Here is a 461,373-nt window from a genome sequence, read left to right on the forward strand (position 1 = left end):
CAAGCCACGTATGTCCAATCACGCCATACGGTCTAAAGTGTAAAAAATATTCAAAGTCAGGTGCCATACTACCTAATATAAGAGCCGTTACTGAAATATAATTAACCTGCTTTTTAGAAAAAGGGAGAACAGCTGCTGGATGCGCAAATGTAAACGGCATATTTTAACTCCTTTTCATATTTCCAATAGAATATCATCTATCATAACGAGAGAATTGACCTTCATGCAATGTTTATTTTCACATTGGAATATGATAGTTTCCATGTTATAATCCTCATGAAATATTCAGAAAATAAAATGGGAGTTCTCATGTCATTAACACTTTTCTTTTTTCTATGGAAGAACTTAAAAATTATAAAATATACGCCTGCTCTCGTTGGCTTTATAAGCGTTCTTTCCATTTTTATATTGCAGAGAATGACGTTCGGCTGGGAAAATCTCGGTTTTGGCGCACTTTATTAGCAAGTCGTCTTACACTTGTATTTTTTGCTTTTTTTAAATCAAAATCCGTTATGAATTGAGGTTTATATATTGATTGACGTACCCTTTTTAAAAAGTGTCACATTAAAAAAAGAAGATATCCCTAGCTTTTCCGCATATCCTTACTGTTTACCCGCTATTCGAACATTACAATCGCTCCTTTTCCATCCAAATGTAACATTCATTATTGGAGAAAACGGAACAGGTAAATCAACACTACTTGAAGCAATTGCAATTGCTTTAGGTTTTAATGCTGAAGGTGGAACGAAGAATTTCCGTTTTAGCACAAATAATTCACATTCATCTTTACATGAATATCTTCGAATTTCAAAAAGTTTTAATACACCAAGCGATGGTTTCTTTCTTCGCGCTGAATCATTTTATAACGTCGCTTCTTATATCGATGAAATGGATGCTGATCCAGAAGCACGCGGAAATCCAGTTATTGACTCATATGGTGGTATCTCACTACACAAACAATCACATGGCGAATCATTTTTCTCCTTATTTATGAACCGTTTTTCAGGACAAGGTTTATACATTTTAGATGAGCCTGAGGCAGCTTTATCCCCGATGAGACAACTTTCCATGCTCATTCGAATGCACGAACTAGCTGAACAAGGTTCACAATTTGTTATTGCCACGCATTCCCCTATATTAATGGCTTATCCTGAATCTACTATATATTCTTTAACACAAGAGGGGATTCACGAATCATCTTTAGAAGAAACGGAGCATTATCAAACGACGAAACTTTTCTTTGAAAATAGCGATCGATTATTCCATCATCTATTTGAGTCGTAAAAAAGAAGCAGCAAACGCTGCTTCTTTTTTATAACGCTTCTATAAATAAGGCAACCCCGATACCGCCACCGACGCATAAAGAGGCAATTCCTTTTTCTAATCCACGTCTTTTTAATTCATGAATTAAACTTACAGTGATACGAGCTCCTGTACAACCGATTGGGTGTCCAAGTCCTACACCACTACCGTTTACATTCACTTTTTCACGGTCTAAACCTAATTCTTTCTCTACAGCTAGGTATTGCGCAGCGAAAGCTTCATTAATTTCAAGTAAATCTGCATCTTCTAATGACCAATCTACTTTTTCTAATCCTTTACGAATTGCTGGTGCTGGTCCAATTCCCATAATTTTAGGATCTACTCCAGCTACTGAATAGCCAACAATTCTAGCTAACGGTTGTAAGCCTTTTTCTTTCGCTTTTTCTTCACTCATTAATACTAGAACTGCACTTCCGTCATTAAGACCAGATGCATTCCCTGCCGTTACAGATCCATCTTTACGGAAAGCTGGTTTTAATCCAGCTAATTTTTCCGCTGTAATATCTGCACGCGGATGTTCATCCTTAGAAAATACAATTTCTTTTCTACGCTCTTTTATTGTAATAGGAACAATTTGATCGTCAAAGTATCCAGACTCGATTGCTTGTAGTGCCAATGTATGACTGCGAAGCGCAACTTCATCTTGTTCCTCTCTTGTAATTTCATATTGTTCAACTAAATTTTCCGCTGTTTCACCCATCATAATATGATGAATCGGATCTTCTAGCACTTCCCACACCGTATCACGAATTTCTCCGTGCTGTAGACGTTGTCCCCAGCGGTGCTGTTTCAATGCATAAGGGCTCGAACTCATCGCTTCTACTCCACCTGCAATAACAACATCACTCACACCTAATTGAATTTGCATTGCAGCTGACATAATTGCTTGCATACCTGAAGAACATTGGCGTTGGATTGTATAGCCCGTAACTGTGTCAGGAAATCCTGCCGCTAATGCAGCCGTTCTCGCCGTATTTGCTTCATCAGTTCTTTGAATACAATGACCTAAAATTACTTCATCAACTTCATGTGGTTCTACCCCGCCTCGTTTTACAGCTTCCTGAAGTACAGGAACAGCTAATTCTACTGGTGTTATATTTTTTAGTGCTCCTCCGAAAGTTCCAATTGGTGAACGAACTGCAGCTGTAATGACAACATTATGCATTTTGTACTTGCCCCTCTCTTATGTACCCTAGTCAGTTTTTAGGTGAAATTCCATAAGATGTATATCTAAAACTATCATACTATAAACATACTAAAAAATCAAAATATTTAATATAATAAAAATAGAAGGAATTAACCTTCTATTCTGTTAATGCGTATAGGAATTTTTGTAAAATCTTCTCTGTTGTTTTATTCAAATTCGGTAACTTATCTACCGGAAAATATTGAAGCTGTAATCCTTCATGATCAAGCTTAACTTCCCCACTCACATGATGCCCCTGATACAGATGAATGACATTAAAAATTTCATCTCCATTTGGATATTGGAAGTACACTTCTTTTCCCGAAAGAACCCCGATAAATTGCATAATTTTCGCGTTTAGTCCCGTCTCTTCAAATAGTTCTCTGCGAGCAGTTTCTTCTGTCGTTTCTCCTAGCTCCATCGCTCCGCCAGGTACACCCCAATCATATGTGTCTGAACGATATTGAAGCAATACTTCTTGCCTATCATTTAATATAATAATTGCTGATCCTACTAAAATAAGTGGCCTTGTACCAACGACTTTACGTAACTCTTCAATATACCCCAATATGTAAACTCTCCTTTCCTCACCCTCCCTTATCATAACAAAATTTTTCTCATTTTGTTGATGTAAATTTCAAGAAAAAAAGGAAGCTTTCGCTCCCTTTTTTCACTTTATTTCTTAAAACTTTCATATTTTACAGCTTCAAAAGCTTCTTCAATTTCATCATTACGATAATGAACGTATGTAAAACGCCCCAATTCTACTAATCTTGCTATTTCTTGTAACGCTTTATGTTGATCATATGTTTCCCCCAGCTTAATATGTACGTAAAACTTCATTAATGGATGTTCATATACAGGTTCTCCCACCTCTACATATACATCTTCAACCCCTTGCACAACTTTTACATAACTCGCAAATTGATAAAGAGCTTCTCTGTCTGAAACGATTTTTAATGTATACATATATTCTCCCCCTTTCCTTTACTATATCAAAAAGATGACCATACTACGTTATAGAACTATGAAATTTTTTCGACTTGTAGTCTATATATTCATGTAATAAACAAGGCGTTTATCCATACATAGCACCTTTTTCTCACATATATTATAGGAAGAATTTTTTCATTTGAGGTGTTCCCTATGGATCCATACGTCAATATATGTATTTGCATTACGCCAGGCGCCAACATTTCTGAAGACCGTATCGCAAAAGATTTAGCAGTCGCAGAATCAATTTGGCACCCCATTACATTTCAAATTCAAGAAGTAATTGTATTAAATGAGCTTTTTCGTTTTTCAGACCGTGAAATTAGTTATAAAAATTCTATTCAAAGTCAGGAAAAATTAGCAGCCTTTTTCCAAACGTGTGTAAATGAAGCTCCAGAATGTGATCTTTATATTTGTTATATTGGCAGTGATTATTTTAAAGAAACAGCAGTAATTGCCTGTGCTTACTCTTTAGCTAAACAACAACAACTTACTGGTTATATCGTTTTAACAAATTCAGCCGCTCCTATGAAAAATATATATACGCTCGCTCACGAAATTGGCCATATTTTATTCACAAGGCGCGTTCACGGAAAACTTACACATGCAGATCCTCATTCTCCAACTGGCTCGGAACACCACCCTTCTCCATCAAATCTGATGTACCCTATAGTCCCCCGCCCAGAAAACGTCCATATTCATTCCTTATTAACAAACGAACAAAAAGAACTCTCTTTACAAAGCTCTTTATTACAAAGAAAAAAACAGTAACAATCTTATTACTGTTTAAAACAACTTATTTAATCAACAAACCAAGTCCCGGCTGCTAGAAATAAAAATAGACAACTAAACGTAAATGTAATCCCTCTAAAAATCCCTATATAATATTTCTTTGGAAATAATTTTTTGCATATCCAGAGCAGCCTTTTTCCTATTAACCCGAAGAACAAAATATATCCTGATGTGTCATCTAATAAAGTATCAAAATAGTTATCATGTACCTTTTTCGAAAAGGTAGTATATAGCCCGAAAATTGTTAAACCTAGAAATATAATAGATAATATACCTAGAAATATACTTTGCATATTTGTTCCCCTCTCAATAAAATATTCCGTTCGCTCAATATCAGTAAAACACTAGTTTACAGTTTTTTGCTCTTCATTTTTTAAAGACCATCGCATTAATACATATAAACTTCCATACAGAAGTAAAGGCTCTAGTATTCCCCAATATGGGTTTTGCTTTCCTAATTCTTTAAATACAAACATAATTAATAGCGGTATAATAACAACTAGCATTCCAATCCATCCAAGTATGTACGCTTCCCCAATTAACAATACTAATAAGACAATTCCAGCTAGTATGTAACTTTGTATAGTAGTTAATTGCAATACAGGTGTCCCATACCATTTATTCATAAACATTAATAATACTGGTAATAAAATTGGTAGCAAAGCTGCTACATAAATAATGCTAAATTCTTTTATTTTGCTTTTAAATGATGACATCTTAAAAGCAAAAATAATACCCACAATAGTAATCATTAAAACAATTGGGTATCCAATCAATTGTACATTCGTTAATGTAAATTCATGATTCGGACTTTCAAATAAAATATTTGTAACTAACCAGTATCCACCAATACCAATAATCATTCCTAAAATACTTTTTATACTCCCGCTTTTATCCTTCTCCATCTCTTTCACCAATTCTTCTGCATACTCTTTTGGTGAATCACCAAATATATCACTTACCGTCTTCCCCTTTTTTTCACCTTCTATTAAATGAAGTTCTGCATCTTCTAGAAAAGCGTCCACATCTTCTTCTTTAATCCCTTTTGTTATTAAATATACTTTCGTATCGATTAAAAACTCTTCTCCTTCTTTAGAAACCTTCATTATAACCCCTCCCTTAATTAACCGTTTCTCTTCTATTCGTCTTCATCATAATTTCAACGAAAATTAAAATAAATAAACTTCCGTATAAACATATAATCTGAAATAACATTGGCATGAGATCTTCTGATGTAAATGCTTGAAATACTAACATAATAGAAAGAGGAATAATTAAATATAAGTTTTTAAACCATCCTTCAAAATACATGTTTATAGCTACTGTCATGATAAAGATCCCACCAGCTAACATATAACTTTGCATTTGGGTGAATGTAACCATCTTTGTAGGATATATTACATCTAATATCGTAACAACTCCTAATAAAAACATTGGAGCAATCATGACTAAAGACCACATAGAAAACCACGTTTTTGTAAAGCTTGTTACAAAGGTCATTTTACGAAGCAAAAAATTAGGGCCTAACACAGCTAACATTAATGTGAAACTATAACCAATGCACTGAATAAGTGAAATTTGTAACTTTCCGTTATTCACTATTAAAATAGAAGCAATAATCCAAAATGCTACGATATTCATTACTGTAAAACCAATTTGCTTCCACGTTTCCTGTCTATCTCTTTCCATCACTTTTACAAGTTCATTAGCATATTCTTTCGGCGAACTTCCAAAAATTTCTTCTACACTTTTCCCGTCACTCTCACCTTCTATTAAATGCAACTCTGCATCTTCTAAAAAGCTTTCCATATCGCTTTCTTTCACACTCTTTGCGGTCAAAAACAATCTCATATCTAACAAAAACTTTTGTGCTTCACTTGATAGCATTATTTTCTTCCCTTCCCTTCAAGTAGACGTTCTACACTACTTTGCATCGCTTCCCAGCGACCCATAAATTCATCCAGTTCATCTTCTCCCTTTTCTGTTAACGTATAATACTTCCTTTTTGGACCAGATGGAGATTCCTTCATTACACTTGATATTAGCCCCTCTTTTTGCATCCGTATTAACAACGGATAAATACTTCCCTCACTCGCCATTGTAAAACCATACTTCGCTAGCTTTTCACTCATTTCATAACCGTATATTTCACCTTCAGAAATAATAGCAAGTAAGCATCCTTCTAAAATCCCTTTCAGCATTTGACTTGTCGACATAATTGAAATCCTCCCACTATCTTGTTTTACAAGATAGCTAACGGATTTTTTCCAAATGTTTGCAGGAATTTCGTAGTTCCCCCTCTAAATAGAGCAATGAGGGAACTTTTATTATGAAGGAGTGTTTTTCATCATGGTTACAAATCGAGTTGTCTTTTTAACAGGTGCTGCGAGTGGTATTGGTTATGAAATGGGGAATACCTTTGCAAAAGAAGGCGCAAAAGTTGTTATTACTGATCGCCTTGAAGATCGTGCGAAAGAAGCTGCTGAGCAATTACAAAAAGAAGGCTTTCAAGCTATCGGTTTACAATGTGACGTTACATCTGAAGAAGAAATTACAGTAGCGCTTTCTCAAACAGTTAGTCATTTCGGTTCATTAGACGTATTAATTAACAATGCAGGAATGCAACATGTTTCACCGATTGAAGATTTTCCAACTGAGAAATTCGAGCTTCTTATTAAAATTATGCAAATCGCTCCATTTATCGCCATCAAACACGCTTTTCCTATTATGAAAAAACAAAAATACGGCCGGATTATTAACGTCGCTTCTATTAATGGCCTTGTCGGATTCGCCGGAAAAGCTGCCTACAATAGCGCAAAACATGGCGTAATTGGACTGACAAAAGTTGCCGCATTAGAAGGTGCTACCCATGGAATTACTGTTAATGCACTTTGCCCTGGTTATGTCGATACCCCTCTTGTACGTAATCAACTACAAGACTTAGCTACTACACGAAATGTACCGCTTGAAAATGTTTTAGAAGATGTCATTTATCCACTTGTACCACAAAAACGTTTATTACAAGTACAAGAAATTGCTGATTATGCTATGTTTTTAGCGAGTGAAAAAGCAAAAGGCATAACTGGTCAAGCTGTCGTTATCGATGGTGGTTATATTGCTCAATAAAGTGAAACTTTAATCAGTGGGGCTTCATCCCCCACTGATTCGTAGCCCTCACCAATCGGGCTTTTACGGGCAGTTAATGCGTGATAAAAAAATAAAGTTTGCTCACGAAGAGCAAACTTTATTTTTTATCACGAGGATCATCGTACTTTAGTAATTGCTGTGGCAGTTTCTCTATCGCAACAGTTATCCCATCTAATTTACTTTCAATCCGATGGAGTAAATATAATGTTACAACAATTGGAAAGCCTACATTACCTATCATCCCGATCCACTCTTCCATCCTTCTCTCCTCCTTTCATTATATAAATAAGGGGAAAAGGCACATTTAGGCATAAAAAACAAGCTATTATGTATTAGCTTGTTTTTCAAATAATGATGCAATTTCTCGCTCATAATCTCCACGTATAATACCTTTCTCAGTAATAATACCTGTAATTAATTCATGCGGTGTTACGTCAAATGCAGGATTATAAACATCTGTACCAATCGGTGCCACTTGTTTGCCAAAAATTTTCGTAACTTCTGTTTCATCTCTTTCTTCAATAACAATTTCGGTACCTGTTTGTTTCGTAATATCAAACGTAGATAACGGAGCTGCAACGTAAAATGGAATTTCGAAATACTTTGCTAATATAGCTAAATTCATTGTTCCGATTTTATTTGCCGTATCTCCATTTGCGACAATTCGATCTGCCCCTACGATAATTGCATCAATTTCTTTCGTACGAATTGCATGAGCTGCCGTATTATCTGTAATAAGCGTCACATCAATACCCGCTTGCTTTAACTCCCATGTCGTTAAACGGCCACCTTGTAAAACCGGTCTCGTTTCACATGCATACGCATGTAAGTGTACACCTTTTTCTTTCCCGATATAAAACGGCGCTAATGCAGTACCATACCTTGCAGTTGCAATACTTCCAGCATTACAAATTGTTAAAATGTTATCACCGTCTGTAAAGCATGTTAACGCATGTTCCCCAATACTCCGGCATACCTCTTCATCTTCCTGCTGAATGCGAAGCGCTTCTTCTTCTAATGTTTTTTGCGCTTCTTTTATTGTAATAATCTCTCGAATAGATTCTCTCATACGATCAATTGCCCAAAACAAATTCACTGCCGTCGGTCGTGATGTCCCTAAATAGTTACAATCTCTATTAAATATCTTCTGAAATTCTTCAATATGTATCGTGTTATATTTTTTTGATGCAAGCGCCAAACCAAATGCTGCTACAATTCCAATTGCGGGTGCTCCGCGTACTTCTAGCATTACAATACTTTTCCATACCTCTTCAATAGTCGTCAACGTTTTATATTCTGTACTATACGGCAACTTTGTTTGATTTAATACCGCAATTGCATCACCTTTCCAACTTACAGACCTCGGAACAGTTACAAATGTACTCATGCTTTTATGCCTCCTGAAACTGTCTGTTGAAATAATGTTCGAAACAGTTGAATATCAGCACACTTAGATTCATATTTTATTAGTTCTTTTCCTAAGTACAGCGCTTGCTTCTTAGCTTGAATTCTTCTTTCTTTATTTGCTATTTCATCTAAATCCGCTACATGAGCTAAACCAATTGTTCTACGAATCAGTTCACATCCGGCAAATCCGACGGCATCAGTAAAGATATTTTGCAAAATAATTGGTAACCATTGTTTTTCTTTCGTATATGCTTCTACCCCTTCTCCAATCCATAACTTCGTAAAAGTTTCTACAAAATAACTCCATGTCTTTTCTATATGGAAAAATAGTACACTTCTCTTTTCTTCTTCTCTCGATAAAGCATTTAATAATAGATTTGCGATAAATTGACCGATATCAAAGCCAAATGGACCGTACGTTGCAAATTCTGGATCAATCACTTTCGTTTCAGAAGGTGATGAAAAAATACTACCAGTATGTAAATCACCATGAATAAGCGCTTCTTTTCTCGTTAAAAACTTATATTTATATTGTGCTACTTTTAGTTTTAAAATTTTGTCACTCCAAAGTTCATCAATCACTGACTGTAAATCTGACTCATAATCATTCGTATCGTAATGTCCAAACGGATCCGTAAAAACTAAATCTTCTGTAATTTTACTAAGGTCTGGATTTACAAATGTACCTTCTAGCATCCTTTTCTCTTCTGACTGTAAACCGAAATCTGAAGTATAAAATAAAACATGTGCTAGAAAACGACCGATATGCTGGGATAAAAGTGGATATCCTTCTCCATCTATTAATCCTTTTCTTGTAATTGTTAGTCTTGATAAGTCTTCTATTACTGTAACTGCTAACTCTTCATCATGACTGTACACTACCGGAACATAATCTGGTACATACTTCGCGAAAATTTGTAATGCCTTGCTTTCAATCGTCGCTCTTTTTATAGACAACGGCCAGCTCTCACCAACTACTTTCGCATATGGAAGTGCTTGTTTTATTATAATTGATCTCTCTCCATCAACTAATTTGAACACGTAATTTAAATTTCCATCTCCTATTTCATGACAAACTACATTCGCCTTCTTGTCAAAATATCCATGTTCTTTCGCATATTGTACAGCTGTTACTTCTGTTAATGAATAATATCCCATCGTCTTTTCCTCCTTTTTAAATTCAGAGGTTTTTCTAACGCAGAAAAACCTCTTTCCACTAAGAAAGAGGTTTGAAGTTTATCTTCTCCCCTCTTATCTGCCAGAAATTTTACTTTCTGCTGGAATTAGCACCGTGCCTTTTGGCGTCATAAACGCCCCATTTCACAATGGTATTACGGTCGGTTGCTGGGCTTCATCGGGCCAAATCCCTCCACCTGCTCTTGATAAGAGTTATATAATTTTTTAGAATTTTTAACTTTATGTTGAAGACTATACCAAGAATAAAAATCACTTGTCAATATTTTATTTGTATAGTTCTGGACGGCGATCTGCAAAAACTGGAATTCCTTTACGTACCTCTTTAATCTTTTCGAATGTAAGTTCTCCAAATAAAATGGATTCCTCTTTATTTGCCTCTACCACGACTTCACCCCAAGGATCCACAATTAGAGAATGACCTGCAAACTCATTATTCGGATCCTTTCCTGACCTATTGCATGCAACAACATAACATTGATTTTCAACTGCTCTTGCTTGCAATAGCAAACGCCAATGTGCTAAACGAACTAATGGCCATTCTGCTACAACGAAGAAAACTTTTGCCCCTTTAGCAGTATGAACGCGCATCCATTCTGGAAAACGAATATCATAGCAAATTGTGCCAGCGCACTCGATATCATCTAGTTTAAATTCACCTGTTTTATTACCCGCCATTAAATATTTGTGTTCATCCATAAGCTGAAATAAATGTACTTTACTATATTCATTGACTAGATCTCCTTCGTTGTTTACGACATACATTGTATTGGTAACCCCTTGCTCTGTTTGCTTTGCTATAGAACCACCAACAATATGTACACCATATTGCTTCGACCATTCTTTCAACCTTTCTTTCGTTTCTAATCCATCTCTATCTGCAATTTCAGAAAGCCTCGTTAAATCATATCCTGTTGTCCATAGTTCTGGTAAGACGATAACATCTGGTCTTTCCTTCATCGCTTCGCTTATTTTGTTTTTAGCGTTCTCCATATTTTTTTCTACATCTCCAAATACAATATCCATTTGAATACATGCGACTTTCATTTTTTCAGCCCCATTCTTAATTTTCTCTTTACAAAATACTGGAAAGATTATATCATTTGTCACTAGAATTGTAACAACTTTCAAAAGAGGTGGAAAGTATGAAATTATTTCAACCTTCTGAGATAGTAACATCATTGCCAACACAATTTTTCGCTTCACTTGTTGCAAAAGTTAACAAAGTCGTTGCGGCTGGTCACGATGTTATTAATCTAGGTCAAGGTAATCCAGATCAACCAACACCGCAGCATATCGTAAAAGCTTTACAACATGCTGCAGAAAAGACCATTCATCATAAATATCCGCCATTTCGCGGACACGAAAGCTTAAAAGAAGCCGTGGCAACATTCTATCAACGTGAATATGATGTAGTAGTAAATCCAAAAACTGAAGTTGCTATTTTGTTTGGTGGAAAAGCTGGATTAGTAGAATTACCAATGTGTTTTACCAATCCTGGTGATACGATTCTCGTTCCCGATCCAGGCTATCCAGATTATTTATCCGGAGTTGCTTTAGCAAAAGCACAATTTGAAACAATGCCGCTTATTGCCGAAAATAAATTTTTACCAGATTATACAAAAATTGATGACGCTATTGCGAAACAAGCAAAGTTAATGTTTTTAAACTATCCAAACAATCCTACTGGTGCTACTGTATCAAAAGATTTCTTTGATGAAACCATTCATTTTGCTAATAAACATAATATATTAGTCGTTCACGATTTTGCTTACGGTGCGATCGGATTTGATGGTCAAAAACCGGTTAGTTTCTTGCAAGCAGACGGTGCAAAAGATATAGGAATTGAAATTTACACATTATCCAAAACTTTCAATATGGCTGGATGGCGTATTGCTTTTGCCATAGGGAATGAAAGTGTCATCGAAACAATTAACCTATTGCAAGATCATATGTATGTTAGTATTTTTGGTGCAGTTCAAGACGCTGCCCGCGAAGCGCTATTAAGTTCACAATCTTGCGTCGTAGATCTTGTAAATAGTTACGAATCTCGAAGAAATGCTCTTATTTCAGCTTGTCACTCTATCGGTTGGAATGTAGACATCCCAACCGGATCCTTCTTTGCATGGCTTCCTGTACCAGAAGGCTATACATCTGAGCAATTTTCTGATATTTTGCTAGAAAAAGCACACGTTGCAGTTGCTCCTGGTGTTGGATTTGGTGAACACGGTGAAGGATACGTCCGCGTTGGTCTCTTGCACACAGAAGAACGATTACGAGAAGCAATTAATCGAATTGATAAATTAAATTTTTTCAAAAAGTCGTTGACAACATGAAAAATATCTGACAAAATTCAGTTATCTTAAAAATTTAAACATTTCTAAATACTTCTTATCAAGAGCAGGTGGAGGGACGAGCCCGACGAAACCCGGCAACCGATCTACAATTGTAGACACGGTGCTAATTCTCGCAGCATTACGCTGACAGATAAGGAGCTGGTTGTAAAAAAACCTCTCCTTAGCTGAGAGGTTTTTTTATTTAACTAGGAGGTTATAACAATGAGCGGAATTATAGCGACGTATTTAATCCATGACGATTCACTTAACTTAGACAAAAAGGCTGAACAAATTGCACTCGGTTTAACAATTGGCTCTTGGACTCATTTGCCACATTTATTACAAGAACAATTAAAACAACATAAAGGCAACGTCATTCATATTGAGGAATTAGATGAACAAGAACATATCAATTCGTATCTACGCAAAAAAGTAAAACGTGGGATTATTAAAATCGAATACCCATTATTAAATTTCAGTCCAGATTTACCAGCGATTTTAACAACTACATTCGGAAAGTTATCACTTGATGGCGAAGTGAAATTAATTGACTTAACGTTTTCAGACGAATTAAAAAAGCACTTTCCTGGTCCAAAATTCGGTATAGACGGTATTCGAAATCGTGTACAAGTGTATAACCGTCCCCTTTTAATGAGCATTTTCAAAGGAATGATTGGACGAAATATTGGATACTTAAAAACTCAATTACGCGATCAAGCAATTGGTGGTGTGGATATCGTAAAAGATGATGAAATTTTATTCGAGAACTCCTTAACACCACTTGCGAAGCGAATTGTATCTGGAAAAGAAGTTTTACAATCCGTATATGAAACATACGGCCATAAAACATTATATGCCGTAAATTTAACAGGGCGAACTTTCGACTTAAAAGAAAATGCGAAACGCGCAGTGCAGGCTGGTGCTGATATTCTATTATTTAATGTATTTGCTTACGGACTAGATGTACTACAATCACTGGCAGAAGATGATGAAATCCCAGTTCCTATTATGGCACACCCTGCTGTAAGTGGTGCTTATTCAGCATCCAAGCTATATGGGGTCTCATCTCCATTATTACTTGGAAAGCTACTACGTTATGCTGGTGCTGATTTTTCTTTATTCCCGTCTCCATACGGAAGTGTTGCGTTAGAAAAGGAAGAGGCTTTCAACATTTCAAACTATCTAACTGAAGACGATGCGTTTTTCAAGAAAAGTTTCTCTGTCCCATCTGCTGGCATTCATCCTGGTTTCGTTCCCTTTATTCTACGAGACTTCGGTAAAGATGTTGTTATTAATGCGGGCGGCGGCATACATGGGCATCCGTATGGGGCGCAAGGTGGTGGAAAGGCTTTCCGCACTGCAATTGATGCTACTTTGCAAGGTAATCTACTCCATGAAGTAGATGACATAAATTTGCATAGCGCACTACAAATATGGGGAAATCCCTCTTATGAGGTGAAATTATGAGTATTCAAGTATTTTGTGATTTCGATGGTACGATTACAAATAACGATAACATTATGTCGATTATGGAAAAATTCGCACCACCAGAAGCAGAAGAAATAAAGCAAAGAATTTTATCACAAGAGCTTTCTATTCAAGAAGGTGTTTCTCAATTATTTCAATTGCTACCTACTAATTTGCATGATGATATAATTCAATTTTTAAAAGAAACTGCCGAAATTCGTAGTGGCTTTCGTGAATTTATACAATTTGTAAATGAAAATAATATTTCTTTTTACGTTGTATCAGGTGGAATGGATTTCTTCGTCTATCCACTCTTACAAGGAATCATTCCAAAAGAGCAAATTTACTGTAATGAAACAGACTTTTCAAATGAATACATTACAGTTAAGTGGCCTAACCCTTGTGATCATTACTGTCAAAATCATTGTGGATTATGTAAATCATCTTTAATCCGCAAATTAAGTGATACAAATAATTTCCATATTGTAATCGGAGATTCTATTACTGATTTACAAGCTGCGAAACAAGCAGATAAAGTATTCGCTCGCGATTTCCTTATTACAAAGTGTAAAGAAAATCATATTGTTTATACACCGTTTGAAACATTTCACGATGTTCAAGCTGAATTAAAACATTTGTTGGAGGTGAAATCATGAAACAACTGTTTCGTCAATGGTATGACTTAAGCGAGATTAAAAAAGAATTAACAACTCGAAATTGGTTTCCAGCAACAAGTGGCAATATTTCTATAAAAGTTAGTCATGAGCCGCTTACTTTCCTTATTACAGCAAGCGGTAAAGATAAAACAAAAACCACTCCAGATGATTTTCTATTAGTAGATCATGCAGGAGTTCCTGTTTTAGAGACTGAATTACGCCCTTCAGCAGAAACAATATTGCATACACATATTTATAACAATACGAATGCCGGGTGCGTACTTCATGTTCATACAACGGATAACAATGTCATCACAAATTTGTATAGCGATACAGTCACCCTTCAAAATCAAGAAATCATTAAAGCTCTTGATATTTGGGAGGAAGGTGCAACAATTCACATTCCTATTATCGAAAACCATGCTCATATCCCAACACTTGGGGAAAACTTCCGAAAACATATACAAGGAGATTCGGGAGCAGTATTAATTCGAAATCACGGCATCACTGTATGGGGCCGTGATAGCTTTGATGCAAAGAAAAGATTAGAAGCTTATGAGTTTTTATTCCAATTTCATATAAAACTATTATCAATTCAAGGAGGCGTTTCTAATGGCGCAAATTCGTATTCATGAAGTAAATACTCGCATTGAGAATGAAGTGGAAGTATCAAAATTTCTACAAGAGGAAGGCGTTTTATATGAGAAATGGAATATTTCTAAACTTCCTACTCATTTAAATGAAAATTATTCGTTAACAGATGATAACAAAGCTGAAATATTAACTGTTTTTTCAAAAGAAATCGCTGATGTTTCAGCACGCCGAGGTTATAAAGCGCATGATGTAATTTCACTTTCAAGTAGCACACCTAACCTTGACGAATTATTAATTAATTTCCAAAAAGAACACCATCATACTGATGATGAAGTTCGCTTTATTGTCAGTGGCCATGGCATCTTTGCTATTGAAGGCAAAGATGGAAAATTCTTTGACGTTGAACTTGAGCCAGGCGACCTAATCTCTGTTCCTGAAAATGCAAGACATTATTTTACTTTGCAGGATGATCGTCAAGTTGTAGCTATTCGTATTTTTGTTACAACTGAAGGCTGGGTTCCAATCTATTAAGGTAGCTAGTTGAATAAAAGGACTTGGACCCCCTTTTCCAACCTTTTATTCACTCTACATATATACATCCTCCTATGGAACAGGCTTATTTCAAAAAATGAAATAGGCCTGATTTTTTATTTATTCAAAGCATCTTTCCTCTTCTTCCAAGAAACAATCTATCCACTCGATTTTTCAAGTGTATTTCTCAACCCTTTTTGAACATTTGTTGAACTTTTTTTGAATTTTTTCTGAAAATTCTGTTTTATATATGATATACTACAACTAATAAGAAGGAAAATAATATTGCAAACAGAGGGGGATAATCATGAGTTTACTTATCGCACTTATACTAGGAGTTTTATGCGGAGCTATTCCTGTTATTTTAGGAGCTATTATGGAAGAGTTAGAAGTTGGTGTTTTAGGTTTTGTCGCCTCTTGTGTAAGCGCTTTATTTTTTGGTTTATACGGCGCTATTCCTGTTGCTATTCTGTGCGCATTTTATATATTACGCCACGCTCGCTCAAAACAATTTGGCGCTAACCACATGGCGCAAGTTATCCCGTTCCCGGTTGAACGGTGCCGTCGAGCTTCTAGCTTATAATTATAAAAATGAAATATATTTACCTAAATAAATAAAAGTCCTCAAATGAGGACTTTTATTTATTTTCTTCTAGAAATTGAAACAATTCTTGTAGATGTAACGCATCTTCACTATAGCTAACAGACACATGACATATATCGTCAATCTCAGCTTGCATATAAAGATCCACTCCATCACGATCATATTTTAATGCCAAGTAAAACTCCATTTCTTCTAACATCTTTTTTGAAGTTCGAATGACATAATGCCCTTTCTCATCTCTTCCATATTCAAAGTTTGGTTCAAAATCATATTTTTGTTTAAAGGCTTCCTTTTGTTTTTCATTGATTTGTATACAAGTTGCTCGCTGCACAGCATCAATCATCTCATCAAACTTTTGGAGATCCATCTCATTTACCCCCTTATATACTTTTTATATAACACTTGTGTTCCGCTATTTTCTTCTCCATCCATAATTAACTCTTCATACAATTCTTTCGCCAAGCTTAAACCTGGTACTGGTAATTGTAATTTTTCAGCCTCATCTAAAGCGATTTTCATATCTTTCATAAAATGCTTTACGTAAAACCCTGGCTCAAAGTCTCCTTTTAACATTCGAGGAGCTAAATTATTTAATGACCAACTACCTGCTGCACCTGTTGAAATACTCTCTAATACTTTATCTGGATTTAGTCCAGCCTTTTTCGCGTAAGCAACAGCTTCACATACTCCAATCATGTTGGATGCAATTGCAATTTGATTGCACATTTTCGTATGTTGTCCACTCCCAGCTGGTCCTTGTAACTGAATATTTGTTCCTAGTTTTTCAAATAACGGTAAACATCTATCATATATGTCTTTCTCTCCACCGACCATAATTGCAAGTCTTGCTTCTTTAGCACCAACATCTCCTCCAGATACTGGGGCATCTAACGTAAATACATTCTTTCTTTTACCAACTTCATTTATACGTTTTGCCAATGTTGGTGTAGATGTCGTAAAATCAATGGCTATCGCGCCTTCATTTGCATTCTCTATAATCCCTTCACTTCCAAAGTACACTTCTTCAACATCATGTGGATATCCAACCATAGTCATTACAACATCTACTTGCTTCACTAACTCTTTCGGTGTATCACACCAATTTGCACCATCTTGTACTAATGAATCTGTCTTCGCTTTCGTTCTATTATATACATATACTTTATGACCTTCTTGCATTAAATGACGAACCATACTTTTTCCCATTACACCAATACCGATGAAACCTATTGATAAAATTTTGTTTTCCATATTCTCATCCCCTTTGTTCTAATAAATCATTTACCATCTTTCGAAACTCATTATTAAAATCATCATCCATACTATTTTTCACATTTGAAAATAAAATAACAAAAGTCCCTTTTTCTTTATTAAAATTATTGAAAGTGTTCCAACCAGATAGTACACCATGATTATGAAAATAATCTGGGTATATATAAAAACTAAATGCATATTTCCGTTCTTCTGAAGGTGAAAACATCGCTTGCATACTTTGTTCAGAAAGAAGTTTCCCATTTATAATTGCTTCGTCTAATTTCTTCATATCTCCAACTGTCGTATACATCTCGCCGCAACCGTATAACCAATCCATTGACAATTTTTGTGCAGGTTCAAGTACATTATCTTTCTTAACGTACCCTTTAGTAAAATGCTGATCTCCCGGCGCCATATTTCCCATACCAGATTCGTGCATTTCTGCTTTAATAAATATATTTTCTTTTATGTAATCTCCTAACGTTTTTTTTGATATGCTTTCTATAATATAAGCAAGCACCATATAATTATAATCTGTATATCTCCAACCTGCTCCTGGTGGAAACTCTACTTTTTGACTCCCAATCCAATTTACTAAGTTTATACGAGAAGCCGCATTCACTTTTCCTTTGCCGCTTTCCGGTAAACCCGATGTATGCGTTAATAAATGATATAAAGTGATATTTTTATCTGCTGGAAATGAAGGAATATATGTATTTACATTTTCCTGAATGTTTAATTTCCCTTGTTCTTGTAGCTGTAAAATAGATGTAGCAACTACTGTTTTCGTAATAGAACCGATACGATATTTTGTTTGAGGTGTATTTTCTATTTTATATTGAACATCAGCATATCCATATCCTTTATTCAATATAACACGCTCTTTATCAGTCACCAAAACTGTCCCATTAAATTGCTTTCCTACTAAATATTGATCTAATTTTTGAGATATACTAGCATAATCAATTTGTCTCTCTTCTTTTTCTTCTATATTATCTTGCACTTCTGACCCAATAGCCGGGGCCACATTAGTAGTTAACACTGTTTGTTCCATTACACTGGGAGCATAGAAAGCATAGTATACTCCACCGCAAACAACAGTACATAGTGAAGCAACTACTATTATTTTTTTTATCATATTGTTCCTCCATAATTACTTCATTACATATGGTCTCCCTACTACTATTATCAGGCAATAAAAAAAAATCGCAACAATTAGTTGCGAAAAATCACATTTTTTCTTTTCTATATATACATACCTGATTTTTCCCATTTTTTTTCGCTTCATATAATGCAATGTCCGCTCGCTGCATTAATTCTTCTCTTGTAATTCCTTTCTCATATAACGCTACTCCAAAACTCGCTGTTAATTTCGAAATTCCAGAGAATTGTTTTGTTTCAATAAAAAAGCGCAATGATTCTGCAACTTGAAATGCTTCTTTTTCTACTGTATTTGTCACTAATATAATAAATTCTTCTCCTCCCCATCTTGCAAATACATGTTGTTGCTCTACTTTAGACTTCATAAGTTCTGCAAGTTGTATTAATGCTAAGTCTCCAAAATCATGACCATATGTGTCATTTACTGTTTTAAAATTATCTATATCAAATAATATAATTGCCATTTTTTCATCGTTACGTATTACATTATCCCACTCTACCTCTAATATTTGTTGGAACTTCAAACGATTATAAATCTCTGTCAATGAATCTATCATGGCAAGTCTTTCTTGTTCTTGATAGATTTCATCTAATTCTGTAATCTCTGTACACTTTACAATAAATCTCGATAAATCTTCTGGTAACGGCGTCGCACGTAATAAAAAAGTTGATACAATTCCTTCATAATTAGACATCTTAATTCTTCTATCATATGATAATGTATCATCTAACCATGTTATATCATGAGTCGTCGAATAATATCCATTTTCTCTAATAAAATGTTCGGCAAACACTAAATGTTGCTCACGATAATCAAACAAATTTTCATATCCAAAAAACTCTAAAAAATTCGTATTACAATCAACAATCTCATCATCTTCTACTATAAATAATAGATCATTGTGAAAATCAAACATCATCTGCAGTAGTTCTTGTTGCAAACTTACTTGCCGCACTAAAGAAAGTTGATACAAACTTTTATTTACTTCCTCTAACACTACTTGTGGAGTTACTGGGGCTATCACAATATTACGTATTCCTAACGTAAGCACCTCTGTAAACTCATTTGTTATTTGTTGATCCCAAATGACAATGAATGTACTATGTGGATTATACATATTCTTTATATATTTTATTTGAGAAAAATCTGTTACATACATAATTACAATATGCGGTTTAGTCTTATGAAACAATAGTTCTCCTTCTTCAAAACTATTTGCTATAAACATGCATTTGGGATGAATATTTTCAATCGTTTGTTGATGTGTGCATCCATTTTCTATATAAAGGACATTTAACTTAAGATCTTGTAATACATTTTGGAAAACCGTATTCTCTAATAAAAAATGTAGTATGTTCATCACTAGTCTTCACTCACTTCATATATCTTGTTCTACAGAATTCCTCACAAACGTTTTATAAATAGCTATTCCCAAAAACTTTAATGCGTGAGGGATACATAGTAACAAGCTAATTGAGAATGTAATCTTCGCTTTTTCACTCTATAAATTCCTTTTTTAGTGTATGATTATAGGAATTGTATCGTTTGTATGAATGCCCTAGCTTACTCTTTAAAACTTGACAATTAAAATAAAGATATTATATTCTTAAACTCGACAACTTACAAAATGTAAGTAGAAGATATTACATTTATTTTTAAATAATTTGATATGTAATTTGGAGGATATATAATGACAAACGATAACTTTTTTAACGTTCTATATGAACGCACGTCTACACGTACATTCAACCCAGACAAAGAAATTTCATCGACAGAATTACATGAAATTTTAAAAGCAGCTGCACAAGCACCTTCTGCTTGGAACCTGCAACACTGGAAATTCCTTGTTTTCCAAGGAGAAGATGTACAAAAACGATTACATCCAATTGCTTATAACCAACAACAAATTCTCGATGCTTCTGCAGTAGTCGCTGTTTTAGGTGATTTAGAAGCTTATAAAAATGTTGAACCCGTTTATGGTCCAATTGTTGAACAAGGCTTTATGAAAGAAGAAGCAAAAGAGCGCTTAGCTAAAAACATTGAATCTGCATATACTCGTGAACAATTCCCAAGAGATGCTGCTTTTTCAAATGCATCTTTAGCAGCAATGCAACTTATGCTTGCAGCTAAAGCAACTGGCTGGGACACTTGCGCTATCGGTGGTTTCAATCCACAAGCACTTACAGAAGAATTCAATGTTTCATCTCGATACGTACCAATTATGCTTATTACAATTGGTGAATCAACTTTAAAAGGCCACCCTGCACCACGAATGAGCGTAGAGCAAGTGAGTGAATGGGCAAAATAGTAAAAACGAAGGTAATTTCATTACCTTCGTTTTTTTATACTCTGTCACACATCCGTAATATTACAATGTGTTATTCGATATCTACAGATAGATAAACAGTACAGTTTATGTTAATTCCATAAACAAATATGACGTTTTGTGTCGAAATTTGTTAAAACATCGAAATATAACCGTGTATTTTTGTTACAATTATGATACAATGATAACAAATAGATAACAAGAGAGGGATTTTCATTGAGTTCATACGGAAGCTTTATCGCACTTTTAAGTTACATAGTAACTGTACTACTTCTATATTTTATTGGCGATGCTGCAAACATATCAGTGTTACAATTCCCAAAAGAAGAAGCGTTCCAATTAGACGCAGAAAAACATACTGCGCGATCCATTGCACCATTACTCTTAGCTCTCCCAGTATATATCATTGTTTTATATAAAAGTAAAAAAGTGTAAAGCCTACCTATTTCATTCATTTTGGTGGTCTTTACACTTTTTTGTGATATTTCCCCTATTTTAAACATCATTCCGTACTAAACACCCAGCTAGTCTTTTAAAATGAGAAAATACCCTAGAAAAAATTCCACGCTCTGTCCAGTCACTAACTACCGAACTTACATAGATTATAAGTGTGAAGGGGGTGATGAGGATTATGTTTGGATCATTTGGATGCTGTGATAACTTTAGAGACTGTCATCATCGTGAAAGAGAGTGTGACCATCGCGACCATCGTGAGAAAGAGAGAGAGGTAAAACCACAACAACCAGCTGTATGTAACGTACTTGCTAGCATTTCAGTTGGAACAGAGCTTTCTCTTTTAAGCATTAGAGGTAATGGTACTTTCAACAATGTAATTTTTGAAGGTTTCGCTAACGGTGTTGCTCTTTTCTCTGCTTTAGCTCGTAATAACAAAGACGACAAAGATAACAATAAAGACGATAAGAACAATCAAAATCGAAATACTTTTACTGGTATTTTACGTGTATGCCCAACTGATATCGTTGCAATCGCTATCTAATTCTGTCTCTTATCCTCGATAGTAAGCAAATAAGATTTACTTTTCTCATAGAAAAAACCTGAGACCGATTTCAAATCGACTCAGGTTTTTTTATTGATTATATGCTTTTAACTAATTCAACAACTTCTTCAGCAGTTGACATTGTTAATGCTTTTTCTGCTAATGTTTCCATTTCTGCTTTTGACAACTTGCTTAGTTGTGTTCTTGCAGGAAGGATAGATGTTGCACTCATACTGAACTCATCTAAGCCTAATCCTAATAATAATGGGATAGCAAGTGAATCTCCCGCCATCTCACCACACATACCAGCCCATTTGCCCTCTTTATGAGCAGCATCGATAACCATTTTTACAAGACGTAAAATAGATGGGTTATATGGTTGATATAAGTAAGCTACACGTTCGTTCATACGGTCTGCAGCCATTGTGTATTGGATTAAGTCATTTGTTCCGATAGAGAAGAAATCAACTTCTTTTGCGAATTGATCTGCTAATACTGCTGAAGCTGGAATTTCAACCATCATACCCACTTCAATAGAATCAGAAACAGTTGTACCCGCTTCTACAAGCTTTGCTTTCTCTTCTAATAAAATCGCTTTCGCTTGACGGAACTCATCAAGAGTTGCAATCATTGGGAACATAATTTTTAAGTTACCGTATACGCTAGCACGAAGTAATGCACGAAGTTGTGTACGGAACACATCTTGCTCATCAAGACATAAGCGAATTGCACGGTATCCTAAGAATGGGTTCATTTCTTTTGGTAAATGTAAGTATGGAAGTTCTTTATCTCCACCGATGTCAAGTGTACGAACAACAACAGGTTGACCTTCTTTTACACCTTCAAGAACTGCTTTATACGCCTCGAACTGCTCTTCTTCTGTTGGAAGATTGTCACGGCCCATGTATAAGAATTCTGTACGGTATAAACCAACGCCTTCTCCGCCATTATCGATAATACCTTGTACATCATTTGGTGTTCCGATATTAGCAACAAGCTCAACGTGATGTCCATCGCTCGTTACAGTAGCTTGGTCTTTTAATTTTGCCCATATTGCTTTTTGCTCTTCAAATTTCGCTTTCTTTTCTTCAAAAGAACGAAGAGTTTCTTCCGATGGGTTTACAATTACTTCTCCATCTAAACCGTCAATGATTACGATATCGCCATTTTGGATTTTCTCCATAACAACTTTCGTACCAACAACTGCAGGAATTTCCATAGAACGAGCCATAATTGCAGAGTGAGATGTACGTCCACCGATATCAGTCGTGAAACCTTTTGCATACTTACGGTTTAACTGAGCTGTATCAGATGGTGTTAAATCTTCAGCAATAATGATTACTTCTTCAGAAATTGTACCAGGGTTTGAGAAGTTAATTCCTAGTAAATGTGCAAGAACGCGTTTTGTTACGTCACGAATGTCCGCAGCACGTTCTTTCATATATTCGTTATCCATGTTTTCAAACATAGAAATAAACATTGATGCAACTTCATCCATTGCAAATTCAGCATTTACTTTTTCGCTATTTACTTTATCTTTTACCGGGTTTACTAGTTCTGGATCATTTAATACTAATAAATGTGCTTCAAAGATCGCAGCTTTATCAGCACCCAGCTCAGCAAAAGCGTGGTCCTTAATTGCTTCTAATTCAGTTTTTGCTTTCTCAAGCGCAGCGTCTAAGCGTGCAATTTCAGCAGCTTCGTTTGTAATTGATTTCTTTTCAATGTTAAATTCAGGATTCTCAAGTCTGAAAGCCTTTGCAATAGCAATCCCACTTGATGCAGCGATCCCTTGAATATTAAGAGTCATTATTCTCCTAATCCTTCGTTTTTCATAGTTTCTTCGATAGCTGCTAGTGCTTGAGCTGCATCATCACCATTTGCAGTGATTTTAATTTCTGCGTTTTGTTGAATGCCTAAAGACATAACGCCCATGATTGATTTTAAGTTAACGTTTTTTCCGTTATACTCTAAGTTAATGTCAGAACCAAATTTGCTTGCAGTGTTTACAAGTAGAGTTGCTGGACGTGCATGAATTCCTGAGTCGCTTGTTACTTTAAAGATTTTTTCCATGATAATTTATCTCCTTTAAATTACAGTTTTTTTTAGTTGTATAGACGTGAGTACTACATCATCTATTGTATATAATAGGCGATGTTCGGTCAACCACATCGCCTATTATAATTATAAACATTTTGCGTCAAATTCCTACTGAATGTCAATAATAGCGTTTTCGCCCTTCTTAACATTTCCATCTTTTTTCAATTCGACTTGTTGCCCTTGTTGTAAATTTGTAAATACAATTGGCGTAATAATAGATGGTGCATTTTCTTTTATGAATGTAAGATCTACTTTTAATAATGGTTGTCCTTGTTTCACTTTGTCGCCTTGCGCTACAAGTGCCTCAAATCCTTCACCATTTAATTTTACAGTATCAATACCAAAGTGAATTAATATCTCTTTTCCACCCTCAGATTGAATACCAATCGCATGCTTTGTAGGGAATACATTGACGATCTCACCATTAACTGGAGAAACTACTGTTCCTTCTGTTGGCTCGATTGCAAATCCGTCTCCCATCATTTTTCCTGAGAATACTTGATCAGGTACTTCTGTAATCGGTAAGATTTTCCCTTCAATTGGTGATACGATTGTTTCATTTTCATCAACTTTTTGAGGAGTTTCTTCTACCTTTACAGGCTCTTCTTTTTCAACATGAGGTGTACGGCCTGACATAATATCATGAATTTGTGATTTTAATGTGTCAGATTTTGGTCCGAAAATAGCTTGAATGTTATTTCCAACTTCAAGTACACCAGCCGCTCCAAGTTCTTTTAAGCGGTCTTTGTTTACATTCTTTTGTTCGTTAACTTGAACACGTAAACGAGTAATACAAGCATCTAAAGAAGCAATGTTTTCTTTACCACCAAGTGCTACTAATACTTCTCGAGGAAGTTCACCTGCTTCTGTTTTTCCTGCGCCGTCATTCGCATTTGCTACTTCACGACCAGGTGTTTTTAAATTCCATTTACGGATTGCAAAGCGGAATCCGAAGTAGTAAATAACTGCTAGTACAAGACCAACAATAATTACCCACCACCATGCTGTACGGCCTGGTAATACACCGAATAACATAAAGTCGATTAAACCACCAGAGAATGTCATACCAATTTTAACACCTAAAATTTGCATTGTCATAAATGATAGACCAGCAAATACAGCGTGAATTCCGAATAATACTGGTGCTACGAATAAGAATGAAAATTCAAGTGGTTCTGTAATACCTGTTAAGAAAGATGTTAATGCAGCAGAACCTAAAATACCAGCTGCTAATTTTTTATTTTCTGGACGTGCTTCATGGTACATTGCTAAAGCTGCTGCTGGAAGACCGAACATCATGAACGGATACTTACCAGTTGTAAATGTACCTGCTGTTAATTCTACACCATCTTTTAACTGTGCCATAAAGATTTTTTGGTCACCGCGGATTAATTCGCCAGCCGCATTTGTGTACTGACCAAATTCGAACCAGAACGGTGAATAGAAAATGTGATGTAATCCAAATGGAATTAATGAACGTTCAATTAAACCAAAAATAAATGCTGCTAACGTTCTATTCGCATCAATCATTTGATGTGAGAACGTATTTAAGCCACCTTGAATGTATGGCCAAATGAAGCACATGATAATACCTACTACTAAAGAGAATGTTGCAGTTGCGATCGGTACGAAACGCTTACCTGCAAAGAAACCTAGGTATGAAGGTAATTCAATATTGAAGTATTTATTATAGCAATATGCCGCTACTATACCGACGATAATACCACCAAATACTCCTGTTTGTAGCGTTGGAATTCCTAATACATTCGCATATGCTGGATCTGCAAATCCAATTTTCACTGGGTCTGCTCCAGAACTTGTTACTTTTACTAACTTATCTACTTCTAAGAACACACTCATCGTTTTGTTCATAATTAGGTAGCCAACGAATGCTGCTAAACCAGCTACTCCGTCTCCACCTGCTAAACCAATTGCTACCCCAACTGCGAATAATAATGCAAGGTTAGCGAAAATAATATCACCAGATTGTTCCATAATTTTTGCAACCATTACGAACCAATCTGCTTTTAAAGCAGGAATAACATTTGTTAACTGTGGATTTTGAAATGCATTACCAAATCCAAGTAAAATACCTGCTGCCGGTAAAATCGCTACTGGAAGCATTAACGCTTTCCCGACTTTTTGAAGAACACCAAAGATCTTCTTAAACATGGAAACCCTTCCTCTCTTATCTATATTGATACCTTCCGACAAACGCCAAAAAGGCATGAGGAAAAAAAGATAGAACGATAGCTATACAAAGGGTAGTATATCCCTTTCTCTAGCTTACATTCCTGGCTTTTCTCCACTCATGCCTGATCGAATCAGTAACACGTGTCAAAAATAGGTTTACGTATAAGTTCACTATAATTAAGGCAAACGTTTTCGTTACTTACCTTAATGTGTTTGTCGAAATTTGTATAACTTTGCAATAGTTATTATACATAACTATTGTAAGCGATTCAATGATTTTTTTTAACGTTTTCATTTTAGACAAAAATATATGTCTTTTTACACATGCTCCGCTTTCACTAATCGTTGCAAGTGCATTGTTAAATAAATACTTTCAGCTTCATATACAGGCAATTGCAATTCTTTTTGCATGACCTTAACCAGCTTCCAGGCTAAATTATAACAGACGGGATATTCTGCCTTTAATAAATCAGCAAAGCTTTGTGATTCCTCAACTTTTTCTCCCTTTTTCACCCGTTCAATAGCATATTGTAAATGACGAATAAGGCGCAAATAGTGAATACTTTCTTGGTCTAATGTAATTTGTAAGCTTGTTTCAATTAAAGATACAAGTTGTGCAATGAGACGGGAGTTTTGATTAACTGAAGATAAATCTGAATTTGTAAGTGAACTGTAAATATGGAGTGCAATAAAACCAATTTCTCCTTCTGGCAATGTAATTTGCAAACGAGAATTTAAAAGGTCTACAACACCTTCAGCAATTTCGTATTCTTCTGGATATAGCATTTTCGTTTCAACCAGAAAAGGATTATCTATTGTAAGTCCTTGTTTTAACCGCTTAACTGCAAAAGAAATATGATCTGTTAAAGCGATGTGAATATGTTCATTTAATGGCGATTTTGCCTTTTCTTGAATGTAGAACATAATGTCATTCATTAATTCAATTAATTTTTCACTCACATGCGGCACTAACAGTTTGTATTGTTCTCGATCACGTTCATTTTTTAAAACAAACATTTTTTCAATTTGTAATTGCTCCAATACATCTTTCGCTTTTTTTCCAAATCCAATTCCTTTACCAATCACTACTACTTCCTCGTGTTCAGGATGGCTAGCAATGATGACATTATTATTTAAAACTTTTTTAATTTCTAGATAATTACTCATATAACACCACCCTCGTACTTAAATAGCCTGCTTTTATGTTACAGAATATTCTTCTTTGTCGTCAATGTAAAACATCTACCATTTAATAAAAATTCATTTTTTAGACATGTTTGTATATGATGCGTATAATGTAAGGGCAACTGTACATAGAAAGGAGATTGCAACATGATTAAAATGTTTGTAAGTGATATTGATGGAACAATGATGCAACACGGAGGTTTTATCGACGAACAAGATATTATCGCTTTGCGCAGCTTAGCTGAACAAAATGTAATTCTTTGTTTCGCTTCTGGAAGACTTGATAATGAAATTGCAGACTTAATGAGAGCGGTTAATACAAATTTCCCTCGCATTAGTGTAAATGGTGTTTTTGTATATACACATGAAAATAAGAAGCTATTATCTGCAACTTTCGATTCCAGCATTCTTCCAGATTTGTTAGCTATGACAAATGAAGACCCTTATTTCCGTTATGTAAGTGATGAACATAGCTACTACATTGAAGAAAAAACACCGTTTATTCATGAACTTGAACAACAAGTAACGATGACTTCTGTTGAAGAACCTAATCTATTACAGAAAATTGATGATACAATTTTTCCAAATAAAATTTCTGTCGGTGGAACGAAGGAAAGCTTACAACTCCTTCAGAAAAAAATTGATGAAAAATTTCATGGGAAAGTTAGCACCTTCATTTCAGCAGAACAATGTTTAGATGTAATGCCACCTAATATTAGTAAAGGTTCTGCTATTTCTATTTTATTAAAAGAATTTCAAATACAACCAGAGGAAATTGCTTGCATAGGGGATTCTTATAATGATATTCCAATGTTCTCTTTAACTCCTCACAGTTTTGCTATGTCTCAAGCAGATGACGCAGTAAAAGAGCACGCTCACTATGTAGTAAATACGGTTAAAGATGCTGTTAACCACGTAATTACTCATAATAAAAATACGACTCACTCCTTATAAGGATGAGTCGTATTTTTATTTCTTTACATGTTAAACACTTTAAAATTTACTGTACTTTACAAACTGAAATATATTATTTGTTACGTGCGATGTTTGTAATAAATTTATAACGATCCCCACGATAAATACATTTCACATACTCTAACGGTATCTCACCTTCTGAATATGACCATTGGCGCATTACAAGCACAGGCGCCTTTTTAGGAATATGCAGATGTTCAGCTTCATTATCCGTTGCAATGGAAGCTTCAATTGATTGAGTAGCGCTAACAAGCTTAAAGCCCAGTTTTTTCTCTAAATGTTCATATAAAGATTGTTGCAATATTTCTTCGTTAATATCTTTTACAAGAGCTGGCGACAAATATGTCGTCTCAAAAGCAATCGGTTCATCATCAGCTAAGCGAATACGCCTCACTTCATAAACCGACTCCCCCTCCTGTATTCTCAACCGGTCTGCTATTTTCGCAGTAGCTGGAACTAGGCGGAAACTAAGTAATTGACTACTTGGGTTCATCCCGCGAGAAATCATATCTTCTGTGAATCCCGTCATTCCTTGCAATTTTTGTTCCACTTTCGGAAGTTGGACAAACGTTCCAATTCCACGTTTCCGATATAAATAGCCTTGTTCCACTAAATTATTAATCGCCTGTCTGATTGTCATACGACTCACTTCGAACTTATCACAAAGTTCATTCTCAGATGGGATTTTGTCTCCCGGCTTCCATTCGCCGTCCTCAATTAGCTGTTTCACCCACTCTTGAATCTGATAATAGATCGGAAATGGTGAATACTTGTCGATGTTCATCAGCAATCGCCTCACTGCATAAAGATAGAGCTTCTTGATCAGCGATTACGGTTACATTCGGATGACGTTGTAAAACTGTAGCAGGACACGCTTCACTATATTCACCTTGCAATAACTCTTTAAGTGCTTCTGCCTTTTTAGGCCCCATAGCAACAAGTAGAATTTGTTTTGCTTTCATAATGCTTCCAATTCCCATTGTAATCGCATGAGTTGGCACATCTTCTTCTTTTTCGAAGAAACGAAGGTTTGCTTGGCGTGTAGATTCTGTTAATTCAACAATGTTAGTTGGAGAATTAAATGCTGTTCCTGGCTCGTTAAATCCGATGTGACCGTTTTCACCGATTCCAAGAATCTGTAGGTCAACTGGGTTAGCAGCTAGAATGCTCTCGTAACGTGTGCACTCTTCCTCTAAATCACTTGCCATCCCGTTTGGTACATAAGTTTGTTTAAATGGAAGATAATCAAACAACTGTTCTTGCATGAAATAGTGATAGCTGTTTTTATCTTCGTGTGGTAAATTTACGTACTCATCTAAGTTTACAGTGGTTGCATGACTTGTATCAAGTTTATTTTTTCGCATTTCTGCATAAATACCTAATGGAGAGCTTCCTGTAGCCATTCCTAATGTTGGATTTTCTTTTGATTTTACAACTTCTTCAATTAATTTATAACCTGCTTCTGCTAATTCTTCTGGAGTTTTTACAACAAGAATATTCATTTAATTACTTCCCTTCCTTCATATGAATTCCTAAACGAACGGTATCATATACATGTAAATTTTCAGTCATCACAACAAAGTCTGCATCTTTCCCTACCGCTAACGCACCTTTTTTATTTAATCCAAACTCTTCTGCCTGGTTAACTGATGTCATACGTACTGCGTCTTCGATTGAACATCCTGTAAATTCAATTACATTTCGGAAAGCTTGATCCATTTTTAGAATACTACCAGCTAACGTTCCATCTTCTAATCGAGCACTACCATCTTTTACATGTACTGGCTGTCCGCCAAGTTCATATAATCCATCTTCAAGACCTTTTGCTCGCATTGCGTCAGTAATGACACTTACTTTTTTCGGTCCTTTTAATTTATATGCTAATTTCACCATATCAGGGTGAATATGAATGCCATCTGTAATTACTTCAACCATTACATCTGGATTTAATAACACATGACCAACAACTCCTGGTTCACGGTGATGTAATCCACGCATTTGATTGTACAAATGTGTTGCATGTGTAATGTTTCTATTTTTTAGTTGCGCATCAATTGCATCTGTATGCCCCATTGTGCCAACAACACCAGTTTCAGCAAGATACTGTTCAAACTCTAATGCTCCTTCTTCCTCTGGTGCATATGTGACTAACTTAATTAAATTACCGCTTGCTTCCTGCCATTGTTTAAACTGTTCAATATTCGCAGGAACGATATGTTCTAGTGGTTGTGCACCTGCACGTTTTTTTGAAACATACGGTCCTTCTAAATGAATATATTCGAAATGTGCTCCTTTTTCTTTCGCTTCCTTTGCAGCACTTAGTGCCGCTTCTATCGCTTCTGGAGCTTGTGTCATTGTTGTCGGGAAGTAAGTTGTAACCCCTTCTTTTAACATTTCTTTACCTAGAGTTACTAATCCATCGCTATTTGCATCCATCGCATCAATATCGTATCCACCATGAATATGAACATCAATCATACCTGGAATTACAATCTTCCCTGTAGCATCAATAACAGTTTCATCTTCTTGTGGTACATATTGAGCCATCAAACCAATTTCTTTAATTGTTTCTGCGTAACGAATAAATCCGTTTTCCACTACTTCTTGACCTGTGTAAATTTTGGCATTGATGACAATTTGCGTTTTCATTTTCATCGACCCTTTCCCATGAACTTTCCTACTTGTTCTTATTACCTTATTCGCCTAATTCCATCTTAATATATGCACGAGTAGTTGTCTATACATTCTAATGAAATTTCCATTTTGTTTAACGAAACATATATTATAATTACGTCTCTCGTAATTATAATATATGTTATTCATTTTTTCCAAAAAGGGACGGTCTCCATCTCTAATGTATGAATTACTTCAATAATGGCATGAATCCACTAGACCCTATCATAATATGTTCCCCATCTGTATTCACTTCTACAGTGCGTTTATTTGTTCCATATATCATTATACCGTGCCGTTTCAATCTCCTTACTACACTTTGGTGAGGATGGCCATACGGATTGCTACTCCCATACGAAAGAATAGCGAACTGTGGTTCTACTTTTTTTATAAACGTTTCACTTGTTGAAGTATATGAGCCATGATGCCCAACTTTTAATATATCTGCATGTACATCAAATTGCTTTAATATCTCATGTTCCGTCCGTACATCAGCATCGCCCATCAATAAAAAGTCAGCCTTTCCATATCGAACCTTTAAAACAATTGAGGATTCATTATTTTCATCTTTCGATTTCCCATTGTTTAATACCTGTATAGAAACATGTGGATCTAGCGGTATATATTGTCCTTCCTTTACCGAAACAAAAGGTATTCCCCTTTTCTTAATATTATTTCGATACGTATGATATGTAAAAGAGCTATATGTTTTTCCACTATCTAGTATAAGTGAGACCGGCATTTGCTCTACAATCGGAATTAGTCCACCAATATGATCCATATCAGGATGCGTACTGACAATAACATCTAAATGGTTTATCCCTTTTTCGATTAGTTTTTGAATAATAACCTCTCCTGCTTCATAAGGTCCTCCATCAATTAACATTGTTTGTCCATTTGGCAATACAATAAGTGTTGCATCACCTTGTCCAACTTTTAAAAAGTTCACTTGCATTTTACTAAGATGTTGCCGCTGCATATGTAAAGGAGACGTAGCATGAATAGACATCATATATCTTTTAGCCGAGGTACTATTTAAAGAAAAACATAATAAAACAGAAATTAACAACAAAATACTTCGTATACCCTTCATAACTCGTCTCCTTTTTTTCACTTAGTATGGCACGGGATATAATTGATATACAAAAAAAGCTTAGCAAAATGCTAAGCTTTTATTTTGATATTTCTTGTAAAGAACCGAAGAATAAATCTGCTTCATTCATCTGTTCACTCTCTTCAGAAAGTAGCGGTAAATCATCTAATGTTTTCAATCCAAATGTGTCCAAAAATTCTTTTGTCGTTCCATATAAAATAGGACGCCCTGGACCTTCTGCTCGGCCAGTTTCTTTTATAAGTAAGTGTGAAACTAACGTTTGTAGTGCCTTGTCCGTTTTTACCCCTCGAATCTCTTCCATTTCTGTCCTTGTAATCGGTTGACGATATGCAACGATCGCTAACGTTTCAAGAGCAGCTTGAGAGAGTGAGGCAGCTGTTGGGATATCTATTAATTTCTGATAGTACGAAGCATGTTCTTTCTTTGTAGCAAAGCGATATACTTTTGCATATTGTACAATTTGCAAACCGCGATGTGCACCTTCATATTCTTTTTGCATTTCTTCTAAAATATCTATTACTTCATTCACTTCAATTTCAAGAACTTTCGCTATTTGTTCTGGATAAATCCCTTCATCACCAGAAACAAACAAAAGCCCTTCAATGATTGATTTTTGTTCTTTTCTATCCATTGTCCGAGCTCCTTCCTCCTATTTTCTCATTAAAAATACACATCAAAAAACCGAATCACAATCAATGCGTTCGGTTCAATATTTCTTTTCTTGTTCCAAACGATTCATTAAAACGTAACATGAGATAAACTGTTTCTCTATCCCATTTCCCATACAAGCTCTATGGGGATTTATTAGAACTCGATACAAAAATTTCATCAAAATTATGTTCTTGTTCTATGCTAATTTGTTGTTTTTTCATAAGCTCAAGAACCGCTAAAAATGTTACAACCATTATTTCACGTTCTTCATCAGCAAACAAATCATAAAAACTTTGACGGCCACCTTTTATTTCTAACTGTTTTAGAATATCAGCCATTCGTTGTTCAATTGGTATTTCTTGACGAGTAACTCGTGCTGTTACAGGTTTCTTTGCTTTTTTACGGCGCATTAATTTTTGAAATGCCGCTAGCATATCATATAACGTAACATCAAGAGGTAAGCTTGTCTCCTCTTCTTGTTGCAACGATGCAAAATCAATTGGCGGACGTGTATATAGCTGTGCTCTTTCTTGTTCTCTTTCTTTTAACTCAGTAGCAACTTGCTTATATTTCTTATATTCAATTAACCTCTCCATCAATTCTTGACGAGGGTCATCAATAAAGTCATCACCATTATCAAGTACATCTTCTTCATGTTTCGGCAACAACATTTTACTTTTAATTTGCAATAACGTTGCAGCCATTACTAAATACTCACTTGCAACATCTAATTGTAGTTCTTTCATCGTATGGACATAAGACAAATATTGTTCTGTAATATCCGCTACAGGAATATTATATATATCAATTTCATAACGATGTATTAAATGTAACAATAGATCTAAAGGCCCTTCAAAAGCCTCTACTTTAAAATTATACTGCACAAAGCATCCCACCACATTTTTTCTATAACAACATAAGTATAGAGCATACTCATGTTCTATCCAACCTTTTTAAGAAATTTAATTAAAAATAGACCTATGCCTATGTCATCATGCCCACAGCTTCATATGATAACAGTGTAGTAAGAACAATGTAGGAGGTCAAAAAACTATGGGTCACGTTGATTGCGGTTTTAGCGGTGGGTTCGCATTACTTGTTGTACTGTTTATTTTACTAATTATTGTAGGGGCAGCTTGCTTCTGCTAACATGAACAATAAACGACTAGGGAAAATCCCCTAGTCGTTTATTGTTCATATTTCTATGATACACTTGTATTTATAACCGTTAGATAGGGGCGAAAAATATGTATCCTACCGAATACATACAATTTTTAATTCATTTTCACGGAGACTATGACTATTTTGAATGTCACGAAATATTGGAAGAGTATTGGAAAACCAAACCGAGAGGAAATCGTGATGATTACTTAGTCGGTCTCATTCAAGTGGCAGTTTCTTTATACCACCAAAGACGCACTAACTGGAATGGCGCCACAAAGATGATGAAAAGTGCAATCACAATTTTAGAAAAAAACAGTGCACTTTTACAACGTTTAGGAATCAATCAAACGCAACTTCTACCCTTACTCAATGAAAGAGTGCAATCTATACAAAAAAAAGAAAGTTTTGTACCGTTATTTTTACCATTATCGGACACATCATTAGAAAAGAAATGTATGCAGTTATGTCAGAAACAAAACCTTCCGTGGAAAGATATGAACGCTACTCCTAGTGAATATATCCTACACAAGCACACATTACGTGATCGAACAGAAGTCATCACTGAACGCAAAGAACAATTACAAAAAAGAAAGCAGAGATAATAAACTACTTATCCCTGCTTTCATGAATGTATATTTTGTTCAAGCCCTTTACACTTTTCGCAAAAACTTGCTGTTTGCTCATTTCCGCAAATTGTAAACTCAAGAAATTTGCTCTTTAACTCTTGAACCATCATCGTCCCAATTCCCATATGACGATGAGACGGGTTCACACTCAAATGCTGAATTTCTAATACTTGATTCTCTTTTTTTACAATCCCCATTATTCCAACAAAATCTTCATTTTGCTTCCACAAATACAATTGCCAATCCTCTTTCGCTTCATACTCTTTCATTGTCAATTGTAATGTTTTCACATCTTTTTCAGTTGGCATAAACGAAAGAAGCCCCATTGCAATTTTTTCATAACTTTTTTTAAAACGAATTAACATAACCCTTATCCCTTCTTACAAAAGTTACAAACTATGAATCCCCTCAATCACTCTTTTCATATCACATTCATTTTACAATATTTTCAACAGAGTGAGAAGAGCCTAAAACAACTTGATAATCATACAAAGCGAAAAGAAGAAAGTCAAATATATGTTTCAGTACTATTTCTTTCTAAGTAGATTTTAAAAAAAGACAATGCTATATGATAGTTAAAAGTAACATCCGCTACTCATTACCGCTTCATTATTAGTCACCATAGAGCAACTTAATTCTAGCAAAATTAATATAATAAAAAATGTTTATTGAAACATATAATCTAGTGTATTCTATGTAATTTGTTAAAAGTTTGTTCTCATAAGTCATATATTTTAGCAACAATTACAGTACAGTTTGTATCATGTACTGTAAAGAAAATACTCATTCCTATTAAAAAAATAAAAAAGAGAGCAAAAGCTCCCTTTTTCCATAACTTACTCTTCCCAAACTTTAACTTCTTTCATTACATCGCCTTGACGCATGTTTAATACTGTTTCAATACCGCTTGTCGCTTTACCAAATACAGTATGTACGCCATCTAAATGCGGTTGTGGCTCATGAACAACAAAGAATTGGCTACCACCTGTGTTACGGCCAGCATGTGCCATAGAAAGTGATCCTACAAGGTGTCTATGAGGATTTCCATCAGTCTCACATGGGATAGAGTAACCTGGGCCACCTGCACCTGTTCCTGTTGGGTCTCCACCTTGGCTTACGAAGCCAGGAATAACGCGGTGGAATGTCACACCATCATAAAATCCTTGCTCTGCTAATTTTTTAAAGTTTTCTACTGTTTTCGGTGCTTCTTCTGGGAAAAATTCCAATTCGATTTTTTCACCATTTTCCATTAATATATATCCTAAAGTTTTCATATGTATATGTCTCCTTTCAAGTATCTCAGCACTATATTACCACATTCATGACTAGAAACAAAAAAGAATCCGACAATCTACATACTTCTTTTTCGAAATGTGGACAAAGCTAGGTGACAAATAAGAAATATATACTATAATAACTGTGTTGCCCGAAAATTTTAGAAAGAGAAAGGGAGCGATTTTTCGTGAAAACGAAATTACTAGCTCTGCTATTAGCTGTAACGGTATTTATGATGCCAACAGCTTCATTTGCAGACATCATTGAGGGAGAATCAATTGTTACACTAGGAGAAAACTTATCTGAACAACAAAAACAAGATCTGTTAAAAGAAATGAAAGCACCGAAAGATGCTACAATTATTACTGTGTCTAATGCGGAAGAACATAAATTTCTAGAAGGAATTGTTCCAAAAGCACAAATTGGTACGCGAGCAATTTCCTCTTCTATGATTACATACACAAAGCCAGGATCTGGTCTCATTGTACGTTCAAAAAACATTAATTCAATAACAGATGCAATGTACACAAACGCACTTATTACAGCAGGTGTGAAAGATGCAGAGATTCAAATTACTGCACCATTTAAAGTTTCAGGAACTGCTGCTTTAACAGGTTTAATGAAGGCCTATGAAACAACATCGAACAAAGCAATTCCTGAGGAAGTAAAAAAAGTAGCCAATGAAGAAATGGTGCAAACGGCCCAGCTCGGTGATAAAATTGGTGAAGAAAAAGCAGTTCAACTTGTTGCAAAAATTAAAGAAGAGATTGCAAAAGAGCAGCCAAAAACAACGGAAGATTTACGTTCATTAATTAAAAAAATTGCTGATCAACTCGGCATTACATTAACGGATGAACAGTTGGATAACTTAGTAGCGTTATTTGATAAAATGAAAAATCTTAATATCGATTGGAATCAAGTTGGCAGTCAGTTAAATAAAGCAAAAGAACACGTTTCTGCCTTTTTAGGGTCTGAAGAAGGGCAAAGTTTCCTAGATAAAGTGAAAGATTTCTTCTCAAGCATCATTGATTTTGTTAAATCTTTATTCAAGTAAAAAGAAGCTCGTCAGTGACGAGCTTCTTTTTTATACAAGTAACGGTAATTTCATAACAGCTTCTTCAACCGAACGAACAACATGATTTGCTTTCTTCTTCACATATGGATGAGCATGATGAAGAGTAAATGAATGCGGGGTTACTTCAAACATTGAAATGTCATTAAAAGAATCTCCAATGCAGGCAACTTCATTTGCTTCAATTTTTAAATGTTCCATTAGTCGCCTTAAAGCACTCCCCTTACTTACACCCCTTGGCATAATATCAACATAACGTTTACCTGATATAAAAACTTCCGCTTCACTGTGAAACGTATTTCGTAACTCTTGATCTAATGCTACAATTTTCTCTTCTTCTCCAAATACAAATAATTTCGCTGGATGTACAGTCTTACCAAATTCTTCTTCTAACGCTTCTATTTCAGCAATATGTACCCCCATATACTCTTCAAAAGTATGATGATTTTCATTTTTTCTTTTTGTATATCGCTGCTCATTTGCACAAACAATATCTGCTAGTCCTTTGTTATGTATATATCGATATATTTCCTGGGCAACACTATCTTCAAAACTTGATTCATGAAATATTTTACCGTCCGGCAGTAACATTGTCGCCCCATTTAAACCTGTTGTGTAATACGGGAATGAAAACTTTTTTACGACTTCATCAATTCGGTGAGTAAAGCGGCCAGAGGCAAAACAAATATTTGTCCCTTTTTCAGCTAGCCAACAAAGTGCACGTTCATCTTCTTTTTGCATATCATTCACATTGTAAACGAGCGTGTCATCTAAATCACTTACAAATAATTTAATCATGTCCTCTTCCCCTTTCATACACAATATCTACTCTAAGTGTACACAAAAAATGTTTGGTTTTTGTTAAAAAAAAATAAATTTTCAATAAAAAAATAAACGGGAGCATAATCCCGTTTATTTTTGTCTTCTTACATTTTGAGGTCGCACAATACTAGGACGCACTTTTAAACTAGACATAGTTGGTCGGAGTAAAATTTTCGTTAACGCGCCCCAATCAAATGGTAGAAACGGCCATAAATACGGTGTTTGTAAACTTTTTATAGACGTTAAAAATAAAATCAATATCGTCATTCCAATTACAAACCCTATCTCATGGAAGAGACCTGTTAAAATAATTACAAACAATTTCCCAACCTTATTTCCTAGTCCTAATTCATAGCTCGGTGTTGCATATGCCCCAATCATCGAAACAGCTACATATAAAATAACTTCTGGTACAAACAACCCTACATCAATGGCAATTTGACCAATTAATATAGCAGAAATTAACCCCGCCGCAGACGATAACGACGTCGGAGTGTGAATGGCAGCCATTCTTAAAAACTCAAGTCCGACCTCTGCCATTAACACTTGTAATAAAATTGGTAAATGCGTCATCTTAGTCGGTCCAATAAAAGCAAGATTCGGTGGCAAAAGAGTTGGATCAAATACAAATACTAACCAAAATGGTAATAAAAATAACGAGAAAATAACACCTAAAAAACGTACCCAACGTAAAAATGTACCTACAGCTGGATTTTGTCTAAATTCTTCTGCATGCTGTAAATGGTGGAAATATGTTGTTGGAGTGATCATAGCACTTGGTGATGTATCAACAAGTACTAACACATGTCCTTCTAACAAATGGTTCGCTGCTACATCTGGCCTTTCTGTGTAGCGAATAAGCGGGAATGGATTATAACCTTGTTTGACTACAAATTCTTCCACCGTTTTATCCGCCATCGTAATCCCATCTACTTCAATATTATTTAATTCTTGTTTTATAATCTTCACTAAATCTGGATTTGCAACATCTTGTACATATGTAATACAAATATCGGTTTGTGATCTATCCCCTACTCGAACCATTTCATTTCGAAGACGTGGGTCGCGGATCCTTCTACGGATTAACGCTGTATTTACAACAATATTTTCAACAAAACCATCCCTTGCACCACGTACTACCTTTTCTGTATCTGGTTCTGTCGGTGTCCGCCCCGGATAACTACGAACATCAATTGCAAAAGCTTCCGTTTCACCTTCCACAAATATAACAATAAGCCCTGATAATACTTGGAGCATTACTTCATCCATCGTTTTTACTTTACTTACTTGTTGATGAATTAAACGATTCTCTAAAAGCTTTACTGTATCTTCTTCTACATCCCTTATTTCATTTGTATCCACCGCTTCTTCTAAAATAGGGATAATATAATTCGTATCACAAAGTCCATTTACAAATAACACACCAATTTCTTTGTTTAAAATTTGAAATTTACGAATACCAACATCATATGTGACACCCAATCCAACAGTTTGCTTTAAGTAATTTTCATTATCACTTAAAAAAGACGAAATCGGGATATTCACTTTTTTAGGCTTCGTCATAAAACCCACTCCTTTCCAAAATTAATTGAATTGCTTTTCTAGTAATAGGTGATCCTCGCTCCCATTCATCATTTCCACACATCTTGCCAATATCACCGACCCCCACAATGACTGGAACATTCAAATCATCTAAACAATAAATCGTATCCCCACTAATCCTGCCAATTTCACCATCTGGAAGTCCAAATTTATCAACACCGTATTCTGTTAAATTCCCATTCCGATCTACGCTTACATCTACACGCGCCCATTCCCAATGATGTGTATTAGATGCTACCGCTAAAATACCAAGTACATCAATTTGTTTATGTGTGGCTACATATTTTAAAGCCTTTTCACCAGATCCTTCTCCAATAAATCCACTGTCATCAAACATGACAAATACAGGGTCATATGGCGTTTGCATAATAAGCTCAACAACTTTCTTCCCTGTCAATTTGGTTGGATTACTTTGCGATGCTGAAATACACCTGCCCCCAAATTCCTTTGTTAACAGCTCAATTGTCCGCTTTGCATATTCATCTCCATCTGTTACCAAAACAACCCTTCGTCTCATTTAATTTATCCTTTCGGTTTACATATAAGTGCTACAAAAAATGAAAATAATATAGCTGCGGAAATGCCCGCAGACGTTAAACTAAACATGCCGATACCAATTCCTAAATACCCATGTTTTTCCGCCGCATGCATTGCTCCGTGTAATAGTGAATGTCCAAAACTTGTAATAGGGACTGTTGCTCCAGCACCTGAAAATTTTATAAGCTTATCATACAATCCGAATCCGTCTAAAATGGCTCCGACAACTACAAAACTTGCCATTAAATGGGCCGGTGTTAACTTTGCAAAATCTAACAATACTTGTCCAATTACACAAATCGCTCCTCCTACAAGAAATGCATATACAAAATCCACAATTCACTCTCCTTTAACTCTTTCAAACACAACACCATGCGCAATTGTTGGAATCGTTTCCTTTTGTTGCATCATCATTGGGCTCAATAAAGCCCCCGTTGCAACGACAAAAATGCGTTGTAAATTCCCTTTTTGCATTTCACGTAATAAGTGGCCGTATGTGACAACAGCGGAACAAGCACAACCACTGCCACCTGCAAACACTTCTTCTTGATTTGAATCATAAATCATTAATCCACAATCATTGTATATATGCCCAAGGTCATAACCTTCCTCAAGTAAAAGTTGTTTTGCAATTGGTGTCCCAACAGCCGATAAATCACCAGTAACAATCAAATCATAATCAGCTGCGCTTCTTCCTAAATCTTCAAAATGCTGTTGGATTGTATGAGCAGCAGCTGGTGCCATTGCCGATCCCATATCTAAAGGGTTCATAATTCCTAAATCTTGCACTTTTCCAATCGTAGCTGCCGTAATTTTAATTGCACTTTTTTCTTTGCTAATTAATATGGACCCTGCACCTGTAACAGTTGAATTTGCGGTTTCTGGCTTTTGTCCCCCATACTCTGTTGGATAACGAAATTGCCTTTCAGCCGTTGCATTATGACTACTCACCGTAGCTAAGACACGATTCGCAAATCCACCGTCTATAAATGCTGATCCAACTGCTAAAGTTTCCATTGACGTCGCACAAGCGCTAAACATTCCTAAAAAAGGAATCCCCCACTGACGCGCAACATAATTCGCTGTCACTGTTTGATTTAATAAATCGCCCGCTAAAAAGAAATCAATTTGTGATGTTTTTATATTCCCTTTTTGCACTGCTTGTTGCATTGAGTCTGACATTAATTTTCGTTCAGCAAGTTCCCAGTTTTCCTCTCCACAATGCAAGTCATTATATGAAATATCAAAATATTTTCCAAGAGGGCCTTCAGCTTCTTTCGGACCGACAGCAGTACCCGTTGCATTTACGTAAATATCATTTTGAAATACCCACGTTTGTTTTCCTGTCAACCTCATACTCGCCCCTCCTTTAAGACATAAAAATTTTAAAAGTATATCTTATTAATCCGATAATATATGCTCCAACAACGCCAAACACGATAACACTTCCTGCAAGCTTAAACATGTTTGTAGCAATCCCTAGAACAATCCCCTCACTCTTATGTTCTAGCGCAGCGCTCGCCATAGAATTTGCAAATCCTGTAACTGGTACTGCCGATCCTGCTCCAGCAAATTGACCGATTTTATCATATACACCACATCCTGTTAAAATCGCCGACAATAAAACAAGAGTTGCAACTGTCGGATTTCCTGCCTCTTGTTCACTAAAGTGAAAATAATGTATATAAAATTTCATCAATATTTCTCCGACTGTACAAATGAGCCCACCTACAAGAAATGCCTTCACACAATTTAGTAAATAGTTTGGCTTTGGATGGTACTCCTTCACTTTATTTATGTAATCATCTTTCAGTTTTCGGTTTGTCATTTATATATTGCCTCCTACTTTACGAAATAAATCCAGTGAAACAATGAGCCTATTACTTTGCCAAGTACAAGAGCAACGAGTAAAACAACAATTTTCCCCTCTACCCCGACTCGTTTCGCTAAAATAGGTAAAACATTTAATACTTCCGTTAATGCCGCAGCAAGCATTCCAATGAATGTACCACAAAATAAACCTAATATTACAAGCCAATATTGCGATGTTTGAAATGTAATGTTTTTCAAACTACACCAAGCCCCAGTTAAAGTTCCCGCAATGACAGCCCACTCAAAATATTGAATATGCTTTCCACTTCTCGTTAATTGAGCTAAACGAGGGATTATACCAAGTACAGCCAAAAAGGCAACATATCCGCTACCTACTGCAATCCCGCCAGCTAAACCAATTAATATAACAAACCCACATTCAATCATCGGCAAGCTGTTTCGTGTTATCCTTGTTTTCATTAACAATTACATATTGATCAAGCGACTGTTGATATTGAAACATCTCAACTTCTAACGGACTCGGCTCTTCATTAATTCGCTTTTGAAATACATGATTAAAAAATAAAACCATACCTAATCCAAGACCTACTGAATAGGGAACTTGAAATAATAGTGGTTGCTCCTTAAACTCTCCAGTAATCATGTAATATAACCGCTGGTGTACTTGTTGCATACTTACATCCTCATGGAAATAAATGATCGCAAGGGCCGCCCCAATGAACAACAACAACCATACAAGCCCAAAGAAAATTGGGGGCACTTTCTTTTTTTCATATATAATTTCAACAAGAGTTTGTCCAGAACCTAGTAAATTAATTTGTACATGAGATGCTTTTTGTTGAATAATTTCAATTACTTTCATAACATCAATTACAACATGCGTCTTATCATGTGCTGTTACGTTGTAAACTATTTCATTTTGTAAAGACTCAACTACAAAAGAATCTCCTGCAAGTTGAGCGACATCACTCAGCTTTATTTCATACGCAGGAGAAATTTTTAAACGATTGCGCATTTTAATATAAATCGTTCCTTCCAATTTTCATTCACCCCTTCACTCTTCCTCGTAGTTGTAGTATGGTTATTGAATTTTTTTCTAATACAATTTTTTCATAAAAAAACATCTGTACCGTTTCGGTACAGATGTTTTTAGCTTATGCCTTTTTCTTAAATAAATTTGCGATACTTAATGCAAGTCCTCCCCAAATGACTACGATACCAATAACCATCATCATAATCGCTGATCCACTCATCATGAAACACCTCGATCTTTCCATTCTTTTTCAAGCTGGGCAGAATCTGAATGTATTTGTGCATTCCATTTTTTCAAACCAATGACTAGTGCGACTAGAAGGAATGCTGCCGCTATCGACCAACCATATGTTACAACAAATTCCGTCGGATAATCTCCGTAGTTCTTTTTAATATTTTGGATTACACCATCAATTAACATATACCCTAACATGAGTGGAGTAATAACGAGTAAACTAACTCTCCAAAACGTTCCTAATTTTATATCAGATACAAAGTTAGCATGATTTTGGTAAATAGGTAGACGGCGCAAGATAAGACCTATCGTAACCACTTCAGCTAGTGCAATTGTAATTAATCCAAAATTATTAGCGAAATAATCAACAACATCTAGAAACATAAGCCCACCACGTGTTGCAAAAACAAGAGAAACTAACACGAGAAGTGTTCCCATAATTCCAATCGTCTTTTGACGACTCAAACTAAATTTTTCAGATACAGCCGCAAAACATACTTCCGCAAGTGAAATGAGTGATGTAATTCCAGCAACAGTTAACGATAAGAAAAATAATACTCCAAATAACGGTGACATCGGTAATTCATTAATAATTTGTGGGAATACTACAAACGCAAGCCCTACGCCAGCACTCGCAACTTTATCAACTGGTACCCCCATGTTATTTGCCATAAATCCAAGAGCAGCAAAAACTCCAATTCCGGCTAATAATTCAAATCCTGAATTTGCAAACCCTGTAATAAAAGCATTATTTGTTGTATCTGAGTTTTTCGGTAAATAACTAGAATACGTAATCATAATTCCGAATGCTAGAGATAAACTAAAGAAAATTTGTCCATAAGCAGCAAGCCATACTTTCCCATCAAAAATACGACTCCAGTCTGGTTTAAAGAATGCATCTAACCCTTGCATCGCACCTTCCATCGTCACTGCACGAACAACGATAATTAAAAACATAACAACTAATAAAGGAATAAAAATGCGGTTAACAACTTCGATTCCTTTTTTAACGCCTTTGAATGCAACGCCAAGCACAATAATCCAAACGAGAGCTAACGGAATTAATACTTCTGGCACAAGCCCCCCAAATTGCCCTGGTTTATCTGCAACATGTAAATATTCTTTAAATAAAAATGATTGCGTGTCTTTCCCCCACGCTCCAGTAATTGCAAAATACGTATACGAAATAGACCAAGCGATAATTACTGCATAATATGTTGAAACGATAAACGTTACACACATTTGCCACCATCCAATAAATTCAGCACGTGGATGAATACGGAAGAATGTAAGTGGTGCAGAACCACGATGACGATGCCCAAGAGCGAATTCGAATGCTAGCAATGAAATACCAGTCGTTAATAATGCAAATAAGTACGGTAAAAAGAATGCACCTCCTCCATTTTCATACGCTGTATAAGGAAAACGCCATATGTTTCCTAATCCAACGGCTGAGCCGACCGCTGCGAAAATAAATCCAGCCCTCGTTCCCCATTGTTGCCTCGTTTCCATGTTTCCTTCCCCCTTTATGACAAGTTCATACTTGGATTATATTTTAAATTAACTAAATTATCAATAAATTCTGTTAATTTTCGCGAAAATTAACAACTCCCTCCTATTAAAGTCATAAAAAAATCGAATAGACAGTTATTCATCTATTCGATCTTTCATCTGTTTTAATATTTTCTTTTCAAGTCTTGAAACTTGTACTTGCGAAATACCTATGCGCTCTGCTACTTCTGATTGGGTTTGATCTTTATAATAGCGCAAATATACAATAAGACGTTCTCGTTCATCTAATTCTCTAATTGCTTCTTTTAAAGCTATTTTATCAAACCATTTCGTTTCAGATTGATCTGCAATTTGATCTAAAATAGTAATAGGGTCACCATCATTTTCATACACGGTTTCATGTATCGATGAAGGAGGACGACTCGCTTCTTGCGCCAGAACAACTTCTTCAGGTGTTAGTTCTAGCGCCTCTGCTACTTCATTAATCGTTGGAGCCCTTCCGAATTCTTTCGAAAGCTCGTCTCTCATCTTTCGAATTTTGTTGCCTGTTTCTTTTAAAGATCTACTTACTTTCACTGATCCATCGTCACGTAAAAATCGTTGAATTTCTCCAATAATCATTGGAACTGCATATGTTGAAAATTTCACGTCGAAAGATAAATCAAATTTATCTACCGATTTTAAGAGCCCAATACATCCAATTTGAAATAGATCGTCTGGTTCGTATCCTCGATTCAAAAAACGCTGTACAACCGACCATACTAGACGCATATTACTTTGAACAATCGTATCTCTTGCTTGTTGATCTCCACCTTGACTTTTTTGAATTAACGCTTTTAGCTCGTGGTCCTTTAACTGAGGTTTCTTCTTCTCATTTTTGACCTCTATGTCCATAGGCTATTCTCCTTAATTGCATAGAGCGTTACTATTTGATAAGTATTTTGTCAAATGGATTGTTGTCCCGAAAGATTCGTTTGAAATAACTTCTACTTCATCCATAAAATTTTCCATGATAGTAAATCCCATTCCGGAACGCTCTAATTCAGGTTTAGTTGTAAAAAGGGGTTGTCTTGCCTCATCTAAATTAAAAATGCCAATCCCTTCATCTCGAATCGTGAGTTTCACCATTGCCTCTTCCAAAATTACAGAAATATAAACAGTACCTTCTGCATTTCCTTCGTATCCATGAATAATTGCATTTGTAACCGCTTCTGACACAACAGTTTTAATCTCCGTTAGCTCATCCATCGTTGGATCTAGTTGCGCAATGAATGCTGCCACTGTAACGCGAGCGAATGATTCATTTTGACTTAATGCTGAAAATTGAAGGTTCATTTCATTTCTCATTTATGCCACCCCCAACGTCGCGAGCGCGTGCGCTTCACTTTCTTCTAAGCGAACAATTTTGAATAAGCCCGACATTTCAAATAAACGCTTAACAGGCGGTGAAATTGCACAAACAACCATTTCTCCACCTAATCCCTTTACATGCTTATATCGGCCTAATATCACACCTAAACCAGAACTATCCATAAATGATAAGTTCTCTAGGCTCAAAACAATGTGATGAACACCATGTGTCTCAATCATATCTGTCACTTTCGTTCGCAACTCTTCAGCAGTATGATGATCTAATTCACCCGCTAGTCTCACACATAGGACGTCACGTTTTACTTCTAATTGCATGGAAAGACTCACACGATTTCCTCCTTATGCTCAAACTTTACTCATTTACATACATAAAGATTTTCGTGATACAACATAAGAATCCTTCCTACTGACAAAAGAAGAACTATTTCGCCATAAAGTGAAACCATTCAACAATTATTTACTTACATACGAATAGAAAAGCGGCAAAATGTTTGCCGCTATTTTGATGTTGAAAACATCCCAAAACTTCTTTTAAATAACTCCCACCAGCTTGCTGCAGCAACATCTTCTTTTGCTACGATTGTTTGTTTTAATAAAACCTCTTTATCTTTTTTAATAACAAGCGTGCCAAGTGCATCACCTTTTTTAATCGGTGCTTTCACTTTCTTTTCAGCAATTACTTCTTGCTTTACTTTGTCCATATTTTCGCCCTTCTTCATAAGAAGAGACACATTATCTGATGCAACTAAATCTACTTTTTCTTTTTTACCTTTTCCTACTTGTACAGTCTTAATTTTTTCACCGCGCGTATACATTTTCTTCGTCATATATTGACCAAATGCATAATCAAGAAGCTTCGTCACTTGATTGTTCCGTTCTTTAGATGTAGGTGCTCCCATAACAACTGAAATAACACGCATGCCATTTTTTTCAGCCGATGCTGTTAAGCAATATTTTGCTTCTGTTGTAAAGCCCGTTTTTACACCATCTACTCCAGGATAAAAACGCACTAACTTATTCGTATTGACGAGCCAAAACTTCTTATCCGTATCTTCTCGTAAATAATCTTCGTATTTACCTGTGTATTTGCGAATAAGTGGATACTTCATCAATTCTCTCGCCATTATAGCCATATCATTTGCTGTAGAATAATGATCTTTAGCCGGGAGACCTGTCGGGTTTTGAAAATGTGTATTTTTCAACCCTAAATCTTTCGCTTTTTTGTTCATCATATTTACAAATCCTTCTTCTGAACCAGCGATATGCTCTGCTACTGCAACAGATGCATCATTTCCAGATGCAATGGCAATACCTTTTAGCATTTCATTTACGGTCATCTCTTCCCCAGGTTCTAAAAAGATTTGTGATCCACCCATTGAAGCTGCATGTTCACTTGCTCTAACTTTATCGTTTAGTTTTAGTTTTCCTTTTTCAACTTGTTCCATAATTAATAGCATTGTCATAATCTTTGTCATACTAGCAGGTGGTAACTTTTCATTCGGATTTTTATCAAATAAAACTTTACCTGTATCTTGCTCAATTACGATTGCTGACGATGCTTGCTCCGCTAACTTCGGCGCGGTTTCTTCTGTTTTCTCCTGCTTCGTTTTCTCAGATTGTGCAAAACTAACTGAAGTACCAGAAAGCAATAACATGAAACAAACAAGTATTCCAAAAACTCGCTTCATGACTAACCCTCCATTCTATATCAGACCTATTTTTTCCAATTTATTATTTTTTAATACCATATTTTTCTATTTTTTTCAGTTGACAAATACATTCATACCCTATATTGTATTAAGTGTATTACACACATTAGTACACTTAATACATATGAGGAAGGAGACATTGCTCTTGCATATTCAACTTGATCCAAGAAGCAACACTCCGATATGGGAACAAATTGTTCAAAATATAAAAGAACTCGTATTAAAAAACATGTTAGCTCCAAGTGATAAACTTCCTTCTGTACGCGAGCTCGCTTCATTACTTGTTATAAATCCAAATACAGTGAGTAAAGCGTATCAAGAATTAGAGCGACAAGGGATTATTGAAACGTTACGAGGAAAAGGAACATTTGTATCCCAATCGATTACCCCAACATTAGACGAAAGGAAAATCGCTATGGTTGAAAAGCAATTTCATCAATTATTACTAGAAGCCTCTTATCTTGGGATTACGAAAGATAAAATTCATGATTGGATAAATTCATACTATAAAGAGATTGGAGGAAATATGGATGCTGAAAGTGACAAGTTTGAAGAAAACAATTGATAATCAAACGATTTTAGACGATGTTTCTTTCACATTACAAAAAGGTAGTATCGTCGGATTACTCGGAAGAAACGGTGCGGGGAAAACAACTTTATTACGAACGATGATCGGCATTTTAGACCCAGATGAAGGCACGGTTACATATGAAGATACAGATATTCATATGCATCCTGAAATGAAACAAAAGGTCGTATATGTCCCAGATTCTACTAACATACTGAACGGATATACAGTAAAAGAAATCGTGAAATTTTATAAAGCAGTTTATACAGCATTTGATGCATCATATTTCTACGAACTGCTTGAACGTTTTAACTTACCAAACAAGCGGATTCGTAGTTACTCAAAAGGAATGAAAGCGCTGCTTGCGATCATTTTAGCCGTTGCTACAAAAGCAGAGTATATCATTTTAGATGAACCGACAAATGGGCTCGATCCTATCGTTAAAAGACAGATTTTGCAGTTTCTCGTTGGAGAAGTTGCAGAAAAAGAGATTACCATTTTCATCTCAACTCATCATTTAGATGAAGTGGAACAAATTGCAGATACAATCATTATGTTAAAAGGCCATACCGTGGCATCTATTACTTCACTTGATGATGCAAAATCACGATTTGCAAAAATACAAGTAGCTTATGAACGGTCATTACCTCAAAAACTAGAAAACTTAAGCAATATTAAAATATTAAATCAAACAGGAAAAGTATTTACGATTTTAATCGAAGGAAATGTTGCTACAACGCTTGAAAAGTTTTATAAAGAGCAACCAATACTTATTGAAGAGTTAACAATGTCACTTGAAGATGTCTTCGTTACGATACTTGAGGAGGATGGGTATGTTTCATAAGGCACTATGGATGTGGAATTGGAAACGCGGGAAATATGCTGTATTACTCTTTTTCTTGAGTACACTTTATCTTTTATCTTTCGGATACTATAAAGCAGCTCAGCAACAACTTGCTAATTATTATGAACTCTCAGAAAAGGGGACTTTCTATTACTATTATGCTTTTTTGTCAAATACAGGTAATAGTTTTTGGCTAACTATTCTTATTATTTGTTTAGCTTGTCTATTAATAGGTTGGGAACGTAGCAACCAATCTAATACCCTACTTATGGAAATGCCATTTACAAGAAAAGATATTTTCTTCTCTAAATGGGCTTTCGGTTCACTATGGATTATAGGGTCTCTCCTTGTAAACTGGATCCTTATGTACATTATTTATAGAACAACCATTCATTTTGAGTATCAAACATTCAGTCCATTTCATCGATACTTTCTTTATGCAATTGTTTCTTATGTTGCAGTCTATACAGCTGCATTATGTATCGGTACTTTTACTGGGAGCATTGTTTCACAAATCGCTTTTTGTATTCCATGGCTACTAATGGGACTTACATTTACTCCATTATTGTACAATTTTACAATAAACCATTTACAGGCTACAGATACTACAAATACCAACTTGTATCACCAGCTTGATGAAATCAATCGAAAAACAAATATAGTTGCACCAATATATAATTTCGCGATCTATTACCAATATAATCCTGAATCGCGCAAAAAAGAAAATGACCCAACTACTTTAAGAGATCCAGCATCTTATACGTATTATTCGGCTAAATCAGTGTTAGTCCCTATTTTGTATACAATATTTTACTTACTACTTGGCTCATTTTTATATACACGATCGCCTAATGAAAACACTCAAAAGATATTTATTTTCCAAAAACATTTACGAATATGGATATGGGGAACAACCATTTATTTTGCATTACTAGGTGGCTATAAAATAAATCAATTTAGTTTCTTATTTAACTACTATATCGGTTTGTTTCTCGCTGGAATCATTACTTATATTGTATTATCACGCCTAACAAATTATAAAGTTTTTTAAAGGAGAGATCCTATGTTTCAAAAAGCACTATGGCTAAGAACGTATCAACAAAGTAAATATGTTTTATGGCTCTTTTGGTTCGTTAGCTTATACAATTTGTCATACAAATACTATTTGGCATCGATTGAACAACAATACCTTCTAAAAATGCAAAAAGAAGGCGAATATGTATATCATTACAATTTCGGTTTATTACTTATGGACCCTGTCATCTTTCAAGGTGGTGCACTTATCATTCTAGCCTGTACGTTAATAGGTTGGGAAAGGCAAAATAACTCCATCGATTTTCTTTGGTCTATGCCTTTTAAACGTTCACACCTTTTTATGACAAAATGGTTGTTTGGTATTTGTAACATTGTAGCAGCTGTTAGTATAAACTGGGGACTATTTGCTATTATGAAAAAGTTAACTTTTCATAATAAATATCAAGTATTTTCCCCATTTCATTCTTATTTTATATACATGTTAATTGTATTAATTGCTATTTATACACTTGCCTTATGTATAGGGACAATAACTGGGAATCTTATCTCGCAAGGACTTCTCACTGCAGCTATATTCATATTCCCATTATTACTTCCAACACTTATCTCAGGAGTCATCGCTGTCCACTCAAATATTGACTTTCATGAGAACAATGGCAATATGCATCGGGTTATGGAAAACATGCGGATTTCTGGTCCGGCAGAAAATTTTACTATTCGCTTTGATTACGATCCACAAAGTTCTTATATTGATGATGATGGAGTGCGTCATAACGAACCAAACTTTACAAAAATCCCTTCAGCAAAATTATTGATTGCACCTATTATATATATCATTATTTTGTTACCACTCAGTTTATATTTATATGTTCGTTCAGTCAATGAGCGAAATGGAAGTTTCTTACTATATCCGAAGTTTCAAAAAATAGTTATGAGCCTTGCTATTTTCTTTATGGGAATAGTTGGTGGTTTAGTCTTGGGGAGAGACAAATCATTACTGAATTTTTACATTGGATTTTTCGTGACGAGCATAATTACCTACTTCCTTCTACCTAAAATATTAAAATGGAAAGTCTCTTGGAATTTCAAATAAAATAACCTCCTCTTATTGAGGAGGTTATTTCACATTCTCTCTTCTTTTCCCATACTCTTTTTCTTGCTTCGTTCCAAATCCGTCACCATTTGCTACGATTTGATCTGTTGGAGCAACTATACTTTCAGCAATTCTCCATTCTCCCCCTTGTTGAATAAACACTTGCATAAAATAATTCATTCCATTTAACTGATACGGATTTTCTTTTTTCACTTCATAACGAGCTGCAACATAATACACTTGAACATTTTCAGCCTCAAACTTAGAAATATATTGTGATAATCTCGGGATGTATTGTGATGCTTTCTGAAGTGGAATTTGTTTTACTTTTACAAGAGAAGACTTTGTCACATTGCTTATCGTATCTTCATGCCGCATGTTATCACTATGATGAAATAAAATGGCATTCTGCATAGAACGAATCCATAGTTTTGAATATAAAACAGGTTGCTTATTTGAAATATGTTGTAATTCTTTTTGAACGACATGAATTGGCGTTGCGGCATCCACGAACTTATTAAAGCAGAACATACTTCCAATCATAATGAAAAGCGTAAAAATACGTTTCATAATTTTTCACTCCGATTCTTTTTAATTAAAGTATTGGAGTTTCAAAATATTTTTATTCAAAAGAAAAAGGATAGGAAAGCTTTAGCTTCCTATCCTCATTTATTATAATACGCGGCCAAATAATTCTAATACCATTTCTATTTCTTGGTCGCTCCAACCTTTAAATCTCTCTTTATAGTATTCCTTACGCACAGCTTCAAGTTTTTCAGTTACTTCTCTTCCGTGTTCTGTAATTTCTAAGTACACGATACGACGGTCTGAATTTGAACGCTTTCTTTCTACAAACCCTTTTCGTACGAGACGATCTGTAACAGCTGTAATATGACTGGAGGTTACGTTTACTTCACTCGCAATTTGCGAAGCCATCTGTGGACTGTTTAAAAATAACGCACGTAATACAGAAAATTCATTATATGGCATATGTTCTGCAAAGCGTGTATTAATATCATTTTGTAATAAACGTATCATCTTTCGAAATGATGCGGATAAATCTAAAATCAGTGTTTCTCTTTTTTCGTTCACTAGCCTCGTCCCTTTTTTATCATATTTACACATATTATAATCTATAAATACCTATGTTGTATATGCTTTCTTTCCTCAACATTCTCATTTATGTAACTTTTTTCATATAAATTTCTTTTTTGTTCACACATATACATATAAAAAGGATGGTGATGGAAAATGCAGGGTGGAATGAATCCTTATTTACACAACGTACGCACAGCTAATACTGGTAAAGAAGCGACTATTACTGTACAAGGTGAAGGTGTTGTCAAAGCGAAACCAAATGTTGTTCTATTAACACTTGGCATTCGAACTGATAGTAAAAATGTGAAACAAGCGCAAGAAGAAAATGCAGTACAATCAAAACAATTGCTGGATGCACTTAAACAGCTTGGTATTGCTGATAAAGATATAGAAACGATTTCTTATACGATCACTCCTCAATACGAGTATGTAAATGATAAAGCGTTACTACAAGGATATCGTGTGGAACATTTGTATGAAATTACCGTTTTAAATGTACAAAAAGCAGGGGAAGTATATGATATAGCCGTTTCAAATGGAGCAAATTTAGCAAAAGGTTTACGTTTTCGAATATCTCATCCAAATAAATATTATGAGCAAGCTCTTATTCAGGCTCTGCATCAAGCGGTAGAAAAAGCTCGTGCTATTGCGAGTACATACAATTTAAATATTAATCCTGTCCCCCTCTCACTCGTTGAAGAATCTGCTCAATTACCACGGGAGATTGCTTCCTATGCTACTTTGCATGCGCAAACAGCTCCACCTATTCAATCGGGAGAATTAGAAATCATTTCAACTATACGGGCTATTTTTACGTATTTATAAATAATTTCGTTTATAAGTAAACGTTATCATTTTCGTTGTTGTAAAAACATGATGTTCTGATATAATAAAGGACGGTGAGCTCTTACAAAAGAGATATCACGGGTGGGAGAGGGATATGAAAAAGAAGGTTTAACATGAAAGGAATACTTGAAAGAACATTTAAATTAGGCTTACACGAAACATCACCAAAACAAGAAGTTTTAGCTGGAGTTACGTCATTTTTCACAATCGTATATATAATGATTGTAAATGCGTCAATCTTATCAGATGCCGGCATTCCACTTGAGGCTGGAATTTTAGCAACTGTTTTCAGTTCATTTGTCGGATGTCTGCTCATGGCATTTTGGGCAAATGCACCTGCTATTCTTGTCCCAGGTATGGGTGTAAATGCATTCTTCACGTACACAGCTGTGCATACGCTCGGTTTAACTTGGCAAGAAGCATTAGCAGCTGTCTTTATCTCTGGTATTATTTTTGCAATTGCTGCGTTTACACCAATTGCTCGCGTGCTTTCAGTATCGATTCCAAAGTCATTAAAGGAAGCTATTACTGTCGGTATCGGATTGTTTTTAGCATTTATCGGATTGCAAAAAGGTGGTTTAGTCGTTTCGAATCCAAATACTGCTGTTGCAATGGGGAAATTAAGTAATCCTGTCGTTCTTGCGACATTGCTTACTCTTATCGTTGCACTTGTATTATTTATTCGTAACGTACGTGGAAACTTTTTATGGACGATTGCAATAGGAACTGGTATTGCATGGCTATTTGGTCTTGTTGATACGAGTCAAATGGGAAATAGTTCATTCTCATTCGCTAATTACGGCGATGTGTTTGGAGCTATGTCATTTGGGAAACTTTCTTCCTTACCGTTTTGGATTGCAACATTCTCCTTAAGCATGGTGCTTATTTTTGAGAACATGGGACTTCTGCACGGTTTATTAGAAGATGACCGCAAATTCCCACGTGCTTACCAAGCCAATGCGATTTCAGCAATGACATGTGGTCTATTTGGCACAAGTCCTACCGTTTCAACAGTAGAGAGTGCCGCAGGTATTACTGCAGGCGGAAAAACAGGTCTGACGTCTATCGTTACTGGGATGTTATTCTTTGCATCACTGTTCGCTCTTCCGTTTGTCAAATTAATTCCTGATAGTGCCATTGCACCAATCTTAATTATTATTGGCGGTCTGATGATTACAAGCATTCAACAAATTCCTCTGAACGACTTTTCAGAAGGATTTCCAGCGTTTTTAATTATCGTTATGATCCCGCTCACATATAGTATCGCTGATGGCATTGCGTTCGGATTTATTGCTTACCCTATCTTAAAAGTTGCACTTGGAAAGCGTAAAGAAGTCGCACCATCTATGTATATCGTTACATGCTTATTCTTAGCCATGTTTGTATTACATGCTATTGGTTAAATAAAAAAACACCGAGGTGAATACCTCGGTGTTTTTTACTTAAACCATCCTTTTTTATAAAACCAGGCCATCATTCCGCCACCAATTAACGCCATTAACAATAAACAAATAAAATAACTATACTTCCCACCAAGCTCTGGCATATGTGAAAAGTTCATTCCATATACTCCTGCAATAAATGTTAGTGGCATGAAAATAGTAGAGAAAACAGTTAGTGTTTTCATAATGTTATTCATATGATGTGAGTTTAATGAAAAGTAGCTATCCCGAATATCTGCCGTCAACTCTCGGCTCGCTTCAATCATTTCAGTTAATTTAAGCAAATGGTCATGTATATCTTTAAAGTAAATCTCATGATCACTTATGCCGTAAAAACGAGTTGAATTTAAAATACGATACAATAAATCACGCATCGGAATAATTGTCCGCCTTAGCTTAGATAAATCCGCACGTATATCAAATACCTCTTCTAGCACGCTTCCTGCTGTCTCACCCGTTAAATTATCATCAATCGCATTTAAATGGTCTTCAATGTAATAAACAGGTGCGAAATAGTCATCTACAATTTGGTCAATAATTGTATGTGCCACATGCAAAGGACCTTTCTTAATACGTTTCTTTTCACCAAGTGTTTTCCATACTCTTTCGATTGCATTGTTATGAGAAAAATGGAAAGAAACAATATAACGATCACTAATAAATAAATCGATTTCATGCGGTTCTAATCCATCCTCACCAAATCCATGTAGAACTAAAAAATTATATCCATCATAAAAATCAACTTTTGGCCTCTGTACATATTCTATACAGTCTTCAATTGCAAGGGGATGGAATTTAAAATGGTCTTGCAAAATATATGTATACTCTTCTTTCGTTGGCTTATATAAATCTAGCCAATACCATACAATATGGTCTTTCGTTGTTTCTTCTAGCGAAACGTCATATAATACTTCATCTGTTTTTGTTACTGCACATATTCTAATCATAATTTCACCCACTATTATTATAAACAAAAAATAGTAAAAAAAGCCAAGGAGAAATCTCCTCAGCCTTTTTTTATCCCGTATTAACGTGCAGTAAGACCCCTACCTCAACATTCAGCGAAAGCAAAGAAGTTAGGTCTGGGATCAACTGCTCGTAAACGCCCGATTAGTGAAGGGTAATAATCAGTGGGGATAAAGCCCCCACTGATTAAAGTTTCACTTTATTACTTCGTTACAATTCCATGTACTAAAGTTGGTGCATCTACGTGTTCTTTAGAGATTTTCATGTTCTCATAAATTTTCGCTTTTACATCTTCAACATTTTCACGGTTTGCGTAAATCGTAACAAGGGAGTCACCTTTTTTCACGCTGTCCCCTACTTTTTTACGAAGCATTAAGCCAACTGCTAAATCAATTTCAGATTCTTTCGTTGCACGTCCTGCTCCTAAAAGCATTGCTGCTGTTCCGATTTCATCTGCAACGATTTCCGATACATAACCGTCCTCTTTCGCTTCTACTTCAATTTTAAATTGTGCTTGTGGCAATTTAGAAGGATCATCAACAACAGATGCATCTCCGCCTTGTGCTGATAAAAACGTTTTGAATGATTCTAACGCTTTACCGTTGTTCATTACTTCAATTAACTTTTCACGCGCATCTTCTAAAGATGAAGCTTGCCCAGCAAGGTATACCATTTGACTTCCAAGTGTTAAACATAACTCTTCTAAATCTTTCGGTCCCTTACCTTGTAATGTATCAATTGCTTCTTGTACTTCTAATGCGTTACCAATAGCCTCACCAAGTGGTTGACTCATATCAGAAATAACAGCCATCGTATTACGGCCAACGTTATTACCGATACGTACCATTGCTTCTGCTAAACGTTTTGCATCTTCATCTGTTTTCATAAATGCACCTGCTCCAGTTTTCACATCAAGAACAATTGCATCTGCACCAGCAGCAATTTTTTTACTCATAATCGAGCTTGCAATAAGCGGAATTGAGTTTACTGTTGCCGTTACATCACGAAGTGCATACAATTTTTTATCAGCAGGTGTTAAGTTTCCACTTTGACCGATAACAGCAATTTTATTTTCATTTACAAGACGCATGAATTCATCATTTTCAATTTCCACATGGAATCCTGGAACTGCTTCTAATTTATCAATTGTGCCACCAGTATGTCCTAAACCACGCCCAGACATTTTCGCAACTGGTACACCTAAAGCAGCTACTAATGGACCTAATACAAGTGTCGTTGTATCACCAACTCCACCTGTTGAATGCTTATCTACTTTTACCCCTTCAATGGCTGATAAGTCAATTGTATCACCGCTATTTACCATTGCCATCGTTAAATCTGCACGTTCTTGATCATTCATATCTTGGAAGAAAATTGCCATTGCAAGTGAACTTACTTGATAATCAGGAATATCACCATTTGTATATCCTTCAACAATAAAGTTAATTTCTTCTGTCGTTAATGCTTGTCCATCACGTTTTTTTGCAATTAGGTCCACCATTCTCATTGTGAGGTCACCCCTTCATTTGTTTTACGATAGCTTTTACTAATGCTAAGAAGTTTGCTTTAACACGTTCTGTCGTTTCAATTACTTCATCATGGTGAAGTGGCTGATCTAAAATACCAGCTGCCATGTTTGAAATACAAGAAATACCTAGTACTTTCATACCAGCATGACGAGCTACAATTACTTCAGGTACTGTTGACATACCAACTGCATCTCCGCCAAGTGTACGAAGCATACGAATTTCAGCAGGTGTTTCATATACAGGACCTGTCATTCCAACGTATACACCTTCTTGTACTTTAATGTTTAAGTCTGCTGCAACTTGTTTCGCCATTTCGCGAAGTTCTGTCGTATATGATGTAGACATATCAGGGAAACGTACACCCATTTCAGAATCATTTGGTCCGATTAATGGATTCGTACCCATGAAGTTAATGTGATCTGAAATTAACATAAGGTCACCTGGCTCGAACGATGTATTTACACCACCAGCCGCGTTCGTTACAACAACAGTTTCTACACCTAACTCTTTCATAACACGAACTGGGAATGTTACTTTTTGCATGTCATATCCTTCGTAGAAATGGAAACGTCCTTGCATTGCTACTACTGTTACACCTTGAAGTGTACCGAATACTAATTGACCTGCATGTCCTTCTACAGTTGATACTGGGAATTCAGGAATTTCGCTGTAAGGCACTGTTACCGCATTTTCGATTTCATCTGCTAATACGCCTAGTCCAGATCCAAGGATTAGTCCTACTTGTGGTGTTTCTTGAAATTTCTCTTTTAAGTATGAAGCTGATTTTGTAATAAGTTCACGATTCATTTGTTTATCCCCCTATTTCTTTAGCTCGTTTAAGAAGCTTGTTCCGTATTCTGGCATTTTCACACCGAAGTTTTCTGCTACAGTTGCACCAATATCAGCAAATGTTTGACGAAGTGGTAATTCTTGTCCGCCTTCTTTCATGCTTGGGCTATATGCTAATAACGGTACATATTCACGTGTATGATCAGTACCAGGATGTACTGGATCATTACCATGGTCTGCTGTAATTAATAATAAATCATCTTCTTTTAGTTTTTCGAATACTTCTGAAAGACGTGCATCATATTCTTGCAGTGCTTCTCCATATCCTTGTGGATCACGGCGGTGACCAAATAATGCATCAAAGTCAACTAAGTTTAAGAAGCTAAGACCTGTAAAGTCCATGTTTAATGTATCTACAAGCTTATCCATTCCATCCATATTAGACTTCGTACGAAGTGATTCCGTTACCCCTTCACCATCATAAATATCAGAGATTTTACCGATAGCAATAACATCATAGTCGCTATCTTTTAATTCATTCATTACTGTGCGACCAAATGGTTTTAATGCATAGTCATGACGATTTGGTGTACGTGTGAATTTCCCTGGTTCTCCAACGAATGGACGAGCGATAACACGACCTACCATGTACTTCTCATCTAGTGTTAATTCACGTGCAATTTTGCAAATTTCATATAACTCATCAAGTGGTACTACTTCTTCGTGTGCTGCAATTTGTAGTACGCTATCTGCAGAAGTGTAAACAATTAAAGAGCCTGTTTCCATTTGCTCTTGACCAAGTTCATCAAGAATCTCAGTTCCAGAAGCTGGCTTATTACCGATAATTTTACGGCCTGTTTTTTCTTCTAATTCATCAAGTAATTCTTTCGGGAATCCTTCAGGGAACACTTGGAATGGTGTATCAATGTAAAGGCCCATGATTTCCCAGTGTCCTGTCATTGTATCTTTACCAGTAGATTTTTCTTGCATCTTTGTGTAATATCCAAGTGGTTTCTCTACTTTAGAAATACCTTTCATTTCACGAATGTTACCAAGACCTAATTTCACCATGTTTGGCATTTGTAATCCATTCATATGTTCAGCAATGTGACCAATTGTGTCAGAACCTAGATCACCAAATTGTTCAGCATCTGGTGCTTCACCGATTCCTACAGAGTCCATTACGACTAGGAATATACGTTTATATTTATTCATAACTGCGACCTCCTATAAGTTCAGTTCTACTTCTTGTAGTATGTTCAAAACGCTATAAAGTGAAACTGTTATTCATAAGAATTCTCTTTCCTTCTCATTGTCAAACAGTACTTCTTTAAATCATTCTCTAACCTATTTCGTTTTACTTGAAACGACTCAAAAACATTTCTAGTTTTTTCTAAGTCAGATGTCAGACATCTGATATTGATATCATAACATGTTTACGCTTTCTTTTTAATACATTTTCGTAGAATTTCTTATTTTATTCACACTTCTATTGTAATCCATTCGGCGAAGAAGTGCTAATTATTTTATGATTTATTTCTTCATATAAAAATAAAAAGCAGCTCTAAAGAGCTGCTTTTTATTTTACTTCTACTGTTTCTTCTTTATGTTCATGCAGTTCGCCTTTTCTTACATGTACTTTCACTTTGTAAGCACCGTTTTCTTTGAAAGTATGTTTACTTTCATACTCTCCTTTATTCCCTTCTTTTGCTGGAATAAATTCGTGCTTTTCAACGCCATCTTTCCAAATCTCAAGTTGCACTTCAGCACCAGTTAACGCTTCTTCTTTTTGCTTTAAATGAACTTTCATCGTTGATTCAGCATTTGCTTTTATGTCACCAGCCATAAGATGAATCATTGTGTCACTTTTATGATCACCATGTGCCTCTTCTTTTTTCGCATCTTCTACTTTTGCGTTTCCTACAGCGACTTTTACTTCTGGCATTACATGCATTTCACGTGCATTTGTATGAGCGATAATATGATATACGCCATCCGTTTCGAATGTTTTCTCTACTGCATAAACACCTTTTCCTTTATGCTTACCATTTAACATCTCGTGTTTTTCGTCACCAGTTTTCCAAATTTCAAACTTTACGTCATCAGCATCTGTTACTTTTTCTTTTCCTTGTGTAACAAGTGCTTGTACTTCTGTTTTTTCACCTGGTTTAATTTCTTTCGGATTTGTTTGGACTGCTACTTTTACAGCTTCAAGTTTCTGTTCTTTTTTCGGTTCTTCTTTGTTTGTATTACAGCCAGCCAACGCTAGCATCGCGATAAATAAAGTTATAATCAGTTTTTTCATCATCATTTCCTCCTTTATACTTTATCCCGCATTAACGGGCAGTAAGACTCCCACCTCAAAATTCCGCTGAAGCAAAGAAGTTAAGTGGTAGATCAACTGCCCGTAAAAGCCCGATTGGTTCAACTAATAATCAGTGGGAATGAACAAAAACCCCACTGATTAAAGTTTCACTTTATTTAGTATAGAGGAAATACATTGTAATATTCCAGTCTTCTGCTGAAAACAATATACGAAATGTTTGTGAAGTTTCTGTGAAACGGCTTACTCTTCTTAATCTATGAAAAAAGAGCATAGTAACTATGCTCTCGGATGAAACTGTTTATATACATCTTTTAATCTAGCTTTTGAAACGTGCGTATAAATTTGCGTCGTTGAAATATCTGCATGTCCAAGCATTTCTTGTACCGCACGTAAATCTGCCCCATTTTCTAATAAATGCGTAGCAAAAGAATGACGTAACGTATGAGGTGTAAGTTCTTTTTCAATATTCGCTTCTTTCGCTAATCGTTTTAATATTTTCCAAAAACCTTGCCTTGATAATCGATTACCGTGATGGTTTAAAAATAGTGCATCTACTACTTTTTTACCCATCAATTCTCTTCTTCCTTTTTCAATGTACTTTTGAATCGCTTCTGTCGCTAAACTTCCTAATGGAATAATTCTTTCTTTATTCCCTTTCCCAATGCAGCGAACAAATCCCATCGTTAAATGTACATCTTCTAAATTTAAAGCAATTAATTCTGAAACACGAAGTCCTGTTGCATACAATAACTCTAGCATTGCCTTATCACGAATCCCAAAAGCACTTGTCATTTTTGGTGTCTGCAGTAACGCCTCTACTTCATCGATTGATAATACTTTTGGTAACTTTCGTTCTCCTTGCGGCGTTTCGATATGTACTGATGGGTCGTGCTCTACCGCTCTTTCACGAAGTAAAAATTGGTGAAATGAACGAATTGATGCAATATGACGTGCTAATGTTTTCGAAGATTTTCCGTTTTCTTTTAAATACTGCAAAAAGTTAACAATATGCAAACGTGTCACTTCATGAAAGGTTTTCATCTGTTCTACATTTTGCAAATACTTTACATAGCTTTTTAAATCACGTTCATAAGATACTACTGTATTTTTCGCTAATCCCTTTTCGACAATCATATAATGAATAAAATCTTTTAATTGATCTTCCAATCTACACTACTCCCCATTTTCATAGAAAAACATCATTCTATTTACGAAAGCATCCTTTGCCGGTTCTTCATTCCCTGATACTTTTTCTACAGTCTCTTCTTTTGGCTTTTCATAACGATGATAGCTTTCGTATTCTTCATTTATCCATAGTATAGCGAAATAAAACAAAATCGTACAACTTGTAAATAATAAAAATACTTTTATTCCATCAAAAGTTAATTTTAAAGCTCGGCGCATTGTAAATTCCTCCAAAATATAAGTTATTACAACATATGCCAAGCTTTCACCAATTTATACCTTATTCAAATAAAAAACCTCTTCCTAGATAAATAGGAAAAGGTTATTTTTCATCCGTTTCATTTTCTTGACAGTTTTTACAAATCCCATGGAATGTTAAACGATGATCTTTCACCTTAAAGCTCCAATCTCGTTCTACTTTCCTTTCCACTTCACCAAGTAAATCTTCTTGTATTTCTTGTACAGCACCACATTGTGTACAAATCAAATGATGGTGGAAACGCTGCGCACCTTCTTGGCGTAAGTCATAGCGTGAAACACCGTCTCCGAAGTTAATCTTATCGACAACTTTTAACTCAGATAATAACTCTAAAGTTCGATAGACGGTTGCTAATCCGATCTCTGGCGACTTTTCTTTTACAAGGAGGTAAACATCTTCTGCGCTTAAATGATCTTCTTCATTTTCTAGCAGCACACGAACTGTTGCTTCACGTTGCGGTGTTAATTTATAGCTCGCTGCATGTAATTGCTTCTTAATTCGTTCAATTCTTTCTTCCATTCGGTACTACTCCCTCCTCGCCACTCTTACACCATTATATCAGAAGAAGGGCTTCTGTCAAAAGAAAAACAATAAAAACAAATTGATAATTATTCTCAAAAAATATTTATTTTTTGTTAATAGCCTCAACAACTTCTTTCATTAAAACTGGTGATGCATATGCTTCAACGCTAGAAGCAAGAGCTAACACCACTCCGATCACTAGAAAGAAGCATGTATAACGAATTAATAATGGTAATAGTGGCTCGGTTATTTTCCTAATAAACTGATGCCTAATCATACGTAAGGAAAAGCTTGCAGCAATTGTTGTCATAACGAGAAAGACTGGAATGATAATTAAATTTTGCGGCAATACAGATACAAATGCTAATAATAATCCATTCCATCCGTGCTGACTTACTAAAAAACCTACTGTAAATCCAACAACTACTCCTTTTACAAATAATAAAATAAAAATGAGGGGCAACCCAATAATTGAAATCCCTAAAATCCAAATAAAGCCGATATATTTTAATTGCGAAAAGTAACTTTCTCGAAACATTTCGCCTGCAATAGCAAATTCTCCTTTAGAAACTTGTCCAAAAAAACGTTGTAAATAAAATGATAAATCTTGCTTTTGATTCATTTGTAAACTATTCACAAGAATAGCTCCAAATATTACTCCCATCAATAATAAAACAGCATTAAATATATATAATGAAGAGTTTTCCTGTATGTGAGACATTACGCGGTTTTGCCAAGTTTTTCGCCACATTTTTCTTCCCTCCGTTCACACTCTTACTAAAAATGTATGAAAGAAAGAAAAAAAGTATGACGAATTAACATTGAAATTCCGCTCTACTTTGCTAAACTAAAAAGTAGAGAATAGGAGGGATTTCTCTTGAAACCATTATTATTAGATTTTCCAACATTATTTCAAACTGAACGCTTACAAGTTCGCAAGCCGTTTCCAGGTGATGGTGCAGAAGTATATGAAGCAATCCAAGCTTCTCTAGAAGACTTAGTACCATGGATGCCAATTGACGCTGAAACAGAAGAGAGTGCTGAAGAAATCGTTCGTAACGCTCACGGGCAGTTTTTACTTCGTGAAACACTTGATTTTCACTTATACGATAAAGTATCCGGTACATTCATCGGAGCTATTACGCTCAAGCCTGAAAACTGGGATATTCCAAAGTTTTCACTTCATTTTTGGCTCCATAGTGCTTATACAAAACAAGGCTATATGACTGAAGCTGTTAAAGGTGCCATTCAATTTGCCTTTGATAAGCTAGGTGCTAGAAGGATTGAAATTCGTACTGATGCAACAAATGCCAATGCATGTAACTTAGCAGAACGTTTAGAATTTATTCTAGAAGGTACAATGGAAAATGATTTCCTTGCGCCAGATGGTAGCTTACGTGATGCACGTGTATATGCAAAAATCAATTAAAAAACACTCGCCTTTGGCGAGTGTTTTATTTTTGTAATTGTAAATATTGCACAGCGAACATCGTCTTCGCATCATGGATACGAAGGTCTTTCATAAGATCAATCGCTTCTTCTAATGATACTTCCATTAATTCCACAAACTCATCTTCATCTAAAGCTGCTTTATTTTCTTTTTTTGTCAAACCTGTCGCTTTATATACATATAAAATTTCATCTGCAAATCCTGGAGATGTATAGAAAGAAGTAATGAGCTCCATATTTTCACATACATATCCTGTTTCTTCTTCTAATTCACGAACTGCTGTCACCTCTGGCTTTTCCCCAGGTTCTAATTTCCCAGCAGGAATTTCAATAATCGCCTTCTCAAGCGCTTTACGGTACTGCTCAACAAGCACAATTTTCCCCTCATCAGTAATAGCAATAATAGCAACTGCACCAGGGTGATTTACGATTTCACGTTTACTCATTTCTCCATTTGGTAATACTACATCATCAACACGAACTTTTATAACTCTACCATCAAAAATCGGCTCAGTTTTTACCGTTCTCTCTGCAAGATTACTCATACTATTTCATCTCCCTGTTCTATTTCCTATTCTTTCTTCATACATTTTACCACATTGAAAGGAGCGTGATAGAAATGAAAGTTTATATTTTACCAAATCGCATCACGTTAGTCGGCAAAGCATGGCAAATTCGCCATAAACTAAAACAATATGGCAAAGAGTATACAACCGTACAAGAGTGGATTACAGCGAATAAAAAGTAAACGTTTGTCAACCTCTTTTCCCTTTCGTACAATAAAGGAAAGGAGGTTGACTTATGAAAAAACGTCAATTAGGAAACTCAGATTTATTTGTGACAGAAATGGGACTTGGCTGTATGTCTCTCGGCACATCTGAAACAGAAGCTATGCGCATTATCGATGAAGCAATCGATTTAGGAATCAATTTTTTTGACACAGCGGATTTATATGATTATGGATTAAACGAAGAATTTGTTGGAAAAGCATTGAAGGGAAAACGAGACCAAATTGTTCTTACAACAAAGGTTGGAAATCGATGGACAGAAGAAAAAAACGGCTGGGCTTGGGACCCTTCTAAAGCCTACATAAAAGCCGAAGTAAAAGAAAGTTTACGTAGACTTCAAACTGATTATATTGACCTTTATCAACTTCATGGCGGAACGCTGGAAGATCCGATAGATGAAACTATTGAAGCTTTTGAAGAATTGAAAAAAGAAGGTATTATTCGCCATTACGGTATTTCTTCTATACGTCCAAATGTCATCCGTGAGTATGCAAAACGCTCAAATATCGTTAGTGTACTAATGGAATATAGCCTTTTAAATCGTCGTCCAGAAGAATGGTTCCCACTTCTTAATGAACACCAAATTAGTGTCATTGCCCGCGGACCACTTGCGAAAGGAATTTTAACTGACAACAATGCAAGAAAGATAGAAAGAGTAAAAGAAAAGGACTATCTCTCTTATTCTTACGATGAATTAAACACTGCACTCGGGAGTGTAAAAGAAGTTATCGGAGAAAAATCTTTAACAGGAACAGCTATTCACTATTGCTTACATAACGAAACTGTTGCAGCTGTTATACCTGGTGCAAGCTCTATTCAACAATTACAGATAAATGTACACGCTTGCCAACAGTTACCTGTAACAAAAGAAGAATATATACAACTTCAAAAAATCGTTAAGCATGATTCATATGCCTTGCACCGTTAAAATATCGATTTACTGATAAAAACAGATGACTGCCCCCAACATTAAACATTAGGAGGCAGTCTTTTTTATAACGTATCATATTTGTCCGGATTCGTTCCTACATGTAAATTGCGATTTAACGTATTAATTTGATTCATCTCTTCTTCAGTTAATGAGAAATCAAAGATAGTAAAATTCTCCTGAATACGAGATGGTGTCACAGATTTAGGAATCGTTACTATCCCACTTTGAATATCCCATCGTAATATAACTTGTGCGGGTGTTTTTTCATATTTGTTAGCAATCCCCTGAATAATTGGGTGCTCGAATACTTCGCCGCCCCTCATTAACGGACTCCACGCTTCCATTTGAATTTGCTCACCTTCACAGAAATTACGCAATTCAAATTGTGTTAACATCGGGTGAAGTTCCACTTGGTTTACCATAGGCTTCACTTTACAATTTGGTAATAACAGTTCTAAATGATGTTTATGAAAATTAGAAACACCAATCGCGCGTACTTTACCTTCTTCATACAATTTTTCTAAAGCTCGGTACGTTTCAATATACTTCCCTCTAATTGGCCAGTGGATTAAATATAAATCTACATAGTCCATCTGTAATTTCTTTAAGCTGTTTTCAAATGCTTCGAGTGTCTCCTCGTATCCTTGATCGTCGTTCCAAACTTTTGTTGTAATAAATATGTCTTCTCTCGAAATTCCTGATTCACGAACTGCCTCACCGACACCGCTTTCATTTTCATATACAGCTGCTGTATCAATCGAACGGTATCCAACTTCTAACGCTGTTTTTACTGCTTGCTTTACTTCGTCGCCTTCTTTCGCTTTATAGACGCCTAGACCAATCATCGGCATTTTCACGCCATTATGAAGTGTAGTTGTTGGAATATGCACAGTCGTTCTCCCTTTCATTGTTACATTTTATAAACCACTACTTTATTTCAACAAGATTCATCCAAAAAGTCAAAATATACGTATAGTTGACATAATAATTTTATACACTAAAAATACGAACTCAATTATTTACGTTTCCTTTTCTCCATTCTTTTGCTTTTTCATCAATATTACGTACAAACTCGTTTTTCCCTTCCGTATATAACGTGCCATCATATGTATATTTTTCGGCTAGTTCTCTCTTTAAAACTGCATACGCCTTTGCTTCTTCACAATGCGCCATCATATAATCACGAAACGCTAAATGCCTTACTATCTCAGGATTTCCTTTTTCAAACACGTGTAAGTGATACGAGCGTTTTTCCTCCGTTCCATGAATAAAATAACGGCGTCTTGAAATACCATTTTCTCCTTTTACGATGTAACCAAGCTCTTTAAATCTTTCATTCCAACGATCTACACGATCGATACTTTCTACCTCCATAATCATATCGATAATAGGTTTAGCTGCTAGTCCTGGCACTGATGTACTGCCAATATGATGAATCTCCACTGTTTCTGGCAGCACAGACTTCAATCTTTCAGCTTCCATTTGAAATTTTTCAATCCAATGATTTTCATATGGTACGACTACAATTTTTCTCATTTTAACTCCCCTTTTCTTACAAGCTCGTCAAAAAAATGACCAGCGATATACACTGATCATTTTCGTTATTATTTAAAGTCTTTCCAAGTAAGATTACTTTCACTTAACAGTTCTTCAAATGATTTATTCTTTTCACGTTCTTTTTGCTCTTGACGCTTTCTTTCTAGTTCTGCTGCCTCTTTTTTCTCTTCTCTCACTTGCAACTCTTTCTTCTTATTCTTTAATTGCTGCATAAGTGAATCATTTAATTGATCACCTAATGTAAGTGATTCTTTCTTCGGTTGGTTCATTTAAGATTGTCTTTGCACTTGCCTTTGTTTCTTTTTCTTCATACCGCTCACCTTTTACTTTTTTCTCCATTATAGAGGATACATGCTGAAATCGACAATAAAAAAGGTTCATTACTCTATTATTCATTATTTGTAAATTTGTTAATTTTTTTAAAAAACTAAATTTTTATATAGATATAATCCTATGAATCTATTAAAATTATGTCGTATGATGTCAGATTATAAAAAAAGGAGAAATGAATTATGTGGAAAAAAATTATTCCCGCTGTCGCAGTTTTAAGCACCATTACTTTTTCAAGTGTATTCGCCGCTCCCCCATCTCAGACTCCAGCCGAACAAAACCGTTACATAGACGTACAAATGCTTGGCATTAATGATTTCCATGGACAACTAGATACTGTTAAAAAAATTAATAATAAAGAAGCCGGTGGCGCTGATTACTTAGCCACTTATTTAAAAGAACGTAAAAAACAAAACCCTAATACACTTCTCGTACATGCTGGCGATATTGTCGGAGCTAGTCCACCAGTTTCAGCATTGTTACAAGACGAACCAACGATTGAATTTTTAAATGACTTAAAATTTGATGTAGGTACAATCGGAAACCATGAATTTGATGAAGGCATCGATGAAATGAAACGACTCATTTACGGTGGTTACCACGAAAAAACAGGGAATTTCAAAGGAGCAAACTTCCCTTATGTCGCTGCAAACTTCTATAACAAATCAACTGGTCGCTTATTCTTACCACCATTTACTGTAAAAATGGTAGATGGTGTTCCTGTAGGATTCATCGGTGTCGTTACAACTGATACACCAAATGTCGTTATGCCTACTATGCTTAAAAATGTACAGATCACTGACGAAGTGGAAGCGATTAATAAATCAACGCAACAATTAAAGCGTCTCGGTGTTAAATCCATCGTCGTCCTTGCACATGTTGGCGGAACGACAGATGAGTCTGGTATAACAAATGGCGACCTTAACCGAATTGCAAATGAAGCTGATCCAGAAGTTGATGTTATTTTCGGTGGGCATAGTCATACGTATGTAAATGGTACTGTTAATAATAAACTTATCGTACAAGCGAACTCTTACGGGATGGCTTTCTCAGACGTAGATGTAACAATTGACCGTAAAACAAAAGATATCGTAAAGAAAAAAGCTGAAGTTGTTACAACATACCATGAAGGTGTCGAACCTGATAAACAAGTAAAACAAAAGTTAGATCAATATAAAGAAAAAATCGCACCTCTTGTAAATGAAGTAGTCGGAAAATCTACAGCACCTATTGACCGTAAACAAAACGATGCTGGTGAATCTACACTTGGAAATTTAGTTGCCGATGCACAGCGCCAAACGATGCAAACTCAAATCGCACTTATGAATCCTGGTGGGATTCGTAATGACTTAGACGCTGGTGATATTACATGGGGCGAATTGTACGGCATTCAACCTTTTGGAAATCAGTTGATTAAAGCAGATTTAACAGGTCAAGATATTCGTGATATTTTAAATCAACAATGGCAAAAAGGAACAACGAGAATGCTGCAAATTTCAGGTATTCAATATACTTGGGATGCAAGCAAACCAAACGGTGAAAAGGTTACGAATATACGCTTAACAAATGGAGAAGAATTATCTCCATCTAAAACGTATAGCGTAGTTGCAAATGCTTTCTTAGCTTCTGGTGGTGATGGATTCGTATCATTTAAAAATGGTAAAAATGCAGAGACTGGTCCAAATGACTTTGAAGCACTAGTTGATTATGTAAAACAAGTAAAAGAGCCAATTCAACCAACTATTGATGGTAGAATTCAAAAAATAAATTAAGTACGCTCGAAATACGCACTCTGTACTTTTCATTGCAAAGGATATGCACTTATCCTTTATTCTAGCCGTAATATACATGAAACAAAGAAAAGGATACTCGTTCTTATAATGAACACAGTATCCTTTTCTTCAATTATCAAAATGTGATGTGTTGTTAAAGTCATATTGCTGTAAAAATTGTTGTAATGCCTCTTCTACAAGTTTAGATTTTTGAATCCCTTTTGATTCTGATATGATGTCTAATCTTGCTAATATTTCTTTATTAATAGAGAAGGTACGTTTCTTTTTTTCTGTACTTTTACTCATAATTGGTGCACTTACTTCTTCTCTCTTTCTTAATAATTCATAAATGCTTTGTAATTGCTCATAAATTAATACTTGATAATCTGTTTTCGCATATTGAAGGGCGGTCGCTTCTTGGAGTTGTAAGTGACGTGGTTCTTCTCCATCTCCTACAAAAATACGTTTCTTCCGTTCTCCATCATACTCGTATCCAATCCACCTTAATTTCTTCGATAATGTATACGGACTTATTTCAAGGCGCTTTGCTATAATAGCGATGGATTCACGCCTATTTAAACAATCTATAATTTCTCCAATCGTCACAATTTCCCCTCCTCCCATGTTGAAATGACACTAGCATGGTATGTTACAATGATTTTCTAACAGTATATGCAAAATAAATAGCCTGTGCGATTCATACGATTTCAGAAAAGGAGGTTTTCAATATGCTTTTTCGTAGCTGTACCCCACAGTTCTATAATGAAAATAAACAACTCATTCCTAATAGTATTGCTACGATGGAAAGCGTTATGATTAACAACCGAAAACAATTCCTCCTCATGCGTGGTCAAAACATAGAACAGCCTATTTTATTATGCTGTCACGGCGGACCTGGCATGGCACAAATCGGATTTATTCGCCATTTCCAAAAAGAATTAGAGAAGCACTTTATCGTTATTAATTGGGATCAACGCGGGGCAGGTAAATCCTTTTCAATGAAAGATTTCGGAGCAAATTTCACAATCGAACAATTCGTTTCCGATGCAAAAGAAGTGATTCAATATGTACTTAAAAGGTTCAACAAACAAAAACTATTTCTCGCTGGTCATTCTTGGGGAAGTATTATTGGGCTTAACATAGCACATCAATATCCAAAATATATCGAGGCTTACATCGGTATAGGGCAAATTGTACATATGAAACAAAATGAAGAATTGCTATATCAACATTTAATTCATTCTGCCAAAAAACATGATCATAAAAAAGCATTAGCTTCCCTTTTAAAATTAGGCAAACCACCATTTTTAGATACGAGACGTCTTATTATTCAAAGAAAGTGGCTTGGCACATTTGGAGGCGCAATCCAAAACGGATCTTCCTTTTCTTTCATACGAAAAGGTTTCTTTTCTCCTGAGTATACGCTATTAGATTGGTTCAAGTTTCTCGCAGGAAATTTAAAATCTGGCGTTTTATGGGAAGAAATGCTGACAATCGATTTCTTTTCGTCTATTTCAAGTTTATCTATTCCGGTATATTTTTGTTCTGGTCGCTATGATTATCAAACTCCGTATGCACTCGTTCAAGAATATTGTGATGTTATTGAAGCACCCATAAAGAAAATGATTTGGTTTCCAAATTCAGCACATTCTCCTGATCTAGAAGAACCAGAACTATTTGCTAATTCTTTACAATCCATCAAACAAGAGCTATCTTTTCATCATTAAATACAAAAGGCTCTTTTACATTTCATAGAAAACATTTTATAATAATATGTCGCAAGTATTATGTATAAATATAGCAAACTGCTTCATATTCACTTGCCTTAACAGAATAAAAATTTGGGAGATTATGTCTATTATGAACGCTGTACTCGTCGCAGTAGCAGTCATGCTATTGCTTAGTTTGTTACGTGTCCAAGTCATTGTCGCCATTATTATTGGAGCTCTAACAGGCGGACTTATCGGCGGACTCGGTATTTCAGAAACAATTAACACTTTTACAACTGGTCTTGGAAACAGTGCCCCTATCGCATTAAGCTATGCAATGCTTGGCGGTTTCGCTATTTCTCTTTCTAAAACAGGACTTCCAGATGCCATGATTCAAACCGCATTAAAATGGATTGGCAACGAACAAGACACAAAAAAACAAGTTTATTCTAAAATACTGATTTTATTCATCATTTTAACAATGGCTTGTTTCTCACAAAATGTTATCCCTGTTCATATCGCTTTCATCCCAATCTTAATTCCTGCACTTTTAAAAGTATTAAACGAGCTGAAAGTAGATCGTAGACTTGTCACATGTATTATTACATTCGGGTTAATTACACCTTATATGTGGATCCCTGCAGGATTCGGAAAAATTTATCATGACGTATTGCAAACAAATGCTGCCCAAAGCGGCCTTACATTTGATGTCGCGCTTATCCCAAAAGCGATGACTATTCCAGCAATCGGAATGATTATCGGATTATGTGTAGCGGTATTCATTACGTACCGAAAACCTCGTACATATGAAACAGAACAAATTCATACCGCTGAAAGTGAAATCGTTCCCTATACAAAGCGAAGCATCACTTTCGGATTATTATCTATCACAGCTACATTAACTGTTCAATTAGCAACAGAATCAATGATTTTCGGTGCCTTAGCGGGGATTATTGTCTTATCAATTAGTGGTAGTCTCCCCCTTAAAGAAGCAGATGCAATATTAACAAGTGGAATGCGTATGATGTCCTTTATCGGATTTGTCATGATTTCTGCCGCTGGATTTGGCGCTGTTCTTCGAAAAACAGGACATGTTGAATCACTTGTGCAAACGAGTGCACATTTCATCGGAAATAACAAACCGCTTGCTGCATTTCTTATGCTCGTTATCGGACTTCTCGTTACGATGGGAATTGGTTCATCCTTTTCAACCATTCCTATCTTAACAACAATTTTTGTACCCCTTTGCATTCAGCTTGGATTTAGTCCAATGGCTACAATTGCAATTATCGGTACAGCAGGAGCGCTAGGTGATGCAGGATCTCCAGCATCTGATAGTACACTTGGACCAACATCAGGTTTAAACGCTGACGGTCAACACCATCATATATGGGATACATGTGTACCGACTTTTCTGCATTATAATATACCGTTACTTATATTTGGCTTTATTGCCGCAATTACATTGTAAAAGGTGCGTATAAAACGCACCTTTTACTTTTTCATTTTCCCTTTTAATTGTTGAAAAGCTATTTTCGCTTCTTCTTCGACGTAATTTTCAATTGCTGGTAGTGATGGACCTATCCATTCACTCTCGATACTCCCATTCGGTCCAATAATTTTTAATTTTTCTGGTATATGTATATTTAGAAATTTGGCTGCTCGAATTAACTCGGTAGCAACCTTATCACTTGAAGCTACAATTCCATCTATATACGGATGAGTTTGCAATAACGTAATAAACTGTTTATTCGTATACCTTTGTACACATGCTTCTCGATAAGAGATCCCTTCATCCCAAACAGCGTCTAAAAATCCTGATATACGCTCTTCCATTTCTTCACTTTCTTCCCCCTCACCGAAATAAGCAAGAAAGTGACATGCTTTCTCTTTTAATAAAGAAACAGCCCTCTGTCCACTTTCATAATGATTTGTAAGAGGTTGTTTTTCCTCCATCACAACAAATGGGAATTCGATTTTCCCTAGACTTTTAAAAACTGATTTTGTCAAAATAACACCTGCAACGTTATTTTGCTTCAACATATGTATGTATCTATCTTTATTCTCTATATTACAAACGATTATTTGATAGCCTTCTTTATATGCTATTTCCTCAATACAATGTAGCAAAGTGATGTTTAATGGGTTACATAAATTCTCTACAAGTAATGCAATGATTGTTGAATTCTCTTTAAATAATGGCTTTGCTGCACTGTTTGGCCTATAACGTAATTCCTCAATTGCTTCCTTTACTTGTTTTACTGTTTCGTCATGAACGTATCCTTTTTCATTAATAACTCGTGAAACGGTTGCGACTGAAACACCTGCCAATTTTGCAACATCACGTATAGTTGCCACATCGTCACCCCTTAATATGGTAATAGATTACAATTTTAAGGTAACTTAAATTACAGTATTCGTCAAGAGTAATAACTTATATTTCTGAAAATTGTTACATCATTTCAATAAACGATACTCCATCTGAATTTCATGTAAAATCGGGATATTATCATATCCAATGCGCGGAATTTCTTGCTTTATTTTTCGCGCCTCTTCTACTGCATTTACATATAAATTTGTCATCATGAAATTACGTTTTTGATAAAAGCGTAACGCGTTCATATTATCATTTGTTGTAATGAGCCAAACTCCTTGGCACTGTGCTTCTTGAGCAACTTGCAATACGCAATCCACAAGCTTCGTCCCGATCCCCTTCCTTTCTTGAAAACTATCTAACGATACAATTTCACACAAATTCCCAGTCACTTCATACGTTATAATTCCGATTATTCTGTCATCTAAAAACGCAACAAATCCTGGTAGCTCTTCTAACTGATGCCCCTTACCACGCGAAACCATCAATGAGCTCCCCCAGTTTTCACACATGAACATTCGGATTTTTTCTTTCATTGTTGATGTAATTTTTTTTATATGCACCATTTCCTATTTCTCTCCTTTTCTATCCTTGTGATACAATGTAAGTGTATCACATGTAACGGTATTTGGAGGATGAGGTAAAGTATGAAACGTTTTTTTGCAGCATTGTTTACTATACTAGGTGCGATAACTGCCCTTGGGATTTTCTTTACAAATAAAGTGATGTACTTGAAGAAAAAAACAGAGGAAGAAGTTCTAGAAAGAGAATCGAAAAAACATTTTCGTATAGAAGATTTTGACGCTCTTCATAAAGAAGAAATTCATATCCCTTCGCAATTCGGATATGATCTTCATGGATATTACATTCCTGCAGGTCATTCCAACAAGTTTATGGTTTTTTGTCACGGCGTAACTGTAAACAAAATGAACTCTGTAAAATATGCAAACTTATTTTTAAGCAGAGGATTTAATGTCCTTATTTATGATCATCGTCGTCATGGTAAAACCGGAGGAAAAACAACAAGCTATGGATACTATGAAAAACATGATTTAAAATCAGTAGTTGACTGGCTAAAAAGTCGTTTTGGCACAAATATAATACTCGGTATTCATGGTGAATCTATGGGCGCTGCAACACTACTTCAATACGCAGGACTTGTAGAAGATGGTGCTGATTTCTATATTGCAGATTGTCCTTTTTCTGATTTCTATGGGCAATTACAGCACCGCTTAAAGGTTGAATTCCATTTACCCAAATGGCCTTTATTACCATTAGCAAATGCTTTTTTAAAAGTTCGTGACGGGTATACAATTCGTGAAGTTTCACCAATCGACTGTATAAAAAACATTAACAATCCCGTTCTCTTTATTCATAGTAAAGATGACGATTATATTTTAGCCGATATGACAAAAGCTCTATATGAAGCAAAAGAAAATAATAAACAACTTTATATTGCAGAACACGGTGCACACGCTTGCTCTTATAACGAAAATAAAGAGGAGTATGAAGCAGCTCTTGATCAATTTTTGAACACATACGTAAAAGAAACAAAAAACAGGCTTGCATAAGCCTGTTTTTTTCATTGTGATAAAACGTCTGTAACTTGTTCCATGTTTTCAGAAATCCATTGCACAGCTTCATCTAGCGTTGGAAATTCTGTTGTTTGAAACGTTACCTCATCTTGAAGTAACCAAACATCCTTCGCTTCTTGTCCTACACCGGCAATCGACCAGTGCAATAAACTATATGGATGATTATCATTCAAAAATGATGCCCACGTGCGCTCATTTGCAATATTTCGTAATGTAAGTAATTGTTTATCCATCTTTCGTCACCTTACTCTAGTCAGTTATAAAAAACATTATAACACTCTCTTCTCTCCCAAAGAAAGTGCTCTTTTTATCCCGCGTTAACGGGCAGTGAGACTCCCATCTCAAAATTCAGCTGAAGCAAAGAAGTTAGGCGGGAGATTAACTGCCCGTAATCGCCCGATTGGTGAAGGCTAATAATCAGTGGAATGAACCCCCTCCACTAATTAAAGTTTCACTTTATATTGTCAAGTGCTTCCCTTGATTATATGATGAAATTAAGCGTTTGGGAAGGAGGGATAGCGTTGGCAAAAGTACAAATTAAAGTAAATGATAATGGCTCTTTTCGCGTTACAGGGGACGTGGAATTAGTCGACTCACAAGGGAATGTATTCCCAGCAAAACCAGCATTTTCTTTATGCCGTTGTGGTTTATCAAAAAATATGCCTTATTGCGATGCTTCGCATAAAGGTAAATTCGAATCTGTTGTTAGAGCACCAGAGGCAAAGTAATTTCGTATGTGACATGCACATTTTTTGTGCATGTTTTTTCTTTTAATCAAAGTCTGGATATTCCTTTTCCTAACAACATTTCTAACACTTTTGTCTCCATTTCAATCTCCATGTATTTTCACACAATTCTTCACATTCAAATATTTTTTGCTAGCCTTTTTTCTTTTTTGTGCTATAATTTGACCAAACAGCATCCTTCGGGGTCGGGTGAAATTCCCAACCGGCGGTGATGAAGTGAAAACTTCTAAGTCCGTGACCCGTTTTCAACTCGAAAACGGTGGATCTAGTGAAACTCTAGGGCCGACAGTATAGTCTGGATGGGAGAAGGATATGTTTCTAGTTTTTTATATAGTGAATACACTTTTATTTCAGTATGCATATTTTTATACATTCATTTTGAATTTATATATATGTTTAGTTTTCTATACTCATTTTTTATACTGAAATAAAAAAGAGACAACTAGCGTTTAAAAAATTCGATATTTTGCTAGGTTTTTTCCTTATGCAAAAATGTCAATCATCGCTAGGTTTCTTTCCTGTACTTTCGTATTCGAACTATAATTCTAGAAATCACGTCTCCCAAACCCCAAGGATATTAAATCCTTGGGGTTTTTTGATTTTTTTAGGAGAGGTGAAGAGAATGACTGATCAAGAATATATGAGGATTGCCTTGCAATTAGCTAAGGGGACATCAGGACAAACGAGTCCGAATCCTATGGTTGGTGCTGTTGTTGTAAAAGATGGAAACATCGTCGGAATGGGCGCTCATTTACGTGCTGGTGAAGAACACGCGGAAGTTCATGCCCTTCATATGGCTGGTGAGAAAGCCAAAAACGCTACCGTCTATGTAACACTTGAGCCGTGTAGCCACTTTGGAAAAACACCACCTTGCTGTGAATTACTCATCGAAAAGGGAGTTAAGCGCATTGTCATTGCTACCCTTGATTGCAACCCGCTCGTTTCTGGTAATGGAAAAAAGAAATTAGAAGAGGCAGGAATCGAAGTAACTACGGGTGTTCTTGAAACGGAAGCAGTTTTATTAAATCGCTACTTTTTTCACTACATGAAAACGAAACGCCCATTTGTCACGATAAAGACCGCGATGAGCTTAGATGGCAAAACAGCCACTGTAACTGGTGAAAGTAAGTGGATTACTGGTGCAGAAGCACGCGCTGACGTTCACCAATATCGCCATACACATGATGCAATTCTTGTTGGAGTGAATACAGTTATAGCCGACAATCCACATTTAACAACAAGAATTCCAAATGGCGGGAAACATTCTATTCGCGTTATTTTAGATACCCATTTACGAACGCCACCATCTTCTCATGTCATAACAGATACTTTAGCACCGACATGGATTATTGTAGGTAAGGATGTAAATAAAGAGAAAATAGCTTCTTATGAATCTAAAAATATAGCGATATTCCAAATGAAAACGAAGCAAATTGAAATTCAAGATGTTTTAGATCTACTCGGTGAAAAACAAATCCTGTCTCTCTTCATCGAAGGTGGACAAACTGTTCATGCAAGTTTCTTACAAACAAACAATTTCAATGAAATTGTAACCTATATAAGCCCGAAATTAATTGGCGGGAAAGGTGCTCCTACTCTTTTTGGAGGAAACGGTTTTTCAAAATTACAAGATTCGCTTTCCTTGAAAATTCAAGAGATGAAACAAATTGGCGATGATATCAAAATTGTTGCGACTGCCCGAAATGAGGTGACGAAATGTTTACAGGAATTGTAGAAGAATTAGGAACGATCACAAACATGCAACAAAGCGGAGAAGCGATGAAATTAACGATCCATGCAAATAAAATTTTATCTGATGTCCATTTAGGTGATAGTATCGCGGTTAACGGGATTTGCTTAACTGTAACGAGCTTTACAACTACTTCATTTACAGTTGATGCAATGCCTGAAACGATGAAATCAACATCACTTCGCCTGCTTAAATCACACTCTAAAGTAAATTTAGAGCGGGCCATGGCTGCAAACGGGCGCTTTGGTGGACATTTCGTTTCAGGACATATCGATGGCATCGGGACAATTTTAACTAAAAAACAACATTACAATGCCGTCTATTACAAAATAGCAATTTCCGATGAATTGCTACGCTATTGTTTGCATAAAGGATCCGTTGCTGTTGATGGAACGAGTTTAACGATATTTGATATAGACGAATCTTCCATAACAATTTCACTCATCCCACACACAGTAAGCGAATCTGTCATCGGAGAAAAGAATGCCGGAGATATCGTAAACATTGAGTGTGACATGATTGGTAAATATATCGAACGCTTTATTTCTAAACCTGTAAAACGAACGGGGTCAATGTCCGAAAGCTTTTTACAAGAAAACGGATTTCTATAAGGGGGAAACATAATGTTTCATCGTATTGAAGAAGCTCTAGAAGATTTAAAACAAGGAAAAGTCGTTATCGTATGCGACGATGAAAACCGAGAAAATGAAGGCGATTTTATCGCTTTAGCAGAGTATATTACGCCAGAAACAATTAATTTTATGATTACACATGGTCGCGGCCTCGTTTGCGTACCGATTACGGAAGGGTACGCAGAGCGCCTACAATTAGAACCAATGGTATCTCATAATACAGATTCACATCATACTGCGTTTACAGTGAGCATTGATCATGTTTCTACAACAACAGGGATTAGCGCTCACGAACGTGCAACTACGATACAAGAATTGTTAAACCCTGCATCTAAAGGTGCTGATTTCAATCGACCTGGACATATCTTTCCATTAATCGCAAAAGAAGGCGGTGTCCTTCGCCGTTCAGGTCATACAGAAGCTGCTGTCGATTTAGCAAAACTTTGCGGAGCAGAACCTGCTGGAGTCATTTGCGAGATTATTAATGAGGACGGTACGATGGCACGTGTACCTGATTTACTACAGTGCGCAAAACAATTTGATATAAAAATGATTACGATAGAAGATTTAATTGTTTATCGCCGCCATCATGAAACACTTGTGACAAGAGAAGTGGAAATTACCTTACCTACAGATTTCGGTACTTTCCAAGCAATTGGCTATTCTAACTCATTAGATACGAAAGAACATATTGCGCTCATAAAAGGTGATATTTCAACAGGTGAACCGGTGCTTGTACGTGTTCATTCTGAATGTTTAACAGGAGATGTATTCGGTTCATGTCGCTGTGATTGCGGACCACAACTCCATGCAGCACTTGCTCAAATTGAGCGTGAAGGAAAAGGTGTTCTTCTTTATATGAGACAAGAAGGACGAGGCATCGGGCTTCTTAATAAGCTTCGCGCTTATAAATTGCAGGAAGAAGGATTCGATACTGTAGAAGCAAATGAAAAACTCGGCTTCCCTGCTGACCTTCGTGATTATGGTATCGGCGCTCAAATATTAAAAGATTTAGGCTTACAAAGTTTACGATTATTAACGAATAATCCAAGAAAAATTGCTGGCTTACAAGGTTACGATTTAGAAATAGTCGAGCGTGTACCGTTGCAAATGCCAACAAAAGAAGAGAATAAAACATATTTACAAACGAAAGTAAACAAATTAGGACATTTATTAAACTTATAATCAAAGGAGAGATTTATTATGGTATTCGAAGGTCATTTAGTTGGTACAGGATTAAAAGTTGGGGTTGTTGTTGGACGTTTTAATGAATTTATTACAAGTAAATTACTTGGCGGCGCTTTAGACGGATTAAAACGTCACGGCGTAGAAGAAAATGATATTGATGTCGCTTGGGTTCCTGGTGCATTTGAAATTCCTTTAATCGCTAAAAAGATGGCCAGTAGCGGAAAGTATGATGCTGTTATTACTTTAGGTACTGTAATCCGTGGAGCTACTACACATTACGATTACGTTTGTAATGAAGTAGCAAAAGGTGTTGCATCTTTATCACTACAAACTGACATCCCTGTTATTTTCGGTGTATTAACGACAGAAACAATTGAACAAGCGATTGAACGTGCAGGTACGAAAGCTGGTAATAAAGGATATGAATCAGCCGTTGCTGCCATTGAAATGGCTCACTTATCAAAACAATGGGCATAAAAAAAGAGGCTGCGGCCTCTTTTTATTTTTTCGCTTTTTTTCGTACATCTTTTATTAATTCATTCATCGTTTTTCCTTCTGTCTTTATACGAAGTGCTTGCGCTGTTCTCCATACATTCTCTCTTTTTTTCGCTTCTTCTATAATAGTAATTTCTTTTCGTACTTCCTTTAAATCTTTCCCTTCCGTTTTCAATCCAAAATGTTCAGCTTTCGTTCGAAAATGTTGTTCAATTCTTTGTTGCATCTCTTTTTGTTCAGGATTTTCAGCGGCCTTAACTGGATCAGTACTTATTGCTTTTATTAAAATTAGACAGGTCATAATCGCTAATATGTATTTGTGCATGTAAAATCCTCCAACCCAATATAAAATACATATTTACTATGTACAACTAGGGCTTGGAAAATTCGTCCGCAAAAATTCTTTTTCTCACTCAAAACCCATTCGTATTAAGTGATAATAGCCTTTTATTACATTTTATTTACAAAAAAAGCAAACTCTTTTACAAGTTTGCTTTTTCCTCTATCTTATAGTGCACATTCCTCAATCTCAAATCCTAAATCTTCAATCATGCCCCAGTCTGCAGTTGGCTCTTGTCCAGCTGTCGTTAAGTAATCCCCGACAAAAATAGAGTTTGCTGCAAATAAGCCGAGTGGCTGTACAGAACGTAAATTAATTTCGCGACCTCCTGAAATACGAATTTCTTTTGTTGGGTTTACGAAACGCATCATCGCCAATACTTTTAAACATTCTACAGGTGTTAACTCTTTTTGTCCTTCAAGCGGTGTGCCCTTTACAGCAACGAGGAAATTACACGGAATAGAATCTGCATCTATACGTTGTAATTCAAATGCTATTTCAGCACGTTCTTCAATTGTTTCTCCCATTCCAAAAATCGCCCCAGAGCATGGTGAAATACCAGCTTGTTTCGCTTTTTGAACCGTATCAACACGATCGTCATACGTATGAGTTGAGCAAATGCTTTCATAATTGTTTTCATGTGTATTTAAGTTGTGGTTATAACGATGAACACCAGCTTCTGCTAAGCGTCCTGCTTGATCTTCGTTTAAGAAACCTAAACAGCAACAAATCTTCAAATCTGTCGTTTCACGAATTTCCTTCACAGCCCCAATTACGTGATTTACTTCTTTATCTGTCGGGCGACGGCCAGATGCTACAATACAATATGTACCCGCTTTACGGCGAATTGCTTCATGTGCTCCTTCTACAATCTTCTCCTGCGTTAACCATGCATATTTATCAATTGGTGCTTCTGAAATAATAGACTGTGAACAATACCCACAATCTTCAGGACATAAGCCAGATTTCGTATTAATAATCATATTCAATTTTATTTTCTTACCAAAATGATGATGACGAATGATGTAGGCTGCATTCATAATTTCTAAAACTTCTGTATCATCAGCTTCTAATATTGCTATTGCATCTTCTTTCGTAATCATTTTCTCTTCTACTACGTCGTATGCAAGTTTTTTCCAATCCCTTTTTGTTTGTACTTGTTTCATTTCATCTCTTCCCCTCTTTTGTTATATACGTAAATAAAGCATGATACGTTGCCATTATCCCTTCATTTCCCGTGAAGTCTCTTTCGTATATACGAAGCATCGCACGAAAGAGTGAGGGACTTTGGCAATATGATTCTTCATTACTATTGGTCGCTCCTACTTTTCGAATAGAATGCAGAAACTCTCTAACTTCTGCAAAACTCTCTATGTAACATGTTTCAGAAACATGTACATCCCCTGTTTCTATCTTGCATATATGGCGTAACTGATCTTTCGAATAAAAACGTTGACCTATCGCTATTTCATTTCGTATATTTTTTTCTTCTTTCGCCCTCCGAAACGAATTGTGAAGCTCTTGAAAAGTTTCTTGTCCAAACGTTGAAAAGAGTAGTATCCCATCTGTAGACAAATGATGAAATAGATTTCTAATCACTTGTTTTAAATCATTTAGCCATTGAAATGTAGCATTTGAAATAATGACATCATATGATTCTTCTAATCGTAATCGTTCGATATCTTCACAGTGAAACGTTACATTTTTTACATTTGGTCTAGTTTTCGCAACCGCAATCATACTTTCAGCAAAATCAATAGCTGTAATATGCGCTTTTGGAAATAAGTTTGATAATTTCTCTGTGACATAACCTGTCCCGCATCCAAGTTCTAAAATACGTATCGATGAATTTGCACTATATCGTCGATTCAATGTAGAAAGTAATGAATGTGCCATCTTTTTTTGTACATTTGCATATTGATCGTAAGATACAGCTGCCACGTTAAACCGTTTTTGCAGTAACGTTTTGTTGATCATGTCGTATCCCCTCTACAAATTGAATTACCTCATTTGCACAATATTCAAAATTTATTATACATAATGCGTGTCCTGCCTCACTTACTACCTTGAGTGTTACATTTGTATTGTCCGCCATACTATGAGCAGCAGACAATGGACATATTACATCCTGCTCTCCATGAATAAATAGTATAGGTGCTTGAATTTCTTTCAGCTCTCCTCTCATATCTGTTTCTATTAAATAATCCAAACCTAATTGTAAAGACTGAATAGAATCCCCTTTAAAATGTTTTACAATATCTTCAAAACATTTATTCTCTTTCAACTCATCTTTCGTAAACATATTTTCATAGAACCGCTTGAGCGTATCTTCTTTCTTCCCTACCAAATTCTTTTTCAGCCGTTCTACATGCAAAGAATTCCATCCACTTGTATAGTCACTCGTATTTGTAAATTTAGCAGTACCACCAATTAATACGATACCTTTCGCCTTAATCTTTTTATAGGCTTGAATTGCCGCTAAAGCTCCTAATGACCATCCAACTAAAATTACATTTTCATCATGCGCTACATCTATTATTCGTTCCGCAAACTCGCCTATCTCTTTCACGTTACGCCAATCTATGCATTGAACAGGATATTCTTTGAAATACGGAAGTACTAAATCCCAAACATTTTCTTCCATTCCCCATCCAGGGATAAAAATAATCTTTAGCTCTTTCATACGAAAAGCTCCTCTTCTTTCGCAATGTGAATAATTTGGTCAATGGCCCATTTTAAATCAGCTATTGTATGTTGTGACGTAACAGCAAAACGGACCCGGGAACTATTAATTGGAACCGTCGGTGGACGAATTGCAATTGCTGCGATGTCTACCTCTTGTAATCTTTTACTAAACCGTAAAGCATTTTCATTTGAACCGACTACAATCGGTACAATATGAGTTGAGCTATTCCCAATATCAAAACCAGCTTCTCGTAAATGGGTTCTGAAATATGCACCATTCGCTATAAGACTCTCTCTTCTTTCGTTATCTTCTTTCACAATTTCAATTGCTTTTCGTATCGCCCCTAATATTCCTGGTGGTAAGGCTGTAGTAAAAATAAAGCTTCTCATCATATTTCGTAAATACTCTATATAAATTGCATCGCCTGTCAAATACGCACCATAGCACCCTAAAGCTTTACTAAACGTCCCCATATGTATATCAATTTTTTGAGCAATGTCTTTTTCTATATGAGATAACCCAGCTCCATCGATTCCATATATTCCACTCGCATGCGCTTCATCAACTATAATGATTGCCCCGTATTTCTCCTTAAGCTGCACTAATTCTCTCAAGTATGCAGTATCACCATCCATACTAAAAACAGTATCAGTTACGATTAATTTCCTCTTTTCAGGTGACGCTATTTTCAATAACTTCTCTAAATGATCCAAATCATTATGACGATACCTTTTATGTTCTGCGCCGCTTAATATAATTCCATCAACAATACTTGCGTGATTTAATTTATCACTAAACACAATATCGTGACGACAGGCTAAAGCAGATATAGCACCTACATTTGCTGTATATCCACTATTTACAATTAGTGCTCTTTCAGTACCTTTCCAGTTGCATACACTTCTCTCAACCTCTTCATACAATGGATAATTTCCTACAACGAGGCGAGAGGCAGTCGCACCAGTTCCATATTTTTTTGTACACGCAATAGCAGCTTCTTTTAATCTTTCATCCCCAGCTAATCCTAAATAATTATTTGATGCTAAATTTAACAACCTTTTTTTATCTCGAATAAGCCACGTCTCTTCTGCTTGCTCTGTTACATGCAAATTACGATACTGTCCTTGCTCATGTAATTGTTGTAATTTAGATTGAAGATGTGTGCGCCACGTTTGATTCATTTTAAATGAACTCCTCTAATTTTGAAATCATAATATGTTCTTTTACTGATTCCAATAATTTTTCCCTAGTAAATTCACCTTCAAGAAATGGTAATAAACCTAAAACTGGTACTCCACTTAACTCCTCAATCATTTCTTTATTTTCTTGCACTCTTTCTTTGTCACATTCTTTACAACTAGACAAAATTACACCTGCTACTGTTAAACCGTGTGCCTGTGCATAAGAAATTGTTAAGACAGTATGATTTACTGTCCCTAGCGTAGGGCGAGCTACTATAATAAGAGGCAACTGTAATTGTTTTGCGAAATCAATTACTAAACTATCTTCAGTATATGGGACTGCAAGCCCGCCTGCCCCTTCGACAAATACGCTATTAAACTCTTTTAATAGTTCTTCATAGTGCCTCATAATGTCTTTTAACTTTACGACTCTTCCAGCTCTTTTCATCGCAAGTCTCGGAGCAAGCGGTTCTTCAATGGAATAAGGACAAATTTCATCTTCTTTTGTCGGTACACCCGATAATGCTTTTAATCTTGCTGCATCTCCCTCAGGGTTTGATGCAACATGTCCACTTTGCAACGGTTTATATACACCTACGTTATATCCCAACTCTCTATATACACCTGCTAACGCACCTGCAACCACAGTTTTTCCAACTTCAGTATCTGTTGCTGTTATGAAAAAACCGCTCATTCTTCTCCCTCCGTAACATCTGAGATTGCTTTATATAAAATGCGTAACATATCATCTATCTCATCAATTGTAGAAGCAAGAGGAGGCATAAATACAATCGTGTTACCGAGCGGTCGTAAAATCATGCCAAGATCTCTTGAGCGTTTACATACTTGCACACCGACTCTTTCTGTCCATTCAAACGATTCTTTCGTTTCCTTATTCTTCACTAGTTCAATACCAATCATTAACCCGCACTGACGAATATCACCTACATGTTTATATGCAAAGAGCGCTTCTAATTGCTTGGCTACATATTCTGTTTTACGTGCAACATCTTCTATTAAATTTGTTTTTTCATATAATTCTAGATTCGCAATTGCTACTGCACACCCTAACGGATTACCTGTGTAACTATGACCATGGAAAAATGATTTTTGTTCCTCATATTCTCCTAAGAAGGCATTATATATTTCGTCTGTCGTTACCGTAACTGCAACCGGTAAATAACCACCTGTTAAACCTTTCCCAGCGGTTAAAATGTCTGGCGTCACATTTTCATGTTCACATGCAAACATTTTTCCAGTGCGCCCAAATCCCGTTGCTACTTCATCCGTAATAAATAAAACATTATATGTTGTACATAAATCCCTTAGCCCTTTTAAGTATCCTTTCGGCATTGTAATCATACCGCCAGCACCTTGCATTAAAGGTTCTACAATAATAGCTGCAATTTCTTCATGTTTTTCTTTCAGCATTTCTTCCATTTCTTCTAAATGTTTTTTTACAATTTGTTCCTTATTATCTCCATAAGGAGAACGATATGTATATGGATACGGCATTTTAATTGCTTCAAATAAGAGTGAACTATACACTTGGTGAAACAAGTCTATTGCTCCTACTGAAACAGCACCAATCGTATCACCGTGATATGCTTCTTTTAATGTAACAAATCTTTGTTTTCTCGGTTTCCCTTTATGTTGCCAATATTGGAAAGCCATCTTAATTGCAATTTCAACAGCTGTAGAACCAGAGTCTGAATAGAACACCTTCTTCAATCCTTCTGGTACAACCTCAATAATTTTTTCTGCTAATAAAATTGATGGAACGTTAGCAAGTCCTAACATAGTAGAATGAGCAATTTTATTTAATTGCTCACGAATTGCTTCATCTAATTCTGGCACTTGATGTCCGTGAACATTTAGCCAAATAGATGAAACCCCATCCCAATATTCATTTCCATTTACATCGTATAGCTTTCTTCCCTCTCCACGTTCAATAATGACAGGATCTTCTTCTAAATAACCTTTCATTTGTGTAAATGGGTGCCATACGTAAGCTTTATTTTTCTCTGATAATTCTTCATATGTATAAGATGATTTTTCAGTCGTATTACTATTCACAGTCACAATTGTCACCCCTAATGTTAACTAGTTTATAGATATAGTTAACATTAAATCCAAAAGACTGTCAATTATTTTTAAATTAAACAGTTCTTAAAAAAGAACAACTTATCATACGATAAGTTGTTCTACTTTCCATGCTGTATCTTTCCGATTTCTAAAATAATCTCTTCATCTTTTTTTCCTTCTGTATCAATTCCCAGTTGTTTTGCATGCTCAATTAATAAATCATGACGCTTCTCAAATCTAGCTGTGTTTACTTCTTTCGTAATTTCCTCTTTTGTTTTCTCATCAGTAGAAACTCCTAGTTTCGCAGCTGCTTTTTCCATCGACTTCTTCTCTTCCGTTTCTTTCACTTTCTTCACTTCTGATTGCTGGATTTGCTTTTGCTTCACCTGCTCTGATTCAGCTGCAAAAGCTGTGTAAATTCCAGCACTTCCGCCAATGACTAGTAAGGTGGTAAAAAGAATTAGTTTTTTCTTCACTCTTTTCTCCCCTTTCGAATTCATTATAACGCACATCTTTCAATGTTAAAACCTATCTCCTTTATTTCCCTAAAAAAATATTACACATTTTTATTGACATGTATGATGAATATATGATAAAAATTTAACTAACATCATATGAATCGGCGTTGATAGGATTTAGTAGTATTTCGATTTCTGATTTCAGAGAGCTGGTGGTCGGTGCGAACCAGTACAGAGCGAATTATGAATTACCCCCTGGAGCTTCTTTTACGAAACGTAAGGAGTAGTGAAAGACGGTTATAGACCGTTATGTCTAAAGAGTGGTGAAACGACACTGTTTCACAATTTAGGGTGGTACCGCGAATTTTTCGTCCCTGCATATATTGCAGGGGCGTTTTTTATTTTATTAACGCATATCATACGACCCTTTATTTTGTGATACATTCATTTTACAAGCTAGGGTGGTACCGCGATTTCTTCGTCCCTGCATAATTATATGCAGGGACGTTTTTTTATCCAATCATTTCCGTATCATATAGAAGTATTAACAAATTACCGGTAATTTGTCAAAAAATTCTAAAATTTAAAAGGGAATATACAATATTGGCGAATTTTATATAAAAAAGACTATTCTCGATTAATTAGGAGGGGAAAACAATGGTTTCAAAAATTGAATCTGTTCTTTTAACAATTTTTATCTTTTTCTGTATTGGTTTTAGTGTTATTCAATTAGAAGTTTCACCGCATATCCCGATTTTATTCGGTATCGTTATTTTATTAGCGTTTGGGTTTATGAAAAAAATCTCTTGGTCTACTATGGAAAAAGGGATGATCAGTAGTATTTCAGCGGGGATTCCATCTATTTTTATTTTCTTACTTGTAGGCGTATTAATTAGTGTATGGATCGCAGCTGGAACAATTCCAACTTTAATGGTATACGGCTTCCAACTTGTATCTCCGAAAATTTTCGTTCCAACTGTTTTTGTTGTTTGTGCGATTGTTGGAACGAGTATCGGTAGTGCATTTACAACTGCTGCAACTGTAGGACTTGCCTTTATGGGCATGGGTAGTGCTCTTGGATACGATCCAGCGCTTATCGCTGGTGCAATTATTTCTGGTGCATTCTTTGGGGATAAAATGTCTCCTTTATCTGATACAACAAACTTAGCTCCTGCTGTAACCGGTGTAGATTTATTTGAACATATTCGTAACATGCTTTGGACGACAGTTCCAGCTTTCATTATTGCTTTTATTGCATATTTCATTTTAGGCAGTGGATCTGGAGGCAATGTTGATTTCACATCCTTTATTAGCACGTTAGAAAAAAATGCAACAATTTCTATCGTTACACTTATTCCAATTTTATTACTGTTCCTATTCGCATTCAAAAAGGTTCCAGCAGTTCCAACATTACTTGCTGGAATCGTAGTAGGAATCATTATTCTCTTTATTTTCAAACCTAGTACATCTCTAACTGATTTAATGAAAATTATGCAGGACGGTTATGTTTCTAAAACTGGTATAAAAGATATTGATAGCTTATTATCTCGCGGCGGTTTACAAAGTATGATGATGTCCGTTGCCCTTATTTTCCTAGCTCTTTGCATGGGAGGATTACTACAAGGAATGGGTATTATCGCGCAGCTGATGAATATCATCTCTAGCTTTGTTAAAAATAGTACACGCTTAATTATTTCTACTGCTTCAACTGCAATTGGTGTAAACTTCTTACTTGGTGAACAGTACTTATCCATCGTTTTAACAGGACAAGCATTTGCTAATAAATACGATGAAGTCGGTTTAGAACGTCGTAATTTATCACGAGTACTAGAAGATGCTGGTACAGTAATTAATCCACTCGTACCATGGGGTGTAAGTGGCGTATTCTTAACAAACGTCCTTAGCGTTCCAACATTCGATTACCTGCCATACGCAATCTTCTGTTTAGCTTGTCCAGTTGTAACCATTATCGTCGGCTTTACTGGATTCGGTCTTTCATGGAAAAAAGAAAAAGCAGTACCAGTTTCATAATATACAAGTAAAAAAAGGATTACCGATTGCGGTAATCCTTTTTTTATACAACACTTTACTATCTATTTGCTTTCTTTCTTCTAAATAACATAAGTAATCCCGCTCCAACAAATGCAAGACCCGCTCCAATTGTAGAAGCAACACTTGCACCTGTTTTCGGTAAATCACGTTCATCTTTGTCAGCTTCTTTATTTTCACTTACAGTTGTCGTTGTTTCTTTTGTATTTTGATCATCTGTTGTAGTTTGTCCAGATCCTGCATTGTTTCCACTATTACCTTCATTTGTTGGTGGTGTCGTTGGATTCCCTCCATTATTACCTTCACCTGTTGGTGGTGTCGTTGGATTCCCTCCATTATTGCCTTCACCTGTTGGTGGTGTCGTTGGATTTCCTCCATTATTACCTTCACCTGTTGGTGGTGTTGTTGGTTTTTCTCCACCATCGTTCTTCTTCGTTATATCAATTGCATATTTAGCAAATTCATTTTCAGATGGTCCAACATATGATATTTTCCCATCTTTCTTTATATACTTTTGTGCATTTGGTGAAGAATCGAATGTTGTATTTAATTTATCTGCAACAATCGGCTTAAATGTCCAGTTTTGATCGGCTGCTGGATTAATAACTGGTGTTTCTTGCATATACTTCACAATGATTTGACGTGTTTCATCTTGTGATTGGTATACAACTTCCCCTTTACTTACACCTGGGAACGTTTGGCTACTTCCACGATAGTTATTTGTAGCGACGATAAATTCTTGATTGTCAGCTACTGGCTTACCTTCATACGTCATATTTACAATACGATTCGCATTCGCATTTTCCTTTATAACTTTTCCATCTTTATCATATTTTGCTGGTTGCGTCACATCAATTTCGTATTTTAAACCATCTAAAATATCAAAGTTATATGTAGGATAGCCTATATTTACTAACGGCTGTTCTTTCGTTTCCTTTGGATCAATTTTATTAAACTGACCTGCAGACATTTCAAGCCATTCTTTCACTTGTGCCCCATTTACTTTTACAGCATATAAAGTATTTGGATATACGTATAAATCTGCAACGTTTTTAATTGCTAACGTTCCAGCTGGAATATCCGTATAATATGTAGCACCGTTTCGGCCACCTGCTTTAAATGGTGCGCCTGCAGATAAAACTGGTATTCCTTTATATTTACTATATTGTCCATTTTCAGCAAACAACTTTTCGACATACCATTTTTGGGCATTTGTCACAAGTTGCACAGAAGGATCATCTTGTACTAATGAGAAATAACTATTAATTGGCGCTGTCGTTTTTCCTACAGCTGTATTCACATAATCAATTGTCGCTTGATGATCATCTTTAATTTCATTAACTAAATTTTGATCAGGTCCTACATTACCTTCATTATTAACAATCGGACGAAGTTGTGGCTTCGATTGCTCTTTTTGTACTTCCCATTTTCCGCTTACCTTTTTCAATTGCATATCAATAATACCTAAGTTACTTCCAAACACACCAGGCATTACAACTGGAACACCATTAAATACATCCTTCACTTCAGTATGTGAATGTCCCATTAATACTGCATCTACACCAGTAACTTCTGTTAAATAATACGATGCGTTTTCCATGCCAACGTTGTATCCACTCTTATCAACACCAGAATGCGCTAGTGCAACGATAACATCTGCACCTTCCGCTTTCATTTTCGGCACCATTTTCTTCGCTGTTTCAACTATATCTTTCGCTTTAACTTTTCCTTCTAAATTTGCTTTATCCCAGTTCATAACTTGAGGTGGAACAAATCCCATTACCCCAATTTTCACCTTCTGTTTTTGACCTGATTCATCTTCTACTTCTTTTTCAAAAATATGATATGGTTTAAAGTAATTTTGGTCGTTCTCTTCATTATTATCTTTATCATCTTTATAGACGTTCGAGTTAATAACCGGGAACTTTGTTTTACTAATCACTTTGTTTAAATAATCTAAACCATAGTTAAATTCATGATTCCCAAGAGAGATGACGTCATACTTCATTAAATTCATTACACGATATAATGGATGTGTATAACTAGGATCCACAGGATTTTTCGGATCGTTTATTTTATTCGCTACATAATCACCAAGCGGTGTCCCTTGTAATGCATCCCCATCATCAAATAGGACAGAGTTCTTCGCTTCTTCACGTGCTTTATTAACAAGTGTTGCCGTTTGCACGAGACCTACTTTATTATCTGTTTTCGTTTGATAATAATCGTAATTCATTAAGTTAACGTGAATATCTGATGTTTCTAGAATTCGTAAGTTAACTGTACTCTCCCCAGTATTCTCATCCGCATGAGCTGTTGTTGGCAGTACTTGCGGCGCTATTACACCTATAGCAAGAGTTGCTCCAGCTAGCATTTTTTTTGACTTTTTCACAAAAAATCCCCCTTATACAATTACCAGAAATAATGAAATGAATCCCTATCGGTCCATAATCACATACCTTTTTTCTTCTATTAGAGACACGATTTTCATTTCATCCTGCGCTAACGAGTAGTCCCCTTAAACGCTCGATTGATGAAGACTAACAATTAACGGGAGATAAAGCTCCCGCTAAGTAGCATTTCACCTTATCTGACATTATCATATATAAAACTCTTTCGTATCGTCAATATTTTTTGACAAACTTCAACAAATTTTCTGTAAAGTTATTGTAAACTTTTCATAAACATATAATATGCCCTTACATTGCTAATATTGCTGAATATGATACAATTACCAATTACAAGGAGGATGAATTTATGAAAAAAGTCATCTTAATAGTTGTTTGTCTCCTCCTTCTAATCATTTCTTATTCTAATTTTGAAAAGAACGATGAGACAAAACAAAACGAACCTGAAGACAAAACAGAGAAAACCTCTGCTCCAAGTTGGATTGATAAGCAAACAAACGACTCCTTTTATCACCTCGTATTAGGTGATTCACTCGCTAAAGGATATGGATCGACACAAGGTGGATTTGCTGAATTAGCTTCCAGACAAATAGAAGCACAAATTCATAAACCAATTACAGTAGAAAATCTTGGGATAAACGGCCTTACTACAGATCGTCTCGCTAAAAAAGTTCAATCAGAAGATGTAAAGCAAAAAATTAGAGCTGCAAATATAATTACGATTAATATTGGAGGAAATAATTTATTTCGCTTAAATCGTGATGTCGGTGTTATAGATGGTATTAAAATGTTAAATAAAGAAAAAGCTCATTTTGAAGCGGATATAAAAACTATTGTAAAGACAGTTCGAGATCAAAATCCGAACGCTTTACTCATTCTCTCAGAACTCTATAACCCGTTACAACTCGATGACTCCATCGCAAGTTATGCAGACATGTTTTTAGACGGATGGAATGAATCCGTTTATTCCATTTCAAAAGCAAATCAACCGTCTATCGTTTTACCAATTCGTAAATTAATATCGAATGATAAAAAAGATTTACTATTTGACCAAGTGCACCCAAATGATAACGGCTATGCGATTATTGCTAATACATTTACAAAGCAAGTGTTATCCTACAAATATTAAAGCTGCTGTGAAACAATTCTATTTTTATACCATGTCTTTTTTGTTACAATGAAAGTGGAAGGGGGCCTTTATATGGAATCACGCGAGTGGGAACGTATTGTTGATCATCTTCTTTCGCTAGTGCCTCTTTTTTATCGCAAATTTATGCTTCCTGGAGAATTTTCTTCTCAAAGACATATGCCGCCATCACATACACAAGTATTACTACTTTTGCATGAAAATGGCACATTAGCAGTTTCCGAAATCGGCAAGCGGCTAGCGATTTCAAGGCCTAACATGACACCTCTATTAAACAAACTTATTCAAGAGGAACTAATAGAGCGTCATTATAGCGAAAAAGATCGACGGGTCATTTTAATTTCTCTAACAGCTGAAGGGAAATTATTAGTAAATCAGTATCAGCAATTCATTTTAGACAAACTAAAAGAAAATTTCCAAACATTATCTGAGGAAGAGCGCGAAAAGCTCATTCAATCTCTTCAAACCATTCAAAATTTAATTTTGAAAACAAACGCATAAAGCTGCTTCTAAATAGAAGCAGCTTTATGATTCATAATAATTACCGTAGTATACATTTGAATATGGCCATGTCGTTAAATATGGTTTTTGATCTTGCGTAGGTTGTTGTGGTGGTATTTGTGGCAATTGCTGAAATTGTTGCTGTTGATACACTCCAACTTGCTGTCTCATATCATTTACCGGATAATAATTTGTATATGGGTATACTTGAGGTACATAGTAATAATACATCCATTCTCTCCCCCTTTTTCTTAAACATATTCAAAGGAGAAAATGAATGTGCCATTCTTTATATTTGTACAAGTGGTTCTCTCACTTTTTTCTTTCTGTTCTTCAAACGTAACTTACGATTCTTTTCATATAAATAATGCACTACGAAATATGAAACTACACCGAACACAACTCCTAAAATCGTCATTCCAATTAATACATATACTTCACTCTGTAATAAGCTCTTTAACATCGTAAAAATGTGACTTGAAAACAAGTCCGATATCGTAAATGGTTCATGATGTATTTGTTGTACATGAAATGGATAAATCATTTTCCCTAGCGCATACGCAAGCGGAAATAAAAACACTGGGAGAAACGATATTTTCCCAATAATATTGCCAATAACTGCAGCAGGAAATGATCCTTTTGCTAATCGAACGATTGGATAAAATATTACATATACGAGCGATGCTGTATAAATTACTAACATTTCTAAACCAAAACCAATAGCAAAACCTAACGACACTTTCTTTGCTCCTTCTGGCGATCGAAGCAACTTATAATATTGAAACTTTAATATTCTCCACATCCGCTGAAAAAACGAATATGTTTGCTTAGTTGTTTTCACTCTCATCATCTCTTTAACTATATTTTATATGTAGTATGTCCTTACACGCACTGAATAACAAATTTAGTTTTCTCTTTCTATTATAAATGATATAAAAATGATTAACCAAATATACATCCGACATTTTAATATAAAAAACCTTCCTTTTAGGAAGGTTCTTCTACATTATTAAATAAACTTACTAATAATGCTTTTTGAGCATGTAATCGATTACCAGCTTGCTCAAAAACGATAGACTGTGGTCCATCAATAATTTCTCCCGTTACTTCTTCTTCACGATGAGCAGGTAAACAGTGTAAGAAACGATATGTTTGCTTTGCATGCATAACAAGTTCTTTATTGATTTGATAAGGTTGAAATAAAGTATATTTCTCTTCTTCTCCATCTTGCCCCATACTCATCCAAACATCAGTATAAATAAAATCTGCTTCCTGTACCGCTAATTCAGGATTATGCAAAATTTCAATTTCAGCGCCTGTTTCTTTAGCAATCGCTAACGCTTTTTTAACAATTTCCTCATTCGGTTCATACCCTACGGGTGTTGCCACAGTCATATTCATTCCGACTTTTGCACTCGCTAACAGTAACGAATGACACACATTATTCCCATCACCTACATAAGCCAATTTAATTCCTTTAAATGTATTCACTTCTTCATATATCGTCATTAAATCTGCTAATGCTTGACAAGGATGATGATCATCCGTTAATCCATTAATAACAGGAATGCTCGATTCTTTTGCCAACTCTTCTACATCCGCGTGTGAGAATGTACGTATCATAATCCCATCAATATAATGAGACAGTACTTTCGCAGTATCAGAAACGGTCTCTCCTCTTCCGATTTGCATCTCCTTCCCACTTAAAAACATTCCATGTCCTCCGAGCTGTACCATTCCTGCTTCAAAAGATACACGAGTACGAGTTGAATGTTTATCAAAGATAAGCCCTAATATTTTACCTTGTAATAAAGGCTCTTGCTTATTCTTTTTTAAATATATAGCGAACTCAATTAAAGAAATAATTTCTTCTTTCGTTAATTCTTCTAGTGTTAAAAGATCTTTCGTATTTAATTTCGGTACTTGTACAGTTGACATGAAATTTCCCCCTTATATGATTGATACGTTTTTTGTACAAACTACTTTTTTTATCATATATACTGCCTGTTCTAACTCTTCATTCGTTACAATGAGTGGCGGTAATAGTCTTATGACATTCGGCCCTGCTTGTAATACGAGTAGCCCGTCTTTTTCAAGTTGTTCTATAAAATTTGAAACTTCATGCTTACATTCGATTCCAATCATAAGCCCCTTGCCACGAATATTTTGAATACATTCGACATGACATAACTCTTCTTGCAATCTCTTTAATACGTATTCGCCCTTTTCCTGTACGTCTTTTAAAAAGGATGGTTCCTTGCTTACCTGTAACACTTCTTTCGCAGCAGTCATCGCAATATAATTCCCTCCAAAAGTTGAACCGTGTGATCCCGCATTAAAAGAAGAGCCCAGTTCTTTCCTACCAATTACTGCTCCAACGGGAATACCATTTCCAAGAGCCTTAGCGATAGTAACGATATCAGGTTTTATTCCCATTTGTTCGTAAGCGAATAGTGTTCCGGTTCTTCCTATACCCGTTTGTACTTCGTCTATAATAAATAGAGAACCGTACTTATTACATAATATTTCGATTTCTTTCAAAAAAAACGAATCAGCTAGTATGACTCCGCCCTCTCCTTGAACAACTTCTATCATTACTGCCGCAACTTCTTCATTCATTACTTCCTCTAATGCTTGTATATCGTTAAAAGGGATATGTAAAAAAGACGGAAGTAGTGGACCAAACCCTTCTTTCACCTTATCTTGACCTGTTGCACTCATCGTTCCAAATGTTCTACCGTGAAAAGACTGCTCACATGTTACGACTAGAGATTTTCCAGTATGCTTACGAGCTAGCTTTAAAGCTGCTTCATTCGCCTCTGCCCCGCTATTACAAAAAAACACATAATCTAATGCTGTATTTTCTGTTACTAACGATGCAACCTCTTCTTGTAAGGAGTTTGTAAATAAATTCGATATATGCCATATGTCTCCAAGTTGCTTTTCAACCGCCTTTACAACAGTAGGATGACAATGTCCTAAATTACATACTCCAATACCGGAAGTGAAATCTACATATTGCTTACCATGTTTATCAATAACTTTCGTTCCATTCCCCTTTACAAACTCAACGTTTCTTCTTCCATACGTTTGAAAAAGATGACTCGTCATACAATACTCACGCCTTTCGTTACCGTCGTTCCGATACACTCGCCTGTGACCTCAGTAAAATCCTTTGTACCATTCACAATACTTACCTTTTGTACTCCCATTTTTAATGATGTAAGTGCCGCCTGTACTTTCGGAATCATCCCGCCTGTAATAACACCTTTTTCTATAAAAGTTGCAATTTCAGACTCATCTGTTTTCTTTACCAATTTCCCTTCATGTAATATCCCATCTACATCTGTAATGAAAATAAGTTCTTTTGCGGATAGCGCATCCGCAATCCCAGCTGCAGCAGTATCCGCATTTATGTTATACACCTCATTACCATTTATTCCGATTGGGGCAATAACAGGAATATAATTCATATCTATTAATTTTTTTAATAAGGTTGTTTCTACATAACTTACCTCTCCTACATATCCTATTTCTTCGCTGACAGGTTGAACTTGAAGTAAATTACCGTCACACCCTGAAAGCCCTACGGCCAGTAAATTATGCTTTTGTAAATTCATTACAAACTTTTTATTTGTACTACCACATAGCACCATTTGAACAACATCCATCACTTCTTTTGGTGTTACTCGTAATCCATCTCTTTTTTCCACTTTGATATGACACTCTTTTAATTTGGCATCAATTTCTGGGCCACCACCATGGACAATCACTACCTTATACTTCTGTTGCAATTTCTTTATACAATCAAAAAACACATCATTTAATTGATCCAACATGCTACCGCCGCATTTAATTACGATATAATCACTCATCTTCTCTCTCCTTATGTACGATAACAAGCGTTTATTTTTACATAATCATAACTTAAGTCGCATCCCCAAGCTGATCCGGTCTCTTTTCCTACATGTAAATACACATCAATAATAATTTCATGTTCTTTTAATTTCTTTTTCATTTCCTCTTCAGAAAATATTTGAGGTTCACTATTTTTTAGCACAACGATAGATTGAAGAGTAATATCAATTGTATTTGGATTAATCGTTACTTCACTTTGTCCAATACTGCTAATAATTCGCCCCCAATTTGGGTCTTCACCGTGTATTGCGGTTTTCACAAGACTTGAACCAACTATTTGCTTTGCAATTTTCTTTGCCTCTTCACTCGCTTTAGCCCCTAGCACATTTACTTCTATTAACTTCGTAGCACCTTCACCATCTTGTGCAATTTTTTTTGCTAAATCTTCACATACCTTCTGTAAAGTAAATACGAAAGTTTCCCAGTCTGTGTGTTCCATATTGATTGGTTTCGTTTCCGACAATCCACTTGCCATAACGATGACCATATCATTTGTAGAAGTATCTCCATCTACCGTAATTTGGTTAAATGTATGATTCGTAATTTGTGATAATGCTGTTTGCAATACTTCATGCTCTATATTGGCATCTGTTGTAATAAAACTAAGCATCGTTGCCATATTCGGATGAATCATTCCTGAACCTTTAGCAACACCAGCGATAGTCACTTCTTTTCCATCAATAATCATCTCATAACAAGTTTCTTTCGTTATAAGATCCGTCGTTAAAATTGCTTCACAAAAAGAATGAGCTTCACTTACCTCTTTTGTCGGTATAAGAGATGTAACTCCCTTGCGGATGCTATCCATCGGTAAAGGTACTCCAATTACACCAGTTGAACCGACCGCAACGTAATTTTCTTTTACACCAAAGTGTTCTGCCCCTAATGTTCGTATCTCGTAAGCATCTTGTAGCCCTTTCATTCCTGTACAAGCATTTGCATTTCCGCTATTAACGATAATTGCTTGTAATTTCCCTTCAGTTGCTATACTATCTTTCGTTACTTGCAGGGGTGCTGCTTGTATTTGATTTGTTGTATAAACAGCGGCGCACGATGCTGGTACGTCACAAACGATTGCACCTAAATCCTTTTTCTCCTTTTTCAAACCATTGCTAGTACCGATTGCCGAAAAGCCTTTCGGCGTTACAATTGAACCACTTTCTAATTTTGTAATAGACGCTACTTTAATCATCATGTCCCCCTTATGGATAAAGCGGCATATGCTGTAAACCTGTTGTCTCTTCCAATCCCGCTAATACATTTGCGTTTTGAATCGCTTGCCCAGCCGCACCTTTCATCATATTGTCTATAACAGAAACGACCGTAACTCTTTCTGTTCTTTCATCGTAAGCTACCCCAATATCACAATAATTTGAGCCCCTTACTTCTTTCGGACTTGGAAATTCTCCATGAGAGCGAACTCGAACGAAAGCTGAGTATTCATACGTTTCTTCATACAATTTTTGAAGCTGCTCTATTTTCATTTCCTTTTTCACTTTCGCATAAAGTGTAATCATAATCCCCCGTGATATCGGTATTAAATGTGTACTAAACGTGATTGGCTTCATTTCACTATTCCACTCTGCAAGCATTTGCTCAATCTCAGGAATATGCTGATGCTGATTAACTTTATAAATGTGTAAGTTATCATATAACTCAGGAAAGTGAGCCATTGTTGTTGGCGTTTTGCCCGCTCCAGATACTCCTGATTTCGCATCAATAATAATGGAATCTTCTTCAATTATGCCGCTACGCATTAACGGCGCTATCGCTAATAATACAGCTGTAGCAAAACATCCTGGGTTTGCAATTAAATCTGCATTTTGAACCTCAGACCTTTTCCATTCACTTAGCCCATATACTGCTTTCCTAAGAATTTCTTCTTGTGCAGCTGGCCTTTTATACCACAGTTCATATGATGAGGGATCTATCATACGAAAGTCTCCAGATAGGTCAATTACTTTTAAACCTACCTGTAATAATTTTGGAGTTAATTCTGCCGATACACCTGCTGGGGTTGCTAAAAATACAATTTCTGCTTCCTTCTCTATTTCCTCCACATCAATTTCTTGTAACGTATGGACAAGGATATTTCGAAAATGTGGATATACATTCGCTATACACTCACCAACTTGCGAAAAAGAATGGAGAGATGATATCGAAAAATACGGATGCTGCTCTAATAACCGAATTAATTCAATACCTCCATATCCAGTTGCTCCAATAATTGCGACTTTCATAAGTTCCTCCTCATATTGATTCTTTAGATTAAGTATGATTATAATATTGTATATTTATAGAGTCAATTAAATATTTATAAATTTTTAAAACTAAAAAAACTTAATTTTACTAGAAAAACAATATACTCAACCGAATTTTTATACAATAATAGTGCATGGTAGTTTTTTTATTTCACTTCAAGTACAATAAAACAATACATACGTACATACAGGCGGGGAAAAATATGAACGAAAAGTTAATTGAGAAAATGATTATAAAAAGTTTTCAGCAATATCAATGCAATCCTGTATCAAAAGAGGATCAGGAAATGTTAGTGAAACATATTCAAGCGATTATTCATTCGAATAATGAAATTGACGTATACGAGGCAATTGAGGATACCGTTTACGATTATGTGACTGGAAAATAAAAAAATAGGAGATTTCCATATGGAAATCTCCTATTTTTTACTTAATGATTTTCCCGCTACACGTTCAAATAAACCAGGGAATAACGCATAGAGCTTAGGCCCCATTCCCATCCACTTCGGCAAATTCACTTCACGTTTTTTCGTTTGCATCACCTTTACGATTTGTTCTGCTACATATGTTGGTTTTAACATGTAACGTCCCATATTTTTTACATATGTACCAGATTGATCAGCTATTTCAAAAAAGTTCGTATCTATCGGTCCTGGGTTAATTGCTGTTACATAAATATCTGTATTCGATAATTCCATGCGCAAACTATTCGTAAATCCTAATACGGCATGTTTCGTTGCTGCATAAGCACTCGATTTCGGAGTTGCAATTTTCCCAGCAAGTGAAGCTATATTAATTATATGTCCTTCGTTTCTTTTTACCATATAAGGTAATACCGCTTTCGTACAAGCTACTAGTCCAAATACATTTACTTGGAACATATCCTTTACTTCATCCATTGATGCCTCTTCAAACGTTTTAAAAATACCAAAACCCGCATTGTTTACCAATATATCAATACGTCCCACTTCTTGTAATACCTTTGAAAAAACAGATTGTACTTTCGTCTCTTCACTTACGTCTAATACATAATAATAGCAAGGCGTATTATAAGTTTTTTTTATTTTGTCTGCTAACGCTTGTAGTTTCTCCTCTGTTCGAGCCATTAATACTGGAGTCGCTCCCTGCTCTGCAACTTGCATTGCAACTTGCTCTCCAATTCCACTAGAAGCGCCTGTAATGACGATTACTTTTTCTTGTAAGCGTCCTGTCATTGCTGTCACCTACTTTGCATAATAAATCAATTGTTGCGAAGATTCATCAATCATCACTTGTTGATTATATGCTAAAAAGTCTAATTGTCCAACAGTTTCGGAGATAGTAAGCGGCAATTGTTCTTTATATAATACTGGAAATAGCTTCACACATACTTCAAATGCTGTCATCGGTTTTTCCTTTAATAACTCAAGTACTTTAAATGCACGTGTTTCTTGCTTTTGTAACCTCGTTTCAATAAGTTGTTTCACATTTAGAACATCTTCCCCATGCCCTGATAAAATACGTGAAATATTCATTTCACTTAAACGTTTTAACGTTTGATTGTATTGTAGCAATGGACGTGCTCTTTCCGTTTGCCCTTCATATGGTGGTTCTAATATTGGATTTGAAGAAATATGACTAATGAGAGCATCCCCACCAATTAATATCCCATCGGATTCTCTATATAAAGAAATATGAGTAGAAGCATGGCCTGGGGTTTCAATTACTGTAAACCCAGGTAAAGAATCAATACGATCCCCCTCTCTCACAGTATGTGTTAACGATCTATTACAAGAATATTTAAGTGTCCTTGTCGTCAATAATGCCTCGTCATTCAAAAATGCTGCTGGAACACCGAACTGCAAGGCTGTCTCTCTAAAAAACTCATGATACCGCTTTAAAAACTCTGGATTTTGCGTGATCCACGGCTCATTCCAAGGGTGTCCAATAATATTCGTTTTCTCAGAAAATATATTTAAAAGTCCACAATGATCCGCATGATGATGCGTAATCACTACCGTTTCAATATCTTCTATCGTATAACCTAATGCACCTAATTGACTTTCTAACGCATTTTTTGCCTCTTCTGTATTCGTCCCTGTATCAATTAATGTTAATGTCTCCCCCTCAACTAAAAACACATTCACAGTCTCAACTGCAAATGGCACAGGAATCTCCATTCGGTGAATCGCCGTCATGCTTAGCCCCCCTGACTCTTTCCGGTTCAAAAATGAATACTTCTTCAGTTTACAACTTCCACATAAATTTGTCATTATTTTCAGATAAAAAGAGGTGTTTTCTATAAAAAACCGAATGTATGTACATTTATAAGTATTTCTAACCAAGTTTAAAGGAGGAACATCATGTCTATTCAAAACATATCCTTTCTCGGTGCAGGCTCTATTGCCGAAGCGATTATTGGTGGATTGTTACACGCAAATGTAGTTAAAGGAGAACAAATTACCGTAAGCAATCGTTCTAACGAGACAAGGTTACAAGAGCTACATACAAAATATGGTGTCAAAGGTACGCATAACAAAAAAGAACTACTTGCTAATACAAATATTCTTTTTCTAGCAATGAAACCAAAGGATGTTGCAGAAGCGCTTACCCCTCTTAAAGAATATATAAATAAGGATTTGCTTATTATTTCGCTATTAGCAGGTGTTTCTACTCACTCGATTAGAAACCTACTTCAAAAAAACGTTCCGATCATTCGTGCAATGCCAAATACATCTGCCGCTATTTTAAAATCAGCTACCGCTATTTCGCCTTCAAAACATACAACAGCGGAACATATTCAAACTGCAAAATCTTTATTTGAAACGGTCGGTCTCGTCTCTGTTGTAGAGGAAGAAGATATGCATGCTGTCACTGCATTGTCTGGAAGTGGACCAGCTTATATTTATTACGTAGTAGAGGCGATGGAAGACGCCGCAAAAAAAATTGGTTTAAAAGAAGATGTTGCAAAATCGCTTATTCTTCAGACGATGATTGGTGCTGCTGAAATGCTAAAAGCAAGCGAAAAACACCCTTCTGTTTTGCGAAAGGAAATTACATCTCCTGGCGGAACTACCGAAGCAGGCATTGAAGTATTACAGGAAAATAAATTTCAACAAGCACTCGTTTCTTGTATTACACAGGCAACGAAACGATCACATGATCTTGGAAAAACATTAGAACAACTCACAAAAGAAAAATAAAAATGGAGCTCAATCTTACTTGAGCTCCATTTTTTATCATCATATACTTTTAGTTATTACTCTTTCCAAAAATCTCTTCTTGTAGACGACGACCTGTCGGTGTTGCTGCAAGCCCGCCTTCAGCTGTTTCACGAAGTGCTACTGGCATCGTTTGTCCGATTCTAAACATTGCCTCAATCACTTCATCACATGGAATTGTACTCGTTACACCAGCTAATGATAAATCCGCTGAAATCATCGCATTTGAAGCACCCGCTGCATTACGCTTTACACAAGGTACTTCTACAAGTCCTGCAACAGGATCGCACACTAAACCAAGCATATTCTTTAATGAAATTGCCATCGCTGTAGCTGCTTGATCTGGTGTTCCACCAGCCATCTCAACTGCTGCTGCCGCTGCCATTCCACTTGCTGAACCAACTTCTGCTTGGCATCCTCCTGCCGCACCAGAAATACAAGCATTATTCGCAACTACCATACCGAAAGCTCCTGCTGTAAATAAAAATTCAATCATTTCTTCACGTGTAGGTTGTAATTTTTCTTTCAGTGCAAACAGTACACCTGGCACTGTTCCAGCAGAACCTGCTGTTGGTGTTGCACAAATAATCCCCATCGCCGCGTTTACTTCATTTGTTGCAACAGCTTTACTCACTGCGTCCAAAATCGTATCTCCAGATAAGCCTTTTCCGCTCTTCATATACGCTTGAACTTTTACAGCATCACCGCCAGTTAAACCAGTTGGTGATTTCACGCCGCGAATACCACGTTCTACTGCTTGTTCCATCACGACTAAGTTCTTTTCCATACCAGCAATTACTTCTTCACGTGAAATATGTCTTGTTTCCATTTCACATTGAATCATAATTTCTGCGATTTTTACATTTTGTTCTTTAGCTTGCGCCACTAGTTCCGCTGCGTTCCGAAACATGGTGTGTCCCCCCTGCAATTAATCCATAATAGTTACTTGACAAATATTTTGTTGCCCTTTTATTTCTTCAATCACTTCATCTGCTAACAATTCATCTGTTTCAATGACCATAAGCGCTCTTCTTCCTTTTTCTTTACGAGAAACGCTCATTGTACTAATGTTAATCTCGTGTTTCGCAAGAATGGAAGCTACAGCTGCGATAGCACCAAAGCGATCGTTATTTACAATAAGTAGTGCTGGACTCGTGCCTGTTAATTGAAGATCGAATCCGTTTAATTCTACAACTTCAATTTTACCGCCACCAATTGAGCAAGCAACAACTTCAATTTCCTCTTCACCTTTATACAGACGAATTTTCGCTGTATTTGGATGCGGAGCATTTGCATCTTCTTCAATGAATTCCACTTCAATCCCGCGTTCTTTTGCAATATCTAACGCACTTGGAATACGTAAATCATCTGTTTCAAATCCAAGTATTCCACCGATTAGCGCTACATCCGTACCGTGACCACGGTATGTTTTTGCAAATGAACCATATAATGAAATGCTAACTCTCTCTGGCTCATGACGAAACAGCTGACGAGCAACTTGCCCCATTCTTGCCGCGCCTGCTGTATGTGAACTTGATGGACCAATCATAACCGGACCAATAATATCAAACACTGAGCGGTACTTCATCATAACTCCCCCTAAACCTCTATGAAAAAAATTTATTCTACTATTTTATTAAGCTGCCACATTTGTTGCTGTTCCAGTTCTACCACGAATTTGTTCCGCTGTACGAATTGGATAGTTTTTGAATAAAATGAACCAATATCCTGAAATAATACCAGATACCATAATACATAAGAAATATAGCATTACTTTCATTTAAAACGATATAAGATAACCAGCAATAAATCCTGGTAGCAATCCAAAGTTTAACACAGAAGCCATTGCAAGCATAGCATAAACAGGTGATATAACCATTGTTAATACAACTAAATTTGCACCCGCTACTCAACCTAGACTACCTGCTGATGTTCTGAACTCTTTTAAAGAGTGGTATACCAATTAAATCCCCACCAACTTATTATTAAAAAAGCTTCTACTAAACCACTTGCAACAGCTACACTAGCTAATCATACCGTTTAGCTAAAAAGTAAAAAAGACTTAGTACAAATAATGATATCTTTCCTATTATAATCTCCATATTACTCTCTCATGTTTTAGTCAACTTCACTTGTTACGACAATGACTAATATGCATGTGACTTATAATAAATTGTAATCTGCCCTCATTATAGCTTGTTTTTTATAAAACGCTTACTTTTGTTGAATTTTAAAAGTTCTGAATAAAAGTCCCTTTCTGCTATTTGTATTACTTGTATGTCATCTGACTTATATAACAGTTTTTCTAAATAATCATTATTACGTATTTTTATCCTATATATTCAATCCATTCTAAGTTTCTGTATCATCCAAGTTTAAGTATAAAATAATAACAGTTTTATTTTTAAAATTTTTTAGACATAAAAAAATGGTAACCTAATGTTACCATTTTTCCAAAAATCATTATTTTTCTACTGGAAATGATTTTAAATCTGTCGCTATTTCTGTATTAGGAAATAACTCTCGTGCCTCTTTCAATAATTCCTTATATGTATCTCCTTGATAACGAGAACTAATGTGAGTTAATATTAATCGTTTCGCATTTGCATGAAGTGCAATGCTCGCAGCTTGCTTAGATGTGGAATGAAAATAATCATGCGCTTGTTGTTCATCGTCTGCCGCAAAAGTTGCTTCATGAACAAGTACATCAGCATTTTGTGCTAGCTCTCTACTCGCTTCGCAATATCGTGTATCACCTAAAATGGTAATAATTCTTCCCTTTTGAGGCGGACCGATAAAATCTTTTCCATTTAGTATCGTACCATTCTCTAATTCAACTACTTCTCCATCTTTTAAACGCTTAAAGATTGGCCCTGGTTTCACTCCCATTTCGAGCAATTTATCGACTAAAAGAACACCTTGTATATCTTTCTCTACAATACGATATCCAAAACATTCAATGCCATGTGACAATTTTTTCGTTTCTACATAAAACTCATTATCTTCAAACACAGTACCTTCTTCTGTTATCTCAACGATTTCAAGTGGATATTTCACATGTGTCGTACTTACTGATAATGCCACTTCAATAAATTGTTTAATTCCTTTTGGTCCGTACACTGTTAATTTTGTTGTTCCACCTTGAAACGAACGGCTACCCAATAAACCCGGCAATCCAAAAATATGATCGCCATGTAAATGCGTAATAAATATTTTTTCAATGCGGCGTGGACGTACAGACGTATGTAGTATTTGATGTTGCGTCGCCTCGCCACAGTCAAATAACCAAGTCTGTCCTCGTTCTTCTAACAACTGCAAAGCAATTGCTGAAACATTCCTTCCTTTTGAAGGAACACCTGCACCAGTTCCTAAAAATACAAATTCCACTTTCTTTCCTCCAGCTCTTTATATAATCTATCTTTCATCTTACGGAATGTTATTTCAAATGGCAAATTGAATTTACATAACCAATCATCTAGACAACTATATAACACGAACGTTATACTCAAAAAAATTAGCTATCGTTCGTGTTTTGTGGTAAAATGATTGTACTACATTTTAAGGGAGCGTTTTATTATGAAAGAAGTATTTCGTTTACAAACTGATTTTTCATCTTCATTTGATCGCTGGGTAAGTTCTTTCGTGTCTGATCACCCAGCACAATTAGAATGGACGACTTTAAAAGAATTAATCCATGAATATACAACATCACATACAAATGAGACATTACCAACATATATTTCTTCAGCTTTAACATATTACGCACAACGCGTTTCAACAACAAATAACTCAGAAATTGTTATTTTTGAAAATCCTACAATCTCATAATCTATTATAAAAAGCACTGTAATGAGTGCTTTTTATTTATATTCATTATTTTTTATTTTTCCAACTTATTCTCAAAAAATACAACTTATTTCATACTATATACCCTTCATAAATCTATTTGATTTTTCAAAAAAACAGATTAAAAAGATATTGACACTACGATTTTACAGTGCTAACATTCAACATGTAATTGAATATGGTCTCTGTTAGGTGAGGCTCCTGTATAGAGAAACGCTGCTGCCCAAAAATGTCGAGAGACGCCAATGGGTCAACAGGAAAGGTCGGAATGAAGGCCTTTTTTAACGTAGCTGGTTTCAGTACCTATGCTATACAGTGCTAAAACTCAACGAGGGAGAGGTGCATGTATTTTGTCATACACAAAAACTGTTTTTAGCTATGTTTACTAACAGGCTTTCGTGTGGACGTTTTTTAACTGTGAATTCAGACCTTTACTCGTTGTGAGTAAAGGTCTTTTTTATGTCTTTATGCACCTGACTATGAAACAAACATAGCATATTCAGAAACTATTAAATTGGACGGAGGTGAGGAACAGTGGCAAGTGATGATTCGGCCCAGATACCCATATGTTTTACGTTAATATTTCATCATGTAGGTAGGAAAGAAGCTGTTCCTCCTAATTTTAAATAGTCGAGTAACAGTTTGTTTCCTCCTTCATGACAAAGGAGGAACTACCGATGTTTAATTTTCAAAGACAAGAAACAAAGCATGCTTACGATCAAGATAGCATGCAAACAAATAACAAAGTATTAGTGGAAGTTGCAACACAAGATATAAACTCTGCATTAAAACTTCTAGAAACTACAGAAAATGGACTCTCTAAACAAGAAGCGTCCCGTAGACTTTCTTTATATGGTCCGAACGAAATTGCTCATAATAAAACATTGCCGTGGTACATTCAATTTCTGCTGGCATTTAAAAATCCATTTATTTTTGTTTTATTAGCTCTTGGAGCGCTCTCTTTTTTCACAGATGACATGCAAGGAACAATTGTCGTATCTGTAATGGTACTTCTAAGTTCAACGATTCGCTTTTTACAAGAATTCCGCTCTCAAAAAGCCGCGGATAAATTAAAGGCGATGGTTCGAACAACCGCGAGCGTCTTTAGAATAGATGGATTTGTACACGAAACAAAAAACGTAACGAATTTAAATCGAAATTATACAATAGAAATTCCAATTGAAGAACTTGTACCTGGCGATATTATTTCACTTTCAGCCGGTGACATCGTTCCAGCTGATGTGCGTATTTTATCGGCTAAAGATTTATTTGTTAATCAGTCTTCATTAACCGGGGAAGCACTTCCTGTAGAAAAATACGAAAACTGCTACCATACAGAAAACAAGCATATCTTACCAAAAAATATGAAAAAAAATTTCAATCCACTCGATATGGAAAACCTTTGCTTTATGGGTACGAATATTGTAAGTGGTAGCGCAAAAGCTGTTGTCGTTTCAACAAGTACCGATACGTATTTCGGCTCTTTAGCGAATAAAGTAATCGGGAAGCGCGCAGAAACAAGCTTTGATAAAGGTGTAAACAAAGTAAGCTGGCTCTTAATTACATTCATGCTTATTATGGCGCCCATTGTCCTTCTCATTAATGGATTCACAAAAGGTGATTGGCAAGAAGCTTTCTTCTTCGCTATCGCTATTGCAGTTGGTCTTACACCTGAAATGTTACCAATGATTGTAACTGCTAATTTAGCTAAAGGTGCTGTGAACATGTCTAAGCAAAAAGTTATTGTAAAACAGCTAAATTCTATTCAAAACTTAGGCGCGATGAACATTCTTTGTACAGATAAAACTGGGACATTGACAGAGGATAAAGTTGTTCTTGTTAGACATTTAGATCCTACTGGTAATCCATGCAATCGTGTATTACAGTTTGCATATTTAAATAGCTTCTATCAAACTGGATTGAAAAATTTAATAGATAAAGCTGTTATTGAGCATACAGAAGAAAAACAAACGTTCGACCCTTCAACGTTTCAAAAACTAGATGAAATTCCATTTGATTTTGCCCGCCGTCGCATGTCCGTCATCGTCAAAGACATCTCAGGTGAACATACAATGGTTTGTAAAGGTGCCGTGGAAGAAATTTTATCCATTTGTAACTACACTGAATCAAACGAAAAGATTGTTCAACTTACCGAGGAAATGCGCTCAAATGTCAAACAACTAAGTGAGACATTGAATGGCGAAGGTATGCGTGTAATTGCTGTAGCTTATAAAAAAAATAGAAAAATAAATGATAAAGAGTACGCGGTAAAAGATGAAACTAATATGATTCTCGCTGGATATATTGGCTTTTTAGATCCACCGAAACCATCTGCATCTGTTGCTATTCAAGCATTACAGAAACATGGTGTACAAGTAAAAATTTTAACTGGTGATAATGAAATTGTTACAAAAAAAGTTTGTAAAGAAGTTGGATTGGATATTGGTGAGCCTATCCTTGGCTACGAGATCGATTCTTTACCAGATAAAGCATTAGCAAAACTAGCCGAAGAAACAACAGTGTTCGCAAAAATAAATCCAATGCAAAAATCTCGCATTATTCGTGCCTTACAAGGGAACGGTCATACAGTAGGTTATATGGGGGATGGTATTAACGATGCCGTAGCATTACGTGATGCTGACGTTGGAATATCTGTTGATACTGCAACTGATATCGCAAAAGAGTCTTCCGATATTATTCTACTTGAAAAAAGTTTAACTATATTAGAAGCGGGTATTTTAGAAGGACGCACTACGTTCGGAAATATTTTAAAATATATTAAAATGACGGCTAGCTCTAACTTTGGAAATGTATTTAGTGTGTTAGTGGCCAGTGCTTTCATTCCCTTTTTACCGATGCTTGCCATTCACCTTTTAATTCAAAACTTGCTTTACGATATTTCACAGCTGTCTATTCCATGGGACAAAATGGATAAAGAATTTTTAGAAAAACCGAGAAAATGGGATACTGCAAACTTACGGAACTTCATTATTTGTATCGGCCCAATTAGTTCCATATTTGATATTATCACATACGTAGTCATGTGGAATGTCTTCGGTGCAAATACACCTAGCGAACAATCATTATTCCAATCTGGTTGGTTTGTCGTTGGACTGCTCACACAAACTTTAATCGTTCACATGATAAGAACACAGAAGATTCCATTCATTCAAAGTACTGCATCAGCACCGGTACTGTTATTAACCGCTTGTATTATGGCAATCGGAATTTATATTCCATTCTCACCACTTGGTGCGGCTGTTGGTTTACAAGCATTACCACTTAGCTATTTCCCTTGGCTAGTAGGAATACTATTAGGCTATGCTTTCTTAACACAATTCCTGAAAAAAGTTTATATTAAAAAGTTTCATAGCTGGTTATAAAGTGAAACTTTAATCAGTGGGGGTCTTACTGCCCGCAAATAGCGGGATAAAAACGAGAATGAGTGGTACTCCCCACTCATTCTTAAAAACATCACACGTACTTATATGTATGGAGGTGACCATGATGGTATGGTATGACATTGTATTAAGATTATTTATCGCAATTATTATAGGTGCTTGCATCGGAATGGAAAGGCAATGGAGACACCGGATGGCCGGTTTACGGACAAATGCTCTCGTATCACTTGGTGCCTGTATATTTGTTTTATTATCCGTCATGCTTGATCATGATGCTAGCCCCTCACGTATTGCTGCTCAAGTTGTTAGTGGGATTGGCTTTTTAGGAGGCGGTGTGATTATCCGTGACGGTTTTAGTATTAGAGGATTAAATACTGCGGCTACTTTATGGTGTGCTGCTGCTGTCGGTACTCTTACAGGCGCTGGTTTTCTCCTTGCAGCTATATTAGGTGCAGCCGGCGTTTTACTAGCAAATATACTACTTCGCCCGATCGCTCTCTTTATGAATAAAAAATCAAAAGAAGAATCACCTGAACAAACAAACTACTTCCTTTCTCTTACTTGTTCCGAAGAAAATGAAGCACATATTCGTTTTTTACTCATGCACATGGTAAGTACAGAAGGTCTCGGTTTAAAAGAGTTATATAGTGAAGATGTAGATTCTAAGCAAAAAGTCTGTATACAGGCTACATTACATTGCAAGACAAATGCGGCTATCTTAATTGAAAAAATAGTAAGTAGAATGTTATTAGAATCTGGCGTTACTGCTGCTGGGTGGAGGACTTCTTTAGATTTAGAAGCAAGTTAAATATGAAAGGTGTCATGCTATTTACTACTTCATGACACCTTCTACATAAACTTATTTTCTAACTTTTGTTGAAACGACTTCTCTTGCTTACGTAGTAGTTGACTACCTCGTTGTAAAAGCGGTGTTCCATACTTATCATTAATTTGATCAATGACAGCAAGTAGTGGTTCTTTTTTCGCATCCTCTTCAAATGAAAACAAATCTAATTGTTTCACCGATTCTGTCTTCCACTCTATTTCAGTAGCTGTAACACCTAATAAACGAACGGAATCACCGTCCCAATGTTGCTTCCATAAACGGGATGCTGCTTGAAAAATATCGCGTTCTTCCCAAATTGCATTTTTCAATTGCTTACTCCGTGTTACCGTTCGCCTATCATGGTATTTAATCATAATTTGAATATTATAGCTGACAAGAGTTCGCTTTTGTAATCTTTTACTCACTGATTTTGATAAACGTTCTAACATATCAAGTAACTCTTTCTCTTCATCCATATCCTTTGAAAAGGTCGTCGAATTACCGACACTTTTATGCTGTCCCATTTGACTCGGATCAACTTCTCTATCATCCATACCTTTTGCACGCCTTTGTAAATCAACACCGTGCTTTCCAATTTTAGCGCGAATGATATGCTCGTCTCCCTTTGCCAATTGTTCAATTGTCTGTATATGAATATCATTTAATTTTTCAGCTGTTTTCTCACCAATTCCATGCATGGCTCCAACTGGAAGTGGCCAAATCAATTCTGGAATATCACGTTTTCGAAGTACAGTAATACCAAGTGGCTTTTTCATATCTGAAGCGGTCTTTGCTAGAAAAAGATTTGGAGCAATTCCAATACTACACGGAAGCTGTAACTCTGTTAACAACGCTTGTTGAATCATCTTTGCTATTTCAAGAGGCGAACCGAGTGCATAGCAATCTGTAATATCTAAATATCCTTCATCTATAGAGACTGGTTGTATCTTTTCTGTAAAACGGGAAAGGATTTGAAACATTTGAAATGAAGCTTCACGATATAATGTAAAATTTGGATGCCTTACAACTAATTGTGGGCATAACCTTTTCGCTTCCCAAAGAGGCATCGTCGTACGTATTCCATATTCTCTCGCCTCATAACTACACGTTATAATAATTCCTTTTCTCTCTTTTTCATTTCCAGCAACCGCTAATGGCTTTCCTTGTAATGATGAATCATGAGCAATTTCAACAGATGCGAAAAAACAATTCATATCCACATGTAAAATAACACGGCCATTTTTCGGATACATTTCTCGCATAGTACTCCCCCCTCAAAAGAACATTTGTTCCTTCATTATACCAAATTCATGTACAATATAATAATTACTTATTCTTTTTATCCTTATTTTTGCTATACTTAATACGAAATATGGATATTATTGTAAAATGAGTGACTTATTATGAAATCTAATAGTAAACTTAACTCTACCTTTCTCATTATTATATTAATCCTCTTAATTAATTACTTACTACTCCCCATTTTTAATATTAATACAGCTGGACTCCTCCCTCGTTTACTAAGTATCGTAACAACTTATATACTGCCATGGATTTTCTTATATTGGTTTATCCGCCTAGTGAAAGCAGTTGAATCAAAATAAAAAAGACGTGTAAACCATAATTGGTTCACACGTCTTTTTTATTTTATTACTTCGCTACTTCTTCAATAATTGCAACAACTAATTCTGCTGTTTTCACTAATTCTTCAACAGGAATCTTCTCGTTTGTTGTATGAATTTCTTCATAACCAACCGCTAAGTTAACTGTTGGAATACCGTGTCCTGCAATTACGTTTGCATCACTTCCGCCACCACTTTGGTGAAGAGAAGGTGTGCGACCAATTTTTTCAGCTGCACGTTTTGCAACTTCTACAACGTGGTCGCCATCAGCAAATTTAAATCCTGGGTACATAACGTTTATTTCAACGTCTGCTTGACCACCCATATCTTTTGCAGTTGTTTCAAATGCTTCTTTCATTTTCGCAACTTGTTCTTCCATTTTCTCGTTGATTAAAGAACGAGCCTCTGCAAAGATTTGTACATGATCACAAACGATATTTGTTTGTGTACCACCTTCAAAACGTCCAATATTTGCAGTCGTTTCAGAATCAATACGACCAAGTGGCATCTTCGCAATTGCTTTCGCTGCGATCGTAATTGCAGATACACCTTTTTCTGGTGCTACACCAGCATGAGCTGTTTTCCCGCGAATAATTGCGTTCACTTTCGCTTGTGTTGGAGCTGCAACAACGATTTCACCAACTTTTCCATCGCTATCTAATGCGTAACCATATTTCGCTGTAATGCGCTCACGGTCTAATGCTTTTGCACCAACAAGTCCAGATTCTTCTCCAACTGTAATAATAAATTCAATTTTACCATGAGGAATATTTTTCTCTTTTAACACACGAATTGCTTCAAACATTGACGCTAATCCTGCTTTATCATCCGCACCTAAAATTGTAGTACCATCTGATACGATATATCCATCTTTAATAGAAGGCTTAATTCCATTACCAGGAACTACTGTATCCATATGAGAAGTAAAGTAAATTGTATCCACGCCATCTTTTGTTGCTGGTAAAGTACAAATTAAGTTACCTGCACCATGACCAGTTACAGACATTGTGTCATCTTCAAATACTTCTACACCTAAATCTGTAAATTTCTTTGTTAATACTTTGCAGATTTCTGCTTCAAATTTCGTTTCAGAATCTACTTGTACTAATTCCATAAATTCATTTACTAAACGTTCTTGATTAATCATAAGACTGCGCCTCCTGCACTACCATTATGTATGTAACACTAATAATTATAACAGAATTCCGCAAAAGTTTCGAAATACAAGACAAAAAACAGACGGTTTATATGTCTAGATAACCATCTGCTTTCGATTACTCATTTAACAATACCCAGCGCATATGATCTTCCCACACTCCATTTACCATTAACATCTTCCTAGATACACCCTCATACTGGAAGCCTATTTTCGTCACTACTTGTATAGATGCTAAATTACGCGGCATAATTGGTGCTTCTATACGATGTAAATGAAATTCCTCAAAAGCAACTGCAATTGCTTTTCTAAGCGCTTCTGTCGTATAACCTTTATTTAACTCTTCCTTATCTAATTTATAACTGAGTACACAAGATTGATAAATACCACGAACGATTAAATTAAATGAAATACAGCCAATTATTTTCGTGTCATCACCTTTTTTAAAAATCCATAGCCTAATGATCTTACCTTCTGTAAACTCTTTTCTATCCTTTTGTAGCTTTTTCTTTTGATAATCTAACGTAAAAAAATCCTCCGGTCTATACTCTTCCCAAGCTTTTAAAAATTCACGATTTCTGTCGTAATATTGAAGAATTTTTTCAGCATACGACTCATCGATTTCCCTTAAATGTAAGCGGCCTGTCTCATATATTTTCATCATCGTATCTCCATTCCTCAGCTTGCAAAACAAAAACTCACAATCTATCTTTTAATATATTCTCTATGCATACTTAAATTTCCTGTTATATTTTGCAACCCCTTCCCGAAATTTGTCCTTTCTCTCCCCTTGTCCACAGTTTCATTTCTCGTTACAATGAAGGTGTACTGATTTGCAAGGAGGTTTAACGATGCATAAAAAAGCTCAAAAAGTTATGGTTTATATCATGCTAATTTCTATGCTTGTAACAACATTACTTGCTGGCGCAAGTATGTTTTGGTAAAAAGGGCGATGTGTTCGTCCTTTTTTTTACGTTTTACACATAATAAAATAAACCATCTCGACATCGAGATGGTTTATTTTATATAAAGCACAACCGCTACAATACTAAAGGAAAATGCCATTACTAACGCTATCACAAAACTCGTGTACTGTTTGTGTTGAAACGCCCCAATAACAAAAGTAAGATTAAGTAATGCCATCAATACAATCGCTACAACGTAAGAGCATATATTAAAAGTTGCCAATATGAATGTAATCACAAATAGAAAGCCAATAAAAAACTGCATATACGAAATTTTTGGATTCAAGTACATATGAGCAACCCCTTTACCTATTTTTATCCCGCATTAACGGGGAATAACCTCGCACTGATTAAAGTTTCACTTTATCTTTCTATATTTTCATTAACGCATGGTTATGTACACATGTCAAGACAACTTATGATAAAAGAAAAAGCCAACCTTTGCGTTGGCTTTTTCATATGCAATGGCACCTTTTTCTTTTGCCAATTGCTGAAATGTTTTTTTCGACTTCACAATCCACACTTTTGTTCCAATTGGAATGCGATCAAATAAATATTCCACATCGTTTTTCTTCATTCTTATACATCCTTGTGAAATATACTTTCCAATTGAACTTGGTTGGTTTGTTCCATGTATTCCATATTTACTCCCATCAGTTCCTCTTGCATTAAACCCAATCCACCTTGATCCAAGTGGATTTTTTGGTGAACCACCTGGAATATCTTTTGCAATATAGTACGGGTCCTTCGCTTTCATTACAATATCAAAAGTTCCTTCTGGGGTTAATTCATTCGTTTTTCCTGTCGCTACGGGAAAAATCTTTTGAATTTTCCCATCGTCAATGTAAGCTAGTTTATTCGTCGCTTTATTTACAATAATGAAAGGATCTCCGGCACGTGGATTATCACCAAGAGGCCAAATCGGCGATAAAGAAAGACATAATATGAAAGAGAGAAGATACGGCATAAATAATTCCTACCTTCTATATAAGTTCTTTTATATTATCCTTTCCCTTAAAGCGACTTTTAATGAGTAAATATTGCTCCATTTCATATACAAGTTGAACAAGTTTTGCACGTATTTCAAATTCTTCACGTGTGACTGGTAACGGCATTTCTCTAAACAATTCTCTCATTTCTTGAAGCTGCCTTAAGGAAATAACACCTGTACTTTCAGGGCTAATTGCATTCCCAATATTTTCAACAACATCGGCAATCATATCAGCTTGTTCATATGTCCACGATAAAGAGGCTGCCAATGGTATCATTCGCTCTAAAATTTCGAATTGTTGCATGCGCATATTAAAGTAACGATAGTAATAATCATCTTCGCGCATAAATGCATTCTCAAGCTTCTTAAAAGATAAATCTCTTGCTTCATTTAGCATATTCTCGGTTTCAATGAGTTCTGCCCCGCTCCAACTACTTTCTCGATTTCGTAAATACACAACCATTTCAAACAATATCGTTTTAAAATTACTTTCTATTTTATTCCGATACTCTCTTAGCTTATTTTCACTACTTGGCATATACATGTTCACTAATAACGCCACACTAATTCCTATCGTTAATATAGCAATTTCATTTCCAACTATAAGCCATGTAATGTGTTTCAATGAATATAGATGCATAACAATAACTGAACTCGTGACGATGCCTTCTTGAATTTTCAACATAACTGCAGTCGGAATAAATGTAAGTAATAATACGCTAATTGCAAGTGGGGTATAGCCAATTGTTTCAAAAATGCAAAATGCGAATACCATTGATAATACACAAGCTAAAAATCGATGTACCGATACTTGAAGTGATTTACGCTTCGTATTTTGTACACATAATATAACTAAAATACCTGCTGAACTATAAAATTCTAACCCTAATAACTGAGCAATAAAAACTGCCGCTCCTGTCCCTATTGCTGTTTTTACTGTACGGTATCCAATTTTAAACATATCATTACTCCTATATGTATAAACGTATTTATAGTTAGTATAAAAAAAGGATGACACATTGTCATCCTTTTCTACTTATTATTCACATAACCTTTTCATATTACAATATTTTTTGTAAAAATTGTTGCGCACGTTCACTTTTTGGTGCTGCAAAAAATTGTGCTGGCGGACTGTCTTCTACAAGGTTTCCTCCGTCTAAGAAAAGAACGCGATCTGCCACCTCTTTTGCAAATCCCATTTCATGCGTAACAATCGCCATCGTCATTCCTGTCGTCACTAATGATTTCATAACTTCTAGCACTTCTTTCACCATCTCTGGGTCTAGCGCTGATGTTGGTTCATCGAACAGCATAACTTCCGGTTCCATCGCTAAAGCTCTCGCTATCGCTACACGTTGCTTTTGTCCCCCTGAAAGGCGATTCGGATACGTATCTTTTTTATTTAACAAGCCTACTTTTTCTAAAAGTTTCTCGGCTTTCTTTTCAGCCTCTTGTTTCGTTACTCCTTTTACATTGATAGGAGCATACGTAATATTTTCTAATACAGTCATATGAGGGAATAGGTGAAAATGCTGAAATACCATTCCTACATTTTCACGAACGTGCATTATATTCGTTTTCGGATTCGTTACTTCTTCCGTTCCAATCCAAATACGACCATTTGTCGGTGCTTCTAACACATTCATACAGCGTAAAAATGTTGATTTCCCTGATCCGGACGGTCCGATAATTGCAACTACTTCCCCTTTTTCAATCGTTGTTGTAATGCCTTTTAATACTTCGTTTTTCCCGAATGATTTATGAAGGTTTTCAATTTTAATCACTTTTTTTCATTCTCCCTTCAATTGCCTTCCCGACTAATGTAAGAATAATGACTAGCGTATAGTAGATCAGACCAACAAATAGTAGCGGCTCAAGATATTTAAACGTTTCACCGCCTACAATGTAAGCGCGGCGCATTAAATCCGTCGCACCTATTACTGTGACTACAGCCGACTCTTTCGTAAGCGTCGCAAACTCGTTTACAAGTGCCGGTAATATATTTTTTAAAGCTTGGGGAAAAATAATATTTCGCATCATTTTTCCATATGGAATTCCTAAAGCCATCGCTGCTTCAGTTTGTCCTTTATCAACCGCTTGAATGCCGGCACGGATGACTTCTGACATATATGCACCTGAATTCAAACTAAATGCTAGTACAGCCGCTAAAAAGGCCGGTATCTCATAACCAATTATTTGCGGGACACCAAAATAAATAATCATTAATTGCAATACAAGTGGTGTACCACGGAAAATTGATGTATAAAGATCTGCCGCTATATTTAATGCTCGTATTCTAGCAATCTTACAAAGTGCTAATAACGTTCCTAAAATAAATCCTGCTAAAGCTGATACTGCTACAATTTTCAAAGTAACTTCTAGCCCTTTTAATATATACGGTATCGAAGGCGTAATCGCCGAAAAATCCAAGTTCATTCTTTTCATTCCCTTCACAGAAAAGTGAAAGGCAGCTTATTTTCCGCTGCCAAACCACTTCTTCACTAATTTATCCATTTCTCCGTTTTCTTGCATTTTTTTAATCACTTTATTAAATTCAGCTGTTTTATCACTGTTTTTCGGAAGGGCAATTGCTGCTCCTACTTCTTCTGGCGCTTCTTTAATTTCAATTCCTTGTAAATCTTTCATTTTCTCTAAATAATTTTTCGCTACTGTATCTTCTAAAATCGCCGCATCAAAACGACCCGCTTTAATTTCTTGTACAATTTCTGGTATACGGTCACGTCCCTCAGCTTTGAAATCAACTTGTTTTTTAAATTCCGCCGCCTTCTCTTCTTGAATAGATCCTGTTTGTACCCCTACTTTTTTCCCTTTTAAATCTTCTACTGATTTAATGTTAGAATCCTTTTTAGAAACAATCATGTTTTTCGCAACAAAATATATATCTGTAAAATCTACATTATTTTTACGCTCTGCCGTTGGCGTCATACCTGCCATTACAAAATCAACTTTTCCTGAGCTAAGAGACGCTAATAAACCACCAAAATCCATATCTTTCACTTTCACTTCATACCCAAGTTCTTTTCCGATATACTTTGCAATATCAATGTCAAAGCCAATAATTTCATCACTCTTTGAAGCTTCTACATATTCATAAGGTTTATAGTCTGCTGAAGTTCCCATTACAAGTACTTTCTTATTTCCTTTTTCTTCTTTTACGTCCCCATTACTACACGCACTAAACATACTTACAATTAAAATAAGTGCAAACGATATCGATAATAACTTCTTCATCTTTCTTCCCCCTAATAATGTATATTTAAAAGTTTAATAGAATATTTATTCGATGTTTGTATTGTATCAGCAGTTTTATTTTTATGCAATATATAAAATAAAAATAAATTAAATAACATTAAATAACGCATTCTTAATGCATAAAAAACTGCATAATAAAACAAGATGATGTATATTCCATCGCTTTGTATAATTAATAAAAAAAGGCGGTACACCCACTTAATCGTGGGCGTACCGCCTTTTCACTTATCTATAGTTCTTCACAATTCTCTTCAAAATACGATTGTAATTTCGCAATAACTTGCATCGGTTCATGACCTTCAATTTCATGACGTTCTACCATCGTTACAATTTTTCCATCTTTTAATAAAGCAAATGATGGAGAAGAAGGTGGATACCCTTCAAAATATTCACGAGCTCTTGCTGTTGCTTCTTTATCTTGACCTGCAAACACCGTTACAAGATGGTTAGGACGTTTATCATAATGTACGGAATGCGCAGCAGCAGGGCGAGCAATACCACCTGCACAACCACATACAGAGTTTACCATTACAAGTGTTGTACCATTTCTTTTAAACGCTTCTTCAACTGCTTCTGGTGTCGTTAATTCTGTATATCCAGCAGAAACGATCTCTTCACGCGCTTGACGAACAACATCATTCATAAAAAAGTTAAAATTAATCAATCTTTTCCCTCCTCTAAATCTACCTATTTGTATCTTACCAGTTAATGTTTATGAAATACAAGTAAGTTTACTTGTATTTAAGCATAGAAAAGGTGTTAGAGCTCTTGCTCTAACACCTTTTCTCAATGACCACGATGTTTTTGCTTTGCTTTTTGTACTTTTATAAAACGTTTTCTCTGCTTTTCAGCTTCCCGTTTCTCTTTAGATTTCACTTTCTGTTCTTGTTTATGCAGTTCATAAGATAAACTAATTGCTTCTTGTGCCTTTGTAAAACGTTTTACATTTACTTCTTTTGCCGCTTCTCGTATGATACGTTTTATATTTTTTGGACGCTGTTTTTCTTTAACGTCCACACCACATTTTGCAACGTGCTGGAAATATGCTAACATTGGACCATTCACAAATATAAGTACTTCCTCGTCTGAAGGTTCCATTCCAAAAATATACCTCGCTCCATACAATTTCCCTTTTTCTTTATGCGTAATAATTCCTACAAAAAATTGACCGTCGTGATATACTGTCAAATCCATTGACAGCCCCTCCTTTAATAAAATTAGAAATATTGGACATCCCGGAGGGGAAGGTTACTGACATGAAATCATGCGTCTGGACTACCGACCAGAGCTGTGTTTTTATATTTCTTTCATTATTATATATTCATTTCCATAATTTTCATATATTCAACAATCATTTTTTTATGCGATCCAACAATATAGTCAGGTAGCTCCGTTACTGGAAAGAATTTAAGCTGAACCGCCTCTTCTTTATTCATAACAAAATGTCCTTCGTATTCATCCGTATAATAAGCTGTCGTTACAGATTGAAATTCATCACCGTTTGCTAATTTTGTAAAGTAGTTCGCTCCAGAAAACACATTGATTAATCGTAAGTTCTTTACTTCTATACCTGTCTCTTCATATACTTCACGGTAAGCTGTTTCTTCTGGTGATTCACCAAGCTCCATGAGCCCGCCAGGCAGCCCCCATTTTCCATACGGTTCTGTTCGTTGTTGCAATAATACATCTCCATGTTCATTTATAACGAGTACAACAGCACCAACTAAAATTAAAGGGCGATGACCAACTATTTTTCGTAATTCTTCTACATATCCCATCGTATCGCCTCCTTTTTCGTTGTCCACACTATTGTATCATATGTATGAAACGACAAAATGCGTATATTTTTCATTTTTTTAACAAAATATTTATTTTATGTGCTTCATCTACTGTAGCTAACATAATAGATTCGACTTCTGTACTCTCCTCTAGAAATTCTCTCGCCCACGCTTCTGTTTTTCCTAATAAAGCAAGAACATCTTTCTGAATCCTCCCATCCTTTACTAATACAAAAGAAACTGGAGATTTTTTTCCCGCCACTTTAAGATCAAGTCGCGAAACTGCTTCATATTCTGGATATCTAAATATAGAAACGACACCGTTCGCTTCCCATAATGCTAATTTGATTGTTTGAATATCGCTCACATTTCGCATACGAAGTTCCGAAAATAAATATTCCACGGTAATTCTCGCTTTTTTCAAATTGCTAAAATCAATGGAACCATTGTGTATAAGAATGATAGGTGCTGGCTCTAAAAAACGTCTCCATCTATCCCATTTCAGCATTAAAACTGAGCTTATAATATGAAGTACAACGAGTATGAACGTTGTAATCATCGAACCGAGTAACCCTACTTTTTCATCAGACAATGCGTTAGAAATATTCCCACCAAGCAATAGCACTAATACAACATCTAAAAAACGAAGTTGTGCGATAGATCTTTGCCCCATCGCTTTCGTAACTAATATTAAAAATACGTATGCTATTATAGCCCGTACAACCCATTCCATATTTGAAAGGTGCCGTGCCCCTTCAAAAATATGCATATGCATCATTCGCACCCCATCTCAAACTGCTAGTCTGTTTTAGTTTGCAACGTTTAAGAGCATATATGTAAAAAAGCTAGTTCGTTTTTACACGAACTAGCTTTTTTACTTAACTGAAAACATATATTTTTTATACGTTTTCCGTACCGATAATATGAGACCCATCATAATCATATTCGAGAACAAGGAACTTCCCCCATACGATAAGAAAGGCAATGCAATCCCTTTTACAGGCATTAATCCAACGATCATACCGATGTTTTGGAATATTTGAACCGTTAATATCCCAATTGATCCAGCACATAATAATGTACCGAATAAATTATCAGCAGAATAACCAATAATAATTGTTCTATATAGTAGTAATAGGAACAAGAACACAACTAACGCTGCTACGATAAATCCACCTTCTTCGGCAATTGTAGCGAAAATAAAGTCAGTATGCTTCTCAGGGATATAGACGTTCCCTTCGCGAAATCCTTTCCCTTCCATACCGCCACTACCTACAGCTAAAATCGATTGCTGCGTTTGATAACCTTGATCTGTATGTTCAAATGGATCTAACCAACCTAAAATACGTGATTGTTGGTGAGGTTTTAGTAAAGTAACTAACTTATTAAAGAAGAAATCCTCATACCTTACGTAAATAAATATTAACGTAGTTAATATGGTGACTGGAATAACTGTACATAACGCTATCAATTTCTTCTGAATACCTGACATAAATAAAATACATGCAATGGCAGCAGCATATAAGAACACCATCCCTGTATCCGGTTGGCTATATACAACAGCCATAGGCGGGAGGGATACTAGCACGATTTTACCTACTAATTTTAAGTCCGTTTGGAATGTCCTTGCCATATACTGTGCATTATGTTTCACTGCTATACTTGCTACTACGAGAAGCAATGAAATTTTGAAAAACTCAGACGGCTGAATTTGTCCAACTAGCGGAAATACAAACCATCTTTTTGCACCTAATTTTTCAGGTGTGAAAGTGGAAACTGGTAGTATTTTCAAAAGAATAAGTGAAGCAAATCCAACGATATAAAGTGGCCAAGACAATTTTTGTAATTGATCTAGGTCAATGCTTGCAACAAGCAATAACAATACAACCCCAATTATGTAGTTCAAACCCTGTTTCATCGCAAAGTTTGCCTCTCCATATTGGCCAGTTTGCTGACTGCTATATATAGCAGCTATACTCGTAACACATAGTGCACACAAAATTAAAATTAATTTTACATCTAAACTTTTTAGAAACTCGGTACTTCTTTTCATGACATCCTCCTGAAACATTGTTACAGCAAAATAAAAAACCAGGAGTCAACATTCTTCATGTTTTGACGACTGATTACACATTATCTATAAAACACTTATATAGAATAACTCTCTTTTTCATACAATACAATATATTATACTACAGTTTCGTCAGTAAGATTTGCCAAAAAAATTATTCTTTTCTTATTTTATATCCATATACCATATATCAGCAATGTATTTTCATAAATTCCTAATACATAATCGTTCATTGTAAGATTACTGGGAAAGATATTATACATATAGTAGGTTGTAGATGAAGAAATAAGATGATAAAAAGCTCGCATAAGCGAGCTTTTTATTAATATACAGATGTATTATTTTCTGACGTATTTTCTAAAATTTCTTTTACACGTCCTAAGAACTTACCACAAATTAAGCCATCTAGTACACGGTGATCAAGTGATAAACATAAGTTAACCATGTCACGAGCACCGAACATACCGTTATCCATAATTACTGGGCGTTTTACAATTGATTCAACTTGTAAAATAGCCGCTTGAGGGTAATTAATAATACCCATAGATTGAACAGAACCAAATGATCCTGTGTTATTAATTGTAAATGTTCCACCTTGCATTTCGTCCGCTTTTAACGATTTCGTACGTACTTTTCCTGCAAGCTCTGTAATTTCACGAGCGATACCTTTAATCGTCTTCTCATCCGCGTGTTTAATTACTGGTACAAATAGTTCTTCCTCTGTTGCAACAGCGATAGAAAGGTTAATATCTTTCTTCTGAACGATTTTATCGCCAGCCCACATAGAATTGATTTGAGGATACTCTTTTAACGCTTGTGCTACTGCTTTTACGAAGAAAGCAAAGAACGTTAAGTTAAAGCCTTCGCGCTTCTTAAAGTCACCTTTAATTGAATTACGGTATGACACAAGGTTTGTCACATCTACTTCAATCATCATCCAAGCGTGTGGCGCCTCATGTTTACTACGTAACATATTCGCTGCAATTGCTTTACGCACACCTGTTACTGGAATTTCGATATCGCCAGGCATTGTCGGTACAGAAACTGGTTTCGCAGCTTCTACTTTTTGCGCTACTGGCGCTGCTTTTGATGCTTCTGGGCGCGCTTCTACTACTGCTACAGCTTCCTCTTTTTTCGCACCTACTTGCGGAATGTTTCCAGATTCCACTAGTTTTAAAATATCTTTACGAGTGATACGACCATTTGCTCCCGTACCTTCTACTAAATCTAAATCAACGTTATGCTCGCCCGCAAGTTTTAATACCGCTGGTGAAAAACGTGGTTTTCCATCAGTTGGTTGTTTTACTTTCGGCGCTTTTTCAGGCGTAGTTACTTCTGCCTTTGGTTCTTCTTTTGTTTTTTCTTCTACAGCTGTTGCTGCTACTTCATCCGCGCCTTCTACTTGAATGACACAAACTACTTCACCTACAGCTAACGTATCACCTTCACCAGCGATTAACTCTTTCACAATACCAGTGAAAGAAGATGGTACTTCTGCATTTACTTTGTCAGTCATTACTTCTGCAAGCGGATCATACTTATTTACGTGATCGCCAACATTAACGAGCCATTTACTAATTGTGCCCTCTGTAACGCTCTCCCCGAGCTGAGGCATTGTAATATTTTCTACAGCCATGTATAGTCCCCCCGATTAAAATTCCGCAAGTTCACGCATTGCTTTTTCAACTTTATCTGGATTTACCATAAAGAATTTTTCCATTGTTGGTGCATATGGCATTGCTGGAACATCTGGGCCTGCAAGACGTGCAACTGGTGCATCTAAATCAAACAGACAATTTTCAGCGATAATTGCCGCCACTTCACTCATAATGCTTCCTTCTTTATTATCTTCTGTTACAAGAAGAACTTTACCTGTTTTAGAAGCAGCTTCTATGATTGCTTCTTTATCTAATGGATACACAGTACGTAAATCAAGAATGTGTGCAGAAATGCCATCTTGCGCTAACTTCTCAGCTGCTTGAAGAGCAAAGTGAACACATAATCCGTAAGTGATAACAGTAATATCATCACCTTCACGTTTTACATCTGCTTTTCCGATTGGTAATACGTAGTCATCTTCTGGCACTTCACCTTTAATTAAGCGATAGGCACGCTTATGCTCAAAGAATAGTACCGGATCTTCATCACGAATTGCAGCTTTTAATAAGCCTTTTGCATCATATGGTGTAGAAGGGATAACAATTTTTAAACCTGGTTGGTTTGCAAACATCGCTTCTACAGATTGTGAATGATACAATGCACCGTGAACCCCCCCGCCAAATGGCGCACGAATTGTAACTGGACAAGTCCAATCATTGTTAGAACGATAACGAATTTTTGCTGCCTCAGAAACAATTTGGTTTACTGCTGGCATGATGAAATCAGCAAACTGCATTTCAGCGATTGGGCGCATACCATACATTGCCGCACCAATTGCTACCCCAGCAATTGCAGATTCTGCAAGCGGTGCATCAAGTGCACGATCTTCACCAAATTGATCGTATAAACCGTGTGTCGCTTTAAACACGCCACCTTTTTTACCAACATCTTCTCCTAAAACGAATACTTTCTCATCGCGTTCCATTTCTTCGCGCATTGCTAATGTAATAGCATCAATATAAGACATTACAGCCATGAAACGTTCCCCCCTATTCTGCGTATACGTGCTTCAATGCATCTTCAGGTGCTGCATACGGAGCATTTTCTGCATATTCTGTTGCTTCATTTACGATATGCATAATTTCGTCTAACATTTGTTTTTCAAATTCCTCAGTTAACACGCCAGCTTCTTTTAAATAAGCTGCAAATGTTATAATTGAATCTTTTTTCTTTGCTTCTTCTACTTCTTCTTTATCACGATAAACACGATCATCATCGTCACTAGAATGTGCTGTTAAACGATATGATACTGTTTCAATTAAAGTTGGACCTTCACCACGTCGACCGCGGTCTGCTGCTTCTTTTACAGCTTTATATACTGCAAGCGGATCGTTTCCGTCTATTGTATATCCAGGCATACCGTAACCAATTGCACGATCTGATACGTTTTTACATGCTAATTGTTTTTCAACCGGAATAGAGATTGCATATTTGTTATTTTCACACATGAAAATAACAGGTAGTTTGTGTACACCAGCAAAGTTTGCCCCTTCATGGAAGTCACCTTGGTTTGAAGAACCTTCTCCAAATGTAACGAACGTTACTAAATCTTTCTTCTCCATTTTTCCAGCTAACGCAATACCAACTGCATGTGGTACTTGTGTTGTTACTGGAGATGAACCTGTCACAATACGATTTTTCTTTTGACCGAAGTGACCAGGCATTTGACGACCACCAGAGTTTGGATCTCCAGCTTTCGCGAAAGCTGACAACATAAGCTCTTTAGCTGTCATACCAAACGCTAGTACAACACCCATATCACGGTAGTATGGTAATGCATAATCTTTCTCTCTATCAAGAGCGAACGCTGCTCCAACTTGTGCAGCCTCTTGTCCTTGACAAGAAATTACGAATGGAATTTTACCTGCACGGTTTAATAACCACATACGTTCGTCAATTTTACGTGCAAGTAACATCGTACGGAACATTTCTAATACTTGCTCATCACTTAAGCCAAGCTCTTCATGGCGCTTTTCTTTTACTTCTGCCATTTTTCATAACCTCCTAAATCCACATTTTTATGCGTGTAACGCTCTTCCATCTACAGCAAGTGCTGCTTCACCAATCGCCTCAGATAATGATGGATGCGGATGAATTGTATGTGCTACTTCCCAAGGTGTTGCATCAAGTACTCTTGCAAGACCAGCTTCAGAAATCATATCTGTTACGTGTGGTCCAATCATATGAACACCAAGAATGTCATTTGTTTCTTCATCAACTACAAGCTTTACAAAACCATCAGATTCTCCGTATACAAGCGCTTTTCCGATTGCGCGGAATGAGAACTTACCTACTTTTAACTTATAGCCTTTTTCTTTCGCTTCTTGTTCTGTTAAACCGACAGAAGCAACTTCTGGACTGCTATATACGCATTTTGATACCATAGAGTAATCAATTGGCGTAACTTCTTTCCCTGCAATATGTTCTACTGCAACAATTCCTTCGTGAGAAGCAACGTGAGCAAGTTGTAAGCCACCGATTACATCTCCAATTGCGTAAATATGAGATTCTTTCGTTTGATAAAACTCATTTGTTTGAATGTATCCTTTTTCCACAACGATATCCGTATTCTCTAAACCAATATTTTGCGTATTGGCTTGTCTTCCTACAGATACAAGCATTTTTTCTGCTTTAAATTCTTTATTCTCACCGTTATGTTCAGCTTGAATTGTTACTCCATTATCTTTTACCAATGTTTCTGGTAATACTTTTGCACCAGTCACCACTTTAATACCTTTTTTCTTGAACAGACGTTGCATTTCTTTTGAAACGTCCTGATCTTCTAGTGGTAAAATCGTTTTCGCATACTCTAACACTGTAACTTCTACACCGAAGTCAGCAAGCATAGATGCCCACTCAATACCAATTACACCGCCACCAACGATAATGATCGAACTAGGAAGCGTTTCCATTTTTAGGGCATGATCTGAAGACATTACATACTCTCCGTCTAACTCTAAACCTGGTAATGAATTTGGACGAGAACCCGTTGCAACAAGTACATTTTTTGGAATTAACATTTCATTCTCTTCTCCACTTGCAAGTTCAACTGAAATTGTCCCTGGCATCGGAGAAAAAATAGACGGGCCAAGAATACGACCAATACCTTCAAACACATCAATTTTACCTTGTTTCATTAAATGTTGAACACCTTTATGAAGCTGCGTTACAATCTTCTCTTTACGCTCTTGTACTTTTGCAAAGTTTAGTTCTACATTACTTGCAATAACTCCGAACTCTTCGCTTTTTTTAGCAGTTGCGTATACTTCCGCACTACGTAAAAGAGCTTTACTAGGAATACATCCTTTATGCAAACAAGTACCACCAAGATTTTCTTTTTCAACAAGTGCTGTTTTTAATCCTAGTTGTGATGCGCGAATTGCAGCAACATATCCACCTGTACCGCCGCCAACGATGACTAAATCATATTCTCTTGCCATTATCTCAACCCCTAGCTACTGTTTGTTTTTCTCTTACCACATACTCTTTCGGCGCTTCTTCTTCACGTAATACACGAAGTGCTCCTTCTGCTAACGCTTCTAACTCATCTTCCCCTGGATGTACGATAACATCTGCAATCCAATCCACTCGTTCTTTTATTTCATCAACAAGTATTTTACTGTATGCAAGTCCACCAGTTAATACGATTGCATCGATTTTTCCGTGAAGTACAGCACTAGCTCCGCCAATCTCTTTCGCAACTTGATATGCCATTGCTTTATAAATAAGAGTTGCTTCAGGATCGCCTTTTTCAACCATTTGTTCTACTTTAATTGCATCATTTGTACCGATAAGACTTACAAGTCCACCTTGTCCGACAAGTTTTTTAACCATTTCGTCTCGGTAATACTCACCAGAGAAACACATCTCAACTAATTGTCCTACTGGTACTGTACCAGCACGCTCTGGACTAAATGGTCCTTCTCCGTTTAAGCCATTATTAACATCGATAACTTTTCCTTTTTTATGAGCACCAACTGTAATACCGCCGCCCATATGTGTAACTAATAAATTTAAATCCTCGTATTTGTGGTTTAATTCTACAGCCACTTTACGAGCAACTGCTTTTTGGTTTAATGCATGGAAAATACTTTTACGTTCCATACCAGCAATACCGCTTATACGAGCAATCGGTTCCATTTCATCTACAACGACAGGATCCACAATGAATGCTGGAATATTTAATCCAGAAGCGATTTCATATGCTAAAATGCCTCCAAGATTCGAAGCGTGATGACCGCTAAATCCATTTTTCAAATCTTCTAACATTGCATCGTTTACTGTGTATGTTCCGCCTTCTATTGGACGAAGTAATCCACCACGCCCACAAACAGCGTTCAATTTTGAAATGTTAATACCGTGAGAATGTAAAACTTCTAATATTGTTTCTTTTCGAAACTCATATTGGTCGATAATTCGTTTATATTTCCCAATCTTTTCTTCATCATGACGAATTGTTTCTTCTAAAACAGGTCTTTCATTATCAAAAACACCAATTTTTGTGGATGTACTACCCGGGTTAATAACAAGAATTCGATTTAAGGACAATGTTGCTACCTCCACTAATAAATTCAAAAGGACGTGGAAACCTCATAAGAGGTAACCACACCTTTTGTAAAAGTTATATATGAATGATTAGCGACGGCTAATAATGTCGTGACCGTTGCGTAAGTATGTGCTACGAGAGTTTTTCAAGCTTGCAATGCGCTCTTCAGCTAAACGATCTGCTGCTACATAAGTTGCTATGCCATCGCGTTTTGAAATTTCGATTACTTTTGCAATTGTGTCATAAATTGACTCAACACGTTTTAGCGCACGTTCTCTATTATATCCATATAATTCGTCTGCTACGTTAATTACGCCACCTGCATTAATTACATAGTCTGGTGCGTATACAATACCCATTTCATGAATGATGTCGCCGTGACGATCTTCTTTTAATTGGTTATTTGCAGAACCCGCGATTACTTTTGCTTTAAGTTGTGGAATAGTTTCATCATTAACTGTTGCGCCTAATGCACATGGTGCGTAAATATCACATTCAACACCGTAAATTTCATTTGGCTCAACTGCTGTTGCACCGAATTCTTCTACTGCACGTTGTACAGCTTCTTTATTAATATCTGTAACAATTAATTTTGCTCCTTCAGCGTGTAAATGTTTGCATAGATGATATGCTACGTTACCAACACCTTGAACAGAAATTACTTTTCCTTCTAGATTATCTGTACCGAACGCTTCTTTCGCAGCTGCTTTCATACCACGGTATACACCATATGCAGTTACTGGAGATGGGTTTCCAGAAGAACCGAATGAAGGTGAAATACCTGTTACAAAGTCAGTTTCTTCATGGATAATATCCATATCATCTACTGTAGTACCAACATCTTCAGCTGTAATGTAACGTCCGTTTAATCCTTGAATATAGCGTCCTAATGCACGGAACATCGCTTCACTCTTATCTTTACGTGGGTCACCGATAATTACTGTTTTCGCTCCACCTAGGTTTAAACCAGCTGCTGCGTTTTTGTATGTCATCCCTTTTGCAAGACGCAATGCATCTTCAATCGCCGCTTCTTCAGAATCATATGTCCACATTCTTGTTCCACCAAGAGCCGGTCCAAGTGTTGTATCATGAATTGCAATAATTGCTTTTAAACCTGATTCTTTATCTTGACAAAATACTACTTGCTCATAATCATATTTTTCTAAGTATTCGAAGATTTCTAATGTCATTGTCGTTTCCCCCTAATGTTTTACCCTTTTTGGTTTATTTTGAAGCAGTCGTAACTGCCAATGCTAATGAATATACTTTTGTTTCTGCTGAATCAGCACGAGATGTTAAAACTATCGGTGCTTTTGCGCCAGCAATCATCGCTCCTACTTTTGCATCTGCAAAGTAAACGAGTGATTTATAGAGCACATTTCCAGCTTCAATCGTTGGGACGAGTAAAATGTCTGCCTTACCTGCTACATCACTTACTATGCCTTTATGCTCTGCTGCGATTTGTGATACTGCATTATCTAAAGCAAGTGGTCCATCAACGATACAATTTTTAATTTGTCCGCGGCGATTCATTTGTGTTAACATCGCTGCATCAATTGTCGCCTGCATCGCTGGATTCACAACCTCTACTGCTGCGATTGGTGCCACTTTTGGCAACTCGATTCCTATTGCCCGGGCAACTTCTACAGTATTTTGTATAATAGCAGTTTTTTGTGTTACATCAGGTGCGATGTTCATCGCTGCATCTGTAACGAAAATAAGACGATCGTAATTTGGAACTTCAAATGCTGCTACATGTGAAAGCACGCTACCTTTACGTAACCCCCACTCTTTATTTAACACAGCCTTTAAAATATTCGCTGTTGGGATGTTGCCCTTCATAAGCACATCTGCTTCACCGTTTCTCACAGATTTAACAGAAAGCTCTGCAGCCTCAGCACTTGACGCTGCTGCAATCACTTCAATGTGGTCTGAAGTTTGTAAACCATGTTCTTGTAGCATCCCCATTATTTTTTCTTGATTTCCATATAGACGAAATTGAGCTAGCTGTAATTTAATCGCTTTCGCTACAGCTTCAATTACTTCATGATCTTCAGCTACTGCTACAGCTACAGTTTTTTTAGGCTGTCCTGCTGCTTGATCAATTAAGTGTTCTAACTTCATATTTTGTAATCAACCCTTTCCGTCGTCCCTCGTTTATTTATAAAGCAAATACCGTGCCAACTTTTTAAAGTGGTCTTACCAATAATGAAAACGCATTCAAAATGCAGTAAAATCAATACTTTGCAAAATAACGAAACATTCTGTCTTATTTTGTCGCTTTTTATATACCATGCAATAAATTGCACGGTACGCAATTTATTGCATGCTATTTTTTGCACACTCACACTTTTCTAGCTTGTAATATAGATTTCGAACTGAAATTCCTAATGCTTTTGCAGTTTTCGTTTTATTCCCATCAAATTTCTCTAGATATCCACGAATAATATTCCCTTCAAACTCTGTCACTAAATGTTCAAGTGGCTTTTCTTCTAATTCAGGTAATAAGTTATTTTGAGCTAACTCCGCCTGCTCTTCTTTATGCAAAGGGGGTAAATGCTGTACATCAATATATATCTCGTTATAATTCATAAAGATAATCGCTCGTCCTAAAATATTTTCAAGTTCCCTTACATTCCCTGGCCATTCATATGATTGTAGATAGGAAATAGCCGAATCAGTGAGCCCCTCTACATTCCGACCATAATCTTGGTTTATTTTTTGTATCAATCGTTCAGCAATTGCCGGTATATCTCCTTTTCGCTGACGAAGAGACGGAATTTGAATTGGAATTTTATTTAATCGATAATATAAATCCTCTCTAAACTCTCCTTCTAGAATAGCCTTTTCTAAATTCACATGTGTCGCTGCAATTACCCGAACATTAATAGGTATCGCTTTCGTTCCACCAACTTTTACAATTTCTTTTTCTTGCAACACGCGAAGGAGTTTCGCTTGCGTATTTGCAGACAACTCACCTATTTCATCTAAAAAGATACTACCGTTATTCGCTTCCTCAAAGAATCCGCGTTTCCCCCCTCTTTTCGCTCCAGAAAACGCACCCTCCTCATAACCGAATAATTCACTTTCTAACAACGTCTCCGAAATCGCCGCACAGTTTACACGGACGAACTTATTATATTTTCGATTACTTCCATTATGGATCGCATGTGCAAATAATTCTTTACCCGTCCCAGATTCTCCGCGTAACAATACTGTTGCCGGTGTATTCGCCCCAAGTTTCGCCTGCTCGATAGCTGCAGTTGTTTCATCTGAATTTCCGACAATATCATCAAATGAATATTTTGCTTCTAATGTACGAATAATCTGTCTCGCTCTATTCAACTCATTTGTTAACTTTTGAATTTCTGATACGTCACGAATTACACCGACGCTTCCTTTTAATATCCCATCAACAATAACGGGTGCTACGTTTACAATTACATCGCGCTTCTTTTGCCCAATCTTCATATGTATTCCGCGTACCGCCCTACGCGTTCGAAGTACTTTCATATGCATACTTTCACCTTCTACAATATCAGTTGTAGCCGGTTGTCCAAGAATATCTTCTTCTGTTAAACCCGTTAACTTCGTATAAGCAGGGTTTATAACTAATCCTCTTCCTTTCTCATCGACAACCGAAATTGCTTCTTCAGATGAGTTGATAATTGCCTCGAGTAACGTTTGAATTTCTTTTAAATCTGTAACTTCTTCCGCTAAATCTACAACTTCTGTAATATCTTTAAAAATCGCAAATGCCCCTTGAACCTCTCCTCCTTCTTTTAATATTGGAATACGTGTTGTAATAATTTTCTTTTCATTTTCTAACGTCAGTTCATAATTTACTTCTATTTGTTTCGTACGTATAATGCGAAGCAGCTTACTAGTTGGAATAACTTCTAAAATATATTTCCCTATCGCGTCTTCTTTTTTATATCCGATAATACGCTCTGCACTTTTATTAAAAAGACGGACTTGTCCCTCTTTATCAATTACAATCATACCGTCATGTGTAGAATTTAAAATTAATTCTCCTTGTTGCGTCTGTTCCTCTAACTGTCCAATTAAACCTTCCTTCTCATGCGCTAATTTTGTAACAATTTTCGCAATATCACCTGGAATGAGAAGAGTATCTTTATGCTTTTTCTCTAGTAAAACTTTATGTAAACCATCGTCACCTGTCATATCAAATATGACATCGATATGCATAGAAAGAAACGGAGTTACGCTCTCTCCAATCACAATCCCATTTTCCTTAGCAATTTGTAATCCTTGCGCAGTCGGATTTATATCAATAACTCCTATAATTTGAAATATATTCGAACTTTGTAACAGATTCAGCAGTGTACTTCCACCTTCACCTGCACCAACAATTAAAACCTTTTGTTTCATACATTACACTTCCTCTCGAAGTATCTCTGCAAAATTTTTCACACCTTTATCTTACTCGCTCAGCCCCCTCTTGACAAACCCCCTTCTCATATAACATCATTGGAATATACTAAATAATCCGAAAAGGAGCGTTATGTATGCAGCGTTACCTTGCTCTACTATTAGCACTCATCCCTATTTCATTAGCTGTATTCGGCATTAAGTTAATGAGAGATACTGTGTTTGGGATTTTATTCCCCCCAATTTCTATACTATGGTTACAGTTTTTTATTGGCGCTCTCTGCTTCGCACTCGGGTTTTACATCTTTGGTGGCTTCGTCTTACACCGAGACCGTAAACGCAATAAAGTTCAAGCTCGCTTTAGAAGATAAAGTAAAACTTTAATCACTAGGGTTTTGTCCATTTCTAACTGATGATGAGTCCTACAACAAAGAGCTTGATAAATAAAAAATGAGACCTTTATATTAGGTCTCATTTTTTTATCGGCAATAAAGTTCTTGCTGTTTCAGGATAATCGGTAATAATCGCCGAAATATTCATATCAAAATATTTACGCATAAGAGTTTCTTCATTTATTGTATAGGGGCGAACCTCTACACCACTTTCCATTGTTAGTATAGCTATGGCATCTTGAAGGTAACGATAATTAGGATGTACTGCTGTTGCGCCCATTTTTTTTGCATATGCCCACGGACTATGCAAACCTTCACGATATAAAATAGCTGTTTGAATATCCGGAGCCATCATATGACATTTTTTCATACTGTAGTGATTAAACGAAGAAAATACAACACGATCTTCTAGACTAAACTTACGTACAAGTGTTATAATCTCTTCTTCTAAACCTCTGTATGGGATTTTATTATTTTTAAATTCAATATTGAGTAGCAATTTCGTTTTGGCGAGCCATTCTAATACTTCTTCTAGAAGAGGTATTTTACAAAAACCTACTTTATCACCGAATTTATAACTCGCATCCAACTTACATAAATCCTCATATAAATAATTTCGAACCGCACCTTTTCCATTTGTTGTCCGATCCACTGTTTCATCATGAATGACGACAACCTTTCCATCTTTCGTTAGTTGAACATCAAGCTCAATTCCGTCCGCTCTAAAAGCCTCCGCCGCTTCAAATGAAACCATTGTATTTTCCGGATACGTTCCCGCTGCACCACGATGTGCAAATATAAGAGTCATCCTCACTCCCCCAATCTTATGCTATACTATACGAAAAAGGAGGTACTTCTATGAGACCATTACAAATTTCTCCAGACACTGCAGTTCGCTTATCAAAAGCATTAGGTGTGCCGCTCGAACAGCTCATGCATATGCCACAACACATTTTAATTCAAAAGCTAGTTGAATTAGAAAAACAAAATAAAGACGAAGAATAATATGGTCCTGTTTTGCAGGACTTTTTAATTTATCCTTACTACATATACTATCACAAGTACATCTTCCATACAGTGAAACTTCCACCAGATAAGTTATCTTGTCTTATTCTCCTACTGATCCCACAACTAATCGCTTTCTTACAAGCATTCTTTGAACAAAAAAATGAAAGAGCGTTGCCTCATGGCACCGCTCTTTCATTTCTCTATTGGAAATATATTAAACCTTTATCATTTATCCACTTTATGATTTATCGTTGTCTTATTATGCTCTGTTTTCACCCATGTATGTTGTTGCTTCCATTTAATTAGACCAACAATTTGAGCATAAACAAACGTATATGCGTAATAAAAGATAGAAAAACTCATTTGGATAAGTTTATACTTTCTATTTGTATCTACCTTAACTGCATAATACATACAAACAACAAATTGATACAGGAATAATATTAAAGAAAGAATACTCGCACCTAAAATCATCGCAACTAAACGTTTCCCTATTGCAGGGATATCTTGATATGATTGCGTCGCAACAACATATCCTAAAGCAATTAAAATACCTATCAAGGTTATTGTCATTTGAACTGCACGAGTCATTCCGAATAGATAAAACAACTGGTCAATAATTCTTATTTTCCCTTTTTCAGTAAACAGTTTTTTTACCATAGGTTTAAAGTTTGTAAATGCAACATACCAATGCCCTTGAGACCAACGCGTACGTTGTTTAATACTAATTTTAAAGTTATCTGGTTTTTCATCGTATACTCGAACAAAGTGATTCCATAATACTCTTCCATTATCTTTAACAATTTCCATCTCTAATTCTAAATCCTCTGTTAGCGAATCAAAACGGAAACCACCATGTTTCATTAAGTACTCCATTTTAACAATGAACCCAGTTCCACCAATAGCATTCGGTAATCCCAGACGATATTTTGCCAGCTGGAAGAAACGATTTGTTAAGTAATAGCTCATAGCATAACCAAGCGATAAATTAGTCGCTGAGTTTTTTGAATCTAAATAAATTTGAATCGCTTCTGGCTTATCTTTAGCAATGTACTGTGAATTTAACTCTTGTAAAACATTCGAATCGACATGATTATCAGCATCTAAAATCATTAAACAGTCATATTTTTCAGTCAGTTTATCAAATCCTAAATGACGTAACGCATATTGTAAACCTGCTGGTTTCCCTACGCCTTCACGAGGAAATAGCTGTTCACTTGTATTAACATATTTCATTCCCTTTTCTTCACAAATAGCACCTGTTCTATCCGTACTATTATCATTTACAACATAAATATCATACAAATCATCTCGGTATTGAATTTTTCTTAAATTATCAATAGTTGAACCAATTACTTTCTCTTCATTATGTGCTGCAACTAATATTAAAAACTTTGTCTTATCTTCAATTATTTCATAATCACGTTTCGCTTTACCAAATCCAAAAAAGGAAATGATTACATAGTATACCGTATTAATATTAACATATACTGTAATGATAAAAAACAATGCTAATAACACGGTAACTACTTTTCCGCTCAAAAATTCCATGTCCATCCTCCTAAAATCTTTCCAATATACACCATTATAGACTCTTAAATAATAATAATCTAGTTCGTTTCGTATTTCAAATAGTTTTTCTTACATAACGATGAAGATTAGTATCGTAAATAATCATAAAATACAGTGGAATTTTAGTCAGCTTTTTTTATCTATCTCCACTGACTATTATCCTCTATTAATTAAGCTTTTATTGTAATCTACCTTTCGCTAACCACCAAATCCCACTTACTAACATTACGTCTAAGCAAACTGTAAATAAAAATAAATGTTTAGCGAAATCCCCTTCTCCACTTCCAACAAATGGGACCACATAAGAAATCATGCCAATTATAGCTACCGCTGTAAATATGTCAGGAATAAGCCGCTCACTATGCGTCTTAGCTCTTCTGTATTCTAGCAAAATTCCTAGTCCATATAAAACGTATAAAAGAACAATCCATATGAATCCATTTGGATGATATTGCTCTTTCACATGACTCCATAAAGAAAATGTCTCCACTTGAGTAGCGGGAACTGGATTATCTTTTTTCTCATAATTACCAAGAAAAGCAACCCCATCAACGGACGGTCGGATAGTCCAAGCATATTCAGCTGTTGCCTCTAGTTTACTCCAAAATCTTTGTGGATGCGTCAAATAAAATTTGGCGATATCAGGGAATTTTATTTTATTATATAATTCTTTGTGCAATCTCGGGTCTTCCTGTGGTATCGCTGCATTAGACCAAAAATGAGTTCCTGCATTTACAGCAAGTTCTGGATCAACTCCAAGATCACGTAAATCTTGTTCTGGGTTTGGAGAATCTTTAAGAACCCCATAAAATACTGTTTGATATATATTAATTTTATCAATCCAGGCAGGTGAGCTTTTATAACAAATGAAAGATAAAATTAAAAGTAATGCCGTCATTGATACAATTACACTTCTCCATACTTTATCCTTGCGTATAAACCATAGTCTAATAGTAAGTAATGCTGCTATAAATCCTGCTGGTGTATACTGCGTTTTAGAACAAGCTAGCATTATTGCTGATATATAAAACAAAATAACTAACCAAATAGACGGATGTTTCTGACGCGCAAGTTGTATTCCTAATGCAATTGTTAAAAATAGAAACACATACGTTACAGCTTCACCATACATAGAATTAAAATATAGTATGTATCCAATATCTGCAAAAACAACAATTGTTAACGTTACAAGAAAACCATTCACGATTTTATTATTCGTTTTATTCAGTTTGACAATTAGATATAGTGCTAGAAGAAAAATCATAATATATTCGACCGCTAGAACTCGTATATCAAACCAAGGTCCTGGTAATATTTTACCAATCCATAAAGCTGGAACCATGAGAAACAACTGCGAAGAAACATAATCACCTGCAGCTGGATTCACATAAGCATATAAATGATGGATAAATGAAAAGTATTTATCTACCCTCGCTTCATTTGGATCTGGATAAGCCAATCCAATTTGAATCATAATACGTTCAAAGTCACCATTGTCAGCGAGACCAACAATAGGCTTAATAAGTAATAAACCAATCATTACTATTGCCGCAACAACAACTGCTATAACTTCCCATTTTAACCACTTTGTCTGCATTTTTTATCTCCTTTATATGCATGCCATTACGTCATCGTTTTTTGCCAGACAAACATGCAACTAGCATTATCCTTCCAGCTCTTTTTAAGTGTAAATTACAACCTATTTTGTCATATTTTTAAAAAAAGAATCTAGAAATACGAAAGCTTATAGTAAATATACCTCTTTATTTACTATAGCTTTCACAATATAAAAATCAACAAAATTTTACATCATCTACCTTAAACTGTCAATTGTTAATCTGATCTTTCAACATAATATTTTATTTATTAATTTAAATATTAGCTTCTTTCAGCAATAAAAAATTCAATTGGCCTCTTATTAGGACGTCGTTCGCACTAATAAGAGGCCAGGGATGGATACCTCCACTACTTATAGTTTCACTTTATTACACTTGTTTTGCATCGCTGTAGTTGCTTCGCTTTCAGTAGAATTTCCAGTAACATATAGATCCCCATCTCCCCTCTACCTACTACCTACTACCTACTACCAGCGATTCTCCTTTTTATCTATTTCAGCACTTGCTTGTTTATCTACTGGATAATCTGCAAGTTTTAATATCCAAAAGGTCGCCACCACCACAAGCCCCTATAACCACTACTATCCCTAGCCAAGTTAATATTTTATTTTTCCGCTCTCGTCCCCCCATCTGTATTTATTAAAACCTCTCGCAAAATATTATATAAAAGACCGTGCCCTTATAAGTAATCCTTCTAAATATAGACTTTATATCCTAGGGAGTTGAATGAGTCTTTAATTTACAAAAAATTTTACTTCTCTACAAAATAAAAAGGCAAATGAATCATAAAATTCATTTGCCTTTGAATGAAACTTTTATTTTTTTAAAATTAGTATTGTTTCTAGATTTCATCGTCAGCTTTGCTATTTATACTCTCAGCTAGCCTTATGTTCAAGTCTCAACTTATCCGCAACCATTGCGATAAACTCAGAATTCGTAGGTTTTGCTTTTGACATGGATACTGTATAACCAAATAAGGACGAAATAGAATCAATATTTCCACGGCTCCACGCTACTTCAATCGCGTGACGGATTGCACGCTCGACACGGCTCGCTGTTGTATTATATTTCTTTGCAATATCTGGATATAATACTTTCGTAATAGACCCTAGTAATTCGATATCATTGTACACCATAGAAATCGCTTCTCGTAAGTACATGTATCCTTTAATATGAGCAGGTACACCAATTTCATGAATAATACTCGTAATACTTGCATCTAAGTTTTTCGGTTTTCCATCTATTGTTGTTGCTGATCGGAAAGATGGTAATGGACGTTTAATAGTAGCATTTGCCTTGCCACTCACTTGACGAATATGACTAGTTAAATTCTCCATATCAAATGGTTTTAATATGAAATATGAAGCACCTAGGTCAACTGCTTTTTTCGTCACATCTTCTTGTCCAAATGCTGTTAACATAATTACGCTAGGCTGTCTTAACCTTTCAATATGTCGCATTTTCTCTAGTACAGCTAAACCATCTAAATGTGGCATAATAATGTCTAAAACGAGTACATCAGGCTGCTTATCTGTTAATAAGTTTAAACACTCTTGACCATTATAAGCAGTACCGATTACTTCCATATCATCTTGAGCAGCTACATAACTCTCTAGCATTGATACTAATTCTTTATTATCATCCACAAGACATACTTTAATTTTCTCCACAGCTTTTCCTCCCTTACCGAATCGATTCTCCGACATGTGTATCCTTCTAGGCTACATGAATTGTTCGACAATTGTGTGAAAATTCCCTTTTAAAGTTTGTTACTTTCCGATAAAATCACAAAAAAATATGTTTATCGTTCATTTATTCCCTTTCGCAACACATTCCATCATAGAAATACAACGAAACGTTCAACCCTTTGCTTATATTTTACAACAAAAAACATCTCTTGCGGAGCTTTTACAAAATTTCAACGAATTTTTCAATAGAAAAGCGAGCTAATGAATAAATTAGCTCGCTTTTTTTTCTTGATCATAAATATTAATTCCAGCCTCATGTAACATCCATTCAATATGAACACCGTACCCTGATGTTGGATCATTGACAAATACATGTGTAACGGCTCCGATTACTTTCCCGTTTTGTACAATTGGACTTCCACTCATCCCTTGTACGATACCACCTGTTTTTGCTAATAAACGCTTATCTGTTACTTTTATTACCATACCTTTTGTAGCTGGAAATTTTTGCGGTACCGTACTAACAACTTCAATATCAAATGCTTCTACTTTATCTTGATCAATAACTGTTAATATTTTTGCCGGTCCTTCTTTTACTTGATGAGATAATGCGATAGGCATTGCTTTATCCATTACGCCGTTTGTCATATTTGTATTTAATTTTCCAAAAATACCATACGGACTATTTATTGTAATATTGCCAATCACTTCACGATCTGGTGAGAACCTTGCTAACTTCTCTCCTGGATTCCCATGACTACCTCTTTCAATCGATGTAACTGTCGAACGCATAATTTGTCCATCTTCAACTTGAATCGGCTTTTTCGTATCATTATCAGAAATGACATGACCCAGTGCTCCGTATTTCATAGAATCTGGATGAACAAATGTCATTGTTCCGATTCCAGCTGCCGAATCACGAATATATAAGCCAATACGATAAGACGATTCCCCACTGTCTTTTTGTGGTGTTAATTTCGTGCGAATGTATTTTCCATCTCTTAACAAAACAAGGTTAAGTGGTTCACCTGTTTCACCACTACTATGAATAAATGGTGCGACATCACTCATTCTTTCAATTGTTTTACCATTAATTTCAGTAATCATATCTCCAATTTGCACACCAGCTGTTTCACCAGGAGATATTTTACCTTTTTCAGTTTGAATTAAATGATGGCCTACAACAAGTACACCTTTTGTGTTTAATTTCACACCAATTGATTGTCCACCTGGAATAACTTTAAAATCTTTTAATACTTTCACATTTACTTTTTTTACTGGAAAACCAGCGATTTGGAACACCATGTCCGCTTCACCATTTTGATGAGAATTTACCATAAGTCCTTGTTTTTGTTCATTCGAACTCACTGTAAATACATGGCTATTTGTAGATGAAGCTTTAAAAACTGGTAATGAAGCTATTTCTGATTGTTGTCCTTCAAAAACAACAAGTTGCTTCGGGGATGAAATAAACGTCCGAAGCGGCTTAAAACATCCAATAAAAACTAAAGAAACAAGGAGACAAAGACCTATTATTTTTCGAAATCTTTCTAATTTCAATTTGTTCACTCTCCTCGCTCCTACCCCACATTCAGCCTCTTGGCTTCACTTTTTAATCTCTCCTTGCAGTGCTTTATTTATAACCGGAAGAATTAAGAAATCTTCATTTGAGAAAAAAAGCTATCCATTACTGGATAGCCTCTGCTGTCTGTTTAAAATGATGCGCTTGCGTAAGTAACTCTTTCGCATGTTCTGTCGTTAAATCTGTAATTTCCACACCAGAAATCATTCGAGCTATTTCTGTTACTTTATCCTCCATAGTTAAAACGGTAACTGATGTAATTGTCCGATCATTCGCTACCTGTTTTCGAATAAATAAATGCGAATCCGCCATTGAAGCTACTTGAGGTAAGTGCGTAATACAAAGCACTTGTGAGTTTACTGATACACGATAAATTTTTTCCGCAATAGCCTGTGCAACTCGACCACTCACACCAGTATCCACTTCATCAAAAATAACAGATGCAATACCTTGATGTTTAGAAAAAATACTTTTTAAAGCTAAAATAATACGAGATAACTCTCCACCTGAAGCGACCTTTGAAAGTGGTTTTAACGGTTCACCGGGATTCGTTGAAATATAAAACTCCACGTGATCATAGCCGTCCGCCGTAAGGCGCACCGGTGCGCCTTCCACAAGAGGTTCTTCTGCATTTCCTTCTCTCTTCATGATTCTCACTTCAAATTTCGTTTTTTCCATATATAGTTCTTTTAATTCTTGATGAATAGCATTTGTAAGATGCTCTGCAAGTTCATGACGCATATTACTTAACAACGTTGCTTCTTTCAGAATAACACTTTCTAATTCCTTTAACTGCTTCTTCGTCGTTTCAATATGAACGTCTTTATTTTCAATCGTAAAAATTTCTTGCTCAATTTTATCAGCATACGCTAAAATCTCTTCTACATTATTTCCATATTTTCTCTTTAGCATACGAATTTCATTTAAACGTGTTTCAATTTCATCTAGACGATTCGGATCATATTCCATCATATCGAGATTTTCTCTAAGTTGATACGCAACTTCTTCTAATAAGTAATAGCTATTTGCAATTGAATCATGATTTTCTTGATATACTTCATCTAAATGTGTAATACTCTCCATTTGTCCCATTGCACTTCTTACATTATCTAATCCTTGTCCGTCAGCACTTAACGAACGATATGCATCACCTAACGCTTTATAAATCTTTTCAAAATTAGAAATTTGCAATCGTTCCTCAGTTAATTCATTTTCTTCATCCATCTTTAAATCAGCCTTACGGATTTCTTCATGCTGAAATTGAATTAAATCTAAGCGATGTGCCATTTGTTGTTCATTTTCACTTAACGATTTCAATTGTTTTTTTAATTTCTCATAGTCAGCGTAAACAGTTTGATATATATCCAACTGTTTAACAATACGCTCCCCATCAAAATGATCGAGCATAAACAGATGTCGCTCTTCATTCATTAAGTCTTGCGTTTCGTGCTGTCCATGAATATCAACAAGCGTTTTGCCAATCTCTTTTAATATACTAAGGGTGACAAGTTTCCCATTTACACGACATACACTTTTTCCGTTTGCAGCAATATCACGCTTCAAAATAATCATGCCGTCTTCTATTTCTATATCTAACTCTTCTGCCTTTTCAATACATGGATGCTTGTCGTCTTCCACATAAAATAACCCTTCTATCTCAGCTTTTTCTGTTCCGTATCGAACAAATTCCGCTGAACCACGGCCACCTACAAGTAAACTAATCGCATCAATAATAATCGATTTTCCAGCTCCTGTTTCACCACTTAAAACTGTTAAACCTTTTTGAAAAGAAATATTTAATGCCTCAATAATAGCAAAGTTTCTAATCGATAATTCCGATAACAATGCCCCATTCACCTCGTTATAAACTAATCCCCTACTAAGGGCTTTTCTCAGTTCTTTATTCAAATAGTCATACTATATGTTTGTATGTACTCTTCTAACCCGCTCCATTGTACCAAACATTCGTTTTACGGGTCAATCCACCTATTTTCTAATTTTATTCAAACAAAATATTATATTACAATTAAAAATTCACATTTTTAACCGCTAAAAAAATCCTGTTCACTTTCCACTTTACAGAGGAAAGCAAACAAGATTTTTTTGTTACAACATATTTAAGAAACGATCAGAGACAACACCTGTATCCTCAGGTGTACGGCAAATAATTAAGCAAGTATCATCACCACAGATGGTTCCGATGATCTCATCCCACTCTAAATGATCAATAAGTGCTCCAAGTGAATGAGCGTTACCAGGCAATGTTTTTAGCACAAGCATATGTCCTGCCGTGTCTAATTTTACAAATGAATCCACTAGATTTCGTTTTAATTTTTGTAACGGGTTAAACCGTTGATCTGCTGGCAAGCTATATTTATAGCGACCATCATGTAATGGCACCTTCACTAAGTGCAGTTCTTTAATATCGCGCGATACTGTTGCTTGCGTTACATTAAATCCCTCATTACGTAAAATATCAACTAATTCATCTTGTGTTTCGATTTCTTTGTTCGCAATAATTTCCCTGATTTTAATATGGCGCTGACCTTTATTCATACATTTGCACCTCACACTATCTCTTACCATAGTTTAAACATTGGTATACTTCACTTATTTATGTTAACTTATAATTCGTTACTTGTACACAATTGTTTTTACAATCATTATACAATTACAGCAAAAAGAGGAACAACATATGTTATTCCCCTTTTCCTTTTTGTTTTAGAACGTCATGCGCTTCTGTAACAACTTGCTCAATAGAAATTGGAGAATGATTTTTGCCACTCTCATCACGTTCACCATGCCATTTTAAATGAATTAAGAATTCAATATTACCGTCTCCACCCGTAATCGGTGAGAATGTTAAACCTTCTACATCATAGCCTTCTTTTAAAGCAAAATCGACAATCATTTCTACGACAGCTTCATGCACTTTTCTATCACGAACAATGCCTTTTTTCCCAACTTGCTCTCTTCCAGCTTCAAACTGCGGTTTAATTAACGCTGCTACATCACCGTTAAGCATAAGCATTGTTTTTAAAACTGGCAGTATTAGTTTTAATGATATAAATGAAACATCTATACTAGCAAATTGTGGTAAACCACGCTCTAAGTCTGCTGGTGTCACGTAACGGAAATTTGTACGTTCCATTACGACAACACGCTCATCTTGACGCAATTTCCACGCCAATTGATTATATCCTACATCTAATGCATAAGATAGTTTCGCTCCATTTTGAAGCGCACAATCTGTAAAGCCACCAGTTGATGAACCAATATCTATCATAACTTTATCTTGTAAATCTAGATGAAATGTCTCCAGTGCCTTTTCAAGTTTATAACCACCACGGCTTACATACGGCATAACTTGTCCCTTTACCGTAATCTCTGTATCTTGTGGGATCTTCTCTCCTGGCTTATCGAGTCTCATCTCATTCGCATATACGAGTCCAGCCATAATAGCACGTTTCGCTTTCTCACGTGTTTCTATAAGCCCTCGCTCTACTAATAGTACATCTACTCTTTCTTTTTTTGCACTCATTTGTTACGCCCTTTTTTGTTTTGATGGAATCATTGTATGAATACGGTCTACAACAGCATCTGTCGTTAAACCAATTTCTTCTAATAATTTTGTTACACTACCGTGCTCTATGAAACGATCTGGAATACCCATTCTTTCAATTAATGCACTATGGTATCCGTTCTCAGATGCAAATTCAACTACTCCAGTTCCAAAACCACCGATTAAACAAGCTTCTTCAATCGTTAAAATCGGTATATTTTTTCCTAAGAGATCATGTAAATACGCTTCATCCATTGGTTTAATAAAGCGAGCGTTCACTACTTTCACTGAAACTCCAGCCTTTTCAAGACGCTCTGCTGCTTCCATTGCCATTGGAATTGTCGTACCAAATGTTAAAATAGCTGCCTGCGTACCTTCTTTTAACGTTTCCCATGTGCCGATTGGAATTGCCTTTAATTCTTCGTCCATATGAACGCCAAGACCATTACCACGTGCATAACGTAAAGCGATTGGTCCATCTTCATATTGCATCGCCGTATACACTAAATGTTGCCCTTCATTTTCATCTTTTGGCATCATTATTACCATATTCGGTAAATGACGTAAAAACGAGATATCAAATACACCTTGATGTGTTTCACCGTCTGCTCCTACTAATCCAGAGCGATCTATTCCGATGAAAACATTTAAATTTTGACGACATATATCATGAACAACTTGGTCATATGCTCTTTGTAAAAACGTTGAATAAATTGCTAAGAATGGTTTCATCCCTTGCGTTGCCATACCTGCTGCCATTGTTGTAGCATGCTGTTCTGCAATACCTACATCGATCATACGATTCGGGAATTCCTTTTGGAATTTCTCAAGTTTCGATCCAACAGGCATTGCAGGCGTAATTGCAACAATACGCTCATCTTCTCTCGCCAACTTAAGTACTGTTTCACTAACAACAGCACTCCATGCTGGTGCAACTTCCTTCGGTTTAACGAAGTCACCTGACTCAATTTTATACGGGCCTGTTCCATGCCAAGTTCCAATTACGTCACTCTCAGCTGGTTTATAACCTTTTCCTTTTTTCGTAATCACATGAACAAGTACTGGACCTTTTGTTTTCTTTGCATATTGCAACGTTTCGAATAACTTTTCATAATCGTGCCCATCGACTGGACCTAAATATGTAAAGCCTAACTCTTCGAAAAAGACGCCTGATACTAGTAAATATTTAAGACTATCTTTTATTTTCTCTGCTGTTGCAGCCACTTTCCCACCGACTGCTGGGATTTTTTTCAATATATACTCTAGTTCATCTTTTACCCAATGGTATTTTCCTGCGGTACGTAAACGACCAAGTACATTATGAAGCGCACCAACGTTTGGTGCAATTGACATTTCATTGTCATTCAAAATAACAATCATGTCTGTCTTTTCATGCCCAATATGGTTCAATGCCTCTAAGGCCATTCCACCTGTTAAAGCACCATCTCCAATGATTGGTATAACATATTCTTTCGTTTTCTTTAAATCACGTGCTAAAGCCATTCCCATTGCAGCAGATAGTGATGTCGAGCTATGACCTGTTTCCCATACATCGTGCTCACTCTCACAACGTTTTGGAAAACCACATAGACCTTGATATTGCCTTAATGTACCGAATTCCTTCGCACGTCCTGTTAAAATTTTATGTACATAGGATTGATGTCCTACATCCCATAAAAATTTATCTTTCGGACTATCAAATAATTTATGCAGAGCAATTGTGAGTTCTACTACACCTAAGTTAGGTGCAATATGTCCACCTGTTTGAGAGAGCTCTTCAATTAAAAATTTACGAATATCCTCACTCAATCCCTCTAGTTCACTGATAGACATATCTTTCAAAAAACTAGGGTTTTGAATTTGCGTTAGATCCACATGGATCACTCACTTTCATTTCATAATCTGTCAACATGTCAAATATTATAAAAAACATTTACACAACACAAGAAATTTTCTTTTCTATCCTTTATCTTACCCTGCTATCAACCAGTCTATTGTGCCCTAATCCTATTATAAACCATATTTCTTTATGCGTTGAAAAAAATAGCCGCTAACACGAAGTGATAACGGCAATGTAATCTACATATATTTTTGCCAATAACAAGAAAAGAAAAACCTTTTCCTACATTTATATCATAAAATGATGAATGACTCAACAAATGAAAACGCTGTTATATTAGTTATTACGTTTTGCAATCAAATCGCAAATAGATAGTAAATATTCATCTTGTAATTGCAAGGAGCTAATCGCATCTTTTGCTTTTGCAATTGTTTCTTCTAAAATATTCTTTGCTCTATCTACAGTAAATAACGTCGTATATGTGCTCTTTTCGTTGGAAACATCACTACCAATCGGTTTTCCAATCTCTTCTTCGGTTCCTTCTACATCTAAAATATCATCTCGAATTTGGAAAGCTAGGCCAATATTTTTTGCAAACTCAAGTAACTTTTCTTCCTGCTCTTTTGTAGCATTAGAAAGTATCGCTCCTGCAAGTACAGCGAATTCAAGTAGTTTCCCGGTCTTATGCTTATGAATATACTCTAACTCATCAATCGTAAGTTGTTTCCCTTCAGCTTCCATATCCGCCACTTGTCCGCCAACCATTCCTTCCGGCCCAGCTGCTTTTGCAAGCTCAAGTACAAGTCTTACTTTTTTTTCAGCAGAGATTTCTTTTTGCTCATATGCCATAACAATTTGAAAAGCATACGTCAACAAACCATCTCCTGCTAAAACTGCCATTGCTTCACCAAATACTTTATGATTCGTGGGCTTTCCTCTTCTTAAATCATCATCATCCATACAAGGTAAATCATCATGAACTAACGAGTATGTATGTATCATTTCAAGAGCACAAGCTGCACCTACTCCAAGATTTCTTTCTTTCCCAAACGCTTGTAATGTTGCAAATAAAAGTAACGGGCGGAGACGTTTTCCACCCGCTTCCAAAGAATATGCCATCGCTTCACGAAGTACATTTGGACATTGTAATTCATTTGCATAGCTTACAAGCTTCTCTTCTACGAAAGTTTTACTTTCTTTCAAAAAAGTATCAAAAGCGATTGTCACTATGCTTCATCTCCTAAAGCAGTAAACGGTTCAAGCTCTCCATCTTCTCCAAGAATAACTGCCATTTGTTCTTGTACGTTCTTCAACTTCTCATCGCAAAGCTTAGATAATTCCATACCCTCTTTAAAATAAGAAATCGCTTCTTCTAAAGGTACATCACCTTGCTCTAGCTTAGATACGAGATGCTCAAGTTGCGAAATTGCCTCTTCAAAACTCACTTTATTTTCCATTATTCAATTCACGCTCCTCTATGCCTGATACGCTACAATCTAGTATTCCATCTTGTAATTGAACTGAAACAGCATCTCCAAGGCTGATATCTTTCACACTTTTTAACACTTGCTTCTCTTCATCATATACAAGCCCGTACCCTCTCATCATTACTTTAAGCGGACTTAATGCTTCAAGTTTTTGAGCAGCTCTTACAAAGGCAAATTCTTTCGTTTGAAGTAAAGTTTGCATTTCACGTTGTAATTGCTTTTGCAACGTTTCAATCGCTACCTTTGTTTGTATAATTTTTTGAGATGGGTGGTGCTTCTCTAAATAAAATGAAAGCTGTTTTAACTGATTCACCTTTTTATCAATGTAGCGCTCTTTCGCTAAAACAAGCTGTTCTAACGCTCTATCTAATTGCTCTTCCTTTTGTTCATATACTTGTCTTGGATAACGGAATGCATAAGATTTTTGCAATACTTGTAATTTTTCTTCTTTTTTATGTACTAACTCTCTCATTGCTCTTTGCAATCTTAGAGTTCTTTGTAATACCTTTTCTTGTAACTCTATAACGTTCGGTGCTGCTAGTTCAGCTGCTGCAGTCGGTGTTGGTGCACGTAAATCGGCAACAAAATCTGCGATTGTAAAATCTGTTTCATGCCCTACTGCTGAAATAATAGGAATTTCGCTCTTAAAGATTGCTCTTGCAACCACTTCCTCATTGAAAGCCCATAATTCCTCAATAGAACCTCCCCCGCGCCCAACAATTAATACATCTATATCTCCCATTTCATTCGCTGTACGAACCGCTTGTACAATCGAGGGAGCTGCTGACTCCCCCTGTACAAGTACTGGAAATACAATAACATTCCCAATTGGATAACGACGTTTAATCGTTGTTATGATATCACGAATCGCAGCTCCTGTTGGCGACGTAATTACCCCTATTGTTTTAGCATAAGGAGGGATTATTTTTTTATAAACTTGAGAAAACAATCCTTCTTCCTCTAAACGAACTTTTAATTGTTCGTAAGCCAAATGCAAATTTCCGACTCCGTCAGGTTGCATGTCTTGAATATAAATTTGATAAGAACCACTCGCCTCGTAAACAGAGATTTTCCCTTTTACAAGTACCTTCATCCCATTTTCAGGTCTGAATTTAATATTACGATTATGACCCGCAAACATAACCGTTGCGATTCTGGCATTTTCGTCTTTCAATGTAAAATACATGTGACCACGACTATGATTTTTAAAGTTGGAAATTTCACCTTTTAACCAAACAGACTGTAAATGCGGGTCATATTCTATTTTTGTTTTTATATAGCGTGTTAATGCTGTAACGGTTAAATATTGTTTCTCCATTTCTCTCTCCTCATAGCCGACTCAAATTATTTACAAACGACACCTGCGCGTTTGGCAGATTCAACAGTATTATGAAGAAGCATTGTAATCGTCATTGGACCAACACCCTTTGGCACAGGCGTAATGTAACCCGCAACGTCTAACACGTTGTCAAAGTCAACATCACCACAAAGCTTGCCTGTTTCTAATCGATTCACACCAACGTCAATTACAACCGCGCCTTCTTTCATATAATCAGCTGTTACCATTTTAGGTCGTCCAACAGCTACGATTAAAATATCAGCTAACTTCGATAATTCTTTAATATTTTGCGTCTTAGAATGACAATATGTGACAGTTGCATTTTCATTTAAGAACAATTGCCCCACTGGTTTGCCGACAATATTACTTCTTCCAATTATTACAACATGTTTTCCCGAAATATCAAGATTCGTTTCTTTTACTAATTCTACAATACCATGCGGTGTACATGGAAGGAATGTATCTTGTCCCGTCATCATACGTCCCACGCTGATTGGGTGAAATCCATCTACATCCTTTTCTGGTGAAATTCTTTCAATGATAGCTTTTTCTTCAATATGTTTTGGTAAAGGTAATTGCACTAATATGCCATTAATGCGGTCATCGCCATTTAAGCGATCGATTTCAGCAAGCAAACGTTCCTCAGTAATCGTTTCAGGAAGTTCAATTAGCTCAGAATAAATTCCTACTTGTTCACAGCCTTTTTCTTTTCCTTTTACGTAAGAACGAGATGCTGGATCTTCTCCCACTAAAATCACTGCTAATCCTGGTACAATCCCTTGTTCTTTCAACTTCACAACTTCTTCTGTTAATTGTGCTCGTTTTTTCTCCGCAACTTCATTTCCTTTGATGATTACTGCTACCATTTTAAGATTCCCCCTTAAAGAAATTACAGTGTATCTTTTATATTAGATAAAACGCCGTTAATAAAACGACGAGATTCCTCATCCCCAAATGTTTTAGCAATTTCAATTGCCTCGTTAATTGTTACGTTGTGTGGAATTTCTTCCATGTACTTCATTTCATACACAGCTACACGTAAAATACTGCGATCAACAATACTAATACGCTCAAGCTTCCACTTTTTTAAGTTTTGACGAATTGCTGCGTCAATCTCTTCTTTATTGTCTACAAATCCTACAACAAGTGATTCTAAAAACTCATTTGTTTCTTCACCTTCATCTAGCGTATTTTCCACCGCTACCTTCGGTTCTAATTCACCTGTAATATCCATTTGGTATAATGCTTGCATAGCTCTTTCTCTAGCCGTCCTACGTTTCATTGTAACTCTCCTTTATGCTTCAAGTCTTTCCTTATGCTTTGTTATATTATTATAATTTATAAGCCGTCAATTCACTTACTCTTACAGTTTTCATTGATTTTCCAACCTTATAATACAATGATAATAACACAATTTATCGTTTCACACACGGGTTACAAGGCTGAAAAATAATAAAAAGATTAACTTCAAGTTCCATATCTTATCACAATGTACGTTTTTTGGAAAAACGAAACATTTTCTTTTTTATTTCTTATTTTTTGAAATAGTATAACAATTAGAGGATTGTAATTTGTGAAGAAATGAAACGATAAAAAAGATGCCTATGTTACTAGGCACCTTTTTCATTCTTACACTGGTTCAATTTCTGTTTTTTGTGTTTCGAATGTTACGCCAACGATGTGAACATTCACTTCTTTTGGCTCAAGTCCTGTCATTGTAAAGAGTGCTTGGCGAATATTGTCTTGAATCTTTTGTGCAACAACTGGAATTGCTACACCAAAATACATTACAACATAAAGGTCGACGATAATATCTTCGTTTGCTAATTCAACCTTTACACCTTTACCATGATTTTTCTTACCTAACTTCTCAACAACATCTGTAGCAAAATTACCACGCATTGCCGCCACACCTTCTACCTCAGCAGCTGCAATACCTGCAATTACTTCAATTACTTCTGGTGCAATTTCTACTTTACCAAGAGTTGTATCTTGACCCATATCTAACATATGTTCAGCCATGAAAAAAACCTCCTTTAATGTATCACTGCGTCACAAGTTCATGCTCTTCCAAAAACTTCGTATTAAACTCACCTTTTACAAAATCAGGATGATCTAACAATTGCAAATGGAACGGGATTGTTGTATGTACGCCTTCAATGACAAACTCACTGAGTGCACGCTTCATTTTTGCAATTGCCTCTTCACGTGTTTTTCCGTGAACAATTAATTTAGCAACCATCGAATCATAGAAAGGTGGGATTGAATATCCCGGATATACAGCTGAATCGACGCGAATACCAAATCCGCCTGGTGGTAAGTACATTTCTACTTTACCTGGAGATGGCATAAATTTTTTGGCAGGGTTTTCCGCATTAATTCGGCATTCAATTGCCCAACCATTAAATTGTACTTCTTCTTGCTGTAACGATAACTTTTCTCCAGAAGCAACAAGAATTTGCTCTTTAATTAAGTCCATTCCTGTCACCATTTCAGTAACCGGATGCTCAACTTGAATTCTCGTATTCATCTCCATGAAATAAAAGCTTTTCGTTTTATATTCATAAATAAACTCAACCGTACCAGCACCTGTATAATCAACCGCTACCGCCGCTTTAACTGCCGCTTCCCCCATCTGCTTGCGAACATTTTCATCAAGTGCAGGTGATGGACTTTCTTCTAATAGTTTCTGCAAACGGCGCTGAATTGTACAATCACGCTCTCCTAAATGAATGGCATTTCCGTGTGTATCTGCCATTATTTGAATCTCAACATGGCGGAAATCTTCAACGTACTTTTCTAAGTATACACCAGGGTTCCCAAAAGCGGTACTAGCTTCTTGCTGTGTAATTTGAATTCCTTTTACAAGCTCTTCTTCATGACGTGCAACACGAATACCTTTTCCACCGCCACCTGCAGTCGCTTTAATAATAACTGGATATCCAATTTGATTTGCAAGCTCGATCGCTTCCTCGGTATTTTTTATAATCCCTTGTGAACCTGGTACAATCGGAACCCCTGCTTTTTCCATTGTATCACGAGCAACGTCTTTTGTGCCCATCTTTGAAATAGCTTCTGGACTTGGACCGATAAAAATTAAGTTACATTCACGGCATAACTCTGCGAAATCTGCATTCTCTGCTAAAAATCCGTATCCCGGATGGATAGCATCGCAGCCCGTTAACTTCGCAACGCTAATAATGTTCGTCAAATTTAAATAACTTTCTTTTGAAACTGTTGGTCCTACACAATACGCCTCATCTGCAATTTGTACGTGAAGTGACTCTTTATCTGCTTCTGAATAAATCGCAACTGTTTCAATATCCATTTCTTTACAAGCACGAATAATTCGTACAGCAATTTCCCCACGATTGGCTATTAATACTTTTTTTATCATCACAAAGACTCCCTTATTACGCTTTCACAAGAAATAGCGGTTGTCCATACTCAACAAGCTGTCCGTTATTAACAAGAATCTCAACAATTTCGCCCTCTACATCAGCGTCAATTTCGTTAAATAACTTCATAGCCTCGACAATACATACGATAGAATCTTTCGATACCCTGTCTCCAACACTTACATATGGAGGTGTATCAGGTGAAGATGAAGAATAGAATGTACCTACCATTGGTGAGGTAATCTTATGTAGGTTTTCATCTTGAACAGCTTTCTTCTCTTCTTGTTTTGGTGCTTCTACTTGCGCTGCCGCTACTGCTGTTTCAACTTCAACAGATGCTACTGGTTGCATAGCTTGTTTCGCTACAGGTGCTTGCATCGCAACAACTTCATTACCACGCTTTTTCATTTTGATTGTTGTACCGTCTTTTTTGTATTCAAATTCATCAATATTAGAGCTATCAATTAATTTAATTAATTCACGAACTTCTTGAATTTTAAACATGTAAAATCCACTCCCATACTCTTGTTTGTCCCGTTTTTACAGATTCTCATCACTAACACTAGATTGACTGTAAAAATACGATGTATTCTATTAGAAAATTTATTTTATTTACTAATAGAAATATTTACTATTTCCATCTTACGATAAATTTTTTAAACATTCCAATTTATATTTCTTTATAATAAATCGAAACTCCTGTAAAAATATTATTCCAATAAAAAATTTATTACCTAGTAATAATACCAAGTTTCACACGAAATTGGCAAGACCACTTCCTAAAAAACATTCCTTACCTTTTCAAAATGCTACACAGTAAACATATAATTGCCGCTCCACTCTTCACCACATCTATGGTTCATAACATATTTTTACCAAATATTATTTTTTTGTTTACACGCCGTTCATCATTCCTTCATATAAGAATAGTATGTTCAAAGTGTAGAAAATATATTGTATCGAGGTGTGGACATATGATATGGCTCATGCTCTTCTTACCTGCCGTAATGGTTTGGGCATTCGTTCTCTTCATCCACGTCAAATCTGGAAAAAGTAATCATCATCACCATGAACCGCTAATTTTTTATTCACAACGTATTTCTCCATTCCGAGTTGAACATAGTAAAAACACATACAAAGACGAAATAGAAAAAAGCTATCGAAAGTGATAGCTTTTTTCTATTATTATTTTTATCTAATTATTTTGAAGTACTCTATGTTCTTATTTACAAACAATGCGATTAGTAAAAATTAATAATCCGTGGGGGAAATCCCCCACGGATTAAAATTCTACTTATTTTGCTGATGGATCAAATTTCACACCTACATCTTTAGAACCGCCTTCACTTCTTACAAGCTGTATAATTTTATTCGCTTCTTTTTGTGAATGTTTCGCTGCCTTCACTGTTACTCTAATGTCAGTTCCATCAGCTCTTACAAGGGCATCTTTATATCCTCCTTGAGCTTTAATAACTGTTTCAAGTAAACCTTCTTTTGTTTCCATTGTAGCGATTGCATCCATACCATCTTTCGCCTTACTTCTTTCTTCAGCAGTAGCGTTAGAAGACTTTATTACATTTTGTAATTTTTCTCTTTCAGCACTACGCTTATCTTCCATTTGCATACGTAAAGCTGTGAAATTCTCATCACTCGATTGAACTGATACATTCCCCTCTTTTTTACTTGTTTCTTTTTTAGCATTTTCTTTTTTATCTGTCTCTTTATTTGTTGTCTCTTTATTTGGTGTTTCCTTGCTTGGAGTTTCTTTTGTTGTTTCTTTATTTGGCGTTTCGTTTGTTACTGCTTTGTCAGTACCTTGTTTTTCTTGTCCAATCTTTTCACCTGTTGCCGGCGATGCTGTATTCATTTTGTCAGGAGTTGTTACGTAATACACAGATAGTACAACAACTAAACTTAACATTGTTAATAGCCAAACCGTTTGTTTTTTTAACACTTTATTTCCTCCCTATCAATTTTTCGGTGAAACTGAAACACGATGGGCTGGTACATCTAGCAGCCTTATCACAGCTTCTTTTACCAATGCTTTAACTTGTATATTATCCACTCCTTTTGCTACGACGAGAACACCTCGTACTTTCGGTTTCTCTGTCCGTAAAACAACGGGAGTTTCTTTATCACCTTCACGTATAATGACAGTCTTTTCATCAAGAGACTCGTCCTCTACTTCCCTCTTACCGCCTGTTTTATCTGTTTCACCTGTTGTTTGTGAGCGTTTCACTGTATTTTTTTCTAAAATTTTTTCTTCAGATGAATCTAAATTCACCTTAATCGTTACGTCTTTTACTCCTGCTATTTCTTCTAAAGCAGCTTTTAATTCTTGTTCATACGCTTTTTCATATTTTTCTACATTTGACATACTATCATTACTTTTTTGTCCGAAAGTTGGTACGTCTTTTTCTTGGTTTTGAGTTTTTTGTTCTTTAAATACAGGTACTTCTTCTTTTTTACTTGAAAAGAGACTACTAGAAAACATAAGCAAAATTCCAAGTATGAGTAGGACAAGTAAAAACTTAGGTGTTACCTTTTTCCCCTTCTCGTTGCTTTCTTTTTGATCCCCATTCAATAAGTTTCGAAAAAATGAGAACTTCGAATTTTTATCTTTATTGTCCATTTACTCTACCTGTCCTCCCTTCCGTTTGAACTTGGATTTGTTTATTCTCTAGTTGCCACCTGCTTGAAAAGAAATCTTTCATTTCTACATTCGTTTCTTCTACCTTTTTTGGAGGTTCATTCGTATTAATTTCAATTGGCTTTACTGTTTCAATTGCGTCATTTTTACTGCGTTCTTTTTCTTTCAACGTCACAACAACAGATTGAATATCTTTGGCTGACTTTACTTCTTCTACCCTTTCCGTTGCGACTATTTGTATTTCAGAGACTGTCATACCATACTTTTTCTCAAACTCTTTTCCTACTTCTTTTTTCATTTTGGTAGCCATCTCTTCTAAACTATATGCACGTGTTAGAGCTTGTATTTCTTTTTTCTTCGAATCTATTGAATTTTTTACAGATCCCTCTGCTACATACTTTTCTTCATTAAAATTTGCGATTACTTCATTTACATCTGTTTGCAACAGTTTAAAAAGAGGTGTTAAAATTAATACAACTAATAGTAGACTTACGACGAATTTAACGTATTTTTGCAAATTCGAGTTTGGAAGAATAAGATGAAGCATTGTCGCTAAGAGTAAAAAAACGATAATATTTCTAATCCACTCTGTAACAAATTGCATACTCTTCACCTCCTATCGCATCATAAGCGTAATGTTCCCCGCAGCAATAATAATTGTGATACTTAAAAAGAACATAAATGATACGATAGCTAAGCAAGCAAACACGTAAATGATGCTTCGTCCAATGATATCTAAACATTGAATAATTGCTCCTCCGCCAACTGGTTGCAATACTGCTGCTGCGAATTTATAAATAAACGCGATACAAAAAATTTGAATCGCTGGAAAAGCGACAATTAAACATAAAATAACGAGCCCTATAATTCCGACTGTATTTTTTAATAACCCCGACGCACTAATAACAGTATCCGCTGCCTCTGTAAACATCCTTCCAACTACAGGAATAAAGTTCCCTGTTACAAATTTAGCAGTTTTCACAGCTATCCCATCAGCAACCGCTGTCGCTGTTCCTTGTACAGATAATACTCCTAAAAAAATCGTTAAAAAGATCCCGATAATCCCAACGCTAACGTTTTGCAGAAGCTTGGACAATTTCGTAACTTTATATTGATCACTCATCGTACTTACAATACTTAATATCGTTGCAAGTAATAAAAGTGGTAGAACGATGTAATTCATAAGAAGCCCACTCGTATTCATTAAGAAAATGATAATCGGATGAAAAAACGATACAGATACAACACCGCCTCCAGTTGCTATGAGTGCAAGCAAGATTGGTAATAGCGCTAATATGAAATCTACCATTGTTTGTATCGTTTCTCTTGCATATGTCATAACCACATAAAAACTATTTAAAGCAAAAATAATAAGCACCATATATACAACTGCATCGGCAATTTTACTTACACTACTCTTTGAAAAGGCAGATTGCAGTGATTGCAACAATGCACTAAAAATTGTGAGCATAATGAGTGTTCCAAGTAGCTTTCCATTTGCAGCAAGCTCGTGAAACAAATATTTTAATAAACCTAGCATCCATTCTTTTATAGAGAATTCTTTTTCTCCCTTTACAAACTCCATAAAGCTTCCTTTTTGACTCTCTGGTAAATAACCTCCATATTTTGTAACAAGCCCGTCCCAAAATTGCTTCACATCTTCAATTCCGAGCTTATCCAATTGTTGATCAACGACGTTTGTTTCTACAGGAGAAGCTTGTACAACAACCGGTAAAGAAAAGAAAAGGAAGCAAGCAAATAGCAGCTTAGCTCCAAACTTCCTCAACATTCACTCCCCCTTATCCCGTCGGTAAAAATCCGAGAATAGTTTCAATTACGACTGTCAAAATAGGAATTGCCATAACGAGAATTAAGATTTTACCAGCTAGTTCAATTTTCGAAGCGATTGCACCTTGCCCAGCATCTTTTGTAATTTGCGCTCCAAACTCAGCGATATAAGCAATCCCAATAATTTTCAGTAACGTTTCTACATAGACGTTGCTAACTTTCGCTTCACTCGCTACTCTCTCAATCATTTGTAAAATAGAGTGAATTTGATCGATTAAAATAAGAAACATTACGCTACCTACAAAAACAATAAATAACGATGTAATGCTAGATTTATGCTGATTCAAAACAGCTGCTAAAAACGTAGCAACGAGGCCTAATCCGACAATTTGTATAATTTCGATTCGAACCGCCTCCTTTACTGGAAGAGAAAGACACTTTTAATCTTGTCGAACAACGTATTAATTAAAAATGCAACATGGAATAGAATGACGACAAAACCGACAAGGATAACCCAATTTGCAATATCCTCTCGTTTTAATTCTTTTAATACGGTATGAATGAAAGCTAAAACAATGCCGATTCCGGCGATTTGAAATATTAATCCAACATCAATGGACATCGCCTTTCTCCCTCCTATAGCAGTAAAATTACGATAAGTAGCCCCGCTAGTACCCCTAAGCTCTTAATCATTTTTTCATATTGCAGTTGTAACGCTTTCGCTTCTTCTTCCTCTCTCTCTAAATGTGTAATACATAATCGAATATGTTTTTGTTGTGATTCACGATCATGTTGTCCAAGTGTTTCACCAAATTGCTGCAAGATTTCATACTCGGTTTGTTGAAATGCTGTTAACTTCCAATTCTCTTTCAAACTTTCTATCCAAGCTTCCCTTACTGTTTGTTCCCCGTTTTCTAGTTTTTTGGCGAAACTTTGAAATATCCAATTTAATGGCTTGGGCATTTGTTTAACTAATCGTTCGGCGGCTTCAGATAAAGGTGTGTGCCCATACATAATTTCTGCCTCTAATGATTGGAGTGCCGATTTTAATAGTCTAAGTTGCCGCGGCCTCTCACTATATCTTTTTGCGTATGAAAACCCGAAAAAAGTGCTGACCGCAACGATTAACACTGCACCAATTATTTTCACCATACGCCCCCAGCCTTTCGATTCGGTAGTACTGGTTTTCCATATCTATCTTTCACTTGCATAACTGTTCCTGGGCCTCTTGCTTTTGATAACTCCACAAACCTATCAAATATGCCAAGCTCCAGCACTGCCTGTAGCGATGGACGTTTCACAACATCATCATAAGAAAACCCGTGTGCACTTATAAAAAGCTGGACCCCTGCATGCACCGCCTCCATAATTGCTTCAGTATCTTCTTTACGTCCAATCTCATCTACGATCAAAACATCTGGACTCATAGAACGAATCATCATCATCATTCCTTCAGCCTTTGGACATGCGTCTAACACATCTACTCGTGTACCAAATTCATACTGAGGGATTCCTTTCACACATCCAGCAATTTCTGACCGCTCATCAACAATCCCCACTTTGCAAGAAGGAATTTTCGACGTACCAACCCCTTGACTCATGCAACGTGCTACATCTCTTAAAAGTGTCGTTTTCCCCGTTTGCGGCGGGCCAATTACCATCGTGTTTAACCATCTTGATTCATACAAATACGGCAAAAGCGGCTCAGCTATTCCTATTTTTTGACGAGCAATACGAATATTAAATGAAGAGACATCACGAATCATTTTCACTGTACTTTTCTCTGTAATGACTTTTCCCGCTAGGCCAATTCTATGTCCTCCTCGAAGTGTCACATACCCACGTTTCAATTCCTCTTCCATCGTATAAATTGAGAATTGACTTAACTTATTCAATAAGTAACTTGCATCTTCTGCTGTAGCGATATAGTCATAAAAAAACACCTCTCCATGCGCAATACACTCTAGCGGTCTTCCAATTCGAACACGAATTTCCTCTAAAGTATTGTATTGCTTACAACTTTCAACTAACTGTTTCATCATTTTTGGTAAAACCTCTAATACTTCTTTCATAGGCTTCTCCCCACTATACTCGACTTACTATTTCAACAATGCGATAAAAATGCAGCCAATTCCAAGTGCCAGAAAAAAGAGTTTCAAGAAAGAAATTTCGCTCGCTACACTCGCTATGCCTATTGTCATTGTTAAAATTAATACGGTCGGTCCAACAAACGCCAACATACCATTTATAAACAATGCTTTCTTCGCATCATTCACGTAAAGCATAAGCAAAGCGGCGAATATTTCCGCGCTACCCGAAAACAACCGAAGTAACCCCATTACGAGCACGGATGTTTCCATTGCCGCTAGCCACTGTTTCATTCTCCCACCTTCTCCCGTAACGGTTACGAATTCTACATTCCAAAAAAGAATATATTTGTACAACCATATGCAGAGGTTGTCTATTTCAGAAGTAAAAACATAATTTTTCTCTAACACCTTTATTTAAATCTGAATATTCGTGTTTTTTAATGGTATATTATGGTATATTTAATTTAAAAGGGGTATAGACGATGCAGCACGTTACTTTATTACCACTTGATTTACGCTATGCAAATGTGCTTTTTGAGCTATCAAGTGAACCACACGTAAAAAATGCATTAGGAATACAGGTAGAAAAAGTCGAAGACACGAAAGCATTTCTTCTTTTTGCAATAGAAGAAGAGCGCCAAAAGAAGTCTTTATCGAGAATGATTGTAAATGAAGAGAATGAAATACTTGGCCTCACCACACTTAAACATATTAATTATGGGAAGAAACAATCTCACATTGGTAGTTGGCTTGGCTATCCATATTGGGGTAAAGGGTATAATGAGGCAGCTAAAAAAGAAATCTTTAAAATCGCTTTTTTAGACTTACAACTTACATACGTATTCACTGGTGCTAAAACGACTAACATTCGCTCGTTAAAAGCACAAGAAAAACTACCTTACATTTCATTGCATGTGAAAAACAAGTTTCCAGGCGAACATGCTGCACTGGAGAAAGAAGTAAAATCACCTTGCGTACTGCATGTCGTATCGCGTAAGAAATTTTTAAATTGGCTGGACGTACAAAATGAGGGGGGAAAATATGAAGGTTTTGAAAATTAGTTTAACAATTGTAGTAGAATTAGCTCTTATTTATCTTTTTTCATTATTGGTCGGTTGGTCATTTATAGAGACCTTTTTCCTTGGCAGTCTAGCAATATTTGCAATTATGTGGTTAATTATTATGAGTAACCATAGAAATAACATTACAGATCACGCAATAAGTAAAACATTAACTGGTGTTGAGACTGGTGAAATAAAACCATTTCAATTCATTTTCACACCATATATAGCGGGTACTCTTTCACTTGTTTTAGTTAGTTTTGTTGTCACCGCAATTTACTATATGCCCTATTTTCTATAAAAAAGCACTCGTGATAATCACGAGTGCTTTTTTACTATGCACGAGAAACGTATTTACCTTCACCAGTGTTGATGATAAGCATTTCGCCTTCGTTAATGAAGATTGGTACTTGTACAACAAGACCAGTTTCTAATGTAGCTGGTTTTGTTACGTTAGAAGCTGTGTCACCTTTAATACCAGGCTCTGTTTCTGTAACTTTTAATTCAACTGTGTTCGGAAGTTCAACACCAAGTACTTCACCTTGGTATGTCATAATAGATACTTCCATGTTTTCTTTTAGGAATTTTAATTCGCGCTCGATTTGGTTTTCACCAAGTTCGATTTGCTCATAAGTTCCGTTATCCATAAATACATGAGCCTCACCGCTCGCGTATAAGTATTGCATACGACGGTTTTCGATGTGTGCTTTTTCTACTTTTTCACCTGCACGGAATGTTTTCTCTTGAACAGAACCTGTGCGAAGGTTACGTAGTTTAGAACGAACGAATGCAGCACCTTTACCTGGCTTTACGTGTTGGAAATCAAGTACTTGCCAAAGGGCATTGTCCACTGAAATTGTTAAACCTGTACGAAAATCGTTTACTGAAATCATGTAAAAAAATCCTCCTGTGTATTACAAAATAATAAGTTCTTTTGGTGATTTCGTAATTACTTCATTACCTTCACTCGTTACAATGATATCATCTTCAATACGTACGCCGCCAATACCTGGAATATAAATACCTGGTTCTACTGTTACAGCCATACCTGGTTCAAGTACTGTATCAGAACGGAACGCTAAACCTGGCGCTTCATGGATTTCAAGGCCGATTCCATGACCAGTAGAGTGTCCAAAGTATTCACCATATCCTTTTTCCGTTATGTAATCACGCGTTAATGCATCTGCCTCGCGGCCTGTTAAACCAGCTTTAATACCGTTTACACCACGTAATTGTGCTTCTAAAACGACATTATAAATTTCTTTTAATTTATCAGATGGTTCACCGACTGCAATTGTACGAGTAATATCAGAACAATACCCTTTGTAATAAGCGCCGAAGTCTAATGTAACGAAATCTCCTGTTTCTATCACTTTTTCAGATGCCACGCCGTGCGGTAATGCCGAACGAAGACCTGAAGCAACGATAATATCAAACGAAGAAGATGTTGCTCCTTGTTTTCTCATGAAAAATTCAAGTTCATTTGACACTTCAATTTCAGATACTCCCGGGCGAATGAATGATAGAATATGCTCAAAGGCAGCATCTGCAATCTGTGCAGCTTCCTTTAATATCTTAATCTCTGAATCAGTCTTTATCAAGCGTAACTTTTCTACAAGCCCAGAAGTCGGGATAAATTCAGCTTCGATCGCCTCATTATGCGTTACGTAAGAGCTATATGTAAGAGTATCCTGCTCAAAGCCAAGCTTTTGAATTCCAAGTTCTTTCACTTGCTTTGCAACTTCATCAATAATTAATCCTGCATGCTGCACGATTTCATATCCAACAGCTTGTTTACTAGCCTGCTCTACATAACGAAAATCCGTAATAAATTGAGCACGCTCTTTTGAAATAAGTACAACCCCAGCTGTTCCAGTGAAGTTAGCCATGTATCTACGACTATGTTCATTTGTTAATAAAATACCGTCGATACCAGCCTCAGCAAATGCGCTTCTTAATCTTTCGATTTTCTCCATGACTTTATGCCTCCCTTAATTTCTCCATTAATGCAAATAACGCTAACTTATAGCCATAAAAACCAAATCCAACAATTTGTCCTGCACAAACAGCCGCCGTCACAGATTCGTGACGGAACGATTCACGCTGGTGAATGTTAGAGATATGTACTTCAATAACAGGAATCGAAATGCTCGCAATTGCATCTCGAATTGCATAGCTATAATGCGTAAATGCTCCAGGATTTAAAATGATCCCTTCATATATATCTTCAGCCTCATGAAGACGATCGATAATCGCACCTTCATGATTCGATTGGAAACATTCTAACTCCACTCCCATTGTTTTTGCTTCTTGCTTCATATCTGCTTCAAGTGTCGCTAACGTGCCCTTTCCATATACATTTACCTCACGAACACCGAGGCGATTTAAGTTAGGACCGTTTACGAGGAGTAACTTTTTCATATTCTTAAAACTCCTTAATATTAAATATCTATACAACATTTTAACATAGGAGTTACTTATTTGAATAGTTCGTCTTCTCTTCTCCTTCTTGCTCCGCTTTATTACTATTTACTGCGTAAGAAACAGAGTATGCAATAAACACACCATACAATATAAAAATACATATTGTCGTCACAATCGTCTCTTTCGGCAAATTGAACGCACTTTTAATAACAGGTGCCATTAAACCCATTACGAAAAACAGTAACGCCCACCAAAATAGCCCATAAATAATCCCTGGAATGATTCCTTCAAATTTCGCCAAAAACGCTTTATACAAAAAGGAAATCAAGATTGAAAGAAGTCCCATGCAAACAATTCCTGACAGATTGCCCCATATCCCTTCTTTCCAACTCCCAAACGCAAATGGTAACAGTAAATAATTAGGTCCCGCTTCCGTGAATGAAAATATATGAAGGAAATACCATATTCCTCCCCAAAAAATTCCACCAAACAAACCGATTTGCACATAATTCCTTGTTCCTAATTGTTCTTGACTCACATCAACACCTCCGCTCAATAGTATGCCCGAAACTATTTTGAAGCATGTTTAAATACTGCGAAATTTGTCTATAAAAAGAATAAGAAATGTCCGACTCTCGTAACATTTTCTCTTGTCATATACTTGTATTTGTCGATAAAATAAAGGAAACTCGGTGATTGTCTTATTTCAAAACGACAGAACCCAGTATGACAATTGCCTCTTTTTCTACATAAGAGAGAAACAAATACAGGTTGGTGTTAACATGGCAGAAGAGTCAAAACAAATATATGGCGGGCAAGCAGTCATAGAAGGAGTTATGTTTGGCGGTAGAGAATATACTGTTACAGCGGTTCGTCGTAAAGATAAATCGATTGAATTTTATCGATTACCACGCGTTCGTAATAAAGCATTATCTATCCTAAAAAAAATTCCATTTTTACGAGGTATTGCCGCCATTGTGGACGCAAGTGCGAATGGAGCAAAGCATTTAAACTTCGCTTCAGAACGATTTGATGTCCACCCAGAAGATGATGAACAAATTGCAAATAAAAAAGAAGAACAATCAAAATTAACGATGGTATTAGGAGTTGCAGCAGTTGGCGTTTTATCTTTCATATTCGGTAAAGTCATTTTCACAGCAGTTCCTGCACTATTAGCTGAATTAACGAGACCGATTTTCCCATCTCATACAGGGCAAATCATTGTCGAAAGTGTCATTAAGCTCATGCTACTATTGAGCTATATATACTTTATTTCTTTAACCCCACTTATTAAACGGGTATTTCAGTATCACGGTGCAGAGCATAAAGTAATTAATGCTTATGAGAATAATCTTCCTATGACTGTAGAAAACGTCCAAAAGCAAACCCGCCTCCATTATAGATGTGGTAGTAGCTTTATTATATTTACAGTCATTATTGGAATGTTTGTTTATTTCCTCGTTCCTACAGATCCACTTTGGGCACGAGTAATAAACCGAATTTTATTAATTCCAGTCGTTCTCGGCATTTCGTTTGAAGTACTACAATTTACGAATCGATTGCGAGACATTCCTGTATTACGCATACTTGGATATCCCGGATTATGGCTGCAACTATTAACAACGAAAGAACCAACAGATGATCAAGTGGAAGTAGCTATTGCATCGTTTGAAGAATTATTACGTTTAGAAAACAAACAATAATTATTTAAAAATGGTGTTCAACTCCTCTCCTCATCGTTAATATACTAATTTTAATATATGTTTTTAGGAGGTGTTCCTTATGAACGGTCGTTCGTTTACTTTCGCTATATTTGTGCTTATAATCGGATTAGCAATATTCGGCCTTGTTTCATCTGTAATTACAAATCCAATGGGTGTATTAAGAAATATCGGGTATATGTTACTTGTTGTCGGTATCTTTTACTTGCTATACAAGATGTTTACTAATTCCAGTGGTTCTGCAAATTCGCAAAGCTCATATAAGCGCGCTGCAAAACAATCGAACCGCAAACATGGGAAACAAAATGTAGCACCCCTAAGCAATTCATTCTTGAAACGAAATACTTCTGATGACAAGGGCAAAAAGGGTAATTCTCCATCGTTGAAACGAAAAAGAAAACAATCTCATTTAACTGTCATTGAAGGTAAAAAGAACAAAAAGAAAGACCGTGCTTCCTTTTAGGAAATACGGTCTTTCTTTATACTTTCAAGCACTTCTTTCAAAGTTTTATCTATCATACTTTCAATTCGAAGGTGATGATTTTCAAATGGTAAATTTCTTGTCACATCATTTGGAACAACGACGCATTTTAATCCTGCCGCAACCGCTGCTTTCAATCCATTTAATGAGTCTTCAAATACAACAGCTTCTAATGGTTCAATTCCTAATTCCTCTATTGCAATTCGATAAAGTGCTGGATCTGGTTTTACCTTCTCAACATCTTCTCTCGTTTTAATTACTTCAAAATAATCTCGAATCTGTAGATCTTCTAAAAAACGAACAACCCATTCTCTAGATGAACTAGAAGCTAATGCGATTTTCAATCCCATTTCTTTCGCTTCTTCTAAATATTCTTTTACCCCATCACGCGCTTCTGGTATTTTCATTTTCTCTTTATGTAAAGTCGTCACCTTTTCTTTTAGTGCACGCTCGTTAAACTTTTCTTTTAATTGTTCCTTTAAATATGCATAAAGTACATTATCTGTCGTTCCAATACATTTCGCAAATTCCTCTAAAGGTAACTCTCCGCCGTACTCACGAACAGCATCTCTGAAAGAGTGAAACCATATTGTTTCTGTGTCCACAATTAATCCATCAAAATCAAAAATAATTGCTTTCATAATTCTCCCGTCCTTTTCGATTGAAATAAAAAAGGAAACGCCATCCGTTCCCCTTAATTACTTTTCTCTTCATTTGCTTTTTGAACACCACGAAGTGTTTCTACTCGAACCTCATCTTGTTCAAAATATTGTACTAAATCACCGATACGGTCAATTGCTTCCCAACTTAAATGATGTTCAATCCCTTCAACATCATTGTAAATCTTGCTTTCATCCAAACCAATAATACGCATAAACTGCTCTAGCAAGTCATGACGATATACGAGACGTTCTCCGATTTTTTTACCTTTTGATGTTAATACAAGCCCTCTATATTTTTCATAAATTAGATATTCATCTTTGTCTAATTTTTGCACCATTTTTGTTACAGAGGATGGATGTACACTAAGCGCTTCAGCAATATCAGATACGCGGGCATAACCCTTTTCATCAATCAACAAATAAATTTGTTCAATATAATCTTCCATACTAGGGGTAGGCATCGGTTTCCTCCATCCAATTTCATTTTGCTTATTCCGAACGAAGCAATCAATAAAATGATACACCAGAAAGAATAACGTGACAAGGTAGAAACGAGCCTAAATCTGCAAAAGAGAAAAGAACCTGCATTCAAATACAAGTTCCTTTCATGTGAAATATTGAATTTCTGCGTCAGGAAAAAAGTGACGAATATATCTTCGAATCGTTTCCTCCAATACTTCTGCATCATCTTTTTTATAGACGTATTTCCCAATACCGTATCGTCCCCATTTATATTTCCGCTTCTCTTCGTCCATTTCAAGTTTCGTATTCGGATAACGCGCTTGAATGACCTTTTTTGCCGGCTTCGTAAAGCGATGCTGAATTAATTCAAACGTTAAATTTGGTATCACCATATCTTTCAAGGCATTGTATAATCTCTCAAACAATTCACGATACCCCTCTTCCCATCCTTCATGCATATAAAGTGGCGCAACTATAAAGCCAAGTGGATAATTAGCCCCTGCCACTTTACGAGCAGCCTCAATTCTCTCTTCGAACGGCGATGTCCCCGGTTCAAAATTTTTAATCACATAACGTGAATTAATGCTAAATCGAAAACGCGTTTTCCCATTATGCTTTGCATCTAATAAATGATCAACGTGCGAATATTTCGTAACGAAACGTAAACGCCCATGCTCACTTTCTCCCATAAATTCGATCGTTCGCTTTAAAGCATGCGTTAAATGATCAATTCCAACGATATCTGATGTACACGCCGCTTCAAATCTTGTTATTTCTGGTGCCCTTTCATCCATATATTGCTGTGCCTTCTCAAATATTTCATCTAGATTCACATATACACGAACGTAAGGTTTACTACCAAGGGTCGTTTGCAAATAACAATAATGGCAATGTCCCATACACCCTGTTGCAAGCGGAATTGCATATTCAGCTGACGGCTTTGACGTATCAAACTTTAATGTCTTCCTCACCCCAACGACAAGCGTTGCCTTTGCATTGCGATACTTTTGCAAATCATTTTCACCTGGCAAATTTCTAATTTGATTATGGGATGTCGTTTCACGAATTTCTAATCCCATCTTCGTAAACTTCTCATACAGCTCTTTTCCAAGTGGATATTCGAGTGCCTTCGGTTCAAAGTAAACAAGTTTTGGCATAAACGGTTTCATATACTTCCCTCCTCTCGTTAGTATGGAGAACACGGAAAAATTAAAACGCATTAAAGTTTTCCACTTCAGTAACTTGCATTGCAAGTTACTGAATGTTATAATTTGGATAACAGCTACCTTGCAAGGCAAGTTACCTGAATAAAAGGTGGGGAAATCATGCATAGCCAAATGTTAAAAGGTGTACTCGAAGGTTGCATCCTATACATCATTTCGCAAGAAGAAGTGTATGGATATGAGCTGAGTACAAAATTAAATAAATACGGCTTTACATTTGTCAGCGAAGGAAGCATATATCCGTTATTGTTACGTATGCAAAAAGAGAGGCTAATTGAAGGAACATTAAAAGCTTCCTCACTCGGTCCAAAGCGAAAATATTATCATGTAACCGATAAAGGAATAGAACAGCTTGAAGAATTTAAACAAAGCTGGGGAATGGTTTCGACAACGGTGAACAACTTATTACAGGGAGAGTGATAGGGATGAATGCGCAAGACATGATTGAATTGAACAACAAAAAACGCGAACTTCTAACATTTGAAAACGAAGCTTCTTATGGCGATATGCTAGTATATCTTCGGTTATCTAACGTACCTGAACAACAAGTAGAAGAACTATTATTAGAAATATTAGATCATCTCATCGAAGCACAAAGAGAAAATAAAAATGCTTATGATATTTTCGGCAATGACTTACAATCTTATTGTGATGAACTCATATCGGCTTTACCAGCTCAAACAAAGTTAGAAAAAACTTCTTTAATCGGTTTTGTTATTAGCTTACTTCTTGCTATACAGTTTGGAATGGATGCACTTGTTTCGACTTTCATTTTAATCTTCAGGAAAAATATCGAACAATTAAGCCCAGCTTTTAGCATCCCTGGAACCACTTTGTTCGTTTCACTTATTATACTAGGCATACTTTTCATTTTATATTTATTAAAGCGCTATTCCTTTGATCAAAAGATGAATTGGAAAAGAAGGATTCTATTTGGATTTGCATTTGCTACTCCATTTTGTTCAGCTGTATTTTTAAATGTCTATTTTAAAAAACAACCTTATCTCATTTACCACCTAACCTTTTGGCAAAACGCCTTAATTGCTATCTTATTTTTCATTTTATATAAATTACTATACAAAAAATCAAATTTTTAACAGCCTTTCAAAAGGCTGTTTTTCTTCTGTCTAATTTTACAAATTGAAAAATTTCATAAAGAAAATAAGAAAAATGCAAAATAATTAAAGTTAATTGTTGACGTGATGCTTTTATTATCGGTATCATAAATCTTCGTGAGCAATTATTTTTCGTTATACGATTTTTTTATTATTACTGAATTTTTGAGAGGAGAAATTAGATGTCAGTTAAGAAGAAAACGCAAGTACGCACCGGCAAAATGGTACGTGAACTAATGTTAGCAGACGAAGATGTAAATGCTTCGCTAATTATGGTATACAGTGAAAACGGTGTAAACGCAGAAATTAAAATCGAGGGCTTAACGCCGAAATGTAACGAAGAATTATTTTTGAGCGGAAACGTGGATTGGAACAAGAGTGTTATTTATAAAATTGTTGATTTCACTGGAAACGCTGAAGTTGGTAAAGTTACATTATCAGCGATGAACAAAAACAATGTTTCTCTAGAAATAGAACGCGTTATGTGGAGTAAAGAAAATAAAGAGGCTGCTGGTCAAGAAGAAACACCGGTAGAAGCCACACCGAAAAAAGAAGTAGTTGTAGAAGCTCCAAAAGCAGTTACACCTGCTCCTAAACCTATTACGCGTGTAGAAACACCTGCTATGGCCCCTAAGCCTACTCCGGTACCGACGCCGAAGCCAGTAAGCGTAGAAGCAGCTGTAGAACTAACTACTCCAGCACCTGTGAAAAAAGTAGTCCCTACTTCAGTTACAAAGCAAGAGACAGTACCGGTTGCTCCAGCAAAACCGAAACAACCTGCTTTGACTGAAACAAATTCAAAACTACAAGAAAATTATGTGAAACTCGTGAAAAAGACAATTGAAGTTTGTCAAGATTACGAGCTTGGCATCGACATAGATGATTCTATTGAAGGCTTAAAAGAAGAACTACAAAGCCAAGGTATTAGCGTTACATTTGACAAAGAAATTATGGACGTTGTAAATCGCCTTCGTTCTTTACAAGATAAAGGAATCAAAGTAGAAAAAGTACTTAATTTACTATAAAAAAATAAGAGATGGCAATTGCCATCTCTTATTTTTTATAATTCCATTCCTTACTTTCATACTTTTCTTTTGCTAACGTTTGAACTTCATGTAACTGTTCTTCTGTTAATTCATATGGCACAAGCTCTATATCCAATCCTTTTTCAAACCCAACCTCGAACGCTTTAATTAACTGTTCGATCGTAAATGTACGGTCTGTCAATTTATTAATTGCTACCGCTTTAGAAGAAAACATACTTTTCATACGTTCTTTCACACGTTCATTTGGGAATAAAAATAGGTCGTATAGTTCGTCTAAATCTATTTCTAACGGAATCGATCCGTGCTGTAAAATAACACCTTTTTGACGTGTTTGAGCACTACCTGCGATTTTTCTTCCTTCAACTACAATTTCATACCAAGATGGCGCATCAAAACATACTCCTGAACGCGGATTTTTTAAATTCTCACGATCCGCCTCTGTTTTCGGAACTGCATAATACGCTTCTAATCCTAATGCCTTAAAACCGTCCAATAAGCCTTGCGAAATAATGCGGTATGCTTCCGTAACTGTTTTTGGCATATTTGGATGATCTTCAGACACAATAACACTGTACGTTAATTCTTTGTCATGTAGTACACCCCTGCCGCCTGTTTGACGACGAACGAACCCATATTTCTTTTCGTTAACTACATCCATATTTATATCTTTTTCAACACGCTGGAAATACCCGACTGTTAATGTTGGTACTTCCCATTCATAAAAACGAATTGTTGGTTGCATCTTCTTTTCACTTTGCCAATTTAATAAACATTCGTCTAACGCCATATTAAACGCTGGTGAACATTGACCAGAGTTAATATAACACCATTTTTCTTTTCCCATCCTACACCTCATATAACCAATTATTTTTCACATTCTCTAGTCTACCAAATTCGACAAAATTTGTGAAAGAATACGAAATTTCTCCTTATATACAAATGAATCTGTTGCATAAATACATATGGGCATTATAATATTGAAAGTAGGATAAGAAAAAAGGGAGCGATAGAACCGTGTCAACAACTTGGATTATTTTATTAGCCGTAATCGTAGCGTTCATCGGTTACACTGTATGGATGTATTTCTATCAGAAAAAATTAATTAAAACTCTTACAGAAGAAGAATTTCGCGCTGGCTACCGTAAAGCACAGCTTATCGATATTCGCGAAGCAGACGAATATAACGCAGGGCACATTTTAGGTGCACGTAACATTCCGTTATCACAAATTCGCCTTCGTCATAAAGAACTTCGCCAAGATCAACCTGTTTACTTATACTGCCAAAGCGGATTCCGTACAGGCCGTGCAGCTCAATACTTAAAAAAACAAGGTTACAAAGATTTCTACCAATTACAAGGTGGATTTAAATCTTGGACAGGTAAAATTAAAAAGAAATAACATACAAAAACTAGCTGCATGCTGCAGTTAGTTTTTTATTTCATATTGTTTGCAATGTAATATAGATTCTTTTTTATTACATCTGCATCGTTCTCTTCTACATTACGATATAATAACTGATATTCAATCCCCTTTTCTTTCCATAGAAGCGTAGCAAATTCCTCTCCTCTCTCGAAGTCATCTTTATTTTTAAAATAAGCAGACGCTCCATTATTCAATTTCATTTGTTCTTGAAATCGCTTTTCTTCTACAAAATCCGGAAAACTGTAAGGGAAATTTGCAACAGTTAGCTCAATATACTCATGTCTACCTTGCTCCTGTTGTTTATATTTAATCGTTAAGACAGCATTCTTCTTTTCAATCGTTCTTACTTCACCCAACACATCACTCGTAATGTCATACGGTAAAAAGGTAGGAACTTTAAATTTCGCCGGAAAATATTTTGGAAGTTCTTTTAACGGAATCGGATCCGTAACGCGATCTGTAGCCCCACCTGTTGTTCCCACAAATGTTTTTTCTTTTTGCATCGTTTGCTGAAATGAACATGAGCTAAGTAATACACTAGAAAACACGAAACAAATGATTCCTTTTTTCAATTTGTTTCCGCCCTTTCATACCGCCCTCTTAACGAACAAAGCGTTTATATGTTGTTCATATTCGCTTGAATGCCACACTCCACCTTTGAAAACTTTCCTCGTTATTCTCACACATTTTGACAAAACTGCTTTCAAACAAACAGAAAGACTTCGCTATTCTTACGCCCAAACGAAATGGTTACGCGAATAACAGAAGTCCTATTTATAACATAGATTGTGAAAAGCTTTTCAGGTCAAGATTTTTTCATTCTACTTATTTTCCCTTTATAATAAGTAAAGAGGTGATGCATATGGCCAATATAAAACAAATCGCTAAAACTGCTGGTGTATCTATATCAACCGTTTCCCGTGTCTTAAATAATCACCCTTACGTAAAAGAAGACAAACGGAAACGAGTTCTAGAGGCGGTTGAAGAATTAAACTACGCAAAAAATATAAATGCTATTCATTTAATAAAGGGGAAAACATATACAATCGGGGTTATGCTCCCTTTCATTAATGTCCCTTACTTCAGTACCATTATTGAAGGAATCGGAAACGAAGCGTTAGCAGCTGGATATCACATTAATTTATGCCAAACAAATTACGATAGTATTGAAGAAATTCGTGTTCTTGAAATGATGAAAATGAAACAATTTGACGGGATGATTATTTGTTCTCGAACGAGTTCATGGGAACAAATCGAACCTTTCGCAAAATTCGCCCCTATTATTTCATGTGAAAAAATGAACCACCCCCTCATTTCATCTGTCTACGTAGATCATTATGAAGGATTCCGGCTCGGTACTGCATATTTACTAAGTAAAGGCCATGAAAAAATCGGAATTTGTTTAGCAAGAAAAACGAGTGTAAATTCTATGGAACGTGAAAAAGCGTTTGCTGATACACTTCATAACGAAGGTCAAACGTTACATCCTGAATGGATTTTTCATCAATGCTATACAATGCAGGACGGAGCACAAATACTCCACCGTATTTTACATATGAAAAATCGTCCAACTGCTATTTTCACAGCGAATGACCAAGTAGCTGCCGGTTTATTAACAGAGGCAAAGAAACATGGTGTTCGCGTCCCTGAAGATCTCGCTATTTTAGGATTCGATAACCATGAAATTTCAAAGGCGTTAGAAATTTCGACTATTGAACACCCTGGTCTTACGATGGGATCACGTGCTTTTACCTTATTCCATAAACAGATGCAGGACGAACAAATAACCGGGAACTCAGAAGAACTTCCATTCCATTTAATTGAGCGAAAAACAGTCTGAAAAGGAGCGTTAACTATAGCACTCTTTTTCAGCTTTTCACCTATTGACTTTGTGTTTTTTATCTCATATAATAAACCTAACGAACGGTAGGTAGGGGATGAAAATGACAGCAAATCGCATTAAAGCTGTAGCACTTTCTCATTTCGCACGCTACGGCTATGAAGGAACTTCATTGGCAAATATTGCCCAAGAAGTTGGGATTAAAAAACCATCGATTTACGCACACTTTAAAGGAAAAGAAGAGCTATATTTCATATGCTTAGAATCTGCTCTTCAAAAAGATTTGCAGAGCTTCACAGGCGATATCGAAAGCTTTTCCAATTCGTCCACTGAAGAATTGCTATTAAAATTATTAAAAGGCTACGCAAAACGATTTGGTGAAAGTGAAGAATCAATGTTTTGGTTACGAACTTCTTATTTTCCGCCTGATGCATTTCGCGAACAAATTATTAATAAAGCAAATGTACACATTGAAAACGTCGGAAAACTTTTATTCCCGGTATTTAAAAGAGCAAGCGAACAAGATGAGCTGCATAACATTGAAGTAAAAGACGCCTTAGAGGCTTTTCTATGCTTACTCGACGGTCTTATGGTTGAACTACTATACGCAGGTTTAAATCGTTTTGAGACACGTTTAGACGCTTCTTGGAAAGTATTTTGGCGCGGACTTTCAAACTGACGGATTGCTCCTTTGCAATGCGTCGTTTTTAAGCCCTTTACCTAACGACTGGTAGGAAGGAGAAATGACATATGGCATGGATTTATGTAATCATCGCTGGTATTATTGAAATCTTTTGGGTGATTGGACTAAAAAAAGCGGAGGCACCACTTGAGTGGGCTGGTGTTGCGCTATTAATTACAATTAGTTTCGTCTTATTATTTAGAGCTTATAAAGATTTACCTGTCGGCACTGTATACGCAGTCTTCACAGGAATCGGAGCGGGCGGAATCGTTCTTACAGAAATTTTCATCTTCGGGGAACCGTTCTCTATCGTAAAAGTTTTATTAATCGGTTTAATCTTCTTCGGAGTAATTGGTTTAAAACGAGTAACAGAAGAAAAAGAAACGAAGGAGGCCGCATAAAATGGCTTGGGTATTTTTAATTCTAGCTGGTATTTGTGAAATTATTGGTGTACTCTTTATGAAAGTAGCCACTGAAAAGAAAGGCTGGGCACCAAAAGTTATTTTAATCGCTAACTTCGGCGTAAGCTTCTTCTTCTTATCTCTTGCGATGGACACATTACCGATGGGAACTGCTTACGCGATTTGGACTGGAATCGGAACTGCCGGAAGTGCACTTCTAGGCATTCTTATTTTCCGAGAATCAGCGGATTGGCGTCGTCTTGCCTTCTTAAGCTGCATTCTATGCGGCGCTGTTGGCTTAAAACTATTAAGCTAACGTGAGGTGAATGTCATGTGGAGAGAAAAAGGAAAACAAATGTTAGCATGGATCACACTCGTGATCGCCATTCTACTGCAAGTAAGTTTTCATATAATAGAATGGTTGTTTCATAAAGTATTATCCATTCTTGCATTCCTTCCGAACATGACACTTGAAATTTTATCTATCGTTTGGTCCATTATCGCCTCCATTGCAATCGTAATTATATGGAGTATCGCCAAGCTATATAATAAGTTATTTAAAAAGGACAGTTACTCTGAAAAAGAGTAACTGTCCTTTTTTATATAGATTCAGACTTTCTATAGAAGTTTGATGTGATAAGACAAAGCAGACCAACTACGACAACACTCATACCAATTCCTTTATGCAAACTAGGAAATAGCACTGGTATATCCGAATAAAAGTTTGCTAATATGCAACCAATTGAAACTAAAAGTATTCCTATTCTATATAACCATTTTCTTTTGTTCATCATTCTCCCTCCTAAAATTTTTCATACACTCCTTCCTTTTGGACATACTACCTAAAAAAGGAGTGGATCCTATGCAAAATTCTATACATAAACAGATCCTATTTTTATTTTTCCTCTTTCTCATTCTCATTATCGTTTTCAGCTTTATATTACATACTCCAAAAGATGTTGTACCGAATAGCCTCTCTGTTTATAAACTATTACTTTCACATTGTCGATATTGAAGAAGGTGCCTTTTATGAGGCACCTTTTAAAATTCTCTCTTCTCATACAATTTCATTGAAACGAAGGCAGATACTATGAACATGCATATTGAACTAACGAATAATAAACTGTTATATAGTTGGATTTGTTCCAGGTTGATTTCAAAGAACATAGTACAAATGGCTGTCGGTGCTATTAGCATGAAAAGCGTAATAAAAATAGCTTTTTTATATGCTAGCCAAAATGATATCGGTAAAACAAAGCTTAAATATATTAAAATAAAGCTAATACTAGCAACCATTGTCGTTTCAATAAATTCAAATAGGTTAACCCCATTCTTCATTCCCATCGTGAAACAACCGACTATTACACTTATAAAAAGAATAATAATTGCTACTATATATTTCGCATACACAATTTGTTTTCTCGATATTGGTAAACTATTTACTATCACTTCACTCTCATTTTTACTATCTGCTTCAAATGTTTTTACTGTTGCCCCAATTGTAATAATTACTGACATAATTATGAACAGATTTTCCGTATCTGTTAAGGCCATATAAAAGAAAATAGGATACAGTATGTACCAAATTAAAAATTTCCATTGAATGATGAAATCTTTTAAAATTAATTGCTTAATCATGTATTACACCTCCTAACATGAAAATGCCCCTTCTATAACTCTGCCTCCTGAAACATTTTCATTGAGAGTAACATTGATATGACTATACTTACTAACACTCCGATACCAAGAACACTCATCGCTACTGTAGCATCCTCAGAGTGAAGTACTTTTAACATAATTGTTTTATCACCAAAAACATTACACATAAGGCCAATCATACCCATTAAAGGAAAAATCATAATTACATACAAGACAGTAGTAGCTTTATTTCCTCCGATGTAATTAGTAGGTATCATTATCACACAATAAATCAAAGTTGCTACTATTGCTGAAAACATTGCATATCCAGGAATAACTATATCTCTGTCCAACAAAATATTTCCTAATATTACGACTATAAAAGTTGTACTCAAACCGACTATAATAAATAATGTAGTTGAAATATATTTAGCTATAACTATCTCTTTTCTCGTTATAGGCAAACTCACTAATACTTTTTCTGTTTTACTTTTTTCTTCATAATAAAAAGAAATATATATAATCATACTACATGTCATAAATAACCCTATTGCAATCCCCATCGGTTCTACAGAATTCCTAAAAATCGATAAAACGGGTATTAAAAAATAGAAAGGAATCATCTTCTTCTGTAAGAAAAACTCCTTCAAAATTAACTGTTGCATATGAATTCTCCTCTCTATAAATCACGGGCTCCATAAATTTTAATTGTTAGAAACATAGAAGCGATATAAATACTAACTAATGTAATGAATCCAACTATAAATACACCAATATGCATAGGATTCATAATCCACTCAATGAATGAAGGTGCTATTCCATTGATCTCATCACTAATAAATATCCAAAGTATCCCTCCGACTCCTATTGAGGCTGCTGATACTATACTTCTTACTACCTTCGACTTTGTACCATAATAACTAGGGAAAAACGTGACAACCAAAAATACGGCGTAAACAGCTCCATTTATTATTTCATACCACGGAATTTCAATGTATAGATTAGGATGATATGCACCGATATCACCGATGACCACAATGCCTCTTATAAGAAAAACAACTAACATCGTAGAGAGCATGCCACCTACAATAAATATTGCACAGGAAATATATCTAGCAATTATGATATCCTTTCGACTTAACGGTAAACTATTTATTACAATGTCACTTTTATTCCTTTCATCCATATAGATTAGCGTCATAACGGAGGAAAGGGTTATAAATAGACAACTCATCGGAAATAACAATTCACTCCCGGGCTCAAGTAAAAAGAACATAAGGGGCATAATAAGATTCACTAACCAAGTTACCCGAAAAAAGAACAAATCTTTATAGATGAGCTGACGCATAGGCACCTCTCCCTTTCGCAGTGTAAACGATAATATCATCTAATGTAGGCTTTTCTAGTACAACCTCATTTCCAAACCAATCGATAATTACTTGTTTATCCTTCGCTAAACCTTCAAAACCAAATTTATTTTTTCGTAATCCAACAAATAGCTCTTTTCCTTCTCGATCCAATAAATCATTACTTCCCTTTACGATTACGTAGCTCTCCATTAATTCATCTTTCTCACCAGTAAATATAATTTCCCCATCGTTGATAAAAGTAATATAATCTGCGATGCGCTCTAAGTCTGTTGTAATGTGCGTTGAGAATAATACAGATACTTCATCTTCCATTACAATTTCTTGCAATATATCAAGCAATTCACTTCGAACAACTGGGTCCAATCCTGCTGTTGGTTCATCCATAATAATAAACTCTGCATGATGCGAAAGCGCGATGGCAATCGCAAATTTCATTTTCATCCCTTTAGATAACTCTTTAATTTTTTTATACTTTGGAACTTGTAATCTCTCCATATACGATTGATACTGACATTCGTCCCACTTTTTATATAGCGGTGCAATAATACGCTTCATTTGTTCACACGTTAAATCTTCGTAGTAATGATTTTCATCATATACAAAGCCGATATTTTGTTTTATTTCCTTTTCTGCTTTCTTATTGTCCTTGCCAAAAATTTGTATATCGCCGCTCTCTTTTCTAATTAAATTCATAATCATTTTGATCGTCGTACTTTTCCCAGCACCATTCGGTCCGACAAATCCCATAATATATCCACGTGGCAGCGTAAAACTTATATTTTTCACTGCAAAATCTTGATATCTTTTACAAATGTTTTTTAGCTCTAACATTCCTTATTCCCCCTCATATAAACACGCAATCATCTGCTGTAAATCTTCAAGTGAAAGCTGCAACACTTTACTTTCTCTCACAATTTCTTCAGCCTTACTTTCCAATAAACGTAAGCGCTGTTCTTTTAATAGTTCATTGTTTTTACGTGAAACATAAGTCCCCTTCCCAGCAACAGTTTCTATATATCCTTCTTTTTCAAGTTCCTCGTACGCACGCTTCGTTGTAATTACACTAATTTGTAATTCCTTCGCTAAGCTACGAATAGACGGCAGTTGGTCTCCCCCCTTTAAACCACCATTTAAAATAAGCTGGCTTAATTGTTTCCTTATTTGTACATAAATAGGGTCTTGGGAAGAATTCGAAATAATAATATTCATGTTTTCCTCCAGTGTGTATATACTGTATATATCTTATATATACAGTATATACACACCATCCTATTTTTGGCAAGAAAAAAAGACCAACATTTTCCTGTTGGTCTTTCGTATATGTATCACTTTTCAAAGCGATCTAACATTTCGTCTCTCATTCCGAAACTAACAACCGCAATTCCTACATACATAAACAGAAGGAATGCCGGATGAACTGTATTGTACCAGCTGCTATCAACAATTAAATAAATCGTTAACGCCACAACAAGAACAAACGCTAAAATAAACATATAAAAGTGTCTTGTACTACCCATGATAAACTCCTCTCTACTCTCTGCACCATTCAACAGTATATTTTATCGAATAATTCGATATGACTCAAGGTTAACTTTCTTTTATGTAATCAAGTTCTACCTTTACAATGTCCTCACATGCTATTGAAATGATTGTTCCTTGTTTATCAATCGCCGTCACTTCTCTATTATCCATTACACGATGTGCTACTCTTTCTAAAACTTTTCCTTGGTCTCGATAGCAAAATTCTTTTACATCTTTAATTGTTTCTCCATTTTCTAAATGGTATACCATTCTATAACATCGATATCCCACACTTTCACCCCCGCCTTGCTCGTTTTTTCACATATACATAAAAATGAGTAATTTTTGCCTCATCACATCTTCTTAATTTCAATAAAATTCTAACAAAAATAAATACTTTTATCAAACCGACTTTTTCAACAAAACTACCTATAAAACTACATCTTTACACAATTATGAAACAAAAAATATAAAGTTTTAACATTTTCTTCACTATTTCTGCATAAAGTGAAACTTTAATCAGTAGGGATTTTTGTTCATCCCCACTGATTATTAGCCTTCACCAATCGGGCATTTACGGACAGGTTATCTCCCACCTGGCTTCTTTGCACCAGCTAAGTTTTGAGTTGGGAGTTTTACTGTCCACAAATAGCGGGACAAATTCTCCAAACAAAAAAAGAACCCGCATGTAGCGAGTTCTTTTTTATTCTAATCAAACTTGTACAGGAGCAAGCTTTTCATAACGTAAAACAGGTTTACGAGCAGCCATCGTTTCGTCTAAACGTTTAATAACTGTAGTGTGCGGTGCTTCTTGTACAACTTCTGGATTTTCTTCTACTTCTTTAGCGATTTGAATCATCTTATCAATGAAACCATCTAACGTTTCTTTTGATTCTGTTTCTGTCGGTTCAATCATAATACATTCTTCCACATTTAATGGGAAGTAAATTGTTGGTGGGTGGTAACCGAAATCAAGCAGACGTTTTGCAATATCTAATGTACGTACACCAAGTTTCTTTTGACGACGACCTGATAATACAAATTCATGCTTACAATGTCTATCGAACGGAAGATCATAGAACGGCGCTAATCTTCTCATCATATAATTCGCATTTAATACAGCATACTCAGTTACTGCACGTAGTCCATCTGGACCCATAGAACGAATGTATGTGTATGCACGAACGTTAATACCGAAGTTACCATAGAATGGTTTCACACGCCCAATTGCTTCTGGACGATCGTAATTGAAGTGGTAGCCATTTTCCGTTTTCTCTAAAATTGGTTTTGGTAAGTACGGAATTAAATCAGCTTTCACACCTACTGGACCAGAACCTGGACCACCGCCGCCATGCGGACCTGTAAATGTTTTATGAAGGTTTAAATGCACAACGTCAAATCCCATATCTCCTGGGCGCGCTTGGCTTAATACCGCATTTAAGTTTGCACCATCATAGTATAATTTACCGCCTGCATTATGGACGATTTCAGCCATTTCTAAAATATTTTCTTCGAATAGACCTAATGTATTTGGATTTGTTAACATAAGTGCTGCTGTTTCTTCGTTTACAACACGTTTTAAATCTTCTAAGTCAACAAGACCATGTTCATTCGATTTTACTGTAATTGTTTCAAAACCAGCTACAGTTGCAGATGCTGGATTCGTTCCGTGAGCAGAGTCAGGAACAATTACTTTCGTACGGTTAAAGTCACCATTTGCTTCATGGTAGGCACGAATTAACATTAAACCTGTCCATTCTCCGTGTGCACCTGCTGCTGGTTGTAATGTAACAGTATCCATACCTGTAATTTCAATTAAATGCTCTTGTAAGTCGTACATTAATTCCATTGCACCTTGTACTGTCTTTTCATCTTGAAGTGGATGAATATTTGCAAATCCTGCAAAACGAGCTACATTCTCATTAATTTTCGGATTATATTTCATCGTACAAGATCCAAGTGGATAGAATCCAGAATCCACGCCGTGGTTACGGTTTGAAAGTGCTGTATAGTGGCGCATAATGTCAAGTTCAGATACTTCTGGTAGCTCTGCATCTTCTACTCGAATATAATCGCTCTCAAATACATCTTCTAGTTTCACTTCTTCTACATCTAATTTGGGTAAGCTATATCCTACGCGTCCTTCTTTAGTCACTTCAAAAATAAGTGCTTGGTCTTGGTTCTTCATTGGATAGCCCCCATTTCGTTTACAAGTGTGTCAATTTCCTCTTTTGTACGAAGCTCAGTTACTGCTAACAGCATATGATTTTCTAATTCTTTATAATCACGGCCTAGATCATAACCACCGATAATATTCTTTTGTAGTAATGCGTCGTTTACTTCTTTCACTGGACGTTTGCAATCTACAACGAATTCATTGAAGAATGGTCCAGCAAATGTAGCTGTGAAGCCTTTCGCTTCGAATTGACGTTTTGCATATTGTGCTTTAGAAATATTTTGACGTGCCATTTCTTTCACACCTTGTTTTCCAAGTGCCGTCATTGCAACAGAAGCTGCTAATGCATTTAACGCTTGGTTTGAACAAATGTTAGATGTCGCTTTGTCACGACGAATATGCTGTTCACGTGCTTGTAGCGTTAATACAAATCCACGTTTACCATCTGAATCTACCGTTTGTCCGACAAGACGTCCTGGAATTTTACGCATAAATGCTTTCGTTGTTGCAAAGTAACCACAGTGTGGTCCACCAAACTGTGTTGGAATACCGAATGGTTGTGCATCACCGATTACAATGTCAGCACCGAATTTCCCTGGTGGTGTTAATGCGCCTAATGATAACGGGTTTGAAGAAACGATAAATAATGATTTTTGTTGATGAACGATTTTTTCAATATCAGCTAACTTTTCAACTTGTCCGAAGAAGTTTGGATATTGAACGATTACACAAGCAACTGTATCGTCTACTTCGCTTTGTAATACGTCTAAATCTGTTACACCATCTTTATGATTAATTTCAACAACTTCTAGATGTTGACCTTTTGCATAAGTTTCAAGTACTGCTCTTGATTCTGGGTGCACTGCACTAGATACAAGAATTTTCTTTTTACGAGTATGGCCAGCCGCTAACATTGCCGCTTCAGCTAAAGCTGTACCTCCGTCATACATAGAAGAGTTTGCTACATCCATTCCTGTTAATTCACAAATCATTGTTTGGAATTCAAAGATTGCTTGTAATTCCCCTTGTGAAATTTCTGGTTGGTATGGCGTGTAAGCAGTATAAAACTCTGAACGAGAAATAACATGATCAACAATTACTGGAGCATAATGATCGTATACGCCTGCTCCTAAGAAAGAAGCATATTCTTTTAAATTAGCATTTTTACCAGCCATTTGAGATAGCTCTTTTAAAAGCTCTGGCTCTGATTTTGCTTCTTTAATTTTTAAATCCCCTTTAAAACGAACACTCTCTGGAATATCAGAGAATAATTCGTCGATCGTTTGAACGCCGATCGTTTGTAACATTTCTTTTTTGTCTTCTTCTGTCATTGGAAGATAACGATGCAACATGAAATCTACCCCTCTCCCCGTTACTTTGAACGTTTATAAAATGGTGTTGGAACAACTACTGCTTTGACGCGTTTATTACGAATTTCAATTTCTACTTCTGTATCAACTGCTGCGTATTTTACATCAATTAGTGCTAAACCAATGCTTTTCTTTAACGTTGGAGATTGTGTACCACTCGTTACTTCCCCGATTTTTTCTTCTCCTACAAATACAGGGTAATGCGTACGAGGAATACCGCGTTCGATCACTTCGATGCCGACTAATTTACGAGATGCACCGTTTTCTTTTTGCTCTTTTAACGTTTCTTTTCCAAAGAAATCTGCTTCTTTGTTTGGTTTTACCGCAAAGCCAATTCCTGCTTCAATCGGTGTAATATCTTTTGATAATTCTTGTCCGTATAACGGAAGTGTTGCTTCAAAGCGAAGTGTATCACGAGCACCTAAACCACATGCTTTTAAGCCCTCTTCTGCTCCAACTTCAAGAAGTTTCTCCCAAAGTTTTGCAGCATCTTCACTCTTACAGTAAATTTCGAATCCGTCTTCACCTGTGTAACCTGTACGAGATACAAGTGCAGGAATTCCATCTACAAGAATATAGTTTTTAAATTTAAAGAACTTAATTTCTTTCAAATCTTCTGACACAACTTTTTGTAAAATGCCTTCTGCTTTTGGTCCTTGAATTGCAAGCTGCGCAACTTCACTAGAAACATTGACTACTTTCGCATCGCCAATTACATGACTTGCTAACCATTCGTAATCTTTCTCGATATTTGATGCATTGATTACTAATAAATAGTCTTCTTCACCACGTTTGTAGATTAATAAATCATCTACTGTACCACCATTTTCGTAGCACATAGCTGTATATTGTGCGCCTCCTACCTTTAAGGTAGATACGTCATTTGTAACAACACGTTGTAAAAATGCTAAACTATCTACACCTTTTACCTCAACTTCTCCCATATGAGACACATCGAACAAACCTGCCGCTGTACGTACAGCTTCGTGTTCTTCTTTAATGCTTGAAAATTGAACTGGTAATTCCCAGCCACCAAAGTCGATTGTTTTCCCACCATACTTCGCGTATACATCAAATAACGGTGTACGTTGTAATGTAATCATGCTCTTTCCCCCTTATGCTCTGACAAATCAATAAAAGTTGCTTCCCATATCTAAACATTTTCATTCTGAAAAGATAGGATATACGGAATCTCACTATATTTTTTTATGAAAGCGTAAATAAAAAAGTACTTTCTTGGATAAAATACGAAAGATTCCACACATTTCACACCATTATCCTAACATCATTCGCTATATTTCATCAATATTCTAGCATAAAAAATAATTTAGAATTTTTCATTCTTAATCTTACTAAATACAACTTTTGAGATTTAATGCTTATTATTGTCTATCATATAGCCTTTAATAACGATAACAAAGCCTTCTTTCAAGGCGAATCATTATACATGTAAAAAATAATTACTTTAACTTATAAAAGGTGGGAGAGTCGTAATGAATGTTGATATTTCCGTAGATCGGACGTGGCAAAACAATTTTTTAAATAGAATTGAAGAAGATGGTCCTTGGACAAACTGGGATTTATACCATTTAGCTTATGAAACAGAAAAATCGTTACTTGTTCCTACTTTCGATGGACTACAAGCACCGAAGCACTTATCCCATTTCACACCGCTTCCTCATCAATTAGAAGTCGCTCAAAATGTTATTGAACAAATGAACGGTAAAGCGATACTAGCCGACGAAGTAGGGCTTGGAAAAACAATTGAAGCTGGACTTATTTTAAAAGAATATATGGTGCGTGGGCTTGTGAAAAAAGTACTCATACTCGTCCCAGCCTCTCTCGTGTCACAATGGGCATACGAACTAAATACAAAGTTTTTCATTCCAGCTGTAGCTCAAAAGAAAAGCTACTCGTGGGAGCAAGCTGACGTGATCGTATCATCAATTGATACTGCAAAACGTTCACCACATCGCGATATCGTTTTGAACTTAGAATATGATCTTATTATTATCGATGAAGCACATAAACTAAAAAATAATAAAACAAAAAACTATGAATTTGCACAGCGATTAAAAAAGAAGTTTTGTTTATTACTAACAGCTACTCCTGTTCAAAACAAGATTGATGAAATTTTCAACCTTGTTTCTTTATTAAAACCAGGACATTTGGGCAATCAATCCAACTTTGAAGAATACTACGCTTCAAAAAATCGTTCAGCCGAATCAGATGAAGACTTAAAAGCTCTCATTAACAAAGTAATGGTCCGAAATAGACGTCATAATACCGGAATTGATTGGCCGAAGAGGCATGTACGTACAATTTTTGTAGAGTTTAATAAAGAAGAGCAAGCTTTATATAATGCAATTGAACACTGGGGAGGACGAGATGCCTTCACATCTGCTTTCTCATCCTTAACATTAAAACGCGAGGCATGTAGTAGCCGTGAAGCTGTGTACTATTCATTAAAAAAGCATGTAGAAAAACGTCAGAAAGAAAATGAACAATATATAAAAGATCCATATATTGATGTACTAATGGACAATATTAATCATATTCCATTCAACTCAAAAGCAAATAAAGCTCTTGAGCTTATAAAAGAAATTGACGATAAAGTCGTCATCTTCACGGAATATCGAGCGTCACAAATGTACTTACAATGGTTTTTACAGCAGCACGGCATTTCTTCCGTTCCGTTCCGCGGTGGATTTAAACGCGGGAAAAAAGATTGGATGAAGGAACTTTTCCAAAAACACGCGCAAGTATTAATTGCAACGGAAGCTGGCGGAGAAGGAATTAACTTACAGTTTTGTAGCCATATGATCAATTATGATTTGCCATGGAACCCAATGCGTCTTGAACAAAGAATTGGACGTATTCACCGTCTTGGTCAAAAAAATGATGTTCATATTTATAACTTAGCTACAAAGCATACTGTTGAAGAACACATTTTGAAACTGTTATATGAAAAAATAAATTTATTTGAGCGTGTTATCGGTGAACTCGATGAAATTTTAACAAGAATTAATATGAAAAACATCGATGCGCATATTCAAGAAATTTTTGCGCAATCAAAAAGCGAAGGAGAAATTCGAATTAAGATGGAAAACTTAACATCTATTATCGACTTTGCGAAGCGAAATGAAGCTGAGGTGCAAGGCTATGCAGCAACATGAAATCCATAATTACTTAAACAATTTCTTTGAAGCGAATAACTGCGAAATTTTAGGACGTTCCCCTCACCTATTAGATGTGCAGTTAACAATTGAGATGGATAAATTATTAATGAACCGCCCTTTCTATTGGCACTATCTTGAAAAAACAGGAGGCGTACCGAATCCGATGCGCCTTACTCTTATTACAAATCCAGAAAACGAAGAAAACGATGGCGAACTTATTCACTACGGTTCACCACGACTACATCAAATTTTCCAGACAACGAAAGAATTAGGCTCTTACATACGTTTATATGAGGAAATAACGCATAACGGGGCAACGCATACACCGCTCCATCCTTGGCTCGGTGTAAATATAAAAGTGTCTTATCAATGTGATCGAAAAAAAGACATCCTTCATTCCATTGGTATTCATCTCATCTCTGGAACAATGATGGCAAATTTTCATGAAACATTAACTAACATTAAACTTACACCGAAAATACCTGATTTTTGTTTTACGCTCTCTCCTATCATTAAGCCTCAAAGCGGCTTACAACGTATAGAGGACGCTTTAAAAAATATAATTGCAGAAGATGATCATGCGTGGGCGAAAGAAGCGAGGGTACGTTGGAATCACGATTTAGATCTTTTAAATCGTTTTTATGAAGATAGTGATGAACTTCCTGAAAGCTATGAAATTGAAAAACAAGCCTTGCAAGAACAATATGAACCACGTATTACAGTGCAAATTATTAACGGTGGCCTCTTTTATGTTACCGCTAATCATTTTCTATCTTAAAAAAGCTCCTTCCGTTTTTAGAAGGAGCTTTTTTTTATTTATTTTCTATCCTACTCGCTATCGTCACTACGCTCTTGCTGTTTTTTCTGTGCCATACGTTTCTGCTGTGCACGATCCTTTGCGCTCACATGATTTGCATCAGTTGGAAGGTTTTCTTTCGAACGTCCAATTCCATTGCTCATCTTTCCCACTCCTTTTTACGTTTTTCAAAACACATGTTTATTTTCAGCTAGAGTTACAATCCTTATACAAAAAAATAAGAGCAGCCATTGGCTACTCTTACTCACTCACATATTTTTGAAACATATCATGGATGCCTTTATTTACGAGGTTCGAGATCTGTTCGTCAGATTTATTCGGATAACGATCGCGCAATCTGATAGATGCCTTCACCATTAAATTTTCTAATACAGAACGGCCACCTTCTCCATAAATAATTTCAGCATACTTAACAAGCCTTCCATCCTCTACTGTTGCTGGATTATGATTGAAGAAAAATTTACTCATTGTTTCCACCTCTCTCTTTGATAACGTTTACATTTATATATTTTATTTATGTTATTTATTTCACAATATTGTATGCACGTATATTTAATTAGTTTCATTATAAAGCAACATATCGATAGTACATATGTGATTTTCCGTCTATTTTGTGAACAAACCAAAAATGAAAGCGTTTCCTTTATTATATACTAAAAAAACTTACTACGCTAGGGGCAATTTTTTCAATCTACTAATCCCTCAAAAATTGATATATTTTTTCTTTTCCAATCAAACCTTATACAATTTTCAGAAATTATATTATAAAATATATGTATGACTTAAGGAGGATTTGTATGAATCAAAATAAAAAAGCTATATTAGATCTTGTCTTTTATCTCGTAATCCCATTCCTCATTTGGAAATTTGCAAAACCTTATATTGATCCTTATTACGCGATGTTAATTTCCTCTGTTCCGGGGATTATTTATACACTGTATACCTTTAAAAAAGAAAAGCAGTTTAACGTGACAGGATTCTTTATTTTAATTACACTCATTTCTAATACGACGGTAGATTTATTATCTGGATCAGCTGAACGAATGTTGTGGAACGATGCGTATTATCACATCGTACTCGGTATTATCGTCATATGTACAATTTTTATAAAAAAACCACTTATGTTATATTTCGCAGCAGATATTGCAGCACTACAAGGGCATGACCGTGATAAAAGTCGTGAACTGTATCGTGATAGTCGTATATATCCAGCACTACAATATTTAACGCTATTTTTCGGGCTTCAATTTATATTAAAAAGCTTTTTAAAAATTTATTTCATCTCCGTTTTCGGTGTAGATGGCTACGGTGAAATGAGAGCGATTATGACTGCTGTCGGCTGGGGCATTTCAATTTGTATCGGAATAGGGTTCGTATGGGTGAACAATAAAATACATGCGGTTACTGAGGAAAAAGAGTCTGTACAGTAAATGAAAATCCCCTAGTATATAACGCTACTAGGGGATTTTCATTTTGCTAGACATATGACTAAAAGTTAACTTGATTTTTTCCTTTTATTTTTTACGTTTCGATAAAATAAAGCTGCACTAAGCGGCATAACACCAAACCATTTATTTAAAAATGGCTCTTTTTCAGAGCGGCGTTGTTCTTTCTTTTGTTTACGATCTTCTTTTGGTGCATCCATATATGACACAAACTGCTGCGTCACAAAGCGAACATAATCATTAGTAGACATATTATCATCACCTCTACTTGATTAGTATGTCCACTTTTTTATTCATTAATCTTTTCCTTTAATTCATTCATAATTTGCTTTACTGACTTATTTGTCGTGTCGATATGAATATGTGCCTCTTCATAATACGCTCGGCGCGATTCGAATTTCGTTACAAATGCCTCTATATCTTTCTTCTGAAATAGTGGTCGTGTCGTATCTTCACGAAGCCTTTCTGCAATTACATGCGGATCACAATATAAATACACGACAGTCCCGTTCTCTTTCATCCACTTTCGATTTTCCACTCGCTCAATAATCCCTCCACCAGTTGTAATGATTGCATTATGAACTGGTAGTGAACGTAACATCTCACTTTCATATTCTCGAAAAGTTATTTCGCCTTCTTCTGCAAAAATATTTCGAATTGCCTTCTCTTGCTTCTCTTCGATTTTTTGATCTGTATCTACAACATCCATTTGCAGTTCTTTACTTAACGCTTTTCCAATTGTTGTTTTCCCAGCTCCCATATAGCCGGTTATGTATATAGATTTCATTTTCTGTCCTCTCAATCGTCATGTATTAATTGTTATTATAACGAAAGATGCTACTTTGTTTAATAAAAAAACGTTTTGTTCTTCTTATACTAAGAAGAACAAAACGTAACATACTCGCTTTTACCTATAAGTACCTCTTCTCACCCACTGCGTTGCAATCCATTTCTCGCCTTTCGTTACAGATGCCCCTCCATGTAACGTAAGCTCATTTAGTGATTGATCTTGATAAAAATACTCAAAGTATACTGCCATTCCCTTTCTAGGGTGTACAGAAAGATTTAATTTCGGGAAGAACGTTTCTCCGCCTTCTTCTACATCATTTAAGTACATTACAAGCGTGCTAATACGATTATTAGCAGCTGATCTACTATGTTCCGCAAAATAATCATAGTGCGCTTTATATTGTTGATCCACTTCATAATTTAAAATGTGCAATCCTTCTCCATGCGTCACCGGAACATTCATGATAGATGAAATACGTTTTTCAATCTTCGAAGTAAGTTCATTCTCTTCCAAAAATGCGCCGCTACTTGTTCGGATATCATTTACATCACGTGCTGAACCAATTGTAGAACGTTTTATTTTATTTTTAGACATTTCAATTAATTCGTTGCATTCTTCGTCACTTATTACATTTCCTAATACGACGATAAGAGGTTCTTCGAATTTCGAAATAATTTGTATTTCCCTATCTTCTGTCATAATCGTATTTCCTTTATGATCAAAAATAGTTTGTTCTTTATTTTCACCTATTTGATTGTTATTTGTCATTTCCCTATTCTCCCTAAAAAAAATGATTGGATAGCATGAATATATCATATTCTTTCTACCTTTCTCTTTTTTGAGAAAATTTAAACTTTTGATCGTTATATTTATCCATTTCCCAAAAGAAATTGAAGCTCTTCACAATGGAAATTCATGGTTTTACTCCGCATACTTTACCTGTCATCCTTCTATCCAATCAAATATTTTCTCATCATTTTTTCTATACCGAAAGCTCACCGTATAGAAAATTCTTTGTTTTGTCTCGCACTGCAAAGAAACGAGAATCATATCATTTTCAAATTCGTACTTTCCACTCACTTTTCCCTTTGTATATGGAAAGAAAAAGGTACCATCTCTTTCTGTTTTCTGTAAGTCTACTTTTATATCTGCAATAGCTCGATTAATCAACTCTTCCACTAAAAATTTTTTCTCTATTTCAGTATAAAATTTTTTATCAGAAAGCAACATATTCGTTTCGTATACAAAAAAAGAGGTTAATAAAATTAAAAAAATGATTGTTGCTGGCATTGTAAATCCATCTTGTTTTTTCATTCCTTTATTTCCATTTCGCTATATCTTACAACTACACCTTCATGTATTTCCCCACTAGTATCTTTCATATTTATAAAGAGCACATGAGGTGTTAGTTTGTACGAAACATTGCCAACCTTTTGTAATATAACTTCCCTTCCACGCATATTCACTTTTCTTATAAGATGATTATTCACTTTTTCATATATCACTTCATCCCCATTACGCAAACGGAAGCGTAAAATACTACCTTTATTTTCAAGGGCCATTATATGTTCCCCAAACGATACCTCACGAAACTCCAGTTGTACTTGGCCTAAAAATAGATACACCCCTTTTATTTGTTTTTTTATCCTTGTAAATATCTTATTGTATCAGCATTTTTACTCATGAGCTTTTCAAAATGTTTTCTATCTTTTTAAATAAAGTGGGGCAAAGGTGGGGCATTACTAAGAAAGAGGGGGGGCAAAAGAGCTGGATTTCCATTCAGCTCTTTTTATTGAAACTCCAATATGAAGTTAGAAGATATTTGAATTGAAGAAGAATTTAAAAATACATAAACACATTCATATAAAAACACACCTCAAAAAGAACAGATTGAACGTATCCTTATCGGATCGATATAAACACGAGTGGGGCTATTTTTATTTTTTTTAAAAAAACCTCTTCATAAAAGAACGTACATTCGTATATAATAAGAACTAACGTTCTGTTATTTAGGAGGAATAACGGTGTATGACTATTCAATATTGCCAAATCGAATTGTTTTATGTGTAGATCTTCGTAGCTTTTATGCTTCAGTCAGTTGCATCAAGATGGGATTAGATCCACTTCATACTAAATTAGCTGTAGTTGGTGATGTTAACAGAAATGGCTCAATTGTATTGGCTGCAACACCACCATTAAAAGCGTTAGGCGTTAAGAAAATGGCGAGGTTGTACGAAATACCTCATCGTAAAGACGTTCTTGTAGTAAATCCAATAATGAGCACTTACATAAAATGTTCCAATTTCATCACAAAATTAGCTCTACAATACGTTCCTGTTGAGGATTTCCACCAATATTCCATCGATGAGTTCTTCATGGATATTACGGATAGCATTCATTTGTTTGCTAACGACCCATATGAGTTTGCATTGAAATTCAAGCGTGAAATATATGCGAAGACACGAATTGAATGCACGATAGGAATTGGTCCTAATCCTTTAATGAGCAAAGTAGCTTTAGATGTGGAAGCAAAGAAAACGAAAGATTGCATAGCATACTGGAAGTACGAAGATGTACCCATAAAATTATGGCCAATACGACCACTCCATAAGTTTTGGGGGATTTCGGGTAAAACAGAAGCAAAGTTAAATCGAAAAGGAATACATTCCATCGGAGACTTAGCGCAATACCCACTTAAATATATAAAACAAAGTTTTGGCGTTATTGGTGAGGAACTACACTTACATAGCAACGGCATTGATTATAGCCGTATATCAGAAAAATATGTTCCAGCAACAACTTCTATTGGTAAAAGTCAAATACTTATGCGTGATTACACCATAGAAGAATTCCCGATTATTCTACTGGAGCATATCGAGGAAGTTTGTTATCGAATGCGAAGACAAAACAAACTCGCTCAAACTATTCATTTTTCCATTGGTTACAGCAAAAATTATTCCGGTGGTTTCAGAAAAACTCACACTATGAACCGACCAACAAACTTAACAATGGATATTTATAAGATTTGTACATATTTTTTACAAAAATTTTATACTGGGGAACCCATTAGATCTATCAATGTTTCTTTAACTAACTTAATTAATGAAGGCGAAGAACAAATCTCACTATTCGATAACGTAGTACAACGAGAAAAAGAAATGAAACTAACTAAAGTAATGGACGAAATACGCACTAAATTTGGAAAGAACAGCATATTACGAGGAATTTCGTATACAAATAGTGCAACAGCAAGATACAGAAACACATTGTTAGGGGGACATAAAGCATGAACAACGCTAATATGCCAAAAGGAAGAGGAATGGTTAAATGGACTCCATTTGCTGCAATGCCGGAGCAATTCGCTGGTATCCGTGAGATTGTTAAAGAAAAGGCGAAAGTAGAACGCCCGACATTAACCCAAGATGAACAAGAACTGATTGAGAACATGCTATTATGTTCGTTGCTTTCTGAAGAAGAAATAATGATTACATATTACGAAGGTGGTTTTTTACTTACCAACTATATGACCGTCGTTGATATTGATCCGCTGAATAAATCTATAATTTGTACAGATGCATTTTATAATAATATGACGTTGAAATTTATCGATATTATTGATTCTAAATAAAAAAAGAATCTTACAGTTTTCTTCTTAAATTTTGATATAATAATATAGTTGGTAATATCAATTAGGGGGAAAATTGTATGAAAAAAGCTTTTAAATTCGGTTGTTTTGGGGTTATTGCATTATTTGCAATCGTTATTATTGCACTTATTATCGATATATCTAATGACGATCCAAAAGAAAAAAGCAAACCGAAGGAAACTGTTGCAGTAACTGCTAAATGGGAAGAGAAAGTTAAAGAAATTGCATCGAGTGATAAATCTACAACTGAAAAGTTTGATGAAATAAGCAAATATGCTAAGGATTACAAACCATCCAAAGATGAAGTTAAACAATTCGGTGACGAAATCATTAAAGAATATAAAGATAAAAACTATATTAAAGATGTATCTAACCATGAATACATGCTAAAAAACCTTTTCAAGTCACAAGTTGTCGATAAAAATGCATCAGATAAAAATTTAAAAGATTTCGCATTTGATTTCTGGCAAAACTCTAAATATAATTACCGTGGCGTAGAAAATGCAACAAGTAGCGCTACTCAAGCTAATGAACGCCAAATGGATAAAGCTTTAAATAAAATGAATAAATAGATTTTGAATAGAAGAAATAAAAAAAGCCGCCCAATTTTGACATGGACGGCTTTTTGTCACTTTACCTATAAGTTTGCCGCAATTGGAAGCATAAACTTGCCGGAATTCACTTGTTTTAGAAGATATTTATCTAATTGTTCAAAGAAAATGGAAGCATAACTTTGCCGTGGATTAATTATTAACCCATAAACTTGCCGTGAATTCTGTTTGTTTGTAATAAAGTTTGATCAAAAACATGCTACAAACGTTGATTTTATAATAGATTCTTTTCCAGTAGATTTAAGATTGTTTTTTATAAAAATGGTTGATTAAAATTACACATGTTAACCTTACTATGTGATTCTCTGATTAATAAAACGCAAAAAAAATTTGGGAATAGTAACATCTATACATTACCATTATCCTTTTTTTTATAGAAATGGTTCGAATTCTCGACAATAATCCATCCTATAGTTATTAATGTTATAGAAAATAATCTAAGACCCACTCTATACATATAATCTAAATCTTTAAGATAAAAGAAAGATAATATCCCTATAACAGCACCAATTATCCCAATAATCAAACCTTTATATTTTTGTAAAAACATATAGTTACCCCTTTCATGTAAACAAAATATCCCATATTTAAACAATACTAAATTATGGAATATTTTTAAAGGATTAAAACGTTTTTATATTCAGTTTATACATCATGTTTCTTTTATTAATAAAAATATCCCTATAGATAAGTAAATCCAAAGGGATAAAACGATTAACTTTTTTTATAATCGGTACGAATTTATTTCAAAGCTACAGAAAGCATAAGTTTACCGCAAACAAAAAGAACCATAAGCTTGCCGTTTCGGAAAACTTATGGTTCATATCACACTTTTGTTTTACTTCACATATACATAGGCTTCATTTGCTGTTACATAGTATGTTTTACCTTTGCTATTGTGTACTTTATATTGTGGTGAACCATTTACACTTACTTTTGCATCAATTGTGAATCCTAAACCTGTATCTACAGAACCAGCAACATCTTTATCTTGCCAAGATGGAGCGTCATAGAAACGTAGATTGTTAACTTTAGATACAACGCGTTTCCCTACAATAGAAGAATCTACTGTACTTTTCTTATTAAACTTCACATAAGATGGATCGTTTTTAATCCATTGCTCACCGCCAAGATTTAACCAACCATCTTTTTCAGCCCACACAATATAAGATTCTGATTTATTTAACTGACGAATCTTAGAATAGCTTGTACCAGGTCCTTTTCGTAAGTTAACGTTGTAGCCTTCAATATAAGCAATACCGTCTGTTACAGCTGTTGGTACTTCTTCTGGTTTAGATGGTTTTTCAGGTACAGAAACATCAACACTAGAATTATTGTATGCTCGTTGTACATCTGCTCTAAATTGAGCTTCTGAAACGCCATGAGACTTTAAGTAGTCAATTGGATCTTCATGATCCGTACCGCCAAGGTGATGAGTTACATCGCTATGTGTCCATAATCCTTTTTCTACAGATATCTTGTTGTCTTTTAAAATTTTTGCTAAAAGCTTTACATACTTTTCATAAGAACGCTTGAATTTTGTATAGTCCGCTGTTTCGCATAACTCTACGTGTACAAAGCGTTTATTTGCAGCAGGCCCACCGCCATAAGCAATGTACTTTGTATCAGCGATTTGGATTGTTTCGTTCCAATCGACTGCATAGTGAACAAAAGCATTTCTCCATGTACGAGACTCATATTTTTGGATATTAATAGCCGGAGCTTCTGGAGTAGCTGTAGAATGAGCTACAACACCCTCATATGCACCAACGCCATAACGGTATGGTTGTTTCGGTAAATCAGGAATAATAAGTGTTCTATCAGCAAAAGCACTTGTTGCAATAGATAAAACTAAAATAACCGCAAAGACTACAGAAGAAATATGTTTTAATGTCTTTTTCATTTTTCATCAACATCCTTTTTCATAATTTTTGTGTGATCAAATAATCCACTTGCTGACAGCCCAATGATGATTCCTTGAAATACATTTGTTTTGATATCTCCGTCCAAAAATAAAACGCCTAGCGCAATGCCAAGCGTTAAATTCAATAACGGAACATATTTTGTTTGTAATCCAATTGTTTTGCCAATTTGTGAAAGACCAACTATAATGCCAATCATTACTGTAATTTCAAACATTACATACCACCTCCTTTCAGTAAGAAAGTCAGTGCTGCCCCAACAAGTCCGCCCACAATAAGTCGTAATATCCAGGTAGTATTGGCGCCGATCTTATCTAACTGTTTAGTGATATTAATAATGTCTTTTTCGTTACCTGTCGTTCGCATTTCTAAGGTTTTAATTTCCAAACGAATGTCTTTGATATCTTGTTTTATTTCTTGAACATCACTTTTGATATCTTGTAAACCTTCCACTTTGACCACCTCATTTCAAAATAAAAAGAGAAGCGAAATCGCTCCTCTTTGTTATAAAAACCGTATTTTATTCAAAATTAAAAACAGCTCATGGCTGCCCTACTTGTTTACATGTATTTAGTTAATACTGATCTGCTGATAATGCTCCTTCTATCATTCTATTTTCTACTTCTTCCACATGTTCAATTATCACTTCATCAGAAGCCCCTGGGCTCTTTCCAGTTAGCTTTACATAATCTTCGGCACAGATAAGACTTACTTTACCGAAAAGCTCAATCTCGTAAACTTTGCCTCCTTTATTGCATAAGTCACATGCAGTAGCAATGCGCATATTCAACGTGCCATCAGAAAGTCCCCAAACTTCAACTTTTGTATCTTCCTTAATACCGCAAAATTCTAGCATATCGTTTGGAATGCTCACGGTGACTTGATTTTCACCTTTCTTCAAATCAACTACTCTACCTAAGAATGGTGACTGTTCATTAGGTGGCATTGGACGCATAAATTTGTCTGGATTCATACTCATCTCCCTCTCTATGTTCTAGAAGTCATCTTTGTGAAATCAACATAATTCCATCTACCATCATGGAAATACCACCCTAAACCTAAGCTACCATTTGTATAATGAATAGAACCTGCATTAGCACCAAAGTATCCACCACATACGTTAATCCCATTACATTCAATTGATTGTGTCGTTGCAACAGGATCTTTTGATTCAATCCGAAATCTATTTTCATTGTTGTAAATGTGACCGATGTAACTTCTACGTTCTCCACCGCCACGGGGATAAAAACTGAGTCCTGCACGATCGCTTCCAACGAGTGCCATCATTTCGCCATTGCTTATGATTTCAAGTGGCGCATTCATATAGTTCCATTTGTTCACATGATTGTGATAAATAACATTATCTTTTGTACCAAGTGCAATTGTAGAAAAAGGCAGTGTTCCGTTTACGAGTTGTCCATGTGTTGTATCCCAGTTATAAACGGAAGGAACGTCACCTTCCACCAACTGAACACCTGATACAGCAATTGCTTGCATATTATTTAAGAGCCCCTCGCCAAATATATCAATATAAACATACCCATTTCTTTCTACATAGTTGCTCGGAACAGTGAAGGTTAAAGCGTATCTTACTATTTTTCCAGTTTGAATGCTTGGTGCATCGTAAGTTTTTGATGCTCGTCCAAGCTCCACAGGAGTGTCACCGTTATATTTACCAAATATCGCCCTCATGATTGGTTTATTCGTAATGTTTACACGATTATCATTGGTAGTTGCTCTGAAATGAGCCGACAATGTGTATTTCTTACCTGGTTTTACCCCTTCAAATAATGTAAATCGAATCCAATTTCCTAAATCTATCCGCATCGGATTAACCATTGGCTCATAATTATTAACCACTGGTTTCTCAATATATGGACTAGACATAATTGTCCATGTAGGACTGTATTCGATCTTCAAAAAATTATTATTAACAGTAGTAAAAGAAATGTGTGAAAAGTCATGATCTGGAATGAGATTCGTTCTTGGTGTTACTGAAAATTTCTGCCCACGCTCATCTTCAAAAAAGAAGTCAGCCATTTTTGCTGTAATACCATTCTTATCGATCGTAACTTTCCCATTTTCGATTTTAATTACATCTGCATTAATACCTGTTGCAGTGAGCCATTTTACAATGGTATCAGCGTTGATTTTCAACTTCGCAACATCAATTTGAATCTGTTCTGCCGTCTGGTTAATAGCAGAAATGATGTCACCCTTTTTAACTTGCGCTAGAATACCTGTATCAAGAACCTGAAGCTTAGAGCTTGTTTCTTTTACGTAAGCATTATATGTGTCGTTTACAAAGGTTTCATGCTTTCTAGAAATAATTGAAACGCCTTCTACATTTGCTGTGATACTTCTTTCTAACTCTGTCACTTTCTGATTGTATTTATCGGTAGCTACTTTATTAGCAATATCTTCAATCATTTTATCAGCATCAATTTGATCTTTCGGATGTAACCAAAATTCAGTAACCACTTTACCACGCTGTAACATTGGCAGGGCAGCTCGTATACGTCCGTTTCTTTGAACATAATAGCGCCATCTAACCCACTCTTCATTGGCTGCAACCTTTGAAACCATCGTCATTCTTGCCCAATCACCTTGTTTAGCCCATTGGATTTCTACACGTTGTGTTCTCATTCTAGTTCCTTTGGTAGCATTCCAGAACTCAATTTCCATCCAAGCTTTTTGATCCAGTGAAGCTATATTGTCAGTAACAAACCAACCTGAAGAAATAAGATCCTCACCATTTGTAACTGATATAAATTCAGAAGCAGTACCAGACCAGTGATCGCTAGTCTTTCCTGAATAATCACTCCAGAAAGTTGCGTATCCTTTGTATTTTGAACCTGGCTGAACGACAGTACCTTGGTTAATTGACCAATACTTGTTACCTAATTCAAGACCTGCGTTTCTGATTTCGTTGATAGAACCAATACCACCTACATAGTTCTCAACATCTTTCATTTTCACTGTCAGATCAAGTGCGTCAGAATGTTGTTTGATTGTAGATTGTGCTTCAGTAATTTGTTTACCTTGTATCGTTTGTGTTTCTTGTATCTTGGTAACGTTTTGAGAAATACCTTCAGCGGTTTTCTCTACTGCTGTTACACGTTTATCAAATCCACCCTGATTATTTTCTACTTTTGTTACTGTTTCTTTAATTCCATCCACACTTTTTGCAATCTCAGTTGTTTTATTTGTTAGAGTATTTGCTTGCTTTTCTACACTTGTTAACTTCTCACTAATCTTGCCTGCTTGCTCTTTAATTTCAGTTGTTGTTTTCTTCAGATCATTTGCAGTTTGTTGCACATCAGATATTGTCTTTTTTGTGCCTTCCACAGTTTGCTCGACTGTATTAAATTTATTGCTGATATCAGTATCTTTTTTAGTTAACGATTCAATAGATAATTTAAACCCGTTAGAATCCTGCTCAAACTTTGTTACCTTCTTATCAATTTCACCCTGTTTATTTTGCACATCAGAAATGGTACGACTAACACCTTGTAAGCTTTCTTTCACTTCATTAAATTGCCCTGTTGCTTGTTTTTGCGCTTCTTGAACCTTTTGATTTAATTCATTTTTTGTGGTCTCGATATCTTTGCTCACCTGTTCCAATGTTTCTTTCTTAACGGATTCCACATCAGGAATAACAGGATCCCATTTTCCATCCTTCCACAATTTCAGAATACCAGGCTTACCTTTGCTGATATCTTGCCACAAAGTTTTTCTATCCTTTAAGTTTGCTGTTGGTGGATTTACGCCTTCAATAATATCAACGATATTATTCTTCAAGTTTTCAGCCACTTGTTCAGCAATTTTCTTTGCTGCTTCCGATTCTTTTCGAATGACTTCTGTTTCTTTTACGTTTTCTTGAAGCTTTTTATCTAACATATCTAGTAATTCTTTAGATGCTTTATTTGATAAGCTACCCATGATTTGTGCGTATAACCTATCGATAAGGCTTCGTGTATCTTTAATTTCACGATAATTACCAAAGATATATTTATCTTTCGATGGATCAGTGTCACATTCATCTGCTGCTATTAACCTGGCTTCTAAGAAAAGTGGTGGACTAAACCCTGTATCTTTTATTCGTACCGTATCTCCTTTACGAACCGATTCATGAGATAAACCAAACACTTTTTCAAGCGCTACTGCATTTACTTCATATGAAGTAGAACTATCAATTCGCTTCTTTAATTCGGCTTCGGTTAACTGTTTGAGTCGTTGCTTCGTCATATCTTGATCTTCTGTTTGTGGTAAATACATATCGAATAAATGCTTGCCATCTTTCGACCAACGTTGTAACGCATCGTTATTTCCTACATAAAGTTTGCCATTGTTTATTTCTTCAAATGTGAGAAATTCACCAGTTTCACTATTTTGTGGACCAACACCTACAAGAGCGGTTACTACATCTTGACTATTCTCAATACGCCGGATGCCTTGTGCATCTTTTCCTAACAAGAATTCTTTTCCATTGTCACGTCCTACTTTTTTTATTACATCTACATACCGACCGACAATAAAAGATCCCATTATTTCTGTTCTAAAACGAATCTCAAGTTCAAACGTAGATGCGATTTGTTTTAAGAGATCAAGCGGATTTGTAAAATCCTTAATAGGAATGGTACGTATACCAACAAACTCAGTAATCCCACGTTTCCACTCTGTACCTTGTAAAGCAAAGTCCGTAGATTCATTGACTGTAGTAGCTTGTAAAGTTTGTGGTTTAATTACAGTCGCTTTCTTTAGCTTTGTATGTTCACCAAGTGCATAAATCTTTTTTGGACGACCTGCTGTATCTTGCTCTACTTCTGTAATAATGTATGAAACAAAAGTACCGTCACGGGTTTGTTTAACGACAAGGTTCTGTTGTATAAGTGATGCCGCTATCTTTGTACCATCAGCTGTTGTGAACTCAAATTTATCTTTGTTATCTTTAAGCTCCCATTGGCGTAAATCATCCCAATAATCCTGTTCTTTGATAACACCTACGATTTGTTCTGTTTTAAAATCCACAATGTGTAATAGATTATTTGCTTTACTCATCTGTAACGCTCCCTATACGTGACATCTACTTGTCCAATGTTATTTGGGGATATTTCGATTTCATTCTTTCCTTTTTCAATACGTATATAGTCGCTCATAAAATCCTTTATATTTATCGCATCTGCTCCGTTAATACGAATACTCGCATCCGATGAATCGATTTCTACAAGATCTCCTTTTTGAACAATATAAGGTATTTGACGTTCTGTATTGCTATTTACTTTTTGCACTTTAATATCGTGCACGGCTGCAATTAATGATGGTGCATCACTAAACGAGCATATATGCACAACAATTTGAGCGACTTTTTTCATAAAGCTATTTCCCGTATCCCACCATTGGGCAAATTTTTCTGTATGGTAATTTCCTTTTTCATCGATTAAAGCAATATCACCCTGCCAATAATTTCCCACTCGTGCAATGTGTAGACGTCCATAAAAATCATTCCATGTCGAACGATAATAACCAGTTTCCGCTATAATCAGATGATTGTAGTCACCGTTTCCCGCCATAACTTCACCAAAATTTTCGCTAGAATTTCTATATGCATCAAACATACCTACTTTTCCAACTACAACGCTGTTCTCATCTAATAAATAAAGTTCTACACGTCCCATAGTTGCAGGGTTTAAGTTTCGACATTCAACTATTGCATCAAGCGTGAAATCTTGTAGCGGTCCACCTGTAATGCTTCTTTTCACTGCTGGTCCGTGCCAAAATTGCCCTTGACCGTAATCAGATGGCATAATACGTGCGCCATCCGCTATCATTTTCCCTGCTACGATTCCATAATCTGAAACAAAATCTTTCCCCACTTCCGTCCAACCCACTAGAGAATTCGCTTTATCATGCATAACCAATTCATACCTACTTATTGGCGTTTCATCTATTTTAACTGGATATCCTATACGAAAATGTTGACCTCCATTTTTATTTATAATATCGATGAATGTGGACGGATTCTCTACCTGTATCTTGAATTTCGGTTCTGAAAATACACTTCCCTCATTCAAAGCATCCATTTTAATAATATTATTTGGTTCTAGTTTTGCTTTTTCATTTCGAATTGGTCCTAATTTATAAGGCATTGGACAAATAAATTTAAGCGTTCCTATTCCAAGTGTTACAAATTCATCCGGATCAAAGCTATCATCCACAATTGCTAAATACGTTCTATTTGGTTCTACATCAAAAATAAGTTCTGTTGGTTGATCTGTTATTAGCCAACTTGCAATTTCTTCTTTCAGCTTTTCTAAGTTAGATCCATCAGGTACTATAATTCCTACCGGAATAGATAAAACGCGCATTTCTGTTTGTGTGTTTAACAATCTTGCGCCTGGATATCCTGGAACGTTTAGAAAATTTCGTTTCAATGGTGCCCAAGTAGGTCTTTTCCATCCTTTCGCAATTTGAATAAAGCTTTTACGTATTTTGTTAAATGTAAAAGAACTCATGCTGACACCTCATTTCTTTATAAAATAAAAGAAACCCAAACCTAAAAGGCTGAGTCTCTTTGTTTTTCTCTTTCTTGGTACTCGGTTGTATATCGATACGTACCACGCGCCACATCTCGCCCCTCTATAACAACAGGAACTTCAACAACCAAATCACCGCCAAGCATCGGAATTGCTCCACCGTCAGATGATCCAAATGAGTTATTAAATACTTGATTTGATACACTACTTGTCATAGCCTGTTTGCTATTTGACATATTTCCATACACACCACTCATGACAGTCTTTAATCCTGATAATTGACTCACAGAACTAGCCATCATACGGCTCATGTCACCCATTAATTGATTTATTTCGCCTGGCATAGCAAATTGTTCTCGTGGCATGGCTGCTACGATTCCTGCACCAATAGCTCCAAGTGTCTTTTTATTAAGCGGAAGCACCGCTTCGTCCCCCGCTTCTCCTGCTGCTTGATAACGTCCATTATTCATCCCAAAGATAGTCGGCTTAGTGAAGATACCACCTTTTGCACGCCAATCAATATTAATTCCTGATGGATAAGTAACATCTTTACCTAAAACGTTTTTCGTACTTGTTTGTAAGCTAAAGTGTGGAAGAGGTGGCATTTCAGGCTTTGGAATTTTTAATTTTAAATCACTAAAGAATCCCTTAATCTTCCCAATAAATTCTTCTACATTACCAACCGCTTCTTTGATTGGATCGATGATGTTACGTTTAGCCGCATCGAATTTTTCTTGTGCTGCATTTTTTATAGCATCAAATTTTTCTTTCGCACTGTTATACATTTCACCGAATTTTTCTTTCGTAGAATTATAGGCTGAAATAACCGGATCAATAACATATTTATAAACTAACTGCCATGCTGCAAGTGTGTAAGATTGGATTTTCGCCCAATTTCCTAATATCCAATTTGCTAAATCATTCAACTTTTCTTTTGTTGCACTCCACAATTCTTGCACTGGTTGGATAACATACTGTTTTACCAGATTCCACGCTGCTGATGTATATGATTTTATTGTCTCCCATTGTGAATTTAGCCATGAAACTAAATCACTGAACTTTTCTTTTACTAAGTTCCAAGTATCTACGACTGGTTGAATGATATATTGCTTAAATAATCCCCATGCTAATTGTGCCACCGCTTTTGCAATTTCCCATTGTGTACCAAGCCAAGTAACCATTTCACTGATTGTTGTACTCACCCAATTGTAAGCTTCTTGAATTGGTTGAATAATATATTGGCAGATTGCCGCCCATGCAATTTGTACTCCGGCTTGTATTAGTAGCCATCCAGCTTCTAAAACGGTAGAAACTGCCGAAATAATTGGATCTAAAACAGTAAGAATCGTGTTCCAAGTTTCTTGCCAAGCTTGTACGAGTGTTCCCCACAGTTCGGAAGCTGTTGTAACTAAAGAAGTCCACCAAGAGAAAGCTGTTTCAACAATTCCAGACCACAAACTACTAAAGAATTCGCCTATCGGATCAAAGAAACTATGCATCATTTCTGTGAATGAAGCCCAAGCTCCTGAGAAAAATTCGACAATAGAATTCCAGGTACTACTACATATCTCGCCTATTCCTGTCCATAAATCACTAAAAAATTGACCTATTGGATCAAAGAATGTATGCATTGTTTCTAAAAATGAATTCCAGGTTTCACTAGATGATTGAACGATACCGTCCCAAAGTTCTATCAAATATTCCTTAATAGAATTCCAGGTTTCTATTGTCCAATTTTTGATATCGTCCCAGTTTTTATAAATTGCTACACCTAAAGCGACTATGGCCGCTATGATAATCGGGACAATGGCAACTATCCCAGCTGCTACAGCCGCACCAACCCCAAAAATACTCATTACCGTTACAACTATTGGCGCAAGCGCCATAATTGCACCTGAAATTATTCCAATGGCAGTTGCCACGGCTGCAAGCGTTGCTGCTAATGCTGGATTATTAGTAACCCATTCAGCAAATTTAGATACCAGATCAGCTACGACTGATAATACTGGTTCTAACGCCATCTTTAAATCTCCCATAGCCTTTTGCATTTTAACCGCTGGATTGGCATCCATTTTTTTGATAGATTCATTTAAGTTCTTTTGGTTCTTGTCAAAATCAACTACTTTACTTTGTGCACCGAGTAATGCGTATGTTATGTTATCGCCCTGGTCTTCGTACATTGTACCGAAGAGTTTGACACCTAGTTCATTCCGTTTTGTTTGATCTTCTACATTGGCTAAAGCCGCTGCAATCTCTGTCATAGCCGCAGATCCTTCTTTTCCACCTTTAGAAACAGATTGTCCCCATTTTTGCAATTGTTCAGCTGAAATATTAGTTCCTTCCAGCGTTTCCTTCATAGCCTTATCGACACCTTGACCGAACTCAGCCGCTTTGATGCGCCCTTCTTTCAAACCATCTAAAAGGTTATCAATATTCCATGTTCCTGTTTCAATCCCAGCTTCCATAATTGCTTGGACTTCTTCAGCATTGTACCCTGCTCGCGTTAACTGTCCTCCATATTCAGCAATAACATCTAATTGCTCAGGTGGAAATCCCATTTTTAACAAGGCATTGGTTAATCCAAGTGCGCCTTCTTGTGAAATGCCTAATTCATTTCCAACTTCATTTGTTTCTTGTATTAGTTCTGTGAAATCTATACCTTCATATGATTGTGCAATTGCGGCTGCTCCCTTTACGATTGCTGCATTCGCTTCATCACTTACACCTTTATTCAAAGCCCATTGCCTACGTACACCTTCTAAAGATGCTTCTGCATCAACGCCATAAGCGGTAACGCCTCTCACAGCTTCTTCTACAGACTTTTTCGAGGATTCTGGGACGTCAAATGTTATATCAATCTTGGTTTTCAATTTTGACATATCAAGTGCTTTTTCGATTGTCCCAGCAATTCCGCCACCAGCTACCATTGCTCCAAGAACATTTTCTAAGCCAATATCTAATTCTTGAAATTCTCTTTCCGTCCTTTGGGCTTCTTGTTGTAAATCTCGTAATTCGTTCCGTACTTGTTGTATTGAATTACCAGCATCCACAGATCGTAGTGCTCGTTGTAATTTTTCAATATCTGCTTCAGTTCCTAATGCTTCACGACCAATAATTCCAATTGCTTGTTCTAATTGGCGACTTGTAGCTGTTCCGCTTTTAATTGCATTCACAAGACGATTTCCTAATGCTCCTGCAAAATCATCAACGCTTTTTCCTGTAGCTCTAAACAATGTTTCTAATTGCCTTGTGGAACTCGCTACATTCTCTTGTTCAGCTTTCATGTTTCCTAGTTTATTTTTAAGACCATTAAGTGACCCTTCTGTAAATTCAATTTCACGTCTGAATGCACGATATTGTTCTTCAGAAATTTTACCGTTTTGAAATTGAGCTTGTACTTGTTGTTCCGCTGCTTTCAATTTATCTAGCTTTTGCGTTGTATTTTCAATCTGTTGTGTAAGTAATTTTTGCTTTTGTGCTAATGCTTCCACATTACCTGGATCAAACTTTAACAGGCGTTCAACATCTTTTAATTCTTTAACCAAGGCATCACTTTGTTTATTTACATCTTTTAAAGCATTTTGTAACGGTTGAGTATTTCCGCCGATTTCTATCGTAATCCCTTTAATTCTTCCTGCCATTTTCTCACCTCATTTCTTAGAACGCATCGTAATCTTTTTGATTTGCTTTTCTAACTTTTTCTTTGTCTGGATTCTCCATTTCAGCGAATTCAGCAATGTAATCAAAACAATCACCAATTGTCATATCTTCTAAATCCCAACGCGTTAATTTCGCTTTATAACAAAGAGCAAGGAACAAATCAGTGGTTAATTCTTCATCACTGAATGTCCCTTGCTCTCCATTGTTTTCTTTTATTTTTTTTTTGCTCCCATAGTGACTTGAATCAAATCCATAATTTCTGGCATGATTTCCTCAATCGGGAATTCTTCAAAACCGTCAAGCCAAACCATAGGATCAGGAATACTTGGATCAGCCGTTTTAGCGAATAACCAAGTCAAATCATAAACAAGCTCAAAGTCCACTTTACTTAAATCAAGATTAGATGTATCGATAGGTTGTTGTGATCCATCTGACGAAGTTAATGTACTAATTGCTCCTAACCCCATCATATCTGCAAATAAATTACGTCTGAATTGTGCTTTATATCGTTTAACTGTTGCTGCTGTACTTTTTAATCTGACTTGTTTTCCATCTATTGAAATTGTCTTTTCCATCTACTTATGCTCCTTTCGGTAATGCAGGTACTTTTGTATACACTTTTTTGTACCAATTATCATAAATCGCTTGTTTTGATTTAGTTGTAGTCTTCGTTTTAACCATACGTTTTCCGTTAATATCAATAGGGCTTGATACAAATTTAAGCTCATTTGTATTTGGCTCCGCTGAATTTGTTTTCGTTTTAGATGCAAGTGTTGGACGACTTGCTGAACAGTTAAACATAACGTGGCGCGTTGCTCGTACATCACCATCAAATTCAAATAATAATGCAAATGATTTCCCTTTCGCATCAGCTAATTCGTTTAACACACCGTCTTCTTCGTCTAATTCCTCTCCTAATGCATCAACAGCAAATTGTTCTGGAATTGTCGCGATGGATAGCGTTCCGTCATAACCTTGGTTATTACTTGCCGCATAGTAAAGCATGTCATCCGCGTAGAATTCAATTAAATCCCCTCGCGGATCAAACGTTAATTCAACTGCACCTGGTAATGGAATCGGTGTGCTAAATGTGACTACACCATCTTTAATATCGAAAAGTGCATAATGGACATTTTTCAAACCAAAAGCTACTTTGTTTTCATTCATTTATATCAACCTCGTTTCATAATTTTTTTGATACAACTTTTCAGATTCAATAAAAGTCCCATACGAATCATAAGGAATTTCATGATCGTCTAGGACTTGTTCAAGCTTGGCTTCTGCAACTAAATCTTTTTTAGTTGTATAAAGCTCTATATTTAAATCATTTATCTTGTGATAGACCTTGTTATCAGCCATTAAATTTGCTGATCCATCCACAAGAAAACAGATATAAGGCGGTGCCGGAACTGGATTATTTGGCGTTGCTGTGAAATGAGAATAAGCCACAGGATAACCGGTAGCTTCAAGAATTTTTGTTAATTCACCTAATATCATTGTTGAACCGCCCTTTCGATACGTCTTGGCAATTCGTCAATTACATACTCTTCAACTGGACGAATATGAACTTGTGCTGGAACTCGACCACCACCGACTTTCGCATGTCCCTTTTCTAAAAGATGTGTTAATTGTCCTTTTGTATTGTGGACGACAACGCTATTACCTTCTTTTTTCTTACGCCACCCTTTACGATAAGCACCTGTTTTTTTAGGGCCACTTTGTCTTAATTTACTTACAGCAAGATCGGCTACTTCTTCTTGTGCTGTCAACAACTCTTCTTCCACAACATTTGCATATCTTTGTAATTCTCTAGCAAGATCACCCGCAAAATCATTCATATCAAGTATGCTCCTTTGCGATAATAGTCAATGTTTGATACATTTCATCATCATTCATTGGAGGCTCGATAATATCAAAAATACGACCTTTCATATTGATTCGCATTAATTCTGTAATGCCTTTTGTATAAGGAATTACAAACCGATAAATCCGAGTAGCTTGTGAAGCTGAAGCTTCAATATACTCATACCCTTTTACCGTTTTTATCATCGACCATGCTTTTTTAACTTCTTGCCAATTACCTGTTTCAACCTCTTGATTCAATTCATCTTTTATTACTTCAGGTTGTTCAATAATAATACGATTTCTAAAATCACCTGTATTTAGTGGCTTTTTATACTGAAAGGGACGCATATTAATCACCGCCCAATTTTATTTCTTCTAAAGCTTTTTGAATGCCAAAGCTATTAATTTCTGTTAAAAAGTTTTCGGCAAAATACTCTAGTGCATCATTATAAACATAACGAGAACGTTCAAATACTAATTCTTTGAACGTCTCATCTTTGTTTATGTCATACGATCCACAATCTTTTATTAAAGCCTTATTGGATGCAAAAAGGATACGTCTCAGGTTATCGTCTTCATCATCACCCAAGCGCATCCTATCTTTGAATTGCTGTAATATTTCATTTGAAATTACTGTATCCATTCACATCACCCTTGTGTTGGTGGTGTTACTTCTCCAACCTTCAATTCATACACTTGAGCTGCGTATTTATCCTTTGGCTTACCTGTAGCATATTGTTTAGCAATATAAAGTGTTGCATCTTCTAATGCTAACGTTTGGTCAAACTTTTTAATCGGCTCCGTTCCACCCATTGCTGCAATATACTCTCCTTTAACAAAAAACAACACTTTCCCTTGAGGTACAAACACTGATTCTGTAGGAGTTGGATTGAATGGTAAGCTCGTTACATAAACACCAGCTGCATTTAAAGTTGTTGCATTTGCTTGAACATCAAATGTGTCAAAGGGATTCGTAACCATAACTACTTTTCCAGCAATATTCTTCGGCTTATCTGCATCTTTACCATCAGCTTTTAATTTTTTTGCAAGTAACTTAACAACATTTTTTAATTCATTAATTGTTTTACGGCCTGGCTCAAATGTTAAAGTACCAGCAACTTTTTTATCTGGATACACTCCACCCGTAACACTTCCACTAGGATCTTTTAATAATCCAATAGGTTCATTTTTACCTGTACCTACTACAAATCCTCGTTCTAATCCAACGGCCATTGCTTCTGTAATCATTGCGCGTACATAACGTTCTACCCATACTGGTCCTAAATTTAACATATCATTTGATAATGGAATAAATGCTGTTAATTTAAGTTGCGTAATAGGTTCTTTTCGGAATGTAGCATTTAGTTGTCCTTGAATATCTCCAAATAATGGTCCCCATACTGCTGCACCTTCTGGATCTCCATAGATAAGTTCTGTAACAGCTCCTAAATTTTCTAGTCCAATATGTTCTAAGAACGGATGTCCACTTACTAAATCATCAAAGATTCTCTCTTGTGTTGTTTTAGGTAGAATTTCAGTATCTTTAAATCCACCATCTTGCACAACCGCATTAAAGAACTTCAGTTCCTCACTCGTTAATACATTGGAGCCACGAGATTGCATAATAGAACGGTCTACCATAGATTCATTTACTTGATTTAAAATATCTACTCGCACATCTGTAGCAAGCGCCTCAATCATCGAATTTAACGCTGCTGTTTGTTCTTCTGGTGTACCTTCCTGAGTCGCTTTCGCAAAAGCTAGTTTCTTTTCTTCAAAATTATTGAATTTAATCACCATTTTTTATTTTCCCCCTAAATTTAAAAAGAGCGTACTCAAATTCTGTTTATTAACAGGTTCTTGAATAGGCTCTTTTGAATTTTGATTATTTGTTTGTTTCGTATATTTAGCTACTAAATCTTCTTTGAAATTTTCTACAATTTCCACTTCTTCATCTTCTTGCGTATCATCAATCTCAATTTCATCCGCAATTTCATCCGCTAAACCAAGAGCAACTGCTTCCTCTGCTGTTAGCCAAGTTTCATCTTTTAAAAGTTGTTTTAGCTCTTCATCTGTTCCAACAAAACGTTTCTTATAAGATGCTGCTAAAGCTGAATCAATCTTTCGTAAATCTCGTGCTGTTTTTTCAAAAAGATCTGCATTTCCATATTCAAAGGTACTCGCTTGATGAATCATCATCATAGTATTACTTGGCATAATGATTTTATCACCAGCCATCGCAATTACAGATGCGGCACTAGCCGCCCAACCATCAATATGAACTATAATTTCTGCATTATGCTGTTTTAACTGATTACAAATTGCTACACCATCGAATGCGGAACCTCCACCGGAATTAATATGAACGTGAATTTTTTCTGCTTTTACATCTTGAATTTTCCTTCTTACAGCTTCAGCATTATTTTCACTAAACCATCCACCGATTGAACCATAAACAGTTAATTTATACTCATTTTCACCTTTAGATTCAAAACGAATATCTCGTTTTAAATTTAGAAGCTTATTCATATTCACTTGCTCCATCATTCCTCACCTCCTTTAGGTTTATCTAGTCTTGTATAGTTTTTCGTAATATGATGAACATTTAAGTTCGGATCATCAGAATCTTCATAATCTACTTCTGATCGAATTTCATTTCCTGTAAATGCACTTGAAGAAATGAGTTTATCAATACTTGTCGCAAGATCAAATATACTTTGATAGGAAACAGCCTTGACCTCAATTTTTTGTCCCAAAATATATTCTCTCATTTCAAAGAATTTAACGTTCGCTTCATCAGATAGCTTTTTTAATAATGGCCGTACTGTGAAAAGCATATAATTTTTCGTTTGCTTTTCTACATCAGCCATTTCCCCGTATATCAAAGCTGTAGGAATACCCATTGCCATAGCTACTTGATTTAAGAAACCACTTGTTATTTTATTGATTTCTTCTACACTTGGCCCATTCGCCACACCATTGTATATCTCGTTATAATTAATACCCTTTTGTTGCGGAACAATAGCTATATCTTTTGAACCAATTGACTTATACATGTTGTCTATAAACTCTTGTAACTTCGTTATTTGTTCTTCTGTTTTGGCACCGATCATATCCATATCAACTGTGCCACGAACTTGATTTTTACGCTTCTGTGAATTTAATATTCTACCAAATAAATCCCCGTAATCTGCAAACAATCCATCTATAAGTGGAGATAGTTTATCATTTCGATACTTTAAGTGAATTACTTCGCTTTGTTTAAAACTTCGCTTAAACGTGTAATCTTTTACTGTTACATCTGTAAAAGTATCTTCATATACAGCATATTCGTTATGCCGAAATCCATCAGCAATAAGTAAATCACCATCATCCGCCTGTACAACTAAGCATTCATTATCATAAATGAGCTTACGGATGAATCTTTCCCAGAAGGTACTGGCCGTCATATTCTTATTTGGCCTAATATTTAAGCGATAATAAAGCTCGTTTTTCTCAAATACTTTACCATTTTTCACTCTAAATTCAGATTGACTAACTGTTCTTCCTAAAAATGATACACATGTATCAATCGCCAAGCGTTTCATATGAAGTCTGTTTGCTGTATCAGCAATTATATCCAGATCAATCATAAATTCTAATTCTTTATTTCTTTTAAATACTGAACCTAACCATCCAATGGTTATCACCCCCTTTATTAGAATTTAATGTTACCTATAACAAAATCAGTTGCTTCTTGTATCTCATCAGCTCTATAGAGAGCATGAACAAAACACTGGAATCCGTCTGTTTTTCTACGTACAGGTTCTTTCTTTTCATATATTTTATTTCCATCACCTTTGATAACAACTAGTACATTTTGCGTATACCAACGCATTAGCGGATTATCATCAAAAACAATTTGTTTATTTGCAAATGCCATTTCAATGCGTGGAGCTAATAAACTATGAATTGCTTTTGGGTTTCGTATAACTTCTATTTCAAACCCTTCTGCTACTAATAATGGCCGTATTGCTTCCATTCTGAAGTTATCAGCTATGATCTTTTTAATTCCATATTGTTCTCTCATTTCTACAAACCAATCAACAATGTGTTGAGGATTAATAGTTGGTTCATCCACAACTGTTAGTAAACCTTGCTCTTCCCACTCTTTTATAGGAGCAAATTTTTGTTTTTTAAACTCACCTGCTTTTTTAGAATATCCATAATAGATATCAACAAATTCTTTTCGAACAAAAGAATGAGTTTTAAAAATGTACTCCCCATTTTGTCTAAATAAAAGACCACATGCTGCAAAGTCTCGAATGCTTGCAAAGTCTAATGCCCCTATGCATTCTTGAGCATATAAATCAGGAAATTGACGATTTGTAGCAAGAATTTCTGACCATTTCGCAACAGATCGCTCCAAATTTGTAACCGGCAAGTTCATTCGTTTTGTCATGAACTCCTCTCGGTTACTTGGATCATCCTCTAAATCCTCGTATTCTTCTTTTATCGTTTCAAGTAATCCCTCAGCATACTCACTTAAAGGATGAGATAACATTGGATTCGCCATTTCCCAATTATCAATATCATCGACTTCTTTTTCATCATTTAATTTACAAATGAATGGAAAGATAGCATTTGGACGGGCTTCACCATTTAAAACTTTCATTGCTTTTTCTTTTTGCTTATCTAGAAATCCGTCTCGTACATACCCGTCTGTACCAATGTAAAATTCACGTGGGTTTTTCTTTTTCCCTAAACCACTAATGTGGACTCGAACATCTTTATTGCTTTCATATTGATGTATTTCATCAAATACAACCGCGCCATCACGCAAACCATCTTTTGTATCTCCATTAGACGTTCTAAACTTCAATATACTTCCTGTTGCTTTAGAGACAGTTTGGGTTAATGTGGTTTTAAATGCTCGTTGCAATATTTCATTTCGTTTGACGCATTTATGAACTTCATCTGGACTGGTTTTCGCCTGCTCTTCACTGTTTGCAACAACGGAAATGTTATACTCCGTGATACCATGCATTTCACTAATTAAAAAATGAATGATGACTGATATTAATCCGTTTTTACCGCCACCACGTCCTAGCATCCACAAAAATTTCCGGTAAAACACGCGGCCATTTTTCTTATAAAACAAAAAAACGAATGCTATTAAGAATTTCTGAAATGCTTGTAACGGGAAGTACCATTTCTCTCCAAAACGGATACACTTCTCAATCATTTCATCATCAAAATACAAATCGTCTCTGTTCAAAACATATTTTTCTAGATAGTCAATTAACAGTTCTCTTTCTTTGTTGAACTTTATTTTCCCACTCCTATAAAGCTCAATATATTCCTCTACATACTTTTGCCTGATCATATTAAATCACTTGGACTGTATCCCGTATTAGAAGCACCCACTTTAGGAACGAATTTTATATCTCTTCCTAAAGCAATTAAAGAACTGTTAATTTTGTTCCTCTCACTTATAAGAGGGTGGGCTTTAACAAAAACTTGAGAACCATTTTTTACTGTTACAGATTCGCCTTCTTTATTAATGGTTTTATTTATTTTTCTAAATGCTTTGACCAGATCAATGTATCTTTCTACTTTTTCAACTTCGACTAAATCTGTGATATCAATACTATTCATGAGCTGTTCTTTTAACCTCACAATACTAACAGCCATCTACCCACCCCCCCTTACGTGCGTAAAATCGAAAAAAACCTGACAGTTAACCCCCTCCTCCGGTGCCCCTAAGACGAATTTTTAACGAAATATTTTAAGGGGGGGTGTTATTTTTGTTGTATTTTCACCATTTCTCATCATGTTCCCATTTATTTTGTTTCTTTTCATAAACTCTTCCATGTTCTTTGTTATGACAATTCACACAGACTGTTTCAAGGTTATCTATGTCTAATGCAAGATCAGGATGATGTTCTAGTTCTTTTATATGATGGACAACAAGTTGTATTTTCTTACGCTTTGCACTCTCACTGTATTCATTGGTATCTGTTTGTACTCGGCCGTTACGTTTACATTCCTGGCACTCATAGTTGTCACGCATCTTTACTTGTTCGCGTGCACTCTTCCACTCACCACTGTCATAGAACTTACGCTTCTGTTGTTTGGTTTTATACTCTTTCATTTGTCTTTACCAAACGCTTTTGATTCCCTCTATCTCTTTCTAATAATTCTTTTATTGATGTTTGTTCTAGATATTCCATTGAGTAAAGCATGTGTTTCTCTCCATACAGTTTGTAATACTTGAATCGATTAACATCAATTCCAGCCTTCTTATACGCTTTCTCATGTGGCTTAAGGTATTTGATGTATGCTTTCTTATCAATAGGTATAAGACCAAGTGCAGCAATCTTACCGTTTAAAACGCTATCCATATATCATCACTCCTTACCGTCTTCTAAGAATGAATCGATAAGCTTACTAATTAAACTTATATCAGCTTCCTTCTTTACCTTCCGTGTTGTGTTATCAGCCAATGCTTCCACTTCTTTTATTACATGTGGTAACCTTTCTACATCAACATACTCTTTAAACTCCTCCGCTTTTATACCTGAAAGTATTGTGCTAATAGCTATTGCCTTCTCAAGTTTAGTTAATTGCATCTTTCTTCACTCCCTATCTTTATTCAAAATAAAAAGCACCCATTATGAGTGCTTTAATGATTCAATATGTTTATTAACTCTTTCATTACCTAGTTTCCAATACTCTTCTTCCATCTCAAAACCAATGTAATTACGCTTAGTATTAATACATGCTATAGCAGTTGTAAAACTACCCATACAATTATCAAGGACTGTATCCCCTTCTTTTGTATATGTCTTGATTAGATATTCAAAAAGAGCGACTGGCTTTTGTGTAGGATGAAACGTTTTACTCTCACGTGGAAAATCAATAATCGACTTTGGATAGTTAGTATATTTCTTTACATATACATTATTTAAAGATTCATTATTTCTTGTGCCGAATACCTTCATCTTTCTTATTTGTTTCTTTTGGATTGGCTTATCCAATAAGATCAAATCTTGCGGACAATACTTAGGTAATTTTTTATAGAATACCAGAACATTTTCATGATTCTTTAGCGGCATTCTATTTGCATTTGGAAACCCTGTTACATGATTCCCTTTTTTCCAAATCCATTCATAACGAAATAACTTCATATTTGAAGCGATCAGCTTTGTTGTAAATGGTTGACTTGCTGTCAAGAGAATAGCCCCGTTATCTTTAATAATTCTTTCGTACTGCTGCCACAATAAATCAAAAGGAATAATACTATCCCACTTACATGCTGTCGTCCCATAAGGTAGATCGCATAAAATCATATCTACACTCTTATCTGGAATCAGCTTCATACCTTCTAAACAATCCATATTAAATACTTGATTCAACATCTGTTATCTCACCTTTTCCTATTGTTTTTAATTTCATGAAAGCATTAGAAATCATTTGAACAATAGAATGTGGTACGTGAAGTTTTATCCTTCTTCCAATCACCTAATGTTGCTACGCTGATCTGCTCCAACAATATTAAGTAACTGGAAGAAGAGCAAAAGCTCTCCTTAATAACGGTAGCATTCAATCAGTACCATCGGCTGGTTTCGGATTTCATGTGCCGTCATTATGAAACCATTTAGACAACATACTATAAAGGAACTTCATGAGTTGTGTTTTCCGCCACTTCTCACAATACAAATATATCACGTTAATTTCAAAACAACCGGCACATTTCCTGCCAAAAAGCGGTCACGAATCTGCCAGCAATTTTATTTTAGTAAGGAACTTCACTTAATTCTGACTTAACTATCTCAACGTTGTTGAGATTAAATTTGTTACAAGTAGACATTACCAAATCCGCAAACCACTCTGGCGCTGAAGGAGCAATATACACCTTCTCAACTAAATTTCCAATATTACATCTAATATTCCCCCCATATTCAACCGGTGGTTCTCCATCGTAATCTATTATACCTTTCTCATCAGTTGGAAATTTTAAAGTATGTAAGAGCCTTAGCTCACGTTCATGTTCAAATGATTTTCTTTTATAAATATAAGGAAGTAACGGATCATGTTCAGGCATCCATTCTCTCTTAAAATCTATATAATTTACTTTACTTATATGAATATGCTCTTCAGTATTATCAAAACTTTTTATTAAATTACCAACAGTTGATTGAATAGCAATTCCTTCACTGCTTTTCAAATATAAGTCCCACATCGCTGCTGATTCATAGTCATTCATATGCCAACAATTTATTAATACAAATTTTCTTAGCGTCTTACTTAACGGTTCTAAAATACTCTTCAAGATCCTAGTATCCTCTTTTTCAAAGTTCGGATATTTAAAACCTCTTAAATCATTGTTTGCCTTTGGATACGTCCCTTCAAATACATCAGTAAATTTATCTGACCTAGTAAAAAAAATAGCTTCCGTATCTAACAGGCTAACAAATTTAGTAAAGTCCATGTACCTCCATATCTTAGTATCATGACGAGGCATAATAAAATTCGGATATTCTACAAACATATATATTCCCCCTAATTACTAGTTAATTTACATTATTACATGTCATTACTCAGTTATCCATATGTTCTATTTTGTGTAACTAGGCCAAACTCCGAATCCCTTGATATCATTGATTTAATTAGAATTTTCTTTTTGAGTTACACAGTACGAAAATTTTAGCTAACTATAAGCTATTAGGACTTAAAAAAATCACCTCATAAAAAAAGGCAGACCAAAGGCCGCCATGATTTTTAAATATCCATATTATTTTCTATATAATTAAGACTGCTAAACTTAGCTATACGTTTTATTTTTTCATCAAACGCATTTTCAGTAAGTTCTTTATTTAAATACTTAGACAATGCATCGACATCATTATAAACCGTGAAATGGTTAATTCCATTTAAAGTCAAATACTCATATATACATTCTAATAAATCTGGTGATAAAATTATTTTTTTTAATATTTTTTCTTTATTTTCTGGACAAGCTTGTTCTAATTCAACTTCTAAATCTTCTAGCCTATTACTTTGAACTGTAAAATACCCATTCTGCACCAATAATCTTGCATTATTTTTTGACGGATACATTGGAAACGTATACTCCATATGTTCATTATTAAAGATATCTGATAAACTTTCAATTTTACCTTTAACAAGTTTTTCATTCATATTTCTAATCGAATCTGTAGTTTTGATAGTAGGATATTCTTCTTGGAGATTACAATGTAAAGCATATGGATCTAACAACCATATACAAGCATTATTTTCCTTATCATAATCCCATCCTTCAAAAGCAAAATATAAAGCTGTACCAAACGAATCTGTCCAGTCTAATAATCTTGTTTTTAATCCATGATGTTGCATATGAAATTGTAAATCAATATCATCTTCTCTAATAAAAGTTGACGCTTGCTGCTTAAAATTTATTTTCAAGTGATCTTCAAGAATTATGTACTGCATCAATTTTAATTTTTTATTCTTGTCTAAAGTTCGAAAGAGGCCTGAATCCAACTTATATTCTTCCTTACTATGCCCTCTAAACCATATCCAATTTGACATTGATTCTCTTCTAAAGAGTGCAATTTCTTCTAAAATATCATTCCATTTCTTACTAAATATTTCTTTTTTCGTGCTTATTGTTTTAACCGCATTTTTTTTCACCTAAATCCATCCTTACATTGAATAAATTAAATTAACAACCATATTATTCCATATTTTTCTAAATAAATGTAACTACATCGTAGATTATATATTAAATTCTAAACTTAGTCATTGCCTTATCCATCGCATCTTGATTTACACCTATATATCTTAACGTAACCCTTTCAGACGAATGATTGAATATCTCCATCAGCAAAGCTATATTTTTTGTCTGCATGTACATATGATATCCGAATGTCTTACGAAGTGTATGTGTCCCAACCTCATCTAAACCAAATTCTGCTGCTGTGGTACTAAGAATTTTATATGCCATACTTCTTCCTATTGGTCGATTCTTTCCTTGTCTGCTCTTGATTAGATATTCATGATCTTCCATCTCTTCTATATACCATTTCAATTCTCTTCTTAATGCTGCAGTAATCTGAATTCGTTTCTGTTTACCTGTCTTCATTTCACGCATTGAAATATGGCTTCCCTTTAAATCTCCAATCTTCAGTTTTAGAATGTCACTAATACGTAGGCCTGTATTAATTCCCATTACAAACAAGATATAATTACGCTCACTCTTTTCTTTTAAATACTCTTTAATTTGTTGTATTTGCTCTGGATCACGTATTGGCTGAACAAAATTCATTATTCAATCCCTCCAGTTTTTTCTGTCTCGTAAACTTCTAATCTAAGAGCAAAAGCAAGTTTATAAAACACCCTAGCCTTAACACGTCGATACGTACGCTCACTCATACCAATTTCGTTATAAACCATATAATCACATACATCTTCATCTTCTAAATAACGTTTAATGATAATATTTCTTTGATCTTCTCCTGCACGCCCACTACCCAAACGATTTAGGAATTGATCGATACGAACTGATGTTTTCTTAATCCACTCTTCTCGTTTACTTTGTTGTATATTAGCCATCGCTACATCTTCTAATGGCTTTCCTACATCATTTGTAGGTCCGTGATATCTAATTTCATAAGAAGGAGTGACTTTCATTTCTTCACGCATCATTCCAAACTGTCTATATAAACGTACATTTTCAAGAACACCTTCTAATTTTTTCTGCGTTGCTGATCTATCGATTTTTGGTAAGAAAGATAATTGTATAGTCATGTAAGACCACTCCTTTTTATTTTTTATTACTTTTGTCTTACTGCTCCACGTCTCCGCTCATAGAAAGGTCTATGCATCCCCATCAAATTCTCAATTTCACGAGTGCTTAATTTCTCTTTTCGTTTTTTCTTATTTTTTTTCTTAGCTTGTTTTTATTGCTTTTTCCATTCGCGTAACTGATCTTTTAGCGCCTTCATTTCCCCATCTCCCTTTTCAAAAATAAAAAGGACACCTATTCCTAAAACAGCTTTAATTGCAGCTTTAATGAATTGGTGTCCTCTAGTTTTCTAGCCGGACTATATTCAGTTTGCTTTCACTTTAAAAGGATTATTTTGTTTAAATTTTGCTTAATTCTCACCAGTAATTATCTAAAAATTTTAAAATTGTTATATAATGAATTTAATTTGAAATTAGGAGTGGTTAAAATGCCAGATACAATAAGACTCGTTCTTTTCATCCTTATAGCAATTAGTGCTGTTTTCTCTTTAATAAAAGAGTTTAAAAAACCTGAGAAAAAAGCACTTTGGATTACAATTGAATTTTTAGTTCTTTTCTGGGCGATATGGGTAATAGCGAATATTATAATCTAATTTATAAATTATGATTACTCCCCTGAATAAAACTCAATATTCCGTCAATTATACAGACAACCCATTAAGTTACTTTCTCCTTCTTCCCCCTTGGAGAACCGAGCAGTTAGCTTTTGCTGGCTGTTCTTATATTTTCTGCAATTGGTTACACTTACCTGATGTTTTTAACGCAATATTAAGTTACGATATAAACGAATAAAATATATTTGGCTGTTATACCATTACCCTAGGGAACTAGGGTTTTTATTTCTATAAAATAAAATTTTTATGTAAAAAACCTACTAATCCCTTCACCATAAAACGAACTAAAATCAATAATTCTCAATAATTATATATATATACTTATGAAAATTCCACTTATTTACTAATACACCAGCCGTTTTCTTTTTGAAAAGTAAATCATAAAATATAATACAGGACCAAGCTTTCTAAAAATTTGTCCAAGTTAATTTTAGAAAGGAGCGAATTTCAATGGCTATCGTTCACCCTTTTGTTGCTGGTAGAAAATTCACCGGCGTAGCATCCTCTGGAACAGGTACTGGTGCTACATTTGCAATTGTTGCAACAGCTTTCACAAATGATACAGGAACAAATACAGCATTTCCAGCTGCTTACGCTTATTACAATCTCTACATTAATGGTGTTCTTCAAACTGCTGACACTTCAACTATCACTGTCGGTCCTTCTTCTATTACCATTCCTGGTGGAGATGTACTTGATGGAGCAACTCCAATTATCGTGGAATTTATTGTAACTTAGTTATATTTTTATCAAATACAGTTTTGTCCAGTTTTTTCACAATTTATTACTGTCAGCATATACTAATATAGAATGATAGGAATTTACACTCACTCTTGAAAAGAGCACTTATTCATAGTGCTCTTTTCACTTTTAATTTTTAGTATCAAATAGCGTTTTCATTAAAAACATTTCCTAAATGAATTGCATATACTAAACCGAATACTCTCTACAGTACATTCACCTTTAGAGCGTCTTTCTCCCAAGACGCTCTATTCATTTTTTGCTGGTTTCGAAATATACTTTTCACCTTTTAACTGGACAAGCATATGTTATTGTATGGGGAAACTCTCCTCATAGGAACCTAACTTTCTTGTCCAAGAGCACGTTATATATGTGCTCTTTTTTTATTAACAAGCATTTTTTTCGAAAGGATTAAATATAATGTACTAAGAACTGAATCCACCGGTTCTATTCATCCTCATAAGATTCGTGTTACATATTGAACACTGTTGAACAGTGTTCTTTTTTACTAAATAACGATTTTATTAAAACCTTTCACCTTTTAAATGGACAAGCATATGTTATTGTATGGAGGCATCCACTCATAAGAATCTACCTTTCTTGTCTAAGAGCACATATATTGTGCTCTTTTTTTATGTCTAAATAAGGATTTTGTATTACTTAATGAATCACGTCACTGATATCAGCAGTTATCCAATCCGTATCCACATCTTCAATTGGCGGCATTTCTCCCAAACGATCAAATGCTATCTTTTTATTTTTTGCAAGTAATTCATCTAAATTACTTTGTCTCTCAAGGATTCGCTTTAAACCTTCACCAGCTTTTTCTAAAAACCTCATTGTATCTTCCTTAGTGCTTGTTGCCATCCAAATCCTCATATCAATTGGAATGGTTATAGCATGTACACCAGATGTCACTTCCAAAATATTAATAGATTCACTTAATGGAATAGCGCAAAAACGATATTGTCCCACTTTAATTTCATGACCAACTGCAGGTACCCATTCATCAAACGCTAGATAAAAACGTTGAGCTTGCTCGTTCACTTTAATTTCCATTCCGTTCCCCTCCAAAATAAGAATTTTGTTTAAAATTCATTAACTTTATTGATTCCTTTGCATACAGTATTATCACAAAGAAATTCACAGGTTTCTCTGGTCCAGTTACCTTGAATTTCTTGCAGACCTTGAGGAAAGAATCCTTTTATCAAAAAGGGTTCTTTCCTTTATTCGTTATAAAATAACTATTTTGTTAAATCCTTTCACATTTTTAACGGACAAGCATAAGTTATTGTATGGAGACCCTCCAGGCATAGAAATCTACCTTTCCAATCTAAGAGCATTGTTATCTGCGTGCTCTTAGATTTTTCACTATGAAATAACAACATTTTTATAAAAGCTTTCACCTTTTGATAAGACAAGCATATAGTATTGATATGAAAATTTTTCACTTATAGTAATCTCCTTACTAAGAGTACTTTGAAAAGGTGCTCTCTTTTCACACTTCATAAGAAAATACATATATTAATATTGGCTGCACATGTATTCAGCTTACAAATTAGGCCTTGTAAGCTGTCACCTTTTAAAGGAGCACATTTTAATATGTGCTCTTTTATTTAATTTTGTTTACACGATTATGCAAAAAAACATAAAGTATATGGTAATCCAATACTCATAAAACCTATCTTTTTAAGAGCCTACTCATTTGTACGCTCTATTTTGTTTTCAATTAACGCTTTGGTTAAAATCTTTGATTCTGCCATTCAGTAATACAAGCTGGTTCAATTTCTTCAAATTCTTGTGTTTCTACATCAAGATCAATGACAGAATAGCTAGGTACTACTAAAAATTCTTTTCCGCAAACGTTACAAGTAGGATCATCAAGTGCATAAACTCCTTTAATTGTGTCAGGATTTTGCAAATTAAAATCAGCATTTTCAAAAACTACAAGACCATTACATCCTTTAACGTTACATTTATGTGCTTCGATAGCCATTTCTCGTTCCCCATTTCTTAATAAAATTCAAACTTGGTCTTAATACCCGTTATTCTGGCGTTGATGATTCACTTCGTTCTTCTTGCAATATCCTTGTTCAATTTCTTCAAATGTGAATCCTAATTTCCTACCTAATCCTAAGAATGAGTATAGTAACTCTTCATACAGCTCAATATCTTGAGTTGCACGAAATTCCGATACAGCTTCATATACATTATTAAATTGATTGACTAGCGAATTCGATGCGTAAACTCTTGACTTAAGCTCCAACATTGCTAAGTTATATTTTTCAGGTTTCAATCCAATACCATTTCCTAATGATGCTATAAAATGCAACCCGTCTACATATTCCATTAAAATGACTTCTCTTTCACTAGGGCTTTTATTGCTCCAATGCTTAAAGCATCTTGTTTCATTTGCAAGTTCTCCAATTTCAACCTGTAAAGCAAGGATCATATTGTAAAATAAATTTTGACCTTCCAATCCATGTTCCTTGACGACTCTTGTATCTAACACCTTTTGCATTTCAAATATTTTAGTTAAATTCATTTTGTTTTCCCCTTCCTATTTAGCAAATTCCTAATCCTATCGGACGATTTTCAATTAAATACTTATCAGCCTGATCTATTACAAGGAGCGCAACCTCAGCATGGTGTCTCCTTAGTGCTTCTGCCACCTCTGGTAAACTCATACCTTGATTCCACATTTCACGAAAACGAATTACATCTCTTTCATCTCAAATGAAGTTAGCTTCTTCTAAAGCGATGTATATTTTTAAACGCGATTCTTTCATCGCTTCATGATTTGTTGCTACACTCATAAGTGAACCTACTTTCTAAAAAATTATTTTATTTTTTCAGTAAACTTAGTATCCACACGATCAACTTTACCGTTTACCCAAATTGCGACTTGCTCACCAAATCCGCTCATTGGTGGATTTACTGCTGTTACATTTCCGTCCTTCACTATTAAAAGTTTGTTGCTACTAACATCAATTTCTATTTTTTTCATATGCCCATCTCCCTTTTACTACCGCATGTACTCGACAACATCAGGTTTAAATCCACTTCCTAAATAAATCCGTACTGGAATTATTTCTTTTTTATCCCTTGCTGCCTTACACAATTCTTCCGCTGTTGCCCAATTAAAAAGCTTATCTACAGCTCTTTGAAATCTCCAAATTGCCATTACATATTCTTCAAAGATGTCATAGCGATCATCTTGTTTAGTTGTGCGTGGTAATTCATCTGTACCCTTTGCATTTCTTGGAACTTGGACACGTACATCTGCAAATGTGACGCGTCCAGTTCCTTTCTTTACATTTGCTTTCATTACATCGAACTCACAAATTGCTGGCTCTACATCGAAAATGTTCAATTGTTTAGGCATGAGCTTTCTCACTCTTTTGAAGAATGTCCAGCAATTCCCTTGCGCCTTCCCTGCTCAAAACCATTCGGCCATCCAGCAATTCTATGTTTGATTCGGAAACTTTACCCGTTACTAAGCATGACTTTTCATGTTTTCTTAAAACGATGTTTTCCCCTTCAACATGAAAGCCTAATGCTGTACCTTCAGCAATCCCTAAAGTTCTGCGTAACTCTACCGGAATTACTACACGTCCTAGCTCGTCCACTTTTCTTGCAACACCTGTGTTTTTCATAACTTGCTCCCCCTTGTTAACTTACTTTTTGTTGTTGATTCCGTTGTAATTCTTGTTTCATTGACTCGAATTTTATTAACCATGCTTCCCAGCGCTTATCGTTTTCTTGTTGCTGTTGCTTTGCTACGTCACAATTACAACCTTCTGTTAGAGTCACACCTGAATAAATTTCTTTACGAATAATTCCTGTATTACGACATAATATACACATGATTATTCCTCCTTGTTTCAAATGGACCTACTTATCAAAAAGGTAAAGCTTTCTTACGTCTATCAGGTGTATTTTTAAATGTCATGGCTGATTTGCAACCAAGTATCCTAGATGTGATTCGCTGGTCATAACAATACGTGATTGCTGCACCTACTAAATTTGTAGCAATTCCATTAGCCTTTCCTTGTCTACCATCAAAAACGGTCATATAAGTATCATTCATATATTTTGTCGCTCTTTGGAGATCAGTGATATTCCCTTCCCCTTTTTTATTGTGGAATTCTAGTGCTTTCAAGTTGATATCTCTGTAATCACCTAACGTTGAACCAAAATCATCAAATATCACTACATCTGCATCAATTATTTTTTGTAAATAATCATCTTCAGATAACTCAGAATCTCTTTTGAATGTAGCTTTTAACTTTTTGAATAAAACACTTTCGCTTATAAACAACACGTTTTGCGTTCCGTTATCATTAATTTCTTCAGCTATAGCATGCATTAAATGACTTTTTCCTCTTCCAGCATCTCCAGAAGCTACTAATGTATATTTCATATCGCTTATAAAGTTATGGGCATGTGTTACAGCTTGAGCTCTATTGCTCACTTCTTCATCACAATCAGGTATGAAATTTTCAAATGTTGCATTCATGATTGTTGGGTCACTGATTAAACTGTGATTATGGAAATAAGCTTTTCTTCTCCGTTCCTCTTCACCCTTGTAATACTTGTTGCATTCTGTATACAATCTATCGTGGTCCTTTTGTAAATAACATTTAGGGCAAACTTCCTCGCCTTGAAATATCATTGTTCGTTGCTTAATTCCTTTTTCTTTACACACTTCACATAGATTAGAAGTCAAATTCAGTTTCGTTGTAGTAAACTGCTCCGTTGCTTGCAATTGGATCATTATTTTTCGCTCCTTTTACTGTTTCATTTAAATAGTTATCAAAATGTTTCTGCGCAAATAATGTACTTGGTCTTAAATATTGATCAAGAGGTTTCCCTTCTCTATCAAACTTCCCAAACCATTGAGATACTTTGTTATCAATGACTGTTTTAAAATTCTCAACTGTATAACCTTCATTCCATCTAGCTTTAATTAATTTTTTGTGACTCTCGGCTTTATGATTAAAGTTCTTATCCGCTTTTTCATTTAAGTAACTTAGGATTTCTTGATAAGGAATTGATACTTTTGTATCTGATTCGTCAGAAGAAGATGTATTAATTATTTCTAATTCTTTATCTTTATCTAATTCTTTATCTTCTTCTATATCTGTTGCGTGACTTTGCGTGATTGTCTCGTGACTGTCACGTGACATCTCCAATTTAAGTTTTTCCCTCTGTTTTTGTTTGCGTAATCGGTTTTGCTCTCGTATTTTTTCTAACCCATCAACGTTTTGATGTTTTTCCCAATTCGAAATACAAATGTACTGATCATTTGTTATCTCAATCATTCCAAATTGTTGAAATGTTTGAAGTGCTAATCTCACTGTTGTAATTGGTCTATTGAATAGAGTTGCAAGCATTTCATCTGAGTAAGGAATGTTTTTACTCAGAAAAATATACCCACTCGCATTTGTTTTTCCGGCTTGAGCTAATAATCTAATCCATATAATTAGTAAGGTATCAGCTTCAGGCATGCTTTCGATTAAACGTATTTTTTCATCTTCAAACATACTAGTTGAAAGCTTTATCCATTTAACTTCTGACACTGTAATTACCCCCTTGTACAAACTGCCACATATGCTTGTCTGCTTTTTACAATCCGTTGAATTTCATAATGCGGATAACCAACAATGAAGTATTGATCAATCATTTGTTTTAATTCATCTTTGCTTTTGGCTAAGTCCCAGAATTTATTAGGTAATAGCACTTGATATTCAATTAAGTCCATGTGCTATTTCCCTACTTCCCGTGGTATACTTATAACAACTATTTTTTTTCAAAAGGACCCATTGCCGTGGGTCTTTTATTTTTTTCTACATCACTCCAAGCCCATCGTTTAATTGGCTCGTATGTGATGTAAAGTATCCATGAACCACATGTGATTAACATTGCGAATATAACTAATGATGTTGTGTCTTCCACTAAATCACCTCCTTAATGTTCTGATAACCATTGCAATAAAAACGCTTTTACTTGTTGAGCTGGAAAATACCATTTCCCTCCTACTTTGTGCTTTGGAAATCTAGGATCAAAGAAGAATTCTTTTTGAATTGTATTCCATCCCATACAAGTTCTTCGCTTCAATTCGTTAGAGTCCCAATACACTAGCTCAGCATCGATTTCTTTAACCTTTTCTTCGACTTTTGCTAGATAAAGATTTCTTACTTCTTTTTCATCAACTTGAACACTAATCATTTTCCGCCTCTCCTGTTCTATAAAATTTAATTTTATCTATTAAGAAACATAATCATCTAATGAACTAGGTCTTTCTGGTGGATACCATCCTGCGATAAATCGCATAGCATTTTGATAATATTTTCTTGGGATTTTATCGTATTTAGCTACACCGAAATGTCTTTTCAGTGCACCATAAATTCCTTGATACGATGCATTATTGTAACCTTCTTTTTTAAGTTCAAAAACACGCTGTTTTACTTTACGTTGCACAGATCCTTTGTGTTGTTCAGTCAGCCATAATTCATTTTCTACTAGAATTTTCATTTTGTTCATTTCTTCTTCTGTATGATCTTGACGTGATTTTATTTGTTTTAGTTCAGTCATACTATAAATAATTGCATCTTCAACACTTTGCGGTTTTTGCTGTAACTTTTGGATATGCTCTTTCATTTTCTTGAACTCTTGTAAAAACTTAATTTTCATCTTCATTGCTTCTGGTGTTATGTAGCTCATTGCAACAATCGCGAATGCGTCTTCTGTAAGATTAAATTTTGGATACCATTGTTTATTTTGATAATGCTTATATTGGGTACGCTCAATGTTGAGCTGACTCCATTCTGTTTCATTCGCCTCAATTAACTTTTCTAGTTGGACCTCGATATCACGCATTACGTTTTTATGTTCTTTTCCAAACATTTGAGCCATTGTCAAACTATCCGTAACCACCTGATTTCTTTCCATAAAAACAAACTCACTTACTGGATATTGCAATGTTTGTAATTGATTCATTTTCTTTTTCCTCCATCCCCCCATTCACTCTCGAAACGCGAGTGGGATTATAAAAAAAATTATCTACCGATACATCAAAGAACTCCGCAATTCGCATAGCTATATTCCATCTTGGATTCTTCTTTCCTTTTTCAATTTCACAATAATAGTTAGAAGAAATATCTAGAATTTTAGCTACTTCTAATTGCTTGAGACCTTTATCTTCGCGCAATTTGATTAACCATTCTCTTTTCATGTTTACCTCCGATGTCGTATGTTTGATTTTAGTATACTCGCGTTTCGCGAATAAGTAAACGTTTTTTTGTTTTTTTTGAAATAAAATAAATTCGCGTAGCGCGAAAAAAATATTGATTTTGTTCTGTGAAATGTTATCTTTAATTAAAGGGAGGTTTTATATATGAACATTGGGGAACGTTTAAAATATTTAAGAAACAAACAAAAATGGACTATGAAAGATATTTCTTCCAAATTAGGAATAGGAGACTCAACCTATAGCGGATACGAAACTAATTATAGAAAGCCAGACGCTGAAATGATCTGTAAATTAGCTGACTTGCATAATACAACAACTGATTATATTTTATGTAAGACTGATGATCCAACATTAGAAAAAACAACATCTTCTAATATTAAGGATTTCTTTGATAATCAAAAATTGCATTGGGACGGAAAAGAATTATCTGAAGATGATGTAGAGAGCCTTAAAGATTTATTAGAAGTTGCGGTCAAGCGAATGCTTAAATAAAGAAAAAGGATTAGCAAGATGCTATTCCTTTTTTTAGTTGGAGATTTTTTTGAAATGATTGCAATTCAACCTCATTTAGTAATCCTTGCTTACGTAATTCTTCCAACATATAAATTACATCTACATTCACATTTTCGCTCCCCAATAATACTTGTATCATTTGTTTAACCTGTATTTCTACCCCTTTATTCATCACAATAATTTCCTCCCTTATCAATTGGTAATAATTAGGTGTCGATTTTTTGCCATTCAACTAAAACCCAACACATCTTGAAAATTACGAAAGAGGCTGCGAAATCGCAACCTCTAACTTTTTATTAACTATTTTATTTTTATTATTAAAGCCCACCAGGCTCAGACATCATATATTGTACTTGTTGTTTAACTGGTTGTTCTTTACTTTCATTAGTTGCTGCCCCTACATTCAATGATAGAGTTAAAGCACTCATAATACATAAAATTGTTAGACTAATTTTTTTCATCCTCATCCCACTTTCTTTTCTAATGATGCTAACACACGCTTTACAGCATTAGCATAGTGATAGTTTCCTACCCTTTCAAAGCGCTTCAAAGACTCTCTTAATCCCAGTATATCATTGTTAATTCTGGAAATATAGTACATTGTGAACGGAGAATCCAGTTTTCTTTCCCTAGCTAATTCTTCAAACATTTTTAGCGCTTTATTCTTATCTCCATATAAGCCTTCATAATATGCAACTTCAGATAAATCAATACAAGAAAAATCTATTTTATCTAAATTAAACCCGTTATCGATATACAGAAAAGCAAGTGTAGATTGAAAAGACTTATACTTTCTACTATCTTTCGAAATCCCATTTTCGATTAAATATTTTAGACTTTTTAATAAATATTTTTCTGCCTTCAAAACATCAGAAAACAGATAACTCTCTCCGAGCCCACATAAAGCCGTTGCCTTTATGATAGGTGCTTCTAATTCAGATTTTAATATTGCATCACATTTAATTCTGCATGTTTCTAAATCTTCGTTAAACAAATTTATGTAGGCACTTCGAACATTGTAATGTATCTCATGACAAGATTGTATAAATGCATTCTTTATAGTTATTAAGTTTTTCTCTACTTTATCTGAATAAGGAAGAATAGCTCTGTAGTTAAAAATATCGTACATCGAAAAACTGTATAACATATTTACTAGGACTTGAACTTCTGGATCATTTGCAAACATAACTTTATCCATGTCATCAATTAAAGATTGTCCTCGTTTAACATTTTGATTTCTGCAATTAAATAACTTGTAGATTTTAAAGTATTTCCTTAAATGAATATTTTTTTGATGTTTCTCTATAAGCTTATCTATAACCTCATACTCACCAATTCCTTGACAATAACATAATGCTTTGCGAATGTTTAAATCTCCCGAACACAGCATGATAAATTCATTAAGAATCTCTTTTCGTTCCTCCATATCTTCAAAAAGAATTGAAGCTACAGGTAAAAAATTATCAAATTTCATTTCTGAAGTTTTACCACTTACTGCATCCGTTATTACTACGCGATCTACTCCAGTTTTCCGTTCGATATCTGGGAATGTTAATTCCCTTCTCTCAGATTGTTTTTTAATACGTTTCATTAACTCTTCCAAAATAAAAACACTTCCCTTTCCTGAACACAGGACGCCATTCTAACAATATTTTTCAAGTTGGAAACGAAAATACGAGAAGGGAATATCTTAATTTTGTGTTATACTTGGATGTGACTCGTATGTGGCAAGTGTTTCCTAAGTCGTAGTTAGGGAACGGTTTAAGAGGCGGTGTGAGAGTCCCTCTTGAACACGCTCATATGGGTCTTTTTCGTTCGTTATAGTTAATTTAATACTATCACGAATTTTTATAATTTTAACAAAACAATTATTAATCAAATGTTGAGAAACTTTTTTTATCGCTATAAATCAACATTTAGTTGTATATGCAATTTTGCATTTCATGTATTAAAGCCCCATATGCATATATTACCACTAATCAGCTAAAAACAGAACACAAGTTCTTATTTTTGGGTGGTTATTTTTAAAAAACCAATCAAAATACAAAAAACTGATTGTTTTACAATCAATTATAGTATGTTTAATACTTAAAGACTATACTCGAATTATGAAAGCGTTAGAATTGTTTGGTCAAAATTTAAAGAAGCTTAGAAAGTCTAAGGATTTAACACAAGAACAACTCGGTGAACAACTAAACCTCAGTCGAAATCAGATAAATAATTACGAGAATGCAATGTTTGAACCGAGCATGGAAACACTTCTTCAAATCAGTTCGTTTTTCAATGTATCGTTAGACTTACTATGTAATAGTTATAACAATACAAATGACGTAGTGTTGCGTAACACTCTCGAAGAAGTTCAACAAACGTATGCGGCGTTAGAAGAACCTAAACGAGAGCGTTTTTGCAAACAACTCGTATTTTATTCTAAAGTCTTAGCCGAGACTGACGAATTGTTATGATTTGATTTTAGAAGAAATCATTTCCAAATTCAAATTGTAAAATTTTCTTTCTTTTACAAAATAAAGAAGAGAGGGCATCGATCCCTCTCTTCTTTTATTTTTACAGTAATTAGGTTGTCATGGTATTATTCTAATTAAGTTCGGCAGTGACATATCCCATATCAGGTGCTATGTCACAAATACAAAGGAGGATATCATATGGCAACTTTCAGAAAGCGGGGCAAAAAATGGGAATATCGACTCCGATATGTCGATAAAACTACTGGAAAAAAAAGAGAAATAAGTAAAAGTGGATTTGATTCTAAAAAAGAAGCTACCTTTCATGCCAATGAACGAGAACGTCAATTATTCCATGGAATGGATGCGAATAGCAAAAAAACGCTATTAAGTGAGTATTTAATAGAATGGCTAGAGACGTACAAAAAAGGGAAAGTCGGTCAAAGCACTTATATTCTTCATAAGAATAATATCAATAAGCACATCGTTCCGTATTTTCAAAACATCAAATTGGCTGATATAAATAAACTTGAATACCAAAAATTTATTAATCACCTTATTAACAAAGGTTATTCAAAACGTACAGTCAAAATTATTCATTCAACAATGTCTAACTCCATAAAACGTGCTATAGATTTAGAAATGATTTACAAAGATTTCACGAACAAAATTCTAATTGCTGCAGATCGTTTCAATCAGCATTCTAAAAAAGAAAATTATCTAACAAAGGAACAAGTATCAAAATTATTGAATGTGGCTCATAAAGATAAAATGATTTATTATGCATACTTTTATACCTTAGTAGAGACTGGTATGCGTAAAGGTGAAGCAACGGCATTAGAGTGGGATATAAATATTGATTTAGATAATAAAATGATTCATATTGATAGAACTATAAATTATCACGCTTATACTCCTACAGGACAGAAGAACAATAAAGATTTAATAGGTAAAACTAAAACCTATGATTCTGTGCGTTCTATTACTATTTCAGATAGACTGGTCTCTGTGCTTAAAACATTTAAAAAGTATCAGAATGAGTGCAAATTAAAATTAGGCGCTAAGTATGATAAAACTTTCGATTTTGCATTCACGACTTCAGGTAAACCACTAACAAAATCAACATTAAAAAATGTTTTAGATCGCATCCTAAAAAATGCTGAACTGCATCAAATTAGTGTTCATGGATTAAGGCATACTCATGCTGTACTTCTTTTAGAAGCTGGGGTTGAAATGAAATATATACAAGAAAGATTAGGACATAAAAGTATCGAAATTACTTCTGATATTTATTCACATGTCACACCTAAAGTAATAGAAAATGAACAAAGCAAATATGAAGCTTACGTGGGGCAAGAATTTATTTTCTAGAAAAAAGCGGGGCAAAAGCGGGGCGTTTCTGATTTTTCACACAAATACCATCCTCTTAAGAAACCAAAAGAAACCCGTTAAACCCTTATGTAACAACGGGTTTCGTATTTCACAGGAATAAATTAAAAGCACACAAAAACACTAAATGTATTTATCCTAAAAACACATCCCACTCCCACTCATTTAATCCTTTTAAGTGTTTATTCTCCATTCCGATAAAATGAAGACTCGGTAAAAGTAAAAAGAACAGGGATACTAGAAACAAACATACGATCATTTCTATTAATGTAAATCCAACTTCTAATTTATTTTTCCTCCCACATAAAAACATTGTTCCATCATTCTTCCCTTCACATCTTTCCACATAGTACACACTTCACTTCCTCCCCAATATGTGTAATATACAAGTTCGTTTATAATTTTTTCTTTTACTCGCATTTCCTCATTCTCATACATATATAAAGCTGCTTCTTTTTTTAATAATACGAATGCCTTATAGCGGAGTTGTATATTTTTTCTTTCTTGCATGACCAATACTGTTTGCGGCAGCAGTACCGATACCGCCATCATTAGTATGCTTAACGATACAAGCATTTCAGCCATTATGGATCCTTTTTGATATTTCACGATACGTAAATCTCCCTCTTCCGAGCTGAAATACAATCTCATATTTATAACTTCGATACGAAAGTAAAATTGTACCACCTCTATTAATATTTCCGCTCGGATTATATGTCATCGGATTTGGAAATGTATGCAAATCAATTTGTATATCGTTACCGTAGTCTCTCGACACAATAAAATGATTCGTACCCGACTCCTCAATGTAATACGTGTTTTTCTCTTTATACCACCGTAGCGTATAGTATTTCTGACGATTTATCGCTAATTGTTGCATATACAAAATATCATTTGAAAATTGGCTCAAAAATTGTTCGACTTTTTGTTTTTCATATAATGAATGAACATTAAAATACGTAATCATACTTAAGACAGAAATTACAAATAAAACGAGCAACATTTCTAAAAGAGTAAATCCTTTTTGTTTCACAATGTCCCGATTGATACTGTGCCATCATCTGAAATATGAATAGATTCACCATTCGGACACTTATGAGTTGTAATATATTTTTCGTCACTTAGCTCTTTTAACGAAGGAATTTTATTATGCTGTAATTGATATACCTGTATTTGCGCTTCTATAGATTTCACATAGGCTGCGCATCCTTTTCCTTGAACTGATGAGCGCTGCTTCACTACATTCGGAATAATTAATAGTAATAATACAGTTATAACAACCATAACTAATAACATCTCTAACAGAGTAAATCCTTCCTCATTCTGCATGTAAATGCCTCCTAAATGGAATTCATCATTTGAAACATCGGCATAATCATCGCTAAATACATAAGAACAACTATTCCTCCAATGCATGTAAATAAAATCGGTTGAATGATAACTAACATACGTTTCATTTTTTGTTCCATCTTTTCTATAACAAGATCGCTATAGTCCTCTAATTCAACTGCCAAATTACCGTTTGCTTGTCCATGCCTAATAATATAAGAAAGTTCTTTTTCGTAATAACCACTTTTAGCAATGATAGATTGTAACGATTCTCCTGCAATTAATTGCCGTTCAATTCGGGCTGCTTCATACTGAAAAAATCGATTATATTTTTGCTCCATCATTATTGTGAGTGCTTCGAGCACCGATAGTCCGCCGTACAATAAACCACTCAATTGAGTGGAGAAATAATGCGAATGCTTTAAAATAAGAAATACTTTTATGAGAGGAATACGAAGCATGATTTTTACCTGTTCAATATGTGGGAGTTTCCGAAAATAAAACAAATATACGCTACATCCAATAATAAAGATAAGAATACCGCTAAAAATAATGTAAGGTATTCGTTTAATTGCACTTAAAATTTGTTCTGTAAATAGCGGCGCTGTAGAACCAAATGAACTATACACCATTTCAACCTGCGGTAATAAGATGAGATTGAAAACAGCAAGCATAATCATTAAAAAGAATGCTAATAACATAGGATACTGCATTATTTTCATCATATCTTTCCTATACTTATCCTTCTTATAAAGAAGTGCGCTCCCTTGTTGCAATGCAAAAGAAATATCACCATGTTTCTCAGCATAAAATAAATAACTTAACATCTCCTGATGAAACATTAATTGATGAAACGAATCGTGTAGACTTCTCCCCTCTTTTAATCCCTCAATCATATGCTGTAATTGTACTTTCTTTTCTAAGGGTAATTGAAACCGTAAAAATTCTAGTGCCTGCAAAAGGGAGTATCCTTTTTCTAATAGTTCTCCTAATCGTTTCAACAATACTAATTGCTCACTTAAACTCCATGTTTTCTTAAACATAAACATCTTCTTCTAAAAATCCTAAAGCATACCCTTTTCGTATCGAAGATTCTAATGTTTCATGTTTGTACGTAACACATTCTCCGTTCGCTTCTTTAATTGCTTGTTGCAAATCATATCCATCTAACAACTCGTAAACGCTTGCTTGTCTTACTTGCCGCATTGATTTACATAAAATTGAGCACTTTCCTCTGCAAAATGGACACTTTAATTCAACAAGTCGCTGTGCAGCGACAGCCAATAAAGCTTGTTCAATTTCTTGCCTCGTTATGCCATAATCCATAAATCTGAGTATCGCTCCTTTCGCATCATTCGTATGCAGGGTCGTCATTACTAAATGTCCAGTTAAACTTGCTCTTACAGCTATTTTTGCTGTTTCTTCATCCCGGATTTCACCAACTAATATAATATCTGGATCATGGCGTAAAATAGCCTTTAGTCCAGCCTCATAAGTGATACCTGCTTTTTCATTTATTTGAATTTGTAATAAATCGTCTTTTCTTTTTTCAACTGGGTCTTCAAGTGTTACAATTCGACGTGTTTTCCTTTTTCTAATTACCTCTAATAATGCATACATTGTCGTTGTCTTCCCAGAACCAGTCGGTCCAGTAAATACGAGTAGACCATGTGAATAACGTAAAAAAGAGAGGAGTTTTTCCGCCGTACTTGGAAATAACGAAAGATGAGATAACGGCTGCACAGATGCTTGTAAATGAAGGCGAATCACGAGACTTTCTCGATATACAGTCGGAAGTGTTGAAAGACGTAAATACACTTCTTGTCCATCAATTTGTAAATACAATGAACCATTTTGTGGCTTCCGCCTCTCTCCTATATCCATGGATGCCAAAAATTTAAAGTGCGAAACAAGTTTTTCTCCAAACTCCTTTTCAATACATTGTTTCGTAATTAAATCTTTTCCTATACGTAGCTGAACCGCTACATCCTTCTGCCGGGGCACAATATGTAAGTCCGATGCTTGTACCCTACACGCTTCTTTCAAAATTGTATTCGCAAAAATTTCAATTCCATTCATCATTTTCCCTCCTCACTATGTATATAGCATGAAAAAATGCACAATAAAAATTGGGACTTTTGTATTTTCATCAGAATAAAAAGGAAAATTATGTTTGTGAAATTATGAACAATTTCCGAATTATTGTCTGAAATTACCTATATGGAAGTTTATCTGTATTATAATGTTATTATCTTGGATAAAGTGATAAAGGTGGAGATCCTCATGGAACAAGCTTTAAAAATTACAGGTGTATTATCTGACCCAACTCGTTATTACATTTATAAATATATTTCTCAAAAACATAGTTACGTAACTGTACAAGAAATTGCAGATGAGTTTGACATTCATCCAAACGTAGCACGCTTACATTTATCTAAATTAGAAGATGTTCATATGCTTAAATCTGAAACAAAGAAAACTGGAAAGGGTGGAAGACCAAGCAGATTATATGTATTATCTGATGATGTTATCCAATTGCAATTTCCATTCCGTGATTATCAATTATTAGCAAAAATAGCGTTCAATTCTCTCCTTAGCCTTGGAGCTGCTGGTGAAAAAGCGCTATACGAAACAGGAAAACAATTCGGGGCAGAATTAATGCAACAACATATGCACCGCTTAAATGTGAGTGAAGAAGACTTAACAGTAGAACAAAAAATTCAAATTGCAAAAGAAGCTTTCTCAACAGCTGGTTTATCACCTGCATTTGAATTAAGTGCAGATGGAACAAAAATTTTCTATGATGTACACAATTGTCCATTTAAAGAAGTTGCTGTTCATCACCCAACTGAAATTTGTAATATGCATGGGGATATGATGAAAGGGATTTTTGAAATCCTATTCCCTAACATGGAATTAACACGAAATGATAGTCTACTAGATGGATGTAAATCTTGTAATTATAAATTAACAATTTAATTTCTCATATAAAAAGAAGCCAATTATAATTGGCTTCTTTTTATATGAACGAATATTTACAATAGTAAGAAAAATAAACTATAATGAGGAGAGGTTTACTTTTTCTAGAAAAGGAGGGAGATGGCATGGAGCGCATGTTTCGCGTTCTCGGCTTTTGGACTGGAATTTTCTCGGTTATGTTTTACGTAGGGGATATGCAACAGGCTGCACTACTATTTTTAGGACAAACAGGTTTCTTCGTACTTTTAAGTTATTTAAAATTAACAGAGCGTATGTATATATACGTATTTGGGGCCTACTTAACTGTTTTCTTCATAGGATTTACATACTACACGACGTTTTTACTTGTCCCTGGGGCTGGACATTAAAAGATGGCAATTTGCCATCTTTTTTTTAATCGCGGAATTTCCTAGTTGACTTATAGGTTTTATTACCTTATATTCTATATAACAGATTGGAATTAGGGGGAATCAACATGAATACACTGCTTGTCGGAATTAACGTTGTAGTCATGCTCATTTTAGTCGGCGTATTATATTATATGCAACGTAAGCATGTATCTTTTAATAAACGTGTATTTACTGCTTTAGGAGTCGGAATTTTATTTGGTCTTATATTACAATTTATTTATGAGCCTACTTCTAAAGTAATTATTGAATCAAATACTTGGTTTGGCTTAATCGGTAACGGTTATGTGAAATTGCTTCAAATGATCGTTATGCCACTTATTTTAGTATCTATTATTTCAGCCTTTACAAAATTACAATTAACGAAAAATCTTGGTAAAATCAGTGGCCTTATTATCGGAATTTTAATTCTTACTACAGGAATTGCTGCAGCTGTCGGAATCGCTGCAAGTGCAGGATTTGATGTATCAGCAACAGGCCTACAACAAGGTGATGCAGAATCTGCTCGTCTGAAACTAGTTGAAGAAAGATTTACTTCTATTGAAAAGACAACAATTCCAGACAAATTATTAGAGCTATTACCTACAAATCCATTTCTTGATTTAACAGGTGCTCGTCCAACATCAACAATTTCTGTCGTAATATTTGCAGCCTTTATCGGCATTGCCTTTATAGGTGTAAAACGAAAATATCCAGAACAAGCAGAGTTATTTAAGAAGATGCTTGATGCTGTATATGCAATCGTAATGCGTATGGTAACATTAATTTTACGCCTTACTCCATACGGCGTATTAGCTCTTATGGCAAAAACAGTTGCTGGTAGCGATATAAATGCTATTTTAAAACTTGGTAACTTCGTGTTAGCGTCTTACGTAGCACTTATCGTAATGTTCGTTATTCACTTATTATTAATTGCTCTATCTGGTTTAAATCCAATTCAATATTTGAAAAAGGTATTCCCTGTATTAACATTTGCATTCACATCTCGCTCTAGTGCTGGTGCAATGCCATTAAATATTGAAGCGCAAAAAGAAAAGCTTGGTATTTCCGAAGGGATTGCAAACTTCGCAGCTTCATTCGGGGTATCTATCGGTCAAAACGGTTGCGCAGGTATTTATCCAGCAATGCTTGCAATGATGGTCGCTCCAACTGTAGGAATTGATCCGTTACAACCACAATTTATTTTAACTTTAATCGCTGTCGTTGCTATTAGCTCATTCGGTGTTGCCGGTGTTGGTGGCGGTGCAACATTCGCAGCGTTAATCGTACTATCTACAATGAACTTACCAATTGGCATTGTCGCTCTTGTTATCTCGGTTGAACCATTAATCGATATGGGCCGTACAGCTCTTAACGTAAGTGGTTCTATGACAGCAGGTCTTATTTCTAGTAAATGGCTTGGTGAATTAGATCAAGATACGTACAATCAAGATGATACAAAAACTGGTGAAATTGCTTCATAATAAGAAAAAGACGCTAACATAAAACTGTTAGCGTCTTTTTTTACATCTCATCTTGAAAAGTATCACTCCAAGCATTCTTCTAGTTGCTCTTTTAACTCCTCCTCAATCTCATAATAAGAATCATCAACAAGTTTTCCTACTTTCTTACTCCCCCAAATTCTTGATTGAGTTAGCATTCCTAAAAGGATATTTTCACATTTCCAAATTGGAATGATATAAAAGTCAATCATCTCACCTTCTTCATCTACTATCGCCATAGAAACTGATGAATAATACCCCGTTTCAAAGGGATCCTCTTTTTCTCTTTCGAATCCAATGTCTAATTCCATATTTTTCTCAATATATAAATGCGCATACTCTCTAAAAAGTTTAAGTGATATTCGCTCTATCTCCTTTTCCATACATTGAATTTTCTCTTTCAATTCCAATGTAAAATCTCGTTCTTTATACTTCATTTCCGTCTCCTTACACATAGAAAAAGAGAATACAATAACATATTCTCTTTTCTCAAATATATTTCATTATCTCACAGCCCGTCCTTTTCACAAATAACCATTCTGCTCGCACCATTTATGAAATTGTCCTACGTCCACTCCAACTAACACGATATCCTTTAGCTCGACATCAATACTTTGTTCTCCAATTATAATAGCGAAGTGTGGTTTTAATTGTTCTTCGTTTTTCTTTACAATTCCAATTCGGTTCCGATGCGGGCCATCTTTTATATATGCTTTTTGCCCTACAATATCAAAGTTCAAGATTCTCACCTCTTTTACTGCGCTCAAATTGGAAATACAATCTCCACCTCGGAAAATTTCCTTTCATTGCACTATTTCTCTATATATATGACGAAACAATAAAAGAGTCCTTCCTTCTTTACAATTATTTTTTCTTTGTTTCATTTTTATGATTGAAACGTAAAGTTTATAATAAAATACACTTGGAAGCGCTTTCTATGTAATTTTTTATGTTATAATATAAAAGTAGAACTTCGTAAAGAGGGTTAAAAAATGAATACAAAAATAATAAAAAAAGTAATTGACGCATTAAAAGTATATGGCTTTCAGGATGTATCATTCTGTGACAAAACGAAACAATTTTTATTTCATAACGAAACGGATATTATGAGCGGCTATGCAGAAATAACATATAGTAGTCAATTTGAAAAATTTAACGTACAAATTCATCCAATTGAAACACATCATCAAGCAGAGTTACAAGAGGTTGAAAGACATATACAAGCTTGTATAAGAAAAGTGGAATATTTAAACGCACTTCTTACTGGGCAGACAAAACTAGATGATAAAATTATTATTATGTAAAAAAAAGAACGTGATATCCTCACGTTCTTTTTTCATTATACGTTCATCTTTTCCTTCAGTTGTAATCCTGTAATGGATTCTAATACATCCATCGCTTCTCCAAACGTCATATCAAAAATCGTCTTATCCTCTATGTATGGAAACTGTCTGAAACGCTTTTCTAACATCTTCACAGCATCTGATGTAAAGTTTGCACTATCAACACCAAATTCTGTTTCAAGAAGCACGATCCAATCTAACACATGAAAACCTAATCCATTTACGAATGAAATCAGTTTCTCTTCTGGTTGTGAAGATAAGAATACGTATCGCTCCATCTCACTGAATAGTTCTTCGCCTAAAACTTCTGCTAATTCATCATCATGTTCGCGTTCAATAATCTCTTCATATCCGTAATCATCAGTAAGCTCTTCTACTTCTTCACTATCTGCAAAAAGCAATTGACTAAGAAGCGCATCTTTCTTAAATTCACTCTTTTGTACCACTTCTAAAAAACTTGTTTCCCAACCATTTTCTAATTTCATATTATATAGCTCCTTTATATACTTTCCTTATCATCACTGTACCCAAAAGATTATCTTTATAACCTTTTAAACATCCACATTATTCATAACGTGAGCTACAAACTCTTTTGCATCCCCTTCAAAAATATGTACTTCTGGCAAATGATAAAATGTTGTTTGCAGCGAATTTCCTTCATGATACATATATATTTTTTTCTCTAGTGCAATGGCCATTCCAAACTCTGTATGACTTCCATTTCCACCATCTAATATAAGTAAAAAGACATCGGCTTCCTTTATAGCATTCTTTTCCGCCTCACCAATTTCTCTTAATTGTTCTTGGTTAACTGCTCTTTCGTTTTTTGTCCAATCATATGTATGGTGCCATCCTGCTTCTTTTAACTGGCCTGATACAAAATGAACAATGTGTTTATTTTGAAATCCCGATGCTATATAAAATTTCATTTATGTTCATCCTTTAAATATGTATGGGGAAACTCCTTTTAGCGTTACTTGCTATAGATATAATAAAGAATGACATCAAAAAAAATCCCCATCTTTAGAACTTATTTGCGTTTAAATGATGGGTTGCTTCATGGTCTTCTTTTATTTTTTGTTTTTTATAACTTTCATCAGCTAACATTTCTAGTTCTGCTGTTATTTCTGATTTTTCAAGCTCTCGTTCTTGCGAAAATTTCCTTGAAATATAAACAATCACACTACCAACGTACAACACAAAGCATATAATAAGTGCAGTATTTTCATAGAGACTTAGCTCCAACACAGTCACTCCTAATCCATTCGTATTTTCACGCTTAATCAATTGGAATTTCCCTACTAACCATTTGTTATTGTAACATAAAAATATCAATTCTTGGAATCTTTCATCCTATTAAAAAAGACATGATTGTATAATCATGCCTCTGAAATATGTTTAATAATAGTTTTAATCGCTTCTTCTCCATTGTATTTCTTTAATGCCCTTTTATACACCTCATTATTTTGATCTAACTCTTCGACATGCTTTATAAGAGAATTCATAGTAACATCTTCTTCGTACAATACTGAGGCATAACCTTGTTTTTCGAAGGATTCTGCATTTAAAATTTGATCTCCACGACTAGCAAATTTTGATAAGGGAATTAAAACCATTGGCTTTTCTAATGTTAAAAACTCAAAGATTGCATTGGATCCCGCACGTGAAATAACAAAATCTGTTGCCGCTAATATGTCTGGTAACTCCTCATGGATATATTCAAATTGTTTATATCCTTCTTTATTTTGTAAGCTTTCATCAAGATTACCTTTTCCGCAAAGGTGAACAATTTGATACTTTTTAAGAAGTTTTGGTAACGCTTCTCGAACTGTTTCATTGATTTTCTTCGCACCCAAACTTCCACCCATAATTGTAATAATCGGCTTTTTACGTGAAAAACTTAAAAACGCTAAACCTTTTTCACGATTTCCCTTTAACACTTCTTCACGTACAGGAGCTCCCGTATATATTACTTTTTCTTTCGGTAAATGTTTCGCTGCTTCCTCAAATGTAACAAATATTTTCGAAGCAAAACGGAGCGCAATTTTGTTTGCTAGTCCTGGTGTCATATCGGATTCATGCAATAAAACTGGCACTCTATTTAACCATCCTCCAATTACGACTGGTACAGATACGAAACCACCTTTTGAAAAAATTACATCCGGTTTTAGTTTTCGAATCCTTACATACGCATCCATAACCCCCTTCATTACAAGAAAAGGATCTTTTATATTTTTCAAATCAAAATAACGACGTAGCTTTCCACTCGCAATACTATAGTACGGAATGCCCTCTTTTTCTATAATCGCTTTCTCAATCCCTTGATGAGAACCAATATAAGAGATGTCCCAATGCTGTTCTTGTAAATATGGAATGATGGCTAAATTAGGTGTTACATGCCCTGCCGAACCGCCACCTGTAAAGACTATTTTCTTCATACGTCTCCCCCTTCTACACTATAGTACACTAAAATACCTTGCCTCAGGGTGAGAAAATACCATAGCCGTTACTGATGCTTCTGGTTCCATCATGAATCCTTCCGTTAATGAAATACCTATTTCCTCTGGATGAATTAGACGGAACAATTTTTCTTGATCCGCAAGTTCTGGGCATGCTGGGTAACCAAATGACACACGTATTCCTCTATATTTCGTACGGAAACGCTCTTCCATCGTCAGTTCAGGTGAATCTGGAATGCCCCAGCGGTCACGAATGAGCATATGTGTTTTTTCAGCAAGCCCCTCTGCTAATTCAAGCGCTAACGATTGAATTGCATGACTGCGTAAATAATCTCCCTTCGCCTTCCACTCCTCAGCAATATCCCGAACTCCTTCCCCAACAGTAACAGATAAGAAAGCGACATAGTCCATCTCATCTCCAATAGGGCGCAAATAATCACCTAAAGTACGGTATGGTGCTTTTCCTTGTCTAGGAAATGTGAAACGCTCTATTACGCGCGTATGATCTTCTGGATCATATATTACGATGTTTTGTCCATCGCTTTGCGCTGGGAAAAATTGATACACTGCTTTCGGTTTTAACCAAGATTGTCCTTCCACCAATAATTCGTCTATTAAATCATTTAATTCGTGCGCTCTTTTATCCCCCTCTTTCAAAAGCTTCTTCACATTTCCTTTTAATCCAAGGTGATGTCCAAGTAACATTTGTCTATTTAAAAATGGGGCAAGATGTGAGACAGGAACATCTCGTAATACAATTCGTTTTGTTGAATCAGGCACCATAACCTCTGATTTTGGTAATGGCTCAATTACTGCTGGAATTTCCACTTTCTTCTCTTCTTTTTTTACGATATGAAGATGACGTTCTTTTTTATCCTGTTTCATCTTCTCACGCTCTTCTTCTTTTTGAAGCTTATTAATAATATCAAGACCTGTCATCGCATCGCTCGCATAACATACGAGCCCTTTATACGATGGAGAAATACGATTATCTGTAAACTTTCTCGTTAACGCTGCACCACCAACAACAATTGGAATATCAATATTCGCCGCTTTTAAATCCTCAGCAGTTGTTACCATTTGTTGTGCTGATTTTACTAGCAAGCCAGAAAGACCTATAATATCAGGTTTTTTTTCTTGCACTTCTTGAACGATTCGATCCGAACGAACATTAATTCCTAAATTAATAATCTCATATCCGTTATTTGATAAAATAATTTCAACAAGATTTTTCCCAATATCATGTACGTCCCCTTTAACGGTCGCTAATAATACTTTTCCTTTTTTCGCACTATCGCTAGATTCCATATGCGGCTCCAAATAACTTACAGCAGCTTTCATACTTTCAGCACTTTGCAATACTTCAGCAACTATAAGTTCATTATTATTAAATAATCGTCCCACCTCATCCATTCCTGTCATAAGTGGACCATTAATAATATCCAAAGGTTTTCTTCCCTCTGTCAGCGCGAGACTTAAATCTTCATGTAATCCTTGCTTTGTACCTTCTACAATATAGTTGGCTAGTCGCTCATCAAGCGTTAATATTTCTTGAACAACAACCTCTTTCTTTTTAGCAACACGATAAAAATTCGTAAATTCTTCTAACGTCTCTTTCGTCGTTTCAAATAATAATGCATCTGCAAGACGTTTTTCTTCCTCTGGAATTGACGCATAGCGCTCTAATTTCTCAGTATTAACAATCGCATAATCTAATCCTGCTTTCGTTGCATGATATAAAAAGACAGAATTTAACACTTCACGTCCAGCTGGTGGTAAACCAAATGATATATTACTCACACCTAAAATCGTTAAACATTCTGGTAACGCTTCTTTAATAAGTCGAATTCCTTCGATCGTCGCTGCCGCTGAACCGATGTATTCTTCATCACCTGTCCCTACTGGAAATACAAGTGCATCAAAAATAATATCTGACGGGCGTATACCATATTTCGTCGTCAATAATTCATAACTTCTTTTCGCAATTTCTAGTTTTCTTTCAGCACTTACTGCCATACCATCTTCGTCGATTGTCCCAACTACAATTGCGGCACCATACTTGCGAAGAAGTGGCGTTACCTTTTCAAAACGCTCTTCTCCATCTTCTAAGTTAATAGAGTTAATAACAGCTTTCCCTTGAATATAAGTAAGTGCTCTCGCCATTACATTTTCATCTGTTGAATCAATCATAATCGGTACTTTTAACACTTTCGTAACTTCTGATAAGAATTTTTCCATATCTTCTATTTCATCACGGTCAGGGTCTGCCATACAAATATCAATAATATGAGCATTTTTCTTCACTTGTGCTCTTGCCACTTCAGCAGCCTCTTCAAATTTACCTTCTGTCACTAATCGTTTAAATTTACGTGACCCTATAACATTCGTTCTTTCACCTACAAATAACGGTCTCATAGACTCATCATATTGCAGCGCCTCTAATCCACTAATTCCATGTCCGGCTCGTTCATTTTGCGCACGCGGTGTAAGAGATGCTAGCGCTTCTTTCATTGCTCTTATATGTTCTGGTGTTGTGCCGCAACAACCACCAATAATATTAATCCATCCTTCTTCAGCAAATCGCTTCACTTTTTCAGCGAGAGAAGATGGAGATTCATGATAATGTCCATCTTCATCAGGAAGACCTGCATTTGGATAACAAGAAATGTAACACTCCGATAAATCAGATAAAGAACGAATATGGTCTCTCATAAACTCCGGACCAGTCGCGCAGTTTAATCCAACAGATAATGGCTTCATATGTTCTACGGATAAGTAAAAAGCCTCAATTGTTTGCCCAGCCAGAGTCGTCCCCATCGGCTCAATCGTCCCAGAGATCATAATAGGAACAATTTTATTTAGTTCTTCAAAAGCAGCTTGAATTCCAATATAAGCAGCTTTCACATTACGCATATCTTGACTCGTTTCAACGAGTAACACATCAACTTCGCCATTTAATAATCCCCTCGCCTGCCTAGTATAAGCTTCTATTAGTTCTTCAAATGTAACTCCTCCTGTAACACTAATTGCTTTCGTTGTCGGTCCCATCGCACCTGCAACATATACTTCATTCCCACTTTCTTTAACAGCTTGTTTCGCTAATCGTGCTGCCTTTTCATTTAGTTCTTCATCTAAATGAGACAGCTCATAATCACTTAATACGATATTTGTCGCCCCAAATGTATTTGTTTCAATAATGTCAGCTCCAGCTTCAATATAAGCTTTATGAATCTTTAAAATAACATCCGGCCTTGTTTCTACTAAATATTCATTACAGCCCTCGTACTCTTCTCCTCCGAAATCTTCCGCAGTTAAGTCCTCTTGTTGTATCATTGTCCCCATTGCACCGTCTAATATTAAAATGTTATTTTGTAATTTTTCTTCTATACACTTCATCAATTAATACCTTCTTTCACTTCTTGCTTTTCTCTCACATATTTAACAAGATGTTCTGTAATTTCATATTTTAGAAATGGTGTAATTAAATAGATACCGTTAAAATATTTCATCGCTGCATCGATCAACTCTTGTGAAATACGAATCCCTTCCTCGATAGCTGCCTCTTTCGTTTCGTGTCCATCCATTCTCTCTCTTATTTCTTCAGGAAGAGTAATACCCGGCACCTCAAAATGGAGAAAGTCTGCATTCCGCTTACTTACTAATGGCATAATTCCAATAAAAATAGGTTGTTCCAAATGTTTTGTTGCTTCATATACTTCTTCTATTAAAGCAACATCATATATCGGCTGTGTTAAGAAATATTCAGCCCCAGCATCTATTTTCCGTTCCATTCGCTTTACCGCTGCTTTTAAATGCCTTACGTGAGGATTAAAAGCACCTCCGACTGAAAACCTTGTTGCCGGTCCAATGGATTTCCCTAAAATGGAACGTCCATCGTTCATTTCTTTAATCATTTTAATTAACTCTATAGAGGACAGATCATATACAGAAGTTGCTCCCGGAAAATCACCAACGCGCGCTGGATCACCAGTTAAAGCTAATACTTCCTCCATACCTAACGCTGATAAACCTAGTAAATGAGATTGTAGTCCAATGACGTTATGGTCTCTACACGTTAAATGTGTCAATACTGGAATATCGTGCTTCGTTAATAATGCGCCCATTGCCATATTCGAAACACGAGGCGATGCTAATGAGTTATCTGCTAGAGTAATAGCGTCTGCTCCCGCTCTTTTTAACGCTCTTGCTCCTTCAAAAAACCGCTGTGTATCTAACGTTTTCGGCGGATCTAATTCCACTACAACTGTCGTTTGTTTTTTTGCCTTTTCCGCAAGAGTAACCTGTACCTTCGAACGCTTCTCGTGTGTATGAACTACTTTCGGTCTTTGAATCGTGTCTTTTTCTATTACAGGTGTAACATTCGCAACAGCGCGCTTCATACTTTGAATATGTTCTGGGGTCGTACCACAACAACCACCCAATAACCGAATACCTTGCTCAATAAATTTCGGTGTCATCGCTTCGAAATAAGCTGGGCTTCCCTCATATACGTAACGTCCCTCCACATAATTTGGGAGACCTGCATTTGGGTATGCTGATAAATAGCCATTCTGCGGAATCGATATCATTTTGAAAGCTTCCGTCATATGAAGTGGCCCTAGTTGACAGTTCAATCCAACAACATTTGCACCGTAATCTATAAGCTGTTTTAATATTTCATTGACATCATTTCCATTTTGAGTCGTACCTGCTTCATGTAACGCTACTTGAGCAACAATCGGAATATTCGTTTGCTTACGCAATACTTTAACGGCATGAAGTAATTCAAATTCATCGTAAAAAGTTTCTAATAGTAATCCATCAACCTGTTCTTCTAGTAAAGCACCTGCCTGTTCAAGTAGCATAAATTCTCGCTCCATATCAGTCGTTGTGACAGCTCCGATATGTTTCATACCACCGATTGTTCCTAAAATTGCATTTCTGTTTGTAACAGATGCTTTCGCAAGCTTCACTGCCGCTTTATTAATTTGAACAACTTGATTTTCTAAGCCATACATACGTAATTTCGCCTCATTTGCTCCATACGTATTTGTTTGAATCACATCTGCACCAGCAGCTACATATTGTTTATGAATCGATATAATTAGGTCTGGATCAGATACATTCAATTCTTCAAAACTACTTTGCAAACCATGTGAATGTAATAACGTTCCAACCGCACCATCACCTATTACAATTCCTTTTGATAATAAATCTAGTAATTTCACGAATCTCCCTCATTTCTATCAATATAAAAACCCCCTCTTCACTTTGAAGAGGGGGACATAATTGTTCCGCCTCTTATTATGCAAAACATTCGTTTTGCAGGTATTAGCACCGTTTCAAACATTTCGTTTGAAGGTTGCCGGGTTTCACAGGGCCTTTCCCTCCACCGCTCTCAATAAGAGTTGTCTTTATTATTTTATTTATGTAGCTAAAAGGAAATGCGTTCCCCTTTTAACAATGTTTGTTAATTTTTTATAAATTTAGCATGCACAAATATAAAAGTCAATGACACTTGCGGAAAAATAAAAATTATTTAAAATAAAGTTGCAATTCAATTAACTTTTGTTGTAAAGTTAAAAACATAATAAAAATTTCATACGAACATTCTTATCTAGAGAGGTAGAGGGACTGGCCCTATGACGCCTCAGCAACCATTAACATTTGTTAATAAGGTGCTAATTCCAGCAAATTGTGAAAGATTTGACAGATGAGAAGAAGACTCTATTCAATCCGAAAGCCTTCTTCTTAGAAGGCTTTTTTTTATTTTATATTCAACTACTGGTTCAATTTAAAAAGGAGGAATTTTTACATGTCAACTATCGAAACAAAACTAGCACAAATCGGAAATCGTAGCGAAACTACAACAGGAACTGTTAATCCACCCGTTTATTTCTCAACCGCTTATCGTCACGAAGGACTTGGTAAATCTACCGGCTTTGACTATTCACGAACTGGAAATCCAACTCGTGGTCTTTTAGAACAGGCAATCGCAGATTTAGAATATGGCCAACAAGGTTATGCCTGTAGTTCAGGTATGGCAGCTGTTCTCCTCGTCCTTTCATTATTCCGTTCTGGAGATGAACTTATTGTATCCGAAGATTTATACGGGGGAACGTATCGCTTATTTTCCGAACACGAAAAAAAGTGGAATGTTCGATGTAGATACGTAAATACACAATCTATTAAACAGATTGAGCAAGCTATCACAACTGAAACGAAGGCTATTTTCATAGAAACTCCGACTAATCCATTAATGCAAGTTACTGATATTGCCGCTGTCGCAACTGTAGCGAAAAGACACAGACTACTTCTTATCGTAGACAATACATTCTACACGCCTTATATACAGCAGCCATTAACAGAAGGTGCTGACATCGTACTTCATAGTGCAACGAAATATTTAGGTGGGCATAATGATGTATTAAGCGGACTTGTCGTTGCAAAAGGAAAGGAACTTTGTGAGGAAATCGCTCATTATCATAATGCCTCCGGTGCTGTCTTAAGCCCATTTGACTCATGGCTATTAATTCGTGGTATGAAAACTTTAGCGCTTCGCATGAAACAACATGAAGAAAATGCGAAAGCAGTTGTTACTTATTTAAATGATGAGGATGGTGTGACAGATGTCTTTTATCCAGGGAGAGGCGGTATGATTTCATTCCGACTTAAAGATGAAGCTTGGATTAATCCATTCTTACAATCTTTATCCTTAATCACATTTGCCGAAAGTCTTGGTGGTGTAGAAAGTTTAATGACTTATCCAGCAACGCAAACACATGCTGATATTCCAGAAGAAATCAGAACGGCGAACGGTGTATGTAATCGTCTTCTTCGATTCTCCGTCGGCATTGAAAACAGTAATGATTTAATTCAAGACTTAAATCAAGCCATTAAACTTGTAAAAGAAGGTGTGAGAATATGAGTTATTCTATAGATACACTCTTACTACACAACCAATATAAACACGATGCACAAACAGGAGCTGTTAACGTTCCCATTTATAACACATCAACATTTCACCAGTTTGATGTAGATACTTTTGGCAAATACGACTATAGCCGATCTGGAAATCCAACTCGTGAAGCTCTGGAAGATATCATTGCTTTATTAGAAGGCGGAACAAAAGGATTCGCCTTTGCCTCAGGCATTGCAGCGATTTCTACTGCTTTTCTCCTTCTTTCACAAGGCGATCACGTTCTCATTTCAGAAGACGTATACGGAGGCACTTATCGAATTATAACTGAAGTACTCTCCCGTTACGGTGTTTCACATACATTTGTTGATATGACCAATTTAGAAGAAATAAAGCAAAATATTAAATCGAATACGAAACTCTTTTATGTAGAAACACCATCTAACCCACTTTTAAAAGTAACAGATATTCGCGAGGTTTCTAAACTCGCAAAATCTATTGGTGCTCTTACATTTGTTGATAATACTTTTTTGACACCATTATTCCAGAAGCCACTTGATCTTGGCGCCGATGTCGTTCTTCATAGTGCTACAAAATTTATTGCTGGTCACAGTGATGTTACTGCCGGATTAACGGTCGTAAAAGATGCCGAACTCGCTCAAAAGCTTGGATTTTTACAAAATGCATTTGGCGCTATTTTAGGACCTCAAGATTGTTCTCTCGTACTTCGCGGTCTAAAAACATTACATGTACGTCTTGAGCACTCAGCTGCAAATGCCAATAAAATTGCACACTATTTACAAGAGCATGCTAAAGTACAAAATGTCTATTATCCGGGATTACAAACACATCTTGGATTTAATATTCAACAATCTCAAGCAACGTCAGCTGGAGCGGTCTTATCGTTTACTTTGCAGTCAGAAGATGCACTCCGCCAATTTTTATCAAAAGTAAAATTACCTGTTTTTGCAGTGAGTTTAGGAGCTGTCGAATCGATTCTTTCCTACCCAGCTAAAATGTCCCACGCCGCACTGTCGCAAAAAGCTCGTGATGAAAGAGGTATCTCTAATTCATTACTTCGCTTATCAGTCGGTCTTGAAAATGTTAACGATTTAATATCCGATTTTGAAAATGCCCTCTCTTATGTAGAAGAACCTGTAAATGCGTAGAGAGAAAAGAAGATATGAGATTAAGTTCTCATATCTTCTTTTTATGCGGTTTAGTATATTCTTTTTAGTGTTTTTTCTTTTTGTACTCAAATTTTTTTGTCTTCTTCAACCATCCTCCTCGTTAGTCTAATGAGGGGTAGCGTCAGGAAAATGCGGATTTACAACGCTAAGGAAATATCACTTATTAAAAAAAGCCGATTCCCCTCTCAAGGAATCGACTTTTTTATTTATTCTTAATGAACTAACGCATGCGTTAGTTCATTAAGAAAGATGTTTGAAAAAATAGCCTGTATATATTTGAACGATGAATAACTTACCTATTTCCTTTTGTTTACACCGAATACAAAACAATCAGACAAACAAAACATATTATTTATCTGTTTGTTTTTGCTTCTTTTTCAAATACTCCGCACGCAATTTTTCAAGTTGCTGCTTTTTATCAAATTTGGCAGGCGTCTGTTTTTCATGAAACTTTGCCACAGCTACCTGACTTTTGTAATCCAATTGATATTTGCCCACTTTGTTCACCTACTTTTCTTGTCTTTACAGAGAATCTATTCAACAAATATAATATACCTTATTTTACTGAAGCAAATCTTATTACTTTAGTAGTTTTTCTACTTACATCTATCTTAATCCAAATATCCCTTTATCTAACTAACCTGCCCCGTTAGTCTAAGTAGGAAACTTCACAATCTCAATAGAGTAAAACCTATCGGTACATAATCCAATCACCTTTCAATTAGACCTCATAATGTCTCATAAGACTTGTATCAAAATACTTATCGTTGTAAATGCGTATTTTCTTGACTCTACCCCAATTATAATAAAACAACTTTATTGTTTTTTAAAGAATTTTATTGTAAATGAAACTACTTTATTATCTCTGTACAAAAATTTAATCATTGGGGGTTTTGTTCATTCCCACTCATTATTAGCCTTCACCAATCGGGCGTTTACGGGCAGCCCGCCTCCCACAAATAGTGGGATAAAAGCACATCACTTATTTACAAATAATGGTTTTATCGATATATTAAGAAATACAAGGGGGTAAAAATAATGGATACTTGTTCTGATATTTTAATCGTTATCGATTTACAAAATGGGGTATGTTATAGCGGAGAGCATTTATTTGATTTACAAAACTTGCTTACAAAAGTAAATAAAAGAATTTCTTCATACAGAAAATCAAATAAACCAATCATTTTTGTTCAACATTGTGATGATGATTTAGTACCCGAAAAAGAACTTTGGGCTATTCATACTGATCTAGATGTTCAAGACCAAGATTTCTTTGTGAGAAAAACACATGCAAATTCATTTTATAAAACAAACTTAAAAGAAATTTTAGATCAATTATCTGTACATCGTATTGAATTTTGTGGCGCCCAAACAGAGTACTGTATGGATGCTACGATTAAATTTGCTCACGGACTAGGGTACGAAAACTTTATGGCACCTAAAATAACTTCTACATTAAACAATCCATTTATGTCCGCAAAAGAGACAATTGACTTTTATGAGAATATATGGAATCACAGATTTTTAAAGTTGCTAAAAGATGAGCTCTAGCATAAATGACGAATGACTTGATCATTCTAAGATTGATCAGCTACACTCAAGTGTCTCATTATCCTCATAAAAAAGCTGATTACATCGGGCTTCTTTTAACCTGTTTTATATTCTATATATAGCATTATAATTCCTTTGTCATATTATTTTAAAAATTTTGTATATTCATTTGAAAGAATAAGAAAATCATGATAAAATTGTGTTACAAATATATCTATATCTTTCAATTTTTAAAATGCATCAAAATTTTCGCCCAAAAGCGTCATTTTACAAAACTGTGCTAATTTATCCATTTTATTTACATCAGGGTCTCTTTTCTTACAATTTCTTTACTTTAGGAAATTTTTTCTGCAACAACTGTTTTCTTTTCTTTAATTTTTTGGTATGTATAGTATGGTATAACAGCTCACACGGAGGTGGAAAAGAACATGTTAGAAACCTTTCAAAAAGAAATAGAACTTTATGAAAGCAATGCAGAATTATTGAAAGTACTTGCTCACCCAGTTCGTTTATGTATCGTAAAAGGATTAATCGAGCGTGGTCCAAGCAACGTTTCTACAATGTACACTGGCTTAAACATGCCACAGTCTACAATTTCACAGCATTTAGCAAAATTAAAAAGTGCTAAAATCGTTTCTAGTGAAAGAAAAGGATTAGAAATTTACTACAAAGTAGAAAACGAAACAATTATTCAACTCGTTCGCGTATTATTAGGTTAGGGACTAATAAACAGAGAAAAAGAACGTATTCTATATTTTTCATCTCATATCTTTAATATAAATATATATCATGAGGGGAAATATATAATACTACATACGTCGTATTAAAAAACAAGACACAGAAATATGCTGTGTCTTGTTTTTTATATTGTTAAATACCGATTCAGATGTAAATTCTGTATGTCTTTCGTATGTATAACAACATCAAAGGCATTCCCTAATCCTCCGTTCAAAATCATAGAACGAATTGCTCGATTTTGTTTTTGAGTTTCAGAAAAAGGATTCGTATCTTGATGACTCGTAAGCTGTTCTAATATTCCTGCAGCTAACAAAAACTCAGATTGCTTCTTATGCCATACTGCACTCATTCCCTGAAAGTTAAAAATCTCCTTTAACTCATCCCAATGAATATGAGTAGTAAGATCCATTTCCCCTGGATACGCTAAAGGATTACGTATTAACTTATGCTTATAATACCCACGTAAACTTCCTTCCCGATGCGCAGGGTACGTCCATTCTGCTTTTGTGTATCCATAGTCAACTGTAATACATATACCTTTTTGAAACCATTTTGCAATTCCTTTTATATAATCTTCCATCGCAATTGGCACCTCAAAACGCTGCCCTTCTGCAATATGAATGTTATATTTCAGTAAGTAGCGACCGATTCTTTTATCTAACGGTCTACATACTTCAGCAAGGTTCCCTTCCTCTGTATACGTAATACGTACTTCATACAACATTCCATTTCTCTTCTCAATTACTTCAACAGGAAATGCATCAAATAACTCATTCGAAAAAAGAATTCCTTCGAATGACTCTCCCATTTTACTATAAGATGTATAATACGATACATTAGAAAATGAGCACAGATTCTCTTGTTGTAATTTTCTATGAAAAGGGCTCACTTCAATCATTGAATAGTTTAAATCAATAAAGGTTTCCGGAGATAATTGCTTCCATTCTTGTAAAACATCATAGGCAAACTTTCCTGTTCCCCCGCCAATCTCACAAATATTTGGAGCGACTTCATCATTCTCAACAAGACGAATAAAAAACTTAGCAAATGTTTTTGCAAAAGCAGAGGATACATTGCTACTTGTAAAAAAATCGCCTTGTCTTCCAATCTTTTCACGGTCCTTCATATAATAGCCATGCCCTTCTGCATACAATACGAGGTTCATATACGTACTATATGAAATCGAATAATCTTTCTCTTTCCCCATCCATTCTCTTAAAATGAGCTCCATCCCCATAATGACTCCTTATTGTAAAAATGGATTATTTTCTTTTTCAAAACCGATGCTTGTTTCTGGACCATGTCCACATAGCACCGCTGTTTCATCTGGCAATACGAATAATTTCTCTTCAATACTTCCAATTAATTCAGCAAAACTTCCACCAGGTAAATCAGTTCTTCCAATACTCATTTGGAATAATACATCTCCTGAGAACACTGCATTCGCCTCTTTACTATAATAAGAAATACTTCCTGGAGAGTGTCCTGGCGTCTCAAAAATTTCAAAATTAAATGAACCGACTGTTAATGTACCTTCTGCATCAATAATATGATCCGCTGGCTTAGCTGTAATACTACGGTTCATCATAAAAATTTGAGAGCCATTTACAGTTCCATCTCCTAACCAATCTGCTTCTTCTTTATGTACGTATACAGGAATATGGAAAGCGTCTCTTACCGCATCAACAGCACCAATATGATCAAAGTGGGCATGCGTTAATAAAACCGCCAGTGGTTTTAATTGTTCTTCTTGTAAATATGTAACGAGCTTCTCTCCTTCATGACCAGGATCAAAGATAATACACTCATTTTGATCATTCGTTAAAATATAAGCATTTGTTTGTAATGGTCCTAACGGCATTTGTGTCCATTTCATATGAAAATCTCCTCCAGTTATTAAACTTACTTTTAATGATACAACATTTCTTTCTCTTAGGAAAAGAAAGGATGCTATCTCGACAATCATTTTTAAAACATGTACAATGTAAAAGAGTAAATATTCTAAAAACTCATATTTAAAAATAGGTAGACAGAGGAGGATATTGTATGGGCCTTGTTATTATTTTTACGCTTGTCACTCTGTTAGCTGTTTTTGCTACGCTTAGAACACTTCGCGAAAAGAACTTTTTCGCAGGCGGCTTTGCAATTGCGACTGTACTCGTTTTCGGATGGTTTACGATCATGACTGTTCTATATAACGGGTATCCGCCAGCAGCTTAATTCACTTACATGTTATTCTTCATCAAGATTTTACGCAAAAAGAGGAAGGGTTTCCCCCTTCCTCTTTTCACATTTCACAACTTATATCATCTTCGCTTCGTATTTGTGCTTTTTTACAAGCCAAGCTCCTCCAATAACACCTGCATCATTACCAAGTATTGCAATGGCTAACTTCGTACTCTTTACAGCACGTGAGAAAGCATATTGCTCGAAATAACTTTGAATTGGTTCTAATAGTGCATCTCCAGCTTTAGAAACGCCTCCACCAATAACAATTTTCTCTGGGTTCAACGTACTAGAAAGATTCGCTACAGCTAATCCTAAATAAGAAGCTACTTTTTCTACTACTTCATTTGCTAGTTCATCACCTTGTCCGTGCGCTTCAAAAACATCTTTTGATGTAATACGTCCTTCTTCTGCTAACATAGAACGTAACATGCTTTCTTTATCAGTCTCTTGTATTTTCTGCATAGCAACACGCACAATACCCGTTGCAGAAGCTACTGTTTCTAAACAACCAGATTTTCCGCAATTACATGGGAAAGCATTTTCTGTAACGACTGTAATATGTCCAATCTCACCAGCAGCACCACTTACACCGTGTACAATCTCACCATTGGCGATTACACCACCACCGACACCAGTGCCAAGCGTCATACAAATTAAATCTTTTGCTCCTTCGCCAGCACCTTTCCACATTTCGCCAAGCGCTGCTAAGTTTGCATCGTTATCAATTACAACAGGTAACCCTGTTTCTACTTCTAGTAAATCTTTTAATGGATAGTTTTTCCACCCTAAATTAACCGCTTCATAAATCATTCCAGATGCCACATGCACAGGACCAGGAGCTCCCATACCAATACCAATTAACTTGCTTTTTAATTCGCCTAACTCTTCTAATTTTTTATCAATTGCCTTCGCTACGTCAAGTGTAATATGTTTTCCTTGCTCATTTGTATTCGTAGGGATTTCCCACTTATGTAAAATTTCACCGTATACATTAATAAATGCTAATTTAATCGTTGTACCACCAAGGTCAACACCAACTAACCATTTCTCTTCCATGTTGCTTACCTACCTTTATCTAATTCTTATTTAGCTCTTTTTGAATTTCTTGCTTCAATAAAAATAAAGCTGTTTGATAGTCTTGTGGATCGATTAGCTGTGACTGATTTAATTCACGTAGCTCATCTTGCATTAATTGCAAATCTGCAATTCGATCACCCGTATAAATAATCGTACCAAATTTCTTTAGCAATTGCTGAATATCATAAATAGATACCATTTCATCACCCTCTATGCTCACTTACTATAAAAAATTATAATAAGAAAACGTTCACATATTTTATTATAATCAAGAAGAAAAAGTCTCGTCAATTTTTATTTGTCTATACAAGCCCATTTATAACCATTGTTCCTTTTTCTGTAATAATTTTTTCTACATTTTTATCAAATGGTTCCACTGGAATTTGTTTTACCATTTGAAAATCATAAGCTAATGATAGCGTTTTCCCTTTATAATGCACGAGATAACGATCATAATAGCCCCCGCCGTATCCAATCCGTTCTCCTCGCTCTGTATAAGCTACACCTGGTACGATTTGAAGGTTAATTTCATCCGCATTCACTTCTTCAGTAAGCGATGGAATCGGTTCACGCAAATGCATATACACTGTTTCTAATTGATCAAAATTACTAATTTGCCGGAAGGACATTGTTCTTGTTCCTTTATTACACTTCGGAACTACAACTTTCTTTCCTTCTTCCCAAGCTTTTTCGATAATAGGATATGTATTCACTTCATTTTCCATTGAAAGAGTGATTCCAATTGTTTCAGCTTCAACCCACTCTTTTTGCGCATACAACGAAACTGCGATTTGCTCTGATAAAGTTGCATACTGTTCTTCCGATAAAGAATTCATGTGTTCTATTATTTGTTTACGTAAACGTATTTTCTCTTCTTTCACACATCTTCCCCCCTACAGTGACACTTTACTCTATGATGATAGTGTATCACTTTTAATATAGGAATCGAATAAAAAAAGAAACAGTAGGAAAATATTCCTACTGCTTACTTTGTTTCACGGTGTAACGTAGACTTCTTGTCACGCTTGCAATACTTTTTAAGCTCGATACGCTCAGCGTTGTTACGTTTATTTTTCTTTGAGATATAGTTACGATCTCCGCATTCTGTACATGCTAGAGTAATATTCACACGCATTCTTATTTCCCTCCAGTACTAATAACTTAAATCAGACTATACCATAATACCACTTTTAAAATAAAAATTCTACACCTTTTGATATTGTCTAATTTTTTCTATAAGATTTTTCATGTTTTCCCTTGCTATCACTGGATTTCTAGCATGTGAATACACCAAAAATTTTGGTTGTTTTGTATCAGAAACGATATAAGACCATTCTTTTTCGGTATATTTGAACTGCACTCCTTCAAATATACCTTCTTCCTTTCTTTCCATATCGGCCAATAATTTCCTCATCACTTTCCCTTTTTCGTTCCATGAACACACAACTTCATCATAAAGTAAATAAAGCGGCGGTGATTGCTCTACTATGCTAAGAAACGCCTTTTCTTGCAGTGCTATTAACTCGAATAACTTTCCAATTCGATATAAAATATCTCGTTTCCACTTTACTTGAAACGCCTTTTTTTCATCATGTATATAAAATAGAAGGTAACATTCTCCTAATTTCAAAGACATTGGGTAAATATTCCCTTTTGATTCCAGTAATAAGTCAGGAAGATCTATTTCTTCAAAATCTGTACCTTGGTAAATATTACTATGATTATCATATAACTCGAAATAATTTCCTTGCTCAGAAAACATAAGCGCCATATTCGCTTTACTTGATTTCATCAAAGCTTTCACATGATCTTTTTGTTCGCCCGCATAAATCCATGTAACTGTGCACCCAAGCCTTTGAAGAAAGAGCATAAGTAAATGTTGTAACATATCATTTCTCTTATTAATAAGAAGATGAAACTTTTGTTTTTGTATTTGTTCAATATCAATGCATTCTAATACAGCTTCTATATAGTCATTTAAAGAAACGTGGACTGGCGTATTTTGTCCCATTTCTTTCTCACATACGTAATAAAACGACTCGGACATATATACTTGTTCTATTGCTTTTTGCTGCTTATACGTTAACAGCATTCCATTCTTACCATACAGCTTTATAACAACTTCTTTTTCATTTTCCACTTGAACGAAAACCCCACCTGCACATTGCAAATTATGAATGCTATACTGAAAAAGTGACTCGTTCATCTCTTTACATTCCATCGTATGAATCCCGATACCATGAATAGCATGTAAAAATAAATTTTTATAAGAAGTTGTTTCTATATGTTCTTGACTCCCAATTAGTATGCTTTCCCCTTTTCCGAAAAGAGATCCATACGCCATCGCCACTTTTACAATAAATTGCGGAGTAATCTCAACATTCCCTCTCCCTACAATACGGCTTTTTTGTAACCAGCCAGCGCTTTTTTCACTTTCTTGAACACCAGCCGATCCTACTATCGAATGACTATCAATGGCCTTATAAGGCCATAATTTTCCTTTTTGCTTAATGACCGTACTCTTCCCTATATGACAATGATCCGCTACAATACTTTTTTGAAACAACGTAACGTCATCTTCAACCATTGTATGCTCTCCTATTGTCGTTTCTAATAGCTCACAATACTCCCCAATGTGAGCATTTGCAAAAACAATACTTTTTTGAAGATGAGAGTAACTTGAAACAATACTATTTTTCCCGATAATAGAGTACGGCTCAATTACAGCCCCCGCACCAATCTTTGCTCCTTCTCCAATAAAAGATGGGCCATGAATTTTCGTCCCTTTTCCAATCGTCACACCTTCTCCCATCCATACCATCGGTAACACTTCCGTATAAGGAATAGGTACTTGCAATTTTTTCGTTAACAAATCAAATTGTGCTTGTCGATATTGATCAAATGTACCAATATCTAACCAATAACCTTCTGACAAATATGCAAATAACGCGTTCTTATTTGCTAATAATGGAAACACATCTTGACTGAAATCAAAAAATTCTCGGGGTGGTATGTAAGAAAAGATTTCTGGCTCCATAATATAAATCCCTGTATTCACAATATTGGAGATTACCTCATTCCAACTCGGTTTTTCTATATATCGTGTAACCTCTTGTTCTTTGTTCATTACAACCAAACCGAATGAGAGTGGGTTTTCTACTTCCTTTACAAACATAGTTACCATTCTTTTCTTTTGTTCATGAAACACAATTCCTTCTGATAATCGAAAATCAGTTAATGCATCTCCACTTATAACAACAAATGTTTCATCTAAAAAGTTTTCCGCTTGTTTAATACTTCCTGCCGTTCCAAGTGGAGGGGAGTCTTCAAAATAGTACAAGTTAACTCCCCATTTACTACCATCGCCAAAATATTGCTTAATGGCCGCACTCATATATTGAACTGTAATTGCAATTTCACGAATACCATGCTGACGTAACAATTCAATATTGTATTCCAAAACTGGTTTTTCTAATAATGGCAACATCGGCTTTGGAGTATTACATGTTAATGGTCTAAGGCGTCTTCCTTTTCCTCCAGCTAAAATAACCCCCTTCATATACTTCAGCCTCCACTTATATAATGTTCAATAAATCCATACACCATATGTATATTCTCTATCCCACATGAACTAGCAATATAAGCTTGATTGTTTCAACAAATCATTGTGCTATGGAAAATCTCTGCTTATAATCTTCTTCCATATAAAATGAAACTTTAATAAGAAGGGCTATTTTTATCACCCTCAAACAACAAAGAAAGCGCTTACTGTTAACTTAGTAAAAAAGCACTGAATAAAAACCAATAATACTAATTTTCCCATTATATTATGATACATCTTATCATCATAAACTAAAGGAAACAACGAGCTTTTTTTGTCATGTTTTGACTAAAAAAAGCAGGTGATTTCTCATCACCTACTTTCCTTCCTATTCATTCAATAAATAATGCTTTCCTTTTACTAAATAAAATACATTCTCAGCAATATTTGTAACATGATCTGCTACACGCTCAATATATCTTGCAACAAAGGATAATTGTGTAATTTGTGTAATAGCCTCTGGTTGTTCAGGGATCGAGGATATAAATTCACGAATTGCCTTCCCATATATTTCATCAACTGAATCATCCATCTCAGCAATTTGTTTAGCAAAAGTTAAATTTTCTTGTTCGTATGCTTCCAATGCTAAATTTAGCATCTTATGAGCAATCGCAAACATTTCATCAAGATTTTGCAAACTAACTGTTACTTCTTTTTCCCCAAGACGAATTGTGGATTTCGCAATATTAACAGCATGGTCTGCAATACGCTCTAAATCTGTCGCTGTTTTAATTGAAATAAAAATTCTTCTTAAATCACTTGCTACAGGCTGTTGCTTCGTAATAAGCATAAGAGCAAGATCGTTTATTTCCTCTTCTAAATTATCCATGCGGTAATCACCATCAATGACCTCTAACGCTTTCTCTACATCTCTTGTATGCAGACCTTCCATAGCAATTAATAAAGCTTCCTTTGCTAATTCACCAAGCTCAATTACCTTTTGCTGTAACGTTTTTAAATCACACTGAAACTGTTCTCTTACCATCGTTTCTTCCCCCTCAATATTATGTGCCATTTTATATAAATCTCCTATCTAACCTCTTATACTTGCCATAAGCAGTAAGATAGGAGAAGTTTTAATTCTCTATTAAAATGAGGTAAAAATAAGAAATGCCCTCTGTTAAGAGGGCATTTTCTCTTAGCCTTGCTAGCGATATCAACCGAATCGTCCTGTGATATAGTCTTCTGTACGCTTATCTGAAGGGGTTGTGAATAATTTATTTGTATCTGTATACTCCACAACTTCCCCACTTAAGAAGAACGCTGTTTTGTCTGAAATACGCGCTGCTTGTTGCATGTTATGCGTTACAATTACAATACTAAAGTCTTTCTTTAACTCTTGAATTAATTCTTCTACTTTTAACGTCGAAATTGGATCTAACGCCGATGTTGGTTCATCCATTAAAATAACGTCTGGTTCAATCGCTAAGCAACGTGCAATACATAAGCGTTGTTGCTGTCCACCAGATAAACCGTATGCGTTATCATGCAAACGATCTTTTAATTCATCCCAAATTGCTGCCCCGCGTAAACTTTTTTCAACAATTTCGTCCAACGTTTTTTTATCACGAACACCGTGGATTTTCGGTCCATATGCTACATTTTCATAAATAGATTTTGGAAATGGATTTGGCTTTTGGAACACCATTCCTACATGTGTGCGTAATTCTTCAACTGGATACGATTTATCAAATATATTACGTTCTCTATATTCAATCACGCCTGTAGTTCGAACGATCGGTACTAACTCTACCATACGATTTAATGTTTTTAAGTACGTTGATTTACCGCAACCACTTGGTCCAATAATTGCTGTAACTTCATTCTCATGAATACTTAAGTTAATATCCTTTAAAGCATGGTCTTCTCCATACCATAAATTTAGGTTTTTCGTATCAAATACTACTTTTTTTGGAGCAGTCTGGATTTTCTCTTCGTTTTTCACCTGTACATTTACTACTGTTGCTACCATTTGAATTCCCCTTTCATCCACTTCCAACTTATTTTCGATTCCGTAACCATAAGACAAATATATTGATAAAGAGTAACAGACCTAGCAAAACAATCATCCCAGCTGCTGCTACATACTGAAATTCTTCTTGTGGTCTACTCATCCAATTAAAAATTTGAATTGGTAAAACTGTAAATCTATCAAACATACTAAATGGAACATAATTTGCAAACGCTAATGCTCCGATTACTAACAACGGTGCCGCTTCTCCAATTGCTCTTGATACCGCTAACGTACAACCCGTTATAATTCCTGGGAAAGCTACCGGCAATACAATTTGATACATCGTTTGCCACTTCGTAGCACCTAATCCGTAAGAAGCCTCTAATAATGAACTTGGTACAGATCGTATCGCTTCTTGACTAGCTACAACAACTGTCGGTAAGACGAGCAAACTCATCGTCAGCGCCGCTGCAACAATACTCTCGCCTAAATGAAGAGCATATACAAAAATAGTTAAGCCAAGTAATCCAAATACAACGGAAGGTACTCCTGCTAACGTTTGATTATTAATTTCTATTACCTTTTTAAATATAGATTCCTTCGCATATTGCTCTAAATAAAGGGCAGTCCCGACTCCAAATATAAATGAGACCGGTATAACAATACTCATAAATAATATTGTCCCCGACAAAGCTGCAGCAATCCCGGCTTCTTTCGGATTACGTGAAGCGAAGTTTGTAAAGAAATCTATTGAAAGATAGCTTAACCCTTTTTCAAAAATTTGAAAAAGCAAAATAAGCAAAATTACGATTGAAAACAAAATTGCTATATAAAATAACAATTTGTAAATTCGATCTTTAAAAAAACGTGATGCCATATTTTCTTGTATTTTTTTATGATTCAACATTCGCATATTATGTCACCCTCCTAAAACGGCGCACAATATACTGCGAAATGATGTTCATTATAAAAGTAAACAAGAATAACGTTGCGCCTACGGCATACATACTGTAATAAGCAATCGTTCCATGCGGAGCATCGCCTAAACTCACTTGCACAATATAGGCTGTTAACGTTTGAATAGAGTGCGTCGGATCCAGCGATACATTCGGTGTGGATCCCGCTGCAATTACAACTATCATTGTTTCACCGATTGCCCTAGAAGCCGCTAATATAATCGCTGCCATAATTCCTGTCAAAGCTGCGGGAAACACTACTTGTTTTACCATCTCAAACCGAGTCGCACCAAGCGCTAACGAGGCTTCTTTCGTTCCTTTCGCCACAGCTCTCATCGAGTCTTCAGATAAAGATGCAACTGTAGGTATCATCATAAATCCAATCACGATTCCTGGACTAATTGCATTAAAAAACTGTAAATCCGGTATCATTCGTTGTAAAAGTGGCGTGACAACTGTTAATGCAAAAAAACCATATACAATTGTCGGGATACCTGCTAATAGTTCTAACATCGGCTTTAATATTTTTCGCGCACCGTTTGAAGCGTATTCGCTCAAAAATACAGCACACGCTAAACCGATAGGAATTGCTACAAACATGGCGATTGCTGTTACAAGGACTGTTCCACATATAAGTGGTAATATACCGAATTTAGGATCTTCAAAAAACGGTAACCATTCTTTCTCCGTCAAAAAGGAGTATAATGATATTTTTTGAAAAAACATCATTGTTTCATTTGCCAACGTAAAAATAATTCCAATTGTCGTCACAATAGACACACTAGCAATTATTTTTAATAATAATGGAACTATTTGATTGATTCGCTGCGTTTTTTTTCTTTGTTTTGTATTTCTTTCAATCAAATGTTGTACAGAAAATGTAATTTGACTTTTGTCATTATGAGCCAAAGATGAAAACCCCTTTCCACCCTGACATTACCTTTTGATTTCTGTTAACATTCGCAGCTGTTCATTATATTTTTCTTTTCGTAATTTTACATATCCAACCTCTTCAGCGAGGTTACCAACATGTTTGATCATAAACTCAGCATAATTTGCTACATTTATTTTTTGTCGGATAGATGCATCATTCACATAAGTAAATAACGATCTAGATAACGGCTTATAATCACCTGATTGAATAGTCTCTTTCGTCGGAAATACACCGTTCACTTTTATCGCTTTCACCCTATCTCGATTGGCCATATAATAAGCATATCCTACAAAAGCAATGGCATTTTTATCATGCATTACTCCTTGCATAATAACTTGATCATCTTCAGACAAAGAGACTTTTTTTACAATGCGACGATTTTGTAAGATGACATTTTGAAAATAATCATAAGTACCAGAGTCTACACCTGGTGCATAAAACTTCACTTGTGCACGTGGCCATGTTGAATGAACTTGCGACCATCGCTTCTCTCTTCCATCTTCACTCCATAAGAGACGTAACTCGTCTACTGTCATATTGTCTACCCAAGTATTGTGACGATTTACAACAATCGTAAGACCATCATAAGCAACCTCAAAGGGTGTAAACTGAATGGAGTTATTCTTCATTTCATTTTCTTCCACTTGTTTCATTACTCTCGAAGCATTATTTATATCCACTTCTCCTTTACTGAAACGATTAAATCCTCCTCCAGTTCCAGAAACACTAATAGAAATTTTCACGTTTGGATGCTCCTTTGTATATTCCTCCGCTACTGCTTCTATAATAGGAAAAACCGTTGAGGATCCATCAACTCTCACTTCTCCCATTTCGTTCACAGCAAATGCAGTAGACATGCCAAAACAAAGGAACCATGTCGATAATATAAAAACTTTAATCGATGCACTCATCCATCTCACGTGTTCTTCCTCCTAGAAGTAACCGGAAATAACAGGATTACAGATATAAGAATACTGCTAAACTATTAATTCGGTTTTAATTGTTTGTAAAAGTTTTGTAAAGTTCCACAGGAATCAACATAAGATAAAACTTTAATCAGTAGCCGCTATTCATTTCCACTGATAATTAATTAGTCCATAAAACAGTTATCCCCCTATACACAATATAAAATTATCATTTGTGAGACCGCGTGCTTTTTCCAATATTTTATACTTGTCCACATTTATTACACGATATGCATAAACCATAAAAAAAAGCACACTATCTTTTCAGATAGTGTGCTTTTTTTACAACTTTTTTATTCCTCATCTTGATCTTCTTTTTCATTTTTATTATCTTTTGCATCTTTTGGAGCTTCACCATTTATTTCTTGGTTTTTCAAATCATAGTAAGCATCCATAATTTCACGACTAATATATCCATTAATACCAGTCTTATCATCATGTACCCACGGAACAACAACAGAGAATGCCACTTCTGGATCTTCAAGTGGCGCATAACCTACTAATGTTAAGTTATAAGTCTCCACACGCTGACCATCTGCTTTTTTACCAATCGCTTTATCTCCACCATACACAGTTTGCGCTGTACCAGTTTTCCCTGCAGCTTTATATTTTGCACCAGTAAAGTATTTTGTAGCTGTACCGCCTGAATCGTTAAATACTTGTCTAAATCCTTCTTGAACACGTTTAATTTGTGATTCAGGCATATCAATACGATTTAGCACTTTCGGCTCCATCGAGTGAATAACTTTTCCAACTTCATCTGGTTTCGCTTCCGGTTGACGAATTTCTTTAACAACTTGCGGTTGCATACGATATCCACCATTGGCAATTGTCGAAATATATTGCGCTAATTGAAGTGGTGTATACGTATCATACTGTCCAATTGATAAATCTAATAAGAAACCTGGGATATTGTCTGTAGTACCTCTTTGTCCAGCAGATTCATTCGGTAAATCAATGCCTGTTTTTACACCAAGTCCAAACTGACCATAATAGTATCGCATCGTATCATATGCTTTTTGCGGTATATTTAACGTACCACCTCTAACATATGGAGCATTAGCGATATTCATCGCTGTTTTAAACATATATACGTTAGAAGACATTTTTAATGCTGTTAAATCATTAATATATCCCATCGTCTTCCAAGAAGATTTGCTCTTCGTCCCTTTTAATACGATTGGTTCATCCAGTTGAACTGAACCCGGTTGAATTGCACCTGTTTGATATCCTGTAAGTACTGTCGCACCTTTTACAGTCGATCCCATCGGATAAGAACTTGTCATCGTTCCTAATGCGAAATCTTGTACTTTCGTTTCGCCATTTTCATCCACTAATTGTTTCCCAGCCATAGATAATACTTCACCATTTTTCGGATTCATCATTACAACAAATGCTCGATCTAAAAGAGGTTCTGACCCTTTAAATTTCGTTAAATTTTTGGTAATAATATCTTCCACACGCTTTTGTAATTCCATATCAATTGTTAAGTTCAGATTATTACCACTTTGTCCTTGTGATACATTAATTGTTTCCAAAATATTACCATTTTTATCTGTAATATTTTTCACTTCTGCTTTCGTACCGTGCAGGCTATCTTCATATTGCTGTTCAAGATAACTTTTCCCTACTCGGTCATTTCGATTATAATCACGAACAAGATAGTAATCTAGTCTTTCTCTCGGTAAACCTTCATCCGCCGTCGACACCCCACCAAGAACACTTCGGAATAAATCATCATACGTATATTTTCGATCCCAATCAACATTCGTATCTACACCTGGTAATGTTGCTAGGCTCTCACTAATAATCGCATATTCTCTTTCTGTAGCATCTTTTTTAATAACTTGAGGTGTCATTGCATATCCGCCGTCCATCTTACTTTTAATCGCTAGTATTTCTAAATCTTTTGCGGATAATTGATTAATCTCTTCTTCTGTTACACGACTTCGTTGACGCTCGTCTAATTCTTTATCGTCAATTTTGTTATCTTTCAATTCTTGACGATCTTTACTCGTAATTTTTGTTTTCGCTTCCTCTTTATGCATCGCAATCCAATAATCTTTTTTATCTCGATCTGTTAATTTATCTGTCGGTACTTCAATCAACTCTGCTAATTTTTTCGCTGTTTCTAAGCGATCTTCTGCAGTTGATCCTTTCATTTTTGTAAATGTAATAGTACGAACAGCTGTATTATCTACTACAGGTCGCCCATAGCGGTCAAAGATTTTCCCGCGCGGTACAGGATTACTTATCGTTGAATTCTCTTTCTTCTCTACTTCATTCTTATATTCCTCACCACGAACAATTTGTACATATCCGAGCCTTACAATAACCGCGGAGAACATTAAAAATACGCAAAAAAACAGCACGTTTAATCGAAAAGGAACGTGAGTTTTTTTCTTTTGTTGTTTCTGCTTCTTGCTCATACAAACCCCCTCTACCAACAGCTATGTAATGTGAAAGGGACACCTTCATACAGGTGTCCTCACTGCTGTCTTACATCTTTTTCTATTTTAGCATAAAACAAACGATAAGTTAACCTTCTGGTTCAGTTTGATTCTGAGTAGTTTCTTGCGCTACAACGCTGGTTTTCCCCACATTTCCCTCATCATATTTGACATTTTTAATTGCAAAATAAATAAGAAAATGTCCAGCACCTAAAATACATAGTAAGAAAGGTAAACTTTTTTCAGGCGGAAAGAATAACACAGCACATAAAAAACTTAAAACCGAACAAATCCTTCCAGCATTTAACCATAATTCCCGGACAACTACATACTCTACACGCCACTCTCTCGCATTTTTCGCTCTACCAATTACGTCATATGTCATTGACCCGTACGGAACGAGTAAAATAGGGTATGCGATCGCGATACATGCTGCATAAATAAGTAATTTTGTGTATGTAACATTGAATATAACTAAAAATACGACCGCATATAAAATAATGCCTCCAAGCAAAATCGCTTTTTTTCGCCACTCTTTCTTCAACATACGAGCAACTAAGTAGTAACATACAAATGATACAGCGGAGTTGACTAAGCTATATTTCCCTAATGCAAGCTCACTATCGGTTGCTAAGTACACATATACTGAAATAACAAAAATAAATGTTCCCTCTCTCAACCCTTGGAAAAAATGAGCACGTGTAATTCTCCCCCAATTTTTATCAATCCGTCGCTCCTTCAATACTTTTGTAATTTCATAACGCCCTTCACATTCTCTCTTAGATAAAAAAAAGCTTAAAACGACAGCAATTGCAAATAGCACTAATGAAAGAAAGAATATGACAGTATAACCACTCCATTTTGCCATACGTGAAATTGTGTATCCTGCCGCTATCGGTCCAATCATTCCAGAGAAGGATGTAAGAAGTCCAAGAAACCCATTAAAGAAATCTCTTGTTTCTGGTTCTGTAATCTCAAATGTCAATAAGTTAAACGCGAGCCAATAAAAACCATATCCGACTCCTAAAAGAGCCCCCATTAATAAAATATAGTGAGAAGCGCTTTTTCCCGCTACTAAAACAACGATAAAAAAAATTGCTAACGTGCCTACGCCTATTCGTAACAAGATTGAGCGGTCAATACGTTTCGCTAATTTCCCACCTATAAGAAATGTGAGAGGCTGCAATACAACGCTGGCCAAATTATACAAGCCAAGATTCACATAATTTTGTGTTTGTTTCCATAAATAAATATTAACAAACGTATTCGATAAAGAAATTGCGAGCGTGTATAAACCTCCAATAAGGAGCAATAACACTAAATCCCGATTCACTTCAACGTCACCAATTATATGTTTCCACTTCATACACAACTCTCCTTTACTTCATGTTCTAGTCTTCCAAAGACAAGCCCAATTATGTAAAAGGAAAGCATAGAAAAAAGCTAGGAGCATTCTCCTAGCTTTTTTCTATAATTATTATAATTATTTTGCTTCTTGGTAACGTTTTTCAGCAGCGTTCCAATCTACAACGTTCCAGAATGCACCGATGTAGTCTGGACGACGGTTTTGGTAATTTAAGTAGTAAGCATGCTCCCAAACATCTAAACCGATAACTGGAGTTTTACCTTCAGTTAGAGGAGAATCTTGGTTTGGCGTGCTTGTTACTTCTAACTCACCATTGTTTACTACTAACCAAGCCCAACCAGAACCGAAGCGAGTTGCGCCAGCTTTTGCGAATTCTTCTTTGAATGCATCGAAGCTACCGAATTTCGCTTCAATCGCAGTTGCAAGTTCGCCTACTGGTTGTCCCCCGCCGTTTGGAGAAAGAATTGTCCAGAAGAATGTATGGTTAGCATGTCCACCACCATTGTTACGTACTGCTGTACGGATTGCTTCTGGTACTTCGTTTAAGTTTGCAACTAATTCTTCAACGCTTTTGTCAGCTAGTTCTGCATGACCTTCTAAAGCAGCGTTTAAGTTTGTAATGTACGTGTTGTGATGTTTTGTATGATGGATGTTCATTGTTTCTTTGTCAAAGTGAGGCTCTAAAGCATCATACGCATAAGGTAAGTTTGGTAATTCGTGTTTTGCCATTGTTATATTCCTCCCAGTTTATGTATTGCCACCATATGTGTGACATACAACTTCATTCTACCCTAATTGCCATAGGGTGCAAACAAATAAATCACATTGTCTTGCTATCATTAAAGTAGCAAAATTCCCACTTCTTTTCAATTAAAATGCTCATATATTCCGTAAAAAAAGCTTCCTTCTACAAGGAAGCTTCCTGCTGACATAATAAACATGCGAAATGGGTATGGACCCTGTAGGACTCGAACCTACGACCGGACGGTTATGAGCCGTCTGCTCTAACCAGCTGAGCTAAGGGTCCATAATTATGTATGTAATAACATATTAAACAACTGAATTCCTATCGGATATATCCTTTAAGAAATGTAAGATAAATTTACCATATAAAAAAGAAAAGTGTCAATTGTATTTTTCTCATTTAAAAGAAGAAAATTATTAAAAAGAAATTTAGTTATCTCCACTATATGTAAATATAATATATCTTGAGATTCTCTAGATTCCTACGTTACAATGACTTTATACATACATAAAGGAAGTGAATCTATGTCCATTTTTAAACAGCTAGCAAAAAGCGTATATTCGCCTAAAGATATTGCGCTTTTCCGTTTTCAAAAAATCGGTAAAACCATTTTGTATATTATGCTTCTTTGCCTAATCACTACTATTCCAAGAACTTTCTTGTACGGTAGCGTTATTCAAGACGGTGTTAATATGGTAAATAAAGTAATCGAAAAAGATTTACCTGATTTTAAAATTGAAAATGGCGAACTAACAGCAGATATTGATCAACCTATCGAAAAAGAAGATGGAAATGCCCTTTTCGTATTTGATCCAAATTCAACAAACTTAGAAAAATATCAAAATAAAACGGGTTTATTTGTTTTAAAAGATAAAGTAGTCTCCATGGGAAATGGTCAAACACAAACGTATTCCTATAACGACTTATTAGGTGCATCTCTTGAGAAAAAAGATTTACAAGACTTTATTTCTCTATTCGATAGTATCTATCCAATTTTATTATTTGTTATCGGATTTTTAGTGTACCTATTCCAATTATTCATTACTTTTGTAGGCGTGACTTTACTTGCGTTCATCGGTTCTGCTATGAGCGGACAACGTAAATTATCCTACAAACAAGTTTGGACATTAACTGCTTACAGTTACACAATTCCAACAATCTTCTTTATGATTATGGATTTATTTAAAATCGTCGTACCTGGTTCAACATTCATTTATATCGCAGTTGTTTTAATTGTTCTATACTTAACACTTAAAGAAGTTCCACAACCGAAAGAAAAATAAGAACGATAAAAAATGCCTAAATAGGCATTTTTTTTTTGGACAAGCATATATTCCTAGCAAAGGAGTGAAGAATATGAAGAGATTAGGTATATTCTTATTCGTGCTTGTTCTCGGTTATATATTTTATTACGATATAAAAATCGGTACTTTACCGATGTTAAGTTCATACAAAAAAACAACAGCTGCTCAAACTATAAAAAAAGAAGAAACAACTACAAAACAAAGCAAAAAGGAAGAAACAGATGTTACTTATAAAGCAATTGAAGTAAAAACTGGTGAGACCGTTCTTTCGATTACAGAACAAATTAATAAGAAAAAAATCCCTTCTATTGAAAAGGTAATTGATGACTTTAAACAATTAAATAAAAGTACATCTGCTACAAAAATTCAAATTGGAAAGACTTATAAATTCCCGTTATATCAATAAGCGATCACTTAATCCTTGTCAATTACATAAAGGCGCTGATACAATAGTAAAAGTGAAACCGAGCACTTCGGTTTCTATAGCCCTATATCACGTATACTATCATTGATATGAGGGACTAAATAAGAAACTTCTTTTATAAGGAGAGCGATCTATTCGTGAATGAAATGACTCATCGTACAAAAACACGTCCAGTTAAAGTCGGTAATTTAACAATTGGCGGTAATAATGAATTAATTATACAAAGTATGACAACAACAAAAACACATGATGTTGAAGCAACAGTTGCTGAAATTAAACGTTTAGAAGAAGCTGGTTGTCAGGTTGTTCGTGTTGCCGTTCCAGATGAACGCGCAGCAAATGCTATTGCTGATATTAAAAAACAAATCAACATTCCACTTGTTGCTGATATTCATTTTGATTATCGCCTTGCTTTAAAAGCAATTGAAGGTGGCATTGATAAAGTACGTATCAATCCAGGTAACATTGGTCGTCGCCATAAAGTAGAAGCTGTTGTAAATGCAGCAAAAGAGCGTGGCATTCCAATCCGTATCGGTGTAAACGCTGGTTCATTAGAGCGTCACATTTTAGAAAAGTACGGATACCCAACTGCAGATGGCATGGTTGAGAGCGCACTACATCACATTAAAATTTTAGAGGACTTAGATTTCCACGATATTATCGTATCTATGAAAGCCTCTGATGTTAACTTAGCAATTGAAGCATATGAAAAAGCTGCTCGCGCTTTTGATTATCCATTACATTTAGGTATTACAGAATCTGGCACATTGTTTGCTGGAACTGTAAAAAGTGCCGCTGGTCTTGGAGCAATTTTAAGTAAAGGCATCGGAAACACACTTCGTATTTCATTAAGTGCTGATCCAGTTGAAGAAGTAAAAGTTGCACGTGAACTATTAAAGTCATTCGGTCTTGCATCTAATGCAGCAACACTTATCTCTTGTCCAACTTGCGGTCGTATTGAAATTGATTTAATTAGCATCGCTAACGAAGTGGAAGAATATATTTCTACACTGCAAGTACCAATTAAAGTTGCAGTACTTGGTTGCGCTGTAAACGGCCCTGGTGAAGCTCGTGAAGCTGATATCGGTATTGCCGGTGCACGTGGAGAAGGATTATTATTCCGTAAAGGGCAAGTTGTTCGTAAAGTACCAGAAGAAACAATGGTAGAAGAACTGAAAAAAGAAATCGATGTAATTGCTGCTGAAATGGCTGCTGAAAGAGATAAAGAAAAAGAAACACAAGAACAATAAAAAGAAGGTTGCCCACAATATTTGTGAGCAACCTTCTTTTTTATGCAAAAAAGCTCGTCAGTTATATAACCGACGAGTTTTTATTTTGCACACTTTGGACAACGGCCGTATATTTCAAATTTATGCCCTGTTACTTCATAACCGTTAAAATCTTTATTCATAAAATCCATTGGACAGGAAGTAATCTCTTTCGTTCCCCCGCAATCTAAACAAATAAAATGATGATGATGTTCCATAATGGAACATGTAAAACGAAAATGTTTTTCACCATTTAATTCTGTTTGTTCTAAAACGCCGATTTCAGCAAAAACCGTTAAGTTACGATAAATCGTATCAAAACTAAGACCTGGATAATCATCCTTCATATGCTCTAAAACATCTTTTGCTGTTAAATAACGATTGTGAGCTGCAAATAATCTGAGCATCTCTTCCCTTTTCCCAGTATGTTTGTATCCTTTTTCTTTCATTAGGCGTAAAGCTTCTGTTAGATTCATACCTATCCCTACTTTATGCAGTTTTTTTCTTCTTCCATAAAATCGCACCGATTAAAATAAGAACTGCTATCATAACAATTGTACCACCTGGTGCTAGATCAAGTTGATATGAAGCAAACATTCCACCAATTACTGCAATTTCACCAAATAAAATGGAAAAGAAAATTGTTTGTTTAAATCCTTTAGCAATACGAATACTTGCTGCAACTGGTAACGTCATTAATGAGGATACTAGAAGAACACCTACTACACGCATTGATACTGCAATGACAAGAGCAACTAATATAATGAAGATAAAGTGAATCCATTTTGCCCTTAGACCAGTTGATACTGCGTATTCCTCATCAAATGATAATAAAAACAGCTCTTTATATAATAAAATAATTGTCGCAATAACAACAATTGCTACAATCCCAATAATAATTAAATCCGTACTCGTTACAGCACTTACACTACCAAATAAATAACTAAATAAGTCTGTGTTAAATCCATTTGCAAGTGAAATGAAAATAACTCCAATTCCCATTCCTGCTGAAAGAATAATCGGAATTGCTAATTCTTGATAATGCTTATATACAGTTCGTAACTTTTCAATTAGTAACGCTCCCCCAATCGAGAAAATCATCCCCATATATAGGGGATTTAAAAAGCCACCTGTAAAAATTGTTTTTTCAAGTAGTAAACTTGCTGCAATACCTGATAACGTCACGTGACTTAATGCATCTGCAATAAGAGATAAACGACGAATAACAACAAACACACCGATAAGCGGTGCAACAAGTCCAATTAAAATACCTGCATATAAAGAATTACGTAAAAAGTCATATTGTAAAAAATCTTGTATCATTATATCCTCCCGTGATGCTCATGCTCGTGTTTTAAACGATGGACATGATGTCCATATAAGACGGACATTTCTGCATCTTCTAACTCTCGGAACTCCTTTACATTCCCATGAAAATGTAAATGTTGGTTTAGACATGCAACATGTGTTACTTTCTCGGTAACAGCCCCCATATCATGAGTAACAAGAATTAATGTAATCCCAAGCCTTTTGTTTAAATCCTCTAATATCTCATAAAAACTTTCCACATTTTTCACATCAATCCCAACAGTAGGCTCGTCCAAAATAAGTAATTCAGGATCACTAACGAGCGCACGAGCAATAAATACACGTTGTTGTTGTCCACCAGAAAGCTCTCCAATATTGCGACCTTGAAATTCACTCATCCCTACATCAGCAATCGCCTTTTCTACCTTCGCCTTGTCGTCTTTCGTGAAAAAGCGAAAAAGACCTTTTTTCGAAACGAGCCCCATTGACACAACTTCAAAAACAGTTGCTGGAAAACCAGAGTTGAAACTATTTGCCTTTTGGGATACATAGCCAAGTTTGTTCCATTCTTTAAACTTCTTGCTATCAACACCAAACAAGCGAATACTCCCTTGTTTAGGCTTTAAAACGCCTAATAAACATTTTAGTAAAGTGGATTTCCCAGAACCATTTGGCCCAACTAAACCTAAAAAAGCTCCCTTCGGAACTTGCAAATTAATATTTTCTAACACATTTCGATCTTCATATCGAAACGTTAATCCTTCTATTTCCAATATATTATTCATAGCATCTCACCTATTTTAATTCAGAATGATTCCGATTTATATCTATTTGAATTATAGTACAGCTTATTATAGTTGTAAACCAATCTGCCTAAATTATATCTATTTTTTCAAGAAACCTTACTATTATAACAAAAAGCAGAGAAAAATTCTCTGCTTTCGAAAAATATTCCAAGTAACTTTTTAGTGGATAGCTGATTTAAACTTACCACCATTTGTTTCTTGTGTACTCATAATCGTAACAAACGCATTTTCATCAATTTCATGCACAATTGATTTTAACTTCGTCACTTCCAAACGCGTTACAACTGCATAAATAACTTCTTTTTCTTTATCCGTGTAACCACCTTTGGCTACAAGCTTTGTAGTTCCACGACCGAGACGATGCAAAATGGCATTTGATACTTCCTCATACTGATCTGATACAATTAAAACTGCTTTCGTTTCATCTAAACCTTGAATTACCGTATCAATTGTTTTGAATGCAATATAGTACGTCATAACAGAATACATAGCTTGTTCGACACCAAATACAAATGCTGCCCATGCAAAAACAAATAAGTTCACAAACATTACGAATTCACCAACAGAAAACGGTAATTTCTTCGTTAATAAAATCCCCATAATTTCTGTTCCGTCCATTGATCCGCCATGACGAATAACAAGTCCTACACCAAGCCCCAAAATAAGGCCACCAAAAACTGTTGCTAAAATGGGCTCAGTTGTAAATGGTGGAACAGCATGTAATGTCGATTCAATAAATGCTAAAGCTACAATCCCAAATGCTGAGGATAACATAAATGTTTTTCCGATTTGCTTATACCCAGAGTACATAAACGGAATGTTGAGGATAACAACTAAAGTAGAAAAACTTAACCACCAAATATTAGGAGTAAGATAATCTAATATAAGAGAAATACCAATAATTCCACCATCAATAATTTTATTGGGCATTAAGAATAATTCAATCGCTACCGCCGCGCACGCTGCCCCAAAAATAATCATTACTAAACGATAAATGAGATGGATAACGCTTTCTTTTCGATGTTGCTTTTGTTCCATAAGTCCTCCTTATATTCTTTTTCTGTAGTTTTGTCCTTACATTATAACATACGCTTCTTTTCCTCATGAAAAAGAAACTCTATAAGAATATGTACAAGCTACGCACTCATATATTTCGATAGAAGAACGTATGAAGGAGGATAACTCGATGAATCTCATTAAACAAATTGTGAATAAAAAATTAAATCATATTTCTACAAAAGAGTTATTGAAATATAGTAAAGAATATGAAGTTTCAATTACAACTGCACAAGCTGATCAAATTGTTTTACTTATGAAAGGAAAGAATATTAACATTTATGATAATAATGAGCGACTAGAACTCTTAAAACAAATCGCAAAAGTAACTTCCCCTGCTACCGCGCAACAAGTAAACACTTTATTTCAGCAACTACTAAAATAAGGAGGGGATACCCCCCTCCTTATTGCGCTTTAATTTTTTCAAGAATCCCCTCATCAAAAGTACCGTTTTTCAGCATTTCGATTTCTAATTTATATGGTGGCTTCTTATCTTTTTTATCTTCACCTACATATGGTGTTTCAAGAATTTTTGGCACGTTCATTAACTGCGGATGATGTACAATATGATGCAATGCTTTATAACCGATATGACCAAAACCGATATTTTCGTGACGGTCCTTTCCGGCCCCACGCACATTTTTACTATCATTAATATGAAGCACTTGTAATCGATCTACACCAACAATCTTGTCAAATTCGTTCAATACACCGTCAAAATCATTTACAATATCATAACCCGCATCATGCGTATGACACGTATCAAAACATACAGATATCTTTTCATTATATTTTACACCATCAATAATCTTTGCAATTTCCTCAAAGCTACGACCACACTCTGTTCCTTTTCCAGCCATCGTCTCTAGCGCAATGTTAACCGTCTGTTCAGGCGTTATTACTTCATTAAGCCCTTTAATAATTTGTTGAATACCTGCATCTGCTCCAGCACCAACGTGCGCTCCTGGGTGAAGAACAATTTGTTTCGCAACACCTAATACCGCTGTTCTTTCAATTTCCATGCGCAGGAAGTCTACACCTAATTGGAATGTTTCTGGCTTCGTCGTATTACCAACGTTAATAATATATGGTGCATGGACGATAATTTCCTCAATACCATTCAGTTCCATATGTTTACGTCCTGCTTCTATGTTCAATTCTTCAATTGGTTTTCTTCGTGTATTTTGCGGTGCACCTGTATAAATCATAAACGTCGTTGCACCGTATGAAACAGCCTCTTCACTTGCTGCTAATAACATTTTCTTACCACTCATTGAGACATGAGATCCAATCTTTAACATACAATCACCTCTTCAATATACAATAGTTATAATGATAGCATAATTTGTAGAAATATGTAGTGAATTGTTTGTTCACAAAAAACGCACTACACAAATTTATATGACTATTTAAACAGACTATACTCTTCATTTAAATGAACTGGATTAAGTGAAGCTTTAATCCATATTTTTCTACCCATATTGATTACGACTCTCACAAATAGCTGGATAAAAAAAAGATAAGGGAAATCCCTTATCTTTTTTTATTGCTATATTTTTTCTTCACTTTGTCACGTTCTGTTGCAAGTTTTCGCTTATAGTTTGGTTTTACTTTTTTCGGCTTTTTAACAACTTTTGTTGCCATAACATCTAGTCCATCATTTGGTTTTTTACGACTCTTACGACGACGACGGTCACCTAAATCCGCCCACTCATCTCCGCGTAAATCTACATGCTTAAATTCGATATGACGTTGTTTTTCCAAACTATCTAACGCTTCTTCATTTGCTGGATCATAAATTGTCACTGCAATCCCTGAATGACCCGCACGTGCAGTTCTTCCAACGCGGTGAACGAAGAAATCTAAATCTGATGGAAGTTCATAGTTAATAACATGGCTAATTCCTTCAATATCAATACCGCGTGCCGCTAAATCTGTTGCGACAATGTATTGGAACTCTAAATCACGAACTTGTTTCATCATTTTTTTACGATCACGTGGTGATAAATCACCGTGTATACGCCCTACTTTTAACCCACGTTCAGCTAATCCATCGGCTACTTCATCAGCCTTCTTCTTCGTGTTTGTAAACACAATTGCTAAGTACGGTTTAAATTGAAGTAGCATATTTTTCACTAATTCAATTTTATTACGGTGTCTTGAAGGCACAAGGTAATGCTCAATATTTCCTGCTGCAACTTGTTTCGGATTAATATGAATATGTTCTGGATTCTCCATATATTTCTTCAAAAATGGTTTTAATTTTTGAGGAATTGTTGCAGAGAAAACTAGCATTTGCAAGTTTTTAGGCATACGTGCTGCAATTTTATCTACATCTTGAATGAATCCCATATCAAGCATTAAATCCGCTTCATCGACAATAATAGTATCCGCTTTATAAACAAATAGCGCCTTTTCTTCTACTAAGTCTTTAATACGTCCTGGTGTTCCAACTACAATATGTGGTTGTTTTTTCAACTTTTCAATCGATCGTTGTTTATCAGTTCCACCAATTAAACAACGTGCTGTAATCATTTGATCTTCTGCACAGAACTTTGTTAATTTCACGATTTCTTCGTAAATTTGTTGTGCTAACTCACGAGTAGGAGCTGTAATAACAAGCTGTACTTCTTCACGACTTGGATTAATTCTGTTTAATGTAGGAAGTAAGTATGCATGTGTTTTCCCAGAACCTGTTTGGGATTGTCCAATTACACTTACACCTTTTTTCACGACCGGGAAAATTTTCTGTTGAATTCCTGTCGGCTCTGTAAAGCGTAGTTCACGAATTGCATCTATTAAAAATGGTTTAAAATCATACTGTGTAAAAGTTTGTTGTGTCATAAGTTACACCTTCTTTCTAAATTTCTACTGCGCGCACAAATCAGTCAAGTCTACATTATATCGAAATCTACAAGTAAAATCCATCTTTAGTTTAGGTTTTTACTTCAAAAACTAACCTTCTTCACTCTTATTGCATATTGTATGTGTATATACCTAACTGAAGAAAGGAGGATTTCTCACATGTTTCCAAAATCTCCCGTAAGGCAAATGTATCCGAATCCAGGCCAACAACCTTATACACCATACCCCATTCCACAACTACCACCGATGGCACAAAAAAAGAAAGGATTCCTTGCTAAACTCTTTAAAAAACACGATCCAACCGAACCTTTCATGCAAATGGTTCCGCCTTATCGACAAATAGACGGACAGCCGCCAATGATGCACCAACAACAGCCACCCCAATATCAACAGCAATATCAACAGCAATACCAACAACAATACCAACAACAATACCCGCATCAATACTCACAGCAATATCAACCATACATGCAGCAGTATCCAGAGCAAATGATTCCCCCTCAAATGTATGAATCAAACGAAACGCGCGGCGGTGCAGCCACTACAGCAGCATCTAGCAGCGGCATCGGCAGTTTTTTTTCGAATTTAATTTCGAATCCAACTAATATGATAAACAATATCGAAAAAGTATCACAAGTCGTTCAATCTGTAAGCCCTGTCGTCGAACAGTACGGTCCCATTATGCGTAACCTACCAAGCATTGTTAAAATCCTCACCTCTGGAAAAAGTACGGAAGAAGATCAAACTGAAGATCTAACAGAAAAGGTTGAGGTAGCAACTCCCCCTCCTCCACAAAAAAAAAGAAAAAGAAAAAAAATAGTGATTGAGCCAGCCATAGAAACAGAAGTACGAGAGGAGCCTGTTCAAAAAATAGCAACAAAACCCAAACTATATGTGTAACAATCCTTTGTTTTCTATCCTCTCCTCCTTTATAATGTAAAGGACTATGCACAAAAGTATCCCTTGTTTAGAAGGAGAGGATTACTCATATGAAAATTGTTAAAATTTCCCCTCGTGGTTATTGCTACGGTGTTGTCGATGCAATGGTAATTGCACGTAACGCTGCATTAGATAAATCATTACCGAGACCTATTTATATTTTAGGTATGATTGTTCACAATAAACATGTTACAGACGCTTTTGAAGAAGATGGAATCATTACGTTAGACGGACCAAGTCGCTTAGATATTTTAGATCAAATCGATTCTGGTACTGTTATATTTACTGCTCACGGTGTTTCTCCTGAAGTTAAACAACGTGCAAAAGAAAAAGGTTTAACGACAATCGATGCAACTTGTCCAGATGTTACAAAAACACATGACCTTATTGAAGCAAAAAAAGCTGAAGGATATCATGTCATTTATATCGGCAAAAAAAACCATCCAGAACCAGAAGGCGCGGTTGGTATTGCACCTGATATCGTTCACCTTATCGAAAGAGCGGATGATTTAGAAACATTAGAAATCCCAACGGATAAAATTTTAGTTACGAATCAAACAACGATGAGTCAATGGGATGTTCAACATTTAATGGAGGACATTCAGAAAAAATTTCCAACAGCAGAATTCCATAAGGAAATTTGTTTAGCAACTCAAGTTCGTCAAGAAGCTGTAGCTAAACAAGCGGATGTTGCAGATTTAACAATCGTTGTTGGTGATCCAAAAAGTAACAATTCGAATCGCTTAGCGCAAGTATCACAAGAAATTGCTGGTACGAAAGCTTACCGTGTTGCGGATGTAAGTGAAATTCAATTAGAATGGCTACAAGGTGTAGAAAACGTAGCTGTTACAGCAGGTGCTTCTACTCCAACACCAATTACAAAAGAGGTTATCGCTTTCTTAGATCAATATGACCCAATGAATCCGGCTACGTGGGAAAGAATTCGAAAAGTACCACTTCAAAAAATCTTACCTCGTGTAAAAGTGAAAAAAGAACAATAATAAAAACCGTTGCCTACATGAGCAACGGTTTTTATTATTCTTATACAAATGTGAATGGATCTGTATGTAACTGCGAAGCATGAATTTGTACATTGAATTTTTTCGCATCTACTTTTTCTTGCAGTTGCTTTTGCACAGCTTGCTTCATTACCTTTTCAACGTTATGTCCTGGATCAACTATATTTAAACCGAGCATCATCGCATCATGAGCGACATGATAATACATGTCACCTGTTACATATACATCTGCCCCTTTAAATTTCGCTTGGTTTATATATTTATTACCGTCCCCACCAAGTACAGCAACTTTACGCACTTTATCACCTAACTTGCCGACAACTCTTGCGCCCTTCACGTCTAATGATTGTTTCACATGTTCAGCAAACTGGCCAAGTGTCATTTCTTCTTGTAAATAGCCTATTTTTCCAAGCCCTAACGTTTCACCTTTATTATCAAGAGGATATACATCATATGCCACTTCTTCGTATGGATGAGCTGCCAACATCTCTTTCATAACTTTTCTTTGTAGTGAAGCTGGAATTATCGTTTCGATACGTACCTCTTCCACACGTTCTAACCGCCCAGTTTCCCCGATATAAGGATTTGTTCCCTCCTGAGGTACAAACGCGCCTGCTCCCTCACTACTGAACGTACAGTGGCTATAATTGCCGATATGACCCGCACCTGCGTCTCCTAATGCTTTACGAACCTCTTCTGCATGAGTTACTGGCACAAACACAACAATTTTTTTCATTTCTTCTGCGTATGTTGGAGCTAATACTTCTGTATTTTGTAATCCTAACGCATCAGCGAGTAAATCGTTTACTCCACCTTTAGCAACGTCTACATTTGTATGAGCGGCATAAACGGCAATATCATTCTTAATACACTTTTCAATAATTTTCCCATACGCTTTCTCTGTATGAATCGCTTTTAACGGATTAAAAATCAAAGGGTGATGCGCAATAATGACATTCGCTCCTAATTGAATTGCTTCATCTACAACCTCCTCCGTTACATCTAAAGCAATCAATACGTGCTGCACGGGTTTATTAAGCGCCCCGATCTGCAGGCCAATCTTATCCCCTTCCATCGCTAAATGCTTCGGGTACATACTTTCAAATAAAGAAATAACCTCATGGCCATTTGGAATTTTACTCATGATAAAATCTCCCCTATCATTTTCATTTTCGCTTCTACTTCTACACGTTTCGTTTTTGTCTCTTCAGAATCTGCTGCACGTTCTAATTGTTTTAAGATATTTTGGAAGTTTTTCAATTCTCCTTCCCACTTTTCAACAAAAGCCTCACCTTTTTCTTTTATTAAAAATGGACCCATAAATAATTCAGCTTGTTTATTATCCGAGTAAGGTGCTGCAATATTTCCTCGTTCCCCAACTAAAATTTCGTAAATTTTCCCGTCTTCTTTTACGATTTTCTCACGGATAAGCTCCCAGCCATTTTCAATAAACCATTCACGTATGTGATGTGCTGCAATGTTCGGCTGTAAAATTAAACGTGTTACACCTTCTAACTTTTCTTTACCACTTTCTAAAATGTCACGAATTAGTGCTCCACCCATACCAGCAACTGTAATTACATCTACTTCCCCTGGTGTAATTACTTCTAATCCATTCCCTTTACGAACGTCCACTTTATCTTGTAAGCCACTTTCAGCTACAGTTGCTTGCGCAGAACGAAACGGCCCATCTACAACTTCTCCTGCAACTGCTTTTGTAGCAATATTATTTATAATTGTATAACACGGTAAATACGCATGATCCGATCCAATATCAGCTACTGTAGATCCTACTGGAATCTCGCGCACAACTTCTTCTAATCGTTTTGAAAGCTTTACTTCATTCATGTATTTCCATTACTCCTTCTCTTGTCAGTCTGTCTCCATGATAATGAATTTATAGTAGTTGTTGCAAGCCCATAACAACAATTCCATTCTCTATTACTCATCGTATTTTAGAAAGTATAGAAAAACAAGCCTTTTGCAAAAGCAAAAGGCTTGTTTTATGGAACCTTATTTTTTCTTAGATAGCCAATCAGCTACTTTAGCCGCTTGATCAGCTGGAACTAAATTTGGCGGCATATTTCCTTTTCCTTTCGAAAGAATTTCTTTAATTTCATCCTTTGAAAGTTTTCCACCAATTTTTTGTAAATTAGGCCCTACCGCCCCTTGTAACTGATCGCCATGGCAGCTCGTACAGCTTTGCTTCACAATATCCTCTGGCTTTGATGCTGTTTGCGCTGGCTTCCCGCCATTTTTTGTATCAGCTAACTCTTTAGATTTATTTAGCCCCTGAAATGAAAATACAAACATAACGATAATACCTAATGCTGCAATAAGAGCGAACGGAATCAGCGGATTACGTTTCATATCTCTTCTCCCCCCTCTATACCCCTAAATAGTTAGATGATTCAGTCATTTCCATTGTACTTGAAAACGCTCTATCCGAAAAGAGTAAACTATCACTTGTTGAAAATATTACATAAATTCAGTTTATTGTTTTTTATTGTTATATCGCTTATTATTTCGATAATTATTAACGTTTCTCATCATATTTTTCGCTTTTCTACATATTTTTTTGTATAGAATAAACAAAATTAATCGAAAAATCGAAAAATGAGCATTTGCAAATCAAAAGACAATTCTGTAAAATAAATTACAAGAAATTGTAATCGTTGCCGATAGCTAAATTTTAACAAAATTTAACAAAACAAAAAAGTTTACTTCACAAAAGTGAAGTAAACTTAAAGTTAGCCTATTCTAAGAAATCCTTAAGACGCTTACTACGACTTGGATGTCTTAATTTGCGAAGTGCTTTCGCTTCAATTTGACGGATACGTTCTCTCGTTACGCCGAATACTTTCCCAACTTCTTCAAGCGTACGAGTTCGTCCATCATCTAAACCGAAACGAAGACGTAGAACATTTTCTTCACGATCTGTTAGTGTATCTAACACATCTTCTAATTGTTCTTTTAGCAATTCATACGCTGCATGGTCCGCAGGCGATGTTGCTTCTTGGTCTTCAATAAAGTCACCTAAATGGGAGTCGTCTTCTTCACCAATTGGTGTTTCAAGAGAAACTGGCTCCTGTGCAATTTTTAAGATTTCGCGTACTTTTTCTGGCGCAAGATCCATTTCTTCACCAATCTCTTCAGGAGATGGTTCGCGTCCTAAATCTTGTAACAATTGACGTTGTACACGAATTAACTTATTAATCGTTTCAACCATATGAACTGGAATACGAATTGTTCGCGCTTGGTCTGCAATCGCACGTGTAATTGCTTGGCGAATCCACCAAGTTGCATACGTACTAAATTTGAAACCTTTACGATAATCGAACTTTTCAACCGCTTTAATTAGACCCATATTTCCTTCTTGGATTAAGTCTAAGAAAAGCATACCACGGCCCACGTAACGCTTTGCAATACTTACTACAAGACGTAAGTTCGCTTCCGCAAGACGGCGTTTTGCTTCTTCATCGCCTTCTTCAATACGCGTCGCAAGTCGAATTTCTTCTTCAGCGGATAGTAAGTCAACGCGACCAATTTCTTTTAAGTACATACGAACAGGATCATTGATTTTCACACCTGGTGGCACACTTAAATCATTAAGGTCGAATTCTTCTTCCGTTTTTGTAATTTGGCGATTATTAGGACCTTCTTCGTTGTCGTTATCGCCAACTAAATCAATCCCTTGTTCACCTAAATATTCATAGTATTCATCCATTTGATCGGATTCAATTTCAAATCCATTCATGCGTTCTGCGATCTCTTCATATGTAAGAACGCCACGTTTTTTTCCGACCTCAGTGAGTTGTTCTTTCACTTGCTCAAGGGTCATTTCAGTTTCAATTTGTTTAGAACGAGCTGGTTTGTCAGCCATCTGTTCCCCTCCTTACGCGAGATACAAACATTCATTATACTAAATCTTTACCAAAAAAGCTATTTTCTCGCTTTTTGATTTTGTAAATATGCTACATAATATTTAGCAGCCTCTACAGGATCTGTTTTTTCCATCTGTTTTACTTTAAAGATGATTTCCATCTTTACAAGTTTTTCCTTATGACGTCTAAGCGTCTCTAAATGGCCTTGTAACACTTCTTCTGTGTATTCTGGATTAATAAATTCATCCGTCGAAATATCAGTGATAATGTTTTTCAACTTTTCATCAGAGAGCCAACTTAAAAATGTTCCGACTGAAGGTTCATTTCCCTTTTCATAATATGCGTATAGTTCATATAAAATCCCTTTATGTTCTTCTGTATGAAAATCTTCTATATGGGATTCCATGCGAACGGCTACTTCTGCACTTTGCAACATATGATAAATAATTTCTCTTTCTGCCCTTTCAAAACCTGTTAACTTCGGTTTTGTTTGAACAACTTGAGACGGCTTAGAAACCTGCTTTATTTGTTTTTGCTGTACCTTTTGTTCTTTGCGATATTGGTGCAATTGATTCAAAAGTGTTTCCATTGAATAAGAAAACTCTTGCGATAACGACTTCAAATATGATTCTGCCTGCATCGCGTCTTGTAACAACGACAACTCTTTTAAAACACTTTTCACATATTCTTCTTTGCCAGACTCATCTTGCAAATTTTTCCCTAAACGCAAATAATTTATTTTAAAACCAACAAAACTTATACTTGATTTCACAAGATTTTCAAAAGCGGTTGTCCCATATTGTTGCACATATTCATCAGGATCAAGCTTATCTGGCAAGGATGTGACTTTCACTTGGCAACCAACTTTTAACAGTAATTGCCCTGCTTTCATCGTCGCTTCTCGTCCTGCTTTATCACCATCATAGCAAAGAACAACAGTTTCAACGTTACGTCGCAGAAGTTTTGCTTGTTCTTCAGTTAAAGCTGTTCCCATTGTCGCAACAGCTTCTTCCACACCACTCTTTACCGCAGCTAGTACATCGGCATACCCTTCAAAAAGGACTACTTGCCCACGCTTTCTAATAAACGGCCTTGCTTGGTGGAAGTTATACAACAATTTACTTTTGTGAAAAATCGGTGTTTCAGGGCTATTTAAATATTTCGGAGTGTCATCTCCTAAAGCCCTTCCACTAAACGCTATCACCTTACCTTGTAACGTATGGATTGGAAACATAACTCTTCCACGGAAGCGATCATAATGACTACCATCCTTCTCACTTCTTATTAGAAGACCGGCTTGTTCCATACTAGACAGCGATAAACCTCTTTTTTGTAAAATTTTCGTTGCAGCATCCCAAGCAAGCGATGCATAACCAATTTCAAACTTCTCAATCATCTCTTTCGTAATACCACGGTTTAATAAATATGAAAGTGCTTCATTTCCCTCTTCCGTATTTACTAATAAATGATGATAATACTTTTTCAAAAGTTCGTGAGCCTGTTGCATGATGACAGTGTCATCAGATATGTCTTCTTGTTGTACTTGCCCTGATGTATACTCTGCAACCGCAATTCCATTTCTTTCACCTAACTTTTGAACAGCCTCGGTAAAAGCAAGTCCTTCCATTTTCATTAGAAAGGAAAATACATTTCCACCTTCTCCACATCCGAAGCAATGAAAAATTTGCTTATCAGATGAAACAGAGAATGAAGGAGAATTCTCACCATGAAATGGACAAAGGCCGAAATAGTTACGTCCCTGCTTTCTAAGTTGAACGTATTCACCAATCACTTCTACAATATCGGATGACGTCCGAATCTGTTCAACAACTTCTTCGGGAATTCTGTTGCCCATAACTCCATCTCCGTGTCGTATTTTGTATTCGATATAAATTAAAAAATTCCTTTATAATTCGACAATATTTTTTCTAAACTTGTTAGAAAGTATTGTCGATCACATTGTGTAAACGACTTCGGACCTCTTATATAGGCCCTTTGTCTGCGTAACTTCGCAGATACATACTACTATATAAAATTGTATTCATATGCTCATCTATTACAAATGCACCTCTTGAAGACAATACATATACACCTTTTTTACAAGAAGACTAGCAAGCCTCATATACTGTATGATCATGAGATCTGTTACCTTTGCAAGTTGATAGATATAAATCAACTTCATCTTGTCCAGAATCTACATAAATCCAATTGCCTTGCTGTTTTCTTGAACGATGAGTATACGATGCGACAAACACAATTTCGACATGAAATTCAGTTCCAACTTGCACAATCTCATCCTTCACGGGATATGCATCTGCATCAACTAATACGTTATTGATGTTTTGCATATTTCTGTATTCTACATCCCTTCTGTGAATCCTTCCATAATGTGCGTTTTCTTGTATAGATTTTGTCGATTTAATGTAATTACATGTCTTTTTTGTAAATCCTATCCCTAGTTTATTCTGAAAAATTAAAGTCTAAACGTAAAATATAGGTTTTTATCACAATTTTTTATTATAATATATTTTCTTCAACTACGCTACATATCCCTTTATTTTTTCATCTTCTACTTTAGGATAACTAAACCATGCTTTTCACATAATAAAAAAACAGAAGAATATAAGTATAACCACTCCGCTATAATCTATTACTAATCCAACAAGTATCGTATTTCATATGAGCGAAAAAAGCACATTCACCTTCGGTAAATGTGCTAAAACATTTTTTGGTTTTGCACTGCATTCACAATAATATTTGCTGTTTCTTCAATCGCTTTATTCGATACATCAATTACTTGACAATTTATTTTACTAATTACTGCTTCAAAGTGATCAATCTCTTCTTGAATACGATTAATATTGGCATATGTTGCGCCGTCACTTAATCCAAGTGATTTTAATCGTTCTTTTCGAATATGATTTAACTTATCCGGTGTAATTTTCAAACCGAAACATTTCTCTTTTGCCACTTGATATAATTCCTCAGGTGGATCCACTTCTGGTACAAGCGGCACATTGGCAACTTTCAACCGTTTGTTATGAGCTAAGTATTGAGAAAGTGGTGTTTTTGATGTACGTGAAATTCCAATTAACACGATATCCGCTTTTAAAATACCTCGTGCATCTCTACCATCATCGTACTTTACAGCAAACTCAATTGCTTCAATCTTTTTAAAGTACTCTTCATCTAATCTACGAACAACACCCGGCTCATATCTCGGCACTTGCCCTGTAATTTCTTCAATTTGATCGATAAGAGGTCCGATAATATCGTATGCCTCTACCCCTTCTTTTGCAGCCTCTTTCACTAAATACTGGCGCATTTCCGGCTTTACTAACGTAAAACAAATAAGCGCTTGATTACTCTTAGCAATCGAAATCACTTCTTTTAATGTCCCTGTATCTTCTACATACGGTACACGTCTAATATCAGGAGCAAATGGGAATTGCCCCATTGCTGCTCGAACAACTAAATCAGCCGTTTCTCCTACAGAGTCAGATACGACATATACGATTTTATTATCCATTACATTACCTCACTTTAAACAAATTACACTTATTCGTTATTTACTAGGTTTACAAACGCACGTGTAATATTTGTTTTTGTAATTCGTCCAATTACTTCTAAACCTTGCTTCGTATCTTTCACAACCGGCATCGCATCAATCTGTCTTTCTATTAATTCCATCGCAATATCATATAAAGAATCTTCTCTACGACACATGGCAATGTTTGGCATCCTTGTCATGATAATATTAACCGGAAGAGAGGTTAAATCCTGCTTCCCTAAGCTAGCTCTTAATAGATCTTTTCGAGACACAACACCAACTAATAGTGTAGATTGATCTACAACAAACAATGTACCAACATCCTCTAAAAACATCGTACAAATTGCATCGTATACTGATACATTTTTATCAATTACAGCCGGTCTAGATTGATAATCTTGCACTTTAATTTTCTTAACAGCTTCAGATAATAGCTGCCCCCCAGTTTTCCCCGTATAAAAATAACCTACGCGTGGACGCGCTTCTAAATAACCAGCCATCGTTAAAATTGCTAAGTCTGGTCTTAGCGTTGCACGTGTTAAACCCAATTGCGCAGCAATTGACTCCCCTGTAATAGGACCGTGATCTTTTACAATCTGAATGATATGTTCTTGCCGTTTATTCAGCTCTATGATAATCACCACCTTTAATGCACAACGAAAAAAGTTATACTATCTCTTAAATATTATATACTAAATATGCTATTCGAAAAAGAAAGTATGTAAAAAGGACCGTATACGGCCCCAAATTATATTTGAAACTTATCAAGTTGCTCTAGGAAACGTCTTGATTTCAAATAAATTCCGCAATATTCATCATAATATGTATTCAATACTAAGCGCATTTGTTTTTTTGTGCTATCCTTCACTGATACATTGCCGAGCCTATGTAAATCGAAATGGAAGAAAAGACGTAACAATTTATGTACAGCTTCTCCCACCGGTATACGATACGGATCTTGCTCCGCATGACGTGAGCACAGAAAACCGCCTTCCCTGACAGAGAAGGCGACAAAATCTGTTTCTTGATGACAAATCGCACATGTATCAAAATACGGGCGCATCCCTAATACCGGAAGCATTTTCGTTTGATAAATTAATGATAATACTTCTGGATCAACACCCTCACACATATAATGCAACGTTTGATATAACATTTCAAATAAGTACGGATTATGTTTTTTATCTTCTGTTGCTTTATCAGTTAACTCAACAACAAATGATGCATAAGCAGTTAAAAATATATCCTCGCGAATTTCTTTCATAGTTGAAATAATCTCGCCTTGTTGCAAAGTTCCAAGCCCAGATCCCACTTGAATAAGAAAATGCCCATGTGTCATAAGTTGCGAAACAGATGCTAACCGACTTTTCGGTTTTTTCGCTCCTCTTGCCATTGCACTTATCTTACCGAATTCTCTTGAGAATATTGTAACAATCTTATTCGTTTCTCCGTAATCTGTCGTACGGATAACGATGCCCTCAACTTTTTGAAACATGTTCGTCACCATCCAAGGTTTGAACAAAACGGGTCAAGAAATTGGAGAGTCTAGATGCGCTAGCTCCTCATCATGTTGATCCATCTCATCGTTTACGTCTTTTTCCATCTCTTTTAAAAGCAAATACGTTTCAATGCTTCCTGTTTTGGAGAAAAACTTCCAGGTAAAATCTAGCATAAGAATCCACCTTTCTCAATAAGCGTAGCCTATAAACCAATTTCCTTTGTTATTAAATTGACCCATTTTGTCCATTTTCATGTGAGAAAAATTTTTCCTAATTTATTAAAGTTTACAAAAACCAATAATCAGCGGATGAGCAAACATCCACTGATTACAGCCTTACTTTATTTTAGTACTCGTCTTCGCGGAAACCAAGATCACGAAGCTGAGACATCTTATTGCGCCAATCTTTTTGTACTTTTACCCATACCTCTAAAAATACTTTAGAACCAAGAAGTGCTTCAATATCAAAACGAGCTCGTTTCCCGACTTCTTTTAACATCTTCCCTTGTTTCCCAATAATAATTCCTTTTTGTGACGCACGTTCAACAACAATCGTTGCATTTATATAAACTGCACCGCCCTCACGCTTCTGAATTGCATCAATAACAACCGCTACAGAATGTGGCACTTCTTCACGTGTTAAATGTAGTACTTTTTCACGAATAAGCTCTGCAATAATAAATCGCTCCGGATGATCCGTTACTTGATTATCTGGGTAGTATTGCGGTCCTTCTGGTAAATATTTTTTAATTGCTCCAATTAACGCTTCTACATTATTACCGTCTAATGCAGAAATTGGTACAATTTCTGCAAACTCATGTAGTTTACGATATTGATCAATTAACTCTAATAATTGCTCTGGATGAACTTGGTCAATTTTATTAATTACCAAAAATACCGGTTGTTTCGTTTCTTGTAATTTCTCAATAATGAATTCCTCACCACGACCAAATCCTTCAGTTGCATTGACCATAAACAGCACAATATCAACTTCTTTCAATGTCGTTTGAGCCATCTTCACCATGAAGTCACCTAGTTTATGTTTCGGTTTATGTATTCCTGGTGTATCAATGAAAATTACTTGTGAATCATTTTCTGTATATACGCCTTGAATTTTATTACGAGTCGTTTGTGGCTTGTCACTCATAATGGCAATTTTTTGGCCGATAATACGATTTAAAAATGTAGATTTCCCAACATTCGGTCTGCCAATAATAGAGACAAAACCTGATTTATAACCTTTTCTATTCATGTAAATCCTCCGCTAAAAATGCTCCTGGTAACAATTCTCCGACTGTCGTCTCTTGAACGTCACCATGTAAATTTGATAGGTATACTTTCGTATCCTGTTTACATAATTCTACCATAACTTGTCGACATGCTCCACAAGGAGGTACTGGGCGTTTTGTATCTGCTACAACCGCAATAGCTACAAACTCTTTATCCCCTTCAGAAACTGCCTTAAATAAAGCAGTTCTTTCTGCACAGTTGCATAAGCCATATGATGCATTCTCAACATTACAGCCACGATATACTTTTCCATCGTGCGTTAATAATGCTGCACCTACTTGAAATTTTGAATATGGTACGTACGCTTGTTTACGCGCTTCGATTGCTTCTTGAATTAATTGTTTACTATTCATATCCCGCATCCTTCCTGTTCACAGCTGTGAATAGATACACTCTCTCACTAAAGGCCTTTATAGCACTTCCTAGGCTTAATAAAAGCTTCGGAATGCAACTATACCACATACGGTACAAAGATAATAGCACCAATTATAACGGCTATAACTGCAAAGAGTAAAACCGCTCCTGCTGCGACATCCTTTGCAATTTTCGCAAATGGATGTATACCAGCAGTCACTAAGTCTACTGTTTTTTCCACAGCCGTATTTACCATCTCTAAACCCATTACAATCCCTATCACAATAAGTAATACCACCCACTCTATTTTCGTAATATGGAAATAAAAGCCGCAGCATATAACAATGACTGCGGCTAAATAATGAATTCTCATATTTCTTTCATGACGAAGACAAAAGAATATACCAACTATAGCATATCCAAAACTATCTAAAAGTTTTCCTTTTTTCATCGTCCTAATCCAAATGCTTCTAAAATTTCTTTTTGTCTTCCAAACATTTCTTTTTCATCTTCTTCTGTCATGTGATCATAACCAAGCAAATGTAAAAAGCCATGTAACGCTAAAAACCCAAGTTCCCTATCAAAAGAGTGTCCATATTCTTCAGCTTGCTCTTTCGCTCTTGGAATAGAAATAATAAGATCTCCTAACATACGTGGCATCTCCGCACCGACAATTTCCATTTCACCTTCTCCCATTTCTTCCATAGCGAAAGAAATAACATCCGTAGGCTGATCCTTATCTCGGTAATCACGGTTTATTTCACGAATACGTTCATTATCTACAAACGTAACCGATAATTCTGCCCCTTCTTCTATGTTTTCCATTTGAGCCGCTTTCTCTACCAGCTCTCGAATCAAACTTATATAATCGTCTTTCACTTCTTCTGTTTCATCAATAAAATCAATTAATAAACTCATTCTTTCTCCTTCTCTTCCGGTAGTTCCGGATATGTAATACGCGAATGGAAAATACCATTTAACGTCTCGCATAACGTTTTTCCAACGATTTGTAGCTCTTTAAATGTCAAATCACATTCACTAAATTGTCCATCTTGCAAACGATCTTTAATAATACTTTGCACTAAATTATTAATTTGATCTGGCGTTGGATGATTCATAGAACGCACCGCGGCCTCTACACTATCAGCAATACCAACAATCGCCGACTCTTTAGAAGTTGCTTTGGATCCTGGATAACGGAACATCTCTTCTGTATATTTTTCTTTATCTTCTTTAATCGCCTTATAGTAAAAATATTTAAGTAACGTTGTACCATGATGTTGTCCAGCAATATCAATAATTTCTTGCGGAATATGGTACTCTTCTAGCATCCTCACCCCGTCCGTTACATGAGCGATAATAATATCTTTACTCGTTACAGGGGCGAGTTTATCATGTGGGTTTTCAATCCCCATCTGATTTTCAATAAAGAACTGTGGTTGTACCGTTTTTCCTACATCATGATAATACGCCCCTACACGGGCTAATACACCATTTGCCCCGACTGCTTCACAAGCAGCTTCAGAAAGATTCGCTACCATTACACTATGGTGATATGTCCCTGGCGCTTCTAGCAAAATCTTACGCAAAAGCGGATGATTTGGACTTGATAGTTCCATAAGCTTCATACTTGATACAATGCCAAGTCCACTCTCTAAATATGGTAAAATCCCCATAGCTAACACCGAAGAGATAATCCCTGAAACAGAAGCCATCAATAATTGTGTACCAATTTCAAGAGGCGAAAAATTCCCATTACGCAACAATAATAACGCTGCCAATACGACCACATTTAACACAGAAACGAGTATACCCGCTTGTAAAATCATCGTACGACGATTTTTTTCTCTCAAGAAAATACTAACTGATAGTGAACTTAGTAACACATAGATCCCCACACTATAATTCAGGGTGCTCGTTACTCCTTCATTAAACATAATGCTTCCGCATACAGAAAAAATCATGCTTGTTAAAAAAACAAATCGATCACCAATCATTAGTTTTACAAGTATTGTTCCCATTGCAACTGGAACGACATACGCGATCCCTGCATATTCAAGCTTTTGGAACAAGCTAATGATTTTCATTAAAACGATCGTGATCGACAAAATGGTAATGTACGCTAAAATATACGGTCTATCTTCCCTTTTCCGTTGTAAAAATACTTCAAATTGCTTATGCATAAAGTACAATAGCACACCAATGAGTACCGCTAATCCAACATAGGGTTGAAAACTGTTCCCTTTTTCTAACAGACCAACTAATTTCAACTGATTGTACATATCACTTGAAATCGTTTCACCTTCTCTAACAAGGACTTGCCCTTGAAGAATATAAACAGGTGGAACTAAATCTTCTTCCGCTTTTCTCTTCTCTTTTGTTAAGGTCGGATCATAAAAATAGTTTGCAGAAATCGCATATTTCCCTAACGCCTTAATAGATTCCTTTAAACCATTATCAACATTAACACTATTCATCTCACTTACATATCGTTCCTTCGCATCCTTCAATTCGTCCATTTTAATATGCTCAGTCATGATACTATTAATAGCTGTAACTGCTGCATCTTTTGCTAATACTAATTGGTTCGAATCTGCATTAATTAAGTTTAGTAAGTTTAAATCAGATAATTCTTTCGTTAAATCAGTAGGCAATTTTTTTTTCAACTTGTCCACTTTTTCAGCATCAGTAATCTTTTTTTGCTCATCCGGCCCAACCGCTTTAATCTCTTGTATCACTTCATCTACTTTAGCAAAGACGTCATTCACAATATCCACTTTATTTTGTTTATACTCACTTTTATATGTATATTGATCTTCAACTTTTGTAGCGGCTTCTTTTTTCTTTTTGTCCGTTGTAACTTTATCTTCAATTTTAATAGGAGAATGGATTGTTTTTTTCGCAATAGAATATGTTGTAACATCTAATTGCTCTGGTTTTACATTATTCATAAGTGCAAAAAACAGCACTGCTCCTAATAAAACGTAAGAAATCCAACTTAGTTTTTTCGAATGTTGTAAATTACGAAACCACTTAGAAATTTCTTGAGATCTTGACATGATTTCAATACCTTCTCCTCTCCAGAAATAAAGTGAAACTATTTATAGCTTTCGTTTCTTCTAACAAGCGACACTTTTAGAATCATACGTCATTTATCGCTTATACTCTTCTTCTTTCATGATAGTAAAAAAATTGCTATTCGCCAACCTTATCATACAAAAAGAAATGATCCTGACAAATAGGATCATTCCATTTTATCATACGCCTCAATAATACGTTGCACTAACGGATGTCTCACAACGTCGCTTTGCTCTAATGTAATGAACGAAAGTCCTGATACACCAGATAAAACATTTGTAGCAATAGAAAGACCTGATTTTGCCCCTTTTGGCAAATCTACCTGCGAAGGATCCCCTGTTATAACCATTTTAGAACTAAAACCTAATCTTGTTAAAAACATTTTTATTTGGACACCAGTTGTATTTTGCGCTTCATCTAAAATAACAAATGAATCATCAAGCGTACGCCCTCTCATATAAGCAAGAGGCGCGATTTCAATTACACCTCGCTCCATCATACGCTGCGTATATTCTTGTCCAAGAATATCGTGCAGTGCATCATACAATGGACGTAAATATGGATCTACCTTCTCTTTTAAATCCCCTGGTAAAAAACCTAAACTCTCTCCAGCTTCTACAGCAGGCCTTGTTAGAATAATTTTCTTTACATACCCTTGTTTTAACGCTCTTACAGCCATTACTACAGCTAAGTACGTTTTTCCAGTTCCAGCAGGTCCTATCCCAAATACAATATCATTCTTCTTCATCGCATGAATATATCGTCTTTGTCCCATTGTTTTTACACGAATAGATTTACCCTTTGCCGTTTTAAAAATTTCTTCTTCATATAACTCTTCAAATTGAGCAATTTTCCCTTGTTGTGCGAGCTGAATTGCATACGCAACATCTCTTTCTGTAATGGATACACTTTTACGAATAACAACAAGTAATTGCTGTAAGATTTTTTCTACGAGTGTCACGTTTTCATCTGCCCCAGACACATGAACTGTTTCACCTCTAGTTACGATAGATACATTAAGTTCTCGTTCCATTACTTTTAAATGAGCATCATTGACTCCAAAAAGAGCGATTGCTTCGTTAGTATTTTCCAATTGTTGGTTCATTTCTACTAATTGTTCTGCCATTACTCAGTCTCCTTGAATATCGGATTCGGATATCGGTTGTGACTCTGCAATATTTTCAATTACAGTATAATGCAATGTAACTTTTAGTTGATCCGCCTCAACCTCTTTACTCAAAATCTTATCACTTACAATCATAGCATGTTCATCCAATTTTTTCTTTAGTTCTTTTTCGGCCATCTCTTTCGCTACTTTCAATGCCTGTTTTTCTGTGTATTCTCGATTCGCTTCTTCCTCTTCTCGTACAATATCTTTTTCATATGCAATCGGTAATGTAAAACCAAATAATTTCACATCATGTTTTACATGTTCAGTACGAGAGCGTTTATACTTATCATGTTGAAATCCCCATATTTTTATTTTTGCACTCCCAAACTTAAGAAAGTATTCATTATACGCATTACCAGTATACACTTGAAATTGTGTTTTCAGCGGCACACTCACCTCGGATGTATACCAAGTTTCTCCATATACAATGCCTTTCGCCGAAACAACTGACGGGTTTTCCTCATTACCATATACACCTGATACAAGAAGTTGTCCTTTTTCAACATGGTCATTTTTCATAACGACTGGTTTCCCAACCTCTACAAACGTTTTTGTAATAATTGCTTCTTTTTTTGCCACTAAATTTTGTGGATGCTGTTCCTTTTCTTTTTTCGGCTCGTTTTTTTCCACAATTTTAAAATGATAGGTGGTCCCTCTTACTTCCAGCCCCGCCCAAGTAATCGCATTAATATTGTCCGTCAAATGGCGTTGCACATCTTCTACACTAGGCATTTGAAACTGTAGTTTTCCTTTCTTAATACCCATTTTATCCAATTCTTTCATCAATATATATTCTGTTTCAGGTTTCGCTCCTGTAATCTCAATTTTCCAAACCATATTTGACATTGCAATCATACCAAAAAAGAAAATTAAAAAACCGATTAAAAATCCACTATTTTTAATTAAACGCTTATTCCAAAAAGGAAAACCGTAGCGTCCAATGAAATATAATTTACATTCATTTTTTCTATAAATTGGTTTTAATTTTTTCACATCGCGTAACAACATACAAAAAACTAACGTTTCATCAGCAATCTTCTTAACATCCCAAACTAATAATTTTCTACGTACGCATTCATTAACGAACCGTTCCGCTCCTCTACCTTCAATTCGTACTTTTACATATCCAAGCCACTTTATAAACCATTTATTTTTCATCTACTACCTCCACTACCTTTCCAAAAAGTAGACATACTACTTTTCACTTTAATTAGCAAAATAGCTCGTACGAAAATGAAATAAAGAGTTTTACTGCCCATAAATAGCGAGATAACTGAATAGTAAGGTCGAATCACGAGAATAAAGAAGAAAAACTTCACATACGGAAGTTTCCCTCACTCCTTTTGCTTTTCACTTTCTAAAAACATCACTTGCTCAATGATCCCTTCAAGCAAAAGCTCCTCTGGAAGGATTGTTTTAATAACGAAGGATTGCCCCTTAATTAATAATTGACCATGTTTTAGCAACAATCTTACTTCTTTATCTGAAAACACTAATAAACCTTGATGATTTTCTATATAGATATGCACTTGCCCAACAAGCGTGATCCGAGGTAGATCCATTAGCACATCCACTGGCAGGTCTATTTGCTTCGTTAACCAATTCTTCATTTGTTCTAATTTTTTCATCTTAAAAGACCTCCTCTCATCCCATATGTATGAAAAAAGAGCTTGTAATATCACGTCCAAACTGAAAAAAAGCATAAAAAAACGTCTCATACGAAATGAGACGTTTTTTTATGCTAATAGCTGGATAACCAGCTTATTCACAAGTGATCCGTCTGTTTTACCTTTTACTTTCGGCATAACAGCAGTCATCACCTTACCCATATCTGCTTTTGATGTCGCACCAACTTCAGAAATAACTTGCTTGATTACATCAATCAGGTCTTCTTCAGTTAATTGCTCCGGCAAATATGCGCTTAAAATCTGAATTTCACTTTGCAGTTTATCAACAAGGTCTTCACGACCAGCTTTTTTAAATTCAAGGAGGGAGTCCTTATACTGTTTTACTTCACGAGCTAAAACTGTTAATTCCTCTTCTTCAGTAAGAGTATGTTGCAGTTTAATACCTTCATTTTGTAAAGCAGCCTTAACCATACGAATAACGGTTAATTTTTCTTTTTGTTTATTCTTCATCGCTTGTTTCATATCATCGTTTAAACGACCGAGAAGACTCATAACTTACACCCTCTCTTAGAATTTACGCTTTCTTGCCGCTTCAGATTTCTTCTTACGTTTTACACTTGGTTTTTCATAAAACTCGCGCTTTCTTGCTTCAGCAAGTGTACCAGTTTTAGAAACCGATCTTTTAAAACGGCGAAGTGCATCCTCCAAAGACTCGTTTTTACGAACGACTGTTTTTGACATTCTCTTTCCCTCCCTCCGAAACATCACACTTACATACTAACTTCAGCATGCAAAAAGAAACACTTCTTCAGCATGTCTTTTACGATTATAATACATTTTATCACTTCAGGTCAACTATTTGACAGAATAAAAGAGGAATAGATGCTCTTCCTTTTTTAAAGCTATGCAAATAGCTATCATCCTTTTCCACTGAAAACAACTATATTTTTATCATTGCACCTTTTCAACACTTAACTTTTCCATGAAAAAAGAAAGCATGCAAACCGTTTCCGTTTGCATGCTTTTTTTACGCGCTCGCTGATTCTTTTTTCACATCATCTTCAATAACACGAACAAATTGCGCTTCGTTATATGGATAACCAGCTTTCGTAATTTTCACTTTCACTAGCTTACCAATTAATTCTTCTGACCCTTCAAAGACAATTTTCAAATAGTTATCTGTATAACCTACATATAACCCTTCACGGTCGCCATCTTTAAATTGCTCTTCCGGGATAATTTCAAGCACTTCTCCTTCAAACCGTGAAGCATACTCTTTCGCTAATTGATTAGATAGTTCAATTAAACGGTGAACACGATCGTTCTTCACATCTTCAGGAACTTGATCTTCCATACGCGCTGCAGGTGTTCCCGTACGTTTTGAATAAGGGAATACGTGTAACTCAGAGAAGCGATTCTCTTTAATGAAATTGTACGTTTCCATAAATTCTTCTTCTGTTTCACCTGGGAAGCCAACAATTACGTCTGATGTAATCGCAAGACCTGGTAACGCTTCTTTCAAACGATCTAAACGCTCTTGGAAAAATTCCATCGTATACTTACGACGCATACGTTTTAATACAGTATTAGATCCTGATTGCAACGGAATGTGCAAGTGGCGTACAACTACTTCAGATTTGTCTAACACTTCTATTACTTCATCTGAAATTTGACTCGCTTCAATAGAAGAAATACGAAGACGTTTTAATCCACCTACTTCCGCTTCCATATCACGAAGTAATCCAGCTAAGTTATAATCTTTAATATCTTCACCGTATCCACCTGTATGAATACCAGTTAATACGATTTCTTTATAGCCTGCATCCACTAATTGCTGCGCTTGTTTAATAACTTCTTTTCCATCACGAGAACGCATTAAACCACGCGCCCAAGGAATAATACAGAACGTACAGAAGTTATTACAACCTTCTTGTATTTTTAATGAAGCACGTGTACGATCCGTGAAATATGGTACATCAAGTTCTTCGTATACACGTGTTTTCATAATGTTACGGACAGCATTAATTGGTTGACGCTCTTTACGGAATTCTTCGATGTATCCTAACATCTTTTCACGATCTTGTGTACCAACTACAATATCTACACCTGGAATTGCCATAATTTCAGCTGGAGATGTTTGCGCATAACATCCCGTTACACAAATAACCGCATCTGGATTTTGACGCACAGCACGTCTAATTACTTGACGGCTTTTTTTATCTCCAGTATTTGTTACTGTACATGTATTAATAACATATACATCAGATTTCTTTTCATATTCAGTTCTTTCATAACCACCTTGTTTAAACAATTGCCAAATAGCTTCTGTTTCATAGTGGTTTACTTTACAACCTAACGTGTGGAACGCAACAGTTGACATTGATCATCACCCCATCAATTCAAAATGATAAGAAGCAGCACTTAACGCATAAAGCGGTGCCGTTTCCGTTCTTAAAATCCTTGGTCCTAAACTACATAGTACAAATTTATGTTCACGAAGCGCTGTAATCTCTTCCTCAGCTAAACCGCCTTCTGGGCCAAATACAATTAATAGCTTTTGACCTGGTTTCATTGTCGTTAAAGCTTTCGCAAAATTAGATTTCTCGCCTTGTTTTGCTACTTCTTCATACGCAACAAGACAAACATCATACTCACCACTCATTGAAAGCAATTGCTTAAACGATGCTGGAGCATGTACTTCTGGAACTTCACTTCTATGCGATTGTTCCGCAGCTTCTTTCACAATTTTTCTTAAACGCTCAACTTTTTTATCAGCTTTTTTCGCATCCCATTTTACGATAGAGCGAGATGCTTGAAATGGTAAAAATGTGGCTGCCCCAAGCTCGGTTCCTTTTTGAAAAATTAACTCTAGCTTGTCTCCTTTTGGCAGTCCACTTGCAATCGTCACGAACACAGGAAGTTCACTCGATGCCTCTACCCATTCTACAATAGCTGTCTCAACAAATTCACTGGTAATTTCATCAATTGAACATACTGCTGTTTTTCCGTTTACACAGCAATAAATGTGATCACCAGCTGACATACGCATTACTCTCGCAATATGATGTACATCATCACCTACAATGCGAATCTTTGCTTCACTTACATATTTTTCTTCTACAAAATAACGTTGCATATAATCACCTTAGTAGAGTTTCGTTCCTTTCGTAAGTCAACACTTACGAAAAGAACGAAACGTTATCATTTTTCATATAACAAACGGCAAGTCCCTCACCTTATAGTGAGAGACTCCCCTTTTCATTATAAACTAAAATCTATATTACGCATTTCGTGCAATAATTGCTACCCAATCATCCATTCGTAATACTTCTTCAATTGTAAATCCAGCTTTTTCTAACGCCTCAGAAATTACTTTTTCTTTCGCTGCAATAATACCAGATGTAATGAATAATCCACCTGATTTTACAACTCGTGCTGCATCTTCAGGGAATAGAAGAATAATTTCTGCTAATAAATTCGCTACGATTAAATCAACAGGTCCTTCAATACCTTCTAAAAGACTATTTTGTCCAACAGATACGATATCATCTGTTTTATTTAAACGTACATTCATTTCCGCACTTTCCACTGCAACTGGATCTAAATCGTATGCTTGAACAGAAGACGCACCTAATTTTGCCGCTGCAATACTAAGTACACCTGAACCCGTTCCTACATCAATGACAGTATCACCTGATTGAACTGTTTTTTCTAAAGCACGAATACACATCGTTGTTGTTGGATGAGTTCCTGTACCAAACGCCATACCCGGGTCTAATTCAATGATTTTTTCATCTGGAGAAGATGGTGTGTATTCTTCCCATGTCGGTACGATTGTGAATGTATCAGAAATTTGTACTGGATGGTAATACTTTTTCCAAGCAGTAGCCCAATCTTCTTCATTGACTTCGTTAATGGTAATATTTCCAGTACCAATTTCAATGTCGTAAGATGGAAGCACATCAATAGATGATTTTACACCCGCAATCGTTTCCTGTAAAGAATCCGTTTGTGGGAAATATGCTTTTACTAATACACCCTCTGCCGGGTATTCATCTGGGTTCAATGCATAAATTTCACCATATTGTTGCTCGCGCTCTTTCGTCAACTCTGCTGGATCCTCAATCGCAACTCCACTAGCACCAGCTTCATGTAAAATATGAGAGACAGCTTCTACTGCTTCTTCTGTTGTATGAATACTAACTTCTGACCATTTCACAATTTACCAACTCCATTTTTTATTTCCATTATTCCCCTTTGAAAGCACGTTTAAGCTTTCCGAATAAACTATCATCCTGCTCTTCTTGCCCTGCAAATTCACGTAATAAATCTTTTTGATGTGAATTTAATTTTGTTGGTACAACAACACGAACGACTACATATTGATCTCCTTGACCGTATCCACGTACGTTTGGAGCACCTTTTCCTTTTAAGCGGAATTCTGTTCCTGTTTGTGTTCCTGCTGGAATTTTCAGCTTCACTTTCCCATGAACAGTAGGAACTTCTACTTCAGCACCAAGTGCCATTTGCGCAAATGTTAATGGCATTTCGCAAATAATATGATCACCTTCACGCTCGAAGAATTCATGATTTCTTACATGAACAACTACATATAAATCTCCTGCCGGTCCACCATTTACGCCCGCTTCACCTTTTCCAGATACACGAATTTGTTGGCCATTATCAATACCAGCTGGAATCTTAACGTTAATTTTTTTACGCTTACGTACTTTACCTGAACCATGACATGTCGTACATTTTTCTTTAATCATTTGACCAGTTCCTGAACAATGACCACAAGCTTGACGGTTTACAATACGACCAAACGGTGTATTTTGTTCTACACTTACTTGACCTGATCCTGAACAATGTTTACATGTTTCTTTTGAAGTTCCTGGTTTTGCCCCGCTACCTTTACAAGTATCACATGGATCTTCTACTGGAATTTCAACGTTTAACTCTTTACCAAAAATAGCTTCTTCAAAGTCTAAAGTGACTTGATATTGTAAGTCAGCACCTTGGCGCGGAGCATTTGGATCACGACGTCTGCCGCCACCGCCGCCAAAGAACGAACTAAAGATATCTTCAAAACCGAAGCCACCGCCGAAGTCTCCTCCGCCACCGAAGCCTTGATTTGCACCAGCATGACCAAATTGATCGTACTGCGCACGCTTTTGATCATCGCTCAACACTTCGTATGCCTCTTGTACTTCTTTAAACTTTTCAATTGCATTTTCTTCTTTACTCACGTCTGGATGGTATTTTTTAGCCAAACGACGATACGCTTTTTTAATTTCATCTTTTGAAGCGCCCTGGCTAAGTCCAAGGACCTCATAATAGTCTCGTTTACTCATAAATTTGCAACCCCCGAATCTTTCACATAAACGTAATTTTAACACCGAAAGAAAGTGCTTTGCAACAAAGTTTCCTCACTTACAGTATGCAAGGTAAAAAACTTAAGATCCTCACACATTTCTCCTCATTTATGAAAAAAGCCAAAGCCAAGGCACGCTTGACTTTGACTTTTTGTCATCTTACTTATTATGTTTGTACTTAAATTACTTGTCTTCTTTTACTTCTTCAAATTCAGCGTCTACTACATTATCTTTTTTCGCGCCAGCGTCTTGTGCTCCTTGTGCACCTTCTGCTTGCCCTGCAGCTGCTTGAGCTTGCTCGTATAATTTAACGCTTAATTGTTGTACGATTTCTTGTAAAGCATCTTTTTTCGCACGGATTTCATCAAGATCGTTTTTCTCAATTGCCGCTTGCAACGCTTCTTTCGCTTCTGTCGCTTTTGCAACCTCAGCCGCATCTACTTTACCTTCTAAATCTTTTACAACTTTATCTGTTTGGAATACAAGTTGGTCAGCTTCATTACGAAGTTCAACTTCTTCCTTACGTTTTTGGTCAGCGTCAGCATTTGCTTCTGCTTCTTGTACCATACGATCTACTTCTTCATCAGAAAGACCTGAAGAAGATTGAATTGTAATAGCTTGCTCTTTGCTTGTTCCTAAGTCTTTTGCACGTACGTTAACGATACCGTTCGCATCAATATCGAATGTTACTTCGATTTGTGGAATACCACGTGGTGCTGGTGGAAGATCCGTTAATTGGAAACGACCTAATGTTTTGTTGTCAGCTGACATTGGACGCTCACCTTGTAGTACATGAATGTCTACTGCCGGTTGGTTATCAGCAGCTGTTGAGAATACTTGTGACTTACTTGTTGGAATTGTAGTGTTACGCTCGATTAATTTCGTGAACACACCACCCATAGTTTCAATACCTAAAGAAAGTGGAGTTACGTCTAATAATAGTACGCCTTCTACATCACCAGTAAGTACGCCACCTTGAACCGCAGCACCTAATGCTACAACTTCATCAGGGTTTACGCCTTTGTATGGCTCTTTACCAGTTTCACGTTTAATAGCTTCTTGAACAGCTGGGATACGAGTAGATCCACCAACAAGGATAACTTTATCTAATTCACTTGGAGCAAAGCCAGCGTCTTTTAATGCACGACGAGTTGGCTCTAACGTTCTTTCAACAAGACCTGCTGAAATCTCTTCGAATTTCGCTCTTGTTAACGTTAATTCTAAGTGTAATGGGCCAGCAGCTCCAGCACTAATGAATGGTAATGAAATTTGTGTTTGTGTTACACCTGAAAGATCTTTTTTCGCTTTTTCAGCTGCATCTTTCAAACGTTGAAGTGCCATTTTATCTTGGCTTAAATCAATGTTATTTTCTTTTTTGAATTCAGCTACTAAGTGATCGATGATAACTTGGTCAAAGTCATCTCCACCAAGGCGGTTGTCACCAGCAGTTGAAATAACTTCGAATGTGCCGTCTGCTAACTCAAGGATAGATACGTCAAATGTACCGCCACCTAAGTCATATACTAAGATTTTTTGCTCTTCATCTTGTTTTTCTAAACCGTAAGCAAGTGCTGCTGCTGTTGGTTCGTTAATGATACGCTCAACTTCTAAACCAGCGATACGACCAGCATCTTTCGTTGCTTGACGCTCTGCATCGTTGAAGTATGCAGGTACTGTAATAACAGCTTTCGTTACTGTTTCACCTAAGTATGCTTCAGCAGAAGCTTTTAAGTTTTGTAAAATGATTGCAGAAATTTCTTGAGGTGTAAAATCTTTACCTTCAACTTCTACTTTGTAGTCTGTACCCATATGACGTTTAACAGACATGATTGTATTTGGGTTTGTAATTGCTTGACGCTTCGCAACTTCCCCAACTTGACGCTCTTCATTTTTGAAAGCTACAACAGAAGGTGTTGTACGGTTTCCTTCTGGATTTGGGATAACCTTTGGTTCTCCACCTTCCATAACAGCTACACAAGAGTTTGTTGTACCTAAGTCAATACCGATAATTTTACTCATGGCGAATCCTCCTACTTTTATGTAAATTATTGATTTACTTTTACCATTGATGGGCGAATCACACGGTCTTTTAGTTTATAACCTTTTTGGAATTCTTCAACTACCGCGTTTGATTCAAATTCACTGTCTTCCACTTGCATAATAGCTTGGTGTTCATTCGGATCAAACTGTTTACCAACAGCTTCAATCGCTTCCACACCTTCTTTAGTCAACGCTTCTAGCAATTGACGATGCACCATTTCCATACCTTGTAACAAGGATTTCGTTTGCTCGTCAGTCGCTTCCACTTGCATCGCTCTTTCAAAATTATCAAGAGCTGGCAAAATATCTGAAACTAGACTTTGTGCTCTATATTTGTCAGCAGCCTGTTTATCCATTTGGACACGGCGCTTATAATTTTCAAAATCAGCTTGTAGACGTAATGTGCGACCTTCCGTTTCCGTTAGTTTCGCTTGTAACTCATCTACTTTTTCTTGTAAAAGAGCAGCCTCACTTTTTTCTTCTACAGTTTTTTCACTGTTTTCTGGCGTGACAGCTTCTTCAACTTGCGCTTCTTTCACTTCTTCTACCACTTGTTCGTTACGCTCTTCCACAATTTTCACCTCCTTAAAAGGTATTAGGTATCATGCTTAGCATGATTACCTAAGCATTATATATTACACACAGCAATGAAAATTTCATCACTTGAGCGAATGTATTACTCTCATTTACTTTTTAAGTCCGTCTGTAAACTGTCTTGTAAATAACTGCAGTAAACTAATTACACGAGAGTATTGCATTCTCGTCGGACCTAAAATTGCAATTGTTCCAAGTTGCTCTTCTCCAATCGAATACGTTGCAGAAATCAAACTGCAATCCTCCATTGCCGTAGAAGAATTTTCTCTACCAATTTTCACTTGAATTCCGACTTGTTTATGACGCAAAATGTCATAAAACGCAGCCTCATTATCAATCATCGTCAGCAAAGATCTTACTTTATGAATGTCATGGAACTCCGGTTGCGAAAGCATATTCGCTTTCCCTCCAAAGTATATCTTTTCCGATAACGGAACTTGAAAGGTACCATCTAACATTTTTATCGCACTATCGTAATTATGAACATACCCACGTAAAACTGTAACAATCTCTTTAAAGATTTTATTATGAAGTTCTGCCATCGGTACACCAGATAGCTTTTCATTTAAAATGTTAACCATTTTTTCTAAATCTGATAAATCAACAGATTCCGGAACGGTAATCGTTTTACTTTGTACATGCCCTGTATCCGTTACAATAATAGCGACTGCTGTTTGACGATCAAGCGGCACAATTTGTACGTTTTTAAGTTTATTTGTGCTTAACTTAGGCCCTAGAACAATCGCCGTATAGCTCGTAAGCTCTGATAAAATTTGAGCAGATTGCTGTGCAACTTTTTCTGCTTCAAAAATTCTTTCAGCAAATAAATCTTTAATTTGTACAATTTCATCGTTCGGTAAGTTTTGCGGCGCTAAAAGATGGTCTACATAAAATCGGTATCCTTTCTCAGAAGGAACCCGTCCAGAAGAACTATGTGTTTTTTCAATAAAACCTAATTCTTCTAAATCAGCCATTTCATTTCGAATAGTAGCTGAACTAAATGTGATTTCTTCTTTTTTAGCCAACGTTCTAGACCCAACGGGCTGCGCTGATCCAATAAAGTCATCAATAATTGTTTGTAAAATTAAGAGCTGACGTTCCGTAAGCATCTCATCATCACCTCTGTTAGCACTCTTTGTCTTCGAGTGCTAAATCTATTAATAACTTACCAAAATTGACATTCAATTGTCAACGGAAACGTCACGAAATAATGAATTTTTTTCACGTTTATGAAACATTTAATTAGTCAATCAAAAATGACTGGAACACTTCATTCCCTAATAATTTCCCTTTTCGTGTTAAACGCACATATCCATCTCTTTCTTCAAGCAACCCTTGTTCTTGATTGCCTTGTAACTGCTTCGCGAAAACTTGATCCATCTCCATATTGAATTTCTTTTGGAATGCTATTTTAGAAACACCTTTTGTTTTTCGAAGTCCTAAAAACAACTCTTCTTCCATTTTTTCCTTCTCAGTCACTTCATGAACATCTAAATAAGGAAATCCTGTTTCATCAATTTTATTAAAATATTGCTTCAGCGGACCTACATTTTGAATACGTTCCCCATTTACATAACTATGCGCTCCAGCTCCAAATCCATAGTACTCTTCATTATTCCAGTATGTGAGATTATGTCTACTTTCATTATCACCTTTTGAGAAATTACTAATTTCATACTGGCTATAACCGTGTTTCTCCATTTCATCCATTACCATTTCATACATTTTCGCTTCATGGTCTTCACCCGGAAGACGCAATTTCCCTTTATTCATTAAGTTATAAAACACTGTTTTGGGTTCCACAATTAATGAATATGCCGAGAAATGTTGTACACCAAGCGTAAAGGCAATGTCTAATGTTTCCTTCACATCTTCTATCGTTTGTCCTGGCAAAGCATAAATAATATCTACATTAATATTTTTAAAGCCTACTTCTTGAGCTTCTCGAATCGCTAGGAATGCATCTTCCCTCGTATGCTTGCGCCCGATTTTCTCCAGCAGTTCATCACGGAACGTTTGCACACCAAAACTAATTCGATTCACTCCACCTTCTAGCAGTACATTCAACTTCTCTTTCGGCAGATCTCCTGGATTCGCTTCAAATGTCAATTCACAATTCGGAGCAAACGGACGCAAATGACGATTAATAATCTCGAGTAATTTTTTTGTCTGTTCCATATTTAATGCTGTCGGCGTTCCTCCACCAACAAAAATCGTTTTCATACTATCAAACGGTACTTTTTGAACCGTATTTATTATTTCTTTCTCTAAGTACTCTAAATATTGATCTACCGGTTGGCGTTCAATAAACACTTTATTAAAATCACAATAGTGACAAATATGCTGACAAAACGGAATATGAATATATGCAGCTTGTACCAAATATAACTCCTACCTTTCTAAAAAGAAAACCTCCGCACTCCGGAGGGTTCTCTACTTCTCTAACGTATTACGGATTTGTTCCATTCGCATTTTTCCCCAATCATACATCATTTCAACGATTGGTAAAAGTGACATGCCTAGTTCCGTCATATAATACTCAACACGAGGAGGAATTTCGGGATATACTGTTCGATCAACAATCCCATCTTCCATTAACTCTTTTAATTGGTTCGACAAAACTTTATGAGAAATGCTTGGGAATAACCGTTGTAATTCGCTAAAACGATGAGGCCCTTCCACACCAAGATGCCACAGTATCACAACTTTCCACTTTCCACTAATAATAGAAAGCGTCAATTCCTTTTCACAATTAAAATTACCATTTTGTAGTTTCTCTTGAATATCTTTTCGAATATTTTCGGACATTAATAATCTCCTAACTCTGTATGAACTAAAAAGCTCTCTCACTATTGTAAATGAGAGATACTAAGATGTCTAAAAAGTAATGATACAGAAAAAAAGAAGCCGCATAAACGACTCCTTCTTTATTTTATATTAGTTGTCATCCATTTTCAGTACAGCCATGAATGCCTCTTGCGGTACTTCTACAGAACCAACAGACTTCATACGTTTTTTACCTTCTTTTTGCTTATCAAGAAGTTTACGCTTACGAGAAATGTCACCACCGTAACATTTTGCAAGTACGTTTTTACGCATCGCCTTAATTGTAGAACGTGCTACAACCTTGTTTCCAATAGTAGCTTGAATTGGCACTTCGAACTGTTGTCTTGGAATCAATTCTTTTAATTTCTCTACGATTACTTTACCACGGTCATACGCTGAATCACGGTGCACAATGAATGATAAAGCATCCACTTGTTCATTATTTAAAAGAATATCCATTTTCACAAGTTTAGACGGTTTATAACCAATTAACTCGTAGTCAAATGATGCATATCCTTTCGTATTTGATTTCAATTGATCGAAGAAGTCATATACGATTTCTGATAACGGGATTTCATATGTTAATGTAACACGCGTTTCATCTAAATATTGCATATCAATAAACGTTCCACGTTTACCTTGGCAAATTTCCATTACAGCTCCAACATAGTCATTCGGAACCATAATTGAAGCTTTAACAAACGGCTCTTCTACACGATCGATAGACTGTGGATCTGGCATATTAGATGGATTATCAACAATAACATCTTCACCGTTTGTTAAATAAACTTTATAAATAACGCTTGGCGCTGTTGTAATTAAGTCAATCTTAAATTCACGTTCAATACGTTCTTGAATGATTTCCATGTGAAGTAAACCTAAGAATCCACAACGGAAACCAAATCCTAGCGCTTGAGATGTTTCTGGTTCAAACTCAAGAGCAGAATCGTTTAACTCTAATTTTTCTAACGCATCACGTAAATCGTTATAACGAGCAGAATCAATTGGATACAGCCCACAGAATACCATCGGGTTTAATTTACGGTAACCTGGTAACGCCTCTGCAGCCGGACGTTTCGCATGTGTAATCGTATCACCAACACGTGTATCACCTACGTTTTTAATAGATGCTGCTAAGAAACCTACATCACCTACAGTTAACTCATCACGCTGCGTTGTTTTCGGTGTAAATACACCTACTTCTGTTACTTCAAACTCTTTACCAGTTGCCATCATACGTACTTTATCGCCAACTTTTACCGTTCCGTTTACAACACGGATATATGCAATTACACCACGATATGGATCATATAAGGAATCGAAAATCATACATTGTAACGGCTCTTCTGAATCACCCGTCGGAGCTGGTACTTTTTCAACGATTTGTTCTAAAATGTCCTCAATACCAATGCCTGCTTTTGCCGAAGCAAGTACAGCTTCCGATGCATCTAAACCGATTACATCTTCTACCTCTTGACGTACGCGTTCTGGATCCGCACTTGGTAAGTCGATTTTATTAATAACTGGTAAGATTTCTAAATTATTATCAAGCGCTAAATATACGTTTGCTAATGTTTGCGCCTCAATCCCTTGCGCTGCATCAACAACAAGAATTGCACCTTCACAAGCCGCTAAACTACGAGATACTTCGTACGTAAAATCGACGTGTCCTGGCGTATCGATCAAGTGAAGAATATACTCTTCACCGTCTTTCGCTTTATACGTTAATTGTACTGCATTTAATTTAATTGTAATACCGCGCTCACGCTCTAAATCCATAGAGTCAAGCAACTGAGCTTTCATTTCGCGCTGTGTTAACGCGTTTGTTTTCTCCAAAATACGGTCTGCCAACGTTGATTTCCCGTGGTCAATGTGAGCAATGATGGAGAAGTTACGAATTTTGGACTGTCTTTTTGCTCTTTCTTCTTTATTCATCTATGTTCTCAACTCCTAATAGTCTCGCCAATATACACTAGCACTGATTATATCAATAGAGCAGCAAAGATTCAATGAAAACTCGTGCTGCTTACAAGACAAATCATTCTATCTATATCTTATGCGAACAAACCATAAGAGACAAACCTTTTTCAAATTAAAAAACGGCTGTCGTACAAAACGATAAGACAACCGTTCTTCCTGCTACTCTTAGCTAAAAATCTCTTTCACTTTCCCAACAACTATATCCGTTCCAAACTTTGTTATTTCATAAGCAACACTTGCTATCGCCATACCAATTCCTTCTACGACATTAAAACTTCTTAAACTTTCTAATTGTTTTTGTTTCTCAATAGTTGAAAACGAACTTCCCAAAATTTCTGATTCAGCACTCGCACCCTCTGTCCCTGTCATATGAGCTATTTGTTCATACGACAGCTGCTGATAACCTTTCATACTTTTCAAACCATGATTAGCAAGCGCAACTCCTGCTATCATCATAAGTAAACATAAAACTGCACTACATATACACAGAAGTGCAAAACGACTTAAACTATCATCGTCTCTCCCCCTCAATGTGTATATGCTCCTGTATTATCTTGGTCAATTTGATGATGCAGCGCTGCATTTAACCCACTCGCTATTACATTTGCCATATCCTCTATAAAAGCATCTACTTCTTTTGGGGTCACCATTAAATTATGACCGAGAGGAGACAGTACTTCATAGATCAATTTTCTTTTTTCTTCTTCTTCCAACGTACCAATAGCACCTAAAAACATATTCCTACTTTTTTCATCCGGCATATCTTCTTCTGTTAATTTTTTCTTTTCTCCGAATGAAAATCCCGCTGGTAATAAAGACCGTGACGGCTTATGTCCCTCTTTCATCTCTCTTCCAAAGTGCTTCAAAATAAAATCGATCGTATCACTCGTAATAGAAACTGCGTCTACTACAGTTGGAACACCAATCGCAATAACAGGGATTCCTAATGTTTCTTTACTTAGCTCCTTACGTTTATTCCCAACACCAGATCCAGGATGAATCCCTGTATCCGAAATTTGTATCGTACTATTTACACGTTCAATAGAGCGTGCAGCTAACGCATCAATTGCAATTACAAAGTCTGGCTTCGTCTTCTCAATGATTCCATAAATAACATCGCTCGTTTCAATTCCTGTAATTCCCATTACTCCCGGACGAATTGCACTAACAGGCCTAAAACCTTCTTCTATACTTTCAGGCTGCAATTGAAACAAATGTCTCGTTACCAATACGTTTTCTACAACTATCGGTCCAAGTGCATCCGGTGTTACATTCCAATTCCCAAGACCAACAATTAAACAGCTCGCTTCTTTTGTAACGCCAACCTCTTCTAAGAAATAAGAAAATTCTTTCGCAAAAATACGCTCTACCTTTTGTTGCAGTTCCGTATCTTGTTGACGTATACCTTGCACTTCAAGCGTTAAATAATTTCCAGGTTTTTTACCCATCGATTCAGATGCAACTTCATCAATTGTGACTTTTGTAATTGTAATACCCTCTTCTTCCCTCTCTTTTACAATAACTCCTTGTACCCCTTCTTGTTCTTCTTGGCGTTCTTGCAACATTTGATGCGCTTCTACAGCAAGGTCAGTTCTAACACTATATTTACTTAAATCTAATGGTTCTTTCATCGTATCTCCTCCGTAATTCATAGTAAATATCGTTAGATTTCCCAAAGTTATATAAGGTCATTCTTTCCTTTACGTGAAATTTCATTGATATACTATTGCAATTCTCTTCACCGTTTGATAGAATATCACTTGTTCTATGTTAAGAATCGAGTCATTCGATTGCACCAGGGAGGTGAAAAGTATGGCAAACATCAAATCTGCTATCAAACGCGCTAAACTTAGCGAAGAGCGTCGTGCACATAACGCTTCTATCAAGTCTGACATGCGTTCTGCTGTTAAAACTGTAGAAGCTTTAGTTACTAATAACGATCTTGAAAATGCTAAAGAAGCTTTCAAAACTGCTTCTAAAAAACTTGACAAAGCAGCTCGTAAAGGTCTTATCCACCAAAACGCTGCAGCTCGTCAAAAATCTCGCTTAGCGAAACAAGTAAACGCGTAAGGCGTTTAAAAAACGATCCATTTGGATCGTTTTTTTATATACAAAAAAGTTCACGTAACAAGTACATGAACTTTTTTGTATCACTACATATGATTTAGTCGCAGCAGGAAAAACTCAAGCACAAGTTTCTTATCCATTTTCCCCGTCTTCATACTATAATCAGCTTCCGCTAATTCTATAATAACTTTTTTTAATTCTTCAAAAGAGAAAAACTTCGTTTGATTCATCGCCAACTTTACACGATACGGATGTACACCAATATGAGACGCGATTTGATTTTGTCCGTAACCACGTTGTTGCAACTCTTTCACTTGATGCAGCAAGCGGAATTGACTCACTAATAACGCAAGCAATTTAATCGGTTCTTCCTGCTGCGTAAATAATCCATCTAAAATTTGCATTGCACCCGCAATATCCTTTTTCACTACTTTTTCTGTCAAAGCAAATACATTTTGCTCCACAGACTTCGGCACAAGTTCTGTAACAAGTTTTGGTGTAATCTCTCCGCCCATACCGACGTATAACGTTAACTTGTCCATTTCCTTCGCCAACATCGTTACATTACTTCCCACAAGCTCTAATAACAAACTAACAGCTGCATTATCAATATGCACATGTACTTCATCAGCACGAGCACCAATCCATTTCTGAACATCTTGCACTTGCATCGCATTCGCTTCTACTACATCCGCTGTTTTCTTTAATAGTTTTGTAATTTTTTTTCGTTCATCGAGTTTTTCGTAAGGCGCAACAAAAACAAGAATAGAAAATGGAGAAGGTTCACCAATATATTCTTCTAAAATTTTTATATTTTGTTCTAACTTTTCTTTTTGTGAAGTTAAAAAAAGTGGTGATTTCATTAATAGTACTTTCCGTTCCCCAAAAAAAGGAAGTGTACGCGCATCCTCAACCACATCTTCTAAATAGGATTCTTCCAAATCGTATGTCACAACATTAAATTCTCGATCTTCCTCTTCAAGTGCTTCTGTTGTAATAAGCTTTATCGTTTCATTTATAAAAAACGCTTCCGTTCCATACAGTAAATATAACGGAGCAAACTGCTTCTTATTAATTTTTTTATGTATATCACTCATACTTTTTTCCTACTCCCTAACTTGGCAATATATATTTATACTAATGCCCTAGCTTTTGTTTTACAAGTACAAAGGAACAGGCTTTACAACCCGCCCCTTTATTTATATTAAACGCCACGCAATAAGTCCCGGGTTTCTTATTGGTGTGCGGTAATCACCTTCCCTTTATTATTCACAATAAAAATCCGAGTATAAGTGCCAACTCTTAACATGCTTGGAAACGAAAAACTCATGTCACTTAACGAACTAGAAAGTAGTAAAAATACTCGGTTCCTCTTCATATGGAAATTGTAGATTTTTTTCTGACAATATTTTATACTAAAGTGGAATGTTGGGGAGGGATTCTAAATGAATGATTTTGAACAAAATGTTCAAAGTAAACGCAATGACGCTATTGATTCAGGGGTAGGATTTATCGTCTCATTTGGTTTTTTCGCAACACTTTTCATTATTGCAACTGTTATTAAATTCATCGGTTCTTAAAGGCTGCCATTTCATGGCAGTCTTCTCTTTTTCATCTATTATGTATTTCATCATATGTGATTTTACTTTTAAAGGTTCCGGTTTCCCCTTTAAAAACATAGGAAATAGCACCTTGTTTATCCGTTCGCCATACTTCAGTACCCATCTTCTCAAAACGCTCTATCACCTCCTTATCCGGATGTCCATACCTATTCCGTTCTCCCACAGAAACAATCGCTATACTAGGCTGTATAAGCCTCAAAAAAGGTGCTGTAGATGACGTTTTACTCCCATGATGCGCAACTTTTAAAACATCCGCCCGTAAATATGGATATGTCGATGCTAAAAGTTCCTCTCCCTCTTCTTCTAAATCACCTGTAAACAGCCATGTTAATCCTCCTAATTTGGCCCACATTACAATTGAAGAGTTATTTTCACTTTTTTCTTTCCCTTTCGGAGCTAGTATAAAAAATTCCGCTCCATTTATACTCCAACACTCCCCTTCTTCCACTATACTTATTTTCACTTCTTTTTCTAATGCCTTTTTCTTTAACACCTTTTCTAATACTGTCTCTTGTTTCTTTTGACCAAATACAACTTCTTTTACAGTTATATACGATAATAAATCTGATGCGGCACCTATATGATCCGCATCTCCATGCGTTATGATTAATTTATCAATTGTTTTCACACCTTCCTTTTGCAAAAAAGGAACAAGAATATCGTGACCAACAGAAAATTCATGCTTTTTCCGTTGCCATTCTTCTTTATTTATCCGAAGTGTTCCACCTGTATCAATAAGATAAACCCCTTTATCATATGGAAGTCGAATTAATATTGCATCACCTTGTCCAACATCAATAAATGTCACACTCCCACTCTCGCGAAAATACGGGTATACATAATGACACGTGCTAATAAAAAGAAATCCACTCATGACTATGAATACAATTTTTTTCGGCAGCCCTCTTTCCAAGACGATCAATATACTAACAATCATCACACAATATACAACTATAAGAAGTATAGATGTTTGCCCGAAAACAAGGCGGGGAAACGGTAAGCTTTCACAATAACTTAGTAAATTATTAGAAATAATTAAACCTACTGACAGTATATTTGCAAGTCCTTTTGCTAGAAATGGGATAATTGGTATAAATACCAGAATAATAATACTACATGGTAATACAAGTATAGATAAAAATGGAACGTATATGAGGTTGAGGAAAATACTATATGGAGAAAAATAACCAAAATGATATAACAAAATCGGGGTACTAACGAGCTGCGAGATAATAGAAATATAAATAGCATTTCGAATTATTCCATTACTATGCCTTAGTAGTATCGGAGCAGATAAAATTAAAGCGAAACTACCTACAAATGAAAATTGAAATCCTATATTAAAAACAAGATATGGGTCGTATATAAGCATACATATAGCCGTTATACTTAAGGCATCTAAACTAGATAAGCGAACAGAACAAATGAAAGCAACCAACAATAAAACACCTGTTATAGAAGCTCTTATAACAGACGGTGATGCGCCTGCTATAATCATGTACACTGGAATACAAACAATTAGAAATACTGTCGCCATCTCCTTCGTCACACCACTTCTCAGTAAAACAAAGTAAACTATCACCATTAACAGAACAATATGCGACCCTGAAATCGCCAATAAATGCACAAGACCAAATTGCTGATACTGTTCTTCAACTTCAAACGTCATTTGTTGTCGGTCACCAAATAATAATGCATTCATAAAAGCACCTGATTGCTCTGGAAACATTTCTGTAACTTTAAAGATTATGTGCTGCCTATAAAAAAGAATCCATTGCACAAATGATAATGATGTTTTTTGGCACTCAGAAATATATGTAGCATAGAATATAAAATGAATATTTTGTTTATATAAATAATCTCGGTAATCAAAACCATGAAAATTTCGAGCAGTTTGCGGTTCTTTCCTCTCACCTTTGAATACACAGGATACTCCCGCATATAATTGTTGTAATTGTTTCTTTTCCAAGGCTGATTTCATTTTGTAACTTAACTGCACTGTATTTTTATTCTGATCTTCAAATTGAAAAGATAGGCGATCCCCATTAATAAGAGGTGTATTTTGTATCACCCCTCTTGTAGCTTCATAGGGCTCCCCTAGAGGCTTATTTTGTCCTTGAACATACGAAGTGTACATAGCACCACTAAAACACGCTATCATACAAAAAATGAAGGTTTTACGCGAAGTACGATATAAACAGAAGAAAACATATAAAACGAAACAACAAGCAATCCATAAAAATGACAAGGAAAAGGCGATTGCAATCCCCATTATAAAAGAGATTGCAATATAGCCCCATTGTTCATGCAACTTATACTCACTCCTTATAGCATCATTTTTGCTTTCGTGAATACATGCTGTAATTCTTCCATTGATAAATTATCTTTTTCGAAAGACGCAAATAATTCTTTTAACTCCGTATAACGTTTTTGCTCCTCTAATGCAGCAATATCATATTCTAGTGGAACGTGCTTCACTGTTACATTCGCTTGTTCAAATAACTCTATGGCGTATGGATGATTTTTATAATCCTGCGCATAATAAACCGCTGTAATACCACTTTGAATAATTGCCTTACAACATTGTAAACAAGGGAAATGCGTAACGTAAATTTCTGCTTCCTCTGTTTTCGCACCAAACTTGGCACATTGTAATAAAGCATTCATTTCTGCATGAATTGTACGAACACAATGATTATCAATGACATAGCATCCATCATCGATACAATGCACCCCACCTTTAATTGAACCATTATAGCCGCCAGCAATAATCCGCTTGTCACGAACGATTGTTGCCCCTACTGCAAGTCTTGTACATGTACTACGTAAAGATAACAAATGACTTTGCGTCATAAAATATTGATCCCACGAAATTCGTTCCATATTTTTCACCTTCTTTTTTGTCTACTTGTAGTGTAGCGAATGAAGAAAAACTTCGTCAATCTTTTACGGAATAATAATTTGATCTTTTATTTTTTCCAAAGACTTTACACCAATCCCATCAATCTTTAATAAATCTTCTATTTTCTGAAACGGACCATGTTCCTCTCGATATTTCAAAATACTTTCCGCTTTTCGAGAGCCAATGCCTGTGATTTTTTCAAGTTGCTCTTTAGAAGCTGCATTTATTTGAACTTTCCCTTCCCCCTTTGAAGAGGTAGCCAAATCTTGCACTTGCTCATTTTTATTGGGTACATAAAGAATCATTTGGTCTTGTACAATTTGTGCTAAATTCACCTTCTTTATATCTGCCTCGGGCAAAAAACCACCCGCCTTTTCAACGGCATCCTTGAACCGGTCCCCTTCCTTCATTTCATACACCCCCTCTTTAACAACGGCCCCTTTCATATCAATTAGTATTTTTTTCTGTTCCTTTGCATCTAATATTTTCGGTTTACTTTTTTTCTCTACATCTTTCGCCTGAACATCCGTTGCAATGACCGATCGCTCTGTATGCTGGTTTGTTTTCCAGAAAAAAAGAAAAAGTACAGTTACAATAATAACTACTAACCCCAACCATTTTTTCGGAAAATCCCACATCATTTTACACCTCTAATCATAAATTTATAACATCATTCATATTGTTTAGGAGAAAGCTGTTACGAAGGAGGGATGAAACATTGAACATAGGAATTATAGGGACAGGAAACATGGGGAACATACTAATCGATGCATTTTTAGAGACCCGTGCTGTCAAACCTTCGTGCCTTACAATCATTAATCGGACACCTGCCAAAGCATATCATATAAAAGAAAAATACCCTTCTATTCATATAGCCAAAACAATCCCAGAAGTACTCGAACAATCACAACTTATTTTTATTTGCGTTAAACCAAAAGATATATACCCTATCCTACAAAAATATGCTGAACATTTTTCTGATGAAAAGTGCTTAGTTTCTATCACAAGTCCAATATCTCCATCACAATTAGAGACACTTGTACCTTGCCACGTCGCACGTATCATTCCGAGCATTACAAACCGCGCCCTATCTGGCGCATCATTATTTACATTTGGAAGTAAATGCTCTGAAGAGTGGCAACAAAAACTACTTCGGCTATTCAAAAAAATTTCTACTCCACTTGTAATAGAAGAAGATATAACGCGCGTTTCATCTGATATAGCAAGCTGCGGCCCTGCATTCTTTAGTTATTTATTACAATGTTTCATTAACGCTGCTGTAGATAAAACAAATATTACACATGAAGAAGCTACTACTTTAGTAAGTGAAATGGTCGTTGGAATGGGGAAATTACTTGAAAAAGAGATTTTCACATTACCTACCTTACAAGAAAAGGTATGTGTCAAAGGCGGCGTTACAGGAGAAGGTATTCTAGTTTTAGAAGAACATGTTGGAGATATGTTTCATAAATTAATCGAACGGACACACGAGAAGTTTGATGAAGATTTAAAATGCGTTGATCAGCAATTCAATAAACACACATAATAAATACGCCATCGCCATTCCAAATCCTTTTTATTAATACGTATCTTTTTTATGCTACATTTTCACTAAAACTAGCATTTTTGTACTTTACATGTATCATCTTTTTAATATTCTAGAAATGAAATCAAATCTTTTCTAAAAAACAAAAGCAACCTTATCGGTTGCTTTTGTTTTATCCATTCTTCTTCGCCATAAAAAAGATGCGCTCTGTTTGTTCTGTCACTTCAATTCGTTCAAAGTCTCCTGTGACGCGAAGCACTGTAAATCCAGCCTCTTCAAGCCATTTCGTTAATTCTTCAACCGAATATGCTCGTTGCACGTGACATTCATCAAAACGATGATATACATCTTCTTCTGGATCTTGTACAAAGAATGTCAAATCATGTTCCACACTATTGGATTCTTCTCCAGGGAAACAGTTCCAAATAAGTGATATTTCCTCGCCATTCACTGTATATGTTTCATTTTGAAATACGTGATGTATTTTATATAAAGAGTGTACGTCGAATAAAAACAAGCCATCTTGACGTAAATGATGGAAGACTCTTCTAAACGTTTCTTGCACTCCATCTTCTTGCAATACATAGTTTAACGAATCACAAAAGATTGTTACACAATCAAATTCACCAGGAACATCAAGTTCTCTCATATCTTGTTGGTAAAAAGGAAGAAAATAACCTTCTCCTCCTAATTTCTGCTGTGCGACAGTTAACATTTCTTCTGAAAGATCTACACCAGTTAAATCATAACCTTTTCGCATAAGCGGTAGTGTTACGTTACCAGTTCCACATGCTACATCAAGAATTTTTGCCTCTTTCATGCCCGCATGCTGCAAACTTTCCTCTGTGAACTCTACCCATTTATCATACGGGACATCATTCATCAGTTCGTCATACAGTAATGCAAATTGTTCGTATTTCATTGATCTAACTCTTCAGTAATATCTTCACGTGGTACATCGCCCCATAGACGCTCTAAATTGTAGTGATCACGCTCATCTTTATGGAATACATGAGCAACCACATCACCAAGGTCTACTAATACCCAACGAGCCTCATCAAAACCTTCCATACGTTGTACATTAATTTCGAATTCATGCGCCTTCGCTTTAATTTCACGCGCAATTGCTTGCACCTGTTTATCAGAGTTTCCGTGACAAATAATGAAATAGTCTGCAATTGGTGAAATCCCTTGCATATTTAGTACAACCATATCTTCTGCTCTCTTATCATCAGCTGCTTTTGCTGCTAATACTAATAAATCTTTATCTTTCATTTAATAATTTCCTCCTTGATAACTGCATTGTATGTTTGGAATGTTAATGGATAAATCGTTTGATCTTTTTCCATTAAAAATTGAATTGTTCGCTTTAAAGCAAACAGTAACGCTTGATTTATATCTTTATATGCGAGTTTTCTCGCTTCTTCTACACCAGGAAACTTACGCCCCGGCTCAATGTAATCTGCTACATAAATCACTTTATCTAACATCGTCATTTTCTCATGACCACTTGTATGGTATGTAATAGCTTGCAAAATTTCAGGATCCGTAATGCCTACTTCTTTTTCTACTAAGTATGCCCCAACAGGTGCATGCCATAACTCTTTGTTATAGTGAAGTAGATCCTTCGGCAAACCTTCCCTCTTAATAATCTCTTCCATTTCTGAAATCGCTCTACATTTTGCATAATCATGAAAGATAGCAGCTGTTTCTGCCTTTTTCTCATCTACATCATATAAACGAGCCAGTTCAATCGCTGTTTCCATTACACCTATTGTGTGTACATAACGCTTTTCATGCATTTGTTGTTTCACAATATGAAGTGCTTCCTCACGATTCATACAACCCATTCCTCTCGATATATACCTGTACTTTTTCCGGAAGTAAATATTTGCACGTTTTCTTCTCCATATACCTCTCACGTAACAAAGAAGAAGAAACTGCAAACTCTGGAATTTCCACTTTTACAATATTATAAGGCGTATGCAATGTATAACCTGGTCTCGTAACTCCAACGAAAGTTACAAGTGTAAGTAACTTTTCAATGTTATACCACTTTGGCAAATACTCAACCATATCTCCACCAATAATAAAGTGGAACTGCACATCCGGATACTTTTCCGTTAATTGTAACATAGTGTCATACGTATAAGATGGGCCTTCTCTGTTTAGCTCTTCTAAACAAATTGAAAAGTATGCTTCTTCCTCAGTCGCAAGCTCTAACATCTTTAAACGACTTTCTACACTTGTAATATTCCGCCCTTGTTTATGTGGCGGAATTTGATTTGGCAGGAACCATACTTCTTCCAAGTCCAAAGCGTGATATACTTCATTTGCAATTAGCAAATGCCCATAATGAGGCGGATCAAATGTACCGCCAATGATGCCAATTTTTCTCAAAAGAAACGCCCCTTCCTTTTACATACAGCAACTCTCTTCCTATCAATTCGAAGAGAGTTCACTGTTAATAAAAGTTCAATTGGTTTCGCTCTCTACATCATTAAGCACTAGCAATAAAAGTACCGCATGCTAATCTTTTTATCGAGGAAGCTTAATTTGTTTATTTTCTCTTGATTCTTTATATAAAACAATTGTGCTTCCAATTACTTGAACGATTTCAGCACGTGCACCTTGTGCAAGTTCTTCTGCAACTTCACGACGATCGAATTCACAATTTTGTAGCACGCTCACTTTAAATAATTCACGAACCTCTAATGCTTCTCCAATTTGTTTCACCATATTTTCATTTACGCCGCCTTTTCCAACCTGAAAAATTGGTGTTAAATGATGTGCCTGTGCACGTAAAAATCTTTTTTGTTTTCCTGTTAACATATAATTAGCCTCCAAGCTTTCTCATTACTAATTGTTTCATTCTATCAATATTTGGCACGCGTCCTGTCCACATTTCAAATGCAAGTGCCCCTTGATAAACAAACATATCAATACCATTTTGAATGATTGCACCTTGCTCTTTTGCCTCACATAAAATTTTCGTTTCAAATGGATTATAAATTATATCTGATACAATTGTTCCTTCTTTTAACGAACAAATTTGTAATGGCGTATGTTCGACATGCGGATGCATACCTCTTGTTGTCGTCTGAATGATAATATCATAATTCCCTTGTTCTTCTGTCGCTTTTTCTAACGATAAAGCAACAGAATGAACATCAGCCGCACATGCAGCAATAAGTTCTTTCGCCTTATCGACTGTACGATTTGCTACATCAATTTCTTTCACACCTACATCAGCAAGAGAAAAATAAATAGCTCGGCTAGCACCACCAGCGCCAAGTAATAAAATACGTTTCTCTTGAAGTGGTTCACTACTAATTGACTGTAAGGCTCGGACAAAACCGATTCCATCTGTATTGTAGCCAATTAATTTTCCATCCTTATGAACCACTGTATTTACTGCACCAATTTGCCTTGCTAGTGGGTCAATCTCATCCAAATAATCCATAATAGCAACTTTGTGCGGAGTTGTTACATTAAATCCTGAAATACCTAACGCTTTTAAACCTCTTACTGCTTCCCCTAGCCCTTCTTCTACAAGAAACGCATGATAATGGGCATCCATATTCAAGTGTTCAAATGCATCGTTATGCATAACGGGCGATAATGAATGTCCAATTGGATTTCCGATTACACCATATAATTGTTTCATAAATCCCTCTCCATATTAAATTAAAGATTTACGCAATGAAACACTTACTCCTTTTGGTACGTGAGCAACAATTTTTGCTCCTGATTCGTTTACAGTAACCCATCCTAATCCAGAGAATACAACGTCCGTTTTCGGTTCACGAATATTAAACTCGTATTTCACCAGCTCAGGCATATTTTCTAATTCTTCTGGTGTTGGCGGGCTTAGTAAATCTCCGGCATGATTTTTATACAATTCATCTGCTTTCTCAAGCTTTGTACGATGAATTGTTAAACGATTTGAGAAGTGACAAGTAAACGCACGACGACCACCACTTACATAATCAAAGCGTGCCAATCCACTAAAGAATAATGTTTGTTCCTCATTTAATTGGAATACCATCGGCTTAATTTCTTTTGTTGGTGTAATAAGCTTTAAGCTTTCCTTTCCAACATAATGAGCCATTTGATGGTGGTTAATAATACCTGGCGTATCATATAAAGAAGATTCTTCGTCTAATGGAATATCAATTAAGTCAAGTGTTGTTCCTGGGAAATGAGATGTTGTAATTACATTTTCAGTCTCATCACTAAATTCTTTAATCATACGATTAATAAATGTAGATTTTCCTACATTCGTACATCCAACAACGTAAACATCTTTGCCGTCGCGATAATACTCAATAGCATCCGCTAATTCAGCAATCCCTTGTCCCTTCGCTGCACTAATTAAAAAGACATCCTCTGGCTTTAATCCTAACTGCTTTGCACTATAGCGCATCCAATGCTTTACTTTATCATGTTTTACTGACTTAGGAATTAAATCCGCCTTATTTCCTACAAGTAATACTTTATTATTTCCTACGAAACGATGTAAGCCAGGTAACCAGCTACCATTAAAATCAAAAATATCTACAATCTTGACTACTAATGCATCTGACCTTCCAATTCCATTTAGAATGCGTAGGAAGTCATCATCTGTTAGCGATACATCTTGAATTTCATTGTAATGTTTCAAGCGAAAACAGCGTTGACAAATCACTTGCTCTTTTTCTAAAGATGAGGCAGGCGCATACCCAACTTCATTTTTATTTTCTGTTTGAATTTCTACACCGCAACCAATACATTTAATTGTTTCAGTCAAACTTTATTCCTCCCAGTTAATTAAACCTTTTTTCTTCATATTTTTCATAATTCTTCGTTCAATTTTTCGATTAAAGCGAGTCACCAATCCATCCGTTTGCGCTACTGGCACAACTAAGATTGTATGAAGTCCTACACGATTTCCACCAAGCACATCTGTAAGCAACTGATCCCCAATTACTACAACTTCATCCGGCTGCAGGTGCATCTCTTGTATCGCACGCTTAAATGCACGAACAAATGGTTTACGTGCACTATGAATAAATGGAATATTTAATGGATCAGCAAAGTCTTTCACACGTTGCTCATTATTATTCGAAACGACCGTTACTTGAATGCCTTGCTCTTTCATTTTTAAAAACCACTCTTCAAGTTGCGGCGTTGCATTTGGACGATCCCATTCAATTAACGTGTTATCTAAATCAGTAATAACTCCTTTAATTCCACGTTTTTTCAAATCTTCTGGTTGAACATGATATACATTTTTCACATATTCATTTGGTAAAAATAATTTCAATTTCTTTCACCTCTTTGAGGATTTTTCATAAAATTTTTCGACAACATTTTTCGATATACAACCTGTGGATAAAATTGTACACACTTTCCACATTAATTTTTCAGTCAATTTGGAATTTACTAACAATCTATACACAATTTATCCACTGTGGTATGTGGATAACCACTTGTTTGTGACTGTCATATTTTTTTGGTACATTAAATGCAACAACGAATCAATCCTTATATTATTAGGAGGTGACTCACCTTGAAAACAAAACATATGGAACAGTTATCTACTGAGTTACTCACTGAGTCTTATTATAAAGCAAAAGAACTAAAATTAAATCCCGACTTCATTTTACTTATAAAACAAGAAATTATTAGACGCTCATTAGAGGACAAGCTTGCCAAATCTTCTTGAGTACATATAGATTACTAATAACCTGTAAAAAGAGCCATCCTACGATGGCTCTCGAATAAACAAGTACTCCCATCTAGGGGATTTCATCATTAAGCATCTTTGTCCATAACTCTTATTTACGATTATAAAATCTTCTCTTTACTTGTGAGTTAATCGAGTAGCAATTTTTTCACCGAGACGAAGTTCTTGTCCGCTCTTCAAATTCTGCACTACTTCTATCATATCTTTTTCAAACAATAATACAACTGTTGAACCAAATGTAAAGTATGCCATTTCTTCACCTTTTTGAACAGTACTTCTTTCATGCAAAAGCTCAATACTATTAACAAACATAGCCCCTACTTTTACAAGTGCCATATGTTCGCCGTCACTATTCACTTCTGTAACAGAACGATAATTTTTTGACAGTGGTTCTTTACCGTATTCCATACCAGCTGCATTTACCGGATATGATTTTCTACCGAGTACAAATCTTTCAGTCACAGCCCCAGAAAGTGGACTATGAATGCGATGATAATGACTTGGACTCAAATAAATGACCATGTATGTACCGCCTGCATATCGCTTTGCACGTTCTTCATTATCTAGCATATCCACAATTGAATAACGCTTACCTTTAATATCAAATGTTTTTGTATCCTCAATAGGACCGTGGTCAGCAAAAACACCATCAACAGGGCTAACGATACTCGATGTATCTGTATCAATACTACGCTTTCCTTCTTTTAGCCTACGCGTAAATAAGTCATGCAATGTTCTATATTCCTTCAAACCCTTTTCCATCTCATCTTGATTAATTTGAAAAACTTTCGCATATGATGGAATTATGATGGAGCTCAAACGAGATTGTGCAAATTTACGTAATATATAAGAAGTAAAGCGACCATTTGTAAGTTCTATCATAAGTCGATATAATGTACGTCGCAAATTGCGAAACCTCCTAACCAGTCTATAACTTTAGTTTTCCCTTATTTTCTTTCTATATCATATGTAAAACTGGTTCTTATTCCCACATATCATATAGAACTGTTCATTATGCAAATCGAAAACTAAGTTAAGTATGGTATTATTCTTAAATTGTTTAGCACCCTCTAATATTACAGATAGAATCCGTCATTTTCAACAGTGAACATGTATTTCTTCTTAATACAACTCGTTTTCTTTCCTTATTTACAAAAAGAAAAGCAGCCCACTTTAAAATTTGGCTGCTTGCAATGCACATTATTCTTTCGCTTTTTTCTCTTTCTCTGCTCTTACAAATTCATGGAACATTTTCATTAACGCACGCTTTTCAATTCTTGATACGTAGCTCCTTGAAATACCAAGTGCCTTCGCAATCTCCCGCTGCGTTTTCTCCTTATCAAGCCCAAGTCCAAAGCGCTTTACGATAACTTCTTTCTCTCGTTCGTCTAAAATATCGATATACTCTTTAATCTTTTCTAACTCCATACTAAGCTGAATCATATCAATTACATCTTCAGACTCAGATTTTAATATATCAATAAGCGATATTTCATTCCCCTCTTTATCTTGCCCGATCGGATCATGAAGTGAAACGTCTTTTTTCGTTTTCTTTAGTACACGTAAATGCATCAAAATTTCGTTTTCAATACAGCGTGCTGCATACGTCGCAAGCTTTGTTCCTTTCCCTGCTGAATAACTCTCAATTGCTTTAATGAGCCCAATTGTACCAATTGAAATTAAATCTTCTGCATCTTCTCCTGTGTTTTCAAATTTTTTAACGATATGAGCTACAAGCCGTAAATTATGTTCAATTAAAAGATTTCTCGCTTGAGCATCACCTTGCTCCATTAACTCTAAGTACTTTCTCTCATCATCTGATGATAACGGCTGCGGGAACGCATTGTTCTTCACATAAGAAACAAAGACAAACACTTCTCGAACCATATATCCAATTGCGGCGAATAGACTCAAACCTTTCACCTCCGCCAAAATAGTGGTCTTTATTATGTGTATGTGGGCGTGAGGTTGTTTGTGTCTGTACGATATCATTCCAATATGTTTTTACGCATAATATTTGTCTCAAAAAGCTTTGCTACATATACTTAAACAAAAGATTGGAGAGTGGAATATGAAACATTTCATTACCCTCTTGTTCATAAGTAGCTGGTAAGAGATGAACTCCTTGTACGCTCTTGCAAGCTACTTGTACTACAAGGAGGGATTATACAAATATGAAATTTGAAAGAACACGTGCTTATACAAGGCACCAACGTCAGCGTACGATGCGCCGAAAGATGATTATCGTAAAACATGCATGGGGACATACACCTAAAACAGCTGGTATTTTTGCAAAAGGAAAAATTCACTGTTCCTGTGGAATGTGCACAACAAAGTGGAGAACAGAAGGACCACCTGCTAGTGTACAAAAGTGGTTATACAAAATCGATATATACGAATAATAAATCGTTATTTCTAAAAAAAGGTCTTCTCTCGAAGACCTTTTCCTTATTCACTCCAAATTTTCTCCCCAGTATGCGCATCAATATAACGAATTTCTCGACTACAATCGAAGGATTCTTTATGATTTTCATCCGTTGTTTGTTTATACAGTAGTACGTAGTTCGTTTCCTCTACATCATTTTCTAAAAACCATTCTAAATTCACTCGCATGGCCCCTCTGTATATTTCTAGCGCTTTTTCTTTTGTTATTTTTATTGTTGTTTCATATGTAAGTAATTCTTTTATAAATTTGCTAGACTCTCCGGAGTAGTGCATCACAGCACCATTTTCTGCATTGATATTGACTCTAAATTGGTTATACTCTGCTGGAATACCATTCACATATACGGAAAAGGTAAACCTTTCAATCCCATCTTCTGCTTCTTCACGTTCTTCCCAAAGACGTAGATATTGTGTGACATCTGGAATAACTTGTTCCAAAAATTGAAGTGCTTTTTGTATGCATTCCTCTCTAGACAGTATTTGCTTTACTTCATTATCGTCTGTCAGTTTTATAAAACCAGTTAATTCATTGGTAGATTTATCAATCATAATGCCAACAAAATTATTATATTTTAACATCGGTAAATGCTTTTTAAAAAATTCATTCATTAAATATGGATTCTTTTCTTCTTTCTGTTTCTGTAATTCCTCTTTCGGAACAAATTTCATCCTTATTTCATAATCATTTTCCTTCTCAGCAACTTTTGTAAAATTTTCTTTATCCCAATCAAACAAATCGAATATATCATCTTGTCGAATACCTTTTTTCGGGTTTTCAACAGCTACAGTTAGAGGCAATTTATAATGATCTGTTCCAAACAAATCTTTACCTGTACTTGCATCAATAAACGCATGACTAGGTTCTGGTTCATATACGAGATGATACCCTTTTACTTCCTCACCATTTTCATATTTACATGGGGAATGTGTTAAATCTACAAATACAAGTCTCATATCTTGTCTAGCTTTCAGATTTTCTAAAACGACGTTCTCCTCAACAATTTCACTTGGCCATAACGGTTTTTTCTCAATAGCTTTTTGTCCATTATAACGAAAATGTACAACATTGCCTGAAGGATGAACTCGCACAACACACCCTGCATTCCGTAATGGGTAGCCATTCACTTCTTGCATATAATTTACTTCTTTCCACCCACGCCTGTCATCCTTAACCGTTATATATGTATAAAACTCATATCCTTCTTTTGTATATTTTTTTAAGAATGCATTTGCAATCTCTCTTGCTTTATTCTCATCTATCGCTTCCTTACCACTCGAAAAATAAATTTCATCATCTATACTAAATTCAATTAAATTACCAGTATGTCTATTCAACGTAATTTGTATCGTTCTCTCCTCATCCTCTTTATGCTCCCACCATACTAGATGATATGGGTCATCCACACCTTCTTGATCATCTACAACAAGCCTATATTCATCTGGAATGTCAATCATATGAGCCACTTGCTCTTTTCTTTCTTTATCTTTTTGATTCATCATACCTCTCCCTGCGTTACAATTTAAGGTAATTATAACAAACAAATCCAAAACTTATTAATAAAAAAAGACTAGAGAAATCTCTAGTCTTTTACTTCGTTTCACGATGTAACGTTACTCGCTTTAATCGTGGACAATATTTTTTTAGTTCGATGCGCTCGGGATTGTTTCGTTTATTTTTTTTAGAAATGTAATTACGATCACCGCACTCCGTACAAGCTAATGTAATATTTACACGCATATGTAATTCTCCTCTCTTTCAAAGATTGCAAATAAAACGTAATGATTACGATTTATATATTATATAACTTCATTCTATTTGTCAATCACACAACAAAAGGATTCTAAATAGAACCCTTTTGTTTTTAGTAATCTATCATTTTGATTAAAACGATTCGTATGTAACGAACTCGCTAATTGGCTTTCGATATCCTCTAGGACGAATTTTAGTGGTATCACTTTTCCCTATCGTAACCATTAAAACAGGTACTATATGCCCTGGCATATTCAACTCATTTTGTACTGCTTTTTCATCAAAACCAATCATTGGACACGTATCATAGCCGTAATATTTAGCAGCGTACATAAAAGTCATTGCGCTTAACGAAGCATTTCTAATCGCTTCCTCTTCCATGAAGCGCTCTCCTTTTCTTTCATATAACCCTTTCGTTTGCCTAATTGTATCTTCATATTCACATTCATCAATCATTTTTAAAACCTTCATACCAAAATAAATATTTTCAACATTTTGATACGCTCTCTTATCACCACAAACAAGCACTACAGCAGATGCACTCGCTACTTTATATTGTCCGAAAGCTAATTCTTTTAATTTTTCTTTTCGCTCTTGATCACGAATTACGACATAATGTGCATGTTGCAAATTATAACAAGAGGGGGAAAGCTTTGTTAACTCAAATATTTTTTTAAAATCCTCATCAGGGATTTCTATGCCTTGTATAAATTTCATTGCGGAACGCCTAGCAGTTGCCAATTCTTCAAAGTTCAACATATATCCTCCTTAATAACTATAAATTTAAATATACATTAATTTATACAAATGAATAAATCAAATTAAAACACTTTAAATTACAGATAATAATTATGATTTACAAAAAAAAAGACAAAAAGCTGAAACAATTAGTTCATACGAAATTCACATGAATCTATTACTATAGAAGTTGTACATAGTGAATTTATTAACAATCACGTTTACTCATATAGAATCTCACTCGAAAGGAGTTGAAAGTATGAAAACTAAATATCGTTTTATGATCTCATCATTTGCTGCTTGCGCTTATATGATTTGGTATTTAGTATAAATAACAACCTCACTTGTAAATAGGAAAAGGTGTGTATATAAATGGAATATAATCAATCAACAGTTAACTACTGGAAAGCTTTTGTATTACCGTATACATTTGCTTTAGAAGAGTTAAAAACAAAATTTGAAATTATGAACCGGGAAGCTCAATTTTTAGAGGATTACAACCCGTTTGAACATATAAAAACTAGACTAAAACAACCTGAAAGTATTATAAAAAAGCTAGAGCGAAAAAACTTATTGCCAACAATTGAAAATGCTCAAACAAATTTGCAAGATATCATTGGTATTCGTATTACATGTTGCTTCGTAGAAGACATCTATCATTTAAAAGAAGTAATTCAAAAGCGTGAGGATATGGAAGTCATAGAAGTAAAAGATTATATCGCTAACCCAAAAGGAAACGGATATAAAAGTTTACACATGATTATTAAGTATCCCTTATCACTAAATTCTGGTACAAAAGATGTATTTGCAGAAATTCAGTTACGTACACTTGCAATGGACTTTTGGGCAAGTTTAGAACATAAACTTTATTATAAATATGAAGGAAATATACCTGAATATTTAAAAGATGAACTACATGATGCAGCAATGAAAGCTGAAGATCTTGATAATAAAATGGCAACCATTCGCCAAGATATTGATGACATTGAAGCATGCTCAAATCAAATTCTGTTACCACTATAAAAAAGGTTCTCTTCAAGGAGAACCTTTTTTATTTCTTCTCTATCGTGCGGACCTCTTCGATCTTCCAGGTCTCATCTTCTTTTCCAAGCGCATACTGTACTTTCTTTTGAATAGCAATTTCCCCATCTAATTCTTTTTCCTTTGTTTCAACAATGATATATCCTGCTTTACTAGCTTTCATATCTATATGTTCCAATTCAATTTTTTTATTTCCTTTTTGAAAAGCTGCTTCTTTTTGTGTTTTTAAGTCTTCGGCACTAGGTAGCTTCTTTGAAAATAACTCCATATGTTCAGCAAATTTTCGTTCATTCGTCGTCCGTACAAATGCCTCAATAACATCTTGAATAGACTGTTCTTCCTCTTTCGTTATCTGTACTTTTTCTTCAGTTTTTTTCGTAGTAGGTTTTTGTTCTATATTATTCTCTTGAGGTTGACATCCAACTAGCAATAATACAAAGAATAGAAGAAAACTTAAATTCCGTAAAAAAAATCTCATCTGTCCATCTCCTAAAAAGAAAAGTGAGGCATTTTGCCTCACTTTCGTTCATAATTAGCGTCTTCCTTTATTCGGGTCGCCACCACCAACAATATCAAAGACACGTTTCGCTATATTTGTATTCTCTTGAACACCGGAGAATAAGTATTTACCTGGTCCAAATGCATATACGTTTACATCTTCACCTGTATGTCCACCTGTTGTCCACCCTGTAACCGAACGCTTATTGAAGATATCTTCAATCGCATTATCAATCTTCGTTACATCTTTTGATGGAGCTATATCATTTACAGCTTTAATTTCTTCTGGTGTTAATTGTAAATCGATATATTTTTTCAATGTTTCTTCTACATTTGCACCTTTTGCAATCTCATTTGCCATAAAGTCTGGTGTACGTTTTGCAGCTTTAATTGGATCTACTTTAAAGTTGTACTCACCATTCGCACCTAGAGATAATCCACCTGTAGCGTGGTCTGCGGTTGCAACGACTAACGTATTTTTATCTTTTTTCGCAAACTCAATCGCTGCTTTAAATGCTTTTTCAAAGTCCTCCATTTCACTCATTGCACCGACAATATCATTATCATGCCCAGCCCAGTCGATTTGACTTCCTTCAACCATTAAGAAGAAACCATCTTTGTTTTTGTTTAAACGTTCAATTGCTGCATTCGTCATTTCTTCTAGTGAAGGTGTTTTCTCATTGCGATCAATCATTTTATCTAAACCGCCTGGTGCAAATAAACCAAGGATTTGATCATTTTTATCATTTAACAATTGATCTCGATCTGTTACGTAGCTATAACCAGATTTCTTAAACTCTTCTGTAAGATTACGATCTTTTCTAACAAAGTTCTTTACACCGCCGCCAAGCATAACATCAACTTTATGCTTCCCTTTAATTTTTTCATCAAAATAATCATTTGCAATTGCGTCCATATTTTTACGGCTAATATCATGAGCACCGAAAGCAGCTGGTGTTGCATGTGTAATTTCAGAAGTCGCAACAAGTCCCGTTGATTTCCCTTTTTCTTTCGCTTGTTCAAGAACAGTTTTCACTTCTGCTTTATCATTATCAACCGCAATTGCCGCATTATATGTTTTAATCCCTGCTGACATAGCTGTTGCCGCTGATGCAGAGTCTGTAATATTTTCATGTTCATCTTCCGGATATGTTTTTTGTGTTCCTACAAGATGCTTATCAAATTCTGTAGATTCCATCTCGAATGTTTTTGGATTATCCTTCATATAACGATGAGCCGTCATATATGAAGGACCCATGCCATCTCCAATTAACACAATAACATTTTTAATCTTTGCATTGTTTCCGCTCTCATCTGCATTAACCTCACTAGAACGTGTAAAATTCCATGTTGCTACCGAAGTAACTGCTAACGACGCCACAACTGCAAATGGCCATGCTTTTTTTACAAACTTTTTCACTGTCTTGTCCCCCTAATTAGGTTATTCATTTCCCACTATCAAATTTAATAGAAGACTGTTAAGGGAAAATTAGTTATATGTAAATTTTTTGTTAACTTATGTAAATATAAGTTATAATTTGTATAAGTTTGTCTTTTCATATCAAGCATCGTTCCCTTTACAATCTAAATATAAACAAGTTGGATTCCCTTTAACGTAAACCTCTTATTTTACATTTCGAATCTATTTTTATGAAAACAAATAGAAATGTGGTGTACTTTTATGAAAATAGTAAAGCTAAATGAATCTTTCATTGTTGAATTACTCAATCTTTGCAAATCTGTTGGATGGTTACAAGATGAAATCTTTATGAAAAAACAATTCAAAATGTACCTCTCTATTGGCACACTTGTAGGTTATATTCATGAAAATAAACTCATTGCAACTGGAGGTGTATTTCCCTTTACAAGTAGCTTTTCTTCCATTGGCATGTTAATCGTTCATCCTCATTTTCAAGGGCGAGGAATTGGACGTATGTTACTAGATAGCTGTTTGAAACACGCTCACTCAAAACAACCAATTGCACTTATTGCAACAAAAGCTGGCGAGCCCTTATACACATCATGCGGATTTCAAACAGTAACGACGATACATCGTTTTGAAAAACAAACTACTAAGACGAATACCGTTCAAACACAACAAGTGAAAGAAAAAGACCTTATCTCTATTACCTCTCTCGATGAAATTGTAACTGGTGCCAATCGCTCTCTACTCTACTCATTATTATTACCAAGAGCTGTACACTCTTTTAAAATTGAGAGAAATAACTGTATAGAAGCTTTTTCCTTCTGTATACAGAAAGGGAATATTTTATGTATCAATCCACTTATCGCAAAACAAGAGGAAGATGCTATTCGATTATTAAAAAAGATTTGTGAGTGTTGGCATGGTATCGTACGAATTGATGTCCCGCATTCACAATTTACATTTCGTAACTTTCTTCAAACAGACAATTTCCAAGAAACGCTCCTTTCACCTCTTATGATAAAAAATGGTAGCCAACTTCCTGGAAATCGTAATATGCTATTTGCTGTGATAGATACAGCATTATGTTAGAAAGGAGACAACTAATTGAAGCAGTTTAGCTATTTTATGGTAGGTTGTCTTACTCTTACACTATTAGTAGGATGTAGTGCAGCAGAAAAGCCAGTAGAACAAGTAAAACAAGTTAAAAATACAATTACAGCAAAACTAGCTACCGAGGAAAAAATGGTAGAAATAGACGGTCAAACGATTTACTTTAAAAAAATCGGTAATGAAAAACCACCTTTACTTATGATCCATGGATTTGGAGGATCATCAGATGGTTTCCAAAAGATTTATTCCGATTTAGCAAAAGATCATACGATTATTTCTGTAGATGCTTTAGGATTCGGGCGTTCATCTAAGCCGATGGATTTTTATTATTCTTTCCCAACTCATGCAAATTTGTATTATAAGTTAATGAAAAAACTAGGGTATGATTCATTCGCAATATTAGGGCATTCGATGGGTGGAGAAATTTCTCTTAATTTAACATATTTATACCCTGAAGCGGTTACCCACCTTATTTTAACTGACGCTACAGGTGGCCCTCATACATTCGTTCATAAACAAGGATCACCAAAGCCACAGTTGTCGACTGATTTAAGTGCCGTTTCTTCAATTGCAGATTATGATGAGAGCAAAGTGAAATTCAAGCGTAATGATGAAGAGCATTATAATAAAATGAAGTTATGGCCTAGACGACTTAAAATCAATGCAAATGAAATGAAACAACCAACTTTAATTATATGGGGAAGAAATGATAGTAGCGTTTCTTGGAAAGAAGGAGAAACGTATCACCAATTCTTAACAAACAGCACTTTACATATTATTGAAAAAGGTTATCACGCACCATTTCGCCAAGAACCACAAGAATTTGTAGGGTATGTAAAAGACTTCTTTAACAATAATCCGATCCAATTTGAAAAATAACATAAACGGGTATCTCATTTTGAGATACCCGTTTTCATATATTAAGCAGCTTGCTTTTGACGTTTTTGAGTTTTTGATCCCAATACTTTCGGGATAATGAAACCATCCATTCCAAATTTCCCAGCGTTCATACCGGAAACAAGAACAAACATAGATAAGATAACCATCTCAGGGTTCACACCGATTGACCCACTAAACATATAGGAAAAGTTCATTACAAGGCCAAAAAAGACCGCTGTTTTTGTTAAACAGCCTACAATTAAACCAATTCCAACTAAAATTTCTCCCCATGTTACAAGTGTATTAAACAAATCTACATTTGGAATTGCAAATTCTTGTAAAAATGATGCCCACCAAGATTGAACAGCCGGTTGTGCTCCTTTAGATTTTTCAATTGCACCTTGTAAATAACCCGTTGCATCGAATCCTTTTCCTTGTAGTTTACCAATTCCAGCCATTAACCATGTGTAACCAAGATATACTCGAATTACTGCTAATACAAAAGAAACTGCTTTGTTTTCTCTTAAAAATTGAATAACCATATCTTCCTCCTAAAGGTGTAATTAAGTCAGTTACAGATAATATAATAACATTAGTTACTTATTTTTCAAACGTTAATTATGAATAATTTGTGTCATACATATTAAACATTAAAAACTAACGTTTATATAGTAACTTTTATTACCTATAAAAACTTGAACATATCATACCACAGGTGATAATCATTTTCATTGAAAAAATTGTAAAAAAAATGTGTGCTAAATGTGAAACGTGTTTATTCTATATTTAAATAAACACGTCTCGCACTACTTATATAATCGAAAAGTATCGGTCTCTTCATCAATTAATCTCGCTTCTTGAAAGGCTTCTTCTAACGTTTTGTCATGGTTAATAACACTGTAAAATAAGCGTATTGTAAACATAAGCGCTGCATTCCCATCTACGTAATCTATCGACCCAATATACGATTTCGCGCCACTATATAAAAATGATTCTGCTAATTTCCCCTCCCCTAACGTGCACCCACTATTTACAATATGTGTATTATGCAATTTTGCATATTTATAAATTTCTTTCGCTCCAAAGTTCCCTCTCGGTTCATCTTGTTCGTAAATATCTTCACCTAACTCTTCCATGACAAACTTTCCTTCCTCACCATGAAAGCAAAAAATAACATAATTGATATCGTTATATAAGTTCTTTCCAGAAAGAATTTCCACGAAATCATTCGGCCTACCAATCCAATATGTCACAACTCTTGCCCCAAAATATTCAAGCGATGCTCGGATTGATTGTGCCTCTAAATCAGAATTAAAGCCAACTACTAGTGCAACATTCAACATACACCCTCCATCCTATAATTAGATCTCCTCAATCAAACTATTAAGGGATACATCCATTTTATATATACCCGTTTCTTTCAAAAAATCAGATCTAGTTAAAACGACTTTCTGTAAATATTGCCGATACGCTGTAATTGTCCCGTCGTGAGATACAATGCAAATTCTTTCCGCCCCCAGCTCATAACACCAAAGAAGAAATTCATCTACTATTTGCTGAAAACGATTCTCTGAAATAGTATTTATACCTTCCGTCCATAACTGCTTATTTGTACTTTTCGCAATCGAAAAATGTGGAAATAAATTTGTTATTATTCCTTGATCTACTATGTGATCACATGGTAATGTTTTCGCTCCTTCTCGATAAGGAAAAATACGTGGGGATGCATATGGATGAACGATTTTTTGACAAGCTACTTTCTCACTCCATATCGCCGCCGTTTGTAAAGTTCTAAGTGTAGGGCTAGCGATTAATATATCTGTTTTCTGTAATGGTACATTGAATTGAATGAATCCAGCCTGATTCCTTCCCTCATCCGTTAATGATGAATTCAACATTTGTAAACTTGCCGGCAAATCCTTTGTATGTTCTCCTTCACCGTGCCGAACAAAGACGAGTTTCATACCCATCCTCCTCTCTCCATGAAATCCTTCAACATAATTTCTTCCCTATCTCATTCATTATTCCTGCTATAAAAAAACAATATGTAAAAAGTATTCGACATAAATAACAGGAAAATATTACAATTGCATATGTAAAATACTTTTTACAAGGAAGAGGGGAATTATAAATATGAAATGGATAACCATCTTAATTGGAATGATTATATGGGGATATATAAACGGATTTTTTAGTAGTGATAAAACTGCTAATCCTTGGATTACAGATGATGAACGAGAAACAAAAATTAAACAGAAAGCAATTATTGCAAGCTGGTCCGGTGTTTTTATGTTTTGTACCATTAACCTCTTAAACAAATGGTTAGGTGTAGAAACAAACAATACATCACCTTACTTACCATCTTCTATCGCAACTATTTTAAAAGAAAATATAGAGTTACAAATTTTATTTATGCTATTTATTACGTATGGCATCTTTTACATATACTACCGAAGAAAATTAAGCGCTTAACTTTTTATCTCATGATTATCCTCCTAAATGGTTATAGTAATTAGGACGAAATGAAAGGAGCGATAGAAAAATGAGTAACTCGAATGATTTTTTAGATACACTGCATGAAAAACAAGCAAAAGATGAACAAAATAGAAAACGTCAGGGGAACGGAAACCCAGCGAAAAAGAAGCCAAATAAAACACATAAATAACAATAAAAAACCTGCCTAAAATTATCTTTTAGGCAGGTTTTTTATTCTTCTTTCACCGAGATAACATTTTCCCAATTCCATTTCTCATAATACCACTCTGGTACATCTATATTTTCAATCCACTTCATTTCATGCTTTCCATCTTTATGAGCAAGCCATACATCCGCTTTCTTACGGTCTGAACGTATCCATATTAATTGATTACTCTTATTCATGAAGAGCGGATGATAATCTCCTTGCCTATGAGGTGGCTTTGTGATTCGATGTTGTTCGTCGCTTGTACTATCGATTTCATATAAAGATGGTAGTGGTCTTTTTTCTGGTGGAGTTTCTATCCCCGCCTCTTTTGCTCGTGAAACGATAATTACGTTATCATTCTTCCATGTAAAATCCCAATCGACATATCCTTTCGGTGTAAATGTGTTCTGTTGAAGTGCTGGCAATTCTTTTACTTTTAAATGTTTATTCTCTAACGCAACTCTCCCGCTTCCTTCAATATAGGCCAATATATTGTTGGCTGGCGCCCATTTGAACCATTGTGTGTTTAATAACATTTGATCTACCTTTTCAAAACGACTACCATCTGCACGAACTAAGCAAAGCGTATTGCTATCAGCTGACCATGAAGCTGTCGGTACTGCTAAAAATGAAATCCACTTTTGATCTGGCGACCACTGAAAGCCACTTGCAACTAATGCTAGGAAATCATCATGTTCATTTGGTAATGCATACAAATGCTTCATTTTATGAGGATTCATATGTGCATCTTTTTGTACTTCATATAGCTGGGCTCCTGTCCACCCTGTTGGAAGTAAATGTGCTTCAGATGATACAAAAAACTTCTTTCCATCAGGATACCATGCATAATCTCCTACACCTGCCGATACATTTTCAAAATCTGTATTCTTTTTTTCTACATCAAATGTATTTAATGTACCTGTAAATATAAATGCAATTATATTTTCTGTTGGTGACCATTGATAATTCGATGCTTCTGAGTGAAACGGCGTAACTTTCTTTCCATCTTTCAGCCGATATAACTCAAGACTACCTTCTTTCTTTCCTTTTACATATGCCAGCCACTCTCCATCATGAGACCACTTTGGCCCTGTTATATACTCTCCTTTTGTAAGTTGTTTCTCTTTCCCCTCAACTTTAATCCAGAGGTCATGATGACGAATAAAAGCAATTTTCGCTTCATTATTTTCTGCGCTACTATTAATGATTGAACATAAAAATAAGACTAACATTGTACCAACGCTTACTATGAACCGTTTCATAATACCCCTCCATTTCCCTCATAGCATTCCTCAATGTCCACCTACAATATGTAAAAAATACCTATTCGACATAATCAGAAAAAATTTCCCAAGAAATTTTAAATTCATAGAGGATTGGTATGAATTATGCCGAAAATATAGTTTATCTAACATCCGATTATGTAATTCGAGATAAATTTGTAAGATTAATTTTCGGAATATTGACACTTTTTATCAGGGGGAGTTTCTATGAAAAAAACTACATCTACACTACTGAGTATGGCGCTCGTCTTTTCCAGTTTTGGAGCTTTAAGCGCCCATGCTGAATCACTGCAAAAAGAGAAGCAATTTAGTCCACAGTTAAAAGCAAACATTACACAATGGGGAGAAAATAAAATTACGCAAAATGTTGAAACAAAAACATCAAAAGAAATATCTGTCATTGTAGAATTGCAACATGCTCCACTCGCTTCACAAAGTAACATTCAACATGCTCCAGATTTACAAAATAATAATGCCCAGTCTTATCATGCGCAACTAAAAAAAGCACAAGAAGATACTACTAAGAAAATAAAAGAAAAAGCACCGAAAGCAACGATAAAAGAAACGTATAGTACGTTATTTTCTGGGTTTTCTATCTCTATTCCAGGGGATCAAATTACCGCTCTAGCTTCTTTACCTGAAGTAAAAACAATTTATCCAAACTTAACATACAAATTACATGAAACGTCAAAAAGTCCGGCTAATCAAGAAACACCAAATATTGGAGGGCCGACAGTTGGTGCGCCTGAAGCTTGGAATTTAAAAGATCCGACTGGCAAACCACTTGATGGAAAAGGAATGAAAGTCGCTATTATCGATTCAGGTGTAGACTATACACACCCTGATTTAAAAGCAAATTATATCGGCGGCTATGATACAGTCGATGAAGATAATGATCCGATGGACGGAAACGTACACGGTACTCATGTTGCTGGAATTATCGCTGGTAATGGAAAAATAAAAGGGATTGCTCCAAATGCCTCTATACTTGCTTACCGTGTCATGAATGATGGGGGTACTGGTACAACCGAAGATATTATTCAAGGTATTGAGCATGCTATTCAAGATGGTGCCGATGTTTTAAATCTATCTCTTGGTCAAGATTTAAATGTACCCGATCAACCTGTAACAATGACGCTAGAACGGGCGGCGAAACTTGGTGTTACTGCGGTCGTATCAAATGGAAATGATGGACCCAAACCTTGGTCTGTAGATGCACCTGGGAATGCAAGTAGTGTCATCTCTGTTGGAGCATCTACAGTTTCTATTCCATTTCCAACATTCCAAGTAGCTGGTTCCAATAAATCTTACCAAGGATTACCGTTATCAAAATCGGATTTCCAAGTAGGAAACGATGCCCAGCTTGTATATGTTGGATACGGTAATCCAAGTGATTACGCTAAACAAGATGTAAAAGGTAAGTTCGCGCTTGTCTTACAAGGGACTTCGAGCACGTTTGTAAAAGCTGAACAAGCAAAACAAGCTGGCGCTCTCGGCGTGCTACTAATTTCTAACGAAAAAGAAATTAATATTATGCCAGAATATTTTGGTCGTGAAGAAGTAGCTCTTCCTGTTATGCAGCTATCCAATACGAATGGCGAAGAGTTGAAAAGTTTAATTACAAAACGAAAGAAAAATATAAAAATTGGACAACCAAAACAAACAGAACTTATTGGTAATTTTAGTTCAAGGGGACCATCACAAGGAAGTTGGCTTATAAAGCCTGATGTTGTTGCACCTGGCGTACAAATTACAAGTACAGTACCAAGAGGTGGCTATGAATCTCACAATGGGACAAGTATGGCTGCGCCGCAAGTAGCTGGAGCCGTTGCTCTATTACGTCAAATGCATCCTGATTGGACGACAGAACAATTAAAATCATCTCTTGCCAATACAGCCGAAACATTAAAAGACGTAAATGAAAACACATATCCTGTTATGACACAAGGATCGGGCTTAATTAATATTCCAAAAGCAGTAAAAGCGGACGCATTAGTTACACCAAACAATGTAAGTTTCGGTCTAATTAAACCAAATAGCGGAAAAGTAAAATTAACACAAAATATTACACTACAAAATCTTTCTAGCAAAAAGAAAAACTTTTCAACTCGCATTGAACTATTAGATACAAAAACGAAAGTTCAAACTTCTTTCGCTTCTTCTGTGAGCGTAAAACCGAATAGTAACATAGAAAAACCTTTTACCATTACTGTGGATAGTTCTTTGCCACAAGGTGTATATACAGGGAATGTATATGTAAAAGAACAAGGTAAGACAGAAGAAATACGTATTCCATTTACATTTAGCATTGATCCAAAAGAATACAAACGTATTGATGGCCTTGAAATTGTTAATTCTACTTTCAGTCCAAATAATGACCAAATACTAGATGACAATCTTATCAATTACTATTTAGTTACACCCGTTGAGGATGTAACGTTTCACGCTAATTTAATTACGAAAGACCGAGTAACCTATCAAGGTATCGTTTATCAAGGTAAAAATGAAACACCAGGTTATAAATCTTTCAAATGGAATGGTACAAAAGTTGGTGGATCCCCTCTGCCTGACGGCTTATACCAAATTGAAGCTGTTGCTTCTAATTCTGGTGGAGAAACGAAACAAACAGGGGCTGTGTTTGTCGACCGCACTGCACCTAAATTAACACACGAAGTTGATCAAGAAAATCTCATAATTAGAGGGAAAGTAACTGATATACTGTTAGATTGGATGACAGAATCCGGATGGGTTGCTCCAGGGCATCCTGTCACGATACAGTATGAAATTAACGGGAATGGTACATGGGAAAATGCATTCCTGAACCATTGGGAGAAAAACTACGAAATTTATTTCGATCGTAGTCAATTACAGCAAGGAAAGAATACAATTCACATTGTAGCAACTGATGCCGCTGGAAATACATCTAATTTGAATGTTGATTTAGAAGTGAAATAATTAAATTATTGTTGACAATCTTTTAAAAATAGTTTTATAATACGAAACATAGTTTAGTTGAACGAATTATATATCGGCTTTGAAGGAATACTAGTAGCGACTTATATCCCTGTCTCAGAGAACTGATGGTTGGTGTAAATCAGTACATATACAAGCGTGAATTACAATTCTGGAGCTTCTTTCCCGTAGTGCACATAGTGCATGAAGAGGAAGACGGATCTTTCCGTTATCTTAAAGTGAGTGGTAAACAATTTTTATGTTTACAATTAGGGTGGTACCGCGATTTTTATCGTCCCTATCGGATTTTCCGATAGGGGCTTTTTTGCGTCCTTCCCTTTTATACAACTTCATATATACGCATTGAAAGAATCGCAGTAGTATATTATATCCCTGTTACAGAGAGCTAGTGGTCGGTGGAAATTAGCACATATATAAGTACGAATTACAATTCTGGAGCTTCTTTTTCGTAGTGCTTTTATGCATGAAGGAAAAGACGGAGTTTTTCCGTTATCATGAATTGAGATGTAAGTGTATTTTCACTTACAAATAGGGTGGTACCGCGATTCTTTCGCCCCTATCGGATGTTCCGATAGGGGCTTTTTCTATTTCTCAAAGAAACAAATGTTAAATAATTCCGAATCTTATGATAAAATTTTATAAGCGCTTACAATTTGAAAGGGGGTGATATAAGCTATACGAAACTCATATTCAATTTTATAGAAAACAAGGAGGATGTCTAAATGACAAAGAAAATAGAAATCCCATCGCATTTAAAACCATTCGTATCCACACAACATTATGATCAATACACACCGGTGAATCACGCTGTGTGGCGTTACATTATGAGACAAAATCATAGCTTCTTAAAAGACGTTGCCCATCCAGCCTATGTGAATGGACTACAATCATCTGGTATTAATATAGATGCAATTCCAAAGGTAGAAGAAATGAATGAATGCTTAGCACCAAGCGGCTGGGGAGCTGTAACAATTGATGGCCTTATTCCTGGCGTCGCATTTTTCGATTTTCAGGGGAACGGATTACTACCAATTGCAACAGATATTCGTAAAGTAGAAAATATCGAGTACACACCAGCTCCAGATATTGTACACGAAGCGGCAGGACACGCACCGATTTTACTTGATCCTACATATGCAAAATATGTGAAACGTTTTGGACAAATTGGTGCAAAAGCTTTCTCTACAAAAGAAGAACATGATGCATTTGAAGCTGTTCGTACATTAACGATTGTCAAAGAAAGCCCTACTTCTACTCCTGATGAAGTTAAGGCTGCTGAAAATGCTGTAATTGAAAAACAAAACTTAGTTTCTGGTTTATCAGAAGCTGAACAAATTTCACGTCTTTTCTGGTGGACAGTGGAGTACGGATTAATTGGAAATATTGACGATCCAAAAATTTACGGTGCTGGTCTTCTTTCCTCTGTCGGCGAAAGCAAACATTGCTTAACAGATGCTGTAGAAAAAGTTCCTTTCTCAATTGAAGCTTGCACAGGGACAACTTATGATGTGACAAAAATGCAACCACAGCTATTTGTTTGTCAATCATTTGAAGAGTTAACTGAGGCGCTTGAGACGTTCTCTGAAACGATGGCATTCAAAACAGGTGGCACAGAAGGATTAGAAAAAGCAATTCACTCCGAAAATCATGCCACAACTGAGTTAAGTAGCGGATTACAAATTACGGGCACATTTACAGAAACAATTAAAAATGATGCCGGCGAAGTCATTTACATGCGAACAAGCTCTCCAACTGCATTAGCAATTCATAATAAGCAGTTGGCAAATCATTCTACCTCTGTACACAGTGATGGATTCGGGACACCGATCGGATTACTAAATGGTAATATCGCACTAGAAGATTGTACAGAAGAAAAGTTACATTCATTAGGCATTACAATTGGAAACAGCGCAGATTTTACTTTTGCAAGTGACATTCATGTAAAAGGAACAGTAACTGATATTGTAAAGAATGATAATAAAATTGCCCTTATCTCGTTTATAGATTGTACAGTTACTTATAAAGATCGTTTACTATTTGATGCTTCATGGGGCGCATTTGATATGGCTGTTGGCTCACAAATCACTTCAGTATTCCCAGGTGCCGCAGATGCAGCAGCATTTTTCCCAATGGATGAAGAAGTTCAAGAAATTCCTGCTCCACTTGTACTGAATGAACTTGAACGTATGTATCAAACAGTTCGAGATATTCGAAGTGAGGGGATTTTACACGACGCGCATATCGATCAATTAGTAGCAATTCAAGAAGTATTAAATACATTTTATGCGAAAGAATGGCTGCTTCGCCTTGAAATATTAGAATTACTTTTAGAGCATAACAAAGGGCATGAAACATCTGCAGCATTACTACATCAACTTTCTACTTTCACAACTGACGAAGCTGTAACACGCCTTATTAACAATGGTCTTACGTTACTTCCAGTAAAGGGTGTGAGAAATGATGCTAAGATTAACTGAAGAAGAAGTTCGCGAGGAGTTATTGAAGGTAGATAAATGGATGGTAAAAGATGAGAAATGGATTGAACGAAAATATATGTTTTCCGACTACTTAAAAGGAGTCGAATTTGTCTCTGAAGCCGCCAAACTATCAGAAGAACATAATCACCATCCATTTATCCTTATCCAGTATAAAGCAGTTATTATTACTTTGTCATCTTGGAATGCAAAAGGTTTAACGAAACTAGATTTTGAGCTTGCAAAACAATTTGATGAACTATTTTTACAAAACGAAAATGCAATTATAAGAAAATAAAAAAAGAGAAGCCTTTTTAGGCTTCTCTTTTTATTTTGAAATGGATACAATGTCCAAATGGATCCTCGACTTGTAATATTCCATCTTTGTACGTAGCAATTTTGCCAATATTTTTTAAGCTTTCACATACTTGCTCTTTTTGTTTTTCATCCGCTAGTACAATTGTGAAATATTTCAAACCAACAGAACCTGGCATTTGCGGTGGTACCCCTTCACCTTGCCACGTATTTAAACCGATATGATGATGATAACCACCTGCTGATACGAACAACGCTCCATTACGAGCTGGGATCGTTATTTCAAAACCAAGACCATCAACATAGAAACGTTTCGCTTCCTCTAAATCAGCTACATGGAAATGAATATGCCCCATCACAGTACCATCTGGAAATCCATTCCATGTACTTCCTTGCTGTAATAATTCTTCACCAGCTAACGGGTTACTAACAAATGGGAGTTCTCCATTCTCATCACGCCAAACTTCTTTTTGTCGATCATGATAAATTTCAATCCCGTTTCCATCTGGATCAGCTAAATAAAGAGCTTCACTAAAGTAATGATCGGCTCCACCATGTAGTGGATATACCATCTCTACAAGATGACGAAGAACATTCGCTAAATCCTGCCTACTTGGTAATAAAATTGCGTAATGATATAACCCTGTTCTTGCTCTTTGCTTCGGAAAAGCTTCTTTCTTTTCTTCAATGATAAGAAGTGGTTCATCATTTTCATTCCCAAATGTAACGACTGCTTCTTCTTCTTTTAGCACCTTCATACTTAGTACTTCCGTATAAAACTCTAGTGATTTCTTTACATTAGATACGTATAAATGAACAACATCAAGTGTTGTATCGGGATGAAGTTGAAAACTCATCTTGTTAGCCCCCCCATTTAAATTAGTTCTTCTTTGACATTTTTTCTTTTAAGAAATTATCTACAAAACCATCAGCTTTTGCAACAAATAAGTATGCACCCATTGCTAATAATGCAAGTTCTAATTCGAAACCAGGATTTTTTCCATCTCCCAATAAACCAGCTGACCATTTCACTTTTACGATTGCCCCAACCATAACAAGTGCAAATAATAATCCAATATATCTTACACCTAAACCTAGAATTAATAATAGGCCTCCAACTAATTCAAATGTTGCTACACCGTATGCCAGTCCTCCTGGTAAACCAATGCTTGTAAACCATCCTGCAATATTGTCAATTCCTGATTGGAATTTTGTTAAACCGTGCATAAAGAACGTTACCCCTAACACGATACGAATAATTAAGTTACCAATATGTTGATTCATTTCTTTCTCTCCTTTATAGTTTTCTTATACAAAACTTTTATTCACATTACAAAACATACACTAATTTTTTTTATTCGTCAATTCATTTTCATTGGGAAAAAATATATTTTTTTTGCTATGATACAAATAGTTGTTTACAAAAAGGAGCTTGATTTTATGAATATTGGTTCTGCAATACGTGAAATTCGTCAACGTAGAGGCATAACAATTGCACAAATTTGTGAAGGAACAGGTCTTTCTAAAGGCTTTATGAGTCAGGTTGAAAATAATAAAACATCACCATCTATCTCAACGTTAGAAACGATCTCAAATTTTTTAAACGTTCCCCTTCCCTATTTATTGTTAGAACAAAAAGATCGATTGAAAATTGTTAAAAAAGAAGAACGAAAATACAGTGTATACGGCAAAGATGAGCAAAGAATTGAACATGTTGCGGAGCAAGGTGGCCTTCGCCTGAATCTCGTAGAAATTCCTGCCGGGTTTCCGAAAGAAAACTCACCAAATGCCCATGAAGGTGAAGAGTGTCATCTTGTATTACGCGGAAAGCTAGAAGTTCAACATGGTGAAGATATTGCAATTGTAGAAGAAGGTGATTCTTTCTCTTGGAATGCATGCGTTCCACATATTGTTCGTAATGTAGGAAAAGAATCCGCACTATTACTTATCTCTAGTCATGCGGAGAATCGAAAACGCGTTTACTAATCAATAAAAAAGAAGCCTGCTTCAAACAGGCTTCTTTTTTATTCTCGTATAATCCCGTAACTTGTCCCAACTAGCACCGTCTTTTCATGTTGATTGCGATAAACTGATTCGATTGAAACTTTTTTATACCCTTCCATTTGCTCTATATTTGTTAAAGTTAATTCACAAGTAATCGTATCCCCTGTAAAAACTGGTCTAATAAACTCACTTACTAATTCTCTTGCTATGTAATGTAACTCTTCGCCTACTTTCGTTCCAATGCTAGCAGTCAATAAACCATGAACCATTAATCGGCCATTCTCATCATATTCCATATGATGTCTCCCTTTATCACCTGTAATATTTGCAAATTCGAAAACTTCTTCCTCAGTAAATCTTCTTTCATATTTAAATACTTCCCCAACTTTTATACTCATTTTTATCCCCCTAATAATAAACTGAATTTTCTTTCATTTTATCATGAAATGAGTCTTAATTCATTTTCTATTACAAAAAATAATTAGAAATACTTATAACTGTATTTCTTTACTTTTCACCCATTTACCGATGACCATCTCTTTTTGCGATTTGGTATCCATAATACGCACATGTACCATTTCTGGATAACTCTCTAACTTCAAATCCACAACTTCTATAAAAATCAAAATTGTTCGCAGATGTATGTGCAAACCAATCACCATGGGGAAGCTTTTGTAAACAAAGAGCTACAAGTTTCTTACCCAATCCTTTCCCCCTATACTCACACTTCACAACCAAATTTACTATGTTAGCAACCATCATTTGATCAGAAATCACTCTAACCATCGCAACCATTTCTTCTTCATCCCAAATTGTGAAAGCCCATGTTGAATTTTCAAATGCAAGCGTAAATTTTTCAATTTGCCAAGAAGGGATATTATCATTACTCCAACCGGCATCTTCAAATAAAGTTTTAATTGCATATGCTGGTACTCCATTCGTTCCTTCACGGATAATAAGCCCATTATGGTAAATATACATGTAATCCCCCTTTATTTTTATATACCATTCTTCAAAAGATGCAATTTACCTTTTTTCATCCAACTCGCTTAATCGAATAAACAAGAACATCCATCCCCTGAAATGAAGTTGTTTTCTCATAACTAAGCCCTGTTTTTCTAGCAACAAATATTGAGGCGGGATGGTTCGGATTAATAAGAGAAATTAATTTATTCATTTGTAATGCTTGGAAACCGTAGTCTCGAAATGCCGCAGCTGCTTCTTTCGCATACCCTTTTCCCCAATACTGAGGAAGTAACCAATAACCAATTTCAATTTCCTCTTTTCCATCTATCTTCTGCTTTACTAGTCCCGCATGACCAATTCGTATTCCCGTTTCCCTTTCAATCATTACAAATAAACCGAGACCATTTTTATAATTAGGAATTACCCACTCCTCCAAGCTTTTTTTGCATTGCATATATGTTTTTAACGTCCCATTTCCAATATAGCGCATTACCTTCTCGTTTCCCCATAGTGAAGCGTAGAACTGTAAATCATCCATTGTATATTTGCGAACTTGTAAACGATCTGTATGAAACATTTCTGCACTCCTTCCCACTAATGTGTTCTTTATTTCACGACCATATTTTACATGTATAATAAGTATTACTACCTATTATAAATGAACGAAACAAAAAATGCAGAATGTTCATTCTTTTACCCGATAAAAAAAGCAGTAGACAAATATTGTCTACTGCATCCATATCATAACTAGCACAAAGAAAACTACAATTGAGGGGGGTGTAGGATTTTCAAATATACTAGATACTTATCCCGTTCTAACGGGCGGTAAACTTTTCAATTATTTGAAAAGTTTACCGCACATAAGAACTTTTGCGGTCATTAAGAGAGCACTGTTAAGTAATCAAACACACGCTGTGCTTTTTCTCCACCCATTCGCGCATGTTGAAGAAGGGAAATACCATGTGGGCCAGATGCACGTAATGCTTCTGGTTGTGCTACTAAAATAGCTTGTACAACTTCTAACTCTCCAAGCATAGCTGCAGCAAAAATATCCATGCGAGCACCCTTTTCCAGTAAATAAAGAGCAATATCTTTACGACCTACATGTGCCGATGCTCCTAAGGCACTTTCCCAATCTGATCCGCCCCAATTGTAAGAGGCATGAAGTAAGCTGGGCGATTCAACCAACAGTTCCTGTACTTTTTCTAAATTTCCGTGAGCTGCCATAACAAATTCTCTTACTAACTCAGTGGTAATACGCTCTTCTGTATGCATCGCTCTTCTCCTTTTTTAGAAATTCGTTTCGGTGTAAAAAATGGTTTGTCACTTCCTTGAAAAATATCCACTTCTATACCAAATACATATTGAAACATTTCATGACATAATACTTCTTCTGGTACACCGTCATACTGAATCTCCCCTCGCTTTAATACGAGTAAACGATCACTATATTGAGTAGCTTGGTTAATGTCATGTAAAACCATTACAATTGTCATACCAAACTCCTCATTTAATCGTTTCACAAGTTCCATTACTTCCAACTGATGAACGATATCTAAAAAAGTTGTTGGCTCATCTAATAATAAAACATTCGTGCGTTGTGCTAGCGTCATTGCAATCCAAGCACGCTGCCTTTCTCCTCCTGATAAAGATTGTAAAAGACGATATTCATACCCTTCAAGATTTGTAACAGACAATGCCCAATTAACAATTTCTTCATCTTCTTTATTTAAGCGAACACTCCATGATTTATGGGGGCCTCTTCCAAATTCAATTAATTCTTTCACTGTTAAATCTAATTGATGATCATGCATTTGTGGTAACATCGCTAATTGCTTTGCTACATCGGCACTCTTCATCGTATGAATATTTTTCCCATCTAAAATGATTTCCCCTTCGCTTTGTTTAAGTAGCCTTGCCATTAAACGAAGCAAAGTAGATTTCCCCGATCCATTCGGTCCAATTAAACTAACAACTTCTCCAGCTTTAATATGTACATTCATATTTTGCATTTGAAATCTTTCAGAATGTGCGTAAAACACTTTTTCAACGGAAATCACGTTGTTTTCCTCCTCTATGAATTAAATATAAGAAGAACGGACCACCTAAGAAGGATAATAAAATACCAACAGGCAATTCGATTGGATCGAACCAGCTTCGAGCTATCGCATCCGCAAAAACAAGTAATACCCCGCCGCCAAGACATGATAGAGGCAGCAAATATTTATAATCATTTCCAACTAATAAACGTAGCATATGCGGTACAACAAGACCGACAAACCCAATAAGTCCAGAAACACTAACTGCTATTCCAGCTAATAATGTACTTACTACGATTAAATAAAAACGACTTTTTTCCACGTTATGTCCTAATAACTTTGCCATTTCATCTCCAAGCATTAATACTCGAATATGCTTAATACCAAAGAAGGCTAATATAATAGCAAATATCGCATAATAAATAATCATATTTAAATGTGCCCAGCTTACACCACCAATGCCACCAGCTAACCACGGTAAAACAGATTGTACTTTGTCACTATGTAATAACATTAATGCTGACGTTGCTGCACCAATCAATGCATTAATCGACACACCTACTAAGACAATTCTTGAAGGTGGTGCCCCTTTTTGCCATGATAAAGCATAGATGACCATTGCTGTGATGAAAGCTCCTAAAAACGCCCCTAGCGGTAAAAAAGCCATGTGCTGAGGAAATAAAATCATAATTATAATTGCTACAAGACCCGCTCCAGATGAAACCCCGATAATACCAGGGTCTGCAAGAGGGTTTCTCATAACCCCTTGCAATAATGCACCTGATGTCGCTAAACACGTTCCTACTATAAATCCAACGAGCACCCTTGGTATACGAAGATCCCATACAATTCGATGAACTATCGAACCTTCATCTTGCATCCCTGTTAGGATGTCTCGTAAAGAAAAGGATAAACTTCCCGCGAAAAGACCGTAAAAAAGACCTAGAATCGTTAATACGACTAAAATAACTGCTATTCCCCATCTTTTTTTCGCAAAAGGATGTTCCTTTTCTCTTACTACTTCATTACTCTCCATACTTATCATTTCCTTACATCTTGTATACTTTTATACATAAAGTCCATAGCTTCTGTTACTTTTGTTCCAGGATTTGATCCAAATAAGTCTGGTGGTAAAATAACTACACGATTTTGTTTTACTGCATCTAAATTTTTCCACGCTTCATTTTTCATCATTTCGCCTTCAAATGCTTTTTTCACGCTATTCGGGTCTCCGTGTGTAATTAAATAAATTACATCTGGATTCGCCTCAATAATACGTTCTACACTTAGCTGTGCATATTGCGGATATTCTTTCATTTCTGGAAAACCAGCTGCAATATTTTTTCCGCCCGTTTTCTCTAAAATGTCACCTGACAGAGATGTTGGTAATGCTGCTAAATAAGTTCCTGGTGCTCCATACACTAGCAATGCTTTCACATCACTCTTTTTCTCATATTTCTTCATTTGATCATTCATTTTTTGATTCAGTTCTTTTGCTTTATCTTCTTTCTTCATTACTGCTCCGTATATTTCAATATTCTTTTGAATATCTTGTACAGAATTTGCAGTAGAAATGACTACTTTCGTCCCTTGACCTTCAACCGTTGGAACATTCTTTTGGAATCCATTGTTAGCAACAAGTACATCTGGCTTTAAGCTAGCAATTTGCTCAAAATTCGGCTGATGTGCATTCCCAATTACTTGCGCTTTCTTTAACTCCTCCGGAAGAGTTAATTTCGTATCTGGACGACCTATAATCTTTCCGCCTAAAGCATGAATAATATCCATATCACCCATACTTAATGTTGCAAAGCTCTCTGGTGTTTTATCGAATGTTACCTTTCTTCCCGATAGGTCGGTAATTTCGATTTTTTCTTTTCCTTTTTCTGTTTTGGTTGCAGACGCTTTGTCGTTTCCCTTTGCATTGCAACCTATTAATAAGAAAAAAACAGATAAAATCGCTGTAAATAGCGTAATAGACTTTTTCATTCTTCCACCTCTAATTGATAATGATAATCATTAACTACTATTCTACTTTAATTGATAAGGATTATCATTGTCAACAAAAACGCATACATTTTCTTCAAAAAAAAACAAAAAGCGCTACAAAAAGATCCTTTCTTTTTGTAGCGCTCTATTTAATACTATTACTCACATTCATTTTCCTCCAACTGGTCACGCATCACTTTTACACGCTGAAAGAAAAAGAACGATAAACTTAAAAATATAACGATGCTCCCCATCATAACAAAAAATTGTATCGTTTCTTTTACTCCATTCGGAATCAATAAGCCAACCATTAACAATGTGCTTACAGCGAGAAGGATCTGTCCGAACCGAGTATAATCTTCTATTTTCCCTTGTAATTCTTTCATCATATTCTCACTCCTCCATTTCACTGTATCATATTCTATGAAACTGAAAGACAAGTAAATGCAGCCATTCGGGGAGATGTTTTCCAAAAGAAAAAGAGCCGCTTAATTGCGACTCTTTCCTATCTATTCCACACCTTTATATGCTTCCATATAAATTTCTTTCAACTCTGAAATGAGCGGTAATTTCGGATTAGCTGTTGTACATTGGTCTTCAAAAGCCCGTTCTGCTAATACTCCAACAACCTCTTCAAATTTCTCTTTATCGACTCCTTGCCCCATAATACTCATATTAATATTCAAGCTTTTTCCAAGCTCAATAATTGCTTGGACAAGTGATTCCACCCCTTCTGCTGCCGAACTTGCTGGAAGCCCGAGCATTCTCGCTATATGTGCATATCTTTCATCTGCCACAAAGTACTCATATTTTGGGAACAATGCGTGTTTTCTTGGCTTAATAGCATTATAGCGGACTACGTGCGGCATTAGAATGGCATTTGCGCGTCCGTGCGGAATATGGAATTCTGGTCCAATCTTATGTGCTAAGCTGTGATTAATACCGAGGAAAGCATTTGCAAATGCCATCCCTGCAATTGCAGAAGCGTTATGCATTTTTTCTCTTGCTTCTTCATCATTTCCATCTTTATATGCTCTCGGTAAATATTTGAATACGAGATCAATAGCTTTTAATGCTAATCCATCTGTATAGTCATTTGCCATAACAGACACATACGCCTCAATTGCATGTGTTAAAACATCCATACCAGTATCTGCTGTTACATGTGGTGGTACTGTCATTACAAATTGCGGATCAACAATCGCTACATCTGGTGTTAATTCATAATCTGCAAGCGGATACTTTATATTATTTTTCTTATCTGTAATAACCGCAAATGGTGTCACTTCTGACCCTGTTCCTGATGTTGTTGGAATGGCAACAAACTGCGCTTTATTTCCTAATTCCGGATATTTACATGTACGTTTTCTTATATCTAAAAATTTCTGTTTAATGCCATAGAATGATGTTTCTGGATGCTCATAGAATAACCACATCCCTTTTGCCGCATCCATAGCTGAACCGCCACCAAGTGCAATAATTACATCAGGCTTAAAGCTTCTCATCATTTCCGCACCTTTAAAAACAGTTTCATCTGACGGATCTGGCTCGACCTCAAAGAACACTTCAACTTTCACATCATTTGCATGCTTACGTAAATAGTGCGTAACTGTGTCTACATAGCCGTGCTCAACCATTCCTGGATCCGTTACAATAAATGCGCGTGAAATGTTAGGCATATTTGCTAAATACGCCGTAGCATGTTTTTCAAAATAAATTTTTGGTGGCAACTTGAACCACTGCATATTCTTTTTTCTATTTGCCAGCCTTTTTATATTTAATAAATGAGTCGCTGTTACGTTTTGAGAAACTGAGTTTTTCCCGTATGAACCACAACCAAGTGTAAGCGATGGAATAAACCCATTATATATGTCACCTATTCCGCCTTGTGATGAAGGTGCATTTACAATAAGACGGCAAGCTTTCATACGTAAACCAAATTGTTTTTGTACTTCTTTATTTGTAGAATGAATGACTGCTGAATGCCCTAAACCTCCAAGATTCAACATTTCTTCGCAATATGTAAATCCTTCTTCTAATGAATTCGCTTTTACACAAGCTAATACTGGGCTCAGTTTCTCACGAGATAGTGGATACGCTGCCCCAATTCCTTTAATTTCAGCTACAAGTATTTTTGTATGTTCAGGCACAGTCATCCCAACTAATTCGGCAATATACTGTGCAGATTTCCCTACAATATCACTATTTACTGCACATGTATTTTCATTTATAACGAGCTTTTCTAATTTCTTTCTCTCTTCCTCTGTTACAAAGTAACAATTATTTGCAATCATTTCTGTTTTAACATCATCATAAATTTCTTTATCGATAATGATTGCCTGTTCCGATGCACAAATCATACCGTTATCAAATGTTTTCGATAAAATTAAATCATTAGCAGCTCGTTTTACATGTGCTGATTTCTCTATATAACACGGTACATTACCAGGACCTACACCTAGTGCTGGTTTACCAGTAGAATAAGCCGATTTCACCATACCAGCGCCTCCAGTTGCTAGAACGAGTGCGACACCATCATGGTTCATTAATTGTTTCGTCGCTTCGACAGATGGTCTTTCAATCCATTGAATACAATGCTTTGGCGCACCCGCCTTCACCGCTGCATCATATACTGTTTTGGCCGCTGCAACGGAACAATTTTGTGCAGAAGGATGAAATGCGAAAATAATTGGATTTCTCGTTTTTATCGCGATTAATGCTTTAAACATTGTTGTTGACGTTGGATTCGTTACTGGCGTTACTCCAGCTACTACACCGACTGGTTCCGCAATTTCTATTATTTCTTCATGAGGATCTTCATGAATAACTCCTACCGTTTTATCTTGCTTTATACTATGCCAAATATATTCAGTGGCAAAAATATTTTTTATGCATTTGTCTTCATAGACACCACGGCCTGTTTCTTCAACAGCCAATTTTGCAAGCGACATATGTTGATCAACACCTGCTAGTGCCATTTCATGAACAATGTTGTCAATCTGTTCTTGTGTAAAACTTTCTAATGCTTGTAAAGCTTCTTGACCGTTATTTACTAACGTATCAATCATCTCTTTTACCTCTTGCATTTCATTTACAACTTTCTCTTTGACTACCATGTAAATTTCCTCCTATTCTGTTATCACGGTCTTTATAAGTCCCTATAGGTCATAATAAGTCCCGATTAGCGAAAAAAAATAGAGTTACCGTCCTACATGAATCTCATTGTTTGTGAAATATTTCACAAGTTTATTCGTGAATAACATTTCATGAATTCAATATACATGAAATCATTTCATTTGTGTATGTCTAATTTGTGAAATATTTCACAAATAAACATAATAAAAATGCACTGCTCCACATTAGCAGTGCATTTTTATTATGCTAGCGCTTGTGCTAAATCTTCAATTAAATCTTCACCATCTTCAATTCCGACAGAGATACGAATTAATGTATCTGTAATTCCTAATTCTTTACGACGATCTGCTGGGATTGATGCATGTGTCATTTGAGATGGGATAGAAATTAAACTTTCGACTGCTCCTAGGCTTTCAGCAAGTGTAAAGTATTGCAGTTTCTCAAGTACTTTATTTAATGTTTCCTCACTATCTACATCAAATGAGATGATAGCACCAAATCCGTTTGCTTGTTCTGTTGCTAATTCATGGTTTTGATGTGATTCAAGGCCTGGATAATATACTTTATTTACTTTTGGATGATTATTTAAGAATTCAGCAATTGCGCGTGAATTCGTTTCATGTTCTTCCATACGAATTCCTAACGTTTTTAAACCGCGAAGTAGTAAGAAGCTATCTTGTGGTCCAAGAATACCTCCCGTTGAGTTTTGTACAAAGTGAAGGTCTTCTGCTAGTTGTGGGCTATTTACCACTACTAGACCTGCAACTACGTCACTATGACCTCCTAAATATTTCGTTGCACTATGAAGTACAATGTCTGCTCCTAAAGAAATCGGCGACTGCCAATATGGCGTCATGAATGTATTATCAATAATTGTTAATAAATCTTTCTCTTTAGCAAGAGTAGATATTTTCTTAATATCAGTAATTTTTAGTAGTGGATTCGTTGGTGTTTCCACATAGATCGCTTTCGTATTTGGACGAATTGCTTCTACAACTTCCTCTAAGTTTGTTGTATCTACAAATGTATGCTCAATACCGAAGCGGTCTAATACTTTCGTAATAACACGATACGTTCCCCCATAAACATCATCTGTTAAAATAACGTGATCACCTTTTGAGAACAACATAATTGTTGCTGTAATAGCAGCCATTCCCGAACCAAATGCAAATCCAGCATGACCGTTTTCTAATACGGCAATCATTTCTTCTAAAGCTGCTCGTGTTGGGTTGCCTGTACGTGAATATTCATATCCTTGATGCTTACCAACTGCTTCTTGTTTATACGTACTTGTTTGATAAATCGGTACGTTTACAGATCCAGTTGAAGGTTCTCCTATGCGAATACCATGAATTAACTTTGTCTTTGCTCTCATTTTTTATTCCCATCCTTTGTATATGTCTTTACTTAAATAGCGCTCACTACTATCAGGAAAAATCGTTACAATATTTGTACCTGGTGTTGCTTTCTCTGCCTCCAGTAAACTTGCATGAAATGCTGCTCCTGAAGAGCTCCCAACTAAAAGTCCTTCTTTTTGCGCTAATTCTTTTACTCGTAAAAATGCATTTCGATCAGAAATCGTATGAATTTCATCAAAATAAGATGTTTTCAAAAATGGTGGAATAAATTCAAGACCAATTCCTTCTGTTTCATGTGAACCAGCTTTACCACCATTTAAAATAGATCCTTCTGGTTCTACAATAACTGTTTTAATATCTATATTTTTTTCTTTCAAATAAGATGCAGTTCCCATGAATGTACCGCCGGTTCCTGCTCCAGCAACAAATATGTTAATCTCTCCATTCAATGCATTCCAAAGTTCAGGACCTAATGTTTTGAAATAAGCACGTGGGTTTGCTTCATTCGCAAACTGACTTGGAGAGTATGAATTCGGTATTTCATTTACTAACTCTTTTGCTTTTGCAATTGCTCCGGTCATTCCTTGCTCAGTCGGTGTATGCACGACTGTTGCGCCTAGCGCTTTCATTAATTCTTGTTTCTCAATACTAAATTTCTCTGGTACACAAACAATAACACGTAAATCATGTTCTAACGCTGCAAGTGCCAGTCCAATACCAGTATTTCCAGCAGTCGGTTCAATAATTGTTCCACCCTGCGTGACAAGCCCTTTTTCTAGCGCGTCTTCGATTAATTCTCTTCCTAAACGATCCTTAACGCTTCCGCCTGGGTTATAAAATTCAAGCTTCGCAAATAAACGGACCCCTTCTGGAAGTGAAAACCGAGTAATTTCTACAATTGGTGTATGACCAATTAACTCATGAACTCCACGATATACATTCATCGTGTTCTCCCCCTTATTTGCCAATAAAGAAAAGGCAACTGTATGTATTTTCTTTATATGAGACAGTTGCCTTTTTGTTACATTACTTTAACTCTTCTAGTACTTTTACGATAAAGTTTGTAGAATGAAGGGCTGCTTGATCTAAAAATTGATCAAATGAAACATTTGATTCTTTACCAGCAATATCGGAAAGTGCGCGGATGATAACAAACGGAACTTCGTATTGGTGGCACACTTGTGCAACAGCTGCCGCTTCCATTTCTACTGCATAAAGATTTTCAAATTTATCACGAATTGCTGCAACGCGGTTCGGATCACTCATAAATGAATCCCCTGTTGCAATCATACCTTTTACAACTTGAATATTCTCTTCAGCTTGCATACATTTCTCAGCTAATGCAACTAATGCCTCATCAGCTTTAAATCCAGGTGGCATTCCTGGTACTTGACCATATTCATAGTTAAATGCTGTTACATCTACGTCATGGTGACGAACTTCTGTTGAAATAACTACATCTCCAACATTTAGAGAATGATGGAATCCACCAGCTGAACCAGTATTAATTACTTTTTCAGGCTTATATTTTTCTAATAAAATTGTCGTTGACATCGCTGCATTTACTTTACCAATACCAGACTTTAACAAGATTACTTCATGTCCTGCTAATAGTCCTTTCGTAAATTCACAACCCGCAACCGTTTCTGTTTTTGCTTGTTCTAATTTGTCACGTAAAATACGTACTTCTTCTTCCATTGCTCCAATTACAGCAATTCTCAATCTAATCCCTCTTTCTATTGCTTAGTTGCCTCCATTACCCAAACGAAATGATTTAATCTCGTAAACGTTACATGGAAGCCATTGTTTTCAAATATAGTCTGCATGATCGGAATACGTGTATAGTATTCCGTTTGCAAATCGTTTGCTAACTGGTGAAAACCTCTTTGTTTTGCTGTTTCAACAGTTTTATCATATGCATCTTGATCTGCAAATATCGTATCAGCAAACACTATTTTACCACCTTTGTTTAGCAATTGACTATACTTCGCAACAGCTACATTTTTTTCATCATCTGTTAAATGATGAAATGCATAGGTGCTTACAATGGTATCAACTGAATTCGGAACTTCAAACGAAAGAAAATCACCTTCTGTAATAGAAAATTCCTTTGGCAATTTCTCTTTTGCAATCATGCGCATTTCACGCGACGGTTCTATACCGTAAACTGTACGACCGGCAAGTAATAATTTATTTGTTAAATTGCCAGTACCAACACCAAATTCTAATACGTTACCAAATGACTTGTTAACTACATCCTCTAAAATGTCCTCATAATGGGCGAAAACTTCTTTATATTGTATATCTTCGCCTTGTACGAATGAGTCGTACGTATGAGCCCACTCATCAAATAAACCATTAAATTCTGTGCCCATAAAAATTCCCCTTTTTCTTATCGGTTTTATCAGTATGATATTCCCTCTTTCTAAAAATGTCAATTGAAATGCACGTGGTATTTCCTTCTTTTCTTTGTTACACTGTAGTTGATTACATAGGAGAGGGGGCATCTTCATGTCATTTACCTTTGAAATGTTAGAAGATAAAATAGAATTTTTTGAAGCGGGAGACTTAGCTTCCTTAGAAAGAAAAATTAGTGAACAAATTGATAATAATAAAGCACTTATGCTTGAAGTTCATCACATCTCGCATCAAATGGTTATGGATCCCGAAAGCAAAAGACCGTATTACAGCGCGGTTGTTCATTTTAAATTAAAGAAATTATGCTAACTAAAAAAGAGAAGCTCCTAGGAGCTTCTCTTTTTTAGTTTAGAGTTTGAACAAGCACTGGTTTCCAGCCCTCATTTTCTACCCAATCAATATTTACATAATATTTTTTACCTGATTGCTTATCTTGTACGTTGCCGTAAGCTTTATTCTTACCGTTATTTCCGATTCTATGAATAACTAATTGCTCTACCGGAACGTCGATTGCAGCGGAAATCGCTTGATTCATCTCATTCCAATCTGCTGTACCTTTGTTAAACGTCATCGCAGGTGTTGCACCTTGCTCTGTACCTACTGGCTTCCAAGAAGGTTTCGTATAAGCATCTGTTGCCTTTGGCTGTGTTTTTTCAGCTGCCACTTTCTCATTAGCTTTCGCTTCTTCTTCAGCTTTTTGCTTTTCTTCTTCAGCCTTTTGCTTCTCTTCTTCTTCCTTCTTCTTAGCCTCTGCCTTCTCTTGTTCGTCCTTCTTCGTCTCTTCTTTACCTTTAGCTTTCTCAGCTTTATTTTCTTTTGTTGTTTGCTGAGCTACCTTTTTATCATTAGAAGACGCTTGCTCTTTTGTGTCAGGAACGAACAATTGATATGCTACAATAGCTACTGCCACTAATACAATAGCGATTGCAATATTTAAAACACCGTTTTGACGACGTTTTTGTTGTTTCTGTTGGAATCTAGATCCTCCTGCCATTCTTCAAACCTCCATGCAGTTTTTCATACTTGCTATTGTAACATTAAATCTAGAAAGGTTGAACATTTACAATAATATTTTCATGAAATGAAAACATTTCACTATGAATTGCAAGATTACTTTTCATTCTCTAATCGATGGATTTCTTCTACGATATCTTTGAAAATGGATGTGACTTTATTTACACTGCTGTCCGTTTCTATATCAACGACAACTAAAGCATATCTTGGATTTTCATATGGAAAATAACCTGCAAACCAGCGATTGACCTTCATCCCTTTTCCTGTTTGTGCTGTCCCAGATTTTCCAGCGACACTTAGTGGCAACGACCTGAATGCTGCTCCTGTTCCTTTCTCTGTTGTTACAACGCCTCTTAATAACTCTTGTAATGTTTTTACTGTTTCATAAGAAAGCTGTTTTCCATTTAATTTATGGTTTTCAAATGTAAAAAAGTCACTTCCATTTTTATACACTATTTTTTTAACAGCTTTCACTTCCATTTTTTCTCCATTCCTAGCAATCGTCGCCATCATATTAGCGATTGCTAGAGGTGATATACGTACATCTTTCTGTCCAATTGCTGTTTGCGCTACCGCTTTTTTACTAGTCTTATTTTCCTCACTCCCCCAGATAATAGCACTCTTCTCCTCTGGCATTTGCTCGAAACGCGATGTATGAAATACCGAACCGTTCCAACCAACCTTTCCAACTGCTCCTAAAGCCGCTACGTACGTTTCTAACACCATCTTATCCTTTTGTATTAGCTCGTTACCTAACTGTGAGAATGCCCTGTTACAGCTTCTAGCAAAGCTCCCTTTAAAACTAAGTGTTCCCATCAAAACTTGTGGGTCGTTTTCACCATATAAATCTTTATTACAATTAAATGTGCGATTCAATACATTTATATTTTGATCAATCGCTGCCGTTGCAACTACTGTTTTAAAAACAGAACCAGGAAAATGCGGTGTTAACATTTGATTTTCAAGTGTAGCTTTATATAATCTTTCGTTTTTAACCTGTAAAGATGGTTTGCTAACCATCGCTAGTATTTCATTTGTTTTTACATCAAGTAATACTAATCCCCCCTTCTTTATTTCACTTTTTTCAATTGTCTCTTCAGCTTTTTGCTGCAACTCTTTATGTAAAGTAGTTTGAATTGTAACTGGATAAAATGGATTTCCTGGCGAAGTGTATTTCGCCTGTTTTCCAAAAATCGGTTCTCCTTGCCGGTCCACTTGATACAATACTTTTGCCTCTCCATCAGTTAATAAAAATTCATCAAAAGATTGCTGTAATCCAGAAATACCAATTGGCGTTTGTTTTGAAATTTTTTCTACTTCTCCATATCGCTTTTGGAATTCTCGTTCATTCTCCCCCACTTCACCCACTAAATGATTTGTCCCTCCAGTTTGTTTTAATCGAACTTCAGCCGCTACAATGCCCAATACATTTAATTGATTAATCTTCTCCATCTGCTCTCGTACTAAAGGAAATGGCTCATTTCCTCTTTGGAGTATAAATGCATTTTTTTTATCTTTCATTTGTATTTTGATCTCTTGTCTCGACACACCAATGATATGCGCAATTTTCTTTAACATGTCATTTTTTATTTGTAAAAAAGGAAAAATAATTAAAACTGGGTATTTCTCTTCACCAATTTCTTTATCATTCCGATCTGTAAAATGTCCTCTTCCATTATCTACTGTAAGTGATTGTGTTCGTTGCGTAACGCTTCTTTCGATTAAATTAATATTTCGATCAGTAAAAGATTCAGTATCTATAATCTGTATTTGGAGTAAACGACAAAGTAATAAAAACATCACACATATAAAACAAATTAAAACAACTGTAATTCTCCGTCTTATTTTCATAAAAAAACACCTCGTCTATTATAGTTTGGACGAGGTGTTTAACCTTTTATACAAATAAAAAAACCACTCGTTTTTACACGAGTGATTTTTATTATTTAACAGAGATAATCTCTACTTGCATTTCTCCGCCTGGTGTTTGAATTGCTACCTTCTCACCAATTTGCTTACCTAATAAGCTCTTTGCGATTGGAGAATCGTTAGAAATTCTTCCTTCGAATGGGTCAGCTTCCGCGCTACCTACGATTGTGTAAGCTTCTTCATCTCCATTTGGTAATTCTTTAAATGTTACTGTTTTACCTAATGTAACGACAGTAGATTCTTCGCCATTATCTTCGATGATAACTGCGTTACGAATCATGTTTTCTAATTGTGTAATACGTCCTTCTACGAACGCTTGCTCATCTTTCGCTGCATCGTACTCAGAGTTCTCAGAAAGATCGCCGAAGCTACGCGCGATTTTAATACGCTCTACTACTTCTTTACGTCTTACTGTTTTTAATTGCTCAACTTCGTTCTCTAATTTTTGCTTACCCTCTTGCGTCATAGGGTATGTTTTTTCTGTTGACATATTTTCCACTCCTTTTATATACCAATCCCCCGAAAAAAGAGGAGTTCCATATGAAAACTCCTCCGCTTCCATTGTTAGCGGAGGTTTCTAGTACCCTTGCACTAGCGGAGTTGTCACATACAACCCCGTATTTCCAATTCTTCTTTTAAAGAAGATATGTATGGAAAGTTGATATAAATATGCCCTCACCTATATATAGATGAGGTTGCATGCTTCATTGTATTCGATAGGAAGGGAAAAAATCCCTTCCTATCGTATATCTTTTACTATGCTATTACAAATTTACTTTTTGTTCAAGAATTGTTGCAATTTTTGTCACCATAATATCAATTGCAACATGGTTTTGTCCACCTTCAGGGATAATAATATCCGCAAATTTCTTAGAAGGCTCAATAAATTGATTGTGCATTGGACGCACAACAGTTACGTATTGATCAATAACTGAATCCATCGTACGACCGCGCTCTTTAATATCACGCTGCATGCGGCGCAGGATACGAAGATCTGCATCTGTATCAACGAATAACTTAATGTCCATCAACTCACAAAGACGTGGGTCTTCTAAAATAAGAATTCCTTCTAAAATGATTACATCTTTCGGCTCAACTGGAATAATTTCTTCTGAACGCGTATGCAATGTATAGTCATATACAGGCTTATCAATTTGCTCATATGCAAGCAACTGCTGCAAATGTTCAATTAACAGATCATTATCAAACGCAAGCGGATGATCATAATTTGTTTTTAAACGCTCTTCCATCGGTAAATGGCTTTGATCTTTGTAATAATAATCTTGCTCCAAGATTAAAATGGAATGACCTTTAAAATGGTCAAAAATCGCTTTCGTTACACTTGTTTTTCCTGATCCTGAACCACCAGCGATTCCAATTACAACAGGCTTATTCGTCCCCATTCGACTACCACTCTTTCTTATTGAAGTATGTTTTTGCGCATCATATTATTCACATACACTGGTTGATCCACTTTGAATTTTACGATTTGCAACGGATGTCTCGCTGCATCTAATTCGTTTCCATCCTCATCCCAAATTTTCTCCACCGTCTGCGTAAAGTTTTCTATTTCTGGTCCAAAGAACTCCACTTCATGTCCTGGTTTGAAGTGATTACGTTGCTCAAGCGTTACGATGCCCGTTTCTTCATTATAATCTAACACTAAACCAGCAAAATCATACGTTGTTTTCTTACTATGATTTCCAAACATTTGCTCTTGATGTCCTGGAACCCCTTCAAAGAATGCAGGAGCTGTATCACGATTTGCACATTTATCAAGCTCATCTAACCATTGTTGTTTAAACTCAAAGTTATCCGGATCCGCACAATACGCATCAATTACTTTGCGATATACAGTTGCTACAGTCGCTACGTAATGGATAGATTTCATACGTCCTTCAACTTTTAAGCTATCAATTCCAATTTCAATCATTTTCGGAATTGACAAGATTAAATTTAAATCTTTTGGACTCATCGCAAAGTGAGCATCTTCTTTTTGGAATAAAGGAAGCTCTTTTGCATCTTTATGTTGTGATACCGTTTGAACTAAGTCATAGTCCCAGCGACAAGATTGACAACAACCACCACGGTTAGAGTCACGCGCTGTCATATGGTTACTTAATGTACATCTTCCTGAATATGCGATACACATTGCACCATGGACGAATGCTTCAATTTCAATGTCCACTTTGTCTTTAATTTCTTTCATTTCTTCATAGCTTGCTTCACGAGCTAATACAAGACGATGTAAACCTTCTTCTTTCCAATACTGTGCTGCTTTCCAGTTGGATAGCGATTGTTGTGTACTTAAATGCACCTCAACAGAAGGCGCTACACGTTTACACGTCTCAATAATAAGCGGATCTGCAACGATAATTCCCGTTACACCAGCCTTTTCAATCCCTTTTAAATATTCCTCTAGCCCGTCCATATTTTCATTATGTGCGAAAATATTTGTTGTTACGTATATTTTCGCTCCATATTTCTTTGCAAATTCAACGCCTTCTGCCATATCTTCTAGCGTAAAGTTACCTGCATTAGAACGAAGACCAAATTCTTGTCCACCTAAATATACAGCATCTGCCCCATAATGGATAGCTACTTTTAATTTTTCTAAGTTACCCGCAGGGATTAACAGTTCAGGTTTCTTCACAATAACGCGCTTGCCATCGATCACTCGTGAAATTTCTTGTACAGTCATTTCCTACACCCTCCTCGTTTAGTAAACCGTTTCTTTAAAGAAGAATCCTGTATCTAATGGACGATTTACTGGTTGCATTTCTTCTATTTCTTTATATAGATCATCTTTCACGTCATAATACGCATCACGATCTTCCACACACAAATCAATCGCTTGACGATATTTCTTCGTTACTTCAATAATGTATTCAGAGCTTTTTAGTACACCATCGATTTTTAAGCTATCAACTTCAGCCTCAATTAGTTCCTCTAATTCATCGATGAAACAAATATCATTCGGACTCATAATGTGAGTACCATTTTCATCTTCATAAATTGGATATTTATTGTTACGCTCTGGGTCATACAAGAACATATTCTCTTCATATTTTTTCTTTTCAATGTCAAGATTACGTCCTTGATACTCAAAGTAGTTTCCTACTAACGAACGCTTCGATTGGAACATACAAGTCATACCGTGAATTTGCACTTCAAGTTCCACTTCAGCATTTTCTTTTAAATCAACAATTTCATCTAAGCTAAGCTCACGAGCTAATACAGCACGCTTCGCTCCTCTTTGACCCCAGTAGTTACAAGTGAACCAATTTGTTGCTGTCGTTTCTGTATTCCAGTGCAGTTGCATATTTGGTGCTACTTCACGAACAGCCATTAATACCGCTGGATCTCCGAAGACAATTGCATCTACATGTACTTCGTTTAAAAATGCAACGTAATCTGTTAATTCTTCTACTTTATCATTATGGAACATAGCATTCATTGCTACGTATACTTTCACACCATTTTCATGTGCAATTTTAACAGATTTTTTTACATCTTCACGTGAAAATTCCCCTGCTAAACGTAAACCAAACTTTTGTTCACCGATCATTACTGCATCTGCTCCTGCTTTCGCAAGAGGTTCGATATCCGCCACCGCTCTTGGCGTTACTAACAATTCAGGTTTCTTCATACCTTGGTCATCCTCTCTTTTTACTAACAGCTACTCCATCTCCAATTGGGAAAATCGTTGTATCATATCCTTCATGGTTCATAAGCCATTCATTGTACGTCTTAATACGACGGATTAAACCACGTGTACGTCTATTTTCAATTTTCTCTTTTGTCGTTACAAGACCATGGTACATAACATTATCTGAAATAATTACGCCACCAGGGTTTAATAACGGTTCATATAAGTCAAAAAAGCGACGATATTGTCCTTTTGCTGCATCAATAAAAATAACGTCAAATGTTCCGTGTTCTTTTACTTGTTCACCCGTCTCTAACGCATCACCGTATATAACTGAAATACGTTCTTTTACTGGGGAACGTTCTATATATTCAAGTGCTTTTTCATATCGTTCACGATTGCGCTCAACTGTCACAATGCGTGAATTTGGAATAGCTTGCATCATACGAATACTAGAATAGCCAATTGCTGTACCAAGCTCTAAAATGCTTTTCGGTCCAATTAAACGTAAAAATTGCAGCATAAATTCCATTCCAAGTCGATCCATAATCGGCACATGATTTTCTGTTGCATATTCTTCCATTTCAAGAATTAATTTATCTTTTGGATCAATAAATGATAATAGGTACTCGTTAACTGCATCCTCCATAAATGGTCCTCCTTATTTACATGGAGAAGTGCCTCTATGACGTCTTTTCACACATAGAATGCAATAAAAATACAAGCCAGCTTTACCCTTAGCTTGTACGTCCCGTTTTGATATTAAAAACGATTCTTCTGCCAGTTTTTAACCCGATATATTTTACCACAAAAAAGAGGGATGTGCGACCTTTTTCGCTATCCCTCCCCATTTCACTGTTTTTTCGTAATATATTTTTGCTTTAATGCATTATGCTCTTCTAATGTTTTCGCATAGTACACTTCACCACTTGGTGCAGCTAAGAAATAATAATAATCTGTTTGCGCAGGTTCTAACGCAGCTTCCACTGAATGTTTACCAGAGTTCGCAATCGGTCCAACTGGTAATCCTTTTACAACATACGTATTATACGGTGAATTCACCTTTAAATCCTCGTATAATACACGTTGCTTATGCTTTCCAAGCGCGTATAATACCGTTGGATCTGTTTGAAGGGGCATACCTTTTGCTAAGCGATTATAAAAAACACTAGAAATCTTTTGGCGATCTGTAAAACCAGTCGCCTCTTCTTCAATCAGTGAAGACAATGTTAAAAGCTGATGAACATCCCAGTTCTTCGCTTTCATTTTCGCCTCGTTTTGAACAATGATTGCATTTGTTTTCTCAAGCATTGGAATTACGATTTCTTCTAACGTTGTATCTTTCTTATAGAACGAATACGTCGCAGGATATAAATACCCTTCTAATGGATATTTAATATTACTATCAAAGATTTTATCCGTTAATAACTTCGGATACTTTTGCTGCATTTTTTGAATAAATGCTTTATCGTTTAATTGACGCGTAACATCATCTTTATTCCACTTTAATTCACTCGCAACCGTTTCTGCAATTTCAGTTACTTGCGCTCCTTCTTTTATCGTCACTTTATACAGAGCTGGACGATGTACATTACCAGATGACATTTGTTCAATGACATCTGAGGCACTCATTGAAGGATTTAATAAATATGTACCAGCTTGTAAGTTTTTTGATTTAGCCTTTGTATAAAAGCTAAAAACTGTACCGTTTTTCACAGCACCCTTTTCTTCTAAAATTTCACCAATTTTACTAGTAGATGATCCTTTCGGAATTTCTACTTCAATCTCTTTTTTATTCCCGCTATCAACTGGTCCTAATGCCGATGAAATATACGCATAGACTGAACCACAAACTAAAAGCAGTGCAATAATCGAAAATAAAAAAATGCGTCTACGCTTCTTTTTCACTTGATTCTCTATCAAAACTCTTCCTCCTTATTCAATTGTAGGCCATATGTACGTCTTTCTATACAACACGATGAAAAATCACAATAAACTTACCTATCAATTTTTGACAGATATTTTATTTTTCTACAATCCGTCTCATTATACTACAAAGGATTACACAGTTTCGACAAAAAATCTTTCATTTTACATATAAAAAAAGATGGACTATATATCGTCCATCTTCTCAGTACTTATTATTCAGCTTCTTGCTCATCAGCTAGAGTGTTGAACATTTCTTGTACCATTTCCCACTCTTCTTCAGATTCGATTGGAAGTAAAGTTCCGCCCTCTTCTTCATTTTGCTCATAAGCCATTGCATCATAAATTTGGTCTCCATCTTCGTCTACTTCACCGATTGGAGAGAAGACTACATATGATTTTTTGCCAAATTTTTCAGCATCAAAAGTGAAAACAATCTCACATAAATGTTCGTTACCTTTTTCGTCTACAATTGTAATTTGATTTTCTTCCATTTTGGTCACCTCTTATTTACTATCTAAAAATCCTTGTAAGATTACGACTGCAGCCATCTTATCGATTACTTGCTTTCGCTTCTTACGACTTACATCAGCTGAAATGAGTAGACGCTCCGCCGCCATCGTCGACAAACGCTCGTCCCACATTACAACGTCTAATTGTAACAGCTCTCGTAGGTTTTCTGCAAATTGCTGGCACGCTTCACCACGTGGGCCAATTGTACCATTCATATTTTTAGGTAAACCTACTACTATTTTGTCCACATTGTACTGCTTTACTAACTCAGAAATACGGTCAAAACCAAAGTGACCTCGTTCTTCGTTAATCTTGATTGTTTCCAATCCTTGTGCTGTCCAGCCCATTTCGTCGCTCATTGCAACTCCGACTGTTTTTGTACCTACATCTAAACCTAATATCCGCATAAACTACTCCTCACGATGATGTTTCAAGTAAGACTTCACAAGCTCTTCAATTATCTCATCACGTTCAAGTTTGCGAACAATGCTTCGTGCATCTTTATGGCGAGGTATGTATGCTGGATCTCCACTTAATAAATAACCGACGATTTGGTTAATCGGATTATAGCCTTTTTCTTGAAGTGCATCATACACAGTTAAAAGTACATCATTTACATGGACACTCTGTTTTTCATCTTGAATGCTAAACTTCATTGTTTTATCAAAACCGTCCATTTCAAGCACCTCACTTATATAGTAAGTATAGGGAGAAGAACTTCTCCTCTCCCTACCATTGTACACTACTATCTCTTTATTTTGAAACAGATTTAACGTACTCTTGTACAAATGCTAAAGCTTCTTCAACTTGTGCTGGGTTTTTACCGCCCGCTTGAGCCATATCAGGACGGCCACCACCGCCACCGCCACAACGAGAAGCTACTTCTTTCACAAGTTTACCAGCATGGTAACCTTGGCTAATTAAATCTTTCGTTACGCCAGCTAAAATGTTTACTTTATCGTCATTTACAGACACTAATACAACAACTGCAGACTCTAATTTATTTTTAAGGTCATCCATCATCGTACGTAAGTTGTTCATATCTGCAACATTTACTTTCGCTGCTAATACGTTTACGCCATCAACTGTCATTACTGAATCAGTTAAGTTTCCAGCTTCGATATTGCTTAATTTTGCAGCAAGAGATTCATTTTCTTTTTGAAGTTGTTTCACTTCAGCAAATAAGCCATCAACTCTCGTTAAAATATCTTTCGGATTTGTTTTCATTTTTCCTGCTGCTTCTTTTAATAAACCTACTTGATCGTTCATTAATTCGTATGCAGACTTACCAGTTACCGCCTCAATACGACGAGTTCCTGCACCGATACCAGACTCAGCAACGATTTTGAAAATACCGATAGAAGCTGTGTTATCAACGTGACAACCACCGCAAAGCTCTAAGCTGTAATCGCCTACTTGTACAACGCGTACAACATCACCGTATTTTTCACCGAATAATGCCATTGCACCCATTTCTTTCGCTTCTTCGATTGATTTTTGAGAAATCTCAACGTTAATACTTTCCCAAATTTTCTCGTTTACGATACGCTCAATTTTTTCTAATTCGTCAGCTTGTACTTGACCGAAGTGAGAGAAGTCAAAGCGTAAACGTTCAGAAGTTACAAGAGAACCTGCTTGGTTAACATGCGTTCCAAGTACATCTTTTAACGCTTGGTGTAGTAAGTGAGTTGCTGTATGGTTTTTCACAACGCTACTACGGTTTTTCGTATCGATAACAGCTTTTACAGCCGCACCTTTCGTTAATGTACCTTCTTCCACAACTACTTTGTGTAAGTTTTGACCATTTGGTGCTTTTTGTACATCTTTTACAACAACTTTCACGCCATCAGCAAGAAGGTAACCACGGTCTGCAATTTGTCCGCCGCTCTCAGCATAGAATGGTGTTACATCAAGCATTAACTGTCCTTCTTCACCTGCTTGTAAGCTATCTGTATACTCACCGTTTTTCACAAGTGCAACAATGTTACTTTCTGTTGCAACTGTACCGTAACCAACGAATTCGCTCGCTACTTTAACTTCACCAAGTACACCGCCTTGAACTTGCATAGAATCAACGTCTTGACGAGCAGCACGTGCACGCTCACGTTGTTTTTCCATTTCAGCTTCAAAACCTTTATGGTCAACTGTCATACCAGCTTCTTCTGCATATTCTTCTGTTAATTCAATTGGGAAACCGTACGTGTCGTATAAACGGAACGCATCTACGCCAGAAATAACAGTTGTTTTTTCTTCTTTCGCTTTTGCAATAACTTCAGCTAAAATTGCTTCACCATCATGAAGTGTTTCGTGGAAGCGTTCTTCTTCATTTTTCACAACTTTTGCGATGAAATCTTTCTTTTCCAGTACTTCTGGATAGAAGTCTTTCATTACTTCTCCAACAACCGGTACTAATTCAAACATGAATGGACGGTTGATGTTTAATTTCTTAGAATAACGAACAGCACGGCGTAATAAACGACGTAATACATAACCACGGCCTTCGTTAGATGGAAGAGCACCGTCACCAACAGCGAATGTTACTGTACGAATATGGTCAGCAATGACTTTAAACGCCATATCTTTTTCTAAGTCTCCATTACGATACTTCTCACCAGAAATTGATTCTGTTGCACCAATCATTGGCATGAATAGATCCGTATCAAAGTTCGTAGGTACATCTTGAACGATAGATGTCATACGCTCTAGACCCATCCCTGTATCAATGTTCTTCTTAGGAAGTGGTGTATATGAACCGTCTGGATTATGGTTAAATTGAGAGAATACAAGGTTCCATACTTCTAAGTAACGCTCGTTTTCTCCGCCCGGATATAATTCTGGGTCACTAAAGTCATTACCGTAAGCTTCCCCGCGATCATAGAAAATCTCTGTATTCGGTCCACTTGGTCCTTCACCGATATCCCAGAAGTTTTCTTCTAAGCGGATGATGCGCTCTTTTGGAACACCCATTTTCTCATTCCAAATTGTAAATGCTTCTTCATCTTCCGGATGGATTGTAACTGATAGTAATTCTTTATCGAATCCAATCCACTTGTCGCTCGTTAAAAATTCCCAAGCCCAAGTAATTGCTTCTTCTTTGAAGTAATCACCGATCGAGAAGTTCCCTAACATTTCAAAGAATGTATGGTGACGAGCTGTTTTCCCTACGTTTTCAATATCGTTTGTACGAATTGATTTTTGAGCATTTGTAATACGTGGATTTTGCGGGATTACGCGTCCATCAAAATATTTTTTTAATGTTGCTACACCACTGTTAATCCATAGAAGAGATGGATCTTCATGTGGAACTAGTGATGCACTAGGTTCTACTGCATGTCCTTTTTCTTGGAAAAAGTCTAAAAACATTTGACGAATTTGTGCGCCTGTTAGTTGTTTCATTGTATTTTCCTCCTTAAATATAAAAAACTCCCGCCCCTATAAAAGGGACGAGAGTTAACTCGCGATACCACCCTAATTATGAATTGATTATTATAACAATCAATTCATCACCTCATGGTGCCGTAACGTGGCAAGACGGCAGTGATTAGCTGCTCTCAGGATTAGCTTTCTGTTACCCTTCATTTAAAGCTCCTTTCAGCCAGTGGAAGCTTCTCTCTACAAATGGACTGTAACGTACTTGTTCCGTCATTGATTTAATGTATTATATGACTAAATATAATAGAATTCTCTTAAGTTTGTCAATGTAGATAATCATTTATATTGTATCAATTGTTTATTACTCATAGTTATTCTACTATTCATTCTTAACAGCCTTTCAATATATTATGCATTTATTACTAAATAGGAATCTCCTCACAAAAAATACTTTATACAAACTTCTAAATATTACATTATTTGTTATAATTAAATTATTAACAATAAAGGAGCGATTACAATGACAACTTTATTGAATCAAGCTAGAGAAATGTTAACAACTGATGAAAAAATTCTTTTTTATGCAGCATGTTCATTAGACATATTTATTTATCGTTCCGTCGCAAGGCCAGGCCTATTGATTTTAACGGACAAAAGGCTATTCTTTTATGGACCAGATGTAAGTAAGAATCCAATATTTGAAGAGTACTCTTTCGCAAAAATTTCTAATCTAAAAGAACAAAAGCGCCTTTTCAGCAATCAAATTGTATTTATGTATGATACGGAATGGAAAAGAATAAAACATATTCAAACAACTGATGTGAGCTCTTTTGTTCAAAAAATAAAAAATCAGCTCCCTAAATAATCATATGATTAGCCCTCTATTTTTTAAATAGAGGGCTTCATTTTAAACATCTTCTCTTTTCCAAAGAGGCCTCACATGAACAATCACTGTACGAATAACTGCTAAAATCGGAACCGATATTAGCAATCCTACAATCCCGGCTATCTCTCCTCCAACTAGTAAGGCAAGCATAATAATAACGGGGTGCATACGAAGCGACTTACCAACGATGTAAGGCGATAAAATGTTACTTTCCAAAAATTGCAAAATAGCAATTGTAATCCCCGCCTTAATGAGTAAACTCGTTGATACCGTTGCCGCAATCATCAACGTGGGAATCGCCCCTAAAATAGGACCAAAGTATGGGATTATATCCGTTACCCCAATAATAATGCCGAGCAGCAATGGATACTTCATACCGATAAACCAAAAAGAAAGAACAGATACTCCCCCTAATACTAAGCAAACAAATAACTGTCCTCGAATATAACTTCCGAGTGATTTATCAATTTCTTTCGCAAGCATTTGACCCGTACTACGCCACTTACTCGGAACTAGTTTCCAAAAGATATGATAAAACTCACCGTAATCTTTTAATATGTAAAATACAATGAACGGAATCAAGAAAATAATGAGCAATGAATCCAGTACACCACGGGCTGTGCTCATAACTTTATTTAAAAGCGTTTGTATCTTCATTTCTACACCAACGAAAATTTGCTTTACCTTTTCATGAATAAATGATGGGAAATTCGCTGTTTGTTCTGTAACGCCATCCATCCAAGAATCATACATTTTTGTGAACTGCGGAAATTGTTCATTAATTTCTTGTAACTGTTTAATAACAACTGGCGTTCCTTTATAAATCCCATAGCCAATCCCGCCAAAGAACAGGATGTAAATGAGCAAAATAGCGAGTGTGCGCGGCATCCCTTCCTTATGAATTTTTTCAATTAAAGGATGCAATAAATACGCAATAAAACAAGCGATAAGAAACGGTGTAATCGCCACTTTACATACAAAAATAATCGGCGCCCATAGTGGCTTGATCTTTAAGAAGACAAGCAAACAAAGAAATACAAGTAACAATAATCCTAAACGGTATATCCAAATGATTTTAAGATTCTTCACACGAAAAACCTCCTCCACCTTTATTTTGAAAATAAATAGGGTAGGTTATGTGCAAAACTTTTAAAATCTTTTCATACAGACCATACTGTTTTGTAAAGACGTACATATACATAACATAACAAGGACAACCATCCCTGAGAATGCAGCATGAAACAATATAATCAGGAGGACTCATAATGGTTTTATTTATGCTCGTATTATCAGCACTTTTTATGATTCTTGAATGGGTTTGTATCGGATTTGGTATTTGGAAAGGTTTCTTTATTCGTTCCTCACGAAAAGAGAGGGCGAAGCAATTATTTCATTACGGAATGCTTGGTGTTGGGTGTTACGGTCTATCTTATCTCTTCTCTGAAATTGGACTTTTATATTTGCATACGAGCGCATAAAAAAACTCCCTTATCATGAAGGGAGTTTTTTACGTTTATAAATAAGATTTAATCATCTTACGTGCTTTTTTCATATTGCGTTTTGAAAATACATCTTGCTTGCGAGCATATTGATATGCTGCAGCTCCAACACCTAATGCGATTAATGAATTGCGTAGATTCAAAGTAAATCCCCCTTTTCGTTATCCGATCGTTCTTTCGTTCTCATCAAATAAATCATCAAGAGAGCTTAATGAACCATCTTCCTCTACTTGATGCGTATGGATTTTCCCCTTTGAAACCGATAATTCGATATAACAATTCCAGCAATAAAATTGGTTGACACCTATTTTTCCGATGTCTTTCCCTTTGCAATTTGGACAAATAAACATATGGCTTTCATCTCCTTACAGTCTCCCAGATTCTATTCGCCATTATGTCCAAACCCCATTCATTTATACATTGCTGGAGCCTTTCAACGTTATACGTTTGAAAGTTTCACTATATAATTTCACCTCGTTACATGAAATCATACGGTGAAATGTTTTCCACGTCCATTTCCTCGCCATTAACCGTTACCATCTGCACCTCTCCTTGTGATTCTTGCAAACGACTAGCTAAAGTCGTTTGACGCATTGCATCGTCAAGGCGATTTACACCGGATTGAAAAGCCGCTTCCTCCCCACAAATAATAAGGAATTTCTTACTTCTTGTAATGCCCGTGTAAATTAAATTACGACGTAACATACGGTAGTAGCTCTTTACAATCGGCATAATAACTATTGGAAATTCACTACCTTGTGATTTATGAATCGAGCAGCAATATGCATGGGTAATTTGATTTAAATCCGGCTTTGTATACGTTACTTCGATTCCATCAAATGAAACGATAATCATGTCCTGTTGCTCAACATTTTCTTTTGCATAAAACACCGAAACAATTTCTCCAATATCACCATTAAATACTTGGCTTTCCGGCTGATTGACTAATTGAAGTACTTTATCACCTCTTCGATACACAACGTCACCGTAGGCAATTTCTTTACTTTTTTCTTTTTTCGGATTAAACACTTCTTGAAGAGCTTCATTTAACACATTAATACCTGCTGGTCCGCGGTACATAGGTGCCAACACTTGGACATCTCTTGCGCTAAACCCTTTCGTCTTCGCGTTTTCACATACTTTTTTTACAACTTCAACAATTTGAGCCCCTGCACAGCTGATAAATGAACGATCTTTTTTATTTTGAGCTAAATCCGGTGGAAGTGTTCCGTCTTTTATCGCATGGGCAAGCTGAATAACAGACGAACCTTCCGCCTGACGATAAATTTCTGTAAGTTTTACCGTTGGAATGGCTCCTGCATTTAATAAATCTTTTAACACTTGTCCAGGTCCTACAGATGGCAACTGATCTTCATCACCTACAACGATAACTTGAATATTTGTCGGAAGTGACTTGAATAGCTGATTTGCAAGCCAAATATCTACCATCGAAAACTCATCAATAATGAGTAACTTCCCTTGAACTGGATCGGTTTCATTACGCTGGAAAGACCCTTCTGGCGTCCAACCAAGCAGACGATGAATTGTACAAGCAGGGAGCCCGGTAGATTCACTCATTCGCTTCGCTGCTCTTCCTGTTGGAGCCGTTAATAATATTGGAAATGGATTATCATCACTGTATTCATTCGGATTTAATGATACCCCATGCAAGGACGCGTACATTTCAACAATTCCTTTAATAACTGTTGTTTTCCCCGTTCCTGGTCCACCTGTCAATAACATCATCGGCTTATGAAGTGCCGTTTGAATTGCTTCTTGCTGAAACGGTGCATACTGCACCTTCAGCTGTTCTTCAATTTCACCTAATGTTTTTAACATTTCTGCTTCAGGAAATGAAGGGGTTTCCTCTTGATTCATAAGCCTACGAATAGACTTTACAACACCTTTTTCAGAGTAAAATAACGATGCTAAGTACACTCGTTCTTCTTCAATGATGACTTTCCCTTCACTTTGCATCATTTCAACACAGCCTATAATGTCTTCCTCAGTCACTCTACCTTCTTGATTATTTAAAAGTGACATCGTTTCTCTTACAAGTTGATCTTTCCCCATATAAACGTGACCGAGCTGCAGTGAAACATTCTCTAACGTATAAAAACATCCCGCACGTACACGGTCATCATGATTACCCGATATACCTAACGCACGTCCTATATCATCTGCTCGTCCAAAACCAATCCCGTCCACTTCTTCAATAAGTTGATATGGATTATTACGAATCACTTCTAATGTCATTTCTTTATATTGCTGATAAATTTTAATAGAAAGCTTCGTTCCAAAACCGTAACCATTTAAAAAGCTCATTACTTTCTCTAACCCTTGATGCTCCACAATTGTCTCATATATTTCCTGTGCTTTTTGTTTGTTAACAACACCATTTAACGCATCAGGATCATCCATAATTTTAGAAATGGCATGCTCACCAAGGTGATCTACGATTTTTTCAGCCGTACGCTTTCCAATCCCTTTAAATAAATCGCTCGCTAAATATTGCACCATACCTGCTTTTGTTTGCGGCAATTCTTTCTTAAACGTTTCAACTAAATATTGTTTCCCATACTTCGGGTGGTCTTTAAAATGACCTGTTAATGTAAACACTTCATCTTCATGCATACGGGGAAAATGACCGTTTATCATTACTTTTTTTTCGTCGTATGTTTCATTCGTTTCAATGATTTTCATACTGACAACGGAATAGAGGTTTTCTTCGTTGTGGAAAATGGTATGAAGAACTTGCGCTTTTATAAATTTTTTCTCTTCCTCAAACAAATCCATGGCATGTTGATTTCCCATCTTTCCTCTCCTTCCCGAGTTCTTTTCACCTTAATGAGCAGTACATCCCCCACCTCTTTCACAATCTTTAGATGAGGGGTAACTGCGCATTAAACTATTATTTCACTTTATTCAGCTTCTTGCTCTAATAAACGAATACCATTACCAGCTAAAAAGTGGTCTGGCTGAATTTCAGTTGCTTTCTTAAATAAAGTAAGAGCTTTCTCGTTATTTTCTTCAAATACGTACGCAACACCTAAATTATAATACGCATCTGCATGCTCTTCATCCATTTCTAATACCTTTTCAAAATAAGGTTTTGCCTCTTGAATATGTTCTAGTCGCGCGAAGCAAAGTCCGCATTGGAAAACAGCTTCTACATCGTCTTCATCTAATTCCGTCGCTCTTTGTAAAAATGGTAATGCAAGACGATCATTTCCAAGTTGCACATGTGTAATACCTAACATAAATGTTACATCAGCTGACTGTAAGCCCGATTGCATTGCTTGTTCAAATACAGATTTTGCCTCTGCAAATTGCTCTTGACCGTAATATACGTTTCCTAAGCCATAATAAGCAGCCGCAGATTTATCATCTAACTCTAATGCACGCTTATAAAATAAAATTGCTCGTTCACTATCACCTAATACATCTAATAAATTCGCAAAGTTAATATATCCAAGCGCATCTTTCGGATTTTCTTCGATTGCTTCTGTAAAATTTTTAGCTGCTTCTTCCCAGTTTCCTTCTTGCATATATTGAATACCTGTTTCAAGTTTGTTTGACATGTCCTTCACCTCTACAACAAATTATAACAAAGAATGTATTTTCCAAGCGAACGAAAATTCGCTTTATATAAAAGAAACCTCTAACCGCTAATCGGCAGAGGCTTCTCGTTTTATCCTAAATAATCTAATTTCTTACCACTATGATATACTTCATCAATTGTAGCGCCGCCTAAGCACTCATCTCCATCATAGAAAACAACTGCTTGGCCTGGCGTAATCGCACGAATTGGCTCATCACAAAGAATACGAACTGTATTTTCATCAACAATTTGAACCGTTACTTTATTATCTGCTTGACGATAGCGGAATTTCGCTGTGCATTTAAATTCTGTTTCTTTTGCTTTGTTACTTACCCATCCTACATTCGTAGCGATAACTTCATCACCATATAGAAGTTCATTATGGAATCCTTGATCAACATATAAAATGTTGTCTTTTAAGTTTTTCCCAACAGCGAACCATGGATCACCGTTACCACCAATACCAAGGCCATGACGTTGTCCAATTGTATAGTACATTAAACCGTCATGTTTTCCTTTCACTTCACCAGATAACGTTTGCATCACACCTGGTTGCGCTGGTAAATAGTTACTTAAGAAATCTTTAAAGTTACGCTCGCCAATGAAGCAAATACCAGTACTATCTTTCTTCGCCGCTGTCGCTAAACCAGCTTCTGTCGCCATTTCGCGAATTTGCGGTTTCTTTAATTCACCTAATGGGAACATTGTTTTTGATAATTGCTCTTGGCTTAATTGATTTAAGAAATACGTTTGGTCTTTATTGTCATCAACGCCGCGAAGCATTTTATATTCGCCGTCCATATAAGCAACACGTGCATAATGGCCTGTCGCTACATAATCAGCACCAAGCGCAATTGCATGCTCTAAAAATGCTTTAAATTTAATTTCTTTGTTACACATTACATCTGGGTTTGGTGTACGACCAGCTCGGTACTCATCTAAGAAGTACGTAAATACTTTGTCCCAGTATTGTTTTTCAAAGTTTACTGCATAATACGGAATACCGATTTGGTTACACACTTCAATTACATCATTGTAATCTTCTGTTGCTGTGCAGACACCATTCTCATCTGTATCATCCCAGTTTTTCATAAAAATTCCGATCACATCATAACCTTGCTCTTTTAATAAAAGAGCTGCTACAGATGAATCGACGCCACCGGACATCCCGATGACAACGCGTGTTTCGTGAGGTAGTTTGTTCATCATGTCACCTCCCATGCTAATTTTGTGTTAATCGCTTCACGATTTTCACTGTTTCGTACGCCGCTTTTTCAATTTGCTCTTTCGTATTTCCAAGACCGAAACTAAAGCGTACGGATGAACGTATTTGATCGGAGTCTTTTCCGAACATCGCCACTAATACATGTGATGGATCAATCGAACCAGCTGTACAAGCAGAACCACTTGATACTGCAATGCCAGCTAAGTCTAAGTTCACAAGAAATGGTTCAATGTTCATTCCTGTAAAACTGATATTCAACACATGTGGTAAGCGATATTCCAAGTTTCCGTTTACCTCGAAAGTAATGCCTTCATTTTTGAAGACAGATACCATTATATCTTTAAACTCTTCATATTGGGCATTTTTTTGCTCACGAGTTTTTTCAGCTAAAAGAATTGCATGTTGAAGTCCGACAATACTAGGTACATTTTCAGTACCAGCACGGCGTTTTCTTTCTTGCTCTCCGCCTATTAATAACGGTTCAAATTTCAAATTTGCACTAGCGTATAAGAACCCTACGCCTTTTGGCCCGTTAATTTTGTGCGCTGAAATTGATAATAAATCAATCCCAAACTCTTTCACATTTATTTCTACTAAACCATAAGCTTGTACCGCATCTGTATGGAAATAAGCTTGATGCTCTTTTAGCAGTTTTCCTATTTCCGCAATCGATTGCATCGTCCCTACTTCATTATTCCCAAACATAATAGATACAAGAATTGTCTCTTCTGTTAATGCCTTTTGTATGTCAGAAAGTTGAACACGCCCCGTTTCATCGACAGGTAAATATGTCACTTCAAACCCTTCACGCTCAAGCAATTCACACGTATGCAAAATCGCATGATGTTCAATTTCCGTCGTTATAATGTGGTTACCTTTATGACGGTTTGCGCGTGCTACACCTATAAGCGCTAAATTATCAGCTTCTGTACCACCGCTCGTGAATATAATTTCATTCGGGTTCGCATGGATGCTTTTTGCACACACGCGTCTCGCCTCATCTACTGCATGGCGCGCTTGACGTCCATAAAAGTGAATACTAGACGGGTTTCCGAATGTTTCTGTCATATATGGAATCATCTTTTCGACCACTTCTGGGTGAGTCGGAGATGTCGCAGCATGATCTAAGTAAATGCGTTCCATTAAATCTCCTTCTTTCCAAATCGTTTCACAAGGAATTAAATGTAAAACATATAGCCCCCGTGATTTTCTTCCTCATAACGCACTAAATCTTCTAAAGTTGTACTATCTAACACTTCTTGCACCGCATCTCGAACACGCATCCATAATTGGCGCTGTGCTGGTTCTTCTTCTTCTATCATTTCTACAACACTAATTGGACCCTCTAGTACACGGATTACATCCCCAGCTGTAATGTTAGCCGGTTGATCAGATAATACATATCCGCCATATGCACCACGCGTACTCTTTACAAGACGAGCGTTACGAAGTGGTGAAATTAATTGTTCTAAGTAATGTTCCGATAAGTCATGTGCCTGTGCGATTGATTTTAATGAAATCGGACCTTCACCAAACTTTTTTGCAAGATCGATCATAATTGTTAAGCCGTAGCGGCCTTTTGTTGAAATCTTCATCTATTTTGCACCTCTTTTCAAATTTTCACTTCTATTGGTTATATCTTATTTATCCCGCTATTTGCGGGCAGTAAAACTCCCACCTCAAAATCCGGCTGGAGCAAAGAAGTTAGGTAGGGGATAAACAAAACCCCCACTGATTAAAGTTTCACTTTATAAAAGAACACAATTTAAAATCCTATGAAATTATAGCATAATATAGTATTATAAGAAATTTCAACTTGTGTATCAAAATGATAACATAAAATCACATTGAAAAACTCGGAAATTATTAAAATTGAAAGAAAAATGAAAATATTCATATTCATCTTTCCCATAAAACAGCATCCTATTTCAAATTCCACTAAAAAAAATGATACGATAAAATGAGATTATATAGTAAGGGAGACGGTAAAAATGAAACAACCACTCGCACATCGAATGCGCCCTACAAATATTCAAGAAATTATTGGACAACAGCATTTAGTTGGTGAAGGAAAGATTTTACGGCGAATGGTCCAAGCAAATCATTTTCAATCTATGATTTTATACGGTCCTCCAGGTACAGGAAAAACATCAATAGCTAGCGCAATTGCGGGAAGTACTGGAACACCGTTTCGCCTATTAAATGCTGTTACTCACAATAAAAAAGATATGGAAGTTGTCGTACAAGAAGCGAAGATGCATCAACACCTCGTTTTAATTTTAGATGAAGTTCACAGGTTAGATAAGGCGAAACAAGACTTTCTATTACCTCATTTAGAAAGTGGACTCCTTACTTTAATCGGTGCAACGACGAGTAATCCATTCCATGCGATAAACTCTGCTATCCGAAGCAGATGTCAAATCTTCGAGTTACACGCACTAACAGAAGATGATATTTTAATTGGTTTAAAACGAGCTCTTGAAGATAAAGAAAAAGGGCTTGGGGAATATGATGTAACTGTTACGGATGGAGCATTACATCACTTTGCAAATGCATCAGGCGGAGATATGCGTTCAGCTTATAATGCACTTGAATTAGCTGTTTTATCTAGCTTTACAACTGACGACAAAGCTGCGGAAATCACGCTAGAAATCGCAGAAGAATGCTTACAAAAAAAGAGTTTCGTTCATGACAAAGGTGGAGATGCTCATTATGACGTATTATCGGCATTTCAAAAATCAGTGCGCGGAAGTGATGTAAATGCAGCACTTCATTATTTAGCACGCCTTATTGAAGCAGGTGATTTACAAAGTATCGGTAGACGCCTTCTTATTATGGCATATGAAGATATCGGACTTGCTAGCCCGCAAGCTGGACCGCGCACACTTGCAGCGATCGAGTCAGCTGAACGAGTTGGATTCCCAGAGGCACGCATACCACTTGCAAATGCCGTTATCGAGCTATGCTTATCACCAAAATCAAATTCAGCTTATAAAGCACTTGATGCTGCATTGCACGATTTACGTAACGGTCAAACAGGTGACATTCCAGGTCATTTAAAAGACAGTCACTATAAAGGCGCTGAATCGTTAGGTCGAGGCATTGGATACTTATATCCACATGACCATCCAAATGGCTGGGTACACCAACAATACTTACCTGATAAAATAAAAAACAAGCAATATTATAAACCGAAAACAACAGGGAAATTTGAGCAAGCACTTTCTACTGTTTATGAAAGATTACAAAGTTCGAATAAAACGAAAAATAAAGGGTAACATAAACGAAAACGTCACCATTACGGAGGCTTCGCTTATGAAAACACGTCAAGATGCATGGACAAGAGAAGACGATCTCCTTTTAGCAGAAACTGTTTTACGACATATTCGTAGCGGCAGTACACAAATCAAAGCATTCGATGAAGTTGGCGATGCTTTGAACCGCACTTCAGCAGCTTGCGGTTTTAGATGGAATGCTGAAGTACGAGCGAATTACGAAGATGCGGTACAGATTGCAAAAAAACAACGTAAAGAATTAAAACGTTCTGAAGCAAAAATAGAAAAAGAGCAGTTTACACAAACTCGGCAACTCGTAATCGATGCCGAGTTTTCAGAAAATATCACGCCAAGTCAACAGGAACTTACAATGCAAAATGTCATCTCATTTTTGCAAAACATGGAACATAATAACCCTTCAACCGCAAAGTTGCAAACTGAAAATGAGGTATTACAAGATCAGCTTACTTCCTTGCAAAAAACGAATCATGAACTTGAAGCAAAATTAGCGGTACTCACAAAAAAACAACAAGCAATCGAAGAAGATTATGCAATGCTTGTTAGAATTATGGATCGTGCTCGAAAACTTGTTTCAGTTGAAGAACAAGAAGAACAGATTGCTCCCATTTTCAAAACCGATCAAAACGGGAATTTAGATATTATTTATTCTGCAGAGAATTAAAAACAGGGATGTCACTTTTTTGATTAAGTGACATCCTTGTTTGTTTTCGGTGAACCGTATATAGATATATCGGTAAATGAAATTATATCAACGATTTTTCGAATATATCTATCGTAACTTGCAATATATCAACGATTTTTCAAATATATCTATCACAACTTGCAATATATCAACGATTCGAAAAAGAATATCGATTTAACGACAAAAATTGACAATAATATTTCTCCCTGTCATACAAGGAAACTCCCAAAATATATTAGATAATTTTTATTTAAATGTCATTATAACCATACCCCTTTAAAGGGATATGGTTGCTATTTCATTAATAATTTTCAAAATAACTCTTGGCCTTCTCGTCCTGACTTTAGCTCTCTTCACCATTAACAGTCTAAAAAAGACATCCGCCTATAAATCAGATAAATATCATCATTACTTACTAACCTTACTTACATTTGAATTATTAATATTGCAAATATCAATAATTCTTTAAAACATAGAAAAAGCATATATCCGAAATGGATATATGCTTTCCTTTTATTCTTGCCCTACACGCTTCACTTCTACGTTTTTAATACGCTCACGTACAACGTGACTTGCCATAATTAAGCCTGCCACAGATGGTACGAATGCATTTGAAGAAGGTGGTAATTTCGCCTTACGAATTTTTGCATTTTCGTCTGGTGCGATTTCTTTACGTACTTCTTCACGAATTACGATTGGGTTTTCGTCAGAGAAGACAACTTTTACACCTTTTTTAATACCCTCTTTACGAAGCTTCGTACGAATTACTTTCGCAATCGGATCTGTATGTGTTTTAGAAATGTCCGCAATACGGAAACGAGTTGGGTCCATTTTATTTGCTGCACCCATACATGAGATAATTTTAATTTTACGACGTAAACATTGTTTAATTAAATGGATTTTGAACGTAATCGTATCAGATGCATCCACTACGAAATCTAAACCGTGTTTAAAGAACTCTTCATATGTTTCATCTGTATAAAACATTTCTAATCCAATTACTTCACATTCCGGATTAATGTCTGCAATACGCTCTTTCATTAATTCTACTTTTGAACGCCCTACAGTAGATACTAAAGCGTGAATTTGACGGTTTACGTTTGTAATATCTACAACGTCTTTATCAACTAATACGAGACGTCCTACACCAGAACGCGCTAACGCTTCAGCTGAAAATGATCCTACGCCGCCAATTCCTAAAATACCGATTGTACTATTTTTTAATATTTCAAGTCCTTCTTTACCGAAGGCTAATTCATTACGTGAAAATTGATGTAACATTCAGCTCTACACTCCTATTACAAAAATGGTCTACCATGTATTCTAGCGTTTTTCCGACTATTTGTATAGAAAAAGTTATAGAATTCCTAAAAATACATATTTCAAACAAAAACATAATATAAACCGGACTTTTATTTCTTCCTACATACACGTTTTAAAAGGAGGATTCAGAGGGCCGAGCAGATCGAGGCACGTATGCTAGGAAGAGCGCAGTGTAGCTTTACTACTCGAGCACCGGACTGGCGAAGCAACGACGAAATGCGACTGCCATCTGAACCGAACTTTTTTAAACTTCCTCTCAATATACGTTTAAAAAGGAGGATTTAGAGAACCGAGCAGATCGAGGCACGTATGCTAGGAGGAGCGCAGTGTAGCTTTACTACTCGAGCACCGGACTGGCGAAGCAACGACGAAATGCGACAGTTATCTAAACCGGACTTTTTAAACTTCCTCTCAAAAAAAGTCTAGACGGCTATAGTATAACCATCTAGACCCTATTCTTACTTCTCTTCTTTCAAGCTTAATTTTAAGTTCAGTTCTTCAAGCTGAGCTTCTGCAACTGGGCTTGGAGCTTCTGTTAATAAGCAGCTTGCGCTTGCTGTTTTCGGGAATGCAATTGTATCACGAAGGTTCGTACGACCTGCAAGTAACATAACAAGACGGTCTAAACCTAATGCAATTCCGCCGTGTGGTGGTGTACCGTATTCGAATGCTTCTAATAAGAATCCGAATTGTTCTTGCGCTTCTTCTTGTGAGAATCCAAGCGCTTTAAACATTTTTTCTTGTACGTCACGCTCGTAAATACGAAGTGATCCGCCACCAAGCTCATAACCGTTTAATACAAGGTCATATGCTTGTGCACGTGCTTTTTCTGGTGCTGTTTCTAATAGCTCAACGTCTTCACGGAATGGCATTGTGAATGGGTGGTGAGCTGCGAAGTAACGATCTGCATCTTCATCGTACTCAAGAAGTGGCCAATCAGTTACCCATAGGAAGTTAAATTTACTTTCATCTATTAACTCAAGCTCTTTACCTAAACGTAAACGAAGTGCACCTAAGCTATCTGCAACAACGCTTTTCTTATCTGCTACGAATAGTAATAAATCGCCAGCAGTAGCTTCTAATGTACTCATTAACGCTTTTGCATCTTCTTCGCCGAAGAATTTCGCAATCGGTCCTTTTAAGCCGTCTTCTTCCACTTTAAGCCAAGCTAGACCTTTTGCACCGTATACTTTTACGAATTCAGTTAATGCATCAATGTCTTTACGAGAGTATTTGCTTGCGGCACCTTTTGCATTAATTGCTTTTACTTGTCCGCCGCTTTCTACAGCACTTGTAAATACTTTAAATCCACAATCTGCTGCAAATTCAGATAGGTCTGTTAGTTCCATTTCAAAGCGTGTATCTGGCTTATCAGAACCGTAGCGAGCCATTGCATCAGCATATTTCATACGAGGGAATGGTGCACTAACTTCTACACCTTTTGCATCCTTCATAACTTTCGTCATCATACGCTCCATCATATCTAAAATTTCATCTTGCGTTAAGAATGAAGCTTCGATATCGATTTGCGTGAATTCTGGTTGACGATCCGCACGTAAATCTTCGTCACGGAAACAACGTGCTACTTGATAGTAACGCTCAAATCCGCCGACCATAAGAAGTTGTTTAAATAATTGTGGTGACTGTGGTAATGCATAGAATTCACCGTCGTGTACACGGCTTGGTACTAAATAGTCACGAGCTCCTTCTGGTGTGCTCTTCGTTAAAATTGGAGTTTCAACTTCTAAGAAGTCTTCTGTATCTAGGAAGTTACGAATTGTTTTCGTTACGTCGTGACGCATTTTGAATGTGTTAAACATTACAGGACGACGTAAGTCTAAGTAACGATATTTTAAACGCACATCTTCTGATGCATCTGTATCATCAGCGATAATGATTGGTGTTGTTTTCGCTGCGTTTAATACGTTTACTCTCGTTGCTTGTACTTCAATACGACCAGTTGCCATATTGTCATTAATTGCGCCTTCACCACGTTCAACAACTGTACCTTCTACGTGCAATACGTATTCACTACGAATCGTTTCTGCTACTTCTAGTGCTTCTTTTGATGTTTCTGGGTTAAATACGACTTGCACGATACCTGTACGGTCACGTAAATCGATGAAGATTAATCCACCTAAGTCACGACGTTTTTGTACCCAACCTTTTAATTGAACTGTTTGTCCAACAGCTTCTACTGTTACTTTTCCACATGCATGTGTTCTTTCAGCCACTGTAAGTTCCCCCTATATTAATTTCTCTGCTACGTATGAAGCAAATACATCTAATGCTACTTCTTCTTGTCCGCCTGTTGCCATATCTTTTAAGTTAATGATGCCTTTATCTAGCTCATCTTCCCCTAATACAGCTACAAATTTCGCATTTAAACGATCTGCTGATTTAAATTGTGCTTTCATTTTGCGATCTAAATAATCTTTTTCGACTGATAATCCAGCTTTACGAAGATCAAACGCAACTTTCGCAGCATGGTCTTTCGCTTTTTCACCAAGAGCTACAACGTAACAATCAATACTATGTTCAATTGGTAACTCAATGTTCTCAGCTTTTAGCGCCATAATTAGACGTTCAATACTCATCGCAAAACCGATACCTGGCATTTCTGGTCCACCGATTTCTTGTACAAGTCCATTATAACGGCCACCACCGCTTAATGTAGTGATAGCACCGAAACCTTCTGCCTCACTCATAATTTCAAAAACAGTGTGTTGATAGTAGTCTAAACCACGCACTAAGTTTGGATCTTTTTCAAATGGAACATCCATCATCGTTAATAGTTCTTGAACTTTATCGTAGTATACTGCTGAATCTTCGTTTAAGTATTCTGTAATAGATGGTGCTGTACCCATTAATTCATGGTTACGGTCCTTCTTACAGTCTAAAATACGAAGTGGATTCTTTTCTAAGCGAGATTGGCAATCAGAGCAGAACTCGCCGATGCGTGGCTCAAAATGAGCGATTAATGCATCGCGGTGCGCTTGACGGCTCGCTGCATCACCTAAGCTGTTTAATACAACTTTAATATTTTTTAAGCCCATGCCGCGGTAAAACTCTACAGCAAGTGCAATTACTTCTGCATCAATTGCAGGGTCGTTACTACCGATTGCTTCAATACCGAATTGTACGAATTGACGATAGCGACCTGCTTGTGGTCTTTCGTAACGGAACATTTGACCGATATAGTATAACTTTGTTGGTTGCGTTGCGTCACCGAACATTTTGTTTTCAACGTAAGAACGTACAACAGGTGCAGTACCTTCTGGACGTAATGTTAAACTGCGCTCACCACGATCTTGGAATGAATACATTTCTTTTTGTACGATATCTGTCGTATCACCAACACCACGTAAAAATAACTCAGTGTGTTCAAAAATTGGTGTGCGAATTTCTTTATAATTGTAACGACGGCAAATTTCGCGTGCTTGCCCTTCGATATACTGCCATAACTCAACAGTGCCTGGAAGAATATCTTGCGTTCCGCGTGGGATTTGAATAGACATATTCAGTTCCTCCTCAAATTGTTTTAATCTTAATAAAAATAAAAAAACTCCCGCCTCTACTGTTTGAACAGTAGGGACGAGAGTATTATACCCGTGGTGCCACCCTAATTGAAGCACGTATGCTTCCACTTTTTTAATAACGCTTAAATGTGCGTTCATCCCTACTAAGCATATATGCCGTTCAAGTTGAAACCTCTAGAGTGTCATTCAATCAGTCATCATGTAGAAATGTTTTCAGCCTAAGACATCTCTTCTCTTTCCATGTGTATCTCATTTACTCTTCTCTATCAACGGTTATATTCATATGTAAATATAAAATTACTATACGTTTGTTGAGTACGATTGTCAAGTGTTCTAAGAGCGTTCAATCTGCTTCTTAAGACGCTTTACATCTTGAAGAGAAATTCCAAACTCAGAAGCAAGCTCCATCGAAGTATTGTTTTGTTCTTTTGAAATAAAATCATGAAAATTCACGTTAAACAGTTGATTTGCACCGTTTGTAACAGAATGCCCTTTTTCATTCATACGCATACGTATATCCCTCACATTCAATATGGATGTTTTACTTTTTATTGTTCCATATTGATGAGGTAGTTATACGTATAAACGAATAACGTTATTCCATACCACTTTTATATAAATAATCCGCTCTTTGAATCATAAAGGTTGTTACAACCATTGCTGCTATTACAAATACTGCCCAAGTACTGTAACTTAGCACTGCGAAAGTAACTCCTAATGCATGTAAAAAAATAGCTAAGCTAAATCGCAATGAAAATTTCAAATCTTTAAAGATTGACCAATTCATATACTATCTCCCCTTTTCACACATACATCCGAATGTTTTTACCATTTTTCACATTATACTATATAATGGATAACACAAGCTATTGATTCCAAATCAACATCAGCATTCGATTTATAACAATAATAGTTACCAATCCACTCGCCAGCATAGGATGCTTCAAATGATACAACGCTGCAACATCCGCTTCAAACATGATAATCTCTAACAATACATGCAATATACCTTGTACTTCTCATTCTGCATGCGGAGCTCCAAATAGCTCCCAAATGACTGCAACAACAATCGAAAAAATAATAGCAAGTGTAATTTTTATAGCCGTTATTGTTCCTACCCGAAATCCCCAGTATCCAACAATCCCAAGAACACATAACTCTAGCATAAAACGTAAAGTTATATTGAATTCTTGAAGCATGCTACACCTTCTTTTCCTTTTATTCCCCTTCGAATTAATCCTATGATAAAGTGAAACTTTAATCAGTGGGGGTTTTGTTCATCCCCCACTGATTATCAGCCCTCACCAATCGGGCTTTTACGGGCAGCCCGCCCCCTAACTTCTTTGCTTCCGCTGAATTTTGAGGTGGGGTTCTTACTGCCCACAAATAGCGGGATAAATGAACAAAACATACAACAAAGTATAAAAAAGAGAGGATTATATAATCCTCTCTTCTTAGGCCATACTATTTACTTTCTACAATTAAGGTCACCGGACCATCATTGATTAAAGAAACGTCCATCATTGCACCGAACTTCCCTGTTTCTACATGCAATCCTTGTTTACGAACTTCTTCATTAAAGAAATCGTATAAATGCTCTGCATAGTCAGGTTTCGCAGCATCCATAAAGTTTGGACGTCTTCCCTTGCGGCAATCGCCATATAATGTGAATTGCGAAATTGATAGAACTTGTCCTTCTACATCGAGTACAGAATGGTTCATCTTTCCGCTCTCATCTTCAAAGATGCGTAAGTTCGCGATTTTTTCCGCAATGTACGTTGCATCTTTTTCAGTATCTTCATGCGTAATGCCAACTAGTAATGTTAAACCGAATGGAATTTGTCCTACAATCTCACCATCTACTGTGACAGACGCCTCTTTTGATCGTTGTAAAACAACTCTCATCTTTTCTACACTCCCTATTAATGCATCATGCGTCGTACTGCATAAATTTCAGGAACACGTTTAATGCGTTCTACTACTTTTTTCAAGTGTTGTAAGTTACGAATCGAGATCGACATATTAATTGTTGCCATCTTATTACGATCACTTCTACCAGAAACAGCTGAAATGTATGTTTTCGTCTCTGTAACAGCTTGCAATACTTCATTTAATAAACCACGGCGATCATAGCCTGAAATTTCGATATCAACGTTGTATTCAATTTCTTTTTCAGGGCTACCTTCCCACTCTACTTCTAATAAGCGCTCTACAGCTTCTTCTGTATGAATATTTACACAATCACGACGGTGAATCGATACGCCCCGACCTTTCGTAATATACCCAACGATATCATCACCTGGAACTGGGTTACAGCATTTTGACAAACGAATTAATAAATTGTCAGCACCACTTACCTTTACACCAGAATCCCATTTTCGAATTTTCATCGGTTTACGAACTTCTTTAACTTCAACAATTTCTTCTTCTTCACGCTGCTTACGGAACTTGTCCGTTAGTCGCGTAACAATTTGCGACGCTGTAATTCCGCTATATCCAACTGCTGCAAACATATCTTCTTCATTTGCAAAATTAAACTTCTCGGCAACACGTTTTAAATTGTCAGGAGCTAACACTTCTTTCATCTCATACTCTAGACCACGTACTTCTTTTTCAACAAGTTCACGGCCTTTTTCAATATTTTCGTCTCTACGCTGTTTCTTAAAGAATTGACGTATTTTATTTTTCGCATGAGATGTTTGAGCAAGTTTCACCCAATCTTGGCTTGGGCCATACGAATGTTTCGATGTTAAAATTTCAATGATGTCACCCGTTTTTAATTTATAATCAAGGGTCACCATTTTCCCATTTACTTTTGCACCAATTGTTTTATTCCCGATTTCTGAATGGACACGATAAGAAAAGTCAATTGGAACAGATCCAAGTGGTAATTCCATTACATCGCCTTTCGGTGTGAAGACGAATACCATGTCAGAGAATAAATCAATTTTTAATGACTCCATAAACTCTTCTGCATTAGAAGCTTCATTTTGCCATTCTAATATTTGACGGAACCAAGTTAGTTTCTTCTCTAATGTACCTGTTGTTTCTGCGGTCTTTCCTTCTTTATACGCCCAATGTGCCGCGATACCGAATTCTGCAATTTCGTGCATTTCTTTCGTACGAATTTGCACTTCTAGCGGATCACCTTTCGGTCCAATTACCGTCGTATGAAGAGATTGATATAGATTTGCTTTCGGCATTGCAATATAATCTTTGAAACGACCTGGCATTGGCTTCCAGCAAGTATGAATAATTCCAAGCACCGCGTAACAATCTTTAATACTATTTACAACGACACGTACAGCTAGTAAATCGTAAATTTCATTAAACTGTTTATTTTGCAATGCCATTTTACGATAAATACTGTAAATATGTTTTGGTCTTCCAGAAATCTCAGGTTGAATGGAAACTTCTTTTAATTTCTCACGAATACCAGTCATTACTTCATCTAAATATTCTTCACGCTCTGCACGTTTACGCTTCATTAAATTTACAATACGATAATATTGTTGCGGATTTAAATAGCGAAGTGACGTATCCTCTAACTCCCATTTAATAGTACTAATTCCGAGTCTATGTGCTAAAGGTGCAAAGATTTCTAACGTTTCATTCGCAATGCGACGCTGCTTCTCTTGAGGCAAATGTTTCAATGTACGCATGTTATGAAGACGATCAGCTAGTTTAATTAAAATAACTCGAATATCTTGAGCCATTGCGATAAACATTTTGCGATGGTTTTCTGCTTGTTGCTGCTCATGAGATTTATATTTAATCTTTCCGAGCTTTGTAACACCATCGACAAGCATAGCGATTTCTTTATTAAATTCTCGCTCAATATCTTCTAATGTAATCTCTGTATCTTCCACTACATCATGTAAGAAACCTGCCGATACTGTAGCTGGATCCATGTGTAAATCAACTAAAATACCTGCAACTTGAATTGGGTGAATAATATATGGTTCACCCGATTTTCTATATTGTTCGCTATGTGCATCGCGTGCATATTCATAAGCACGTGCCACTAGCTCAATATCTTCAACCGCTAAATATTGACTTGCTTTCTCGAGTACCTGTTCAGCTGTTAGTACTTGCTCATTTGCCATCGAATCACCTTTTATTGAAAATTGACTTTGTATTTATTAAATAGAATAAATTATATTCTATCATTATAACCCAATGATTGTGAATTGTGAAAAGGAAAAGATTTTACTGACATTTCACCTTATTTTTTTGTTCAATTATACAAAAGTACCCGCTCCTCTCCAAGAGATTCACGGGTACTTTTTATCACCGTAGTTTTACCTATATAGTGATTAGTATTTTTCTAATACTAATACATCGTAACCATCTAACATTTTACGACCATCTAAGTAAGTAAGCTCTACTAAGAATGCAATCCCTGCTACAACTCCGCCAAGTTCTTCAACTAGCTTAATTGTTGCTTCAATTGTTCCACCTGTAGCTAATAGATCATCAGTAATTAATACGCGTTGACCTGGTTTAATTGCATCTTTATGGATTGTTAAAACATCTGTACCATATTCTTTGCCGTAGTCAACTGTAATTACTTCACGTGGTAATTTTCCTAATTTACGAACTGGCGCAAATCCTACTTCTAATGCATAAGAAACTGGGCAACCGATAATAAAACCACGAGCTTCTGGTCCTACTACAACATCGATATCTCTTTCTTTTGCATACTCAACGATTGCATCTGTTGCTGCTTTGTATGCTTTACCGTCGTTCATTAAAGGTGTAATGTCTTTAAACACAATACCTTCTTTCGGATAATCCGGTACAATTGCGATATGTTGCTTGAAATCCATATTTCTGAATCCTCCTCAGATATAAAAGGTTTGTAAATACAAATCCTTTACCCTAACTGTTCTACTTATTTATGATTACGAATCGTTTCAAACCATGTATATAGTTGCTGATATGTGCTATAAACCAATTCTTTTTCTAATTGTAAGTGGTTCATTTTCTCACGATATGTGTTCGATTCAATTAAATCACGCTTTTGTTTTTGTCCGGCCATAAAAATGACACCGTCTTTTATTGTAACAAATTCTAACTCAAAAAACACCTGTGTCATGAAATTTACTGTATCTTTTGACCAACCTTTATGGCGACATAGTTGTTCCCCATATTGTCTTAAAGAAAATGGTGATTTTTGGTTTAAGAAAGAATAGTACCATTTAAAATGTTCCCTCGTTGGGACTGTACTAAATAGATGATTGTTCTCTTGATAAAATAACGTATAGATTCTAGATGGGAATCCTACTTTAAATAAATCACGCAATTCATCTGTTCCTTTTGGCAAATCGAGTAACACGATGTATTGATCATCTAAATGAGTTACCTCTGATGCATGCACAAGATGTTCTTTATAGTCTTCTAAAGAAAACTTATTCAATACCTCTTCAGAAAAATACACCATTGTTATTTTTTCTTTCGGAAGTTCTGCTAAATTTGCTTCCACATTACGCATACTACGCCAATCAAATAATTGCCATGCCTCTACAGCAATATCTTGTACCATTAATTGTGGCTTCTTAAAATTATTCCATTCATTAATGGATGCCTCTCCTATTACAGATACCTTAGCAACTGGAGAAATTTCTTTTGCATACGCACCAAATCCGAATCCAATTGTATCCAGTGTTGCCTGTCCGTCACGAAGTGCCATTTTCAAATGTGAACCATCTGATCCGATTGCACGAATACTTTCTAATTCAGCATTTTTCACTGCAAGACGTGGTTTCGGATTTCCAACACCAAATGGCGCTAACTTTTGCATATCCTCAATTGCTGCAAGCGTTACATCTTCCACTTTACAAAATGTATCAACTGCTGTGATTGGAATAAAATCCGCTTCTGTTAAAATTGCATCCGCTTGCGCATTTAAGCGGCGACGTAACTCATCTACATCATTCATATGTAGCGTCATTCCTGCGGCCATCGGATGCCCTCCGAAGTGCGGTAATAACTCTCTACAATCCGACAAGTTTGCAAACAAATCAAATCCCGCGATACTACGTGCTGAACCCTTTGCTGTTTCTTTGACAGGATCAATGCTTAATACAATTGTTGGACGATAAAAACGTTCAACTAATTTAGAAGCGACAATTCCAATTACACCTGGATTCCAGCCTTCTTTTGCAAGCACTAACACTTTATTTTCTTCTGGCGGGAATTTATTTTCCACTTCAGCGATAGCCTCTTCTGTAATTTGCTTTACAATATCTTTTCGAAGTTTGTTCAGCTCATCAATTTCTTCAGCCAGTTCTTTCGCTTCCTCTGGGTCATCTGATAATAATAGGTGTACAGCCGGCGTAGCATCTTCTAAACGCCCAACTGCATTAATACGCGGTGCGATTGAGAATCCAATGCTTTCTTCTGTAATTTCACTTTGCGAAACGTTAGCAACTTTAAACAATGCCTTTAAACCAATATTTTTCGTCATTCGCATATGTTTTAAACCGCGCTTCACTAGCAATCTATTTTCGCCATGAAGTGATACTAAATCGGCTACCGTACCGATTACTGCAATTTCTAATAAATGTTCTGGTACACGACCTAATAGTGCATGTGCAACTTTAAACGCAACACCTACACCGGCTAAATAATGAAACGGATACACACCGCCATCTAGTTTTGGATGAATAATCGCGAGTGCTTCTGGTAATTCTGGCGGTGGCTCATGGTGATCCGTAATAATAAGATCTATTCCAAGTTCCTTCGCTACCTTCGCTTCATGTACCGCTGCGATACCAGTATCGACAGTAATAATAAGTGAGAACCCTGCACTATGCGCCCAACGAAACGCTTCTTCGTTCGGTCCATAACCTTCTGTAAAACGGTTTGGAATATAAAATTCTACCTCTGCACCTAATTCTTGCAGAGCAAGATATAAAACCGTTGTACTACTTACTCCGTCCGCATCATAATCACCAAATATTAATATTTGCTCTCCATTTTGAATCGCCTTATTTACACGTTCTACCGTTCTATCCATTCCTTCTAATAAAAACGGATCGTGAAATTCTTGATTTTCTGTATTTAAAAAATCTAAAATCTTATCTTCTGTATCTAATCCTCTACCGAGGAATAACGAAATGACAAGTGGTGATAGTTGTAACTTTTTTGCTAATTCACTCACTCGCTCTTCATTATATTCTTTTTCTTTCCAACGCGTCTTCGGTTGTAACACGAAATCACCCCTTAACCTGTTTATTATACAAGACAGATTAAGGGGTGACAATATAATGCAAACTACGATGCAATATCTATATACTAAAATGTTAATGATATTTAATTTGGAGAATACGGATTTATATGTACAAACACATTTTGTACATTATCTTGTTTCATAAGCATTTCTTTCACATGTTTTCCAATACGGTGTCCTTCTTCTACAGTAATGTATGGATCTACAGAAACTTTAATATCGACAATAACATAGTGACCATGTTCTCTCGCATATAAAGAACCGATTTTTTTCACACCATTTACTTGCAGGACAGCTTCTCTAAGCGGAATAACATCTTCCTCATGAAGTACATGATCAAGCGTTGCATGAATCGCTTCCGCCCCAATACTCCACGCCATCTTTGCAACAAGGAGTGAAACAAATAACCCCGCAACCGGATCCGCATATACAAGCCAATCTAAACCTAGCTTACCACCGATAATAGCTGCACAAATACCGATTAAAGCTGCAATTGAAGAAAATACATCCGAACGGTGCTCATATGCATTTGCAATAATTGCATCACTATTTACCCTCTTCCCTAATCGGAATTTATATTGAAACATTCCTTCTTTCACGACAATCGAAAGAATAACAGCAAAAATCGTAATTCCTTTCGGTGGTTCTAGTTCTTGCGAAAAAGCTTTTATAGACGAAATCGCTATCTCGATGCCCACAATAAATAATAATACTGCAACAATAATCGCTGAAATCGATTCCGCTTTACCATGACCGTACGGGTGATCTTCATCTGGTGGTTGCTTTGCTGCTCGCAATCCAAAAAGTACAGCTAGCGAACCAATTACATCTGATGCAGAATGCACAGCATCCGCTAATAGTGCTTTACTGTTCCCGATATAACCAATTACCGCCTTTACAATCGCTAATATAATATTACCAACGATTCCGACAATAGCACCAAACTCGGCCTGTTTAAAACGTTCATCTTTTTCCATAATTAAAATCCCTTCTTTTCTTAACCTATCTTGTTATCCCGATTTATTGTATCAAAAACAACGATAACATCACCACTTTCTTCCATCTTTCTTCTGTAAAAAGTTGCTATCTTATTGTATCCACAAACGAAAAAAGAGATGCCTCCTAATGAGGCATCACCTTTTTATACTTGTGGTTCAGATACTTCTTTCTCAACCTTCTTCTTGTTTTTGCCCTTTTTCAAACGACGGTTTTCAAGCATTAACCAAATTTGAGAAGCAACGAAAATAGAAGAGTACGTACCTACAACTAATCCAATTAATAACGCAAGTGAGAAGTTACGCAGTGATTCACTACCGAAAATAAGTAGTGCAATTACTGGGAACAACACTGTTAAAACAGTATTAATTGAACGACCAATTGTTTGACGAATACTTGAGTTTACGATTTCTTCTAAATCTTTTAAATCACGAACTCGTTTTTTCTGTTTGTATAATTCACGGTTTCTATCAAACGTAACGATTGAGTCATTGATAGAGTAACCAATAATGGTTAATACCGCAGCGATAAACGTTAAGTCTACCTCTATTCGGAAAAGACTAAATACAACAATCATAACGAAGGCATCATGTAATAATGCGATTACTGCAGATACTGCGTACGTAAGACGGAAACGAATACTTACGTATAAAACGATTACTGCAGAAGCAATCAATACTGCGATAAATGCATTTCGTGCAATCTCTTTACCGATTGTCGGTGAAACTGTACTTACATTCGGATCTGTACCGTATTTATCGTGGAAGAATGTTTTCGTTTTCGCAATTTCATCTTTTGATAGAACACCTAATGTACGAACTGCGAAACCTTTATTGTCATCTCCAGTCGGTACAATATTTTCTTCCTTCACATCGATTTTCAATTCTTTAAAATCTTTATGAACATCAGCAACAGTAACTGCTTGTTTTGATTGCAAGTCGATACGTGTACCACTTGCAAAGTCAATACCAAGATTCATTTTGAAAATCGGTAATATAATTGCCCCAGCAATTACGACTACAATTGAGAATAAGAAGAATTTATGACCGATATTTACGAAGTTAATACGATCAAATCTCGTTGGCGGATGTACTACACCTTTTGTTAATGGAATAATATCCTTTTCCTTAACACCAAAATAAGATGGTTTTTTATCGAAGTAACGGCTCTTTACAAGTAAACTTAGTAAGAAACGAGTACCGAATACGTTCGTAATGAAACCGACTAAAATACTAACAATTAAACTTGTTGCGAAACCTTTTACAGAACTATTACCGTAAGCAAATAATACACCGGCTGCTGCAATTGTTGTAATGTTCGCATCTAAAATTGTCGCTAATGAACGATGGTTACCAGCACGAAATGCTGACATCATTGACTTACCAATTTTCAGCTCTTCCTTTAACCTCTCGTACGTAATGATATTCGCATCAACTGCGATACCTACCCCGAGCACTAATGCCGCAATACCTGGCAACGTAAGAACCGCATGCATCCAGTTAAAGACAAGTAATGTAACGAAAATGTATAAACCTAACATAATAACCGCTACAAGCCCTGGTAAACGGTAGAATACAAGCATAAATAAGAAGATAATAGCAATACCGATTGCACTAGCGAAAATCGTTTGCTCTAATGCTTGTTGACCAAATTTCGCTCCAACAGATGTTGAATACATTTCTTTTAAATCAACAGGAAGTGCACCTGCATTTAATAAAGATGAAAGTTCTTTCGCACTTTCAACTGTAAAGTTTCCACCTACGATAGATACTTCAGCTTGGTTAAACACTTGGCTTACTGTTGCTGCTGATAAAAACTTCGGATTCGGTTTTGCAGATTCTGCTTTATACGAATCTTTTCCTTCTTCAAAATCAAGCCATATTACCATTAAATTCGTTGGTGGTGGCATCTTTGAAATTTTTTCAGTTACTGCACGGAATTTTTCAGCGCTTTTTAATGTAAGACCTACGCTCGCACGGCCTTGCTCATCAAATGTTTGCTTCGCTCCGCCGCCTTTTAAATCCGTACCATCCATAAGAAGATTGTCATCCACATCACGGAATGTTAATTTCGCTTGTGTTGATAACATTTCACGTGCTTTTTGCTGATCTTGTACACCAGCAAGCTGTACACGAATTCGATTTTCTCCTTCAATTTGGATGTTCGGCTCACTTACACCGAGAACATTGACACGATTTTCAAGAGCACCTACTGTACTTACAAGTGCCTCTCGGTCAATTTTATCGCCTTTTTTGGCTGGTTTTACTTCATACAGAACTTCAAAACCACCGCGAAGGTCTAGTCCTAGACTAATTCCTTTTGCTATGTCTTTTCCTGCCGCACCAATTACGCCACCGATTAATAAAACGATGAGGAAAAAGGCGGCAATTCTCGTACCACGCTTTGCCATATGTACCCTCTTTCTGCTACTAACACTTTCAATAAATCTCTTACGATTCACTGCTATACGTGTGCATACACCTAGTTAGTAGACTTCCTTTCTATAAAATACATTTGTTTTTTGCTAGTTCATCACTAGCTGTGTCGGTAAACCTTACGCAATACCTACACTTTCATTATTTATTTTTCTTCTTCACTACCTCCTTTACATATAATCTTAGACATCGTTATTTCCTCTTTATCAATACCTATCATTATACTGCAAAAGGAAGAACAAACCAATTGCAGTCAGTTATTTATTTTCATACTCATCAAATGACCAAAGTGGCGCTTGGTATGCTTCAACAGTTAAATATGTCATATATTCATTAGGTGTTATTCTTAATACATCGTTCACTAATTCATACAACCTAACATTACTGTCTATCTTTTTCCACTTTTTCACTTTAAGAAACTTCCAAATGTCATCATCTGTCACTCTGTCATAACCGAACATTTGAAACTCCTCTACTTTACTAACTAAAACGACTTGTAACTGTCCGCGGTATGATTCTACCAAATCTTCTTTTTCTAACATACGTAACATCTCCTTATAATTTCAGCACGAAAAGTCGCTTTTATTCCCGCTCTAATGGACAGCAATAACTACTTTCAAGAGCACTATCATACTTCACTCTCTTAAATGCTTGTCATTCTTGTCTCGTACGTGCATATAAATTATTGTAAATCATTCCACTGATTTTGAGAAGGTAGGAGAAGACCATGACGAGACAAAGCTTTTTAAAAGGCGCATTTATTTTAATGATTGCCGGCTTTATTACCAAAATTCTTGGATTTATTAACCGGATTGTAATGGCACGTATACTAGGAGAAGAAGGCGTTGGCCTTTATATGATGGCCGTTCCTACATTCATTTTAGCAATTACATTAACACAAATCGGTCTTCCTGTCGCAATCGCAAAATTTGTAGCAGAAGCGGAAGCGGTGAACGATAAACAAAAAATAAAAAAAATATTAACCGTATCACTAGCTGTCACTTCCTTTATTAGCATCATTTTAACAATGGGCATTATGCTCCTCACACCTATTTTAGCGAAAACATTATTAACCGATGAAAGAACGTACTATCCATTAATGGCCATTTTACCTGTCGTTCCTGTTATTGCTGTTTCTTCTGTTTTACGCGGTTATTTCCAAGGGAAACAAAATATGAAACCTAGCGCTTATGCTCAAGTGATCGAACAAGTTGTCCGCATTACAATTATCGCTGTATGTATTCGAATATTTTTACCTTATGGCGTAGAATATGCTGCAGCCGGCGCTATGTTATCAGCCGTTCTCGGCGAAGTTGCATCCTTATTATTCTTACTCACTTTATTCCAACGTGAAAAACACTTATCTATACGCTCTAGATTTTTCACTACCGTAAAGGAGAGCAAAGATACATTTTATTCTCTTATGGATATCGCCCTTCCAACTACAGGAAGTCGTTTAATCGGTTCTGTTTCTTATTTTTTTGAACCTATCGTCGTTATGCAAAGTTTAGCGATTGCCGGAGTTGCCGCTTCTGTCGCAACCCAGCAATACGGTATATTAAACGGTTATGCATTCCCGCTCCTATCACTACCCGCCTTCATTACATACGCTCTTTCTACAGCGCTCGTTCCTTCAATTAGTGAAGCAATGGCAAAAAGGCAACATAAATTAGTGGAGCACCGTTTACAACAAGCACTTCGAATTTCATTAATTACTGGTGGGTGGTCTGTCGTTATATTATACGTATTCGCTTCCCCTGTTTTAACTCTTATGTACGGATCAGACAGCGCAACAGCATTCATTCAGCTACTTGCACCTTGCTTTTTATTTCATTATTTTCAAAGTCCACTTACATCTGTATTGCAAGCTTTAAATTTAGCACGCGCTGCTATGATGAACACATTTATTGGCGCCATCGTGAAATTAATCGTTATTTTTGTACTAGCTTCAAAGCCAGAATTTCAAATGATGGGGGTTGCTCTCGCTATTGCAGCAAATATAGTAACAGTAACATTCCTTCACTACGCTACCGTTTTAAAAAAGATTACATTTACCATTTACGCAAAAGACTATATTTTCGGCGGACTTGCCATCGGTATTGCAGGTGCCTTCGGTTTTCACCTTCATAAGTATATTATTTTCTCTCATTCTCTTGGTATACAAACATTATGGGAAATCACTTTAACAACAATGGTTTATGTCGTTCTCCTCTTCATCTTTAAACTAATTCGAAAAGAGGAGTTAAGTCGCCTCCCTATCATTCGTAAACTTTCATTTTTGAAATAAAGTAAAACTTTCATTAGCGAGACTTTTCCGGGCTTACTATTTAAAATGGTAAGCTTTTAGTTTTCTTTCAAATCAACAAAAAATTGTCCATTTTGAAAACTACAGTATAAAATTTGTGTTATATCGTTATAACCTAAGTTTTTTAGTTTTTCAATGAGCCATTCGTCTGTATGTTCAATCATTTGCAAATGATTAGATTGAATTTCTCCATCAATAATTAATGGCAGAGTAAAAATAGGCGTATCATTTTTACTCTTTTTACTTTTTTGTTTTTGAAAAACGGATAACTTCCCTGATGGTTCCAAAATAGCGTATTCCACATCCCGCACGTCTCCGACCCCTTGCTCCCTTAATTGCATCATTAAATCATCTATGTTATAGCGCTGTTTTCTCATCTTTTTTTCATCAATTTTTCCCGCATTTATAAGAATAGCAGGCTCCCCTTCTATTAAATGCCGAAATCGTTGAAACTTCAAAGAAATAACCGACAAAATGATTTGTATGCACATAAGGAAAGTCATCGGAACTAATTGATGCCAAAGTGATTTATCTGTATTTTCAATCGCTACTACAGCCATTTCACCAAGCATAATGAATACGACTAAATCTAATACACTTAGCTCTCCAATTTCACGTTTACCCATAAGACGGAAAATAATTAAGATAATGATATACAAAAGCATCGTCCGGCCAATTATCGATACCCATTCCATTTCTACATCTCCTTTTTTACTTATAGATTCCCCTATAGAAAAGAAAATAGTCTAACTTAAGCAAAAGAGAAATATGCTTGTATTAAAAAGGGGGAATGCATAAATGGATGGAACGAAAAAATTATCAACTGCAATTGGTTTCGGTATTATTACCCTACTAATTCTCGCATCTATTACTAGCATGGTTATGGCTCTATTATTAAAGTTTACGAACATGAATGAAAGTACATTAACCGTCACTATTTTGATACTAGCTCTTTTATCTATGCTTATGTCTGGGTTTATTGCTGGTAAAAAAGCACAAGGGAAAGGTTGGCTAGTTGGTTTTACAACAGGACTCACATTCGCCATACTCGTTTTTCTAGTTAACTATTTAGGCTTCTCTCAAACTTTATCGAACTCACAGTTACTTTACCAATTGGCATTAATGGGCGCGAGTACACTCGGTGGTATTTTCGGTGTAAATATGTCAAAGCAAAATAATTAAAAAAAGGCCCTGCACATTTCATGCAGGGCCTTCCTCATTAGTTTTTCACAACTTCACGAATCGCATTGCGATCGAAAGTTAAGTGTGCACCACCAGATTTAACAACGATTTTCGTTTCATCTACTGATTCGATTGTACCGTGTAAGCCACCAATTGTTATGATAGCATCACCTTTTGCTAATTCGTTTTGCATTTGAGCAACTGCTTTTTGACGCTTTTGTTGCGGGCGAATTAATAAGAAATAGAAAATCGCAAACATCGCAACGATCATAACGATATTCATCATACCTGCATTCATCTTTTGTTCCTCCTTTTAAATTATGTATTAGAAGTTTTTAGCATTCGGTTTATTAAAGCCATACTGTTCAAAGAACTCTTCGCGGAAATCACCAAGACGGTCTTCACGAATAGCTTGTCTCACCTGCTCCATTAAGTTTAACAGAAAATGAAGGTTGTGATAAGACGTTAAACGAATTCCGAACGTTTCATCACATTTCATCAAGTGACGAATGTACGCACGAGAGTAATTTTTACATGTGTAGCAATCACAATTAGGATCAAGCGGACCGAAGTCTCTTGCGAATTTCGCATTTTTTACAACTAGACGGCCTTCACTTGTCATACATGTACCATTTCGAGCGATACGAGTTGGAAGTACGCAGTCAAACATATCAACGCCGCGAATTGCCCCATCAATTAACGAGTCAGGAGAACCTACTCCCATTAAGTAACGTGGCTTATCATCTGGAAGAAGTGGTGTTGTAAACTCAAGCACACGATTCATAATATCCTTCGGTTCACCAACAGATAAACCACCTATAGCATAACCAGGGAAGTCCATTGAAACAAGGTCTTTTGCACTTTGGCGACGAAGCTCTTCAAACTCTCCGCCCTGTACGATACCGAATAAACCTTGATCTTGTGGACGTTCATGCGCTTTTAAGCAACGTTCTGCCCAGCGGCTTGTACGTTCTACAGATTTCTTCATATATTCAAAAGTAGCTGGGAACGGTGGACACTCATCAAATGCCATCATAATATCTGAACCTAATGCATTTTGGATTTCCATCGCTTTTTCTGGTGATAAGAATAATTTATCTCCATTTAAGTGGTTACGGAAGTGAACGCCTTCCTCTTCAATACGGCGGAAGTCACTTAAACTGAATACTTGGAAACCACCAGAATCCGTTAAGATTGCACGGTCCCAGTTCATAAATTTATGCAAACCACCTGCTTCACGAACAATTTCGTGACCTGGACGTAGCCATAAATGATACGTATTACTTAAAATAATGCCAGAATCCATTGCTTTTAATTCTTCTGGTGACATTGTCTTAACTGTTGCAAGTGTACCAACTGGCATGAATGTTGGTGTATCAAATGAACCGTGCGGCGTGTGTACACGACCTAAACGTGCACCCGTTTGTTTACAAGTTTTAATAAATTCATAACGAATTGCTGTCATAATTTACTCCTTTTATTTGTTTCTCATTTTAGCGTGAGATGCAACGAACATTGCGTCACCGAAGCTAAAGAAACGATATTTTTCTTTTACTGCTTCATTATAAGCATGAAGTACATTATCTCTATTTGAAAATGCACTTACAAGCATAATTAATGTTGATTTCGGCAAATGGAAGTTTGTAATTAAACCATCAATTGCTTTAAATTTATATCCTGGGTACATAAAAATATCTGTCCAACCAGAAGCTGCGCAAAGCTTACCACTATGATCGGTCGCAATCGTTTCTAACGTACGAGTTGATGTCGTACCTACAGTGATAATACGTCCACCATTCTCTTTCACACGATTTAATAATGCCGCTGTCTCTTCAGACATATGGTAATATTCTGCGTGCATATGATGCTCTTCAATCGTATCTGCAGAAACTGGTCTAAATGTTCCAAGCCCTACGTGAAGTGTAATAAATGCTAACTGAACGCCTTTTTTCTTTAACTTCTCAAGTAACTCTTCTGTAAAGTGAAGTCCCGCTGTCGGCGCTGCTGCTGAACCGATTTCTTTCGCATATACTGTTTGATAGCGATCGCGATCTTCCAGTGTCTCTTTAATATATGGAGGAAGTGGCATTTCCCCAAGTTCATCTAAAATTTCATAGAAGATGCCGTCATATGAAAATTCAAGCTGACGCCCACCTTGATCTGCAGTCCCTGTGCAAGTTGCTTTTAATTTCCCTTCACCAAAAGAAATTACAGTTCCTTCTTTTACACGTTTCGCTGGCTTAACAAGCGTTTCCCACTTATCGCCTTCCTCTTGTTTCAAAAGAAGCACTTCAATGTGCGCGCCTGTATCTTCTTTCACACCGTGCAAGCGAGCAGGCATAACTTTCGTTTCATTTAAAACTAAGCAATCCCCCTCATGTAAGTAAGAAAGAATGTCCGTAAAATGTTTATGCTCAATATCACCAGTTTCACGGTCTAACACCATTAATCTTGATGTTTCACGATCCTCTAACGGGACTTGTGCAATAAGTTCTTCTGGTAAATGAAAATCAAACAGATTAATATCCATAACTGTATCCACCTATTTCTTATTTGAATCGATTTATTATATACATAATAAAAGATAATGCAATACTTAACACAATACATGTAATGATAGGAAAATAAAAGGTAACGTTACCTTTTTTCACAAAAATATCGCCTGGAAGCCTTCCAATGAACTTCCAAGCTAAGCCAACAACAATGAGTAAGATACCTGCTGTTATAAGCAATTTCGGTATCTCCGTCATACTTTTGGCATCTCCATTCCGAAATGTTCATACGCAAGTGGCGTTACGATTCGGCCTCTTGGCGTTCGTTGTAAAAAGCCAATTTGTAATAAATACGGCTCATACACATCTTCAATTGTATGAGATTCTTCTCCAATCGTTGCCGAAACTGTCTCTAATCCAACTGGGCCACCACGGAATTTCTCAATTATACCGAGCAATAATTTATGATCAATATGATCGAGTCCTAATTTATCTACCTGCAGTAGTTCTAATGCCATTTGTGTAATTTCCATTGCAATTGTTCCGTCGCTGCGAACTTGTGCGAAGTCACGTACACGTCGTAATAAACGATTCGCAATACGAGGTGTACCACGGGCACGTCTTGCAATTTCTAGTGCGGCTAACGAATCAATTTCCACTTCGAATACTTCCGCTGTACGTTCAACAATCGCAGAAAGCTGATCCACTGTATAATACTCTAATCTTGAAAGTACACCGAAACGGTCACGGAGCGGCGCTGATAATGCTCCGGCACGTGTTGTCGCTCCAACTAATGTAAATGGAGGTAAATCTAAACGTACAGACCGTGCTGACGGTCCTTTTCCAATTACGATATCAAGGCAAAAATCTTCCATCGCAGGATATAGTACTTCTTCAATTGATCTATGCAAACGATGAATTTCATCAATAAACAATACATCTCCAGGCTGAAGTGCTGTTAATACCGCTGCTAAATCTCCTGGTCTTTCAATTGCGGGACCTGACGTCGTTCGAATGTTAACACCCATTTCATTGGCAATAATATTCGCAAGCGTCGTTTTACCAAGTCCAGGTGGTCCATATAAAAGTACGTGATCTAACGTTTCTTCACGCATTTTCGCCGCTTCAATAAACACTTCTAAATTATGTTTCGCTTTATCTTGGCCAATATACTGACGGAGCGTCTGTGGCCGTAATGAATACTCTAAATCCGCATCTTCGTATCCAGATTCCCCTGAAAGGAGACGTTCGTCCATTATACTCACCTCTTACCATTTAGTAAAAGACTAAGTGCCTTTTTAATATATTGATCTGTCGTTAATGATTCTTTTAATAACTCTGGTACAACACGAGAAACTTCCCGTTCTGCATAACCAAGTGCACGCAGTGCTTCCAGTGCTTCATCAAGTTCAACTGAGGAACCTTTCTTCTCATCAAAACTTTCAACATCTGAGAACAAATCAACAAATGCATCTGGTACAACATCTGCTAGTTTTCCTTTTAAATCTAAAATCATTTGGCGCGCTGTTTTCTTTCCGACGCCCGGGAATTTCACTAAAAACTTCTCATCTTCATGTTCAATCGCTTGAACGACCTGTCCTGTTTGACCAGAAGCTAAAATCGCAAGAGCGCCTTTTGGCCCAATGCCAGACACACCTAACAATTTTGTAAATAATAAACGCTCTTCACGTGTTTTAAACCCGTAAAGTGCCATAATATCTTCTCTCACATAATGATATGTATAGACACGGATTTCTTGCTTACTTCTTTGAAATACATACGGATTTGGTGTGAAAATTTGGTACCCAATTCCATTATGGTCAATTACGACATATTCCGGTCCTACATACTCCACGTAACCTGTAACATATTCAAACAAAATACGATCTCTCCCTCTTAAATCATGTATTCCATTTTAACATATTTAATGATAGAAAAGCGAGACTACCCCAACAAATGTTCTCCGTTTAAAACTTCTGTTATTTTCCATTGACAGAAAAGATAAAGCACCTTAATATACAGGAGTCGATAATGATTATCAATACTAATTAAAGGGGTTACATCAGGATGAAACGTAAGTTATTTATTTTATTAACTATTATGCTAGTCGTTCTTTCTATCGTTGGCTGTTCTTCTCAAAAAGAAGCGTCAAAAGCAAAAGAACAACCGAAAACAAAAGTTGTGAAACACGCTAAAGGGGAAGCTACAATTCCAGTAAATCCAAAGAGAATTGTTGACTTATCTGGATCAACAGAAGAGTTATTACTTCTTGAACACAAACCTGTTGGTACAGCAAATACATATAAAGATAAAATCCAAAATCACTTAACAGACAAGCTAGATGGCGTAAAAGCAGTTGGCTGGTACTGGGCACCTAAAGTTGATTTAGAAGCTGTTACAGCTTTAAAACCGGACTTAATTATTTTAAATAATCGTCAATTAAAAATTTATGATCAATTAGAAAAGGTTGCACCGACTGTTGTTCTAGAAACAAACTTAGAAGACTGGCGCGGTAAGTTTAAAGAAGTAGGTAAACTATTTGATGAAGAAAAGAAAGCTGACAAATGGATTGCCGACTACGATAAAAAAGCAGACTCTTTATCTAAAAAAATTAAAGAAAAAACAAAAGATGAAAACTTTATGTTTGTCGCAGTTACACCACAAAACTTCCGTGTATACGGTAGCTTCGGATACGGTGACATCATCTTTAACGACTTAAAACTTCCAGCAACAAAAGGTACAGATTTAAAACAAACGATGGCGCAAGTATCATTAGAAGGGCTTGTTGCATTCCAACCTGATCAAATGTTTATTGTAAACTTCGGCGGCGAGGCTGATAAAGTGTACGAAGACTATAAAAATAGTGCTGTTTGGAAAGACAATAAAGCAGTAAAAAACAATCACGTATATGAAGTATCGAATGAAATCTTCAATACGAAAGCATTCAATCCAATCGGAAAAGATATGCTAATTGATGAAATCGCAAAAGAAATTTTAGCTAAAAACAAGTAAGAAAAAGCAGCTCACCATGAGCTGCTTTTTTTCTTATTTTGCACTGCATATTGCTTCATTTTTTCAATCGTCTTCACAAAACTTTCTTTTGATTTTATACGAATACCACGTTTCAATTTCGCACGCTCATAACTCTCAAGTTTTTTCATATCAATTTGAAAGAAAGAATGAATCGCATTATCACTTTTTGGTACACCCTTGAAAATTTGTAATATCCCTTCCTCTGAAACACCAAAATAGCCGCTCGTCTTCAATAACGGAGAAATATCGTCCACTTTCTTTTGCAATACAATTTGTACATCATCACGATCAACGAGTTGCCATTCTTTATATTGCTGTAAAAACTTTTCTAAATCCGCTACTTTTTCTGTAAATATTTCTTCACTTACTTCTCCATCAACATACATACGCTCTAATAAAATTGTAACTTCAGATTCTTTTTCTGTTACTTCTGGTACTGGTCCTTCCGCCCTCACACTCGTTTCATAGGCTAAACAAAACATCATCACGAAAGCTTGCACTGCAATCAGTATCCATTTCATTTCCGTTCACCTCTTTTAGGCAAAATCAAACTTTCATTAGTAGTTTTGCCGAAAGTGGAGGTTTTATCCATATAAACAACCACATTACATTTCTCTCAAAAATAAAAAAATGCAGATAAGGTTTTATCCTTATCTGCATTAGCATTTGTTTTTATATAAAATGAAAGACGCCTGCAAGCAGGCGTCTTGATGCGTTTACGGCGAGAGACCAGGCGACCACATTCGCGTGTTTAGCACTTAAGCATATCTCTCGTCTTACGTAAATTAGCTCATCGCTTTGCTAATATAACATTAATAACGTATAAGTGCAACATTTTTATAACAAATATTTTATTTTCTCTTTCACCCAAACGAACTTTATGTAAATTATAAATTGATAAATGTAATATATATATTACGATTAATGTAACAGCGAAATCATAATAAACAGGAGATGGATATTGTGAAAAAAATAAAGGATGAACGTCTCATTCTGAAAACATTAAAAAACATACGTATTGCCTTTCTTTTTCAATCACTTGGTATAATTGGCATTTTAGGCTATATCGGATTCACTGAAGGAATGGATCAAATTACGAAATCTCCATTATGGTTATTATTTATCCTTACAAGTATCGTACTTAGTTATTTACAGTTAAGCGTTTCTATCGATGTAGAAGAAGGCGAAAAGGATATAAAGTTAACTCCTTATTACAAAATTATTTTACGCTCTCTTATTGTAGGAACTATTATAGCCATTATTTATATCATTTTCAGTCCAGAAAGACCTCTGTTTGAAGCACTTCTAACAGGTAGTATTTTCTTCATATGCTTTTTAATTTCTTATTCCGTTAGTTATTTTATTAAAAAACGTCGTTTACAAGATAACGATGAATAAAGAGGAAGGGCAACCCCTTCCTCTTTTGTTTTTCTATCGCACTGTACCAGTTAAACCGTAACGAATGTCTCGGAACATATTTCCTATGTCACGATTAAAATCATTTGTAACTGTACCGTTACGTAGACGCGTACTCATTGCATCGACACGAGTAAACATATCATTTCTTACAGAAACATATACGTTTCTGTTTCCAACTTCATTTGAAACCGCTTGACGAATTTCGTTCGCCATCGCCGTTTCATTTGTCGCTGTGTTACGTGGTTTTACTGCAATCGCTACGTCGTTTCCATATACAACCGTAGACACGCGGTCTACGTTATTCATACGTTTCACACGATTTGTAATTCTTTCTGCAGTTTTACCATCATTGTTAATGTATGAATTGTTCATTGTAATATTACGAGTTGGATGCGGATTAGCAATTTGCCCGTTGTAATTTACATCACGGTAATAATTATTATATCCTGTATCGTTACGACCGTTTCTATATGTTACATAATCTGTATAACGATCGTTACGCGCTACATTATCACGATACTGATGTGTATCATTATAAGATGTACGCTCGTAATTGTAGTTACGTCCATCCATCGCATTGTTATCTTTTGGTGTACCACATGCAGCTAATGCACTGGTAACTAACAAAGAAGCAGCAATCACTTTTACTTTCGTATTCAATACAAAAACCCCCTCTGTTAGAATGAACTTCTCTTCTGAAAAGCTCCCTCTTATGATGAGTAACAGAGAAGGTTTTTACACTGTTAATATTTCACTGGGAATTTTCTAACACTTGATGTAAATCTTCCGTTTTCAAAACAATTCTACATACAAAAAAGGTGGGAATAATCCCACCTTTTTTTAAACTTCTTCTTCGTCCTCTTCTTCTGCGACTGGCTCTCCAAATACATTTGGTGGATCTGGTTGATAATACATCGTCCCTGGCTGTGGTGCATATGCAGACTGCGTTGGTTGATAATATAAAGGATTAGCGTATTGTGGTCCCCCAGGCTGCGGACTATATAACCTACTCTCTCCTCCGCATCCACAATCTTCCTCACCTTGTATGAGTGGCGGCATATTGTTATCCATTGGCATCATATTTGAATTTGGCATAGACGTATACTGTGGTCCAAAAGGTGCCCCTTGCTGATATGGCATATTGTAATATGGGTTTTGTTGTTGATAATATGGATTCGGCGGCATCATCGGCTGTTGATACGGCATTTGATATGGCATCATATTCGGTGGTTGATTGTTATCCATGATCGGCATCATATTTGGCATTTGATTGTTATCCATGATCGGCATCATATTTGGCATTTGATTGTTATCCATGATCGGCATCATATTCGGCATTTGATTGTTATCCATAATCGGCATCATATTCGGCATTTGGTTATTATCCATAATCGGCATCATATTCGGCATTTGATTGTTATCCATAATCGGCATCATATTCGGCATTTGATTGTTATCCATAATCGGCATCATATTCGGCATTTGGTTATTATCCATTATTGGCATTATATTTGGTGGTTGGTTGTTATCCATTATTGGCATTATGTTTGGTGGTTGATCGTTATCCATTATTGGCATTATATTTGGTGGTTGATTGTTATCCAGCATTGGCATTATATTTGGTACTTGAATATTTGGCGGTATGACTTGTGGGATAACCACATTTTCTTTCGATACATTTGGTGATACTATGCTTCCTACATTTTCTTTCTTCACTTGCGGCGATACTATATTCCCTACATTTTCTTTCTTTACTTGCGGCGACACTATGTTTCCTACATTTTCTTTTTTCACTTGCGGCGATACTATATTCCCTACATTTTCTTTCTTTACTTGCGGCGATACTATGTTTCCTACATTTTCTTTCTTTACTTGCGGCGATACTATGTTTCCTACATTTTCTTTCTTTACTTGCGGCGATACTATGTTTCCTACATTTTCTTTTTTTACTTGCGGTGATACTATATTATCCTTTTTCGTTTGCGGAGAAATGACGTTGTTAGGTTTCATTTTCGTAATTTGCGGAGCAATTAACTCGCTTCCTTTTTTAATTACATCTGAAATTTTATATTCTTTTTTCGTTTTTATTGGCGGTTGCGGCGGCTGTGGTAATACATTTATCGAAAACTTCGTATTTTCTTTTTCCGCTGGTTTTTGTTTTTCTATAACAGGTGGCTTTTGAATAACAGACGGTTTTTCAGCTGGTTTTTCTTTTTGAATTGGCTGTTCTTTTTGCACTTCTTTTTGTGGTTTCACCTGTACTTCTTTTTGCGGCTTCACTTGCATTTCCTTTTGTGGTTTTACTTGCACTTCTTTTTGTGGTTTTATCTGTACTTCTTTTTGCGGTTTTACTTGCACTTCTTTTTGTGTTTGTTGCATAGCGGGCTGCTGGGTAATTGGTGCCGATTGATACGTAACTTCTTCCTCATCTTCTATTCCAAGCGGCGTTGGTGTTGCTGCAAATTCTTTTTGTTGCACTTCTTTTACGTATTGCTTTGGAGGTGCTGATCCTGCTCCAGCTTGCTGTTTCACGTGGACGCCGTTTGATGGTACTTTAATTTTCATACCTGGCATGATTAAATCTGGATTACTAAGCTGTGTATTTGTTTTTTTCAGCGTGTCAAAATCCACTCCGTACTTTTTCGCAATTTTCCAAAGGGTATCCCCTTTTTGCACGATATGAATTTTCAAATTTTCCCCCTCCTGTATAACTTATCTATAAGTAACAAATCTCATGAAGTAACCCTTTCTAAATAACATTAACTTCTTTTCACTTTTATCACTTCTTCTATTTTCAATATAGTTGGAAGTGGAATAGGCATAAAAACCACAATGATTTCTTCAAAACAATGTATGCCCATTTCGCTCTCGTTATGATTATATGTATGAAAAAAAGCAACGGTATTCCCGTTGCTTTAAACACGCTCTAACATACGATTTAATGCGAGAACTGCTTCTTTCGTTACTTGTTTGTCTACGCTAATAACGTTAATCTCTTCTCCGCCTTCTATCATTTCAAGCACCCATAGTAAGTGAGGGAGGTCAATTCGATTCATCGTTAAGCACGGACACATAAATGGATTAAGTGAAACAATTTCTTTATCTGGATGTTGCTGAATAATTCGGTTCACTAAATTCATTTCTGTACCAATTGCCCATTTACTTCCAACTGGAGCTGATTCAATCATATCAATAATGTATTTTGTTGAACCTGCATAGTCTGAAGCGGCTACAACTTCATAGCAACATTCTGGATGTACAATAATATTCATATCCGGATGATTTTTCCGCACACTTTCAATATTTTTCACTGTAAAGTTTTGATGAACTGAACAATGTCCTTTCCATAAAATCACTTGGATTTCTTCTATGTTTCCATCGTATTCTAATGAATCTGTATGTGGATCCCATACCGCCATTTTATCTAACGGAATACCTAAATCGTGCGCTGTATTTCTTCCTAAATGTTGGTCTGGTAAAAAGACAAGACGCTCTTTTTGTGTAAACGCCCAAGAAACCATTTGTTTTGCATTTGAAGAAGTTACTGTCGCTCCACCATTACGACCGCAAAACGCTTTAATTGCAGCTGTAGAATTTACATATGTTAACGGAATCATCGTATCTCCAAATAACTTCGTGAGCTCTTTCCACGCTCTTTCTGTTTGTTCAATATCTGCCATGTCCGCCATTGAACAACCTGCGCGCATATCTGGTAAGATGACAACTTGTTCATCTGTCGTTAACATATCTGCTGTTTCTGCCATAAAGTGCACACCACAAAACACAATGTATTTTGCTTCTTTATTACTCGCTGCAACTTGCGCAAGCTGAAGTGAGTCCCCTGCTGCATCAGAAAATTGTACAACTTCATCCTTTTGATAATGATGCCCTGGAATAAATAACGTTTTCCCCATTTTTTCTTTAATTTCACGAACACGCTTTTCCATATTTTCCATTGACATTGTGTAATAACGCTCTGGTAACATCGTTTCAATTGGCTGTACTTTTTCTAAAATACTCATATACCTTTCTCCCCCTCTAAGCCACTTTCCTTACGCTTCAATATTGAAACTAATATCAAGTGCTTTCACTGAATGTGTTAACAATCCAAGTGAAATATAATCTACCCCTGTTTTTCCATATTTCGATAAATCTTCAACTGTAATGCCACCTGACGCTTCCGTAACAATGGCGCTTGGCACAATCTTTGAAAACTCTCGAATTTCATCTGGCGTACGGTTATCAAACATAATAATATCCGCACCGGCTGCTACTGCCTCTCTCACTTGCTCCTCCGTTTCTGTTTCCACTTCTACTTTCACCATATGTCCTAATTTTTCTTTCACCGATGTAATAGCTTTTGTAATAGAACCAGCAAACGCAATATGATTGTCTTTAATCATGACACCGTCATATAAACCGAAGCGGTGGTTAAATCCACCTCCGCACACGACTGCATATTTATCAAACATACGTAGCCCAGGCATCGTTTTTCGCGTATCACAAATGCGAGTATGACTACTATCTAACGCAAGAACCGCTTTACGTGTCATCGTGGCTATCCCACTCATACGCTGAATAACGTTTAATATAACGCGCTCTGCTGTTAATAACGAGGCAATTGGACCTTGCACAGTTGCAATGATTTCGCCTTTTTCTACAAGATCCCCATCTTTTTTATGAAGCTCTACTTCAATTCTCTCATCAATTAATTTAAATCCTGATTCAATTACTAAACGTCCTGCAAAGACCCCTGTATCCTTCGCAAGAAACGCTCCTTTCGAAAGCAAGTTATCTGGAAAAATAAGCTGAGATGTTACATCTCTTTCCCCTATATCTTCTAAAAAAAATCGATTTAATGCTTCTTTAACTTTTATCGTGTTCATAAAGCCCCTCTTCCCCTCATCACACAATTTGTAGTTTTCTCTTTACTCGAACAATCTCTTTCTTTCCTATATTTCTATCTGGATAATCACTCCGGTAATGCCCGCCAATACTTTCTTCTCTTTGCAAGGCTGACACAACTATAAGCTCACAAACCGTTAACATATTAATAAGCGTTATCTCTTCATTCGTAAGAACATCATGTTGTAATATCATATTTCGAACACCATACTTACTAAGCCATCTCTTCGCATAAGATAAACTGTGCTCTGTTCGCACAATCCCAACATATTTCATCATGCATTTTTGTATTTCTTCTTTCGTCGGTAAATGATTCAGAACGATAAACTTTGCTTCCTTTTCGGCTAGCATGTTCACCTTTTCTTTTGTCTCTCTAGATAAAATGTGTCGTCCGATTCTTTTTCCAAACACAAGACCTTCTAATAATGAATTACTCGCTAATCTATTTGCACCATGAACCCCGTTACAAGCTACTTCACCGACTGCGTATAAGTTCAGAATAGACGTCTCTCCATCACAGTTCGTTTTCACGCCGCCCATGTGAAAATGAGTACCGGGCACGATCGGAATAAGTTTTTTATTTATATCGACTCCATTTGTTTTACATATCGATGACACGGTCGGAAAGCGTTGTTCAAAGTTTTGAATCATTTCGATGTTTAAGTACACTTTTTCACCCGCAAGTAGCTGTTCATGAATAGCCCTAGCCACTACATCACGCGGGGCTAGATCCTGTTCAGGATGTATCTCCATCATAAAACGCTGTCCTTTTCCATTTATAAGGACAGCTCCTTCTCCGCGAACAGCTTCGGACACGAGACCGGAACAACGCCCACCCGCGTATAACATCGTCGGATGAAATTGTATAAACTCTAAATCTACAAGTTCCCCACCTGCGCGGTACACCATTGCAAGTCCATCGCCTGTAATTGTCTCATCATTAGAAGTAAAGGCGTATAAACCGCCAATACCGCCTGAAGCTAACACCGTATAATCTGCATTGTAACGTTTCAGTTCTCCTTTATTGTTGCGAGTTAAAGCCCCAACACATTTATCTTTTTCTATAATAAAATCGAGCACCATTTCCTGTTCCACTACCGTAACGTATGGAGCTACTTCTTGAATAAGATGCTCTAATAAATTCTTTCCTGTTGCATCGCCACCTGCATGTAAAATACGACGTTTTCGATGCGCCCCTTCTTTTCCAAGATGAGGACCTGTTTCATCTCCATCAAATTTCATTCCTCTTTCAATAAGGTTATTAATTTCTTTCGGTCCTTCCTCGACTAAATAACGGACCACTTCTTCATTGTTATAATGACACCCTGCTACTAACGTATCTTCAAAATGATCATTAGGATTGTCATATGCCGCTACCGCTGCGGCAATTCCACCTTGAGCTAAATGTGTATTATTATTACGTTTCGTCTCCTTTGTGATAATAATCACATTCTTTTCGTGACAAATCTCTTTTGCAACACGAAGTGCCGCAACGCCACTTCCAATAATTAAGACATCTGCACTTGGCATAATTGTTGCCTCCTACTTTACACTTTTCAACTGTCTTGACACCTATATTTACATAGTTTTAAAATAATGACAAGAGTTTTTTTATAATTCTTATTTTCACTACTACCATTTAAAAAGTAAAAGAAATGTAACTCTTACTAGAGAGAGGAACTTACATGATGATATATCTTGACTATGCAGCTACTACACCTATGAGCGAGGAAGCGTTACAAACATATATGAAAGCAGCTTCGCAATACTTCGGAAATGAACAAAGTTTACATGATATTGGAGGAACGGCTTCTTCTTTATTACAAGTTTGCCGAAAAACATTTGCGGAAATGATTGGAGGCAAAGAACAAGGAGTATTTTTCACAAGCTGTGGATCGGAATCGAACTATCTTGCGATTCAATCACTTCTAAGTGCCCGAAATAAGAAGCATATTATTACGACACCTATGGAACATGCATCCATTCGAAGTTATTTTCAATCTCTAAAATCAAAAGGCTATACGATCACTGAAATTCCTGTTGATAAAAGCGGACTCATTTGTTTAGTAGATTTAGAGGCAGCTATTACAGAAGATACTGTGCTAGCAAGTATACAGCATGGTAACTCTGAAATTGGGACTGTTCAAAACATAGCAGAAATTGGGGCCCTTTTAAAAACATATAATATTTTATTTCATACGGATTGTGTGCAAACGTTTGGTAAACTGCCTATCCATGTTTTTGAGATGGGAATTGATAGTCTTTCTGTTTCAGCACACAAAATATACGGTCCAAAAGGTGTCGGCGCTTGCTATATAAATCCGCAAGTTCGCTGGGCACAAATATTCCCGGGAACTTCTCACGAAAAAGGATTTCGCCCAGGCACAGTGAACGTTCCTGGCATCGCATCTTTTTTAACAGCTGCTGAAAATATATTGAAAAATCAACAGGTAGAAAGTTTACGTTTTAAAGAGTTACGATCCTACTTTTTAGAGGAATTACAAACACTTCCGCTAGAAATTGAAGTAGAAGGTCATTCTACTTCTTGTTTACCACATATTATTGGGGTTACAATAAAAGGAATAGAAGGTCAATATACAATGCTAGAATGCAACCGCCGCGGTATTGCCATCTCGACCGGAAGTGCTTGCCAAGTTGGTAAACAAGAACCTTCGAAAACAATGCTTGCAATTGGAAGAACGTATGAAGAGGCTAAACAATATGTCCGCTTCTCTTTCGGACAACAAACAACGAAAGAACAAATTGATACTACTATTCATGCACTACACACAATTGGAAATCAATTTTATAGAGGTGTTAAATCATAATGAAACAAAATGAACAAAAAAAAATTTTAGGTGAAGAAAGACGACAACTTATCCTTCAGTGGCTGCTTGCTGCAAATGAACCGTTATCTGGAAACGAACTATCTAAGAAGACAAACGTAAGTAGACAAGTTATTGTGCAAGATATCTCCTTACTAAAAGCAAGAAACGAGCCAATTATCGCAACTGCTCAAGGCTATTTATATTTAAAACCACAGGAGAAGCAACAGGCTTTTGAACGCGTGATTGTATGCCAACATAAACCAGCAGAAGTACGTCAAGAACTTACAATGCTTGTTGATCATGGCGTTACGATTAAAGACGTAAAAGTTGAGCACCCTGTATACGGCGACTTAACAGCATCAATTATGGTAAGTAATCGATTTGATGTAGAGCAATATTTACAAAAAATCGAAAATACAAATGCTTCCTATCTTTCGCAACTAACAGATGGTATTCACTTACATACAATTGAAGCAGATTCTAAAGAAAAATTAGACGCTGCTTGCGAGGCTTTAGATAAAGCAGGATTTCTCGTTTATTAATGTAAAGCACAGAGTTTTTATAATTCTCTGTGCTTTTTTAATGCTATAATATTGTAATCAATCGTAAAGGAGATCGAATATGGGAATTGAACTCGTTCACTTTAGTACTGGTAAACCGAAACAAATGAAATATGGCGAAGATAAAGAAATGATAACAGGTATATGTAAAGATCCTACAGAAGAGGCCTTTCTCTCAAAAGACGGATTTCGTGGTGATGACGTAGCGGATTTAAAACATCACGGCGGTCCTGATCGCGCTGTTTGTGTGTACCCACACGAGCATTACGCACTATGGGAAGAGGAATTTCAAACTACGCTTCCAGCTTCCACATTTGGCGAAAACATTACCGTAACAAATATGTTAGAGCGTGATGTTTGCATCGGAGATACATATCAGCTTGGTGAAGCAATCATTCAAGTGACACAAGCAAGAGTACCTTGTAGCACTATTTCAAAACGCCTCGGTATTCCTGGCATACTGCCGCGCATTGTAGCAACTGGATTTACTGGCTACCTATGCCGCGTTCTTCAAGAAGGTACTGTACGTAAAGATTCTAAAATCACATTGCTAAAACGTCCATCAAACAATGTATCTGTTTTGTTTTCTAACGAAATTTATTTTCATAATAGAAAAGATAAAGATGGCATTGAAAAGATTCTTGCTGTTCCTGAACTAGCCAATATTTGGCGTGGTCAGTTAGAGGAGCGTCTTGCTAAGTTAAAGTAAAGAATCCCACCTATAAATGGTGGGATTTTATTTATCTATCAGACGGTATATTATCGACTGAAATTATATCGATTTAACTACAAAATACGACAAATACTCTCCCTTACCCTTTACAACCAATAAGAAGAATAGCTCCCCAGCACAGTAACAGAAAAACCGAGCGCTTCAAGTTCCATCGTTACGCCTGGCAATAATACGTCATCGTATGCTTTATCGACATCGATTAAGAAAAAGTAATTTCCGAGTCCTGTTTTCATCGGGCGCGATTCGATTTTTGATAAATTTAATTTTCTCCATGCAAAAGCTGATAACACTTGATATAGTGCCCCTGCATAATCTGCAGGTAACGTTATCATAAGCGTCGTTTTCTCCCCGCGGTTTTCTCCGTTATTTGAGAGTATTACTTTCTTTTTCTTATGGAGCACTAGGAAGCGTGTATGATTGTTTTTATGCGTATGAATGTCACGTCTTACAATTGTTAATCCGTATTTTTCTGCGGCTGCTTCATTTGCAATGGCAGCGATTTTTTCTTCAGGATGTTCTTTCACATATTGTGCAGCAGCACTTGTTGATGTCATGTCTCGAACAGTTACCCCTTTTAATTCTTCATTTAAAAACTTATGACATTGTGCGATAGCATGCGGATGTGAATGCACTGCATATACTTCTCCCCACACTTCTGCATACTGCGGATGTACGAGTAAATGTTGCTGAATTGGTACTGTAATTTCTCCTACAATAGAAAGTGGTCGCTCATGCACGAGGTAATCGACCGTTATATTTACTGAACCTTCTATTGCGTTTTCTAACGGTACGACTGCGAAATCTACACTTTCATTTGCGGCTGCATCTATACAATCCGGAATCGTTCGATACGGTACATGCTCTGCTTCCGGAAAAAAACGACTCACCGCCATATTTGTAAATGTTGCTTCTGGTCCTAAATATCCTACTCGAATCATCGTCTTTTCCCCTCTTTTTCGTTTTCTTACTGTTATACCATACTTTTTTATATTCTTCTATGTAAATTTCGAATATTAAAAAAAGACTAGCATCCGCTAGTCTAAATGTTTCTTATATTCTCTTTGAGCGAAGAAGAAATAAACGATGCATGCAGCGATATAATACAGAATAAACAAGCCTACTTTTCCTAATGATCCATCCATAAAGAAAGTATTATGAAACGTATATAACGCAACTGCACTATGCATACTCCCTACTATAATTGGCGCAAAAAATAGCATACATAATTGCCAGCGAGAAATTTCCCATACTTCTTCCTTCGTCATTCCAAGTTTAGAGAGTGCACCATAATGCTTTCGGTCCGATGCAATATTATGAAACCATTTAAAATATACGATACTACATGAAGTAAGAAAGAATAATATACTAATGAATGAGCCTACAAATAGAGTAATATCGCCGCCTTCTTTCATATTTACATATAACTCCATATTACTTCGAAACGCATTATTATTATCTTGTTTCATATGTTTCCGTAAATCTTCATTTAATTTCTTCGTCTTTTCGATATTTGGTAATGTGTAGCCTCTATATATCATTTTTTCAGAATCGAGAACCTGATTTGCTATACTGTCAAAATCTTCATCATTCATAACGAAGAACAGACCATTAATGTACGAAGGGTGATAGTTAAATTGAACCCCTTCTTTCTGACCGTTAAATACGAATGAATATGGTTGACTCATTACTTGCAATTGAATCTCTTTTTGATTATATACATTCGAATTATTGTATTTATTATAATAAACGAGTGTCACTGTACCTTTTTTAGGACGATACATTTTCTTTTTTTGTTTCCTCGCTTCTTGGTTATATTCACTTTCCTTTATAAGCGGTGCTATTGTTGTTTCTCCTTTATTAGACCGAAAGGATGCATACACTCCAACAAAACTCATATATTGAAAATCATCATACCCGTATTGATTCAGTAATTTTTCAACCGCACCTTCCTCAAAGACTTCATGAGTAGAAATACCTTTTTCTATGTATGAAAACGAGTGTACCCCTCCAGTTCGCCACATATCTTGCATGCTAGAAAAATATAAGAACACCGTACCTGTTGCCGTAACTACAAACGTCGTTGCCATAGACATCAGAAAGAAAAAGCGACCATTTTCTTTCATTCGATGTGACAATTGGTTTACTATAAATAAATACGGATATGTATACATAATCTTTTTATTTCGTTTTATTATTTCTAATATTTGAGCAGTTCCGTGTGTAAAAGAAAAATAAGTTCCGAAAAAGACAAGTATAGACACAGGAAAAAAATAGAATGCTATCGTTGGCATCGTCGCTTGTAACGCTAACGCATATCCTATACCTAAACAAATAAAACCGAATATACAAAGCCACATTGATGTTTTCTTCTCTTTTTTATCTGTTCGAAATTCTTTCAATAACCGAATGATTTTTATATTCCATATGCGTAAAGCACTTATAAAAGATAAGACAATAAAAACGACCATATATGTAACAAACGTTACCCCAATTGCTCTCACATCAAATATGACAGGGAGTTCTTTCGGAAGGCCCAGTAACATACTAAATACCATAAAAAAGAGTTTCAAAAAGATCATACCAAGCCCAACCCCGAAAATATTCGCGAAAATCCCGATTAATATTTGCTCGGTCATTATCACTCCTATTACGTTAGACTTCGTCGCTCCCATTAACATATATAACCCTAATTCTTTCTTACGTGCCTCTATGAAAATAGAAGTAGAGTACAAAATAAATATGACGAAAAAAGAAATGACTATAACATTACATATAATAAGTCCCCAGCGTACGTTTTGATACCACATCGTCTCCTGCATATACGGATGTACAATGACAGACATGTATGCAAAAGACGCAAATATCGCAAAACAACTGCTTAAGAAAAACACTTTATAATTACGCCAATTTCCTTTTATATTTTGCAGCGCTAGTTGCCGAATGTTCATCTATCGTCCCCCTATAACTTACTACATAAGCAAAAAGCTAGAGGTTTCTCTAGCTTTGCACGTGTTTCAAATATCCTCTTTGTGCAATCATAAAGTAAATCGCAGAAGCTATAACGTATGTTCCAATTACAATCGCACCTGATTTCCATAAATCAATATAAAGCATTTTCCCTAACGTATGAAGAGCAAACCCACTATGAATGGCACCGATTAAAATTGGGATAAAGAAGATAACGCCCATTTGACGAATTGCAATTTTACGAATTTCTTTATCTGTCATACCGATTCTCTTTAACGATTTAAATTGAATACGATCTTGTTCTTTATCGTTAAACCATTTAAAGTATGTCATACTACAAGCGAAGAAGAAGAATAGTACCGATACGAAGAAACCGATGAACATTGTAATTGCTCCTGATTCCCTTATATTTTTATAAGCGAGCACCGAGTTATTTAACTCTTCTTGCTTATCTGGTGCAATCTCCTTTTTCAAATCTAACACAAGGTCTTCCGTACTTTTCCAGTCTTCTATATAATAACCGTAATATTTCGTCTTTTCTTCATCTGGTACAAGCTTTGCGTATTTCTCAAAATCTTGATCATTCACAATGAGATATTCACTATCATTAAAAACAGAAAATGAAGTTGGCTCATTTAATTGAACAGATTGCTTTTGTCCGTTAATTTTAATTTCATACGGTTTCGTACGATCTATCTTCATCATATCATTCGCCATATCCATTATGACCATCGTTGCACTACCTGGTGCATTATGAACTTCTCTAACTTGCTCTCTCTTTTGTTTACGTACTTCAGCGTTATATTCTTTTTCTGAAACAATCGCCATTGGCATCTCATGTTCACTGTTAAACATTGTGATTTTTTGCGTTCCAGGAAGTTTTACGTACGTTACTTCTCGCGCTTCTTCAAATCCGTGTTTTTTTATTAATTCTTTTGTTTTTCCCTCTTTTATGACATTATGCATATGGATTCCCTTTTCCTCATAAGAAATAGCATGCGGGGTACTAGTTACTGCCTTATAACTCATATCCTCAAAAAATACGTACAGCGTACCAACTGCTGAAGATACAACCGCCGTAATGATAGAAATTACAAATAGAAAACGGGCATTATCTTTCATTTTATAAATAAGATTGCTAAGTACGAATATATTTGGATATGTATAAAAAGATTTTTTTCGTTTTTGTAATGCCTTTAATACGACTGTACTACCTTGTGTAAATAGTAAATAAGTTCCGCCTATCGTCAGCCCTACAATCGGTAAAAACAGGATGACAAAATTCATAAATGTTACTTGGAAGCTAAGTACATATGCAACAATAATACATCCTATACCAACTACGCATAACCATGTAAACGCAAAAGGTTCTACTTTCTGTTTTCTTGCTTCTCTTAATAAATCAATAATTTGCAAGCGTCCTACTGTCCAAACGCTAAACAATGATAGAATTAAAAATAGAATAAAGTATACACCCGCTGTAATCAAAACCGCTTTACTATTCCATACGAGTGGAAGTGTTTTATCTATTTTCAATATTACGCTTAATGCTTGGAAGAATAATTTTGAACAAAGCATACCAAGTCCAATACCTACTACAATTGCAATACTACCTAACATAAGCTGTTCTAATATAATCATTCGGCCAAGTTGTGATTTTGTTCCGCCTATTAATGTTAATAGACCAAACTCTTTTTTCCTTGCTCTTAAAAATGTTGAATTTGCATATAAAATAAAAAGTGCTGAGAAGATGACTACAATATAATTCATCGATTCTAACCCTTTTGAAATCATCTCCCTCATACTAATATTACCGCTTACGACATCTGGATGATAAATGAAGGAAGCATACATGAAAAATACGACAATCGATAAACAACTGCTAATAAGAAACGCTTTATAATTACGCCAATTTCCTTTTACGTTATTAAGCGCGAGCTGGCGAAAGTTCATGATATTCTCCTCCTAGCATCGCAAGTACGTCCAAAATTTCTTGGAAAAAGGCTTGTTTCGTTCTTCCCTTATGTATTTCTGAGAAAATCTCTCCATCACGTATGAAAAGAATACGTTCGCAATAACTCGCCGCTACTGGATCATGCGTTACCATTGCAATTGTTACTTTCTTTTGTTCATGCAAATCTTGCAACGCGCTCATTAATGATTTTGCCGACTTAGAATCTAAGTTTCCAGTTGGCTCATCCGCTAAGATTAACGTCGGTTCATGAATAATCGCTCTCGCAGCTGCTGCACGTTGTTGTTGGCCGCCTGATACTTCATATACTTTTTTATTTAAAATGCCTTCGATATTTAAAAACTTTGCAATCTCAAGCACTTTTGCATCGATTTCATTTACAGATTTCTTCGCCATTACAAGTGGTAAAATGATATTTTCTTTAATCGATAGCGTATCAAGTAAGTTAAAATCTTGGAAAATGAATCCTAAATGTGTACGGCGAAACTCCGCTAATTTTGCAGCACGCATTTGATTAATTTCTTCGCCATTTACAAGCACATGACCTGAAGTTTGCTTATCAATTGTTGCTAATAAATTTAAAAGCGTTGTTTTTCCGCTTCCTGAAGGACCCATAATCCCTACAAATTCGCCTTCTTCTATTTTAAAATTTATATCATTTAAAGCAGTCGTCGCTACTGAACCTTTTGATTGATACACCTTCGTTAATCCTTTTACTTCAAGAACACTCATTTCTAATCCCCCTATGTGTTTTCTTCTTACATTTACTATAAGAAAAATAAGAAAAAGAAACGAGTGATTTCCCTTACAAAACGTTTTGTTATCTTACAGTTTTGTCATTTTTCTCATTAATGTATGATATTCTTCATCTTTTGCAAATTGGAACGTAAATGTTGTCCCTTCCCCTTCAGCCGATTGCACATAAATACCGTGATGTAAATTATCACAAATTTCCTTCGTAATATATAAACCCATTCCAGTCGCTTCTCTCGTTTTACGGCCATTTATCCCCGTAAAGAACGGATCAAATATACGCTTTACATCTTGCTCCGGAATACCGATTCCATTGTCTTTAATATGTAATAACACCTTTTGATCTTTCTCTTCAATTTGAAATTGAATTTCCTTTTTCTCTGCTTCTGAAATTCTCGTATACTTAATTGCATTTACAACAATTTGCCCTATAGCAATACTAAGCCATTTTCTATCAGATGCAACCATACAAGTATCTTCTTCAAACATTACTTTCGGAAATACAGACGATTGAATGAAAGACTTTCGATTTTCATTAATAATACCTCGAATAATATCTATCACATTTACTACTTCTACTTTATAATCTTTCGCAAATTGCTCTAACCTTGCCATATGTAACGCTAAATCTAAACCATTTAGTATACGGTTATTTTCTTCACGAATACTTTCAACTGTTGCTCTCGCTTCACGATGCTCTTTACCAAACTTCTGTAATAGTAACTCAATAACAGATACTGGTGTCTTCATTTGATGAATCCATTGGTTCATAAATATCATTTGCTGTTGCTCTTTCGCATGCTGTTTATGAACTTCATTCATATATTGCTGTCTTAATAGCGTAAAAGATTCAACGATCATCTCTTGTTCTGTCGTATACGAAGTATCAATAAGTAAAGAATCATGTAATGTATTTCCATCAGCAACATATTTTTCGATTCTCTTAAAAAAAACACTTCTTTTTCGGTAATCGTAAATGAGGTATACAGTAAACACAACTGTCCCTAATAAAAGTCCGTATAACCACGTACTCCAATCAATTGATCTTTTTTCTAAAAGACTTTGCAACTGCAATACGAGTCCAAATAAACAAAGACTTACAACATAAGAAAGAAGTAAAGCAAAGCGGTCTATGAGGTAACTTTTAACCTGCATGCCCTTCACTCCACTCTGTAAGAAGCGCATAACCGTATCCACGTTTCGTTACAATCGCATTTTTAATACCTAGCTCCTCTAGTTTCTTCCTTACGCGCTTTACATTCACAGTCAGTGTATTATCATCAACAAAAGCTACTTCATCCCACAGAGCTTCTAACAATTCTTCACGCGTTACATATTGATTCGCTTGTTTCATTAAACACTCTAATAAGTAAAATTCATTTTTTGTCAGCTCTGTTTGTTGCCCTTGCCACTCAACAACGTGTTGGGACGGGAATAACAAAAGTCCATTCACACCTAAACAATCACTTTCTGCCGCAGAAGCATACTCACCATACCCACGTCGAAGTGCACTTTTCACCTTAGCCATGACAATATCTAAATGGAATGGCTTTGTAATGTAATCATCTCCGCCATTTTCAATTGCCATTACTTGATCCATTTCCCCTGTTCTTGCAGAAACAAAAATAATCGGCGCATTCGATACAGTGCGGATTTGACGACACCAATAGAAACCATCAAAATATGGTAAATTGATATCCAGTAATACGAGATGTGGATTCACTTTTACGAATTCATCTTTTATATGACGTAAATCAATTGCTCTAAATGATTGATAGCCATACCTTTCTAAATGCTCCTCTAATATTCCCGCAATTTTCTCATCGTCTTCTACAATTAATATTTTATACATGTTCTCTTTCTCCCCATAAATATTCTTCTAAAATTACTTCTTTTTCTATTATAAATTGAAAATTTAATTAGTGGGGATTTTTTCCTATCTTCGTAATTTTTAACTAGCAGCCTGATTCACACCTAACTTCTTTGCTTCAGCTGAATTTTGAGGCGGGAATCTTACTACTTGCAAATAGCAGAATAAAAAAAAGACCGCCATACTTTGGCAGTCTTAATCGATAAATTCAAATTCATATTCAAGAATTTTTACAATATCTCCGTCTTTTGCACCACGTGCACGAAGCGCTTCATCAATACCCATTCCGCGCATTTGGCGAGCGAAACGACGTATAGATTCATCACGTGAGAAGTCAGTCATTTTGAATGTCTTCTCGATATCATAACCAGAAATAACAAACGTGCCGTCACTTTCACGTGTAATTTCAAATTTAAGACTTTCAGCATCAAATTTATACATTACACTTGCTTCAGACTCTTCAACAACATCGTACATTGGGAATTCTGGTGTTGTTTCTAATAAGTTCGCTACTTCAAATAGTAAATCACGAACACCTTGTTTCGTTACAGCTGAGATTGGGAAGATTTTTACTTCGTCTCCCACTTTCTCTTTAAATGCTTGTAAGTTTTCTTCTGCATCCGGCATATCCATTTTGTTTGCTACAACAACTTGTGGACGCTCTGTTAAACGCATATTATATTCTTTTAATTCATTATTAATTGTGACATAATCTTCATATGGCTCACGGCCTTCTAAACCAGACATATCAATAACATGTACAATTACACGTGTACGTTCGATATGACGTAAGAATTGGTGTCCAAGTCCGACGCCAGCATGTGCGCCTTCAATTAGTCCAGGAAGGTCAGCCATAACGAAGCTGCGGTTATCACCAGTTTCAACAACACCAAGATTAGGAACGATTGTTGTAAAGTGATACTCTGCAATTTTCGGACGCGCTGATGATACAACAGATAATAATGTAGATTTACCTACACTTGGGAATCCAACAAGTCCAACGTCTGCTAGCACTTTAAGTTCTAGAATGACATCACGTTCTTGACCTGGTTCTCCGTTCTCAGCGATTTCAGGTGCTGGATTCGTAGCTGTTGCGAAACGCGAGTTACCACGGCCACCTCGGCCACCTCTTGCGATTACAGCTGTTTGTTCATGCGTTACTAAATCGGCAAGAATTTGACCTGTTTTTTCATCTTTTACTATTGTTCCTGGTGGAACCTTTACGATTAAATCTTCAGATTTACGTCCGTGCTGACCTTTACTCATTCCGTGCTGACCACGATCAGCTTTGAAATGACGTTGGTAGCGGAAGTCCATTAATGTACGTAAGCCTTCCTCAACAACGAAAACAACATCTGCGCCTTTACCACCGTCGCCACCTGCTGGGCCACCTTTTGGAACATACTTCTCACGACGATACGCAACCATTCCGTTACCACCGTCGCCGCCTTTTACATATATCTTGACCTGATCTACAAACATTATTTCACCACACTTTTTTCGATTGGTTGTAATATAACTGAGACTTCTTCGTCTCGTACTGTATAAGAAATGGAATACCATTTATTGTTTTGGTTCGCAAGCCAATTCTGTAGTTCTTCTACACTCGTTAGCTTACCACGAAAATCAAAAAAGAAACGAGCATTCTCCGCGTCACATTCAATTGTGATACAAACATAATTTTCAACATATACGTCTAAACTATGCTGAAGCATTGAGAAGAATTGATTCGCCCATGTACATACAGTCTCATCTAAGTGAGATAAGTTATGTAATTCTCCTAATACTTCGTACTCCAATAAGCACGGCTGCTGTTTCCAATTATATGTTAAAATCCACTCTGAAAATAAAGGCATTGATAACCCCATCAGATTGGATTCTTGTCTCGCTTCTTGGACAAAACGATCGATGAGCCGATGAATCTCTTCCACTTTTCCAAGGGAAAGGTTTCCTTTAACCATCTGCATACGATTGAGCCAATCATGTCTTGAATGACGCAACGCATCTATAATTGTCCATTTTTCATTCATTTAGATACCCCTTAATATAGAAAAACTCTAACCTGCACTCAGGTTAGAGTTTTCCGTGAGTTCTTATGCTTCTTGAGCAACAGGATATACGCTCACTTGTTTGCGGTCACGGCCAAGACGCTCGAAGCGTACTACGCCGTCAACTTTCGCGTATAAAGTGTCATCGCCACCACGACCAACGTTAACACCTGGATAAATTTTTGTACCGCGTTGACGGTAAAGAATTGAACCACCTGAAACCGTTTGACCATCTGCGCGTTTAGCACCAAGACGTTTTGACTGAGAGTCACGACCGTTCTTTGTACTACCTACACCTTTCTTAGATGCGAAAAACTGAAGATCTAATCTTAACATACGTTACACCTCCTGCACTTTTTCTATTAAACGGATATACTTTCCGTAATCAAGTTCGATCGTCTTTAGCGAAACAACTAATCCTTCTAAAAGCGTTTGAGCTTTTTCTGCTGCATGAACGTCTAAATCATTAGGCAATTCATACGTTAAGAATCCACCATCACTTCCGAGTTCAATAGTTGCCTGCACATTACAAAGCTCTTCCACTGCATTTATAGAACCAAACACAACCGCTGTAGTTCCAGCACAGACAAGGTCTTGTCCATGTGGCGCATAATCGGCATGTCCAGTCATTTTAAATGATTGGATACTTCCTAATTTCGTGCGACTTATCGTAATTTTAATCATGTTAACCTGAATTAAGCGTTGATAGCTTCAACAACTAGCTTAGTGTAAGGTTGACGATGACCTTGTTTCTTACGATTGTTCTTTTTCGCTTTGTATTTGAAAACGATGATTTTCTTAGCGCGACCTTGTTTTTCAACTTTAGCAGTCACTGTTGCGCCTTCTACAACTGGGCTACCAACTTTAACGTTTTCGCCACCAACGAAAAGAACTTTGTCAAAAGTAACAGTTTCACCAGCTTCAACATCTAATTTTTCAATGTAGATTGCTTGACCAGCTTCAACTTTAATTTGTTTTCCACCTGTTTCGATAATTGCGTACATACTTGCACCTCCTCTTAATTACTAAGACTCGCCAAAAACGAGGTAGACATAAATGCCTTTAGGGAACCTGTCTTGTGCGGTTGTAGCATATAGCCGTTTAGGTGCTATAAACTATAACATAAAGATGTTATCATGAATCATAGACGGTTGTCAATAAATGTTCTGCTAACTATTTTTTCCGTTCTACAATTTCTTTTTTACTTCCAAATCTTATAATAGCGTACTTTTCGATAGTATCATCTTTGAAATAAATTTCAAATGGAATATTTTTTTGTAATTCTTTTTGTAAAAATTGTTTTTGCAGATCTTGAGGTGCAGCAATTAATACTGCTTCATCCTCTATATTGCCATATGTAATGAGTTCTCGCTCTAACTCATAAGCAATCGTTTCATACGACATTACATACCCCGTCGCCTTACACGGTACACACTCTTCTAGCAATACGTCACGTAAAGAATGTTTTTTACGTTTACGTGTCATCTCCAAAATCCCTAACTCAGTAAACCCAAGTACTCTTGTATAAGTGCGATCATTTTGCATAGCAGCTATGAGACGTTCTCTTACCTTTTCTTTATCTTCTCGTTTTTTCATATTAATAAAGTCGATTAATATCATTCCACCAATATCACGAAGTCTTAATTGGCGAGCGATTTCGTCAGCGGCCATTTCATTTGTACGAAGTACTGTATCTTGTAAATTTTGTTTTCCGGTAAACTTCCCCGTATTCACATCTATTACAGTCATCGTCTCCATTTGTTCCACAATCAAATAAGCACCGTTTTGGAGCCACACAATTTTTTGAAGTGCTTTTTCAATTTCTCGCTCTATTCCGAAATGATTAAACATCGAAGATTTTTCATTATAAAAAGATACTTTTTCTTTTCCGACCTTGTCTTCTAATTCTTTTACTACACTTCTTGTATCTACAACTATTTTTTCGATTGTTTCAATTGGATTCTCTTGAAATACACGATCTAAAAAAGTCGCTGGTCGATGAAGTAATAGCGGTGCCTTTCCTTGGCCCTCTTTTCTTTTTAACTCTTCATATAACTGCTGTAACCTTTGCATTTCAGTTTGTATTTCTTCAATTTCTCCTTTTTCAGAAGCGGAGCGGAAAATATACCCTCCTGTCCCTTCTACTTCAATTTCGAGTAACTGCTGTCTTCTTTTATTGTTTTTTATTTTCCGAGAAACAGCGCGCATTTCATCATATGGCATATAAACGACATATTTCCCGGTAAATTCTATATTCGCTGTTAATTTCGGTCCTTTCGTATCAATTGCCTCTTTCACAACTTGTACGAGTACTGCTTGTCCTTCATGTATACGATAAGAAGACGGTACATCATCATATGAAAGGTACGCATGTTTTTCTAAACCGATGTTTACAAATGCTGCATTCATTCCAGCAATTGTTCTTACGATACGTCCAACGTAAATATACCCAACAATCTCTTGTTCTTCATTACGTTTCCATAAAAATTCAACAATTTTGTTCTTCTCTTCAATTGCAACGCGCTTTTCCGATCCAGCATAGTTCATGTATAAGGTTTTCAAATTTCTTTCCTCACTTTATAATTTTCTTTGTTTTTACAATAATAAAAGGTTAGTGCTATCGTCAACACTAACCGATTAATTCTTCAACAGATGAAGTTGTTCGTTTTTCAGTAAAATACGCATAGAGTAATTCATTTTCATCCAATGTGTAATGCTCTTTATATTCTCCATGGACGATAATAGAATGCTTATATCCTCTACGAAATTTGGTGAAAATCGTATATAAACGATCTTCTGATTGCACCTCTATAGGTGCAATCTTTTCAATCCCTCTTTTATTTCCGTAATAACGCTCTAATAAAAAGCGCATAAACGCATAACGTCTTTGCTTCCATTCTTGATATAACGATATTGCTAAAAATATGAGTAGTACCCACATCATAATATTGTTACTATTCCAAAGTAACTGCCACCCTAATATGACACTAAAAAAAACACATGACAATTGCATCATTTTTTCATGTGCTTGTAAATAAGGAAAACGATATGATAATACATTAAACAACACTTTCCCGCCATCAAGTGGCCAAATAGGGAGTAAATTAAAGGCTAAAATAATTATATTATTCCACATAAAAAAATAATATAATTCCGCATTCAGCCAGCCAATCTCAAACAATATATACCCTACTAGCATCATCCAAATATGTTGAATAGGTCCTGCAATTACGACAACAAGTTCCTCTTTCAATGATTTATTTCCATGTTCCTCAAGCTCAGCCACACCACCAAACGGTAACAGTTGAATTTTTTTAATACGCCAATTATAATGCGCTGCTGCAAAAGCGTGACCGAGTTCATGAATGAGTACGATACAAAACAACAATAGTAACTCTTTAAAACGCGCCGTAAAAATACCAATAACTATAATAACCCAAAACAACGGATGCACTGAAATTTTCGTTAAAACTTCCTTATATTTAATCAAATGAAATCACCTGAATCGGATCAACAAATTTTTCATTCTTTTTTATTGCGAAATAAAATTTCCCATTTTTATTATTTGCATCATTACTCACCGTTCCAATTTTTTGTTTCTTTGAAACGTAATCATATAACTTTACTGACATATCATTTAAATTTGCATACCACGACTCCGTGCCATCTGCATGTTGAATTTGAACTGTATTTCCAAGTTCTTCTTTCTTACCCGCAAAAACAACTAATCCTTCATTTACTGACTCAACTGTTGCATTTGTAGCCGTTTGGACAAATACACCTTGGCCATTTTTTTGAAATCCTTGCATTACCTTTCCTGAAGCAGGAATTGCATAGTCTTTTTGCTGAATAGTCCCTTCCTTTTTCTCGTTAGGCGAATAGAAGACGAGAGGTTTTCCAAACTGTTTTTCATACCATTTCGCTACAGTAGCAAACTGAAACTCCTCTTTCATCACTTTTTCTGTAACAGCTTTAGCACCATCGAAAGAAGAAGGCGCATTCTTATACAAAATAGCAATTGAAAGAACTACGATTGCTGATAATAAAACTTTGAAGAAAAAGACTTCCTTTCGAAACAAAGGATGAATTTCCTTTTCTCCCTCTTCAATAAATACCCCTTCACTATCAAAATTCCCCCCGGCAAAATACTGCTCTTCCTCCATTCTTTCTTGCTCTGCCTTCCTTTTCGCAATCCGCTTTTTAATTTCTTCTACACTTCTATTCTTCATACTGTCTCCCTTCTTTCGCTAACCTTATTTAAATAGAAACAGTTGTATACAGTTTGTACATATGTATGAGCTAGGAAAGAAAGATATTCGTATGAAGAAAAAAAGAAAGCACTTCGCATATGTGCGAAGTGCTCTTAACGGATGCCAAAGAAGTTTTTCATCTTTGTAAATACCGATACCTTTTCTTGTTCAAATGCTTGTAATGGTACATTCTCACCCAACAAGCGTCTTGCAATATTACGATAAGCTAACGCTGCTTTTCCACTAGGTTGCAACGCTACAGGTTCACCTGTATTTGTAGCACGAATAACTTCATCATCGTCTTCAACAACACCAAGAAGCTCGATTGATAATGTACGTACGATTTCATCAACATCTAACATATCCTGTTCATGAAGCATATGACTACGCACACGGTTAATAACAAGTTTCGGTGGTTCAATATCCTCTTTTTCTAAAAGCCCAATAATACGATCTGCATCACGCATTGAGGATACTTCTGGCGTCGTAACAACGATTGCTTTATCCGCACCAGCTACCGCATTTTTAAATCCCTGCTCAATCCCCGCAGGACAATCAATTAATATGTAATCATAATCTTGACGTAATACTTGTATTAATTCATCCATTTGTTCAGGTGTTACCGCTGATTTATCACTCGTTTGTGCTGCAGGTAATAAATAAAGATCATCAAAACGTTTATCTTTAATAAGAGCCTGAGGTAAACGACAACGCCCTTCAACGACATCAACAAGATCAAATACAATACGATTTTCCAGCCCCATTACTACGTCTAAATTTCGAAGACCAATATCTGTGTCAATTAAGCACACTTTCTTTCCAGATAAGGCTAGGGCTGTACCAATGTTCGCAGACGTTGTAGTTTTACCTACTCCGCCCTTTCCAGATGTAATTACTATTGCCTCTCCCACAGCTATACAATTCCCCTTTCTAACTTTGTTAAATTAGGTCTAAGATGAGTGAGAAGTTGCAGGCGATCGACAACAATGTGATTGTCCTCATTAATATACGCACATTCTGCCGTCTCCGCTCCGTCTTCTTTCTCTTCCGGAGCCCGCATTGCCACATCACTAATTCGAAGTTGCATCGGGTTCATAACAGATGCAGCAATTACAGCCTCTGAATCCCCATAATACCCAGCATGTGCAATCCCTCTTAATGATCCTACGACAAAAATATTCCCCCCAGCGATAACCGTTCCGCCTGGATTAACATCTCCAATTAACAATAAATTTCCTTTTACATGTAAAACTTGTCCAGAGCGAACAATTTTGGAAATAGGGACAATCTCTGTTTCTTCTTTCCATGCTATTGCTTCCGATTTAGTTATAACATCACTTTCAATTGAATCCACAACAAGATTCTTTTTATTACGAATTAACGTACGAAGCTCTTCTTGGTGGACTTCTGTTAAATAACGATTTCCCACTTTCACATGCACTTCAATTAAAGAACGCCCATCGCCATCATAGTAATGTGTAGATAGTTTTTCGTCCAATTCTTTCAGTAATTCAGAGAATGAACAGCAGTCATCTAAATGAAGCGTTATCCCGTCTTTTGTCCCTTTTATCGTTACATTTTGTTGCTTTTTTTCTTCCACTAAAGTTCACCCCACCGATTCAATTCGACATAAAATTAGAAAATCCTTTTTTCTTTTTCTTCCATCGCTCTTGAAAGACGCACTAAATATCGTCTCAGTGGGAAACAAACTATCAATATGAAAATTCCATTCAGCAATAAAGTAGAAAGGAGACGATCCGTGAAAAAGACATACGCCGACATATGAGTACGTCCTAACAAAGTTAAAAATCCATACACATAATATTCTAATGCTACAATGCTAGCTAATACGATAGACACAACAATGAATAAATTCAATTGTAGTACCTTCATCACACTATAAACTAAATAAGCTAAAATCGGATAAGCAAATATATATATACCGACAAGTTCTGTGTATACGGTATCAAATAAGAAACCAAATAATAGCCCGTAATAAATCCCTTGGACCGGACCATAGTACACAGTAACAAAACATAACACAATGATAAAGAAATGCGGCGCTGCTATACTGTCTTTCCAAAAAACTTCTGTTGGAACAATAGTAGCAAACATATTTTCAAACAGAAAAACAAAAAGGAGCAAAAGAGGAAGAGCTGCTCTTTTTAAAATCTTCATCATCTCTTCTCCTCCTCCTATTCTAATGGCGCTGATTTCATATCACGTTTAGCTACTATAATATGCTCTACGTCATTTAAATCAGCGGCAGGTTTTACATAAGCTGTTTTTGTTAAACCGTATGCATCTGGTTGAACATCAACGATTTCCCCAATCTCAAGACCTTTCGGGAAAATCTCCCCACCAAGTCCAGACGTTACAACCATTTGACCTTTAGCTACTGGTGCATCAGAGCCAATCTTTGTGAAAAGTAACAATTTTTTTTCTTTGTCATAACCTTCGATTAAACCGAAGATATTTTCATTTCCATGTACAACAGCAGAAACACGATTTGTTCGACTCATAGAACTTAACAACTCTACTGATGCTGTAAATTGAGATACACTTTTCACGCGTCCAACTAAACCTTTTGAAGTCATAACAGCCATATCCTTTTTAATCCCTTGCTGTGCTCCTTTATCAATTCCAATTAAATCGTACCATTTATCTGGATTGCGAGAAACAACAGTAGCTGGAATTTCAGAAAAATCGCTCGGCAACTCTTTTTTTTCAGTTAGCTGTCTTAATTTATTGTTGTCTTCCTCTAATTGCTTCACTTTAACTGATAAACTCGCATAGTTATCTATTTTTGCTTTTAATTCTTTATTCTCTTCATACGTGCGCTTTACATCCTCTACATTTTCAAAGAATCCAGCTACATATTTCGCTGGCTTTTGGAATACACGTTCTACAACACCGACAGTGTCTTTAACAAACTGCTCTGGCCATGTTAAACTGTTCCGTTCTTTCAATGAGATTCCAATCAATGCCACGAGAAGAATAATACTAACTAACAAAACAATTAATCTTTTGTTTAAGAAAAACTGTGGCACGTTCACACCCTCTTAATTCCATTGATTTTTATTTTGCAATATTATCGAGCAGCCGTTTTGAAAAGATCGATATTATCTAATGCTTTTCCTGTTCCAATTGCTACGCAATCTAATGGATCTTCTGCAACAAGAACTGGCATATTTGTTTCTTCACTAATCACTTTATCTAAGTTACGTAGTAATGCACCACCGCCTGTTAATACAATACCGCGGTCCATAATATCTGCCGCTAATTCAGGTGGAGTTTTTTCCAACGTATTTTTAACTGATTCTACAATTGCATCTACTGTATCTTTTAATGCATCCGCAATTTCTTCTGGTTGAATTAGTACTGTTTTTGGTAAACCACTTACTAAATCACGACCACGAATTTCCATAGGCTCGATACCTTCTGGCTCGCCTGCAGAACCGATTTCTAATTTTAATGCCTCTGCTGTTCTTTCACCAATCATTAAGTTATAGCTTTTCTTAATGTACTGAATGATTGAATCATCCATATCATCACCAGCAACACGAACTGATTGACTTGTTACGATACCACCTAATGAGATGATTGCAACTTCTGTTGTACCACCACCGATATCAACAACCATACTACCAGTTGGTTCCCAAACAGGTAAGTTCGCACCAATTGCTGCTGCAAATGGTTCTTCGATTGGATATGCATCACGAGCACCCGCTTGACGAGTCGCATCAATTACTGCACGTCTTTCAACAGCTGTAATACCAGACGGTACACATACCATTACATACGGTTTACGTGAGAAGAAGCCGTTTGATTTTTGAGCTTGTTGAATGTAATATTTCATCATTGTTGCTGTTGTTTCGTAATCAGCAATTACACCGTCTTTCATCGGACGAAGTGCTACTACGTTTCCTGGTGTACGACCAATCATCTGTTTTGCATCGCTACCTACAGCAACGATTTGTTTCGTATCAGTTTGTAATGCTACTACTGAAGGTTCACGTAAAACTACACCTTTTCCTTTTACATATACAAGCGTGTTCGCAGTTCCTAAATCTATTCCAAGATCGCGAGTAAAGCCACCAAATCCAAACATATTTTTTATCTTCCTTTCTTGTTTTCACGGACTCATTTTTTTCTTATTTTATATTATAAAAACAGTACGTTTTTTATATCTATATCCTTTTTGCAGATAATTTTCTACAAAAAACTCATAAATCACATTATAAAACAAAATAAGTAAAAAGCATAGTCTTAAATATGACCTTTTTCCTTTAAACTCACGAATTTATGGTCACCTATTATAATATGATCAAGCACTTCAATTCCAATAATCTGGCCGCATTCTACTAAACGTTTTGTTACTTCAATATCTTCTCGGCTCGGCGTAGGATCTCCTGAGGGATGGTTATGAAGACATATGATAGAGGCTGCTGCACGGCGGAACGCTTCTTTAAAGACTTCTCTTGGGTGTACAATTGACGTGTTTAGACTTCCAATGAATATCGTTTGCCTATGTATAACTTGATTTTTTGTATTTAAATATAAACAAACAAAATGCTCTTGTTGTAAAAAGCGCAGTTCTTCCATCATGTATTTCGCACAATCTTCTGGGCTTCGAATGCTATATCGATTTTGATACTCTAAACGTACCATTCTTCTACCTAGTTCAAAAGCAGCCATAAGCTGAGATGCCTTTGCAATCCCAACACCATGAATACTAATTAATTCTTCTAACGTTGCATCTTTCAACATACGTAAACCATCAAAGTGATGTAAAATTTTATCTGACAACTTTAAAACTGTCTCTTCTTTAGAACCTGTTCTGAGTAACACTGCAAGAAGCTCCCGATTTGATAAACTCCCTGTTCCTTCTAATAATAAACGCTCCCGTGGCTGTTCTTCTCTGACAACATCACGAATACCGTTCATCTCTCCACCCCTTTTACCTGTTCTCTCAAAGAAAACCCCATGCAATTTTACGCATGGGTTACATCAATATCAAATTGTTTTAATTCCCGGACAAGACGTGCAATTGGTAAGCCGACTACACTGTAGTAATCTCCTTGAATATGTTGAACAAAAATAGACCCTTTTCCTTGAATACCATAACTTCCTGCTTTATCAAGAGGTTCTTTCGATGCAACATATACGTCAATTTCCTCTTCTGTTAATTCCCAAAACGTAACTTCTGTACGCTCATAAAAAGTGACCGTTTTTTCTTTCGATATAATTGCCACACCTGTATATACTTCGTGTGTTTTTCCTGATAATAATTGTAACATTTCTTTCGCCTCAACCTCATTAGAAGGCTTTCCAAGAATACGCGACTCATATGTAACGATTGTGTCTGCACCTAACACAATGTGATCACTATTATTTTCTGCTACCGCAGATGCTTTTTGCAAGGCAAGGGACATAACAATATCAGGAGGTGATGAATACGCACCAATCGTTTCTTCTACTTCACTTACAACGATTTCAAATGGTACGCTAGCTAACTCCAGCAATTCCTTCCTCCGAGGTGATCCTGAAGCTAAAATAATTTTTCTCATATTTTCTCCTTCCTTTCTCACATGAAGCAGAACAATTTACATCAATCGTATCAAAAGAATAGTTTATCCACAAATGAAAGAAATATTATTTTCTCTAAACAAAATAATATTTCTTTACTGCATACGATTATATTCCAGCCATAGAGAAAGTACTTTGCTCTAAATTTAAAAGAAAAGAAAGAAGTATAGACACTTCTTTCTTCATCATTTCATTATCTTATCATTTCACTTTTTGTGAAACAATTTTTTCATACGAAAGTATACCATCAATAACAACTTGATTTAATTTCGCCAAAGATTCTTTATCGCTCTTTCCGTCCTTCACTGTTTGCACAGCTATTGACGTATACATATACAGCTTTTTTACCTCCTCCTGCTTCATACTTTCCCCTACTTTTTCAATTGATTTCCATTCTTTCTCAATTACTTCTATATCTTTTGCATTACTTTTCCCACCAGCTTGTACGCTAGAAGCATATTTTGCTAAATGAGTATATAATGGCTGTACTTTTGTTAAGAACGCTCCTATTTCTTTATCATCTTTAAGCAACGCTTTATCCGTAATATCCCAGTTCTTTTTTAAAACGGAGACACCACCATTTTTATACTGCGTCATTAATTGATTTATAGCCTGTTCATCGCTAGCAATACCAACAATTAGTGCATACTTATCACCGCTCGGTTTCAAAGCAGCAACCCCTCCGTTACCTTTCCATTCTTCAAGAGCGGCCTGTCCCGTTTCTTTGGAAGAATAAAGCCCACCTTGAACAAAAAATAATTTCATTGGCTCTAATGACGTTCCTGTCTGTTTTTTTTGTTTTTCCTCTTTTGATACTGGTGTTTGTTCTGCCGTTCCATCCACCTTTGATTCTTCATTTCCAGTCTGCTTCGAAGCCGTTACCGTACTTTCCCCTGTTGTCCCTTGTCCTGTAAGTAACTGCAGCATTCCCATTCCAAACGCCGTACCAATTATAATTGCAGTTGCAACAATTACAATTAATGTATTACTCCACTTCTTTCTGTATTTTTCCATGGGCGCTGATTTCTTTTTTTGAAACGGAACAACGTTTTTCGGTCTTTCACTTTCCACTACCATCCATTCAAACTCATCTTTCTTCTTCTCTTCATACTTCGCTTCTGTTCCATTTACTTTCACTGAGATCGTTCGTGATTGCTTGTCCATACACTCACACCTCACCTCTTGTCGTTGTCCGCATCATATCATATTCATTTCACAAAAAAACGAGATATTTGTCAGAGGAATTCGCCAAATAACCCTATATAATTATCTTATATGTATGCATTTGACTTCATTTGTAGAACAAAAAACTAGATAGCAAAGGCTATCTAGTTTTTCTCGCGAATATATTTTCTAACTTCAGAAATGAAATATAGAGAACCCGTTATGATAAAGACATCATTTCCCCCTATCATTTCAACCTTTGTATCAATTGCCTCTTTCCAATCTTCAAAGACTATTTTTGATTTTTTTTGCGAATGCGCTGCAAGTTTGTCAGCGGAAATGGCACGATCAAAGGCGAATGTTGTAAAAATAATTTCATCGGCAATTGTTTCTAATTGACCTACCATGTTATGCAACTGTTTATCACCAAGCGCAGTAAATAAAACTATTATATTTTTATCTTTATAATGTGCCTCTACTGTTTTTACAAGACTCTCAACACCTTCTGGATTATGAGCACCATCTATTATAATATCAGGATTACTTTTCAGCTTTTCAAATCGGCCAATCCAATACGCTTCATGTAATCCAGCTCTTATTTCCTCTTCCTCAATTAAAAATGATACATATGTTTTTAAATACATAATTGCCATAAGTGCTAGTGAGGCATTTCCTACTTGGTGAACACCTTTCATTGACATTCGAACATCTTCAAAAGATGCGAAAGGACAAGCAAAATCAAAACGTTCCCCATCTTCGTTAGACTGTTTATGTAACGCTGTAAAATGTTTGCCCAGTTCATATAAGTTTGCATAATTTTCCTTTGCAACCTTTTGAATGACCTGCAATGCTTCATCATCTTGCACGCCTGTAATAACCGGAACACCCGACTTAATAATTCCTGCCTTCTCATACGCAATTTCTCCTAGTGTATCCCCTAAAATATGCATATGATCGTGGCCGATATTTGTAATAATTGTGAGAATAGGATGAATCACATTCGTAGAGTCAAAGCGCCCTCCAAGCCCTGTTTCAAATAAAACAACATCACAGAAATTGATTTTACCGAAATAACAAATTGCCATAACAGTAATAATCTCAAACTCAGTCGCTTCCCCTAAATCCGTCTCGTCTAGTTTTTCAACGACTGGCTTTACCATGTTTACAAGTTCCGCAATCTCTTCATCTGCAATTGGTGTTCCGTTCACACTAATACGCTCATTAAATGTTTCAATGTAAGGAGAGGTAAATGTTCCAACCTTATATTTTGCGCCTTCTAGCATGTAGCGCATATACGTTAAAGTTGAACCTTTTCCATTTGTACCAGCAAGATGAACACATTTTATATGACGCTCTGGATTTCCGAGTTCTTCTAGCATCCAGCTCATTCTTTCTAATCCTGGTTTAATACCAAACTTCAATCGACTATGAATCCACCCTATCGCTTCTTCGTATGTATGTATCACGTATGTTTTCCCCTTTCAAAAGACAACCTTCATCATTCTATTATACGCAAAGAAAAGAGACTCACCAATATAGTGAGTCTCTAAAATACACTTTATTTCTCAAGATCTGCTAGACGTTGGCGAACTGCTTCGCGTTTTTCTAGGTAATCTTGCTCTTTCGCACGCTCTCCGTCAATAACTGCCGCAGGAGCTTTCGCTACGAAGCCTTGGTTTGAAAGTTTCTTCTGTACACGTTCTACCTCTTTATCGAACTTCTCAAGTTCTTTTTCAAGACGTGCTCTCTCTTCGTCAAGGTTGATAAGATCAGCTAACGGTAAGAATAACTCTGCACCTGATACGATTGCAGTCATCGCTTTTTCTGGCGCTTGTAAATTCGTTTGAATTGTTAATTCACTTGGGTTACAGAAACGCTCAATGTAAGAGCTGTTTTTCGTAAGTTGAGCAAGGATAGCCTCATCTTTTGCTTTAATTTGCATTTGAACTTTTTTGCTCATTGGCGTATTTACTTCTGCACGGATGTTACGAACAGAGCGAATGATATCAACTAGAAGGTGCATTTCTGCTGCCGCTTCTTTATCTTGTAAATCTTCGCGAACTGTTGGCCAAGCCGCTACTGTAATAGACTCGCCTTCATGCGGTAAATGTTGCCAAATCTTCTCTGTTACGAACGGCATGAATGGGTGTAATAGACGCATCGTTTGGTCTAATACGTAAGCTAAAATAGAACGAGTTGTTTTCTTAGCTGCTTCATCTTCACCGTATAGTGGGAGTTTCGCCATCTCAATGTACCAGTCACAGAAATCATCCCAAATGAAGTTGTATAATGAACGACCAGCTTCACCGAACTCATATTTATCCATGTTACGTGTTACACTTTCGATCGTTTCGTTTAAGCGAGTTAAAATCCACTTATCTGCAACTGATTTTTCACCAGTTAAATCGATTTCTTCATACTTCATATCATCCATGTTCATTAATACGAAACGTGATGCGTTCCAAATTTTATTAATGAAGTTCCAAGTAGATTCTACTTTTTCCATGCTGAAACGTAAATCTTGGCCTGGTGCACTTCCTGTTGATAAGAAGTAACGCATTGCATCTGCACCGTATTTCTCGATAACATCCATCGGGTCGATACCGTTACCAAGAGATTTACTCATTTTACGTCCCTGTTCATCACGAACTAAACCGTGAATTAATACATCTTTAAATGGACGCTCTCCTGTAAACTCTAAACCTTGGAAAATCATACGAGATACCCAGAAGAAGATGATGTCATAACCAGTTACTAAAGCATCTGTTGAATAGAACTTTTTAAAGTCTACTGCCTCTTCATTTGGCCAACCAAGTGTTGAGAACGGCCATAACGCTGAGCTAAACCATGTATCAAGTACGTCGTTATCTTGATTCCAGTTTTCAATATCCGCTGGCGCTTCAGTACCTACGTATACTTCACCAGTTTCTTTATGATACCAAGCTGGAATGCGGTGTCCCCACCATAATTGACGAGAAATACACCAGTCATGAATGTTTTCCATCCAGCGTAAGTATGTGTTTTCAAAACGCTCTGGTACGAACGTTACTTTTTCTTCTTCTTTTTGTTGAAGTGCTACTGCTTTTTCTGCAAGTGGAGCCATTTTTACGAACCATTGTGTTGATAAATAAGGCTCAACAACTGCACCGCTACGCTCACTATGACCTACTGAATGCATATGAGGCTCAATTTCTACTAATACGTCCGCTTCTTGTAAGTCTTTCACTAACGCTTTACGGCATTCGAAACGGTCCATACCGTTATACTTACCAGCTTTTTCGTTCATCGTTCCATCTTCGTTCATTACTAAGATGCGTGGTAAGTCATGACGGTTACCTACTTCAAAGTCATTCGGGTCATGAGCTGGTGTAATTTTTACAACGCCTGTTCCAAAGTCTTTTTCTACGTACTCATCGGCAATAATCGGAATCTCACGGCCTACGATTGGAAGGGTAACTGTTTTTCCGATTAAATGTTTGTAACGATCGTCTTCTGGATGAACTGCTACAGCTGTATCACCAAGCATCGTTTCTGGACGAGTAGTTGCAAGACGAATGTGACCAGAACCATCTGTTAATGGATAGTTCATATGGTAGAATGCACCTTGAACCTCTTTATGAATTACTTCGATATCAGAAAGAGCTGTACGTGTTGCTGGGTCCCAGTTGATAATATATTCACCGCGGTAAATTAAGCCTTTTTCGTATAATTGAACGAATACTTTATTAACTGCATCAGATAAACCTTCGTCTAATGTGAAACGTTCACGAGAATAGTCTAGTCCTAAACCAACTTTCCCCCATTGTTGACGAATGTGAGAAGCGTACTCTTCTTTCCACTCCCAAGCTTTTTCAAGGAATTTCTCACGGCCAAGATCGTAACGTGAAATACCTTCTTCACGAAGTTTTCCTTCTACTTTCGCTTGTGTTGCGATACCCGCATGGTCCATTCCTGGAACCCATAATACATCGTATCCTTGCATACGCTTCGTACGAGTTAAAATATCTTGAAGAGTTGTATCCCAAGCATGACCTAAGTGTAACTTACCAGTTACGTTCGGAGGTGGAATTACAATTGTATACGGTTGTTTCTTCTCGTCTCCTGTTGCTTCGAAATATTTGCCTTCAAGCCACCATTGATAAAGGCCTTCTTCAACGGACATATGATCATATTTAGTTGGTAAATTCTTTTCCGTGTTTGACATTATTTTCCCTCCTTAAAATAAAAAATGCCCCTCATCCAAAAAAGGACGAGGGACATCGCGGTACCACCTTTATTTACAAACAAATTCAGAATTTGCTTATACTCTTAATTTGATAACGGACAAATCCGTCTTTTCCTAATGAGAACTATTCCGTTCAGAAAAGATGCTCCAGGGCTACCTTCTAACATAACTATCTAGAGAATCTCCCAGCTAATGATTCTCCTCTCTGAAGACGTTTCATGTTATACTCTTCCCCTTCAAGGCATTTATATGATTGTTAATTATTATATACAATAGTGTAAAAAACGAAACCTTATTCGTCAAGATAAATTTAAGACTATCACTTTCCGGGCGAATATAAAAAAGATAAGTAGCATCCTCCACTTATCTTTTTTACCCCTCTATTTACGGGCGGTAATACCCCCGCCACTGATTAAAGTTTCACTTTATCCGTTCCCTTGCTGGGCAGCTTGTAATTGTGACAGGAAATATTCTACATTGCTAACGAGCCAATGTGATTGTTGCAAGCTCTTTACTCCGCGAATCTCATTTTCCTTATTGCGACTCTGCCTTCTTTTTTTATAAGACTCAATTTGCCGAATAAATTGCGATGGATAGGTCATGTAAGCATACATAAGCAGTTGCTCTTCTTTCGTAAACGGGAAGTTTTTTTGGTACATTTGATACCATTCAAAACGATCACTTCGCGCAATTGGATATGTGTTTAAAGACCGCGAATAAAACCCTACAATATCTTGCACAGGCGTTGCAAACTTCGATTTTTCTAAACTAATAAAATAGCCATTCCGTTCATAGTCAAATAAAAAATGATTAAGTGACACGTTACCATGCACAAAAGTAATGCGTGTTTTATCTTTTTCTTTCATCGCATCGTTCCACTCATTTAATTGCTTCGTTGCAAATTCACGCGCCCTCATTACATGATGATAGTACGTACAATATTGTAATTCAAACGGAGACATATACCACTTCGCTTCAGATTCTACAAGAAATTCTTCTAACATCTCACCATCATTTTCCCAACGATCGGATATACTTGTGTAATGTTTTTCTAAATCTTCTTCTGTATATGTTTCTTCTTTCACCGTTTTTTGGTGCAACGTTCCAAGTGTTTGAAACATTTTATGGTATTGATCATTATCCTCGCCGTTTCCTTCCGCACGTTCTAACCAAGGCATTAAATAATAATTATAAGTCCCGTCACTTAAAATATAATTCCCATCCGTCGCATGGTATATAGGTACATAATTTGAAAAACCTTTCTCCTTCAAATATTGAATATGATGTAGAAAGTTATTCCGCTCTAACTTTCTATCTTCTATTTTCTTTAGCGCATATGGACCTTGATTCGTGTAAATTTTCGTTACACTTCCGTGCTCTTCCATATGCTGCGTATCCAATCTATATTGCCTTACAATGGGTTCATAGCGATTTCGTAATTCAATATCCATACGAATAACCCTTTCTATTCAAAACATAGCCTCTAGGACAATAGGGGAGTGAAAGCACTCACCCCCTTATTTCGCCTTTGCTTTTGAAACGGGAATATAAATAATTTGTCCCGCAGTTAAATATATATCTTCTGTTTGATTAACACGGTATAAGTTTTGTACAGACGTGTCATAACGTTCTGCAACAGATTCAATTGTATCCCCTTCTTGCACGAAATACATTCTTAACTTCGTAAATTCTTCTTCCGGTTCTTTCGTAAATAATTGTGTTAAATAAAGCGCATTTTCATCTCGCTGTGAGTATGCTTCTTCTTGCTCTTCCTGCTTTTTCGCCTTTTCTTTTTGATAATCTTTTCGTCCAAACAATTCAAATTGCAGCGTCGTTTCTTGCTCCTCTTCACGCTCCGCAAATTCATGTTCTGCCAATTCCTCTTCCGCTTCTTCTTGCCCTTTTCTTTCTTCTAGCTGGAACGGTTCAAATGCGTAATCTTCCCATTCATCCGATTCTTTATAGGTTGGTTCCGCTACATGCGGCGCGGGTCTATTTTCATCCTCTTCAGCTGAATCATCTTCTAACTCAGCATACGCCGTTTCTTCCTCTTCATCCTCGATTCTTTCCTCATCACATAAACCTGTAATAGATATATCCGCTAATAATTGTAAGCAACCATTTTCCTTCAATTCATAATCAAATTCTTCGATTGATACATATAATTCTTCAATTACTTTCACTCGATTTCTTGGAATTGATATTTCAAGTGGAAAGGAATGAACAAGTTCATTCACCCCATCTTCCCTTGTTTCTACATAATCAATTGACTTTGCTGGCGATAGTTCTCTTAATGAATAGGCCGAATCATCTTGCCTTGCAACATACTCCCCCGTTAAATCTAACTGCCCTCTCACGATAACTTCATGATCAAGCTCTTCTATCTCAACGTCTGGATCTAACGAAATTGACAAAAGTTCTTCGACTTCCTGTCCTTTTTGGAACCAAACAGATTCTTTTAATGAAAATCGTAACGAATGATCTGTTGTCACTTCTTTTCCCCCTCCCAAACTATATGTCATTACAGATTTATGTATGTAAAGCCCACTTTATGAATAAAAAAAATCGCTCCCCTTATGGAGAGCGATTTTCTCTAATATATTATGCTTGTAACTTTGACATTGCAATTTCAGCCGCTGCAATCGTCGCTTCAATATCTGCATCACTATGTGCTGTCGATAAGAACAAACCTTCAAATTGAGATGGTGGCAAGAATACACCTTGTTCTACCATTTCACGATAGTAAGCCGCGAAGAATTCTAAGTTTGAAGATTTCGCTGTATCGTAATTAATAACCGGCTCATCTGTAAAGAAAATACCAATCATAGAGCCTGCACGGTTAATATGATGAGGAATACCATGTTTTTCAGCCGCTTTACGTAGTCCCGCTTCTAACATTTCTGCTTTACGCTCAAACTCTACATATGATTCTGGCGTTAATTGTACTAACGTTTCATAACCTGCTGCCATTGCAAGTGGGTTACCTGATAAAGTACCAGCTTGATAAATCGGTCCGCTCGGCGCAACTTGACGCATAATTTCTGCTTTACCACCGTACGCCCCTACTGGTAAGCCACCACCGATTACTTTACCTAAACAAGTTAAATCAGGTGTTACACCGTAGTAACCTTGTCCGCAGTTATAAGCAACACGGAATCCTGTCATTACTTCATCAAAAATAAGCAGTGCACCGTTTTGTTCTGTTACTTCACGAAGCCCTTCTAAAAATCCTGGTTGCGGAGGAACAACCCCCATATTCCCTGCTACTGGTTCTACAATTACACAAGCAATATCATCACCGAATCGTTCAAAAGCGTACTTCACACTTTCTAAATCATTATAAGCTACTGTAATCGTATTTTTCGCTACACCTTCTGGTACGCCAGGGCTATCTGGTAAACCTAGAGTCGCCACACCAGAACCAGCTTTAATTAATAATGAATCACCATGACCGTGGTAACAACCAATAAATTTTAAAATTTTGTTACGGCCTGTATAACCACGAGCTAAACGTAGTGCACTCATTGTCGCTTCTGTTCCAGAGTTAACCATGCGGACAATTTCAATCGATGGTACACGCTCAATAACAAGTTTCGCTAATTTATTTTCGATTTCTGTCGGCGCACCGAAGCTTGTACCTCTTTCAGCAACAGATTTTAACGCTTCAACAACACGATCATTTGCATGACCATGAATTAAAGGACCCCATGATAATACGTAATCGATGTATTCATTTCCATCAATATCATATACTTTAGAGCCTTTTCCACGCTCCATAAACAATGGATTCATACCAACAGATTTAAAGGCACGAACAGGGCTATTTACGCCACCAGGCATTAAGTCTTGCGCCTCTTCAAACGCCGCAATCGATTTATCAAACTTTTTCATTATTTAGCGCCTCCTTCTTGTAACCACTTTGCTGCATCTTTCGCATGATACGTAATAATTAAGTCTGCTCCTGCACGTTTCATGCTAATTAATTTTTCAAGCACAACTTCTTTTTCATTAATCCAACCATTTTGCGCTGCCGCTTTAATCATTGAATATTCACCACTTACGTTGTAAGCAACGATTGGTAAATTAAAGTTATTTTTCACATCACGAATGATATCTAAGTAAGAAAGAGCTGGCTTTACAATTAAGAAATCAGCACCTTCCATTACATCTGATTCTGCTTCACGGAATGCCTCCATACGGTTCGCTGGGTCCATTTGATATGTTTTACGGTCACCAAATTGCGGCGCGCCGTGTGCAGCATCACGGAACGGTCCATAAAATGCTGATGAATATTTCACAGCGTACGACATAACTGGTACGTGTCCAAAACCATTCTCATCTAACGCATGGCGAATTGCTGTTACGAATCCGTCCATCATGTTTGATGGCGCAATAATGTCCGCTCCTGCTTTCGCTTGGCTTACAGCTGTTTTCGCAAGTACTGCAAGAGACTCGTCATTTAAAATAATACCATCTTCAATTACACCGCAATGACCATGGCTTGTGAATTGACATAAACATGTATCTGCAACTACTACTAACTCAGGGAACTCACCTTTAATTTGCTTAATGGCACGCTGTACAATTCCATGATCACAATATGCTGATGATCCAACTTCATCCTTTTCAGCAGGTAAACCAAATACAATAACAGAACGAATACCTAAATCAACAACCTCTTGCATTTCAGCTTGCAATAAATCTAAAGAGATTTGATATATGCCCGGCATAGAAGGAACTTCATTACGAACATTCTCTCCTTCTAATACAAAAATAGGGTAAATAAAATCTTCCGTATGTAAAAACGTTTCACGCACAAGCGCACGCATGCCCCCGCTTTGTCTTAAGCGACGATGACGATTAAATTGTAAAGAGTTCATAAATTTCTATCCCCATTCTTTTATTTTGTCCCGCGTTAACGGGCAGTAAGACTCCCATCTCAAAATTCGGCTAGAGCAAAGAAGTTAGATGGGAAATCAACTGCCCATAAACGCCCAATTGGTGAGGGCTAATAATTAGTGGGGAATGAACCTCCCACTAATTAAAGTTTCACTTTATAGATTCACAAATGCATTGTAGTAATGCTTCTACAGTGTACTCTTTCGGCACAATAACATGCGGAAAATAAAGGTTCGCTTCTTTTTCCGTAATAGGCCCTATACAAGCAATTGTACATTTTTTTGTCCATTCTCTCCAGTTTGTGCCCTCCAGTAAACGAACAAAACTATCAACAGTTGAAGGACTCGTAAATGTAATAACATTTACTTTCCTTACTTTCAATGCTGTTATAAGTTCTTGTTTTTTCTCTACATTTACTTTCGTACCGTATACGATTAGCTCATCTAGAGAAACACCAATTCCCCGAAGTTTAACTGGAATTACATCTCTCGCTAAATTCCCTTTCGGAAATAAAATACGCTCGTTTCCACTTAATTCTTTTAGAAACTCTTCGGCAAACACTTCTGCAACAAATGAGGTTGGAACAAAATGAACTTGATAGCCCCTTTTTTCTAACTCTAATTTTGTTTTCACGCCTACCGCAGCGATTTTAATAGTTAATGGTAGTTTCTTTTCTAAACCATCTAGAAAAAAAGTTACACCATTTTTACTCGTAAAAATAACCCAGTCATACGAATGTAGCTGCCTTGCTGTATGGTGAATTCGCCTATGAGATGTGCCTTCCATACGCAAAAGCGGAATTTCCAATGGAATTCCGCTCCGTTCTTTCACTGCTACACTCATTTGTTTCGCTTGATGCTGGGCACGTGTAATCAATACTGTTTTGCCAGCAAGAGCATTCATATTTATTGTTGTCCCTTATTTGCAGCAAGAATGAGTTCTTTTGCGCCTTGTTTAATTAAACGGTCCGCAGCCTCTAGCCCTACTTCCTTTGGTTCAACGCCTACCACTGTCTCTTTTAATAAAACAGAGCCGTCCATAGAACCGACAAGAGCTGTTAATTCGATTGCATCATCCTTTGTAAGAGTTGCATATCCAGCGATCGGAACTTGACATCCACCTTCAAGTTTATGAAGAAATACTCGCTCCGCTGCCACTGTTCTCTCTGTTACAGCATCATTCATATGCGATAACAACTGTAATAAATCGTTATCGTCCTTACGACATTCAATCGCTAATGCACCTTGTCCTACAGCTGGTACACATAACGTTTCATCTAAATGTTCTGTAATCACTTCATCATCCCAGCCCATTCTTTGTAATCCAGCTGTCGCTAAAATAATTGCATCATAATCTTCTTCTTTTAATTTACGTAAACGTGTATCGATATTTCCGCGAATCCATTTCACTTGTAAATCTGGTCTCGCAGCTAATAACTGTGCACTACGTCTTAAACTACTCGTTCCTAAAATCGCACCTTCTGCTAAATCTTTAAATGATTCTCCGCTTTTAGAAATAAAAGCATCACGAGGGTCAACACGCTTTGGTGTACAGCCAATCATTAATCCTTCTGGAAGTACGGCTGGCATATCTTTCATACTATGTACAGCCATATCGATTTCTTTCATAAGTAACGCATGTTCAATTTCTTTAACGAACAAACCTTTTCCGCCTACTTTTGAAAGAGTAACATCTAAAATCACATCACCTTTAGTGACAATTTCTTTCACTTCAAATTCATATGGTAAACCAAGTGCTTTTAACTGATCAATAAACCAGTTTGTTTGCGTCAATGCTAGCTTACTCTTTCGTGAACCTACAATAATTTTGCGCATAATTCTCTCTCCTCATTATAAATACCAAAAGTGGAAATTAGATAAACTACTTAATAGAAAAATGTTAACTAGCATTACGAGAAAGGCCCCTACATTCCACAGTACAATTTTCTTCCCTTGCAACACATCTGCCGCTCGTAAATACAAGCCCGTACAATATACAAATAGAACGACAAACGAACCGATTACTTTCGTATCATACCAATGAAAATTGTCCAATTTTGTATATCCCCATATGCATCCTAATAAAATTGCTAGTAAGAAAAATGGAACAGAAAATAAATTTAACCCGTAAGACGTAGATTCAAGCTTCGGCAAATTCCCTAACCTTCTTAATCTCGCATTCCACTTTTTCTTTTTTAATAGGCGATATTGCAGTAAATACATAATAGAAAAAATAAACGATACCGTAAACGTTGCATAAGAAATAATCGCCATTCCAACATGCACGTATACAAGTTCTGAAACTAATTGCTCTGCAAGTACTGGCGACATCTTTCCGAGCGGTGTAAAAATAGAAAAGGCGCTTACGCCAAATGCTACAACATTTGTAAAGAAGACTAAAAAGTCAACGCGCATAAATCGATTTATGACTAACGACATCGTAATCAATAACCAAACATAAAAATAAATCCCTGATAATAAAGTTAAAATGGGATTCGTTTCTGAATCTGTCGCCCTAAGCAACATAAAAATAGACTGCAATACCCATACAATCGAAAGTAACCAAAAAGCAAATCGGTTCGCCTTTCGGTTACTTTGGAAATAATCTATAAAATATAAACTAATGCTACAAGCATATAAAATAATTGCAATATGATAAATAATACTGTTATTTAAAAAACTCATCCGATCATCCTTCCAAATTATAAAGATGGAACGGATGGTGTCCACACTCTTTTATGTTCTACTTCTTCCGCACGACTCTCTACTTCTTCCGTTTCTAAATCAAAAATCTTTGCAAATAACGCTAATTTTTCGCCCGCCCCCTCTTCAGCAGCTATTTCTTTTGCTACTAAAATTGGGTCTTTTAATAATTGGTTAATAATACTTTTCGTATGCTTACTAATTACTTTTTTCTCACGATCACTAAGATTTGGTATTTTTCGTTCAAGACTTTCCATCGTTTCGCTTTGAATTACAAGTGCCTTATCACGAAGAGCTGCTATTAACGGAACAACACCAAGTGTACTTAACCACGTTTTAAATAGAACAATTTCCTCTTCAATCATAAATTGAATTTTCTCTGCTTCTTTCAAACGCTCAGCACGATTTGCTTCCACTACTCCTTGCAGATCATCAATGTCATATAAGAAAGAGCCTTCTAACTCATCAATTGCTGGATCAATATCACGTGGCACTGCAATATCAACCATAAATAAAGGACGACCAGAGCGCATTTTCTCTACCTTTGTCATCATCTCTTTCGTAATGACATACTCTGATGCACCAGTGGAACTAATTAAAATGTCCGCTTCTAATAATGCACATTGTAATTCACTTAAAGATTTTGCATGTCCCATATATTTCTCAGCCATTACTTCCGCTTTTGAAAGCGTTCTATTCATAACGGTTACTTTACGAGCACCGCTTCCGTATAAATTTTGTAATGCAAGTTCTCCCATTTTACCAGCACCAAGAATAAGTACATGACAATCTGTTAACTCACCAAATATTTTCTTTCCAAGTTCAACAGCAGCATAACTAACAGACATTGCACTCTCACCAATTGTTGTTTCTGAATGAGCACGTTTTGCTAACGTAATGACTTGCTTAAACAATTCATTAAAAATTGTACCTGTCGCTTTTACTTGTTGCGCTTCTAAAAAGCTATCTTTTATTTGACCTAAAATCTGCGTTTCTCCAACTACCATAGAATCTAAACCGCACGTTACGCGGAATAAATGATCTATTGCACCATCTTGTTCAAAAATAGTTAAATATGGTGCGACTTCTTCTATTTCAAGCTGAAACCAATCAGCTAAAAACTTCTTAATATAATACCGTCCCGTGTGTAATTGATCGACAACAGCATAAATCTCAGTGCGATTACAAGTTGATACAATGACATTTTCTAACACGCTCTTTTGACTTTGTAATGTAGTCATTGCTTGTTCTAGCTCTGCTGCCTGAAATGTGAGTTTCTCACGAAATTCTACAGGGGCTGTTCGATAATTTACACTAACAACAAGAATATGCACGCAGCATGTCCCCCTTCACCCGTTTTATCACTTTATCTACTATCATAATACAACTTTCCTCTTATGAATCTGACAATCGTGTGAACAACCGATTATTTTTTATATATTCTCCGTATGTAATAAAGGAGATTCAGTAAAACTAATAAAAAGCTCCCTACTTTATAATGATTATAAATTAATAACTCTATTTGTACGTTACCAAAAAAAGTCCTCATAATCAAGTGATGGAAACTATTCCATATAAATTATAACATCATCTTTCCTATCTTCTTTCATCATGAAGGAAAATATGTATGATTGTTCCAAAATATAGCACACACTTTCTCAATACAATGTATTTGACATTGTATTTATTTTTCGTTATATTGGTTTTACAAAATTAAATTGTGCACAATTTAAAAAGAAAGGAGTTATTCATGATAGAAGATTCTTTGCATCTAGATAACCAACTTTGTTTTTCTATTTACGCCTGTTCTAGAGAGGTTACACGTTTTTATCGACCGTATTTAGACGAAATGGGTATTACGTACCCTCAGTACATTACTTTACTTGTACTATGGGAACAAGACGGACTAACAGTAAAAGAAATTGGAGAACGTCTATTTCTAGATTCCGGCACGTTAACACCTATGCTAAAACGGATGGAATCATTAAACCTTGTAAAACGTGTTCGTTCAAAAGAAGATGAGCGAAAAGTTTGTATTGAATTAACAGAACAAGGTAAAGATTTAAAAGAAAAGGCTTGTTCATTACCGAAAACGATGGCTACAAATTTAGGAATTACAGAGCAAGAGTATCGTTCTTTATTAACCCAATTAAATAAACTAATTGAAACAATGAAAACAATAAATGATAGAAAAGGGGAATAAACATGGATAAATTATATACTGCTTCAGTAACAGCAACAGGTGGAAGAAACGGGAAAGTAGTTTCAGATGATGGCATATTAAATCTTGATGTAAAAATGCCGAAAGCATTAGGTGGTGCTGGCGGGGAAGCAACAAACCCTGAGCAACTATTTGCCGCTGGTTATGCCGCTTGTTTTGATAGTGCATTGCAACTTGTCATTCGTACAAAACGAGTGAAAGTGGAAAGTACAGAAGTAACTGCTCACGTTTCTATCGGAAAAGATACAGATGGTGGTTTCGGACTATCTGCTGTACTTGACGTACATGTCGCTGGCGTTTCTCATGCCGAAGCACAAGAACTTGTAGAAGCCGCTCACGGTGTATGTCCGTACTCTAAAGCAACACGAGGGAATATTGAAGTAACATTAAACGTACGCTAAAAATTTATACAAACAAAAAACGCGCGACATTCGTCACGCGTTTTTTGTTTTTGTCATTTTATGAATTGCCTTCCACGCTTCTTCTTTTCCAAGTCCTGTTTCAGAAGAGAATAGAACGATTTCATCGCCAATTTCAACAGCAAGCGTTTCTTTTACAACTTTTAAATGCTTTTGCCATTTCCCTTTCGGAATTTTATCGGCTTTCGTCGCAATAATAATTGTTGGAATTTCATAATGCTTTAAGAAATCATACATCATCACATCATCGTTTGTTGGTTGGTGACGTAAATCTACTACTAATACAGCTGCATCTAATTGCTCACGTGTTGTAAAGTACGTTTCAATCATCTTGCCCCATGCTGCACGTTCCGTTTTAGATACTTTCGCATATCCATAACCTGGAACGTCAACAAAATGCATCATTTCATTGATTAAGAAAAAGTTCAGCGTTTGCGTTTTTCCTGGTTTAGAAGAAATACGTACTAACTTTTTACGATTTAAAATTTTATTAATGAAGGAAGACTTCCCGACATTTGAACGACCTGCTAATGCAATTTCTGGTAAATCACTGTCTGGATATTGTTCTGGTTTAACAGCACTAATTACAATATCTGCTTTTGTTACTTTCATTGTTTCACTCCTACTAATGCGTGCTCCAATACTTCGTCTAAATGAGATGCAAGCACAAACGTAAGATTTTCTTTTACGCTTTCTGGAATATCATCTAAATCTTTCTCGTTCTCTGCTGGCAAAATAATTTTTGTTAAGCCTGCGCGATGAGCACTTAATGTTTTTTCTTTCAATCCACCAATTGGTAATACACGGCCACGAAGTGTAATTTCACCTGTCATACCAACTTCTTTACTTACAGGAATACCTGTTAGTGCAGAAATAAGTGCCGTTGCCATCGTAATACCTGCTGACGGTCCATCTTTTGGAACTGCTCCTTCTGGAACGTGAATATGAATATCATTTTTCTCATGGAAATTTGGATCAATATGAAGCTCTTCGGCACGAGAACGAATATAGCTAAACGCAGCTTGTGCTGATTCTTTCATAACATCCCCAAGTTTCCCTGTTAAAATTAATTTCCCTTTACCTGGCGCTACGGACACTTCAATTGCAAGTGTATCGCCGCCCGCTGCTGTATAAGCTAACCCGGTTGCCATTCCGACTTGGTCTGTTTTCTCTGCTTGCCCATAACGGAATATGTGTTTACCAAGTAAATCTACAATATTTTTCTCTGTCACAACAATACGTTTACGTTCCGCTGTAACGATAATTTTCGCTGCTTTACGACAAACTTTTGCAATTTGGCGCTCTAGCGTACGAACACCAGCCTCACGTGTATAATAACGAATAATTTCAAGAAGCGCTTCATCACGTACTTGTAAATTACCTTTTCGTAAGCCATGCTCTTTTAATTGTTTCGGCAATAAATGCTCTCGAGCAATGTGCACCTTTTCCAGTTCTGTATACCCAGCAATCGAAATAATTTCCATACGGTCAAGTAATGGACCCGGAATACTTGAAAGTGTATTAGCGGTTGCTACAAACATAACTTTCGATAGATCATATGGTTCTTCAATGTAATGATCACTGAAGTTATGATTTTGTTCTGGATCTAACACTTCAAGTAATGCTGCTGATGGATCGCCACGGAAATCGTTAGACATTTTATCAATCTCATCTAATAAGAAGACTGGATTAACTGTTTTCGCCTTTTTCATACCTTGAATAATGCGTCCCGGCATTGCTCCAACGTATGTACGACGGTGACCACGAATTTCAGATTCATCACGCACACCACCAAGGGATACACGGACAAAATTACGATTTAATGATGTCGCAATTGAACGAGCTAACGAAGTTTTCCCGACCCCTGGAGGGCCTACTAAACAAAGGATAGGTCCTTTTAATGAGTTCGTCAATTTTTGTACAGCTAAATATTCAAGCACTCGCTCTTTTACTTTTTCAAGACCGTAATGATCTTTGTTTAAAATCTCTTCAGAATGAACAAGATCAATCATATCCTCTGTCGCTTCTGTCCACGGAAGTGCTAATAACCAATCAATATAATTGCGAATAACACCGCTCTCCGCAGAACTTGCTGGTAGCTTTTCATAACGATCTAATTCTTTCAGTGCAGCCTTCGTTGTTTCTTCAGGCATTCCTGACTGTTCAATTTTCTCACGAAGTTCTTCAACTTCCCCACCCTTACCTTCTTTATCGCCAAGTTCAGTTTGAATCGCCTTCATTTGCTCACGTAAGAAATATTCTTTTTGCGTGCGTTCCATTGAACGTTTCACTTTTTGTCCAATTTTCTTTTCTAAACTAAGTAACTCTTGTTCATCTTGAATAATTGAAATAAGTGTATGTAATCGTTCTTTCACAGATACAATCTCTAAAATTTCTTGTTTCTGTTTCGTTTTAATTGGCAAGTGAGAAGCAATTAAATCAGCTAGTCTTCCTGGTTCTTCTACATCAGCTACCGTTGCAAATGTTTCATTTGATACTTTTTTCGAAACTTTAATATATTGTTCGAAATGCTCCAGTAACGTACGCATAAGAGCTTTCTCTTCTAAATCACCTTCCACTTCTTCAGTTACCGTTTTAATAGAAACTTGTACTACATTTTCTTCCTCGATAAACTCTACTACTTCTGCTCTATGTAAACCTTCTACAAGGACACGAAGCGTACCGTTCGGCAATTTTAACATTTGCTTCACTTTCGCCACTGTACCTACACTATATATGTCATCTTCTTTCGGATCATCGATATTCATTTCTTTTTGCATCGCTAAAAAGATGATATTTTCATCCATTGCCGCCTGCTCTAGTGCCTGTATCGATTTATCACGTCCTACATCAAGATGCAGAACCATCGTTGGATATACGAGAACGCCTCTTAATGGTAGGAGGGGTACGATTCTTTCATTCGTATTCATACTAGACATAGCACCTCCATAATAAATTAAACTCCTGTTCAACTATTTTATATTACAATACATCTAGATGCAATTGCAGAGATTCTGAGCAATTGTAAATCCCTTGTTTTTTCTCCCTTATGAAAAGAAAAAAAGACTCCGCTTAAGCATACAAACTTAAACGAAGCCTGGCAAATTTTATTATCATTCATTCTCACATGGATTGTGCATCTGTTTCGTCTACAGTAGTATGTACATCAAGCTCTCGATGCATATTTTCCTGCATAAATGTTAGCTCAAATACTTCTTTTAACTTACGAACAGGAATGATTTCAATTCCCTTTATTGTGTACAAAAACGGTTGCATGTTTTCAGCAGGAATAATGACTTTCTTAGCTCCTGCTTTTTTCGCAGCCTTTATTTTTGCGTATACACCACCAATAGGCTTCACTTCTCCATGTATACTTATTTCACCTGTCATCGCCACTTCATTATTCACATATGTACGATGCACGGCTGAGTAAACACCCGTTGCCATAGCAATCCCTGCAGAAGGACCATCGATCGGGATACCACCTGGAAAATTAATATGTATATCGTACCCTTCTGGCAACACATCTAAAGAACGAAGTACTGTTAATACATTATCTACAGAACCTTTCGCCATACTTTTACGACGAATTGATTTCGTTTGGCTACCAATACTTTCCTCTTCTACAATACCGGTAACATTTACCGACCCTTTATCTTTCGCCGTGATTGCTGTTACTTCTATTTCTAATAACGCTCCTGTATTCGGTCCGTATACAGCAAGTCCGTTTACAAGACCGATCCTCGGAATAGGGTAAATACGTTTTTCATATTTCGGTGCAAGCTGACTAGAATGAACAACCCACTCTATATCTTCATCTTTAATGAAAGAACGTTCTTCATTTATCGCCATACCAGCAGAGATTTGCACGAGATTAATTGCTTCTCGTCCATTCCTTGCATACATACCAATCATTTCAATACCGTTCTCACCGATTTGCATTTCCACTTTGTCGGCTGCATTCTTCGCTACTTTTTGAATTTCTTCTGTATCTAGCTCACGGAAAAATACCTCTAAGCAACGAGACCGAATAGCAGGTGGAATTTCCTCTGGTGAACGTGTTGTCGCTCCAACTAAGCGGAAATCTGCTGGTAAACCTTTTTGAAAAATATCATGTATATACGTTGGAATCATCGTATTCTCTTCACTATAGTACGCACTTTCTAAAAATACTTTTCGATCTTCTAACACCTTTAACATTTTGTTCATTTGAATCGGATGTAGTTCACCAATTTCATCAATAAACAAAATACCACCATGTGCATCTGTTACTGCGCCTTTTTTCGGTTGTGGAATACCTGCTTGCCCCATCGCACCAGCACCTTGATAAATCGGATCATGAACCGAGCCAATTAAAGGATCTGCAATACCACGTTCATCAAACCGAGCTGTCGTCGCATCAAGTTCGATAAATGTTGCATTCGTACGAAATGGAGATTTCGGATTTCGTTTCGCCTCTTCTAATACAAGACGCGCTGCCGCTGTCTTTCCGACACCTGGCGGGCCATATATGATTACATGTTGCGGATTCGGACCACAAAGAGCCGCTTTTAACGACTTAATCCCGTCTTCTTGCCCTACAATATCTAAAAAGGATGTAGGGCGCACCTTTTCCGCAAGCGGCTCTGTTAGAGAAATCTCACGCATTTTACGAAGCTGTTCTAATTCTTTTTTTGATTCTCGATCAATTGAAACTTTTTGTGTTCGCTGATTTCGAAGTAAGTGCCAAAAATATAATCCGACAATTACACCAAAAACAAGTTGAACAAGTAAAAATATATTTGTCCAGCTCATCATTTATTTCCTCCCGCAATGTTTTATCATTTAGTATTTCCGCGGAAGAACGTAGCTAAACATAAAGAAAAACAGCAATTATAAAAATTGCTGTTTCTCTTTCGCATTATGCAGATGTTTTTGTATCAAGTACAGTACCGTCTTGTAGCACCAATTTCGGTGGCTCATTATCAGCTACTGTTTCTTTCGTAAGAATACACTTCTCGATATCTTTGCGAGATGGAAGTTCAAACATTACATCAAGCATTAAGCCTTCAATAATAGAACGAAGTCCACGAGCACCTGTTTTACGTTCAATTGCTTTTTTCGCAATCTCAATCAGTGCGCCTTCTTCAAACTCTAACTCAACATCGTCAAGCTCCAACAGTTTTTGGAATTGCTTAACAAGTGCATTTTTCGGTTTCGTTAAAATATCAACAAGAGCATCTTCATCAAGTGGCTCTAGGTTCGCAATAACTGGAAGACGACCGATAAACTCTGGAATTAAACCAAATCTTAAAAGGTCCTCTGGTAATACGTGAGATAGAACATGCTTTTCATTTACATCAGCATTTTTCTTCTCTGAACCAAATCCAATTACTTTTTCACCAAGGCGACGTTTAATAATTGGCTCAATGCCATCAAACGCTCCACCACAAATGAATAGGATATTCGTTGTATCAATTTGAATGAATTCTTGATGCGGATGCTTACGACCACCTTGAGGTGGAACGCTTGCTACAGTACCTTCTAAAATTTTCAGAAGTGCCTGCTGTACACCTTCACCAGATACATCACGTGTAATTGATGGATTTTCGGACTTACGTGCCACTTTATCAATCTCATCAATATAAATAATTCCTTTTTCTGCTTTTTCTACATCATAATCAGCCGCTTGAATTAGTTTTAGTAAAATGTTTTCTACATCTTCCCCAACGTATCCAGCTTCTGTTAAAGATGTTGCGTCCGCGATTGCAAATGGAACATTTAAAATACGCGCTAATGTTTGTGCCAATAATGTTTTACCACTACCTGTTGGCCCAATAAGTGAAATATTACTCTTCGCTAATTCTACATCATCAATTTTGCTGTTAGAATTAATACGTTTGTAATGGTTATATACCGCTACCGCTAGTGCTTTTTTCGCGTTATCTTGTCCGATGACATACTCATCTAAGATTTCACGAATTTCTACCGGTTTCGGTACATCTTTGAATTCTACTTCTTCGTCCTTCGCAAGCTCCTCTTGTACAATTTCAGTACAAAGCTCGATACACTCGTCGCAAATGTAAACACCTGGACCTGCAACTAACTTTCGAACTTGCGTTTGTGTTTTACCACAGAAAGAACATTTTAATTGCCCTTTTTCATCATTAAATTTAAACATATTTTCACACCCCTTACAAAGTGCTAACCTCTTGCCTTCGTATGTACACGATAAATGTATCGTATGTAAATACATATTATGTCACTACGTAGCGAGAAATACAAATAATATGACTAGTTATGTACAAATAAAAAGTTTTTAAAACTTTTGAAATATGTATATTCGACTTATAAAGGAACTTTTCCTTCTTCATCGAAAAGTTTTATAAATATATTTCTATATTTATAAAACAAGGCACGATTAAAATCGCGCCTTGTTATTTTATTATGCAGCGTTTTCTACTAAGAAGTCTACAGCTTTACGCACTTTAAGATCTTCAGATAAAGCGTCTGCGCTTCCAAGAGCTTGCTTGATAGCGTCTACTGGCATACCGTACATTTCAGCCATTTTTTCAACTTCTGCAGTTACTTCTTCTTCAGTAACTTCGATGTTTTCAGCTTCAATGATAGCTTCAAGAACAAGATTGATTCTTACACGTTTTTGTGCATCCTCTTTCATTTGCTCTTTTAATTTGTCAGCATCAGTACCTGTGAATTGGTAGTAAAGCTCAAGGTTCATACCTTGTTGGCTTAAACGTTGCTCGAATTCACGAACCATACGATCTAACTCAGTGTCGATCATAGCTTCTGGAATATCGATTTCAGCGTTAGCAGCAGCTAATTCTACTACTTCGTCACGTACTTTGTGCTCAGCTTCGTGCTTTTTGCCTTCTTCTAAGTTTGTACGAAGTTTTGTTTTTAATTCATCAAGAGTTGCAACTTCTTCGTCAGCCTCTTTAGCGAACTCGTCGTTTAACTCAGGAAGTTCTTTTGTTTTGATTTCGTGAATTGTTACTTTGAATGTTGCTGGTTTGCCAGCTAATTCAGCAGCATGGTACTCTTCTGGGAATGATACTTCAACGTCTTTAGACTCACCAGATTTAAGACCAATTACTTGCTCTTCGAAACCTGGGATGAAAGTACCAGAACCGATTGCAAGAGAATAGTTTTCGCCTTTTCCGCCTTCAAATGCTTCGCCATCAACGAAACCTTCGAAGTCGATTACAGCTGTATCACCATTTTCAATAGTTCCTTCTTCTTTAACAACTAGTTCAGCTTGACGCTCTTGTAAAGCTTTTACTTCATTCTCTACATCTTCGTCAGTTACAGTTGTTTCAACTTTTTCTACTGCTAAACCTTTGTACTCACCTAATTTAACTTCAGGTTTCACTGTAACTTTTGCAGTGAAGATAAGGTTAGCATTTTTTTCGAACTTCTCAATATCGATTTCAGGATGAGCAACTGGGAAGATACCAGCTTCATCGATTGCTTCACCGTATGCTTTTGGTAAGATGATATCTAAAGCATCTTGGTATAAAGATTCGATACCAAAGCGTTGTTCGAATAACGGACGAGGCATTTTTCCTTTACGGAAACCTGGTACGTTGATTGTTTTTACTACTTTTTTGAACGCAGCGTCGATAGAGTTGTTTACTTCTTTAGCATCAACTTCAATTGTTAAAACGCCTACGTTACCTTCTAATTTTTCCCATTTTGCAGCCATTTATTCTTTCCCTCCAACTATAATAATGTATGCACATACCTTTATAGATCAAAATATTCATTATCTCTCTTTCGAAATAATAAATGTACAAATAATCCTCTAGCAAATGCTTTCAGATATAATGTTCCAATCTACTAGTTGTCTAAAAGACAACTACGGTATATTTTGTTCGAGACTAATATGAAACATATTAAGTAAGAGAATTACACTTCTCTTCTCTTACAAACAGGCAGATTTCTGCCTTTTGCAACCCTTACATTATAACATAGAATATGCTCGTTTCAAGAACTGAACGATTCTTTTTCATAATTATACGGGCAAATATCCTTCTCTTTCAACACGCAATAACCATTGATAGGCAATATGAAACTCTTCTAATTCAATATTATATGCTGTCATAAGTTCTTCTTCATCAATAGCCAATCCGAAACGTTTTCTTCCAATTCTCTCTAAAACAGCAGCCCAAATCTCTACTTTATCCATTAATAGTGCAAATGGGAAAACGCTAATTTGTAATTCTTTCCAATATACAACCATCGCACTAAATATATCGGGATAATTTTGCTCCAATCGGCTTGATAATGTATGTATAATGTTATCGGATTGCTCCTCATTATGACCTGTAAATGCTGGAATCACTTTAACCCTATTTCCAAACTTTTCTACTTCTATCTCTTCTTCTACTTGATTTTCTATCATTTTATACAAAATAGAAGTTTTCAAATAAGGATGTTGCTTTTCGTCTATTAAAAATTTCTTTAAAACAGGTAATGCGAGATCCAAGTCTTTTAACGAAATCTGTTGAATCGCTCTCAGCTTTTGCCCAAAGTTTTCTCCAAAAATCTCCTTAGTAAATTCATCCAATTCGAAATTTGAATCAATTAGCGACGTGTCTTCTTCATTTAGCATACCTTCTGCAAATAAAGCGAGTTGCGCTAATTTTTCCTTTTGCTCAGGCATTATATCTTTTGTTCGCAAAACTTTTTCAACAGTTTCAATAACGCCTTCATAATCATTTGTTTGAACTAAAATCGTCACATACGTTTCAAGAATATCACCAAATAAGACAGCTCCTGTTTCAAGCAACTGTTCACATTTGTCTTTCGCTTCTTCCATACGTTTTAATTCCAGCAAACAAATAACGGAAGCTAATTCCGTTTGTTCCGTTTCTGCATTATACTGACGTAATATTTCAAAGCAGCGCAATGCATCTTCGAATTCCCGCTCTTTCAGCGCTAAAAAGCCTTCATCAATATAGCGTTCTGATAGTTGCGGAAACAATACGACCGTATTTTCTTTTTTATCCATACGTCCGCCTCTTTTTCTAGATTTTAATGATCTTCAAAGTAAATATATCAAATGCGTAATAAGAACACAACAATCTAAAACCTTTTGTTTGAAATATAAAAATATTCTATTTTTATATTTCAATACAGCTAAATCTTTATTAAAAAATCAAAATTATACAAATAAAAATCCTCAGCAACAGACGCAGAGGATTCATCATTAATGGAAAGCTTTTATAATTGTGGGGTATATTACAAGGGTAATAATTTGGAGAACAATAATTGCCATAACAATCATGCTAAAATAGAAGATTGGCTTACTTCGCTTCATTAAAAACATAATAATAAGCATCGTGCAAGCAAACAAACTTAAGAAAAACAAACTCGTTGTCGAACTAAGTATACCACTCGGGACAAAGAACAATAACACTACACTACAAGTACCTATAATTCCAAATAACCATTCCATTCATTCACTCATTCCCTTTCCCTCTCATGGTAGTTTTTTTACTAAGCGATTAAATGTTTTACAACATCAACTACATACGTTAATTTCTCATACGCTACAAATCCAAAAGCAACTGTTAAGCCTGTTACAACTAATCCCTTCATCATTTCTTCCTCCTCGTTTTATCGTTGTTACCTTCATTATAAAAGATTAGCAAATTCTTACCATCGAACTACCTTACAGTTACCTTACAGAATTGTAAGATTTCAAAAGGGTTAGAAAAACACCTCCTATCGCTTGAGGTGCTTTCATGGAATTTCTCTATAATCACTTGCAACATTAACTTTTTCTCTTGATAATTTTTCGGAGAATCAACTCTCAAACTAATGGATTTATTAAATAATTTAGGATCGAAATAATATTCGTTATTTTTCTTAACTTACCTTCAAATATTTTCGCCTTACAAGAAAACATTTTGTTAAAATCATGTTAATATATTTTTGTATAATTAAGAATTTAAAAGGGGGATTATATATGTTTAAAAAAATGGCTGCAGATGTATTAGGACTAAGCGATGTAGGGTCTGTCATTACACCGAAAGATTACGATAAGGTTGATGCTGATGATTACGTGATGCATGAAGATGGAGAGAAAATTTATTTTCTAATTAAATCAAAATCAGATGAATATTGTTTCACAAACAAAGGATTAATCCACCTAGATGGCACAAGCGCAACAAGTAAAAAACGTACACTACGCCGCTTTAGCTATAGTAAATATCAAATTAAAAACGTAGCACTTGAAACTGCCGGAACGATTGATTTAGATGTAGAAATTAAGTTTCAAATGGGAGATGAGCATTATTCAATTGATGTTCATAAAAAACACATTGAAGAATTAAAAGATTTATATAAGGCTTTACTTAAAATAGAAGAAATTTCATACGACAACGATATTACATTGCAGTATGCACATAAAAGTCTAGATATGGCATCTAACGCTTTTAGCCGTATCTCAAATGCGCAAGTAAATTTAGCAGAGCAATTTAAAGAGATGAATGAAATCGCCTTTAACTGGCTCGTTGATACGAAAAAACAATATAATGTGAAAGATTATGGTTTTGTCTTTGAGAAGTTTATTAATAACTAAACAAAAAACCTTGTTATCAAAAGATAACAAGGTTTTTTTAGCGTCCCAGGAGAGGTTCGAACTCTCGGCCCGCTCATTTCCGTACTATTTTATATATTTTGATCGCAGTCTTAATATATCTTCCTCTTCGCGAATGCCTGCCGATCCCTTCCTCACATTTTTTACGACAGTCCAATTCGGGTTAGTTTCATCACCGATGTTCTGTATTGTAAAGTTGCCGTCACCATATTTCCGTTGACCTTCTGCCAATTTCTCCGTTAAATCATTCTCTTTTGCTCTCGCCATCTTTGCGCCATCTCCCTTTTTTATACAACCTTCTTAAACTGTCCAACCAATCACACGTCCAGTCAATTGGAGATTCTCGTTTTCCGCTTCTATTAATTGTAACACACTGTCGGGGATAAGTTTCGATAACGGGTGCTCAATCGTACTAGAATGATAAAAAGTTTTATAACACTCTAAGTGAACAATTGGGATAATATAGATATGGATTTAAGTTCCATCATAAGCCTATTGATTCTTTAAATTAAACAAGAGAAATAGAGCGCATAAATGGCGCTCTTTTCTTAATGCACTTTAATCTGTTGTATATAATAATTATTATATGTTACGTTATATTTTTTACACCCCTTGCACATACATCAATTTTTAGACAAACAAAAAACCTTGTTATCAAAAGATAACAAGGTTTTCTTAGCGTCCCAGGAGAGATTCGAACTCCCGACCGTACGCTTAGAAGGCGTATGCTCTATCCGGCTGAGCTACTGGGACATGGAGCGGGTGAAGAGAATCGAACTCTCGACCAGAGCTTGGAAGGCTCTTGTTTTACCACTAAACTACACCCGCATATGTTATTTTATTTTTCTTCGTTAGCGCTGTTGCCCTATCGACAATATTTATTATATGTATATCCATACATAAAGTCAACACCTTTTTTAAAAGAGGATAATTTTTCTTATCCTCTTTTAAAAACTGCTTGTTCAACTAGTTGTCCGTCTAATGTTTCAAAGCGAACATCTATATGTTTTTCATTCATTTCTAATAAGGCAAATGTCTTTTCTACACGCTGACGTGGTAATAAAATACTTCCTGGATTGATAAATAAAACTCCATCAATAAATTCCGCACCTAATACGTGAGAATGTCCGAAGCATGCAACTTGTGCCCCCACTTCTTCTGCATAGTACGCTAACGTTTGTAAAGTCATTTTCACGTTATGACGATGTCCATGCACAACTAAGAAGCGAATGCCATCTACGTCAGTTACAATTTCATCTTGAAAGTTAGCATAATCACAATTTCCTTTTACAACATGGAAACCTTGCAGTTCTTCATGAGCAGGCGTTAACTCCGAATCACCACAATGAATCATGACATCTACTTTCCCTTCATATTTCTCTTTTAACTGCTGTAATTCCTTCACAGAGCTATGACTATCGCTTACGATTAAAGCTTTCATCAATCTCTCTCCCTCATTCTCCTAAAAACCATTCCGGAATTTTTTCTTCTAACTTACGAAGAGCACGTCCGCGGTGACTAATGGCATTTTTCTCATCTGAACTTAGTTCTGCCATCGCTTTTTTATATTCTTCTACATAAAAGATTGGATCATATCCAAAGCCGTTTTCCCCGCGGCGCTGTTCTAAAATGTACCCTTCACACGTTCCATTCACAATGACCGGTTCTTTATCCGCTTCTGGGAATGCAACTGCTAATGCACAGTAGAAACGCGCTTTACGTTTTTCAAAGTCAATTCCATTTAATTCTTGTAACACTTTATCCATGTTCGCTTGATCGTCTTTCGGCTCTCCTGCAAACCGAGCTGAATACACGCCTGGTTTTCCGTTTAAAGCATCTACGATCAGACCTGAATCATCCGCAATTACGATAGAATCCAACTGTCTACTCAAACTATCTGCTTTTAAGATTGCATTTTCTTCAAACGTTTCACCAGTTTCTTCGACTTCTTCAATATGAGGAAAATCGTGTAATGATTTCACTTCTAAATCAAAGCGCTCAAATAACTCAGCAAACTCACGCACTTTCCCCATATTTTTTGTCGCAACAACAACTTGTTTCATATTTTCCACCTCTACTCTATATGAGATACGATGTCACCTAACGCTTCTTTTTGCATGTCAATTAGTTGGAAAATGCCTTGTTCCGCAGCATCAAGTAGTTCATTTAACTGTGTTCTGCTAAACGTCGCTTCTTCTCCAGTTCCTTGCACTTCGACAAACTGACCTTTTCCAGTCATAATCACGTTCATATCAACGTCCGCTTTAGAATCTTCTGCATAGTTTAAATCTAAAACAACACCTTGCTCTTCCACAATTCCCACTGACGTTGCTGCTAAATAATCTTTTACTGGAATTTTAGATACTTTTTCTGCTTGTAATAACTTCTCAAACGCTAATACCATCGCTACATATGCACCTGTAATAGAAGCTGTTCTCGTTCCACCATCTGCTTGAATAACATCACAGTCAATCCAAACTGTTCTCTCGCCAAGTGCTTCTAAGTCAACTACCGCACGTAATGCTCGTCCAATTAAACGCTGGATTTCCATTGTACGTCCAGTTACTTTCCCTTTACTTGACTCCCTGATTGTACGTTGTTCTGTTGCACGCGGAATCATCGCGTATTCAGCTGTTACCCAGCCCTTTCCTTCCCCGCGCATAAACGGTGGGACACGCTCTTCAATTGTCGCTGAGCAAATTACCTTTGTATCCCCAACTTCAATTAATACTGATCCTTCTGGGTGTTTTAAATAATTCGTATGAATATGTATATGGCGTAATTCTGTTTTCTCTCTACCATCTACTCGCATAAAAATAACCTCCTCATAACTACTTGTTAGTATAGCCAAACTTAAATGTATGATATGTATACAATAAAAGAAGGGGAACCCAAAAAGCAATTCCCCTTTCTTACTTAAGTATATCAAATTATCCACGATTAAAAACTACCTGTATTCACGTTTTCTGGACGATCTACAGGTTTTATTAACTTTCCGCCCTTTTCATCTATAAGATTTGCTTTACCATTTACCTCAATAGAAACACTTTTTACGCCTTTCTTTTCTGTCAAAGATAAAACTAACGACTTCAATACGTAATTTGAAACCATATTTTTATCTGGGTTTACAAATATATTTTCATTAAAGTTTAATGTAAGATTTCCGTCTTGCAATTTCGGATTCGTAATAAGCTTAACTCCTGGGTTAAAATCATTCAGGAGCGATTGATGAATCGGTCCTTTTACAAGTTCATCTATAATGGTTGCATAATCATTTTCTTTTCCCTCTACAACGCGGCGTGTTACCGGTACATAATATTGCTGCTTATCATTATTTTGCGCCATAAAGTAAAGCGTAACTGGTTTTGTATTTGTTACATCTGCCACTTGTTCATCATCAAAGTTAATACCATTCGCACGACTCACCCCTTCTCCAAGCGGTGTACCCGCGACAGGCATCTTCGCTAACTTTTCACCATTTATCTGAAACTGCACTTGTTTTATTTCTTTAAATTGAGTCAAAGTCCACGCTACTGACTCAACAATTTGACGCTCTTCTTCTTTTGCATAGTTTTTCATTTCTTTAGAGAAATCAATTACTGCTGTCCCATCTTTTTTTAAATCTAGAGTCATCGATGTATTTGCTGGAATGACTGCACGGAACCCATTCGGTAATAAATCAGTTACCGGCCCATCTTTCACAAGGTATTCTAGCGTTTGCTGTATTACTT

The 461,373-nt window shown here is 36.0% G+C and carries 510 protein-coding genes, 3 tRNA genes, 7 pseudogenes, 6 riboswitches and 7 other annotated features (2 of these 533 cut by a window edge); of the genes and pseudogenes, 117 read left to right on the top strand and 403 right to left on the bottom strand.

Annotated features, from left to right (window positions below; translation table 11 throughout):
• Window positions 1–160: the start of a DUF4184 family protein gene (locus tag MHB70_RS18420; RefSeq protein WP_001116885.1), read on the bottom strand. The gene continues 569 nt to the left of window position 1, outside the view; 160 of the gene's 729 nt are visible here — the first part of the coding sequence; it begins with the start codon at window positions 158–160; the stop codon falls past the left edge of the window.
• A 116-nt stretch (window positions 161–276) separates the two neighbouring features.
• On the opposite strand from MHB70_RS18420, the pseudogene MHB70_RS18425 reads away from it, so the two are divergent.
• Both MHB70_RS18425 and MHB70_RS18430 read left to right on the top strand, forming a co-directional pair.
• Window positions 277–521, top strand: a pseudogene (locus MHB70_RS18425) (hypothetical protein).
• A gap of 10 nt (window positions 522–531) precedes the next feature.
• A complete protein-coding gene (locus MHB70_RS18430) occupies window positions 532–1,284 on the top strand; it encodes an AAA family ATPase (RefSeq protein WP_061529585.1) in 753 nt (250 codons plus the stop codon).
• Window positions 1,285–1,312: 28 nt separating this feature from the next.
• On the opposite strand, the gene MHB70_RS18435 is transcribed toward MHB70_RS18430, so the two are convergent.
• The 3 genes from MHB70_RS18435 to MHB70_RS18445 form a co-directional block, all read right to left on the bottom strand.
• Window positions 1,313–2,488 (bottom strand): acetyl-CoA C-acetyltransferase, encoded by a 1,176-nt coding sequence (locus MHB70_RS18435; protein ID WP_000552062.1) that lies wholly within the window; start codon window positions 2,486–2,488, stop codon window positions 1,313–1,315.
• A 139-nt stretch (window positions 2,489–2,627) separates the two neighbouring features.
• Entirely contained in the window at window positions 2,628–3,077 is a 450-nt protein-coding gene (locus tag MHB70_RS18440) for an NUDIX hydrolase (RefSeq protein ID WP_000540531.1), read from the bottom strand.
• Between the two features lie 107 nt (window positions 3,078–3,184).
• A complete protein-coding gene (locus MHB70_RS18445; protein WP_000288323.1) occupies window positions 3,185–3,478 on the bottom strand; it encodes a DUF3928 family protein in 294 nt (97 codons plus the stop codon).
• Window positions 3,479–3,655: 177 nt separating this feature from the next.
• On the opposite strand from MHB70_RS18445, the gene MHB70_RS18450 reads away from it, so the two are divergent.
• The gene (locus MHB70_RS18450) at window positions 3,656–4,273 is read left to right on the top strand and encodes an ImmA/IrrE family metallo-endopeptidase (RefSeq protein WP_000371628.1); all 618 of its coding nucleotides are present in this window, start codon (window positions 3,656–3,658) and stop codon (window positions 4,271–4,273) included.
• 29 nt (window positions 4,274–4,302) lie between these two features.
• On the opposite strand, the gene MHB70_RS18455 is transcribed toward MHB70_RS18450, so the two are convergent.
• The 4 genes from MHB70_RS18455 to MHB70_RS18470 are packed head-to-tail and all read right to left on the bottom strand — an operon-like array spanning window position 4,303 to window position 6,510.
• Complete coding sequence (locus MHB70_RS18455) at window positions 4,303–4,587, bottom strand: hypothetical protein (RefSeq protein ID WP_001190630.1); 285 nt, start codon at window positions 4,585–4,587, stop codon at window positions 4,303–4,305.
• Window positions 4,588–4,638: 51 nt separating this feature from the next.
• Window positions 4,639–5,400: a DUF1129 domain-containing protein gene (locus MHB70_RS18460; RefSeq protein ID WP_061529586.1), complete on the bottom strand. Its 762-nt coding sequence runs from the start codon at window positions 5,398–5,400 to the stop codon at window positions 4,639–4,641.
• A 13-nt stretch (window positions 5,401–5,413) separates the two neighbouring features.
• A complete protein-coding gene (locus tag MHB70_RS18465) occupies window positions 5,414–6,181 on the bottom strand; it encodes a DUF1129 domain-containing protein (RefSeq protein WP_000952880.1) in 768 nt (255 codons plus the stop codon).
• On the bottom strand, window positions 6,181–6,510 hold the full coding sequence (locus MHB70_RS18470) for a PadR family transcriptional regulator (RefSeq protein WP_000107973.1): 330 nt from the start codon (window positions 6,508–6,510) through the stop codon (window positions 6,181–6,183). Before MHB70_RS18470 ends, MHB70_RS18465 begins: the two co-directional genes overlap by 1 nt.
• A 133-nt stretch (window positions 6,511–6,643) precedes the next feature.
• On the opposite strand from MHB70_RS18470, the gene MHB70_RS18475 reads away from it, so the two are divergent.
• Window positions 6,644–7,420: a 3-hydroxybutyrate dehydrogenase gene (locus tag MHB70_RS18475; RefSeq protein ID WP_000258447.1), complete on the top strand. Its 777-nt coding sequence runs from the start codon at window positions 6,644–6,646 to the stop codon at window positions 7,418–7,420.
• 118 nt (window positions 7,421–7,538) lie between these two features.
• On the opposite strand, the gene MHB70_RS18480 is transcribed toward MHB70_RS18475, so the two are convergent.
• From MHB70_RS18480 to MHB70_RS18495, 4 genes are all read right to left on the bottom strand, one after another.
• On the bottom strand, window positions 7,539–7,700 hold the full coding sequence (locus MHB70_RS18480) for a YvrJ family protein (protein WP_000393323.1): 162 nt from the start codon (window positions 7,698–7,700) through the stop codon (window positions 7,539–7,541).
• Between the two features lie 66 nt (window positions 7,701–7,766).
• Window positions 7,767–8,828 (bottom strand): S-methyl-5-thioribose-1-phosphate isomerase, encoded by a 1,062-nt coding sequence (gene mtnA, locus MHB70_RS18485; RefSeq protein ID WP_000103030.1) that lies wholly within the window; start codon window positions 8,826–8,828, stop codon window positions 7,767–7,769.
• Window positions 8,825–10,006, bottom strand: coding sequence for an S-methyl-5-thioribose kinase (gene mtnK / locus MHB70_RS18490; RefSeq protein WP_000542699.1), 1,182 nt, complete (start codon window positions 10,004–10,006; stop codon window positions 8,825–8,827). The genes mtnA and mtnK overlap by 4 nt, the downstream gene beginning before the upstream one ends.
• Before the next feature lie 90 nt (window positions 10,007–10,096).
• Window positions 10,097–10,237, bottom strand: a riboswitch (SAM riboswitch).
• Between the two features lie 72 nt (window positions 10,238–10,309).
• On the bottom strand, window positions 10,310–11,173 hold the full coding sequence (locus MHB70_RS18495; RefSeq protein WP_002093326.1) for a carbon-nitrogen family hydrolase: 864 nt from the start codon (window positions 11,171–11,173) through the stop codon (window positions 10,310–10,312).
• A 14-nt stretch (window positions 11,174–11,187) separates the two neighbouring features.
• Here MHB70_RS18495 and MHB70_RS18500 point away from each other — a divergent pair, with 14 nt between their 5' ends.
• The 6 genes from MHB70_RS18500 (at window position 11,188) to MHB70_RS18525 (ending at window position 16,209) form a co-directional block, all read left to right on the top strand.
• Window positions 11,188–12,378 (top strand): pyridoxal phosphate-dependent aminotransferase, encoded by a 1,191-nt coding sequence (locus MHB70_RS18500; RefSeq protein ID WP_000765541.1) that lies wholly within the window; start codon window positions 11,188–11,190, stop codon window positions 12,376–12,378.
• Window positions 12,379–12,430: 52 nt separating this feature from the next.
• Window positions 12,431–12,536: riboswitch (SAM riboswitch) on the top strand.
• Between the two features lie 64 nt (window positions 12,537–12,600).
• Complete coding sequence (gene mtnW, locus MHB70_RS18505; protein ID WP_000014211.1) at window positions 12,601–13,845, top strand: 2,3-diketo-5-methylthiopentyl-1-phosphate enolase; 1,245 nt, start codon at window positions 12,601–12,603, stop codon at window positions 13,843–13,845.
• Window positions 13,842–14,501, top strand: coding sequence for a 2-hydroxy-3-keto-5-methylthiopentenyl-1-phosphate phosphatase (locus tag MHB70_RS18510; RefSeq protein ID WP_000027454.1), 660 nt, complete (start codon window positions 13,842–13,844; stop codon window positions 14,499–14,501). Before mtnW ends, MHB70_RS18510 begins: the two co-directional genes overlap by 4 nt.
• Entirely contained in the window at window positions 14,498–15,136 is a 639-nt protein-coding gene (locus MHB70_RS18515) for a methylthioribulose 1-phosphate dehydratase (RefSeq protein WP_000811318.1), read from the top strand. The genes MHB70_RS18510 and MHB70_RS18515 overlap by 4 nt, the downstream gene beginning before the upstream one ends.
• Complete coding sequence (locus MHB70_RS18520) at window positions 15,114–15,626, top strand: 1,2-dihydroxy-3-keto-5-methylthiopentene dioxygenase (RefSeq protein WP_000057312.1); 513 nt, start codon at window positions 15,114–15,116, stop codon at window positions 15,624–15,626. The genes MHB70_RS18515 and MHB70_RS18520 overlap by 23 nt, the downstream gene beginning before the upstream one ends.
• A gap of 307 nt (window positions 15,627–15,933) precedes the next feature.
• A complete protein-coding gene (locus tag MHB70_RS18525) occupies window positions 15,934–16,209 on the top strand; it encodes a hypothetical protein (RefSeq protein ID WP_000054649.1) in 276 nt (91 codons plus the stop codon).
• 55 nt (window positions 16,210–16,264) lie between these two features.
• On the opposite strand, the gene MHB70_RS18530 is transcribed toward MHB70_RS18525, so the two are convergent.
• The 4 genes from MHB70_RS18530 to MHB70_RS18545 form a co-directional block, all read right to left on the bottom strand.
• Window positions 16,265–16,597: a DUF3909 family protein gene (locus MHB70_RS18530; RefSeq protein ID WP_000365606.1), complete on the bottom strand. Its 333-nt coding sequence runs from the start codon at window positions 16,595–16,597 to the stop codon at window positions 16,265–16,267.
• Window positions 16,598–16,602: 5 nt separating this feature from the next.
• Window positions 16,603–17,481 (bottom strand): NAD(P)-dependent oxidoreductase, encoded by an 879-nt coding sequence (locus MHB70_RS18535; protein ID WP_061529587.1) that lies wholly within the window; start codon window positions 17,479–17,481, stop codon window positions 16,603–16,605.
• A gap of 4 nt (window positions 17,482–17,485) precedes the next feature.
• Window positions 17,486–18,622 (bottom strand): serine hydrolase domain-containing protein, encoded by a 1,137-nt coding sequence (locus tag MHB70_RS18540; protein WP_061529588.1) that lies wholly within the window; start codon window positions 18,620–18,622, stop codon window positions 17,486–17,488.
• Between the two features lie 91 nt (window positions 18,623–18,713).
• Window positions 18,714–20,006 (bottom strand): GGDEF domain-containing protein, encoded by a 1,293-nt coding sequence (locus MHB70_RS18545; protein WP_001023176.1) that lies wholly within the window; start codon window positions 20,004–20,006, stop codon window positions 18,714–18,716.
• A 330-nt stretch (window positions 20,007–20,336) separates the two neighbouring features.
• On the opposite strand from MHB70_RS18545, the gene MHB70_RS18550 reads away from it, so the two are divergent.
• The 3 genes from MHB70_RS18550 (at window position 20,337) to MHB70_RS18560 (ending at window position 21,969) form a co-directional block, all read left to right on the top strand.
• On the top strand, window positions 20,337–20,954 hold the full coding sequence (locus tag MHB70_RS18550; protein ID WP_061529589.1) for a nitroreductase family protein: 618 nt from the start codon (window positions 20,337–20,339) through the stop codon (window positions 20,952–20,954).
• Window positions 20,955–21,188: 234 nt separating this feature from the next.
• Entirely contained in the window at window positions 21,189–21,407 is a 219-nt protein-coding gene (locus tag MHB70_RS18555) for a hypothetical protein (RefSeq protein WP_000100489.1), read from the top strand.
• 196 nt (window positions 21,408–21,603) lie between these two features.
• Window positions 21,604–21,969, top strand: coding sequence for a DUF3915 domain-containing protein (locus tag MHB70_RS18560; RefSeq protein WP_000468033.1), 366 nt, complete (start codon window positions 21,604–21,606; stop codon window positions 21,967–21,969).
• 97 nt (window positions 21,970–22,066) lie between these two features.
• Here MHB70_RS18560 and ptsP read toward each other — a convergent pair whose 3' ends face one another.
• From ptsP to glcT, 4 genes are all read right to left on the bottom strand, one after another.
• Window positions 22,067–23,779 (bottom strand): phosphoenolpyruvate--protein phosphotransferase, encoded by a 1,713-nt coding sequence (ptsP, locus tag MHB70_RS18565; RefSeq protein WP_000174209.1) that lies wholly within the window; start codon window positions 23,777–23,779, stop codon window positions 22,067–22,069.
• Window positions 23,779–24,042, bottom strand: a complete 264-nt coding sequence (ptsH, locus tag MHB70_RS18570) for a phosphocarrier protein HPr (RefSeq protein ID WP_000411080.1) — start codon at window positions 24,040–24,042, stop codon at window positions 23,779–23,781. Before ptsH ends, ptsP begins: the two co-directional genes overlap by 1 nt.
• A gap of 135 nt (window positions 24,043–24,177) precedes the next feature.
• Entirely contained in the window at window positions 24,178–26,241 is a 2,064-nt protein-coding gene (gene ptsG, locus MHB70_RS18575) for a PTS glucose transporter subunit IIABC (RefSeq protein WP_000473188.1), read from the bottom strand.
• A gap of 339 nt (window positions 26,242–26,580) precedes the next feature.
• A complete protein-coding gene (gene glcT / locus MHB70_RS18580) occupies window positions 26,581–27,429 on the bottom strand; it encodes a glucose PTS transporter transcription antiterminator GlcT (RefSeq protein WP_000073869.1) in 849 nt (282 codons plus the stop codon).
• Between the two features lie 165 nt (window positions 27,430–27,594).
• Here glcT and MHB70_RS18585 point away from each other — a divergent pair, with 165 nt between their 5' ends.
• Complete coding sequence (locus MHB70_RS18585) at window positions 27,595–28,401, top strand: HAD family hydrolase (RefSeq protein ID WP_341343692.1); 807 nt, start codon at window positions 27,595–27,597, stop codon at window positions 28,399–28,401.
• A gap of 73 nt (window positions 28,402–28,474) precedes the next feature.
• Here the strand turns inward: MHB70_RS18585 and phnF are convergent, their stop codons facing one another.
• From phnF to scpA, 6 genes are all read right to left on the bottom strand, one after another.
• Window positions 28,475–29,206, bottom strand: coding sequence for a phosphonate metabolism transcriptional regulator PhnF (phnF, locus tag MHB70_RS18590; protein WP_073990542.1), 732 nt, complete (start codon window positions 29,204–29,206; stop codon window positions 28,475–28,477).
• Window positions 29,136–29,924 carry a glucosamine-6-phosphate deaminase gene (nagB, locus tag MHB70_RS18595; RefSeq protein ID WP_001024199.1) on the bottom strand — a complete coding sequence of 263 codons (789 nt, stop codon included), beginning with the start codon at window positions 29,922–29,924 and terminating at the stop codon, window positions 29,136–29,138. Before nagB ends, phnF begins: the two co-directional genes overlap by 71 nt.
• 4 nt (window positions 29,925–29,928) lie before the next feature.
• A complete protein-coding gene (nagA, locus tag MHB70_RS18600; protein ID WP_000856951.1) occupies window positions 29,929–31,071 on the bottom strand; it encodes an N-acetylglucosamine-6-phosphate deacetylase in 1,143 nt (380 codons plus the stop codon).
• Between the two features lie 214 nt (window positions 31,072–31,285).
• Entirely contained in the window at window positions 31,286–32,188 is a 903-nt protein-coding gene (locus MHB70_RS18605; RefSeq protein WP_000676376.1) for a ComEC/Rec2 family competence protein, read from the bottom strand.
• 79 nt (window positions 32,189–32,267) lie between these two features.
• Window positions 32,268–32,840, bottom strand: a complete 573-nt coding sequence (scpB, locus tag MHB70_RS18610; RefSeq protein ID WP_000375175.1) for a segregation/condensation protein ScpB — start codon at window positions 32,838–32,840, stop codon at window positions 32,268–32,270.
• Window positions 32,841–33,000: 160 nt separating this feature from the next.
• Window positions 33,001–33,744, bottom strand: a complete 744-nt coding sequence (gene scpA, locus MHB70_RS18615; RefSeq protein ID WP_001199746.1) for a segregation/condensation protein A — start codon at window positions 33,742–33,744, stop codon at window positions 33,001–33,003.
• A gap of 169 nt (window positions 33,745–33,913) precedes the next feature.
• On the opposite strand from scpA, the gene MHB70_RS18620 reads away from it, so the two are divergent.
• Together MHB70_RS18620 and MHB70_RS18625 are read left to right on the top strand one after the other, a co-directional pair.
• Entirely contained in the window at window positions 33,914–34,009 is a 96-nt protein-coding gene (locus MHB70_RS18620; RefSeq protein ID WP_000510194.1) for a YjcZ family sporulation protein, read from the top strand.
• A 98-nt stretch (window positions 34,010–34,107) separates the two neighbouring features.
• Window positions 34,108–34,626: a DUF309 domain-containing protein gene (locus MHB70_RS18625; RefSeq protein ID WP_000283584.1), complete on the top strand. Its 519-nt coding sequence runs from the start codon at window positions 34,108–34,110 to the stop codon at window positions 34,624–34,626.
• A 20-nt stretch (window positions 34,627–34,646) separates the two neighbouring features.
• Here the strand turns inward: MHB70_RS18625 and ribT are convergent, their stop codons facing one another.
• Window positions 34,647–35,015, bottom strand: coding sequence for a GNAT family N-acetyltransferase RibT (gene ribT / locus MHB70_RS18630; RefSeq protein ID WP_000908405.1), 369 nt, complete (start codon window positions 35,013–35,015; stop codon window positions 34,647–34,649).
• Between the two features lie 471 nt (window positions 35,016–35,486).
• Window positions 35,487–35,924 (bottom strand): peptidylprolyl isomerase, encoded by a 438-nt coding sequence (locus tag MHB70_RS18635; protein ID WP_000853789.1) that lies wholly within the window; start codon window positions 35,922–35,924, stop codon window positions 35,487–35,489.
• 188 nt (window positions 35,925–36,112) lie between these two features.
• On the opposite strand from MHB70_RS18635, the gene MHB70_RS18640 reads away from it, so the two are divergent.
• Window positions 36,113–36,979: a DUF1002 domain-containing protein gene (locus MHB70_RS18640; RefSeq protein ID WP_000850510.1), complete on the top strand. Its 867-nt coding sequence runs from the start codon at window positions 36,113–36,115 to the stop codon at window positions 36,977–36,979.
• Window positions 36,980–37,009: 30 nt separating this feature from the next.
• On the opposite strand, the gene MHB70_RS18645 is transcribed toward MHB70_RS18640, so the two are convergent.
• From MHB70_RS18645 to dacF, 14 genes are all read right to left on the bottom strand, one after another.
• Complete coding sequence (locus tag MHB70_RS18645) at window positions 37,010–37,813, bottom strand: Cof-type HAD-IIB family hydrolase (RefSeq protein WP_002048921.1); 804 nt, start codon at window positions 37,811–37,813, stop codon at window positions 37,010–37,012.
• Window positions 37,814–37,909: 96 nt separating this feature from the next.
• A complete protein-coding gene (gene spoVAF / locus MHB70_RS18650) occupies window positions 37,910–39,382 on the bottom strand; it encodes a spore germination protein SpoVAF (protein ID WP_000165603.1) in 1,473 nt (490 codons plus the stop codon).
• Complete coding sequence (locus tag MHB70_RS18655) at window positions 39,369–39,938, bottom strand: stage V sporulation protein AE (RefSeq protein WP_001254416.1); 570 nt, start codon at window positions 39,936–39,938, stop codon at window positions 39,369–39,371. Before MHB70_RS18655 ends, spoVAF begins: the two co-directional genes overlap by 14 nt.
• A 5-nt stretch (window positions 39,939–39,943) precedes the next feature.
• Window positions 39,944–40,294 (bottom strand): stage V sporulation protein AE, encoded by a 351-nt coding sequence (gene spoVAE, locus MHB70_RS18660; RefSeq protein WP_000348323.1) that lies wholly within the window; start codon window positions 40,292–40,294, stop codon window positions 39,944–39,946.
• 3 nt (window positions 40,295–40,297) lie between these two features.
• Complete coding sequence (gene spoVAD / locus MHB70_RS18665) at window positions 40,298–41,314, bottom strand: stage V sporulation protein AD (RefSeq protein ID WP_001241169.1); 1,017 nt, start codon at window positions 41,312–41,314, stop codon at window positions 40,298–40,300.
• A gap of 13 nt (window positions 41,315–41,327) precedes the next feature.
• Window positions 41,328–41,786 (bottom strand): stage V sporulation protein AC, encoded by a 459-nt coding sequence (gene spoVAC / locus MHB70_RS18670; protein ID WP_000184907.1) that lies wholly within the window; start codon window positions 41,784–41,786, stop codon window positions 41,328–41,330.
• 14 nt (window positions 41,787–41,800) lie between these two features.
• Window positions 41,801–42,217 (bottom strand): stage V sporulation protein SpoVAB, encoded by a 417-nt coding sequence (spoVAB, locus tag MHB70_RS18675; RefSeq protein ID WP_000568664.1) that lies wholly within the window; start codon window positions 42,215–42,217, stop codon window positions 41,801–41,803.
• Window positions 42,210–42,830, bottom strand: a complete 621-nt coding sequence (locus MHB70_RS18680; RefSeq protein ID WP_000399262.1) for a stage V sporulation protein AA — start codon at window positions 42,828–42,830, stop codon at window positions 42,210–42,212. The genes spoVAB and MHB70_RS18680 overlap by 8 nt, the downstream gene beginning before the upstream one ends.
• Window positions 42,831–42,945: 115 nt before the next feature.
• Complete coding sequence (locus MHB70_RS18685; protein WP_002093318.1) at window positions 42,946–43,047, bottom strand: methionine/alanine import family NSS transporter small subunit; 102 nt, start codon at window positions 43,045–43,047, stop codon at window positions 42,946–42,948.
• Window positions 43,044–44,570, bottom strand: a complete 1,527-nt coding sequence (locus MHB70_RS18690; protein ID WP_000450075.1) for a sodium-dependent transporter — start codon at window positions 44,568–44,570, stop codon at window positions 43,044–43,046. The genes MHB70_RS18685 and MHB70_RS18690 overlap by 4 nt, the downstream gene beginning before the upstream one ends.
• A gap of 135 nt (window positions 44,571–44,705) precedes the next feature.
• A complete protein-coding gene (gene sigF, locus MHB70_RS18695; protein ID WP_000350732.1) occupies window positions 44,706–45,464 on the bottom strand; it encodes an RNA polymerase sporulation sigma factor SigF in 759 nt (252 codons plus the stop codon).
• Window positions 45,465–45,476: 12 nt separating this feature from the next.
• Window positions 45,477–45,917 (bottom strand): anti-sigma F factor, encoded by a 441-nt coding sequence (gene spoIIAB, locus MHB70_RS18700; protein WP_001243394.1) that lies wholly within the window; start codon window positions 45,915–45,917, stop codon window positions 45,477–45,479.
• Window positions 45,918–46,268, bottom strand: coding sequence for an anti-sigma F factor antagonist (gene spoIIAA / locus MHB70_RS18705; protein WP_000059133.1), 351 nt, complete (start codon window positions 46,266–46,268; stop codon window positions 45,918–45,920).
• 170 nt (window positions 46,269–46,438) lie between these two features.
• A complete protein-coding gene (gene dacF, locus MHB70_RS18710; protein WP_000831987.1) occupies window positions 46,439–47,629 on the bottom strand; it encodes a serine-type D-Ala-D-Ala carboxypeptidase DacF in 1,191 nt (396 codons plus the stop codon).
• Window positions 47,630–47,795: 166 nt separating this feature from the next.
• Here dacF and MHB70_RS18715 point away from each other — a divergent pair, with 166 nt between their 5' ends.
• The 4 genes from MHB70_RS18715 to MHB70_RS18730 are packed head-to-tail and all read left to right on the top strand — an operon-like array spanning window position 47,796 to window position 51,190.
• Entirely contained in the window at window positions 47,796–48,215 is a 420-nt protein-coding gene (locus MHB70_RS18715; protein ID WP_000548029.1) for a GntR family transcriptional regulator, read from the top strand.
• Complete coding sequence (locus MHB70_RS18720) at window positions 48,181–49,062, top strand: ABC transporter ATP-binding protein (protein WP_000922129.1); 882 nt, start codon at window positions 48,181–48,183, stop codon at window positions 49,060–49,062. The genes MHB70_RS18715 and MHB70_RS18720 overlap by 35 nt, the downstream gene beginning before the upstream one ends.
• On the top strand, window positions 49,052–50,113 hold the full coding sequence (locus MHB70_RS18725; RefSeq protein WP_000468555.1) for an ABC transporter permease: 1,062 nt from the start codon (window positions 49,052–49,054) through the stop codon (window positions 50,111–50,113). The genes MHB70_RS18720 and MHB70_RS18725 overlap by 11 nt, the downstream gene beginning before the upstream one ends.
• Before the next feature lie 12 nt (window positions 50,114–50,125).
• A complete protein-coding gene (locus tag MHB70_RS18730; protein WP_000486529.1) occupies window positions 50,126–51,190 on the top strand; it encodes an ABC transporter permease subunit in 1,065 nt (354 codons plus the stop codon).
• 24 nt (window positions 51,191–51,214) lie between these two features.
• On the opposite strand, the gene MHB70_RS18735 is transcribed toward MHB70_RS18730, so the two are convergent.
• Window positions 51,215–51,760, bottom strand: a complete 546-nt coding sequence (locus MHB70_RS18735; RefSeq protein ID WP_000821090.1) for a hypothetical protein — start codon at window positions 51,758–51,760, stop codon at window positions 51,215–51,217.
• Between the two features lie 102 nt (window positions 51,761–51,862).
• Window positions 51,863–52,282 carry a MarR family winged helix-turn-helix transcriptional regulator gene (locus MHB70_RS18740; RefSeq protein ID WP_001003306.1) on the bottom strand — a complete coding sequence of 140 codons (420 nt, stop codon included), beginning with the start codon at window positions 52,280–52,282 and terminating at the stop codon, window positions 51,863–51,865.
• Between the two features lie 159 nt (window positions 52,283–52,441).
• Between MHB70_RS18740 and MHB70_RS18745 the strand changes: the two genes are divergently transcribed.
• Together MHB70_RS18745 and MHB70_RS18750 are read left to right on the top strand one after the other, a co-directional pair.
• A complete protein-coding gene (locus MHB70_RS18745; RefSeq protein WP_001161463.1) occupies window positions 52,442–53,113 on the top strand; it encodes an SIMPL domain-containing protein in 672 nt (223 codons plus the stop codon).
• A gap of 134 nt (window positions 53,114–53,247) precedes the next feature.
• On the top strand, window positions 53,248–54,537 hold the full coding sequence (locus MHB70_RS18750; protein ID WP_000676245.1) for an NCS2 family permease: 1,290 nt from the start codon (window positions 53,248–53,250) through the stop codon (window positions 54,535–54,537).
• A gap of 35 nt (window positions 54,538–54,572) precedes the next feature.
• Here MHB70_RS18750 and corA read toward each other — a convergent pair whose 3' ends face one another.
• The 9 genes from corA to spoIIM all read right to left on the bottom strand — a co-directional run bounded on the left by corA (window position 54,573) and on the right by spoIIM (window position 62,903).
• Window positions 54,573–55,535, bottom strand: coding sequence for a magnesium/cobalt transporter CorA (corA, locus tag MHB70_RS18755; RefSeq protein ID WP_002039517.1), 963 nt, complete (start codon window positions 55,533–55,535; stop codon window positions 54,573–54,575).
• 209 nt (window positions 55,536–55,744) lie between these two features.
• A complete protein-coding gene (locus MHB70_RS18760) occupies window positions 55,745–57,049 on the bottom strand; it encodes a pyrimidine-nucleoside phosphorylase (protein ID WP_001243091.1) in 1,305 nt (434 codons plus the stop codon).
• Between the two features lie 7 nt (window positions 57,050–57,056).
• The gene (locus MHB70_RS18765; protein WP_001078444.1) at window positions 57,057–57,878 is read right to left on the bottom strand and encodes a purine-nucleoside phosphorylase; all 822 of its coding nucleotides are present in this window, start codon (window positions 57,876–57,878) and stop codon (window positions 57,057–57,059) included.
• Window positions 57,879–57,890: 12 nt separating this feature from the next.
• Window positions 57,891–59,075, bottom strand: a complete 1,185-nt coding sequence (gene deoB, locus MHB70_RS18770) for a phosphopentomutase (RefSeq protein WP_001046074.1) — start codon at window positions 59,073–59,075, stop codon at window positions 57,891–57,893.
• A gap of 364 nt (window positions 59,076–59,439) precedes the next feature.
• Complete coding sequence (locus MHB70_RS18775; RefSeq protein ID WP_016109062.1) at window positions 59,440–60,168, bottom strand: FixH family protein; 729 nt, start codon at window positions 60,166–60,168, stop codon at window positions 59,440–59,442.
• Window positions 60,169–60,462: 294 nt separating this feature from the next.
• Window positions 60,463–61,353: a site-specific tyrosine recombinase XerD gene (gene xerD / locus MHB70_RS18780; RefSeq protein WP_000390076.1), complete on the bottom strand. Its 891-nt coding sequence runs from the start codon at window positions 61,351–61,353 to the stop codon at window positions 60,463–60,465.
• Between the two features lie 6 nt (window positions 61,354–61,359).
• The gene (locus tag MHB70_RS18785) at window positions 61,360–61,590 is read right to left on the bottom strand and encodes a YqzK family protein (protein WP_001250432.1); all 231 of its coding nucleotides are present in this window, start codon (window positions 61,588–61,590) and stop codon (window positions 61,360–61,362) included.
• Between the two features lie 103 nt (window positions 61,591–61,693).
• On the bottom strand, window positions 61,694–62,149 hold the full coding sequence (fur, locus tag MHB70_RS18790) for a ferric iron uptake transcriptional regulator (protein ID WP_000392657.1): 456 nt from the start codon (window positions 62,147–62,149) through the stop codon (window positions 61,694–61,696).
• Between the two features lie 106 nt (window positions 62,150–62,255).
• Window positions 62,256–62,903: a stage II sporulation protein M gene (gene spoIIM / locus MHB70_RS18795; protein WP_000269108.1), complete on the bottom strand. Its 648-nt coding sequence runs from the start codon at window positions 62,901–62,903 to the stop codon at window positions 62,256–62,258.
• A gap of 126 nt (window positions 62,904–63,029) precedes the next feature.
• Between spoIIM and MHB70_RS18800 the strand changes: the two genes are divergently transcribed.
• Window positions 63,030–63,581 (top strand): GNAT family N-acetyltransferase, encoded by a 552-nt coding sequence (locus MHB70_RS18800; RefSeq protein ID WP_000803486.1) that lies wholly within the window; start codon window positions 63,030–63,032, stop codon window positions 63,579–63,581.
• A gap of 25 nt (window positions 63,582–63,606) precedes the next feature.
• Here the strand turns inward: MHB70_RS18800 and MHB70_RS18805 are convergent, their stop codons facing one another.
• On the bottom strand, window positions 63,607–64,146 hold the full coding sequence (locus MHB70_RS18805; RefSeq protein ID WP_000067046.1) for an NUDIX domain-containing protein: 540 nt from the start codon (window positions 64,144–64,146) through the stop codon (window positions 63,607–63,609).
• A gap of 74 nt (window positions 64,147–64,220) precedes the next feature.
• Between MHB70_RS18805 and mciZ the strand changes: the two genes are divergently transcribed.
• Together mciZ and MHB70_RS18815 are read left to right on the top strand one after the other, a co-directional pair.
• Window positions 64,221–64,349, top strand: coding sequence for a Z-ring formation inhibitor MciZ (gene mciZ / locus MHB70_RS18810; RefSeq protein WP_000870289.1), 129 nt, complete (start codon window positions 64,221–64,223; stop codon window positions 64,347–64,349).
• 53 nt (window positions 64,350–64,402) lie between these two features.
• Entirely contained in the window at window positions 64,403–65,317 is a 915-nt protein-coding gene (locus tag MHB70_RS18815; RefSeq protein WP_000747219.1) for an aldo/keto reductase, read from the top strand.
• 65 nt (window positions 65,318–65,382) lie between these two features.
• Here the strand turns inward: MHB70_RS18815 and MHB70_RS18820 are convergent, their stop codons facing one another.
• From MHB70_RS18820 to MHB70_RS18830, 3 genes are all read right to left on the bottom strand, one after another.
• Window positions 65,383–66,210 (bottom strand): aldo/keto reductase, encoded by an 828-nt coding sequence (locus tag MHB70_RS18820; RefSeq protein ID WP_000547987.1) that lies wholly within the window; start codon window positions 66,208–66,210, stop codon window positions 65,383–65,385.
• A 121-nt stretch (window positions 66,211–66,331) separates the two neighbouring features.
• On the bottom strand, window positions 66,332–66,856 hold the full coding sequence (locus MHB70_RS18825; protein ID WP_001227193.1) for a GrpB family protein: 525 nt from the start codon (window positions 66,854–66,856) through the stop codon (window positions 66,332–66,334).
• 68 nt (window positions 66,857–66,924) lie between these two features.
• Window positions 66,925–67,146 (bottom strand): YqkE family protein, encoded by a 222-nt coding sequence (locus MHB70_RS18830; RefSeq protein WP_080451810.1) that lies wholly within the window; start codon window positions 67,144–67,146, stop codon window positions 66,925–66,927.
• 243 nt (window positions 67,147–67,389) lie between these two features.
• Here MHB70_RS18830 and MHB70_RS18835 point away from each other — a divergent pair, with 243 nt between their 5' ends.
• Window positions 67,390–68,979, top strand: a complete 1,590-nt coding sequence (locus MHB70_RS18835) for a bifunctional metallophosphatase/5'-nucleotidase (protein ID WP_000265571.1) — start codon at window positions 67,390–67,392, stop codon at window positions 68,977–68,979.
• A gap of 129 nt (window positions 68,980–69,108) precedes the next feature.
• Here MHB70_RS18835 and MHB70_RS18840 read toward each other — a convergent pair whose 3' ends face one another.
• The gene (locus tag MHB70_RS18840) at window positions 69,109–69,585 is read right to left on the bottom strand and encodes a ribbon-helix-helix domain-containing protein (protein ID WP_000151924.1); all 477 of its coding nucleotides are present in this window, start codon (window positions 69,583–69,585) and stop codon (window positions 69,109–69,111) included.
• A gap of 122 nt (window positions 69,586–69,707) precedes the next feature.
• On the opposite strand from MHB70_RS18840, the gene MHB70_RS18845 reads away from it, so the two are divergent.
• Entirely contained in the window at window positions 69,708–70,706 is a 999-nt protein-coding gene (locus tag MHB70_RS18845) for an alpha/beta fold hydrolase (RefSeq protein ID WP_000898944.1), read from the top strand.
• 133 nt (window positions 70,707–70,839) lie between these two features.
• Window positions 70,840–72,159: a Na+/H+ antiporter family protein gene (locus MHB70_RS18850; RefSeq protein WP_000994821.1), complete on the top strand. Its 1,320-nt coding sequence runs from the start codon at window positions 70,840–70,842 to the stop codon at window positions 72,157–72,159.
• 23 nt (window positions 72,160–72,182) lie between these two features.
• Here the strand turns inward: MHB70_RS18850 and MHB70_RS18855 are convergent, their stop codons facing one another.
• Together MHB70_RS18855 and MHB70_RS18860 are read right to left on the bottom strand one after the other, a co-directional pair.
• Window positions 72,183–73,046 carry a LacI family DNA-binding transcriptional regulator gene (locus MHB70_RS18855; RefSeq protein ID WP_000201332.1) on the bottom strand — a complete coding sequence of 288 codons (864 nt, stop codon included), beginning with the start codon at window positions 73,044–73,046 and terminating at the stop codon, window positions 72,183–72,185.
• 99 nt (window positions 73,047–73,145) lie between these two features.
• Complete coding sequence (locus MHB70_RS18860; RefSeq protein WP_000233395.1) at window positions 73,146–73,628, bottom strand: GNAT family N-acetyltransferase; 483 nt, start codon at window positions 73,626–73,628, stop codon at window positions 73,146–73,148.
• 81 nt (window positions 73,629–73,709) lie between these two features.
• Here MHB70_RS18860 and MHB70_RS18865 point away from each other — a divergent pair, with 81 nt between their 5' ends.
• Window positions 73,710–74,633, top strand: coding sequence for an alpha/beta hydrolase (locus MHB70_RS18865; RefSeq protein WP_000819220.1), 924 nt, complete (start codon window positions 73,710–73,712; stop codon window positions 74,631–74,633).
• A gap of 11 nt (window positions 74,634–74,644) precedes the next feature.
• Here the strand turns inward: MHB70_RS18865 and MHB70_RS18870 are convergent, their stop codons facing one another.
• The gene (locus MHB70_RS18870; protein WP_000360799.1) at window positions 74,645–74,890 is read right to left on the bottom strand and encodes a DUF2552 family protein; all 246 of its coding nucleotides are present in this window, start codon (window positions 74,888–74,890) and stop codon (window positions 74,645–74,647) included.
• 252 nt (window positions 74,891–75,142) lie between these two features.
• Here MHB70_RS18870 and MHB70_RS18875 point away from each other — a divergent pair, with 252 nt between their 5' ends.
• The 5 genes from MHB70_RS18875 to ribH all read left to right on the top strand — a co-directional run bounded on the left by MHB70_RS18875 (window position 75,143) and on the right by ribH (window position 79,450).
• Window positions 75,143–75,385: a CDGSH iron-sulfur domain-containing protein gene (locus MHB70_RS18875; protein WP_002039507.1), complete on the top strand. Its 243-nt coding sequence runs from the start codon at window positions 75,143–75,145 to the stop codon at window positions 75,383–75,385.
• Between the two features lie 189 nt (window positions 75,386–75,574).
• Window positions 75,575–75,718, top strand: a riboswitch (FMN riboswitch).
• Between the two features lie 307 nt (window positions 75,719–76,025).
• Window positions 76,026–77,138, top strand: coding sequence for a bifunctional diaminohydroxyphosphoribosylaminopyrimidine deaminase/5-amino-6-(5-phosphoribosylamino)uracil reductase RibD (gene ribD / locus MHB70_RS18880; protein ID WP_000132003.1), 1,113 nt, complete (start codon window positions 76,026–76,028; stop codon window positions 77,136–77,138).
• Window positions 77,120–77,764, top strand: coding sequence for a riboflavin synthase subunit alpha (gene ribE, locus MHB70_RS18885; RefSeq protein WP_000493931.1), 645 nt, complete (start codon window positions 77,120–77,122; stop codon window positions 77,762–77,764). The genes ribD and ribE overlap by 19 nt, the downstream gene beginning before the upstream one ends.
• Before the next feature lie 12 nt (window positions 77,765–77,776).
• The gene (gene ribBA / locus MHB70_RS18890; RefSeq protein WP_061529590.1) at window positions 77,777–78,970 is read left to right on the top strand and encodes a bifunctional 3,4-dihydroxy-2-butanone 4-phosphate synthase/GTP cyclohydrolase II; all 1,194 of its coding nucleotides are present in this window, start codon (window positions 77,777–77,779) and stop codon (window positions 78,968–78,970) included.
• Between the two features lie 18 nt (window positions 78,971–78,988).
• Window positions 78,989–79,450 carry a 6,7-dimethyl-8-ribityllumazine synthase gene (gene ribH, locus MHB70_RS18895; protein WP_000230897.1) on the top strand — a complete coding sequence of 154 codons (462 nt, stop codon included), beginning with the start codon at window positions 78,989–78,991 and terminating at the stop codon, window positions 79,448–79,450.
• Window positions 79,451–79,472: 22 nt separating this feature from the next.
• Here the strand turns inward: ribH and MHB70_RS18900 are convergent, their stop codons facing one another.
• From MHB70_RS18900 to MHB70_RS18935, 8 genes are all read right to left on the bottom strand, one after another.
• Complete coding sequence (locus tag MHB70_RS18900) at window positions 79,473–79,793, bottom strand: hypothetical protein (protein WP_000549775.1); 321 nt, start codon at window positions 79,791–79,793, stop codon at window positions 79,473–79,475.
• 182 nt (window positions 79,794–79,975) lie between these two features.
• Window positions 79,976–80,974 (bottom strand): biotin synthase, encoded by a 999-nt coding sequence (gene bioB / locus MHB70_RS18905; RefSeq protein ID WP_000815851.1) that lies wholly within the window; start codon window positions 80,972–80,974, stop codon window positions 79,976–79,978.
• A 1-nt stretch (window position 80,975) separates the two neighbouring features.
• Window positions 80,976–81,785: a malonyl-ACP O-methyltransferase BioC gene (bioC, locus tag MHB70_RS18910; protein WP_000608926.1), complete on the bottom strand. Its 810-nt coding sequence runs from the start codon at window positions 81,783–81,785 to the stop codon at window positions 80,976–80,978.
• Window positions 81,751–82,491, bottom strand: a complete 741-nt coding sequence (locus MHB70_RS18915) for an alpha/beta fold hydrolase (protein ID WP_061529591.1) — start codon at window positions 82,489–82,491, stop codon at window positions 81,751–81,753. The genes bioC and MHB70_RS18915 overlap by 35 nt, the downstream gene beginning before the upstream one ends.
• Window positions 82,488–83,675, bottom strand: coding sequence for an 8-amino-7-oxononanoate synthase (gene bioF, locus MHB70_RS18920; RefSeq protein ID WP_001077303.1), 1,188 nt, complete (start codon window positions 83,673–83,675; stop codon window positions 82,488–82,490). Before bioF ends, MHB70_RS18915 begins: the two co-directional genes overlap by 4 nt.
• A 1-nt stretch (window position 83,676) precedes the next feature.
• Window positions 83,677–84,369 (bottom strand): dethiobiotin synthase, encoded by a 693-nt coding sequence (bioD, locus tag MHB70_RS18925; RefSeq protein ID WP_000012508.1) that lies wholly within the window; start codon window positions 84,367–84,369, stop codon window positions 83,677–83,679.
• Complete coding sequence (gene bioA, locus MHB70_RS18930) at window positions 84,366–85,757, bottom strand: adenosylmethionine--8-amino-7-oxononanoate transaminase (RefSeq protein ID WP_000217835.1); 1,392 nt, start codon at window positions 85,755–85,757, stop codon at window positions 84,366–84,368. The genes bioD and bioA overlap by 4 nt, the downstream gene beginning before the upstream one ends.
• A 122-nt stretch (window positions 85,758–85,879) precedes the next feature.
• Complete coding sequence (locus tag MHB70_RS18935; RefSeq protein ID WP_000727842.1) at window positions 85,880–86,236, bottom strand: hypothetical protein; 357 nt, start codon at window positions 86,234–86,236, stop codon at window positions 85,880–85,882.
• A 140-nt stretch (window positions 86,237–86,376) separates the two neighbouring features.
• Window positions 86,377–86,597: a binding site (T-box leader), on the top strand.
• A gap of 278 nt (window positions 86,598–86,875) precedes the next feature.
• On the opposite strand from MHB70_RS18935, the gene nhaC reads away from it, so the two are divergent.
• Entirely contained in the window at window positions 86,876–88,249 is a 1,374-nt protein-coding gene (nhaC, locus tag MHB70_RS18940; RefSeq protein ID WP_000253727.1) for a Na+/H+ antiporter NhaC, read from the top strand.
• A 58-nt stretch (window positions 88,250–88,307) separates the two neighbouring features.
• Here nhaC and cpdB read toward each other — a convergent pair whose 3' ends face one another.
• Window positions 88,308–90,659, bottom strand: coding sequence for a bifunctional 2',3'-cyclic-nucleotide 2'-phosphodiesterase/3'-nucleotidase (cpdB, locus tag MHB70_RS18945; RefSeq protein ID WP_000748632.1), 2,352 nt, complete (start codon window positions 90,657–90,659; stop codon window positions 88,308–88,310).
• 365 nt (window positions 90,660–91,024) lie between these two features.
• Between cpdB and MHB70_RS18950 the strand changes: the two genes are divergently transcribed.
• Window positions 91,025–91,804 carry a GDSL-type esterase/lipase family protein gene (locus MHB70_RS18950; protein WP_000755809.1) on the top strand — a complete coding sequence of 260 codons (780 nt, stop codon included), beginning with the start codon at window positions 91,025–91,027 and terminating at the stop codon, window positions 91,802–91,804.
• Between the two features lie 72 nt (window positions 91,805–91,876).
• Window positions 91,877–92,323 carry a MarR family winged helix-turn-helix transcriptional regulator gene (locus MHB70_RS18955; RefSeq protein WP_000445820.1) on the top strand — a complete coding sequence of 149 codons (447 nt, stop codon included), beginning with the start codon at window positions 91,877–91,879 and terminating at the stop codon, window positions 92,321–92,323.
• Between the two features lie 24 nt (window positions 92,324–92,347).
• Here the strand turns inward: MHB70_RS18955 and MHB70_RS18960 are convergent, their stop codons facing one another.
• The 7 genes from MHB70_RS18960 to argC form a co-directional block, all read right to left on the bottom strand.
• Window positions 92,348–92,554, bottom strand: a complete 207-nt coding sequence (locus MHB70_RS18960; protein WP_000291941.1) for a hypothetical protein — start codon at window positions 92,552–92,554, stop codon at window positions 92,348–92,350.
• A gap of 58 nt (window positions 92,555–92,612) precedes the next feature.
• The gene (locus MHB70_RS18965) at window positions 92,613–93,173 is read right to left on the bottom strand and encodes a DUF2062 domain-containing protein (RefSeq protein WP_002044856.1); all 561 of its coding nucleotides are present in this window, start codon (window positions 93,171–93,173) and stop codon (window positions 92,613–92,615) included.
• Between the two features lie 137 nt (window positions 93,174–93,310).
• Window positions 93,311–94,261: an ornithine carbamoyltransferase gene (argF, locus tag MHB70_RS18970; protein WP_000108847.1), complete on the bottom strand. Its 951-nt coding sequence runs from the start codon at window positions 94,259–94,261 to the stop codon at window positions 93,311–93,313.
• 12 nt (window positions 94,262–94,273) lie between these two features.
• Window positions 94,274–95,434 (bottom strand): acetylornithine transaminase, encoded by a 1,161-nt coding sequence (locus MHB70_RS18975; RefSeq protein ID WP_000200529.1) that lies wholly within the window; start codon window positions 95,432–95,434, stop codon window positions 94,274–94,276.
• Complete coding sequence (gene argB / locus MHB70_RS18980; RefSeq protein WP_001286769.1) at window positions 95,431–96,198, bottom strand: acetylglutamate kinase; 768 nt, start codon at window positions 96,196–96,198, stop codon at window positions 95,431–95,433. The genes MHB70_RS18975 and argB overlap by 4 nt, the downstream gene beginning before the upstream one ends.
• Window positions 96,199–96,209: 11 nt before the next feature.
• Window positions 96,210–97,433, bottom strand: a complete 1,224-nt coding sequence (gene argJ, locus MHB70_RS18985; RefSeq protein ID WP_000598404.1) for a bifunctional glutamate N-acetyltransferase/amino-acid acetyltransferase ArgJ — start codon at window positions 97,431–97,433, stop codon at window positions 96,210–96,212.
• Window positions 97,434–97,443: 10 nt separating this feature from the next.
• The gene (gene argC, locus MHB70_RS18990; protein ID WP_000861262.1) at window positions 97,444–98,481 is read right to left on the bottom strand and encodes an N-acetyl-gamma-glutamyl-phosphate reductase; all 1,038 of its coding nucleotides are present in this window, start codon (window positions 98,479–98,481) and stop codon (window positions 97,444–97,446) included.
• Window positions 98,482–98,705: 224 nt separating this feature from the next.
• Between argC and MHB70_RS18995 the strand changes: the two genes are divergently transcribed.
• The gene (locus tag MHB70_RS18995; protein ID WP_001003213.1) at window positions 98,706–98,891 is read left to right on the top strand and encodes a YqzH family protein; all 186 of its coding nucleotides are present in this window, start codon (window positions 98,706–98,708) and stop codon (window positions 98,889–98,891) included.
• Window positions 98,892–98,921: 30 nt separating this feature from the next.
• Here MHB70_RS18995 and MHB70_RS19000 read toward each other — a convergent pair whose 3' ends face one another.
• Complete coding sequence (locus MHB70_RS19000) at window positions 98,922–99,716, bottom strand: SDR family oxidoreductase (RefSeq protein ID WP_061529592.1); 795 nt, start codon at window positions 99,714–99,716, stop codon at window positions 98,922–98,924.
• 9 nt (window positions 99,717–99,725) lie between these two features.
• Window positions 99,726–100,679, bottom strand: a complete 954-nt coding sequence (locus tag MHB70_RS19005; protein ID WP_000125110.1) for an MBL fold metallo-hydrolase — start codon at window positions 100,677–100,679, stop codon at window positions 99,726–99,728.
• Between the two features lie 165 nt (window positions 100,680–100,844).
• On the opposite strand from MHB70_RS19005, the gene proI reads away from it, so the two are divergent.
• Window positions 100,845–101,684 (top strand): pyrroline-5-carboxylate reductase ProI, encoded by an 840-nt coding sequence (proI, locus tag MHB70_RS19010; RefSeq protein ID WP_000027277.1) that lies wholly within the window; start codon window positions 100,845–100,847, stop codon window positions 101,682–101,684.
• A 49-nt stretch (window positions 101,685–101,733) separates the two neighbouring features.
• On the opposite strand, the gene sdaAA is transcribed toward proI, so the two are convergent.
• The 4 genes from sdaAA to rnz all read right to left on the bottom strand — a co-directional run bounded on the left by sdaAA (window position 101,734) and on the right by rnz (window position 105,089).
• Window positions 101,734–102,612, bottom strand: a complete 879-nt coding sequence (gene sdaAA, locus MHB70_RS19015) for an L-serine ammonia-lyase, iron-sulfur-dependent, subunit alpha (RefSeq protein ID WP_000489451.1) — start codon at window positions 102,610–102,612, stop codon at window positions 101,734–101,736.
• A gap of 18 nt (window positions 102,613–102,630) precedes the next feature.
• Window positions 102,631–103,290: an L-serine ammonia-lyase, iron-sulfur-dependent subunit beta gene (gene sdaAB / locus MHB70_RS19020; protein WP_000877455.1), complete on the bottom strand. Its 660-nt coding sequence runs from the start codon at window positions 103,288–103,290 to the stop codon at window positions 102,631–102,633.
• Window positions 103,291–103,338: 48 nt separating this feature from the next.
• The gene (locus MHB70_RS19025; protein WP_255257361.1) at window positions 103,339–103,473 is read right to left on the bottom strand and encodes a hypothetical protein; all 135 of its coding nucleotides are present in this window, start codon (window positions 103,471–103,473) and stop codon (window positions 103,339–103,341) included.
• Window positions 103,474–104,165: 692 nt separating this feature from the next.
• Window positions 104,166–105,089, bottom strand: coding sequence for a ribonuclease Z (rnz, locus tag MHB70_RS19030; protein WP_000397436.1), 924 nt, complete (start codon window positions 105,087–105,089; stop codon window positions 104,166–104,168).
• Between the two features lie 189 nt (window positions 105,090–105,278).
• Between rnz and MHB70_RS19035 the strand changes: the two genes are divergently transcribed.
• The 3 genes from MHB70_RS19035 (at window position 105,279) to MHB70_RS19045 (ending at window position 109,757) form a co-directional block, all read left to right on the top strand.
• Window positions 105,279–105,530, top strand: coding sequence for a DUF3932 family protein (locus MHB70_RS19035; RefSeq protein ID WP_000665711.1), 252 nt, complete (start codon window positions 105,279–105,281; stop codon window positions 105,528–105,530).
• A gap of 195 nt (window positions 105,531–105,725) precedes the next feature.
• Window positions 105,726–105,893, top strand: a riboswitch (M-box (ykoK) riboswitch).
• 332 nt (window positions 105,894–106,225) lie between these two features.
• A complete protein-coding gene (mgtA, locus tag MHB70_RS19040; protein ID WP_000481707.1) occupies window positions 106,226–108,931 on the top strand; it encodes a magnesium-translocating P-type ATPase in 2,706 nt (901 codons plus the stop codon).
• Window positions 108,932–109,055: 124 nt separating this feature from the next.
• Window positions 109,056–109,757 carry an MgtC/SapB family protein gene (locus MHB70_RS19045; protein WP_000262352.1) on the top strand — a complete coding sequence of 234 codons (702 nt, stop codon included), beginning with the start codon at window positions 109,056–109,058 and terminating at the stop codon, window positions 109,755–109,757.
• Window positions 109,758–109,798: 41 nt separating this feature from the next.
• On the opposite strand, the gene MHB70_RS19050 is transcribed toward MHB70_RS19045, so the two are convergent.
• Window positions 109,799–111,037 carry a DNA polymerase IV gene (locus MHB70_RS19050; RefSeq protein ID WP_001208869.1) on the bottom strand — a complete coding sequence of 413 codons (1,239 nt, stop codon included), beginning with the start codon at window positions 111,035–111,037 and terminating at the stop codon, window positions 109,799–109,801.
• Between the two features lie 141 nt (window positions 111,038–111,178).
• On the opposite strand from MHB70_RS19050, the gene MHB70_RS19055 reads away from it, so the two are divergent.
• Entirely contained in the window at window positions 111,179–111,379 is a 201-nt protein-coding gene (locus tag MHB70_RS19055) for a hypothetical protein (protein WP_002093303.1), read from the top strand.
• 46 nt (window positions 111,380–111,425) lie between these two features.
• Here the strand turns inward: MHB70_RS19055 and MHB70_RS19060 are convergent, their stop codons facing one another.
• Both MHB70_RS19060 and MHB70_RS19065 read right to left on the bottom strand, forming a co-directional pair.
• Window positions 111,426–112,544 carry a tripeptidase T gene (locus MHB70_RS19060; RefSeq protein ID WP_000609821.1) on the bottom strand — a complete coding sequence of 373 codons (1,119 nt, stop codon included), beginning with the start codon at window positions 112,542–112,544 and terminating at the stop codon, window positions 111,426–111,428.
• Window positions 112,545–112,671: 127 nt separating this feature from the next.
• Entirely contained in the window at window positions 112,672–113,217 is a 546-nt protein-coding gene (locus MHB70_RS19065) for a GNAT family N-acetyltransferase (protein ID WP_002044843.1), read from the bottom strand.
• Window positions 113,218–113,404: 187 nt separating this feature from the next.
• Between MHB70_RS19065 and prli42 the strand changes: the two genes are divergently transcribed.
• Window positions 113,405–113,497, top strand: a complete 93-nt coding sequence (prli42, locus tag MHB70_RS19070) for a stressosome-associated protein Prli42 (RefSeq protein WP_000549039.1) — start codon at window positions 113,405–113,407, stop codon at window positions 113,495–113,497.
• Between the two features lie 73 nt (window positions 113,498–113,570).
• Here prli42 and MHB70_RS19075 read toward each other — a convergent pair whose 3' ends face one another.
• The 19 genes from MHB70_RS19075 to MHB70_RS19165 all read right to left on the bottom strand — a co-directional run bounded on the left by MHB70_RS19075 (window position 113,571) and on the right by MHB70_RS19165 (window position 132,228).
• Window positions 113,571–113,810 (bottom strand): DUF3894 domain-containing protein, encoded by a 240-nt coding sequence (locus MHB70_RS19075; RefSeq protein WP_000281158.1) that lies wholly within the window; start codon window positions 113,808–113,810, stop codon window positions 113,571–113,573.
• A gap of 114 nt (window positions 113,811–113,924) precedes the next feature.
• Window positions 113,925–114,485, bottom strand: coding sequence for a L,D-transpeptidase (locus MHB70_RS19080; protein ID WP_001146537.1), 561 nt, complete (start codon window positions 114,483–114,485; stop codon window positions 113,925–113,927).
• A 16-nt stretch (window positions 114,486–114,501) separates the two neighbouring features.
• On the bottom strand, window positions 114,502–115,470 hold the full coding sequence (locus tag MHB70_RS19085) for an aromatic acid exporter family protein (RefSeq protein ID WP_000472694.1): 969 nt from the start codon (window positions 115,468–115,470) through the stop codon (window positions 114,502–114,504).
• Window positions 115,471–115,570: 100 nt separating this feature from the next.
• Window positions 115,571–116,293 (bottom strand): amino acid ABC transporter ATP-binding protein, encoded by a 723-nt coding sequence (locus MHB70_RS19090; protein ID WP_000590222.1) that lies wholly within the window; start codon window positions 116,291–116,293, stop codon window positions 115,571–115,573.
• Complete coding sequence (locus tag MHB70_RS19095; protein WP_001046918.1) at window positions 116,286–116,945, bottom strand: amino acid ABC transporter permease; 660 nt, start codon at window positions 116,943–116,945, stop codon at window positions 116,286–116,288. Before MHB70_RS19095 ends, MHB70_RS19090 begins: the two co-directional genes overlap by 8 nt.
• A gap of 36 nt (window positions 116,946–116,981) precedes the next feature.
• Entirely contained in the window at window positions 116,982–117,761 is a 780-nt protein-coding gene (locus MHB70_RS19100) for a transporter substrate-binding domain-containing protein (RefSeq protein ID WP_000735464.1), read from the bottom strand.
• A 250-nt stretch (window positions 117,762–118,011) separates the two neighbouring features.
• Entirely contained in the window at window positions 118,012–118,425 is a 414-nt protein-coding gene (locus tag MHB70_RS19105) for a BrxA/BrxB family bacilliredoxin (RefSeq protein WP_001979317.1), read from the bottom strand.
• Between the two features lie 143 nt (window positions 118,426–118,568).
• Window positions 118,569–118,976 (bottom strand): YjdF family protein, encoded by a 408-nt coding sequence (locus MHB70_RS19110; RefSeq protein ID WP_061529593.1) that lies wholly within the window; start codon window positions 118,974–118,976, stop codon window positions 118,569–118,571.
• A gap of 119 nt (window positions 118,977–119,095) precedes the next feature.
• Window positions 119,096–119,560, bottom strand: coding sequence for an NUDIX hydrolase (locus MHB70_RS19115; protein ID WP_000542539.1), 465 nt, complete (start codon window positions 119,558–119,560; stop codon window positions 119,096–119,098).
• Between the two features lie 70 nt (window positions 119,561–119,630).
• The gene (locus MHB70_RS19120; RefSeq protein ID WP_000550952.1) at window positions 119,631–120,335 is read right to left on the bottom strand and encodes a DUF421 domain-containing protein; all 705 of its coding nucleotides are present in this window, start codon (window positions 120,333–120,335) and stop codon (window positions 119,631–119,633) included.
• A 99-nt stretch (window positions 120,336–120,434) separates the two neighbouring features.
• Window positions 120,435–121,613, bottom strand: a complete 1,179-nt coding sequence (locus tag MHB70_RS19125) for an FtsW/RodA/SpoVE family cell cycle protein (RefSeq protein WP_000831188.1) — start codon at window positions 121,611–121,613, stop codon at window positions 120,435–120,437.
• 340 nt (window positions 121,614–121,953) lie between these two features.
• The gene (locus MHB70_RS19130) at window positions 121,954–123,267 is read right to left on the bottom strand and encodes a dihydrolipoamide acetyltransferase family protein (protein ID WP_000257669.1); all 1,314 of its coding nucleotides are present in this window, start codon (window positions 123,265–123,267) and stop codon (window positions 121,954–121,956) included.
• Window positions 123,268–123,282: 15 nt separating this feature from the next.
• Complete coding sequence (gene bfmBAB / locus MHB70_RS19135; RefSeq protein ID WP_000290072.1) at window positions 123,283–124,266, bottom strand: 3-methyl-2-oxobutanoate dehydrogenase subunit beta; 984 nt, start codon at window positions 124,264–124,266, stop codon at window positions 123,283–123,285.
• 13 nt (window positions 124,267–124,279) lie between these two features.
• Complete coding sequence (bfmBAA, locus tag MHB70_RS19140) at window positions 124,280–125,281, bottom strand: 3-methyl-2-oxobutanoate dehydrogenase subunit alpha (protein WP_000852549.1); 1,002 nt, start codon at window positions 125,279–125,281, stop codon at window positions 124,280–124,282.
• 27 nt (window positions 125,282–125,308) lie between these two features.
• Window positions 125,309–126,730 (bottom strand): dihydrolipoyl dehydrogenase, encoded by a 1,422-nt coding sequence (lpdA, locus tag MHB70_RS19145; RefSeq protein ID WP_000090439.1) that lies wholly within the window; start codon window positions 126,728–126,730, stop codon window positions 125,309–125,311.
• Between the two features lie 4 nt (window positions 126,731–126,734).
• The gene (buk, locus tag MHB70_RS19150; protein ID WP_000056190.1) at window positions 126,735–127,838 is read right to left on the bottom strand and encodes a butyrate kinase; all 1,104 of its coding nucleotides are present in this window, start codon (window positions 127,836–127,838) and stop codon (window positions 126,735–126,737) included.
• 87 nt (window positions 127,839–127,925) lie between these two features.
• Window positions 127,926–129,026 carry a leucine dehydrogenase gene (locus tag MHB70_RS19155; protein WP_000171363.1) on the bottom strand — a complete coding sequence of 367 codons (1,101 nt, stop codon included), beginning with the start codon at window positions 129,024–129,026 and terminating at the stop codon, window positions 127,926–127,928.
• Between the two features lie 34 nt (window positions 129,027–129,060).
• On the bottom strand, window positions 129,061–129,960 hold the full coding sequence (gene yqiS, locus MHB70_RS19160) for a phosphate butyryltransferase (RefSeq protein WP_000763063.1): 900 nt from the start codon (window positions 129,958–129,960) through the stop codon (window positions 129,061–129,063).
• A gap of 195 nt (window positions 129,961–130,155) precedes the next feature.
• On the bottom strand, window positions 130,156–132,228 hold the full coding sequence (locus tag MHB70_RS19165; RefSeq protein ID WP_000811003.1) for a sigma-54 interaction domain-containing protein: 2,073 nt from the start codon (window positions 132,226–132,228) through the stop codon (window positions 130,156–130,158).
• 137 nt (window positions 132,229–132,365) lie between these two features.
• On the opposite strand from MHB70_RS19165, the gene MHB70_RS19170 reads away from it, so the two are divergent.
• The gene (locus MHB70_RS19170; RefSeq protein WP_001190186.1) at window positions 132,366–132,599 is read left to right on the top strand and encodes a DUF2627 domain-containing protein; all 234 of its coding nucleotides are present in this window, start codon (window positions 132,366–132,368) and stop codon (window positions 132,597–132,599) included.
• Between the two features lie 100 nt (window positions 132,600–132,699).
• Here MHB70_RS19170 and MHB70_RS19175 read toward each other — a convergent pair whose 3' ends face one another.
• Entirely contained in the window at window positions 132,700–133,428 is a 729-nt protein-coding gene (locus tag MHB70_RS19175; RefSeq protein WP_000172596.1) for a glycerophosphodiester phosphodiesterase, read from the bottom strand.
• A gap of 50 nt (window positions 133,429–133,478) precedes the next feature.
• Between MHB70_RS19175 and MHB70_RS19180 the strand changes: the two genes are divergently transcribed.
• Window positions 133,479–133,625 carry a YycC family protein gene (locus MHB70_RS19180; protein ID WP_001247671.1) on the top strand — a complete coding sequence of 49 codons (147 nt, stop codon included), beginning with the start codon at window positions 133,479–133,481 and terminating at the stop codon, window positions 133,623–133,625.
• 228 nt (window positions 133,626–133,853) lie between these two features.
• On the opposite strand, the gene MHB70_RS19185 is transcribed toward MHB70_RS19180, so the two are convergent.
• From MHB70_RS19185 to accB, 16 genes are all read right to left on the bottom strand, one after another.
• Complete coding sequence (locus MHB70_RS19185) at window positions 133,854–135,179, bottom strand: glycosyltransferase family 2 protein (protein WP_000395075.1); 1,326 nt, start codon at window positions 135,177–135,179, stop codon at window positions 133,854–133,856.
• Between the two features lie 199 nt (window positions 135,180–135,378).
• Complete coding sequence (gene wsfD, locus MHB70_RS19190) at window positions 135,379–136,797, bottom strand: glycan biosynthesis hexose transferase WsfD (RefSeq protein ID WP_001193753.1); 1,419 nt, start codon at window positions 136,795–136,797, stop codon at window positions 135,379–135,381.
• 894 nt (window positions 136,798–137,691) lie between these two features.
• On the bottom strand, window positions 137,692–138,486 hold the full coding sequence (gene spo0A / locus MHB70_RS19200; protein ID WP_000411416.1) for a sporulation transcription factor Spo0A: 795 nt from the start codon (window positions 138,484–138,486) through the stop codon (window positions 137,692–137,694).
• A gap of 288 nt (window positions 138,487–138,774) precedes the next feature.
• Entirely contained in the window at window positions 138,775–140,073 is a 1,299-nt protein-coding gene (spoIVB, locus tag MHB70_RS19205; protein ID WP_002048975.1) for a SpoIVB peptidase, read from the bottom strand.
• Window positions 140,074–140,191: 118 nt separating this feature from the next.
• Window positions 140,192–141,931, bottom strand: a complete 1,740-nt coding sequence (recN, locus tag MHB70_RS19210) for a DNA repair protein RecN (RefSeq protein WP_000947741.1) — start codon at window positions 141,929–141,931, stop codon at window positions 140,192–140,194.
• Between the two features lie 261 nt (window positions 141,932–142,192).
• The gene (gene argR / locus MHB70_RS19215; protein WP_001032581.1) at window positions 142,193–142,642 is read right to left on the bottom strand and encodes an arginine repressor ArgR; all 450 of its coding nucleotides are present in this window, start codon (window positions 142,640–142,642) and stop codon (window positions 142,193–142,195) included.
• A gap of 142 nt (window positions 142,643–142,784) precedes the next feature.
• Complete coding sequence (locus MHB70_RS19220; RefSeq protein WP_001274740.1) at window positions 142,785–143,627, bottom strand: TlyA family RNA methyltransferase; 843 nt, start codon at window positions 143,625–143,627, stop codon at window positions 142,785–142,787.
• 3 nt (window positions 143,628–143,630) lie between these two features.
• Window positions 143,631–145,523 carry a 1-deoxy-D-xylulose-5-phosphate synthase gene (gene dxs / locus MHB70_RS19225; RefSeq protein ID WP_000366442.1) on the bottom strand — a complete coding sequence of 631 codons (1,893 nt, stop codon included), beginning with the start codon at window positions 145,521–145,523 and terminating at the stop codon, window positions 143,631–143,633.
• 301 nt (window positions 145,524–145,824) lie between these two features.
• Complete coding sequence (gene ispA, locus MHB70_RS19230; RefSeq protein WP_000150368.1) at window positions 145,825–146,715, bottom strand: (2E,6E)-farnesyl diphosphate synthase; 891 nt, start codon at window positions 146,713–146,715, stop codon at window positions 145,825–145,827.
• Complete coding sequence (gene xseB / locus MHB70_RS19235) at window positions 146,715–146,945, bottom strand: exodeoxyribonuclease VII small subunit (RefSeq protein WP_000428977.1); 231 nt, start codon at window positions 146,943–146,945, stop codon at window positions 146,715–146,717. Before xseB ends, ispA begins: the two co-directional genes overlap by 1 nt.
• Window positions 146,935–148,293 carry an exodeoxyribonuclease VII large subunit gene (xseA, locus tag MHB70_RS19240; protein ID WP_061529594.1) on the bottom strand — a complete coding sequence of 453 codons (1,359 nt, stop codon included), beginning with the start codon at window positions 148,291–148,293 and terminating at the stop codon, window positions 146,935–146,937. Before xseA ends, xseB begins: the two co-directional genes overlap by 11 nt.
• 26 nt (window positions 148,294–148,319) lie before the next feature.
• Window positions 148,320–149,180 (bottom strand): bifunctional methylenetetrahydrofolate dehydrogenase/methenyltetrahydrofolate cyclohydrolase FolD, encoded by an 861-nt coding sequence (gene folD / locus MHB70_RS19245; RefSeq protein ID WP_000226729.1) that lies wholly within the window; start codon window positions 149,178–149,180, stop codon window positions 148,320–148,322.
• Window positions 149,181–149,203: 23 nt separating this feature from the next.
• Window positions 149,204–149,596 (bottom strand): N utilization substance protein NusB, encoded by a 393-nt coding sequence (gene nusB, locus MHB70_RS19250; protein WP_000830246.1) that lies wholly within the window; start codon window positions 149,594–149,596, stop codon window positions 149,204–149,206.
• Between the two features lie 347 nt (window positions 149,597–149,943).
• Window positions 149,944–150,336, bottom strand: a complete 393-nt coding sequence (locus MHB70_RS19255) for an Asp23/Gls24 family envelope stress response protein (protein WP_000807630.1) — start codon at window positions 150,334–150,336, stop codon at window positions 149,944–149,946.
• A gap of 22 nt (window positions 150,337–150,358) precedes the next feature.
• Entirely contained in the window at window positions 150,359–151,711 is a 1,353-nt protein-coding gene (accC, locus tag MHB70_RS19260) for an acetyl-CoA carboxylase biotin carboxylase subunit (RefSeq protein WP_000592880.1), read from the bottom strand.
• A gap of 16 nt (window positions 151,712–151,727) precedes the next feature.
• Window positions 151,728–152,216 (bottom strand): acetyl-CoA carboxylase biotin carboxyl carrier protein, encoded by a 489-nt coding sequence (gene accB, locus MHB70_RS19265; protein ID WP_000472854.1) that lies wholly within the window; start codon window positions 152,214–152,216, stop codon window positions 151,728–151,730.
• Between the two features lie 470 nt (window positions 152,217–152,686).
• Between accB and MHB70_RS19270 the strand changes: the two genes are divergently transcribed.
• Window positions 152,687–152,881 carry a hypothetical protein gene (locus MHB70_RS19270; protein ID WP_000638008.1) on the top strand — a complete coding sequence of 65 codons (195 nt, stop codon included), beginning with the start codon at window positions 152,687–152,689 and terminating at the stop codon, window positions 152,879–152,881.
• A gap of 125 nt (window positions 152,882–153,006) precedes the next feature.
• Here the strand turns inward: MHB70_RS19270 and MHB70_RS19275 are convergent, their stop codons facing one another.
• Genes MHB70_RS19275 through MHB70_RS19315 form a run of 9 tightly spaced genes read right to left on the bottom strand, consistent with a single transcriptional unit; the run spans window position 153,007 to window position 158,531 of the window.
• Window positions 153,007–153,666, bottom strand: a complete 660-nt coding sequence (locus MHB70_RS19275; protein ID WP_000914719.1) for a SpoIIIAH-like family protein — start codon at window positions 153,664–153,666, stop codon at window positions 153,007–153,009.
• A gap of 15 nt (window positions 153,667–153,681) precedes the next feature.
• Window positions 153,682–154,344, bottom strand: a complete 663-nt coding sequence (spoIIIAG, locus tag MHB70_RS19280) for a stage III sporulation protein AG (protein WP_061529595.1) — start codon at window positions 154,342–154,344, stop codon at window positions 153,682–153,684.
• The gene (gene spoIIIAF / locus MHB70_RS19285) at window positions 154,334–154,966 is read right to left on the bottom strand and encodes a stage III sporulation protein AF (RefSeq protein ID WP_001161043.1); all 633 of its coding nucleotides are present in this window, start codon (window positions 154,964–154,966) and stop codon (window positions 154,334–154,336) included. Before spoIIIAF ends, spoIIIAG begins: the two co-directional genes overlap by 11 nt.
• Window positions 154,967–154,978: 12 nt before the next feature.
• Window positions 154,979–156,151, bottom strand: a complete 1,173-nt coding sequence (gene spoIIIAE, locus MHB70_RS19290) for a stage III sporulation protein AE (RefSeq protein ID WP_000944633.1) — start codon at window positions 156,149–156,151, stop codon at window positions 154,979–154,981.
• Between the two features lie 10 nt (window positions 156,152–156,161).
• Window positions 156,162–156,545: a stage III sporulation protein AD gene (gene spoIIIAD / locus MHB70_RS19295; protein ID WP_077393170.1), complete on the bottom strand. Its 384-nt coding sequence runs from the start codon at window positions 156,543–156,545 to the stop codon at window positions 156,162–156,164.
• A 23-nt stretch (window positions 156,546–156,568) separates the two neighbouring features.
• Window positions 156,569–156,772 (bottom strand): stage III sporulation protein AC, encoded by a 204-nt coding sequence (gene spoIIIAC / locus MHB70_RS19300; protein ID WP_000020914.1) that lies wholly within the window; start codon window positions 156,770–156,772, stop codon window positions 156,569–156,571.
• Between the two features lie 14 nt (window positions 156,773–156,786).
• Window positions 156,787–157,302, bottom strand: a complete 516-nt coding sequence (gene spoIIIAB, locus MHB70_RS19305) for a stage III sporulation protein SpoIIIAB (RefSeq protein WP_015000953.1) — start codon at window positions 157,300–157,302, stop codon at window positions 156,787–156,789.
• Window positions 157,296–158,222, bottom strand: a complete 927-nt coding sequence (gene spoIIIAA / locus MHB70_RS19310; protein ID WP_000665880.1) for a stage III sporulation protein AA — start codon at window positions 158,220–158,222, stop codon at window positions 157,296–157,298. Before spoIIIAA ends, spoIIIAB begins: the two co-directional genes overlap by 7 nt.
• Window positions 158,223–158,249: 27 nt before the next feature.
• Window positions 158,250–158,531 carry a YqhV family protein gene (locus tag MHB70_RS19315; protein ID WP_000816054.1) on the bottom strand — a complete coding sequence of 94 codons (282 nt, stop codon included), beginning with the start codon at window positions 158,529–158,531 and terminating at the stop codon, window positions 158,250–158,252.
• 191 nt (window positions 158,532–158,722) lie between these two features.
• On the opposite strand from MHB70_RS19315, the gene MHB70_RS19320 reads away from it, so the two are divergent.
• Both MHB70_RS19320 and MHB70_RS19325 read left to right on the top strand, forming a co-directional pair.
• Complete coding sequence (locus tag MHB70_RS19320) at window positions 158,723–159,301, top strand: GNAT family N-acetyltransferase (RefSeq protein WP_001164998.1); 579 nt, start codon at window positions 158,723–158,725, stop codon at window positions 159,299–159,301.
• Complete coding sequence (locus MHB70_RS19325; RefSeq protein ID WP_000866179.1) at window positions 159,282–159,602, top strand: hypothetical protein; 321 nt, start codon at window positions 159,282–159,284, stop codon at window positions 159,600–159,602. The genes MHB70_RS19320 and MHB70_RS19325 overlap by 20 nt, the downstream gene beginning before the upstream one ends.
• A 34-nt stretch (window positions 159,603–159,636) precedes the next feature.
• On the opposite strand, the gene efp is transcribed toward MHB70_RS19325, so the two are convergent.
• Genes efp through MHB70_RS19345 form a run of 4 tightly spaced genes read right to left on the bottom strand, consistent with a single transcriptional unit; the run spans window position 159,637 to window position 162,263 of the window.
• Window positions 159,637–160,194 (bottom strand): elongation factor P, encoded by a 558-nt coding sequence (gene efp / locus MHB70_RS19330; RefSeq protein ID WP_000626519.1) that lies wholly within the window; start codon window positions 160,192–160,194, stop codon window positions 159,637–159,639.
• Window positions 160,195–160,215: 21 nt separating this feature from the next.
• On the bottom strand, window positions 160,216–161,277 hold the full coding sequence (gene pepQ, locus MHB70_RS19335) for a Xaa-Pro dipeptidase (RefSeq protein WP_000411034.1): 1,062 nt from the start codon (window positions 161,275–161,277) through the stop codon (window positions 160,216–160,218).
• Between the two features lie 4 nt (window positions 161,278–161,281).
• The gene (gene aroQ, locus MHB70_RS19340) at window positions 161,282–161,722 is read right to left on the bottom strand and encodes a type II 3-dehydroquinate dehydratase (RefSeq protein WP_000735144.1); all 441 of its coding nucleotides are present in this window, start codon (window positions 161,720–161,722) and stop codon (window positions 161,282–161,284) included.
• A 52-nt stretch (window positions 161,723–161,774) separates the two neighbouring features.
• Window positions 161,775–162,263 (bottom strand): YqhR family membrane protein, encoded by a 489-nt coding sequence (locus MHB70_RS19345; protein WP_061529596.1) that lies wholly within the window; start codon window positions 162,261–162,263, stop codon window positions 161,775–161,777.
• A gap of 244 nt (window positions 162,264–162,507) precedes the next feature.
• On the opposite strand from MHB70_RS19345, the gene MHB70_RS19350 reads away from it, so the two are divergent.
• On the top strand, window positions 162,508–163,428 hold the full coding sequence (locus MHB70_RS19350) for a DUF1385 domain-containing protein (protein WP_000797102.1): 921 nt from the start codon (window positions 162,508–162,510) through the stop codon (window positions 163,426–163,428).
• Window positions 163,429–163,507: 79 nt separating this feature from the next.
• Entirely contained in the window at window positions 163,508–163,909 is a 402-nt protein-coding gene (locus MHB70_RS19355) for an SA1362 family protein (RefSeq protein ID WP_001014465.1), read from the top strand.
• On the opposite strand, the gene MHB70_RS19360 is transcribed toward MHB70_RS19355, so the two are convergent.
• From MHB70_RS19360 to splB, 3 genes are all read right to left on the bottom strand, one after another.
• Window positions 163,906–164,568, bottom strand: a complete 663-nt coding sequence (locus tag MHB70_RS19360; RefSeq protein ID WP_000643925.1) for an HAD family hydrolase — start codon at window positions 164,566–164,568, stop codon at window positions 163,906–163,908. The genes MHB70_RS19355 and MHB70_RS19360 overlap by 4 nt on opposite strands.
• 53 nt (window positions 164,569–164,621) lie before the next feature.
• Complete coding sequence (mntR, locus tag MHB70_RS19365) at window positions 164,622–165,050, bottom strand: transcriptional regulator MntR (RefSeq protein ID WP_001143071.1); 429 nt, start codon at window positions 165,048–165,050, stop codon at window positions 164,622–164,624.
• A gap of 144 nt (window positions 165,051–165,194) precedes the next feature.
• Window positions 165,195–166,220, bottom strand: a complete 1,026-nt coding sequence (splB, locus tag MHB70_RS19370; RefSeq protein WP_061529597.1) for a spore photoproduct lyase — start codon at window positions 166,218–166,220, stop codon at window positions 165,195–165,197.
• 156 nt (window positions 166,221–166,376) lie between these two features.
• On the opposite strand from splB, the gene MHB70_RS19375 reads away from it, so the two are divergent.
• From MHB70_RS19375 to MHB70_RS19385, 3 genes are all read left to right on the top strand, one after another.
• The gene (locus MHB70_RS19375) at window positions 166,377–166,694 is read left to right on the top strand and encodes a PadR family transcriptional regulator (RefSeq protein ID WP_000556090.1); all 318 of its coding nucleotides are present in this window, start codon (window positions 166,377–166,379) and stop codon (window positions 166,692–166,694) included.
• A gap of 5 nt (window positions 166,695–166,699) precedes the next feature.
• Complete coding sequence (locus MHB70_RS19380) at window positions 166,700–167,371, top strand: DUF1129 family protein (RefSeq protein WP_000993577.1); 672 nt, start codon at window positions 166,700–166,702, stop codon at window positions 167,369–167,371.
• A gap of 200 nt (window positions 167,372–167,571) precedes the next feature.
• Window positions 167,572–168,414, top strand: a complete 843-nt coding sequence (locus MHB70_RS19385) for a hypothetical protein (RefSeq protein ID WP_000111890.1) — start codon at window positions 167,572–167,574, stop codon at window positions 168,412–168,414.
• Between the two features lie 28 nt (window positions 168,415–168,442).
• Here MHB70_RS19385 and MHB70_RS19390 read toward each other — a convergent pair whose 3' ends face one another.
• Window positions 168,443–169,279, bottom strand: a complete 837-nt coding sequence (locus MHB70_RS19390) for a lipoate--protein ligase family protein (protein WP_000514088.1) — start codon at window positions 169,277–169,279, stop codon at window positions 168,443–168,445.
• 170 nt (window positions 169,280–169,449) lie between these two features.
• Between MHB70_RS19390 and MHB70_RS19395 the strand changes: the two genes are divergently transcribed.
• Window positions 169,450–169,833, top strand: a complete 384-nt coding sequence (locus tag MHB70_RS19395; RefSeq protein ID WP_000108653.1) for a rhodanese-like domain-containing protein — start codon at window positions 169,450–169,452, stop codon at window positions 169,831–169,833.
• 35 nt (window positions 169,834–169,868) lie between these two features.
• On the opposite strand, the gene MHB70_RS19400 is transcribed toward MHB70_RS19395, so the two are convergent.
• The gene (locus MHB70_RS19400) at window positions 169,869–170,405 is read right to left on the bottom strand and encodes a hypothetical protein (RefSeq protein WP_002155974.1); all 537 of its coding nucleotides are present in this window, start codon (window positions 170,403–170,405) and stop codon (window positions 169,869–169,871) included.
• A 314-nt stretch (window positions 170,406–170,719) separates the two neighbouring features.
• On the opposite strand from MHB70_RS19400, the gene MHB70_RS19405 reads away from it, so the two are divergent.
• From MHB70_RS19405 to MHB70_RS19425, 5 genes are all read left to right on the top strand, one after another.
• Window positions 170,720–171,697, top strand: coding sequence for a LacI family DNA-binding transcriptional regulator (locus MHB70_RS19405; protein WP_001273954.1), 978 nt, complete (start codon window positions 170,720–170,722; stop codon window positions 171,695–171,697).
• Window positions 171,698–171,794: 97 nt separating this feature from the next.
• Window positions 171,795–172,376 carry a TetR/AcrR family transcriptional regulator gene (locus MHB70_RS19410; RefSeq protein WP_002005730.1) on the top strand — a complete coding sequence of 194 codons (582 nt, stop codon included), beginning with the start codon at window positions 171,795–171,797 and terminating at the stop codon, window positions 172,374–172,376.
• Between the two features lie 71 nt (window positions 172,377–172,447).
• Window positions 172,448–172,780: a DMT family transporter gene (locus MHB70_RS19415; protein ID WP_000312340.1), complete on the top strand. Its 333-nt coding sequence runs from the start codon at window positions 172,448–172,450 to the stop codon at window positions 172,778–172,780.
• 1 nt (window position 172,781) lies between these two features.
• Entirely contained in the window at window positions 172,782–173,096 is a 315-nt protein-coding gene (locus MHB70_RS19420; RefSeq protein ID WP_000312621.1) for a DMT family transporter, read from the top strand.
• 15 nt (window positions 173,097–173,111) lie between these two features.
• Window positions 173,112–173,369: a DUF3975 family protein gene (locus MHB70_RS19425; protein WP_000267969.1), complete on the top strand. Its 258-nt coding sequence runs from the start codon at window positions 173,112–173,114 to the stop codon at window positions 173,367–173,369.
• A gap of 10 nt (window positions 173,370–173,379) precedes the next feature.
• Here MHB70_RS19425 and MHB70_RS19430 read toward each other — a convergent pair whose 3' ends face one another.
• The 11 genes from MHB70_RS19430 to gcvT all read right to left on the bottom strand — a co-directional run bounded on the left by MHB70_RS19430 (window position 173,380) and on the right by gcvT (window position 181,958).
• Entirely contained in the window at window positions 173,380–173,571 is a 192-nt protein-coding gene (locus MHB70_RS19430; protein WP_061529598.1) for a hypothetical protein, read from the bottom strand.
• A 250-nt stretch (window positions 173,572–173,821) separates the two neighbouring features.
• On the bottom strand, window positions 173,822–174,418 hold the full coding sequence (locus MHB70_RS19435) for an ABC-2 transporter permease (RefSeq protein ID WP_000595335.1): 597 nt from the start codon (window positions 174,416–174,418) through the stop codon (window positions 173,822–173,824).
• 32 nt (window positions 174,419–174,450) lie between these two features.
• Window positions 174,451–175,083, bottom strand: a complete 633-nt coding sequence (locus MHB70_RS19440) for an ABC-2 transporter permease (protein ID WP_001186576.1) — start codon at window positions 175,081–175,083, stop codon at window positions 174,451–174,453.
• 14 nt (window positions 175,084–175,097) lie between these two features.
• Window positions 175,098–175,766, bottom strand: a complete 669-nt coding sequence (locus MHB70_RS19445; protein ID WP_001249435.1) for an ABC-2 transporter permease — start codon at window positions 175,764–175,766, stop codon at window positions 175,098–175,100.
• Window positions 175,747–176,619: an ABC transporter ATP-binding protein gene (locus MHB70_RS19450; protein ID WP_061529599.1), complete on the bottom strand. Its 873-nt coding sequence runs from the start codon at window positions 176,617–176,619 to the stop codon at window positions 175,747–175,749. The genes MHB70_RS19445 and MHB70_RS19450 overlap by 20 nt, the downstream gene beginning before the upstream one ends.
• Before the next feature lie 3 nt (window positions 176,620–176,622).
• Complete coding sequence (locus MHB70_RS19455) at window positions 176,623–176,997, bottom strand: GntR family transcriptional regulator (protein WP_001021357.1); 375 nt, start codon at window positions 176,995–176,997, stop codon at window positions 176,623–176,625.
• Between the two features lie 116 nt (window positions 176,998–177,113).
• The gene (locus MHB70_RS19460; protein ID WP_000535934.1) at window positions 177,114–177,305 is read right to left on the bottom strand and encodes a hypothetical protein; all 192 of its coding nucleotides are present in this window, start codon (window positions 177,303–177,305) and stop codon (window positions 177,114–177,116) included.
• Window positions 177,306–177,375: 70 nt separating this feature from the next.
• Entirely contained in the window at window positions 177,376–177,579 is a 204-nt protein-coding gene (locus MHB70_RS19465) for a DUF3929 family protein (protein ID WP_002039587.1), read from the bottom strand.
• Between the two features lie 442 nt (window positions 177,580–178,021).
• Window positions 178,022–179,497, bottom strand: a complete 1,476-nt coding sequence (gene gcvPB / locus MHB70_RS19470) for an aminomethyl-transferring glycine dehydrogenase subunit 2 (RefSeq protein WP_000795710.1) — start codon at window positions 179,495–179,497, stop codon at window positions 178,022–178,024.
• On the bottom strand, window positions 179,494–180,837 hold the full coding sequence (gene gcvPA / locus MHB70_RS19475; RefSeq protein ID WP_000903224.1) for an aminomethyl-transferring glycine dehydrogenase subunit 1: 1,344 nt from the start codon (window positions 180,835–180,837) through the stop codon (window positions 179,494–179,496). Before gcvPA ends, gcvPB begins: the two co-directional genes overlap by 4 nt.
• Window positions 180,838–180,857: 20 nt before the next feature.
• Window positions 180,858–181,958, bottom strand: coding sequence for a glycine cleavage system aminomethyltransferase GcvT (gcvT, locus tag MHB70_RS19480; RefSeq protein ID WP_061529600.1), 1,101 nt, complete (start codon window positions 181,956–181,958; stop codon window positions 180,858–180,860).
• 390 nt (window positions 181,959–182,348) lie between these two features.
• Here gcvT and MHB70_RS19485 point away from each other — a divergent pair, with 390 nt between their 5' ends.
• Both MHB70_RS19485 and MHB70_RS19490 read left to right on the top strand, forming a co-directional pair.
• The gene (locus MHB70_RS19485) at window positions 182,349–184,031 is read left to right on the top strand and encodes a DEAD/DEAH box helicase (protein WP_001100044.1); all 1,683 of its coding nucleotides are present in this window, start codon (window positions 182,349–182,351) and stop codon (window positions 184,029–184,031) included.
• Window positions 184,018–184,812: a YqhG family protein gene (locus MHB70_RS19490; RefSeq protein ID WP_061529601.1), complete on the top strand. Its 795-nt coding sequence runs from the start codon at window positions 184,018–184,020 to the stop codon at window positions 184,810–184,812. Before MHB70_RS19485 ends, MHB70_RS19490 begins: the two co-directional genes overlap by 14 nt.
• 50 nt (window positions 184,813–184,862) lie before the next feature.
• Here MHB70_RS19490 and MHB70_RS19495 read toward each other — a convergent pair whose 3' ends face one another.
• A complete protein-coding gene (locus MHB70_RS19495; RefSeq protein ID WP_000064664.1) occupies window positions 184,863–184,994 on the bottom strand; it encodes a hypothetical protein in 132 nt (43 codons plus the stop codon).
• 97 nt (window positions 184,995–185,091) lie between these two features.
• Window positions 185,092–185,319, bottom strand: coding sequence for a hypothetical protein (locus MHB70_RS19500; protein ID WP_000032702.1), 228 nt, complete (start codon window positions 185,317–185,319; stop codon window positions 185,092–185,094).
• 72 nt (window positions 185,320–185,391) lie between these two features.
• On the opposite strand from MHB70_RS19500, the gene MHB70_RS19505 reads away from it, so the two are divergent.
• Window positions 185,392–185,508, top strand: coding sequence for a GTP pyrophosphokinase (locus MHB70_RS19505; protein WP_080451822.1), 117 nt, complete (start codon window positions 185,392–185,394; stop codon window positions 185,506–185,508).
• A 140-nt stretch (window positions 185,509–185,648) separates the two neighbouring features.
• On the top strand, window positions 185,649–186,281 hold the full coding sequence (locus MHB70_RS19510; RefSeq protein ID WP_001073100.1) for a VC0807 family protein: 633 nt from the start codon (window positions 185,649–185,651) through the stop codon (window positions 186,279–186,281).
• A 65-nt stretch (window positions 186,282–186,346) separates the two neighbouring features.
• Here MHB70_RS19510 and MHB70_RS19515 read toward each other — a convergent pair whose 3' ends face one another.
• From MHB70_RS19515 to MHB70_RS19535, 5 genes and pseudogenes are all read right to left on the bottom strand, one after another.
• Window positions 186,347–186,547, bottom strand: coding sequence for a YqzE family protein (locus MHB70_RS19515; RefSeq protein ID WP_000106086.1), 201 nt, complete (start codon window positions 186,545–186,547; stop codon window positions 186,347–186,349).
• 38 nt (window positions 186,548–186,585) lie between these two features.
• Complete coding sequence (locus tag MHB70_RS19520) at window positions 186,586–187,083, bottom strand: shikimate kinase (RefSeq protein ID WP_000836652.1); 498 nt, start codon at window positions 187,081–187,083, stop codon at window positions 186,586–186,588.
• Between the two features lie 120 nt (window positions 187,084–187,203).
• Window positions 187,204–187,854 carry a 2OG-Fe(II) oxygenase gene (locus MHB70_RS19525; protein ID WP_000183876.1) on the bottom strand — a complete coding sequence of 217 codons (651 nt, stop codon included), beginning with the start codon at window positions 187,852–187,854 and terminating at the stop codon, window positions 187,204–187,206.
• Between the two features lie 174 nt (window positions 187,855–188,028).
• Window positions 188,029–188,400, bottom strand: coding sequence for a competence type IV pilus minor pilin ComGG (gene comGG, locus MHB70_RS19530; protein ID WP_000743702.1), 372 nt, complete (start codon window positions 188,398–188,400; stop codon window positions 188,029–188,031).
• Window positions 188,397–188,726 (bottom strand): annotated as a pseudogene (locus MHB70_RS19535) (competence type IV pilus minor pilin ComGF); the annotation flags it as partial. The gene comGG and the pseudogene MHB70_RS19535, both read right to left, overlap by 4 nt.
• 384 nt (window positions 188,727–189,110) lie before the next feature.
• Between MHB70_RS19535 and MHB70_RS19540 the strand changes: the two are divergent.
• The 3 genes from MHB70_RS19540 (at window position 189,111) to MHB70_RS19550 (ending at window position 191,304) form a co-directional block, all read left to right on the top strand.
• Window positions 189,111–190,376, top strand: coding sequence for a Y-family DNA polymerase (locus tag MHB70_RS19540; protein ID WP_061529603.1), 1,266 nt, complete (start codon window positions 189,111–189,113; stop codon window positions 190,374–190,376).
• Window positions 190,373–190,714 carry a YolD-like family protein gene (locus MHB70_RS19545; RefSeq protein WP_061529604.1) on the top strand — a complete coding sequence of 114 codons (342 nt, stop codon included), beginning with the start codon at window positions 190,373–190,375 and terminating at the stop codon, window positions 190,712–190,714. The genes MHB70_RS19540 and MHB70_RS19545 overlap by 4 nt, the downstream gene beginning before the upstream one ends.
• 77 nt (window positions 190,715–190,791) lie before the next feature.
• Window positions 190,792–191,304 carry a hypothetical protein gene (locus MHB70_RS19550; protein WP_061529605.1) on the top strand — a complete coding sequence of 171 codons (513 nt, stop codon included), beginning with the start codon at window positions 190,792–190,794 and terminating at the stop codon, window positions 191,302–191,304.
• Window positions 191,305–191,689: 385 nt separating this feature from the next.
• On the opposite strand, the gene MHB70_RS19555 is transcribed toward MHB70_RS19550, so the two are convergent.
• The 27 genes from MHB70_RS19555 to MHB70_RS19685 form a co-directional block, all read right to left on the bottom strand.
• Complete coding sequence (locus MHB70_RS19555; protein ID WP_061529606.1) at window positions 191,690–191,893, bottom strand: hypothetical protein; 204 nt, start codon at window positions 191,891–191,893, stop codon at window positions 191,690–191,692.
• Window positions 191,894–192,181: 288 nt separating this feature from the next.
• Window positions 192,182–193,246: an N-acetylmuramoyl-L-alanine amidase gene (locus MHB70_RS19560; RefSeq protein ID WP_061529607.1), complete on the bottom strand. Its 1,065-nt coding sequence runs from the start codon at window positions 193,244–193,246 to the stop codon at window positions 192,182–192,184.
• Window positions 193,243–193,482 carry a hypothetical protein gene (locus MHB70_RS19565; protein WP_061529608.1) on the bottom strand — a complete coding sequence of 80 codons (240 nt, stop codon included), beginning with the start codon at window positions 193,480–193,482 and terminating at the stop codon, window positions 193,243–193,245. Before MHB70_RS19565 ends, MHB70_RS19560 begins: the two co-directional genes overlap by 4 nt.
• Window positions 193,482–193,718: a hemolysin XhlA family protein gene (locus tag MHB70_RS19570; RefSeq protein WP_000398724.1), complete on the bottom strand. Its 237-nt coding sequence runs from the start codon at window positions 193,716–193,718 to the stop codon at window positions 193,482–193,484. Before MHB70_RS19570 ends, MHB70_RS19565 begins: the two co-directional genes overlap by 1 nt.
• 121 nt (window positions 193,719–193,839) lie before the next feature.
• The gene (locus MHB70_RS19575) at window positions 193,840–194,238 is read right to left on the bottom strand and encodes a hypothetical protein (protein ID WP_061529609.1); all 399 of its coding nucleotides are present in this window, start codon (window positions 194,236–194,238) and stop codon (window positions 193,840–193,842) included.
• A 14-nt stretch (window positions 194,239–194,252) separates the two neighbouring features.
• Window positions 194,253–198,326, bottom strand: a complete 4,074-nt coding sequence (locus MHB70_RS19580) for a phage tail spike protein (protein WP_061529610.1) — start codon at window positions 198,324–198,326, stop codon at window positions 194,253–194,255.
• Entirely contained in the window at window positions 198,323–199,780 is a 1,458-nt protein-coding gene (locus tag MHB70_RS19585; RefSeq protein ID WP_061529611.1) for a distal tail protein Dit, read from the bottom strand. The genes MHB70_RS19580 and MHB70_RS19585 overlap by 4 nt, the downstream gene beginning before the upstream one ends.
• 41 nt (window positions 199,781–199,821) lie before the next feature.
• Window positions 199,822–203,442, bottom strand: coding sequence for a hypothetical protein (locus tag MHB70_RS19590; protein ID WP_061529612.1), 3,621 nt, complete (start codon window positions 203,440–203,442; stop codon window positions 199,822–199,824).
• Window positions 203,443–203,673: 231 nt separating this feature from the next.
• Entirely contained in the window at window positions 203,674–204,036 is a 363-nt protein-coding gene (locus MHB70_RS19595; protein ID WP_061529613.1) for a hypothetical protein, read from the bottom strand.
• 4 nt (window positions 204,037–204,040) lie between these two features.
• Window positions 204,041–204,628, bottom strand: coding sequence for a major tail protein (locus MHB70_RS19600; RefSeq protein ID WP_001004909.1), 588 nt, complete (start codon window positions 204,626–204,628; stop codon window positions 204,041–204,043).
• Window positions 204,629–204,958 (bottom strand): hypothetical protein, encoded by a 330-nt coding sequence (locus tag MHB70_RS19605; protein ID WP_061529614.1) that lies wholly within the window; start codon window positions 204,956–204,958, stop codon window positions 204,629–204,631.
• Window positions 204,955–205,299 (bottom strand): HK97 gp10 family phage protein, encoded by a 345-nt coding sequence (locus MHB70_RS19610; protein ID WP_061529615.1) that lies wholly within the window; start codon window positions 205,297–205,299, stop codon window positions 204,955–204,957. The genes MHB70_RS19605 and MHB70_RS19610 overlap by 4 nt, the downstream gene beginning before the upstream one ends.
• Window position 205,300: 1 nt before the next feature.
• On the bottom strand, window positions 205,301–205,654 hold the full coding sequence (locus MHB70_RS19615; protein ID WP_061529616.1) for a phage head closure protein: 354 nt from the start codon (window positions 205,652–205,654) through the stop codon (window positions 205,301–205,303).
• Between the two features lies 1 nt (window position 205,655).
• Entirely contained in the window at window positions 205,656–205,949 is a 294-nt protein-coding gene (locus MHB70_RS19620; RefSeq protein WP_061529617.1) for a hypothetical protein, read from the bottom strand.
• 5 nt (window positions 205,950–205,954) lie between these two features.
• The gene (locus MHB70_RS19625) at window positions 205,955–207,106 is read right to left on the bottom strand and encodes a phage major capsid protein (RefSeq protein WP_061529618.1); all 1,152 of its coding nucleotides are present in this window, start codon (window positions 207,104–207,106) and stop codon (window positions 205,955–205,957) included.
• Window positions 207,107–207,109: 3 nt separating this feature from the next.
• Window positions 207,110–207,850: a head maturation protease, ClpP-related gene (locus MHB70_RS19630; protein ID WP_061529703.1), complete on the bottom strand. Its 741-nt coding sequence runs from the start codon at window positions 207,848–207,850 to the stop codon at window positions 207,110–207,112.
• Window positions 207,850–208,995: a phage portal protein gene (locus MHB70_RS19635; RefSeq protein WP_061529619.1), complete on the bottom strand. Its 1,146-nt coding sequence runs from the start codon at window positions 208,993–208,995 to the stop codon at window positions 207,850–207,852. Before MHB70_RS19635 ends, MHB70_RS19630 begins: the two co-directional genes overlap by 1 nt.
• An 8-nt stretch (window positions 208,996–209,003) precedes the next feature.
• Window positions 209,004–210,671, bottom strand: a complete 1,668-nt coding sequence (locus MHB70_RS19640) for a terminase TerL endonuclease subunit (protein WP_061529620.1) — start codon at window positions 210,669–210,671, stop codon at window positions 209,004–209,006.
• Window positions 210,668–210,979 (bottom strand): P27 family phage terminase small subunit, encoded by a 312-nt coding sequence (locus MHB70_RS19645; protein WP_000301149.1) that lies wholly within the window; start codon window positions 210,977–210,979, stop codon window positions 210,668–210,670. The genes MHB70_RS19640 and MHB70_RS19645 overlap by 4 nt, the downstream gene beginning before the upstream one ends.
• Window positions 210,980–211,103: 124 nt before the next feature.
• A complete protein-coding gene (locus MHB70_RS19650; RefSeq protein WP_061529621.1) occupies window positions 211,104–211,439 on the bottom strand; it encodes an HNH endonuclease in 336 nt (111 codons plus the stop codon).
• Window positions 211,426–211,689, bottom strand: a complete 264-nt coding sequence (locus tag MHB70_RS19655) for a hypothetical protein (RefSeq protein ID WP_061529622.1) — start codon at window positions 211,687–211,689, stop codon at window positions 211,426–211,428. The genes MHB70_RS19650 and MHB70_RS19655 overlap by 14 nt, the downstream gene beginning before the upstream one ends.
• A gap of 6 nt (window positions 211,690–211,695) precedes the next feature.
• Entirely contained in the window at window positions 211,696–211,917 is a 222-nt protein-coding gene (locus MHB70_RS19660) for a hypothetical protein (RefSeq protein WP_061529623.1), read from the bottom strand.
• Between the two features lie 42 nt (window positions 211,918–211,959).
• Window positions 211,960–212,706 carry a DNA-methyltransferase gene (locus MHB70_RS19665; RefSeq protein WP_061529624.1) on the bottom strand — a complete coding sequence of 249 codons (747 nt, stop codon included), beginning with the start codon at window positions 212,704–212,706 and terminating at the stop codon, window positions 211,960–211,962.
• Window positions 212,707–213,083: 377 nt separating this feature from the next.
• Window positions 213,084–213,839 carry a hypothetical protein gene (locus MHB70_RS19670; RefSeq protein WP_061529625.1) on the bottom strand — a complete coding sequence of 252 codons (756 nt, stop codon included), beginning with the start codon at window positions 213,837–213,839 and terminating at the stop codon, window positions 213,084–213,086.
• Window positions 213,840–214,069: 230 nt separating this feature from the next.
• Window positions 214,070–214,981 (bottom strand): FRG domain-containing protein, encoded by a 912-nt coding sequence (locus MHB70_RS19675; RefSeq protein ID WP_230306514.1) that lies wholly within the window; start codon window positions 214,979–214,981, stop codon window positions 214,070–214,072.
• Window positions 214,982–215,072: 91 nt separating this feature from the next.
• Entirely contained in the window at window positions 215,073–215,615 is a 543-nt protein-coding gene (locus MHB70_RS19680; RefSeq protein WP_061529626.1) for a site-specific integrase, read from the bottom strand.
• The gene (locus MHB70_RS19685; RefSeq protein ID WP_061529627.1) at window positions 215,615–216,097 is read right to left on the bottom strand and encodes an ArpU family phage packaging/lysis transcriptional regulator; all 483 of its coding nucleotides are present in this window, start codon (window positions 216,095–216,097) and stop codon (window positions 215,615–215,617) included. Before MHB70_RS19685 ends, MHB70_RS19680 begins: the two co-directional genes overlap by 1 nt.
• A 425-nt stretch (window positions 216,098–216,522) precedes the next feature.
• Between MHB70_RS19685 and MHB70_RS19690 the strand changes: the two genes are divergently transcribed.
• Together MHB70_RS19690 and MHB70_RS19695 are read left to right on the top strand one after the other, a co-directional pair.
• Window positions 216,523–216,687 carry a hypothetical protein gene (locus tag MHB70_RS19690; protein WP_001113468.1) on the top strand — a complete coding sequence of 55 codons (165 nt, stop codon included), beginning with the start codon at window positions 216,523–216,525 and terminating at the stop codon, window positions 216,685–216,687.
• A gap of 471 nt (window positions 216,688–217,158) precedes the next feature.
• Window positions 217,159–217,446 carry a DUF4183 domain-containing protein gene (locus MHB70_RS19695; protein ID WP_016513935.1) on the top strand — a complete coding sequence of 96 codons (288 nt, stop codon included), beginning with the start codon at window positions 217,159–217,161 and terminating at the stop codon, window positions 217,444–217,446.
• Window positions 217,447–218,109: 663 nt separating this feature from the next.
• On the opposite strand, the gene MHB70_RS19700 is transcribed toward MHB70_RS19695, so the two are convergent.
• From MHB70_RS19700 to MHB70_RS19770, 15 genes and pseudogenes are all read right to left on the bottom strand, one after another.
• On the bottom strand, window positions 218,110–218,508 hold the full coding sequence (locus MHB70_RS19700) for a hypothetical protein (protein ID WP_061529628.1): 399 nt from the start codon (window positions 218,506–218,508) through the stop codon (window positions 218,110–218,112).
• Between the two features lie 682 nt (window positions 218,509–219,190).
• Window positions 219,191–219,445, bottom strand: coding sequence for a hypothetical protein (locus MHB70_RS19705; protein ID WP_061529630.1), 255 nt, complete (start codon window positions 219,443–219,445; stop codon window positions 219,191–219,193).
• Between the two features lie 39 nt (window positions 219,446–219,484).
• Complete coding sequence (locus MHB70_RS19710) at window positions 219,485–219,994, bottom strand: dUTP diphosphatase (RefSeq protein WP_061529631.1); 510 nt, start codon at window positions 219,992–219,994, stop codon at window positions 219,485–219,487.
• Window positions 219,995–220,013: 19 nt separating this feature from the next.
• A pseudogene (locus tag MHB70_RS19715) lies at window positions 220,014–220,265 on the bottom strand (helix-turn-helix domain containing protein).
• A gap of 23 nt (window positions 220,266–220,288) precedes the next feature.
• Window positions 220,289–220,456 (bottom strand): DUF3954 domain-containing protein, encoded by a 168-nt coding sequence (locus MHB70_RS19720; RefSeq protein WP_080451815.1) that lies wholly within the window; start codon window positions 220,454–220,456, stop codon window positions 220,289–220,291.
• Window positions 220,457–220,474: 18 nt separating this feature from the next.
• Entirely contained in the window at window positions 220,475–220,834 is a 360-nt protein-coding gene (locus MHB70_RS19725) for a hypothetical protein (protein WP_061529632.1), read from the bottom strand.
• Complete coding sequence (locus MHB70_RS19730; RefSeq protein WP_061529633.1) at window positions 220,827–221,105, bottom strand: AbrB/MazE/SpoVT family DNA-binding domain-containing protein; 279 nt, start codon at window positions 221,103–221,105, stop codon at window positions 220,827–220,829. The genes MHB70_RS19725 and MHB70_RS19730 overlap by 8 nt, the downstream gene beginning before the upstream one ends.
• 16 nt (window positions 221,106–221,121) lie before the next feature.
• Complete coding sequence (locus MHB70_RS19735; RefSeq protein WP_061529634.1) at window positions 221,122–221,316, bottom strand: hypothetical protein; 195 nt, start codon at window positions 221,314–221,316, stop codon at window positions 221,122–221,124.
• 34 nt (window positions 221,317–221,350) lie between these two features.
• Window positions 221,351–222,226: a DnaA ATPase domain-containing protein gene (locus MHB70_RS19740; protein ID WP_061529635.1), complete on the bottom strand. Its 876-nt coding sequence runs from the start codon at window positions 222,224–222,226 to the stop codon at window positions 221,351–221,353.
• Window positions 222,168–223,031, bottom strand: coding sequence for a phage replisome organizer N-terminal domain-containing protein (locus MHB70_RS19745; protein ID WP_061529636.1), 864 nt, complete (start codon window positions 223,029–223,031; stop codon window positions 222,168–222,170). The genes MHB70_RS19740 and MHB70_RS19745 overlap by 59 nt, the downstream gene beginning before the upstream one ends.
• Before the next feature lie 5 nt (window positions 223,032–223,036).
• Window positions 223,037–223,213, bottom strand: a complete 177-nt coding sequence (locus tag MHB70_RS19750) for a hypothetical protein (RefSeq protein WP_080451816.1) — start codon at window positions 223,211–223,213, stop codon at window positions 223,037–223,039.
• A gap of 38 nt (window positions 223,214–223,251) precedes the next feature.
• Window positions 223,252–223,407, bottom strand: a complete 156-nt coding sequence (locus MHB70_RS19755; RefSeq protein WP_195911789.1) for a hypothetical protein — start codon at window positions 223,405–223,407, stop codon at window positions 223,252–223,254.
• Between the two features lie 12 nt (window positions 223,408–223,419).
• Window positions 223,420–223,680 (bottom strand): group-specific protein, encoded by a 261-nt coding sequence (locus MHB70_RS19760; RefSeq protein WP_061529637.1) that lies wholly within the window; start codon window positions 223,678–223,680, stop codon window positions 223,420–223,422.
• 39 nt (window positions 223,681–223,719) lie between these two features.
• A complete protein-coding gene (locus MHB70_RS19765; protein ID WP_061529638.1) occupies window positions 223,720–224,451 on the bottom strand; it encodes an ORF6C domain-containing protein in 732 nt (243 codons plus the stop codon).
• Window positions 224,414–224,686 carry a helix-turn-helix transcriptional regulator gene (locus MHB70_RS19770; RefSeq protein WP_061529639.1) on the bottom strand — a complete coding sequence of 91 codons (273 nt, stop codon included), beginning with the start codon at window positions 224,684–224,686 and terminating at the stop codon, window positions 224,414–224,416. Before MHB70_RS19770 ends, MHB70_RS19765 begins: the two co-directional genes overlap by 38 nt.
• 162 nt (window positions 224,687–224,848) lie before the next feature.
• On the opposite strand from MHB70_RS19770, the gene MHB70_RS19775 reads away from it, so the two are divergent.
• On the top strand, window positions 224,849–225,196 hold the full coding sequence (locus MHB70_RS19775; RefSeq protein WP_016099708.1) for a helix-turn-helix domain-containing protein: 348 nt from the start codon (window positions 224,849–224,851) through the stop codon (window positions 225,194–225,196).
• 10 nt (window positions 225,197–225,206) lie between these two features.
• Here the strand turns inward: MHB70_RS19775 and MHB70_RS19780 are convergent, their stop codons facing one another.
• The 3 genes from MHB70_RS19780 to MHB70_RS19790 all read right to left on the bottom strand — a co-directional run bounded on the left by MHB70_RS19780 (window position 225,207) and on the right by MHB70_RS19790 (window position 226,820).
• Window positions 225,207–225,389 carry a hypothetical protein gene (locus MHB70_RS19780; protein WP_016099707.1) on the bottom strand — a complete coding sequence of 61 codons (183 nt, stop codon included), beginning with the start codon at window positions 225,387–225,389 and terminating at the stop codon, window positions 225,207–225,209.
• A 145-nt stretch (window positions 225,390–225,534) separates the two neighbouring features.
• Complete coding sequence (locus tag MHB70_RS19785) at window positions 225,535–225,678, bottom strand: hypothetical protein (RefSeq protein WP_195911790.1); 144 nt, start codon at window positions 225,676–225,678, stop codon at window positions 225,535–225,537.
• Window positions 225,679–225,680: 2 nt separating this feature from the next.
• Window positions 225,681–226,820, bottom strand: a complete 1,140-nt coding sequence (locus MHB70_RS19790; RefSeq protein WP_061529640.1) for an AimR family lysis-lysogeny pheromone receptor — start codon at window positions 226,818–226,820, stop codon at window positions 225,681–225,683.
• 505 nt (window positions 226,821–227,325) lie between these two features.
• Between MHB70_RS19790 and MHB70_RS19795 the strand changes: the two genes are divergently transcribed.
• A complete protein-coding gene (locus tag MHB70_RS19795) occupies window positions 227,326–227,679 on the top strand; it encodes a helix-turn-helix domain-containing protein (RefSeq protein ID WP_061529641.1) in 354 nt (117 codons plus the stop codon).
• A gap of 198 nt (window positions 227,680–227,877) precedes the next feature.
• Complete coding sequence (locus MHB70_RS19800) at window positions 227,878–229,047, top strand: site-specific integrase (protein ID WP_061529642.1); 1,170 nt, start codon at window positions 227,878–227,880, stop codon at window positions 229,045–229,047.
• A gap of 154 nt (window positions 229,048–229,201) precedes the next feature.
• Here MHB70_RS19800 and MHB70_RS19805 read toward each other — a convergent pair.
• The 6 genes and pseudogenes from MHB70_RS19805 to comGA form a co-directional block, all read right to left on the bottom strand.
• Window positions 229,202–229,378, bottom strand: a pseudogene (locus MHB70_RS19805) (prepilin-type N-terminal cleavage/methylation domain-containing protein); the annotation flags it as partial.
• Window positions 229,348–229,650 (bottom strand): hypothetical protein, encoded by a 303-nt coding sequence (locus MHB70_RS19810; protein WP_000829525.1) that lies wholly within the window; start codon window positions 229,648–229,650, stop codon window positions 229,348–229,350. The pseudogene MHB70_RS19805 and the gene MHB70_RS19810, both read right to left, overlap by 31 nt.
• Window positions 229,643–230,098 (bottom strand): competence type IV pilus minor pilin ComGD, encoded by a 456-nt coding sequence (comGD, locus tag MHB70_RS19815; protein WP_000810404.1) that lies wholly within the window; start codon window positions 230,096–230,098, stop codon window positions 229,643–229,645. The genes MHB70_RS19810 and comGD overlap by 8 nt, the downstream gene beginning before the upstream one ends.
• The gene (gene comGC / locus MHB70_RS19820) at window positions 230,095–230,394 is read right to left on the bottom strand and encodes a competence type IV pilus major pilin ComGC (RefSeq protein WP_001178691.1); all 300 of its coding nucleotides are present in this window, start codon (window positions 230,392–230,394) and stop codon (window positions 230,095–230,097) included. Before comGC ends, comGD begins: the two co-directional genes overlap by 4 nt.
• An 11-nt stretch (window positions 230,395–230,405) precedes the next feature.
• Window positions 230,406–231,443, bottom strand: a complete 1,038-nt coding sequence (gene comGB / locus MHB70_RS19825; protein ID WP_002093281.1) for a competence type IV pilus assembly protein ComGB — start codon at window positions 231,441–231,443, stop codon at window positions 230,406–230,408.
• Window positions 231,430–232,473 (bottom strand): competence type IV pilus ATPase ComGA, encoded by a 1,044-nt coding sequence (comGA, locus tag MHB70_RS19830; protein ID WP_001013172.1) that lies wholly within the window; start codon window positions 232,471–232,473, stop codon window positions 231,430–231,432. Before comGA ends, comGB begins: the two co-directional genes overlap by 14 nt.
• A 204-nt stretch (window positions 232,474–232,677) precedes the next feature.
• Between comGA and MHB70_RS19835 the strand changes: the two genes are divergently transcribed.
• The 3 genes from MHB70_RS19835 to MHB70_RS19845 all read left to right on the top strand — a co-directional run bounded on the left by MHB70_RS19835 (window position 232,678) and on the right by MHB70_RS19845 (window position 235,243).
• Window positions 232,678–233,373 (top strand): helix-turn-helix transcriptional regulator, encoded by a 696-nt coding sequence (locus MHB70_RS19835; RefSeq protein ID WP_000434112.1) that lies wholly within the window; start codon window positions 232,678–232,680, stop codon window positions 233,371–233,373.
• A gap of 125 nt (window positions 233,374–233,498) precedes the next feature.
• Window positions 233,499–233,741: a DUF2626 domain-containing protein gene (locus MHB70_RS19840; protein ID WP_000440717.1), complete on the top strand. Its 243-nt coding sequence runs from the start codon at window positions 233,499–233,501 to the stop codon at window positions 233,739–233,741.
• 107 nt (window positions 233,742–233,848) lie between these two features.
• The gene (locus MHB70_RS19845) at window positions 233,849–235,243 is read left to right on the top strand and encodes an L-cystine transporter (protein WP_001094350.1); all 1,395 of its coding nucleotides are present in this window, start codon (window positions 233,849–233,851) and stop codon (window positions 235,241–235,243) included.
• Window positions 235,244–235,305: 62 nt separating this feature from the next.
• Here the strand turns inward: MHB70_RS19845 and MHB70_RS19850 are convergent, their stop codons facing one another.
• Window positions 235,306–235,698 (bottom strand): hypothetical protein, encoded by a 393-nt coding sequence (locus MHB70_RS19850; protein ID WP_000875407.1) that lies wholly within the window; start codon window positions 235,696–235,698, stop codon window positions 235,306–235,308.
• An 87-nt stretch (window positions 235,699–235,785) separates the two neighbouring features.
• Window positions 235,786–236,001: a DUF3912 family protein gene (locus MHB70_RS19855; protein ID WP_001008324.1), complete on the bottom strand. Its 216-nt coding sequence runs from the start codon at window positions 235,999–236,001 to the stop codon at window positions 235,786–235,788.
• Window positions 236,002–236,253: 252 nt separating this feature from the next.
• Between MHB70_RS19855 and MHB70_RS19860 the strand changes: the two genes are divergently transcribed.
• Entirely contained in the window at window positions 236,254–236,565 is a 312-nt protein-coding gene (locus MHB70_RS19860; RefSeq protein ID WP_001092833.1) for a hypothetical protein, read from the top strand.
• Window positions 236,566–236,600: 35 nt separating this feature from the next.
• On the opposite strand, the gene MHB70_RS19865 is transcribed toward MHB70_RS19860, so the two are convergent.
• From MHB70_RS19865 to MHB70_RS19890, 6 genes are all read right to left on the bottom strand, one after another.
• Entirely contained in the window at window positions 236,601–237,089 is a 489-nt protein-coding gene (locus tag MHB70_RS19865; RefSeq protein WP_000764243.1) for a hypothetical protein, read from the bottom strand.
• 66 nt (window positions 237,090–237,155) lie between these two features.
• On the bottom strand, window positions 237,156–237,533 hold the full coding sequence (locus MHB70_RS19870) for a nucleoside 2-deoxyribosyltransferase (RefSeq protein WP_000675235.1): 378 nt from the start codon (window positions 237,531–237,533) through the stop codon (window positions 237,156–237,158).
• 94 nt (window positions 237,534–237,627) lie between these two features.
• Window positions 237,628–237,888, bottom strand: coding sequence for a DUF3966 domain-containing protein (locus MHB70_RS19875; RefSeq protein WP_079519680.1), 261 nt, complete (start codon window positions 237,886–237,888; stop codon window positions 237,628–237,630).
• A 95-nt stretch (window positions 237,889–237,983) separates the two neighbouring features.
• A complete protein-coding gene (locus MHB70_RS19880; RefSeq protein ID WP_000724783.1) occupies window positions 237,984–239,042 on the bottom strand; it encodes an undecaprenyldiphospho-muramoylpentapeptide beta-N-acetylglucosaminyltransferase in 1,059 nt (352 codons plus the stop codon).
• Window positions 239,043–239,060: 18 nt separating this feature from the next.
• Window positions 239,061–242,459, bottom strand: coding sequence for a methionine synthase (gene metH / locus MHB70_RS19885; protein ID WP_061529643.1), 3,399 nt, complete (start codon window positions 242,457–242,459; stop codon window positions 239,061–239,063).
• On the bottom strand, window positions 242,459–244,291 hold the full coding sequence (locus tag MHB70_RS19890; RefSeq protein ID WP_000770363.1) for a bifunctional homocysteine S-methyltransferase/methylenetetrahydrofolate reductase: 1,833 nt from the start codon (window positions 244,289–244,291) through the stop codon (window positions 242,459–242,461). Before MHB70_RS19890 ends, metH begins: the two co-directional genes overlap by 1 nt.
• A gap of 70 nt (window positions 244,292–244,361) precedes the next feature.
• A riboswitch (SAM riboswitch) is annotated at window positions 244,362–244,471 on the bottom strand.
• Window positions 244,472–244,673: 202 nt separating this feature from the next.
• Window positions 244,674–244,783: riboswitch (SAM riboswitch) on the top strand.
• A gap of 95 nt (window positions 244,784–244,878) precedes the next feature.
• Here MHB70_RS19890 and metI point away from each other — a divergent pair.
• Entirely contained in the window at window positions 244,879–245,991 is a 1,113-nt protein-coding gene (gene metI, locus MHB70_RS19895) for a cystathionine gamma-synthase/O-acetylhomoserine thiolyase (protein WP_000103907.1), read from the top strand.
• The gene (gene metC, locus MHB70_RS19900; RefSeq protein ID WP_000122270.1) at window positions 245,988–247,151 is read left to right on the top strand and encodes a cystathionine beta-lyase; all 1,164 of its coding nucleotides are present in this window, start codon (window positions 245,988–245,990) and stop codon (window positions 247,149–247,151) included. Before metI ends, metC begins: the two co-directional genes overlap by 4 nt.
• A gap of 369 nt (window positions 247,152–247,520) precedes the next feature.
• On the opposite strand, the gene MHB70_RS19905 is transcribed toward metC, so the two are convergent.
• Entirely contained in the window at window positions 247,521–247,670 is a 150-nt protein-coding gene (locus tag MHB70_RS19905) for a hypothetical protein (protein WP_000521653.1), read from the bottom strand.
• Window positions 247,671–248,210: 540 nt separating this feature from the next.
• On the opposite strand from MHB70_RS19905, the gene MHB70_RS19910 reads away from it, so the two are divergent.
• Together MHB70_RS19910 and MHB70_RS19915 are read left to right on the top strand one after the other, a co-directional pair.
• Complete coding sequence (locus MHB70_RS19910) at window positions 248,211–248,723, top strand: cysteine hydrolase family protein (protein ID WP_000379181.1); 513 nt, start codon at window positions 248,211–248,213, stop codon at window positions 248,721–248,723.
• 428 nt (window positions 248,724–249,151) lie between these two features.
• Complete coding sequence (locus tag MHB70_RS19915; protein WP_000894375.1) at window positions 249,152–249,442, top strand: ArsR/SmtB family transcription factor; 291 nt, start codon at window positions 249,152–249,154, stop codon at window positions 249,440–249,442.
• A gap of 143 nt (window positions 249,443–249,585) precedes the next feature.
• Here the strand turns inward: MHB70_RS19915 and MHB70_RS19920 are convergent, their stop codons facing one another.
• Both MHB70_RS19920 and MHB70_RS19925 read right to left on the bottom strand, forming a co-directional pair.
• Window positions 249,586–250,698, bottom strand: a complete 1,113-nt coding sequence (locus tag MHB70_RS19920) for a class I SAM-dependent methyltransferase (RefSeq protein ID WP_000525127.1) — start codon at window positions 250,696–250,698, stop codon at window positions 249,586–249,588.
• A gap of 9 nt (window positions 250,699–250,707) precedes the next feature.
• The gene (locus MHB70_RS19925; RefSeq protein WP_000872319.1) at window positions 250,708–251,337 is read right to left on the bottom strand and encodes an MBL fold metallo-hydrolase; all 630 of its coding nucleotides are present in this window, start codon (window positions 251,335–251,337) and stop codon (window positions 250,708–250,710) included.
• Between the two features lie 170 nt (window positions 251,338–251,507).
• Here MHB70_RS19925 and MHB70_RS19930 point away from each other — a divergent pair, with 170 nt between their 5' ends.
• Window positions 251,508–251,681, top strand: coding sequence for a DUF2759 domain-containing protein (locus MHB70_RS19930; RefSeq protein WP_000524850.1), 174 nt, complete (start codon window positions 251,508–251,510; stop codon window positions 251,679–251,681).
• An 81-nt stretch (window positions 251,682–251,762) separates the two neighbouring features.
• Here MHB70_RS19930 and glcK read toward each other — a convergent pair whose 3' ends face one another.
• From glcK to MHB70_RS20000, 14 genes are all read right to left on the bottom strand, one after another.
• Complete coding sequence (glcK, locus tag MHB70_RS19935) at window positions 251,763–252,746, bottom strand: glucokinase (protein WP_000391709.1); 984 nt, start codon at window positions 252,744–252,746, stop codon at window positions 251,763–251,765.
• A 19-nt stretch (window positions 252,747–252,765) separates the two neighbouring features.
• Window positions 252,766–252,966 carry a YqgQ family protein gene (locus MHB70_RS19940; protein WP_000253699.1) on the bottom strand — a complete coding sequence of 67 codons (201 nt, stop codon included), beginning with the start codon at window positions 252,964–252,966 and terminating at the stop codon, window positions 252,766–252,768.
• Between the two features lie 103 nt (window positions 252,967–253,069).
• Window positions 253,070–253,648: a 5-formyltetrahydrofolate cyclo-ligase gene (locus tag MHB70_RS19945; protein ID WP_000656840.1), complete on the bottom strand. Its 579-nt coding sequence runs from the start codon at window positions 253,646–253,648 to the stop codon at window positions 253,070–253,072.
• A 104-nt stretch (window positions 253,649–253,752) separates the two neighbouring features.
• Window positions 253,753–253,902, bottom strand: coding sequence for a 50S ribosomal protein L33 (gene rpmG, locus MHB70_RS19950; protein ID WP_001265616.1), 150 nt, complete (start codon window positions 253,900–253,902; stop codon window positions 253,753–253,755).
• Between the two features lie 69 nt (window positions 253,903–253,971).
• Window positions 253,972–256,326, bottom strand: coding sequence for a sugar phosphate nucleotidyltransferase (locus tag MHB70_RS19955; RefSeq protein ID WP_061529644.1), 2,355 nt, complete (start codon window positions 256,324–256,326; stop codon window positions 253,972–253,974).
• A gap of 370 nt (window positions 256,327–256,696) precedes the next feature.
• Window positions 256,697–257,353 (bottom strand): phosphate signaling complex protein PhoU, encoded by a 657-nt coding sequence (phoU, locus tag MHB70_RS19960; protein WP_033657342.1) that lies wholly within the window; start codon window positions 257,351–257,353, stop codon window positions 256,697–256,699.
• A 171-nt stretch (window positions 257,354–257,524) separates the two neighbouring features.
• Window positions 257,525–258,340, bottom strand: a complete 816-nt coding sequence (gene pstB, locus MHB70_RS19965; protein WP_000226691.1) for a phosphate ABC transporter ATP-binding protein — start codon at window positions 258,338–258,340, stop codon at window positions 257,525–257,527.
• A 28-nt stretch (window positions 258,341–258,368) separates the two neighbouring features.
• Entirely contained in the window at window positions 258,369–259,235 is an 867-nt protein-coding gene (pstA, locus tag MHB70_RS19970; protein ID WP_001242538.1) for a phosphate ABC transporter permease PstA, read from the bottom strand.
• Between the two features lies 1 nt (window position 259,236).
• A complete protein-coding gene (gene pstC, locus MHB70_RS19975; protein WP_000940900.1) occupies window positions 259,237–260,187 on the bottom strand; it encodes a phosphate ABC transporter permease subunit PstC in 951 nt (316 codons plus the stop codon).
• Window positions 260,188–260,214: 27 nt separating this feature from the next.
• Window positions 260,215–261,132: a PstS family phosphate ABC transporter substrate-binding protein gene (locus MHB70_RS19980; protein WP_061529645.1), complete on the bottom strand. Its 918-nt coding sequence runs from the start codon at window positions 261,130–261,132 to the stop codon at window positions 260,215–260,217.
• A gap of 338 nt (window positions 261,133–261,470) precedes the next feature.
• Complete coding sequence (locus MHB70_RS19985) at window positions 261,471–263,606, bottom strand: peptidoglycan D,D-transpeptidase FtsI family protein (protein WP_000039001.1); 2,136 nt, start codon at window positions 263,604–263,606, stop codon at window positions 261,471–261,473.
• A gap of 109 nt (window positions 263,607–263,715) precedes the next feature.
• Window positions 263,716–264,993, bottom strand: a complete 1,278-nt coding sequence (locus MHB70_RS19990) for an MFS transporter (RefSeq protein ID WP_000871363.1) — start codon at window positions 264,991–264,993, stop codon at window positions 263,716–263,718.
• Between the two features lie 117 nt (window positions 264,994–265,110).
• Complete coding sequence (gene sodA, locus MHB70_RS19995) at window positions 265,111–265,722, bottom strand: superoxide dismutase [Mn] (protein ID WP_001052031.1); 612 nt, start codon at window positions 265,720–265,722, stop codon at window positions 265,111–265,113.
• A gap of 224 nt (window positions 265,723–265,946) precedes the next feature.
• Window positions 265,947–266,020, bottom strand: a tRNA-Ile gene (locus tag MHB70_RS20000).
• A gap of 242 nt (window positions 266,021–266,262) precedes the next feature.
• Between MHB70_RS20000 and MHB70_RS20005 the strand changes: the two genes are divergently transcribed.
• From MHB70_RS20005 to ispG, 3 genes are all read left to right on the top strand, one after another.
• Window positions 266,263–267,021, top strand: coding sequence for a DUF1189 domain-containing protein (locus MHB70_RS20005; RefSeq protein WP_000021678.1), 759 nt, complete (start codon window positions 266,263–266,265; stop codon window positions 267,019–267,021).
• A gap of 73 nt (window positions 267,022–267,094) precedes the next feature.
• Window positions 267,095–267,448 (top strand): hypothetical protein, encoded by a 354-nt coding sequence (locus MHB70_RS20010; RefSeq protein ID WP_000825413.1) that lies wholly within the window; start codon window positions 267,095–267,097, stop codon window positions 267,446–267,448.
• Between the two features lie 164 nt (window positions 267,449–267,612).
• Window positions 267,613–268,716, top strand: a complete 1,104-nt coding sequence (ispG, locus tag MHB70_RS20015) for a flavodoxin-dependent (E)-4-hydroxy-3-methylbut-2-enyl-diphosphate synthase (protein WP_162861751.1) — start codon at window positions 267,613–267,615, stop codon at window positions 268,714–268,716.
• A gap of 80 nt (window positions 268,717–268,796) precedes the next feature.
• On the opposite strand, the gene MHB70_RS20020 is transcribed toward ispG, so the two are convergent.
• The 4 genes from MHB70_RS20020 to MHB70_RS20035 form a co-directional block, all read right to left on the bottom strand.
• The gene (locus MHB70_RS20020) at window positions 268,797–269,210 is read right to left on the bottom strand and encodes a Fur family transcriptional regulator (protein WP_001054515.1); all 414 of its coding nucleotides are present in this window, start codon (window positions 269,208–269,210) and stop codon (window positions 268,797–268,799) included.
• Between the two features lie 13 nt (window positions 269,211–269,223).
• A complete protein-coding gene (locus tag MHB70_RS20025) occupies window positions 269,224–270,057 on the bottom strand; it encodes a metal ABC transporter permease (protein WP_000613814.1) in 834 nt (277 codons plus the stop codon).
• Window positions 270,057–270,827 carry a metal ABC transporter ATP-binding protein gene (locus MHB70_RS20030; protein WP_001059665.1) on the bottom strand — a complete coding sequence of 257 codons (771 nt, stop codon included), beginning with the start codon at window positions 270,825–270,827 and terminating at the stop codon, window positions 270,057–270,059. The genes MHB70_RS20025 and MHB70_RS20030 overlap by 1 nt, the downstream gene beginning before the upstream one ends.
• 180 nt (window positions 270,828–271,007) lie before the next feature.
• Window positions 271,008–271,886, bottom strand: a complete 879-nt coding sequence (locus MHB70_RS20035) for a YitT family protein (RefSeq protein ID WP_000435959.1) — start codon at window positions 271,884–271,886, stop codon at window positions 271,008–271,010.
• A gap of 148 nt (window positions 271,887–272,034) precedes the next feature.
• On the opposite strand from MHB70_RS20035, the gene MHB70_RS20040 reads away from it, so the two are divergent.
• Window positions 272,035–272,289, top strand: coding sequence for a DUF2624 domain-containing protein (locus tag MHB70_RS20040; protein WP_001048958.1), 255 nt, complete (start codon window positions 272,035–272,037; stop codon window positions 272,287–272,289).
• 19 nt (window positions 272,290–272,308) lie between these two features.
• On the opposite strand, the gene MHB70_RS20045 is transcribed toward MHB70_RS20040, so the two are convergent.
• Window positions 272,309–273,205 carry a deoxyribonuclease IV gene (locus tag MHB70_RS20045; RefSeq protein ID WP_061529646.1) on the bottom strand — a complete coding sequence of 299 codons (897 nt, stop codon included), beginning with the start codon at window positions 273,203–273,205 and terminating at the stop codon, window positions 272,309–272,311.
• Window positions 273,206–273,437: 232 nt separating this feature from the next.
• A complete protein-coding gene (locus MHB70_RS20050) occupies window positions 273,438–274,748 on the bottom strand; it encodes a DEAD/DEAH box helicase (protein WP_000194009.1) in 1,311 nt (436 codons plus the stop codon).
• Window positions 274,749–274,928: 180 nt separating this feature from the next.
• Here MHB70_RS20050 and vrrA point away from each other — a divergent pair, with 180 nt between their 5' ends.
• Both vrrA and MHB70_RS20060 read left to right on the top strand, forming a co-directional pair.
• Window positions 274,929–275,669 carry a VrrA/YqfQ family protein gene (vrrA, locus tag MHB70_RS20055; RefSeq protein ID WP_061529647.1) on the top strand — a complete coding sequence of 247 codons (741 nt, stop codon included), beginning with the start codon at window positions 274,929–274,931 and terminating at the stop codon, window positions 275,667–275,669.
• An 89-nt stretch (window positions 275,670–275,758) separates the two neighbouring features.
• Window positions 275,759–276,709, top strand: a complete 951-nt coding sequence (locus MHB70_RS20060) for a 4-hydroxy-3-methylbut-2-enyl diphosphate reductase (protein ID WP_000706652.1) — start codon at window positions 275,759–275,761, stop codon at window positions 276,707–276,709.
• Between the two features lie 40 nt (window positions 276,710–276,749).
• Here the strand turns inward: MHB70_RS20060 and MHB70_RS20065 are convergent, their stop codons facing one another.
• The 32 genes from MHB70_RS20065 to gpr all read right to left on the bottom strand — a co-directional run bounded on the left by MHB70_RS20065 (window position 276,750) and on the right by gpr (window position 307,626).
• On the bottom strand, window positions 276,750–277,871 hold the full coding sequence (locus tag MHB70_RS20065; RefSeq protein WP_000036258.1) for a Nif3-like dinuclear metal center hexameric protein: 1,122 nt from the start codon (window positions 277,869–277,871) through the stop codon (window positions 276,750–276,752).
• The gene (locus MHB70_RS20070; RefSeq protein WP_001006556.1) at window positions 277,868–278,575 is read right to left on the bottom strand and encodes a tRNA (adenine(22)-N(1))-methyltransferase; all 708 of its coding nucleotides are present in this window, start codon (window positions 278,573–278,575) and stop codon (window positions 277,868–277,870) included. Before MHB70_RS20070 ends, MHB70_RS20065 begins: the two co-directional genes overlap by 4 nt.
• A gap of 165 nt (window positions 278,576–278,740) precedes the next feature.
• On the bottom strand, window positions 278,741–279,097 hold the full coding sequence (gene cccA / locus MHB70_RS20075) for a cytochrome c550 (protein ID WP_000828151.1): 357 nt from the start codon (window positions 279,095–279,097) through the stop codon (window positions 278,741–278,743).
• A gap of 385 nt (window positions 279,098–279,482) precedes the next feature.
• On the bottom strand, window positions 279,483–280,610 hold the full coding sequence (gene rpoD, locus MHB70_RS20080) for an RNA polymerase sigma factor RpoD (RefSeq protein ID WP_000764067.1): 1,128 nt from the start codon (window positions 280,608–280,610) through the stop codon (window positions 279,483–279,485).
• Between the two features lie 59 nt (window positions 280,611–280,669).
• Window positions 280,670–282,466 carry a DNA primase gene (dnaG, locus tag MHB70_RS20085; protein ID WP_000528230.1) on the bottom strand — a complete coding sequence of 599 codons (1,797 nt, stop codon included), beginning with the start codon at window positions 282,464–282,466 and terminating at the stop codon, window positions 280,670–280,672.
• A 253-nt stretch (window positions 282,467–282,719) separates the two neighbouring features.
• Window positions 282,720–282,959 carry a DUF188 domain-containing protein gene (locus MHB70_RS20090; protein ID WP_002039621.1) on the bottom strand — a complete coding sequence of 80 codons (240 nt, stop codon included), beginning with the start codon at window positions 282,957–282,959 and terminating at the stop codon, window positions 282,720–282,722.
• A gap of 368 nt (window positions 282,960–283,327) precedes the next feature.
• Window positions 283,328–284,140, bottom strand: a complete 813-nt coding sequence (locus tag MHB70_RS20095) for a pyruvate, water dikinase regulatory protein (protein WP_000368950.1) — start codon at window positions 284,138–284,140, stop codon at window positions 283,328–283,330.
• 29 nt (window positions 284,141–284,169) lie between these two features.
• Window positions 284,170–284,802, bottom strand: coding sequence for a helix-turn-helix transcriptional regulator (locus MHB70_RS20100; protein ID WP_000583755.1), 633 nt, complete (start codon window positions 284,800–284,802; stop codon window positions 284,170–284,172).
• Window positions 284,803–284,909: 107 nt separating this feature from the next.
• Entirely contained in the window at window positions 284,910–285,656 is a 747-nt protein-coding gene (gene recO, locus MHB70_RS20105) for a DNA repair protein RecO (RefSeq protein ID WP_000487005.1), read from the bottom strand.
• A 33-nt stretch (window positions 285,657–285,689) separates the two neighbouring features.
• The gene (locus MHB70_RS20110) at window positions 285,690–285,833 is read right to left on the bottom strand and encodes a YqzL family protein (protein WP_000883923.1); all 144 of its coding nucleotides are present in this window, start codon (window positions 285,831–285,833) and stop codon (window positions 285,690–285,692) included.
• Between the two features lie 172 nt (window positions 285,834–286,005).
• Complete coding sequence (gene era, locus MHB70_RS20115) at window positions 286,006–286,911, bottom strand: GTPase Era (RefSeq protein WP_001080234.1); 906 nt, start codon at window positions 286,909–286,911, stop codon at window positions 286,006–286,008.
• Window positions 286,904–287,302 carry a cytidine deaminase gene (locus tag MHB70_RS20120; RefSeq protein ID WP_001086291.1) on the bottom strand — a complete coding sequence of 133 codons (399 nt, stop codon included), beginning with the start codon at window positions 287,300–287,302 and terminating at the stop codon, window positions 286,904–286,906. Before MHB70_RS20120 ends, era begins: the two co-directional genes overlap by 8 nt.
• A 98-nt stretch (window positions 287,303–287,400) precedes the next feature.
• Window positions 287,401–287,754, bottom strand: coding sequence for a diacylglycerol kinase family protein (locus tag MHB70_RS20125; RefSeq protein ID WP_061529648.1), 354 nt, complete (start codon window positions 287,752–287,754; stop codon window positions 287,401–287,403).
• On the bottom strand, window positions 287,751–288,221 hold the full coding sequence (ybeY, locus tag MHB70_RS20130) for an rRNA maturation RNase YbeY (protein ID WP_000054674.1): 471 nt from the start codon (window positions 288,219–288,221) through the stop codon (window positions 287,751–287,753). The genes MHB70_RS20125 and ybeY overlap by 4 nt, the downstream gene beginning before the upstream one ends.
• Window positions 288,218–290,362, bottom strand: a complete 2,145-nt coding sequence (locus MHB70_RS20135; protein ID WP_000091505.1) for an HD family phosphohydrolase — start codon at window positions 290,360–290,362, stop codon at window positions 288,218–288,220. Before MHB70_RS20135 ends, ybeY begins: the two co-directional genes overlap by 4 nt.
• Window positions 290,363–290,547: 185 nt before the next feature.
• Complete coding sequence (locus MHB70_RS20140) at window positions 290,548–291,507, bottom strand: PhoH family protein (RefSeq protein WP_000840526.1); 960 nt, start codon at window positions 291,505–291,507, stop codon at window positions 290,548–290,550.
• Between the two features lie 3 nt (window positions 291,508–291,510).
• Entirely contained in the window at window positions 291,511–292,710 is a 1,200-nt protein-coding gene (gene yqfD / locus MHB70_RS20145; protein WP_000792488.1) for a sporulation protein YqfD, read from the bottom strand.
• Between the two features lie 176 nt (window positions 292,711–292,886).
• Window positions 292,887–293,180, bottom strand: a complete 294-nt coding sequence (yqfC, locus tag MHB70_RS20150; protein WP_000732262.1) for a sporulation protein YqfC — start codon at window positions 293,178–293,180, stop codon at window positions 292,887–292,889.
• A 108-nt stretch (window positions 293,181–293,288) separates the two neighbouring features.
• The gene (locus MHB70_RS20155; protein WP_000054576.1) at window positions 293,289–293,732 is read right to left on the bottom strand and encodes a GatB/YqeY domain-containing protein; all 444 of its coding nucleotides are present in this window, start codon (window positions 293,730–293,732) and stop codon (window positions 293,289–293,291) included.
• 15 nt (window positions 293,733–293,747) lie between these two features.
• A complete protein-coding gene (gene rpsU / locus MHB70_RS20160) occupies window positions 293,748–293,921 on the bottom strand; it encodes a 30S ribosomal protein S21 (RefSeq protein ID WP_000048061.1) in 174 nt (57 codons plus the stop codon).
• Between the two features lie 286 nt (window positions 293,922–294,207).
• Window positions 294,208–295,560 (bottom strand): tRNA (N(6)-L-threonylcarbamoyladenosine(37)-C(2))-methylthiotransferase MtaB, encoded by a 1,353-nt coding sequence (mtaB, locus tag MHB70_RS20165; protein ID WP_000108699.1) that lies wholly within the window; start codon window positions 295,558–295,560, stop codon window positions 294,208–294,210.
• Window positions 295,561–295,566: 6 nt separating this feature from the next.
• Window positions 295,567–296,316 (bottom strand): 16S rRNA (uracil(1498)-N(3))-methyltransferase, encoded by a 750-nt coding sequence (locus MHB70_RS20170; protein WP_061529649.1) that lies wholly within the window; start codon window positions 296,314–296,316, stop codon window positions 295,567–295,569.
• Between the two features lie 144 nt (window positions 296,317–296,460).
• Window positions 296,461–297,399: a 50S ribosomal protein L11 methyltransferase gene (gene prmA / locus MHB70_RS20175; RefSeq protein ID WP_000872124.1), complete on the bottom strand. Its 939-nt coding sequence runs from the start codon at window positions 297,397–297,399 to the stop codon at window positions 296,461–296,463.
• A 28-nt stretch (window positions 297,400–297,427) separates the two neighbouring features.
• The gene (gene dnaJ / locus MHB70_RS20180; RefSeq protein ID WP_000043956.1) at window positions 297,428–298,534 is read right to left on the bottom strand and encodes a chaperone protein DnaJ; all 1,107 of its coding nucleotides are present in this window, start codon (window positions 298,532–298,534) and stop codon (window positions 297,428–297,430) included.
• 204 nt (window positions 298,535–298,738) lie between these two features.
• A complete protein-coding gene (dnaK, locus tag MHB70_RS20185) occupies window positions 298,739–300,574 on the bottom strand; it encodes a chaperone protein DnaK (RefSeq protein WP_000034693.1) in 1,836 nt (611 codons plus the stop codon).
• 26 nt (window positions 300,575–300,600) lie between these two features.
• Window positions 300,601–301,167, bottom strand: coding sequence for a nucleotide exchange factor GrpE (gene grpE / locus MHB70_RS20190; RefSeq protein ID WP_000392715.1), 567 nt, complete (start codon window positions 301,165–301,167; stop codon window positions 300,601–300,603).
• A 114-nt stretch (window positions 301,168–301,281) separates the two neighbouring features.
• The gene (gene hrcA, locus MHB70_RS20195) at window positions 301,282–302,298 is read right to left on the bottom strand and encodes a heat-inducible transcriptional repressor HrcA (protein ID WP_000954961.1); all 1,017 of its coding nucleotides are present in this window, start codon (window positions 302,296–302,298) and stop codon (window positions 301,282–301,284) included.
• A 133-nt stretch (window positions 302,299–302,431) separates the two neighbouring features.
• Complete coding sequence (hemW, locus tag MHB70_RS20200) at window positions 302,432–303,571, bottom strand: radical SAM family heme chaperone HemW (protein ID WP_000249448.1); 1,140 nt, start codon at window positions 303,569–303,571, stop codon at window positions 302,432–302,434.
• A 51-nt stretch (window positions 303,572–303,622) separates the two neighbouring features.
• Window positions 303,623–303,997 carry a winged helix-turn-helix transcriptional regulator gene (locus MHB70_RS20205; protein ID WP_001293547.1) on the bottom strand — a complete coding sequence of 125 codons (375 nt, stop codon included), beginning with the start codon at window positions 303,995–303,997 and terminating at the stop codon, window positions 303,623–303,625.
• Window positions 303,998–304,126: 129 nt separating this feature from the next.
• A complete protein-coding gene (gene lepA, locus MHB70_RS20210; RefSeq protein ID WP_001030961.1) occupies window positions 304,127–305,950 on the bottom strand; it encodes an elongation factor 4 in 1,824 nt (607 codons plus the stop codon).
• A gap of 210 nt (window positions 305,951–306,160) precedes the next feature.
• Window positions 306,161–306,526, bottom strand: coding sequence for a YqxA family protein (locus MHB70_RS20215; protein ID WP_001214892.1), 366 nt, complete (start codon window positions 306,524–306,526; stop codon window positions 306,161–306,163).
• Entirely contained in the window at window positions 306,523–307,626 is a 1,104-nt protein-coding gene (gene gpr / locus MHB70_RS20220; RefSeq protein ID WP_000662628.1) for a GPR endopeptidase, read from the bottom strand. Before gpr ends, MHB70_RS20215 begins: the two co-directional genes overlap by 4 nt.
• A 181-nt stretch (window positions 307,627–307,807) precedes the next feature.
• Between gpr and rpsT the strand changes: the two genes are divergently transcribed.
• Window positions 307,808–308,065: a 30S ribosomal protein S20 gene (gene rpsT / locus MHB70_RS20225; RefSeq protein ID WP_001274011.1), complete on the top strand. Its 258-nt coding sequence runs from the start codon at window positions 307,808–307,810 to the stop codon at window positions 308,063–308,065.
• Between the two features lie 83 nt (window positions 308,066–308,148).
• Here the strand turns inward: rpsT and holA are convergent, their stop codons facing one another.
• On the bottom strand, window positions 308,149–309,159 hold the full coding sequence (gene holA / locus MHB70_RS20230) for a DNA polymerase III subunit delta (protein ID WP_001279936.1): 1,011 nt from the start codon (window positions 309,157–309,159) through the stop codon (window positions 308,149–308,151).
• Between the two features lie 348 nt (window positions 309,160–309,507).
• Between holA and MHB70_RS20235 the strand changes: the two genes are divergently transcribed.
• On the top strand, window positions 309,508–309,642 hold the full coding sequence (locus MHB70_RS20235) for a YqzM family protein (protein ID WP_000997609.1): 135 nt from the start codon (window positions 309,508–309,510) through the stop codon (window positions 309,640–309,642).
• A 31-nt stretch (window positions 309,643–309,673) separates the two neighbouring features.
• On the opposite strand, the gene MHB70_RS20240 is transcribed toward MHB70_RS20235, so the two are convergent.
• The 3 genes from MHB70_RS20240 to MHB70_RS20250 form a co-directional block, all read right to left on the bottom strand.
• The gene (locus MHB70_RS20240; RefSeq protein WP_000545167.1) at window positions 309,674–311,995 is read right to left on the bottom strand and encodes a DNA internalization-related competence protein ComEC/Rec2; all 2,322 of its coding nucleotides are present in this window, start codon (window positions 311,993–311,995) and stop codon (window positions 309,674–309,676) included.
• A gap of 14 nt (window positions 311,996–312,009) precedes the next feature.
• A complete protein-coding gene (locus tag MHB70_RS20245) occupies window positions 312,010–312,567 on the bottom strand; it encodes a ComE operon protein 2 (RefSeq protein ID WP_000439772.1) in 558 nt (185 codons plus the stop codon).
• A gap of 63 nt (window positions 312,568–312,630) precedes the next feature.
• Window positions 312,631–313,227 (bottom strand): helix-hairpin-helix domain-containing protein, encoded by a 597-nt coding sequence (locus tag MHB70_RS20250; RefSeq protein ID WP_000989947.1) that lies wholly within the window; start codon window positions 313,225–313,227, stop codon window positions 312,631–312,633.
• Window positions 313,228–313,304: 77 nt separating this feature from the next.
• Here MHB70_RS20250 and comER point away from each other — a divergent pair, with 77 nt between their 5' ends.
• Window positions 313,305–314,132, top strand: coding sequence for a late competence protein ComER (gene comER, locus MHB70_RS20255; RefSeq protein WP_001020544.1), 828 nt, complete (start codon window positions 313,305–313,307; stop codon window positions 314,130–314,132).
• A gap of 172 nt (window positions 314,133–314,304) precedes the next feature.
• Here comER and MHB70_RS20260 read toward each other — a convergent pair whose 3' ends face one another.
• From MHB70_RS20260 to MHB70_RS20295, 8 genes are all read right to left on the bottom strand, one after another.
• Entirely contained in the window at window positions 314,305–315,054 is a 750-nt protein-coding gene (locus MHB70_RS20260) for a class I SAM-dependent methyltransferase (protein ID WP_000873061.1), read from the bottom strand.
• Window positions 315,051–315,407: a ribosome silencing factor gene (rsfS, locus tag MHB70_RS20265; RefSeq protein WP_000653199.1), complete on the bottom strand. Its 357-nt coding sequence runs from the start codon at window positions 315,405–315,407 to the stop codon at window positions 315,051–315,053. The genes MHB70_RS20260 and rsfS overlap by 4 nt, the downstream gene beginning before the upstream one ends.
• Window positions 315,404–315,973: a bis(5'-nucleosyl)-tetraphosphatase (symmetrical) YqeK gene (yqeK, locus tag MHB70_RS20270; protein ID WP_001078252.1), complete on the bottom strand. Its 570-nt coding sequence runs from the start codon at window positions 315,971–315,973 to the stop codon at window positions 315,404–315,406. The genes rsfS and yqeK overlap by 4 nt, the downstream gene beginning before the upstream one ends.
• On the bottom strand, window positions 315,963–316,532 hold the full coding sequence (locus MHB70_RS20275) for a nicotinate-nucleotide adenylyltransferase (protein ID WP_001226034.1): 570 nt from the start codon (window positions 316,530–316,532) through the stop codon (window positions 315,963–315,965). Before MHB70_RS20275 ends, yqeK begins: the two co-directional genes overlap by 11 nt.
• A 138-nt stretch (window positions 316,533–316,670) precedes the next feature.
• On the bottom strand, window positions 316,671–316,964 hold the full coding sequence (gene yhbY / locus MHB70_RS20280; protein ID WP_000955228.1) for a ribosome assembly RNA-binding protein YhbY: 294 nt from the start codon (window positions 316,962–316,964) through the stop codon (window positions 316,671–316,673).
• 4 nt (window positions 316,965–316,968) lie between these two features.
• A complete protein-coding gene (gene aroE, locus MHB70_RS20285; protein ID WP_000812081.1) occupies window positions 316,969–317,799 on the bottom strand; it encodes a shikimate dehydrogenase in 831 nt (276 codons plus the stop codon).
• A gap of 15 nt (window positions 317,800–317,814) precedes the next feature.
• A complete protein-coding gene (gene yqeH / locus MHB70_RS20290) occupies window positions 317,815–318,921 on the bottom strand; it encodes a ribosome biogenesis GTPase YqeH (RefSeq protein WP_000140803.1) in 1,107 nt (368 codons plus the stop codon).
• Window positions 318,922–318,924: 3 nt separating this feature from the next.
• Window positions 318,925–319,437 carry a YqeG family HAD IIIA-type phosphatase gene (locus tag MHB70_RS20295; RefSeq protein WP_000765312.1) on the bottom strand — a complete coding sequence of 171 codons (513 nt, stop codon included), beginning with the start codon at window positions 319,435–319,437 and terminating at the stop codon, window positions 318,925–318,927.
• A 246-nt stretch (window positions 319,438–319,683) separates the two neighbouring features.
• On the opposite strand from MHB70_RS20295, the gene MHB70_RS20300 reads away from it, so the two are divergent.
• Window positions 319,684–319,839, top strand: a complete 156-nt coding sequence (locus MHB70_RS20300; RefSeq protein WP_000850093.1) for a sporulation histidine kinase inhibitor Sda — start codon at window positions 319,684–319,686, stop codon at window positions 319,837–319,839.
• Between the two features lie 138 nt (window positions 319,840–319,977).
• Here the strand turns inward: MHB70_RS20300 and MHB70_RS20305 are convergent, their stop codons facing one another.
• Window positions 319,978–320,766 carry a phosphatidylserine decarboxylase gene (locus MHB70_RS20305; protein ID WP_061529650.1) on the bottom strand — a complete coding sequence of 263 codons (789 nt, stop codon included), beginning with the start codon at window positions 320,764–320,766 and terminating at the stop codon, window positions 319,978–319,980.
• A gap of 294 nt (window positions 320,767–321,060) precedes the next feature.
• The gene (sigK, locus tag MHB70_RS20310) at window positions 321,061–321,774 is read right to left on the bottom strand and encodes an RNA polymerase sporulation sigma factor SigK (RefSeq protein ID WP_000051382.1); all 714 of its coding nucleotides are present in this window, start codon (window positions 321,772–321,774) and stop codon (window positions 321,061–321,063) included.
• Between the two features lie 260 nt (window positions 321,775–322,034).
• On the opposite strand from sigK, the gene MHB70_RS20315 reads away from it, so the two are divergent.
• Window positions 322,035–322,262, top strand: a complete 228-nt coding sequence (locus MHB70_RS20315) for a hypothetical protein (protein WP_061529651.1) — start codon at window positions 322,035–322,037, stop codon at window positions 322,260–322,262.
• A gap of 46 nt (window positions 322,263–322,308) precedes the next feature.
• On the opposite strand, the gene MHB70_RS20320 is transcribed toward MHB70_RS20315, so the two are convergent.
• From MHB70_RS20320 to MHB70_RS20330, 3 genes are all read right to left on the bottom strand, one after another.
• The gene (locus MHB70_RS20320; protein ID WP_001072079.1) at window positions 322,309–323,802 is read right to left on the bottom strand and encodes a YcdB/YcdC domain-containing protein; all 1,494 of its coding nucleotides are present in this window, start codon (window positions 323,800–323,802) and stop codon (window positions 322,309–322,311) included.
• 91 nt (window positions 323,803–323,893) lie between these two features.
• A complete protein-coding gene (gene rpmG / locus MHB70_RS20325) occupies window positions 323,894–324,043 on the bottom strand; it encodes a 50S ribosomal protein L33 (protein WP_001265617.1) in 150 nt (49 codons plus the stop codon).
• Between the two features lie 144 nt (window positions 324,044–324,187).
• On the bottom strand, window positions 324,188–324,814 hold the full coding sequence (locus MHB70_RS20330; protein ID WP_000931468.1) for a nitroreductase family protein: 627 nt from the start codon (window positions 324,812–324,814) through the stop codon (window positions 324,188–324,190).
• A gap of 351 nt (window positions 324,815–325,165) precedes the next feature.
• Here MHB70_RS20330 and MHB70_RS20335 point away from each other — a divergent pair, with 351 nt between their 5' ends.
• Entirely contained in the window at window positions 325,166–325,816 is a 651-nt protein-coding gene (locus MHB70_RS20335) for a GTP pyrophosphokinase (RefSeq protein WP_000456209.1), read from the top strand.
• 28 nt (window positions 325,817–325,844) lie between these two features.
• Here the strand turns inward: MHB70_RS20335 and MHB70_RS20340 are convergent, their stop codons facing one another.
• On the bottom strand, window positions 325,845–326,312 hold the full coding sequence (locus tag MHB70_RS20340; RefSeq protein ID WP_001210411.1) for a hypothetical protein: 468 nt from the start codon (window positions 326,310–326,312) through the stop codon (window positions 325,845–325,847).
• A 54-nt stretch (window positions 326,313–326,366) separates the two neighbouring features.
• Complete coding sequence (locus MHB70_RS20345) at window positions 326,367–327,752, bottom strand: alkaline phosphatase (RefSeq protein ID WP_000714919.1); 1,386 nt, start codon at window positions 327,750–327,752, stop codon at window positions 326,367–326,369.
• 261 nt (window positions 327,753–328,013) lie between these two features.
• Between MHB70_RS20345 and MHB70_RS20350 the strand changes: the two genes are divergently transcribed.
• A complete protein-coding gene (locus MHB70_RS20350; RefSeq protein ID WP_000706708.1) occupies window positions 328,014–328,847 on the top strand; it encodes a GNAT family N-acetyltransferase in 834 nt (277 codons plus the stop codon).
• Between the two features lie 15 nt (window positions 328,848–328,862).
• Window positions 328,863–329,747 (top strand): alpha/beta fold hydrolase, encoded by an 885-nt coding sequence (locus MHB70_RS20355; RefSeq protein WP_000808868.1) that lies wholly within the window; start codon window positions 328,863–328,865, stop codon window positions 329,745–329,747.
• Between the two features lie 41 nt (window positions 329,748–329,788).
• On the opposite strand, the gene MHB70_RS20360 is transcribed toward MHB70_RS20355, so the two are convergent.
• The 3 genes from MHB70_RS20360 to MHB70_RS20370 form a co-directional block, all read right to left on the bottom strand.
• Window positions 329,789–330,289, bottom strand: a complete 501-nt coding sequence (locus MHB70_RS20360; protein WP_000236610.1) for a DoxX family protein — start codon at window positions 330,287–330,289, stop codon at window positions 329,789–329,791.
• A gap of 264 nt (window positions 330,290–330,553) precedes the next feature.
• Window positions 330,554–331,090 (bottom strand): hypothetical protein, encoded by a 537-nt coding sequence (locus MHB70_RS20365; protein WP_000935634.1) that lies wholly within the window; start codon window positions 331,088–331,090, stop codon window positions 330,554–330,556.
• Between the two features lie 18 nt (window positions 331,091–331,108).
• A complete protein-coding gene (locus MHB70_RS20370) occupies window positions 331,109–331,711 on the bottom strand; it encodes a histidine phosphatase family protein (RefSeq protein ID WP_000779725.1) in 603 nt (200 codons plus the stop codon).
• A gap of 169 nt (window positions 331,712–331,880) precedes the next feature.
• Here MHB70_RS20370 and MHB70_RS20375 point away from each other — a divergent pair, with 169 nt between their 5' ends.
• The gene (locus MHB70_RS20375; protein WP_000871278.1) at window positions 331,881–332,219 is read left to right on the top strand and encodes a hypothetical protein; all 339 of its coding nucleotides are present in this window, start codon (window positions 331,881–331,883) and stop codon (window positions 332,217–332,219) included.
• A 70-nt stretch (window positions 332,220–332,289) separates the two neighbouring features.
• Window positions 332,290–332,412, top strand: coding sequence for a DUF4023 domain-containing protein (locus MHB70_RS20380; protein WP_000071861.1), 123 nt, complete (start codon window positions 332,290–332,292; stop codon window positions 332,410–332,412).
• Between the two features lie 41 nt (window positions 332,413–332,453).
• Here the strand turns inward: MHB70_RS20380 and MHB70_RS20385 are convergent, their stop codons facing one another.
• Window positions 332,454–333,692: an eIF2A-related protein gene (locus tag MHB70_RS20385; protein ID WP_000819442.1), complete on the bottom strand. Its 1,239-nt coding sequence runs from the start codon at window positions 333,690–333,692 to the stop codon at window positions 332,454–332,456.
• 228 nt (window positions 333,693–333,920) lie between these two features.
• On the opposite strand from MHB70_RS20385, the gene MHB70_RS20390 reads away from it, so the two are divergent.
• From MHB70_RS20390 to MHB70_RS20400, 3 genes are all read left to right on the top strand, one after another.
• Window positions 333,921–336,668 carry a S8 family serine peptidase gene (locus MHB70_RS20390; RefSeq protein WP_061529652.1) on the top strand — a complete coding sequence of 916 codons (2,748 nt, stop codon included), beginning with the start codon at window positions 333,921–333,923 and terminating at the stop codon, window positions 336,666–336,668.
• Between the two features lie 70 nt (window positions 336,669–336,738).
• Window positions 336,739–336,968, top strand: a binding site (T-box leader).
• A gap of 51 nt (window positions 336,969–337,019) precedes the next feature.
• Window positions 337,020–337,247 (top strand) — a binding site (T-box leader).
• A 161-nt stretch (window positions 337,248–337,408) separates the two neighbouring features.
• Complete coding sequence (locus tag MHB70_RS20395; RefSeq protein WP_000162268.1) at window positions 337,409–339,163, top strand: aromatic amino acid hydroxylase; 1,755 nt, start codon at window positions 337,409–337,411, stop codon at window positions 339,161–339,163.
• A complete protein-coding gene (locus tag MHB70_RS20400) occupies window positions 339,144–339,458 on the top strand; it encodes a 4a-hydroxytetrahydrobiopterin dehydratase (RefSeq protein WP_000979552.1) in 315 nt (104 codons plus the stop codon). Before MHB70_RS20395 ends, MHB70_RS20400 begins: the two co-directional genes overlap by 20 nt.
• A 16-nt stretch (window positions 339,459–339,474) precedes the next feature.
• Here the strand turns inward: MHB70_RS20400 and MHB70_RS20405 are convergent, their stop codons facing one another.
• Together MHB70_RS20405 and MHB70_RS20410 are read right to left on the bottom strand one after the other, a co-directional pair.
• Window positions 339,475–340,332: a VOC family protein gene (locus tag MHB70_RS20405; protein WP_000009834.1), complete on the bottom strand. Its 858-nt coding sequence runs from the start codon at window positions 340,330–340,332 to the stop codon at window positions 339,475–339,477.
• Between the two features lie 22 nt (window positions 340,333–340,354).
• Complete coding sequence (locus MHB70_RS20410) at window positions 340,355–340,759, bottom strand: DoxX family protein (protein WP_001071553.1); 405 nt, start codon at window positions 340,757–340,759, stop codon at window positions 340,355–340,357.
• A gap of 156 nt (window positions 340,760–340,915) precedes the next feature.
• On the opposite strand from MHB70_RS20410, the gene MHB70_RS20415 reads away from it, so the two are divergent.
• Window positions 340,916–341,461 carry a helix-turn-helix domain-containing protein gene (locus MHB70_RS20415; RefSeq protein ID WP_001020691.1) on the top strand — a complete coding sequence of 182 codons (546 nt, stop codon included), beginning with the start codon at window positions 340,916–340,918 and terminating at the stop codon, window positions 341,459–341,461.
• A 38-nt stretch (window positions 341,462–341,499) separates the two neighbouring features.
• On the opposite strand, the gene MHB70_RS20420 is transcribed toward MHB70_RS20415, so the two are convergent.
• From MHB70_RS20420 to MHB70_RS20480, 13 genes are all read right to left on the bottom strand, one after another.
• Window positions 341,500–341,877 carry a MaoC/PaaZ C-terminal domain-containing protein gene (locus MHB70_RS20420; protein WP_000025016.1) on the bottom strand — a complete coding sequence of 126 codons (378 nt, stop codon included), beginning with the start codon at window positions 341,875–341,877 and terminating at the stop codon, window positions 341,500–341,502.
• 124 nt (window positions 341,878–342,001) lie between these two features.
• Window positions 342,002–342,460 (bottom strand): GNAT family N-acetyltransferase, encoded by a 459-nt coding sequence (locus MHB70_RS20425; RefSeq protein WP_000276121.1) that lies wholly within the window; start codon window positions 342,458–342,460, stop codon window positions 342,002–342,004.
• A 55-nt stretch (window positions 342,461–342,515) separates the two neighbouring features.
• Window positions 342,516–343,022: a GNAT family N-acetyltransferase gene (locus MHB70_RS20430; RefSeq protein WP_000469138.1), complete on the bottom strand. Its 507-nt coding sequence runs from the start codon at window positions 343,020–343,022 to the stop codon at window positions 342,516–342,518.
• 302 nt (window positions 343,023–343,324) lie between these two features.
• Window positions 343,325–343,720, bottom strand: a complete 396-nt coding sequence (locus tag MHB70_RS20435; protein ID WP_000556701.1) for an ankyrin repeat domain-containing protein — start codon at window positions 343,718–343,720, stop codon at window positions 343,325–343,327.
• Window positions 343,687–344,505 carry an ABC transporter ATP-binding protein gene (locus tag MHB70_RS20440; RefSeq protein WP_000626361.1) on the bottom strand — a complete coding sequence of 273 codons (819 nt, stop codon included), beginning with the start codon at window positions 344,503–344,505 and terminating at the stop codon, window positions 343,687–343,689. The genes MHB70_RS20435 and MHB70_RS20440 overlap by 34 nt, the downstream gene beginning before the upstream one ends.
• Entirely contained in the window at window positions 344,492–345,520 is a 1,029-nt protein-coding gene (locus MHB70_RS20445; RefSeq protein ID WP_000445395.1) for a FecCD family ABC transporter permease, read from the bottom strand. The genes MHB70_RS20440 and MHB70_RS20445 overlap by 14 nt, the downstream gene beginning before the upstream one ends.
• 5 nt (window positions 345,521–345,525) lie before the next feature.
• Window positions 345,526–346,473, bottom strand: coding sequence for an ABC transporter substrate-binding protein (locus MHB70_RS20450; protein ID WP_000748487.1), 948 nt, complete (start codon window positions 346,471–346,473; stop codon window positions 345,526–345,528).
• 158 nt (window positions 346,474–346,631) lie between these two features.
• Window positions 346,632–346,859 carry a YrhC family protein gene (locus MHB70_RS20455; protein ID WP_061529705.1) on the bottom strand — a complete coding sequence of 76 codons (228 nt, stop codon included), beginning with the start codon at window positions 346,857–346,859 and terminating at the stop codon, window positions 346,632–346,634.
• 123 nt (window positions 346,860–346,982) lie between these two features.
• Window positions 346,983–349,589, bottom strand: coding sequence for a bifunctional acetaldehyde-CoA/alcohol dehydrogenase (adhE, locus tag MHB70_RS20460; protein ID WP_000260456.1), 2,607 nt, complete (start codon window positions 349,587–349,589; stop codon window positions 346,983–346,985).
• Window positions 349,590–349,849: 260 nt separating this feature from the next.
• Window positions 349,850–350,983 (bottom strand): bifunctional cystathionine gamma-lyase/homocysteine desulfhydrase, encoded by a 1,134-nt coding sequence (locus MHB70_RS20465; RefSeq protein WP_061529653.1) that lies wholly within the window; start codon window positions 350,981–350,983, stop codon window positions 349,850–349,852.
• 3 nt (window positions 350,984–350,986) lie between these two features.
• The gene (locus tag MHB70_RS20470) at window positions 350,987–351,910 is read right to left on the bottom strand and encodes an O-acetylserine dependent cystathionine beta-synthase (RefSeq protein WP_001103866.1); all 924 of its coding nucleotides are present in this window, start codon (window positions 351,908–351,910) and stop codon (window positions 350,987–350,989) included.
• Window positions 351,911–351,992: 82 nt separating this feature from the next.
• Window positions 351,993–352,688, bottom strand: a complete 696-nt coding sequence (gene mtnN / locus MHB70_RS20475) for a 5'-methylthioadenosine/S-adenosylhomocysteine nucleosidase (protein ID WP_001217044.1) — start codon at window positions 352,686–352,688, stop codon at window positions 351,993–351,995.
• Between the two features lie 14 nt (window positions 352,689–352,702).
• Entirely contained in the window at window positions 352,703–353,341 is a 639-nt protein-coding gene (locus MHB70_RS20480) for a class I SAM-dependent DNA methyltransferase (RefSeq protein ID WP_000536326.1), read from the bottom strand.
• Window positions 353,342–353,477: 136 nt separating this feature from the next.
• Between MHB70_RS20480 and MHB70_RS20485 the strand changes: the two genes are divergently transcribed.
• Complete coding sequence (locus tag MHB70_RS20485; RefSeq protein ID WP_000010978.1) at window positions 353,478–353,693, top strand: YrzA family protein; 216 nt, start codon at window positions 353,478–353,480, stop codon at window positions 353,691–353,693.
• Window positions 353,694–353,727: 34 nt separating this feature from the next.
• On the opposite strand, the gene MHB70_RS20490 is transcribed toward MHB70_RS20485, so the two are convergent.
• The 12 genes from MHB70_RS20490 to alaS all read right to left on the bottom strand — a co-directional run bounded on the left by MHB70_RS20490 (window position 353,728) and on the right by alaS (window position 365,811).
• A complete protein-coding gene (locus MHB70_RS20490; protein WP_000897105.1) occupies window positions 353,728–354,378 on the bottom strand; it encodes a YrrS family protein in 651 nt (216 codons plus the stop codon).
• Between the two features lie 116 nt (window positions 354,379–354,494).
• Window positions 354,495–356,249: a peptidoglycan D,D-transpeptidase FtsI family protein gene (locus tag MHB70_RS20495; protein WP_000702462.1), complete on the bottom strand. Its 1,755-nt coding sequence runs from the start codon at window positions 356,247–356,249 to the stop codon at window positions 354,495–354,497.
• A 91-nt stretch (window positions 356,250–356,340) separates the two neighbouring features.
• Window positions 356,341–356,817: a transcription elongation factor GreA gene (gene greA, locus MHB70_RS20500; protein WP_000102593.1), complete on the bottom strand. Its 477-nt coding sequence runs from the start codon at window positions 356,815–356,817 to the stop codon at window positions 356,341–356,343.
• A 274-nt stretch (window positions 356,818–357,091) separates the two neighbouring features.
• Entirely contained in the window at window positions 357,092–357,730 is a 639-nt protein-coding gene (gene udk, locus MHB70_RS20505) for a uridine kinase (RefSeq protein WP_000537080.1), read from the bottom strand.
• A gap of 17 nt (window positions 357,731–357,747) precedes the next feature.
• Entirely contained in the window at window positions 357,748–359,028 is a 1,281-nt protein-coding gene (locus tag MHB70_RS20510) for a peptidase U32 family protein (RefSeq protein ID WP_000217963.1), read from the bottom strand.
• An 18-nt stretch (window positions 359,029–359,046) separates the two neighbouring features.
• A complete protein-coding gene (locus MHB70_RS20515) occupies window positions 359,047–359,976 on the bottom strand; it encodes a peptidase U32 family protein (protein WP_000742797.1) in 930 nt (309 codons plus the stop codon).
• Window positions 359,977–359,983: 7 nt separating this feature from the next.
• Window positions 359,984–360,625 carry an O-methyltransferase gene (locus MHB70_RS20520; RefSeq protein WP_000389100.1) on the bottom strand — a complete coding sequence of 214 codons (642 nt, stop codon included), beginning with the start codon at window positions 360,623–360,625 and terminating at the stop codon, window positions 359,984–359,986.
• Between the two features lie 203 nt (window positions 360,626–360,828).
• Window positions 360,829–361,899, bottom strand: coding sequence for an endolytic transglycosylase MltG (gene mltG, locus MHB70_RS20525; protein WP_000572128.1), 1,071 nt, complete (start codon window positions 361,897–361,899; stop codon window positions 360,829–360,831).
• Between the two features lie 218 nt (window positions 361,900–362,117).
• Window positions 362,118–362,396 (bottom strand): DUF1292 domain-containing protein, encoded by a 279-nt coding sequence (locus MHB70_RS20530; protein WP_000392249.1) that lies wholly within the window; start codon window positions 362,394–362,396, stop codon window positions 362,118–362,120.
• Between the two features lie 12 nt (window positions 362,397–362,408).
• Window positions 362,409–362,822 carry a Holliday junction resolvase RuvX gene (gene ruvX, locus MHB70_RS20535; protein WP_001221202.1) on the bottom strand — a complete coding sequence of 138 codons (414 nt, stop codon included), beginning with the start codon at window positions 362,820–362,822 and terminating at the stop codon, window positions 362,409–362,411.
• 3 nt (window positions 362,823–362,825) lie between these two features.
• A complete protein-coding gene (locus MHB70_RS20540; RefSeq protein ID WP_000348591.1) occupies window positions 362,826–363,092 on the bottom strand; it encodes an IreB family regulatory phosphoprotein in 267 nt (88 codons plus the stop codon).
• 76 nt (window positions 363,093–363,168) lie between these two features.
• Window positions 363,169–365,811 carry an alanine--tRNA ligase gene (gene alaS / locus MHB70_RS20545; RefSeq protein ID WP_000811807.1) on the bottom strand — a complete coding sequence of 881 codons (2,643 nt, stop codon included), beginning with the start codon at window positions 365,809–365,811 and terminating at the stop codon, window positions 363,169–363,171.
• Between the two features lie 40 nt (window positions 365,812–365,851).
• Window positions 365,852–366,070 (bottom strand) — a binding site (T-box leader).
• Between the two features lie 237 nt (window positions 366,071–366,307).
• Between alaS and MHB70_RS20550 the strand changes: the two genes are divergently transcribed.
• Window positions 366,308–366,652, top strand: a complete 345-nt coding sequence (locus tag MHB70_RS20550) for a PH domain-containing protein (protein ID WP_000209538.1) — start codon at window positions 366,308–366,310, stop codon at window positions 366,650–366,652.
• Window positions 366,653–366,694: 42 nt separating this feature from the next.
• Here the strand turns inward: MHB70_RS20550 and MHB70_RS20555 are convergent, their stop codons facing one another.
• Window positions 366,695–367,762, bottom strand: coding sequence for an AI-2E family transporter (locus tag MHB70_RS20555; RefSeq protein ID WP_000793112.1), 1,068 nt, complete (start codon window positions 367,760–367,762; stop codon window positions 366,695–366,697).
• 176 nt (window positions 367,763–367,938) lie between these two features.
• Between MHB70_RS20555 and MHB70_RS20560 the strand changes: the two genes are divergently transcribed.
• Window positions 367,939–368,151 (top strand): hypothetical protein, encoded by a 213-nt coding sequence (locus MHB70_RS20560; RefSeq protein ID WP_000242555.1) that lies wholly within the window; start codon window positions 367,939–367,941, stop codon window positions 368,149–368,151.
• 35 nt (window positions 368,152–368,186) lie between these two features.
• Here MHB70_RS20560 and MHB70_RS20565 read toward each other — a convergent pair whose 3' ends face one another.
• The 7 genes from MHB70_RS20565 to cymR all read right to left on the bottom strand — a co-directional run bounded on the left by MHB70_RS20565 (window position 368,187) and on the right by cymR (window position 374,593).
• The gene (locus MHB70_RS20565) at window positions 368,187–368,315 is read right to left on the bottom strand and encodes a YrzQ family protein (protein ID WP_001053553.1); all 129 of its coding nucleotides are present in this window, start codon (window positions 368,313–368,315) and stop codon (window positions 368,187–368,189) included.
• Between the two features lie 18 nt (window positions 368,316–368,333).
• Window positions 368,334–368,522 (bottom strand): hypothetical protein, encoded by a 189-nt coding sequence (locus MHB70_RS20570; RefSeq protein WP_000469281.1) that lies wholly within the window; start codon window positions 368,520–368,522, stop codon window positions 368,334–368,336.
• A gap of 127 nt (window positions 368,523–368,649) precedes the next feature.
• Window positions 368,650–370,986: an SF1B family DNA helicase RecD2 gene (gene recD2 / locus MHB70_RS20575; RefSeq protein ID WP_000528059.1), complete on the bottom strand. Its 2,337-nt coding sequence runs from the start codon at window positions 370,984–370,986 to the stop codon at window positions 368,650–368,652.
• A 107-nt stretch (window positions 370,987–371,093) separates the two neighbouring features.
• Entirely contained in the window at window positions 371,094–371,753 is a 660-nt protein-coding gene (locus MHB70_RS20580) for a tetratricopeptide repeat protein (RefSeq protein ID WP_000066402.1), read from the bottom strand.
• A 110-nt stretch (window positions 371,754–371,863) separates the two neighbouring features.
• Window positions 371,864–372,979 (bottom strand): tRNA 2-thiouridine(34) synthase MnmA, encoded by a 1,116-nt coding sequence (gene mnmA, locus MHB70_RS20585; RefSeq protein WP_001038014.1) that lies wholly within the window; start codon window positions 372,977–372,979, stop codon window positions 371,864–371,866.
• A gap of 16 nt (window positions 372,980–372,995) precedes the next feature.
• Window positions 372,996–374,141 carry a cysteine desulfurase family protein gene (locus MHB70_RS20590; protein ID WP_000439899.1) on the bottom strand — a complete coding sequence of 382 codons (1,146 nt, stop codon included), beginning with the start codon at window positions 374,139–374,141 and terminating at the stop codon, window positions 372,996–372,998.
• A 35-nt stretch (window positions 374,142–374,176) separates the two neighbouring features.
• Complete coding sequence (gene cymR, locus MHB70_RS20595) at window positions 374,177–374,593, bottom strand: cysteine metabolism transcriptional regulator CymR (protein ID WP_000704116.1); 417 nt, start codon at window positions 374,591–374,593, stop codon at window positions 374,177–374,179.
• A 396-nt stretch (window positions 374,594–374,989) separates the two neighbouring features.
• Here cymR and MHB70_RS20600 point away from each other — a divergent pair, with 396 nt between their 5' ends.
• On the top strand, window positions 374,990–376,276 hold the full coding sequence (locus MHB70_RS20600; RefSeq protein WP_000812907.1) for a replication-associated recombination protein A: 1,287 nt from the start codon (window positions 374,990–374,992) through the stop codon (window positions 376,274–376,276).
• Between the two features lie 37 nt (window positions 376,277–376,313).
• Window positions 376,314–376,955, top strand: coding sequence for an RsfA family transcriptional regulator (locus tag MHB70_RS20605; RefSeq protein WP_000857727.1), 642 nt, complete (start codon window positions 376,314–376,316; stop codon window positions 376,953–376,955).
• Window positions 376,956–377,489: 534 nt separating this feature from the next.
• Here the strand turns inward: MHB70_RS20605 and MHB70_RS20610 are convergent.
• The 13 genes and pseudogenes from MHB70_RS20610 to MHB70_RS20670 all read right to left on the bottom strand — a co-directional run bounded on the left by MHB70_RS20610 (window position 377,490) and on the right by MHB70_RS20670 (window position 393,045).
• Window positions 377,490–378,257 carry a tRNA threonylcarbamoyladenosine dehydratase gene (locus tag MHB70_RS20610; protein ID WP_061529654.1) on the bottom strand — a complete coding sequence of 256 codons (768 nt, stop codon included), beginning with the start codon at window positions 378,255–378,257 and terminating at the stop codon, window positions 377,490–377,492.
• A 500-nt stretch (window positions 378,258–378,757) separates the two neighbouring features.
• Window positions 378,758–380,533, bottom strand: a complete 1,776-nt coding sequence (gene aspS / locus MHB70_RS20615; RefSeq protein ID WP_000840918.1) for an aspartate--tRNA ligase — start codon at window positions 380,531–380,533, stop codon at window positions 378,758–378,760.
• A gap of 12 nt (window positions 380,534–380,545) precedes the next feature.
• Window positions 380,546–381,817, bottom strand: a complete 1,272-nt coding sequence (gene hisS, locus MHB70_RS20620) for a histidine--tRNA ligase (RefSeq protein WP_033657340.1) — start codon at window positions 381,815–381,817, stop codon at window positions 380,546–380,548.
• A gap of 69 nt (window positions 381,818–381,886) precedes the next feature.
• Window positions 381,887–382,117: a binding site (T-box leader), on the bottom strand.
• A gap of 54 nt (window positions 382,118–382,171) precedes the next feature.
• On the bottom strand, window positions 382,172–382,348 hold the full coding sequence (locus MHB70_RS20625) for a hypothetical protein (RefSeq protein ID WP_001242605.1): 177 nt from the start codon (window positions 382,346–382,348) through the stop codon (window positions 382,172–382,174).
• A gap of 85 nt (window positions 382,349–382,433) precedes the next feature.
• Window positions 382,434–382,625, bottom strand: a complete 192-nt coding sequence (locus tag MHB70_RS20630; RefSeq protein WP_001104578.1) for a hypothetical protein — start codon at window positions 382,623–382,625, stop codon at window positions 382,434–382,436.
• A gap of 79 nt (window positions 382,626–382,704) precedes the next feature.
• A pseudogene (locus MHB70_RS20635) lies at window positions 382,705–383,037 on the bottom strand (YrdB family protein).
• A 265-nt stretch (window positions 383,038–383,302) separates the two neighbouring features.
• Window positions 383,303–383,743, bottom strand: a complete 441-nt coding sequence (locus MHB70_RS20640; protein WP_001266954.1) for a D-tyrosyl-tRNA(Tyr) deacylase — start codon at window positions 383,741–383,743, stop codon at window positions 383,303–383,305.
• 17 nt (window positions 383,744–383,760) lie between these two features.
• Complete coding sequence (relA, locus tag MHB70_RS20645; protein WP_001262805.1) at window positions 383,761–385,944, bottom strand: GTP diphosphokinase; 2,184 nt, start codon at window positions 385,942–385,944, stop codon at window positions 383,761–383,763.
• Between the two features lie 210 nt (window positions 385,945–386,154).
• The gene (locus tag MHB70_RS20650) at window positions 386,155–386,667 is read right to left on the bottom strand and encodes an adenine phosphoribosyltransferase (protein WP_000346217.1); all 513 of its coding nucleotides are present in this window, start codon (window positions 386,665–386,667) and stop codon (window positions 386,155–386,157) included.
• Window positions 386,668–386,732: 65 nt separating this feature from the next.
• Window positions 386,733–389,054 carry a single-stranded-DNA-specific exonuclease RecJ gene (gene recJ, locus MHB70_RS20655; RefSeq protein ID WP_061529655.1) on the bottom strand — a complete coding sequence of 774 codons (2,322 nt, stop codon included), beginning with the start codon at window positions 389,052–389,054 and terminating at the stop codon, window positions 386,733–386,735.
• A gap of 101 nt (window positions 389,055–389,155) precedes the next feature.
• Window positions 389,156–390,049 carry a cation diffusion facilitator family transporter gene (locus MHB70_RS20660; RefSeq protein WP_000409731.1) on the bottom strand — a complete coding sequence of 298 codons (894 nt, stop codon included), beginning with the start codon at window positions 390,047–390,049 and terminating at the stop codon, window positions 389,156–389,158.
• A 164-nt stretch (window positions 390,050–390,213) separates the two neighbouring features.
• Window positions 390,214–392,478 carry a protein translocase subunit SecDF gene (secDF, locus tag MHB70_RS20665; protein WP_001119095.1) on the bottom strand — a complete coding sequence of 755 codons (2,265 nt, stop codon included), beginning with the start codon at window positions 392,476–392,478 and terminating at the stop codon, window positions 390,214–390,216.
• Between the two features lie 282 nt (window positions 392,479–392,760).
• Window positions 392,761–393,045, bottom strand: a complete 285-nt coding sequence (locus MHB70_RS20670; protein WP_000890217.1) for a post-transcriptional regulator — start codon at window positions 393,043–393,045, stop codon at window positions 392,761–392,763.
• 185 nt (window positions 393,046–393,230) lie between these two features.
• Here MHB70_RS20670 and spoVB point away from each other — a divergent pair, with 185 nt between their 5' ends.
• Window positions 393,231–394,790, top strand: a complete 1,560-nt coding sequence (gene spoVB / locus MHB70_RS20675; protein WP_061529656.1) for a stage V sporulation protein B — start codon at window positions 393,231–393,233, stop codon at window positions 394,788–394,790.
• A gap of 56 nt (window positions 394,791–394,846) precedes the next feature.
• On the opposite strand, the gene MHB70_RS20680 is transcribed toward spoVB, so the two are convergent.
• Window positions 394,847–395,503 carry a DUF421 domain-containing protein gene (locus MHB70_RS20680; protein ID WP_000455378.1) on the bottom strand — a complete coding sequence of 219 codons (657 nt, stop codon included), beginning with the start codon at window positions 395,501–395,503 and terminating at the stop codon, window positions 394,847–394,849.
• Window positions 395,504–395,606: 103 nt separating this feature from the next.
• On the opposite strand from MHB70_RS20680, the gene MHB70_RS20685 reads away from it, so the two are divergent.
• The gene (locus tag MHB70_RS20685; protein ID WP_000349137.1) at window positions 395,607–395,990 is read left to right on the top strand and encodes a TIGR04086 family membrane protein; all 384 of its coding nucleotides are present in this window, start codon (window positions 395,607–395,609) and stop codon (window positions 395,988–395,990) included.
• A gap of 37 nt (window positions 395,991–396,027) precedes the next feature.
• On the opposite strand, the gene yajC is transcribed toward MHB70_RS20685, so the two are convergent.
• From yajC to ruvA, 6 genes are read right to left on the bottom strand one after another with little or no spacing between them, the layout of a single operon-like run.
• Window positions 396,028–396,288 (bottom strand): preprotein translocase subunit YajC, encoded by a 261-nt coding sequence (gene yajC / locus MHB70_RS20690; RefSeq protein WP_000991114.1) that lies wholly within the window; start codon window positions 396,286–396,288, stop codon window positions 396,028–396,030.
• A 27-nt stretch (window positions 396,289–396,315) separates the two neighbouring features.
• Window positions 396,316–397,455, bottom strand: coding sequence for a tRNA guanosine(34) transglycosylase Tgt (tgt, locus tag MHB70_RS20695; RefSeq protein WP_000125368.1), 1,140 nt, complete (start codon window positions 397,453–397,455; stop codon window positions 396,316–396,318).
• A gap of 12 nt (window positions 397,456–397,467) precedes the next feature.
• The gene (queA, locus tag MHB70_RS20700) at window positions 397,468–398,520 is read right to left on the bottom strand and encodes a tRNA preQ1(34) S-adenosylmethionine ribosyltransferase-isomerase QueA (protein WP_000354013.1); all 1,053 of its coding nucleotides are present in this window, start codon (window positions 398,518–398,520) and stop codon (window positions 397,468–397,470) included.
• A 19-nt stretch (window positions 398,521–398,539) separates the two neighbouring features.
• Complete coding sequence (locus MHB70_RS20705) at window positions 398,540–398,740, bottom strand: DUF2905 domain-containing protein (RefSeq protein ID WP_000136158.1); 201 nt, start codon at window positions 398,738–398,740, stop codon at window positions 398,540–398,542.
• Window positions 398,737–399,738, bottom strand: coding sequence for a Holliday junction branch migration DNA helicase RuvB (gene ruvB, locus MHB70_RS20710; RefSeq protein ID WP_000344470.1), 1,002 nt, complete (start codon window positions 399,736–399,738; stop codon window positions 398,737–398,739). The genes MHB70_RS20705 and ruvB overlap by 4 nt, the downstream gene beginning before the upstream one ends.
• Window positions 399,739–399,743: 5 nt before the next feature.
• The gene (gene ruvA, locus MHB70_RS20715; protein ID WP_000464514.1) at window positions 399,744–400,361 is read right to left on the bottom strand and encodes a Holliday junction DNA helicase RuvA; all 618 of its coding nucleotides are present in this window, start codon (window positions 400,359–400,361) and stop codon (window positions 399,744–399,746) included.
• 188 nt (window positions 400,362–400,549) lie between these two features.
• On the opposite strand from ruvA, the gene MHB70_RS20720 reads away from it, so the two are divergent.
• Window positions 400,550–401,494: an iron-hydroxamate ABC transporter substrate-binding protein gene (locus MHB70_RS20720; protein ID WP_061529657.1), complete on the top strand. Its 945-nt coding sequence runs from the start codon at window positions 400,550–400,552 to the stop codon at window positions 401,492–401,494.
• Between the two features lie 11 nt (window positions 401,495–401,505).
• On the opposite strand, the gene MHB70_RS20725 is transcribed toward MHB70_RS20720, so the two are convergent.
• Window positions 401,506–402,036 (bottom strand): BofC C-terminal domain-containing protein, encoded by a 531-nt coding sequence (locus MHB70_RS20725; protein WP_000871206.1) that lies wholly within the window; start codon window positions 402,034–402,036, stop codon window positions 401,506–401,508.
• A gap of 433 nt (window positions 402,037–402,469) precedes the next feature.
• On the opposite strand from MHB70_RS20725, the gene MHB70_RS20730 reads away from it, so the two are divergent.
• Window positions 402,470–402,913: a hypothetical protein gene (locus tag MHB70_RS20730; protein WP_002039655.1), complete on the top strand. Its 444-nt coding sequence runs from the start codon at window positions 402,470–402,472 to the stop codon at window positions 402,911–402,913.
• Between the two features lie 33 nt (window positions 402,914–402,946).
• Here MHB70_RS20730 and MHB70_RS20735 read toward each other — a convergent pair whose 3' ends face one another.
• The 5 genes and pseudogenes from MHB70_RS20735 to nadB all read right to left on the bottom strand — a co-directional run bounded on the left by MHB70_RS20735 (window position 402,947) and on the right by nadB (window position 409,369).
• Window positions 402,947–403,594, bottom strand: a complete 648-nt coding sequence (locus MHB70_RS20735) for a YhcN/YlaJ family sporulation lipoprotein (protein ID WP_001093525.1) — start codon at window positions 403,592–403,594, stop codon at window positions 402,947–402,949.
• Window positions 403,595–405,462: 1,868 nt separating this feature from the next.
• Window positions 405,463–405,625, bottom strand: a pseudogene (safA, locus tag MHB70_RS31170) (SafA/ExsA family spore coat assembly protein); the annotation flags it as partial.
• A gap of 224 nt (window positions 405,626–405,849) precedes the next feature.
• Complete coding sequence (nadA, locus tag MHB70_RS20745; RefSeq protein WP_000025286.1) at window positions 405,850–406,956, bottom strand: quinolinate synthase NadA; 1,107 nt, start codon at window positions 406,954–406,956, stop codon at window positions 405,850–405,852.
• Window positions 406,957–406,986: 30 nt separating this feature from the next.
• A complete protein-coding gene (nadC, locus tag MHB70_RS20750) occupies window positions 406,987–407,820 on the bottom strand; it encodes a carboxylating nicotinate-nucleotide diphosphorylase (RefSeq protein WP_001092204.1) in 834 nt (277 codons plus the stop codon).
• A gap of 19 nt (window positions 407,821–407,839) precedes the next feature.
• Window positions 407,840–409,369 carry an L-aspartate oxidase gene (nadB, locus tag MHB70_RS20755; RefSeq protein WP_001138523.1) on the bottom strand — a complete coding sequence of 510 codons (1,530 nt, stop codon included), beginning with the start codon at window positions 409,367–409,369 and terminating at the stop codon, window positions 407,840–407,842.
• Window positions 409,370–409,524: 155 nt separating this feature from the next.
• Between nadB and MHB70_RS20760 the strand changes: the two genes are divergently transcribed.
• The 3 genes from MHB70_RS20760 (at window position 409,525) to MHB70_RS20770 (ending at window position 411,936) form a co-directional block, all read left to right on the top strand.
• Complete coding sequence (locus MHB70_RS20760) at window positions 409,525–410,667, top strand: IscS subfamily cysteine desulfurase (RefSeq protein ID WP_000973768.1); 1,143 nt, start codon at window positions 409,525–409,527, stop codon at window positions 410,665–410,667.
• Window positions 410,667–411,209, top strand: a complete 543-nt coding sequence (locus tag MHB70_RS20765; protein WP_000812272.1) for a transcription repressor NadR — start codon at window positions 410,667–410,669, stop codon at window positions 411,207–411,209. The genes MHB70_RS20760 and MHB70_RS20765 overlap by 1 nt, the downstream gene beginning before the upstream one ends.
• Before the next feature lie 79 nt (window positions 411,210–411,288).
• Complete coding sequence (locus MHB70_RS20770; protein ID WP_061529659.1) at window positions 411,289–411,936, top strand: MOSC domain-containing protein; 648 nt, start codon at window positions 411,289–411,291, stop codon at window positions 411,934–411,936.
• Window positions 411,937–412,046: 110 nt separating this feature from the next.
• On the opposite strand, the gene pheA is transcribed toward MHB70_RS20770, so the two are convergent.
• The 32 genes from pheA to hemA form a co-directional block, all read right to left on the bottom strand.
• A complete protein-coding gene (gene pheA, locus MHB70_RS20775; RefSeq protein ID WP_000621713.1) occupies window positions 412,047–412,898 on the bottom strand; it encodes a prephenate dehydratase in 852 nt (283 codons plus the stop codon).
• A 96-nt stretch (window positions 412,899–412,994) separates the two neighbouring features.
• Window positions 412,995–414,908 carry an ABC transporter permease gene (locus MHB70_RS20780; RefSeq protein ID WP_001026357.1) on the bottom strand — a complete coding sequence of 638 codons (1,914 nt, stop codon included), beginning with the start codon at window positions 414,906–414,908 and terminating at the stop codon, window positions 412,995–412,997.
• Window positions 414,909–414,957: 49 nt separating this feature from the next.
• Window positions 414,958–416,880 carry an ABC transporter permease gene (locus tag MHB70_RS20785; protein WP_061529660.1) on the bottom strand — a complete coding sequence of 641 codons (1,923 nt, stop codon included), beginning with the start codon at window positions 416,878–416,880 and terminating at the stop codon, window positions 414,958–414,960.
• On the bottom strand, window positions 416,855–417,631 hold the full coding sequence (locus tag MHB70_RS20790) for an ABC transporter ATP-binding protein (protein ID WP_000114533.1): 777 nt from the start codon (window positions 417,629–417,631) through the stop codon (window positions 416,855–416,857). Before MHB70_RS20790 ends, MHB70_RS20785 begins: the two co-directional genes overlap by 26 nt.
• A 93-nt stretch (window positions 417,632–417,724) precedes the next feature.
• Window positions 417,725–418,807: a HAMP domain-containing histidine kinase gene (locus MHB70_RS20795; RefSeq protein ID WP_001197401.1), complete on the bottom strand. Its 1,083-nt coding sequence runs from the start codon at window positions 418,805–418,807 to the stop codon at window positions 417,725–417,727.
• Entirely contained in the window at window positions 418,797–419,504 is a 708-nt protein-coding gene (locus tag MHB70_RS20800) for a response regulator transcription factor (RefSeq protein WP_000276708.1), read from the bottom strand. The genes MHB70_RS20795 and MHB70_RS20800 overlap by 11 nt, the downstream gene beginning before the upstream one ends.
• Before the next feature lie 213 nt (window positions 419,505–419,717).
• Window positions 419,718–421,004 (bottom strand): GTPase ObgE, encoded by a 1,287-nt coding sequence (obgE, locus tag MHB70_RS20805; RefSeq protein ID WP_000497121.1) that lies wholly within the window; start codon window positions 421,002–421,004, stop codon window positions 419,718–419,720.
• The gene (locus tag MHB70_RS20810; RefSeq protein WP_001003572.1) at window positions 421,004–421,552 is read right to left on the bottom strand and encodes a sporulation initiation phosphotransferase B; all 549 of its coding nucleotides are present in this window, start codon (window positions 421,550–421,552) and stop codon (window positions 421,004–421,006) included. Before MHB70_RS20810 ends, obgE begins: the two co-directional genes overlap by 1 nt.
• A gap of 63 nt (window positions 421,553–421,615) precedes the next feature.
• Complete coding sequence (rpmA, locus tag MHB70_RS20815; RefSeq protein WP_000944957.1) at window positions 421,616–421,906, bottom strand: 50S ribosomal protein L27; 291 nt, start codon at window positions 421,904–421,906, stop codon at window positions 421,616–421,618.
• Between the two features lie 3 nt (window positions 421,907–421,909).
• Window positions 421,910–422,254: a ribosomal-processing cysteine protease Prp gene (locus MHB70_RS20820; protein ID WP_001973720.1), complete on the bottom strand. Its 345-nt coding sequence runs from the start codon at window positions 422,252–422,254 to the stop codon at window positions 421,910–421,912.
• An 11-nt stretch (window positions 422,255–422,265) separates the two neighbouring features.
• Window positions 422,266–422,574 (bottom strand): 50S ribosomal protein L21, encoded by a 309-nt coding sequence (gene rplU / locus MHB70_RS20825; protein WP_000270907.1) that lies wholly within the window; start codon window positions 422,572–422,574, stop codon window positions 422,266–422,268.
• Window positions 422,575–422,588: 14 nt separating this feature from the next.
• Window positions 422,589–422,666: a sequence feature (ribosomal protein L21 leader region), on the bottom strand.
• 77 nt (window positions 422,667–422,743) lie between these two features.
• Window positions 422,744–424,132, bottom strand: a complete 1,389-nt coding sequence (locus tag MHB70_RS20830; RefSeq protein ID WP_000855449.1) for an Rne/Rng family ribonuclease — start codon at window positions 424,130–424,132, stop codon at window positions 422,744–422,746.
• A gap of 67 nt (window positions 424,133–424,199) precedes the next feature.
• The gene (gene spoIVFB / locus MHB70_RS20835; RefSeq protein ID WP_000598976.1) at window positions 424,200–425,060 is read right to left on the bottom strand and encodes a stage IV sporulation intramembrane metalloprotease SpoIVFB; all 861 of its coding nucleotides are present in this window, start codon (window positions 425,058–425,060) and stop codon (window positions 424,200–424,202) included.
• On the bottom strand, window positions 425,053–425,799 hold the full coding sequence (gene spoIVFA, locus MHB70_RS20840; RefSeq protein ID WP_061529661.1) for a stage IV sporulation protein SpoIVFA: 747 nt from the start codon (window positions 425,797–425,799) through the stop codon (window positions 425,053–425,055). Before spoIVFA ends, spoIVFB begins: the two co-directional genes overlap by 8 nt.
• A 134-nt stretch (window positions 425,800–425,933) precedes the next feature.
• Window positions 425,934–426,731, bottom strand: coding sequence for a septum site-determining protein MinD (gene minD / locus MHB70_RS20845; protein WP_000503310.1), 798 nt, complete (start codon window positions 426,729–426,731; stop codon window positions 425,934–425,936).
• Between the two features lie 2 nt (window positions 426,732–426,733).
• A complete protein-coding gene (gene minC, locus MHB70_RS20850; protein ID WP_000391516.1) occupies window positions 426,734–427,420 on the bottom strand; it encodes a septum site-determining protein MinC in 687 nt (228 codons plus the stop codon).
• 35 nt (window positions 427,421–427,455) lie between these two features.
• On the bottom strand, window positions 427,456–428,001 hold the full coding sequence (mreD, locus tag MHB70_RS20855; protein WP_000975760.1) for a rod shape-determining protein MreD: 546 nt from the start codon (window positions 427,999–428,001) through the stop codon (window positions 427,456–427,458).
• Window positions 428,002–428,015: 14 nt separating this feature from the next.
• Entirely contained in the window at window positions 428,016–428,870 is an 855-nt protein-coding gene (gene mreC, locus MHB70_RS20860) for a rod shape-determining protein MreC (RefSeq protein ID WP_001135475.1), read from the bottom strand.
• Between the two features lie 41 nt (window positions 428,871–428,911).
• Window positions 428,912–429,931, bottom strand: coding sequence for a cell shape-determining protein MreB (mreB, locus tag MHB70_RS20865; protein ID WP_000466737.1), 1,020 nt, complete (start codon window positions 429,929–429,931; stop codon window positions 428,912–428,914).
• Window positions 429,932–430,089: 158 nt separating this feature from the next.
• Window positions 430,090–430,767, bottom strand: coding sequence for a DNA repair protein RadC (radC, locus tag MHB70_RS20870; protein ID WP_001013401.1), 678 nt, complete (start codon window positions 430,765–430,767; stop codon window positions 430,090–430,092).
• 47 nt (window positions 430,768–430,814) lie between these two features.
• Entirely contained in the window at window positions 430,815–431,390 is a 576-nt protein-coding gene (locus MHB70_RS20875) for a Maf family protein (protein ID WP_001226288.1), read from the bottom strand.
• Between the two features lie 220 nt (window positions 431,391–431,610).
• On the bottom strand, window positions 431,611–432,573 hold the full coding sequence (locus tag MHB70_RS20880; RefSeq protein ID WP_061529662.1) for a hypothetical protein: 963 nt from the start codon (window positions 432,571–432,573) through the stop codon (window positions 431,611–431,613).
• 164 nt (window positions 432,574–432,737) lie between these two features.
• Window positions 432,738–434,039 (bottom strand): bifunctional folylpolyglutamate synthase/dihydrofolate synthase, encoded by a 1,302-nt coding sequence (locus MHB70_RS20885; RefSeq protein ID WP_061529663.1) that lies wholly within the window; start codon window positions 434,037–434,039, stop codon window positions 432,738–432,740.
• Between the two features lie 92 nt (window positions 434,040–434,131).
• Window positions 434,132–436,777, bottom strand: coding sequence for a valine--tRNA ligase (locus MHB70_RS20890; protein WP_061529664.1), 2,646 nt, complete (start codon window positions 436,775–436,777; stop codon window positions 434,132–434,134).
• Between the two features lie 38 nt (window positions 436,778–436,815).
• Window positions 436,816–437,047, bottom strand: a binding site (T-box leader).
• A gap of 176 nt (window positions 437,048–437,223) precedes the next feature.
• The gene (gene ysxE / locus MHB70_RS20895) at window positions 437,224–438,249 is read right to left on the bottom strand and encodes a spore coat protein YsxE (RefSeq protein WP_000350668.1); all 1,026 of its coding nucleotides are present in this window, start codon (window positions 438,247–438,249) and stop codon (window positions 437,224–437,226) included.
• 66 nt (window positions 438,250–438,315) lie between these two features.
• The gene (gene spoVID / locus MHB70_RS20900; protein WP_061529665.1) at window positions 438,316–439,320 is read right to left on the bottom strand and encodes a stage VI sporulation protein D; all 1,005 of its coding nucleotides are present in this window, start codon (window positions 439,318–439,320) and stop codon (window positions 438,316–438,318) included.
• Between the two features lie 79 nt (window positions 439,321–439,399).
• Complete coding sequence (gene hemL, locus MHB70_RS20905; RefSeq protein ID WP_000712951.1) at window positions 439,400–440,689, bottom strand: glutamate-1-semialdehyde 2,1-aminomutase; 1,290 nt, start codon at window positions 440,687–440,689, stop codon at window positions 439,400–439,402.
• The gene (gene hemB, locus MHB70_RS20910) at window positions 440,689–441,678 is read right to left on the bottom strand and encodes a porphobilinogen synthase (protein ID WP_061529666.1); all 990 of its coding nucleotides are present in this window, start codon (window positions 441,676–441,678) and stop codon (window positions 440,689–440,691) included. The genes hemL and hemB overlap by 1 nt, the downstream gene beginning before the upstream one ends.
• Window positions 441,679–441,847: 169 nt before the next feature.
• The gene (hemD, locus tag MHB70_RS20915) at window positions 441,848–442,600 is read right to left on the bottom strand and encodes a uroporphyrinogen-III synthase (RefSeq protein WP_000992364.1); all 753 of its coding nucleotides are present in this window, start codon (window positions 442,598–442,600) and stop codon (window positions 441,848–441,850) included.
• 2 nt (window positions 442,601–442,602) lie between these two features.
• The gene (hemC, locus tag MHB70_RS20920) at window positions 442,603–443,532 is read right to left on the bottom strand and encodes a hydroxymethylbilane synthase (protein ID WP_001226392.1); all 930 of its coding nucleotides are present in this window, start codon (window positions 443,530–443,532) and stop codon (window positions 442,603–442,605) included.
• A gap of 15 nt (window positions 443,533–443,547) precedes the next feature.
• A complete protein-coding gene (locus MHB70_RS20925; RefSeq protein ID WP_000009003.1) occupies window positions 443,548–444,381 on the bottom strand; it encodes a cytochrome c biogenesis protein in 834 nt (277 codons plus the stop codon).
• Between the two features lie 17 nt (window positions 444,382–444,398).
• The gene (hemA, locus tag MHB70_RS20930) at window positions 444,399–445,733 is read right to left on the bottom strand and encodes a glutamyl-tRNA reductase (protein WP_000547854.1); all 1,335 of its coding nucleotides are present in this window, start codon (window positions 445,731–445,733) and stop codon (window positions 444,399–444,401) included.
• Between the two features lie 416 nt (window positions 445,734–446,149).
• Between hemA and MHB70_RS20935 the strand changes: the two genes are divergently transcribed.
• On the top strand, window positions 446,150–446,602 hold the full coding sequence (locus tag MHB70_RS20935) for a MarR family winged helix-turn-helix transcriptional regulator (protein WP_000568750.1): 453 nt from the start codon (window positions 446,150–446,152) through the stop codon (window positions 446,600–446,602).
• A gap of 2 nt (window positions 446,603–446,604) precedes the next feature.
• A complete protein-coding gene (locus tag MHB70_RS20940; RefSeq protein WP_000359777.1) occupies window positions 446,605–447,021 on the top strand; it encodes an organic hydroperoxide resistance protein in 417 nt (138 codons plus the stop codon).
• A 33-nt stretch (window positions 447,022–447,054) separates the two neighbouring features.
• Here the strand turns inward: MHB70_RS20940 and ysxC are convergent, their stop codons facing one another.
• The 8 genes and pseudogenes from ysxC to MHB70_RS31175 form a co-directional block, all read right to left on the bottom strand.
• On the bottom strand, window positions 447,055–447,651 hold the full coding sequence (gene ysxC / locus MHB70_RS20945) for a ribosome biogenesis GTP-binding protein YsxC (RefSeq protein ID WP_000869123.1): 597 nt from the start codon (window positions 447,649–447,651) through the stop codon (window positions 447,055–447,057).
• Window positions 447,648–449,978 carry an endopeptidase La gene (gene lon / locus MHB70_RS20950; RefSeq protein ID WP_000097316.1) on the bottom strand — a complete coding sequence of 777 codons (2,331 nt, stop codon included), beginning with the start codon at window positions 449,976–449,978 and terminating at the stop codon, window positions 447,648–447,650. Before lon ends, ysxC begins: the two co-directional genes overlap by 4 nt.
• 184 nt (window positions 449,979–450,162) lie before the next feature.
• On the bottom strand, window positions 450,163–451,833 hold the full coding sequence (gene lonB, locus MHB70_RS20955; RefSeq protein ID WP_033657339.1) for an ATP-dependent protease LonB: 1,671 nt from the start codon (window positions 451,831–451,833) through the stop codon (window positions 450,163–450,165).
• Window positions 451,834–451,939: 106 nt separating this feature from the next.
• Window positions 451,940–453,199: an ATP-dependent protease ATP-binding subunit ClpX gene (gene clpX, locus MHB70_RS20960; RefSeq protein WP_000472286.1), complete on the bottom strand. Its 1,260-nt coding sequence runs from the start codon at window positions 453,197–453,199 to the stop codon at window positions 451,940–451,942.
• A 264-nt stretch (window positions 453,200–453,463) separates the two neighbouring features.
• Window positions 453,464–454,741, bottom strand: coding sequence for a trigger factor (tig, locus tag MHB70_RS20965; protein WP_000729257.1), 1,278 nt, complete (start codon window positions 454,739–454,741; stop codon window positions 453,464–453,466).
• Window positions 454,742–455,050: 309 nt separating this feature from the next.
• On the bottom strand, window positions 455,051–456,049 hold the full coding sequence (locus MHB70_RS20970) for a hypothetical protein (RefSeq protein ID WP_000358251.1): 999 nt from the start codon (window positions 456,047–456,049) through the stop codon (window positions 455,051–455,053).
• 198 nt (window positions 456,050–456,247) lie between these two features.
• Window positions 456,248–456,496: a hypothetical protein gene (locus MHB70_RS20975; protein ID WP_001983650.1), complete on the bottom strand. Its 249-nt coding sequence runs from the start codon at window positions 456,494–456,496 to the stop codon at window positions 456,248–456,250.
• Between the two features lie 287 nt (window positions 456,497–456,783).
• Window positions 456,784–456,896 (bottom strand): annotated as a pseudogene (locus tag MHB70_RS31175) (group I intron-associated PD-(D/E)XK endonuclease); the annotation flags it as partial.
• 113 nt (window positions 456,897–457,009) lie between these two features.
• Here MHB70_RS31175 and MHB70_RS20980 point away from each other — a divergent pair.
• The gene (locus MHB70_RS20980) at window positions 457,010–457,624 is read left to right on the top strand and encodes a PH domain-containing protein (protein ID WP_000473869.1); all 615 of its coding nucleotides are present in this window, start codon (window positions 457,010–457,012) and stop codon (window positions 457,622–457,624) included.
• 84 nt (window positions 457,625–457,708) lie between these two features.
• On the opposite strand, the gene MHB70_RS20985 is transcribed toward MHB70_RS20980, so the two are convergent.
• The 7 genes from MHB70_RS20985 to MHB70_RS21015 form a co-directional block, all read right to left on the bottom strand.
• The gene (locus MHB70_RS20985; protein WP_000090056.1) at window positions 457,709–457,909 is read right to left on the bottom strand and encodes a hypothetical protein; all 201 of its coding nucleotides are present in this window, start codon (window positions 457,907–457,909) and stop codon (window positions 457,709–457,711) included.
• A 412-nt stretch (window positions 457,910–458,321) separates the two neighbouring features.
• A tRNA-Arg gene (locus MHB70_RS20990) sits at window positions 458,322–458,395 on the bottom strand.
• 1 nt (window position 458,396) lies between these two features.
• Window positions 458,397–458,470 (bottom strand) — tRNA-Gly (locus tag MHB70_RS20995).
• 109 nt (window positions 458,471–458,579) lie between these two features.
• Entirely contained in the window at window positions 458,580–459,083 is a 504-nt protein-coding gene (locus MHB70_RS21000; protein ID WP_000645514.1) for a metallophosphoesterase, read from the bottom strand.
• 13 nt (window positions 459,084–459,096) lie between these two features.
• Window positions 459,097–459,705: an XTP/dITP diphosphatase gene (locus MHB70_RS21005; RefSeq protein ID WP_000815932.1), complete on the bottom strand. Its 609-nt coding sequence runs from the start codon at window positions 459,703–459,705 to the stop codon at window positions 459,097–459,099.
• Window positions 459,706–459,716: 11 nt separating this feature from the next.
• Complete coding sequence (gene rph / locus MHB70_RS21010; RefSeq protein WP_001261767.1) at window positions 459,717–460,454, bottom strand: ribonuclease PH; 738 nt, start codon at window positions 460,452–460,454, stop codon at window positions 459,717–459,719.
• A 128-nt stretch (window positions 460,455–460,582) separates the two neighbouring features.
• Window positions 460,583–461,373: the 3' portion of a GerMN domain-containing protein gene (locus MHB70_RS21015; RefSeq protein ID WP_001126732.1), read on the bottom strand. The gene runs 256 nt beyond the window's last position; 791 of the gene's 1,047 nt are visible here — the last part of the coding sequence; its start codon lies off the right edge, out of view; it ends in the stop codon at window positions 460,583–460,585.

It is taken from the genome of Bacillus sp. FSL M7-1020, from assembly GCF_038050415.1.
GTDB classification, from domain to species: Bacteria; Bacillota; Bacilli; order Bacillales; family Bacillaceae_G; genus Bacillus_A; species Bacillus_A toyonensis.

Bases quoted from the DNA above. Each gene is read 5' to 3' on its own strand.
- MHB70_RS18435 (WP_000552062.1), bottom strand. From the start codon at position 2,488: ATGCATAATGTTGTCATTACAGCTGCAGTTCGTTCACCAATTGGAACT.
- MHB70_RS18445 (WP_000288323.1), bottom strand. From the start codon at position 3,478: ATGTATACATTAAAAATCGTTTCAGACAGAGAAGCTCTTTATCAATTT.
- MHB70_RS18450 (WP_000371628.1), top strand. From the start codon at position 3,656: ATGGATCCATACGTCAATATATGTATTTGCATTACGCCAGGCGCCAAC.
- MHB70_RS18455 (WP_001190630.1), bottom strand. From the start codon at position 4,587: ATGCAAAGTATATTTCTAGGTATATTATCTATTATATTTCTAGGTTTA.
- MHB70_RS18460 (WP_061529586.1), bottom strand. From the start codon at position 5,400: ATGAAGGTTTCTAAAGAAGGAGAAGAGTTTTTAATCGATACGAAAGTA.
- MHB70_RS18465 (WP_000952880.1), bottom strand. From the start codon at position 6,181: ATGCTATCAAGTGAAGCACAAAAGTTTTTGTTAGATATGAGATTGTTT.
- MHB70_RS18470 (WP_000107973.1), bottom strand. From the start codon at position 6,510: ATGTCGACAAGTCAAATGCTGAAAGGGATTTTAGAAGGATGCTTACTT.
- MHB70_RS18475 (WP_000258447.1), top strand. From the start codon at position 6,644: ATGGTTACAAATCGAGTTGTCTTTTTAACAGGTGCTGCGAGTGGTATT.
- MHB70_RS18480 (WP_000393323.1), bottom strand. From the start codon at position 7,700: ATGGAAGAGTGGATCGGGATGATAGGTAATGTAGGCTTTCCAATTGTT.
- mtnA (WP_000103030.1), bottom strand. From the start codon at position 8,828: ATGAGTACATTTGTAACTGTTCCGAGGTCTGTAAGTTGGAAAGGTGAT.
- mtnK (WP_000542699.1), bottom strand. From the start codon at position 10,006: ATGGGATATTATTCATTAACAGAAGTAACAGCTGTACAATATGCGAAA.
- MHB70_RS18500 (WP_000765541.1), top strand. From the start codon at position 11,188: ATGAAATTATTTCAACCTTCTGAGATAGTAACATCATTGCCAACACAA.
- mtnW (WP_000014211.1), top strand. From the start codon at position 12,601: ATGAGCGGAATTATAGCGACGTATTTAATCCATGACGATTCACTTAAC.
- MHB70_RS18510 (WP_000027454.1), top strand. From the start codon at position 13,842: ATGAGTATTCAAGTATTTTGTGATTTCGATGGTACGATTACAAATAAC.
- MHB70_RS18515 (WP_000811318.1), top strand. From the start codon at position 14,498: ATGAAACAACTGTTTCGTCAATGGTATGACTTAAGCGAGATTAAAAAA.
- MHB70_RS18520 (WP_000057312.1), top strand. From the start codon at position 15,114: ATGGCGCAAATTCGTATTCATGAAGTAAATACTCGCATTGAGAATGAA.
- MHB70_RS18525 (WP_000054649.1), top strand. From the start codon at position 15,934: ATGAGTTTACTTATCGCACTTATACTAGGAGTTTTATGCGGAGCTATT.
- MHB70_RS18530 (WP_000365606.1), bottom strand. From the start codon at position 16,597: ATGGATCTCCAAAAGTTTGATGAGATGATTGATGCTGTGCAGCGAGCA.
- MHB70_RS18535 (WP_061529587.1), bottom strand. From the start codon at position 17,481: ATGGAAAACAAAATTTTATCAATAGGTTTCATCGGTATTGGTGTAATG.
- MHB70_RS18540 (WP_061529588.1), bottom strand. From the start codon at position 18,622: ATGATAAAAAAAATAATAGTAGTTGCTTCACTATGTACTGTTGTTTGC.
- MHB70_RS18545 (WP_001023176.1), bottom strand. From the start codon at position 20,006: ATGAACATACTACATTTTTTATTAGAGAATACGGTTTTCCAAAATGTA.
- MHB70_RS18550 (WP_061529589.1), top strand. From the start codon at position 20,337: ATGACAAACGATAACTTTTTTAACGTTCTATATGAACGCACGTCTACA.
- MHB70_RS18560 (WP_000468033.1), top strand. From the start codon at position 21,604: ATGTTTGGATCATTTGGATGCTGTGATAACTTTAGAGACTGTCATCAT.
- ptsP (WP_000174209.1), bottom strand. From the start codon at position 23,779: ATGACTCTTAATATTCAAGGGATCGCTGCATCAAGTGGGATTGCTATT.
- ptsH (WP_000411080.1), bottom strand. From the start codon at position 24,042: ATGGAAAAAATCTTTAAAGTAACAAGCGACTCAGGAATTCATGCACGT.
- ptsG (WP_000473188.1), bottom strand. From the start codon at position 26,241: ATGTTTAAGAAGATCTTTGGTGTTCTTCAAAAAGTCGGGAAAGCGTTA.
- glcT (WP_000073869.1), bottom strand. From the start codon at position 27,429: ATGAGTAATTATCTAGAAATTAAAAAAGTTTTAAATAATAATGTCATC.
- MHB70_RS18585 (WP_341343692.1), top strand. From the start codon at position 27,595: ATGATTAAAATGTTTGTAAGTGATATTGATGGAACAATGATGCAACAC.
- phnF (WP_073990542.1), bottom strand. From the start codon at position 29,206: ATGAACATCGACAAGTATTCACCATTTCCGATCTATTATCAGATTCAA.
- nagB (WP_001024199.1), bottom strand. From the start codon at position 29,924: ATGAATATTCTTGTTGTAAAAACTCCAGAAGAATTAGCAGAAGCAGGT.
- nagA (WP_000856951.1), bottom strand. From the start codon at position 31,071: ATGAAAACGCAAATTGTCATCAATGCCAAAATTTACACAGGTCAAGAA.
- MHB70_RS18605 (WP_000676376.1), bottom strand. From the start codon at position 32,188: ATGAAGGGTATACGAAGTATTTTGTTGTTAATTTCTGTTTTATTATGT.
- scpB (WP_000375175.1), bottom strand. From the start codon at position 32,840: ATGGATAGAAAAGAACAAAAATCAATCATTGAAGGGCTTTTGTTTGTT.
- MHB70_RS18620 (WP_000510194.1), top strand. From the start codon at position 33,914: ATGGGTCACGTTGATTGCGGTTTTAGCGGTGGGTTCGCATTACTTGTT.
- MHB70_RS18625 (WP_000283584.1), top strand. From the start codon at position 34,108: ATGTATCCTACCGAATACATACAATTTTTAATTCATTTTCACGGAGAC.
- ribT (WP_000908405.1), bottom strand. From the start codon at position 35,015: ATGTTAATTCGTTTTAAAAAAAGTTATGAAAAAATTGCAATGGGGCTT.
- MHB70_RS18635 (WP_000853789.1), bottom strand. From the start codon at position 35,924: ATGAAAACTTTAGGATATATATTAATGGAAAATGGTGAAAAAATCGAA.
- MHB70_RS18645 (WP_002048921.1), bottom strand. From the start codon at position 37,813: ATGAAAGGGGAAGAGGACATGATTAAATTATTTGTAAGTGATTTAGAT.
- spoVAF (WP_000165603.1), bottom strand. From the start codon at position 39,382: ATGACGAAGCCTAAAAAAGTGAATATCCCGATTTCGTCTTTTTTAAGT.
- MHB70_RS18655 (WP_001254416.1), bottom strand. From the start codon at position 39,938: ATGAGACGAAGGGTTGTTTTGGTAACAGATGGAGATGAATATGCAAAG.
- spoVAD (WP_001241169.1), bottom strand. From the start codon at position 41,314: ATGAGGTTGACAGGAAAACAAACGTGGGTATTTCAAAATGATATTTAC.
- spoVAC (WP_000184907.1), bottom strand. From the start codon at position 41,786: ATGACAAACCGAAAACTGAAAGATGATTACATAAATAAAGTGAAGGAG.
- spoVAB (WP_000568664.1), bottom strand. From the start codon at position 42,217: ATGATTGAATGTGGGTTTGTTATATTAATTGGTTTAGCTGGCGGGATT.
- MHB70_RS18685 (WP_002093318.1), bottom strand. From the start codon at position 43,047: ATGATGAGTGGATCAGCGATTATGATGATGGTTATTGGTATCGTAGTC.
- MHB70_RS18690 (WP_000450075.1), bottom strand. From the start codon at position 44,570: ATGGAAACGAGGCAACAATGGGGAACGAGGGCTGGATTTATTTTCGCA.
- sigF (WP_000350732.1), bottom strand. From the start codon at position 45,464: ATGGACATAGAGGTCAAAAATGAGAAGAAGAAACCTCAGTTAAAGGAC.
- spoIIAB (WP_001243394.1), bottom strand. From the start codon at position 45,917: ATGAGAAATGAAATGAACCTTCAATTTTCAGCATTAAGTCAAAATGAA.
- dacF (WP_000831987.1), bottom strand. From the start codon at position 47,629: ATGAAGCGAGTTTTTGGAATACTTGTTTGTTTCATGTTATTGCTTTCT.
- MHB70_RS18720 (WP_000922129.1), top strand. From the start codon at position 48,181: ATGCTGAAAGTGACAAGTTTGAAGAAAACAATTGATAATCAAACGATT.
- MHB70_RS18725 (WP_000468555.1), top strand. From the start codon at position 49,052: ATGTTTCATAAGGCACTATGGATGTGGAATTGGAAACGCGGGAAATAT.
- MHB70_RS18730 (WP_000486529.1), top strand. From the start codon at position 50,126: ATGTTTCAAAAAGCACTATGGCTAAGAACGTATCAACAAAGTAAATAT.
- MHB70_RS18735 (WP_000821090.1), bottom strand. From the start codon at position 51,760: ATGAAACGTATTTTTACGCTTTTCATTATGATTGGAAGTATGTTCTGC.
- MHB70_RS18745 (WP_001161463.1), top strand. From the start codon at position 52,442: ATGCAGGGTGGAATGAATCCTTATTTACACAACGTACGCACAGCTAAT.
- MHB70_RS18750 (WP_000676245.1), top strand. From the start codon at position 53,248: ATGAAAGGAATACTTGAAAGAACATTTAAATTAGGCTTACACGAAACA.
- MHB70_RS18760 (WP_001243091.1), bottom strand. From the start codon at position 57,049: ATGAGAATGGTGGACCTAATTGCAAAAAAACGTGATGGACAAGCATTA.
- MHB70_RS18765 (WP_001078444.1), bottom strand. From the start codon at position 57,878: ATGAATCGTGAACTTATTACAAAATCAGCTTCATACTTAAAAGAGAAA.
- deoB (WP_001046074.1), bottom strand. From the start codon at position 59,075: ATGAATAAATATAAACGTATATTCCTAGTCGTAATGGACTCTGTAGGA.
- MHB70_RS18775 (WP_016109062.1), bottom strand. From the start codon at position 60,168: ATGATGAAAAAACTGATTATAACTTTATTTATCGCGATGCTAGCGTTG.
- MHB70_RS18785 (WP_001250432.1), bottom strand. From the start codon at position 61,590: ATGCGCCGAGCTTTAAAATTAACTTTTGATGGAATAAAAGTATTTTTA.
- fur (WP_000392657.1), bottom strand. From the start codon at position 62,149: ATGGAAGAAAGAATTGAACGAATTAAGAAGCAATTACATGCAGCGAGC.
- spoIIM (WP_000269108.1), bottom strand. From the start codon at position 62,903: ATGTGGCGAAAAACTTGGCAAAACCGCGTAATGTCTCACATACAGGAA.
- MHB70_RS18805 (WP_000067046.1), bottom strand. From the start codon at position 64,146: ATGAGTAATCTTGCAGAGAGAACGGTAAAAACTGAGCCGATTTTTGAT.
- mciZ (WP_000870289.1), top strand. From the start codon at position 64,221: ATGAAAGTTTATATTTTACCAAATCGCATCACGTTAGTCGGCAAAGCA.
- MHB70_RS18815 (WP_000747219.1), top strand. From the start codon at position 64,403: ATGAAAAAACGTCAATTAGGAAACTCAGATTTATTTGTGACAGAAATG.
- MHB70_RS18825 (WP_001227193.1), bottom strand. From the start codon at position 66,856: ATGAGAAAAATTGTAGTCGTACCATATGAAAATCATTGGATTGAAAAA.
- MHB70_RS18830 (WP_080451810.1), bottom strand. From the start codon at position 67,146: ATGAACCAACCGAAGAAAGAATCACTTACATTAGGTGATCAATTAAAT.
- MHB70_RS18835 (WP_000265571.1), top strand. From the start codon at position 67,390: ATGTGGAAAAAAATTATTCCCGCTGTCGCAGTTTTAAGCACCATTACT.
- MHB70_RS18845 (WP_000898944.1), top strand. From the start codon at position 69,708: ATGCTTTTTCGTAGCTGTACCCCACAGTTCTATAATGAAAATAAACAA.
- MHB70_RS18850 (WP_000994821.1), top strand. From the start codon at position 70,840: ATGAACGCTGTACTCGTCGCAGTAGCAGTCATGCTATTGCTTAGTTTG.
- MHB70_RS18860 (WP_000233395.1), bottom strand. From the start codon at position 73,628: ATGGTGCATATAAAAAAAATTACATCAACAATGAAAGAAAAAATCCGA.
- MHB70_RS18865 (WP_000819220.1), top strand. From the start codon at position 73,710: ATGAAACGTTTTTTTGCAGCATTGTTTACTATACTAGGTGCGATAACT.
- MHB70_RS18870 (WP_000360799.1), bottom strand. From the start codon at position 74,890: ATGGATAAACAATTACTTACATTACGAAATATTGCAAATGAGCGCACG.
- MHB70_RS18875 (WP_002039507.1), top strand. From the start codon at position 75,143: ATGATGAAATTAAGCGTTTGGGAAGGAGGGATAGCGTTGGCAAAAGTA.
- ribD (WP_000132003.1), top strand. From the start codon at position 76,026: ATGACTGATCAAGAATATATGAGGATTGCCTTGCAATTAGCTAAGGGG.
- ribE (WP_000493931.1), top strand. From the start codon at position 77,120: ATGTTTACAGGAATTGTAGAAGAATTAGGAACGATCACAAACATGCAA.
- ribBA (WP_061529590.1), top strand. From the start codon at position 77,777: ATGTTTCATCGTATTGAAGAAGCTCTAGAAGATTTAAAACAAGGAAAA.
- ribH (WP_000230897.1), top strand. From the start codon at position 78,989: ATGGTATTCGAAGGTCATTTAGTTGGTACAGGATTAAAAGTTGGGGTT.
- MHB70_RS18900 (WP_000549775.1), bottom strand. From the start codon at position 79,793: ATGCACAAATACATATTAGCGATTATGACCTGTCTAATTTTAATAAAA.
- bioB (WP_000815851.1), bottom strand. From the start codon at position 80,974: ATGAAACAAGTACAAACAAAAAGGGATTGGAAAAAACTTGCATACGAC.
- bioC (WP_000608926.1), bottom strand. From the start codon at position 81,785: ATGATCAACAAAACGTTACTGCAAAAACGGTTTAACGTGGCAGCTGTA.
- MHB70_RS18915 (WP_061529591.1), bottom strand. From the start codon at position 82,491: ATGAAAGAGCTAAAGATTATTTTTATCCCTGGATGGGGAATGGAAGAA.
- bioF (WP_001077303.1), bottom strand. From the start codon at position 83,675: ATGAATCAAACGTGGCGCACACATCTTCAATCTAAATTACAACAATTA.
- bioD (WP_000012508.1), bottom strand. From the start codon at position 84,369: ATGAGCGGTTTTTTCATAACAGCAACAGATACTGAAGTTGGAAAAACT.
- nhaC (WP_000253727.1), top strand. From the start codon at position 86,876: ATGGTTTCAAAAATTGAATCTGTTCTTTTAACAATTTTTATCTTTTTC.
- MHB70_RS18950 (WP_000755809.1), top strand. From the start codon at position 91,025: ATGAAAAAAGTCATCTTAATAGTTGTTTGTCTCCTCCTTCTAATCATT.
- MHB70_RS18955 (WP_000445820.1), top strand. From the start codon at position 91,877: ATGGAATCACGCGAGTGGGAACGTATTGTTGATCATCTTCTTTCGCTA.
- MHB70_RS18960 (WP_000291941.1), bottom strand. From the start codon at position 92,554: ATGTATTATTACTATGTACCTCAAGTATACCCATATACAAATTATTAT.
- MHB70_RS18965 (WP_002044856.1), bottom strand. From the start codon at position 93,173: ATGATGAGAGTGAAAACAACTAAGCAAACATATTCGTTTTTTCAGCGG.
- argF (WP_000108847.1), bottom strand. From the start codon at position 94,261: ATGTCAACTGTACAAGTACCGAAATTAAATACGAAAGATCTTTTAACA.
- MHB70_RS18975 (WP_000200529.1), bottom strand. From the start codon at position 95,434: ATGACGAGTCATCTTTTTCAAACGTATGGAAGAAGAAACGTTGAGTTT.
- argB (WP_001286769.1), bottom strand. From the start codon at position 96,198: ATGAGTGATTATATCGTAATTAAATGCGGCGGTAGCATGTTGGATCAA.
- argJ (WP_000598404.1), bottom strand. From the start codon at position 97,433: ATGATTAAAGTAGCGTCTATTACAAAATTAGAAAGTGGTTCAATTGTA.
- argC (WP_000861262.1), bottom strand. From the start codon at position 98,481: ATGAAAGTCGCAATTATTGGAGCAACTGGATATGGAGGTATTGAATTA.
- MHB70_RS18995 (WP_001003213.1), top strand. From the start codon at position 98,706: ATGAACGAAAAGTTAATTGAGAAAATGATTATAAAAAGTTTTCAGCAA.
- MHB70_RS19000 (WP_061529592.1), bottom strand. From the start codon at position 99,716: ATGACAGGACGCTTACAAGAAAAAGTAATCGTCATTACAGGCGCTTCT.
- MHB70_RS19005 (WP_000125110.1), bottom strand. From the start codon at position 100,679: ATGACGGCGATTCACCGAATGGAGATTCCTGTGCCATTTGCAGTTGAG.
- proI (WP_000027277.1), top strand. From the start codon at position 100,845: ATGTCTATTCAAAACATATCCTTTCTCGGTGCAGGCTCTATTGCCGAA.
- sdaAA (WP_000489451.1), bottom strand. From the start codon at position 102,612: ATGTTTCGGAACGCAGCGGAACTAGTGGCGCAAGCTAAAGAACAAAAT.
- sdaAB (WP_000877455.1), bottom strand. From the start codon at position 103,290: ATGAAGTACCGCTCAGTGTTTGATATTATTGGTCCGGTTATGATTGGT.
- MHB70_RS19025 (WP_255257361.1), bottom strand. From the start codon at position 103,473: ATGCTATATTTCTTATGTATTATGGTATCTGGTATTATTTCAGGATAT.
- MHB70_RS19035 (WP_000665711.1), top strand. From the start codon at position 105,279: ATGAAAGAAGTATTTCGTTTACAAACTGATTTTTCATCTTCATTTGAT.
- mgtA (WP_000481707.1), top strand. From the start codon at position 106,226: ATGTTTAATTTTCAAAGACAAGAAACAAAGCATGCTTACGATCAAGAT.
- MHB70_RS19045 (WP_000262352.1), top strand. From the start codon at position 109,056: ATGGTATGGTATGACATTGTATTAAGATTATTTATCGCAATTATTATA.
- MHB70_RS19050 (WP_001208869.1), bottom strand. From the start codon at position 111,037: ATGCGAGAAATGTATCCGAAAAATGGCCGTGTTATTTTACATGTGGAT.
- MHB70_RS19055 (WP_002093303.1), top strand. From the start codon at position 111,179: ATGAAATCTAATAGTAAACTTAACTCTACCTTTCTCATTATTATATTA.
- MHB70_RS19060 (WP_000609821.1), bottom strand. From the start codon at position 112,544: ATGATTAATCAAGAACGTTTAGTAAATGAATTTATGGAATTAGTACAA.
- MHB70_RS19065 (WP_002044843.1), bottom strand. From the start codon at position 113,217: ATGATGAAAATATATGAGACAGGCCGCTTACATTTAAGGGAAATCGAT.
- prli42 (WP_000549039.1), top strand. From the start codon at position 113,405: ATGCATAAAAAAGCTCAAAAAGTTATGGTTTATATCATGCTAATTTCT.
- MHB70_RS19075 (WP_000281158.1), bottom strand. From the start codon at position 113,810: ATGTACTTGAATCCAAAAATTTCGTATATGCAGTTTTTTATTGGCTTT.
- MHB70_RS19080 (WP_001146537.1), bottom strand. From the start codon at position 114,485: ATGCCGTATCTTCTCTCTTTCATATTATGTCTTTCTTTATCGCCGATT.
- MHB70_RS19085 (WP_000472694.1), bottom strand. From the start codon at position 115,470: ATGTTTAAAATTGGATACCGTACAGTAAAAACAGCAATAGGGACAGGA.
- MHB70_RS19095 (WP_001046918.1), bottom strand. From the start codon at position 116,945: ATGAACTTGGATTTTTCGGCGATTACGCCTTCGATACCGTATATATTA.
- MHB70_RS19100 (WP_000735464.1), bottom strand. From the start codon at position 117,761: ATGAAGAAGTTATTATCGATATCGTTTGCACTTATTTTAATTGTAAGT.
- MHB70_RS19105 (WP_001979317.1), bottom strand. From the start codon at position 118,425: ATGAATGATGTTGTTCGTCAAGCGCGTGAAGAGATCGTTTCTGCTGGA.
- MHB70_RS19110 (WP_061529593.1), bottom strand. From the start codon at position 118,976: ATGGATTTGACAGTATATCACGACGGTCAATTTTTTGTAGGAATTATT.
- MHB70_RS19115 (WP_000542539.1), bottom strand. From the start codon at position 119,560: ATGGGATATGTAGAAGAATTACGAAAAATAGTTGGTCATCGCCCTTTA.
- MHB70_RS19120 (WP_000550952.1), bottom strand. From the start codon at position 120,335: ATGCATATGCATATTTTTGAAGGGGCACGGCACCTTTCAAATATGGAA.
- MHB70_RS19125 (WP_000831188.1), bottom strand. From the start codon at position 121,613: ATGAAAAGAAGTACCGAGTTTCTAAAAAGTTTAGATGTAAAATTAATT.
- MHB70_RS19130 (WP_000257669.1), bottom strand. From the start codon at position 123,267: ATGGCTGTAGAAAATATTACAATGCCTCAGCTCGGGGAGAGCGTTACA.
- bfmBAB (WP_000290072.1), bottom strand. From the start codon at position 124,266: ATGGCTGTAATGTCTTATATTGATGCTATTACATTAGCAATGCGCGAA.
- bfmBAA (WP_000852549.1), bottom strand. From the start codon at position 125,281: ATGGCAGAAGTAAAAGAAAAGCGCCATGAAGAGCTTGGCTTAAGTGAT.
- lpdA (WP_000090439.1), bottom strand. From the start codon at position 126,730: ATGGCAAGAGAATATGATTTAGTCATCGTTGGCGGCGGTACAGGTGGA.
- MHB70_RS19155 (WP_000171363.1), bottom strand. From the start codon at position 129,026: ATGACATTAGAAATCTTCGAATACTTAGAAAAATATGATTATGAGCAA.
- yqiS (WP_000763063.1), bottom strand. From the start codon at position 129,960: ATGAAGTTAGAACACTTAATTGATCAAGCAGCAGGACAGCCTAAAAAA.
- MHB70_RS19165 (WP_000811003.1), bottom strand. From the start codon at position 132,228: ATGAAACAAAAGGTTTTAATTGTTGGTGCAGGTGAAGGTGGAAGTACA.
- MHB70_RS19170 (WP_001190186.1), top strand. From the start codon at position 132,366: ATGCAGCGTTACCTTGCTCTACTATTAGCACTCATCCCTATTTCATTA.
- MHB70_RS19175 (WP_000172596.1), bottom strand. From the start codon at position 133,428: ATGACTCTTATATTTGCACATCGTGGTGCAGCGGGAACGTATCCGGAA.
- MHB70_RS19180 (WP_001247671.1), top strand. From the start codon at position 133,479: ATGAGACCATTACAAATTTCTCCAGACACTGCAGTTCGCTTATCAAAA.
- MHB70_RS19185 (WP_000395075.1), bottom strand. From the start codon at position 135,179: ATGGAATTTTTGAGCGGAAAAGTAGTTACCGTGTTATTAGCATTGTTT.
- wsfD (WP_001193753.1), bottom strand. From the start codon at position 136,797: ATGCAGACAAAGTGGTTAAAATGGGAAGTTATAGCAGTTGTTGTTGCG.
- argR (WP_001032581.1), bottom strand. From the start codon at position 142,642: ATGAATAAAGGTCAGCGCCATATTAAAATCAGGGAAATTATTGCGAAC.
- MHB70_RS19220 (WP_001274740.1), bottom strand. From the start codon at position 143,627: ATGAGTGCAAAAAAAGAAAGAGTAGATGTACTATTAGTAGAGCGAGGG.
- xseB (WP_000428977.1), bottom strand. From the start codon at position 146,945: ATGGAAAATAAAGTGAGTTTTGAAGAGGCAATTTCGCAACTTGAGCAT.
- xseA (WP_061529594.1), bottom strand. From the start codon at position 148,293: ATGGAGAAACAATATTTAACCGTTACAGCATTAACACGCTATATAAAA.
- folD (WP_000226729.1), bottom strand. From the start codon at position 149,180: ATGGTAGCAGTAATCATCAAAGGAAATGAAGTTGCGGAGAAAAAACGA.
- nusB (WP_000830246.1), bottom strand. From the start codon at position 149,596: ATGAAACGTAGGACGGCTAGAGAAAGAGCTATGCAAGCATTATACCAA.
- MHB70_RS19255 (WP_000807630.1), bottom strand. From the start codon at position 150,336: ATGGCTGAACATATGTTAGATATGGGTCAAGATACAACTCTTGGTAAA.
- accC (WP_000592880.1), bottom strand. From the start codon at position 151,711: ATGATAAAAAAAGTATTAATAGCCAATCGTGGGGAAATTGCTGTACGA.
- accB (WP_000472854.1), bottom strand. From the start codon at position 152,216: ATGTTTAAAATTCAAGAAGTTCGTGAATTAATTAAATTAATTGATAGC.
- MHB70_RS19270 (WP_000638008.1), top strand. From the start codon at position 152,687: ATGATATGGCTCATGCTCTTCTTACCTGCCGTAATGGTTTGGGCATTC.
- spoIIIAG (WP_061529595.1), bottom strand. From the start codon at position 154,344: ATGGACAATAAAGATAAAAATTCGAAGTTCTCATTTTTTCGAAACTTA.
- spoIIIAF (WP_001161043.1), bottom strand. From the start codon at position 154,966: ATGCAATTTGTTACAGAGTGGATTAGAAATATTATCGTTTTTTTACTC.
- spoIIIAE (WP_000944633.1), bottom strand. From the start codon at position 156,151: ATGTTGAGGAAGTTTGGAGCTAAGCTGCTATTTGCTTGCTTCCTTTTC.
- spoIIIAC (WP_000020914.1), bottom strand. From the start codon at position 156,772: ATGTCCATTGATGTTGGATTAATATTTCAAATCGCCGGAATCGGCATT.
- spoIIIAB (WP_015000953.1), bottom strand. From the start codon at position 157,302: ATGGTGAAAATAATTGGTGCAGTGTTAATCGTTGCGGTCAGCACTTTT.
- spoIIIAA (WP_000665880.1), bottom strand. From the start codon at position 158,222: ATGAAAGAAGTATTAGAGGTTTTACCAAAAATGATGAAACAGTTAGTT.
- MHB70_RS19315 (WP_000816054.1), bottom strand. From the start codon at position 158,531: ATGAAACAGTGGCTAGCGGCAATGGAAACATCCGTGCTCGTAATGGGG.
- MHB70_RS19320 (WP_001164998.1), top strand. From the start codon at position 158,723: ATGCAGCACGTTACTTTATTACCACTTGATTTACGCTATGCAAATGTG.
- MHB70_RS19325 (WP_000866179.1), top strand. From the start codon at position 159,282: ATGAAGGTTTTGAAAATTAGTTTAACAATTGTAGTAGAATTAGCTCTT.
- efp (WP_000626519.1), bottom strand. From the start codon at position 160,194: ATGATTTCAGTAAACGATTTTCGTACAGGTTTAACAATTTCAGTGGAC.
- pepQ (WP_000411034.1), bottom strand. From the start codon at position 161,277: ATGGAGAAAATCGAAAGATTAAGAAGCGCATTTGCTGAGGCTGGTATC.
- aroQ (WP_000735144.1), bottom strand. From the start codon at position 161,722: ATGAAAAAGTTACTCCTCGTAAACGGTCCTAACTTAAATCGCCTCGGT.
- MHB70_RS19350 (WP_000797102.1), top strand. From the start codon at position 162,508: ATGGCAGAAGAGTCAAAACAAATATATGGCGGGCAAGCAGTCATAGAA.
- MHB70_RS19355 (WP_001014465.1), top strand. From the start codon at position 163,508: ATGAACGGTCGTTCGTTTACTTTCGCTATATTTGTGCTTATAATCGGA.
- MHB70_RS19360 (WP_000643925.1), bottom strand. From the start codon at position 164,568: ATGAAAGCAATTATTTTTGATTTTGATGGATTAATTGTGGACACAGAA.
- mntR (WP_001143071.1), bottom strand. From the start codon at position 165,050: ATGCCTACCCCTAGTATGGAAGATTATATTGAACAAATTTATTTGTTG.
- splB (WP_061529597.1), bottom strand. From the start codon at position 166,220: ATGAAACCGTTTATGCCAAAACTTGTTTACTTTGAACCGAAGGCACTC.
- MHB70_RS19375 (WP_000556090.1), top strand. From the start codon at position 166,377: ATGCATAGCCAAATGTTAAAAGGTGTACTCGAAGGTTGCATCCTATAC.
- MHB70_RS19380 (WP_000993577.1), top strand. From the start codon at position 166,700: ATGAATGCGCAAGACATGATTGAATTGAACAACAAAAAACGCGAACTT.
- MHB70_RS19385 (WP_000111890.1), top strand. From the start codon at position 167,572: ATGTCAGTTAAGAAGAAAACGCAAGTACGCACCGGCAAAATGGTACGT.
- MHB70_RS19390 (WP_000514088.1), bottom strand. From the start codon at position 169,279: ATGGGAAAAGAAAAATGGTGTTATATTAACTCTGGTCAATGTTCACCA.
- MHB70_RS19405 (WP_001273954.1), top strand. From the start codon at position 170,720: ATGGCCAATATAAAACAAATCGCTAAAACTGCTGGTGTATCTATATCA.
- MHB70_RS19410 (WP_002005730.1), top strand. From the start codon at position 171,795: ATGAAAATGACAGCAAATCGCATTAAAGCTGTAGCACTTTCTCATTTC.
- MHB70_RS19415 (WP_000312340.1), top strand. From the start codon at position 172,448: ATGGCATGGATTTATGTAATCATCGCTGGTATTATTGAAATCTTTTGG.
- MHB70_RS19420 (WP_000312621.1), top strand. From the start codon at position 172,782: ATGGCTTGGGTATTTTTAATTCTAGCTGGTATTTGTGAAATTATTGGT.
- MHB70_RS19425 (WP_000267969.1), top strand. From the start codon at position 173,112: ATGTGGAGAGAAAAAGGAAAACAAATGTTAGCATGGATCACACTCGTG.
- MHB70_RS19430 (WP_061529598.1), bottom strand. From the start codon at position 173,571: ATGAACAAAAGAAAATGGTTATATAGAATAGGAATACTTTTAGTTTCA.
- MHB70_RS19435 (WP_000595335.1), bottom strand. From the start codon at position 174,418: ATGATTAAGCAATTAATTTTAAAAGATTTCATCATTCAATGGAAATTT.
- MHB70_RS19440 (WP_001186576.1), bottom strand. From the start codon at position 175,083: ATGCAACAGTTAATTTTGAAGGAGTTTTTCTTACAGAAGAAGATGATT.
- MHB70_RS19445 (WP_001249435.1), bottom strand. From the start codon at position 175,766: ATGCGTCAGCTCATCTATAAAGATTTGTTCTTTTTTCGGGTAACTTGG.
- MHB70_RS19450 (WP_061529599.1), bottom strand. From the start codon at position 176,619: ATGTTAGAGCTAAAAAACATTTGTAAAAGATATCAAGATTTTGCAGTG.
- MHB70_RS19455 (WP_001021357.1), bottom strand. From the start codon at position 176,997: ATGAATATTATTATTTCGAATTCTTCCCAAGACCCTATTTATGTACAA.
- MHB70_RS19460 (WP_000535934.1), bottom strand. From the start codon at position 177,305: ATGGGTAGTACAAGACACTTTTATATGTTTATTTTAGCGTTTGTTCTT.
- MHB70_RS19465 (WP_002039587.1), bottom strand. From the start codon at position 177,579: ATGGTATACCATTTAGAAAATGGAGAAACAATTAAAGATGTAAAAGAA.
- gcvPB (WP_000795710.1), bottom strand. From the start codon at position 179,497: ATGAAGAACCAAGACCAAGCACTTATTTTTGAAGTGACTAAAGAAGGA.
- gcvPA (WP_000903224.1), bottom strand. From the start codon at position 180,837: ATGTTGCATCGTTATCTTCCAATGACAGAAGAAGACAAAAAAGAAATG.
- gcvT (WP_061529600.1), bottom strand. From the start codon at position 181,958: ATGATTACATTACAACGTACACCGTTATTTGATGTATACGCGAAGTAT.
- MHB70_RS19485 (WP_001100044.1), top strand. From the start codon at position 182,349: ATGAATGTTGATATTTCCGTAGATCGGACGTGGCAAAACAATTTTTTA.
- MHB70_RS19490 (WP_061529601.1), top strand. From the start codon at position 184,018: ATGCAGCAACATGAAATCCATAATTACTTAAACAATTTCTTTGAAGCG.
- MHB70_RS19495 (WP_000064664.1), bottom strand. From the start codon at position 184,994: ATGAGCAATGGAATTGGACGTTCGAAAGAAAACCTTCCAACTGATGCA.
- MHB70_RS19500 (WP_000032702.1), bottom strand. From the start codon at position 185,319: ATGAGTAAATTTTTCTTCAATCATAATCCAGCAACAGTAGAGGATGGA.
- MHB70_RS19505 (WP_080451822.1), top strand. From the start codon at position 185,392: ATGCACGTATATTTAATTAGTTTCATTATAAAGCAACATATCGATAGT.
- MHB70_RS19510 (WP_001073100.1), top strand. From the start codon at position 185,649: ATGAATCAAAATAAAAAAGCTATATTAGATCTTGTCTTTTATCTCGTA.
- MHB70_RS19515 (WP_000106086.1), bottom strand. From the start codon at position 186,547: ATGTCTACTAATGATTATGTTCGCTTTGTGACGCAGCAGTTTGTGTCA.
- MHB70_RS19520 (WP_000836652.1), bottom strand. From the start codon at position 187,083: ATGAAATCTATATACATAACCGGCTATATGGGAGCTGGGAAAACAACA.
- MHB70_RS19525 (WP_000183876.1), bottom strand. From the start codon at position 187,854: ATGACAAATAACAATCAAATAGGTGAAAATAAAGAACAAACTATTTTT.
- comGG (WP_000743702.1), bottom strand. From the start codon at position 188,400: ATGAAAAAACAAGATGGATTTACAATGCCAGCAACAATCATTTTTTTA.
- MHB70_RS19545 (WP_061529604.1), top strand. From the start codon at position 190,373: ATGAACAACGCTAATATGCCAAAAGGAAGAGGAATGGTTAAATGGACT.
- MHB70_RS19550 (WP_061529605.1), top strand. From the start codon at position 190,792: ATGAAAAAAGCTTTTAAATTCGGTTGTTTTGGGGTTATTGCATTATTT.
- MHB70_RS19555 (WP_061529606.1), bottom strand. From the start codon at position 191,893: ATGTTTTTACAAAAATATAAAGGTTTGATTATTGGGATAATTGGTGCT.
- MHB70_RS19560 (WP_061529607.1), bottom strand. From the start codon at position 193,246: ATGAAAAAGACATTAAAACATATTTCTTCTGTAGTCTTTGCGGTTATT.
- MHB70_RS19565 (WP_061529608.1), bottom strand. From the start codon at position 193,482: ATGTTTGAAATTACAGTAATGATTGGCATTATAGTTGGTCTTTCACAA.
- MHB70_RS19575 (WP_061529609.1), bottom strand. From the start codon at position 194,238: ATGAATCCAGACAAATTTATGCGTCCAATGCCACCTAATGAACAGTCA.
- MHB70_RS19580 (WP_061529610.1), bottom strand. From the start codon at position 198,326: ATGAGTAAAGCAAATAATCTATTACACATTGTGGATTTTAAAACAGAA.
- MHB70_RS19585 (WP_061529611.1), bottom strand. From the start codon at position 199,780: ATGAGTTCTTTTACATTTAACAAAATACGTAAAAGCTTTATTCAAATT.
- MHB70_RS19590 (WP_061529612.1), bottom strand. From the start codon at position 203,442: ATGGCAGGAAGAATTAAAGGGATTACGATAGAAATCGGCGGAAATACT.
- MHB70_RS19595 (WP_061529613.1), bottom strand. From the start codon at position 204,036: ATGGAAAAGACAATTTCAATAGATGGAAAACAAGTCAGATTAAAAAGT.
- MHB70_RS19600 (WP_001004909.1), bottom strand. From the start codon at position 204,628: ATGAATGAAAACAAAGTAGCTTTTGGTTTGAAAAATGTCCATTATGCA.
- MHB70_RS19605 (WP_061529614.1), bottom strand. From the start codon at position 204,958: ATGATATTAGGTGAATTAACAAAAATTCTTGAAGCTACCGGTTATCCT.
- MHB70_RS19610 (WP_061529615.1), bottom strand. From the start codon at position 205,299: ATGAATGATTTTGCGGGTGATCTTGCTAGAGAATTACAAAGATATGCA.
- MHB70_RS19615 (WP_061529616.1), bottom strand. From the start codon at position 205,654: ATGCGTCCCTTTCAGTATAAAAAGCCACTAAATACAGGTGATTTTAGA.
- MHB70_RS19620 (WP_061529617.1), bottom strand. From the start codon at position 205,949: ATGGATACAGTAATTTCAAATGAAATATTACAGCAATTCAAAGATAGG.
- MHB70_RS19625 (WP_061529618.1), bottom strand. From the start codon at position 207,106: ATGGTGATTAAATTCAATAATTTTGAAGAAAAGAAACTAGCTTTTGCG.
- MHB70_RS19630 (WP_061529703.1), bottom strand. From the start codon at position 207,850: ATGGAGCAAGTGAATATGAATAAGCTTCTAAATTTAAAACGAGATATT.
- MHB70_RS19640 (WP_061529620.1), bottom strand. From the start codon at position 210,671: ATGATCAGGCAAAAGTATGTAGAGGAATATATTGAGCTTTATAGGAGT.
- MHB70_RS19645 (WP_000301149.1), bottom strand. From the start codon at position 210,979: ATGGCTGTTAGTATTGTGAGGTTAAAAGAACAGCTCATGAATAGTATT.
- MHB70_RS19650 (WP_061529621.1), bottom strand. From the start codon at position 211,439: ATGAAAGAGTATAAAACCAAACAACAGAAGCGTAAGTTCTATGACAGT.
- MHB70_RS19655 (WP_061529622.1), bottom strand. From the start codon at position 211,689: ATGGATAGCGTTTTAAACGGTAAGATTGCTGCACTTGGTCTTATACCT.
- MHB70_RS19660 (WP_061529623.1), bottom strand. From the start codon at position 211,917: ATGCAATTAACTAAACTTGAGAAGGCAATAGCTATTAGCACAATACTT.
- MHB70_RS19665 (WP_061529624.1), bottom strand. From the start codon at position 212,706: ATGTTGAATCAAGTATTTAATATGGATTGTTTAGAAGGTATGAAGCTG.
- MHB70_RS19670 (WP_061529625.1), bottom strand. From the start codon at position 213,839: ATGTTTGTAGAATATCCGAATTTTATTATGCCTCGTCATGATACTAAG.
- MHB70_RS19680 (WP_061529626.1), bottom strand. From the start codon at position 215,615: ATGAATTTTGTTCAGCCAATACGTGATCCAGAGCAAATACAACAAATT.
- MHB70_RS19685 (WP_061529627.1), bottom strand. From the start codon at position 216,097: ATGACTATACAATTATCTTTCTTACCAAAAATCGATAGATCAGCAACG.
- MHB70_RS19690 (WP_001113468.1), top strand. From the start codon at position 216,523: ATGCCAGATACAATAAGACTCGTTCTTTTCATCCTTATAGCAATTAGT.
- MHB70_RS19695 (WP_016513935.1), top strand. From the start codon at position 217,159: ATGGCTATCGTTCACCCTTTTGTTGCTGGTAGAAAATTCACCGGCGTA.
- MHB70_RS19700 (WP_061529628.1), bottom strand. From the start codon at position 218,508: ATGGAAATTAAAGTGAACGAGCAAGCTCAACGTTTTTATCTAGCGTTT.
- MHB70_RS19705 (WP_061529630.1), bottom strand. From the start codon at position 219,445: ATGGCTATCGAAGCACATAAATGTAACGTTAAAGGATGTAATGGTCTT.
- MHB70_RS19710 (WP_061529631.1), bottom strand. From the start codon at position 219,994: ATGAATTTAACTAAAATATTTGAAATGCAAAAGGTGTTAGATACAAGA.
- MHB70_RS19720 (WP_080451815.1), bottom strand. From the start codon at position 220,456: ATGAAAAAAATAGAAATTGATGTTAGTAGCAACAAACTTTTAATAGTG.
- MHB70_RS19725 (WP_061529632.1), bottom strand. From the start codon at position 220,834: ATGCCTAAACAATTGAACATTTTCGATGTAGAGCCAGCAATTTGTGAG.
- MHB70_RS19730 (WP_061529633.1), bottom strand. From the start codon at position 221,105: ATGAAAAACACAGGTGTTGCAAGAAAAGTGGACGAGCTAGGACGTGTA.
- MHB70_RS19735 (WP_061529634.1), bottom strand. From the start codon at position 221,316: ATGTGTATATTATGTCGTAATACAGGAATTATTCGTAAAGAAATTTAT.
- MHB70_RS19740 (WP_061529635.1), bottom strand. From the start codon at position 222,226: ATGATCCAATTGCAAGCAACGGAGCAGTTTACTACAACGAAACTGAAT.
- MHB70_RS19750 (WP_080451816.1), bottom strand. From the start codon at position 223,213: ATGGACTTAATTGAATATCAAGTGCTATTACCTAATAAATTCTGGGAC.
- MHB70_RS19760 (WP_061529637.1), bottom strand. From the start codon at position 223,680: ATGATTAGTGTTCAAGTTGATGAAAAAGAAGTAAGAAATCTTTATCTA.
- MHB70_RS19765 (WP_061529638.1), bottom strand. From the start codon at position 224,451: ATGAATCAATTACAAACATTGCAATATCCAGTAAGTGAGTTTGTTTTT.
- MHB70_RS19770 (WP_061529639.1), bottom strand. From the start codon at position 224,686: ATGAAAAGAGAATGGTTAATCAAATTGCGCGAAGATAAAGGTCTCAAG.
- MHB70_RS19775 (WP_016099708.1), top strand. From the start codon at position 224,849: ATGAACATTGGGGAACGTTTAAAATATTTAAGAAACAAACAAAAATGG.
- MHB70_RS19780 (WP_016099707.1), bottom strand. From the start codon at position 225,389: ATGAATAAAGGGGTAGAAATACAGGTTAAACAAATGATACAAGTATTA.
- MHB70_RS19785 (WP_195911790.1), bottom strand. From the start codon at position 225,678: ATGAAAAAAATTAGTCTAACAATTTTATGTATTATGAGTGCTTTAACT.
- MHB70_RS19795 (WP_061529641.1), top strand. From the start codon at position 227,326: ATGAAAGCGTTAGAATTGTTTGGTCAAAATTTAAAGAAGCTTAGAAAG.
- MHB70_RS19800 (WP_061529642.1), top strand. From the start codon at position 227,878: ATGGCAACTTTCAGAAAGCGGGGCAAAAAATGGGAATATCGACTCCGA.
- MHB70_RS19810 (WP_000829525.1), bottom strand. From the start codon at position 229,650: ATGGCTGAAATGCTTGTATCGTTAAGCATACTAATGATGGCGGTATCG.
- comGC (WP_001178691.1), bottom strand. From the start codon at position 230,394: ATGCAGAATGAGGAAGGATTTACTCTGTTAGAGATGTTATTAGTTATG.
- comGB (WP_002093281.1), bottom strand. From the start codon at position 231,443: ATGTTTATGTTTAAGAAAACATGGAGTTTAAGTGAGCAATTAGTATTG.
- comGA (WP_001013172.1), bottom strand. From the start codon at position 232,473: ATGAATGGAATTGAAATTTTTGCGAATACAATTTTGAAAGAAGCGTGT.
- MHB70_RS19835 (WP_000434112.1), top strand. From the start codon at position 232,678: ATGGAACAAGCTTTAAAAATTACAGGTGTATTATCTGACCCAACTCGT.
- MHB70_RS19840 (WP_000440717.1), top strand. From the start codon at position 233,499: ATGGAGCGCATGTTTCGCGTTCTCGGCTTTTGGACTGGAATTTTCTCG.
- MHB70_RS19845 (WP_001094350.1), top strand. From the start codon at position 233,849: ATGAATACACTGCTTGTCGGAATTAACGTTGTAGTCATGCTCATTTTA.
- MHB70_RS19850 (WP_000875407.1), bottom strand. From the start codon at position 235,698: ATGAAGTATAAAGAACGAGATTTTACATTGGAATTGAAAGAGAAAATT.
- MHB70_RS19860 (WP_001092833.1), top strand. From the start codon at position 236,254: ATGAATACAAAAATAATAAAAAAAGTAATTGACGCATTAAAAGTATAT.
- MHB70_RS19865 (WP_000764243.1), bottom strand. From the start codon at position 237,089: ATGAAATTAGAAAATGGTTGGGAAACAAGTTTTTTAGAAGTGGTACAA.
- MHB70_RS19870 (WP_000675235.1), bottom strand. From the start codon at position 237,533: ATGAAATTTTATATAGCATCGGGATTTCAAAATAAACACATTGTTCAT.
- MHB70_RS19880 (WP_000724783.1), bottom strand. From the start codon at position 239,042: ATGAAGAAAATAGTCTTTACAGGTGGCGGTTCGGCAGGGCATGTAACA.
- metH (WP_061529643.1), bottom strand. From the start codon at position 242,459: ATGAAGTGTATAGAAGAAAAATTACAAAATAACATTTTAATATTAGAC.
- metI (WP_000103907.1), top strand. From the start codon at position 244,879: ATGTCAACTATCGAAACAAAACTAGCACAAATCGGAAATCGTAGCGAA.
- metC (WP_000122270.1), top strand. From the start codon at position 245,988: ATGAGTTATTCTATAGATACACTCTTACTACACAACCAATATAAACAC.
- MHB70_RS19910 (WP_000379181.1), top strand. From the start codon at position 248,211: ATGGATACTTGTTCTGATATTTTAATCGTTATCGATTTACAAAATGGG.
- MHB70_RS19915 (WP_000894375.1), top strand. From the start codon at position 249,152: ATGTTAGAAACCTTTCAAAAAGAAATAGAACTTTATGAAAGCAATGCA.
- MHB70_RS19920 (WP_000525127.1), bottom strand. From the start codon at position 250,698: ATGGGGATGGAGCTCATTTTAAGAGAATGGATGGGGAAAGAGAAAGAT.
- MHB70_RS19925 (WP_000872319.1), bottom strand. From the start codon at position 251,337: ATGAAATGGACACAAATGCCGTTAGGACCATTACAAACAAATGCTTAT.
- MHB70_RS19930 (WP_000524850.1), top strand. From the start codon at position 251,508: ATGGGCCTTGTTATTATTTTTACGCTTGTCACTCTGTTAGCTGTTTTT.
- glcK (WP_000391709.1), bottom strand. From the start codon at position 252,746: ATGGAAGAGAAATGGTTAGTTGGTGTTGACCTTGGTGGTACAACGATT.
- MHB70_RS19940 (WP_000253699.1), bottom strand. From the start codon at position 252,966: ATGGTATCTATTTATGATATTCAGCAATTGCTAAAGAAATTTGGTACG.
- rpmG (WP_001265616.1), bottom strand. From the start codon at position 253,902: ATGCGTGTGAATATTACTCTAGCATGTACAGAATGCGGAGATCGTAAC.
- MHB70_RS19955 (WP_061529644.1), bottom strand. From the start codon at position 256,326: ATGAAGGGGGTTATTTTAGCTGGAGGAAAAGGAAGACGCCTTAGACCA.
- phoU (WP_033657342.1), bottom strand. From the start codon at position 257,353: ATGGTAAGAGAACAGTTTCAGTGTGATTTAAAAACGTTACAGCAAAAG.
- pstB (WP_000226691.1), bottom strand. From the start codon at position 258,340: ATGGTAGCAACAGTAGTAAATGTACAGGTGAAAAACGAAGAGAAAATC.
- pstA (WP_001242538.1), bottom strand. From the start codon at position 259,235: ATGCGAATGTTGAATCATAAAAAAATACAAGAAAATATGGCATCACGT.
- MHB70_RS19985 (WP_000039001.1), bottom strand. From the start codon at position 263,606: ATGAGCAAGAAGCAGAAACAACAAAAGAAAAAAACTCACGTTCCTTTT.
- MHB70_RS19990 (WP_000871363.1), bottom strand. From the start codon at position 264,993: ATGAAGTGGAAACATATAATTGGTGACGTTGAAGTGAATCGGGATTTA.
- sodA (WP_001052031.1), bottom strand. From the start codon at position 265,722: ATGGCAAAACACGAATTACCAAACTTACCTTATGCGTATGATGCTTTA.
- MHB70_RS20005 (WP_000021678.1), top strand. From the start codon at position 266,263: ATGTCCATTTTTAAACAGCTAGCAAAAAGCGTATATTCGCCTAAAGAT.
- MHB70_RS20010 (WP_000825413.1), top strand. From the start codon at position 267,095: ATGAAGAGATTAGGTATATTCTTATTCGTGCTTGTTCTCGGTTATATA.
- ispG (WP_162861751.1), top strand. From the start codon at position 267,613: ATGACTCATCGTACAAAAACACGTCCAGTTAAAGTCGGTAATTTAACA.
- MHB70_RS20020 (WP_001054515.1), bottom strand. From the start codon at position 269,210: ATGAATCTAACAGAAGCTTTACGCCTAATGAAAGAAAAAGGATACAAA.
- MHB70_RS20025 (WP_000613814.1), bottom strand. From the start codon at position 270,057: ATGATACAAGATTTTTTACAATATGACTTTTTACGTAATTCTTTATAT.
- MHB70_RS20030 (WP_001059665.1), bottom strand. From the start codon at position 270,827: ATGAATAATATATTGGAAATAGAAGGATTAACGTTTCGATATGAAGAT.
- MHB70_RS20035 (WP_000435959.1), bottom strand. From the start codon at position 271,886: ATGGAACAAAAGCAACATCGAAAAGAAAGCGTTATCCATCTCATTTAT.
- MHB70_RS20040 (WP_001048958.1), top strand. From the start codon at position 272,035: ATGAATCTCATTAAACAAATTGTGAATAAAAAATTAAATCATATTTCT.
- MHB70_RS20045 (WP_061529646.1), bottom strand. From the start codon at position 273,205: ATGTTAAAGATTGGATCTCATGTCTCAATGAGTGGTAAGAAAATGTTA.
- MHB70_RS20050 (WP_000194009.1), bottom strand. From the start codon at position 274,748: ATGACACAACAAACTTTTACACAGTATGATTTTAAACCATTTTTAATA.
- vrrA (WP_061529647.1), top strand. From the start codon at position 274,929: ATGTTTCCAAAATCTCCCGTAAGGCAAATGTATCCGAATCCAGGCCAA.
- MHB70_RS20060 (WP_000706652.1), top strand. From the start codon at position 275,759: ATGAAAATTGTTAAAATTTCCCCTCGTGGTTATTGCTACGGTGTTGTC.
- MHB70_RS20065 (WP_000036258.1), bottom strand. From the start codon at position 277,871: ATGAGTAAAATTCCAAATGGCCATGAGGTTATTTCTTTATTTGAAAGT.
- MHB70_RS20070 (WP_001006556.1), bottom strand. From the start codon at position 278,575: ATGAATGAAGTAAAGCTTTCAAAACGATTAGAAGAAGTTGTGCGCGAG.
- cccA (WP_000828151.1), bottom strand. From the start codon at position 279,097: ATGAAACGTAATCCGCTGATTCCGTTCGCTCTTATTGCAGCATTAGGT.
- rpoD (WP_000764067.1), bottom strand. From the start codon at position 280,610: ATGGCTGACAAACCAGCTCGTTCTAAACAAATTGAAACTGAAATGACC.
- dnaG (WP_000528230.1), bottom strand. From the start codon at position 282,466: ATGGGCAACAGAATTCCCGAAGAAGTTGTTGAACAGATTCGGACGTCA.
- MHB70_RS20090 (WP_002039621.1), bottom strand. From the start codon at position 282,959: ATGCAAAACATCAATAACGTATTAGTTGATGCAGATGCATATCCCGTG.
- MHB70_RS20095 (WP_000368950.1), bottom strand. From the start codon at position 284,140: ATGGATAATAAAATCGTATATGTCGTATCTGACTCTGTAGGAGAAACG.
- recO (WP_000487005.1), bottom strand. From the start codon at position 285,656: ATGTTTCAAAAAGTTGAGGGCATCGTTATCCGTACGACAGATTACGGA.
- MHB70_RS20110 (WP_000883923.1), bottom strand. From the start codon at position 285,833: ATGCTAGATTTTACCTGGAAGTTTTTCTCCAAAACAGGAAGCATTGAA.
- era (WP_001080234.1), bottom strand. From the start codon at position 286,911: ATGAATAGAAAAGGTTATAAATCAGGTTTTGTCTCTATTATTGGCAGA.
- MHB70_RS20120 (WP_001086291.1), bottom strand. From the start codon at position 287,302: ATGAATAGTAAACAATTAATTCAAGAAGCAATCGAAGCGCGTAAACAA.
- MHB70_RS20125 (WP_061529648.1), bottom strand. From the start codon at position 287,754: ATGAAAAAAGGAAAACTTTTAGATAGTTTTGGATATGCTATAGTTGGT.
- ybeY (WP_000054674.1), bottom strand. From the start codon at position 288,221: ATGAGTTTATTAATTGATTTTATTGATGAAACAGAAGAAGTGAAAGAC.
- MHB70_RS20135 (WP_000091505.1), bottom strand. From the start codon at position 290,362: ATGTCAAGATCTCAAGAAATTTCTAAGTGGTTTCGTAATTTACAACAT.
- MHB70_RS20140 (WP_000840526.1), bottom strand. From the start codon at position 291,507: ATGGCAGAACAATTAGTAGAAATGAACCAACAATTGGAAAATACTAAC.
- yqfD (WP_000792488.1), bottom strand. From the start codon at position 292,710: ATGAAAAATAAATGGTTTATAAAGTGGCTTGGATATGTAAAAGTACGA.
- yqfC (WP_000732262.1), bottom strand. From the start codon at position 293,180: ATGAAAAAATTAGAACAAATGAAGAATTGGTTAACGAAGCAAATAGAC.
- MHB70_RS20155 (WP_000054576.1), bottom strand. From the start codon at position 293,732: ATGAGTCTTCTCGGTCGTTTAAACGATGATATGAAACAAGCGATGAAG.
- rpsU (WP_000048061.1), bottom strand. From the start codon at position 293,921: ATGTCAAAAACAGTCGTTCGTAAAAACGAGTCTTTGGAGGATGCACTT.
- mtaB (WP_000108699.1), bottom strand. From the start codon at position 295,560: ATGTCAACTGTTGCGTTCCACACGTTAGGTTGTAAAGTAAACCACTAT.
- MHB70_RS20170 (WP_061529649.1), bottom strand. From the start codon at position 296,316: ATGCAACGTTATTTTGTAGAAGAAAAATATGTAAGTGAAGCAAAGATT.
- dnaJ (WP_000043956.1), bottom strand. From the start codon at position 298,534: ATGAGTAAACGAGACTATTATGAGGTCCTTGGACTTAGCCAGGGCGCT.
- dnaK (WP_000034693.1), bottom strand. From the start codon at position 300,574: ATGAGTAAAATTATCGGTATTGACTTAGGTACAACAAACTCTTGTGTA.
- hrcA (WP_000954961.1), bottom strand. From the start codon at position 302,298: ATGCTTACGGAACGTCAGCTCTTAATTTTACAAACAATTATTGATGAC.
- MHB70_RS20205 (WP_001293547.1), bottom strand. From the start codon at position 303,997: ATGTCCGAAAATATTCGAAAAGATATTCAAGAGAAACTACAAAATGGT.
- lepA (WP_001030961.1), bottom strand. From the start codon at position 305,950: ATGAATAAAGAAGAAAGAGCAAAAAGACAGTCCAAAATTCGTAACTTC.
- gpr (WP_000662628.1), bottom strand. From the start codon at position 307,626: ATGAAAGAACCATTAGATTTAAGTAAATATAGTGTTAGAACTGACCTT.
- rpsT (WP_001274011.1), top strand. From the start codon at position 307,808: ATGGCAAACATCAAATCTGCTATCAAACGCGCTAAACTTAGCGAAGAG.
- holA (WP_001279936.1), bottom strand. From the start codon at position 309,159: ATGAGTGATATACATAAAAAAATTAATAAGAAGCAGTTTGCTCCGTTA.
- MHB70_RS20235 (WP_000997609.1), top strand. From the start codon at position 309,508: ATGAATGATTTTGAACAAAATGTTCAAAGTAAACGCAATGACGCTATT.
- MHB70_RS20245 (WP_000439772.1), bottom strand. From the start codon at position 312,567: ATGGAACGAATTTCGTGGGATCAATATTTTATGACGCAAAGTCATTTG.
- MHB70_RS20250 (WP_000989947.1), bottom strand. From the start codon at position 313,227: ATGATGTGGGATTTTCCGAAAAAATGGTTGGGGTTAGTAGTTATTATT.
- MHB70_RS20260 (WP_000873061.1), bottom strand. From the start codon at position 315,054: ATGAAATACGAACAATTTGCATTACTGTATGACGAACTGATGAATGAT.
- rsfS (WP_000653199.1), bottom strand. From the start codon at position 315,407: ATGAAAGATAAAGATTTATTAGTATTAGCAGCAAAAGCAGCTGATGAT.
- yqeK (WP_001078252.1), bottom strand. From the start codon at position 315,973: ATGAATCGTGAGGAAGCACTTCATATTGTGAAACAACAAATGCATGAA.
- yhbY (WP_000955228.1), bottom strand. From the start codon at position 316,964: ATGTTAACAGGAAAACAAAAAAGATTTTTACGTGCACAGGCACATCAT.
- aroE (WP_000812081.1), bottom strand. From the start codon at position 317,799: ATGAAACAATTATATGGTGTAATCGGAAATCCAATTGGACATTCATTA.
- MHB70_RS20315 (WP_061529651.1), top strand. From the start codon at position 322,035: ATGAAATTTGAAAGAACACGTGCTTATACAAGGCACCAACGTCAGCGT.
- MHB70_RS20320 (WP_001072079.1), bottom strand. From the start codon at position 323,802: ATGAATCAAAAAGATAAAGAAAGAAAAGAGCAAGTGGCTCATATGATT.
- rpmG (WP_001265617.1), bottom strand. From the start codon at position 324,043: ATGCGTGTAAATATTACATTAGCTTGTACGGAGTGCGGTGATCGTAAT.
- MHB70_RS20330 (WP_000931468.1), bottom strand. From the start codon at position 324,814: ATGTTGAACTTTGAAGAATTGGCAACTGCTAGGCGTTCCGCAATGAAA.
- MHB70_RS20335 (WP_000456209.1), top strand. From the start codon at position 325,166: ATGGAATATAATCAATCAACAGTTAACTACTGGAAAGCTTTTGTATTA.
- MHB70_RS20340 (WP_001210411.1), bottom strand. From the start codon at position 326,312: ATGAGATTTTTTTTACGGAATTTAAGTTTTCTTCTATTCTTTGTATTA.
- MHB70_RS20350 (WP_000706708.1), top strand. From the start codon at position 328,014: ATGAAAATAGTAAAGCTAAATGAATCTTTCATTGTTGAATTACTCAAT.
- MHB70_RS20360 (WP_000236610.1), bottom strand. From the start codon at position 330,289: ATGGTTATTCAATTTTTAAGAGAAAACAAAGCAGTTTCTTTTGTATTA.
- MHB70_RS20365 (WP_000935634.1), bottom strand. From the start codon at position 331,090: ATGTTGAATGTTGCACTAGTAGTTGGCTTTAATTCTGATTTAGAGGCA.
- MHB70_RS20370 (WP_000779725.1), bottom strand. From the start codon at position 331,711: ATGAAACTCGTCTTTGTTCGGCACGGTGAAGGAGAACATACAAAGGAT.
- MHB70_RS20375 (WP_000871278.1), top strand. From the start codon at position 331,881: ATGAAATGGATAACCATCTTAATTGGAATGATTATATGGGGATATATA.
- MHB70_RS20380 (WP_000071861.1), top strand. From the start codon at position 332,290: ATGAGTAACTCGAATGATTTTTTAGATACACTGCATGAAAAACAAGCA.
- MHB70_RS20385 (WP_000819442.1), bottom strand. From the start codon at position 333,692: ATGAAACGGTTCATAGTAAGCGTTGGTACAATGTTAGTCTTATTTTTA.
- MHB70_RS20390 (WP_061529652.1), top strand. From the start codon at position 333,921: ATGAAAAAAACTACATCTACACTACTGAGTATGGCGCTCGTCTTTTCC.
- MHB70_RS20395 (WP_000162268.1), top strand. From the start codon at position 337,409: ATGACAAAGAAAATAGAAATCCCATCGCATTTAAAACCATTCGTATCC.
- MHB70_RS20400 (WP_000979552.1), top strand. From the start codon at position 339,144: ATGATGCTAAGATTAACTGAAGAAGAAGTTCGCGAGGAGTTATTGAAG.
- MHB70_RS20405 (WP_000009834.1), bottom strand. From the start codon at position 340,332: ATGAGTTTTCAACTTCATCCCGATACAACACTTGATGTTGTTCATTTA.
- MHB70_RS20410 (WP_001071553.1), bottom strand. From the start codon at position 340,759: ATGAATCAACATATTGGTAACTTAATTATTCGTATCGTGTTAGGGGTA.
- MHB70_RS20415 (WP_001020691.1), top strand. From the start codon at position 340,916: ATGAATATTGGTTCTGCAATACGTGAAATTCGTCAACGTAGAGGCATA.
- MHB70_RS20420 (WP_000025016.1), bottom strand. From the start codon at position 341,877: ATGAGTATAAAAGTTGGGGAAGTATTTAAATATGAAAGAAGATTTACT.
- MHB70_RS20425 (WP_000276121.1), bottom strand. From the start codon at position 342,460: ATGTATATTTACCATAATGGGCTTATTATCCGTGAAGGAACGAATGGA.
- MHB70_RS20430 (WP_000469138.1), bottom strand. From the start codon at position 343,022: ATGTTTCATACAGATCGTTTACAAGTTCGCAAATATACAATGGATGAT.
- MHB70_RS20435 (WP_000556701.1), bottom strand. From the start codon at position 343,720: ATGCATACAGAAGAGCGTATTACCACTGAGTTAGTAAGAGAATTTGTT.
- MHB70_RS20445 (WP_000445395.1), bottom strand. From the start codon at position 345,520: ATGGAGAGTAATGAAGTAGTAAGAGAAAAGGAACATCCTTTTGCGAAA.
- MHB70_RS20450 (WP_000748487.1), bottom strand. From the start codon at position 346,473: ATGAAAAAGTCTATTACGCTATTTACAGCGATTTTATCTGTTTTTTTC.
- MHB70_RS20455 (WP_061529705.1), bottom strand. From the start codon at position 346,859: ATGAAAGAATTACAAGGGAAAATAGAAGATTATACTCGGTTCGGACAG.
- adhE (WP_000260456.1), bottom strand. From the start codon at position 349,589: ATGGTAGTCAAAGAGAAAGTTGTAAATGAAATGCAAGAGGTAAAAGAG.
- MHB70_RS20465 (WP_061529653.1), bottom strand. From the start codon at position 350,983: ATGAGAGCAAAGACAAAGTTAATTCATGGTATTCGCATAGGAGAACCT.
- MHB70_RS20470 (WP_001103866.1), bottom strand. From the start codon at position 351,910: ATGAATGTATATCGTGGAGTTCATGAGTTAATTGGTCATACACCAATT.
- MHB70_RS20480 (WP_000536326.1), bottom strand. From the start codon at position 353,341: ATGGGCACAGAATTTAATGGTTTATTTGATGAGTGGGCTCATACGTAC.
- MHB70_RS20485 (WP_000010978.1), top strand. From the start codon at position 353,478: ATGTCATTTACCTTTGAAATGTTAGAAGATAAAATAGAATTTTTTGAA.
- MHB70_RS20490 (WP_000897105.1), bottom strand. From the start codon at position 354,378: ATGGCAGGAGGATCTAGATTCCAACAGAAACAACAAAAACGTCGTCAA.
- MHB70_RS20495 (WP_000702462.1), bottom strand. From the start codon at position 356,249: ATGAAAATAAGACGGAGAATTACAGTTGTTTTAATTTGTTTTATATGT.
- greA (WP_000102593.1), bottom strand. From the start codon at position 356,817: ATGTCAACAGAAAAAACATACCCTATGACGCAAGAGGGTAAGCAAAAA.
- udk (WP_000537080.1), bottom strand. From the start codon at position 357,730: ATGGGGACGAATAAGCCTGTTGTAATTGGAATCGCTGGTGGTTCAGGA.
- MHB70_RS20510 (WP_000217963.1), bottom strand. From the start codon at position 359,028: ATGACTGTACAAGAAATTTCACGAGTGATCGATGGCAAGCGCGTTATT.
- MHB70_RS20515 (WP_000742797.1), bottom strand. From the start codon at position 359,976: ATGAAGAAACCTGAATTGTTAGTAACGCCAAGAGCGGTGGCGGATATC.
- MHB70_RS20520 (WP_000389100.1), bottom strand. From the start codon at position 360,625: ATGGAGGATGCAGTTAACGAGTACCTATTATCATTTATTGATCCAAAA.
- MHB70_RS20530 (WP_000392249.1), bottom strand. From the start codon at position 362,396: ATGGAAGAAAATCAAATTACAATTGTAGACGAAAAAGGTAACGAACAT.
- ruvX (WP_001221202.1), bottom strand. From the start codon at position 362,822: ATGCGGATATTAGGTTTAGATGTAGGTACAAAAACAGTCGGAGTTGCA.
- MHB70_RS20540 (WP_000348591.1), bottom strand. From the start codon at position 363,092: ATGGACGGTTTTGATAAAACAATGAAGTTTAGCATTCAAGATGAAAAA.
- alaS (WP_000811807.1), bottom strand. From the start codon at position 365,811: ATGAAACAACTAACAGGCGCACAAATTCGTCAAATGTTTTTAGACTTT.
- MHB70_RS20550 (WP_000209538.1), top strand. From the start codon at position 366,308: ATGACAACTTTATTGAATCAAGCTAGAGAAATGTTAACAACTGATGAA.
- MHB70_RS20560 (WP_000242555.1), top strand. From the start codon at position 367,939: ATGGTTTTATTTATGCTCGTATTATCAGCACTTTTTATGATTCTTGAA.
- MHB70_RS20570 (WP_000469281.1), bottom strand. From the start codon at position 368,522: ATGTTTATTTGTCCAAATTGCAAAGGGAAAGACATCGGAAAAATAGGT.
- recD2 (WP_000528059.1), bottom strand. From the start codon at position 370,986: ATGGGAAATCAACATGCCATGGATTTGTTTGAGGAAGAGAAAAAATTT.
- MHB70_RS20580 (WP_000066402.1), bottom strand. From the start codon at position 371,753: ATGTCAAACAAACTTGAAACAGGTATTCAATATATGCAAGAAGGAAAC.
- mnmA (WP_001038014.1), bottom strand. From the start codon at position 372,979: ATGAACAAACTACCTCACGAAACACGCGTTGTCATCGGGATGTCCGGT.
- MHB70_RS20590 (WP_000439899.1), bottom strand. From the start codon at position 374,141: ATGGAACGCATTTACTTAGATCATGCTGCGACATCTCCGACTCACCCA.
- cymR (WP_000704116.1), bottom strand. From the start codon at position 374,593: ATGAAGATTTCAACAAAAGGCCGCTACGGCTTAACAATTATGATCGAT.
- MHB70_RS20600 (WP_000812907.1), top strand. From the start codon at position 374,990: ATGAAACAACCACTCGCACATCGAATGCGCCCTACAAATATTCAAGAA.
- MHB70_RS20605 (WP_000857727.1), top strand. From the start codon at position 376,314: ATGAAAACACGTCAAGATGCATGGACAAGAGAAGACGATCTCCTTTTA.
- MHB70_RS20610 (WP_061529654.1), bottom strand. From the start codon at position 378,257: ATGTTACATCAATTTTCACGTAATGAATTAGCCTTCGGTAAAGAAGGA.
- hisS (WP_033657340.1), bottom strand. From the start codon at position 381,817: ATGTCTATTCAAATCCCACGCGGAACGCAAGATATTCTTCCAGGCACT.
- MHB70_RS20625 (WP_001242605.1), bottom strand. From the start codon at position 382,348: ATGCGTATGAATGAAAAAGGGCATTCTGTTACAAACGGTGCAAATCAA.
- MHB70_RS20630 (WP_001104578.1), bottom strand. From the start codon at position 382,625: ATGAATTGGTCAATCTTTAAAGATTTGAAATTTTCATTGCGATTTAGC.
- MHB70_RS20640 (WP_001266954.1), bottom strand. From the start codon at position 383,743: ATGAGAGTTGTTTTACAACGATCAAAAGAGGCGTCTGTCACAGTAGAT.
- relA (WP_001262805.1), bottom strand. From the start codon at position 385,944: ATGGCAAATGAGCAAGTACTAACAGCTGAACAGGTACTCGAGAAAGCA.
- MHB70_RS20650 (WP_000346217.1), bottom strand. From the start codon at position 386,667: ATGGATTTCAAGCAACATATCGCAATTGTACCGGATTATCCGAAAGAA.
- MHB70_RS20660 (WP_000409731.1), bottom strand. From the start codon at position 390,049: ATGGAAAAAGATGAACGTTTTAAACAGGCCGAGTTTGGTGCTATTGTC.
- secDF (WP_001119095.1), bottom strand. From the start codon at position 392,478: ATGGCAAAGCGTGGTACGAGAATTGCCGCCTTTTTCCTCATCGTTTTA.
- MHB70_RS20670 (WP_000890217.1), bottom strand. From the start codon at position 393,045: ATGTTAGAAAAAGAAGATTTGGTAGAATCATACCGCGGACAGTTACAA.
- spoVB (WP_061529656.1), top strand. From the start codon at position 393,231: ATGACGAGACAAAGCTTTTTAAAAGGCGCATTTATTTTAATGATTGCC.
- MHB70_RS20680 (WP_000455378.1), bottom strand. From the start codon at position 395,503: ATGGAATGGGTATCGATAATTGGCCGGACGATGCTTTTGTATATCATT.
- MHB70_RS20685 (WP_000349137.1), top strand. From the start codon at position 395,607: ATGGATGGAACGAAAAAATTATCAACTGCAATTGGTTTCGGTATTATT.
- yajC (WP_000991114.1), bottom strand. From the start codon at position 396,288: ATGAATGCAGGTATGATGAATATCGTTATGATCGTTGCGATGTTTGCG.
- tgt (WP_000125368.1), bottom strand. From the start codon at position 397,455: ATGACAGCAATTCGTTATGAATTTATTAAAACTTGTAAACAAACGGGT.
- queA (WP_000354013.1), bottom strand. From the start codon at position 398,520: ATGGATATTAATCTGTTTGATTTTCATTTACCAGAAGAACTTATTGCA.
- MHB70_RS20705 (WP_000136158.1), bottom strand. From the start codon at position 398,740: ATGACGGAGATACCGAAATTGCTTATAACAGCAGGTATCTTACTCATT.
- ruvB (WP_000344470.1), bottom strand. From the start codon at position 399,738: ATGGACGAACGTCTCCTTTCAGGGGAATCTGGATACGAAGATGCGGAT.
- MHB70_RS20720 (WP_061529657.1), top strand. From the start codon at position 400,550: ATGAAACGTAAGTTATTTATTTTATTAACTATTATGCTAGTCGTTCTT.
- MHB70_RS20725 (WP_000871206.1), bottom strand. From the start codon at position 402,036: ATGAAATGGATACTGATTGCAGTGCAAGCTTTCGTGATGATGTTTTGT.
- MHB70_RS20730 (WP_002039655.1), top strand. From the start codon at position 402,470: ATGGATATTGTGAAAAAAATAAAGGATGAACGTCTCATTCTGAAAACA.
- nadA (WP_000025286.1), bottom strand. From the start codon at position 406,956: ATGAGTATTTTAGAAAAAGTACAGCCAATTGAAACGATGTTACCAGAG.
- nadC (WP_001092204.1), bottom strand. From the start codon at position 407,820: ATGAACACGATAAAAGTTAAAGAAGCATTAAATCGATTTTTTTTAGAA.
- nadB (WP_001138523.1), bottom strand. From the start codon at position 409,369: ATGCCAAGTGCAGATGTCTTAATTATTGGAAGTGGCGTTGCGGCACTT.
- MHB70_RS20760 (WP_000973768.1), top strand. From the start codon at position 409,525: ATGATGATATATCTTGACTATGCAGCTACTACACCTATGAGCGAGGAA.
- MHB70_RS20765 (WP_000812272.1), top strand. From the start codon at position 410,667: ATGAAACAAAATGAACAAAAAAAAATTTTAGGTGAAGAAAGACGACAA.
- MHB70_RS20770 (WP_061529659.1), top strand. From the start codon at position 411,289: ATGGGAATTGAACTCGTTCACTTTAGTACTGGTAAACCGAAACAAATG.
- pheA (WP_000621713.1), bottom strand. From the start codon at position 412,898: ATGATTCGAGTAGGATATTTAGGACCAGAAGCAACATTTACAAATATG.
- MHB70_RS20780 (WP_001026357.1), bottom strand. From the start codon at position 414,908: ATGAACATTCGGCAACTAGCGCTGCAAAATATAAAAGGAAATTGGCGT.
- MHB70_RS20785 (WP_061529660.1), bottom strand. From the start codon at position 416,880: ATGAACTTTCGCCAGCTCGCGCTTAATAACGTAAAAGGAAATTGGCGT.
- MHB70_RS20790 (WP_000114533.1), bottom strand. From the start codon at position 417,631: ATGAGTGTTCTTGAAGTAAAAGGATTAACGAAGGTGTATCAATCAAAA.
- MHB70_RS20795 (WP_001197401.1), bottom strand. From the start codon at position 418,807: ATGCAGGTTAAAAGTTACCTCATAGACCGCTTTGCTTTACTTCTTTCT.
- MHB70_RS20800 (WP_000276708.1), bottom strand. From the start codon at position 419,504: ATGTATAAAATATTAATTGTAGAAGACGATGAGAAAATTGCGGGAATA.
- obgE (WP_000497121.1), bottom strand. From the start codon at position 421,004: ATGTTTGTAGATCAGGTCAAGATATATGTAAAAGGCGGCGACGGTGGT.
- MHB70_RS20810 (WP_001003572.1), bottom strand. From the start codon at position 421,552: ATGAATGAAAAATGGACAATTATAGATGCGTTGCGTCATTCAAGACAT.
- rpmA (WP_000944957.1), bottom strand. From the start codon at position 421,906: ATGTTAAGATTAGATCTTCAGTTTTTCGCATCTAAGAAAGGTGTAGGT.
- MHB70_RS20820 (WP_001973720.1), bottom strand. From the start codon at position 422,254: ATGATTAAAATTACGATAAGTCGCACGAAATTAGGAAGTATCCAATCA.
- rplU (WP_000270907.1), bottom strand. From the start codon at position 422,574: ATGTACGCAATTATCGAAACAGGTGGAAAACAAATTAAAGTTGAAGCT.
- spoIVFA (WP_061529661.1), bottom strand. From the start codon at position 425,799: ATGAAGAATAGAAGTGTAGAAGAAATTAAAAAGCGGATTGCGAAAAGG.
- mreD (WP_000975760.1), bottom strand. From the start codon at position 428,001: ATGATGAAGATTTTAAAAAGAGCAGCTCTTCCTCTTTTGCTCCTTTTT.
- mreB (WP_000466737.1), bottom strand. From the start codon at position 429,931: ATGTTTGGATTTGGTGGCTTTACTCGCGATCTTGGAATAGATTTAGGA.
- radC (WP_001013401.1), bottom strand. From the start codon at position 430,767: ATGAACGGTATTCGTGATGTTGTCAGAGAAGAACAGCCACGGGAGCGT.
- MHB70_RS20875 (WP_001226288.1), bottom strand. From the start codon at position 431,390: ATGAGAAAAATTATTTTAGCTTCAGGATCACCTCGGAGGAAGGAATTG.
- MHB70_RS20880 (WP_061529662.1), bottom strand. From the start codon at position 432,573: ATGGACAAGCAATCACGAACGATCTCAGTGAAAGTAAATGGAACAGAA.
- MHB70_RS20890 (WP_061529664.1), bottom strand. From the start codon at position 436,777: ATGTCAAACACGGAAAAGAATTTACCAACTAAATATGATCATATGTCC.
- ysxE (WP_000350668.1), bottom strand. From the start codon at position 438,249: ATGGATATTGAATTACGAAATCGCTATGAACCCATTGTAAGGCAATAT.
- spoVID (WP_061529665.1), bottom strand. From the start codon at position 439,320: ATGACATATAGTTTGGGAGGGGGAAAAGAAGTGACAACAGATCATTCG.
- hemL (WP_000712951.1), bottom strand. From the start codon at position 440,689: ATGAAAAAGTTTGATAAATCGATTGCGGCGTTTGAAGAGGCGCAAGAC.
- hemB (WP_061529666.1), bottom strand. From the start codon at position 441,678: ATGAACTCTTTACAATTTAATCGTCATCGTCGCTTAAGACAAAGCGGG.
- hemD (WP_000992364.1), bottom strand. From the start codon at position 442,600: ATGAATGCTCTTGCTGGCAAAACAGTATTGATTACACGTGCCCAGCAT.
- hemC (WP_001226392.1), bottom strand. From the start codon at position 443,532: ATGCGCAAAATTATTGTAGGTTCACGAAAGAGTAAGCTAGCATTGACG.
- MHB70_RS20925 (WP_000009003.1), bottom strand. From the start codon at position 444,381: ATGAGTTTTTTAAATAACAGTATTATTTATCATATTGCAATTATTTTA.
- MHB70_RS20935 (WP_000568750.1), top strand. From the start codon at position 446,150: ATGATAGAAGATTCTTTGCATCTAGATAACCAACTTTGTTTTTCTATT.
- MHB70_RS20940 (WP_000359777.1), top strand. From the start codon at position 446,605: ATGGATAAATTATATACTGCTTCAGTAACAGCAACAGGTGGAAGAAAC.
- ysxC (WP_000869123.1), bottom strand. From the start codon at position 447,651: ATGAAAGTAACAAAAGCAGATATTGTAATTAGTGCTGTTAAACCAGAA.
- lon (WP_000097316.1), bottom strand. From the start codon at position 449,978: ATGTCTAGTATGAATACGAATGAAAGAATCGTACCCCTCCTACCATTA.
- lonB (WP_033657339.1), bottom strand. From the start codon at position 451,833: ATGAGCTGGACAAATATATTTTTACTTGTTCAACTTGTTTTTGGTGTA.
- clpX (WP_000472286.1), bottom strand. From the start codon at position 453,199: ATGTTTAAATTTAATGATGAAAAAGGGCAATTAAAATGTTCTTTCTGT.
- tig (WP_000729257.1), bottom strand. From the start codon at position 454,741: ATGGCTGCAAAATGGGAAAAATTAGAAGGTAACGTAGGCGTTTTAACA.
- MHB70_RS20970 (WP_000358251.1), bottom strand. From the start codon at position 456,049: ATGGATAAAAAAGAAAATACGGTCGTATTGTTTCCGCAACTATCAGAA.
- MHB70_RS20975 (WP_001983650.1), bottom strand. From the start codon at position 456,496: ATGGAATGGTTATTTGGAATTATAGGTACTTGTAGTGTAGTGTTATTG.
- MHB70_RS20980 (WP_000473869.1), top strand. From the start codon at position 457,010: ATGTTTAAAAAAATGGCTGCAGATGTATTAGGACTAAGCGATGTAGGG.
- MHB70_RS20985 (WP_000090056.1), bottom strand. From the start codon at position 457,909: ATGGCGAGAGCAAAAGAGAATGATTTAACGGAGAAATTGGCAGAAGGT.
- MHB70_RS21000 (WP_000645514.1), bottom strand. From the start codon at position 459,083: ATGAAAGCTTTAATCGTAAGCGATAGTCATAGCTCTGTGAAGGAATTA.
- MHB70_RS21005 (WP_000815932.1), bottom strand. From the start codon at position 459,705: ATGAAACAAGTTGTTGTTGCGACAAAAAATATGGGGAAAGTGCGTGAG.
- rph (WP_001261767.1), bottom strand. From the start codon at position 460,454: ATGCGAGTAGATGGTAGAGAGAAAACAGAATTACGCCATATACATATT.